General features: G+C 54.1%; 422 protein-coding genes, 14 tRNA genes, 3 rRNA genes, 2 other RNA genes, 8 pseudogenes and 7 riboswitches (2 of these 456 only partly in view). Of the genes and pseudogenes, 136 read left to right on the top strand and 313 right to left on the bottom strand.

Features of this window, described 5'->3' with window-relative positions:
- The 6 genes and pseudogenes from PSAB_RS02580 to PSAB_RS02555 form a co-directional block, all read right to left on the bottom strand.
- Positions 1 to 40, bottom strand: partial view of a response regulator gene (locus tag PSAB_RS02580; RefSeq protein WP_025333033.1) — the 5' portion only. It extends 1,217 nt beyond the left edge of the window; 40 of the gene's 1,257 nt are visible here — the first part of the coding sequence; the start codon lies at positions 38 to 40; its stop codon lies off the left edge, out of view.
- Positions 18 to 1,808 (bottom strand): cache domain-containing sensor histidine kinase, encoded by a 1,791-nt coding sequence (locus PSAB_RS02575; RefSeq protein WP_025333032.1) that lies wholly within the window; start codon positions 1,806 to 1,808, stop codon positions 18 to 20. The genes PSAB_RS02580 and PSAB_RS02575 overlap by 23 nt, the downstream gene beginning before the upstream one ends.
- Positions 1,809 to 1,963: 155 nt before the next feature.
- Positions 1,964 to 2,252, bottom strand: a pseudogene (locus PSAB_RS25330) (glycosyltransferase); the annotation flags it as partial.
- 151 nt (positions 2,253 to 2,403) lie between these two features.
- The gene (locus PSAB_RS02565) at positions 2,404 to 3,291 is read right to left on the bottom strand and encodes an alpha/beta fold hydrolase (protein ID WP_025333030.1); all 888 of its coding nucleotides are present in this window, start codon (positions 3,289 to 3,291) and stop codon (positions 2,404 to 2,406) included.
- Positions 3,292 to 3,480: 189 nt separating this feature from the next.
- Complete coding sequence (locus PSAB_RS02560) at positions 3,481 to 4,827, bottom strand: RNA-guided endonuclease TnpB family protein (protein WP_025333029.1); 1,347 nt, start codon at positions 4,825 to 4,827, stop codon at positions 3,481 to 3,483.
- A gap of 295 nt (positions 4,828 to 5,122) precedes the next feature.
- Positions 5,123 to 6,139 (bottom strand): hypothetical protein, encoded by a 1,017-nt coding sequence (locus PSAB_RS02555; protein WP_025333028.1) that lies wholly within the window; start codon positions 6,137 to 6,139, stop codon positions 5,123 to 5,125.
- Positions 6,140 to 6,771: 632 nt separating this feature from the next.
- On the opposite strand from PSAB_RS02555, the gene PSAB_RS26035 reads away from it, so the two are divergent.
- Complete coding sequence (locus tag PSAB_RS26035; RefSeq protein ID WP_025333027.1) at positions 6,772 to 7,125, top strand: hypothetical protein; 354 nt, start codon at positions 6,772 to 6,774, stop codon at positions 7,123 to 7,125.
- A gap of 96 nt (positions 7,126 to 7,221) precedes the next feature.
- On the opposite strand, the pseudogene PSAB_RS26500 reads toward PSAB_RS26035, so the two are convergent.
- The 3 genes and pseudogenes from PSAB_RS26500 to PSAB_RS02535 all read right to left on the bottom strand — a co-directional run.
- Positions 7,222 to 7,476 (bottom strand): annotated as a pseudogene (locus PSAB_RS26500) (inositol monophosphatase family protein); the annotation flags it as partial.
- Between the two features lie 73 nt (positions 7,477 to 7,549).
- Complete coding sequence (locus PSAB_RS25320) at positions 7,550 to 7,933, bottom strand: hypothetical protein (protein WP_144240459.1); 384 nt, start codon at positions 7,931 to 7,933, stop codon at positions 7,550 to 7,552.
- A gap of 466 nt (positions 7,934 to 8,399) precedes the next feature.
- Positions 8,400 to 9,080, bottom strand: a complete 681-nt coding sequence (locus tag PSAB_RS02535; RefSeq protein ID WP_025333024.1) for a TetR/AcrR family transcriptional regulator — start codon at positions 9,078 to 9,080, stop codon at positions 8,400 to 8,402.
- A 132-nt stretch (positions 9,081 to 9,212) separates the two neighbouring features.
- Between PSAB_RS02535 and PSAB_RS02530 the strand changes: the two genes are divergently transcribed.
- A complete protein-coding gene (locus PSAB_RS02530; protein WP_025333023.1) occupies positions 9,213 to 10,565 on the top strand; it encodes an MATE family efflux transporter in 1,353 nt (450 codons plus the stop codon).
- An 84-nt stretch (positions 10,566 to 10,649) separates the two neighbouring features.
- On the opposite strand, the gene PSAB_RS02525 is transcribed toward PSAB_RS02530, so the two are convergent.
- From PSAB_RS02525 to PSAB_RS02515, 3 genes are all read right to left on the bottom strand, one after another.
- Positions 10,650 to 11,030 (bottom strand): hypothetical protein, encoded by a 381-nt coding sequence (locus tag PSAB_RS02525; protein WP_144240458.1) that lies wholly within the window; start codon positions 11,028 to 11,030, stop codon positions 10,650 to 10,652.
- 462 nt (positions 11,031 to 11,492) lie between these two features.
- Complete coding sequence (locus PSAB_RS02520; protein WP_025333021.1) at positions 11,493 to 12,479, bottom strand: glycosyltransferase family 2 protein; 987 nt, start codon at positions 12,477 to 12,479, stop codon at positions 11,493 to 11,495.
- Positions 12,480 to 12,569: 90 nt separating this feature from the next.
- On the bottom strand, positions 12,570 to 14,909 hold the full coding sequence (locus PSAB_RS02515; RefSeq protein ID WP_051529701.1) for a glycosyltransferase family 39 protein: 2,340 nt from the start codon (positions 14,907 to 14,909) through the stop codon (positions 12,570 to 12,572).
- Between the two features lie 531 nt (positions 14,910 to 15,440).
- Here PSAB_RS02515 and PSAB_RS25665 point away from each other — a divergent pair.
- Complete coding sequence (locus PSAB_RS25665) at positions 15,441 to 15,650, top strand: hypothetical protein (RefSeq protein ID WP_025333018.1); 210 nt, start codon at positions 15,441 to 15,443, stop codon at positions 15,648 to 15,650.
- Positions 15,651 to 15,994: 344 nt separating this feature from the next.
- Here the strand turns inward: PSAB_RS25665 and PSAB_RS02505 are convergent, their stop codons facing one another.
- Genes PSAB_RS02505 through PSAB_RS02495 form a run of 3 tightly spaced genes read right to left on the bottom strand, consistent with a single transcriptional unit; the run spans position 15,995 to position 17,534 of the window.
- Positions 15,995 to 16,540 carry a DUF1697 domain-containing protein gene (locus PSAB_RS02505; RefSeq protein ID WP_025333017.1) on the bottom strand — a complete coding sequence of 182 codons (546 nt, stop codon included), beginning with the start codon at positions 16,538 to 16,540 and terminating at the stop codon, positions 15,995 to 15,997.
- 24 nt (positions 16,541 to 16,564) lie between these two features.
- The gene (locus PSAB_RS02500; protein ID WP_025333016.1) at positions 16,565 to 16,861 is read right to left on the bottom strand and encodes an antibiotic biosynthesis monooxygenase family protein; all 297 of its coding nucleotides are present in this window, start codon (positions 16,859 to 16,861) and stop codon (positions 16,565 to 16,567) included.
- Positions 16,862 to 16,898: 37 nt separating this feature from the next.
- Positions 16,899 to 17,534 (bottom strand): alpha/beta hydrolase, encoded by a 636-nt coding sequence (locus tag PSAB_RS02495; protein ID WP_025333015.1) that lies wholly within the window; start codon positions 17,532 to 17,534, stop codon positions 16,899 to 16,901.
- A gap of 213 nt (positions 17,535 to 17,747) precedes the next feature.
- Here PSAB_RS02495 and PSAB_RS02490 point away from each other — a divergent pair, with 213 nt between their 5' ends.
- Positions 17,748 to 18,065 (top strand): MGMT family protein, encoded by a 318-nt coding sequence (locus PSAB_RS02490; RefSeq protein ID WP_025333014.1) that lies wholly within the window; start codon positions 17,748 to 17,750, stop codon positions 18,063 to 18,065.
- Here PSAB_RS02490 and PSAB_RS02485 read toward each other — a convergent pair.
- From PSAB_RS02485 to PSAB_RS02470, 4 genes are all read right to left on the bottom strand, one after another.
- The gene (locus PSAB_RS02485) at positions 18,062 to 18,751 is read right to left on the bottom strand and encodes a DUF1361 domain-containing protein (protein ID WP_025333013.1); all 690 of its coding nucleotides are present in this window, start codon (positions 18,749 to 18,751) and stop codon (positions 18,062 to 18,064) included. The two genes, PSAB_RS02490 and PSAB_RS02485, sit on opposite strands and share 4 nt — an antisense overlap.
- Positions 18,752 to 18,893: 142 nt before the next feature.
- Positions 18,894 to 20,654 carry a SulP family inorganic anion transporter gene (locus PSAB_RS02480; protein WP_025333012.1) on the bottom strand — a complete coding sequence of 587 codons (1,761 nt, stop codon included), beginning with the start codon at positions 20,652 to 20,654 and terminating at the stop codon, positions 18,894 to 18,896.
- Between the two features lie 152 nt (positions 20,655 to 20,806).
- Positions 20,807 to 21,133: an ArsR/SmtB family transcription factor gene (locus PSAB_RS02475; RefSeq protein ID WP_025333011.1), complete on the bottom strand. Its 327-nt coding sequence runs from the start codon at positions 21,131 to 21,133 to the stop codon at positions 20,807 to 20,809.
- A 146-nt stretch (positions 21,134 to 21,279) separates the two neighbouring features.
- Entirely contained in the window at positions 21,280 to 21,660 is a 381-nt protein-coding gene (locus PSAB_RS02470) for a hypothetical protein (protein ID WP_025333010.1), read from the bottom strand.
- Between the two features lie 163 nt (positions 21,661 to 21,823).
- Here PSAB_RS02470 and PSAB_RS02465 point away from each other — a divergent pair, with 163 nt between their 5' ends.
- Positions 21,824 to 22,603: a carbon-nitrogen family hydrolase gene (locus tag PSAB_RS02465; protein ID WP_025333009.1), complete on the top strand. Its 780-nt coding sequence runs from the start codon at positions 21,824 to 21,826 to the stop codon at positions 22,601 to 22,603.
- 190 nt (positions 22,604 to 22,793) lie between these two features.
- On the opposite strand, the gene PSAB_RS02460 is transcribed toward PSAB_RS02465, so the two are convergent.
- Together PSAB_RS02460 and PSAB_RS02455 are read right to left on the bottom strand one after the other, a co-directional pair.
- The gene (locus PSAB_RS02460) at positions 22,794 to 23,090 is read right to left on the bottom strand and encodes a putative quinol monooxygenase (protein ID WP_025333008.1); all 297 of its coding nucleotides are present in this window, start codon (positions 23,088 to 23,090) and stop codon (positions 22,794 to 22,796) included.
- 54 nt (positions 23,091 to 23,144) lie between these two features.
- On the bottom strand, positions 23,145 to 23,780 hold the full coding sequence (locus tag PSAB_RS02455; protein WP_025333007.1) for a nitroreductase family protein: 636 nt from the start codon (positions 23,778 to 23,780) through the stop codon (positions 23,145 to 23,147).
- 208 nt (positions 23,781 to 23,988) lie between these two features.
- On the opposite strand from PSAB_RS02455, the gene PSAB_RS02450 reads away from it, so the two are divergent.
- The gene (locus PSAB_RS02450; protein ID WP_025333006.1) at positions 23,989 to 24,537 is read left to right on the top strand and encodes a sigma-70 family RNA polymerase sigma factor; all 549 of its coding nucleotides are present in this window, start codon (positions 23,989 to 23,991) and stop codon (positions 24,535 to 24,537) included.
- Positions 24,512 to 25,495 (top strand): DUF4179 domain-containing protein, encoded by a 984-nt coding sequence (locus PSAB_RS02445; RefSeq protein ID WP_025333005.1) that lies wholly within the window; start codon positions 24,512 to 24,514, stop codon positions 25,493 to 25,495. Before PSAB_RS02450 ends, PSAB_RS02445 begins: the two co-directional genes overlap by 26 nt.
- A gap of 584 nt (positions 25,496 to 26,079) precedes the next feature.
- Here the strand turns inward: PSAB_RS02445 and PSAB_RS02435 are convergent.
- On the bottom strand, positions 26,080 to 26,988 hold the full coding sequence (locus PSAB_RS02435) for a lipoate--protein ligase family protein (RefSeq protein ID WP_038596408.1): 909 nt from the start codon (positions 26,986 to 26,988) through the stop codon (positions 26,080 to 26,082).
- Positions 26,985 to 27,953 (bottom strand): copper amine oxidase N-terminal domain-containing protein, encoded by a 969-nt coding sequence (locus PSAB_RS02430; protein WP_025333002.1) that lies wholly within the window; start codon positions 27,951 to 27,953, stop codon positions 26,985 to 26,987. Before PSAB_RS02430 ends, PSAB_RS02435 begins: the two co-directional genes overlap by 4 nt.
- A 166-nt stretch (positions 27,954 to 28,119) precedes the next feature.
- Here PSAB_RS02430 and PSAB_RS02425 point away from each other — a divergent pair, with 166 nt between their 5' ends.
- On the top strand, positions 28,120 to 29,025 hold the full coding sequence (locus PSAB_RS02425; RefSeq protein ID WP_025333001.1) for a CHAD domain-containing protein: 906 nt from the start codon (positions 28,120 to 28,122) through the stop codon (positions 29,023 to 29,025).
- Positions 29,026 to 29,568: 543 nt separating this feature from the next.
- Here the strand turns inward: PSAB_RS02425 and PSAB_RS02420 are convergent.
- Together PSAB_RS02420 and PSAB_RS02415 are read right to left on the bottom strand one after the other, a co-directional pair.
- A complete protein-coding gene (locus PSAB_RS02420) occupies positions 29,569 to 29,892 on the bottom strand; it encodes a thioredoxin family protein (protein WP_025333000.1) in 324 nt (107 codons plus the stop codon).
- Positions 29,893 to 29,914: 22 nt separating this feature from the next.
- Positions 29,915 to 30,292 carry a MerR family transcriptional regulator gene (locus PSAB_RS02415; protein WP_025332999.1) on the bottom strand — a complete coding sequence of 126 codons (378 nt, stop codon included), beginning with the start codon at positions 30,290 to 30,292 and terminating at the stop codon, positions 29,915 to 29,917.
- A 207-nt stretch (positions 30,293 to 30,499) separates the two neighbouring features.
- On the opposite strand from PSAB_RS02415, the gene PSAB_RS02410 reads away from it, so the two are divergent.
- Positions 30,500 to 31,735, top strand: a complete 1,236-nt coding sequence (locus PSAB_RS02410; RefSeq protein WP_025332998.1) for an MFS transporter — start codon at positions 30,500 to 30,502, stop codon at positions 31,733 to 31,735.
- Between the two features lie 506 nt (positions 31,736 to 32,241).
- On the opposite strand, the gene PSAB_RS02400 is transcribed toward PSAB_RS02410, so the two are convergent.
- The 4 genes from PSAB_RS02400 to PSAB_RS02385 form a co-directional block, all read right to left on the bottom strand.
- Positions 32,242 to 32,424, bottom strand: coding sequence for a hypothetical protein (locus tag PSAB_RS02400; protein ID WP_025332996.1), 183 nt, complete (start codon positions 32,422 to 32,424; stop codon positions 32,242 to 32,244).
- A 66-nt stretch (positions 32,425 to 32,490) separates the two neighbouring features.
- A complete protein-coding gene (locus PSAB_RS02395) occupies positions 32,491 to 32,859 on the bottom strand; it encodes a YidH family protein (protein WP_025332995.1) in 369 nt (122 codons plus the stop codon).
- 137 nt (positions 32,860 to 32,996) lie between these two features.
- Positions 32,997 to 33,443: a MarR family winged helix-turn-helix transcriptional regulator gene (locus tag PSAB_RS02390; protein WP_025332994.1), complete on the bottom strand. Its 447-nt coding sequence runs from the start codon at positions 33,441 to 33,443 to the stop codon at positions 32,997 to 32,999.
- Positions 33,444 to 33,525: 82 nt separating this feature from the next.
- Positions 33,526 to 34,869 (bottom strand): voltage-gated chloride channel family protein, encoded by a 1,344-nt coding sequence (locus PSAB_RS02385; protein ID WP_025332993.1) that lies wholly within the window; start codon positions 34,867 to 34,869, stop codon positions 33,526 to 33,528.
- 63 nt (positions 34,870 to 34,932) lie between these two features.
- Positions 34,933 to 34,993, bottom strand: a riboswitch (Fluoride riboswitch).
- A 142-nt stretch (positions 34,994 to 35,135) separates the two neighbouring features.
- Between PSAB_RS02385 and PSAB_RS24895 the strand changes: the two genes are divergently transcribed.
- The gene (locus PSAB_RS24895) at positions 35,136 to 36,461 is read left to right on the top strand and encodes a stalk domain-containing protein (protein ID WP_025332992.1); all 1,326 of its coding nucleotides are present in this window, start codon (positions 35,136 to 35,138) and stop codon (positions 36,459 to 36,461) included.
- Positions 36,462 to 36,479: 18 nt separating this feature from the next.
- Here PSAB_RS24895 and PSAB_RS02375 read toward each other — a convergent pair whose 3' ends face one another.
- Both PSAB_RS02375 and PSAB_RS02370 read right to left on the bottom strand, forming a co-directional pair.
- The gene (locus PSAB_RS02375; protein ID WP_025332991.1) at positions 36,480 to 37,337 is read right to left on the bottom strand and encodes a hypothetical protein; all 858 of its coding nucleotides are present in this window, start codon (positions 37,335 to 37,337) and stop codon (positions 36,480 to 36,482) included.
- 124 nt (positions 37,338 to 37,461) lie between these two features.
- Positions 37,462 to 39,540, bottom strand: a complete 2,079-nt coding sequence (locus PSAB_RS02370; RefSeq protein WP_025332990.1) for a copper amine oxidase — start codon at positions 39,538 to 39,540, stop codon at positions 37,462 to 37,464.
- Between the two features lie 270 nt (positions 39,541 to 39,810).
- On the opposite strand from PSAB_RS02370, the gene PSAB_RS02365 reads away from it, so the two are divergent.
- The 4 genes from PSAB_RS02365 (at position 39,811) to PSAB_RS02350 (ending at position 44,528) form a co-directional block, all read left to right on the top strand.
- Positions 39,811 to 40,527 (top strand): response regulator transcription factor, encoded by a 717-nt coding sequence (locus PSAB_RS02365; protein WP_025332989.1) that lies wholly within the window; start codon positions 39,811 to 39,813, stop codon positions 40,525 to 40,527.
- Positions 40,511 to 42,691 (top strand): HAMP domain-containing sensor histidine kinase, encoded by a 2,181-nt coding sequence (locus PSAB_RS02360; protein WP_025332988.1) that lies wholly within the window; start codon positions 40,511 to 40,513, stop codon positions 42,689 to 42,691. Before PSAB_RS02365 ends, PSAB_RS02360 begins: the two co-directional genes overlap by 17 nt.
- 160 nt (positions 42,692 to 42,851) lie before the next feature.
- Complete coding sequence (locus PSAB_RS02355; RefSeq protein WP_226991753.1) at positions 42,852 to 43,241, top strand: helix-turn-helix domain-containing protein; 390 nt, start codon at positions 42,852 to 42,854, stop codon at positions 43,239 to 43,241.
- A gap of 81 nt (positions 43,242 to 43,322) precedes the next feature.
- Positions 43,323 to 44,528: an MFS transporter gene (locus tag PSAB_RS02350; RefSeq protein WP_025332986.1), complete on the top strand. Its 1,206-nt coding sequence runs from the start codon at positions 43,323 to 43,325 to the stop codon at positions 44,526 to 44,528.
- 109 nt (positions 44,529 to 44,637) lie between these two features.
- Here PSAB_RS02350 and PSAB_RS02345 read toward each other — a convergent pair whose 3' ends face one another.
- The 7 genes from PSAB_RS02345 to PSAB_RS02315 form a co-directional block, all read right to left on the bottom strand.
- Positions 44,638 to 46,221: a response regulator transcription factor gene (locus PSAB_RS02345; RefSeq protein ID WP_025332985.1), complete on the bottom strand. Its 1,584-nt coding sequence runs from the start codon at positions 46,219 to 46,221 to the stop codon at positions 44,638 to 44,640.
- A 30-nt stretch (positions 46,222 to 46,251) separates the two neighbouring features.
- Positions 46,252 to 47,997 (bottom strand): sensor histidine kinase, encoded by a 1,746-nt coding sequence (locus tag PSAB_RS02340; RefSeq protein WP_025332984.1) that lies wholly within the window; start codon positions 47,995 to 47,997, stop codon positions 46,252 to 46,254.
- Positions 47,998 to 48,073: 76 nt separating this feature from the next.
- Positions 48,074 to 48,907 (bottom strand): carbohydrate ABC transporter permease, encoded by an 834-nt coding sequence (locus PSAB_RS02335; protein ID WP_025332983.1) that lies wholly within the window; start codon positions 48,905 to 48,907, stop codon positions 48,074 to 48,076.
- 2 nt (positions 48,908 to 48,909) lie between these two features.
- Positions 48,910 to 49,791 carry a carbohydrate ABC transporter permease gene (locus tag PSAB_RS02330; RefSeq protein WP_216700464.1) on the bottom strand — a complete coding sequence of 294 codons (882 nt, stop codon included), beginning with the start codon at positions 49,789 to 49,791 and terminating at the stop codon, positions 48,910 to 48,912.
- An 83-nt stretch (positions 49,792 to 49,874) separates the two neighbouring features.
- Positions 49,875 to 51,236, bottom strand: coding sequence for an ABC transporter substrate-binding protein (locus PSAB_RS02325; RefSeq protein ID WP_025332981.1), 1,362 nt, complete (start codon positions 51,234 to 51,236; stop codon positions 49,875 to 49,877).
- Entirely contained in the window at positions 51,237 to 52,712 is a 1,476-nt protein-coding gene (locus PSAB_RS02320) for a family 43 glycosylhydrolase (protein WP_025332980.1), read from the bottom strand.
- Positions 52,713 to 52,904: 192 nt separating this feature from the next.
- Positions 52,905 to 53,888, bottom strand: coding sequence for an aldo/keto reductase (locus PSAB_RS02315; protein ID WP_025332979.1), 984 nt, complete (start codon positions 53,886 to 53,888; stop codon positions 52,905 to 52,907).
- Positions 53,889 to 54,081: 193 nt separating this feature from the next.
- Here PSAB_RS02315 and PSAB_RS02310 point away from each other — a divergent pair, with 193 nt between their 5' ends.
- Positions 54,082 to 54,999 carry an AraC family transcriptional regulator gene (locus PSAB_RS02310; protein ID WP_025332978.1) on the top strand — a complete coding sequence of 306 codons (918 nt, stop codon included), beginning with the start codon at positions 54,082 to 54,084 and terminating at the stop codon, positions 54,997 to 54,999.
- A gap of 70 nt (positions 55,000 to 55,069) precedes the next feature.
- On the opposite strand, the gene PSAB_RS02305 is transcribed toward PSAB_RS02310, so the two are convergent.
- From PSAB_RS02305 to PSAB_RS02295, 3 genes are read right to left on the bottom strand one after another with little or no spacing between them, the layout of a single operon-like run.
- A complete protein-coding gene (locus tag PSAB_RS02305; protein WP_025332977.1) occupies positions 55,070 to 56,242 on the bottom strand; it encodes an MFS transporter in 1,173 nt (390 codons plus the stop codon).
- Positions 56,243 to 56,265: 23 nt separating this feature from the next.
- Positions 56,266 to 57,249, bottom strand: coding sequence for an aldo/keto reductase (locus tag PSAB_RS02300; protein WP_025332976.1), 984 nt, complete (start codon positions 57,247 to 57,249; stop codon positions 56,266 to 56,268).
- Positions 57,250 to 57,261: 12 nt separating this feature from the next.
- The gene (locus PSAB_RS02295; RefSeq protein ID WP_025332975.1) at positions 57,262 to 57,591 is read right to left on the bottom strand and encodes a carboxymuconolactone decarboxylase family protein; all 330 of its coding nucleotides are present in this window, start codon (positions 57,589 to 57,591) and stop codon (positions 57,262 to 57,264) included.
- 183 nt (positions 57,592 to 57,774) lie between these two features.
- On the opposite strand from PSAB_RS02295, the gene PSAB_RS02290 reads away from it, so the two are divergent.
- The 3 genes from PSAB_RS02290 (at position 57,775) to PSAB_RS02280 (ending at position 61,921) form a co-directional block, all read left to right on the top strand.
- Positions 57,775 to 58,308: a TetR/AcrR family transcriptional regulator gene (locus PSAB_RS02290; RefSeq protein WP_025332974.1), complete on the top strand. Its 534-nt coding sequence runs from the start codon at positions 57,775 to 57,777 to the stop codon at positions 58,306 to 58,308.
- Between the two features lie 132 nt (positions 58,309 to 58,440).
- Complete coding sequence (locus PSAB_RS02285) at positions 58,441 to 59,481, top strand: NAD(P)-dependent alcohol dehydrogenase (RefSeq protein ID WP_025332973.1); 1,041 nt, start codon at positions 58,441 to 58,443, stop codon at positions 59,479 to 59,481.
- Positions 59,482 to 60,490: 1,009 nt separating this feature from the next.
- Positions 60,491 to 61,921 (top strand): radical SAM/SPASM domain-containing protein, encoded by a 1,431-nt coding sequence (locus PSAB_RS02280; protein WP_025332972.1) that lies wholly within the window; start codon positions 60,491 to 60,493, stop codon positions 61,919 to 61,921.
- 79 nt (positions 61,922 to 62,000) lie between these two features.
- Here the strand turns inward: PSAB_RS02280 and PSAB_RS02275 are convergent, their stop codons facing one another.
- From PSAB_RS02275 to PSAB_RS02250, 6 genes are all read right to left on the bottom strand, one after another.
- Positions 62,001 to 62,756: a MurR/RpiR family transcriptional regulator gene (locus PSAB_RS02275; protein ID WP_025332971.1), complete on the bottom strand. Its 756-nt coding sequence runs from the start codon at positions 62,754 to 62,756 to the stop codon at positions 62,001 to 62,003.
- A gap of 116 nt (positions 62,757 to 62,872) precedes the next feature.
- Positions 62,873 to 64,558: an alpha-glucosidase gene (locus PSAB_RS02270; RefSeq protein ID WP_038595491.1), complete on the bottom strand. Its 1,686-nt coding sequence runs from the start codon at positions 64,556 to 64,558 to the stop codon at positions 62,873 to 62,875.
- A 1-nt stretch (position 64,559) separates the two neighbouring features.
- Positions 64,560 to 64,982 carry a PTS sugar transporter subunit IIA gene (locus tag PSAB_RS02265; protein WP_025332969.1) on the bottom strand — a complete coding sequence of 141 codons (423 nt, stop codon included), beginning with the start codon at positions 64,980 to 64,982 and terminating at the stop codon, positions 64,560 to 64,562.
- Positions 64,983 to 65,013: 31 nt separating this feature from the next.
- Positions 65,014 to 65,832 carry a PTS system mannose/fructose/sorbose family transporter subunit IID gene (locus PSAB_RS02260; RefSeq protein WP_025332968.1) on the bottom strand — a complete coding sequence of 273 codons (819 nt, stop codon included), beginning with the start codon at positions 65,830 to 65,832 and terminating at the stop codon, positions 65,014 to 65,016.
- Positions 65,825 to 66,628: a PTS mannose/fructose/sorbose/N-acetylgalactosamine transporter subunit IIC gene (locus tag PSAB_RS02255; RefSeq protein WP_025332967.1), complete on the bottom strand. Its 804-nt coding sequence runs from the start codon at positions 66,626 to 66,628 to the stop codon at positions 65,825 to 65,827. The genes PSAB_RS02260 and PSAB_RS02255 overlap by 8 nt, the downstream gene beginning before the upstream one ends.
- Positions 66,629 to 66,650: 22 nt before the next feature.
- Complete coding sequence (locus tag PSAB_RS02250; protein ID WP_025332966.1) at positions 66,651 to 67,127, bottom strand: PTS sugar transporter subunit IIB; 477 nt, start codon at positions 67,125 to 67,127, stop codon at positions 66,651 to 66,653.
- Between the two features lie 389 nt (positions 67,128 to 67,516).
- On the opposite strand from PSAB_RS02250, the gene PSAB_RS02245 reads away from it, so the two are divergent.
- Both PSAB_RS02245 and PSAB_RS24890 read left to right on the top strand, forming a co-directional pair.
- On the top strand, positions 67,517 to 67,978 hold the full coding sequence (locus tag PSAB_RS02245) for an SRPBCC family protein (RefSeq protein ID WP_025332965.1): 462 nt from the start codon (positions 67,517 to 67,519) through the stop codon (positions 67,976 to 67,978).
- On the top strand, positions 67,975 to 68,445 hold the full coding sequence (locus tag PSAB_RS24890; protein WP_084266407.1) for a VOC family protein: 471 nt from the start codon (positions 67,975 to 67,977) through the stop codon (positions 68,443 to 68,445). The genes PSAB_RS02245 and PSAB_RS24890 overlap by 4 nt, the downstream gene beginning before the upstream one ends.
- Positions 68,446 to 68,464: 19 nt before the next feature.
- Here the strand turns inward: PSAB_RS24890 and PSAB_RS02240 are convergent, their stop codons facing one another.
- Positions 68,465 to 69,358: a TetR/AcrR family transcriptional regulator gene (locus tag PSAB_RS02240; protein ID WP_025332964.1), complete on the bottom strand. Its 894-nt coding sequence runs from the start codon at positions 69,356 to 69,358 to the stop codon at positions 68,465 to 68,467.
- Between the two features lie 138 nt (positions 69,359 to 69,496).
- On the opposite strand from PSAB_RS02240, the gene PSAB_RS02235 reads away from it, so the two are divergent.
- Positions 69,497 to 70,087, top strand: a complete 591-nt coding sequence (locus PSAB_RS02235; RefSeq protein WP_025332963.1) for an isochorismatase family protein — start codon at positions 69,497 to 69,499, stop codon at positions 70,085 to 70,087.
- 142 nt (positions 70,088 to 70,229) lie between these two features.
- On the opposite strand, the gene PSAB_RS02230 is transcribed toward PSAB_RS02235, so the two are convergent.
- Positions 70,230 to 70,775, bottom strand: a complete 546-nt coding sequence (locus PSAB_RS02230) for a TetR/AcrR family transcriptional regulator C-terminal domain-containing protein (protein ID WP_025332962.1) — start codon at positions 70,773 to 70,775, stop codon at positions 70,230 to 70,232.
- Positions 70,776 to 70,960: 185 nt separating this feature from the next.
- On the opposite strand from PSAB_RS02230, the gene PSAB_RS02225 reads away from it, so the two are divergent.
- Both PSAB_RS02225 and PSAB_RS02220 read left to right on the top strand, forming a co-directional pair.
- The gene (locus PSAB_RS02225) at positions 70,961 to 71,905 is read left to right on the top strand and encodes an alpha/beta hydrolase (RefSeq protein WP_025332961.1); all 945 of its coding nucleotides are present in this window, start codon (positions 70,961 to 70,963) and stop codon (positions 71,903 to 71,905) included.
- Positions 71,906 to 71,958: 53 nt separating this feature from the next.
- Complete coding sequence (locus tag PSAB_RS02220; protein WP_025332960.1) at positions 71,959 to 73,131, top strand: MFS transporter; 1,173 nt, start codon at positions 71,959 to 71,961, stop codon at positions 73,129 to 73,131.
- A 129-nt stretch (positions 73,132 to 73,260) separates the two neighbouring features.
- Here PSAB_RS02220 and PSAB_RS02215 read toward each other — a convergent pair whose 3' ends face one another.
- From PSAB_RS02215 to PSAB_RS02195, 5 genes are read right to left on the bottom strand one after another with little or no spacing between them, the layout of a single operon-like run.
- Positions 73,261 to 74,538, bottom strand: coding sequence for an ABC transporter permease (locus tag PSAB_RS02215; protein ID WP_025332959.1), 1,278 nt, complete (start codon positions 74,536 to 74,538; stop codon positions 73,261 to 73,263).
- Positions 74,531 to 75,433 carry an ABC transporter ATP-binding protein gene (locus tag PSAB_RS02210; RefSeq protein ID WP_025332958.1) on the bottom strand — a complete coding sequence of 301 codons (903 nt, stop codon included), beginning with the start codon at positions 75,431 to 75,433 and terminating at the stop codon, positions 74,531 to 74,533. Before PSAB_RS02210 ends, PSAB_RS02215 begins: the two co-directional genes overlap by 8 nt.
- A gap of 3 nt (positions 75,434 to 75,436) precedes the next feature.
- Entirely contained in the window at positions 75,437 to 76,357 is a 921-nt protein-coding gene (locus PSAB_RS02205; protein WP_038596394.1) for an ATP-binding cassette domain-containing protein, read from the bottom strand.
- 13 nt (positions 76,358 to 76,370) lie between these two features.
- On the bottom strand, positions 76,371 to 76,778 hold the full coding sequence (locus PSAB_RS02200) for a GntR family transcriptional regulator (RefSeq protein WP_025332956.1): 408 nt from the start codon (positions 76,776 to 76,778) through the stop codon (positions 76,371 to 76,373).
- Between the two features lie 35 nt (positions 76,779 to 76,813).
- The gene (locus PSAB_RS02195; RefSeq protein WP_025332955.1) at positions 76,814 to 77,545 is read right to left on the bottom strand and encodes a hypothetical protein; all 732 of its coding nucleotides are present in this window, start codon (positions 77,543 to 77,545) and stop codon (positions 76,814 to 76,816) included.
- Between the two features lie 173 nt (positions 77,546 to 77,718).
- Between PSAB_RS02195 and PSAB_RS02190 the strand changes: the two genes are divergently transcribed.
- Together PSAB_RS02190 and PSAB_RS02185 are read left to right on the top strand one after the other, a co-directional pair.
- Positions 77,719 to 78,021, top strand: a complete 303-nt coding sequence (locus PSAB_RS02190) for an ArsR/SmtB family transcription factor (RefSeq protein ID WP_025332954.1) — start codon at positions 77,719 to 77,721, stop codon at positions 78,019 to 78,021.
- A gap of 150 nt (positions 78,022 to 78,171) precedes the next feature.
- Positions 78,172 to 78,747 carry an NAD(P)H-dependent oxidoreductase gene (locus PSAB_RS02185; protein WP_025332953.1) on the top strand — a complete coding sequence of 192 codons (576 nt, stop codon included), beginning with the start codon at positions 78,172 to 78,174 and terminating at the stop codon, positions 78,745 to 78,747.
- A 278-nt stretch (positions 78,748 to 79,025) separates the two neighbouring features.
- On the opposite strand, the gene PSAB_RS02180 is transcribed toward PSAB_RS02185, so the two are convergent.
- Together PSAB_RS02180 and ctaG are read right to left on the bottom strand one after the other, a co-directional pair.
- On the bottom strand, positions 79,026 to 79,490 hold the full coding sequence (locus tag PSAB_RS02180; RefSeq protein ID WP_025332952.1) for a DUF420 domain-containing protein: 465 nt from the start codon (positions 79,488 to 79,490) through the stop codon (positions 79,026 to 79,028).
- A 36-nt stretch (positions 79,491 to 79,526) separates the two neighbouring features.
- Entirely contained in the window at positions 79,527 to 80,432 is a 906-nt protein-coding gene (gene ctaG / locus PSAB_RS02175) for a cytochrome c oxidase assembly factor CtaG (RefSeq protein ID WP_025332951.1), read from the bottom strand.
- A gap of 602 nt (positions 80,433 to 81,034) precedes the next feature.
- Here ctaG and PSAB_RS26025 point away from each other — a divergent pair.
- Both PSAB_RS26025 and PSAB_RS02165 read left to right on the top strand, forming a co-directional pair.
- A complete protein-coding gene (locus PSAB_RS26025) occupies positions 81,035 to 81,352 on the top strand; it encodes a transposase (RefSeq protein WP_025332950.1) in 318 nt (105 codons plus the stop codon).
- An 11-nt stretch (positions 81,353 to 81,363) separates the two neighbouring features.
- On the top strand, positions 81,364 to 82,224 hold the full coding sequence (locus tag PSAB_RS02165; protein WP_264370880.1) for an IS3 family transposase: 861 nt from the start codon (positions 81,364 to 81,366) through the stop codon (positions 82,222 to 82,224).
- Between the two features lie 370 nt (positions 82,225 to 82,594).
- Here the strand turns inward: PSAB_RS02165 and PSAB_RS02160 are convergent, their stop codons facing one another.
- From PSAB_RS02160 to PSAB_RS02140, 5 genes are all read right to left on the bottom strand, one after another.
- On the bottom strand, positions 82,595 to 82,918 hold the full coding sequence (locus PSAB_RS02160) for a cytochrome C oxidase subunit IV family protein (RefSeq protein ID WP_025332948.1): 324 nt from the start codon (positions 82,916 to 82,918) through the stop codon (positions 82,595 to 82,597).
- 3 nt (positions 82,919 to 82,921) lie between these two features.
- Complete coding sequence (locus PSAB_RS02155) at positions 82,922 to 83,548, bottom strand: cytochrome (ubi)quinol oxidase subunit III (protein WP_025332947.1); 627 nt, start codon at positions 83,546 to 83,548, stop codon at positions 82,922 to 82,924.
- Between the two features lie 7 nt (positions 83,549 to 83,555).
- A complete protein-coding gene (gene ctaD, locus PSAB_RS02150) occupies positions 83,556 to 85,394 on the bottom strand; it encodes a cytochrome c oxidase subunit I (RefSeq protein ID WP_051529827.1) in 1,839 nt (612 codons plus the stop codon).
- A gap of 120 nt (positions 85,395 to 85,514) precedes the next feature.
- The gene (gene coxB, locus PSAB_RS02145) at positions 85,515 to 86,561 is read right to left on the bottom strand and encodes a cytochrome c oxidase subunit II (protein WP_025332945.1); all 1,047 of its coding nucleotides are present in this window, start codon (positions 86,559 to 86,561) and stop codon (positions 85,515 to 85,517) included.
- A 305-nt stretch (positions 86,562 to 86,866) separates the two neighbouring features.
- Positions 86,867 to 87,055 (bottom strand): hypothetical protein, encoded by a 189-nt coding sequence (locus PSAB_RS02140; RefSeq protein ID WP_019913840.1) that lies wholly within the window; start codon positions 87,053 to 87,055, stop codon positions 86,867 to 86,869.
- Between the two features lie 547 nt (positions 87,056 to 87,602).
- On the opposite strand from PSAB_RS02140, the gene PSAB_RS02135 reads away from it, so the two are divergent.
- The 3 genes from PSAB_RS02135 (at position 87,603) to PSAB_RS02125 (ending at position 90,604) form a co-directional block, all read left to right on the top strand.
- Positions 87,603 to 88,625 carry a serine hydrolase domain-containing protein gene (locus PSAB_RS02135; RefSeq protein WP_025332944.1) on the top strand — a complete coding sequence of 341 codons (1,023 nt, stop codon included), beginning with the start codon at positions 87,603 to 87,605 and terminating at the stop codon, positions 88,623 to 88,625.
- A gap of 570 nt (positions 88,626 to 89,195) precedes the next feature.
- Entirely contained in the window at positions 89,196 to 89,534 is a 339-nt protein-coding gene (locus PSAB_RS02130) for a DUF4870 domain-containing protein (protein WP_025332943.1), read from the top strand.
- Between the two features lie 110 nt (positions 89,535 to 89,644).
- Entirely contained in the window at positions 89,645 to 90,604 is a 960-nt protein-coding gene (locus PSAB_RS02125) for a diacylglycerol/lipid kinase family protein (RefSeq protein WP_025332942.1), read from the top strand.
- Positions 90,605 to 91,529: 925 nt separating this feature from the next.
- On the opposite strand, the gene PSAB_RS02120 is transcribed toward PSAB_RS02125, so the two are convergent.
- The 4 genes from PSAB_RS02120 to PSAB_RS02105 form a co-directional block, all read right to left on the bottom strand.
- The gene (locus PSAB_RS02120) at positions 91,530 to 92,108 is read right to left on the bottom strand and encodes a xanthine phosphoribosyltransferase (RefSeq protein ID WP_025332941.1); all 579 of its coding nucleotides are present in this window, start codon (positions 92,106 to 92,108) and stop codon (positions 91,530 to 91,532) included.
- A gap of 97 nt (positions 92,109 to 92,205) precedes the next feature.
- Positions 92,206 to 92,511 (bottom strand): hypothetical protein, encoded by a 306-nt coding sequence (locus tag PSAB_RS02115; protein WP_025332940.1) that lies wholly within the window; start codon positions 92,509 to 92,511, stop codon positions 92,206 to 92,208.
- A gap of 46 nt (positions 92,512 to 92,557) precedes the next feature.
- Complete coding sequence (locus PSAB_RS02110) at positions 92,558 to 93,397, bottom strand: TrmB family transcriptional regulator (protein ID WP_025332939.1); 840 nt, start codon at positions 93,395 to 93,397, stop codon at positions 92,558 to 92,560.
- Between the two features lie 36 nt (positions 93,398 to 93,433).
- Positions 93,434 to 94,189, bottom strand: a complete 756-nt coding sequence (locus tag PSAB_RS02105) for a zinc ribbon domain-containing protein (protein WP_025332938.1) — start codon at positions 94,187 to 94,189, stop codon at positions 93,434 to 93,436.
- 239 nt (positions 94,190 to 94,428) lie between these two features.
- Here PSAB_RS02105 and PSAB_RS25310 point away from each other — a divergent pair, with 239 nt between their 5' ends.
- Together PSAB_RS25310 and PSAB_RS02100 are read left to right on the top strand one after the other, a co-directional pair.
- On the top strand, positions 94,429 to 94,584 hold the full coding sequence (locus PSAB_RS25310) for a hypothetical protein (RefSeq protein WP_158442548.1): 156 nt from the start codon (positions 94,429 to 94,431) through the stop codon (positions 94,582 to 94,584).
- Between the two features lie 388 nt (positions 94,585 to 94,972).
- Positions 94,973 to 95,554: a GTP pyrophosphokinase gene (locus PSAB_RS02100; RefSeq protein WP_038596386.1), complete on the top strand. Its 582-nt coding sequence runs from the start codon at positions 94,973 to 94,975 to the stop codon at positions 95,552 to 95,554.
- A gap of 166 nt (positions 95,555 to 95,720) precedes the next feature.
- Here PSAB_RS02100 and PSAB_RS24395 read toward each other — a convergent pair whose 3' ends face one another.
- The 9 genes from PSAB_RS24395 to PSAB_RS02050 all read right to left on the bottom strand — a co-directional run bounded on the left by PSAB_RS24395 (position 95,721) and on the right by PSAB_RS02050 (position 106,085).
- Positions 95,721 to 96,473 carry a hypothetical protein gene (locus PSAB_RS24395; protein WP_025332937.1) on the bottom strand — a complete coding sequence of 251 codons (753 nt, stop codon included), beginning with the start codon at positions 96,471 to 96,473 and terminating at the stop codon, positions 95,721 to 95,723.
- 47 nt (positions 96,474 to 96,520) lie between these two features.
- Entirely contained in the window at positions 96,521 to 99,697 is a 3,177-nt protein-coding gene (locus PSAB_RS02090; RefSeq protein WP_025332936.1) for a DEAD/DEAH box helicase, read from the bottom strand.
- A gap of 368 nt (positions 99,698 to 100,065) precedes the next feature.
- Entirely contained in the window at positions 100,066 to 100,875 is an 810-nt protein-coding gene (locus PSAB_RS02080; protein WP_025332934.1) for an alpha/beta hydrolase, read from the bottom strand.
- An 87-nt stretch (positions 100,876 to 100,962) separates the two neighbouring features.
- Positions 100,963 to 101,553: a TetR/AcrR family transcriptional regulator gene (locus PSAB_RS02075; protein WP_025332933.1), complete on the bottom strand. Its 591-nt coding sequence runs from the start codon at positions 101,551 to 101,553 to the stop codon at positions 100,963 to 100,965.
- Positions 101,554 to 101,742: 189 nt separating this feature from the next.
- A complete protein-coding gene (locus PSAB_RS02070) occupies positions 101,743 to 102,123 on the bottom strand; it encodes a RidA family protein (protein WP_025332932.1) in 381 nt (126 codons plus the stop codon).
- A 57-nt stretch (positions 102,124 to 102,180) separates the two neighbouring features.
- A complete protein-coding gene (locus tag PSAB_RS02065) occupies positions 102,181 to 102,891 on the bottom strand; it encodes an oxidoreductase (protein ID WP_025332931.1) in 711 nt (236 codons plus the stop codon).
- A gap of 14 nt (positions 102,892 to 102,905) precedes the next feature.
- Positions 102,906 to 104,099 (bottom strand): MFS transporter, encoded by a 1,194-nt coding sequence (locus PSAB_RS02060; protein WP_226991752.1) that lies wholly within the window; start codon positions 104,097 to 104,099, stop codon positions 102,906 to 102,908.
- A gap of 166 nt (positions 104,100 to 104,265) precedes the next feature.
- Complete coding sequence (locus PSAB_RS02055) at positions 104,266 to 105,696, bottom strand: sensor histidine kinase (RefSeq protein ID WP_025332929.1); 1,431 nt, start codon at positions 105,694 to 105,696, stop codon at positions 104,266 to 104,268.
- A gap of 113 nt (positions 105,697 to 105,809) precedes the next feature.
- Positions 105,810 to 106,085, bottom strand: coding sequence for a hypothetical protein (locus tag PSAB_RS02050; RefSeq protein ID WP_025332928.1), 276 nt, complete (start codon positions 106,083 to 106,085; stop codon positions 105,810 to 105,812).
- Between the two features lie 489 nt (positions 106,086 to 106,574).
- Here PSAB_RS02050 and PSAB_RS25660 point away from each other — a divergent pair, with 489 nt between their 5' ends.
- The 4 genes from PSAB_RS25660 to PSAB_RS02030 all read left to right on the top strand — a co-directional run bounded on the left by PSAB_RS25660 (position 106,575) and on the right by PSAB_RS02030 (position 110,709).
- Positions 106,575 to 107,114 (top strand): hypothetical protein, encoded by a 540-nt coding sequence (locus tag PSAB_RS25660; protein ID WP_025332927.1) that lies wholly within the window; start codon positions 106,575 to 106,577, stop codon positions 107,112 to 107,114.
- A 48-nt stretch (positions 107,115 to 107,162) separates the two neighbouring features.
- The gene (locus PSAB_RS02040) at positions 107,163 to 109,046 is read left to right on the top strand and encodes an FAD-dependent oxidoreductase (protein ID WP_025332926.1); all 1,884 of its coding nucleotides are present in this window, start codon (positions 107,163 to 107,165) and stop codon (positions 109,044 to 109,046) included.
- 213 nt (positions 109,047 to 109,259) lie between these two features.
- Positions 109,260 to 109,721: a hypothetical protein gene (locus tag PSAB_RS02035; RefSeq protein WP_025332925.1), complete on the top strand. Its 462-nt coding sequence runs from the start codon at positions 109,260 to 109,262 to the stop codon at positions 109,719 to 109,721.
- Between the two features lie 7 nt (positions 109,722 to 109,728).
- Positions 109,729 to 110,709 (top strand): polyprenyl synthetase family protein, encoded by a 981-nt coding sequence (locus PSAB_RS02030; RefSeq protein WP_025332924.1) that lies wholly within the window; start codon positions 109,729 to 109,731, stop codon positions 110,707 to 110,709.
- Between the two features lie 108 nt (positions 110,710 to 110,817).
- On the opposite strand, the gene PSAB_RS02025 is transcribed toward PSAB_RS02030, so the two are convergent.
- From PSAB_RS02025 to PSAB_RS01965, 13 genes are all read right to left on the bottom strand, one after another.
- The gene (locus PSAB_RS02025) at positions 110,818 to 111,702 is read right to left on the bottom strand and encodes a UbiA-like polyprenyltransferase (RefSeq protein WP_038595482.1); all 885 of its coding nucleotides are present in this window, start codon (positions 111,700 to 111,702) and stop codon (positions 110,818 to 110,820) included.
- 52 nt (positions 111,703 to 111,754) lie between these two features.
- Positions 111,755 to 113,065 (bottom strand): aspartate aminotransferase family protein, encoded by a 1,311-nt coding sequence (locus PSAB_RS02020; protein ID WP_025332922.1) that lies wholly within the window; start codon positions 113,063 to 113,065, stop codon positions 111,755 to 111,757.
- 283 nt (positions 113,066 to 113,348) lie between these two features.
- Positions 113,349 to 115,286: a peptidase U32 family protein gene (locus PSAB_RS02015; protein ID WP_025332921.1), complete on the bottom strand. Its 1,938-nt coding sequence runs from the start codon at positions 115,284 to 115,286 to the stop codon at positions 113,349 to 113,351.
- 40 nt (positions 115,287 to 115,326) lie between these two features.
- The gene (locus tag PSAB_RS02010) at positions 115,327 to 116,118 is read right to left on the bottom strand and encodes an energy-coupling factor transporter transmembrane component T family protein (protein ID WP_025332920.1); all 792 of its coding nucleotides are present in this window, start codon (positions 116,116 to 116,118) and stop codon (positions 115,327 to 115,329) included.
- Positions 116,111 to 117,007, bottom strand: a complete 897-nt coding sequence (locus tag PSAB_RS02005) for an ATP-binding cassette domain-containing protein (protein WP_025332919.1) — start codon at positions 117,005 to 117,007, stop codon at positions 116,111 to 116,113. The genes PSAB_RS02010 and PSAB_RS02005 overlap by 8 nt, the downstream gene beginning before the upstream one ends.
- Positions 116,983 to 117,849 (bottom strand): ATP-binding cassette domain-containing protein, encoded by an 867-nt coding sequence (locus tag PSAB_RS02000; protein WP_025332918.1) that lies wholly within the window; start codon positions 117,847 to 117,849, stop codon positions 116,983 to 116,985. Before PSAB_RS02000 ends, PSAB_RS02005 begins: the two co-directional genes overlap by 25 nt.
- 32 nt (positions 117,850 to 117,881) lie before the next feature.
- The gene (locus PSAB_RS01995) at positions 117,882 to 118,433 is read right to left on the bottom strand and encodes a Gx transporter family protein (protein ID WP_025332917.1); all 552 of its coding nucleotides are present in this window, start codon (positions 118,431 to 118,433) and stop codon (positions 117,882 to 117,884) included.
- Complete coding sequence (locus tag PSAB_RS01990; RefSeq protein WP_025332916.1) at positions 118,417 to 118,794, bottom strand: NusG domain II-containing protein; 378 nt, start codon at positions 118,792 to 118,794, stop codon at positions 118,417 to 118,419. The genes PSAB_RS01995 and PSAB_RS01990 overlap by 17 nt, the downstream gene beginning before the upstream one ends.
- Positions 118,795 to 118,942: 148 nt before the next feature.
- Complete coding sequence (locus PSAB_RS01985; RefSeq protein ID WP_338045063.1) at positions 118,943 to 120,376, bottom strand: HD-GYP domain-containing protein; 1,434 nt, start codon at positions 120,374 to 120,376, stop codon at positions 118,943 to 118,945.
- A gap of 564 nt (positions 120,377 to 120,940) precedes the next feature.
- Positions 120,941 to 121,894 (bottom strand): alpha/beta hydrolase, encoded by a 954-nt coding sequence (locus PSAB_RS01980; RefSeq protein WP_038595480.1) that lies wholly within the window; start codon positions 121,892 to 121,894, stop codon positions 120,941 to 120,943.
- Positions 121,895 to 122,576: 682 nt separating this feature from the next.
- Positions 122,577 to 123,080 carry a PTS sugar transporter subunit IIA gene (locus PSAB_RS01975; protein WP_025332913.1) on the bottom strand — a complete coding sequence of 168 codons (504 nt, stop codon included), beginning with the start codon at positions 123,078 to 123,080 and terminating at the stop codon, positions 122,577 to 122,579.
- A gap of 121 nt (positions 123,081 to 123,201) precedes the next feature.
- Positions 123,202 to 124,194: a carbohydrate kinase family protein gene (locus tag PSAB_RS01970; RefSeq protein ID WP_025332912.1), complete on the bottom strand. Its 993-nt coding sequence runs from the start codon at positions 124,192 to 124,194 to the stop codon at positions 123,202 to 123,204.
- A gap of 22 nt (positions 124,195 to 124,216) precedes the next feature.
- A complete protein-coding gene (locus tag PSAB_RS01965; protein WP_025332911.1) occupies positions 124,217 to 125,263 on the bottom strand; it encodes a LacI family DNA-binding transcriptional regulator in 1,047 nt (348 codons plus the stop codon).
- Between the two features lie 222 nt (positions 125,264 to 125,485).
- Here PSAB_RS01965 and PSAB_RS01960 point away from each other — a divergent pair, with 222 nt between their 5' ends.
- Positions 125,486 to 126,934 (top strand): glycoside hydrolase family 32 protein, encoded by a 1,449-nt coding sequence (locus tag PSAB_RS01960; RefSeq protein WP_025332910.1) that lies wholly within the window; start codon positions 125,486 to 125,488, stop codon positions 126,932 to 126,934.
- Positions 126,935 to 127,396: 462 nt separating this feature from the next.
- Here the strand turns inward: PSAB_RS01960 and PSAB_RS01955 are convergent, their stop codons facing one another.
- The gene (locus tag PSAB_RS01955) at positions 127,397 to 127,762 is read right to left on the bottom strand and encodes a YmaF family protein (RefSeq protein ID WP_193373912.1); all 366 of its coding nucleotides are present in this window, start codon (positions 127,760 to 127,762) and stop codon (positions 127,397 to 127,399) included.
- 76 nt (positions 127,763 to 127,838) lie between these two features.
- Complete coding sequence (locus tag PSAB_RS01950) at positions 127,839 to 129,254, bottom strand: glycosyl hydrolase (RefSeq protein ID WP_025332908.1); 1,416 nt, start codon at positions 129,252 to 129,254, stop codon at positions 127,839 to 127,841.
- A gap of 247 nt (positions 129,255 to 129,501) precedes the next feature.
- On the opposite strand from PSAB_RS01950, the gene PSAB_RS01945 reads away from it, so the two are divergent.
- Positions 129,502 to 130,383 (top strand): glycosyltransferase family 2 protein, encoded by an 882-nt coding sequence (locus PSAB_RS01945; protein ID WP_025332907.1) that lies wholly within the window; start codon positions 129,502 to 129,504, stop codon positions 130,381 to 130,383.
- Positions 130,384 to 130,518: 135 nt separating this feature from the next.
- On the opposite strand, the gene PSAB_RS01940 is transcribed toward PSAB_RS01945, so the two are convergent.
- Together PSAB_RS01940 and PSAB_RS01935 are read right to left on the bottom strand one after the other, a co-directional pair.
- Positions 130,519 to 130,590, bottom strand: a tRNA-Thr gene (locus PSAB_RS01940).
- A 257-nt stretch (positions 130,591 to 130,847) separates the two neighbouring features.
- Entirely contained in the window at positions 130,848 to 131,156 is a 309-nt protein-coding gene (locus tag PSAB_RS01935; protein ID WP_025332906.1) for an MTH1187 family thiamine-binding protein, read from the bottom strand.
- 326 nt (positions 131,157 to 131,482) lie between these two features.
- Positions 131,483 to 131,714: riboswitch (cobalamin riboswitch) on the top strand.
- A gap of 205 nt (positions 131,715 to 131,919) precedes the next feature.
- Between PSAB_RS01935 and PSAB_RS01930 the strand changes: the two genes are divergently transcribed.
- The 5 genes from PSAB_RS01930 (at position 131,920) to PSAB_RS01915 (ending at position 138,731) form a co-directional block, all read left to right on the top strand.
- Positions 131,920 to 133,905: an anaerobic ribonucleoside triphosphate reductase gene (locus PSAB_RS01930; RefSeq protein ID WP_025332905.1), complete on the top strand. Its 1,986-nt coding sequence runs from the start codon at positions 131,920 to 131,922 to the stop codon at positions 133,903 to 133,905.
- On the top strand, positions 133,902 to 134,420 hold the full coding sequence (nrdG, locus tag PSAB_RS01925; RefSeq protein ID WP_025332904.1) for an anaerobic ribonucleoside-triphosphate reductase activating protein: 519 nt from the start codon (positions 133,902 to 133,904) through the stop codon (positions 134,418 to 134,420). Before PSAB_RS01930 ends, nrdG begins: the two co-directional genes overlap by 4 nt.
- 93 nt (positions 134,421 to 134,513) lie before the next feature.
- Positions 134,514 to 134,675 (top strand): hypothetical protein, encoded by a 162-nt coding sequence (locus PSAB_RS25655; protein ID WP_158442547.1) that lies wholly within the window; start codon positions 134,514 to 134,516, stop codon positions 134,673 to 134,675.
- 449 nt (positions 134,676 to 135,124) lie between these two features.
- Positions 135,125 to 137,458: a ribonucleoside-diphosphate reductase subunit alpha gene (locus PSAB_RS01920; protein WP_025332903.1), complete on the top strand. Its 2,334-nt coding sequence runs from the start codon at positions 135,125 to 135,127 to the stop codon at positions 137,456 to 137,458.
- A gap of 241 nt (positions 137,459 to 137,699) precedes the next feature.
- On the top strand, positions 137,700 to 138,731 hold the full coding sequence (locus PSAB_RS01915) for a ribonucleotide-diphosphate reductase subunit beta (protein ID WP_025332902.1): 1,032 nt from the start codon (positions 137,700 to 137,702) through the stop codon (positions 138,729 to 138,731).
- A gap of 87 nt (positions 138,732 to 138,818) precedes the next feature.
- Here the strand turns inward: PSAB_RS01915 and PSAB_RS01910 are convergent, their stop codons facing one another.
- Genes PSAB_RS01910 through PSAB_RS01900 form a run of 3 tightly spaced genes read right to left on the bottom strand, consistent with a single transcriptional unit; the run spans position 138,819 to position 142,820 of the window.
- Positions 138,819 to 140,141, bottom strand: a complete 1,323-nt coding sequence (locus tag PSAB_RS01910; protein ID WP_025332901.1) for a sensor histidine kinase — start codon at positions 140,139 to 140,141, stop codon at positions 138,819 to 138,821.
- The gene (locus tag PSAB_RS01905) at positions 140,134 to 140,811 is read right to left on the bottom strand and encodes a response regulator transcription factor (RefSeq protein WP_025332900.1); all 678 of its coding nucleotides are present in this window, start codon (positions 140,809 to 140,811) and stop codon (positions 140,134 to 140,136) included. Before PSAB_RS01905 ends, PSAB_RS01910 begins: the two co-directional genes overlap by 8 nt.
- 44 nt (positions 140,812 to 140,855) lie before the next feature.
- Positions 140,856 to 142,820, bottom strand: coding sequence for an ABC transporter ATP-binding protein/permease (locus PSAB_RS01900; RefSeq protein WP_025332899.1), 1,965 nt, complete (start codon positions 142,818 to 142,820; stop codon positions 140,856 to 140,858).
- 349 nt (positions 142,821 to 143,169) lie between these two features.
- Here PSAB_RS01900 and PSAB_RS01895 point away from each other — a divergent pair, with 349 nt between their 5' ends.
- Positions 143,170 to 144,291 (top strand): Gfo/Idh/MocA family protein, encoded by a 1,122-nt coding sequence (locus PSAB_RS01895; protein WP_025332898.1) that lies wholly within the window; start codon positions 143,170 to 143,172, stop codon positions 144,289 to 144,291.
- Between the two features lie 132 nt (positions 144,292 to 144,423).
- Here PSAB_RS01895 and PSAB_RS24390 read toward each other — a convergent pair whose 3' ends face one another.
- Together PSAB_RS24390 and ssuE are read right to left on the bottom strand one after the other, a co-directional pair.
- On the bottom strand, positions 144,424 to 146,568 hold the full coding sequence (locus tag PSAB_RS24390) for a methyl-accepting chemotaxis protein (protein ID WP_025332897.1): 2,145 nt from the start codon (positions 146,566 to 146,568) through the stop codon (positions 144,424 to 144,426).
- 189 nt (positions 146,569 to 146,757) lie between these two features.
- On the bottom strand, positions 146,758 to 147,312 hold the full coding sequence (gene ssuE / locus PSAB_RS01885; RefSeq protein ID WP_025332896.1) for an NADPH-dependent FMN reductase: 555 nt from the start codon (positions 147,310 to 147,312) through the stop codon (positions 146,758 to 146,760).
- A 936-nt stretch (positions 147,313 to 148,248) separates the two neighbouring features.
- Between ssuE and serS (PSAB_RS01880) the strand changes: the two genes are divergently transcribed.
- Positions 148,249 to 149,541: a serine--tRNA ligase gene (gene serS / locus PSAB_RS01880; RefSeq protein ID WP_025332895.1), complete on the top strand. Its 1,293-nt coding sequence runs from the start codon at positions 148,249 to 148,251 to the stop codon at positions 149,539 to 149,541.
- A gap of 180 nt (positions 149,542 to 149,721) precedes the next feature.
- Here serS (PSAB_RS01880) and PSAB_RS01875 read toward each other — a convergent pair whose 3' ends face one another.
- Together PSAB_RS01875 and PSAB_RS01870 are read right to left on the bottom strand one after the other, a co-directional pair.
- Positions 149,722 to 150,522 (bottom strand): AAC(3) family N-acetyltransferase, encoded by an 801-nt coding sequence (locus tag PSAB_RS01875; protein WP_025332894.1) that lies wholly within the window; start codon positions 150,520 to 150,522, stop codon positions 149,722 to 149,724.
- Positions 150,523 to 150,575: 53 nt separating this feature from the next.
- Positions 150,576 to 151,148 (bottom strand): hypothetical protein, encoded by a 573-nt coding sequence (locus PSAB_RS01870; protein ID WP_226991751.1) that lies wholly within the window; start codon positions 151,146 to 151,148, stop codon positions 150,576 to 150,578.
- Between the two features lie 269 nt (positions 151,149 to 151,417).
- Here PSAB_RS01870 and PSAB_RS26020 point away from each other — a divergent pair, with 269 nt between their 5' ends.
- Positions 151,418 to 152,434 carry an HNH endonuclease gene (locus PSAB_RS26020; RefSeq protein ID WP_226991750.1) on the top strand — a complete coding sequence of 339 codons (1,017 nt, stop codon included), beginning with the start codon at positions 151,418 to 151,420 and terminating at the stop codon, positions 152,432 to 152,434.
- 106 nt (positions 152,435 to 152,540) lie between these two features.
- On the opposite strand, the gene PSAB_RS01860 is transcribed toward PSAB_RS26020, so the two are convergent.
- Positions 152,541 to 152,738: a YwbE family protein gene (locus tag PSAB_RS01860; RefSeq protein ID WP_025332892.1), complete on the bottom strand. Its 198-nt coding sequence runs from the start codon at positions 152,736 to 152,738 to the stop codon at positions 152,541 to 152,543.
- A gap of 108 nt (positions 152,739 to 152,846) precedes the next feature.
- On the opposite strand from PSAB_RS01860, the gene PSAB_RS01855 reads away from it, so the two are divergent.
- Positions 152,847 to 153,149: a hypothetical protein gene (locus tag PSAB_RS01855; RefSeq protein ID WP_025332891.1), complete on the top strand. Its 303-nt coding sequence runs from the start codon at positions 152,847 to 152,849 to the stop codon at positions 153,147 to 153,149.
- A 3-nt stretch (positions 153,150 to 153,152) separates the two neighbouring features.
- Here PSAB_RS01855 and sdaAA read toward each other — a convergent pair whose 3' ends face one another.
- The 3 genes from sdaAA to PSAB_RS01840 all read right to left on the bottom strand — a co-directional run bounded on the left by sdaAA (position 153,153) and on the right by PSAB_RS01840 (position 155,390).
- Positions 153,153 to 154,037, bottom strand: a complete 885-nt coding sequence (sdaAA, locus tag PSAB_RS01850; RefSeq protein ID WP_025332890.1) for an L-serine ammonia-lyase, iron-sulfur-dependent, subunit alpha — start codon at positions 154,035 to 154,037, stop codon at positions 153,153 to 153,155.
- Positions 154,034 to 154,738, bottom strand: coding sequence for an L-serine ammonia-lyase, iron-sulfur-dependent subunit beta (gene sdaAB, locus PSAB_RS01845; RefSeq protein ID WP_025332889.1), 705 nt, complete (start codon positions 154,736 to 154,738; stop codon positions 154,034 to 154,036). The genes sdaAA and sdaAB overlap by 4 nt, the downstream gene beginning before the upstream one ends.
- 235 nt (positions 154,739 to 154,973) lie before the next feature.
- Positions 154,974 to 155,390 carry a GNAT family N-acetyltransferase gene (locus tag PSAB_RS01840; RefSeq protein WP_025332888.1) on the bottom strand — a complete coding sequence of 139 codons (417 nt, stop codon included), beginning with the start codon at positions 155,388 to 155,390 and terminating at the stop codon, positions 154,974 to 154,976.
- 217 nt (positions 155,391 to 155,607) lie between these two features.
- Here PSAB_RS01840 and PSAB_RS01835 point away from each other — a divergent pair, with 217 nt between their 5' ends.
- The 3 genes from PSAB_RS01835 to PSAB_RS24385 all read left to right on the top strand — a co-directional run bounded on the left by PSAB_RS01835 (position 155,608) and on the right by PSAB_RS24385 (position 159,460).
- The gene (locus tag PSAB_RS01835; RefSeq protein ID WP_051529700.1) at positions 155,608 to 156,834 is read left to right on the top strand and encodes a phosphorylase family protein; all 1,227 of its coding nucleotides are present in this window, start codon (positions 155,608 to 155,610) and stop codon (positions 156,832 to 156,834) included.
- Positions 156,835 to 158,072: 1,238 nt separating this feature from the next.
- Complete coding sequence (locus PSAB_RS01830; RefSeq protein ID WP_025332886.1) at positions 158,073 to 158,972, top strand: SDR family oxidoreductase; 900 nt, start codon at positions 158,073 to 158,075, stop codon at positions 158,970 to 158,972.
- 44 nt (positions 158,973 to 159,016) lie between these two features.
- Positions 159,017 to 159,460, top strand: coding sequence for a hypothetical protein (locus PSAB_RS24385; protein WP_025332885.1), 444 nt, complete (start codon positions 159,017 to 159,019; stop codon positions 159,458 to 159,460).
- Positions 159,461 to 159,505: 45 nt separating this feature from the next.
- On the opposite strand, the gene PSAB_RS01820 is transcribed toward PSAB_RS24385, so the two are convergent.
- Both PSAB_RS01820 and PSAB_RS01815 read right to left on the bottom strand, forming a co-directional pair.
- The gene (locus tag PSAB_RS01820; protein WP_025332884.1) at positions 159,506 to 161,278 is read right to left on the bottom strand and encodes a bifunctional ADP-dependent NAD(P)H-hydrate dehydratase/NAD(P)H-hydrate epimerase; all 1,773 of its coding nucleotides are present in this window, start codon (positions 161,276 to 161,278) and stop codon (positions 159,506 to 159,508) included.
- A 214-nt stretch (positions 161,279 to 161,492) separates the two neighbouring features.
- Positions 161,493 to 162,122, bottom strand: a complete 630-nt coding sequence (locus PSAB_RS01815; RefSeq protein ID WP_158442546.1) for a hypothetical protein — start codon at positions 162,120 to 162,122, stop codon at positions 161,493 to 161,495.
- A 118-nt stretch (positions 162,123 to 162,240) separates the two neighbouring features.
- Here PSAB_RS01815 and PSAB_RS25285 point away from each other — a divergent pair.
- Positions 162,241 to 162,360 (top strand): annotated as a pseudogene (locus tag PSAB_RS25285) (SDR family oxidoreductase); the annotation flags it as partial.
- Positions 162,361 to 162,366: 6 nt separating this feature from the next.
- Here the strand turns inward: PSAB_RS25285 and PSAB_RS01805 are convergent.
- From PSAB_RS01805 to PSAB_RS01795, 3 genes are all read right to left on the bottom strand, one after another.
- Positions 162,367 to 162,999: an NAD(P)-dependent oxidoreductase gene (locus PSAB_RS01805; RefSeq protein ID WP_025332881.1), complete on the bottom strand. Its 633-nt coding sequence runs from the start codon at positions 162,997 to 162,999 to the stop codon at positions 162,367 to 162,369.
- Positions 163,000 to 163,464: 465 nt separating this feature from the next.
- Positions 163,465 to 163,878 carry a GNAT family N-acetyltransferase gene (locus PSAB_RS01800; RefSeq protein WP_025332880.1) on the bottom strand — a complete coding sequence of 138 codons (414 nt, stop codon included), beginning with the start codon at positions 163,876 to 163,878 and terminating at the stop codon, positions 163,465 to 163,467.
- Between the two features lie 50 nt (positions 163,879 to 163,928).
- Entirely contained in the window at positions 163,929 to 164,603 is a 675-nt protein-coding gene (locus PSAB_RS01795) for a DUF421 domain-containing protein (RefSeq protein WP_025332879.1), read from the bottom strand.
- 156 nt (positions 164,604 to 164,759) lie between these two features.
- Between PSAB_RS01795 and PSAB_RS01790 the strand changes: the two genes are divergently transcribed.
- Complete coding sequence (locus PSAB_RS01790; protein WP_025332878.1) at positions 164,760 to 165,068, top strand: hypothetical protein; 309 nt, start codon at positions 164,760 to 164,762, stop codon at positions 165,066 to 165,068.
- Positions 165,069 to 165,188: 120 nt separating this feature from the next.
- Here PSAB_RS01790 and PSAB_RS01785 read toward each other — a convergent pair whose 3' ends face one another.
- The 4 genes from PSAB_RS01785 to PSAB_RS01770 all read right to left on the bottom strand — a co-directional run bounded on the left by PSAB_RS01785 (position 165,189) and on the right by PSAB_RS01770 (position 168,442).
- Positions 165,189 to 165,407: a YezD family protein gene (locus tag PSAB_RS01785; RefSeq protein WP_025332877.1), complete on the bottom strand. Its 219-nt coding sequence runs from the start codon at positions 165,405 to 165,407 to the stop codon at positions 165,189 to 165,191.
- 108 nt (positions 165,408 to 165,515) lie between these two features.
- The gene (cysW, locus tag PSAB_RS01780; RefSeq protein ID WP_025332876.1) at positions 165,516 to 166,379 is read right to left on the bottom strand and encodes a sulfate ABC transporter permease subunit CysW; all 864 of its coding nucleotides are present in this window, start codon (positions 166,377 to 166,379) and stop codon (positions 165,516 to 165,518) included.
- 35 nt (positions 166,380 to 166,414) lie between these two features.
- Positions 166,415 to 167,251, bottom strand: a complete 837-nt coding sequence (gene cysT / locus PSAB_RS01775; protein WP_025332875.1) for a sulfate ABC transporter permease subunit CysT — start codon at positions 167,249 to 167,251, stop codon at positions 166,415 to 166,417.
- A gap of 78 nt (positions 167,252 to 167,329) precedes the next feature.
- Positions 167,330 to 168,442, bottom strand: coding sequence for a sulfate ABC transporter substrate-binding protein (locus PSAB_RS01770; protein ID WP_025332874.1), 1,113 nt, complete (start codon positions 168,440 to 168,442; stop codon positions 167,330 to 167,332).
- Between the two features lie 311 nt (positions 168,443 to 168,753).
- Here PSAB_RS01770 and PSAB_RS01765 point away from each other — a divergent pair, with 311 nt between their 5' ends.
- Positions 168,754 to 171,078 (top strand): alpha/beta hydrolase, encoded by a 2,325-nt coding sequence (locus PSAB_RS01765; RefSeq protein WP_025332873.1) that lies wholly within the window; start codon positions 168,754 to 168,756, stop codon positions 171,076 to 171,078.
- 23 nt (positions 171,079 to 171,101) lie between these two features.
- Here PSAB_RS01765 and comX read toward each other — a convergent pair whose 3' ends face one another.
- The 3 genes from comX to PSAB_RS01750 form a co-directional block, all read right to left on the bottom strand.
- A complete protein-coding gene (gene comX / locus PSAB_RS01760; protein WP_025332872.1) occupies positions 171,102 to 171,299 on the bottom strand; it encodes a competence pheromone ComX in 198 nt (65 codons plus the stop codon).
- Positions 171,300 to 171,333: 34 nt separating this feature from the next.
- The gene (locus PSAB_RS01755) at positions 171,334 to 172,248 is read right to left on the bottom strand and encodes a polyprenyl synthetase family protein (RefSeq protein WP_025332871.1); all 915 of its coding nucleotides are present in this window, start codon (positions 172,246 to 172,248) and stop codon (positions 171,334 to 171,336) included.
- Between the two features lie 141 nt (positions 172,249 to 172,389).
- Positions 172,390 to 173,442 (bottom strand): lactonase family protein, encoded by a 1,053-nt coding sequence (locus tag PSAB_RS01750; protein ID WP_025332870.1) that lies wholly within the window; start codon positions 173,440 to 173,442, stop codon positions 172,390 to 172,392.
- A gap of 253 nt (positions 173,443 to 173,695) precedes the next feature.
- Here PSAB_RS01750 and PSAB_RS01745 point away from each other — a divergent pair, with 253 nt between their 5' ends.
- From PSAB_RS01745 to PSAB_RS01735, 3 genes are all read left to right on the top strand, one after another.
- Positions 173,696 to 173,953: a GlsB/YeaQ/YmgE family stress response membrane protein gene (locus PSAB_RS01745; protein ID WP_025332869.1), complete on the top strand. Its 258-nt coding sequence runs from the start codon at positions 173,696 to 173,698 to the stop codon at positions 173,951 to 173,953.
- A 219-nt stretch (positions 173,954 to 174,172) separates the two neighbouring features.
- Positions 174,173 to 174,652: a CcdC family protein gene (locus PSAB_RS01740; RefSeq protein ID WP_025332868.1), complete on the top strand. Its 480-nt coding sequence runs from the start codon at positions 174,173 to 174,175 to the stop codon at positions 174,650 to 174,652.
- Positions 174,653 to 174,967: 315 nt separating this feature from the next.
- Positions 174,968 to 175,921, top strand: a complete 954-nt coding sequence (locus tag PSAB_RS01735) for an L-lactate dehydrogenase (protein ID WP_025332867.1) — start codon at positions 174,968 to 174,970, stop codon at positions 175,919 to 175,921.
- Between the two features lie 207 nt (positions 175,922 to 176,128).
- Here PSAB_RS01735 and PSAB_RS01730 read toward each other — a convergent pair whose 3' ends face one another.
- Positions 176,129 to 178,387 (bottom strand): heavy metal translocating P-type ATPase, encoded by a 2,259-nt coding sequence (locus PSAB_RS01730; RefSeq protein WP_038595472.1) that lies wholly within the window; start codon positions 178,385 to 178,387, stop codon positions 176,129 to 176,131.
- Positions 178,388 to 178,580: 193 nt separating this feature from the next.
- Here PSAB_RS01730 and PSAB_RS01725 point away from each other — a divergent pair, with 193 nt between their 5' ends.
- Entirely contained in the window at positions 178,581 to 179,123 is a 543-nt protein-coding gene (locus PSAB_RS01725) for a helix-turn-helix transcriptional regulator (protein WP_025332865.1), read from the top strand.
- A complete protein-coding gene (locus PSAB_RS01720) occupies positions 179,104 to 179,868 on the top strand; it encodes a CPBP family intramembrane glutamic endopeptidase (protein ID WP_025332864.1) in 765 nt (254 codons plus the stop codon). The genes PSAB_RS01725 and PSAB_RS01720 overlap by 20 nt, the downstream gene beginning before the upstream one ends.
- 69 nt (positions 179,869 to 179,937) lie before the next feature.
- Here PSAB_RS01720 and PSAB_RS01715 read toward each other — a convergent pair whose 3' ends face one another.
- The 9 genes from PSAB_RS01715 to PSAB_RS01675 form a co-directional block, all read right to left on the bottom strand.
- Complete coding sequence (locus PSAB_RS01715) at positions 179,938 to 180,303, bottom strand: ArsR/SmtB family transcription factor (RefSeq protein WP_025332863.1); 366 nt, start codon at positions 180,301 to 180,303, stop codon at positions 179,938 to 179,940.
- Between the two features lie 221 nt (positions 180,304 to 180,524).
- A complete protein-coding gene (locus PSAB_RS01710; protein WP_025332862.1) occupies positions 180,525 to 181,262 on the bottom strand; it encodes an ABC transporter permease in 738 nt (245 codons plus the stop codon).
- 4 nt (positions 181,263 to 181,266) lie between these two features.
- On the bottom strand, positions 181,267 to 181,980 hold the full coding sequence (locus tag PSAB_RS01705) for an ABC transporter permease (RefSeq protein ID WP_025332861.1): 714 nt from the start codon (positions 181,978 to 181,980) through the stop codon (positions 181,267 to 181,269).
- Positions 181,980 to 182,888 (bottom strand): ABC transporter ATP-binding protein, encoded by a 909-nt coding sequence (locus PSAB_RS01700; RefSeq protein ID WP_025332860.1) that lies wholly within the window; start codon positions 182,886 to 182,888, stop codon positions 181,980 to 181,982. Before PSAB_RS01700 ends, PSAB_RS01705 begins: the two co-directional genes overlap by 1 nt.
- Positions 182,889 to 182,951: 63 nt before the next feature.
- Positions 182,952 to 184,442: a sensor histidine kinase gene (locus PSAB_RS01695; RefSeq protein ID WP_226991749.1), complete on the bottom strand. Its 1,491-nt coding sequence runs from the start codon at positions 184,440 to 184,442 to the stop codon at positions 182,952 to 182,954.
- On the bottom strand, positions 184,439 to 185,113 hold the full coding sequence (locus PSAB_RS01690; protein ID WP_025332858.1) for a response regulator transcription factor: 675 nt from the start codon (positions 185,111 to 185,113) through the stop codon (positions 184,439 to 184,441). The genes PSAB_RS01695 and PSAB_RS01690 overlap by 4 nt, the downstream gene beginning before the upstream one ends.
- Positions 185,114 to 185,258: 145 nt before the next feature.
- Complete coding sequence (locus PSAB_RS01685) at positions 185,259 to 186,290, bottom strand: EAL domain-containing protein (RefSeq protein ID WP_025332857.1); 1,032 nt, start codon at positions 186,288 to 186,290, stop codon at positions 185,259 to 185,261.
- Between the two features lie 163 nt (positions 186,291 to 186,453).
- Positions 186,454 to 186,894 carry a pyridoxamine 5'-phosphate oxidase family protein gene (locus PSAB_RS01680; protein WP_025332856.1) on the bottom strand — a complete coding sequence of 147 codons (441 nt, stop codon included), beginning with the start codon at positions 186,892 to 186,894 and terminating at the stop codon, positions 186,454 to 186,456.
- A 171-nt stretch (positions 186,895 to 187,065) separates the two neighbouring features.
- Positions 187,066 to 187,926: a hypothetical protein gene (locus PSAB_RS01675; protein WP_025332855.1), complete on the bottom strand. Its 861-nt coding sequence runs from the start codon at positions 187,924 to 187,926 to the stop codon at positions 187,066 to 187,068.
- 606 nt (positions 187,927 to 188,532) lie between these two features.
- On the opposite strand from PSAB_RS01675, the gene PSAB_RS01665 reads away from it, so the two are divergent.
- The 6 genes from PSAB_RS01665 (at position 188,533) to PSAB_RS01640 (ending at position 193,764) form a co-directional block, all read left to right on the top strand.
- Positions 188,533 to 189,966 (top strand): hypothetical protein, encoded by a 1,434-nt coding sequence (locus PSAB_RS01665; RefSeq protein WP_025332853.1) that lies wholly within the window; start codon positions 188,533 to 188,535, stop codon positions 189,964 to 189,966.
- Between the two features lie 73 nt (positions 189,967 to 190,039).
- A riboswitch (TPP riboswitch) is annotated at positions 190,040 to 190,152 on the top strand.
- A 59-nt stretch (positions 190,153 to 190,211) separates the two neighbouring features.
- A complete protein-coding gene (locus PSAB_RS25650) occupies positions 190,212 to 190,364 on the top strand; it encodes a hypothetical protein (RefSeq protein WP_158442545.1) in 153 nt (50 codons plus the stop codon).
- Positions 190,364 to 191,431, top strand: coding sequence for an ABC transporter substrate-binding protein (locus tag PSAB_RS01655; RefSeq protein ID WP_025332851.1), 1,068 nt, complete (start codon positions 190,364 to 190,366; stop codon positions 191,429 to 191,431). Before PSAB_RS25650 ends, PSAB_RS01655 begins: the two co-directional genes overlap by 1 nt.
- A 323-nt stretch (positions 191,432 to 191,754) precedes the next feature.
- The gene (locus PSAB_RS01650) at positions 191,755 to 192,048 is read left to right on the top strand and encodes a thiamine-binding protein (protein ID WP_025332850.1); all 294 of its coding nucleotides are present in this window, start codon (positions 191,755 to 191,757) and stop codon (positions 192,046 to 192,048) included.
- Entirely contained in the window at positions 192,045 to 192,806 is a 762-nt protein-coding gene (locus PSAB_RS01645) for an ABC transporter permease (RefSeq protein ID WP_025332849.1), read from the top strand. The genes PSAB_RS01650 and PSAB_RS01645 overlap by 4 nt, the downstream gene beginning before the upstream one ends.
- A 34-nt stretch (positions 192,807 to 192,840) precedes the next feature.
- On the top strand, positions 192,841 to 193,764 hold the full coding sequence (locus PSAB_RS01640; protein ID WP_084266403.1) for an ABC transporter ATP-binding protein: 924 nt from the start codon (positions 192,841 to 192,843) through the stop codon (positions 193,762 to 193,764).
- 271 nt (positions 193,765 to 194,035) lie between these two features.
- On the opposite strand, the gene nfsA is transcribed toward PSAB_RS01640, so the two are convergent.
- The 4 genes from nfsA to PSAB_RS01620 all read right to left on the bottom strand — a co-directional run bounded on the left by nfsA (position 194,036) and on the right by PSAB_RS01620 (position 198,006).
- Entirely contained in the window at positions 194,036 to 194,818 is a 783-nt protein-coding gene (gene nfsA, locus PSAB_RS01635) for an oxygen-insensitive NADPH nitroreductase (protein WP_025332847.1), read from the bottom strand.
- 37 nt (positions 194,819 to 194,855) lie between these two features.
- The gene (locus tag PSAB_RS01630) at positions 194,856 to 197,312 is read right to left on the bottom strand and encodes a heavy metal translocating P-type ATPase (RefSeq protein ID WP_025332846.1); all 2,457 of its coding nucleotides are present in this window, start codon (positions 197,310 to 197,312) and stop codon (positions 194,856 to 194,858) included.
- A 125-nt stretch (positions 197,313 to 197,437) separates the two neighbouring features.
- Positions 197,438 to 197,641 carry a copper ion binding protein gene (locus tag PSAB_RS01625; RefSeq protein ID WP_025332845.1) on the bottom strand — a complete coding sequence of 68 codons (204 nt, stop codon included), beginning with the start codon at positions 197,639 to 197,641 and terminating at the stop codon, positions 197,438 to 197,440.
- A gap of 14 nt (positions 197,642 to 197,655) precedes the next feature.
- Positions 197,656 to 198,006, bottom strand: coding sequence for a metal-sensitive transcriptional regulator (locus PSAB_RS01620; RefSeq protein WP_025332844.1), 351 nt, complete (start codon positions 198,004 to 198,006; stop codon positions 197,656 to 197,658).
- A gap of 204 nt (positions 198,007 to 198,210) precedes the next feature.
- Here PSAB_RS01620 and PSAB_RS01615 point away from each other — a divergent pair, with 204 nt between their 5' ends.
- The 6 genes from PSAB_RS01615 (at position 198,211) to PSAB_RS01590 (ending at position 204,887) form a co-directional block, all read left to right on the top strand.
- Positions 198,211 to 198,801 carry a DUF5317 domain-containing protein gene (locus tag PSAB_RS01615; RefSeq protein ID WP_025332843.1) on the top strand — a complete coding sequence of 197 codons (591 nt, stop codon included), beginning with the start codon at positions 198,211 to 198,213 and terminating at the stop codon, positions 198,799 to 198,801.
- Positions 198,802 to 199,173: 372 nt separating this feature from the next.
- A complete protein-coding gene (locus tag PSAB_RS01610) occupies positions 199,174 to 201,012 on the top strand; it encodes a bifunctional diguanylate cyclase/phosphohydrolase (RefSeq protein WP_025332842.1) in 1,839 nt (612 codons plus the stop codon).
- Between the two features lie 198 nt (positions 201,013 to 201,210).
- Positions 201,211 to 202,731 carry an MDR family MFS transporter gene (locus PSAB_RS01605; protein ID WP_025332841.1) on the top strand — a complete coding sequence of 507 codons (1,521 nt, stop codon included), beginning with the start codon at positions 201,211 to 201,213 and terminating at the stop codon, positions 202,729 to 202,731.
- Between the two features lie 5 nt (positions 202,732 to 202,736).
- Entirely contained in the window at positions 202,737 to 203,306 is a 570-nt protein-coding gene (locus PSAB_RS01600) for a PadR family transcriptional regulator (RefSeq protein ID WP_025332840.1), read from the top strand.
- A gap of 91 nt (positions 203,307 to 203,397) precedes the next feature.
- Complete coding sequence (locus PSAB_RS01595) at positions 203,398 to 204,375, top strand: aldo/keto reductase (protein ID WP_025332839.1); 978 nt, start codon at positions 203,398 to 203,400, stop codon at positions 204,373 to 204,375.
- A gap of 167 nt (positions 204,376 to 204,542) precedes the next feature.
- Positions 204,543 to 204,887, top strand: coding sequence for a helix-turn-helix domain-containing protein (locus PSAB_RS01590; protein ID WP_025332838.1), 345 nt, complete (start codon positions 204,543 to 204,545; stop codon positions 204,885 to 204,887).
- 137 nt (positions 204,888 to 205,024) lie between these two features.
- Here PSAB_RS01590 and PSAB_RS24880 read toward each other — a convergent pair whose 3' ends face one another.
- Entirely contained in the window at positions 205,025 to 205,177 is a 153-nt protein-coding gene (locus PSAB_RS24880; protein WP_084266401.1) for an anti-repressor SinI family protein, read from the bottom strand.
- Between the two features lie 26 nt (positions 205,178 to 205,203).
- Positions 205,204 to 205,293, bottom strand: a riboswitch (cyclic di-GMP riboswitch).
- Positions 205,294 to 205,850: 557 nt separating this feature from the next.
- Here PSAB_RS24880 and PSAB_RS01585 point away from each other — a divergent pair.
- Positions 205,851 to 208,736 (top strand): 2-oxoglutarate dehydrogenase E1 component, encoded by a 2,886-nt coding sequence (locus PSAB_RS01585; RefSeq protein WP_025332837.1) that lies wholly within the window; start codon positions 205,851 to 205,853, stop codon positions 208,734 to 208,736.
- A gap of 32 nt (positions 208,737 to 208,768) precedes the next feature.
- Positions 208,769 to 210,086: pseudogene (gene odhB, locus PSAB_RS01580) on the top strand (2-oxoglutarate dehydrogenase complex dihydrolipoyllysine-residue succinyltransferase).
- A gap of 676 nt (positions 210,087 to 210,762) precedes the next feature.
- On the opposite strand, the gene PSAB_RS01575 reads toward odhB, so the two are convergent.
- The 6 genes from PSAB_RS01575 to PSAB_RS01550 form a co-directional block, all read right to left on the bottom strand.
- On the bottom strand, positions 210,763 to 211,584 hold the full coding sequence (locus PSAB_RS01575; protein WP_025332836.1) for an alpha/beta fold hydrolase: 822 nt from the start codon (positions 211,582 to 211,584) through the stop codon (positions 210,763 to 210,765).
- A 361-nt stretch (positions 211,585 to 211,945) separates the two neighbouring features.
- Entirely contained in the window at positions 211,946 to 213,244 is a 1,299-nt protein-coding gene (locus PSAB_RS01570; protein WP_025332835.1) for an L-lactate MFS transporter, read from the bottom strand.
- Positions 213,245 to 213,333: 89 nt separating this feature from the next.
- Positions 213,334 to 214,059: a LytR/AlgR family response regulator transcription factor gene (locus PSAB_RS01565; RefSeq protein WP_025332834.1), complete on the bottom strand. Its 726-nt coding sequence runs from the start codon at positions 214,057 to 214,059 to the stop codon at positions 213,334 to 213,336.
- Positions 214,056 to 215,720, bottom strand: coding sequence for a sensor histidine kinase (locus PSAB_RS01560; protein WP_025332833.1), 1,665 nt, complete (start codon positions 215,718 to 215,720; stop codon positions 214,056 to 214,058). The genes PSAB_RS01565 and PSAB_RS01560 overlap by 4 nt, the downstream gene beginning before the upstream one ends.
- A gap of 174 nt (positions 215,721 to 215,894) precedes the next feature.
- Positions 215,895 to 217,412: a methyl-accepting chemotaxis protein gene (locus tag PSAB_RS01555; protein WP_025332832.1), complete on the bottom strand. Its 1,518-nt coding sequence runs from the start codon at positions 217,410 to 217,412 to the stop codon at positions 215,895 to 215,897.
- 223 nt (positions 217,413 to 217,635) lie between these two features.
- Positions 217,636 to 219,066, bottom strand: a complete 1,431-nt coding sequence (locus tag PSAB_RS01550) for an NAD(P)/FAD-dependent oxidoreductase (protein ID WP_025332831.1) — start codon at positions 219,064 to 219,066, stop codon at positions 217,636 to 217,638.
- A 73-nt stretch (positions 219,067 to 219,139) separates the two neighbouring features.
- Positions 219,140 to 219,239, bottom strand: a riboswitch (purine riboswitch).
- A gap of 251 nt (positions 219,240 to 219,490) precedes the next feature.
- Here PSAB_RS01550 and PSAB_RS01545 point away from each other — a divergent pair.
- Complete coding sequence (locus PSAB_RS01545; RefSeq protein WP_025332830.1) at positions 219,491 to 220,531, top strand: GGDEF domain-containing protein; 1,041 nt, start codon at positions 219,491 to 219,493, stop codon at positions 220,529 to 220,531.
- 126 nt (positions 220,532 to 220,657) lie between these two features.
- Here the strand turns inward: PSAB_RS01545 and PSAB_RS24380 are convergent, their stop codons facing one another.
- Positions 220,658 to 223,780 carry an EAL domain-containing protein gene (locus PSAB_RS24380; protein ID WP_025332829.1) on the bottom strand — a complete coding sequence of 1,041 codons (3,123 nt, stop codon included), beginning with the start codon at positions 223,778 to 223,780 and terminating at the stop codon, positions 220,658 to 220,660.
- Positions 223,781 to 224,111: 331 nt separating this feature from the next.
- Between PSAB_RS24380 and PSAB_RS25880 the strand changes: the two genes are divergently transcribed.
- The gene (locus tag PSAB_RS25880; protein WP_168128931.1) at positions 224,112 to 224,261 is read left to right on the top strand and encodes a hypothetical protein; all 150 of its coding nucleotides are present in this window, start codon (positions 224,112 to 224,114) and stop codon (positions 224,259 to 224,261) included.
- A 109-nt stretch (positions 224,262 to 224,370) separates the two neighbouring features.
- Here PSAB_RS25880 and PSAB_RS01535 read toward each other — a convergent pair whose 3' ends face one another.
- On the bottom strand, positions 224,371 to 225,282 hold the full coding sequence (locus tag PSAB_RS01535; protein WP_025332828.1) for a LysR family transcriptional regulator: 912 nt from the start codon (positions 225,280 to 225,282) through the stop codon (positions 224,371 to 224,373).
- A gap of 132 nt (positions 225,283 to 225,414) precedes the next feature.
- Between PSAB_RS01535 and PSAB_RS01530 the strand changes: the two genes are divergently transcribed.
- Positions 225,415 to 225,873, top strand: a complete 459-nt coding sequence (locus PSAB_RS01530) for a rhodanese-like domain-containing protein (protein WP_025332827.1) — start codon at positions 225,415 to 225,417, stop codon at positions 225,871 to 225,873.
- Between the two features lie 116 nt (positions 225,874 to 225,989).
- Here PSAB_RS01530 and PSAB_RS01525 read toward each other — a convergent pair whose 3' ends face one another.
- The 15 genes from PSAB_RS01525 to PSAB_RS01455 form a co-directional block, all read right to left on the bottom strand.
- Complete coding sequence (locus tag PSAB_RS01525) at positions 225,990 to 226,778, bottom strand: formate/nitrite transporter family protein (RefSeq protein ID WP_025332826.1); 789 nt, start codon at positions 226,776 to 226,778, stop codon at positions 225,990 to 225,992.
- 334 nt (positions 226,779 to 227,112) lie between these two features.
- Entirely contained in the window at positions 227,113 to 227,859 is a 747-nt protein-coding gene (locus PSAB_RS01520; RefSeq protein ID WP_038595466.1) for a TerC family protein, read from the bottom strand.
- Positions 227,860 to 227,931: 72 nt separating this feature from the next.
- Positions 227,932 to 228,525 (bottom strand): TerD family protein, encoded by a 594-nt coding sequence (locus PSAB_RS01515; protein ID WP_025332824.1) that lies wholly within the window; start codon positions 228,523 to 228,525, stop codon positions 227,932 to 227,934.
- 151 nt (positions 228,526 to 228,676) lie between these two features.
- The gene (locus tag PSAB_RS01510) at positions 228,677 to 229,399 is read right to left on the bottom strand and encodes an amino acid ABC transporter ATP-binding protein (RefSeq protein WP_025332823.1); all 723 of its coding nucleotides are present in this window, start codon (positions 229,397 to 229,399) and stop codon (positions 228,677 to 228,679) included.
- A gap of 13 nt (positions 229,400 to 229,412) precedes the next feature.
- Positions 229,413 to 230,060, bottom strand: coding sequence for an amino acid ABC transporter permease (locus PSAB_RS01505; RefSeq protein WP_025332822.1), 648 nt, complete (start codon positions 230,058 to 230,060; stop codon positions 229,413 to 229,415).
- A 127-nt stretch (positions 230,061 to 230,187) separates the two neighbouring features.
- A complete protein-coding gene (locus tag PSAB_RS01500; protein WP_025332821.1) occupies positions 230,188 to 231,006 on the bottom strand; it encodes a basic amino acid ABC transporter substrate-binding protein in 819 nt (272 codons plus the stop codon).
- A gap of 266 nt (positions 231,007 to 231,272) precedes the next feature.
- The gene (gene aguB / locus PSAB_RS01495) at positions 231,273 to 232,148 is read right to left on the bottom strand and encodes an N-carbamoylputrescine amidase (RefSeq protein WP_025332820.1); all 876 of its coding nucleotides are present in this window, start codon (positions 232,146 to 232,148) and stop codon (positions 231,273 to 231,275) included.
- A 21-nt stretch (positions 232,149 to 232,169) separates the two neighbouring features.
- Positions 232,170 to 233,198: an agmatine deiminase family protein gene (locus PSAB_RS01490; protein ID WP_025332819.1), complete on the bottom strand. Its 1,029-nt coding sequence runs from the start codon at positions 233,196 to 233,198 to the stop codon at positions 232,170 to 232,172.
- Positions 233,199 to 233,409: 211 nt separating this feature from the next.
- Positions 233,410 to 233,955, bottom strand: coding sequence for a phosphodiesterase (gene yfcE, locus PSAB_RS01485; RefSeq protein ID WP_025332818.1), 546 nt, complete (start codon positions 233,953 to 233,955; stop codon positions 233,410 to 233,412).
- Between the two features lie 140 nt (positions 233,956 to 234,095).
- Positions 234,096 to 235,580: a glutamate synthase subunit beta gene (locus PSAB_RS01480; RefSeq protein ID WP_025332817.1), complete on the bottom strand. Its 1,485-nt coding sequence runs from the start codon at positions 235,578 to 235,580 to the stop codon at positions 234,096 to 234,098.
- 489 nt (positions 235,581 to 236,069) lie between these two features.
- Complete coding sequence (gene pulA, locus PSAB_RS01475; protein WP_025332816.1) at positions 236,070 to 238,025, bottom strand: type I pullulanase; 1,956 nt, start codon at positions 238,023 to 238,025, stop codon at positions 236,070 to 236,072.
- Positions 238,026 to 238,197: 172 nt separating this feature from the next.
- Positions 238,198 to 238,803, bottom strand: a complete 606-nt coding sequence (locus PSAB_RS01470; RefSeq protein ID WP_025332815.1) for a C39 family peptidase — start codon at positions 238,801 to 238,803, stop codon at positions 238,198 to 238,200.
- A complete protein-coding gene (locus PSAB_RS01465; protein ID WP_144240448.1) occupies positions 238,800 to 239,036 on the bottom strand; it encodes a response regulator in 237 nt (78 codons plus the stop codon). Before PSAB_RS01465 ends, PSAB_RS01470 begins: the two co-directional genes overlap by 4 nt.
- Before the next feature lie 129 nt (positions 239,037 to 239,165).
- The gene (locus tag PSAB_RS01460) at positions 239,166 to 240,104 is read right to left on the bottom strand and encodes a glycosyltransferase family A protein (RefSeq protein ID WP_025332813.1); all 939 of its coding nucleotides are present in this window, start codon (positions 240,102 to 240,104) and stop codon (positions 239,166 to 239,168) included.
- Between the two features lie 184 nt (positions 240,105 to 240,288).
- Positions 240,289 to 241,056 (bottom strand): YheC/YheD family protein, encoded by a 768-nt coding sequence (locus PSAB_RS01455; RefSeq protein WP_025332812.1) that lies wholly within the window; start codon positions 241,054 to 241,056, stop codon positions 240,289 to 240,291.
- A gap of 206 nt (positions 241,057 to 241,262) precedes the next feature.
- On the opposite strand from PSAB_RS01455, the gene PSAB_RS01450 reads away from it, so the two are divergent.
- Both PSAB_RS01450 and PSAB_RS01445 read left to right on the top strand, forming a co-directional pair.
- On the top strand, positions 241,263 to 242,378 hold the full coding sequence (locus PSAB_RS01450) for a glycosyltransferase family 4 protein (protein WP_025332811.1): 1,116 nt from the start codon (positions 241,263 to 241,265) through the stop codon (positions 242,376 to 242,378).
- A gap of 146 nt (positions 242,379 to 242,524) precedes the next feature.
- Positions 242,525 to 242,851, top strand: a complete 327-nt coding sequence (locus PSAB_RS01445; RefSeq protein WP_025332810.1) for a P-II family nitrogen regulator — start codon at positions 242,525 to 242,527, stop codon at positions 242,849 to 242,851.
- Positions 242,852 to 242,988: 137 nt separating this feature from the next.
- Here PSAB_RS01445 and PSAB_RS01440 read toward each other — a convergent pair whose 3' ends face one another.
- From PSAB_RS01440 to PSAB_RS25870, 6 genes are all read right to left on the bottom strand, one after another.
- Positions 242,989 to 244,239: a DUF445 domain-containing protein gene (locus tag PSAB_RS01440; RefSeq protein WP_025332809.1), complete on the bottom strand. Its 1,251-nt coding sequence runs from the start codon at positions 244,237 to 244,239 to the stop codon at positions 242,989 to 242,991.
- A 385-nt stretch (positions 244,240 to 244,624) separates the two neighbouring features.
- Positions 244,625 to 245,173, bottom strand: coding sequence for a 6-phospho-3-hexuloisomerase (gene hxlB, locus PSAB_RS01435; RefSeq protein WP_025332808.1), 549 nt, complete (start codon positions 245,171 to 245,173; stop codon positions 244,625 to 244,627).
- A 294-nt stretch (positions 245,174 to 245,467) separates the two neighbouring features.
- On the bottom strand, positions 245,468 to 246,208 hold the full coding sequence (locus PSAB_RS01430; protein ID WP_025332807.1) for an orotidine 5'-phosphate decarboxylase / HUMPS family protein: 741 nt from the start codon (positions 246,206 to 246,208) through the stop codon (positions 245,468 to 245,470).
- Positions 246,205 to 247,506: an MFS transporter gene (locus PSAB_RS01425; protein WP_025332806.1), complete on the bottom strand. Its 1,302-nt coding sequence runs from the start codon at positions 247,504 to 247,506 to the stop codon at positions 246,205 to 246,207. The genes PSAB_RS01430 and PSAB_RS01425 overlap by 4 nt, the downstream gene beginning before the upstream one ends.
- Before the next feature lie 2 nt (positions 247,507 to 247,508).
- A complete protein-coding gene (locus PSAB_RS25875) occupies positions 247,509 to 248,468 on the bottom strand; it encodes a sugar kinase (RefSeq protein ID WP_025332805.1) in 960 nt (319 codons plus the stop codon).
- Positions 248,468 to 249,298, bottom strand: coding sequence for a sugar phosphate isomerase/epimerase family protein (locus PSAB_RS25870; RefSeq protein WP_025332804.1), 831 nt, complete (start codon positions 249,296 to 249,298; stop codon positions 248,468 to 248,470). Before PSAB_RS25870 ends, PSAB_RS25875 begins: the two co-directional genes overlap by 1 nt.
- A gap of 333 nt (positions 249,299 to 249,631) precedes the next feature.
- Between PSAB_RS25870 and PSAB_RS01410 the strand changes: the two genes are divergently transcribed.
- Together PSAB_RS01410 and PSAB_RS01405 are read left to right on the top strand one after the other, a co-directional pair.
- Positions 249,632 to 249,829, top strand: a complete 198-nt coding sequence (locus tag PSAB_RS01410) for a helix-turn-helix transcriptional regulator (RefSeq protein WP_025332803.1) — start codon at positions 249,632 to 249,634, stop codon at positions 249,827 to 249,829.
- Between the two features lie 3 nt (positions 249,830 to 249,832).
- On the top strand, positions 249,833 to 250,252 hold the full coding sequence (locus PSAB_RS01405) for a hypothetical protein (RefSeq protein WP_025332802.1): 420 nt from the start codon (positions 249,833 to 249,835) through the stop codon (positions 250,250 to 250,252).
- Positions 250,253 to 250,343: 91 nt separating this feature from the next.
- Here PSAB_RS01405 and PSAB_RS01400 read toward each other — a convergent pair whose 3' ends face one another.
- The 7 genes from PSAB_RS01400 to PSAB_RS01370 form a co-directional block, all read right to left on the bottom strand.
- Entirely contained in the window at positions 250,344 to 251,168 is an 825-nt protein-coding gene (locus PSAB_RS01400; RefSeq protein WP_025332801.1) for a D-Ala-D-Ala carboxypeptidase VanY, read from the bottom strand.
- Between the two features lie 106 nt (positions 251,169 to 251,274).
- Positions 251,275 to 252,363 (bottom strand): HAMP domain-containing sensor histidine kinase, encoded by a 1,089-nt coding sequence (locus tag PSAB_RS01395; RefSeq protein ID WP_038595461.1) that lies wholly within the window; start codon positions 252,361 to 252,363, stop codon positions 251,275 to 251,277.
- On the bottom strand, positions 252,356 to 253,045 hold the full coding sequence (locus PSAB_RS01390) for a response regulator transcription factor (RefSeq protein ID WP_025332800.1): 690 nt from the start codon (positions 253,043 to 253,045) through the stop codon (positions 252,356 to 252,358). Before PSAB_RS01390 ends, PSAB_RS01395 begins: the two co-directional genes overlap by 8 nt.
- 109 nt (positions 253,046 to 253,154) lie before the next feature.
- The gene (locus PSAB_RS01385; protein ID WP_025332799.1) at positions 253,155 to 254,174 is read right to left on the bottom strand and encodes a LacI family DNA-binding transcriptional regulator; all 1,020 of its coding nucleotides are present in this window, start codon (positions 254,172 to 254,174) and stop codon (positions 253,155 to 253,157) included.
- A gap of 126 nt (positions 254,175 to 254,300) precedes the next feature.
- Positions 254,301 to 255,101, bottom strand: coding sequence for a DUF6492 family protein (locus tag PSAB_RS01380; RefSeq protein WP_025332798.1), 801 nt, complete (start codon positions 255,099 to 255,101; stop codon positions 254,301 to 254,303).
- A 94-nt stretch (positions 255,102 to 255,195) separates the two neighbouring features.
- Positions 255,196 to 255,915, bottom strand: a complete 720-nt coding sequence (locus tag PSAB_RS01375; protein ID WP_025332797.1) for a YhfC family intramembrane metalloprotease — start codon at positions 255,913 to 255,915, stop codon at positions 255,196 to 255,198.
- Positions 255,884 to 256,489 (bottom strand): helix-turn-helix domain-containing protein, encoded by a 606-nt coding sequence (locus PSAB_RS01370; protein ID WP_025332796.1) that lies wholly within the window; start codon positions 256,487 to 256,489, stop codon positions 255,884 to 255,886. The genes PSAB_RS01375 and PSAB_RS01370 overlap by 32 nt, the downstream gene beginning before the upstream one ends.
- Before the next feature lie 154 nt (positions 256,490 to 256,643).
- Between PSAB_RS01370 and PSAB_RS01365 the strand changes: the two genes are divergently transcribed.
- On the top strand, positions 256,644 to 257,453 hold the full coding sequence (locus tag PSAB_RS01365; protein WP_025332795.1) for an alpha/beta fold hydrolase: 810 nt from the start codon (positions 256,644 to 256,646) through the stop codon (positions 257,451 to 257,453).
- A gap of 312 nt (positions 257,454 to 257,765) precedes the next feature.
- Positions 257,766 to 260,324, top strand: a complete 2,559-nt coding sequence (locus PSAB_RS01360) for a UvrD-helicase domain-containing protein (RefSeq protein WP_025332794.1) — start codon at positions 257,766 to 257,768, stop codon at positions 260,322 to 260,324.
- A gap of 388 nt (positions 260,325 to 260,712) precedes the next feature.
- Here the strand turns inward: PSAB_RS01360 and PSAB_RS01355 are convergent, their stop codons facing one another.
- The 4 genes from PSAB_RS01355 to PSAB_RS01340 all read right to left on the bottom strand — a co-directional run bounded on the left by PSAB_RS01355 (position 260,713) and on the right by PSAB_RS01340 (position 263,668).
- A complete protein-coding gene (locus PSAB_RS01355) occupies positions 260,713 to 260,949 on the bottom strand; it encodes a DUF6953 family protein (protein ID WP_025332793.1) in 237 nt (78 codons plus the stop codon).
- Between the two features lie 286 nt (positions 260,950 to 261,235).
- Positions 261,236 to 261,451 (bottom strand): hypothetical protein, encoded by a 216-nt coding sequence (locus PSAB_RS01350; RefSeq protein WP_144240447.1) that lies wholly within the window; start codon positions 261,449 to 261,451, stop codon positions 261,236 to 261,238.
- Between the two features lie 188 nt (positions 261,452 to 261,639).
- On the bottom strand, positions 261,640 to 263,088 hold the full coding sequence (locus tag PSAB_RS01345; protein ID WP_025332791.1) for an aryl-sulfate sulfotransferase: 1,449 nt from the start codon (positions 263,086 to 263,088) through the stop codon (positions 261,640 to 261,642).
- Between the two features lie 34 nt (positions 263,089 to 263,122).
- Positions 263,123 to 263,668, bottom strand: a complete 546-nt coding sequence (locus tag PSAB_RS01340; RefSeq protein WP_025332790.1) for a MarR family winged helix-turn-helix transcriptional regulator — start codon at positions 263,666 to 263,668, stop codon at positions 263,123 to 263,125.
- A 287-nt stretch (positions 263,669 to 263,955) separates the two neighbouring features.
- On the opposite strand from PSAB_RS01340, the gene PSAB_RS01335 reads away from it, so the two are divergent.
- Positions 263,956 to 264,354 carry a hypothetical protein gene (locus PSAB_RS01335; RefSeq protein WP_025332789.1) on the top strand — a complete coding sequence of 133 codons (399 nt, stop codon included), beginning with the start codon at positions 263,956 to 263,958 and terminating at the stop codon, positions 264,352 to 264,354.
- Between the two features lie 212 nt (positions 264,355 to 264,566).
- Here PSAB_RS01335 and PSAB_RS01330 read toward each other — a convergent pair whose 3' ends face one another.
- The gene (locus tag PSAB_RS01330; RefSeq protein ID WP_025332788.1) at positions 264,567 to 265,610 is read right to left on the bottom strand and encodes an AI-2E family transporter; all 1,044 of its coding nucleotides are present in this window, start codon (positions 265,608 to 265,610) and stop codon (positions 264,567 to 264,569) included.
- Between the two features lie 265 nt (positions 265,611 to 265,875).
- Here PSAB_RS01330 and PSAB_RS01325 point away from each other — a divergent pair, with 265 nt between their 5' ends.
- Complete coding sequence (locus PSAB_RS01325; RefSeq protein ID WP_025332787.1) at positions 265,876 to 267,150, top strand: MFS transporter; 1,275 nt, start codon at positions 265,876 to 265,878, stop codon at positions 267,148 to 267,150.
- 29 nt (positions 267,151 to 267,179) lie between these two features.
- Entirely contained in the window at positions 267,180 to 267,671 is a 492-nt protein-coding gene (locus tag PSAB_RS01320) for a hypothetical protein (RefSeq protein ID WP_025332786.1), read from the top strand.
- Between the two features lie 30 nt (positions 267,672 to 267,701).
- Here the strand turns inward: PSAB_RS01320 and PSAB_RS01315 are convergent, their stop codons facing one another.
- Positions 267,702 to 268,943, bottom strand: a complete 1,242-nt coding sequence (locus PSAB_RS01315; RefSeq protein ID WP_025332785.1) for a stalk domain-containing protein — start codon at positions 268,941 to 268,943, stop codon at positions 267,702 to 267,704.
- Between the two features lie 260 nt (positions 268,944 to 269,203).
- Here PSAB_RS01315 and PSAB_RS01310 point away from each other — a divergent pair, with 260 nt between their 5' ends.
- Positions 269,204 to 269,599: a GNAT family N-acetyltransferase gene (locus tag PSAB_RS01310; RefSeq protein WP_025332784.1), complete on the top strand. Its 396-nt coding sequence runs from the start codon at positions 269,204 to 269,206 to the stop codon at positions 269,597 to 269,599.
- Positions 269,600 to 269,796: 197 nt separating this feature from the next.
- Here the strand turns inward: PSAB_RS01310 and tnpB are convergent.
- From tnpB to PSAB_RS01285, 5 genes and pseudogenes are all read right to left on the bottom strand, one after another.
- Positions 269,797 to 270,885: pseudogene (tnpB, locus tag PSAB_RS01305) on the bottom strand (IS200/IS605 family element RNA-guided endonuclease TnpB).
- 283 nt (positions 270,886 to 271,168) lie between these two features.
- Positions 271,169 to 273,805: an ATP-dependent chaperone ClpB gene (clpB, locus tag PSAB_RS01300; RefSeq protein WP_025332783.1), complete on the bottom strand. Its 2,637-nt coding sequence runs from the start codon at positions 273,803 to 273,805 to the stop codon at positions 271,169 to 271,171.
- Between the two features lie 100 nt (positions 273,806 to 273,905).
- Entirely contained in the window at positions 273,906 to 274,880 is a 975-nt protein-coding gene (locus PSAB_RS01295; protein ID WP_025332782.1) for a DnaJ domain-containing protein, read from the bottom strand.
- A 186-nt stretch (positions 274,881 to 275,066) separates the two neighbouring features.
- Positions 275,067 to 275,516, bottom strand: a complete 450-nt coding sequence (locus tag PSAB_RS01290) for an Hsp20/alpha crystallin family protein (protein WP_025332781.1) — start codon at positions 275,514 to 275,516, stop codon at positions 275,067 to 275,069.
- Between the two features lie 174 nt (positions 275,517 to 275,690).
- Positions 275,691 to 276,254 (bottom strand): GNAT family N-acetyltransferase, encoded by a 564-nt coding sequence (locus PSAB_RS01285; RefSeq protein ID WP_025332780.1) that lies wholly within the window; start codon positions 276,252 to 276,254, stop codon positions 275,691 to 275,693.
- A 97-nt stretch (positions 276,255 to 276,351) separates the two neighbouring features.
- Between PSAB_RS01285 and PSAB_RS26440 the strand changes: the two genes are divergently transcribed.
- From PSAB_RS26440 to PSAB_RS24875, 4 genes are all read left to right on the top strand, one after another.
- Positions 276,352 to 276,597 carry a GntR family transcriptional regulator gene (locus PSAB_RS26440; RefSeq protein WP_338045061.1) on the top strand — a complete coding sequence of 82 codons (246 nt, stop codon included), beginning with the start codon at positions 276,352 to 276,354 and terminating at the stop codon, positions 276,595 to 276,597.
- A 77-nt stretch (positions 276,598 to 276,674) separates the two neighbouring features.
- The gene (gene pdxR, locus PSAB_RS01280) at positions 276,675 to 277,757 is read left to right on the top strand and encodes a MocR-like pyridoxine biosynthesis transcription factor PdxR (RefSeq protein WP_338045060.1); all 1,083 of its coding nucleotides are present in this window, start codon (positions 276,675 to 276,677) and stop codon (positions 277,755 to 277,757) included.
- Between the two features lie 237 nt (positions 277,758 to 277,994).
- On the top strand, positions 277,995 to 278,195 hold the full coding sequence (locus PSAB_RS01275; RefSeq protein WP_025332779.1) for a cold-shock protein: 201 nt from the start codon (positions 277,995 to 277,997) through the stop codon (positions 278,193 to 278,195).
- 84 nt (positions 278,196 to 278,279) lie between these two features.
- Positions 278,280 to 278,492, top strand: coding sequence for a cold-shock protein (locus PSAB_RS24875; protein ID WP_084266398.1), 213 nt, complete (start codon positions 278,280 to 278,282; stop codon positions 278,490 to 278,492).
- A 209-nt stretch (positions 278,493 to 278,701) separates the two neighbouring features.
- Here the strand turns inward: PSAB_RS24875 and PSAB_RS01270 are convergent, their stop codons facing one another.
- From PSAB_RS01270 to PSAB_RS01260, 3 genes are read right to left on the bottom strand one after another with little or no spacing between them, the layout of a single operon-like run.
- Positions 278,702 to 279,601, bottom strand: a complete 900-nt coding sequence (locus tag PSAB_RS01270) for a DNA-3-methyladenine glycosylase family protein (RefSeq protein WP_038595458.1) — start codon at positions 279,599 to 279,601, stop codon at positions 278,702 to 278,704.
- Complete coding sequence (locus PSAB_RS01265) at positions 279,582 to 280,136, bottom strand: methylated-DNA--[protein]-cysteine S-methyltransferase (protein ID WP_025337169.1); 555 nt, start codon at positions 280,134 to 280,136, stop codon at positions 279,582 to 279,584. The genes PSAB_RS01270 and PSAB_RS01265 overlap by 20 nt, the downstream gene beginning before the upstream one ends.
- Positions 280,102 to 280,704 (bottom strand): bifunctional transcriptional activator/DNA repair enzyme AdaA, encoded by a 603-nt coding sequence (locus tag PSAB_RS01260; RefSeq protein ID WP_025332777.1) that lies wholly within the window; start codon positions 280,702 to 280,704, stop codon positions 280,102 to 280,104. The genes PSAB_RS01265 and PSAB_RS01260 overlap by 35 nt, the downstream gene beginning before the upstream one ends.
- A gap of 352 nt (positions 280,705 to 281,056) precedes the next feature.
- On the opposite strand from PSAB_RS01260, the gene PSAB_RS01255 reads away from it, so the two are divergent.
- The 5 genes from PSAB_RS01255 to PSAB_RS01240 all read left to right on the top strand — a co-directional run bounded on the left by PSAB_RS01255 (position 281,057) and on the right by PSAB_RS01240 (position 290,156).
- Positions 281,057 to 282,601, top strand: a complete 1,545-nt coding sequence (locus tag PSAB_RS01255; protein ID WP_025332776.1) for an MDR family MFS transporter — start codon at positions 281,057 to 281,059, stop codon at positions 282,599 to 282,601.
- A 198-nt stretch (positions 282,602 to 282,799) separates the two neighbouring features.
- On the top strand, positions 282,800 to 282,955 hold the full coding sequence (locus PSAB_RS25645) for a hypothetical protein (RefSeq protein WP_158442544.1): 156 nt from the start codon (positions 282,800 to 282,802) through the stop codon (positions 282,953 to 282,955).
- 12 nt (positions 282,956 to 282,967) lie between these two features.
- Positions 282,968 to 285,238, top strand: a complete 2,271-nt coding sequence (locus tag PSAB_RS01250) for a sensor domain-containing diguanylate cyclase (RefSeq protein ID WP_025332775.1) — start codon at positions 282,968 to 282,970, stop codon at positions 285,236 to 285,238.
- 56 nt (positions 285,239 to 285,294) lie between these two features.
- Entirely contained in the window at positions 285,295 to 287,025 is a 1,731-nt protein-coding gene (locus PSAB_RS01245) for an SWIM zinc finger family protein (RefSeq protein WP_025332774.1), read from the top strand.
- Positions 287,022 to 290,156, top strand: a complete 3,135-nt coding sequence (locus PSAB_RS01240) for a DEAD/DEAH box helicase (protein ID WP_025332773.1) — start codon at positions 287,022 to 287,024, stop codon at positions 290,154 to 290,156. Before PSAB_RS01245 ends, PSAB_RS01240 begins: the two co-directional genes overlap by 4 nt.
- Before the next feature lie 152 nt (positions 290,157 to 290,308).
- Here PSAB_RS01240 and PSAB_RS01235 read toward each other — a convergent pair whose 3' ends face one another.
- Positions 290,309 to 290,608, bottom strand: a complete 300-nt coding sequence (locus tag PSAB_RS01235; protein ID WP_051529698.1) for a GNAT family N-acetyltransferase — start codon at positions 290,606 to 290,608, stop codon at positions 290,309 to 290,311.
- A gap of 492 nt (positions 290,609 to 291,100) precedes the next feature.
- On the opposite strand from PSAB_RS01235, the gene PSAB_RS01230 reads away from it, so the two are divergent.
- Positions 291,101 to 295,210, top strand: a complete 4,110-nt coding sequence (locus PSAB_RS01230) for a S8 family serine peptidase (protein ID WP_025332771.1) — start codon at positions 291,101 to 291,103, stop codon at positions 295,208 to 295,210.
- A 126-nt stretch (positions 295,211 to 295,336) separates the two neighbouring features.
- Here PSAB_RS01230 and PSAB_RS01225 read toward each other — a convergent pair whose 3' ends face one another.
- The 6 genes from PSAB_RS01225 to PSAB_RS01200 all read right to left on the bottom strand — a co-directional run bounded on the left by PSAB_RS01225 (position 295,337) and on the right by PSAB_RS01200 (position 301,622).
- Positions 295,337 to 295,804, bottom strand: a complete 468-nt coding sequence (locus PSAB_RS01225) for a nucleoside deaminase (protein ID WP_025332770.1) — start codon at positions 295,802 to 295,804, stop codon at positions 295,337 to 295,339.
- Between the two features lie 139 nt (positions 295,805 to 295,943).
- Entirely contained in the window at positions 295,944 to 297,179 is a 1,236-nt protein-coding gene (locus tag PSAB_RS01220) for a Zn-dependent hydrolase (protein ID WP_025332769.1), read from the bottom strand.
- Positions 297,180 to 297,350: 171 nt separating this feature from the next.
- Positions 297,351 to 298,604, bottom strand: a complete 1,254-nt coding sequence (locus PSAB_RS01215) for a PucR family transcriptional regulator (protein ID WP_025332768.1) — start codon at positions 298,602 to 298,604, stop codon at positions 297,351 to 297,353.
- A 316-nt stretch (positions 298,605 to 298,920) separates the two neighbouring features.
- Positions 298,921 to 300,054, bottom strand: a complete 1,134-nt coding sequence (gene ald / locus PSAB_RS01210; RefSeq protein WP_025332767.1) for an alanine dehydrogenase — start codon at positions 300,052 to 300,054, stop codon at positions 298,921 to 298,923.
- A gap of 111 nt (positions 300,055 to 300,165) precedes the next feature.
- Positions 300,166 to 301,254: a threonine aldolase family protein gene (locus tag PSAB_RS01205; protein ID WP_038595452.1), complete on the bottom strand. Its 1,089-nt coding sequence runs from the start codon at positions 301,252 to 301,254 to the stop codon at positions 300,166 to 300,168.
- A gap of 29 nt (positions 301,255 to 301,283) precedes the next feature.
- Positions 301,284 to 301,622: a DsrE family protein gene (locus tag PSAB_RS01200; protein ID WP_025332765.1), complete on the bottom strand. Its 339-nt coding sequence runs from the start codon at positions 301,620 to 301,622 to the stop codon at positions 301,284 to 301,286.
- 168 nt (positions 301,623 to 301,790) lie between these two features.
- Here PSAB_RS01200 and udk point away from each other — a divergent pair, with 168 nt between their 5' ends.
- Positions 301,791 to 302,423, top strand: a complete 633-nt coding sequence (udk, locus tag PSAB_RS01195; RefSeq protein WP_038595450.1) for a uridine kinase — start codon at positions 301,791 to 301,793, stop codon at positions 302,421 to 302,423.
- A gap of 435 nt (positions 302,424 to 302,858) precedes the next feature.
- Here the strand turns inward: udk and PSAB_RS01190 are convergent, their stop codons facing one another.
- The 9 genes from PSAB_RS01190 to modD all read right to left on the bottom strand — a co-directional run bounded on the left by PSAB_RS01190 (position 302,859) and on the right by modD (position 310,502).
- Positions 302,859 to 303,578, bottom strand: coding sequence for a YebC/PmpR family DNA-binding transcriptional regulator (locus PSAB_RS01190; RefSeq protein ID WP_025332764.1), 720 nt, complete (start codon positions 303,576 to 303,578; stop codon positions 302,859 to 302,861).
- A gap of 157 nt (positions 303,579 to 303,735) precedes the next feature.
- Positions 303,736 to 304,521 (bottom strand): PaaX family transcriptional regulator C-terminal domain-containing protein, encoded by a 786-nt coding sequence (locus PSAB_RS01185; protein ID WP_025332763.1) that lies wholly within the window; start codon positions 304,519 to 304,521, stop codon positions 303,736 to 303,738.
- Positions 304,522 to 304,783: 262 nt separating this feature from the next.
- Positions 304,784 to 305,515, bottom strand: a complete 732-nt coding sequence (locus PSAB_RS01180; protein ID WP_025332762.1) for a metal-dependent hydrolase — start codon at positions 305,513 to 305,515, stop codon at positions 304,784 to 304,786.
- Positions 305,516 to 305,534: 19 nt separating this feature from the next.
- Positions 305,535 to 306,740 carry an MFS transporter gene (locus tag PSAB_RS01175; protein WP_025332761.1) on the bottom strand — a complete coding sequence of 402 codons (1,206 nt, stop codon included), beginning with the start codon at positions 306,738 to 306,740 and terminating at the stop codon, positions 305,535 to 305,537.
- The gene (locus tag PSAB_RS01170) at positions 306,733 to 307,467 is read right to left on the bottom strand and encodes an L-threonylcarbamoyladenylate synthase (RefSeq protein ID WP_025332760.1); all 735 of its coding nucleotides are present in this window, start codon (positions 307,465 to 307,467) and stop codon (positions 306,733 to 306,735) included. Before PSAB_RS01170 ends, PSAB_RS01175 begins: the two co-directional genes overlap by 8 nt.
- Before the next feature lie 258 nt (positions 307,468 to 307,725).
- Positions 307,726 to 308,073, bottom strand: coding sequence for a nucleotidyl transferase AbiEii/AbiGii toxin family protein (locus tag PSAB_RS26325; RefSeq protein WP_264370889.1), 348 nt, complete (start codon positions 308,071 to 308,073; stop codon positions 307,726 to 307,728).
- Positions 308,070 to 308,660, bottom strand: a complete 591-nt coding sequence (locus PSAB_RS26320) for a nucleotidyl transferase AbiEii/AbiGii toxin family protein (protein ID WP_264370888.1) — start codon at positions 308,658 to 308,660, stop codon at positions 308,070 to 308,072. Before PSAB_RS26320 ends, PSAB_RS26325 begins: the two co-directional genes overlap by 4 nt.
- The gene (locus PSAB_RS01160) at positions 308,661 to 309,425 is read right to left on the bottom strand and encodes a type IV toxin-antitoxin system AbiEi family antitoxin domain-containing protein (protein ID WP_025332759.1); all 765 of its coding nucleotides are present in this window, start codon (positions 309,423 to 309,425) and stop codon (positions 308,661 to 308,663) included.
- Between the two features lie 225 nt (positions 309,426 to 309,650).
- On the bottom strand, positions 309,651 to 310,502 hold the full coding sequence (modD, locus tag PSAB_RS01155) for a ModD protein (RefSeq protein ID WP_025332758.1): 852 nt from the start codon (positions 310,500 to 310,502) through the stop codon (positions 309,651 to 309,653).
- A 494-nt stretch (positions 310,503 to 310,996) separates the two neighbouring features.
- Here modD and PSAB_RS01150 point away from each other — a divergent pair, with 494 nt between their 5' ends.
- The 3 genes from PSAB_RS01150 to PSAB_RS01140 all read left to right on the top strand — a co-directional run bounded on the left by PSAB_RS01150 (position 310,997) and on the right by PSAB_RS01140 (position 315,933).
- On the top strand, positions 310,997 to 312,898 hold the full coding sequence (locus PSAB_RS01150; RefSeq protein ID WP_025332757.1) for a PrkA family serine protein kinase: 1,902 nt from the start codon (positions 310,997 to 310,999) through the stop codon (positions 312,896 to 312,898).
- A gap of 295 nt (positions 312,899 to 313,193) precedes the next feature.
- Positions 313,194 to 314,549 (top strand): YeaH/YhbH family protein, encoded by a 1,356-nt coding sequence (locus PSAB_RS24870; protein ID WP_025332756.1) that lies wholly within the window; start codon positions 313,194 to 313,196, stop codon positions 314,547 to 314,549.
- 139 nt (positions 314,550 to 314,688) lie between these two features.
- Complete coding sequence (locus PSAB_RS01140; RefSeq protein ID WP_025332755.1) at positions 314,689 to 315,933, top strand: SpoVR family protein; 1,245 nt, start codon at positions 314,689 to 314,691, stop codon at positions 315,931 to 315,933.
- A gap of 136 nt (positions 315,934 to 316,069) precedes the next feature.
- Here PSAB_RS01140 and PSAB_RS01135 read toward each other — a convergent pair whose 3' ends face one another.
- The 4 genes from PSAB_RS01135 to PSAB_RS01120 are packed head-to-tail and all read right to left on the bottom strand — an operon-like array spanning position 316,070 to position 319,977.
- On the bottom strand, positions 316,070 to 317,269 hold the full coding sequence (locus tag PSAB_RS01135; RefSeq protein ID WP_025332754.1) for a radical SAM protein: 1,200 nt from the start codon (positions 317,267 to 317,269) through the stop codon (positions 316,070 to 316,072).
- Between the two features lie 36 nt (positions 317,270 to 317,305).
- The gene (locus PSAB_RS01130; RefSeq protein WP_025332753.1) at positions 317,306 to 318,331 is read right to left on the bottom strand and encodes an ABC transporter substrate-binding protein; all 1,026 of its coding nucleotides are present in this window, start codon (positions 318,329 to 318,331) and stop codon (positions 317,306 to 317,308) included.
- Between the two features lie 33 nt (positions 318,332 to 318,364).
- Positions 318,365 to 319,141: an ABC transporter permease gene (locus tag PSAB_RS01125; protein ID WP_025332752.1), complete on the bottom strand. Its 777-nt coding sequence runs from the start codon at positions 319,139 to 319,141 to the stop codon at positions 318,365 to 318,367.
- Positions 319,142 to 319,161: 20 nt separating this feature from the next.
- On the bottom strand, positions 319,162 to 319,977 hold the full coding sequence (locus PSAB_RS01120) for an ABC transporter ATP-binding protein (protein ID WP_025332751.1): 816 nt from the start codon (positions 319,975 to 319,977) through the stop codon (positions 319,162 to 319,164).
- 514 nt (positions 319,978 to 320,491) lie between these two features.
- Between PSAB_RS01120 and PSAB_RS01115 the strand changes: the two genes are divergently transcribed.
- Positions 320,492 to 321,298, top strand: a complete 807-nt coding sequence (locus PSAB_RS01115) for a glycosyltransferase family 2 protein (RefSeq protein ID WP_025332750.1) — start codon at positions 320,492 to 320,494, stop codon at positions 321,296 to 321,298.
- 13 nt (positions 321,299 to 321,311) lie between these two features.
- A complete protein-coding gene (locus tag PSAB_RS01110; RefSeq protein WP_025332749.1) occupies positions 321,312 to 322,406 on the top strand; it encodes a glycosyltransferase family 4 protein in 1,095 nt (364 codons plus the stop codon).
- A gap of 111 nt (positions 322,407 to 322,517) precedes the next feature.
- Here PSAB_RS01110 and PSAB_RS01105 read toward each other — a convergent pair whose 3' ends face one another.
- From PSAB_RS01105 to PSAB_RS01060, 10 genes are all read right to left on the bottom strand, one after another.
- Positions 322,518 to 322,844 (bottom strand): NifB/NifX family molybdenum-iron cluster-binding protein, encoded by a 327-nt coding sequence (locus PSAB_RS01105; protein ID WP_025332748.1) that lies wholly within the window; start codon positions 322,842 to 322,844, stop codon positions 322,518 to 322,520.
- Between the two features lie 285 nt (positions 322,845 to 323,129).
- Positions 323,130 to 323,552 (bottom strand): ArsC/Spx/MgsR family protein, encoded by a 423-nt coding sequence (locus tag PSAB_RS01100; RefSeq protein WP_025332747.1) that lies wholly within the window; start codon positions 323,550 to 323,552, stop codon positions 323,130 to 323,132.
- 103 nt (positions 323,553 to 323,655) lie between these two features.
- Positions 323,656 to 325,041 (bottom strand): MATE family efflux transporter, encoded by a 1,386-nt coding sequence (locus tag PSAB_RS01095; protein WP_025332746.1) that lies wholly within the window; start codon positions 325,039 to 325,041, stop codon positions 323,656 to 323,658.
- 105 nt (positions 325,042 to 325,146) lie between these two features.
- A tRNA-Leu gene (locus PSAB_RS01090) sits at positions 325,147 to 325,231 on the bottom strand.
- A 206-nt stretch (positions 325,232 to 325,437) separates the two neighbouring features.
- On the bottom strand, positions 325,438 to 326,271 hold the full coding sequence (locus PSAB_RS01085) for an ABC transporter ATP-binding protein (protein ID WP_025332745.1): 834 nt from the start codon (positions 326,269 to 326,271) through the stop codon (positions 325,438 to 325,440).
- Between the two features lie 20 nt (positions 326,272 to 326,291).
- On the bottom strand, positions 326,292 to 327,329 hold the full coding sequence (locus PSAB_RS01080) for a FecCD family ABC transporter permease (protein ID WP_025332744.1): 1,038 nt from the start codon (positions 327,327 to 327,329) through the stop codon (positions 326,292 to 326,294).
- Complete coding sequence (locus PSAB_RS01075) at positions 327,329 to 328,339, bottom strand: FecCD family ABC transporter permease (protein WP_025332743.1); 1,011 nt, start codon at positions 328,337 to 328,339, stop codon at positions 327,329 to 327,331. The genes PSAB_RS01080 and PSAB_RS01075 overlap by 1 nt, the downstream gene beginning before the upstream one ends.
- A 71-nt stretch (positions 328,340 to 328,410) precedes the next feature.
- Positions 328,411 to 329,397, bottom strand: coding sequence for an ABC transporter substrate-binding protein (locus tag PSAB_RS01070; protein WP_025332742.1), 987 nt, complete (start codon positions 329,395 to 329,397; stop codon positions 328,411 to 328,413).
- A gap of 331 nt (positions 329,398 to 329,728) precedes the next feature.
- Complete coding sequence (locus PSAB_RS01065; RefSeq protein WP_025332741.1) at positions 329,729 to 330,532, bottom strand: endonuclease I family protein; 804 nt, start codon at positions 330,530 to 330,532, stop codon at positions 329,729 to 329,731.
- Entirely contained in the window at positions 330,529 to 331,494 is a 966-nt protein-coding gene (locus PSAB_RS01060) for a S8 family peptidase (RefSeq protein ID WP_025332740.1), read from the bottom strand. Before PSAB_RS01060 ends, PSAB_RS01065 begins: the two co-directional genes overlap by 4 nt.
- Positions 331,495 to 331,789: 295 nt before the next feature.
- On the opposite strand from PSAB_RS01060, the gene PSAB_RS01055 reads away from it, so the two are divergent.
- Positions 331,790 to 332,647 (top strand): HDOD domain-containing protein, encoded by an 858-nt coding sequence (locus tag PSAB_RS01055; RefSeq protein ID WP_025332739.1) that lies wholly within the window; start codon positions 331,790 to 331,792, stop codon positions 332,645 to 332,647.
- Between the two features lie 81 nt (positions 332,648 to 332,728).
- Here the strand turns inward: PSAB_RS01055 and PSAB_RS01050 are convergent.
- Positions 332,729 to 333,162 (bottom strand): annotated as a pseudogene (locus tag PSAB_RS01050) (aldo/keto reductase); the annotation flags it as partial.
- An 8-nt stretch (positions 333,163 to 333,170) separates the two neighbouring features.
- On the opposite strand from PSAB_RS01050, the gene PSAB_RS01045 reads away from it, so the two are divergent.
- Entirely contained in the window at positions 333,171 to 333,668 is a 498-nt protein-coding gene (locus tag PSAB_RS01045) for a TetR/AcrR family transcriptional regulator (protein WP_051529695.1), read from the top strand.
- A gap of 120 nt (positions 333,669 to 333,788) precedes the next feature.
- Here the strand turns inward: PSAB_RS01045 and PSAB_RS01040 are convergent, their stop codons facing one another.
- A complete protein-coding gene (locus PSAB_RS01040) occupies positions 333,789 to 334,241 on the bottom strand; it encodes a hypothetical protein (protein ID WP_025332737.1) in 453 nt (150 codons plus the stop codon).
- Positions 334,242 to 334,485: 244 nt separating this feature from the next.
- On the opposite strand from PSAB_RS01040, the gene PSAB_RS24375 reads away from it, so the two are divergent.
- Positions 334,486 to 336,273 (top strand): helix-turn-helix domain-containing protein, encoded by a 1,788-nt coding sequence (locus tag PSAB_RS24375; RefSeq protein ID WP_051529694.1) that lies wholly within the window; start codon positions 334,486 to 334,488, stop codon positions 336,271 to 336,273.
- Here the strand turns inward: PSAB_RS24375 and PSAB_RS26435 are convergent.
- The 8 genes from PSAB_RS26435 to PSAB_RS01005 form a co-directional block, all read right to left on the bottom strand.
- The gene (locus tag PSAB_RS26435) at positions 336,193 to 336,489 is read right to left on the bottom strand and encodes a hypothetical protein (protein ID WP_338045059.1); all 297 of its coding nucleotides are present in this window, start codon (positions 336,487 to 336,489) and stop codon (positions 336,193 to 336,195) included. The genes PSAB_RS24375 and PSAB_RS26435 overlap by 81 nt on opposite strands.
- Positions 336,410 to 336,619, bottom strand: a complete 210-nt coding sequence (locus PSAB_RS25640) for a hypothetical protein (RefSeq protein ID WP_158442543.1) — start codon at positions 336,617 to 336,619, stop codon at positions 336,410 to 336,412. Before PSAB_RS25640 ends, PSAB_RS26435 begins: the two co-directional genes overlap by 80 nt.
- 398 nt (positions 336,620 to 337,017) lie before the next feature.
- Positions 337,018 to 337,899, bottom strand: a complete 882-nt coding sequence (locus PSAB_RS01030) for a carbohydrate ABC transporter permease (RefSeq protein WP_025332735.1) — start codon at positions 337,897 to 337,899, stop codon at positions 337,018 to 337,020.
- Positions 337,896 to 338,774: a carbohydrate ABC transporter permease gene (locus tag PSAB_RS01025; protein ID WP_025332734.1), complete on the bottom strand. Its 879-nt coding sequence runs from the start codon at positions 338,772 to 338,774 to the stop codon at positions 337,896 to 337,898. Before PSAB_RS01025 ends, PSAB_RS01030 begins: the two co-directional genes overlap by 4 nt.
- 125 nt (positions 338,775 to 338,899) lie before the next feature.
- Positions 338,900 to 340,234, bottom strand: coding sequence for an extracellular solute-binding protein (locus PSAB_RS01020; RefSeq protein ID WP_025332733.1), 1,335 nt, complete (start codon positions 340,232 to 340,234; stop codon positions 338,900 to 338,902).
- A 182-nt stretch (positions 340,235 to 340,416) separates the two neighbouring features.
- On the bottom strand, positions 340,417 to 341,982 hold the full coding sequence (locus tag PSAB_RS01015) for a response regulator (protein WP_025332732.1): 1,566 nt from the start codon (positions 341,980 to 341,982) through the stop codon (positions 340,417 to 340,419).
- Between the two features lie 2 nt (positions 341,983 to 341,984).
- Positions 341,985 to 343,748 carry a cache domain-containing sensor histidine kinase gene (locus tag PSAB_RS01010; protein ID WP_025332731.1) on the bottom strand — a complete coding sequence of 588 codons (1,764 nt, stop codon included), beginning with the start codon at positions 343,746 to 343,748 and terminating at the stop codon, positions 341,985 to 341,987.
- Positions 343,749 to 343,935: 187 nt separating this feature from the next.
- Positions 343,936 to 345,846, bottom strand: coding sequence for a beta-N-acetylhexosaminidase (locus tag PSAB_RS01005; RefSeq protein WP_025332730.1), 1,911 nt, complete (start codon positions 345,844 to 345,846; stop codon positions 343,936 to 343,938).
- A 256-nt stretch (positions 345,847 to 346,102) separates the two neighbouring features.
- Between PSAB_RS01005 and PSAB_RS01000 the strand changes: the two genes are divergently transcribed.
- From PSAB_RS01000 to PSAB_RS00980, 5 genes are read left to right on the top strand one after another with little or no spacing between them, the layout of a single operon-like run.
- Positions 346,103 to 347,215, top strand: coding sequence for an amidohydrolase/deacetylase family metallohydrolase (locus PSAB_RS01000; RefSeq protein ID WP_025332729.1), 1,113 nt, complete (start codon positions 346,103 to 346,105; stop codon positions 347,213 to 347,215).
- Positions 347,181 to 348,287 carry a DgaE family pyridoxal phosphate-dependent ammonia lyase gene (locus PSAB_RS00995; protein ID WP_025332728.1) on the top strand — a complete coding sequence of 369 codons (1,107 nt, stop codon included), beginning with the start codon at positions 347,181 to 347,183 and terminating at the stop codon, positions 348,285 to 348,287. Before PSAB_RS01000 ends, PSAB_RS00995 begins: the two co-directional genes overlap by 35 nt.
- On the top strand, positions 348,287 to 349,051 hold the full coding sequence (dagF, locus tag PSAB_RS00990) for a 2-dehydro-3-deoxy-phosphogluconate aldolase (RefSeq protein WP_025332727.1): 765 nt from the start codon (positions 348,287 to 348,289) through the stop codon (positions 349,049 to 349,051). Before PSAB_RS00995 ends, dagF begins: the two co-directional genes overlap by 1 nt.
- Positions 349,044 to 350,060 (top strand): sugar kinase, encoded by a 1,017-nt coding sequence (locus PSAB_RS00985; RefSeq protein ID WP_025332726.1) that lies wholly within the window; start codon positions 349,044 to 349,046, stop codon positions 350,058 to 350,060. The genes dagF and PSAB_RS00985 overlap by 8 nt, the downstream gene beginning before the upstream one ends.
- 9 nt (positions 350,061 to 350,069) lie before the next feature.
- Positions 350,070 to 350,783: a GntR family transcriptional regulator gene (locus PSAB_RS00980; protein WP_025332725.1), complete on the top strand. Its 714-nt coding sequence runs from the start codon at positions 350,070 to 350,072 to the stop codon at positions 350,781 to 350,783.
- A 256-nt stretch (positions 350,784 to 351,039) separates the two neighbouring features.
- On the opposite strand, the gene PSAB_RS00975 is transcribed toward PSAB_RS00980, so the two are convergent.
- A complete protein-coding gene (locus PSAB_RS00975) occupies positions 351,040 to 351,420 on the bottom strand; it encodes a retropepsin-like aspartic protease (RefSeq protein ID WP_025332724.1) in 381 nt (126 codons plus the stop codon).
- Entirely contained in the window at positions 351,417 to 351,674 is a 258-nt protein-coding gene (locus tag PSAB_RS00970) for a hypothetical protein (protein ID WP_025332723.1), read from the bottom strand. Before PSAB_RS00970 ends, PSAB_RS00975 begins: the two co-directional genes overlap by 4 nt.
- A 150-nt stretch (positions 351,675 to 351,824) precedes the next feature.
- On the opposite strand from PSAB_RS00970, the gene PSAB_RS00965 reads away from it, so the two are divergent.
- Genes PSAB_RS00965 through PSAB_RS00955 form a run of 3 tightly spaced genes read left to right on the top strand, consistent with a single transcriptional unit; the run spans position 351,825 to position 353,308 of the window.
- Positions 351,825 to 352,298, top strand: a complete 474-nt coding sequence (locus PSAB_RS00965; protein WP_025332722.1) for a DUF2975 domain-containing protein — start codon at positions 351,825 to 351,827, stop codon at positions 352,296 to 352,298.
- Between the two features lie 10 nt (positions 352,299 to 352,308).
- On the top strand, positions 352,309 to 352,527 hold the full coding sequence (locus PSAB_RS00960) for a helix-turn-helix domain-containing protein (protein ID WP_025332721.1): 219 nt from the start codon (positions 352,309 to 352,311) through the stop codon (positions 352,525 to 352,527).
- A 16-nt stretch (positions 352,528 to 352,543) separates the two neighbouring features.
- Complete coding sequence (locus tag PSAB_RS00955) at positions 352,544 to 353,308, top strand: DUF817 domain-containing protein (RefSeq protein ID WP_025332720.1); 765 nt, start codon at positions 352,544 to 352,546, stop codon at positions 353,306 to 353,308.
- 209 nt (positions 353,309 to 353,517) lie between these two features.
- On the opposite strand, the gene PSAB_RS00950 is transcribed toward PSAB_RS00955, so the two are convergent.
- Positions 353,518 to 354,081: an RBBP9/YdeN family alpha/beta hydrolase gene (locus tag PSAB_RS00950; protein WP_025332719.1), complete on the bottom strand. Its 564-nt coding sequence runs from the start codon at positions 354,079 to 354,081 to the stop codon at positions 353,518 to 353,520.
- Between the two features lie 227 nt (positions 354,082 to 354,308).
- Here PSAB_RS00950 and PSAB_RS00945 point away from each other — a divergent pair, with 227 nt between their 5' ends.
- From PSAB_RS00945 to PSAB_RS00935, 3 genes are all read left to right on the top strand, one after another.
- Complete coding sequence (locus tag PSAB_RS00945) at positions 354,309 to 354,704, top strand: VOC family protein (RefSeq protein ID WP_025332718.1); 396 nt, start codon at positions 354,309 to 354,311, stop codon at positions 354,702 to 354,704.
- A gap of 324 nt (positions 354,705 to 355,028) precedes the next feature.
- Entirely contained in the window at positions 355,029 to 355,292 is a 264-nt protein-coding gene (locus tag PSAB_RS00940) for an AbrB/MazE/SpoVT family DNA-binding domain-containing protein (protein ID WP_025332717.1), read from the top strand.
- On the top strand, positions 355,289 to 355,687 hold the full coding sequence (locus PSAB_RS00935) for a type II toxin-antitoxin system death-on-curing family toxin (protein ID WP_025332716.1): 399 nt from the start codon (positions 355,289 to 355,291) through the stop codon (positions 355,685 to 355,687). Before PSAB_RS00940 ends, PSAB_RS00935 begins: the two co-directional genes overlap by 4 nt.
- 230 nt (positions 355,688 to 355,917) lie before the next feature.
- Here PSAB_RS00935 and PSAB_RS00930 read toward each other — a convergent pair whose 3' ends face one another.
- The 13 genes and pseudogenes from PSAB_RS00930 to PSAB_RS00875 all read right to left on the bottom strand — a co-directional run bounded on the left by PSAB_RS00930 (position 355,918) and on the right by PSAB_RS00875 (position 370,191).
- Entirely contained in the window at positions 355,918 to 356,835 is a 918-nt protein-coding gene (locus tag PSAB_RS00930; RefSeq protein WP_025332715.1) for a VOC family protein, read from the bottom strand.
- 75 nt (positions 356,836 to 356,910) lie between these two features.
- Positions 356,911 to 357,349: pseudogene (locus tag PSAB_RS00925) on the bottom strand (VOC family protein).
- A 554-nt stretch (positions 357,350 to 357,903) separates the two neighbouring features.
- Positions 357,904 to 358,267: a transfer-messenger RNA gene (ssrA, locus tag PSAB_RS24865) on the bottom strand.
- A 230-nt stretch (positions 358,268 to 358,497) separates the two neighbouring features.
- Entirely contained in the window at positions 358,498 to 358,977 is a 480-nt protein-coding gene (gene smpB / locus PSAB_RS00920; protein ID WP_025332714.1) for an SsrA-binding protein SmpB, read from the bottom strand.
- 53 nt (positions 358,978 to 359,030) lie between these two features.
- Positions 359,031 to 359,276, bottom strand: coding sequence for an RNA polymerase sigma factor (locus PSAB_RS26495; RefSeq protein WP_025332713.1), 246 nt, complete (start codon positions 359,274 to 359,276; stop codon positions 359,031 to 359,033).
- Positions 359,277 to 359,551: 275 nt separating this feature from the next.
- Positions 359,552 to 362,299, bottom strand: a complete 2,748-nt coding sequence (gene rnr, locus PSAB_RS00910) for a ribonuclease R (RefSeq protein ID WP_025332712.1) — start codon at positions 362,297 to 362,299, stop codon at positions 359,552 to 359,554.
- A 167-nt stretch (positions 362,300 to 362,466) separates the two neighbouring features.
- Positions 362,467 to 362,700: a preprotein translocase subunit SecG gene (gene secG, locus PSAB_RS00905; RefSeq protein WP_025332711.1), complete on the bottom strand. Its 234-nt coding sequence runs from the start codon at positions 362,698 to 362,700 to the stop codon at positions 362,467 to 362,469.
- Between the two features lie 205 nt (positions 362,701 to 362,905).
- Complete coding sequence (eno, locus tag PSAB_RS00900; RefSeq protein WP_025332710.1) at positions 362,906 to 364,192, bottom strand: phosphopyruvate hydratase; 1,287 nt, start codon at positions 364,190 to 364,192, stop codon at positions 362,906 to 362,908.
- A gap of 74 nt (positions 364,193 to 364,266) precedes the next feature.
- Positions 364,267 to 365,811, bottom strand: coding sequence for a 2,3-bisphosphoglycerate-independent phosphoglycerate mutase (gpmI, locus tag PSAB_RS00895; protein ID WP_025332709.1), 1,545 nt, complete (start codon positions 365,809 to 365,811; stop codon positions 364,267 to 364,269).
- Positions 365,811 to 366,566, bottom strand: coding sequence for a triose-phosphate isomerase (tpiA, locus tag PSAB_RS00890; protein ID WP_025332708.1), 756 nt, complete (start codon positions 366,564 to 366,566; stop codon positions 365,811 to 365,813). Before tpiA ends, gpmI begins: the two co-directional genes overlap by 1 nt.
- A gap of 27 nt (positions 366,567 to 366,593) precedes the next feature.
- Entirely contained in the window at positions 366,594 to 367,775 is a 1,182-nt protein-coding gene (locus PSAB_RS00885) for a phosphoglycerate kinase (RefSeq protein ID WP_025332707.1), read from the bottom strand.
- Between the two features lie 238 nt (positions 367,776 to 368,013).
- Positions 368,014 to 369,024 (bottom strand): type I glyceraldehyde-3-phosphate dehydrogenase, encoded by a 1,011-nt coding sequence (gene gap / locus PSAB_RS00880; RefSeq protein WP_025332706.1) that lies wholly within the window; start codon positions 369,022 to 369,024, stop codon positions 368,014 to 368,016.
- Positions 369,025 to 369,126: 102 nt separating this feature from the next.
- The gene (locus PSAB_RS00875; protein WP_025332705.1) at positions 369,127 to 370,191 is read right to left on the bottom strand and encodes a sugar-binding transcriptional regulator; all 1,065 of its coding nucleotides are present in this window, start codon (positions 370,189 to 370,191) and stop codon (positions 369,127 to 369,129) included.
- Positions 370,192 to 370,463: 272 nt separating this feature from the next.
- On the opposite strand from PSAB_RS00875, the gene PSAB_RS00870 reads away from it, so the two are divergent.
- A tRNA-Arg gene (locus tag PSAB_RS00870) sits at positions 370,464 to 370,538 on the top strand.
- A gap of 293 nt (positions 370,539 to 370,831) precedes the next feature.
- Positions 370,832 to 371,428 (top strand): ATP-dependent Clp endopeptidase proteolytic subunit ClpP, encoded by a 597-nt coding sequence (gene clpP / locus PSAB_RS00865; protein WP_025332704.1) that lies wholly within the window; start codon positions 370,832 to 370,834, stop codon positions 371,426 to 371,428.
- 61 nt (positions 371,429 to 371,489) lie between these two features.
- Here clpP and PSAB_RS00860 read toward each other — a convergent pair whose 3' ends face one another.
- The 9 genes from PSAB_RS00860 to PSAB_RS25635 form a co-directional block, all read right to left on the bottom strand.
- Positions 371,490 to 372,131, bottom strand: a complete 642-nt coding sequence (locus PSAB_RS00860) for a GDSL-type esterase/lipase family protein (RefSeq protein WP_025332703.1) — start codon at positions 372,129 to 372,131, stop codon at positions 371,490 to 371,492.
- Positions 372,132 to 372,224: 93 nt separating this feature from the next.
- Positions 372,225 to 373,322, bottom strand: coding sequence for a DUF3298 and DUF4163 domain-containing protein (locus tag PSAB_RS00855; protein ID WP_025332702.1), 1,098 nt, complete (start codon positions 373,320 to 373,322; stop codon positions 372,225 to 372,227).
- A gap of 89 nt (positions 373,323 to 373,411) precedes the next feature.
- A complete protein-coding gene (locus tag PSAB_RS00850) occupies positions 373,412 to 374,164 on the bottom strand; it encodes an SIMPL domain-containing protein (protein ID WP_025332701.1) in 753 nt (250 codons plus the stop codon).
- A gap of 151 nt (positions 374,165 to 374,315) precedes the next feature.
- Positions 374,316 to 374,585: an HPr family phosphocarrier protein gene (locus PSAB_RS00845; protein WP_025332700.1), complete on the bottom strand. Its 270-nt coding sequence runs from the start codon at positions 374,583 to 374,585 to the stop codon at positions 374,316 to 374,318.
- Positions 374,586 to 374,683: 98 nt separating this feature from the next.
- Positions 374,684 to 375,613 carry a DNA-binding protein WhiA gene (whiA, locus tag PSAB_RS00840; RefSeq protein ID WP_025332699.1) on the bottom strand — a complete coding sequence of 310 codons (930 nt, stop codon included), beginning with the start codon at positions 375,611 to 375,613 and terminating at the stop codon, positions 374,684 to 374,686.
- Between the two features lie 5 nt (positions 375,614 to 375,618).
- The gene (locus tag PSAB_RS00835) at positions 375,619 to 376,560 is read right to left on the bottom strand and encodes a gluconeogenesis factor YvcK family protein (protein ID WP_226991798.1); all 942 of its coding nucleotides are present in this window, start codon (positions 376,558 to 376,560) and stop codon (positions 375,619 to 375,621) included.
- Between the two features lie 58 nt (positions 376,561 to 376,618).
- Positions 376,619 to 377,518: an RNase adapter RapZ gene (gene rapZ / locus PSAB_RS00830; RefSeq protein WP_025332697.1), complete on the bottom strand. Its 900-nt coding sequence runs from the start codon at positions 377,516 to 377,518 to the stop codon at positions 376,619 to 376,621.
- Between the two features lie 44 nt (positions 377,519 to 377,562).
- Positions 377,563 to 378,513 (bottom strand): ROK family glucokinase, encoded by a 951-nt coding sequence (locus tag PSAB_RS00825; protein WP_025332696.1) that lies wholly within the window; start codon positions 378,511 to 378,513, stop codon positions 377,563 to 377,565.
- Positions 378,514 to 378,759: 246 nt separating this feature from the next.
- On the bottom strand, positions 378,760 to 378,936 hold the full coding sequence (locus tag PSAB_RS25635) for a hypothetical protein (protein WP_158442542.1): 177 nt from the start codon (positions 378,934 to 378,936) through the stop codon (positions 378,760 to 378,762).
- Between the two features lie 134 nt (positions 378,937 to 379,070).
- Between PSAB_RS25635 and PSAB_RS00820 the strand changes: the two genes are divergently transcribed.
- Positions 379,071 to 380,927 (top strand): ABC transporter substrate-binding protein, encoded by a 1,857-nt coding sequence (locus tag PSAB_RS00820; RefSeq protein WP_025332695.1) that lies wholly within the window; start codon positions 379,071 to 379,073, stop codon positions 380,925 to 380,927.
- 91 nt (positions 380,928 to 381,018) lie between these two features.
- On the opposite strand, the gene trxB is transcribed toward PSAB_RS00820, so the two are convergent.
- The 12 genes from trxB to PSAB_RS00760 form a co-directional block, all read right to left on the bottom strand.
- The gene (gene trxB, locus PSAB_RS00815) at positions 381,019 to 381,972 is read right to left on the bottom strand and encodes a thioredoxin-disulfide reductase (protein WP_025332694.1); all 954 of its coding nucleotides are present in this window, start codon (positions 381,970 to 381,972) and stop codon (positions 381,019 to 381,021) included.
- Positions 381,973 to 382,067: 95 nt separating this feature from the next.
- Positions 382,068 to 383,444 carry a tetratricopeptide repeat protein gene (locus PSAB_RS00810; protein ID WP_025332693.1) on the bottom strand — a complete coding sequence of 459 codons (1,377 nt, stop codon included), beginning with the start codon at positions 383,442 to 383,444 and terminating at the stop codon, positions 382,068 to 382,070.
- A gap of 263 nt (positions 383,445 to 383,707) precedes the next feature.
- Positions 383,708 to 384,661 carry a ribose-phosphate diphosphokinase gene (locus PSAB_RS00805; RefSeq protein WP_025332692.1) on the bottom strand — a complete coding sequence of 318 codons (954 nt, stop codon included), beginning with the start codon at positions 384,659 to 384,661 and terminating at the stop codon, positions 383,708 to 383,710.
- Positions 384,662 to 384,684: 23 nt separating this feature from the next.
- On the bottom strand, positions 384,685 to 385,512 hold the full coding sequence (gene hisJ / locus PSAB_RS00800) for a histidinol-phosphatase HisJ (protein WP_025332691.1): 828 nt from the start codon (positions 385,510 to 385,512) through the stop codon (positions 384,685 to 384,687).
- A gap of 24 nt (positions 385,513 to 385,536) precedes the next feature.
- On the bottom strand, positions 385,537 to 386,256 hold the full coding sequence (gene hisIE / locus PSAB_RS00795; protein ID WP_025332690.1) for a bifunctional phosphoribosyl-AMP cyclohydrolase/phosphoribosyl-ATP diphosphatase HisIE: 720 nt from the start codon (positions 386,254 to 386,256) through the stop codon (positions 385,537 to 385,539).
- Positions 386,253 to 387,011, bottom strand: coding sequence for an imidazole glycerol phosphate synthase subunit HisF (gene hisF / locus PSAB_RS00790; RefSeq protein ID WP_025332689.1), 759 nt, complete (start codon positions 387,009 to 387,011; stop codon positions 386,253 to 386,255). The genes hisIE and hisF overlap by 4 nt, the downstream gene beginning before the upstream one ends.
- A gap of 167 nt (positions 387,012 to 387,178) precedes the next feature.
- Positions 387,179 to 387,910: a 1-(5-phosphoribosyl)-5-[(5-phosphoribosylamino)methylideneamino]imidazole-4-carboxamide isomerase gene (hisA, locus tag PSAB_RS00785; RefSeq protein WP_025332688.1), complete on the bottom strand. Its 732-nt coding sequence runs from the start codon at positions 387,908 to 387,910 to the stop codon at positions 387,179 to 387,181.
- Between the two features lie 133 nt (positions 387,911 to 388,043).
- The gene (gene hisH, locus PSAB_RS00780) at positions 388,044 to 388,661 is read right to left on the bottom strand and encodes an imidazole glycerol phosphate synthase subunit HisH (protein WP_025332687.1); all 618 of its coding nucleotides are present in this window, start codon (positions 388,659 to 388,661) and stop codon (positions 388,044 to 388,046) included.
- 3 nt (positions 388,662 to 388,664) lie between these two features.
- A complete protein-coding gene (hisB, locus tag PSAB_RS00775; RefSeq protein ID WP_025332686.1) occupies positions 388,665 to 389,270 on the bottom strand; it encodes an imidazoleglycerol-phosphate dehydratase HisB in 606 nt (201 codons plus the stop codon).
- Positions 389,260 to 390,567 carry a histidinol dehydrogenase gene (gene hisD / locus PSAB_RS00770; protein WP_025332685.1) on the bottom strand — a complete coding sequence of 436 codons (1,308 nt, stop codon included), beginning with the start codon at positions 390,565 to 390,567 and terminating at the stop codon, positions 389,260 to 389,262. The genes hisB and hisD overlap by 11 nt, the downstream gene beginning before the upstream one ends.
- 193 nt (positions 390,568 to 390,760) lie before the next feature.
- Positions 390,761 to 391,396: an ATP phosphoribosyltransferase gene (hisG, locus tag PSAB_RS00765; RefSeq protein WP_025332684.1), complete on the bottom strand. Its 636-nt coding sequence runs from the start codon at positions 391,394 to 391,396 to the stop codon at positions 390,761 to 390,763.
- A 74-nt stretch (positions 391,397 to 391,470) separates the two neighbouring features.
- Positions 391,471 to 392,676: an ATP phosphoribosyltransferase regulatory subunit gene (locus PSAB_RS00760; protein ID WP_025332683.1), complete on the bottom strand. Its 1,206-nt coding sequence runs from the start codon at positions 392,674 to 392,676 to the stop codon at positions 391,471 to 391,473.
- A 387-nt stretch (positions 392,677 to 393,063) separates the two neighbouring features.
- Between PSAB_RS00760 and gnd the strand changes: the two genes are divergently transcribed.
- The 4 genes from gnd (at position 393,064) to gntK (ending at position 397,909) form a co-directional block, all read left to right on the top strand.
- Positions 393,064 to 393,963 (top strand): phosphogluconate dehydrogenase (NAD(+)-dependent, decarboxylating), encoded by a 900-nt coding sequence (gnd, locus tag PSAB_RS00755; RefSeq protein ID WP_025332682.1) that lies wholly within the window; start codon positions 393,064 to 393,066, stop codon positions 393,961 to 393,963.
- 124 nt (positions 393,964 to 394,087) lie between these two features.
- Positions 394,088 to 394,759: a GntR family transcriptional regulator gene (locus tag PSAB_RS00750; protein ID WP_025332681.1), complete on the top strand. Its 672-nt coding sequence runs from the start codon at positions 394,088 to 394,090 to the stop codon at positions 394,757 to 394,759.
- A gap of 159 nt (positions 394,760 to 394,918) precedes the next feature.
- The gene (locus tag PSAB_RS00745; protein WP_025332680.1) at positions 394,919 to 396,280 is read left to right on the top strand and encodes a GntT/GntP/DsdX family permease; all 1,362 of its coding nucleotides are present in this window, start codon (positions 394,919 to 394,921) and stop codon (positions 396,278 to 396,280) included.
- Positions 396,281 to 396,364: 84 nt separating this feature from the next.
- Complete coding sequence (gene gntK / locus PSAB_RS00740) at positions 396,365 to 397,909, top strand: gluconokinase (protein ID WP_025332679.1); 1,545 nt, start codon at positions 396,365 to 396,367, stop codon at positions 397,907 to 397,909.
- A gap of 134 nt (positions 397,910 to 398,043) precedes the next feature.
- Here the strand turns inward: gntK and PSAB_RS00735 are convergent, their stop codons facing one another.
- The 40 genes and pseudogenes from PSAB_RS00735 to rpoE all read right to left on the bottom strand — a co-directional run bounded on the left by PSAB_RS00735 (position 398,044) and on the right by rpoE (position 431,251).
- Positions 398,044 to 399,753: an ABC transporter permease gene (locus PSAB_RS00735; RefSeq protein ID WP_025332678.1), complete on the bottom strand. Its 1,710-nt coding sequence runs from the start codon at positions 399,751 to 399,753 to the stop codon at positions 398,044 to 398,046.
- A 17-nt stretch (positions 399,754 to 399,770) separates the two neighbouring features.
- Positions 399,771 to 400,778, bottom strand: a complete 1,008-nt coding sequence (locus tag PSAB_RS00730; RefSeq protein WP_025332677.1) for an ABC transporter ATP-binding protein — start codon at positions 400,776 to 400,778, stop codon at positions 399,771 to 399,773.
- A 2-nt stretch (positions 400,779 to 400,780) separates the two neighbouring features.
- Positions 400,781 to 401,905, bottom strand: a complete 1,125-nt coding sequence (locus PSAB_RS00725; protein WP_025332676.1) for an extracellular solute-binding protein — start codon at positions 401,903 to 401,905, stop codon at positions 400,781 to 400,783.
- 29 nt (positions 401,906 to 401,934) lie between these two features.
- On the bottom strand, positions 401,935 to 402,753 hold the full coding sequence (locus PSAB_RS00720) for an MBL fold metallo-hydrolase (RefSeq protein ID WP_025332675.1): 819 nt from the start codon (positions 402,751 to 402,753) through the stop codon (positions 401,935 to 401,937).
- Positions 402,750 to 403,913, bottom strand: a complete 1,164-nt coding sequence (locus PSAB_RS00715; protein WP_420835621.1) for a GntR family transcriptional regulator — start codon at positions 403,911 to 403,913, stop codon at positions 402,750 to 402,752. Before PSAB_RS00715 ends, PSAB_RS00720 begins: the two co-directional genes overlap by 4 nt.
- A 393-nt stretch (positions 403,914 to 404,306) precedes the next feature.
- A complete protein-coding gene (locus PSAB_RS26315) occupies positions 404,307 to 404,435 on the bottom strand; it encodes a hypothetical protein (protein ID WP_264370887.1) in 129 nt (42 codons plus the stop codon).
- Between the two features lie 70 nt (positions 404,436 to 404,505).
- On the bottom strand, positions 404,506 to 405,681 hold the full coding sequence (locus PSAB_RS00710; RefSeq protein ID WP_025332673.1) for an acyltransferase: 1,176 nt from the start codon (positions 405,679 to 405,681) through the stop codon (positions 404,506 to 404,508).
- Between the two features lie 111 nt (positions 405,682 to 405,792).
- On the bottom strand, positions 405,793 to 406,281 hold the full coding sequence (locus tag PSAB_RS00705; RefSeq protein WP_025332672.1) for an acyltransferase: 489 nt from the start codon (positions 406,279 to 406,281) through the stop codon (positions 405,793 to 405,795).
- Positions 406,278 to 406,931 (bottom strand): pyrophosphatase PpaX, encoded by a 654-nt coding sequence (gene ppaX / locus PSAB_RS00700; protein WP_025332671.1) that lies wholly within the window; start codon positions 406,929 to 406,931, stop codon positions 406,278 to 406,280. The genes PSAB_RS00705 and ppaX overlap by 4 nt, the downstream gene beginning before the upstream one ends.
- Before the next feature lie 3 nt (positions 406,932 to 406,934).
- Positions 406,935 to 407,972, bottom strand: a complete 1,038-nt coding sequence (gene lgt / locus PSAB_RS00695) for a prolipoprotein diacylglyceryl transferase (protein WP_025332670.1) — start codon at positions 407,970 to 407,972, stop codon at positions 406,935 to 406,937.
- A 12-nt stretch (positions 407,973 to 407,984) separates the two neighbouring features.
- Complete coding sequence (hprK, locus tag PSAB_RS00690; RefSeq protein ID WP_025332669.1) at positions 407,985 to 408,923, bottom strand: HPr(Ser) kinase/phosphatase; 939 nt, start codon at positions 408,921 to 408,923, stop codon at positions 407,985 to 407,987.
- 243 nt (positions 408,924 to 409,166) lie between these two features.
- Entirely contained in the window at positions 409,167 to 410,288 is a 1,122-nt protein-coding gene (locus PSAB_RS00685; protein ID WP_025332668.1) for an ABC transporter ATP-binding protein, read from the bottom strand.
- A gap of 102 nt (positions 410,289 to 410,390) precedes the next feature.
- Positions 410,391 to 411,488 (bottom strand): PucR family transcriptional regulator, encoded by a 1,098-nt coding sequence (locus PSAB_RS00680; RefSeq protein ID WP_025332667.1) that lies wholly within the window; start codon positions 411,486 to 411,488, stop codon positions 410,391 to 410,393.
- Between the two features lie 170 nt (positions 411,489 to 411,658).
- Positions 411,659 to 411,731, bottom strand: a tRNA-Lys gene (locus PSAB_RS00675).
- A gap of 6 nt (positions 411,732 to 411,737) precedes the next feature.
- Positions 411,738 to 411,823 (bottom strand) — tRNA-Tyr (locus PSAB_RS00670).
- A 7-nt stretch (positions 411,824 to 411,830) separates the two neighbouring features.
- Positions 411,831 to 411,903: transfer RNA gene (locus PSAB_RS00665), tRNA-Phe, on the bottom strand.
- A 17-nt stretch (positions 411,904 to 411,920) separates the two neighbouring features.
- Positions 411,921 to 411,997: transfer RNA gene (locus PSAB_RS00660), tRNA-Asp, on the bottom strand.
- A gap of 13 nt (positions 411,998 to 412,010) precedes the next feature.
- Positions 412,011 to 412,086, bottom strand: a tRNA-Thr gene (locus tag PSAB_RS00655).
- A gap of 32 nt (positions 412,087 to 412,118) precedes the next feature.
- Positions 412,119 to 412,194, bottom strand: a tRNA-Val gene (locus PSAB_RS00650).
- 7 nt (positions 412,195 to 412,201) lie between these two features.
- A tRNA-Met gene (locus PSAB_RS00645) sits at positions 412,202 to 412,278 on the bottom strand.
- Positions 412,279 to 412,300: 22 nt separating this feature from the next.
- A tRNA-Ser gene (locus PSAB_RS00640) sits at positions 412,301 to 412,392 on the bottom strand.
- Positions 412,393 to 412,500: 108 nt separating this feature from the next.
- Positions 412,501 to 415,430, bottom strand: a 23S ribosomal RNA gene (locus PSAB_RS00635).
- Between the two features lie 110 nt (positions 415,431 to 415,540).
- Positions 415,541 to 415,616 (bottom strand) — tRNA-Ala (locus tag PSAB_RS00630).
- 91 nt (positions 415,617 to 415,707) lie between these two features.
- Positions 415,708 to 415,784 (bottom strand) — tRNA-Ile (locus tag PSAB_RS00625).
- Positions 415,785 to 415,824: 40 nt separating this feature from the next.
- Positions 415,825 to 415,941: ribosomal RNA gene (gene rrf / locus PSAB_RS00620) — 5S ribosomal RNA — on the bottom strand.
- 109 nt (positions 415,942 to 416,050) lie between these two features.
- Positions 416,051 to 417,605 (bottom strand): 16S ribosomal RNA (locus PSAB_RS00615).
- The 16S, 23S and 5S rRNA genes sit together here with 10 tRNA genes alongside, the layout of an rRNA operon.
- Positions 417,606 to 417,871: 266 nt before the next feature.
- Positions 417,872 to 418,138 carry a pro-sigmaK processing inhibitor BofA family protein gene (locus PSAB_RS00610; protein ID WP_025332666.1) on the bottom strand — a complete coding sequence of 89 codons (267 nt, stop codon included), beginning with the start codon at positions 418,136 to 418,138 and terminating at the stop codon, positions 417,872 to 417,874.
- Between the two features lie 29 nt (positions 418,139 to 418,167).
- On the bottom strand, positions 418,168 to 418,419 hold the full coding sequence (locus PSAB_RS00605; protein ID WP_025332665.1) for a hypothetical protein: 252 nt from the start codon (positions 418,417 to 418,419) through the stop codon (positions 418,168 to 418,170).
- Between the two features lie 207 nt (positions 418,420 to 418,626).
- Positions 418,627 to 419,226 carry a recombination mediator RecR gene (recR, locus tag PSAB_RS00600; RefSeq protein ID WP_025332664.1) on the bottom strand — a complete coding sequence of 200 codons (600 nt, stop codon included), beginning with the start codon at positions 419,224 to 419,226 and terminating at the stop codon, positions 418,627 to 418,629.
- Positions 419,227 to 419,266: 40 nt separating this feature from the next.
- Positions 419,267 to 419,578: a YbaB/EbfC family nucleoid-associated protein gene (locus tag PSAB_RS00595; RefSeq protein ID WP_025332663.1), complete on the bottom strand. Its 312-nt coding sequence runs from the start codon at positions 419,576 to 419,578 to the stop codon at positions 419,267 to 419,269.
- A gap of 54 nt (positions 419,579 to 419,632) precedes the next feature.
- Complete coding sequence (dnaX, locus tag PSAB_RS00590) at positions 419,633 to 421,384, bottom strand: DNA polymerase III subunit gamma/tau (protein ID WP_025332662.1); 1,752 nt, start codon at positions 421,382 to 421,384, stop codon at positions 419,633 to 419,635.
- A gap of 139 nt (positions 421,385 to 421,523) precedes the next feature.
- An RNA gene (ffs, locus tag PSAB_RS24860) (signal recognition particle sRNA large type) lies at positions 421,524 to 421,791 on the bottom strand.
- A 187-nt stretch (positions 421,792 to 421,978) separates the two neighbouring features.
- On the bottom strand, positions 421,979 to 422,176 hold the full coding sequence (gene rpmE, locus PSAB_RS00585) for a 50S ribosomal protein L31 (protein WP_025332661.1): 198 nt from the start codon (positions 422,174 to 422,176) through the stop codon (positions 421,979 to 421,981).
- Between the two features lie 132 nt (positions 422,177 to 422,308).
- Positions 422,309 to 423,586 (bottom strand): radical SAM family protein, encoded by a 1,278-nt coding sequence (locus tag PSAB_RS00580; RefSeq protein WP_025332660.1) that lies wholly within the window; start codon positions 423,584 to 423,586, stop codon positions 422,309 to 422,311.
- Between the two features lie 21 nt (positions 423,587 to 423,607).
- On the bottom strand, positions 423,608 to 424,963 hold the full coding sequence (rho, locus tag PSAB_RS00575; RefSeq protein ID WP_025332659.1) for a transcription termination factor Rho: 1,356 nt from the start codon (positions 424,961 to 424,963) through the stop codon (positions 423,608 to 423,610).
- A gap of 459 nt (positions 424,964 to 425,422) precedes the next feature.
- Positions 425,423 to 426,676, bottom strand: a complete 1,254-nt coding sequence (locus PSAB_RS00570; RefSeq protein ID WP_025332658.1) for a UDP-N-acetylglucosamine 1-carboxyvinyltransferase — start codon at positions 426,674 to 426,676, stop codon at positions 425,423 to 425,425.
- Between the two features lie 235 nt (positions 426,677 to 426,911).
- Positions 426,912 to 427,766: a class II fructose-1,6-bisphosphate aldolase gene (fba, locus tag PSAB_RS00565; protein WP_025332657.1), complete on the bottom strand. Its 855-nt coding sequence runs from the start codon at positions 427,764 to 427,766 to the stop codon at positions 426,912 to 426,914.
- Between the two features lie 289 nt (positions 427,767 to 428,055).
- Positions 428,056 to 428,448, bottom strand: a pseudogene (locus PSAB_RS00560) (response regulator).
- Positions 428,449 to 428,760: 312 nt separating this feature from the next.
- Complete coding sequence (locus PSAB_RS00555; protein WP_025332656.1) at positions 428,761 to 430,368, bottom strand: CTP synthase; 1,608 nt, start codon at positions 430,366 to 430,368, stop codon at positions 428,761 to 428,763.
- 319 nt (positions 430,369 to 430,687) lie between these two features.
- On the bottom strand, positions 430,688 to 431,251 hold the full coding sequence (gene rpoE, locus PSAB_RS00550) for a DNA-directed RNA polymerase subunit delta (protein ID WP_025332655.1): 564 nt from the start codon (positions 431,249 to 431,251) through the stop codon (positions 430,688 to 430,690).
- A gap of 529 nt (positions 431,252 to 431,780) precedes the next feature.
- Here rpoE and PSAB_RS00545 point away from each other — a divergent pair.
- Positions 431,781 to 432,971: a S8 family peptidase gene (locus PSAB_RS00545; RefSeq protein ID WP_025332654.1), complete on the top strand. Its 1,191-nt coding sequence runs from the start codon at positions 431,781 to 431,783 to the stop codon at positions 432,969 to 432,971.
- Between the two features lie 122 nt (positions 432,972 to 433,093).
- Here the strand turns inward: PSAB_RS00545 and argS are convergent, their stop codons facing one another.
- The 3 genes from argS to PSAB_RS00530 form a co-directional block, all read right to left on the bottom strand.
- Complete coding sequence (gene argS / locus PSAB_RS00540; protein ID WP_025332653.1) at positions 433,094 to 434,779, bottom strand: arginine--tRNA ligase; 1,686 nt, start codon at positions 434,777 to 434,779, stop codon at positions 433,094 to 433,096.
- Between the two features lie 2 nt (positions 434,780 to 434,781).
- Positions 434,782 to 435,219: a YwiB family protein gene (locus PSAB_RS00535; protein ID WP_025332652.1), complete on the bottom strand. Its 438-nt coding sequence runs from the start codon at positions 435,217 to 435,219 to the stop codon at positions 434,782 to 434,784.
- Between the two features lie 313 nt (positions 435,220 to 435,532).
- Positions 435,533 to 436,699 (bottom strand): WD40/YVTN/BNR-like repeat-containing protein, encoded by a 1,167-nt coding sequence (locus PSAB_RS00530; RefSeq protein WP_025332651.1) that lies wholly within the window; start codon positions 436,697 to 436,699, stop codon positions 435,533 to 435,535.
- 137 nt (positions 436,700 to 436,836) lie between these two features.
- Here PSAB_RS00530 and PSAB_RS00525 point away from each other — a divergent pair, with 137 nt between their 5' ends.
- From PSAB_RS00525 to PSAB_RS00515, 3 genes are all read left to right on the top strand, one after another.
- The gene (locus PSAB_RS00525; protein ID WP_025332650.1) at positions 436,837 to 438,903 is read left to right on the top strand and encodes a transglycosylase domain-containing protein; all 2,067 of its coding nucleotides are present in this window, start codon (positions 436,837 to 436,839) and stop codon (positions 438,901 to 438,903) included.
- Between the two features lie 115 nt (positions 438,904 to 439,018).
- Entirely contained in the window at positions 439,019 to 439,696 is a 678-nt protein-coding gene (locus PSAB_RS00520; RefSeq protein WP_025332649.1) for a DNA-3-methyladenine glycosylase, read from the top strand.
- A gap of 208 nt (positions 439,697 to 439,904) precedes the next feature.
- Entirely contained in the window at positions 439,905 to 440,372 is a 468-nt protein-coding gene (locus PSAB_RS00515; RefSeq protein ID WP_025332648.1) for an AbrB/MazE/SpoVT family DNA-binding domain-containing protein, read from the top strand.
- A 129-nt stretch (positions 440,373 to 440,501) separates the two neighbouring features.
- Here PSAB_RS00515 and PSAB_RS00510 read toward each other — a convergent pair whose 3' ends face one another.
- Positions 440,502 to 441,008, bottom strand: a complete 507-nt coding sequence (locus tag PSAB_RS00510; RefSeq protein WP_025332647.1) for a YwhD family protein — start codon at positions 441,006 to 441,008, stop codon at positions 440,502 to 440,504.
- Between the two features lie 113 nt (positions 441,009 to 441,121).
- Here PSAB_RS00510 and PSAB_RS00505 point away from each other — a divergent pair, with 113 nt between their 5' ends.
- The 6 genes from PSAB_RS00505 to PSAB_RS00480 all read left to right on the top strand — a co-directional run bounded on the left by PSAB_RS00505 (position 441,122) and on the right by PSAB_RS00480 (position 447,014).
- On the top strand, positions 441,122 to 443,116 hold the full coding sequence (locus PSAB_RS00505; RefSeq protein WP_025332646.1) for a M1 family metallopeptidase: 1,995 nt from the start codon (positions 441,122 to 441,124) through the stop codon (positions 443,114 to 443,116).
- An 11-nt stretch (positions 443,117 to 443,127) separates the two neighbouring features.
- Positions 443,128 to 443,958: a hypothetical protein gene (locus PSAB_RS00500; protein WP_025332645.1), complete on the top strand. Its 831-nt coding sequence runs from the start codon at positions 443,128 to 443,130 to the stop codon at positions 443,956 to 443,958.
- Between the two features lie 221 nt (positions 443,959 to 444,179).
- Positions 444,180 to 444,321, top strand: a riboswitch (cyclic di-AMP (ydaO/yuaA leader).
- Between the two features lie 20 nt (positions 444,322 to 444,341).
- Positions 444,342 to 444,809 (top strand): C40 family peptidase, encoded by a 468-nt coding sequence (locus PSAB_RS00495; protein WP_025332644.1) that lies wholly within the window; start codon positions 444,342 to 444,344, stop codon positions 444,807 to 444,809.
- A gap of 341 nt (positions 444,810 to 445,150) precedes the next feature.
- Positions 445,151 to 445,293: riboswitch (cyclic di-AMP (ydaO/yuaA leader) on the top strand.
- A 5-nt stretch (positions 445,294 to 445,298) separates the two neighbouring features.
- The gene (locus PSAB_RS00490) at positions 445,299 to 445,790 is read left to right on the top strand and encodes a C40 family peptidase (protein ID WP_025332643.1); all 492 of its coding nucleotides are present in this window, start codon (positions 445,299 to 445,301) and stop codon (positions 445,788 to 445,790) included.
- 263 nt (positions 445,791 to 446,053) lie between these two features.
- Positions 446,054 to 446,554 carry a GNAT family N-acetyltransferase gene (locus PSAB_RS00485; protein WP_025332642.1) on the top strand — a complete coding sequence of 167 codons (501 nt, stop codon included), beginning with the start codon at positions 446,054 to 446,056 and terminating at the stop codon, positions 446,552 to 446,554.
- A gap of 103 nt (positions 446,555 to 446,657) precedes the next feature.
- Positions 446,658 to 447,014 (top strand): c-type cytochrome, encoded by a 357-nt coding sequence (locus tag PSAB_RS00480; RefSeq protein ID WP_025332641.1) that lies wholly within the window; start codon positions 446,658 to 446,660, stop codon positions 447,012 to 447,014.
- Between the two features lie 92 nt (positions 447,015 to 447,106).
- Here the strand turns inward: PSAB_RS00480 and PSAB_RS00475 are convergent, their stop codons facing one another.
- Positions 447,107 to 447,394, bottom strand: a complete 288-nt coding sequence (locus tag PSAB_RS00475; RefSeq protein ID WP_025332640.1) for a 4a-hydroxytetrahydrobiopterin dehydratase — start codon at positions 447,392 to 447,394, stop codon at positions 447,107 to 447,109.
- Between the two features lie 220 nt (positions 447,395 to 447,614).
- A complete protein-coding gene (locus tag PSAB_RS00470; RefSeq protein ID WP_025332639.1) occupies positions 447,615 to 447,908 on the bottom strand; it encodes a hypothetical protein in 294 nt (97 codons plus the stop codon).
- Between the two features lie 196 nt (positions 447,909 to 448,104).
- On the opposite strand from PSAB_RS00470, the gene motA reads away from it, so the two are divergent.
- Positions 448,105 to 448,908, top strand: a complete 804-nt coding sequence (motA, locus tag PSAB_RS00465; protein WP_025332638.1) for a flagellar motor stator protein MotA — start codon at positions 448,105 to 448,107, stop codon at positions 448,906 to 448,908.
- Positions 448,892 to 449,695: a flagellar motor protein MotB gene (gene motB, locus PSAB_RS00460; protein WP_025332637.1), complete on the top strand. Its 804-nt coding sequence runs from the start codon at positions 448,892 to 448,894 to the stop codon at positions 449,693 to 449,695. Before motA ends, motB begins: the two co-directional genes overlap by 17 nt.
- Positions 449,696 to 449,803: 108 nt before the next feature.
- Here the strand turns inward: motB and rluF are convergent, their stop codons facing one another.
- Positions 449,804 to 450,505, bottom strand: coding sequence for a 23S rRNA pseudouridine(2604) synthase RluF (gene rluF / locus PSAB_RS00455; protein ID WP_025332636.1), 702 nt, complete (start codon positions 450,503 to 450,505; stop codon positions 449,804 to 449,806).
- A gap of 10 nt (positions 450,506 to 450,515) precedes the next feature.
- Entirely contained in the window at positions 450,516 to 452,837 is a 2,322-nt protein-coding gene (locus PSAB_RS00450; RefSeq protein ID WP_025332635.1) for an ATP-binding protein, read from the bottom strand.
- A 320-nt stretch (positions 452,838 to 453,157) separates the two neighbouring features.
- On the opposite strand from PSAB_RS00450, the gene tadA reads away from it, so the two are divergent.
- Both tadA and PSAB_RS00440 read left to right on the top strand, forming a co-directional pair.
- The gene (tadA, locus tag PSAB_RS00445; RefSeq protein WP_025332634.1) at positions 453,158 to 453,676 is read left to right on the top strand and encodes a tRNA adenosine(34) deaminase TadA; all 519 of its coding nucleotides are present in this window, start codon (positions 453,158 to 453,160) and stop codon (positions 453,674 to 453,676) included.
- A 6-nt stretch (positions 453,677 to 453,682) separates the two neighbouring features.
- Positions 453,683 to 454,261 carry a GNAT family N-acetyltransferase gene (locus tag PSAB_RS00440; protein ID WP_025332633.1) on the top strand — a complete coding sequence of 193 codons (579 nt, stop codon included), beginning with the start codon at positions 453,683 to 453,685 and terminating at the stop codon, positions 454,259 to 454,261.
- A 125-nt stretch (positions 454,262 to 454,386) separates the two neighbouring features.
- Here PSAB_RS00440 and PSAB_RS00435 read toward each other — a convergent pair whose 3' ends face one another.
- From PSAB_RS00435 to guaB, 9 genes are all read right to left on the bottom strand, one after another.
- Positions 454,387 to 455,475: a hypothetical protein gene (locus tag PSAB_RS00435; RefSeq protein WP_025332632.1), complete on the bottom strand. Its 1,089-nt coding sequence runs from the start codon at positions 455,473 to 455,475 to the stop codon at positions 454,387 to 454,389.
- A 91-nt stretch (positions 455,476 to 455,566) separates the two neighbouring features.
- Positions 455,567 to 455,719 (bottom strand): small acid-soluble spore protein P, encoded by a 153-nt coding sequence (locus tag PSAB_RS00430; RefSeq protein WP_025332631.1) that lies wholly within the window; start codon positions 455,717 to 455,719, stop codon positions 455,567 to 455,569.
- A 20-nt stretch (positions 455,720 to 455,739) separates the two neighbouring features.
- Entirely contained in the window at positions 455,740 to 456,081 is a 342-nt protein-coding gene (locus PSAB_RS00425) for a hypothetical protein (RefSeq protein WP_025332630.1), read from the bottom strand.
- Between the two features lie 167 nt (positions 456,082 to 456,248).
- Positions 456,249 to 456,337: transfer RNA gene (locus tag PSAB_RS00420), tRNA-Ser, on the bottom strand.
- Between the two features lie 65 nt (positions 456,338 to 456,402).
- Complete coding sequence (serS, locus tag PSAB_RS00415) at positions 456,403 to 457,692, bottom strand: serine--tRNA ligase (RefSeq protein WP_025332629.1); 1,290 nt, start codon at positions 457,690 to 457,692, stop codon at positions 456,403 to 456,405.
- An 82-nt stretch (positions 457,693 to 457,774) separates the two neighbouring features.
- Positions 457,775 to 458,359 (bottom strand): pyridoxal 5'-phosphate synthase glutaminase subunit PdxT, encoded by a 585-nt coding sequence (gene pdxT, locus PSAB_RS00410; protein ID WP_025332628.1) that lies wholly within the window; start codon positions 458,357 to 458,359, stop codon positions 457,775 to 457,777.
- Positions 458,360 to 458,378: 19 nt separating this feature from the next.
- Positions 458,379 to 459,260, bottom strand: a complete 882-nt coding sequence (gene pdxS, locus PSAB_RS00405; RefSeq protein ID WP_025332627.1) for a pyridoxal 5'-phosphate synthase lyase subunit PdxS — start codon at positions 459,258 to 459,260, stop codon at positions 458,379 to 458,381.
- Between the two features lie 106 nt (positions 459,261 to 459,366).
- Positions 459,367 to 460,782: a D-alanyl-D-alanine carboxypeptidase family protein gene (locus tag PSAB_RS00400; protein ID WP_051529692.1), complete on the bottom strand. Its 1,416-nt coding sequence runs from the start codon at positions 460,780 to 460,782 to the stop codon at positions 459,367 to 459,369.
- Between the two features lie 101 nt (positions 460,783 to 460,883).
- On the bottom strand, positions 460,884 to 461,373 hold the 3' end of the coding sequence (gene guaB, locus PSAB_RS00395; RefSeq protein ID WP_025332625.1) for an IMP dehydrogenase. 968 nt of this gene lie beyond the right edge of the window; only the last 490 of its 1,458 coding nucleotides appear in the window; its start codon lies off the right edge, out of view; its stop codon occupies positions 460,884 to 460,886.

Below are 461,373 nucleotides of genomic sequence, written 5' to 3'. Positions count from 1 at the left end.
CACGCACATTGAATTCATCATCCACAATAAGAGCTTTCATGATTATCGTCCTCCTTGGATTGGGTTGGAATCGTAATAAGGACGGTAAATCCTCCGCCGGGATTTGAATCCACCTCCAGGCCTCCGCGGGAACCGTAGTTCAAGATTAACCGATCATGTATATTCTTCAGACCAATCCGGTTATTAGGCGATGCTGCGTCATGGCCGACTGAGTGTAATATCCTTCTCAGTTCATTCAACTCTTCGAGGGACAAGCCGGGTCCATCATTCGCCACAACCAGTTTCACATCCCCGTCATCAAGCCATCCCCGAATGCTGAGATGCGAACCGTAATGCCCTTCCTCAAAGCAATGCTTGAAGAAGTTCTCAACGAGCGGCTGTAAGATCATGACCGGGACCGACATATCCATTATGGAATCTTCTATAGAGATGGAGTGGCGCAATTCCACCCGAAAACGTTCTTTTTGCAGGTCCAAGTATGCTTTCACGTAATCCACTTCACTGCGTATCGAAGCCCAATTATCCATTCGGATCGTATACCGCATCATTTTCGACAAGGAAGTCACTAATTGATATATTTGCGGAGTTTGGGAACGAAGGGCAACCGCACCGATGGATTGTAACGCATTATGCAGAAAATGCGGGTTGATTTGGGATTGAATTGCACGGTATTGGTTCGTTTTGTTCTCGAGTTCGAGCCGATATTCCCTATCAATGTACAGGTTGATTCGTTCCATCATTTCCTTAATATGCCTCTCCAAATGACCGATTTCATCACGGCCGGTATCATTAAACCATATATTCGTATGCCCCCCTTCAATCTTTCGGACTTTCTTACTTAATAATTGAATAGGTCGAGTGATCTTATTTGAAATAAAATGGACCATAATAAGTCCCAAAATAACAACAGCCACACCAAAAAAGGCGCTGATATACGCCGTTTGCCTCACATCGCGGTATAAGTTATCGCTCGAAGTCACCTTGATCAAGTGCCAATCCCCAAACTCACCCGGAAGCGGCTTGGACATCGTAATATCGCCCGATCTTCCACTCGTGAGAGACAATCCGGAACCAGGCCTCCACTTTGTACCTATCAGCGTTTGCTCGGTTGAATAGACGACAGCTCCACTCCCATCCGTAAGGATAACCAATTCACCTTCCTTCAGAAAACGGCTACAAATGGTGGAAAGGCGGCTTAAGTCGATATCCATGGTGACAACACCTAAAAATTCGTTGGAGAGTATATTTTTGATTTTATGATGAATCGTCAGCACTAACGTCCGATCCGACATTGGCATCACGGCAGCTCCATTATAATTCCGGATCAAATGCGGCGGTTCAATCAAAAAATTGGAGCCGGATTTAATCAGCTGCCGAATGGGAGGACTTTCTGATAGATCAGGCTGCTTCTTACGGGCACTCACCTTAGCATCGTAAACGGTAAAAGAATCCCCGTCTTTTACGATAAAAAACCGAACTTGATGAATTTCTCTGCGCATCAGATAAAAGGCTTGAAACCATTTATCAACTTCAAGCTGGTTGGAGTAAATTTCTTTGTCAAAGCCTCTTTCGAATATCCGGAATAAACCTGGATTAAGGTATAAAATATACGGTAAATTCACCATATCCTGAAAATATTGTCCGAGCTCTTCACTGCCCTTTTGAAGCTGAACCTCGCTGATCCGATATTCGTGCTGCTCTACCTTTTCTTTGGTATGAAAATAGATAGCCAGTACCGAAATGAAATAGGGCACAATAATACATACGAGAAGCATGACCAATAAGCGGTTACGGATGCTGCTTTTCATGACATGGATGTTCCTTTCCGTGGTTTCCATCTCGGTCTATTATAAAACAAGAAATACATTGTAATGGATAGATATAATTGGAAAACAAAAAAACCGCTCCCCCTAAGGAACGGTTCAAACCATATAAGCAGTATCCTTCCGAACTGGCCAAAACGTTACTTCGACTCATACTGAGCTGTTTTTAGACCGACCGGCTGCGGCTTCTTTTTCCCCTGATATACCTCCTGCACAATGTACAGCGGACGCCCCTTGGACTCATCGTAGATGCGGCCGACGTATTCGCCCAGAATGCCGAGCATCAGAAGTATGCAGCCGTTGAAGGTCAGGGTAATTCCGATGACCGAAGCCCAGCCCAGAGTCGGTAAAAATAGCCAGATAGAGCACGTACAGCAGATACAGAAAGCCCGACGCCGACAGCAGAGCGCCAAGGAATCCGGCCAGCCTACTCAATTTAGCATCGCCGCCTCCAGTTTCAATTCAATTCTCCGCTTTACCACTATTTGTGATACGGTTCACCGCGCTGTCTGTAACGGCAAGTTTTGAGGCAATCCCGTACGGGATTGCCTCTTTTCGGTCAATTTATGAATTCAACTGATCAATCCCGTCCCGCCTCGTACAACTTCTTCGCCACCATGTCCGGCCTTGTGCGTGTATCCGTGAAGTGGTCTCCGTCGCCGACAATCAAGCGAAATTGGCCGAGTCGTGTGGACATATGCGGATTCCAGCCGAAGCCCTCTCCTTGTGGCAATACATTGTCTTGGTAGAAATAGACATAGCTTTTGGGCGTAGGCAGCATATAGAACGCTTTAAGATCCAGCTTCTCGAAAAGTGGTTTCGCCGGTTCCGGACTGACACTCGTATAAAACCGTTTGGCTTCCTCCAAGGTTGCCGTATTGACGAATAAATCCCGAAACAGCGGAAACGGAAGCATGATTGTATCGTCCTTCGATCCAGCTCTAAGCTGCTCGAAGCCTTGCCTCGTTGGAGGCGGTAACTCATCCGCAACGGACTCGCTGTCTTTCAGTACGAACGCGTCCCAGAAAACGAGGCGCTTGATGCGGTCTGGTACTTGTTCGGCAACCTTCTGGATGACTGATCCACCGAAGCTGTGCCCAACGAGAACGATTTCTCGCAGGTTCAGCTTAATTATAAAGTCGACGACGGACTTCGTGATCATCGCATGCGTGACATTTTTGTTCGGATCTGTGCCGTGACCTGCGTATTCCGGCGTATAGACGGCATGCCCTTGACTGCGCAGCACCACCGCTATGCCGTCCCAGAAGTGAGCGTCGGCCCAAGAGCCATGCACAAGCACGAATGTAAGCCGCTGCTGCTCAGGCAGCCGGCGGCTTTCGTCCGATTCGAGTGCGCCATGCCACCAGCCCCATCCTCCTTCGCTATAAGGGGGATAATAATAACCGTGAGGCACACGCTGGTAATTAAAATATGGAAATGGATAACCTTGCGGGTGATAAGGAAACATACACAATCCTCCTCTCAAATCGACATATATCAGCGTATGCCTAATGTTTTGAGAGGTTCCTCTACTCCACCAATCGGTAATACAAAAGAGCTCGTGCACGAAGTGAACTCTCCCCCACTTAGCTTACGCTTGAAGTGGGGGCTTCTGTTGGCATCGATACAGGGTTGCACACGCTGCGAGCTTCATGATCTAAAGACTCAGTGCCTGTTGCACCCTAATGAGGGAAGCCAACGTCCAATACGATCGTTTTGCCAATGAAGGGTCTTTGGCCTCCAAGGACAACCACGTCTTTTCAGATGTGGATTTTTGTATACTGCGTAGCACGTATCGTGCGCCGATGTTATACGAGGCATTGAGGTCCGCGTGATACGTTTTGCCTGTTGCGAATACAGCAACATCACGCTTTGTGTTGCGTTGTACAAATCCACTTCCGTCAAAAGCAAACGCACTTGTATTTGCAGGATTGACCATGGAAACCCGCATCCCCAAGAAATGCGCCATTTCGGTCACTTTCGCTTGGATGCGCCGTTTGGCCCAAAACTGGAGTTTGGCACGAAGTCGCTTGGCTCCCCACGTTCCTTTAGGCAGACGCATCTTCCCTAAATACTCCATGACAATGACATCTGCGCGGTGCTTTTGGGCAAACGCGAGGATTCGATGTGCGGTATCGTGGACGATATGCGTCTGTAAGCCATTTATCCGCCGCCAGAAATTCGGTTTTGCACCTATACCGGATTTTCGCTGGGCTTGCTTCAGTTTGCCTGTGATTTGGCGCATCCGGTCTTTCTCTTTGGCTTGGTTGATAAATGTCCTCGCCAAGACAGTGCCGCTTGCGTCCATCACGGAACAGACTGCGGAATTCGTTAACCCCAAATCTACGGCACACACCCGCTGCTTGGAATGTTCCGTCTGAGTCAACTTCACATCCCCCTTATAGGCGATATGAAGGGCATAGCGTTTTCCTTTCCGAACCAATGTGGGGCTGCATTCTTTCATGCTCCACACGTTACGTTTAAATAGGTCTTGCCCCTTAAAGGTAATGGGGAGCCAGACCCAGTCACCTTGATGAAACACCTTGATGTTGGCTGTCGTATCAGAGGTTCGAATGAACATATTTCCTTTGTACAAGCAAGGGAACGCTTGATGCTGGGCTTGGAGTATCGGAGGTTTCTTCGAAAAGCATTTCCCTTCTTGCTGGGCGTGTTGCCGCTCGGCTTGCCAAAGCTGAAAACGGGAATGATGGCTTTTCACAATGCCAAACGCTTCGGCAATAGCACTTCTGCGGAAGTACGAAGGAAACTTATAAAAGCGTTGATCAAACTCGGCGTAGAGCGGATTCGGATTGAGCTCGGTACGGTGAGTCAGCCGTTCTACCGCCGTCACAACCGCTTGAGTGGATAACGATTCCAAGGCTTTAAACTGCTCTTGAATGACCGTAATCAAGAAGGACAGCGCCTCCTGATACACATGGAGAGTCGCATCTAGCATGCGGTGATGAGACGTAATCGAATGTTTGAGTGTTTTGACCACCTTCATGAGATACGCCTCCATCGAAAGGTTTATGAGTCTAGCATAACACGAGAACGTATGTTTGGTAAAGCGGACGTGTCTAATCCCCACCTTCGCTGTTGGCTTAGAGGCGGGGGACTGCGACACTAAATCTGTTCAATGCTGCACATGCAATCCATACCGATCACCGCCATTAAACTTGCCGTTCCTTATGGTAGGGTTCAGCGTAACACTCAAATGGCGAATTTTAAAGCAGGGCAACACGAGTGATTATCACTATATGTTGCTCCTCCCCTATACACGGCATTAAGTTAAAAGGAACCTACTCCTGCATATCTGCCAACACTTGCTCCAATACGCTGTAATGCCAATCGTATACTTCCTCCGGTCGGATCGATAAAGCTTTATTCCAGTCCACCAGGATTTGTCCATCCTCAATTGTGACAAAGTTACAAAACGGCTGGGTCGAGAGCAGCGACAGGCCGGCTTTTTGCTCCCATTCCTCCAGACAAAGCTTCTCTTCCCGAAGCAAGCACGCAATCATTTCGTAGAAGTACTTTTGCATCAGCTTCACCTTCAAATCCGGGCACTCCTTATGGACAATGTAACGATCGACTTCCTCCCATAATTTCTCGATTGCGCTTTGCCTTGTTACGAGGCTTTCCAGTGAAAAATCCCCGGTGCTCATGGCTTCAAAAAGCCTAGTTTCCCATTGTTCAGGGGTCCAGGACAACGTTCTGCTAAAATGAACGATCCATTTTTCATGCGGGATATATTCGCCATTTGCGACAAATAGAGTTTCTAATAATTTGGTTACGGCAATATTCAGCAGATAATGCCCTTGGGCGACATCTCCCCTGTGAATCCAAATGTCGCCTGCCAGCCGGAAGTACCACCAGCAGCTAAAAAGAGAGCCTTCTGCTCCCAAAGGTGACGGTTTTTCTTCCAGCTTATCCTTAATCAGAGCATGCACCTCTCCATAAGGGTCATACAGAATGCGGGCGTAGGATAAGTCCCATAAAGCGACAGGCTCCCACTTTTTCCGTTTTTCAACGTCCATGTTCACCAGCTTGATGTCATAGAGATAACCCTCGATCTTTGCAATGCCGACTGGTATAGGACATTGACCTGCATTCCATCGATCGAAATTTTTGCTGTCCAAATAAATAACGAGGTCGATTTCCGACAGTTCGTCTCCATATCCCCGTGACAATCCTCCATTGAGCGTAATTCCAATCACGCCCTCCAGGGACTCAAGTCTTCTGGAAAAACTCTCAAACACATTCATATACTCCTTGATTTTATTTTCACTGCTGACATTGACATATGGCCTTGTCATAAGCTCAGCTCCTGTTCTTGTAGATGGAAAGACAATTAATCCAAATGCAACAGTATGGATGGCAAAAATAAAGAGCCGCAGATTTACTCTACGGCTCCGCTCTTAACGACGGTTCCCTTGCTCCGAGAGTAAAATAAAATCATATCGCCATAAAATGGATCAGCAAATAAACATCTCTGCAGAATTTTTCCATTTTAAGGTTGCTCATGATTTTATCCTACTTCTCCGTATCGAATTATGCTGTTTGAATGACGCAGCACTAATTCAATCGAATGGGCATTCCGCCTTTCTGCCATCTACTGTTGCATAAGGTTACTATAACACCAGGTCTGCCACTTGTGAATAACGAATGCTATAGTTGATGATCGCGACATTTCGCCCTACTTGTGATACGGTTCGCCGCGCTGTCTGAAACGGCAAGTTTTTAAGGCCATCCTGAAAAGGAGGGCCTTTTCATTGAAGAACATGCCTTACTAAGCTAACGTTTCCGCATGTGCAACAATGTTGAAATAAGACTGGACCTTTTATTCTGATTCCATCCGCAATAATGTCAAGAGATCATCGAAGATTCCAGGTGTTGTGAATACGACCTCTTCACCATAGAGTTCATTAGGGATGCCATCGGGCACCACTTGTACATTGCAACTCAATGCTCCCGCCGCTTCGGCATTCAGGCCCGCGGCGGCTGTTCCTGTGCCGGCCCTTACGGCCATTACCTGCTCTCGATCGACAAGGAAGCCTCCATCCAGATGGGCAAGGCGATCCGTGCCGGCGATCAATCGCTGCGGCCGGGCTGGGTGCGCCTGTCGCTGCATCCCGTTATGACCTCGGGCGACGTCGCCTTCATCCTCCTGGCCCTGAAGGCGATTGTCAGCCAGCGGGAGGTCTGGCAGGCCGACTACCGCTACAGCCCCGCGACCAACTGCTGGCGCCACCGCTCGGAGAGCGAGGAGGAGCCGGATATGGAGCGGCTGTTTGCTCTGTAGGTGGCCGGGGGGCGGGGAGCGGCAAGGCTTGGCGGCCGGCGGGAAAGCGACGGCCGACGCGGGGCCGGCCGCAAGGGCGGAGCACCAGCAGGGCGCTGGCGCTGCAAACTTGAAATTATCCCAGTTGTGTACCCCACTTTCCTCCGAAAGAATTCGATGACCTTGAAATTTACCCATTATGGCTTCTTGAATGATTCTTTCCGATAACAAATCAGCGGATGTCACAAGTTCACCCGAATCCTTATAATTCACTTCAATTTTTTCCCGACTGCGTAATTCGGAAATTCTGTCACCCGCTTTTGTTACAGCCTGTTCTGCAAACAACGCTAATTTTCGAAGGTCGAACTTCATTTCGTTCCCATTCCTCCTTACAATGCGTAATCTTATTGAGCATTTCTGCCCGTCAACCGCTTCAAGCAAACTTTCAGACATATATCATATTCATGACCCAGTACCACGATCCCTTTTTCAAGGGGGCATTTTCATTTTCAGGGGGGACATAAGAATGAGGATCATCAAGACACAGCAAGACTTTGGCGTCCTGCGCCGGGACGGAACCACACCCGCAACGCTTGTCGACCACATTGACGGGTACTTTCACCAACTTGAGGGCGAGTTGAGAGACAAAACAGAGGACGTGTTCTGCCTCGACCAGCACGGGCCGATCGTCTATCTGGAAGCGGGCGACGACCTGCGCATCCTCAACTTTGCCGGACTGAGTTGCAACGGCGACGAACTTCTCTGCCGCGCAGTCGAGTTCGTCGAAAAGTTCGACCTTGGCGAGGTAGGGGACTTTTGCTTTCCGCAAGCAAAAGTCCCCCTCCAGATACCGCATCGTTCTGTGGTCCCCCAAAAGCTCACAGAAGCGCGTTTGCGGAGGCATCTCCGCCCCTAGTGGCCCATCCCAGACCCATGGGTGGCAAAGCATCTTTCCAAGCCCGCTGCGGGATTTTCCGAAAAAACTTGCCGTTACTTATGATACAGTTCGCCGCGCTGGCTGAAGCGGCAAGTTTTTGAGAGACCACCTTTTCAAAATGAGCAACAAGCTGGGCATTACCATTGGCCCTGTTTCTCCTATATATTCTTTGAGAATCCGAAAGCCACTCTGCGTATTAAAGGCCATAATTTATTTAACTAATTCTGCGTCTGGATATCCTTTTCAATATAGGTGACTTGGAAATAAAAGTATAGGCTGTTGGGCTTGAACCCCTCATATCATATATATTCCTCATTGAAAACGCCTATCCGATAACCGAATGAGCGTTTTTTACATACTACTTCTCCTGCTCCTTGATCACTTGCTCAATCCCGAGCAGAATCAGCTTCAAGCCGAACTCAAATGCCCCGTCGGTCCCCATCAGCTCGAACAGCCCGTTCGTGAACATCCTCCGAAACAGTCCCGCATCCGTCTCGCTCATGGAGTCCAGAAGGCGAATCATCTCCTCACCCGGAGGCGCTCCCTGGTCCTTAAGGATCGCGGAGACATTGCGCTCATGCTGATAATCGTCCAGAACGAAGTAGAAAACATAGTTCACAAGCGTAGTCACCACTTGCATTTTCTGCGCTTGCTCAAGCGGAGTCGATTCCACGCAGAGCAGCATACGGTTGGTGAACCGGATGATGTCCGGTTCGTGGGGCAGCGTCATCATCATGAGCTGAGTGGAGCAGGGATATCGGCTGAGCACGCTCCGTACTGTTACGGCAAGCCCTGTCAGTTGCTCCTTCCAATCCCCCTCGGAGTGGAACTCCTCCAGGATCACCTTCGATACCTGATTGGCCAGGCGCTGGTAAAGATTTTGTTTACTCTTGAAGTACCAGTACAGGGAGGGAGCCTGAATCCCCAGCCTGTCGGCCAATCGTCTCATGCTGAATTTCTCAATGTCCTCCTCTCCGAGAAGCTCCCATGAGGCTTCCAGAATCCTGTCCTCCGAAATTTGAGGCTGTTGCTTTTTCATCATTATCCGCCCTTTTATCTAACAGTGTAAGTTTATGCTTTACAGGTTTATAGGTTCATGATATCATCTAACACTGTAAGGTTCAATCTAACACTGTTAGACTAGAAAAAACAAAGAAAGTAGTGATCCAACATGGATGCAGAAAACCTCTATTACTTTGAAAAAGCACCGGTCGCAAAGGCCGTAGCTCATTTCGCTGTACCGATGATGCTAGGCACATCAATGAATGTCATATACTCCATCTTGAATGCCTATTTCCTTGGTACACTCCATAATACTGCTATGTTAACCGCACTCGCACTAACCTTGCCGCTATTCGCAATCATTATGGCGCTGGGCAACTTGATTGGCATGGGCAGCGGCACATTCATCTCCCGTTTGCTGGGAGAGAAGAGATATGATGATGTAAAGCATGTATCTTCATTCGCTTTTTACAGCAGTTTAGTTCTCGGACTTATCCTGATGGCCGTGGGTCTCCCGTTGATCGAACTAATCGTACACGGCCTGGGGGCAACGCCTGACTCCTTCGAATTCACGAAGGACTATGTCACGGTTATGCTTATCGGTTCACCATTCGTCGTATTATTCTTCACGCTGGAGAATATCGTGCGCTCAGAGGGTGCAGCCATCACGTCTATGATCGGTATGATTCTCAGTGTTGTTGTAAATATCATTCTCGATGCGCTCGTCATCTTCGTGTTCCAATGGGACGTGATCGGCGTTGCGTCGGCTACGGTCATTTCTAACTTGGTTGCGAGTGTATACTACGCCTTCCATATGGGGTATAAGAGCCAATTCTTAACGGTCTCCGTAAAATGGTTCAAGGCTACCAAGGACATTCTGGGCAATGTATTCAAAATCGGGGTTCCCGTCTTTATTATGAGCATCTTTTTGGGCGCAATGTCGCTCATCTTTAACCATTTCCTTGTCGAATATGGGGATTCGGCCGTAGCGGCTTACGGAATTTCATCACGTTTATTGCAGTTTCCTGAGTTTATTCTGATGGGTTTATGCGAGGGAGTTGTGCCGCTTATTGCCTTCTCTTTTACAGCGGATAAATTGCGCATGAAGCATACCATTGGATTTACGAGTAAAGCAATCGTGGTGTTAGCAGCCGTATTCGGCATTGTCGTCTATTTGATTTCCGACCATTTAATTGGTCTTTTTACAAATGACCCGCAATTAATTGAAATGGGCAGCTACATTCTGCATGTAACGTTCTTATCCTTGTTCATTACAGGGATGACCACATTGTTTACGGGGATCTTCCAAGCCACAGCGCAAGGAACGGCCGCGTTTATCATGTCAATTATTCAAGGAATTACGCTGATTCCTGTGCTTTATATCGCCAATCACATGAACGGCTTCCACGGGGTGGTCTGGTCGCTTGTCATTGCGGATGCCGTCGCCTTCCTTGTCTGTGCCGTCATGCTGTATGTTCTGCGGAACAAATTGAAGCCGGAATTGGATAGTTTAGTACAGTAGAATCGATACACTGCCGCCTCTTAAAGCAAAAAGGTACGGAAAAGCCGGTTCATTACCGGGTTTCCTGTACCTTCGCTTTCTGGTCTAAATCAACGCGTCGAAATGGCCCTCCGAGTTCACCGTCGCCGTCCGGGGATCGGTTAGACCGATGACTTTAAGGCCTACCTTTCCTTCAGTCCGCCAGAGCGGTAGATGGTCTTGAAGCGGAGAAGCCGGTACAAAATGGACCGGGGTGCTGCTCCCGCTTTTCTGCACCAGTTGGGCCTCCAGCAGCCGGATTTGCCGCTGCAGCTGCTCCCGGCGATAAGGAGTCTGCATCTCGCTACCCTGCGCCGCATTCGCCTTGTCCAGCTCCATCATCAGCCGGTTTCGCTGTTTCTCCAGGGAACTGACATCGCTCTCTGTGCCTCCGTAAGCTGCAATGGCTTGTACTGGGCTGATGCCTGATACTGTCTGTGCCTCCATGATTTGTCCCTCCGTTTCCTTGGCTTCACTCCAGCCAAATTCGAAAGTTCTAATCATCTCTATTACCCGGCCATCCCCGCCATGACAACATTCCAGGCCGCATATCCGCAATAATCATCGTATAGTCTCAGCCAGAAGCTTTTTCGACCATACCAAAAGACCCACCGAAGACCGGCAAAAGTCCCTTCAAGGAAATCATCATTCTGTAGCATAAACAATCTCTCAGGAAAAATATCTACGTTTTACTCCAACCGGAGTGCGGCCTGCCCTGCTCCTACGGCCGGTATGCTGTGAATATAGGCTTCTGCGAGCTTTACTCCAAAAAAACTTGCCGCTACTTGTGATACGGTTCGCCGCGCTGAATCTTAAACGCCGGTACGTACGGAGACAGCCGTTTCAGATACTTCTGAATGCTGCATCTAATCTTACAGTTCAGCCCTTTCACCCGAGCTGGCCAAAACGTTACTTCGACTCATACTGTGCCGTTTTTAAACCAACCGGCTGCGGCTTCTTTTTCCCCGGGTATACCTCCTGCACAATGTACAGCGGGCGTCCTTTGGACTCATCGTAGATGCGGCCGACGTATTCGCCCAGAATGCCGAGCATCAGAAGGATGAAGCCGTTGAAGGTCAGGGTAATTCCGATGACCGAAGCCCAGCCCTTGACGGCGGAATCGGTAAAAATGGCCAGATAGAGCACGTACAGCAGATACAGAAACCCCGACGCCGACAGCAGAGCGCCAAGGAATCCGGCCAGCTTCAGCGGCTTGTATGAAAAAGAAGTGATTCCGTCCAGCGACAGCTTGATCATCCGCTTCAGCGGATATTTCGTCTCTCCGGCCAGCCGCTCGTCGCGTTCATATTCAATCGCCTTCTGGCGGAAGCCCACCCAGCTGACCAGCCCCCGCACGAACCGGTTTTTTTCCGGCAGGCGCTTCAGCTCATCGCATACCTTGCGGTCGATCAGACGAAAATCCCCCGTATCCACCGGAATGTTGATGTCGGTCGAATAGGCGAGCACCCGGTAGAACAGACTTGCTGTCCATTTTTTGAAAAATGTCTCGCCGTTTCGCTTCACCCGTTTGGCGTACACCACCTCATAGCCGTTCTTCCATTCCCCGATCATCTGCAAAATCAATTCAGGCGGGTCCTGCAAATCCGCGTCGATAATGATAACCGCATCCCCGAGGGCGTAGTCCATCCCTGCGGTAATGGCGATCTGGTGGCCGAAGTTGCGGGAGAGGTCGATCAGCTTCACGCTCTCGTCCCAGCAGCTGTACTCCTCGATCATCTGCGCGCAGTTGTCGGCGCTGCCGTCATTGACAAAGATCAGCTCATACGGCTCATTCGTGGTGTCCATCACTTTTTTGATCCGCCGGTAGGTCTCCTGAATCACTGCTTCCTCGTTGTACATCGGAATAATTACGGAATAGCGCACGTTGGTATTCATGAGCAGCTCCCCCTTTGTTAAAAATAGATGGGCAAACGCCCCGAAGTCAGGTCTTCGGCGCGCCCGCCCGTAATACATGCTGTTTGGCGGTCAGTTCAGGGTAACCTCGTAGAGCGTGCCGCTTGCTGTGCCGCCTGTACCCTGCCACTCCGAGGCCGGAATTTCCGTGCAGTTCTCGGTGATCCATGTCGTAAGGCTCGAGTTCCCCTCGCGTCCGCCGCCCATGCCGCCGCCGGAGACATAGAAGTATTTGACCTGGCCGCTCTTCACCAGCGCCGCAAGGCTGTCCGTCGTGTAGACCACATCTGAGCCGGAGAAGCCGTTGAGAATGACAACCTTGTTGCCTTCGATGATGTACGGGCCGCCCGTGCTGTAATTCATCGTGGCGAACAGATATTGCTCACCGGTGTTATGCTCTTTCAGATAGGCCACCAGCGATTCATCGACGCTCTCGCCGCCGTTCCGGTCGAACCCGAACTGGCCGCCGGCACTGCGGCTGTCCCCGGTGCCGTCACCGCTTGGGGTACCCGTTCCGTCCTGGGCATTAGCGCCGTCCGGGGTACCCGCTCCATCCGGGGCCGTTCCGCCGGGTGCGCCCTGGGCCTGGGCGACTGCGTTCATGCCCATGCCGTCTCTCATTCCGCCGCCCATGCCTTCGCGGCTGTCCGGCCCCGCTGCCGGGGTCATGCTGTTCAGGCCGTAGGCGATCGGCGTAAGCGACCAGTACAGCGGGCCGATCAGAAGCACGAGCAGTCCTGCGGCCGCCACGAACCGGGCGATCGGCTTTCCGCCGATCTTAGGGATCGCCAGGGCCGCCGCAAGAACAATGCCCGCGGCCAGCACGCCGATGGACCAGCCGGCCCCGATGGTCGCGTTATACGGATGCAGAATGTACCATTGGAATACTGCCGTTGCCAGCACCGCCGCCGGAAGCAGCCAGGAGAGCCAACCCGAATGGCCGCGGTACAGATCCCGCATTTTGACGTAGCCCACCCCGGCCAGCGCCGCGATCGGAGGACCCATCATAATGAGATAGTATTGGTGAAAGAAGCCCGCGATGCTGAAAAATCCCGCAACCGGCAGCAGCCACGCCAGCCAAAAAATAGCTTCTTTATGCTGCTGAGTGAAATGTCTTCTGCGAAGATTAGCGAAGATGGCGATGCAGCCAAAGAGGATGAAAGGAATCAGCCAACTGGCCTGTCCCGACAGCTCCAACTGGAACAGACGCAGCGGCCCCGCCGTGCCGGTATTGAACATCCCGCCGCCCATACCTCCGCGGCCATCCCCCATCTGACCGAACGCCCGCCGGCCGCCGTCATCCGTCCCATTCCCCGGGAATTGCCCGGCCATTCCTCTACCTTGACGGCCATCGTCCGCCGAGGTTCCGTCCTGCACGCCGGATGCGGGGCCTGCCCCTTGAGCGCCCGCGCCGTTCCCGTTCGGGTTCACCGAGGCGCCCGAGGTGCCGTCCTGCATACCGGACGCGGGGCCTGCCCCTTGAGCGCCCGTGCCGTTCCCGTTCGGGTTCACCGAGGCCCCTGAGGTTCCGTCCGTGCCGCCGTTCATTCCCGGCATGGCGCCGTTCCATGCAGGCATCTCGCCATTCATGCCGCGCGGGAAGCTTCCGCCGCCATTGTTGCGGTCGCCGGTCAGACGCGACACGCCGTTATAACCGAAGGCCAGCTTCATGACCGAGTTGGTCGTGCTGCTGCCGATAAAAGGGCGCTCACTCGCAGGAATCGAATCAACGATTACCGCCCAGGACACGGAGATGACCAGCATAACGGCGGTGCATGCCGCCAGGATGCCTGTTTTTTTCTTCCAATTAATCTTATAGGCCAGCCAATAAAAAAGATAGAAAGCCGGAACCACCATATATGCCTGCAGCATCTTCTCGTTGAACGCCACGCCGATTAAAGCGAACGCGGCGATCAGACTGCCAAAGTTGCCGCTTCTCGTGCCCCTGAACAAAAACCACGCCGCCAGCAGCAATGTGAACACCAGCATGGCATCAATATTATTCGTTCTGCTGACGGCCGCCGCCACCGGCGTGAGCGCCATCGCCAGAGCGCCGAACCGGGCCGCCGTTTTGCCAAAGGTGGGCTTTACAAGCAGGTAGATCAACAGGACCGAGCCCACTCCGGCCAGCGCCTGGGGAAGGATCACGCTCCAACCCTTAAGTCCGAGCACCCACGCGAACAGCGTCTGTATCCAGAACACAACCGGAGGCTTATCCACCGTCACCGATCCTGCCGAGTCCAGCGAGGCATAAAAGAAGTTATGCCAGCTCTGCAGCATACTCCCTACCGCGCTTGTATAGTACAAATTCACGTACTTGTCGTTCCAGATCCCGTAGCCGTACAAAAATGCCGCCAGCAGCAATATGGCCAAAAGAACGGGATCAGACCCCATTTTCCTGATAAATTTCATCTTTACCACTCTCCGTCCGCTCTTGTTTCTTCCGGCCCGCCGCAGGGCTTGCCGCTTCCTCTTCCGTAATGTATTATGGCACCCCTACCTTAACTCATAATGAATCCGGGCTGAATGTTTGCTGAAGGAACAGGTCGGCAGCCGGCAAGTCATACCACCTATCTTCGTGCAGAAAAAGGGTTGAGGGAACAGCTCATTAGTTCGTTTTGTCCGGTCGGCTTCTATCTGTGTGGTCTGCTTCGGTCTGTTCGGACCCCTGTGCGGTCTGTTCCGGGATAGGTAGATTAGGTAGATTAGATAGATTAGGCAGAGCAGGTAGATCAAGCAGATCAGGTAGAGCAGGTAGAGCAGACAGCTCAGGCAGAGGTAGATCAGGTAGAGCAGGTGGATCAGGCAGATCAGGTAGAGCAGGTAGAGCAGGTAGAGCAGGTAGAGCAGGTAGAGCAGGTAGAGCAGGTAGAGCAGGTAGAGCAGGCAGCAATTCCTGCAAATCTGCATGTTTCGCGATGAGTTTCGCCCAAGGAGAAAGAAATGGATGCCATTGTGCAGGTATTTTTGCTTGAACAGCCGCTATGGGGAGATTGGATGCCAAGTACCTGCGCATTTGCAGGAATTGAATCAGGGGGAGGGATTTACGAGAAAAAAAGATGCATAAACGACGGAATTCTTCGCAAACTCGCGCCGCTGCAGGCCGCTTTGGTATCGCCGCCTGTAGACTGGCTCTCCGAGGGCCTCCTTTGAAACTCTCACGGTAGACTGGCTCGCCGAAGGCCTCATTTGAAACACTGACGGTAGACTGCCTCACCGAAGGCTCCTCCGAAACGCCCTCGGTATACTGCCTCTCCGATGGCCTCCTTCGAAACGCTCATGGTAGACCGGTTCGCCGGAGGCTTTTCGGGTAGAAACGGCTGTCCCGCTTACCGCCGCTTCAAGGCATACGACTCATAATCAGCCTCGTAATCTCGTTGTATATCAAAGCAAATAAGCTGCCACCGGCAGCGTGCCGGAAGCAGCTTATTTCCCAATCCATACCCGGAGATCCGGGAAGTATTTAAGCAAAATCCCCCCGCTATTTTTTCTTCAAATCAACCTTCCGCTGCCATCACCGCAAGCTTGCTTACCGTGTTCCAGTTGCGGGACGTTGCGGACACGCCCATGATTTTTTCCAGAGGGACCTTGAACAGCGGGGAGTCGCTCACCTTGGTGCTGTAGAGAATGTACATCTCCTTGCCGATGACGCGCAGCTTGTCCTCTCCGTCCTCATAAGGCCCAAGCCGCGCCAGCGCTTCTTCCGTCAGCTCTCCGGCCAGAAATAAAACGTACAACCGCTTGAACTCCTCCGGTTCGGTCAGCTCGAACGGATTGTTCGCGATCACCGACTTCACCTCTTCCTCGGTGCGGATGATCACGGAGGCGTCGAAACCGAAGGTATCGCTGATGCCTTTTTCAATAGAACCCCTTATGGCCTCGGCATCCGCATCTCCGCCGTCCAGCACGATGTTGCCGCTCTGAATATACGTCTTTACGTTTTGAAAACCGAGCGACTGAAGCATTGTCTTCAAATCCTGCATTTTGACGATTTTATTCCCTCCGACGTTGATGCCGCGAATCAGGGCAATATATTTTCCCATAGGGCCGCCTCCTACTTCCTTCACTTATTCCAGACTGATGCGGGCAAAATGCTCCACTGCCGGAAACGGGCTGTAATAGTGATGCAGCAGCGCCTTCCACTCCGCATACTGCGGGGATTCCCTGAATCCGACCGTGTGATCTTCAAGATTCCGCCAGCGGACGAGCAGCAGGTATTTGTGATCGTCTTCCAGACATTGCTGCAACTCGTGGCCCAAATAGCCGTCTATGGAGGAAATGAGGGGCGAAGCCTTCCTGAAGCTGTCTTCGAACGCCTTCGTCATTCCCTGCTTGATGTGAAGCATAGCCGCTTCGAGTATCATGGTCATCCGCCTCTCTCTGCGTTTTTGTAACTTCTCCTCACGAGCCCAGCGCTCCGCGAAAAAATTCATGCACTAAATTATTAACGACAATAAGAACAGCCAAGGACTCGTTGACGCTGCCGACCTCCAGCGAATGATTCGCCTCGTCGATTCTATACAGAGACACATCCGTAAGCCCACGGATCCCAGCCGTGTCCTCTTCGCTGAACAGCGGATCGCCACCGCCGTAAATCACGGTCCCGCCCGTCCGCTTGATATACGGAATCGTCTCCGGCAGCGGCGTCAGATACAGGCAATCCAGCTGCACGGACGGATCGTAATCGGTAGCCAGTCTGCCCGCGATGACCGAGCCGATGCTTTTGCCGATGAACAGCAGCCGTTTGTACCCGGGGACCGCCGACAGCGCCTGCCCACACTCTTCCTCGATAATCCCCATTTCCTCACGCTTCAGATCGACCCGCGCGCTCTGGTAGCCATATTCCAGCAGCAGCAGATCGCAGCCGTACTCCAGCGCAGACTTGCCGGCATAATGCAGCAGCGGGAGTTCCGCCGGGTAGTTTCTCCCCGGAAACACGACAACCAGCGTGTCCGATTCCTGCGAGTAGTATTTATGTCTGACTTCCCTGCCCCAATGCGAAGGCAAAGTTATGTACTTCATGACCTTATCCGCCATTTTCCCGGCCGCCTCCTAAGAACGATTGATCGCGTAAAACCGGGCCTATCGCCCTGATGCTTCCTATTATACCTGTATTGAACAGGCGGTGGAAATCCGCAGGGCCTGCACGCCAAAAAATCGGCTCCCCTCACGGGCAGCCGATCATCCAGCAATTTATTCTTTTTTTGCTATAATTGAGGGACATCACCATGGCAGGAAGGAAGTACAAAAGTGAAGCCGTTTACCGAAAAAGCCATACGCATCATGCAGTCCATCCCCGAAGGAAGGGTCATGACATACGGAGGGGTCGCCGCCGCAGCGGGGAGCCCGCGGGGAGCGAGGCAGGTCGTGCGGATTCTGCATTCCATGAGCCGCAGCCACCAGCTTCCCTGGCACCGGATTATCAATGCCAAGGGAAGGATCTCTTTGGAGGACGGAGAAGCGGGCGAGCTTCAGCGGCTCTACCTTCTCGGCGAGGGCGTCGAGTTCGACGACCTCGGAACGATAGACCTGAAGCGGTTCGGCCACGACCCGGACCCGCTGGATTAGTTCCGCCACCGGAGGGTGTCCCTGCTTCCGCGCGCATTCAGCAGACTGTACAGCGTCGTGTAGATGACCAGCAGCACAAGGGCGATGAACAGGCTGAAAAAGACGGACTGCCGGTTCACACTGTCCAGCATCAACTGATACAACCGGTGCCTGTCGGTCAGCACATCCCAGCTGTTCAGGCGGTATACCCGACCCAGCAGCACCCCGTACCCTCCCAGCGCGCAGGCAACCAGCACGAACAGCCAGGACACCAGAAGGCCGCTTCTGCGCCAAATCACCGTCTGAAATTGATACAGCGAGAAAAATCCGGTCAGCCAAGCGGTCCAGGTGAACAACAGCAGCATGGCCAGATCATACCAGAACCGGCTCTGGACGACGCCGTCAACAATATAAATCCCGCTGCGAATCGTCAGATGAAGCAGATCAGTCATAATATATGGGGCATTTGGAAAAAAGACAAGCCAGGCCGCCCCAAGCGGAAACTGCAGCAGACTGCGTGAATTCCGCTTATATAAGGCATGCGCCGCCAGCGAGAACAGAAACGGCAGCCAGGCCAAGAACAGATTCCAGATCAGAAACTTGTAGAAGTCATCGGTCCGCAGCGAAACGATGCCATACACGGCAAGCGTTGCCAGAGTCAGACCGGCAAGCATCAGAAAGACCTTCGGATAATTCAGCTCCTTCATCGGTTTGCATTCTCCTTATCAGCGATAATGTATATTCCCCCATTGTATAAAAGAAGAAAGGCCCGCGTCCACCCAAAAAGGCCCAGGCGCTGTTCGCCCGGACCTTTTGTTGATGTATCTTCACATTGCCGCCGCCAATTAATCAGCGTACGGCTTCCGCCTTGGAGCGTGCCTTGAACCCAAGCCGGTTCTGCGCTTCCTCATAGCCGGACAAGGCGGCGCATTCGCGGAAGGCGGCATGACGGCAGCCGATGCACTGCTCCCTGGAGACGGTCCGGAGCGCTTCATTGATGGCCTCTCCCGTATGTTCGTAGAACCGGGAAGCGCCGATCCGCTCGTAGAGTCCGGTCTTGCGCAGCAGCTCAAGCGGCTGGGGCTGGATGCAGGAGATGAGCAGCTTGCCGCCCGAACTCTCCAAATGCCTAACAAGCCCCGCCAGATTGCTCTCGCCGGTCGTATCCATCAGCGGCACCTTGCTCATCCGCAGGAGAACTACTCTCGGCTGATCCGGCCCGGCGCCGGGCATCGTGTTCTCAAAACGGTACGCCGCCCCGAAGAACAGCGGGCCTTCCACGTTGTATATGCCGATCTGCGGGCAGTCATGCTCCTCGGAAACCATGTGCGGCCCCACTTTGACCGACTCCGGATCGGGCAGCACCTTGGAGACCAGATGCACCTCGCCCATCCGTTTCACGAACAGGATAACGGCGAGCACCAGCCCCACTTCCACGGCGGCCGTCAGATCGGCGAAGACCGTGAGCAGAAAGGTGATCAGCAGCACCAGCGAATCTCCCGTCTTCGTCTTGAGCAATCGAAGAAAAGCTTTCCGTTCGCTCATGTTCCAGGCGACCACCATCAGAATCGGTGACATTGCCGCCAGCGGAATGCTTGAAGCATATGGAGCGAACAGCAGCAGAATCAGGAATACGACGGCGCCGTGAATCACGCCGGACACCGGGGAAGCGGCCCCGCTCTTGATATTGGTCGCCGTCCGGGCAATCGCGCCGGTCGCCGGAATTCCGCCGAACAGCGGCACCGCGATGTTGGCGATGCCCTGGCCGATCAGCTCCCGGTTGCTGTCATGCCGGGTGCCGCTCATCCCGTCGGCCACGACGGCCGACAGCAGAGACTCAATTGCGCCCAGCATCGCGATCAGGAACGCGGGCCGCAGCAGTGACCCGATCCGCTCCCAGGTAATCTCAGGGAAGCGGAAGCTCGGCAGCGTGTTCGGGATGTCTCCGTAAGCCGAGCCGATTGTCGCGACCTTGCCGCTGAACAGCAGTGCCGCCACCACGCTGGCAGCGATCAGGCCGATCAGCGAGCCTGGAACCCGGGGCGCGAACCGGGCCGTCAGCAGGATAACCGCCAGGCAGATTGCGGCGGTCAGTAGGCTGTACGGATTCATCGTCCAGAGATGAAGGCCGATTTCGTGCATGTTGTCCACAAATCTCTCATGCCGCTCAATCCCCTTCAGACCGAGGAAGCTCGCGATTTGTCCAGTAAAAATGATGACGGCGATCCCAGCGGTAAATCCGATCGTCACGGGCTTCGGAATGAATTTGATGAGGACGCCGAGCCGGAGCGCGCCCATCAGGACAAGAATGATGCCGGCCATCATGCCCGCTATAAGCAGATTCTCGTAGCCGTACTTCGCCCCGATGGCGAACAGAATCGGGATAAAAGCGCCTGTCGGGCCTCCGATCTGAAATCTTGATCCGCCGAGCAGCGAAATGAGAATGCCTGCAACAATCGTCGTGTAAATGCCGTATTCCGGCTTGACGCCCGATGCAATAGCAAAAGCCATTCCAAGAGGAATGGCAATAACACCGACAATCATGCCGGAAACAAGGTCTTTTCGCAGAGAACTCAAGCTGTAGTCCTGAAATCGGCTCCATCCGATCATGTCATAACCTTCTTTTCTTTGAATATCTGATTATTTGAATATATAGGACACATTACTCCTGTATTTTTTTGTTGTCAATGCTAAAAATAAGCGCCCGGCAGCAATACCGCCTGAAGACGCTATCCCGTTCACCTTGCCGGAAACCGCAGCATTTATTCGCTGCGGATCTCCTCAAGCAGGGAAATGGCGTTGACCAGATGATTATCGAAAATCTGCTTGGCCACGGCCAGCAAGTCCTTGATCAGCGGATCACGGAGCGAATAGATGACCGAGGTGCCATCCTTCACGCTGTTCACCACATTCTTCGCCCGCAGAACAGCGAGCTGCTGCGATACGGCGGAGCCCTCCGAACCGAGAATCGCCTGCATCTCGTTGACGTTCTTCTCCCCTTCGCTCAGCAGCTCCAGTATGCGGATGCGCATCGGATGAGCCAGCGCCTTGAAAAACTCGCTTTTAAATTGTTGAATATCACTGTTCATATTGCTTACGCTCCTCACAGCTTCTTTCAATCTTCGCTTCAAGCATAACGTCCGTTATATAAGCATACCCATGGAAGCCACCCCGCACAACCCCGCCGCCTGCGGACGCCGCATCGCCGGACTTCGAAATGGCTTCCCCTTCTGCGCTAGTAAACGGCTGGATAAATGCGCAAGATCCCGGCCGTAAGCTCCACCGTGCCGCCAATCGCCATAGGCTCGCCGAGGCATTCGAACATAATGAGCGACTCTCCGAGCCGCATATAGGCCGTTCCGTCCTCCTCGATATCCTCCAGCGTTCCGGTCAGAACGTTCTTGTCCCCTTGAGTCGAGATCGCGGGCGGCTGCCCGGGCGCCGGGACGAGGTCGACCCATTTGATAAAGAGCTCGGGAAGCTCAAGCTCGGCCTCGTATTCCGCTCCGCCAACAAAGGGAGAAGCGCCGAGCCATTGCCCCTTGCCCTCGCCATAGGCCGTGGAGAAATAGATTTCACCATAGCGCTCTGCGGCGCGGATTATCGTTATTTTCATGTCGGCCCCCTCTTTCCTTCTGTTATCTCCTCTTTTTTTACCTTCCGTCAGCCGGTTTTGTCAATATCGCGCGACTTTAGTGAAAAGACTTCCAAGGGACAGCGGTATTGCCTTGGCCCCCGAGGGAACGTATAGTGCTATACATAAGGAGGTGCACCGCCCAATGAAAGTTTCCCTGCTTCAGCTCGACATCGCTTTCGGCCAGCCGGAGGCCAACTACGCCACGGCGGAGCGCGTTATCCGCCTTGCAGCGGCCGGTAAGCCGGACTGTCTGCTGCTGCCCGAGCTGTGGACGACCGGCTACGATTTGACGCGGCTCGGCGAAATGGCCGATCCCGAAGGAAAAGAGGCACTCACGTTTATCGGCGGCCTGGCCAAAGAATACGGCATCAACATTGTCGCCGGCTCCACCGCCTGGCAGCGCGCGGACGGGACAACGAACACCATGTTTGCCGTAAACCGCGAAGGCCAGCCTGTCCTCGAATACAGCAAGCTGCATCTGTTCCGTCTGATGGATGAGCATCTGTATCTCCAGCCCGGCGCATCCAAAGGGCTGTTCGATCTTGACGGGATTTCCTCCGCCGGTGTCATCTGCTACGATATCCGGTTCCCGGAGTGGATTCGCGCCCATATGACTGCCGGGGCCGAGGTGCTGTTCGCCGCCGCCGAATGGCCGCTGCCGCGCCTTGCCCACTGGCGCGCGCTGCTCGTCAGCCGGGCGATCGAGAACCAATGCTATGTGGTTGCCTGCAACCGGGCGGGCTCCGATCCCGCCAATGTTTTTGCCGGACATTCGATGATTATCGATCCGTGGGGAGAAATCCTCTGCGAAGCGGGCGAAGGAGAAGAAATTATAACCGGCGAGCTGGATCTTTCCAAAGTGCGGGAAGCCAGGCGTCAAATCCCGGTATTCGCCGACCGGAGACCCGAGCTGTACACCTGATGGAGCGGCCCTTCTTCTCCAGCCCATAACAAAGAAACGACATCCCGCCTACAAAGGCAATGCCGTTTCCGCTATACATTCTTCCATGAAAAAACGGCTGCAAAAAACGGCTGCCCCGCCCTTAAGGTACGGTGCAGCCGTTTCTTTTTGGATAAGCCGAACGCTTCGTAAAGCCCTTCGCGGCCGCTTGTTACACGTTTGTTTCTTCGGCGTTATATAACTTCACTTCCAGCGGCGCCGACAGGAATTCTCCCGCTTTGCCTGCAAAGGACGTGAAATGGCTGGTTGCGTTATGGAACTTTACAGCCTCGGAATCACGCCAGGCTTCAACCATAATGAACACATTCTTTTGCTCCGATTGCTCGTACAGGTCGTAGTAGATGTTGCCCTCTTCAGCTTGGCTTTCCGCGATCAGCGGCTTAACCTCGGCTAAGAAGCCTTCTCTTTTTTCCGGATTGACGTAGAACTTAGCATGAATAATGATCATAATTTCGATTTCCCTCCTTGTCGTGTTCCTCTATATTTTACTCTCCGAATCTAGTTATTTCCATTCTGCGATTCTTTCGACCGGCAGCCGGACCGAAGTGTAGCCCTCCTCCGCAGCTTTCCCGATCGAGAGCAGCATAACGGGCGCATAGCGTTCCTTATCCATGCCGAAGACTTCGGAGACCTTGTCCTTTTCATAGCCGCCGATTGCATTCGTATCATAGCCGTGAGCGCGGGCGACCAGCATCAGCTGCATTGTGACCAGACCGGCGTCAATCAGCACATTTTCTTTGTTGACCTGCGGCGGCAGGGTAGCGAAATACTTGGTCAGCCCGGCGATCTGTCTTTCCTTCACATCGGCCGGCATCCAGCCGCGCTCTACGGCGGTGCCGTAAATCTCTTCGGCATAGTCGAAGCTGTTCAGGTCCGCGAAAATGGCGATCACCGCCGCGGAAGTCTCCACCTGCACCTTGTTGAACATGGCGAGCGGGGCCAAGGTCGCTTTTCCCTCCGGACTTTCGATCACGAGAAAACGCCAGGGCTGCATGTTGACCGAAGAAGGCGCAAGCGTCGCTTCCTCCAGAATTTGCGTCATTTCCTCTTTGCTGATTTTTACGGCAGGGTCATATTTGCGAATGGAGCGCCGCCCGGCAACAATCTCGGTAAAATCTTTGTTAAGCGTTTTGTTCATCAGTAGTTCTCTCCTTTTTATAAAAAAATCCAAATTCTCTGCGTTCAATCTCGGAAGCTCTTCTCCTATATAAATTGCAATAGAATCATTTTTATATGATTTATATTACAAGCCGTTCCTTCACCTGCGGGCGATGATGTAAAAAGAAAGAAGCTGAAACGTTTTTTGGGCCCGAAATCTCTAATTAAGGAGAAAAGGAGGCGGGGTAATGAGTACAACGGCAGATTTGGTCCCTCGCGCCATGCGCGGCGATCCGGATGCGTTTCAGGCGCTCATTCATGCAGAAAAAGAAAAGCTCTACAGAATGGCCTATGTGTACATGAGAAACGAGACGGATGCGCTGGAGGTTTTTCAGGAGACCGTGTATAAGGCGTTCAAGTCGATATCCTCGCTGCAGGACAGCCGTTATTTTTCCACCTGGCTCACGCGGATTCTGATTAATACAGCTATTTCTTCCTTGAAAAAAAACCGCAAGATTACCGCCATGAGTCCGGAAGCGCTTGAACATATCGGGGATTCGTATCAGCTTCAGCTGGAGGATCAGCTTGATCTTCTTGAGGCCATGGAGACGCTTGAGGAGAAATACAAGACGGTGCTGCTGCTTCGCTACTACAAGGATTACTCGGTCAAACAGATTTCCGAAATGCTGGACTGCCCGGAAGGAACGGTCAAGACGAATATTCACCGGGGCCTATCGATTTTGCGAAAAAAGCTGAAAGGAGCCGCTGGCGATGATCCAAGAAATTCATTCCTTTAAACAAGAAATCGACACGATTCCGGTACCCCACGACAAGCTGGACGCCATCATTACGAAGACGGTTCAGGAAGCCGGTGCAGGCAAGAGAACGAAGATACTTAGAAAAATAGGGTATACAGCGGGGGCGGCGGCGGTTGCTTGCGGTCTTCTGCTCGGTTCGGCGGCCTTGTCTCCCGCAATGGCAAGCATTGTGTCCCAAATTCCGGTCATTGGCTCGGTGTTCAGCCAGATCGGGGACAGCGGCTTGAAGAACGTCAGCGAGTACGGATTAACTTCAGCGGTTGGCATAACCAAGGTATCCGGCGGCGACTCGATTACGATCAATGAGGTGTTCTACGACGGGACGCGTTTAAGTATCGGATACTCGCTGGAGACGGAGAAGCCGATGGGAGAGGAATATATCATTATGAGAAACGAGTTTACCGTCAACGGAACGCCAGCGAATTTCTCGACGGGGGGAAATCTAACCGAAATTACCCCGACCTATCATACGGGGATTTTGGAAGTCGACTCACCGGCGGATTTGCCGGACCGGTTCAAGCTTGGACTGACTCTCAGCACGGAGGACAGACAGAAAAAGTGGAACTTCGCCATACCTGTGGCCAAGCAGCCCGGCACCAAGCTCATCGCGATCGGCCATAAGCAGAAATCCGGCGGCGTTGAACTGACGGTATCCGATCTGGTGATTGGACCAGCGGGTATGCGGCTTACCTATAGCGCGGTGTCCGAGGACCAAGATTCGGTCGACTATATAACCGTCGGTGCGACGGATGAATCAGGGCATAGGCTTGGTTCCCACTTCGGCGGAACCAGCAGTCAATTCCGGGATGGCAAATATTATTCCACCGGCACCGAGCTGTTCGATCCGCTTCCACCCGGAACAAAAACCTTAACTTTCACTCCTCATCATGCGTCGGGAAAAATCAAATTTGACAGCTTCACAGTCACCCTGCCTTAGGCTTCGTATGAAGGGAGTCCGGAGCCTGCTGATTTACACGGTAATCCTCCGTATTCAAGGGTATGCCCAACAAGATATGGAGTGTGCACCAAGCCAAATGGAATTCGGGCCATACAATTACCTGAATGATATCGGACCATTGCAAAAACCTGAAATTGTGCATCTTTGGGCCGCCTGAGAACAGCCAGTGTATGACAAGCCTGCGATCATGCAGGAATTTCTTCGCACAGCCTCAAATTCAGTCGGCACAGCCTGAAATTCCTGTACGATGGCAGGATTTGCTTATGGATCATACACTTTGGGTGAAAAAACCTGCACTCAGGCCGGTTTGGGAGGGCGCCAAAACGAAAACCGCAATGAGCCTGACCTTGTCCGCTGCGGTCGGTGCGATTGCCGGGTTCCTACCCGGGGTCCGGCTCGGGAATTGCCGGATAGAGCAATCAGCGAGGCTGTCCCAAAAGTCATCGCAGATGACTTAGGGATCGCCTCAACGGCTGCAGCCCCAAAACAGAAGCGAGCAGGTCCCCAGTAACCCGGAGACCTGCTCGCTTCTTAGCATTTTAGCCGCATACCTATACCGCGGCTCACTGGGCGTACCGCTCGCGCAGCATTTTGGCCGCTTCCAGCACCCTTGGATCGCCGTACCCGAGACGGTAGCCAGTCTCCTCCGCCTGATCGGCAGCCTTCACCAGCTCCGTCCCCCGGGCGGTTACCGCTCTTCGAATGCCGTCCGCGAACACGGCCGCCGAATCCGGGCCGCCCAGCTCGCCCAGTGCGCCGATTATCTCCGGCTGCACCTTCGGATAATCCAGGCCCTCGGCGCCTTGGGCCGCTTCCTCATAGAAGCGGCGCACCAGCTCGCCGCGTTCCTGCCCGGAGCCGCCCACCACGACGAAGGCGTGCACAAAGTACGCATGGCTCTGCCGCCGCTGGGCGATGCCGCAAAATTTCCGGCCCCCGATGGACAGGTCGTAATCGCCGGGGCAGTAAGAGCCTTTGACTTCTCCCGCCAAGATTTGCGCGGCGGCGGAAGGATGGGAGAAGCCCGCTGCCTCCGCGATCAGGGAAGCCAAGAGGCGAAAGTCGCGGTGAAAGTCGAGCGTTCCCCGGCTCTTGGGCAGGATCAGGGAGACGTTAACGACTCCCTGATCAAGGGGAACCGCCGCGCCGCCGGAATGTCTGACCGCCGCGCGGATGCCGCGCGCTTCCAGGCTCTGCATCGCCTGCCCGGCGAAGGGCAAGCGGCTGTCCCGCAGGCCGAGTGCAACCCCGCCGGGGTGGCTCCACAGGTGCACCGAAGGCGGCGCAAGCCCTGCGCCGACATCCCGGCACAGCGTCTCCTCAAAGGCGAAGGGGATCAGCATATCGCCGCCCCCTTCTCTTTCCGCCGCGCTGCCGGACAGGTGCTCGAAGAGCGCCATACGCCCGGGAAGCGCTGCTGACGGATCGGAATGAAGCCCGTCCGATCCGTTTGGTTGACTGATTTTACTCATATCGTCCATTGATCATGTATGATGCCTGCAAGCATCCACTGCCCGCCTTCCTTGACGAATGCAAGCCGCAGACTCTGCCAGTCCATCCCGGCATACTGCGGATCGAATCCGTCGAAATGGTATTCGACCAAGATGGCATCCGGGTATACATTCCGCGCATTATTCAGCGAATTGCCGAAGCCGATGGTCTGATTGTAGCCCATTTCCGGGGCATCCGCAAAGTCGGCGCTGTATATAAATTTATTATAGTACTGGGCAAAGGTCAGCTTGATGGGATCGCCTGTCCCGTCATATTCGCCCCAGGTTCGGACGGTCTGATCCGTGCCGGCCGCGGCGATTTCGCTCCAGCTCAGGACAATGTCCTTCGCGGTGTCGACATGGCCGTAGGGTGAGAAGCGGACGCCTCTCGAATGGATCATGGAAGAAAGAGTTGTCCAGTCTTTCTTCTTCAGCGCCAGCACCGCTTCTTTGGCGCGGTCAGCAATGACCGCCTTCGCGCTTGCCGGGTCAAGCGGCAGCACAATATCGGCCGTGCCTGTCCGCACGTTCCAGGTCACCGTCCCGCCCATGCTCTCCGCCGAGAAGCGCAGCGGAATATACACCCGGCCGGCGCGAATTTCGGCCGGGGCATCCAGCAGGACGGTTCCGCCGTCCTTCACTGCCCGGCTGCTTCCGGCCGTAATTTTGACCAGATGCGGAGCTCTCCGGAGCGTCGCTGTGCGGGCGGTCGCATTCCAGGACAGCTGCGCACCCATCCCCGCCGCCATTTCGCGAAGGGGGACCATCACTCTTCCTTTCGTGACATAAGCCTGAGACTGAAGCTTCAGGGTTACCCCATTGATCGTCACGGCCACCATTCCGGCAGGGACGGCCGCCTGCGCAGAAGGCGTTCCGCCTGGCCCCCCTCCGGTTATCGAAACGGTCAGCCCGAGGCCGATGCAGAGTGCCGCTATTTTTTTCAACATCTGTCTCACCCTTTCTCCCGCATGAATTGTAATGTGACTATAATCACGGTATTCTAAAATTAAGACGCTCTGAATACACAAAAGGTTACACACCATTTATTACCGCTATGCTCAATCCTCTGAAGCACGGTCCAGCAGGTGACAATAAAATCGGGAGTGATACCTAATGACAACAGGCACAGAAGTCCAAGGCGCCGAGGCAAGCCGGGCGCAGCAATGGGAGCAGGCCATGTCGGAGCTATATGCAAGCTATCTGGATTTTGGAAAAAAGGCGCTGAAGGATTTCGACGACGAAGCTGTTCACCAGGCGCGGGTGAGCAGCCGCAAGCTGATCACACTGCTGTCCATTCTCGATCCTGAGGATGCATCAGGCCTCCGCGCGTATTTCAAGCGTTCCCAGAAGCGCCTGGGCCAAGTCAGGGATGCCGACGTGCTCATCCAATCCTTCAAAGAACGGCGGAAGGAAGCGAAGCTCGAAGGCGACAAGAAGACCGCCAAGCTGTTGAAAGCGGTTATTCTGCATCAAAAAGAGAAGCGCACAAGGCAGCGCGGGAAATTGGCTGATGAGCTGCCCGGGATGCTAAATGGTGAGAAGGACGGCAAATGGAATGATTTTATCAAGGAACGTCTGCCCGCCCTCGTTGCCGAACAGGATGTCAATGTCGCGATGCGCGAGCTTGAGGTCGCTTTTGAGCAGCAGAAGAAACGGTGCAAGGAGCTGCTTGGGCAGGAAGACCCGGCATCCAGCGAGGCGCTGGATGAACTGCACAAGCTAAGGCTGCTCGCCAAGCGTATCCGTTACACCGCAAACGCGGCGTCCTTCGCACTGGATCAGAAATTTCACGCGAATGAAGCGATATATAAAGACATCCAGTCAGAGCTCGGTGAAATCACCGACAAACGCATGTGGCTGGATAGGCTGGAGAAGATCGGCCGCAAGGAGCTGGGCGCCAGCCGCGATACGTGGAATGCCTTCGTCGGTAAGCTTCAAGCCGAGCTGACGGAGGCGCTTCGCCGGAACACCGTCGTCGACGTGCCGGAAGCTCTCACTTACAGCGCCGCACTGGAATGAGCGCCGGTACTGGCCGTGAACCATTCATATATCCTAAGCGAAAAAAACTCCGGCCCTACCGGGCTACAGCCGGATGGACGAAGCGGAATTGTTCCCTTTTATTTTTTTATAAGGAGGCCTGGAATAAGCATAGGGTGGAAAAACTCCCGTTTAATTCAGCCAATCAGCCGGGAATGCTGAAAAACCCGCCAATAAGCCGGAGGTTTTCCTGCTTATTGGCCGAAACGGCCGTTTTCGGGCAAATGTAAGGGAGGTTTTCCCGTTCGCTTCAAGTTCCGGCCTTGAGCAAGCATAATCGTTCGTTCAAGCTCTCACAGGGTCCAGGTACCGTAAAGGCCACTCTTGGTCAATGACAGTATAAAAAGGTTAGGCCGGCGCTTCAAACCCGAGGTGAGGCGTAACCCTCACCCTCTCATGCCAATTCAGGTCATGCCAAAGCGGCCTTACACCGTCGAATACCGGTGTAAGGCCGCTTGTTGGCATTGATGCTTTTTCACGGGATGACTCCGCGCTGCTCCATCTATTATTATCGACGGATAGGGTTTACGCGAGATGCCGGCTCAGCACGCCCGTGTAGACCGATTTCGGGCTTAGGCCGACCAGCTTATCCACCGGCTGCCCGCCCTTATAGATAATTACAGTCGGCATACTCATGACGCCCGCTTCCGCGGCCAGCTCGGGCTGCTCGTCGCAGTCTATCTTAACAACGGTTACCGTGTCTCCGTAATCCCGGGCCAGTTCATCCAGGATCGGCAGCAGATTTCTGCAGGGCGGGCACCAGGCCGCGCCGTAATCGGCAAGCACTACGCCGCCGCCAGCCACCGCTTCCCGTAAAACCTCGGGTGTTTCCGCATGTTTAATCGCCATTTTAAGTTCTCCTTTTCTCTTTTCAGCTTGGATTTTCCGCGCCGGACCCTTCCCGCTCCCGGCGGATGGAAGCCATTCGTTCCTCCAGATTAAGCTTGATCTGCGTCAGCTGGTGCAGCTGCCGGTCAATTTCCTTAAGTTTGGATTCATACAGCGGCATCACCTCCGCGCAGAACGCTTCCTTGTTCTTCAGCACGCAGTTTAAAAAGCCCGCGATTTGCTCTGTAGTAAGTCCCAAATTCAAATACAGCTGGATCGTTTCCACCGTCTCCGCGGCAAGCGGAGAGTATTCGCGGTAGCCGTTGGCCAGACGGACCGGCGAAATCAAACCTTGCGACTCGTAGTATCGAAGTGACCGGACGCTTACGCCGGTCAGTTTGGCAAGCTCGCCTATTTTCATTGCATCTCACTTCCGGATGATGAGAATGTTTGCGTTCATTATAAACCCTGACACTAGTGTTAGGGTCAACTCCTTTTTTTCCAAAAGAAAATCACCGGCCGCTGCCTGTACGAATTCCCGGCAAACTATGGATATTGTCAGATTGACAAGATTACTGCCTCTCCATATATTTGTTATAACAACTATTAGGGAAGGAAGAGATTGGATTTGGAAAAGGACCGTCTGTGGAACCGTCATTTTTTGACTATATGCCTTAGCAGTTTTTTTATTTTTATGACCTTTTATATTTTGACGGTGACGCTGCCCGCGTTCGTGCTGGAAAATTTGCAGGGAAAAAGGCAAAACATCGGGCTGGTGACCACCGTGTTCGTCATCGCTTCCGTAATATTCCGGCCGCTGGCGGGCAGATGGCTGGACGAGTTCAACCGCAAGGCGCTTGTGGTCGGCTCGCTCCTGCTGTTTACCGGCTGCTCCGTGCTGTACCTGTTCATTCACAGCTACACTGCCCTGCTGCTGCTGCGTTTTATCCATGGCATTTCCTTCGGGATCGGGGCGACCGCCACCTCGGCCATCGTGCTTGATGTCATTCCGGAACGCCGCAAGGGCGAGGGCATCGGCTATTTCAGCCTGTTCATGAGCCTCGCGATGGTTATGGGCCCGTTCATCGGCCTCACGATCACCGCTCACGCCGGCTTCGGCCTGCTGTTCGTGACGATCAGCGCTTTTTCGCTGCTTGCCTGTGTCTGTGGCATTCTGACGCCCGTTCCTCCCCATACGCCGCGGCCGAATACACTTGGCAACTGGAGCATCAAGCGGTATATCGAGCCAAAATCCGTGCCAGTGTCCCTGTCCGGATTTGTTCTGGCTTTTTCGTATGCATCGCTATCGACGTTCATCTCCGTCTATGCCAAGTCGATCGGAATGGGCGCGGTGGCCAGCTACTTTTTCATCGTATTCGCGGCTTTGGTGCTTATTTCCCGGCCTTTTACCGGCCGTTTGTTCGACCGCAGAGGCCCCCACGTGCTCGTCTATCCGGGCATCCTCCTGTTCACCGCGGGCATGATCTGGCTCAGCCGGATCTCTTCCGCTCCCGAATTTCTGGCCACGGCGGGGCTGATCGGACTGGGCTATGGCGCCATTCTTCCCAGCTTTCAGACGCTGGCCATCCAGGCGGCTCCCGTTCACCGGCGCGCGCTTGCTACCGGGACCTATTTTGTGCTGTTCGATCTCGGCTTTGGCCTCGGCTCTTATATTTTGGGCATCATCGCGGCCCATACGGATTACCGGACGATGTATCTCTCTGCCGGAACGATTTCCGTTTTGGCGCTGATTCTTTATTTCCTCCTTCACCTTTGGTCCCGGAAAACAGGGCGGGAAACGGTACAACCGGACGAACCGGAGCCAGGCCTCCGGACTGTATACGGAGCCGACCAACAGGTGTAACCGATCTGGCGGCAGGGGTTCGGAACCTGAAGCGTTGGACAAATCGGAAGCGTTGGACAAACCTTAGGCGCAGGACAAACCTAAAAGCCGCTGGACTTACCGAAGAAGCCGCTCCATTTGAGGAAGCGGCCAGCCGTAATCCGGGAACGGACGAAGTGGAATTTCTCCTGTTTATTTACATGAAAACAACCCTTCGGCAGCACTAAACGGGAATTTCTCCCGTTTAATCTGCCGGTTTTGCCTGAAACGAAGCTGATTTGTCCAATAAGCAGGAGCTTTTCCCTTTCGTGGGCAAGAAATCGATTTTTGAGAGGAATAAACGGGAGGATTTCCCGTTCATCCAAATCTAGTAAGTACAAAACCTTCCCGGAGGGAAGGTTTATAGAAGGTTTTATAAGTCCCAAGAGCGTTCCAGCCCATTTGGGCTGACTGCGCGGCGATGCTTACGCTTCCTACGATGCTTACAATGATTACAAAGCTTTCGATGCTAACTTTTTATCCGCCGATCATTTCCTGGTCCTGCTGCCCTTCATCCATTTCCACATGGCGAGCAGGCAGCCAACCAGGCCGAGCCCGAGAAGGAGCTGCTGCAGCGCGCCCAGCATTCGGGATTCGGCGGCGTTCAATTGGCTGCTAACGATAATCAGGATAATCGAGACGGCCACCATCAGGCCGGTTCTGTTCTTCAAGGTGTTCCTCCTTCACTGGACCTCTGGCGCAAACCGCCATCATCCTGTATTTCTGCCTCAGCCCTTCTAAGAGGACAACAGCATCAGCACAACTAGCACGATCAGCAGCACTTCGATAATGGTGAGCGAGACGAACACCAGCCGAATGAGCGAAGAAGACGAACGGAACTGCTCGTTGTTGATGCCTTCTCTTTTTCGCATATAATCGCCGGTAGCCGCCGCAACCACACCGCCGCCGAGCAGCACCGCCGCAATGCCTGCGGCCGCCGCGACGATGTGACCGACTCCGCTGTAACGGGAATCCCGGAACACGATGCCGGCCGCCAGAAAGCCGAGACCTGCCAGCGCGACCGCCGTACGAATCCAGGCCAAGTACGTCCGTTCGTTCGCCAGATGCTGCTGCGTATATTTCGATTCACTTTGCGCCTCTTTCATAACTCCCTCCCAAAGGATCGCTTCAGAGGATCATGTGTTTCATGATCTGAATTATTAAAACCCTTAATCCATCAGGAGATTGATGAATCAAGGGCTGATCTTTACCTTGGCGGCTGTCCGCCACGCGCCGGTATTCTTCATGCATCCGCCGAATGGCCCTTCGCTTCAAGAAGCTGCTGCAATAGACCGGCAAGCTCGCGCGCCGGTAGGGCGTCCAGAAGGACGGACTGAAAGGTGGCGTACGCTTCATCCACTTTTTTCTGCCCGATTGGAGTCAAGGAGGTATAGACGCTTCTGCGGTCTTCCTCACAAATATGCCGTTTCATCGCTCCGCAGCCCTTGGCCTCGAACCGGCTGACCAGCCGCGACATCGCGCTCTGACTCAGGCCCACCATGGATTCGAGCTGCTGCAGACGCAGCTTTTTGCCGGGGGCTTCGGACAGGAACAGCAGCATATAGAATTCCTTTAGGGATATCCGGTGCCTTTCTTGCAGCGCCTGTTCGAGCTTGACCGCCGTATTGCTCTGAATATGGGTCAGCGCCAGCCAACCGGCCACAAGTCCGTTACGTTCCGCAATTTCCATATCGTAGATTCCCTTTCCTCTAAGGCTTCCCTTTATTATATCATCCGCAGCCTTGTTTTCGATACGGCCGATATGAACGCCTTCATCGCTTCTCCGCCCCCGGAGCGGCCCCGTCCTGCTTCTTCATCAAGCTTTTGACCGCCGACAAGGTCGTGCCCTCGGGAATCGGCAGATGCTCGCTTTTGGATATCCCGATTTGCTGGGAAGTGTAAATGCCCGTATGCCCCGAGAACAGGTAGCTGACCAGACAAGCCATGAACATGTACACGGCAGCGTCCGATCCGAATAATTCAACCCCCATCAGGAAGCACGCAATCGGTGTGTTCGTCGCGCCGCAAAAGACGGCGATAAACCCGAGCCCCGCCAAAAAAGGAGCATACAGATGCAAAGCACCGGCCAGCGCATTCCCCAGAGTGGCCCCGATCGCGAACAGCGGAGTCACCTCGCCTCCCTGAAATCCGGCGCCCAGGGTAAGGGAAGTAAACACCAGCTTGCCCAAAAAAGCAAACGGAGACACATCCTCCGTAAAAGAGTCCTGAATCAGCGGTATGCCCAGTCCCAAATAATCGCGGGTTCCGAGGAGGTAGACGAGACCGATAATAACGGCGCCCCCCACGGCGCTCTTGAGCACAGGGTTTTTGAAGAGCTTGGTGTACCCTTTTTTCAGAGCATGGGTCAATTCACTGAACAAGATGCTCGTCAGCCCGAACAGGACCGAAGCGAATACGACCTTGAGAACGACGATCCACGTTAACGCAGGCACCGCGCCGATATGATAGTGGATATGGGAAACGCCCCAGAACGAGGAGGTGACGAGATTGCCTGTAAAAGCGGCCACAAAAGCCGGGATCAGCGCTTCATGTCGGATCAGACCGATCGCCAGAACCTCCAGGCCGAATACCGTGCCGGCCAAAGGTGTGCCGAAGATCGATCCGAACCCGCCGCTAATGCCGCAGATCAGTAGGATTTTGCGGTCGATGGGCCCGACGCGGAGGATTTTCCCGAACCATTCGGCCAAGCTTCCGCCCATTTGAACCGCTGTCCCTTCCCGGCCCGCCGATCCGCCGAACAAATGCGTAACAAGCGTTCCGAACAAGACGAGCGGCGCCATTCGAAGCGGAATCGTCTCGCCTCCGTTGCTGATCTGCTCCAGAATCAAATTGTTGCCCTTCCCGCTGTTCTTGCCGATCTTCATATACAGGAAGCTGACCAGCGCCCCCCCGAGCGGCAGCAGAAACAGCAGCCACGGATTGGCTATTCTTACGTCGGTTACATAGTCCAGGCTCTTCAGGAAAAAAGCCGAGGCCGTGCCGGACAGGATGCCGACGCCGCTCCCGAGCACCACCCATTTCAGCAGCGTGCCAACCAGCGCGGCAAACACGCGTTGTTCGGCCCACCGGGTCCACTTCTGTCTAACTGAGTTCATCTTTTTTTCTTCCCCCTTCGTTGATAACTAAAAAAAACAGACTCCTACCAGGGAGATCAAGATCCTCTGGTAGGAGTCATCAGCCTTGCGGCGGTTAAAGGCGAACTCCATCGCCCTGTATGAATACGTCGATTCTAGTTGATTTCAGGGAAATCGTCAATGAAAGAAGTCCGCACTTTAAGCAAAACCATTTCGCATTTTGTCAGTCTAACTATACAAGAAGAGTTACGGTAACCGTATCAATCCAACGACAAGGTGATGAACTCATGACGATTCGAAAGCACGCGATCCTATCTGCATTGACTATGTCCCTGTTATTCTCGGCTTCCGCTCAGGCGGAGGAAGCCGCCAAGCCGGGCACTAAGCCGGCTGAAGCGGCTTCGCCGATGGCCGGAACCGGACAAGCCACCGGGACCGTTCAGTCCGCTGGACCCGTTCAGACGGCTACGGACGCCCCCACCGCTCAGGATGACACAGCCGCTCCGCCGGCCCTGACCGTTCCCGCACCGGTATCCATCTATCTGGACGGCTCGCTGCTTCAAACCGAGGCGGAGCCGGTGAATGTGAACGGCACACTGCTCGTTCCCATGCGCCGTCTGTTTGAAGGGCAGGGGGCCAAGCTGTCCTGGAACAATACGGACAAGATGGTTACGGCCACGAAAGACGGGATCACGCTGACCTACCGCATCGGGGAGCTTTCCGCCACGGTGAACGACCGGACGGTGCCGCTTAATGCCCCCGGGCAAATATCCGGCGGATATACGCTGGTTCCGCTGCGCTTCGTCAGCGAAGCCCTTGGCAGCACCGTGACCTGGGACCAGGCCGTCCGCACCGTCCACGTCTCGACGATAACCTTCGAGACGTCCATCCGGTGGGGCGTCAATCTGCGCAGCTCGCCGGATTCAGGCAGTGGGCCGGCGGATAAGGCAACGCCTTCGCTCACGCTGGTTAGCCGTTCAGCGAATACGGGCAGGCGTTCACCAGCTTCAGCTACCAGTGTGCCGAACTCGGGCGGCGGTTCATCAGCTTCATCCGCTAATTCGCCGGATACGGATAGCGGCTCGAACATTCTGGAGCTGCTGCCTACGGGATCGAAAGTCCACGTCGTACGCGAAGTGGACGCCTTCTGGCTTGAGGTCCGGACCCCGGATAACCGGACGGGATACATATCAGCGAAGCCAAAGTACACCGACTATGCCAGCCCGTCCCTGACCGATAAGCAGGCGGACGAGCTGATCGCCTACGGCGAGACCTTTCTCGGCACGCCATATGTGTTCGGAGCATCGCCGGATCAGACAGCCAGCTTCGACTGCTCTTCCTTCGTGAAGCGCGTCTTTCAGGATACGCTCGCGGTTGACCTTCCGCGAGTATCCTCCGACCAGGCCAAGGCAGGCACGGAGATCGGGCTGGACGAGCTGCGCAAGGGCGACCTATTGTTCTTCGGCGCCCGCGATTTGAACATCGGGCATGTCGCCATCTACGCGGGGGATAACAAGCTGCTGCATACCTACTCGGAGAAATACGGCGTCCGCACCGAAGCCTTCAGCGACTATTGGAAGAAACGGCTCGTGACGGCGCGGCGGGTGTTTTAGGACAAGCTTGCGGACGCTTTAAGGAACTTCAATCGTGAAAGGTACGGTGACAATCCGGCCATTCCGTTTGAACTGCCCCCACATTTTGTAGATACCGCTCTCCGGAAATGTAACGGAAAAGGCGGCCTGCGGGCCGGAGGAGCCCCAATTCAACGGATGGATATGGAGAAACGTCCTCGCTGTACTGTCGACGATCATCACATGGCCGACTGCGCCCAGGTATAACTCCAAATCGCGAATGGGCTTGCCCGTCCTTGAATCTTTGAAGGTGAAGGTCATCATGGTGTTCATCTTAGCCATCAGATGGTCGTAATGAAGGGAAACCTCCATGCCTTCAAACACGCCGCTCAGTTGTGTGTCAGGCTTGAGCAGCTGCAGCGCAGGCTTCTCGCCGGAAACTTCCACGATTGTGCTGCGAGTCAGTGTATGGTACCCGCTTGGCGTAAAATCAGCGAATAGCGTGTACGAACCGCCGCTTGGAAAAATAATGTCAATTTCAAAGCTCCCGTCACCGAGATAATCGGGGTGAATATGCTGGAAATGCCGCAGGTCACCGCTTACGGCGACGAGATGCAGCCTTTTTTCATGGACAATGTCCAGCTTGGTCAGCGGCTTCCTGGCTCCGTCCGCAAGCTGCAGCTTTAGCTTGGCCGGTCTGCCCGCTTCCGGCTTGCCTTCCGGCCATGACCAAACCGCCTTGATGCCTTTCTCGGCAGACGTTTCGGCAGCGGAGCCACCATGGACATGCCCCATCGACAAAGACATCGGGTCCAAATACGGGTCCTGCAGCTCCTCTTGAGAGGCAGCCCCGCATCCGGAAAGCATGATCGTAATGACAAGGATGAATACGGACAAGCGGTTAACCTTCAGCTTCATTTCCATTCCTCCACTGCGTAAACATTCGGGCAAGGAGGCAGCTTCTGTCGCAGACAGACAGAGACTGCCTCCTTGTAGGCATTCGTATACAGCTCATAAGAATACGTATCCGAATAGGCTAACCCTATTTTTTCTTCGTGTCGCTTTCCGCCGGTGCCGGCAGATCGAGAGTCGGCGTCCGGTCAATAAAATTGAACGGCTTCAGCATCGCTGATGCCCATTCGGTTGACATCATCGGCCACTCCTCTGAACGCGGAATGTGCGTTGTTCCCGTCGTAATCCACACCACGTCATCTTTTTCATAGATATCCCGGTCCTGTGATGCCCATGCCGCCAGTCCTGTATCGTTCGGGTTCTGGTTGATGTACTTGCCCTCGGGATAGACTTCGTCCGGCGAATACGGAGTTACCCAGATATGCTTCTTCAAGTAACCTGCACGTTTGATCAGATAGTCGTCATCCCCAAACAGCGGATCTTCCGCGAAAGGATGAGTGCCGCCCGCGTTCGCAATAATTTGGTAGCCGGTCAGATAACCCAATTTGTTCTTTTTCTCCGGATTGGTAACAAGCACAACTTTGTCCGGATCGAATTTCTGCGCGGCTTCGAGCTCCGTATGATAGGTCTTTTGCTCAAGCACCATCTCCGTCTTCTTGCTCGGATTGCCCGTAATCGGCGCCGCTTTTGGATCAAGCTCCAGAACGGTGTTCTTCTCGCCATCCACATCCATATCGAGGCGGAAATTATAAATATGCTGGTGATACACGGCCACCGTATGCTTATCAACAAGTGTGCCATTGCGGATTTCCGCATTGTTCGGATCGATATAGTGCTCGTCCGTGCTCTTTACGCTCGTTGCCGCCGCGCCTTTCACCGCCTCTATACCGGATGCGCCGACGTTGATCTTGATATTCGCGTTCTGCTGGAACACATAGTCAAACGTATAGTCATAGTTGCCGACCGTGGAGATGAACCGGACGACAAGCTCGAGACGGGCCCGGCTATCGGTCACTCCGGCCTCGCTATGCGTCCAGTCGGAATCGGCGTAGCGCTCGAAAATTCCGATAACCTTCGGAGACGTGTAAGGATTGCCGTTATCGTCGTTAAGCGTGGCGTCAATGAAGGTGGTATTGTTCGGCACGTCCGCGCCTAGCACCATCGGACGCCCAAGCTTCCCAACGCCGTATTCGCCGGAATCCATGTACGTCTTCCAATACCAGTTCAAGCCAGGATCGCCATACGGAACGGTCATCCCTCCAAGTCCGCCGCTGTACATAACTTTGCGTACCTTGCCATGATCGTTGTAAGTCGCTGCCGAAATGACAGGACCGCGGCGCGCGTCCAGCATAACGTGGAATTTCCAGCCCTGCCAGCTGATCTCCTGCCCTTTGATCGTATAATTGACGCCTTTGGGCTGCGTGATGACGATCGGTTTAGCCGGCTCACGTGTGCTGTCTTTGTCGCCTTTCCGGTATCCATGGTCGTTCATCGGCACCGGGATCACGCCTTCATCCTCGACTTTAAGCACTTTTTTCTCATCAATATCAACGGTTACAACCAGATTCTCGATCGGATGGGTAAAAAAGTTCCCGTCCCCCGTGTCCAGATAAGCTGTGTATTTGTAGAGTCGGCGGTTGGGATCGGCGTTGTCCGGTCCGTAGTAGCCTACGGTAAGACCGACAAGCTTCACCTTGTTAACCTTGCCCGCCAGCCCGCGCTTTTTCAGCGCCGCCAGGAACTCGGGATTTTTGTACACCACTTCGGACGGATCTTCGGCAAAGCTCACCATCGCATACCCGCCGGCTGTATTCTCCTTCCACTCCACAATTCGTTTCGAATCGAGGTCGACAACCCCTTCGTACACTTTACGCTGCTCAGAGATAACGAATGCCGCCTGACGCGGAAGCTTGTTAGCCTTCATTTTTTTGGCCGCATCATTTAGCAGCACCCAGTTCCATACTTTCTTTTTGTCCGGCTCCTTCAGCGTAATCTCGGTAAAGCGCATATCCTTCTTGTACTTTGAGCTATGCTTGATAATATAAGACACCGACCTGATCTCCTGCTCCGTCAGCGGATTGAGCGGATCATAGGCCACTTTCGGAGCAACAATCGCCGCCGCCTCGGATTTCCACGGTGATCCCGGAATTACGCTTGTCAAAAACAGCGCGGCCGCCGCAGTTCCGGCCAGGATTATTTTCTTGTTCATCAAACACCCTCCCCATTCTGAAAGATCAGTCCGTTAAACCAGCCCGGTTAATGTAATGTATGTTAACGCATCGGGCTTGGCTGTTCGTCCTGCTATTCGTATGGTACTCATCCAAAGTAAAGATTCTAAGGTGTTCCAGGTAAAAATGATTCAAATTTTTAATAAATTCAGGTAAAGTGGAACTAGACTCGGTACTTCATATCGTTAATTGTTAACTAACTTGACATTATTTCAATCACGTTTGACTATCTTCTTGGGAGGGGTTACACAATGCCGGGAGAGATGATCATGCTCGTCGATGACGAAGCGGATATTGGAGAAATTATTGAAATGTACGCGGTATCGGACGGTTTTCAATTCCAGCAGGCGATGAACGGGGCCGAGGCGCTTCGGATGGTGGATGCGTATTCGCCGGAAATCATCATTCTTGACGTGTTTCTGCCAGACATTGAAGGCTACGAGCTCTGCCGGCAGCTTCGCACGGTCACTGATGCCCCTATCGTATTTCTTACCTGCAAATATACGGAAATGGATAAAATCATCGGACTCAGCGTCGGCGGGGACGATTATATGAGCAAACCGTTCAGCCCGCTCGAGCTGATTGCCCGGATCAAAGCCCATTTGAGACGCACCCGGATGGCTATGCGGCGGATGGAGGAGCCGAGAAAGGCTAGCATGCTTGCCTCGGAATCCTTGAAGGTGAACCTCTCCGCGCATGAAGCTTATTTGCACAGCCAGCGTCTGGAGTTATCCGTAAAAGAGTACCAGCTGCTTACCTATTTCATGAATCATTCCGGACAGGTGCTGACGGCGGAGCTGCTGCTGGACAAGCTGTGGGGATACGGCAAGGGCCTTGGCAGCAAGACGCTTCAGGTGCATATCGGCAACCTGCGGCGCAAAATCGAGGACGATCCGGCCAGACCAGAACGAATTGTAACGATTCGCGGCGTCGGCTATAAGTTTTGCGAGCATGCGGCGATTATTTGACTTCTGCCGGCATCTTCAGGACCGGTTCGCGCCAAAATCGCTGGCGGCCCAACTGCTGTGCGTAATGCTGCTTAGCGCCGTCGTGCCGCTTCTGCTGATTGGCTGGTTAACTAACGAGTCGACGCGAAATCATTTTGATACCTATACCAAGATGCAGACGGGTCTTGTTGAACGGGATTATGTAACCATCTACCAGTCGTACTTGCAGGAGCAGATTTATGCCATCGACGCTGAAATGCGCAAGGTTGAGCATGCCGTAATAACCGCCAGAAGCCAGGCCAAAGCCATACTTGACGACGGCGCACTATATCCTGGCCGGCCTCTCACTCTTACCTCTCTCGGAAACGGAGCCTATGTCGAGGACCACGGCAGATGGGCCATCAAGCTGACCAAGGAGCCTTCAAGCGCTTTCCCGAGGTCCATGCTGCGGGATTTGGCGCTCAGCACCTATCTGAACCCTTTTTTCGCGGGAGAACTGGACCGAAATCCGAATATGATTGCCATGTACTATATGCATCCGCTGGGCGGTACGCTGTATTACGGCTCTCAATCGGGATATGGCCGTCTTTTTAACGGGGAGGGTCCGATTACCGGCTATGCCTTTTACCGGGATGCGCTGCAAATTTCGAGCTCCGAGGATAGGGTAGCCTGGACGAAGCCGTATTGGGACATCACTCCGAACGGACGCGTCTTCACGGCGACGGCGCCGATCTATGACAGCAGCGGTACGCTTCGCGGTGTCGTCGCCGCCGATGTTACGGTTGATGATTTTGTGGCTCATGTCCTGGGCGCCCATTTTAAGAGCAGCGATGCTTTCGCCTTCCTGCTTGGCGCGGATCATCAGATGATGGCTGTACAACGTCAGGGCGCCGCAGTGATCGGTCAGCTTGACCCCGAGGAATTCATAGCGCTTGCGGAGGGCAATGGGTACGGACAAGCGGTGCTGGACGGCCAGACCAAAATGCTGTTTGCCAAAAAAGTGCCCGCCACGGGCTGGTATTTGGGCTACGTGCTGCCAAAAGAACGGCTGCTCGCCGGTGTGACCCGCTCCTCCTCGGAGCTCGCGGCCATCACAAGCAAGCATCTGTTCCATCAATTGACGCTCATCTCCATCATTTCCTTCCTCCTTTGCACCGCGCTTGCTGTTCTGCTGTGGCTGAGAATTTCCCGACCGCTTAAGCGGCTGGACGGCGCCTTTCACGATATGGGAAACGGACAGTTCCGATTTATGCTTAAGGATACGCGCATCCGGGAAGTGCATCGGCTGCTGCATTCGTTTAACCTGATGTCCGCCCGAATCGGAGAGCTGATGGAGCAGCAGACGAAGCTTCAAGAGGAGCTTGAGCACAAAGTCGAGGAACGGACACTTGCGCTAAAGCAGGCGAATGATGAGCTGCGGCAGCGAATCGACGAACTGACACGGCTGGGGAACTGGCGGAAGAAATGGTTCTCCCATATCTCGCATGACTTGAAGACTCCCGCAACGATTGCCGGAGGATTCATTGATGCGATCATCGACGGCAAAGTTCAGCCGGCGCATATCCCGCGCTATCTGGACAAAATTTCGGACCGCCTTTGGACCATCAATCAGCTGGTGCAGAATTTGTATGATCTAAGCTTGCTTGAGACCAGACAGACCCGGCTGAAACCGGAGACGATGCCGGTATATGCCCTGCTGGAACGATTGCTTGCTAAATGGAACGACCCTCTCGTACTTAAGGGGCGCACATTAAACTACGAGCTGCCGATGATCATGGACACGCCAGTCACCGCCGATGTCCACTATTTAGGCAGAGCAGTCGACAATGTACTGGATAATGCAGTGAAATACTCCCATCCGGGCTCTGCCATTACTATTCAAGCCCGGATGGCGCCCCGCTCCCTGCTGCTGCATGTGAGCGATTGCGGAATCGGCATACCTTCGGAATCGCTGAAGCATGTATTCGACTCCTTCTACCGGGTCGATCCTGCGCGCAACAGCGGCGTCCCTGGGAGCGGACTGGGACTGGCGATCGCCCGCGAGGTCCTTCATATGCACGGCGGCGAAATCCACGCCTCCCTGAACGAGAATCCCGGATGTACTTTTACGATCGAAATCCCGCTGGAGGAAGTTGAGCCGGACGTTAGTCAGATAAGCAAAGCCCCCGTTAGGCGTAATGCCTGACGGGGAATTTTCGGTAAAAGACCAATGGGCCGAGCCGCAAGCTGCCCGCTTCTAACATCGGGATGATCCCGATTCAGAAGTCACAGCAAACAACGTTTGACATCAGCCTCCCTGATCATTATACTAACTGTGACGTTAACGTAATGGTTGGAGGATGCAAATGATGGAATCCAAAATACTGATCGGAGAACTGGCTCGCAGAGCCGGGGTGACGCCCCGGACCATTCGCCACTATCAGGAGCTCGGATTGCTGGGGAATGTCGAGCAGGAAAACAACGGATATCACTATTACTCGGATGAATCGCTCAAGCGGCTGAACAAAATCGACGTTTTGAAAAATCTCGGTCTCAGCCTGGAGGAAATTCAATCCGTCATCGATCTGTACTTCGAAGAGCCGTCCATGATTAAAGGCAAGCAGAAGGTTCTTGAAATCTTATCGAAGCATCTGGAGGAAACCGACAAAAAGATGGAGGCTCTGGATCAGTTCAGGCAAGAGATCCTAAGCAACATGGCCCGGATTCAGCTTATGGTTGACGAGTTGTCAAACTAAGCGGCGTCCGATCCGTGTTTGCACCCCCAAACCATTACGTTGACGTAACTGTTATTGTTGGAAAAGGAGGTTCAATGTCTAATGATTGAAATGAGTACATCTCGTCTCGTTTATACGGCGGCGCTGTTAACGGTGTCGGGGATTGCTGTCGTTTCGCTGCTTTACGTCATGATTCCGTTAACTCCTTACGTTATTTCGGAATTTTCCGCTACCCCGACTCAGGCCGTCTGGGCGAGCAGCATCTTCAGCATGGCTTTTGCCTTGGGGAATTTGTTCTTCGGCACCTTGTCCGACAGAGTGCCGAAGAAGCGGTTGATTCTCGCGGGACTCATTCTGCTTGTCATATGCACCTTATCCGTGGAACTGGTCTCAACCTTTACCCCATTCCTCTTGCTGCGTGCTGCTCAAGGCTTTCTTGCCGCTTCATTTCCTCCGGTCGCTCTTGCTTATGTCAGCGATGTTATCCCCCCGGCGCAGCGTCCCAGTGTGATTGCTTACCTGAGCTGCGGATTTTTGCTTGCCGGAGTGGTCGGACAAATCTTCTCCGCCGAGGTGGCGGCAAGCTGGGGATTGAAAGCGGTGTTCGCCGGTTTAAGCCTCATCTACGTTATTTTGATCGTCATTTCCTTGCAGCTGCCGAAAGACCGTCCGAATGTCGAACGCCCCGCAGCCGGCTCCGGCGTGTTCGAAGTCTTCCGCGCTTTGGTCCGGATTCCGGCGCTGCTCGTCGCTTACGGGGCGGCCATAACGATTTTAATGAGCTTTGTCGCCATGTTCTTCGGATTGAACGAATTCGCGGTGCAGCAGCTGCACCTGTCTCCCGAGCGCATTCTTTGGCTCAGACTGATCAGTATGACAGGAGTGGTGTGCGCATTGTTTTGCGGTTCCTGGATCCGCCGCTTCGGGCCTGTTCGCGTCCTCGTGGCGGGCTTTCTCACCGCCGCGGCCGGATTGGCCGGGGAAGCGGCGCTGTCTGGCGTCAATATGGCGCTGTTCATCGCCGCGACGGTTGTCTTTGTCACCGGAATCGCCGCGGCCGTTCCGTCAATCATTTCCCGGATTGGCCTGCTCGGCTCGGCCGGACGCGGCATGGCTCTGGCGCTCTATGGATTTTTCGTATTCGTCGGCGCAAGTCTGGGTCCTATCCTAGCCGCTGCGTTGATGCCCTTCGGATTCGCCGCTTTATGCGGGACTTTGTCCGTCATTATGCTCGCAGCGGCGGCCGTTTCGGCCTGGAGCGCCAAACCTTCTGCGGATAAAGAACGTCTGAATGCAGTTAATTCTTAAAGAGAAGATGAATCTGAACAAGCCTGCAGACCGCGTCCGCTTGATTAGCGAACGAAGGCCGCAGGCCTTTTTTCCACTCTGAAAGTCTTCCCTGGGGCTTGAAATAAAGTCACGACGAACAGCTTTCTTCGACTCTGATCATATGGTCCTCTCTGTACTGGCCGGGACTTACGCCCACATGCTTCTTGAATACCTGGCAGAAATACCGCTGGTTATCGTATCCGACGTTCTGCGAGATTTTGGAGATTTTGAAGCTGCTCTCCCTCAGCATCCGTTTCGCCTGTTGAATACGCAGCAGCGTAACATATTCAAGAATCGTCCGCCCGGTCGATTTGGAATACAAGTGGCTGACATAGGAAGCGTTAAGGTCGAACCGCTCCGCCAATTGGTCGAGCTGGATATTTTCATGATAGTGCGATTCCAGATAAGCCTTGATTTCTTGAACCACTTTTTCTTTTAAGGAAGTCTTCGTCACGTTCAAAAAAAACTGCACACCCTGCGCGCAATCGTGGCACTGCTTCTGCAACGACGCCCAATCCGGCGCTTCCAGCAGCCCTTCGATCAGCAGCGAACGGTCTCCGATCACGCTACCGATCTTGATTCCATAGTCCCGCTCAATCAAATCGAGCAGCCGGTTCGCCCATTGGGCGGCGGCCTTCTTCAGGGAAACAGGAGCGATCCATCGCTCCCTCCCCCACTCCGTCCAGCATTCGAGCAGCTCTTCAAACGGTTTCTGTTCGTAACGGGTAAAAGATTCGATCTGCTCAGACCAATCGGAGAGCCATCTTTCAGAAGCGCGGGCAATCTCCGGCCAAGCGTTGCCATCAGTTACCGGAACGCCGAAGAACAGCCCCATCTGACAAGCCTGATCCGCCGCCAGAAAAGAAAGATGCGCATCCATGATTCCGCTTACAACCGGGCCGATTCCAAACGACAGGGCCAGATTGTCCGCGGCCGGGGAGCCGTCATCCGAAAACGCCGCGGCCGCAGCCATCAGAATTTCCGGTAATGACCCCGATTCCTCCAGAGCCGCCATGCATAACAAGATGACTTTCTGCTGCTCATAGAGCAGCTCCACTTCGATTCCTTCATTCGCCAAAAAGCCAAGAAGCGCATCCGTAACGCCGCTGCTCTTCATCCGTTCGAGCCAGAGCGCCGCCGGGCTTCCGATCACGATGGCCGCAAACTGGCCGTACCGTTCGTACGGCACCCTATCGAACGACGGACGCTTGGCATGGACGATAAGATCGGTAAACACCGCCCGGTCCAGCGCTTTGGCAATCCGCAGCTCCGGGCGGTTTCCCGCCGGGTCCCTTTTACGCTCCAGACGCTCAATCGCCCTTAAGACGGTCCGGGACACTTCCTCAAGCTCGGCCGGCTTGATCAAATAATCCACCGCCTCCAGCTCAATCGCTTCTTTGGCGTATTCAAACTCGGAATATCCGCTCACGATGATACACTCCGCTTTGCAGCCCCTTTCCTTCAGGGAGCGAATCAGCTCCAGCCCGCTCATGCCCGGCATGCGGATATCCGTCAGGACAACGTCCGGATCGGACTGCAGAATCCGTTCCAGCGCCTGCTTGCCGTTGTTGGCTGTCCCCGCGATTTGCACCCCGGATGCGTTCCAGTCAATCATAGATGATAGCGTTTCCACCACAAGCTGTTCATCATCCGCTATAAACAGTTTATACATGATGTGTCCCCCCACCTTCATAGCCAGACGTTAATCGATGATGCCGATCTCAAGGGTAACTTTGGTTCCGGCGCCCGGAACGCTGTCTATGCGAATCCCGCGGTCTTGGCCGTAATGCAGCTGGATTCTCTCCTGGATGTTCCTTAAAGCATATCCCCTTGGCCGCGAACCCGCACCTGCGGCATCAAACCCGACTCCGTCATCCTCGACCTCGAATATCAGCGTCTCTCCTTCCCTTCGGCCCCGAATGGCGATGTTGCCTTTGTCCTCTTTTAGCTCGATTCCATGAAAGATTGCATTCTCCACCAGCGGCTGGATCAGAAGCTTCAGCATGCGGATCCGCTCGATTCCCGGCTCGAGGTCGATAGCCACCTCAAATTTTCCGTTGTAGCGGATATTTTGAATCTCCAGATAATTTTTCACCTGGTCGATTTCGTTGCCGACAGTCGTAATATAATCCCCGTTGTTCAAGCTTAATTTAAAAAAGTGGGAGAGGGACATGACCATTTTGGAAATATTCTTGGCGCTAATTCGCTCCGCCATCAGATAGATGGAATTCAGTGTATTGTACAGAAAATGCGGGTTGATCTGACTTTGCAGCGCATGCAGCTCGGCCTCCTTCTCCTTCAGCTTGGCTTCGATCAGTTTGTCGGACAATTCGCTGTTGGTGCGGAAGGTTCGCAGGAATTGATTGCCGATCTTCCCGATTTCGTCCTTTTCTTCAAAGAGGATACCTTCGATTTCCTCCCGTTTGGCTGCCTTTCGGGCGACGTTAGAGAGCAGGGTCAACTGCTTGGTAATCCGTTTGGAGATCAGATACGAACCATAGGCCGCCAGCAGGAAAGCCACCAGCGTCAAGGTAAGCGTAACATTGCGAATCAGGACTACTTCCGAATTGATGTTGGAATAGGGGATCATGCTGACCACCTTCCACCGGGTCCCCGGATTCGTATCGAAGGTGACGACATACCGTTCTCCATTGATCGTATCAATGCGGGTGCCCCGTTCAGGCAGATCATAGAGCAGGTTCAGTTCCTTTTGCGGGATCTGCTGCAAATCGGCGGTCCGGGAATTGTAAAAGATCACTTGATTCTGATCCAGAATCATTAGATGCCCGTTCTCCGCATTCGTGATGTCTTTGAACATTTCGTCGAATACCCGCCTGTCGATGGAGATAATCAGCATGCCGATCGGTTCGAGCGTATCCAGGTTGTTTAACTGTTTGCCGTACAGCAGCAAATCCGGACTATTTTTGACGAGACGGACCTCATCGCTGTTCAGCCACAATCCCCGGCCTCCCATGTCGCTCACCTGCCGATACCATTTCGACCGGGAGACCGCCTGGTAAATATGATCGTAAGTGAACCGGTCCCACTGGTTCGTTATGATCAGCTCCCTTTGCTCACTGCCGACGTACACATAACGAATATACGATTTGTTGTTGGAAATATTGACGATCAGGTTCCGGGTGTCATTCTGGAGGTCATAGATTTTTTTGAATTCGTGCTTGTCATAAGAAAGGAAATTCTGAACGTCGCGGGAAGACAGCATCAGCTTCGAAATCGTCTCGACGTCATTCACGAAGGTCTGGATATTCCAGTTGATGGAGCCGAGCAAATTGGAGGTGGTGTCGGACACCTTGTTCTCAGCCACTTTGCTCAAATAGACAAAGGTTAAAGAGGCAATCAGGACAAGCGGCAGCAGGGAACAGCCGATGGACAAAATGATGATTTTGCTCCGAATGCTGATCGACAGGAACGGCCGGGTTATTTTCATGAAAAAGTCCCTCTGTCCGAAGAAAAGTATAATACCTGTACTTTCAGTATACCTTTGCCCGGGGGCAGATGGTAGATCAACCTTTGGTCGCTCCTGCGGTCATGCCGGAGATCACGCTTTTGTTAAAAATGAAGTAGACCAGCATGGTTGGAATTGTTGTGATGCTGATAGCAGCATAGGTCGCTCCCCAATCCGTCAGGCCGTATTGGCCGATGTAATCCATCAGACCAACCGGGATCGTCCGCGAGCTCAGGTCGTGAATGAACGTATTGGCGAAGATAAACTCATTCCAGATGAAAATCAGATTCATGACGACAACCGTGACGATCGTATTGCGCGACAGCGGGAAAATCATCCGCCAGAACACCTGATAAATCCCGCATCCGTCCATGACGGCGGCCTCCATAATCTCGTTCGAGATATATTTGTAAAAGCTGACGAACAGATAGATCGAGATCGGCAGCGCAAATCCCACCTGGGGCAAAATGAGAGAAGTGAGCGTGTTGATAATCCCCGTTTTGTTATACAGAATGAACAGCGGGATAAGCACGACCTGGATCGGGATCATGATACCGCACAAGAACAGGAACAGCACGCTTTGGGCCCATTTAAAACGCATCTTCTCGATCACGAACGCGGCCATGGCGCTGAACAGAATCACCAGAACGATGGTCGTCACGGCGACGATGAGGCTATTGGAAAAATAAGTGCCCAAATTCCCTTTCCGCCACACGCTGAGATAATTTTCGAAGGTGAACTTGCTGGGCAGGCTGAGCGGATTACTGCTTGAAAAATCGGTTGGCGCTTTGAAACTGGAGATGAACACCCATACGAGCGGGTACACTTGAATAATAAGCAAAGCGAAAGAAATGACCGCCAGAATCGCCTTGGAATAGCGGGAATAGTTCATTGTCAGGTCTCCTTACTCTCCATCATCCGTCTGATAAAGGCGACGGCAATGAGGCTTTCTATGACGATAAATACGGCCATTGCGCTGCCATAACCGAAGTCCAGACTGGAAAATGCGGTTTTGTACATATAAGTCGGCAGCAGCTCCGTCACCCGCCCCGGCCCCCCATTCGTCATGAGATACGGGATATCGAACCCTTTTAGAGCACCGGTAGTGGCCATAATGATCGAAACCGTCAGCACCGGCTTAATCAGCGGCATTTTTATCGACCAGAACAGGTCCCAGGAAGAAGCCCCGTCAATTCTCGCCGCCTCCTCGATATCGGAAGGAATGGACAGGAGCGCGGTATACAGGATGATCATATATAGGCCGATATAACGCCAGCCTTCGGGCACCGATACAGCGCCAAGCGCCCACTTCAGGTCGGACAGCCATGGCTTGCTCCACGCTCCCAAACCGAGCTGCTGCAGAATAAAGTTCAACATGCCGACCGGCTCGAACGAGTATACGCTTGTGAACAGCTGCGCTATGGCTACCGAGGTGATAATCGCGGGGGCGAAGTACAGCGTTTTAAACAATTCCCTGCCTTTGGTGATGCTGGTCAGCAGAATGGCAACCAACAAACCGAGAAACACCTGCATGGCCACAATGATGAAAACATAGATCAGGTTATTGCTGAACGCCTTCCAGAACGTCTTGTCGCCGCCAAACATTTTGGTGTAATTATCGAGCCCGATATAGACCATGTCGGAAACCCCATCCCAGGAGAAGAAGCTGAAATACATCGACCAAAGGATGGGAGCCAGAACGGTGAACACATACACCAGCAATGCCGGCAGCAGGAAGACGAGAACGGCTTTGCGATTGCGGAGGATTTTATCCATACCTTGCTCATTCCCCACTCTATTATTTTTGCGCTGCATTCCCGGCCAACCGATGGTGCGGCTGGCCGGCTGCTTTAGCGCGGTTATTTGAAGTATTTCGGTGCGTTCTCTTTAATCGCCTGATCCATCAGGTCGGCAAAATCATCCGGTGTATGCGCACCGAGCGCCAAGGCATTCAGCTCGTTGCCGAGCAGCTCATTGGTGGCTGGGTCGAGGCGCGTATCCCACGGGACGGCGAAGACGCTTCCGGATTTCGCGATTTCGTCCTGGATTTTATAGAACACCTCCGGCATCCCTTGCGCCTGATCCAGCGAATAATTGAAAGGCGAGAACTGGCCTTTTTTCGTATAGGCTTCCGGGTATTTCTCCAAGAGGAACTTGACAAATTCCTTCATCGTATCGTCGAAGGTCTCCTTGTTGAACGCAACACCGATCCCTGAGTTGATGAAATAATCATTCTCCGCCGTCTTGGCGCCTTCCATCATGGGCAGTCGGAAAAATCCGATATTGTCCTTCATGTCCGCGCTTAATTTATCGTTGGCGAAATTCATCGTTTCCCACGAGCCCATATAATAGATGCCGGTCTTTCCTGCCAAGAACAAATCGCGAGCTGCCGTATAATCCGTTGAAGAAAATCCTTGCTGGAAGTACCCTTTGGTGCCGAGTTCGTGAACGAGGTTAATACCTGCCATGCCCGCCGGGTCCTTGAAGGAGGCCTTTCCCTGCTTGACGTTCTCAATGAAATCATTGCCGGTCATGCGGAAAGGCTCGAACGCCAGGTACCGGAGAACCGGCCATTTGTCCTTGCCATCGACGGCAATCGGGGTAATCCCGTTCTGCTTGAGCGTCTCGGCAACCTTAAGGAACTCGTCAAACGTCTTCGGCGGCTGCAGGCCGAGATCTTTGAACATCTTGATGTTGTACCAGAATACCTCGATCCCGTATTCGATCGGGAGCGTGTACATGCTACCGTCCGCGAACTGCTGATATTGTAGGGCAACCGGACGGAACGCGTCGTATTTGCCAAGGTCCTGCAGCAGTTTTTTCATATCCACGAGCTTGCCCTTCTCCACCAGCTTGGAAGCATAGGCGTCGGGATCGGTGTCGAACATGGCGGGCATCTCGTTGCTCGCGATCAATGTCCGCAGCTTCTGCAAATAGGATGGGCGGTCGCCCGTACCTTCCAGAACCAGCTCGAATTCCGGATGCGTCTTGGAGAATTCATCAGCGATTTCCTTAACGGTAACGGCCGGAGGACTGTCTACGCCGCGGGCCACGAACCATTTGTAGGTTTTCTTGTCCGCTTTCTTCCCCTCGTTCGCAGGAGCTCCCGAACCATTTTCCGCAGCGCTGCCTGTATTGCTGCCGCCTCCGCAAGCGCTTACTATTGCCGTCAGCACTACAAGCGATAACGCGAGAACCAGCCATTTACCGTAACGTTTCATCTATTTGACCTCCTGTTCGCTTGGAACCAATAGAGATGCCTGCTCGAATTGCGCCCGGCCTTCCTGGACAAAGCAGCCCCAGCTCCCTGTCTTCAAATTATAAAGGCGTGTCGTCATCGCGACCCGGTCTGCCAAGTACACGACGCATACGGAATTCTCCACCACGATCCGGATATCATATACCGTATCCGCTTGCAATTCAATCGGCACTTCAAGCTCAACCGCATGAGGGCGGTCGCCATTGATATGCCACTGCGCCTCGCCCTTCACCCGCCGGGGCCACATGTCGAAGACGAGCCGGTTATGAATCGGTTCAAGGCGAACATAATAGGCTTCATCCAGATCCCCGCTGGCCCGGAGCATGAAGCCGCAGCTTCTCGTCCCTTCGGAGAAGGACAGCCGGGCCGAAATCATGCACGTTTCGGGCATGGAGCCGGCCGCAATGCAAGAGAACGTTTCGCCCGCCTCCGCAGAGATGCGTTCCCCGGACACCTTCCACTCCCCGAGCCGTGAGCCCCACTCCGCAGCCTGCTTACTTGCAAAATGCCGGGACACGGTCTCCGGTATGCGCACCGTCAACGTTCCGTCCGGTTCTTGAACGACCTCGTGCACGACCAGATTTCCGGCCCACTGCCAGTCCCCGTAATCGTCCTCGTTCTCCCTGCTGGGGTCCCAACCGAACGCGTACCGCCGATTTCCGTCGCTCCATGTCTTCGCCGCATAGAACGCTCTGGCGTCAAACGCGTCGTTCCTCGGCGCCGTCCAAGGCCCGCTTAACGATTTGCTCATCCGGTAATGGGTGACGAACCGGTCCGAGAACGTAGAGTATACCAGATACCACCATTCCCCGATCCGGAACAAGTCCGGGCATTCATGGGTAATGTACATTTTCGGGTCCCAGAAAGGCTTGCGGATTTCCCATTTCCTCAGATCCTTGGAAGCGCACAATGCGATGCAGCCCCGGCGCCGGGACGGGCCTTCCTTGTTCCTTGCGGCGAGCAGCATCCAGTATTCTTCCGCCTCTTCGTTCCAGAACACGAAAGGATCGCGCCAGTCATGCCTTTCATACTGAATCCCGTCCGAATAGAAAGTGTCCTCGGGAATTTTCCGCCACGACTCCATATCCTTGCTCACGGCGTGCATGACGCATTGGAGCGGCTCGCCATCCTCAGTGAAGTTCGGGTACGGATTCAGGCCCGTATAGAACAGATGAAATTCGCCTTCGACTTCAATGATGGAGCCGGTATAACAATTCAAGTCTTGCTCACTCACGCTCCCATGCTTCAGCATTTCGCCTTTTTCCTCGTAGTGTACAAAATCGCTTGTGCGGAGCTCGAACCAGGAGGTTCCTTCTCCGTGAATGCTCTTATTCTCCCTCCAATCATGGAGATAGAACAACCGGAATGTACCGTTTTTGTAAAAGGGAATGAGATCTCCCACCCAAGCCCCCTCCGGCTTGTAAAACAGGTTCGACATGGTATGCGGCCCCTTTCTTGTGTCCTGACTTGATTATAAGGGGATGTGAAAGCGCTTTAAATTCTAAGTTCTTTGTCAGATGTTCAATATTTTTGGGTTCCACGAAAAAAATGCCCCAAGATCAATAATGACCTTGGGGCGCTAAGTCTCTCTGAACCGAACTTAACTAAATAATGTGAATAATGGCCCGCCCTAGCTAAGATTACCCAGAACCGGATGAGGCACATAAGGCTCTTCCAGGCTCGCCATTTCATCAGCATCCAGCTTCACTGACAGCGCGGCAGCGGCATCCTCCAGGTGATGGGGCTTTGTTGCGCCGATGATCGGGGCGGTTACCGGCTCCTTTTGCAGTACCCACGCAAGCGCAACCTGCGCGCGCGGAATGCCCCGTTTGGCGGCAATCTCGGCTACTCTCTCCACAACCTTGCGGTCGGCATCGGCCATTTTTGAATAAAATGCTTGTCCGGCTGCGTCCTTCTCCGAACGGGCGGTCTGTTCCTCCCAATCCCGGGTTAGCTTGCCTCTGGCAAGCGGACTCCACGGAATGACGCCGACTCCCTCTTCAAGGCAAAGCGGGAGCATCTCCCTCTCTTCTTCCCGGTACAATAAATTGTAGAAATTCTGCATGGAGACAAATTTGGTCCAGCCGTTGCGCTCAGCAGTATGCTGGGCTTTCAGGAACTGCCAGGCGTACATGGAAGACGCTCCGATATATCTGGCCTTGCCTGCCTTTACGACGTCATGAAGCGCCTCCATCGTCTCTTCAATCGGTGTCGTGTTATCCCAGCGGTGGATCTGGTACAAGTCAATGTAATCCGTACCCAGCCGTTTCAGACTGTTATCAACTTCGCTCAGGATTGCCTTGCGGGAAAGTCCAGCACCATTTGGGCCCGGACTCATACGGAAAAATACCTTCGTTGCGATGACCACCTCATCCCGGCGGGTATATTCCTTCAGGGCGCGTCCGACAATTTCTTCGCTTGTTCCGTCGGAGTATACATTCGCCGTATCGAAAAAGTTAATCCCGAGCTCCAGCGCTCTTTTAATAAAGGGTCTGCTATCCTCTTCATTCAGCGACCAGGGAGCCATTCCGCGTTCGGGCACCCCATAACTCATACAGCCAAGACATAATCGGGAGACTTCCAGACCGGTACGGCCAAGTTTGACATAATCCATAAATGGGACAACTCCTTTGTATGGTATAGGCTTCATTCCGCCCCGAATCGGGCACACCCTTATTATCCGGTAAAATGAAAAAAGACCGTTATCCCAATCGTCTTAAATGCTTGCCTAATCCTCTCACTCCCATTAACTCTACCTGCGCAGATGCATTATAATTGAGCAAGAGAACGCCAACAAGGAGGAGCTTATGTCTGAGGAAATGCGAGACCAAAGGGATGAACTCGTCAAACGAATCGAGCGTCATACCGGCCGGGACGGAGTTCACAAGACCGCGATTCCCTCTTTATATTTTTTCCGCAACTCTAATTTGACCCGGCCGGCCCACAGAGTGTACAACCCTTCCCTATGCTTCATCGCTCAAGGTTTAAAAGAGGTGCTGCTGGCACAGGAGCGGTTCGAATACGGTCCGACAAACTACCTGATTTCATCCATGAATCTGCCGGTGATCAGCCAGGTCATCAAAGCTTCTCCCCATATTCCGTATTTGAGCTTCAGGCTTGAATTTTCACAGAGTCAAATTTTGGAGGTTATCAATGACTCCGCCGTTCAAATCGCTTCGAAAGAAAATGCCAAGCGGGCATTGTTTGTCGGCAAGATAGAGAGTTCTATACTGGATGCGATACTCCGTTTAACCCGGTTACTGGACAATCCGAAAGACATCCCGTTCCTTGCTCCTATCTACACCAAAGAAATTCTATACAGGCTTCTGCAAGGGCAGTATGGCCCGGCGCTCGCCCAAATCGCCATGGAAGGAAGCAGCACGTCCCGGATCCGGGACGCTATCGAGCAAATTATTAATAACTGTAACACGCTTTTACGCATTGAAGAGCTTGCCGAAACAGCCAATATGAGTATTTCTACGTTTCACCGGCACTTCAAAGAGGTCACTGCGATGAGCCCGATTCAGTTTCAGAAACAGCTGCGCTTGCAGAAAGCCCGGCGTCTTCTCCTATCCGAGTCGGCGGACGCCGCCGAGGTCGCCTTCCGGGTAGGCTACGAGAGCGCATCCCAATTCAGCCGGGAATATGCCCGTATGTTCGGCGCTCCTCCCAGAGCAGACATCAAGCGTCTGAAGGAAAAGTATGACCACGTGCTGGACGCATGAAAAAAACTGCCCCAAATGAATTAAGATCATTTGGGGCAGTAGCCTGTAACAGCACGGGAGAACCCCCCTGTCACTTCATCGCTATACTATTGTGGGACGAACGGGCAAAGCTAAACGAGACGGCCGCAATACATAGAGCAACCGCAACGGATGCAGCCCCGGTCCAGCTGACCGCCGGCATCGATGCGCTTCTCACGGCAATCCCCCCAATTCCGGCGGCCGCGGCTATGCTGAGCTGTAAGATGGAACCATACAGGCTGAGCATGATTCCCGATGCCTCCGGAGCGAGCAAGACCAGGTTATACTGCATACCTGGGCCCGATGACCAGGCTGAGAAAGCCCAGAGCATCAAGAGCGGAATGGCGGCGAAGGCTGATCCGGCGATCGTGGACAGCAGTACAAGAGCGATGACATGGACAACCATGCCGCCCACAAGCGTCCGGGGGATACCGATCCGGTCCGTCAGGAATCCGCCGAACTTGGAGCCTATCAACGTAGCGATGCCAAAGGCAAAGAGCGCAGCACTCACTTCCCGTTCGCTCATCCGTGGAACTGTTAACAGGAAGGGAGCGATATATGAAAAGAGTACCGCATATCCTAATTGCCAGAAAAATATTATCCCAAGGCCGATTACAATTTTCGGATTCTTCAATAGAGTGAGCTGCTTGCCGAGAGGAACGATTTCCTCGCCATTTGTGGCCGGAATCATTCGAGCCACAGTGAAGATGGCCAGCAGGCTGAGAATACCGATCCCCCAGAAGATAACCTTCCAATCGTATGCTGCGGCCACAACACGGCCAATGGGAACGCCGGCGATGAGGGCTGCACTGGCCCCCGTTATAACGGTGGCAATCGCCCCGGCCCGGCGTTCAGGCGGTGCAAGCTTTGACGCGAGCGTCTTGGCGATGGTGACAAAAACCCCGCTTCCTACAGCAAGCAGAACGCGAGAGAAGATGAGAAACCCGAAGCCGGGAAGGACGACTGTCAAAACGCTGCCGAGCGCAATGACGCCCAGAGAAAGCATTAATAGCTTGCGCCGATCCATTCCAGCCATCGCCATCATTACAACAGGCGTTCCGATTGCATTGGTAATCGCGAATACCGTGATTAGCTGTCCTGCCGACGATACCGAAATATGGGCGGAGGCCGCTACTTTGTCCAGAATGCCTGCAATGATGAACTCCGATGTAGCGGTCATGAAGGTAATGAAGGCCAGCAGGTAAATTTTCCAGGTGTTGTTCATATTGTGTTCGCCTACTGTTGGAGTTATGTCCATATCGGCAGCAGCGTTTCACCGCGGTCCGTCGCGGGTGCAGGAGTAACCGAAAGCGAAGAGATTTCATCGCGCCATTCCGGAGTCATGTCCACATCGGCCGCGGCGAGCGAATCCTCAAGCTGCTTCAGGTTTCTTGCCCCGATAATCGGCGCCGTTATCTCAGGATGCGACATCGTCCAGGCGACGGCTAGCGTCGAGGGCTTCACGCCACGCTCCGCAGCATAGGCATTAAACCGGTCAGCTACGGCAAAATTCATTTCATCCGCATAGCGGTCCGTATATCTCTTCTCTTCAACCAGCCGCCCCTGCTCCGGCCGTTTGTTCACTCCATATTTGCCCGTAAGAAGCCCGGCTCCGAGCGGGCTGTAGGAAATGACTCCAATTTGTTCCGAAGCGGCGAGCGGCAAAATTTCAACCTCGGCCTGACGTTTAACCAGGTTATACATCGGCTGGATCAATTCAAAACGGGCAAGCTGCTCTTTTGCGGAAATCCCCAGTGCCTTGGCAATCTGCCAAGCGGCCCAGTTGCTTACTGCCAGATAGAGAATTTTGCCTTGAGCCTGAAGGTCGTTAAACGCACGGAGCGTTTCTTCCATCGGGGTCTTCTCATCGAACATATGCACAAAGTAAAAATCGATGCGGTCCGTCTTCAAGCGCCGCAGACTATTTTCAACTTCGAGCAGGATATGACGGCGGGAGAGCCCCCCGGCATTGATATCTTTTCCCATGGGATAGAACACTTTGGTGCTCAGTACAATCTCATCCCGGCAATCCGCAATACACTCACCCAAGATTTCTTCAGAACGACCCCCGCTATAAACATTTGCTGTATCAAAAAAGTTAATCCCGGCTTCACGGCAGCGCTTGAACATGGCTTTGGACGTTTCTTCATCCGCGTTGCCGCCAAAAGACATCGTACCGAAGCATAAATTCGAGACTTGAATCCCTGTTTTTCCCACTGTGCGGTATTTCATGATTGAACCTCCCTACTTCCCTTTTGAGAACACTTCTTTGGCTACCATAATGGCAGACATCGCTTTTGGCCATCCCGCGTAAAAAGCAAGATGGATAATGACTTCTTTAAGCTCTTCTTCCGACAGCCCGTTCTCTTTCGCTTTGTTCAAATGAAATCCCAGTTGTTCCGTGTTCCCGCCGGCAATCAGGCTGGCTACGGTAATCAAGCTGCGGTCGCGCGGAGCCAGCTCCTTGCGCTCCCATACATCGCCAAACAGAATATCGTCGGTAAGCTCCACGAGTTTCGGGGCGAAATCTCCAATCGCTTTTTGTGCGCCTGTAAGCTCTTTTTCATTGGACATGTAAGATTCCCTCTTTCATTCGTTGTCAGGAAATATTGATTATTGATACATTAATATACATCCGTCTATAATTATAAGAGGATATAGAACAACTTCAATTGTTAATTGAGCGCAATTTGTTCATTACTGAACAGATGCTCTATAGCTGTAAATTATTTTTTAAGAAAGCATGGTGACCCTCCAATGTCCAAAGTGGATCGAAGAATACTCAAAACGCAAGAAGCGTTAAAAAAAGCTGTAATTGAATTGATGTCCGAAAAGAATTTTGATGACATTACGATACAGGATCTATCCGACAGAGCAAATGTTAGCCGCGGAACCATCTATCTTCATTACATGGATAAATTTGATCTGCTGGATAAGCTCATTGAAGAACATATTGACGAGCGCGAATCGGCATGCCAATTGGATTTTATCGAGGCGACGCTGATCTTCTGCGAATACTTCGAAAGTCATTATTCCTTCTTTTCGCTGATGCTGGCGAGTAAGGGAGCTCCTTATTTCCGCAATCGGTTTCTAAACTTTCTAATTGAAGAATTCCGGAAAGAAGTGGACGTGACCGGAGGAAAAAATCACGGATTAAATGAAGAGCTTATCGTCAGGTTCGTTGCGTCGGCTTACGTAGGGGTGGTTGAATGGTGGTTCATGAATGAAAAACCGTTCCCGCAGGATGTTTTGGCCAGACAACTGGGGGCTTTATTAGAAAGAAATGTATGATCTGTTCATTAATAAACAAATACAGCGGATTTAACAATTGCGTCTCGTATGAATACGTTTATAATACTAGACAGATGTGCATTAAAGCATCAATGTTTTATATCTTCAAGCGAAAAGGAGTAGAGAACAAACATGTGCCAAACTCGAGTATTAAGTGTCTCCAGCGCCAAAGCGCCATTCGAAAAAACCACGATTGAGCGGAGAGCCTTACGCCCGCATGACATCCTGATCGATATTCAGTTTAGCGGGATTTGCCACTCCGACATCCACAGCGCCTTCGACGAATGGGGCGGCGGAATTTTCCCCATGGTTCCCGGTCACGAAATCGCCGGTGTTGTGTCGGCCGTAGGAACAGAAGTTATCAAATTTGCGGTTGGCGATCGCGTGGGTGTTGGCTGCTTTGTTGACTCCTGCGGAGAATGCGAATACTGCCTTAAGGGCGAGGAGCAATATTGTACGAAAGGCTTTGTCGCCACCTATAACTCCCTCGACTATGACGGCAATCCGACATACGGCGGATACAGCCAACAAATAGTGGTCACGGAACGATTCGTTGTCCGTATTCCGGACAGTCTGGAGCTGAATGTGGCAAGCCCGCTGCTGTGTGCAGGCATCACGACATACTCTCCTTTGAAGCACTGGAACGCCGGTCCGGGCAAGAAGGTTGCTATTGTGGGTATGGGGGGTCTTGGCCACCTCGCCATTCAATATGCACATGCGATGGGTGCTGAAGTCACCGTCCTGAGCCGTTCTATCGGTAAAAAAGAGGAAGCCCTGAGCTTTGGCGCCGATCATTATTTTGCAACCAGCGATCCCGCTACATTCAAAACATTGGCCAATCAATTCGACCTCATCTTAAATACGGTATCTGCAAATCTTGACGTTGATGCGTATTTATCGCTGCTTCGCATCGATGGAACGCTTGTCAATGTCGGTGCTCCGGCCGAACCGGATAAGTACCAGGTATTTTCCCTGATCATGGGCCGCCGCAGCATCGCCGGTTCACTCGTTGGCGGAATCCAGGAAACGCAAGAGATGCTCGATTTCTCTGCGGAGCACGGCATTGCCCCTAAAATTGAGGTAATCCACGCGGACCAGGTAGACGAAGCGTATCAGCGTGTCCTCCGCAGCGATGTGCGTTACCGGTTCGTTATTGATGTATCTACTTTGTAATTTTGCTCTGATGAAAGATGGGTTAGCCCGCTTAGGTGGGTTGACCCATCTTTTTTTCTGGAATCCAATGAACGATTTGTTCAGCAGAGAAAAATATGCGCATTTGCCAAGGGCTATTTAGAGGCCGGAGGAAGTCAAAAAACTTATGAAACCGAAGATCAGAAAACTTATGAAACCGGAGATCAGAAAACCTGAGATTCTGCATCTTTTGATCGCCTGAGATTAGCTATGTATAACATGCCTACGGAAATACAGGTTTTTCTCCGCTCCGCCTCAAATTCAATCAGCACAGCCTCAAATTCCTGTATAATTGTAGGTTTTCTTTGAGAAAAAACGTTTTTGATCGAAAAAAGCTGCACTTTCGGCTGTTTTGCAATGATGCTGAACTAAAATCATAACCAAACCTGACCTGTCCCTTGATGTTAGAGCGATTGCCCTAATTCCTAACTTGGTTTGATGGAAGAATGCCAAATGCTTTTTCAGAGGGAAGCGGAACACCCGAGTTTTCTTTTTCCAGAAAAAGGGTATGAAAAATCAGCTTATGTGAAAAAATGTACAATATAGCTAAAGACGAGGTGATAGTGATGAGTGAATTACAGGAAATCAAGGCTCTTCTGTGCGAATGCGGTCTCTCAAAACATCAGCTTCTAAAAGAGTTGATTGATGCTGTCACGGATAATAGGGCACTGTGCAGCCAGTGTGAAGCCGGGTGTGTCAATTGTCAAATCAGCTGCAATACTGGGCCTTCGGCAAAGTGATGCGCTGGTTTAAGGACTTCAAATCATAGAGGATGAGGTGACATTAATGAGTGGGTTAAAGGAAATCAGGGCTCTTCTTTCCGGAACAGGTCTCTCGAAGCGTGAGCTTTTAAGAGAACTTATCCTTGAGGCTGTAACGGAGGAGGATGAGGACGTATTAAGATGCACAGTAGGATGTTCCATGCGCTGCACATCATGTTCTCCAGGATGCTCCAACGGAGGAGTAGCTAAATAATAGGGAGGTTATAGTTATGGGACTTCTTCTAAGCCCAGAGGTGAAGCTGCGGCCTGACGGGGGAAGATCAATCCTGTTTACCGCCAATCCGGGGGATAGCCGGCAGGATGTGTTTAAATTTCTATTCCCGCAGCAGGCTGTAATCCTCTCCTTGTTTGACGGGAAACGGGACCTGACTGACGTTTGTGAAGCCGTGGCCTATATCTTCGATCTGGATAGGGAAGCAGCGTCTCGGCAAGTGGATGCCCTACTGGCTGTGCGGGTAAATGAGGAACAGACCATGGAATCCTTGATCATCGAAGCTTCCGGTATCAACCCGGATCAGGCACGGATATACGATCCCAAGACTTTCATTGTTCCAGAAGAGATGATTGACATGGATGATACCCGGTGCAAGATGCCCTATACCCTGCTGGTACTCCCGACGATGCGTTGTGTGACCAATTGCAGGTATTGCTATGCGGATCGTGAGGGTTTTAGAGGAAAACAGGAATTGGATTTAAATCTGTACCGCCGCCTGTTGAAAGAGGCCCGTGCGTGCGGTATAGAAACCGTCGAGTTCTCGGGGGGCGATTTTTTTTGCCGGGAGGATGCCTTTGATTTCATTGAGAGCACTCTGTCTGCTGGTCTGTATCTCAATATCCCCACGAAGTATCCTTTATCCAGAAGTATGGCCCAGCGGCTCGCGGCAACCGGACTGTCCACCATCCAGGTTAGTATCGACGCGCTTAACCCGGAAATCATTGACCGTCTCATGGGTCTTACCGGCTATGGGGAGAAAATACTGCAAACCCTCGATTACTTGGGTGAGGCGGGGATCAAGGTCCGCACCAACACAGTGCTAACCCCGGTTAACATCAAGGATGCCGTGTCCCTGGCGCGGTATTTGATGGATAAGCCTTATGTGCTGAGGAGCAACTTTACTTGCTACGGACGTTCCTTATATCGCCATGACGACAGCCTGTTCTGTTCGCCGGAGGATATCAAGATTTTCGAGGAAGAATTCAGCAAGATAAAAGAGGAATTTCCGGACAAAGTAAATTTCAGCGGCGCCAATGATAATCCCTATGCCGGAGAGGAACCGATAAGGAAGAAAAATTTTTGGGAAAGAGCGTATTGTACGGCTAACCGGCGCGGGGTTGTTGTGCTGCCTGACGGTAAGGTAACTATCTGCGAAGAGCTGTATAATCATGAACATTTTATTATCGGCGATTTAACGAAACAGACTTTGCTTGAAGTGTGGAATTCACCAAAAGCCCTGGAACTTGCTTACCCGGATCAGGCTGCCGTTTCCAACGGGCCTTGCCAGGATTGCTCTGATTTCCAGCAGTGTCATGAAGGTCTCGGAAGATGTGTCAGGGAAGCCCTTAAAGCTTATGGATTGGATCAGCACTATGCTCCAGATCCCCGTTGTCCCCGGGCGCCTGTGGGCAGCCGTTTGGCATAAAATCTAAAAACCCTTGATTCGTCACTCATTCCGGTGAATCAAGGGTCTTCTTCTGTCCTAAATATGTTCTGCAAGATGATTACTCATCAAAGAGAATAAACTCACGATATTTTCGTGCAATGACATCCAGTATCACTTCTAACCCAATCAACGAATAAACGACTTGCCTTTGATAACTTGGCAATGGGGTTGCTTCAAAAAAGAATGCATAGTCGGCATGCTCGGTCAAAAAATTACTTCCGAATTTCGTAATGGCTGCGATTGTTACGTTTTTTATTTTTAACTCCCGGACAACATCTTTTATCATTTCTGTTTCGCCGCTAAACGAAGTAAATATAACCAAATCATCTTCCGTTATAATAGAGCTGTTAATCGCCAAGTTAGTCTCGCCTGAAATCAATATATTTTGTCGATTCGCAATCATTAAATCCTTGGAAAATTCTTTAGTGAAATTATTCTGTGAAAAACCGGTGGCGTATAAAAAGACCATGCGTGCATTTTTCAACTTCACCAGGAAAGGCTGGAAATTTGTTTGCTCCACATATCGAAAAATCCGGTCTAAATCCTGTTTTAATAGTTGAGTCAGATCACTTGGCTCTAGTGAGGATAGGGTCATGTCCGACCTGAGAGCATACTTCAATTCTGAAAATCCATGATATCCCAGCTTTTTGGCCAAGCGAAGCACCGAACTTTTCGAACTAAGCAATGCCTCGCCCAATTCGACGATATTCATGCTTATGACATCTTGGGGCCGATTGGTTATGAATCTTACCATTTCTTTTTCAGAATCGGTCAAATCGTCATAATTTATCTTTACACGCAAGTCAAAATCCATATAGCTGCTCCTCGTTATGTAGTATTACTAAGTATCATCAGTTTTAAAAATAGTATACTGCAAAAAAAGACTAGTGAGAGGAGATGCTCCACTAGTCTAATCCTTTTGTCAGTTCTTCATTCTTCAATATAATAAATTACCGCTTCATACGGGCGAAGCTCCAGATTGCCCAGCTCTTTCCGGGTATCCGGATAATTGGATAATAACAGTCTGCCGGATGAGTGCTTCAGCTCCTCAGGCAATTTATAATTGACTTTGCTCTCGGAGAAGGAGCAGATGACGACTAGTTTCTGCTGATCCAGAGTACGCGTATACCCGTAGACAGCGGAATCCGTCGGATTAATCAGCTCATAGATTCCGTCAACCACGACCGGCAGCTCTTTCCGTAGACGGATCAGTTCCTTGTAATGGTAATACACCGAGTTTGGATCGGCCATGCAATCCTCCACGTTGATCCAGTCGTTATCCGGGCTGAAATCAATCCACGGTGTTCCGCTTGTAAATCCATAATTATCCGATCCATTCCATGGCATCGGTGTGCGCGCATTATCACGTGACTTCAAGAAGATGGACTCTTTGATGTACGCTTCCGGAAGTCCTTTTTCCTCAAATTCTTCCTTCATACAATAGGTTTCAATATCCTTATACTGATCAAAAGAAGCAAAGCGGACATTGCGCATTCCCAGCTCTTCTCCCTGATAAATATAAGGCGTGCCTTTCATCATATGAAGGAGTGTTCCCAGCATTTTTGCAGATTCTACCCGATAGGTTGTGTCGTTCCCAAAGCGGGTAACCGCACGCGGCTGATCATGATTGCTCCAATAAAGGGAGTTCCACCCCCTGCCTTCCAATTTGTCCTGCCACTCCGTCATAACGTCCCGTAAATCACTCAGCTTGAAACGAATGTCCGAGAACTTTCCGTAGGGTCCGTAGTCCAGGTGCATGTGATCGAAATGGAAGACCATATTTAATTCTTTGCGATCCGGGTCTGTGTATAAAACCGCTTGGTCACTATTGGTATTGGCTGTCTCGCCCACGGTCATAATATTATATTTACTCAATACCTCTTGATTCATTTCATGGAGAAATTCGTGAACGCGCGGCCCGTTGGAGGCGCCGATATAATAAGACTTGGTATAGATCGCGTCATCCGGCGCATCCGGCCAATCCTGACGTTTACTGATTAAACTGATGACATCCATCCGGAAACCGTCAATTCCCGTCTCAAACCAGAACTTCATCATATCATAAATCGTTTCACGAACCTTGGGATTCTCCCAGTTCAAATCCGGCTGTTCTTTAGCAAACAGATGCAGATAATATTGTCCGCGGCTTTCGACATACTCCCAGGCCGGACCGCCAAAAGTCGAGCCCCAATTCGTCGGCGCGCTTCCATCCTCTTTCGGATCTTTCCAAATGTAAAAATCTGAAAATTCATTGTCGCGGGATTCACAAGACTTCTTGAACCATTCATGCTGATCGCTTGTATGATTAACCACCAGGTCCATAATAATCTTGATATCCAAGCGATGCGCTTGATCCAACAGCCGTTTAAAATCATCCATTGTCCCATATTCGGGATTAATCTTGTAGTAATCTGCAATGTCATACCCGTTATCCACCAGCGGCGATTGATAAATCGGATTCAGCCAGATCACGCTGATGCCCAAATCCGCCAAATACGGGAGCTTTTCAATGATTCCGTTTAAATCGCCTATGCCGCTCCCGGTCGTATCTTTAAAGCTTTGCGGATAAACCTGATAAACGACACTTTTCTTCCACCAATCTTTTTCGTTCGCCATATTATTCATCATCTTCATCATCTTTTGGCATATTGGCGACAAAATCATTCACATATACTAACTGCTGTCTGGCTTCATTCACGGCAAACAGAATTTGATCCGCCGTTAAATATTCATCCTCCGGCTGCACCAGTACCGCAATGATAACCGGCAGATTGATTCCCGCGATAATATGAAAATGCGGACGGCTTAAATACGCTGCAAATGCCTGGTTCACCGATCCCCCGAGCAGGTCCGTGAATACCACTACTTCATCATCTTCCCCTACATCCTCCAGTAATCCCTTGACTTCTTCCTTAACCGGTGTGTTGGTCAGGTATGCTGAGAGGGCATGAACATTACCGATACCTTTAGTGATATAATTCAAAGTGTCTTTTACGCCTTCTGCCATTCGATCGTGGCTGGCTATGATTATTTTTCGCATAGACTTCGATTCCTTCCTCTTTCTTTATCAATTAAACGCCCAGAATTCCAAGGTAAGAGCAGACTAATGCTAAACCAATAATCAAAAATATGATGCTTGTAAGGCCGATCTTCTTCGATCCGATCAACTTATAGACGATAATGGTTAATACCGCAGGCAGCAGCGCCGGCATAATCTTGTCCAGAATTTCGGTTTGAATGGGTAGCGTGACTTCTCCCGTTTGATATTTAAGCTGAACATTCATTTTGACAACGGCTGGAATTAATGCGCCAACTACCGTTAACCCCATGATGGAGGCGGCTTCAGTAAAAACATTTAATCTGTCGCCCAGGGCAGTGATTAATTTCAAGCCGGAGGTGTGGCCCACGTCGAACAATTTAATACGGAAAAAGAAAAAGACGATGTTGAGCAGCAACCAAATAATCGCACCTGTCGGATTTCCCTGTAACCCCATATATCCGGCAATTGACCCCATGATGGTCGGGTACAGTACCCAAATAAGCGTGTCTCCAACACCGGCAAGCGGTCCCATCATCCCTGTTTTAAAAGCTTGAACCGCTTCCTTCGATTGGATGCCATCCTTCTGCTCCATCGCCACCGAGGCTCCCAGGAGGAGATTGGCCATCCAGGTCGTGGTATTGAAGTAGTTGAAATGATTATTTAAAGATGCTTTATAATCCTCATCTTTTTTATAGATTTTGCGTAAAACCTTGTTCAGTCCAAACACTACCGCCGGAGCCTGCTGGTTCTCGTAATTAAAGGTGTTACAAGCCATGAACATATACCGGATGGCTGCTGACCGAATGTCTCTTTTCGTTACCTGATTTGTTGCCGGTTCTGTGTTACTCATCGAATTCGTCTCCTTCAACTGAGGTATTGCCGTTCCCCGCCGCCGCCGCCGCAGGTGTACTATTTATTTTTTGGGTGAAGAAATAATAGGCAAAGGCGAAGCCTAAAATGGCAATTCCCAGAATCGGCAAGCCCAGATACGCGGAAATCACAAAGCCAATCAAGAGCATCGTCAGGTACTTCTTCACTGGCATAAACTGAAGCAACAAGGCAATCCCGACTACCGGCAGCATGGACCCGGCTATGGATAATCCGTCTGTAAACCATTTCGGAACAACATCCAGCAGCACCTTCACGATCTTATCTCCGAAGATTACACAAAGTAAGGTGGGAATCGCTGTGGTTAAACCAAAAATAAGGGGCCCAATCCAGAAAATACGGTTCATTTTGGCGAATTTTCCTTCGTTCAGCGCTTTTTGAGCCGCATGAGACACATAGGAATTGAGGATCTTGCCCAGAACATCCAATTGAATACCAAGCATTCCGACAGGCACCCCGACCGCCAAGGCAATGGCTTTCGCATTTTCAATATCACCGGTTGTGCGGAGGGCTACATAAATCCCGACAAGTGTCGCAAGACCGTAATTGGGTACCGAGGACCCGCCTATATTGGCTACCCCCAGGGCCATTAATTGGAAAGTCCCGGCTATGACCATGGCCGTAGGGACATCGCCCATAATAACTCCGGCAATCATTCCGATAATGGATGGGAACCAGGTAGTGATAACAAAACCCTGCTGGTCCAGAACCATCCAGAAAGCTAATGCAACAATGAGTATCGCTTGTATAATCTCCATGTTTTATCCTCTTCCTGCTTGGTTATTTGATATAGGTTTCCAGTGGTTCTTCTGCATCTCCCGGCACAAAGTGAAAGGTGACCGGAATTCCTTTTTCTTTTAATGCTTTGAGATCGGCTACTTCTTTTTCATTGACAGAAACCATCTTCTTAACCGTTGTTTTGCCTTCGCCGTCAAAGATGATCCCGACATTAACTTTCGGAATTTGAACGCCGCCCGCAGCAAGCTTCAACAGCGTTTCAGGCTCCCGGACAACCAGCAAAACATTATGATCGTCATATTTTCCGGCATTGAAGTTGGTAATGGCCGTATCCGTATCAATGATCGACATCCCGGTTCCGGCAGGCTTGCTCATGCGCATCGCCGTTTTTTGGACTTCATCCTGACTTACAACATCATCCACGACCATCAGCCGTTTGGCTCTTGTATGTCCTGCCCACTGCGTTACCACAATTCCATGAATCAAGCGTTGATCGATTCGCGCCAGTACGATACCCATATCTCTAATCTCCTTTTGTAAGTGTTTTCTTTATGGCCATGAACAGAGGATATCACCTTGAGAAAACGCTAACAATACGTTTGGAGGAAGTTAGGAAAGCGCTTATTAAACCGGGAAAAGTATCAGATGTACGGGAAAATTCCCAGGGTGCTTCAAGCGGGCGGCGCAAATAGAAAACCCCTGATCCATCAGTATTTCTGACGAATCAGGGGTAAACGAAACGACCGCTCCCCGGTAGAATACCCGGAAGCGGCCGCAGTCAGATTGCCGATTTGTTCTTGACAATAGATGATATATCATCTATTCTATACACATAAATGATGTGTCATCTAATTCTATTTACATATTTTCAGAGGAAGAGCTTGGCACGAGCAAAGGAGGAGTTAACAATGGAACTTTCATTTAGCAATGAGGTAATCATTGACTGCACTGTGGCACGGGTTTATGAATTTTTAAGAAATGTGGAGAACTTTTCATCTTGGAATTATGCTGTCATGACCGTAGAGCCGACGGGAGACCGTAAAGATACCTACAGATTGACAAGAGATTTAGTCCACTCGCAAGAAATAGAAACCATTACGGTCATTGAGGCTCGGACAGACCAATTCCTCCACTTGCAAGCAGCCGGCGGCAGATTTGATTACGAATCTAAATATGAGCTCACAACATTTGAAAATAAAACCATACTTGCCAATCATGTCATCATGAAGCCTTCCGGTGCCAGCGGTATTCTGCTTAAGATGCTAAAGGGGAATATACAACGTGAAGTAAACAATAACCTGCACGTATTAAAAACTCTGATGGAAGAGAACGGAAGCACTAATATTAATGCAAAGGTGTGTTTGAAATGATAAAAGGATTATATGAGGCACATTTACCAGTAAAAAATTTGGATTTTTCGATAGAATTTTATAAAAAATTAGGGTTGAGTTTAGCCTGGCGTGATGATGACACTGCTTTCTTTTGGATAGAAGAGGGAAAAAGTTGGTTAGGTTTATGGCAAGGAGATGAATATCAAACTCCGTACCATCCTTCATTACGACATATTGCTTTTGAAGTATCGTATGAAGATTTGAAACAATCTTTAAGATGGTTAGGATCAATTCAAGTTGAAGCTGTTCCGTTCGGCAGAAGAACATCTATTGAACCTTTTATTCGTCCGAATCAAGGTAACGCTTCAGTTTATTTTAATGACCCAGATGGTAACAGTTTAGAATTAATATGTTATGTTCCAATTCCAGATGAATTAAAACGAATCACTGATAAGTTGTCTTTTGAGGAATGGGAGAAACTTATAGATAATCATAATAATCATTAGGCTGTATGGGAATGAGCGATCAATCCCGTTCAGATAGGACAATCTGCTTTAACTGGATGACCAGGCTCTTAAGCTCCTGCTCCTGTTCCAAAAAGGCGCACAGCGCCTGAATGAGCGGCCGCTTTAGCTGCGGCTGGGCAATCTCAGCGCCTAACAGATGAACAACCTCTTGTAGATCCTTCCGCCGAGCGCTCCCGTTAGGCCAGACCTCCAGTGCAGCCGTCACTCTGCCAAGCAGCTCCTCAGCAGCCTGCTCTCTTTCCCTTCGCCAGTCGTCCGAGCCCATGTGGATGAAAGCGTCGTAAGAACTTTGCCCGAGCAGTGCCTTCGAGCCTGTCCTTGTCATATGTGCGGCGAGCGCATCCAACTTATCGACGATAAACCAAGCCGTATCTTCAATCGACAGCGGCTTCACCTCATAAAGGATGCGCAGCAGATAATCCTTAAGAATAGCACGGTATATAAACAGCAAATCCCATAGAAACGGCTCAATTTGCGGACCATAAACTTCCAGCAGCCAAGCCTTGTGCCACTCCATCATGCGGGCGCGAACATGATTCCGAAGTGGACGGAAGGCAGCATCCTGCGTAATAGGGAGCTCCGTGAACTCAACCAAAATCCGATTGAATTCGATAAAATACTGATAGCGGAACACAATCTGCTTGACGAGCCCTTCCTTGGGAGTCCCCGTCTCTGTTTTCTTCAGATGCTCTGCCTGGTCAAAATACGCCGTCTGGCACTCATCGAATACTTGGCAGAACAGGTCCTCCTTCGAGGGAAAGTATTTGTACACCGAGCCCTTGGCAATGGAGCAGTCCTCGGCGATCTCTTGGATCGAAGTTGCAAGAAACCCTTTTTTCTTAAACAACTGGAAAGCTGAACGGATAATCTCCTGTTTCGTTACACTCATCATCACAAATCCTCTCTTGACACCCTTTGACCAAAGGTACAAAATAATAAACATAGAGTCAAGTGACCAATGGTTCATAATTTTATACAATGGGTCATAGCGAGGGTCAAACTCGATTTTGTTCACGGAGTGTGATGATTCATGGAAGAATTATTATTTCATTTTCCTCAGACAGCCTTAATCGTAATTGATTTGCAGAAGTGGCTTGGAAACCGCTATGCCCCCCATTCAGCTGAGCAAGTCGTCAGCTGTGCCGCCTCCATGGTAAAGGCGTTCCGAGATGCAGGTACATTCGTGGGGCTCGTGCGCGTATCCAGCAAGGACTTCAAGGATATGCCGCGTCCTTTGCTGGACCAGGCTCCTCCTGCAATGAACCTGCCACCCGGCTGGGATGAAATTGTGCCAGAGATCGGTGTCACGGACACCGACCACGTGATTACAAAGCGCCAATGGGGTGCCTTCCATGCGACGGACCTGGATCAGCAGTTGCGCCGGCGCGGCATTACAACGATCGTCCTTTGCGGCATTGCTTCAGGTATTGGTGTGGATACTACAGCGAGAGAAGCCTTCGCCCACGGGTATCAGGTGATTTTTGCGATAGACGCCATGACCGGCCTCAGTGAGGCGGAGCATGAGCATGTGCGTTCCGTGATCTTCCCGCGGATTGGCAGAATTCGCACGACGGCGGACATTCTGGCCTGTGCCGCCCTTCAGTCTTCGGCTCCTGAATAACGAAGCTATCGGAATCAGAGCCAGGCATCCTTAGGGAAAAATAATCGAAAGCTGCCCATGCCTCTCGGGTACAGGGGTAAAGCTTCTTGCCCGAGGGGCGCAAATAGAAATCCCCTGATCCATCAGTTTTTATATGATAGATCTATATAATCCTCTCTAATAGATCCCCCACTTTTTCTGCCATTTCCTTCGCTGGATAAGGCATGCCATTTTTTAGCCACCACTCCACTACACCTACGTAAGCATTTGCAACAAATTCGACAACTACATCTTCGCTTTGACCTAAATTTTTGCCCTTTGTTATATCCACGTCTTTTTTGAACTCTTCGATATTATGCTGAACAAACCGGCTGCGAAAATACGGAGCTCCTCCACTCGCCAACATCGTCGAAAAAAACAAATAATTACTTTCAAGATATTCCATGCAGTGTACGGTCGATTCAATCCAATCCATTTCTGCTTCTAACTCACAAAGATTACTCATGTTATTGATATGTTCTTCCATGATCTTGTCCAACAGATCGAATTTATCCAAGTAATGAAGATAAACCGTTGCACGGTTAATATTTGCCCGATCAGAAATATCCTGAATGGTAATGCTATCGAAATTTTTTTCTGACATCAATTCAAGAAATGCTTTTTTAATGGCCTCTTGAGTTCTGACAATTCTTCTATCCACTTTCGCCATGTTATTAACATCAACCCTTTCTCGATATAATCGACAATTTTTATTGATTTGTTGTTTAAACAATAAAACTGATAAAATCAACGATTTATACGCCTTGTTTTGTTTATTTGTATATTATAAATTATAGGCAAATGTCGAGAAAACATCAATCGTAGTTTTATTTTACATGAAAGGATGTTACTTAAATGCCAAATTATATTTTTGAGTTAAGCGATAAGGTAACAAGAAGATCAGTTTCTTATAACAACCGGTTTGGAATTAAAATTGCAGCAGATCTCTACTTGCCAAAAGACTTTGATGAGTCCAAGAAACACGCAGCCGTTATTATGGGTGCCCCCTATGGTGGTGTTAAAGAGCAGGGTTCGGGTATTTATGCTCAAAATATGGCAGAGCGTGGTTTTGTGGCTCTTGCATTTGACCCATCGTACAACGGATACAGCGGAGGAGAGCCACGGCACCTTTCTTCGCCTGATCTATTCGTAGAAGACTTCAGCGCAGCCGTTGATTATGCAGGTACGCGTCCATTTGTAGATCGAAATCAAATTGGTGTAATCGGTATGTGCGGGAGCGGTGGTTTTGCGATCAGTGCAGCACAGGTAGACAGACGCATCAAGGCTGTCGCCACGATCAGCATGTATGATATCTCCCGTGCGCAAGCGAGCGGCTTTAAGGACTCGTTCACCGAAGAAGATCGCAACAGAATACTCGATGCAATTGCTGAGCAGCGCTACGCAGACTTTGAGGGCAACCCGCCAGCGCTGACCGATCGAGGAGCGCCTATTGGATTCGACGAAAATACAAACCCTATTGGTCGCGAGTTTGGCGAGTTCTATTCTACGCCTCGCGGGTATCACCCAAACTCAATTACTCAATTTACCGTGACAAGCAGCATGTCATTTATGAATTTCCCTCTGCTTACGTACATTAAATCGATTTCGCCGAGACCCATTTTGTTCATCATTGGCGAGCACGCTCACTCACGGTACTTTAGTGAAGATGCTTACGAATTGGCGGCAGAACCCAAAGAGCTGTACATCGTTCCAAATGCAGGACACGTTGATTTGTACGACAGAACGGAGTTTATTCCATTCGAGAAATTGGAAGCATTCTTTACCGAGAATTTAAAGTAGTTCAGGTATTGGGAGGTATTTGGAGGGTTTCATTGAAGATAGGAGTTGTTGTTTTGGCTAAACAAAATAATTTACTGATTTTCATATTGACCATAGGAGTGTTCGGTATTCTAAATACCGAAATGGGCGTTATTGGGATATTACCTTCCATTGCCGACCACTATAATGTCAGCGTAACTCAAGCTGGGTTGCTGGTGAGCCTTTTTGCGCTTGGCATTGCCATATCTGGTCCAATCCTGCCGTTATTATTTTCAGGAATAAACCGCAAAAAGGTCATGTTACTTGTATTAGGAGTTTTCGTTTTGGGAAACATTGTATCCTTATTTACATCTAACTTTACCATTCTATTAATTGCTCGTATCATTCCAGCCTTTTTTCATCCCATTTATTGTTCTATGGCATTTACAGTAGCTGCTTCCTCAGTAAGTATAGAACAAGCCCCGAAGGCTGTATCTAAAGTATTTATAGGAGTATCTGCGGGTATGGTAGCCGGCGTACCGATCGCAAGCTTTATTGATAGTTCCGTTTCGTATGAAATGGCGATGGCATTCTTTGCTATTGTAAATGCTCTTGTATTCATTGCTACTTTACTATTTGTACCCTCTATGCCTGTTGAAGAAAGACTTTCTTATAGTACTCAATTTTCCGTTTTAAAAGAACCCATTCTATGGCTTTCCATTGTGACTGTCATTTTATTAAACTCAGCGGTATTTGGGATTTATAGTTATATTAGCGAATATCTAAAAACCGTAACGAATATGTCTCCGAATACCATAAGTTTAACGTTATTCATCTTCGGTGGAGCCAATATCGTTGGAAACATTGTCGCAGGAAAGTTACTTACTCATAGTGCCACCAAATCTGTAATATCTTTTCCTTTGTTATTGGTTGCTGTTTACATCATTTTATTCTTCACAGGCCAGTTTACCGTACCTATGGCAATTATAACTTTAATTTGGGGAGTCTTGGCTGGAGGAATAATGGCAAATATCAATCAATATTTGATTGCGACTTCTGCTCCAGAAGCCCCTGATTTTGCCAATGGATTATTTATATCATCCTGTAACGTAGGAACGACATTGGGTGCAGCTGTAGGCGGTTTATTTATATCAGAAATGGGTGTGCCCTATGTCGTATTGGTGGGAATCCTATCATTGATACTGAGTTTGGTAACCATTTTACTAAGAAACTATATGTATAGTCCTGCAAAACAACTTTCTGTATAAGTAATAGATGTACTATAGAAAAATATATGAAACCCTTGATACATCAGTGTTGTGACGTATCAAGGGTAATTAATTGTCTCAAGCATATGTTGAAAAAAATCTCAATTATGAAGTAAATCAGTCATCCGCTTAAATCTTATAAGCCTTCATTGCCTTGCGAAGCTCCTTGATGCTCGGGCGCTTGCCGTACATCAGCACGCCGGTGCGGTAAATCTTCGCGGCCAGCCAGCCCAGGACGAAGATGGTAACGAGCAGAAGCAGCAGCGACAGGATAATTTCCCATGCGGCCACATCGCCGACGCCGATCCGAAGCAGCATGCTGAGGGGCGACGTGAACGGGATAAAGCTGGTGACTTTGACCAGCAGGGTGTTCGGGGTCGAGATGCTGAACAGGGGAACGTAGAAGTTCACAAAGCCGATCATCATGACCGGCATCGCAGCCTGCCCGAGGTCCTCGGTGCGGCTGACGATGGAGCCGACAGCGGCGTACATCAGGGCGAACATGAAATAGCCGAGAATATAGAGAACGATACCGTACACCAGCAGGCTGACGCTGAGCTGTCCAAGGTCGAGATTGAAATCCTGCAGAACGCCCGAATTATGCGGCAGCATCAGGTTGGCGGCGATGGCGGCGGCGATAATAGCGATTTGCAGCAGACCGACCAGGAATATGCCGATGACCTTACCGAACATTTGCGCGAGCGGCGCGGCGCTGGTAATCAGAATCTCCATGATGCGCGAGCTTTTCTCCGAGGTGACCTCCGCTGCGATCATATTGCCGGTCATCATAATCGACATAAAGAACAGAATCAGCAGGACGTAAACAATGACATAGTTGATCAACGGATGCGATTTATCCTGAGCCGCTTCCCCGTCCGCGCTGATCTTCTCGGTGCCGAGCGGCACCGGCGCGTTCATGGCTGCGATCTGCTGCGGCGTCAGCCGGTCGCCCGCGATCAGCTGCGCGTTAACCTGCTGAAGCGCAGACTGCAGGAAGCTCTTGACCTTGGCACTGTCGTCGACTGCATGGAAGACGACCGAACCCAGCCCCGCTCCGCTCTGCTCCGTGTAGGTGAGATATCCGTCCACTTTGTCGTCTGATAGCGCCTGCTTCAAGCCGGCGTCATCGGCGGCGGGATACGGGGTGACCGTAGCATCCACGCCCGGCTGCTTGGCGTAAGCCTGAAGCAGCTGCGAGGCGGCGCTGCCGTTCTCCGCAATGACTGCAATGTGGACGCCCGAGCTTTGAGCGCCGTTTCCATCCTCGCCTTTGAACACTTTGATCAAATAAGGGATATTCATTCCGATGCTCAGCAGGATTACCATAATCAGCGTGGTAATCAGAAAGGACTTGTTTCTCACTTTGTTCTTGAACGTGAATCCGATAATCGTGCCCATTTTATTCATGAGACTCACCCACCGCTCTGATAAAGATTTGGTTTAACGTCGGTTCCTTAATTTCAAAATGCTCCACTTCGCCTTGCTCCAGCGCCGCTTTCAGAATACGCTGGGCGGCGCCGATTTCGGTGATGCGGACGATATAACCCCGCTCCTCGCGCTCTACGGCGGTCACGCCCGGTATGGCGTCAAGGCCTGTCACCTCGCCCGGCGTCCGGAGCAGCACCTCTTCGCGCGGATAGCCCTGCTTAATCTCGCGAAGGTCGCCCTGCACGACCGTATTGGAGCGGTCCAGAATCGTGATATGGCGGCACAGCTCCTCGACATGCTCCATCCGGTGCGTGGAGAACAAGATGCTTGTTCCCTGGTCGCGGAGCTCTCTGACCGTATCTTTGAGCAGTTCGACGTTGACCGGATCGAGGCCGCTGAAGGCCTCGTCCAGAATAAGGATCTGCGGCTTATGTACAACGGCGGCGATGAAGCCCATCTTTTGCTGATTGCCTTTGGACAGCTCCTCGATTTTCTTGTTGTAGTAGTCCGGCACGTCAAAGCGGTCCAGCCAGTACCGCAGGCTCTTGTCGGCTTCACTTGCGGACATGCCGCGAAGACGCGCCAGGTAGTTAATCTGCTCGCTGACCTTCACCTTCGGATACAGCCCCCGCTCTTCGGGCAGATAGCCCATGATGGCCTGAAGTTCGCTGTTGAACGGCTTGCCGTTATACCGGATGCTCCCTTCGTCGGGGTAAATCAGGCCAAGAACCATACGCATCGTCGTCGTCTTGCCCGCGCCGTTGGCCCCGAGCAGACCGTAAATCTCTCCCCGCTCTACCCCAAGGCTGATTCCGTTCACCGCCGTTTTGTCGCCATACTGCTTGACTACCTTTTCCAGCTTCAATGCTTCCATTCGTCAATCCCCTCTCTTTGAATCGGCAAGCTCGGGACGGTGTCCCATGGTCCACAAACTCAAAATCTCTTCCAAATCCAGGATGCGGTTCTTGATCATCTTTACGCCCAAATCCGATAAGCGTTTCTCCAAATCCTGCATCCGCGAGGTAATCACCGTTGCCATGCCCGGGGTCTGCATCTTCAGCTCCAGCGCCTCTGGAAGCTCGGCCGCAAGCTCAGCGAGTTCCGCTTCATCCGCCGCGCTGACCCAAACTTCGCTCCATGCGCCGAGCAGCGCGTCTTTTTCGGCCATGCCAAGCAGCTCCCCCTTATGCAGCAGGACGATGTAGTCGGCCAGCCGGCGCACCTCCTCTACGATATGCGTGGAAATGATAATCGTGGCCTGCCGCTCATCCATATAGCGCTGGAACGTCTCGATCATGATCCGCCAGGCAAAAGGGTCCAGCCCCGATGAAGGCTCATCGAGCAGGAGCAGCTTCGGACCGGCGGCAAGCACGGCGGCGATTTCGAATTTACGGCGCTCGCCTTTGGACATTTTGCCGAGACGTATTCCCCGCGGCACATCGAATTGATCCAGCAGCGCCTGGAAATACGCCTCATCCCAGTCCGGGTACCAATAGCTGCGGAACGAGGCGGCCTCGTCCGGAGTCCAGTGGTCCTCGTCGCGAGCCGGAACTTCAGCCACATAGGCGATTGTCCGGCGGACTTCCAGCGGCAGGCCTCCCTCGAAGCTTCCGCCGAACCAGTGAATCGTCCCTTCGTCCGGATGCGCAAGCTTCATCAGCATGTGCAGCAGCGTGCTTTTGCCGGAGCCGTTCTGCCCCACCAGCGCGATTATATGCCCCTCCGGCAGCGCCAGATCGAGCGGACCTATCGTCTTGGTCTTTCGTTTTTTGCTGACATTTCGCAGTTCAATCGCCATTAGCGCCACAGGCTTACTCCCCCTTTACGTCCTCTTCCCCGTATTTAAGCTTCACAATTTCACGAAAAAGCGCACTCAGTTCCGCCGCCCCGAACTGCACCGCGCGCCCGGCATCCACCGCCGCCTCCAGCGCCTTTCGGACCGTCTCCCGCCTGTACTCCTCCCTAGCTCCATCTCCGACATGGGACACAAAGGTCCCCGTCCCTTGCTTCGTCCGCAGCAGCCCTTCGCCTTCCAGATCCTGATACACCCGGCGAACCGTAATCACGCTGCATTTCAAATCGCCGGCGAATTCCCGGATGGAAGGAAGCAGCGTACCTTCCGCAATATTCCCGCTAATAATCAGCGACCGGAGCTGCGTCTCGATCTGGTGGTACAGCGGCTCCGCGCTTTTTTCATCAATTTGTATAGGAATCCACACCGCTTACACCGCCTTCCGCCTGCAAACCGCCCGTATCATGCGAGATCGCGGCTCTTCAATCTGTGAATCGTCCATTTGGAGAACAGCTGCACGGACACCGTGCCTGCAAGCAGCGTGCCCCACATCAGGGGTGACAGCAGCCCCCATTCCTTCGAGCAGGAAATGCTGTAGAGCAGCAGGTTGCCGCCGGAAAACTTCACCAGCATGGCTGCCCCGAACGCGAGCAGCAGCATCAGCATAATAAACCAGAAATACGTTCTACCGCTGCATGAGAATTCGATAAAAATGTACAGCCCGGTCAGCAAAAGCCCGAAACCGGTCCAGGTTAATGCAAAAACGAGGTAACCGAGCAGCGAAAGATCATCCCTGAGATGATTGCAAATCGCGTACACGAGTCCGAAAAACAATACTCCGTTAAGGCCGAATGAGGCAAGGGACTGCAGCTTTCTTTTGCACAAGATGACGTTCGGGGGAATCGGCAGACTTGAGAGGTAAGCCAGCATTTTCGTGTATGTATCTCCGCTCCAGTATTTCGCCGCATGCTGCCGGCAGTACGTGAATCCGAGCATGGGAGGCAGCGCAAGCAGCAGATAATCGGCGATCGCCATTCTTTCATGATTGCCGATGGAGTCATTTATGACCATGCCCGTCAGCCCGCCAAGATAACCCATAAAGACGATGGAGAACAGCAGTTTAAGCAGAATCCCCATCTTGTCCCCGCGGTAATCTCCCCGGATCATAAACCAGGAATCTTTCAATGTTTGCATGAAGGTTAACCTCGCTTTAATCAAGTGATTATGTGTGATTACTGTATATATCTATATACACAGTATATGCCCTTATTTTTCCATTGTCAATAAGTGGATTGAAAGTTCTTCCTGGAGCAGCTACAGCCGTTGACATATCGCAAAACGTCGATATAATGGTTTACATGAAGCCAATTAACCCCATTGAAGTATTCAAGGCACTGTCTAATGAAGCGCGTCTTCAAATCTTGGATTGGTTGAAAGATCCCAAAGCTCATTTTGGACCCCAGGGAGGCGTAGATCTTATCGAGGTTGGGGTATGCGTCAGCCAGATTACATCGAAACTGAATATGACCCAATCGACAACATCTCAATATTTATCCGTTCTGCAGCGGGCGGGACTCGTACATGCGACTCGGCGGGGCAAATGGACATATTATAGAAGAGATGAAGAGGCAATCCAAGAAATTGCTTTCTACATTCAGCACGACCTTTAAATCATAAGGACTGGATTCAACCCGTTGAATTCAGTTTTTATATACAAAATAGATCGATAATTCGAGATTTGTAACTGAATCTTTTTATTTTTATCCAAGCCATCGACATTTCCCGAATTATCAACACCCAAAAAAAAGGAGCTGTTCCCTATGTCCAACCCTTCCACCCCGTCCGGCAGCGTCGCAACGCTCGTGATCGTTGCGCATCCGGATTTGGAGTCATCCCGGATTAACAAAAGGCTCGCGGCCGAACTTGAACGAAGAGGCAACGTTACCATTCACAGGCTGTACGAGACTTATCCGGATGAAAAGATCGACGTCGCCCGCGAGCAGGCTCTGCTCACGTCTCATGACCGTATCGTGTTTCAATTCCCGTTGTTCTGGTACAGCTCGCCTTCCTTGCTGAAGAAATGGATGGATGATGTATTGGAGCTCGGCTTCGCGCACGGCAGAGGCGGCGATAAGCTGAATGGCAAGGAACTCCTCATTGCCACCTCTTCGGGCGGCGCGGAGAATATGTACCAAGCCGGAGGCTTTCATAATTATTCTTACAGCGAGCTGCTGCGGCCGTTCCAGCAGACCGCCAATCTGGCCGGAATGATCTACCTTTCGCCCTTTGTTGTGGGCGGAATTCGCGAAGTGACCGACGAACAGCTCGAGAAGTATGCGGCGGATTACGCCGACTATGTGGAGGGACAGCCAGCCCTCTCCCGCACGCGGGGTTAACCGAAAGCTGCATATCCCGGAGATAACGCGCCGGCCTCATTTTGTCGGCAGTAGACAGGAGGAGCCGGAAAGGGCCGGGAGGGCGTTCACGGCCCTGTAGGATAGGCGCCGCGATAGCTGTACGAGTACCTATCCGCGATAGCGACATGGGCGGCTGATCTTTATTTCCGCCCGGCTTCCGATATTATATCGGCTGCGGGATGCTCAAAAAAATCGCCGCTTTATCCCTTCTAGAGGATAGAGCGGCGATTTTTTGTTAACTATTCATTGACGGACGCTTACGCGCCCATAATCACTTGCCACACCGGCTTCGTATGCCCGCCCGGATACATCAAGTACAGAAGCACATACACAGCCACGCCCGTTATGGCCGTGATGAACCAGATCACCGAGGTGATTCTGCCCCATCTGCGGTGCTTGGCGTACTTTTCTTTAAAGCCGAGCGTCAGCGTGGTGATGCCGAATACGGCGGCTACGGTTGCGAGCACAATGTGAAAAATGAGAAACACATGGTACAGCCCCGACAGGCTCTCCGGTCCGCCCCATGACGTGTTGCCCACAAATACCGTTCTCGACGCATACACCAGAAAGAACAGCACCGCAAACACCGCAGCGGCAATCATCGTCTTCTTGTGCGCCTCGCGCTTGCCTTTAATGATGAGCCCCCAGCCGATAGCCACAAGCACCGCGCTGATGACAATGAAAGATGTGCTGATCGTTGGAAACACTGTGAATATATCCATGTCCGTCCTCCTAGACCTCACCGGCAGATGCACAGGTCAGTTCGCGGCTTTCACCCCGGAAGAGTCCGGAAGCTCGTCGTCGTCCTGCCTGTTCTCTTTTTTATACCAGTGATAGAACACAGAAGCAAGCATGGAGGCAAAAATAACTTCCTGAATAAACTTCATCCCGATGCCGCCAACCTGCTGGTCCACTCTCGGGGACAACACTTCAAAGAACGCCGGTCCGCCAAAAGACCGCAGCAGCGCCGCGCCGCCGCCCGAAACGCAGTAGCCCATCGCTCTGGCCCAGGCATCCGGGTCGCTGTACGTCGCATAAAGCGGCTTGTCGGCAAAAATAATCAGCCCGCACGCGGGCGTCAGCAGCACCATATTAAGGAAGATGAATCCCGTCTTGGCCAGCCCGTTCCAGCGGTCCCCTTCCGGCAGCGGACGGATCAGCGTCCACCACATCAGCGCCGAAGCGACAAACAAAGCGGCGTAATACAGCCGGTGAACGGCAAAATGCAGCATGACATAGTCATGGACCGCGGGGATATGATACAGGGAGAACAGGCCGTTGAACAGCAGCGCCGCCGTGACCGGATGGGCCAGAAAGGCCAGCCGCCCGAAGGGATTGACTTTAAGAGCGGCCCGCCACAGCTCCGCCGGAATGCCAAGCATGATGAGCGGGACAGCGACATAATAGGACAGCGCCATGCTGAGCATGTGAAAAGAGAACATGAGATGGCCCAGCAGACTGACCGGCCCGCCCTGGGCTAAATAGAGCGCCACCATCCCGGTGACGAAGAAGATCCGCTGCCTTGGAGCCGCCGGAGCCGCCATCCCGAACCGTGAGGACATAGGGCCGATCAGCACAAAATAACCGGAGACCGCCACAAGCATCCCCGCCAGAAACAGCGGACTCCATACATCGACCCAGGTGAATGCATTCAGTCCGAGCATCGTTCAAGCCTCCCCGCGTTTGGAAGTACGTCCATGAATCGCCAGTCCCGGCGCTGGCAGATCCCGAAGACATTGCATGGCTTAGCGGGCGCTCGACGTATGCGGAGCAGGCCGCTACTTCTGCCGCCGCGTTCCGAATCCGTAGCACACTCGCTCCATCCGGTAACTGCAAACCCGCTAACTCTGCCGGTCTCTCCCGTATACACAGCATACCAACCTACCTGACCGCCGCTCGCCGTATGCACAGCATACCAGCTCCATCCATAACTGCAAACCAGCTAACTCTGCCACGACTCTCCCGTATACACAGCATACCAACCTACCTGACCGCCGCTCGCCGTATGCACAGCATACCAGCCCACCTCTGCCGCGGCTGCGGACCTCATTACTGAAGCTGCTTTCGAATATCAGGGAAAACCTCCTGCTTATTTCGCCTTTTCGAACGATTTCCGCTATTAAACTGGAATTCCTCCCTCTCATTCAAGCGAAAACGGCCAAAACTTCGGTTTTCGGTGAATTATACCGGAGGTTTAGAGCTAGTATAAAAAGTGGACACCTCGTTAAGAGAAAAAGATAATAGAGTTATCTAAGGAGGTGTTCACATGAGTGAACCACGGAAACAGTATAACGAAGAGTTCAAGAAACAAACGGTAAAGTACCTGCAGGAGCAAACGAAGTCGGTAGAGGACATCGCTCTGGAGCTGAATATTCCTGTGAAGACCCTGTATGCCTGGAAGGCGAAATACCGCGAGTTTAAGAACGAGCCTATCGCCAGCCTGGATCGAGTCCGCGAACTGGAGCAGCTGCTGAAAGAAAAAGAACGTGAACTTCACGAAAGCCAGCAACGTGCTGCCGATGCGGAGGAGGAACTGGCCATCGTAAAAAAAGCAGTGCACATCTTCAGCAAACCAAAGAACTGAGATTTCAGTTTGTGGAAGATCATCGCTCCGAGTTCCCTTTGGAGAAGATGTGCAAAGCACTAGGTGTCTCCCGGAGCGGCTACTACACCTGGCGCAGCCGAAAACCCAGCGAGCGAGTGCGGCGCAAGGTGCGGCTGTTAAAGCGGATCACGTATCATTTCAACGATTCACAGCAGCGTTATGGTGCGCCCAAGATTGCACATCTTTTGCGCCAGGAAGGCGAAACCGTCACCGAACGTACCGTCGGCCTATACATGCAAGAACTCGGATTCCGTGCCTGTGTCAGCCGTACCTTCAAGGTTCAAACCACCGACTCCAATCATGATTTGCCGATCGCTCCAAACCTCCTGAACCAGCAGTTTCACGTGGAGAAACCCAATAAAGTATGGGTAGCCGACATTACGTATATTCCATGCCGGGAAGGCCGCCTGTATCTAGCCAGTGTGCTGGACTTATGCACCCGTGAGATCGTAGGCTGGCGTCTGAGCGACCGGATGAACACCGATCTCGTCCTGGGCGCCCTAAAGGATGCCCACCTTGCCAAGAGACCTAAAAAAGGACTGATCCACCATTCGGATCGAGGAAGCCAGTACGCGTCCGAAGATTACCGAAAACAGCTCAAGACTTACCGTATGATCACCAGCATGAGCCGCAAAGGAAACTGCTACGATAATGCTTGCATGGAATCTTTCCATAGCATCCTGAAAAAGGAGCTCATTTACTGCAAGCGATTTAGAACGAAACAGCAGGCCTACGATGAGATCTACCGATACATTGAGTTTTTTTATAACCGCAAACGAATCCATGGTGCACTAGGGTACCTGTCACCGATTCGCTTTGCTGCTCGGTTCAATAAGAGAAAAGCAAGCTAAAGGGTGTCCACTTTCTTGACAGAGGTCCAGTTTTCCGCCATAATCCACCATTCCGGCCCATTCCCCTCAATTAAGACGGAGAATTTCCCGTTCAGCCGAACCGGAAGACCGTTATCGTGTTATCACGTCATCGCATCATCCGTCATCGCACAGGCTTTTGAGAACTATGGTCCCTACCGGCTCCTGCAGATTCAGCAAAGTCCCTTAGCTCTGGTTACGAAATGGATTTCCCCATTGAACGCGCTTCAAGAAAGACATCCCCGAGCAGAGGCTCCCAGCCTTCGCAAGCTTGTTCATCCCCTTTAACGTTAGAACCCGGACAGAGCTCCATTCCGACAAAAGGCAGGCCCGCGGCCCGCCCCTTTTCCCGCTAATCCCACCAGACCCAGTACAAGGCCATAATAATGCACGTTCCGGCAATCAGGAAACCGCCCAGCATGAAAATAATCGGCATCATATGCCCCTTATCCTTCAAATGCATCCAGAAACCCATCTGCACAAAGACCTGTATCAACGCCATTACGAGCAGCAGAATGACTGCAAAGACCGGGTTGACGTCTCCAGCCGCCACCGCCGCAAAGGCGATCAGCGTCAGCACAGCCGAAAGAACGAAGATCATAACATGCTTCTGCGGACCTTCCTGACGGTGACGGCGCTTCACGCCGTTATCCCGCGTATGCTGTTCAGCAGCCATAGCCTAGCCCACCTTTCCAAGCAGATAGACGACCGTAAAGATGAAGACCCACACCACGTCGATAAAATGCCAGTACATGGCGGACACGTAGATTTTGGGGGCGGTCACTACAGTCAAGCCCTTGTAGCCCAACTGGCCGATCAGCAGCGAAATCCACAAAATGCCGAAAGCGACGTGCGCGCCGTGGAACCCGACCAGCGTATAGAACGCCGAGCTGAACGCGCTTGTGGTCATGCCGAATTGTTCATGCCTTACGTACTGGGTGAATTCGTAAATTTCCAGTCCCAGAAAGCAAAGGCCGAGCACTACGGTGACAAGCAGCCAATTCCGGAGCATCGCCGGATGGTTCCGGTGCATCGCCTGGATGGCGAAGACGCTGGTTAGACTGCTGACGAGCAGGAAAAAGGTCGCCGCCGCAACGAGCGGGAGATGGAACAGCTCATTGGCCGTAGGGCCTTCGTTGGTCTGACCCCGCAGCGCCAGAAAGGTGGCGAACAAGGTGCCGAAGAGCACGGCCTCGCCGCCGAGAAACAGCCAGAAGGCAAGGACTTTGTTGCGGCCTTCGGCGGTCGCTTTTTCCGGTTCATGCGGCAGGCCGCCGTGAACAGGTTCTGCATGAGAAGTTGTCATACCCGGTTCACCTTCCTTCCAGCTCTTCCGGCTCGATATGCCAGCCGTGATCGTCAACCAGCGAGCGCAGCAGCATCGATCCAAACGTAATCAGCAGACCCAGACCGGTCACAATATAATTATTGAACAAAAAGCTCACGAATCCGCCTCCGAAATCGTCGCGGCTAAACATGAAACCGAACCCGGCGATAAAAATGCCCACCGACATGATGAACGGCAGCGGGGTCGCCGAAGGCATATGGATCGAACCGACAGGCTCGGCCGGCGTCATCCCCTTGTTCCCCGCCATCTTCTCCTTCCAAAGAGCGTCAAGTCCACGCACAAGCGGCGTTTGCTTGAAATTGTATTCCGGCGGAGGCGACGGGATGCTCCATTCCAGCGTGCGTCCGTCCTCCCAGGGATCGTCTGCCGCATCCGGCGGCTTTCTTGAGGTGACTATGATATTGGTTAGAAAAATCAGCGTGCCAACCCCCATCAGCCCGGCCCCGATCGTGCTGACCAGGTTCAGCGTGTCGAAATGCTGATTCGGCAGGTAGGTGAACACCCGGCGCTGCATGCCCATAAGGCCGAGAAAATGCTGGACGAAAAAGGTCAGATGAAAGCCGATGATGAATGTCCAGAAGGTCCATTTTCCCAACGTCTCATTCAGCATGCGCCCGAACATCTTCGGCCACCAGTAATGCAGCCCCGCGAACAGTCCCATCACCAGGCCGCCGACGATCACGTAGTGAAAATGCGCCACGACGAAATACGTATCATGGAACTGGAAATCCGCAGGCGCGGACGCCAGCATAACGCCGGTCACGCCGCCCATAGTGAATGTCGGAATGAAGCCGGAGGCGAACAGATTGGGTGTGGTAAAACGCACCGAACCACCCCACAGTGTAAACAGCCAGTTGAAAATTTTGATCCCGGTCGGGACGGCGATCAGCATCGTCGATACGGCAAAGAGCGCGTTCGCCACCGGGCCAAGACCCGTCGTGAACATATGATGCGCCCACACCATGAAGCCCAGGAAGGCGATCAGGATTGTCGCGAACACCATGGAGCTGTAGCCAAACAGCCGCTTGCGTGCAAAGGTCGGAATGACCTCGGAGATGATGCCAAAGGCCGGAAGAATGAGAATGTAGACTTCGGGATGGCCGAAGATCCAGAAAATATGCTGCCAGAGTACGGGGCTTCCGCCTGCTCCGGGCTCGAAGAAATTCGCGCCGAGAATCCGGTCGAAGGTCAGCAGTACAAGGCCGACAGTAATGGCGGGAAAAGCGAACAGAATAATGGCGGACGTTATAAACGTCGTCCAGGCAAACATCGGCATCCGCATGTATGACATACCCGGCGCGCGCATCGTAATGACGGTCGCCAGGAAGTTAATGCCGCCAATGAGAGTGCCCAGGCCGGCAATTTGCAGGCCGATCGTGTAAAAATCGACGCCGTGCGTCCCGCTGTAAGCCGAAGTAGATAGCGGCGTGTAGGACGTCCAGCCCGCATCGGGCGCTCCGCCCATAACCCAGCTGAGGTTCAGCAGCAGGCCACCGAACAGGAACGTCCAGAAGCCCAGCGCGTTCAGAAAAGGAAAAGCAACGTCGCGCGCGCCGATCTGCAGCGGAATGACCGCGTTCATCAGCGCGAAGATAATCGGCATGACCCCGAGGAAAATCATTGTCGTGCCGTGCATCGTAATCAGCTCGTTGAAGGTCTGGGCGTCGACAAAGTCATTCATGGGCTTAATGAGCTGCCACCGGATCAGGAGCGCTTCAATTCCGCCGATGCCGAAAAATAATCCGCCGGCCCAAAGATACAGAATGGCGATTTTTTTGTGGTCGACGGTCGTAATCCAGTCCATCAGCCCGGTATACCGCTTGACGCCATGCCCCAAAGGCTTCGGTTGATCCAAGGTATGCGCTGCTTGAGCCAAGGTTCGTACCCCCTTTTCAAATGTATCGCTTGGTAAGGGCTTACGTAACTAGTTCAGTTTATAGCTGGCCAGATACTCGGCAATCCGGTCAATTTCATCGTCTGTCAGGCCCATATCCTTGCTGGGGTCGGGCATTCGGTTGCCCGGTTTTACGCCTTGCGTGTCATGCAGCCACGTCTTGAGATTCTCCTCCACGGGCGCGCCGTCCTGACGGGTATCGTCATTGAGCAGAATGCCGGCCACTGATTCGCGGGAACCAATGCCGGTCAGATTTGGCCCTACCGCCAGCCCCTGATCGCCGACCGCGTGGCATTTCAGGCACTGATCCTTAAAGGTCTGGGCGAGCGCCGGATCTTCGGGAAGCACCGCGGGTGCTTTTTGCGCTTCGATCCACTGCTTAAATTCATCATTGCTAACCGCTTTCACTTTGAATTCCATGAATCCGTGGGAAGGTCCGCACAGCTCGGCGCATTTGCCGCGGTATACGCCTTCCTTTGGCGCGCTGAAGCTGAACCGGTTGGTTGCTCCGGTCGGATTGGTGTCGATTTTGCCGGATAGAGAGGGGACCCAGAAGGAATGGAGCACATCGTTTGTCGTCAGTTCAAAGGCAATGTTCCTGCCTGCGGGAATAACGAGATCCTGCGCCGTCTTGATGCCGAAATCGGGGTATTCAAATTCCCACCAATACTGGTGGCCTGTCACTTTGACTTTAATCGCGTTCTTGTCGCCTGAATGATTTTCCCCCAGGGCGAACACCGTCCTCACCGTCGGAACCGCCAGCACAATAACGAGAATGAGCGGAATGACCGTCCAGAGCACTTCCAGCTTGAAGCTGCCCTCGATCTGCTCCGGAATTTCATCCTGCCCAGGCTTGCGGCGGAAACGGATCAAGACATAAGCCGCGATGGAAAAAACGATCAGCAGCACGACAATCATGATGGAAATCGCAAGCTTCATGAGTCCCAGCGAGCTTTCGGCGGGCGGACCTTGAGGCCTTAGAACCGAGAGGTCTTCCCGGCCGCAGCCGGCGAGAACCGTTCCGAACACCGCGATCAGGGGAAGAAGCCGCCTTGCAGAGAGCCATGTTCTCATCATAGATCAACCCCGCTTTTTCCGATTTCAATTAAGTTACTTATCCTGCGCTGTCAATTATAACAATCACTATTAATATAATTTTCAGGGTCTGTTTTGTCAATCGTTCACATCTATTTCAAAATAAGAAAAAAGCTTGTCAAATCAACATTTGCAATCGGTTTCTGTAAGCGTTATTATTAGTGATAAGGTTTGTTTTGATCGGGTTTTGAATCCAGGAACTTTGTGTGACGACACAAAAAAACCGTTCTTTGCGGCATTCGCAAATCACGGTTTATAAAATCCTTTCGGAATGATAAGTTGAACGGTTAAGAGACTGACGAATTCATCCTGACGAGCTCATGCTCCACAACCATGGTGAGTTCTTCCTCATAGCCTCCCGTTATCCGGTATTTACGGACATACTCTTTGACGAATTTCTTCGGATCCTTGGGCCGGAAAATACGTGTCATTTCCCGCAGACTTTCCTTGACTTCGTTGTGACCTTTACTTGCCATGATCAGTTCCCTCCCAAAACATTGAAAATGAATGCTCCGTTGTAGAGAATGCATGATGAAAAGTCCGCCATAACTTCGAAATGCAAGGGCGCTCGCAAATGCCATTAGACCGAATGCCGCTTGCATTTATCGATTCTCCGCGATAAGCCGGCAGAAGCCTGGCCTACGAATCGGGAATCTGTGAAGCAGGTTCGTCGCGATTTGGGCTGAAAGTTCAGGTGCTAAAGAACACCTTGACACTGTGATTACCCGAAAAGCCAAGTCTGTGAATCACTCCTTTCGGGCTTTATCGTTTTATTGTATCATATTCTCGCCCAACTTCCACCTTTCCCGTGTAAAGCCTACATAGTAAATTTTTTTTACAAATCGTTTGGAACATACGTTCCACTTCAGCATAAATTCCCCGCACCGGATTAGTCAAGTGTGAGAAATTCCGAAAACAATTGGTTAACCTAATAGTGAACAGTAACCTTAGGGCTTGGAAGGGGAACGCCATGCATGAGCAACCACCGTCTTTATTTATAAAATCTGGCATAGGGAGCGCGCCATGAAGCCGGCGGTTACCCTGCTTCGCTCGCCCCACGCCTCCGTTCCCTATATTCCGATGGCGAAGCCCGAAGATACGGGAACCTGCGCGGAAAAGCTGGAGCAGGCCCACCAGGCCGTGCTGCGGGAATATCCGAAAATGCACAGCATGCTGATCGCGCGCCGCGGCCGGTTAATTTGGGAGCGGTATTACGGAGAAGGACACGCCGCCCGGTTGAACGACCTCCGCTCCGCCACGAAAAGCGTGACCTCCCTGCTGGCCGGAATAGCCACCGGGAGAGGCGAAATGCCGGAACCCGACGTCCCCGTAATCGAGGTGCTGGGAAAGCATGTCCCGCATCTGCATTCGGAGCAGCTGCCGGAGATTACGCTCCGCCATCTGCTGACAATGACCTCGGGCTTCGTCTGGAAGACCGGGAAAAGGCTCGGCGAGCCGCTGATCCACAAGTTTCACCGCAGCCGCCGCTGGGCCTCCTTCGCCCTCGGCCTGCCGATTGTGCCGGAGAACATCGGCACCTTTCAGTACCGCAGCCCCGATTCGCATCTAATCTCGATGATGCTGACGGAGTCGACGAGGCGGGACGCCTTCGCCTATGCGATGGAGCATTTGTTTACCCCGCTCGGCATCCAGCACGCCGCCTGGCTGCCAAGTCCCGAAGGCCACAGCATGGGCCATATCGGCCTGCATTTGACCTCGCGGGATATGGCCAAGATCGGCCTGTGCCTGCTGGACGGCGGCAGGTATGCGGGGCGGCAGGTCATCCCGGCTGGTTGGCTCGATCAGGCGCTGGCTGCCCAGACCGCCGGCTACCCGGCATACGGCGATTACGGCTTTCAGTTCTGGACGGGCACCATGTCCAGGCAGCCGTTCTCGGTGGCCCACGGGCACGGCGGGCAGCAGATTCTGCTGCTGCCGAAGCTCTCGGCCGCCATCGTCTTTACAGCGAAGAGCAGAACCAGCCACTGGAAGCATCCCCGAAAACTGGTCGAGCAATACATTATTCCGGCAATGGCAGACGGCTGAATGAGAGCAACGGACTTAAATTAGCGAGATGATGAACTGGGATGAATGGGATAAGCGGATCAGAAGAATCAGTCGGTTGGATGGATATGGCGGATCTGAAGGATTGGTGCAGGATAAGGCGGATCAGAAGGACCGGTCGGCTGGATGGATAAGCGGATCAGAAGGGCCGGTCGGCTGCAGGATAAGGCGGGGTGGCAGAATAGATCGGCTGGATGGATGAGGCGGAATGGCAAAATAGATCGGCAGCTTAGACTTGGCGGGTTGGCAGAATAGATCGGCTGGATGGGTAAGGCGGATCAGAAGGGCCGGTCGGCTGGATGGATAAGCGGATCAGAAGGGCCGGTCGGCTGCAGGATAAGGCGGGGTGGCAGAATAGATCGGCAGCTTAAACTTGGCGGGTTGGCAGAATAGATCGGCAGCTTAGGCTTGGCGGATTGGCAGAAAGCCGCTTGCAGCCTAAACGCTGCTCATACTTTGTCCGGCCCACTCATAAGCTTGTGTAGAGGAAGCGCCCGTGCAAGGCCTGTGCCCGCGGGCGCTTTCTGTCCATATGACAGGAGAGTGAAGCCCTTGTCCCCGTTTCGTTCATCCGTCGGCTTGCCGGATTATATCGCGGCTGCGCTATGCTATCTGTTCCCTTTTGCCGGGGGCATCGTCTTTCTTGCCCTGGAGAAACGCAGCCGGTTCGTGCTGTTCCACTCCCTCCAATCGTTATTGGCCTACGGCGCGCTCATGATCGGCCATGTCCTCGCCGGTCTGCTGCCTTTTATAGGCGCGCTGCTTGCGGCGCTCATCTTCCTGTGCAGCTTCGGCATCTGGCTGCTGATGACCTATCACGCCCTCCGGGGTAACTGGTATAAGCTGCCCTGGGCCGGCAATATTGCGGAGCGGCAGCTGCGGCGTCTGTAAGCTCTTTTGGCCTCTAACTTTCGGCCTATGAAAAAGCATTCCCATTTGCCATCTCCCTTCAGTACAATGAAAGAGGACAACAGCATGAATCTGGGCCTGGGGGAAAAGGAATGTACTTGTTTGTAATCAATCCGTGTTCCGGCGGAGGAGCCGGGCGAAAAGTCTGGCAGCGGATCGAGAGGATGCTAAAGGAGCGAGGGGCGGAGTATGAAGCGCTGCTCACAGAGAGCGCTTCAAGCGCAGGCCGCGATGTCATGCAGGCGCTATCCCGCCGGGAGCGGTGGAGCGCCTGCGTCGTAGTCGGCGGCGACGGAACGATCCACAGCGTACTGGAAGCGCTTAGAACACGCGGCGTTCCGCTCGGCATCGTGCCGGCGGGTTCCGGGAACGACACCGCGCGCGCCTTCGGCATTCCGCTGGAGCCGGAGGCTGCACTGGATGCCGCGCTGACCGGTATCCGCGTTCCGGCCGACCTGCTGGCCGCAAACGGCGGCTATACATTAACCGCCGTCGCCAGCGGATTCGACGCCCAGGTCGCCGAGAACGTCAACGCCAGCCGGTACAAGCGGCTGTGCAACACCCTTCACGCAGGGCAGCTGGCCTATCTGATCGGCATTTTGCATACACTGATCACCTTTAAGCCTTGCGGGGCCAGCGTCCTCTGCGACGGGCAGGAGCATCGCTTCGAGGGCGTCTGGCTCGCATCGGTCTGCAACCTGCCGAGCTACGGCGGCGGGCTGCTCATCGCGCCGCAGGCGAGACCGGACGACGGCCGGCTCGACGTCTGCGTCGTCCACGGGTGCAGCCGCATGCAGCTGCTGCGGCTGTTCCCGACGGTGCTGAAGGGCAGCCATGTCTCGCTGCCCTTCGTGACGATGCTGCGCGGGACAAGCGCAGCGGTGCACTTCGATCGCGAGCAGCCCGCGATCGGCGACGGCGAGAGCATCGGCCGCGGCGCGCTGGCCGTGCGCTGCGAGCCAGGGGCGCTGGCCGTGCTCGCGCCCCCGGCTCGGGGCCCGGCGGACCCGGCGCCCCAGGAAGGCACCGGGAGCCGCGCGGGCGGCGCCTGACGCCCGCGGCGAGAGGCGGGCGCCCGCGCGGCGGCGCAGCCAGGTGCGCCAGGTGCCGCTGGCGCCCCCCCGGGGCGCTTCCCGCCTTCCTCGAGTGCAACGCCCCCTCTCCGGAAGCGATAACAAAACAGCAGCCGTTATAGCGGGCCATTTCACCCGGTTATAACGGCTGCTTATTTTTCCGGAGTCCGGCGGCCCAATCCCCCATTGGGAGGAGGACCTCCTGTTCACCCGATTCATTCATTGCATATATGCCCTCTACTCAACGGATGAAAACCACCAGCCCTTTCCGGGCTCAAAAAGAAGCTGGCTTGAAAATAAGAGGGAAAAACTCCCTTTTAATTTTGCATTTATTCCTTTTTTATTATTTAAGCTGGAATTTCTCCCTCTAAATTCGAACAAACGGCTCGAAAAGAGGACTTAATCTAAAATAAAGCGGAGAAATTCCCTTTTATTCTCCAATAAGGGCGGTTTACTCTGAAATAAACGGTACTTTTTCCCTTTAATCGACTGAAACCACGCATGGGAGGGACTTTCGCCCGTTGTCCAAATGAACGACCAACGCCCAGTTCGCAGACCGCCGGATCAAAGGGCTCGGAGCGTATCGCTCGGCCAGCCTAACATGCCGGGGCGCTTCTTTCCCGGCCTCTTACCCGCGGCGCGCCTTCCACGCTGCGACCTCCGCATCCATCGCCTCTCAACGACGCGTCTTCCCTCACATCACCCTCCGCATCGCCTCACTAGGCGCACCTTCCCCGCATCGGCCTCCGCATCACTTCACCAGGCGCGCCTTCCCGCGCATCAGCCTCCGTATGGCCTCACCCGACGCACCTCCAGCACATCGCCAGCCGCCTATCGGCCCGGGGCACGTCATTCCCCAGCTTCGTTCATCCCGCACCTTACCGGGGCACGGCCCCCAAGGGCCCTACTCTTCCCCGACAAAAGCCATCTTCTCGTCCTCGAGCGACGCGATACGCACCAGAGACTCCACCCGGTAGCCCGCTTTCAGCAACAGCTCGCGGCCCGGCTGGAACGACTTCTCAATCACGATGCCGATCCCGGCAACCGTCGCGCCGGCCTGCTCCACAATCCGCGCCAAGCCGAAGGCGGCCTCGCCGTTGGCCAGGAAATCGTCGACGATTAGCACCCGTTCGCCGGGTTCGATGAACTTTTTGGAGACGGTAATTTCATTGGTCTCTCTTTTGGTGAAAGAGTAGACCTTCTCCACGTAGATATCCTCCGTCAAGGTCAGCGACTTCTGCTTGCGGGCGAATATAAGCGGTACCTCAAGCTCCAGCGCCGTCATGATTCCCGGAGCAATGCCGGAGGATTCGATCGTCAGCACCTTCGTAATCTTGTCACCCGCGAACAACGACTTGAACTCGCGTCCGATTTCGCGCATCAGGAACGGGTCCATCTGGTGATTCAGGAAAGAATCCACCTTCAAAACCCCTTTGGCGAGCACAATGCCTTCGTTCTTCACCTTTTGCTTCAAGAGCTCCATATGTACTCCTCCTTCTGTATCCTGATTCATGCGGCTGCAGGAAAGGCCCACTCATCCTCAGGTCCGGCGAGGAGAAAATGGGCCTTTCACGACCGGTTCAAAGACCTGACGGCTTCGGCGGCAGCAGATTGCTGACGATCGATTTCAAATCATGATCTTCCCCGGATTTTTTGTCACCCGCGTCATAGCCGGTGATCCGGATCTCGGAATAGTCGGCCCCCGCGTCTACAGGCTTGAATATCAGTTTCTCCCGGTCATCGAGCCTTACATTGAACTTCATGTCCTTAAACATGTCAATCAGCTGGCTCTCGGTCGGAGCCGCTCCCTCGTCAAGAAACAGCAGCCCCCGCAGCGCTTTGGGCCCTTTCGAATGCAGCACTTCAAAATGAACGATACACTCCATTCTTCTTCACCTCCCTGGCATGGTTTGGCCTATTTGCGGTTGAAGGCTAGTCACCATCCCGAGTGTTCCCCGGAGCCCCTGCCTCCATCCGTTCCGCTTCGTCTTCGCTTCCGATATATTTACCGTAAATGCTCCGGTAGCGATGGCCGTATCGCCGTTCCAGTTCGGGTCCCATATCCTGCTCCAGCTCGAACAACACCATTTCCTGCATGAAATGGCCCAGCAGCAGGTCCACCAATACCCGGTGCTCGGTCACGACTGCCTGGGCCGTTCCATCCCCGCCGCCGCGCATGCCGAGCATGCACCACCGCCGGTCGACCACGAATGAGAACTTGCGGCCTTCGGCTTCCTCCATCCCGGCAAGAGGCGGCCACGGCAGGTACGGGCTTGCGGCATTGCCGCCGTCAAAAGCCCAGAGGAGCCTCACTCCGCGCCGCTCGGCCTGCTCCAGCTCGCTGCGCAGCAGCGAGGCTTCCTCCCGCCATACGTCGACGACAATCTCATGCTCCGCCGCGTTAAGCTGGCGGATCAGCGCATCCATGACATTGCGCTCGCCTTCCACATTATAAAAGGTGCTGCTGACCGAGCCGCCGCGCGGCATTTCGCTTTGAACGAAGGCGAGAGACGCCTGAACCCGCCCGGAGATCATCTTCGAGAGCTCTTCCGGGGCCAGGACGCTGTACCGGGCCGGCTCTCCGTCGCCGCAGCGCACATACCCCTGCTGGGTCAGGCGCTGAAGCGCGGCATACACATTGGACCTGGAGACACCGAGGCGTTTTGCCACCTCATATCCGGAGGATTGACCGATCGCCGCCAGCTCCACCATAATTTTGGACTCCATTTCCGTAAAGCCCAGACTGCGCAGATGCAGCAGCAATTGTTCCATTTCTGTCATCCCTCCCAAGGCCGGCTGAGTGTAAGACTAAATCTGTTCCGATCCGCAGCGCGGACACCACATGGAGCCTTTGGGCAGGTCCGCCCGGCAAATCTGGCATTTCACCGTCTCGCGCGGGCCGGTGTCTTCTTCCGTCTCCTCGTGACCCTTACCCTGCCAATCCCGGATACGCCGGTCGAGCTCAAGCTGCCTTTCCCGCTCCCGTTCCAGCTCATCGGCCAGGCGGCGTTCACGCTCCGTATCCTGCACGTTCCCGGCATACTCGGCTACCGGAGCCGGGAGCGGAAGCTCTTCTTCCTCGCTGTCGTCATGGCTGTAGTCATAAAGCTCCGGTTCCTCCTGCGGCCCCGCCGAAGCCCCCCGTCTGTCCTGTTCATCCGTTTGCCGATCCGGTGCCGGAGCGTAAATGACCGGAGCGGGAGCGCTTGCGGCCTGCTCCATTTTGCGTCCGCAGTGCGGGCAGAAATTTGCGTCCAGCGGGGCAATAAATCCGCATTTGCAGAGTCGTTCATTTTTGAGTTCGGCGATGCGCGAGCGCAGAGCGTCGATTTTATCCTGAAGTCTGAGGCAGGAGCGGGACATTTCTGTCATTTGACCTTCAGCCAGAGATAAATCCCTGGAGCGGTATCCCTCATAAAAGATCTTGCCCATCTTCAGAAATTCCATTTCCATTTCGTGCTCAATATCGGAAATTTGGCTGTTCAGCTTGCCGATCTCCACGGAGTTTTGCGCTTTTTCGCTAACCCGGGTGGCTCCGTCTTTAATGCGCTGCAACAGATTCATAGATAGTCCCCCTTCTCACAATGAGCCAAACATAGCACCGGCGAAAATGAAACGGCGTCCGCCTTACAGGAGGGTATCCGTTTCCACTTGATTTCTGGGCCAAACAAGCAACCGCACGAGGCCGCCGGAAACTATGTCTCTATCATACCAAATGTGACGGCCAGATTCATTATTTGTCGTCTCGTGTATATTACTTAAAAATGATGCTGACAAATCTCACCGAAGCTGGAGGGATTATCGTGACGGACAATGAAAGCTACTATGTATCCCTTAAACACAGGCTGGTTCAGGATATGCGGGGCGAAGCGGGAGAGTTCGAGGTCAAGCTGGAGGATACGGTCTACCGCGACAAGGGATACGGCGAGGACGGCTCGCCCATAAATGCCCATAAATAAGTAAGCGTTTCCTCTTCCCAGAATGCCTTTTTCTTTTCGGCAGAGAGCTTCCATATGCGCCCGTTTGGCATTAGTCTGATCATCGGGAAGCTTTTTGCTAAGAAGAGCGGGGCTTTTTATGATGAACCCACGGCCGTTGTTCCTGATATAAGCGCGAAGCGCCTTCAAAGGGGCGGATAATAAACTGGATACAGGTGGAAAATTTTGCATCCGGCGGTTCACATCGGTTAAAATGAAGGGGCGAATAAATACTAAATTCGGGAGAGTATCCGTGAAAGAACAAGATCGCAGAATGCTAACACTGGATCAACTGCAGGTTCACGTTCAGGATTTGGGCCGTTTGGAATTAAACGAGGAGCTGTCCAGGCAGCTTGACGAATTCAAGAAAATGCCTGCTCTTTACCACCTGGCCCTTAAAGAGCTTGAGAACAAAGTCGAGACGCTGAAGACCGAATGGAAGATGCGGGACGGGTACAGTCCGATTGAACATATCAAGAGCCGGGTTAAGGAGCCGAAGAGCATCCTGCAAAAACTGGAACGCAAAGGGTACGCCCTCAGCTTCGAGAATATCGAAACGCATATTCACGATATCGCCGGCATGCGGATTGTCTGCGCTTTTGTCAAAGATATTTACCGGTTGGCCGATCATTTTAGCGCCAGGGAAGATATCCGCGTGCTGGAAATCAAGGACTACATCGCCCAGCCGAAGCCGAACGGGTATCAAAGCCTGCATGTGATCGTCGCCGTGCCGCTCATTCTTCTGGACGGAACGAAATGGGTAAAGGCCGAAATCCAGCTTCGGACGCTGGCCATGGATTTCTGGGCGAGCATGGAGCACATTCTCTATTACAAATACGACAAGCAGTTGCCGGCCCATGTTGCGGATGAGCTGAAGAGCGCCGCACGAGCCGCCGACGAGCTGGACAAGAAAATGCTTCGCCTGCGCCGGGAGATTCTGGAGCTGTCTTGAGGCGGACAAGCTTATGACCGGAAGGTCTGAGGCTTGCCGGAAGCCGGGAAAGCTGGCTGAATTTCATCGGACAAAAAAGAGCCCCGCGGCTTGTTTCCACAGCCGCGGGGCTTTCCTGTTCCAGCATACGCTTGTGTCTCGGACACGCCGCAGGCTGTAGAGCAGGCTACTTCTCCAGCTTCGCCGCCCTCCGGGCAGCAGCCTCGGCGGCCCGCCGCATAATCAGCTCCAGCCCCTCCTGCGCGCGGGGCACATTCGGCAGCAGCGCCTTCCAGTCCTCCATCGAAGGAGCGATGGAGGGAGAGTCCGGAACAGACCGGTCCCGAACCTCAAGGAACGCGGGGCCCGGCTGGTGAAGCGAACCCTCGGCCGAGGCCTCCGCCAGCCATTCTCCGGCGGACACCGCCGGCCCCTTCTTCTCCAGTCTGCCCAGCTCGGCAGACAGCCCCGTCCCGGCTTCTCCGCCTGTGCCCCGTGCCCAGAGCGCGAAGATCTCGTCCGTCAGCTCGCCTTTTGGCAGGCCGCGAAGCGCGAGCGCGGTCAGCGGCTCCTTCGCCAGCCGTTCCCTCACCTTCGCTATTGCCTCTTTATTCGCGGCTTCGTCATTCGTATCCGGGACCGCAAGCTCAGACTCGTCCGGCCACAGCCCGAATTCGGCCAGCCATGCCGGGAGACGCCCTTTGAGCAGGCCGTACAATTCCCCCGGACTCCCGGCAAGTCGCTTGATCGCCTCCTGGCGCCGGGACAGCGGCCATACCTCCATCTTCAGGACCTGCCGGAATTCCGGGGATGCCTGCGGCGAGCCCGCTGTCCCCGCACCGCCGGCATCGTCAACGGCAGCCTGGCCGGATGCGGGCGTCCATACGGCCGTCAGTACTCCCGGCGCGGCTTTCAGCACCATGTTCATCGTCTCCGTCATATCATCCCTCCGCGGCTTGCTTCACCTTGTTTTATTGGAGATCCGGGCTACATCCAGTCCTGATTCTGCAGCTCGATCAATTCCTTCAGCTCGCGATCCGACATCTCGGTCAGCCAGTTCTCGCCGGAGCCGACCACCTGCTCGGAGAGATTCTTTTTCCGCTCGATCAATTCGTCGATTCTCTCCTCCAGCGTTCCCTGGCAGATCAGCTTATGAACCTGCACGTTCTTCAGCTGCCCGATCCGGAAGGCCCGGTCCGTCGCCTGATTCTCCACTGCAGGATTCCACCAGCGGTCGTAATGCAAGACGTGATTGGCACGGGTCAGATTCAGCCCTACTCCGCCCGCCTTAAGCGACAGAACGAAGAATGCCGTTCCCTCCCCTTCCTGGAAAGAACGCACCATTTCGTCGCGGTCCCGCTTCGACACCCCTCCGTGCAGGAACAGCGGCGTCTTGCCGTAGCGCTTGGCCAATCTGTTCACCAGCAGCTCGCCCATCGCCACGTACTGGGTAAAAATAAGCGCCGACTCCCCAAGCTCTGAAATGCTGTCCAGCACCTCGAACATGGCCTCCATTTTGCCGGACTGATCGTTTCGGCTGGCCCGGCCTTCTTCCTTGAGAAAAAGCTGGGGATGGTCGCAGATTTGCTTCAGCTTGGTCAAGGAAGACAGCACCAGTCCCCGCCGGGCCATCCCCGTGCTCTCCCCGATCGTATCCAGCATTTCGTTGACGACGCCCTGGTACAATAGCGCCTGGTGCTCCGTCAGCGCGCAGTACGATTTCAGCTCCAGCTTCTCCGGCAGATCCTTGGATATGTCGGGGTCGCTCTTGAGTCTGCGCAGCAAAAAAGGCGACACAAGCCGGTGCAGCTCCCGCAGCCGTTCCATCCCTTCACCAGTCCCGTAACGCTCGCGGAAGGAATGAAAAGTGCCGAGATATCCCGGGTTCAGAAAATGAAAAATCGACCACAGCTCGCCCAGCCTGTTCTCCACCGGCGTTCCGGTCATGGCGATCCGGTGGGGGGCGGCGAGCCGCATGACGCTTTGCGCCTGCTTGGTCCGGTAATTCTTGATGTACTGGGCTTCGTCCAGCACCACGGTCGACCAGGACACCGAGGCAAGGTCCTCGCTGTCCCTGCCGGCCAAATGGTACGTGGTCAGCACGATATCATGGCTGACCGCCTGCTCCCGGAAGGCCGCGCCGCGTACCCGGCGACTTCCGTGATGGATGTAGACGCCAAGCGTTGGCGAGAACCGCCGCAGCTCCCGCTGCCAGTTGCCGAGCAGCGAGGTCGGACACAGGATTAGCACCGGATCGCTGTCTGCGGCCGTCCATTGGCGCAGGCCGTGGCCCGCCCGGCCGCCGCTCGCCTTCGGCCCGACGCCTTGTCCCGCGGCGGTTATCGCCTTGACCACTCCGGGCTTTGCCCCCGAGTGCCTGCGTCTGAGCAGACTCGCGATGACCTGGATCGTCTTGCCAAGGCCCATATCGTCGGCGAGGCAGACGCCGAAGCCGAGCTCGCTCATAACGCTCAGCCATTGGTAGCCCCGTTCCTGGTAAGGACGCAGCGTTCCCTTCAGTTCCCCGGGAACCGGCAGCTCAGGCGGACTCTGCGCGGCATCCCCGCGCAGCAGAGAGGCCAGCAGGCCGGTCGTTTCCATGCCGGTTACAGGCATTCCCTTCCACAGCCGTTCCTCTCCCGCCTCGGCTTCAAGGCGCATCCAGTCCGAAGTGGACATTTCGCCGCTCTGATGGCGTTTCATATACCGGAGGACCTGGCGGATTTCCTTAGGGTCTACCTCGATCCATTCTCCCCGGAACTTTACAAAAGGAACCCCGGCGGCCAGCAGCGCCCCCAGCTCCTCCGCGCTGACGGAACTGTCGCCGAGGGAAGCTTCGATCTTGAAGGACACCAGCGCTTCCATGCCGAGTGCAAGCGCCTGCGGTCCGGCCGGAAGTTCCGGCAGCTGCATTTTCAGCCTCATGCCGATCCGGCGGCGTCCCTCCTTGCTCCAGCGCGAAGGCAGCTGGACAGTGATTCCCCGGGCGGTCAGCTTCTGCACCGTCTCCTTAAGGAATACATACAGCTGCTCCGGCTCAAGGCTCACGCCGGTCGGGGCAGGAGACGCAAGCGCCTGCGAGATGTCCGGCGACCATTCGGCCGCCCGGCCCAGCGCCGCAAGGAGCTGCTCCTGAATCCCCCTGTAGCGTTTGCCCCAGAGCGTAAACTCCCGGTCTCTGCTGCTCCAGATCATCTCCGCCGGCAGCCAGAATCCGCTCTCTTCCCGCCCCTCGGCCCAGAAAGACAGCCGCCATATCTCTTCATCCTCTTTCGGCGGCTCGAGCCTTAGTCCGAGGCCGAACTGGCCGCTCTGCTCCTCCGTCGCTCCGAAGCTGGGAATATTGCCGGCTGCCGGGGCGTTAACCGCCTCGAGCAGCTCCGTGACCTCGGCGGGCGTGCCCTGAACCGGAATGTCGCGGCTGCCCGTAAGCAGGCTGTTCCACCACAGCTCCGTCAATGGCGACCGGCCCCGCCGGTAGTTGGCCTTGTATGGGGCAAGCTCCTGCTCCATTCCGGCCACGACCCCTTTGACTTCCGCGTTGATTACCGCTTGAAGGAAGGAGTACAGCACCGCCGCCCCCGCTTCTTCCCGTGAGGCCGGTTCGCTCCCCTGCGGGGTTGACGAGCTGAGCGCCAGCGCCGGCATGGAGGCGGAGAACTGCAAAAAGGCTTCCCGCTGACCCGGCTCTCTGAAGACGGGAATCCAGCACGTTTCCGCCGCCTGTTCCCCACCGCGCCGCCGCGAGCCCGCCGGCCGGGGAAGCACAGCTCCCGGAGCGATGCCGCCTGTAGCCAGCAGCTCCAGCGCAAAGCGCGCCGCCGCCGCCCAGTAGCCCATCTCCCCTCCGGGAGCGATGCCCTGCCGCTCGCATAGCGTCTCGTCCCAGGCGAGCAGCAGCTCGAACGCGTCTTTCGGCGACAGAGCAAGCCCTTCGAGCATTCGTCCGGCCATCGGCCGGCGGGACGCTCTGCCTTCGGCTCTGGCCGCAGGGTACCTTACTTCAGCCAAGCGAAGCGCGGCTCCCGCGAACGGCCGCTGCCCCCCGCCCAGCTCCAGCCGCTTGACCACACGAGTCCAGGCATCTACTTTGGGTTCCGAAGTCTCACCGGAGAAGCAAAATAAAACATCCCCCAGCCACATTGCATACAGATGCTTTGTCATCGTGATCTCCTGTCTTTTTGAACAGGCCAAAACGGACATCCCGCTTCGATGCCCCGAGGCGGCAGCCGTTTCGCCGGAAAAGTTCTCATTCTATATCTATTTCTGCAGATGCAGAGCTCCGAATTTCAAAAAAAGGTTTTATCTCCATCTTATACGAAAAAGCCCGGATTTAAAAACATTTCTGCATATTTCGCGGTCCGCAAATCTGGCCACCGGCGAATTTACGGCAAATTAAGCGATTTTCAGCTAAACAAATTCGTGATGCCAGGGAGAGCCTAGAACAGCAAAAAGCCGTCCAGGAATGCCTGGCCGGCCGAATTGCCGCTGATTTTCTTGTGCCGTTCTGTCTTCGCCTATGATGTCAAAACTTACCCTTCATAGGCCGGCAGCTGTTTCTTCAACCAAAGGTCGATGAAATCCGCCACCTCTTCCCAGCCCGGCTGCGCGATAATCCAGTGGCTGCGTCCTTGAAATTCCTTGTAATCCGTCACGGCTCCGGACCGCTGATTGTATAAGCTGTAATTCTTGCGCACCAGGCTGGCGGGCACAATCCGGTCGACCTCCCCGGCAATCATCAGCAGCGGCCCGCGGCGGCCGTTGTTAAAGTCCACTTTGAACGGGCTGTTCGAAGCAAATGGGGCGACGGCTCCCTGGAAGAAGATGCGGGTCGTCTCCGGGACGACATGCTCCCGGTAAGCCCGCTCCTGTTCAGCTTTGCCCAGCGTGTTGACAAAGGCGTACTTAAACTCCTTGAGCGACATCATAAAGGTTTTGCGCCAAGGCTTCGACAAAATACCGAAGATGGAACGCGCCGTAGTCGGATAGGCAGCCGACACCACGCCTTTGGCGCCCCCGGAATTAATAGCGATTCCCGCCAAACCCAGCCCGCGGTCCATCATCAGCTGCGTCAGCAGTCCGCCGAAGGAATGGCCGATGATGATCGGTTTTTCCGGCAGCGCCTTGATAAAATTGGCATAGTATTCCGTCAGGTCCTCAAGTCCAAGCTTGCCAAGGCCGGCTTCGGAACGTTCCCGCAGCTTGGCAACGGGCTGATCGTGGAAAGGCCAGGCCGGCGCCAAAACTTCAAACCCTCTGTCCTTGAAATACCCCATCAGCGGCTCGAAGCTCGCCCGTGTAACAAAAGCTCCGTGAATAAATACAATCGTCGGTTTTTTCATTGTAATCTTCTCCTTTGGTTCTTTTTACCTACTAGTAGGTAGGTTTAACTTAAAAAAATTTGTCTCTTTTCCTTTGCTAAAAAAGCATTACACTGTGACGGCCTTCTCCGTAATCAATCCCAGCAGACGATTCTTCACCTTGCCGAACTGCCCGGCATCGTTAAATGTCCTGGAAGCGAGCATCCCGCCGTGCACACAGGCCAGAATGGCATGGGCCGTTTCCTCGATGGCGGCGGCTTCGCTTTCCCCCGCGAACCGGTCCTCTTCAGCCGCATCCTTCATCAGCCGGGCCAGCCAGTCCGTTAAATCGCGGAAATGCCCGCGAATCTCGCCGATGACTTCTTCAGGCAGAATCGGAATCTCGGAGGCAAGCAGCGCGCACAGGCACATGTCGATCGCCTTGCTCTGCAGGCATGACTCCCAGTACGACAAATACTGCTCAAGCTTCACCCGGGGATCGCCCGTCATGGAGTCCAGCTTGGCCAGATTCCCCCGCACTTCCTGCCGGTACCTGCTCACCACATTTTGCACCAGGTTGGCTTTGGACGGAAAGTGGTAGTGAATGCTTGCCTTCTGGATACCGATTTCGGCAGCGACATCCGCATAGCTGAAAGCACTATACCCTTTCTCCAGAATCAGACGATTAGCAACGTTCATAATATGATCGGATCGGTTCATATCTTCACCTCTTGACTTGAGTATACCTACTAGTAGGTAGAATGTCAACAGCCGAAAACCCATTTTATAAAAAAACCTTTCCCGCCAGTCTTCCGGGTTACCGGAGGACTGTACTCGGGAAAGGCTTATTCGAATCCGGCCCTTAACGGCAGCGGGGAACGGATTTCCATACGTGAACAGAGCGCCGCGTTATTTTCTGCGAGCTACAACTTCAATCTCCACGAGTCCGTCTTTGGGCAGACGGGCAACCTCAACTGCGCTGCGCGCCGGATAAGGCTCGCTGAAGAAGCTGCTGTACACCTCGTTCACGGCCGTGAAATCGTTCATGTCCTTAAGGAACACCGTCGTCTTCACTACATGGTCCAGCGAGGTTCCGGCCTCTTCCAGAATGGCCTGTACGTTCGCCAGCGACTGGCGCGCCTGGGCTTGTACATCTCCCGCCAGCTCGCCCGTTTCCGGATTCAGCCCCAGTTGGCCCGAGGTGTATACCCAATTTCCGGCGATAATCGCCTGGCTGTACGGACCGATGGCCCCCGGTGCTTTTGACGTGGCTACCTGCTTTTTGCTCATCTCTCAATTTCCTCCCATTCATCTATTCATGTCATCATTTTAAATCGTAATCTCTCTTTATTGCAAACCTTTCTCATCCTCCCAAGCCGGAGGGGCCTCGGCAGCAAAGTCTTTTCCAAGCACCTGAATAACGTCGTTCGGGTATATATGCAGCCCTTTCGGATCAGCCGCCGCGATATGGACCATGGCCCGGGCAACAGTCTCCCCTTTGATGGCACGGTATTTGGCCGCCCTGCCGACCATAAGACCATCCAGCCGGGTCATAAGCCAGGCGGCGGAGCGCTCCAACAATCTGAACTCCTCCCTCTCCCCCAGCAGCAGGGACGGGCGGAACAGATGCAGCCCCGGAAAGCCTAAGCCGCTTAGAGCCTCCTCCATCCGGCCTTTGGTCCGGCTGTAAAATTGGCGCGAATGCGGATTCGCCCCCATGGACGATACCGCTAGAAATTGTCTCACACCGGCTTTCCTTGCAAGCTTGGCCGCCGTTAGCGGGTATTCCAGATCGACTCGCTCGAAATTTTGCTGCGATCCGGCTTTCCTGATCGTCGTCCCGAGACAGCAGAATACGGCGTCCGCTCCTTCGAACAGATCGCCGTAACGCTCCAGCCGCTCCCAGTCGGCTACCGTCTGCTTGAGCCTGTCGTGCCGGAGTGCAAGCGGTCTGCGGACGAGCACCCGCACTTCCTTCCAGTTTTCACGCAAGAGCTCCTCCACGACCGCCTTCCCAACGAGTCCGGTGGCTCCAAGCACCATTGCCGTTTTGTTCATGAATATTCTCCTTTTCAAACATCCTTCAGGATACGGCGCCCGAGCAGCGCGATCAGCGCGATCATCAGCCCTCCTACGATAAGCTGCATTCCGTACACCTGGAACCCGTGCGGCCAGCCGTCAATCCATTCGTACACCTTGCCGCCAATCACCGGTCCAATGAATGAGGCCAGCCCGGTTAGTGCCGCGTACATGGCCATGTACATCGGACGCTCTTTTTTTGGCGTATCTCCGATAATGAAGTTGAAGGCCAGCTGGTTAAAACCGCCGACTCCCACTCCGAACACGATATGCGCGGCGAACAGCACCGGAAACAAGGGAAGCACGGACAGCAGCCCCCACAGCAGCGAGGAAACTGCGATGATCGGAAGCGTCCAGAAGAGCAGCCGTTTGTTGCTGTACCGCGCGTTCAGATTCCCCCAGAAATAGAAGCTCGCCATCATGAACACGGTCTGGGCCACGTTGAGAAGCGAAAGCGTCTGATAGTTGATGTGCAGCAGTTGCAGCATGACATAGGAATACAGCGGCACGGTCACATTTTGCAGCAGCAGCCACAGCGAGAGAAACAGCGTCGATTTCATAAACAGTCCATCGTGAAGCGGTTTCTTAAACATCGGCACAAACTTTCTTTCCTCCGATTTCTCAAAGGGCACGTCCGGATAGAAGAAGAATACTATAATATTCGCCGTGGAAAATATCCACACTACGATATACAGAATCAGAAATCCCTGCGCTCCCGGGTAGCGGTCCAGGACGACGCCGCCCCCATAGACGACAAGGCTTCCCAAGGCGTTCAGCAGGGTATTGCGGATTCCGAAGTAGCGTCCCCGTACGCGCGGCGGGACCAAATCCCCGATAACCGAGCTCCACAGTACGGCGCCGGCGGTATTTGCTATAAATGCAAGGGCATACAAAATAATGAAAGCGCTGACCCAAAAGGGACGGGGAAAAAGGAACGGAACGAGCCCGGTAGCGGCCCACAGCACCCGGTGAATGGAAACAAAGGTGACGAGCGCCCACTTGCGGCTGGGCAGCCTCTGGATCAGAAAGGCGACGCCGATCTGTGCGACATTCACAAGTGTCGTAAGCGCAATCACAAAACCGATTTGTCCGGAAGTAGCGCCCAAATACAGCAGGAAACCGGTCAGAAACTGCCCCTGAAGCAGCACCTGGAAGATAGTCGAGGGGACGCCTTCCCATGTGGCCATATGCAGGTTTCTCCGGTATGTCGAAAACTTGCGGCCTCTTCTTCGGGGAGGAGAGGCTTCGGGGCGGTTTCTCATGATGTTGATCGTAACGGCAACACTCCTTTGACGCGGCTCTTGCTCCATTCTACTCCGCTTCGCCCTAGCGTCAATAAGTCAGAATTACAAATTAAATTGGAGTTTTTATGCCTTGTTCTTGAGCCGTTAACGGCAAGTACAGGGAGAAGGCGCTGCCCTCGCCTTCCTGGCTCTGCAGCGTAATAAAACCGCCGATCAGCCGGGCAAGATCCCGGCTGATGGACAAGCCCAATCCAGTGCCCCCATACTGCCGGCTGATTGTCCCGTCCGCCTGCTGAAATGCCTCGAAGATGCTCAGATGCTTGTCTTTCGGTATGCCGATGCCGGTGTCTTTTACCTCCCACACGATCCAGGACGCTTCTCGCCCCCCCTGCCGCCGCTGTTCCCGCCGAATGGTCAGCGAAACACCGCCCCGATGGGTGAACTTGAACGCGTTCGAGAGCAGATTGCGCAGAATTTGCTGTACCCGCTGCGGATCGGAGACCAGCGTCTCCGGCAGATCCTCCTCCAGCTGGATAGTAAAATCAAGCCCTCTCTGCTTAGCGATCACATCAAACTGCTGGAAGAGCAGCGCGGGAACCTCGCTGACATTGACCTCCTCGCTGACGATTTCAAGCTTGCCCGCCTCCACTTTGGACAGATCCAGAATATCGTTGATCAGCAGCAGCAGCTCCTCGCCGGAATGGTGTATGAGGCTTCCGTAAGCCTGGAGCTCCTCTCTCGTGACCGAATCGTCATGCTCCGCGATCAGCTCCGACAGATTGATAATCCCGTTCAAGGGAGTTCGCAGCTCATGCGACATATTCGCCAGAAATTCCGACTTATATTGAGAGGCCAGCATAAGCTGCTTCGCCCGTTCTTCCAGAACGATCTTGTTCTTCTGAAGCTCCGTCGCCTGCTCGGAGAGCAGCGCATTGACCTGCTCAATCTGCTGCATCCGTTTGTGCTCCAGATGAAAGTCGCGGGCAATCAGTGCAAACAAAATGCTGAGTAGCATCCCGGACGGGAACGTGATCGGCATGATCTCCGATATGTATTCATAGAAGGGAATGACTCCGAATATGCTGATGTTGACTGCATTAAAGAAGTTGACTGCCAGAATGACAACCAGGCCCTTGGCAATCATGGATAATGGGGAACGGCGTATCCAAAGAGACAGCGCCGCGCAAATAAGGCCCAGAATGGACAGATTGATCATTCCGGCTGCCGCGGCCGCATTGATGCCGAACGCAAAGCGCATCAGGCCGGTGCCTACTCCAATCAGAATCAGAAGCAGAGGCTGCGGGTAAGCGATGGTGGAGATAATCAGCGGAACGAAGCGCAAATCAAATATCACGTTGTCATCCAGCCGGTACCCGAAAAACGTACTGAGCCCGCCCGCCAATATCGCCATTACGACCCAGGCGGCCTGCTTGGTCCGTTCGGAGGAACGGGAAATGGTGTGCTTGAACAGCAGATTCGCCAGATAGGCCAATGTGATGAGCATCGCCGTGTTAATAAAAAATATCTTTATGTATTCCATGAACTCACTCCCGCAAAACACCAGATGATATACCCGTTTAAATACTACCATAATTAACCACGCGCCTTAATTATGGCGGTGCTCCGTCAGAAACTTTAGAAGAAGAGCGCAAATCAGATTCGATTTGCGCTCTTCTTCATATGGAAAAACCGGGGTCTGGCCATGCTCAAGTATTTGACGATCCCCATGAAGCGATGATGTTCTTTAACCGGCTCCCCCGGCGTTTCGGGGAGGTCCTGCGGGCTGATCTGCTCTTCTGTCCATGCCTCTTCATCCGGCAGCAAGTAATATCGGGAATGGTAGCTGCAAATGATGTCACCCTGCTGGGTAAGCACATGGTCATCACGGATTTCGAGGATTCTCCCGGCAATTACATGGGATTTATACATAGACATCGCCTTCCTTACCCTAGAAATATGGATGGTTACCATTTCAAGGAATGCCCTGATTTCCTTACAGTAAAATTACCCCTTCATTTTTCGGCTGAATCGGCTTGATGAATCAATTTCCATTTTTAACAAATAAAGAATCAAGTCGGTTTTTGTCACATAAACCTTTCTTAAATCATAAAATTAATCTATCAATTTATTTAAAACTTCGATATAATGGAGCAGGAAATGAAGCGTTATCCTTATAAGTGAACTTTTTCACATTTAAAAAGGTAGGAATATGCTACTATTCCGTCGACACAATTCAGAAACATTATAAATTTTCGCTATTAATTTCTGAAGGTTCTGTTCCGATAACAATAAGTGGACAAAAGGCCCAAAGCCAAGTGACATTCATCATTTACAAGGTGATTTTTATCACTTCAAACGATATTTAAATGTTTTACATTTTAATATATATATTTTAAACTATTTTGGAGGTCATTCCCTATGAAAAAAACAACTGCAGTAGTATCCAGCGCCCTGCTTCTCGGCTTGCTTGCCGCAGGCTGTGGCAACAGCAACGAAGGCGCCCCTGCCGCCAGCACCGCACCAGCCGCCAGCACGGCTCCTGCCGCATCCGTAGCACCGGCTGCAAGCACAGCTCCTGACGCATCCGCAGCACAATACAAGGACGGCGTTTATAAGGCCGAAGGCGAAATGGACGCCAAGAGCGGCTGGAAGCCCACTGTTGAAGTTACCGTGTCGAACGGTGCCGTATCCGCGGTTAAATTCACCGGCGTCGACAAAGACGGCAATGACAAGCAGCAGTTCTCCAAAGACGGCAAGTATGGCATGAAAGAAAAAAATCCGTCCGCCCTGGCCGAATGGCATGAGGAAGTCGCCAAAGCCGAGCAGTACTACATCGACAACAAAGGCGCAGCTCCTGCGTTTAACGCCGAAGGAAAAACCGATGCCATCTCCGGCGTATCCATCAGCGTAGGCGAATACTGGACTCTGGCAGAAAAAGCGCTGGAACAAGCGAAGTAATTCACGATCCTTCCTGCAGCTAATTCAGACAAATGAGGTGAGTTCCTTTTGAAGAGAATCGTCATTCTTGGCGGCGGGTACGGCGGTGTACTTACAGCCAAAAAGCTGGCCAAGAAATTGAAAAACAACAAAGACATTGAAATCAAACTGATCGACCGGAATCCTTATCATACGCTCTTGACGGAGCTTCATGAGGTCTCCGCAAACCGCGCGCCCGAGGATTCGATCAAGATTGACCTGAAGAAGATTTTTGCCGGCCTCAAAGTGGACGTTGTCCTTGACGAGATTAGCAATGTCGACTTCCAGGGCAAGAAGCTGACGTCCGAGAAGGCCGTCTACGAATACGACTATCTCGTTATCGGCACGGGCAGCAAGCCGACCTTCTTCGGAATTCCCGGCGCTGAAGAGAACACCTTCTCTTTCTGGTCCTATGATGACGCCGTTGCGCTGAAACGCCAAATCCGCGACATGTTCACGCAGGCGGCCAAAGAGAAGAAGCCTGAAGTTCGCCGTTCCATGCTGACCTTTGTTATCGTCGGCGCAGGCTTTACCGGCGTTGAGCTGGTGGGCGAAATGGCGGAATACCGCGAAGAGCTGTGCAAAGAGTTCTTCATCGATCCGAAGGAAGTGCGGCTGATCGTTGCTGATATGGCGCCGAAAATTCTGCCAATCCTGCCGGAGAAGCTGATCCGTAAAGCCGAAGCGCACCTGCGGAAGCTGAACGTGGAAATCGTCACCGGCGCCAAGATCACCGAAGTCGGCAAAGGAAGCGTGGCTCTCGGCGAGAATAATGTCGTAGCAGCCAACACCATCGTCTGGACGGCGGGCGTCGAAGGCTCCGAGCTGGTGGGTAAGCTTGATGTCCAGCAGCAAGGCCGCAAGCGTATCGTCACCAACGAGCATCTGGAAAGCGTCGACCACAAGAACGTATATGTTGTCGGCGACAACATCTTCTACATTGTCGAAGGCGAACAGCGTCCCGTTCCGCAAATGGTCGAGAACGCCGAGCTTGCCGCGCCGCTGATTGCCGGCAACATCGTCGCCGACATTAACGGAACCGCGAAAAAGGCTTATAAACCGGCCTTCCACGGCACAATGGTATCGATCGGAAGCCGCTACGGCGTTGCGAATGTCGGTCTTCCGAACAAAATGTTCATGCTCACCGGATTCATGGCGATGTTCGCCAAGCATATGATCAACATTTACTATCTGTCCGGTGTAGCCGGCTTTAATAAAGTCTGGACTTACATGATGCATGAGTTCTTCCATGTGGAGAACCGCAGAAGCTTCGTCGGCGGATATTTCTCCAAGCGCTCGCCGAACTTCTGGATCGTTCCGCTTCGCATGCTGCTCGGCGGCATGTGGCTGTATGAAGGCATTGACAAGCTGCGGAAGATTATCGACCAAGGCTGGAGCAAGATCTTCCTGATCCCGGCGGCCCCTTATCTTAAGGATGCAACATCGGCGGCCAGCGAAGCGGTAAGCAACGTCAAGGAAACGGTTGACGCCCAATCGGCGGCATCGGCGGTCGATACGGCCAAAGAAGCGGTTTCCGCGCTTCCGGTTCCGAAGTTCATCTACAACATTTCGAACTGGTTCATGGATCTCTTGTTCTATAAACCGGACGGCAACTACACGTTTCTTGCCAAGTGGTTCCAGCTCGGCATGGTATGCGCCGAAATCATCTTTGGTATCCTGCTGATTGTCGGACTGTTCACCGCCCTTTCCTCCATTGCGACGATAGGCATGGCGGTCATGATCTGGACGACCAAAATGGCAGCTACGGAAATGCTGTGGTATGTGGCGGCGGCAATCGCCTGCATCGGCGGTTCCGGCAGCGTCTTCGGTCTCGACTACTACGTTCTGCCTTGGCTCAAGAAGCAGTGGAAGAAAATTCCGCTTGTAAGGCGATGGTATCTGTACACCGACTGAAGCAGCGGATTGTCTGAATGATTACCGTACTTTCAATTGCTATTATATAAGTCATCTATGTGTTTTCTATGTTGATTTATACAAGATTAATATCAACTTTAATGGAGTAATGTGTCTTTCAGGCACATTACTCTCCTTATTTAAGAGAGGTTTTGTAAGGATGATCCAGGCTTTTGACTGCTTCCGCAAAACCGACAAGAAGGAGAGAATCTTGTGAACAGACAACTCTTTGGAGATACTCTTCGGCTGCTTCAGGCTGAATTGTCGCCCATCGCCGGAATTCAGCTTCCTTTCTCTCCGGCGGAAGGCGATGGTCTGCTCTCGGTAATGGACAGCTATAACCTGGAATACAGCCGCAAAATGCACTTCATGGGCATGTACATCATTCTTGAGCTGGCTGCCCGCCGGCATATGGAATGCACTGAGGATCATCCCGATTTGATCCGTAATGTGCTTGATGGAGATTATTTATACAGCTTTTACCTTCAGTTCGCCATAAAGCACCGCGAGCTGGATTTCGTCGTCTTCCTGGCTCCTTATATTAAACAGCAGCAAGTCAGAAGAGCTAATGGAGACTACAGCGAGCTGGACCTCACAGCTCTAATCGGACAATTCCTGAATGCCGAGTTTAAAAAAAAGCGTCGTTCGGAAAAAGCGATAGAACAGGTGGGATAGCGCCAACATGAAGCTGCATGAAGCCTTGAATATCGACATTGCGGAAGTTAACCTTGAAATCGAACGGCTGGTCACGCGCGACAAGGATGTGCCCGGAGGCTCGGCGCTGGCCAAAGGCGTTCTGGAGCTTGTCAGTTCCGGAGGCAAACGGCTTCGCCCGCTTATGGTCATTGTCGGAAGCCGTTTTGGCCGGAAGGGACAGAGACGCCGCACGCTCCAACTGGCCGCGGCTGCCGAGTTCATCCATGCCGCCTCGCTTGTTCATGACGATATTATCGATGATGCCAAGCTGCGGCGCGGACGTCCCGCCCTGCATACGCAGACGGGGGTACTCTCAGCCGTCCATATCGGCAATTATATGTCTGCGAGGGTTATCGAACTGTTAAGCAAGCATGCCGGGGATAAGACCCATTATGTACATGATCTGTCGGCCATAGCCACCGCCCAATTGTGCATTGGGGAATACCAGCAGATGGAGCATGCCTACGACTATGATCTTACGCTTGAGCAGTACCTGGATAAATCGCTCAACAAAACGGCTCTTCTGATGGCGACCTGCCTTCGTGTGGGAGCTCTGTCAGCCGAGAGCACGGAAGAGACGGCCGAGGCGCTGTACGCGTTCGGCGAGGCGCTCGGCATCGCCTTTCAGATCCAGGACGATCTGCTGGATTTCACCCAATCGTCCGAGACGCTCGGCAAGCCTGCTGGCAGCGATCTACGCCACGGACAGGTCACCCTGCCCGTAATCTACGCGCTGCAGGACCCGGCGCTTGCAGCGCGCATCCGCCGCATCGGCCCCGGCTCTTCAGATGCCGACGTCCGGGACGCTCTCGCGGCCATCTCCGGCAGCGGCGCGCTCGCCCGCACGGAAGAAATGAGCCGCCGTTATCTGGAACAGGCGGCGGTCATCGCGAAGCAACTGTCCTCCTATCCGGCGCACGCCGATCTGGAGACGCTGATTGCGTTCTTTGCGGGCAGAGACCGCTGACTCTTTTTTAATTCTTTACCATGAAAAAGGCGGATACCCCATCACGGGAGTATCCGCCTTTTTCGTATTCTTTTTCCTGCATTGGAGTGCCGGAACGTATAGATAAGCTCAGCTTACATAAAAGAAATCAACCAGCGAACAAGCCAAAATGACCATGCTGATCACCTGATTCAAATTGTAAGAGGCGACCTTCATCAGCTGCCGGTTCGACGGCTTGATGATGTTGTGCTCCGTCATCAGAAGCAGGGTCGCGGCGCCGATGCCGACGAGATATATCCAGCCCAGTCCGCGCCACACATACAGGAAGAGCAGCAGCATAATCATGATAAAATGCAGCGCCTTCGCAATGCGGAGCGCATTCTTTAGTCCGAAGTAGCTGGGAATGGACCACAGTCCGGCCCGGCGGTCGAAATCGATGTCCTGGGTGCCGTAGATAATATCGAAGCCGGCGATCCACAGCATGACGACCGTGCCGATGACAAAAGGCGTAAAGGCGATTTGCCCGGTTACCGCAAACCACGCCCCGATCGGAGCGGAAGCGATCACAAAGCCCAGATACAGATGGCTGAGGTAGGTGAAACGCTTCGTATAAGAGTAAGTTGAAATCAAAACGATCGCCACGGGCGACAGGATCAGGCACAGCAGATTCAGCATTCCCGAAGCGAATATAAAAATCGCGTAGTTGACGGCAACGAAGACGGCCACTTCCTTCTCCGCCAGCAGGCGCTGGGGAAGATGCCGGTGCGCCGTCCGGGGATTCTGGCTGTCAAAGGTGCGGTCGACGAGACGGTTGAACGCGTTGGCGCCGTTGCGGGCGCCGATCAGAGCGATCAGCCCCCACAGCATGATTCGGCCCGAAGGCCAGCCTCCAGCCGCCCACACCATGGAGATGATGGCAAAAGGCAGCGAGAACAGCGTATGCGAGAACATGACCAGCTCGCCGAATAATTTGAGTTTATGCGCCGCTTGTTTGCAGGCGTTAATGATGACCATAGCGTTTCTTCCCCATTCTCTTCTCTCTTGTAGCTTCCAAAGGCCGGCCTGCCTACACGTCCGCCGAAGGCGCCGCTTCGGCCAGAATGCGGGCCAGTGTCCCGTCCAGCGCCTGAAGCAGCCCGCCGATATCTTCTTCGGTGATAACGAGCGGCGGCTGGAAGGCCAGGACATTTCGGCCCACTCCGTTCTTGCCGATCAAATATCCCCGGTCTTTCATTTCTTCGAGCACTTCATCCGTCAAGGCCGCGTTTTCCGCCGCTCCGCCGGCGCGCAGCTCGGCGCCCAGCATAAGGCCCGCTCCCCGCACATCGGCGATTGTGCCCGGATAACTGCGCTGAAGGTCCAGAAGCCCTTCCCTCAGCTTCGCGCCCAGCCGCTCCGCCCGCTCGGGGAGCCGCTCCGCCTCGATGTAGTCGAGCACGGCCAGCGCCGTGGCCGCCGATACCGGATTTCCGCCGAAGGTGGAGGCGGACGGCGTGTTCAGGGAACGGGCGATGTCGTCATTGGTCGCAAAGGCCGCTACCGGCACGCCGTTGCCGAGCGCCTTCGCCATCGTGATGATGTCCGGCACTACGCCGAAATGCTCCATGGCGAACATGGTGCCCGTGCGCCCGAAGCCGGTCTGAATCTCGTCGGCAATCAGCAGGACGCCGTACTGATCAAGCAGCGTCTTGACCGAGCGGAAGTACGATAGCTCCGGCAGGATCATCCCGCCGTTGCCCTGAATCGGCTCGGCGATCATGGCGGCAATCGTATCTCCCTTCTCTTCAAGCACTTTTTTCAAATCCTCAAGAGACCGCTCCGCCGCCTGCGCTGGCGTCAGCTCCGGGTCATAGGGACGCCGGATAAAGGTGACATCCTCGTCCAGATATTTATCGGTCCGCCACATGGACAGCCCTGTTACGCTCATTGTCAGATTGGTCCGGCCGTGCAGCCCGCTCTCCAGCGCAATAAATCCTTTACGGCCGGTATGAAGCCGTGCCAGCAGCATCGCTCCCTCGTTGGCCTCGGAGCCGCTGTTCACGAAGAACGTGCGTCTAAGCTCGCCGGGAAGAACCTTCTCCAGCCGCTCCGCCAGATCGACGTTCGGCTGGGTCAGATAGATGGTCGTCGTATGCTGCAGCTGCTGCAGCTGGTGAATGGTCCGCTCCGTAATCGCCGGATTGCAGTGGCCGCAGGCGACCACCGACACCCCGGCGAAGAAATCGGTGTATTTTTTCCCGTTCTCGTCATATACATGCTGCATTGATCCGCGCACAAGCTGCGGCGAATTCCGGTAAAAGTGCTGTGTACAAGGATAAAAATATTGCTTACGCTTGGCCGCGACGGCCTCTCTCCCGATGATTTCCTTCTCGTTCATGCCTTCTAGTCCCCCTTTTCTGAGAGTTTCGTCCGCCCGTCTTTCTTCTACGATACTATATACGATGAACTTTAAAAAATGACATCAGGGTAAGGAGTAACGAAGGGGAAGTTTGGAACTGTAGGAGCGATAGCGATCGCCTTTGTCTTCGGATTTCATCCGCGAAGAGCGGGTTAAATCGAGAAATCTGAAGACAACAGCGGCCGGAAGTCCAAACGTTCCTCGTAGTTACGACTGATATCTGATGAGAAAATCTTAAGTTCAGCTTATATATATTTAAAATTTAATTGAATTGCAGCGATCCGAGCGTATAGCCCGCATAGACAGGCTCCAGGCTCTCTGCCGCTTCTTCTCCGGTACCGGAAATGCCGCTTATGGCGTTCCGATAGGCATTCAGGATTGCGCTCAGCTGCTCCGGCGTATAGGTCGCGCCCTCGATGCGGAAGCAGGAGATGCCTGCCGCATTCAGCTCACTGAGCACCGGCAAATAGCACAGCTCTTTGGAGAACAGCAGATGGCAGCGTCCATGCTGGTCGCGGTACACCGGATTTTCCCCTTTATCGGTCATCAAGACAAGCACATCATTGCTTACATAACGGTTGTCTTCCTCGCCGATCGGCTCCATCACTTCGGTATTTTCGTATAAATCATGCTCCATATACATCAGCGCCGGCGAACCGTGCACCACCATTTCCAGCGGCAGGTCGCAGCGGGAGGCAAAGGACGCAAAATGCTCCAGCGTCATCTCGGGCGATACACTGATCCGCTTAAGTCCCAGCCCTGCGTACAGCCCGGCGGAGAGCGTGTTGTAAATGTTGAGGCTGGCGTCTCCGATCAGCGGATAACCGGTTCCGTTATAGCGGCGGATGGCGCCAAGATTCGTAACGAGCAGACCGTCGATCGGGAGACGTTCCCCATGAATGAGCAGCTGGTCGTATTGGTCAAAATGCAGCTCCGTCATCATTCGAGGCAGTCCCAGAATCAGCTTCGTCTTCCCTTTGATCGAGCCCAGCTCCATTACGTCACGCTTGGTGAACGGACGGTCGGGCTCGTAGACATCGCCGGACAGATACAGATGCTCCACCCCTGCTTCCAGGGCGGCCTTGGCCTGCGCCATGTTGTTGACGCGTACCGCCAGCTCGGGGTTCGTCCGCGCGCGGTCTTGGTTCCCCTCCGCCGCCAGCCGTTCCCGGAGCTGCTCCACGCGCTCTTCGGACAGTTCGCGCTCCGCAGTCGGCGTGCTGAACACCTTGCCTGTGCTGTAGAACTTGCCGGTCCCTTCAAACCGCCGGTTAATGTTCCGGAGTCCCGGCTTGCCGAAGGCGTAAGCGGTGGAGAAATCACGCTTGCGGTTATTGTACAGCAGCTTCGAATCCACCGTGCGGTCAAACCCGACAGGATCGTCGATATACCGGTCGATCGCCTCGCCGTAGCTGTTGACGAGCATCACCATGAAATCCTTGTCGCGCATGCGGCCTTCGATTTTGAACGAGGTGATTCCCGATTCGATCAGCTCCGGCAGATTCTCATACATGAACATATCCTTAACCGCGAGCGGGTATTCCGCCGGGAAGATGTAGCCGTCTTTTTTAATCCGGTAATCCCAGCGGCACGGCTTCATGCATTTGCCCCGGTTACTGCTCATCCCGAACACATGGGAGCTGTAATAGCAGTTCGCACCGTGGACGGAGCACATATCGCCGTGGACGAAATACTCCAGCTCCATTCCGCTTGCTGATCCCAGCAGCTTCGCCGTCTGCAGATCCATCTCCCGCGAGGTGACGACGCGGCTTACGCCAAGCTCGCGCAGCGCGTGGATCATCTCCAGATTATGTACATTCATCATAACTGAAGCATGGATGGGCAGCGTAAGTCCCATTTCCCGGATCAGCCCCAGAACCGCCATATCCTGTACGATCAGCGCGTCCGGCTGGATACTCTCCAGATAAGTGAGATATTCACGGGCTTCCCGGGTCTCCTCTTCGCTGAACAGGTTGTTGACGGTAATGTACACCTTTTTGCCAAGGCCGTGGGCGATGTCGAGCGCCTGTGCAATCTCCTCCAGAGATAGATTGTAGCCCTTTCGCATCATTCTCATATTCAGCACGGGGCCGCCAAGATAGACCGCATCGCAGCGGGACTTCACAACCTCTTTAAAAATGTCAAAGGTGCCGGCCGGAGCCAGCAGTTCAATTTCTCTCCCATTAAAATAACGCGTCATTCGTGTTCCTCCTTATGTGACTCCCCCGGTGATTTTCCAGTTACAGGATAGCGGCGGCAAGGCCTGCCAGAATAAATATAGCGATAAAAAAAGAATCCGCCCGGCCCCATTTCAGGCGGTGATACCGCGAACGGGGGGCATCCATCCGGAATCCCCGGGCTTCCATGGAATAGACCAGATCCTGAGCCCGCCGGAACGCTCCGGCAATGACCGGAACGAGCAGCGTCACCAGCATCCGCCCTTTCTCCTTAAGCGGCAGCTCGCTTAAATCGGCTCCGCGCGAAGCCTGCGCCTTCAGCACAATTTCCGACTCGTCCAGAATCGTCGGAATGAACCGCAGGGCGAGACTGATCATCAGCGTAAAGCGGGCCGGTGAAAGCCCGATAAAGCGGAGCGGCGACAAGATCCCTTCAAGGCCCTGGTTCAACCGGGCCGGCGTGGTCGTAAAGGTCAGCAGTGCGGTAAAGGCGACCAGCAGAAACGTGCGGATCGCCGCGAACGCGCCAAGCCTCAGGCCATCCTCGTAAAGGGAGAAGGAGCCGACGGTCACCAGGACCGCTCCTTCCTTGACCGTCAGCAGCTGGACGATAAGAATAAACAGCATTAAATATCGAAGCGGCTTGGCCGCCATTACATAATATTTGAGCGGAATCCGGGTGGACGCCGCCACCGCCACCGAGATCGCTGCGATCAGCGCCATGGCCGGCCAGGACCGGGACAGCAAAATGGCGGCGGAGTACAGCAGCATGCCGGCGAGTTTCGACCGGGGGTCCAGCTTATGGACCCAAGAGCCGGTCTCAATGCTTCTGCCGAGCAGCAAACGCTCATTCATAGCCGGCCCCCTGTTCGCCAGCCCGGCCGGAATTGCCGCTTCGACGCGACGCAATTAGCTCGGCCAAGCCTTCCGGCGTCAACCGCGGCTCTTCGCCCTCAAGGCCCAGCCGGTCGGCAACAGCCCGCCAGTAGCGCAGCGAGTCTGGCACCGCCAGCCCGCAGCGCGTCAGCAAAGACGGGTCCGCCGCCAGCTCCCGGATGCCGCCCTGAAAGGCGGTCCGGCCCTGGTCCAGCATGATCCAGCGGTCGGCATGGGGCAGCAGCTCATCCATCCGGTGCGTGACGATAATCACCGTCCGCCCGCGCTCCCGGCAGAGGCGCGTGAGCAGCCCGATCAGCTCTCTGCGGCTGACCGGGTCCAGCGAGGCTGTCGGCTCGTCCAGCACAATAATCTCGGGATCGGCCGCCAGCACCGAGGCGATAGCCGCCTTGCGCATTTGCCCGCCGCTCAGGCGGAACGGATTCCGTTCCAGCAGCGCAAGGTCCAGCCCCATATCGAGCATTGCCTGACGCGCGCGCTCCCGCGCCTCATCCGGGCTCATGCCGAAGTTGAGCGGACCGAAGCACAGATCCTTCTCCACCGTCTCGGCGAACATCTGCTGCTCCGGGAATTGGAAGACCAGCCCGACGCGCCGCCTGAGCGGCAGCAGCTTGGGCGGCTTCTCTCCGGCCCGGAGCGTAATATCGAGAACCGACACCGTTCCCTCTGTCGGCTTTAGAATCCCGTTGAACAGCTGAAGCAGCGTTGATTTGCCGGACCCGGTGGCTCCGGCAATGCCGACCATCGTCCCTTGGGGAAGCTCAAAATCGATTCCATGCAGCGCCGCCTGCCGCCACAGACTCTGCTGCGAATACGTATAGCTTACTTGCTGGAGTTGAATGGCCATAGTGTTTCGATAAGCTCCTTTTCACTGGCGGGTACGCCGATCGTAATTCCCCGGGCCTCAAGCTCGCGGCTGAGCTCCCAGGCGTACGGCGCATGCAGGCGGCACGCTTCCAGCAGCCCCGGGCTGCTGAACAGCTCGGCCGGCGTCATATCCCCCGCCAGCCCGCCCCCGCACAGCGCGAGCACACGCTCCGAGGCCATGATTTCATCGGCGTCATGCGTAATCATCAGAATGGTGTAGTCTTCGGCATGCATGTCCCGCAATATGTCCAGCAGCCCGTTCCGGCTCTCTTCGTCCAACATGGAAGAGGCCTCGTCAAAGATGACGACGCCCGGCTCCATCGCCAGAATGGAGACAATCGCTACCCGCTGCTTCTGTCCTCCGGACAGCTCCCCGGGGTGCTTGGCCAGCAGCCCGGTAATCCCGAGCTTGCCGGCATAGAGCCGCAGGCGGCGGTCCATCTCCTCCCTGGACAAACAAAGGCCTTCCAGACCGAACAGAATATCCTCCTCGACCGTTTCCCCGACGAACTGGTTATCCGGGTTCTGGAAGACCATGCCGATTTTCCGGCGGATATTTAAGATGGTGTCTTCGCTCAGCCTCTCGCCGCACACGGTAATTTCCCCGGCGCTTTTGGGAAGCAGCGCATTCAGCAGCTTCGCCAGCGTCGACTTCCCCGAGCCGCTCTCTCCCACCAGGCTGACCCATTGCCCCTGTGGGATGCTCAGCGAGATCCCGTGCAGAATCGGCTGCGCCGGATCATAGCCGAACGACACGTCCTCCAGCACGATGGCGTCAGGGGCTTGCCCTGCGGAATGGCATTTTCCGTCCAATTCCTTCATGTTGTTCACCCTCCCTGCGGCTGCGACGGCGCTTAGCGCAAAAATTCCTCGAACAGCGATATTTTGGACAATGAGGACACCAGATAGCGGACCGCATAGCCGACCGCGATACCGGTGACAATTCCGGTTACGAGCAGGATTGGTAAGTAATACAGAATACTGGAGGTGCCCATGACGATCGACGCCGCCGCCAGCTGTCCGATATTATGGGCGATGCTGCCCGCAATGCTGACCCCGATCAGACTCAGCCGATTGCGCCCTCCCTTCATTAGAAGGAACATGACCGCAAAGCTGAGGAGCGAGCCGAACAAGCTGAACAGCAGGCTGGAGAACGTACCGAGAATAAAAGCAGTGAGAAGCGTTTTCAGGATAACAAGCATAAAGGCGTCCCGTCCGCGCAAAAAATAAATGCAGGTCAAAATCATAATGTTGGCAAAGCCCAGCTTCGCCCCCGGCATCAGCCCCATCGCCGATAAAGGAATTTGGGCCTCCACGATGCCCAGCACGACGGCCACCGCAGAAAAAATCGCGATAATGACCGTCTTCTTCAGCGCCTGGGTCGATTCGCTACCTGACAATCCCATCTATTTCGTCCTCCCCTGTCTGATTAGCGATTTCCACCAGAACCCTGTGCGGCAGACAGACAATCGTCTGTTTGGGCCGGGAAATAAATCCAAACCCCAGACATACCTTGTCAGGGCAATCCGCATCATACATCTCTATGCCGTAATCATGGACTTTAAGGATGTTATAGCCGCGTTCCGTCCGGATATCAATGGTCTGTTCTTCTTTGGTCAGCTTTACGGTACGGTAATGCTTGCCGTCCACCGTAATATTGGCTACCAACTCGTTCTCCTTGGCATCGTTACCGAAATAACGGGGGACAAGAAAAGCGAGCGCAGCGATCAATACGACGGCGACGAGCAGCACATCTGCGCGTTTCATAAAATTCTCCCTTATTTTTTAATTAAATAATAACCAGACTTATTAATTATAACGGTCTGTTCTAAATCCTTCAATGAAAGCGAAAGTTTGGTTGCCCGATTTCGGGCGGACTTCACAAAATATATATTTATCGTCCAAGAAAAGAGGGTTATCCGGTTTTTTCTGGATAACCCGCGCCTATTGAGCCGCAAATTTTACCGAAATAGGACAGAAATAACGCTGCAAGCTCCGGGTCCCACTGGGTCCCTCTTCCCTTCTCCAATATGCCCAGCGCCTGCTCATGGGCCATGCCTTGGCGGTAAGGACGGTCCGAGGTCATCGCATCATACGCGTCGGCAACCGCGATAATCCGGCCAAACAGCGGGATACCTTCACCGCTCAAACCGTCAGGGTACCCTTTTCCGTCATAGCGTTCATGATGCGAGCGCACACCGCCGAGGTAGGGCGCCATTTTCTCCTGCGGCTCTATCTGGCCCAGAATATTCACGCCCAGTACGGGATGGCTCTTAATCTGGTCAAACTCCTCGTCCGTAAGCTTCCCTTCCTTGAACAGCACGCTGTCCTGCACGCCAATTTTTCCGATGTCATGCAGCAGAGCGCTTTTGTGGAGGTTGTCCAGCTCCTGTCCCCGCATCCCTGCGAGCCTCCCGATAATGACGGAATATTCCGCCACGCGAACCGAATGACCGGCTGTGTACGAGTCTCTGGCGTCCAGCGCCACCGCGAGCGTTGTGAACAGGCTGTCCAGCATCTGCCGGTTCTGGCGCTCCCGGACCTCAAGGCCCTTGGTCATCATGTTGAATCCCGCCACCAGCCGGGAGAACTCATCCGAATAATGGTTCTGCATCTGCAGCAGGCTGCCGTCCTTGACTTCATTCATCGCCGCGTACAACTGCTGGATAGGCCGCTGAACGCTCCGCGTAAGGAGAAGAGCCGCGATCATGGAAAAAAGTATGCCGAGCAGAACGACCAGGCCCGCCCACGCCCAATAGGTGCGCATCGACGTTCCGCTGAGACTGCCCAGCCGCACCTGAGTCATCACGCTGAATAAAAAAAGCGGAAAGGTTCCAATCAGCGTACAGCTGATCAGAAATTTGGGGCCGATAGATACATGGCTGTGCTCTTCCAACGAGAAATCGGCCTCATGCTTTGCCAGCGCCTCCTCCCGAAAGTGCCGCAGCAGAACGGGAATGGACGCTTCGGTCAGAAAAAATTCGATCAGCGCGTGCATGCTCGTAATTAATACCGCTCCGATTATGCCAAAGACAATATAGGAATAAGGGAGATGGAGCAGTCCCGAATGAATCATCCAGGCTGCAGCAAGGCTCGACGGAACCGACAGACCAAGCATGTGAGGACCGAAAATACGCTTGACCGCCAGCATCGGCAGCCGGTGCGTCCGCAAATAGGCGCTCCTCAGCGTATCAAGCGAAGGTTCCTTTTCGGCAAAAGCGTGGCGGATGGGCTCGATATGTTTGTTGAACTGCCTCAGTTCGGCCAATACCATAATGACAAACGAAAAGCATAGATTAAGGATCAGCCGGCCGTACTCGTCCCAGCCGATTTCAAGCGTGGAGCCCATTAGCAGGCCGCCTCCCGCTATGACGGCTACCCCGGAACCCAATAAATAATGGAGGATCTGCTTATTTAAGAAAGATTTATATATATTCATTTCTCCTCCATTTTCCTTTTTTTCTCACTATGCCGCTTGCATTTCGGTTTACAATGCATTAAACTATAGTAATATTTGATTTTCCCCATATGAAAAATTCGTTAAAAAAGGATCGCACAGGAGCAACTTACTGTGTTTATCGGTTTCTTTTATTGAAAATTTTACATTTTCTTATGCGACTCTTCCTTATTTATGAGACGATATTCAAGCTGTTATTTTCCGACTCACACTGGCGCGGTCATTGGAGCCGCAAGGGCAAAAGAGAGGTAGGGCTTTTGTCGTTTTGGATGCAGAATCTATTATCGCCATACGGCTGCTGGAAATAGACGAGGAGTAAGAAGCCCGTTGCTCACGAACGGCGGGAGGATTAAATATAATGCACGGAAGCGCCGCTGCCCCTTACGGACATCGCCGTTTCCGTCAACATACAAGCGCCCGGTAACCGCTGTTTGCGGATACCGGGCGCGTCCATTTTTAGGGCAAAGCCTTAGTATATAGGCCGATAAAGCCGGCGATCCGGCGGATATACTCCGCCTTATCCCTGTCGTAGGACGTTCCGTGACCGGCGCCTTCCATCGCCAGCCGTTCCTTGCGACTGCCGCAGGCCTCATACAGCTCGTCCAACATGTAAAAAGGAACGAAGGTGTCGGCGTCCCCGTGGATAAATAAAATCGGCACCTTCGCGCTTCGCACCTGCCGCAGCGCGGAGGCTTCGCGGAAGGAATAGCCGGCCTTGATGCGCGACACCAGGCTAGCGCTCTGCAGAAAGGGAAAGCTTGGCAGCCGGTACATCCTCCGCAGCTGGTAAGACAGCTCGGCGGCGACCGAGGTGTAGGCGCAGTCGGCGACGATTGCCTTGACCTGCGGCGGCAGCTCCTCCCCCGAGGTCATCAGCACCGTCGCTCCGCCCATCGATACGCCGTGCAGCACGATCTGCGCCTCCGGCCCCGTCTCCTCGATGACGCGCTGAATCCAGCGCACATAATCGCGCCGATCATGCCAGCCAAAGCCGATATAACCGCCTTCGCTTTCCCCATGCCCTCTGGCGTCGGGAATGAGAACATTGAAGCCGAGCACGTCGTGATATATTTTGGCGTATGCCCCCATGTCCTTTCCCTTGCCCGAATAGCCGTGGGCCACAATCGCGGTCCGCCCTTCCGCGCGGTCCGAAGCAATCCAGTATCCCCGCAGCTTCAAGCCGTCGTCCGATACCAGCTCTATATTCCGGATGGTCTGGCCGGCTATCCACTGCTGCCCTTCTCCCCAGGAGGCCCCCGCCACGGGCGGATCGCTCCTCAGATCAGGATTATTGCTCATGAATACTTTCGGGGCGCGCATAACGCCCACCTTGTAAAAATAAAGCCCGGCATAGGCTACGCCGGCGGCGCAAACGAGAATTACAGCAATCGCAATCAGCAGCCACAGCATAAAAGTTCACCCGGCCTTCCCCAAAGATTCTTCGTAAACGCCATTTTCAGGCGCGGCTCCAAATTTTTCCGTTTTTCTAAAGCTACGTGAGCAGTATAGCATGATCCCGGGCCTTGCATCTAATTTGGCGAAAAGGCAGCCTTTAGCGAGGGGTATCGCCGCTCTTAAAGACCGGAGTTTTTTCCCACGCAAAAAAAGCCGCCGTCATCCCCCGGGCAGCCCTTCGCAATTGGCCTCTATTTTCAATTTTCGCCCATTACCGAAAACGGTCAGTTACAGTACATGCAGCCAGCCAATCAGGGACATCCACAAAGGAACACTGAACATAACGCCATACACCAATCCGCGACGGAAGTTTCCTTCTGCTCTCATCTTTCATTCCTCATTCCCAAATCAATATTTTAAATTTTTAATTCATGAATTTAATATAGATCAACTCAAGACATAACGTTGTGAATTTTATCACAATTGGCCTTTTTATTTAAAATTTTTATTGTTTTTTTCGAAAAAAATCCGGCTTTTAAAAAAAACCGGCCCTGCCGTGGGAGTCGGTAGGGCCGTAAAGAATATATTCACAAAACACTGGGGGGTGTTTGGTAAATTCAATATACACCCCGAACCTGAAAATAACCTGACCAAAAGCTGAAAAATACCTTAAATTTCCCTTTGAAGCTGAATTTTTTTACCCGTTCTTCAGCAAAACCCGGATAAAAGGCTCCTTCTTTCGAAAGGCCGAATCCCCGTTGAATTCTACGCTTTCGACCCGATCCTGACCGCCAGGTATAATAATCGGGGTAACCGGCGACAGCCCCGCCCTTACAATCGTCTCCAGATCGAACTCAAGCAGCGGCTGCCCGGTCTTCACTTTATCGCCGGCGGCCACGCGGGGAAAGAAGCCTTCACCCTTTAACGATACGGTTTCGATGCCGACGTGAATCAATATCTGAAATCCCGCTTCATGCTCAAGCAGCAGGGCGTGCTTGCTCTTCTCCATAACATGGGCCACCGTCCCCGGACATGGCGCCGTTACCAATCCTTCCGAGGGCAGGATAGCTCCTCCGCCCCCCATCGAGCCGTCTGAAAATGCAAGGTCCGGCACGTCCTTCAGCGGCAGCAGCTTTCCCTTTACCGGGGCCATTAGTCCGATGAGCGAGGCGTCTTTCTTTTTTCTTGTGAATCCAAACATGTCACAGCCTCCCGAGTTCTGTCCTAAGAAGAGTTTACCCGGAAAATAGGTTCGGTTCATAGTTCATTTGGTAAAAAAACGCGGCCCCCCAACCACTGGAGAACCGCGTTATTATCAAAGCTTAAACTTCAATGGTCGAGTCGGCTTGCGAAGCAAAGCGCTCAACCTCTTCCAGCGTAGGCAGTGCAGCGATTGCGCCCACTTTGGTGCAGACGATCGCTCCGACGCGGTTGGCAAGCGTCACAAATTTCTGAAGCTGCTCAAAGTCTTGAGCGAATTCCTTCGGCTGCTCAAGTCCGCTGATCTGGAACAGAACCGCTCCGATAAAAGCGTCTCCCGCCCCGGTGGAATCGATGGATTTTACCTTGATGCTGTCGATCAGAGTTCTGGTGGCGCCGGTCGAAATCAGTGTTCCCTCTTTTCCAAGGGTAACGGCTACCGTCTTGGCTCCCCAGCCATGCAAAATGTCCAGCGCAGACTCACGGTCAGACTCCCCGCTTACGATTTTCAATTCATCCTCGCTCAGTTTAACGAAATCGGCTTTCTGGATGCCTTGCTTGGAAAGGCTGATAAACTCCTCTTCGCTGCCCTTCCACAGGTCGCCCCGGTAGTTCGGGTCAAAGGAGATAAATTGCCCGTTCTCCTTCGCTTCATCCATCAAATCCAGATAAGTCTGTTTGAAAGGATCATTCAATAATGCCGTTGCGGAGCCAAAATGAACGATGGATGCCTGTTTGATCTGCTCTTTGTCCAGATCTTCCGGAGTCACCAGTCTGTCTGCGCCGCGGTTGAACACAAAGTCGCGCTCCCCGTTGCCTTGCAGTGAAACAAAGGCCAGCGTTGTCGGCGTTCCCTGTTCGAACAACAACATGGAAGTGTCGACACGTTCCTGATCCAGCGTCTGCTTTAGGAACTTGCCGAAAGGATCGTCCCCGACCTTGCCCAGGAAGGATGCATTCCCTCCAAGCTTGGCGATCGCCGCGCTGACATTGGCCGGAGCCCCGCCTGCCTGCTTCGAGAAATGCTGTCCGTCAACAAGATTGACATCCACATCCGTGCAGAAAAAATCGATTAACAACTCACCAACGCAAAGTACCGTTCCATAATTCTTCATTTGATCACCTCATATGTAGGATTTAATTTAGTGCGGGCGTGGAGCCTCTGAATACCAGATCCGTGCCCACATGAGTGACTTGGAAGGGCCTTGATGGATCTTTCATTCTTGATAATAACATCTCGGCCGAAATAATGCCCATATGGTTGCTGTAAATATGCACCGTCGTAAGGGGAGGCTCGACCACACGTGACTCCGAAGAATCGTCAAAGCCGCATACCGCAACCTCTTCCGGCACCTTGATCCCCTTGTGTTTCAGGGACTTCATGACGCTTATCGCAATGAAATCATTGGCGCAAATAAAGACAGAGGGCCATTCCTTCATCGCATCCAGCTTCCGCTTCATCCAGTCGCCTTCCAAAAAGAAGTTCCGGTCCGGTTCCACGATGCAGTAAGAAGGGTCCGGCTCGATTCCGGATTCGTTCAACGCTTTGTTAAATCCGGCCCATCGCTCGTTAAAGCTTTTGCAATGATTGTAATCGCCTACAAATCCGAAGCTCCGGTAGCCCTGTGCAATTAATTTCCGGGTAAGAGAGTACGTGCTGTGCTGATTTTCCATCAGTACCAGATCCGCCTTCAGTTCCGGGTGGAAAATATCGGCTGCGCAGTCCACAAAGATGGCCGGAATGCCAAGGCTAGTGACCAGCCCGCTGTATTCCTTGTTGAACATCTCGATACAGATGATGCCGTCCACATTGGAAGCTTCAAAGTTGCCGGGGAGAGCCAAACCGCCCATTTCGTTCTCACGGATAAAATAAATCGACAAGGTGTAGCCCTCGGCGCTGATCCTTTTCTCCAGTCCGCTGATCAGCTGTGATCCAAAATGCGAGCTGTTGGGAAGATTGGAGGTCAGAAGAGCGATATTGCCCTGACTTTCGGGGACCTGGCCCGCCGTGTCTATATCCATATAGGCGAATTGCTTATACTTGAGCTCGGCCGCCTTCCTGAGCACCTTGTTCCTTGTTTCTGCCGGTATGCTTTCAACACCGTTGAGCGCCTTGGATGCCGTGTTTCTGGATATTCCCAAAGAATCGGCGATGTGTTGAATGGTAACTTTCGGTTTCCTCATGAATGTTGTTCCACCTTTGTTTATAGCACCCTTCTTAATTATTTAATATAAAGCATTCCGGCGCTATTCTCAATGCATAATTTACAAATGAACAATTCTATCTTTACATTTTCATTGACATTTTCCAAGTATATTTGTTAAATTGTAAATTAATCATATTGTCAAATGTAAAATTCCGAACCTGTTCAACTTGCAAATCCCAACCGGAAGGCGGTAGATCGCATGGGCATTTTAAAAACAGCCAATCAAAGGCCCGTACTGCATTTTTCTCCCAAGCAAAACTGGATCAATGATCCGAACGGACTCGTTTTTTTGGATGGAGAGTATCACCTGTTCTATCAGTACCATCCCTATTCTTCGGTTTGGGGACCGATGCACTGGGGGCATGCCGTCAGCAAGGATCTGACAACGTGGGAAGAGCTCGATATCGCCCTGTACCCGGATGATAACGGAACGATCTTTTCCGGCAGCGCCGTTGTCGATTGGAACAACACCACCGGATTTTTCCCGGACGAGCCGGGAATCGTGGCTATTTTCACCAGCCATTTGGGCGGCAGCGAAACGTCTCCCACCGTACAAAGCCAGAGCCTGGCATACAGCCATGACAACGGAAGAACCTGGATCAAATACGAAGGAAATCCTGTTCTGACGCATTCGAGCAACCCGGATTTCCGCGACCCGAAGGTCTTCTGGTCCGAATCGCATTCAAAATGGATTATGGCTCTGGCTACGGGCCAGACCATCTCCCTGTATTCTTCTCCCAACCTGATTGATTGGACGTTCGAGAGCGAGTTTGGCGACGGAGCGGGTTCCCATGAAGCCGTGTGGGAATGCCCGGATTTGTTCGAGCTTGCCGTCCAGGGGACGGATGAACGCAAATGGGTGCTGCTCGTCAGCGTCGGCGACAACGCGGAGCTGGAGCACGGCTCCCGCACGCAGTATTTTGTCGGCACCTTTGACGGAAGTGTCTTTACGCCGGAGCACAGCGACATCCGGTGGCTCGACTACGGCAAAGACAACTATGCGGGCGTCAGCTTCTCGGATATTCCGGAGGAAGACGGAAGAAGAATCTATGTCGCCTGGATGAACAACTGGCGGTACGCGAACCAGATTCCGAGCTCGGGATGGCGCGGCTCCATGACCATTCCTCGCACCTTGTCGCTCCGGACGTCCGAGGGCCGGACACTGCTGCACCAGCACCCGGTTAAAGAGCTGGACCATCAGTTTACAGAATCGGTTGCTCTGCCCGACCTTCTCCTGTCCGCGGGGAAAGAGTTCGAGTTCAAAGCCGAGGCGGACTGCGCCGATTTAAATCTTCATCTGGAGCGGTTTGAAGCCGCGGAATTCGGCATCATTATTCATCATACCGGCACCGACCGGACCGTTCTCTCTTACTCGGCCGCCGATCGGACCCTCTCTCTGCGGAGAGAGCAATCCGGGGACACCGGATTCTCGGCCATGTTCCCGCTGCCGCAGACGACAGAGGAACTCGGCCAGCTCAAGGATATCCGCGTGCTCATCGACGCTTCCTCGGTCGAGGTTTTTGCCAATGACGGCCTGTCCTCCATCACCAGCCTGATCTTTCCGGAGAAACCTCTCGAACGCCTGTCGTTCTATACGGTCGGCGGCCAAGTTCAGCTGCGAGGCGGCTCAGTCAAGCTGATTCGATAGCCTTATCTCTTTACGTCATCGCCCTAAACAAGCCCGGTCTTCCGCTAAAGCGGAGAGCCGGGCTGTTTGTCTAACTTGCCCGGACGGAAAAATGGAAAAGGAAAACCACGGGTTAGGCGATAACACTAACACGAATCAAAACGATGCATACACTAGTCTAAGAAAACCAAAGGAGGTAAAAGTAATGAGCGAAGGCTATGGAAAAATGTTCACTTCTACAACTGTAATCTTGGTGCTTTATATCCTCTTGGTCATTGTCCTCAAAACTTTCTAGTCAATTCGCCCAAAATAAGAGTCTACTTCAAAAGTAGGCTCTTATTTTGCCAAGTTCGCTAAAGTTAACAAGAAGCTTTGTAATGGACAAGCGTTTAAGTATGCGTGCAAGGGGGATGGAAAAAGCGGCGGCGAGGTCATTTTACTTCATCTCGCCGCCGTGCTTTTTCTTTTACATGGATAGGTTCATTAAGTTAGCGGCGATTCAATCAGGGTCGCGAAACGGAACTGGTGGGTATGACCGTCGTTCAACGTCGTCCGGCCGGTTACAAAGTGTACATGCTTGCCGTTTCCGACCGGAATGGCCGGTCCTGTTCTGATCTTTTTCAGATTGTGAAAATGGTCCAGAAAATCCGTATTTTCCAGATTAATTTCATGGACATGACTGTTTCCCGACCGAATCGCTTGCCCTGTAACGCCGGCAAACCGGTGATTGTGCCGGTCTGCGCCTTCTTCCGCCAGTCTGGTGCTGCCTTGAAATTCATGAACATGTCTTTGTCTGGAAGATCCGGTTCTCTTCTTTCCCGCAAGCCGTTTCTTTTGCAATCTCAGCATCCTCCTTAAATCTGTATGGAACATCACACCATTGTATTAAGGCAGCTTAAGATAAGTACTGGGCGGCTATCCGGAGTTACCCAGAATACAATTGCGACTGCGGGATCACTTCCTTCGGCTGGCTGGGGCTGGACCACGAGAGGCTTACGGCAGCCTCGGGATCGCCTCCGTTGAAATAATGCAGCTCGATAAAATAATATTTTCCGGCCTCCAGACGAAGGGTCACGGAATGCTCCTGCGTGCTGTGTACCGTCCAGTCATCCAGAAGAAGGTTGTTGTCCAGATACAGCCTTACGCCGTCTGAGGCCTTCGTGTACAGCGTATAATCTTCGGAATATCTGGGGCGAAGGTATCCTGCCCACTTGATGGACATGCTGTAATTGCCCACCGGCGTTCCCTTCATCCAGTTATAATCGATTTTGGGCACCGTTTTGCCCAGATAGTACTTTTCAAAGTTAGTCCCGACGTAATAATCTCCCCATAAACCGTTTCCGATGGATGTATCGGGCGGGTACACGGCATTTTCCGGCGGGTATTGTTCATCCAGGGTCAGCACGAAAGGATCGTTATACAGCGCTTGCAGCTTATCCGCCGGGTTACGACTTCCATCTTTTACATAGCTGCCCCAGGTCATGAACCACGAATACATATATTGCTTCTGCCGAAGTGTGGTCGGATCCGGATTCTGACCGTTCTCGGTAATCGCGATGATCCTGCCTTCACCGATCCGCAGCAGCTCCTGATGATGCCAAGCCTTGAAGTCGTTGTTATAGATATCCATGCCCAGCGCATCCGCGCGGTTGTGGCCCACGTAAAAATCGGCGGCGTTCTGACACCACTGGTTGTTTGCGTTCGGACTCCAGACCCACAGCAAGTTATTAAGGCCATGAACATTCACGTACCGGTTGTACATGATCTCCCACAGATTATTAAACTTCGGCTGGCCGCCCCACCAAAACCACGTTCCGTTCATTTCATGATAAGGACGCCAGAGAACCGGGACATCCGCGTCGCGAAGCGCCTTCAAATGCTCTGCGACTTGATCGATATCCTCAATCAGCGCGTTGTACAGATCCGTACCCGGTGTGATGATGGGCTCAAACTGTTCAGGCGTACAGTCGGCTTGTACATTGGCCCAAGTGTTGGCGGTTCCGGGGAATGTCGCATGGTAGGTAGCCGTGATGATGCCGCCTTTATTCAGCACCCAGTCTTTGCAGGCATTGACCACATTGGCCCGCTGATTATAGACGGTCTGGTCGCTCTGGCCGTTGATTGCACCGAATTCCACGCCTTTGAGCTTCGGGTATTTGCCTGTCTTGCTGAAAATGTACGGACTGAACTGGTTCGGAGACTCCAGATATTCATGCTGCCCGGAGATAATCGCCTTGCCCTGCAATTGGTACAAATACGACAATAATGCTCTGGCTGACGAGGATATATTCGGATTTACCGGTTCTTTCGACAAAAGACTTCGAATCTTTCTGTCATCCATCGCTTGTCACCTCCTTTTTAATAGAGTATGAATGCCGGATGAAAGTTGGAACGGCAGGACCTCCCGGAAAATGCGCTGCTCGAAAAAGGCAGAATAATGGCTTCTCTTGTTGGTATTGTCGAAGCAGTCCTGGCTGCCGACAACAAATACACTCCGACCATATGCCTTTTTTCTGTTCTTCTATCGCGCATTAGTGTGTCTCATCATAACCTGTTAATGAGAGACAAGGACTTAGGAGGAATGCCGGGTGCCAAAAATATCTGTAATTATGCCGGTCTATAATAACGCACTGTATTTACAGGAAGCAGTTAACTCAATTTTATTGCAAACGTTGACCGACCTGGAATTGATCATCATCGATGACGGATCAACTGACGGATCAGCAGGAATCATACATGAAATAGGAGACACAAGGGTAAGGAAAATATTCCATTCCGAGAATATGGGTATTGTAACTTCTCTGAATCAAGGACTTGATCTGGCTCGGGGTCAGTACATCGCGCGTATGGACAGCGATGATATAGCCGCACTAAACCGCTTGGAAGTGCAGGCTTATTTTATGGATCAGAATCGCAGCATAGATGTTTGTGGAACAGGATACACAACTAACTATCTTGGACCCGTCAAGTTAAATCCTATGAATCACGAAGAAATAAAGGTCTGGCTATTATTTTATTGCTGCATATTACACCCTTCCGTGATGATGCGCCGAAGTTCAGTAAATCGTCTTCATATTCGTTATGATCATAACTATCCCCACGCCGAAGATTACGAACTGTGGAATCGGCTTTCCACATGCGCGCAATTAGCAAATATCCCTCATAATTTAATGTATTATCGACTTCATGGGGGACAAGTGTCCAATACGCACCGAGCCATACAAGATGATTCGGCACGGAGAATCCGTCAGAGACAACTTTCTGGGCTGGGCATCCAATTATCGGATGAGGAATACGCACAATTGGTTAAATTGGCTGAGTTCCGGGTGAATGCTGAAAATTATGAGGAGTATCAAGCAGCAGTAGGTTTTGCTAATTGGCTAATTGAGCGAAATAGACAATCCCGTGTGTTCAACGAAGAACTTTTAACAATGGCTCTATCCAGATGTATATCGAGAGTTCCATACTAAAAAAACCGCTAGGCGAATGGTGTACCCCAAATCAATTGGAGTTTTGACCATACAGTGGAAGAGCTTCTCTCCAATAGCTAAAAAAAGGCGCAGTCCCGAAATCCCGGAACCTGCGCCATTCTTGTCTTTATAGGATGCTGGTGAAGGGAATTGAACCCCCGGCCTACGCATTACGAGTGCGTTGCTCTACCCCTGAGCTACACCAGCATGTTGTAAATTTTCCGTCACAACAGAAACTATTATACCTTGTTTGGCGAAAAAATCAACTCTTTTTCCGCCCCGGATTGGTAAGGATTCAGCTCCCTGCGAAAGAGAATGCCCTGACCCAACCTGTGGGGAGCGCAGGTCGGCGCTGCATACGTTCGATTGGAGCCAACCGGCGGGCGCCAGCCATTGGCCGCCTCCCTGCGGCACGGTGGGCCGCAGGGCCGCAATCATGCCGGGCCCTGGCGCCCCGCCCGCTCTTATTCTCCGTGCAGCTTCCGCTCTACCGACTCCAGCTTCTGCTTGCTGCTGGCCGCTTTGTCACGGCGGTCGTCGATTTTGAGCGCAGTGGACACGCGCTGGGCACCGGCCGCGAACGGCGTCTCGTGCAGAACCTCGACGGCCGCCAGAATGCGCGGCAGCGGGCCTTCAATAATGGTTCCCATAGATGTAAGCTCAAAGGTAATGCCCTCAACGCTCTCCAGTGCGCGCTGCATCCCGGCGACGTAGCTGCTGAGACTGGTGCTGCCGGTCCCGATCGGAATTACGGTAATTTCGGCGATAGCCATTTGAATAGCCTCCCTCTCCATACTGAACTTTTGGAAACATCCCTGCCATCTTTCCTATATTGTAGCAACTGGGGAGCCGGGCTACAAATCATTCTCTCTCATTCATCAGTGGCCGGAGAGCATGCGAGATTGGTTGAGGCAAAATCGAAGGCAAATCCGGACACTAACGAGCCCGGTATGCCCACCTTTTCCACCCCCTAAGCGGCAGGTTTGTGGATGAATTTGTGGATTACCTGTGGACCGTTTGTGGATGTTCTGTGGATATCAAAAAATCAAAAAATATGTTTACAGATACAATATATTGGGTTATCTTAAATAAATCACAACAAAATATAGTAGAATCAGGTGCTTGACTCTCTGACGGAGAGTTCGAGCTTAATAGGGAAGCGCGGTGCGAATCCGCTGCGGTCCCGCCACTGTAACCGGATGCCCCTCCTCAGGCGAGGACGAGGGCGGCATCTTCCGGCATAGGGCCACTGAGAGCGCAAGGCAGCTCTTCGGGAAGGCGCCGGAAGAACAGACGGAAGCCAGGAGACCTGCCTGTTTCTTAGAGACACCATTCATACCAGCGCCTGCGAGGAACAGGAGAGGTGTCCGCTATGTATTTTTAGATGACCGGGCTTTGTTCAATCGGGCCGGGCTTGCATAGTGGCATTTTCTGCGTTCTTTGGCGGGAAATGCCTTTTTGGAATGCAGGAAAGGTACCCGAAGGCAAGACAACCAAAGTTTAAGACAGGGACGTTACGGAGAGGAGAACTGCACAATGACGCTGCTGGAGAAACGGCAAACAAGCGGGCAAAGCGCAAACGAAGTTCTGTTGGAGGAAGTTATCGGTCTGGGGCGCGATATTATCGACAGCCGGGACATGGATCTGCTGAGGGAGAATGCCAATCTTAACGGGGAAAGCTTCTCCGGCAAGATGAGCAAATTCGGCAGCGAGTATTCCAAGTGGTATGCCCGCAGCTTTACGATGCCGCCACAGCTTGTGCAGGCGATCAAGGAAAACGTCGTCTACGTGCACGATCTGGACCAATACGCCATCGGAACGACGAACTGCATTTTCATCCCGTTTGACAAGCTGCTCCGGCAGGGCTTCAACACCGGCAACGGCAGCGTGCGGCCTCCGAACTCCATTATGACGGCTATGGCGCTTACGGCGATTATTTTTCAATCCCAGCAAAACGCTCAATACGGCGGCGTATCCGGAAGCAAGCTCGACCACGATCTCGCCCCTTATGTGGCCAAATCCTTCGCCAAGCAGTTCCGCAAGGGCCTGGATTATTTTGAAGAAGGACAAGCAAGCGAGGATCTCGGGGAAATCACCATGAGCCGGACCGATCTGAAGGAACGGTACCCGAAGGCCTTCCGCTACGCGCTGAAGGAGACCGAGAGCGAAACGCTCCAAGCCTCCGAGAGTCTTATACATAACCTGAACACGATGTCTTCCAGAGCGGGCGGACAAATTCCGTTTACCAGCATCAATTACGGCACCTGCACCTCGCCCGAGGGACAGCTTGTTATCGATTCCCTGCTGACGGCGACGATGAATGGACTGGGCAGCGGAGAAACGCCGGTGTTCCCGATTCAGATCTTCAAATGTAAAAAAGGCGTGAACCAGCAGCCGGGCGATCCTAACTACGAGCTGTTCCTGAAGGCTGCGGAATGCTCGGCGCGGCGGCTGTACCCGAATTTCGCGAATCTGGACGCCCCGCTGAATCTGGCGTACTACGACCCGGCGAACCCGGATACCGAATTCGCAACCATGGGCTGCCGCACCCGGGTGCTCGGCGACCGCTTCGGACGCAATTACTGCTCCGGCAAAGGCAATCTGTCATTCAATACGCTCAACCTTGTCCGGCTTGGCGTCCAGCACGGGATCGTTACGGGTCTGCGGCAAGCGGCGGATGAGGGAGGCTTCTATCATGATCTCGATCATTATATGGAAATTGCCCTGGAGGGTCTTCTTCACCGCTTCCGCATCCAGGCGGCGCAAAAGGCCAAAGCGTCCGACTTCATGATGCGCGAGGGCGTATGGGAAGGCGGGGAACTGCTGGAACCCGAGGAGCAAGTGAGTGAGCTGCTGAAGCACGGCAGCCTGTCCATCGGCTTCATCGGGATAGCCGAATGCATGAAGGCGATGTACGGCAAGCATCACGCCGAGGATGCCGAGGTGTACGACAAGGCGCTGGCCATCGTCCGGCATATGCGCGAGTTCTGCGACCGCAAAAGCGAAGAGCTCGACCTGAACATCACCCTGTTCGCCACTCCAGCGGAAGGGCTGTCCGGCAAATTCACCAAGATCGACCGCAAGGAGCTTGGCGAAATCGAAGGCGTTACCGACCGCGAGTATTATACGAACTCGTTCCACGTTCCGGTCTACTACCCGACGGGCGCGGCGAACAAGATCAAGCTCGAAGCCGCGTTCCACGAATACTGCAACGCCGGTGCGATCTCCTACGTCGAGCTGGATGGCAATGCGCGCAGCAATACGACGGCTTTTGTCCAAATCATCCGTTACGCCCTGGAGCAAAATATCAGCTATTTCAGCATCAACCATCCCGTGGACCGCTGCTCCGGCTGCGGCTATGAGGGCGTCATCGGCTCGAACTGCCCTTCCTGCGGCGCACATGAAGAGAAAGTGCATATCCGCCGCCTGCGCCGGGTCACAGGCTACCTGACCGGAGACTACCAGACCCGCTTCAACGCGGCCAAGCAGGCCGAGGTTAGGGACCGGGTCAAGCATCTATGAATATATGCGGCTACTACCCGGAATCCATTAACGAAGGCGAAGGGCTGCGGGCCGCCGTCTTCATCAGCGGCTGCCGCCACCGCTGCCCGGGCTGCTTCAATCCCGAAACCTGGAATTTCGGGTATGGCGAGCCCTTCACCCCTTCGCGGCGGCGGCAGATCATCGGCGACATGGCGGCCAATCCGCTGCTGAGCGGTCTGACGCTGGCGGGGGGCGATCCTTTTTTCTCCGCGGAGGAAGCTGCGGAGTTCATTGGCGAGGTGCGCGGAACACTGCCGGATTTCCCGGTGTGGATCTATACCGGCTACACTTTCGAAGAGCTGGCGGCGATGCCGGGATCGCCCGAATGGAAGCTGCTGTCTCTGTGCCAGGTGCTGATTGACGGGCGCTTCGAGGAAGCCCTGAAGGACACGACCCTTCGCTTCCGCGGCAGCTCCAACCAGCGGATTATCGATATTCAGGCCAGCCTTGCAGGCGGCGCGGAGCCCGTGCTGTGGCAGCCGGTTCTGCTGTAGCCTGGGCGGGGAGCGGCGTGGCGAGCCGAAAACTCCCGGCGGGTTGGTGTTAGCCCGCAAGGCTGTAAGCCGGCCCTCGGGAGCGGCCATGCGATGCGAGAACTCGCGGCGGGTTGGCAGCGGAAGTTGAACCGGGACAGGCAAATGGGCCAAGGGGCTAAACGGGCCGGAGCCCTGTATAGACCGGAAGCTCTTGATGGCAAGGGCCTGCGTTGGGGCCAGTTTGCGAATGAGGCGACCTACCAATCTTCTTAGCTGAACTGATAGTGCCGTCAATTAAACCCGAGAATGCTGCTTGGACCCTACTTCTTGCTTCGACCCTTCTATAGCGGATATGCGGGAATTTCTCCCGTTTATTTTTATCATATAAGTATCTTTGAGTTATTAAGACGGAAATTCTCCAGCTTATTTGTCCGTTTTCTCCCCATTTGGGCTCAAACGGCAAATTATGAGGGAGGATTTCCCGTTAAACTTAGTGCAATGCTCGTTCAAGGGCTTATAAACGGGAGAAATTCCGGTTTATAGGTCCGGACCGGGCCTAACTATGCGCTTAAATATATCAATTTTTGATATTGAAAATTATATATACACACTGCGGTTATCCATAGTAAGGCCGCATTCATACTTACTTATGTCCCTTATTTATTCATGCCCTTTAATCTTCATCCCATAAAAATTTTATGCAGTGAAAGGAAGCGATCCGAATGCCCCAACTCGTAGTGAAACCCGACAACCGTCAGCTTGCCTTTGATGAAATGCGTCTTTCCGTTTATGCCGACCGTATTCTTAGTGGACTGGACAATCTGAATAAAGAAACGCTGCTGCGCGGCGTGAATGCCAAGCTGCGGCGCGATGAGGTTAGCGGCGAGGAGATCAGCAGTGCTTTTACAATGAGCGCCCTGGAGCTGGTGACCAAGGAAGAACCGGACTGGAAATTCGCCGCCGCCCGCTCCCTACTGACCTCCCTCTATAAAAAAGCGGCGGTCAACCGCCGCTACAAAGCGTACCCGGACGAGCCGTACGGCGCGCTGTATCCGCTGATTGAAGGCCTCGTCAAAAAAGGTGTGTACCGCGAGGAACTGCTGACCGCCTACACGAAAGAGCAGATTGAAGAGCTGGGAGCCTGCATCGACGCGTCACGCGACCTGCTGTTCGACTACATCGGGCTGCTCACGCTGTCCGACCGCTATCTGGCCCGCGATTTCGACGGGCGCGTCATGGAGCTGCCACAGGAGCGCTACATGATCATCGCCATGTACCTGATGCATCAGGAGCCTGCGGAGAAGCGTCTGGAGCTGGCGAAGGAAGCCTACTGGGCGATGAGCAACATCTATATGACCGCCGCCACCCCAACGATGTCCAACGCGGGCAAAAAAGTCGCGGGCCAGCTGTCCAGCTGCTTCATCGACACCGTCGACGACTCGCTGGAGGGCATCTTCGACTCCAATACGGACGTGGCCCGTCTCAGCAAAATGGGCGGCGGTATCGGCGTCTACCTTGGCAAAGTGCGCGCCCGCGGCTCCGACATCCGCGGCCACAAGAATACAAGCTCCGGCGTCATCCCCTGGATTCGCCAGCTGAACAACACCGCTGTCAGCGTCGACCAGCTCGGCACCCGCAAGGGCGCGATCGCTGTCTATCTCGACGTGTTCCACAAGGATATCCTCGCGTTCCTGGATCTCAAGCTGAACAACGGCGACGAGCGCATGCGCGCCCATGACGTCTTCCACGGCGTCTGCCTGCCCGACCTGTTCATGGAAGCCGTGGAAGCGCGGGGACAGTGGAATCTGTTCTGCCCGCATGAGGTGAAGAAGGTGATGGGATGGAAGGATGCGAACGGCCGCGCCCTTGGCCTTGAAGACTTCTATGACGAAGAATTCGGGCAAGGCTCCTTCCGCGAGAAATACGCCGAAGCGTCCGCCCACCCGGAGCTGACCCGCATCACCGTTCCGGCTATCGACATTATGAAGCGGATCATGAAATCGCAGCTTGAGACCGGGACGCCGTACATGTTCTACCGCGATACGGTCAACCGGGCCAATCCGAACCGTCACAAGGGCATGGTGTTCTCCTCCAACCTCTGCACGGAAATTATGCAGAATCAATCTCCGACTGTGGTTGAGCACGAGGAACTGGTGACGAAGGACGGCCAGACGCGGATCGTCATCTCCAAAATCCCCGGCGACTTTGTCGTCTGCAATCTGAACTCGATCCATCTTGCCCGCGCGGTTCCGGCCGGGGTACTGGAACGCCTTATTCCGATTCAGGTTCGCATGCTGGACAACGTCATCGACATTAACAATATCGAAGTGCTCCAGGCGCAGTATACGAACAGCCAGTATCGCGCCGTTGGCCTCGGTACCTTCGGCCTGCATCACTTGCTCGCGCTGGAAGGCATCCGCTGGGAATCCGAAGAAGCCGTAGAATATAACGATCATCTGTACGAGCATATTAACTACCTGCTCGTCCGCTCCAGCATGGAGCTGGCCCGCGAGAAGGGCCGCTATCCGAAGTTCGCCGGCTCCGACTGGGAGACGGGCGCTTACTTTGAACTGCGCGGCTACACCAGCGGCGAACGCGAAGGCAAATTCGTCACGGCCGAGCAGTGGCGCGCTCTGAAGGAAGAGGTCGCGCGGGACGGCGTCCGCAACGCCTGGATGTTCGCGATCGCGCCGAACGGCTCGACGTCGATCATCGCCGGCTCGACGGCCAGCATCGACCCGCTGTACGATCTGCTCTCCTACGAGGAGAAGACGACCTACAAAATCGCCAACCCGGCCCCGGATCTGTCCGAGAAGACGATCTGGTACTACAAGACGGCGTTCCTGATCGACCAGAACTGGTCGATCCGCATGGCTTCGGCCCGCCAGCGCCATGTGGACCAGGGCCAAAGCTTCAACCTGTACGTTCGCCCGGACATCAAGGCGACCGAGTTCCTGGACCTGCACCTGAACGCCTGGAAGGGCGGTCTCAAATCGACCTATTACGTGCGCAGCCGTGCGCTGACGATCGAGGAGTGCGAGTCCTGCGCAAGCTAATTCGCTGCTTCGTTTGTCATTGATTTGCTTGCCAAAGATACGGGTGTGAAGCAACGAAGGGGAAGTTTGGAGCTGGAGAAGCGTTAGCGTTCGCCTTTGTCTCCGGATTTTATCCGCATAGAGCGGAATAATCGAAAAATCTGGAGACAACAGCGATCGGAAGCTCAAACATTCACCGGAAGTTGCGGCCATCACCTGATATCCGATCATTTTGCTCAAGATAACAGAGGAGTGACCAGCCATGCAGCTGCAAAAAATATTCAACACCGAAGCCCCAAACCAATCCACCCGCATTATCGAAGGCGAATGCTCCGGCATTCTGAACTGGAACGACATCCGCATGCCGCACATGTACAAGCTGTACAAGGTGCTGCTGCTGAACCACTGGATCGCCGACGAAATTCCGATGTCCAAGGACGCCCAGCAGTTCCCGCTGCTGGACGCCGAAGAGCAGCGCGTGTTCAAAATCAACATCTCCCTGCTCGCTGTGCTCGATTCGATGCAGACGATGTTCGTCGGCGACGTGAAGCGTTATTTTACCGACTCTTCCTTAGAGGCCATTTCGGCGATTATCGGGCAGCAGGAGGTCGTGCATAACCAGTCCTATTCCTACGTCCTCTCCTCGATCGTTTCCGAGCGGGAGCAGAAGGAGATCTTCGAATACTGGAAGCATGATCCCGTTCTGCTGGAACGCAATCAGTTCATTTCGGAGATTTACCAGGAGTTCCGCGATAACCCGTCGCGGCAGAGCTTTTTCCAGGCGCTGGTGGCGGACCTGATTCTGGAGGGGATTTTCTTCTACAGCACATTCGCCTTCTTCTACAACCTGGCCCGAGACCAGAAAATGATGGCGACCAGCCAGATGATCTCCTACATCCAGCGGGACGAGAACCAGCACTGCTACTTCTTCGCCGAAGTGTTCAAGCAACTGCTTGAGGACTTCCCGGAGCTGAACACCAAGGAAAATATGGACTATGTGTACCGGACCATCGACCGGGCCGTTGAGCTTGAGACGAACTGGGCGCATTATACGCTGCAAGAGGTACGCGGCATCGACCTTCGCGAACTGAGCGACTACATTAAATATATCGCCAACAAACGCCTCACCCTGATGGGACTGGACAAAGCGTACGAGGACGTGGATGTGAACTGCATGCCGTGGATCAAGCCTTTCTCCGACGAAGCGCTGAACGCGACGAAGACCGACTTCTTCGAAGCCAAATCCCGCAACTACGGCAAGGTGGGCGACGACAACGGATTTGACGATCTGTAACCTGTTAGAAAACAAAAGCTGCCAATACCCTGTAAATGGAGGGGTTGGCAGCTTTTTGACCGTTGTATCGGAAATCCGAACGAAGCTCTATAAAGGGATCGAAACCGTAAAACAGGTTTCCTTCCCTTCTTCACTTTTGACCGCTATTTTATAATGATGAAGCTCGATAATTTTCTTCACAATGGACAATCCCAATCCATTTCCGCCCGTTGAACGCGTTCTCGCTTTATCCACTCTATAAAATCTTTCAAATATAGACGAAAGGTCCCGTTCCGGAATTCCTTTGCCTGTATTTTTAATATGAATGTCGACGGCCTGATCCGATTTATCCATCGACACTTCAATCAGGCTGTTCGTATCGGAGTATCGTATTGCATTCGCAATCAGATTTTGCCACACCTGTTCAAGTAAATCCCGGTCCGCTGTGACGCTGCAAATATGCAGATTCAGCTCCACGTCCAGGTTCTTCTCTGTCCATAACGGTTCGGATACCAGAATCACTCTGCGGAGCTGCTCGTCCAACCGGTAGGTTACAGGATGAAAGGGATGATGCTCCGAATCCAGTGAAGCCAGCCGGAGCAGATTCTCGCTTAATCTGGAAAGACGGAGCGTCTCCTCATAAATAATATCAAGATGCTCTTTTTGCTGTTCCGCCGGAATGACTCCGTCTCTCATCGCCCGGGTAAACCCCCGGATCGAGGTCAGGGGACTTTGGATTTCATGGGATACGTTCATGACGAAATCTTCCCGTATTTTATCGATATTCTGAAGCTCGCTCGCCATATCATTAAAGCTGTCCATCAACGTTCCGATCTCGTCCTTCCTTCGGTGTGCAAGACGATAGGATAAATTTCCTTTGGCCATCTCCCGCGCCGCGCCCGTCAACCGGCTTACCGGTTCAACCAAGTAACGCGAGGTCAGCAAAATGAGCAAAATTCCGACAAGCAGCACACTAATAAGACCAATGAGCACTATTTTAAGAATACTCTCCAAAAAGCGGCTGAAGTCCACCTTAAGAATCATGGAATGTCCGGCCCCATCAATATCCGGCACACCGATAAAACGGATCGGCCCATCCTTCGTGTTCAAAAATACAGGCTTCTTCAATCCCTTATCAAACAGCGGGGATGCCTCCTCGGCGCTCAACGAAAAGGGAAGCTTGCCGCGTTCCTCCACGACCCCAGCCTGCACATGATAATGGGATAAAATTTCCGGCAGCCGGTCGCGGTACTCCGGCGCGGTTATCCTCCAGAGCGAAGCAGCATCCTCCGCTATCTTCAGGAAAGGCTGATCAACAGCCACTTCTCTCATTGAAAATAACCGGCTGATCGTGAACGCTATAAACAGGCTGATAAACACGATGGCAACAAAAATGGCAATAATTTGGACCCGAAGGCTTTTTCTAAACATGCTCCATAGGCTCCATTCGATATCCGAGTCCTCTAACCGTTGTTATGAGCACGGAAGGGAATGGCTCCATTTGCTGGCGTAAACGTTTGATATGGACATCAACCGTCCGCTCATCTCCTTCGTAATCCATCCCCCACAAACTTTCGATTAGCTGTGTCCGGGTAAAAATACGGCCGGGTGAACCGGCCAGCATAAATAACAGCTCGCATTCTTTCTTTTTCAGGTGTACGGTCATCTCCTGCGAAGTCACCGTTAACGATTCAAGGTCCACCGTGATTCCATCCAGTTGAATGGTCTTGGTAGCGGTCATGTTGTACCGTTTGAGAAGAGATTTCACCCGCAGAACCAGCTCAACCGGATCAAACGGCTTGACCAAATAATCGTCCGTCCCCGCTGTGAACCCTCTGACTTTATCCATGGATTCGCCTTTCGCCGAAATGATCAATATCGGGATATCCAAGTATCCGCGTATCGCTTCGGTTAACTCTATCCCGTCAATGCGGGGCATCATGACATCCACAACCATTAAATCGACTTTGGTATGCGCCACGTAATCCAGCGCTTCCTGTCCGTCCTCCGCCTCAATGACATCGAAAGAGCTATTTTCCAGATAAAGCTTGATTAATTTACGGATATGGGGCTCATCGTCCACAACCAATATCTTGTTCATTCCCGGGTCCTCCAGTCCTGCGGTTTCCATCCGACTCCAAAATGCTATTCGTACCGAAGTGATTCCATAGGGTCCAACTTGGCAGCTTTGGATGAAGGGAGCAATCCGGCCATAACGCTGATCAAAGTGCTGATACCTAATCCAAAGAGCATATACGAAGGCGTTAATTGAATCAGCTCCACACCAAATGCACGGTCAAGAATCATATTAAGCACAAAGCTGACCAGCAAGGCGCCCGCAATGGCAATTCCACCGCTCAGCAGGCCAATCAGGGCCGATTCAGAAAAGAAAATGCGCTGAATATCTTTCTTCCTTGCGCCGATTGCACGTAAAATACCAATCTCTCGGGTACGCTCCACTACGCTTACATACAGAACGATCAGAATCATTATACCGGAAACCAGCAGGGAAATACCTGCAATGGCGGCGAGCACCCAGGAGGCCAGATTGATATAGGTTGTCAGCTGCTTCATAAGCTTGGTGGTGGGAGATGTCACAAATCCGGCGTTCTCGATATCCGTTTTGATATGTTCCACATCATTCACATTTGCGGCATAAGCATTAAGCTGCAGCGGACTTAAACTGATCTTGTGCTGCTTATAGGCTTCTTCAAGCGTGCTGTAAGCCACATAAGCATCCGCTCCCCCAACCGGCCCCCTGTCCGCCTGCTTATAGATTCCCGAGACAGTAAGCTCTTGTTCCACGATAACGGGTTGATTGCTTGAGTTCATTTCGTTCACAAATAATTTGACGGATTTCCCTACGAGGGTGCCGTATGATTGTTCATTGGTTAAGCGCTGCGCAAAACCGGTCGATAACAGCACCTCATTCCCGGACGGAAGGGTTCCCGCTTCGATATTGCTCTCTGTAACCGAATCCGTAACGGTCTGCAAGGCCGGAAGCGCATAATTTTTACTACCGTATACGATGTTGGATTTCTCTCTGATAGTCGTTGCTTTCTCTACGCTCTTCACATCTTTAATACCGCTTATCTTCGCCACATCTTCTTCGGTAAACGGATCTCCTACCAACCTCTCAGCGGGCGGGCCACCCTGCGCCTTAACGTTCCCGCCTGCCGACTTCACTACGTCAATAAGAAGCGGATTCGTGCTGGAATTAATTTGGTCGTTGATATAGCCGGTTACGCCATTCCCTAGCGACAGCATCAACAGGACGCTGGATATACCGATTGAAGCTCCCAAAGCGACAAGCATATTTCTTTTGGCCTTTAATTGCATGTTTCGGATCGCCAGTTTAAAAGAAGCCAGAAAGCTTAAGCTCTTCCCTTTTTTATCTACCGATTTCTTCTCCGAATGATAACGCTCTTTTAAAGCCTGGTCTTCCCTTATGCTCCCATCCTCTACCCTTACAATCCGGCTGCCGAAATCGGCCACTCTTTGTGAATGCGTTACTGTAATGATGAGAACGCCTTTTTGCGCGATAGAGTCAAGAAGCTCCAGAATTTGTTCACTGGTTTCTTGATCAAGCGCGCCTGTCGGTTCATCCGCCAAAATAATATCCGGATCGTTCGCCAATGCCCGCGCAATGGCAACACGCTGCTTCTGCCCCCCCGACAGCTGATTCGGCCGCTTCTTCACATGCCCCTTCAAGCCCACTTCCTCCAAAATTTCCAGCGCGCGCCGGTTTCTTTCCTTCTCGCTTTTATCCATCATCTGCATCGCAATGGTTACATTTTCAAGCACGGTCAGATGGGGAATCAGGTTGAAGCTCTGAAAAATAAACCCGATTTTATTTTTCCGGTACGCATCGATTTCCTTCTCTTTCATGGATCTCAGCGATTTCCCCTGTACGATCACTTCACCTTCGTAATCCGAATCCATGCCGCCGATAATATTCATGAGCGTTGACTTTCCCGAGCCCGACTCTCCCAGAATGGAAACAAACTCGCCGCTGTCAAAGCTTAGATTTACGCCGCGGAGTACCGCTATTTTTTCCTTTCCGGCCAGCTTGTACGATTTGTTTACATCTTTGATCTCTAATAATTTCATGCTTCATCCTCCACTTATCCGTTTCTCTTCCTGCCTACATCCTACCCGTTCAATGTGAACTGAAAATGAACTGGAAGCAGTGGCGTAAGAATCGAAATCCGCCGATATTCCCTCAAAAAAACTGCAGCTTACAAAAAATAGCAGCAAGTCCCCGGTTATTGGATACTTGCTGCTATTCCGGTATCCGGGATGCAGGCCTCTTTCGAGCCTATCCCCAGTTATGTTTCCCGTCATACTCCCGCCTGGGAACAAAAAAGTGCCCACTTACATTAACTCAGTACTTGTACTATCGTAACGTTATAGCCGCATTTTAACCTAACAAACATTCCATTCACAAGGAGTTGGGGTTATGAAAATAAACAAACGGGGAGTCGGTGTCATTGGTGCGAATATGAACGGGTCCTGGGGAGCACTTGCCCACCTTCCGGCATTGCTCGCGCTTCCTGAATTTCAGGCGGCCGCCGTTTGCACCACCCGTCAAGACAGCGCTGATGAAACGGCGAAGCATTTTGGCATCCCCCATGCTTTTACCGATCCGTATGAGCTGGCCATCCATCCGGATGTCGATCTGGTAACGATCGCGGTTAAAGTACCCGAGCATAAGAAGCTGGTACAAACCGCGCTGCAGGTCGGAAAATCCGTCCTTTGCGAGTTTCCGCTCGGACGATCGTCCGCTGAGGCGGCTGATTTGCTCCATGCATCAGAAGAAAAGGGGGTCCGTCATTTTGCCGGACTTCAGTCCCGGGCCAACCCGGCTGTCCGCTACCTGAAAGACTTGATTGCCGAAGGATACATCGGGGAAATCCGGGCCGTACACTGCAGCTACGCGCTGCCTCTCTTCCCTTCACGGTCAAAGCAGATCCCTCAATCCCGAGTCTATTTGCTGGACAAGACAAACGGAGCGAACCATCTAACAATAGCCGCTGGGCACTTGCTGGATGGGCTGACGTATCTGCTTGGCCCCTTCTCAGAAGTGTCGGCGGTTCTGGAGACACAGGCTGAGCGGATACCCACGATTGAAACAGGAGAGGTCGTTCAAGCCACCTCGCCCGATCATGTGGTCATCATCGGCAAACTGGCGGGCGGAGCGATTATGAATACCCATATCCGCAACACCCACATCGGACATTTCTCGATTGAAATAAACGGGACGGAAGGCGACTTGATCCTGCAATCGAACGAGAACTTCATGTTTCAGATCGACTCTTTCACGCTGAAGGGAGCGCAGCCGGGCAACAAAGCCTTCGGCGATCTGCCCATTCCTCCACAGTATATTTTGCAGCCTTCGGGTCTGCCAGCGGGTCCCGCATTTAATCTGGCCGGGCTGTACAGGGAAATTTACAGCGATCTGGAGAACAACTCCCGCCTGGCTCCCGATTTCCATACGGCACTGGCCGCCCATACATTGATCGACGCGGTACAAAGAGCCGCCGATACCGGGACGAGACAATCAACGGAGCCTATGAACTAAAATACAGCCGCCAAACGTCTAAAGCCCAAAAACGAACCCATTCCCGCAGAAAGCGAAAGAATGGGTTCGTTTGCCGGCGCTGCAAGGTTTATTTCACAGGGCGGTGGGGACAGGTCGGCGGGAAACGGGCTTCTATACCCGGAAGCGGTTTACCAGCACCTGCATCCCTTCTGCCATATCGGTTACAGCATGGAAGGACGAGGACATCTCTTCCATCGATGCGAGCTGCTGCTCGGCCGCGGCGGAGACGTCCTGGGTTCCGGATGCGGTGGTATTCGCTACGTCGGAGATGCCTTGAATCGACTGCACGACATACCCTGTACCGGCTGAGATTTGCTGGGTGGCCGCCGATACTTCCTGAACCTGATTCTTCACCTCGTCGACATAATGTTCGATCTCGGTGAACAAGCTGCCCGCCGTATGGACAAGCTCCATGCCCAGATCCACCTCCTTCGTTGCCTCCTGCATGGAATTTGCCGCATGGCCGATGTCGGATCGAATGGTCTGAATGAGACCGGCGATCTGTTCGGCGGAACGGGAAGATTGCTCGGCCAGATTCTTGACCTCCTCGGCGACTACCGAGAAGCCGCGTCCGTGCTCTCCCGCCCTGGCCGCTTCAATGGCGGCGTTCAGCGACAATAAATGAGTCTGCTGCGACAATTGCGTAATGTCCTCATTCATTTGCCCGACTTGCTGGGATATGGATGACAGCCGGGCAATGACCTTCCCGACCCTGTCGACGGAGCCGGTGATGGACTTCATCTGTTCAGTGACGGTCCGAACGGCTTCCCCGCCTTTGGACGATTTGAGGGAGGCGGTGGACGTTGTTTCGGCAACCGAAATGGCGCGCTCGGAGATTTCCTGAATTTGCGCTGCCACCTCATGAATGGTATGTACGCTTTCTTCCACCTTCAGCACCTGAAGACCGGCGCCGTCGGCGATTTTTTCAGTAATTCCCGCGATATGCCCGGACGCTTTGGAGGTTTGCTTGGCGCTTTGGGACAACTGCTCGGCAGAGGCCGCCAATTGGCTGGAAGACTGGCCGATTTCGGTCAGAACGGACTTGAACGACTCGGCTATATGATTAAAGCTGTTGGCAATCACCTTTAGCTCATCCTTGGTATCGACATGAAACCGGACGGATAGATCCCCGTCGGCCATCCGGGAGGCCGTCTGCTTGATCTCGGTCACTACCCGGGTAATCGACCGGTAAAGCGCCGTGAACAAATACAGCGAGAACAGAATGGCCGCTCCGCCGATCAGTTGGGTCCAGAAGACCTGCCGGTTGCGATCCTGAACCTGCTGCTCCAATCGGTCATTGACCCAGCCGATTCGTGCATTCCACTGCGCAAACGAACGGTTCAGCGCATTCTCCGACAGCTCCAGCCATTCACCCTGATTCAGTGAGACCTTAAGCGGCAGCAGCACTCCGGATTCCACCTTGTCCAGCGCAAGCGCAACACTCTCCTGTGTCCCCGCATCCCCGGCTCTCACCGCTCCCAGCGACTCATCCTGGCCTGCGGCGCCGCCAGTCGGCGAATAAATACGGTTCCAGCCGCTCTGCACGGAATCCCAGTCGGCGGCTATCGTGTTCTTGACCACATCATCAATGGTGGTCTGCGCTGCCGCGGTCAGCGTATCCACCTGAAACAATCCGAGCTGATGCAGGAACGAAGGGAATTTGCGGAGAGTCTCTTCTTTGATCAGGAACAATTCGGGATCACTCTCCAGCAAGAGCTCCGACTTCACCCCCAGAAGGTCGATCAGCTCCACCGTCTGGTTCAACAGCTGCATATGTACGTCGAGACTTTCCAGGCGTCTCAAATTGGGGCCTTCTTTTTTAACTGCGTTCCATTGGTCCTGGTAAGCCTTCCATTTCTCCTGAAGGGAAGCGTCGCTTGGAAAGGCGACCAGTTGGGTCTTAAGAGACTCCAGCGACCGGTCGATCTCGGCTTCGGAGTTCTTTAGCTCTCCGTTATCCGGCACCCCCGCATAAGTACCTGCCTGTACGATCGAATGCCGCTCCATCAGCCTCAAAAGTCCTCCCGTTATTTCCACTGCCTTCAGTCCCTCGATCTGAACCTTCGTAACCGCAACCGAGCTTCGGGATTCGACCGCGGATTGCCCAGCCAATACAAACACCGGCACAAGTACGGCTATTCCGATCAGAGTGAACTTACCCAGAAAAGACAATCTGTTGAGTAAAGCGATTCCCGGCTGGAGTCCAAAAAACCTCCATATATTCTTCGTTTTACGTGAACCAACCCATGAGCTCATGACCTTTCCCCCTACATCCATCTTTAATCTAGACTATTCCTAGTTAATTACTATGAAATCTAACATGATTATTTTTTGGAGTCAATGAATTAAGTAGTATATAAAAAAATAAAGACACCCCTTTCGGGATGTCTCTACCTGTTAGAAATGGAGCGGTCGCTTCCGGCACGGGCCCCTCGTTCAAGCCGGTTAGCCCTGCGCCTTGCGCGCCGCTTTCAGCTCCGTCTCTTCTGCAAATTCCTCCAGCGCATTGTTCAGCCGCAGCTGCAGCTCTTCCGCGATCTCCACCACGCCCTGATCGTTCCGCACGACCTGGGAATCGACGGCGTATACGCCGCCCAGAATGTGGCGCGCGCCGAGCACGGACAGCACCGGCTTCAGCGCATAGTCGATCGTCAGCAGATGCGCCAGACTGCCGCCCATGAAGAGCGGGAGCACGATTTTGCCGGCAAGGCCTTTCTGGGGAATGAGATCGAGGAACGTCTTGAGCACACCGGTATAGGATGCCTTATACACCGGACTGACAATGACGAGCGCATCCGCTTCGGCTACAAGCCCGTTCGCCTTGACGATCGCTTCGCTCTCAAACTTCGTATGAATCAGATCCTCCGGCGGCAGTTCCGCCACATTGATCCGGCTGGCTTCAAATCCTTTGCCCAGAAGCGCATGCTCGGCGTGCTCAATCACCGCATTGATGCGCGATACAAGGGACGGCGTCCCGTTGATTATCACAATCTTGGCCACTTTTCCACCTCTTCTGTCTGCTCGGGCTTTAGCCGGCCCGTACTTCCGACAATAATACTTAAATTTTAATTATCGTAACAAAGGGGACCTGCCCATGTCAACGCGGACGGGCTCTCAAGCTTGAAAAGCGTCGGCAAATAACGAGACCTTGACGAGAGGCTCCTTTAAGCATCAATTACTGCACGGCTGTTCGAATTCGACAAACCTCTTCTGGAATAGCACCCCGCAAGAAAGAAGGGTTGATGGCTTCAGCCGGAGCGGCGGGCAAACTAAACATGCGATACGAACTTCAATGAGACGCGGGTGAGCAGGGTAGGGCAGAAAACCTGAAATAGTGCATCTTTTTTTCCATTTGAAGCAGCCACGGGTAAAGCGCCTGTAAATGTGCAGTTTTGGGGCTTGTTCAACCTCAAATTCATTCCACACAGTTGAAATTCCTGCATAATCTCAGGAACTTCATGATAACCGACGCTTTTGATGGAAAAAAACTGCACTTGAGCCGTTTTGCCAGCCAGACGGGCAGTTCCAAGCAAACATGCCCTAACGCATCAGATCGAACATAACGCATCAGATTGAACATAGGAATCTGTATTGGTCATCCGCTCATTTTACCAAGCCTTCTGTACGGACGAGCCAATACTTCCGCTCCTCCCTTCTTGCCATCGGCTTCTCCCTGCGCTATACTAAACGGCAACATCACATCCCGATCAGGCTAATGACCGGCATCCAACCGCGAGGCGTTTGCGACCGGGGCGGCATCATGACCGCTCTCTAAGTTTACCGGGTTTCGCCCGTTACCGCGAAGACCAAAGAGGATCGAATACATGCCGATTTAGGCTAGGATTCGGTCAACCTGGGTGGCACCGCGAGCTGACGCTCCTCGTCCCATGGATGAGGGCGTTTTTTGTATTTTTTTACAAAAAGGAGCGAACGGTTATGCTGGACATGGGTTGGATCAGGGAAAATGCGGAGCTTGTCAGACAGACGGCCAAGTGGAAAAAGGTTGATTTTCCGCTAGGTGAGCTGCTGGAATGGGATGACCGCCGGCGCGAGCGGCGCCGGGAGACGGAAGATCTCCGGACGCGGCGCAATGCGCTGACCAAGGAAGTGGAGTCGCTGCTGCGGCAGGGGAAGCTTGCGGAGGGTGAAGCGGCCAAGGAACAGGTAAGGGAGATCGGCGGAAGGTTGGCTGATCTGGAACCGCGGCTGGCTGAAGCGGAGACCAAATGCCGGGAGCTAATGCTCCTGGCTCCAAATCCCGTGTCGAAAGATACGCCGATCGGCGAGAGCGACAAGGACAATGTGGAGGTCCGGCGCTTCGGGGAGCTTCCGGCCTTCGGCTTTGAGCCCCGGGATCATGTGGAGCTTGGCGAGCTGCATGACATTATTGACATTCCGCGCGGCGTCAAGGCGGGCGGGCCCCGCAGCTATACGCTCAAGGGAACCGGGGTATATCTGCATCTCGCCGTGCAGCGGCTCGCGCTTGATGTACTGACCGCCAGAGGGTTCACGGTTATGGACGTACCGGCAATCGTCCGCCCGGAGACGCTTGAACGCACGGGCTTCTTCCCCAGCGGGATGGACCAGACCTATGAGCTGAGCGGCGAGAACCGCTGGCTTGCGGGCACCTCGGAGGTACCGCTTGTCTCGCTGTACAGCGACGAAATCGTTGACTTGACGGAGCCGATGAGACTGGCCGGGATATCGCCCTGCTTCCGGCGCGAGGTCGGCTCGGCGGGACGTGACGTGCGCGGGCTGTACCGCGTGCACCAGTTCTCGAAGATCGAGCAGGTTGTCCTGTGCGAGAACGACCCGGAGGTTTCGGAGCGCATGCTGCAGGAGATTTTGGCGAACGCCGAGCATATTTTGCAGCTGCTGGAGCTGCCCTACCGCGTCGTGGCCGTCTGCACCGGCGACATGTCGCTGAAGACGCACAAGCAGTACGACATCGAGACGTGGATGCCGGGGCGCAGCGCCTACGGAGAGACGCACTCGGCGTCGAATCTACTGGATTTCCAGGCCCGCCGCTCGAATATCCGCTACCGGGACGCGGGCGGCAGGGCGCGATACTGCCACACGCTGAACAATACGGCGGCGGCCACGCCGCGCATCCTTATCCCGCTGCTGGAGAACCACCAGCGGGAGGACGGCTCGATTTATATTCCGCAGGCTTTGCGGAAGTATATGGACGGGCGGGAGGTTATTCCCGCGCCGCAGACGGCGCTGTAAGACGGCGCGCGAGGTTAGGCGGCCCATGGCGGTTACCGCCCCATTCCAGGGATCCGTTCGGGATGATCGGGGCCGGGACGGGCGCCGCCGGCTTGCCTAACACTGAAAAAAAGGTCCAACCGGGAATAGCCGGTTGGACCTTTTGCCATGCGGATTGTCGGCCTCAGCAGCCGAAAACGCCTAACGCCGCTGTTCAAGCCACCGTACGGCATAATCCACAACGGCCCGCTGGGACATCAGCTTGGCAGGCGCTGCCGCGACCAGGCCCTGACGGACCAGCCCGGTTTCCCGTTCAAAGTCCTCGCCGATGCGGCCGAAATCATCCGAGTTCCATTCCAGATCGGGAAACCGCGCCCATCTTCTCGTCCCGTTCTCGGTGATCGGGGCGCCGGCTTCAACTTCTTTTTTTCCACGGTAAGCGGCACGGTACTCTGCAAGATGCATGGAGGTGTTGTTTAAATGCCCTACACCGAGCAGCAGCACCATCCCATCCAGATCGTATAGACGCCCAAGCGGCGATCCGTCTCCCAGACCGTAGGGCAGTTCATGTCCGGCGGTAACCGTATCGGCATGCTTGCCCCAGCCGGCGAAGGAATAGAGCGGATGCCCGCTGCGCCGCACCCTCGTCTGCTTGCGAAACGTTTCCGGTATAACGCCCATCCCGCGCGGAAGCGTCAACCCGGGATCGTAGGGCGGCATCTCCTCCCGGATCGAATCCCACCACTCCTTCGGAACCGGGGGATTGATCCAGCCCGAAGGATCGGTGAGATCGGTCGAATGTGTCGGCATGATGAGCGTTCCGTCTTCGCCCAGCGCTTCCTCCAGCGCCAGAATCACGGCGACGGGCCCGCCCGCCACCCATTTACCCAGCGATTTGAACGAAGAATGCAGCAGCACCGTCATCCCTTCGCGCAGGCCAAGACGCCGGAAATCCTCCGCCAGGGTCCGTACGGTGATTAAATTCCCTTTGATTTCTTCCATAAAACAATCTCCAATCGTATCTATAGCTGTGCGTTATACGTTAGACCCGTCTATCACAGGTTTACCTTGTAGCTGCCTGCCTCCCGATCCGGCAAATGGCTTCCCCGCCCGGGAGGCAGCAGAAAAAACCGCTGCACGGAAGGAAGAAGCGTCACAATCTGAATGAGCAGCCCAAGGCTCATATAAAATACATGCACGAGGCTGACCGAGTTCATAATGTACGTCTCCACCATGATCCAGATTATCTGGCCAAATCCCACATATAAGGATAGCGCCCAGGAGGAATGCAGCTCTTTAAAGGGAGTAAGGGTGTCGGCCCATGCCCAGCGCGGTTTTTTGACCATACCATACAGCACAAGAAACGGAAATAATCCGAACACCGCCAGCAGGATAATACCCGGAAATAAATAATCGGAAAAAGGCGACCGCTTCAGCACGATATCCGCCGGCATCCCCATCATGCTCCCGCTTGGATCGATGATGAGCATCACCCCTCCGGCGATGGCTCCCAGGCCCAAAAAGGCCTGCAAAACATAAAGAAACAGCACAGAGGGCGGCCGTCTTTCCGCTTCCTTCTCTTCCGATCCCACGCCCGGCTTCACCGTCCGGTTTACCCGTTGACTCATTCCTTTTTCCCCGCTTCCATACTTGAATTGGGCGGCCCGCAAGACGGGCGGTCATCCTTTGCTCTCATTATAACGAAACCTTCCGGTTTGCGATGAGACACCGATTACACCCGGTCAATATCAGGGGAGCGTATGAAAAGTGTGATTATCCGTACTTTGCGTTATACTTGTATCATTGAGCCCAATTCAGGAATTTTATAGTCCAAGAAGACAAATAGATAAGCGCCCTTCTTAACAATTCTTTCTTATATTTTAAAAAAGAGGTGACAGTGGGCGGCGGCTCCGGCCGGCCGCTTTCGAGCATGCCTATTCCTTCCGTTGATCAGCATTCAACCAAACAGTGCGCTTACTGCCTTGAGTATAAACCGCTCTCGGAATTCCGGAGGCGGACTGGCAAACGCTCCAAGGCGGATTCCCGCCGCGGCGCCTGCCGGGAGTGCCGGAAACTCCGCGAAGCCGAAGCGGCCCGGGCCTCCGCCCCGCAGGAGACGGCGCTCGCCAAGGCGCCGGTAACCGTCCGGGCCATAGCACCGCCAATGGCCCGGCCTCCGCGGCCCGCCCGCGCCGCCGCTGAAGCGGCTCCCGGCGGCCAGGCCCCGCGCGGGGCTGCGGACGGCGCCGTCACGGCCGCAGCTGCCCGGCCGGCCCCGCGTCCGGCGCGGCCTGCCGCGAAGGAGCGGCCCGAGCCGGACGCAGCGGCTGCGGCACAGCCGGCTCCGGCGGCGGGCGCTTCCGCGCCTGGCCCCGCCGGGGAGTCGCGGCCGCCGGGGCCCCGGAAGCGCAAGCGGTCCCGGGGCACGGCAGCCGCCGAGCGGAAGCCGCATGCTTCCGCGACGGAGAGCGCGGCCAAGCCCCGCCCGCGTGCGGCGGAGCAGGCGGCGACCCATCCGCACCGGCGCTGGCCCAAGCCCGAGCCGGAGGACGTCTCGGCGCTCATTCCCTCGAAGCAGGGAATGATTCTAATGCGGGGCTACAGCGACAAGGGACGGCGCTGGCATCAGGAGATCGACCTCGATCTCGCGGTGACGCTCGTGCGGGAGAAGGCCGCCGTCGTGGTCAACCGCCGGACGATTCGCCGGTTGTTCAGCAACAAGGACTTCCGCCGGTATATTTTGACCCGGGACCGATATACGTGTCATTTCTGTGGTTTATACGGCGATACGATCGACCATCTGCTGCCCCGCGCCAAGGGAGGGCATACGACGCCCGTGAACTGCGTCTGCGCCTGCAATCTGTGCAACCAGGCCAAAGCAGACCAGTACGTCGACGAATTTATGGGTAATTAACGTTAACACCAAACGAAAACGCCCCATTTCGGCAGGCCGCCAAATCAACAAGCTTGGCGCTGCGCGGAATGGGGCGTTCACGATTTAGTGGGAATCAGCCGCCGGATTACGGACCCAGTATATGCTTGACCCTTCCGACCTGACCGCTCGTCAACCTCACCTTGATGCCGTGGGGATGGCGGGGCGAATTTGTCAAAATGTCCTTGACCGTGCCCCGGGTCAGCTTGCCCGTGGGCTGATCCTGCTTCAGCACGATATCCACTTCAAGCCCCGGCCGAATATCCGCCCTGCTCTGTCCGTTCATGCCGCTTGTCCTCCTTTCGCATCGACGTTTGCCCTCCGGCCTGCAGGTGCAAAACCGGCGGAAATGATTATAATTAAGCTACCTACTAAAGATAAGGATGAGACTGCTATGGCTTTTGGCGTAAAAAAAGAAGAACTGAACCGCTGGAAACAGGCGGTCCTGGACGGGGAGATCGCTTTTCTGACCCATTACTGGCTTGATCCCCGTTTCCCCGGCGTAACAACCGTAACCAAGGTGGGCTGCAGCGATCTGGACCGTCTCGAAGGCTGGTGCAGGGACAACGATCTGCCTCCGCAATATATCCATAACCGGCGTCCGTTCCCCCACTTTGACCTCATCGGAGCCAGGCAGCCGGAAATTCTAAAGCGGGAGGGGCAGTGGGATCAGCTTCGCCGCTTCAAGCTGCTCTAGCCTTTATTGCCTGCGCTGCTGACGCAGATCCTCCATGATTTTGCGGCCGGTCGGCGTCTGGGCAAGCCCTCCTCCGGCCGTCTCGCGGTGCTTCTCGGGCATGGCCGCTCCAACCTCCAGCATGACCTTGATCACCTCGTCGGACGGAATGACGCTTCGCACGCCGGCCAGCGCCATATCCGCCGCTGCCAGCGCCGTAACGGCGCCGAAGCCGTTGCGGACGATGCAGGGAATCTCGACGAGCCCGCCCACCGGATCGCAGATGAGGCCCAGAGAATTTTTGAGTGCCAGACCCACGGCATGCACCGCCTGGGCCGGTGTGCCGCCGCGCAGCTCCGTCAGCGCTCCCGCCGCCATGCCGATGGCCGAACCGACCTCAGCCTGGCAGCCTCCCTCCGCTCCCGAAACAAAAGAATTATTGGCGATGACATAGCCGATCGCGCCGGCGGCGAACAGTCCGTAAGTCATTACGTCGTCGTCCCAGCCGAAGCGTTCCTGGCAGCTTAAGAATACGCCGGGAATAATACCGCAGGAGCCCGCTGTCGGCGTGGCGATGATCCGTCCCATCGAGGCGTTCACCTCCGAGACGGCCAGGGCATAGGCCAGCGCCTGCCCCGCCGGTCCGCCCAGACAGGATTCGTTCCCTGCGTTATAGGCGCCTACGCGCTGGGCATCCAGCCCGGTAAGTCCGCTGCGCGAAGTCGTGTCCGTCTCCATCCCGCGCCGCACGGCCTCCTTCATTACCCCGTAATATTCCTTCATTTTGGCAAATTCACGCTCGCTGGGACGGCCGGATTCGGCGCTCTGCTCTTCCAGCATCAAGGCGCCGATGCTCACTGCCCGCTCCTGTGCCAAATCGGCGAGCTGGTTCAACGTTTGAAAATTCATGAGGTCTTTCCCTTCCCTTTCTCTTCCTTTGGACTCTCGTCCAGGTGGATCAGCTTCACCGATTGTACCGCGGGCAGGGCTTCCAGCTCCCTCAGCAGCTCCGGAGCCAGCATCTCATCCAGCTCCAATACGGTCAGAGCGGCTCCGCTGCGGTGTTTGCGGTCCAGAGACATATGCCCGATGTTGACCCGGCCTCTGCGCATCGTATCCGTCACGCTGGCCAGCACGCCGAGATAGTCCCTATGATGAATCAGGACCGTAGGATACATCCCGGACAGCTTGACGCTGAACTCGTCGATTTCGATAATTTCGATGTTGCCGCCCCCGATCGAAATCCCCGTAAGCGTCAGACCTTGGCCGCTGCCGGACAGACACAGCCGTACCGTGTTGGGATGCGGGAACAATCCGGCACCCTGCCGAAACGAAATGTCCATACCCTCCCGTTCGGCGATTTCAATGGAATCCGGAAGCCGCAAATCGTCAGTCGGGAAATCCAGCAGTCCCCCGGCAATCGCCCGGTCCGTGCCGTGCCCCTGATAGGTTGCCGCAAACGATCCGTAAAAAATAACCTCCGCCTTCAGCGGCATTTCGCCCAGCAGCTGCCTGGCCGCCCGGCCGATGCGGGCCGCGCCCGCCGTGTGGGAGCTCGAAGGCCCGACCATCGCCGGTCCGATTATGGAGAACACATCTTTAAACCGCATGGCTTAAGCCTCCGCTTTCTATTCAAGCTTGGAAAGCCGCTTCTACGCTTCCAGACAAGTCGGCATTTAAATACGAAATTGAATCTATGCCTGCTTAAATTATACTGCAATGGCGGAGAAACTGTGAAATTTGTCGAACCCTCCGCCCGGCTTGTCCCGTACTGCAACCTTCCGCGTTTACCCCGGGCGGCGTTCCTGCGGTCAGGGATGAAAATGAGCAGCTTATCGCTTTTTGTCAGGTAACTTGCGAGTACAGCAGAATGCCGTCCCTGAGCTCCCAGCCGATTCCGCTCCAGAACCGCTGGCCGTCCATATTGCTCCCGATTACCATCAGATGGCACTTGGCGATTCCCTCAGCGCGCAAAGCTTCCAGGCAGTTCGACACCAGTCTCCGCCCGATGCCCTTCCCCCGGTGCTCCCCGCTGACCGCGACATGATACAAAAACCCCCGCCGCCCGTCATGGCCGCACAGCGCAGTCCCGGCAAGTTCGCCCTCCAGAGATTCACACACCTGACTTAGACCCCGGTTGCGTTCCAGAAAGAGGGAGATCTCTTCCCGCGAATCCGCTGCGCTAAGCCCCATGCCCTTCGTATTCTTCCACAGCGAATAGGCCGCTTCGTAATCTTCCTTCGTCATCTCTCTGTAAATCATTATTCTCCCCCCTAATCATATCTCTCCACTTTTAACATAATCTGCTATTCAGTTCAATGAAAATTCGGTATCGGCAGAGTGTCTCAGGGCCCCTCAAGGCTTCTTATAACGGTTTGTTTTCACCTGGACCAAAATTTCTTCTTTACACCCTTCGTTTTTTTTCATTATATTAATATTTAATATATTAATAATGAAATGACACTGGAGGAATGCAAAAGTGAAAAAAGCCACGGCAATGTTAATCGTATTTTGTATGGTGGTCATCAGCGGCTTCGCCTATTATCCGTCAGCGGCCAGCGCCAAGACTGCGGAAAAAGCCCCTATCGCGGTACAGGGCGCGCTTGATGTCGAAATTGAATCGCTGCTCAAAGCAATGGGCGAGTACAAAACCCAAAAAGTGGGCATGTACAGCTACTACATAGGCAAAATCGACGGAATCCCGGTGATTGTCAGCCGGACGGAGATGGGAATGGTGAACGCGGCCACAGCAACAACGCTGCTCATTAAAACCTTCCATCCGCGGGCCATCATTAATCAGGGAACAGCCGGAGGCCATGATGAAAAGACGCATCTGTATGATATTGTCGTCGGCAAAGAGCTGATCAACTATATCAACACGATCTCCCCGACCCGAAAAGCGGGTGAAGGCAGCAAGCCGGAGACGTGGAACATGATGACGACCGATGTGCGTGATGACGAAGACAACCTGATGAAATACAAAACGTTCAAAAGCACGCCGGAACTGGTTCAAGCCGCAATGTCGGTAAAAAACAAGTACATGCACGGGAACGTCTATGCCGGAACGATCGGCAGCGCCGACCAATTCAACAATGAGGTTGACCGGATTTTGTGGACCAATGAGGTGCTTGGCATGATGGCCGAGGATATGGAGACGGCTTCCGTGGCTCAAGTGGCGAACGGCTTCCACGTTCCTTTCGTGGGCATCCGGGGGATGTCCGACGCAGGCAGACATGATGAACACTGGAATCCGACAAGCGGAAGAAACGCCGGCGTCTGGACAGGCGAGTTTGTGGTTGAGGTTATCAAAGCGATCGACAAGCAGGTCAATTTCGCCACGATTACCGAAGTCAACGGCTTCAATCTGTATGTGAACGATGTAAAACAAGATATTTACATGCTGGATTACAAAGGCAAGGCGCTGATTCCGATCCGCAATCTGGCGGGCGTGCTCTCCGGAACCAAGGCGTCCGGCGTAAGCTTCAACGCGACGACCAAATCCATTACCTTCAAATATGATGCCAAGTCAGCGACATTTAAAGCGGGCAACAGCTTCTTCTTCGATGCGCAGGGCGCAAAGCAGCTGGTCGAGTCCCCAACGGTTGTGGTTAACGGCAAAACCTATGTGAGCCTTGACCTCGTCTCGAAAGCGTTTGGACTGCAGACGAAAGCCGACGGCGTGGATTTGTACATCACCGCGCAATAATAAATGGAGCGGACCGCTCCTTCTATGTAAAAAAGGCCGGGCAGGGAATTGCATTCCCTTGCCCGGCTTTTTGCGCCTGCGCGGCCGGGAGCCTCCGTTCCGCGTCAGGTCTTCATGCTGCTGGCGAGTGACTCCATTTTGCGTCAGGTCTTCGTGCTGCTGCCGGGAGTCTCTATTCCCTGCCAGGTCTTCATGCTGCTGACGAGAGCCTCCGTTCCGCACCAGGTCTTCGTGCTGCCGACAGTCTCCATTTCCGCGCCAGGTCTTCGTGCCGCCGAGAGCCTCCCTCCATTTCGCGTCAGGTCTTCAAGCTGCCGACAGTCTCCGTTCCACGCCAGATCTTCATGCTACCGAGAGTCTCCGTTCCGCGCCAGGTCTTCATGCAAGTTGGCGGGCCGGTTTGCGGACATTCCTGCGTGTGTACATCTTTTTCCGTAGAGTTCCTCCTGCCCTGACCCAATTCCTACAAAAGTGCAGGCATTTCTCCTCCGACCTCCCGCTTGGCACCCCGCAAGCTCTAAAAACTGCACAAATGTAGCCTTTCCTTCTTCCAAGCGCGCATTTAACCTGATAAACCTGCAGATTTGCAGGTAAATGCCCTGCCACCAGATTCGTGTTGCCGCCAGAGAAGGAGGCTATAATGAAATTCATGCTGGCGAGTGACTCCATTTTGCGTCAGGTCTTCATATGAGTTAGCGGGCCGGTTTGCGGACATTCCTGCGTCTATACATCTTTTTCCGTGGAGTTCCTCCTGCCTAGACCCAATTCCTACAAAAGTGCAGGCATTTCTCCTCAGACCTCCCGCTTGGCACCCCGCACGCTCTAAAAACTGCACAAACGTAGCCTTTCCTTCTTCCAAGCGCGCATTTAACCTGATAAACCTGCAGATTTGCAGGTAATGCCCTGCCACCAGATTCGTGTTGCCGCTAGAGGAGGGGGCCGTAATGAAATTCAGTTTGTTACCCTACACCGTGTATACAGAATGAACAGAATTAGGGAGTGGGGCGGGTTGCGAACATTCCTAACGCCTGCTGCCGTCGCACTCTCCCACCATAATCGAATGCCGCACGGAGCTCTCCGAGACGGTCCCCCTGCATGGGCGGCCGTAAAATAAGACGCGTTCAAGAAGGTGCCGGTTCAGCCAATCGCTCCCCGGACGGGCACCCCTCTCTGGGCGGCTGCATAGACATATACCATCACAGGAAGTACATGCGAACGTCAAGGAGGATAACCCGCCAGTGAACCCCATTTATCCCTATTACGGATACAAAACGGTCTGTGAAGTGCAGCCGCTTACCTTCCCCCCGCAGCACCAGAACCGCCAGCCCGGGCTCGAAAGCCTGATGCAGCCCCGGCCGATCAGCGAAGACCCCGAGTCCCGCGGAAGCGGGAAGCTGCAGGGAAAGGTTGCGCTCATTACCGGCGGAGACAGCGGAATCGGAAAGGCGGCCGCGATCGCTTTTGCCAAGGAGGGTGCGGATGTCGCTATTGCTTATCTTTGGGAAAGACCGGATGCCGAGGAGACGCGGCAGCGCATCGAGCAGTTGGGAAGACGTTGTCTGCTGATCGAATGCGATCTTCGGCCTAAAAGGAACTGCTTCGCCGCGGTGGAGCGCACAGTCCGAACATTCGGCAAGCTGGATATTCTGGTGAACAATCATGCCGTTCAATATCCGCAGAAGAGCATTTTGGATATTTCAGAGGAGCAGCTGCATCAGACGTTTTGCACGAATATTTTTCCGTTCTTCTACCTTTCCCAGGCCGCCATTCCGCATATGAAAAAAGGGTCCGCCATCATCAACACAGCTTCGATCACCGCCTACCAGGGGCATAAAGAGCTGATCGACTACTCATCGACCAAAGGAGCCATCGTCTCCTTCACCCGCTCTCTCGCTCTTTCGCTGGTGGACCAAGGCATCCGAGTGAACAGCGTTGCGCCGGGTCCGGTATGGACACCGCTTATCCCCTCCAGCTTCTCCGCTGAAGAAGTCAGTGTCTTCGGGCTGGAGTCGCCGATGAAGCGGGCCGCCCAGCCTTACGAGCTTGCCGGGGCTTACGTGTATCTGGCCTGCTCCGATTCGAGCTATGTAACGGGAGCGTGCATCCATGTCAATGGAGGGGAAATGGTTACAAGCTGACGCCCTCTCTCAATCACGAACAATTCTCCAAAGGAGACAACGTTATGAAACCTGTCCCGAAAAACGTCCCGTCGGTCCGCCTGACCGCCGGCATGTACGCCTTGAGCAAGCTCTCCGCCGCCGGCCTGACCTTCACGCTGCTGGGACTGCTGTCCTTTATGTTTCCCCATACCGGCACAGGCTGGCTGTCCGCTCCGGCCTACAATGTATACGCCTACGCCCTTACCGCCTCTCTACCGGCTGACGGCCTGCTGAAGCTGGCGGGAACCCGGTCAAAGGTTGCCGCCCTAATTATTTATGCGCTTGCCGGATTCGGCGCGGGGCTGTGGCTGGCCCATGACCAGGGAAGTGCCTGGGTGTGGAGCGCGTTTCCCGGAATAGCGGCACTGCTCTTATTCCGCTTGAGCGAGCTTGCCGGAGAACGCATACCGGCGCTGCTTCCCGTGTTCGCCCTGTTCGTTCCACTGCTCTGCCTCCAGCTGCTCTAAAGTGCGCCGCACCGGGAAGAACCGTAAGCGGCGGAGTGGCTGGATTCAGAGCGCCTCGATAATATCCGAGGCGATAACCGACGCCGGATCGTCCCGGAGAAGCGCTGCCTTTTCACCCGCCAGACCGTGCAGATAGACCCCGAAAGCTGCGGCCTGGGCGCCGTCCAGCCCTTGGGCCAGCAGTCCGGCGATAATCCCTGTCAGGCAATCGCCGGCGCCGCCGGTGGCCATGCCCGGATGGCCGGTCGTATTGACGAAGACCCTGCCGTCCGGCGAGGCAATCACCGTATGCGCCCCCTTGAGCACAAGCGTTACGCCCCGCTCCCGGGCGAAGGACAGCGCCAGACCGATCCGGTCCCGCTGAACCTCCTTCGTCTGCACACCGGCCAGTCTGGCCATTTCACCGGGATGCGGCGTCAGGATGACGGGCGCCCGCCGCTGCCGCCAAGACCCGTAATCGCTCTCGGCCAGAATGTTCAGCGCATCGGCGTCCACTACCAGCGGACAGTCCGAGCCCTCCCAGATGGCCTTCAGCCAAGCTTTGTCATCATCGAAACGCCCGATCCCCGGACCGATCGCCAGCACATCCCGCTGCTTGGCCAGCTTCAGCACCTCTTCCGCGGCCGCGGCATTCCATGTACCGTCCGCTTCTCCGCCGGCATCGGCCAGCATCAGCTCGGGAGCCGCGCCGACCAGAAGGGGCAGCAGCTTGCCCGGCACCGCCCAGGTCGCAAGCCCGCAGCCCGCCCGCAGCGAGGCGCGGGCTGCGAGCAGACCGGCGCCGCTCATGCGGAGACTGCCCGCGGCCACGAGCACATGGCCGTAAGTGCCCTTATGCCCGTCGGGCGCGCGGCGGCGCCGGACATCGACGCCCAGCACACCTTCCAGCACGGCGGGCGTCAGCCAGTAGGCGGACAAGCCCTCTTCCCGGGCGAGTCCGGCCGGTATGCCGATGGAGCGGACGACGACGCTGCCGGCGGCTCCCGCTCCGGGGTATTGAAGGAGGCCTCGCTTGAGGAAAGCGAGGCAGACCGTAAGCGACGCCTGAATACACGGCTCATGCGTCTCTCCCGTGTCCGCGTTCAGCCCGCTCGGGATATCCGCGGACACGATGGGCTTGCCGCTTGCGTTCGCCGCGGCAATCAGCTCCGCGTAGGCGCCGCGCGGCGCGCCCGCGGCGCCCGTGCCCAGCAGCGCATCCAGGATGCCGCTGTACCCGGCGAAGTCTGGGCAGCCCCCGCCATGCACGGCGGCTGGCAGTCCCATCGCCGCAGCGGCACCCTGCTGCAGGGCGGCCTCGCCGGTCAGCGACTCCGGCGGGACCGCGTACAGGAGCGAGACGGCGATGCCCGCCTCGCGAAGGTGCCGGGCGGCGACCAGGCCGTCGCCGCCGTTGTTGCCCTTGCCGACGAGCACGAGCCAATGCTCGCTCTCGGCATGGTCCGCCATCAGCGCGGCATCGCCGCTGATGGCCAGCTTCGGCGGCGATGCCGGGCCGCCGCCGGGGCCGCCGCTGCGGGGCGTCGCGCCCGCTGCGAAGGCAACGCCGCGCGCGCCGCTTCGCGCGGCGGGTTCTCCGTGGGCGCTGCCGGCCGCCCACGCCCCGGCATCAAGCGGCGCGCTGCTGCCCTGCGCCGCGCCGCCTCCCTGCCGCGGGGCGCCGGCCGACCCGGCCTTGCCCCGCCGGTTGCAGAAGGCGATAATCTCCTCCGCTATCGCGCGCCCGGCATTTTCCATCAGCGCCACTGCCGGAATACCTATCCGGTCAATCGTGATGCGATCGACCCGCCGCATTTCTTCCGCCGTCACCAAATGCATTCCCCGTTCTCCCCTTCCCTTGTCCTCTGAAACTCTCAATTTTTTACCGTAATCGGCTGAGCCCCGTCAATACCCCACCGTGAACCGCGTCAGCGGCGTAATCCTTCACTCATATCTCGCTTCTTCCGTTCCGGACAGCTCCTCTTTGCTCTACCATCTGACCATGACAATTGTACTTCACCCTCTTTTCGATTACTTCTGTAATCCCACTAGGCTATTGATGTATAGTGATCCGGTAGACGTCATAAGCTGACCGTGTTTGTACAGTTACGTAAATCCATTGGCCGGACACGGCATCGCTGATTTTCAAATGCGACGGGACGATCCCGTTTCGCCAGATCATCTTTTTCTTACGGGAATCGTAAACAGATATCTCTCTGACTTGGTCGTCCCATCCGACAGGAGTTAACTGGATCGTCAATTCTCCATCCCGCTGCGGCAAGTATGTATACTTCGTTTCTCTCGTTTGGCTTTGGCTATGGTCCAGTTCCATGTGCTCGATGCCGGGTTGAAGAACGATAGCGGAAGAAAAATCGAGATTCTTGTTTTGCGTCACCATCGATTTCATGATACCCAAAGTCGCGCCAATTAACAGGATTCCAGCCAGCACGGAAAGTGTAACAAGGAATGTTCTCCACCCTCTACTGTAGGTGTAAACGAGCAGCAAGTAGAGCGCAAAAAGCAACGTCCCCACTATGGCAATTCCGATGCCGAAGGCGGTGGCCAGCCCACTGAAATCGAAAAAACCACCGCCGCTCTTCTCCCCGCCTACCATAAGAGATAGTATCGACAAAACCAATACTAGAATGTAAAGCAACATAGCTAAGGAATATCTCTTTTTCATGCGCTTCCCGCTTTCTAAAATGTAGAACGTACAGAGGGACTTGTCTGATTAGTTTAATAACAGTCCATTCAGCAACTTGGCCGCTTCAGCCCGCGTCAGCGAAGCTTGGGGGTCAAGATCAACCAAAGGAGCCATCGTCTCGTTCACCCGCTCCCTCACTCTTTCGCTTGTGGACCAAGGCATACGTGTGAACAGCTTCGCGCCGAGTCCGGTATGGACGCCGCTCATCCCCTCCACCTGCGTATCAATACCCCACCGTAAACCGCGTCCCGATGAAATTCCCTTCCTCCAATTCATCGATAACCGCGGCGGCGTAATCCTGAATGCTGATCTCGCTTTTGCCGTTCTCGTCCACCACAAGGCGGTCCAGCCCGACACGGAACTGCCCCGTTCGCCGTCCCGGGGAAATCATCGCCGCTGGGCTGGCATAGGTGTACTCCAGGCCGGACTGCGCATAGATTTCATACGCATCGGCGTGAGCCGCCGCCAGCGGCCTGATTTCCTCCGGAAACTCCGGCGTATCCATCAGCCGCTCGCCCGAGTCCGTCTTCAGGCTCCCCGCGCCTCCAACCACAATTAGCCGGTTCACGCCGGCCGTCTTCAGGCCTTCAACCAGCGAGCGGGCGACTTCAAGAAGCTCGCCCTCCGCCCCGAATTCAGGGTCATAGGCGCTGATCGCTGCCTCGTGGCCCCCAGCTGCCCGCGCCACCTCTTCCGGTCGCAGCAGATCAGCGGGCAGCGTTAGCAGCCCGTTGTGCTGAATCTCCAGCGCCTCCGGCCGCCGGACCGCCGCCGTCACCTCATGCTTCCGCTTCAGTGCTTCTTCCAGAATGGCGCGGCCAATCGTTCCCGATGCGCCGAACAATACGATTTTCATATCCCTTTTCCCTCTTTCGGTTTTGTAAATTTTTCATACCCAGTCTTTCCTTCCTCGTTCATCCACTATTCGATGCGGGGCAACGCAAGAGTCATCCTCCGTGGATCAAGCGGCATATCGGGCATCCAACTATAACAACGGGAAAATGTCCCTCTATTTTTCTGAACTGGGACCTTTTTAAGACATTAGACGGAAAAACTCATTCTAATTTCTGCCATGAGGGTGAATTCCATAGCACCTGCCAGATTTAGATGGAGCTTTTCCCTTTTATCCGCATAGAACCTCGGCTTTGGGGCCAATTAGCTCCGCTTTTTCCGTCTATCTACAATGAACTTGAGATACGATTCCAAGTCCATCTTATATAATCCCCGCTTTTCTTCGCCTCTTCTAAACATTATCGCTTCCCCACATCAACCTACTCGGCTACTCCAAACATCAGCCCCGGTTTGTTCACAAGAAAAAGCTTCAGCGGCGCAAAAACATCCCCTGCGACCCCGGATGTACGGACACAAACCCGAACTTGGCGTACAGCTTCGCCGCTTCCCCGTCTGCGATGAGACTGACATAGGAAGGGACGGGCACCGTATCCAGAAAATCGCGGATTTCTTTCATGATCGCTTTTCCAAGCCCCTGTCCCTGCCGGGAAGGCTTGACGGCAATATCCGTGACTTGAAAGAAGCATCCCCCGTCTCCAATCACCCGTCCCATGCCGATAGTTTCACCGTTTTCTACCAGAGTTACCGCAAACAACGAGCGCGGTAAGCCAATCTCCGCCCCCTCCCGGCTCATCGGACTTAAACCCGCTTCCACCCTTAAGCTTAAATAGTCCTCAAGCGGCGGTGTCCCGCGGCGAATCTCGATCTTGCCTACCTTGTTCATTGTCTCCCCCGTTCCTTTCCCCAAATCGCAATTTATCTAAAGCCCATCTCTCAGGGCTCCATGACAAAAAAGCCTTTGTCTTTGCTCCATTCCACAAAAGCCAAAGCTTCTACGTTCCCGTATCCCTCGTCCCGCAGCCCTTTTTCCAGCCAGGCCCGATCCTTTCCGATTTTCCTCAGGTTGTCCTCCAGAATATCTCCGGCCTCTACGAGCGAATAGACAAAAGACGCCTCCACATGCGGCATCCCCAGGTCTTTCCTTCCCGGCATTTCGTAATCCGGCTTCTTGATCACGCTGAGCGAGCCGTTGTTCTCAAATATAGCATACGCTACTTCCTCCAGCGCAAAAATGTCCTTCTGCCGCAGCATCATCCGCAGCTGTCCGAAATCGAGCCGGTTCCGCTTCATTTCGTTCATGTCGATTTTGCCGTTGCAGATCAGGACGGAGGTTGACCCTTCCAGCGGGGCGCGCATCCGTTTGGCGTGCTGCGTCACTTTTTCGAAAAAATAGGACAATCCCCCCCACAGCACCAGCCCATAGACCAGTTGAAAATAACGCGCATCCTCCTGGTAAATGGTATTGCCAACAATTTCGCTAAGCATTAACGAGGAGACAAAATCGAAGGGGGTCAGCTGAGAAATCTCCTTCTTCCCGAGCAGCCGCGTCATTATCCATAAGCCGATGAAACCGGTAACCAGCTTGATCGTAATTAATTCATAATCCATATGGCGTTCCTCCTGCATGTTAATGACTCTCAACGAGTATTACCCAATTCGCCAAGCGGTTAAAATAACTCCACTCAGGAGGACGGCAACGGACGTAACCTTGTATCACTGCACGTTCTATGGAATAGTAATAATAAGGAAAGGTTGGTGAAGGAGATGTCTCCTTGGGGAAAACTGTTTAAATGGGGCACATTCGCTTACGAGGCTTTTCTGGCGCTTCCGATCATCGGCGGCGCATTCGTACTCGCCCATGCCTGGATGCCGCTTGGAATCGCATTTCTGCTGCATGCCGTTGCCATCGTCGTTCTGTACAATGAGCGGGGGCCCGTCGTCGGCAACGTCATCGGCGTCGTCACGTCCATTGTCGCCTTTATTCCGATCGTCGGTTGGATCATGCACGCCGTAACCGCCCTGGTTCTGCTGTTCGAAGGCATTTCAGCGTCGCGGCGCACACCCCGTTATTAACAAGGCCATATAATCGCAGATAGCGGCCCGCTCCCCTATCCCGGGAGGGGGCCGCTATCTGTCGGTTCCGAAACATTCAATTCAGGTTGCCCGCCCTATGCTTTGCGGGGACTTGCTGAGCTACCCTCGTCCCCCCGCGGCGCGGGCGTCGGAACGCCGGTTTCCGGCTTCCCCGCTGTGCCGTGCCGAAGCGTTCTCGAACCGTTTGCGCTCCGTCCGCTCCATCTGCACGATCTGCCCCTCATGAACCACGATATGCAGGGAGCCGAATTCCATATTGTCCAGAAGTCCCGCAATTCTCTCCAGCCAAATTTCATCCACCTTCAGCGGTTTAGCCATTCACCGTGCCCCCTCTTCATTCGGCAGCGGATTTACCGCTCCATTCATAATTCCTTGCTTTCCAACCACTATACTAAGATTTAAGGTAGCATGCCGTCCTATTATTTGTCAATGACTGGATTTGCGTTCCAGCCAACTTTTAAAGATCATTGTGACCAGCGCCAGCAGCAGAAGCAGCGAGGCCACCGCAAAGGACGCCGAGAACTGGTATTCGTTGTAGAGAATCTCCACATGCAACGGAAGGGTATTGGTCTCCCCCCGGATATGGCCCGACACGACCGATACCGCGCCGAACTCGCCCATCGCCCGCGCATTACACAGAATAATGCCGTACAGCAGGCCCCATTTAATATTGGGAAGCGTCACGCGAAGGAAGATCTGCCATCCCCGGGCGCCCAGTGTAAGGGCCGCTTCCTCCTCTTGAGTGCCCTGGTCCTCCATTAGCGGGATCAATTCGCGGGCCACAAACGGAAACGTGACGAACAGCGTGGCCAGCACGATTCCCGGAACGGCGAAGACGATTTTGATATCATGCGCGTCAAGCCATGGTCCGAACCAGCCGCGCGCACCGAAGACGAGAATAAACACGAGACCGCCGATAACCGGCGAGACGGCAAAGGGAAGATCGATAAGTGTAATAAGTACTCCCTTGCCGCGAAATTTGAACTTTGCTACCGCCCATGCGGCCGCGATGCCGAACACCGTATTCAGCGGCACGGTAATGGCCGCTACCAGAAGAGTCATCCGCAGCGCGGAAGCCGCGTCGGGATCTCTCAGCGCTTCCCAATATACGTTCCAGCCCTGCTTAAGGGCTTCAGTCAGCACAATGACCAGCGGAAGCACGATCAGCCAGAGCAGCACCAGCCCGGCGGCGCCAATCAGAAGCCATTTGATCGCGGGCGATTCGTTCACAGCGGCCGAAGGTGCCGCTGCCTGCCGCCGTCCGGCGCGAAGCGGAACTGTTCCTGCCATCCTTATTCCTCCCTTACATTTTCAGTGTATTAGCTTTAACGCGACGACCTCCGGGTCCAGCGCTGGAGCATATTGATTACAAGAAGCATCAGGAAGGAAATCAGCAAAAGCAGCAGCGCCACGGCTGTCGCTCCGGCATAATCATACTGTTCCAGCTTCGACATGATCAGCAGCGGGGCGATCTCCGTCCGCATCGGCATGTTACCCGAGATGAATACAACCGAACCGTACTCGCCGATCCCCCGGGCAAAGGCCAGAGCAAAACCGGTGAGCAGAGGTGGAACGAGATCCGGCAGAAGCACCTTGCGGAAGATCCGCCAGCGTCCGGCCCCCAGAGTCGCCGCAGCCTCCTCCGTGTCCTTCTCCATATCCTCCAGAACGGGCTGAACGGTGCGTACGACGAAGGGAATCCCGATGAACATCAGCGCCAAAGTAATTCCCAGCGGCGTAAACGCCACTTTGAGGCCGAGGGGCTCAAGCAGTGAGCCGATCCAGCCGTTAGTGGAGTACAGCGCGGTGAGCGATACGCCCGCTACCGCCGTCGGCAGCGCGAACGGCAGATCGATCAGGGCATCGAATATTCTTTTGCCCGGAAACCGGTAGCGCACCAGCACCCATGCCATCAGCAGACCGAACAGAGTGTCCGCAAATGCGGCCGCCGCCGCCGTGGTCAGACTGACCCGGTAGGAAGCGAGGACCCGGGGGTCGCTCGCTACCGACCAAAACTTCGCAAAGTTCAGTCCGGTGGAATTGAACAGCAGCGCCGATAGAGGGATGAGCACTACAAGACTCAAGTATAAAATGCTGTATCCCATCGTCAGGCCAAATCCTGGCAGCACGCCACGCTGTGTTCCTTTAGCAGTGACATTCATCGATTGTTCATCCTTTCTTCGCCTTCGGCTCCGTTTGGCCGATCAGCACCGCACAGCTATTTTGCTTCAATTGATCCCTTATTTGCCCGGTACGTAGATCTTGTCGAAGACGCCGCCGTCGTTAAAGTGCTTCTCCTGAGTCTCTTTCCACGTGCCGAATTTGTCGGCCAGCGTGAAGAGCTTGATGTCCGGGAACTTGTCTTTGAATTGCTCCTTGACGCTGTCAAGCGTCGGACGGTAGTAGTTCTCTGCGGCGATTTTTTGTCCTTCTTCAGTGTACAGATATTTCAGATAGGCATCGGCTACCTCGCGGGTGCCCTTCTTGTCAACCACTTTGTCAACCACGGCTACCGGAGGCTCGGCCAAAATACTCTCAGAAGGATAGACAATATCGAATTTATCCTTGCCCAGCTCGTTCACGGACAGGTAAGCTTCGTTCTCCCAAGCGAGCAGCACATCGCCGATTCCGCGCTCTACGAAGGTTGTTGTCGAACCGCGTGCTCCGGTATCCAGTACGGGCACATGCGTATACAGGTTCTTGACGAACTCTTGAGCCTTGGCTTCGTCATTATTGTTATGATCCAGCGCATAGCCCCAAGCGGCCAGGTAATTCCAGCGTGCTCCGCCCGAGGTCTTCGGATTCGGAGTGATAACCTCTACGCCGTCCTTCAGCAGATCCGGCCAGTCCTTGATGCCTTTCGGATTTCCTTTGCGAACGAGGAATACGATGGTCGAGGTGTAAGGAGAGCTGTTATGCTCATATTTGCTCTGCCAGCCTTCATTGATCAGACCCGCCTTTTGCAGCGCATCGATATCGTATCCGAGGGCCAGCGTTACGACGTCGGCTTCCAGACCGTCCTGTACGGCGCGGCTTTGCTTGCCGGAACCGCCATGCGACTGCTTGATCGTTACCTTCTGTCCGTTCTCTTTTTCCCAATATGCGGCAAAAGCTTTGTTATAGTTCTCGTACAATTCACGCGTAGGATCGTAGGAGACGTTCAGCAGCTCCACCGGCTCCTTCGATTGGGTTGGGGCAGCCGAAGCCGCAGGCGCTGTGCTGGCCGACGCCGCAGGCGCGGCAGAAGATGCCGCTCCGTTCTCTGCACTGTTATTGCTTCCGCAAGCGGTCAGACCCGCCGTCAGCAGCAGTGTAAATCCTGTTAACAATCCCTTTTTCAAGCCTTTTCTCATTTCAATTCACTCCCCCGTTTTGAATAGACCCGTTAATAAAGACAGAGGAAACCCGTTTGCCCGCAAACCGCTAACAGCAGCTGCGTTCCTTGCCGCGGATTCCTCTGTATGTACGGCAAGTATAAATTTTTATTATTCCTACCTAAATAGTAGGTTATGAACATATAATAATGACCTCCCGTCTACTTGTCAACCATTTATTTCGCATGCCAAATCCTGCAAGTCCCCTTGTCAGACTTAAGGCAAACAGACTATGATGGCTACATCTTATTGGAGTAACCGCAGGCTGGGAGTGCCGGGGGGAGATGAGAATGGAATTACAATTGGGACGCCCGCCCGTGCCGGAAAGACCCGGGGGGCTCAGAACCGTTATTCATACACTGGGGCGCAGAATAAACGAAACTTACCGTTTCGACACGTTAATATGGCGTACAGGCATTGCCGGGCCATGGATGGCAAGCTTCGCAGCGGTTGCGGCCGCGATGCTTGGAAGTCCGACCGGGCTTGGCAAGCCGGCGGATCTGCTGCTGGCCGCGGGAATCGCCACAGCTCTGCTGGCTGCCGCCGGCCATCTCGCCGCTGCGCTGTTTGCGCTTGCGGGTCTGCGGCTTCCGCGCCTGTTCACAGGCTGTCTGCTCGGCAGCGCGGGAATCGTCATGGTCATTCTCTGCAATGCCCATGTCGCTCCCGCCGCCTCTGCCGTCATCGCGGGAGCCGCCGCGGCACTCGGCGCGCTGGCCGGCGCCGCCGCCGGTCTTGTGCGGACGGGGAGAATCGTGCCGGGACTGCTGCTCCTGGCGGCATTGTCCTCCCTTCCGTTCATTCCGGCCGGCGGATTTCCGCTTCCGGACGCAGCCGACCGGGACAGTACGGAAGCAGGCGTCCTTGCTGCAGACACCGGCGCTTCCGCAGCAGTTGTTAAGCTTGCAGCAGCCAATCCGGGAGCACCGGGCGCGTATGCCTACCGGAGCTTCACTTATGCCGGCGGAAGCGACCGGCACCGCGCCGAATACGGGAAAGCGGCGGCGGTCCTTTCTTCTTCGGTGAACGCTTCTTCCTATATAAAGAAGTGGCCCCCGCTGCGCAAGCTGTTCTGGGGCTTCGGTCCGGAATCGCTGCCGCTCAACGGGCGGGTATGGATGCCCGAGGGAAACGGCCCTTTTCCGCTTGTGCTGATTGTGCACGGCAATCATATGATGGAGGACTTCTCCGACGGAGGCTATGCCTACCTCGGAGAACTGCTGGCCAGCCGGGGCTTTATTGCCATTTCGCTGGACGAGAACTTTCTGAATTATTCCGTCTGGTCCGGCATACCGGAGGAGGACTACAAGCTGCGCGCCTGGATGATTCTGAAGCATCTGGAGCAGCTTGCCGGTTTCTCGGATAAGCCGGGCAACCCGTTTTATAACAAAATCGACTTTGCCGAAACGGCGCTGATCGGGCACAGCCGCGGCGGTCAGGCTGTCGCCATGGCGGCGGATGCCCAGCGCTGGTTCAAAGGCGATCCCGTATTGGAAACGGTCAGCCGGTTCCATATTTCGGCGGTGGCCGCGCTGGCTCCTACCGACCAGACGGTCGGCGGCGGGCAGGCCCGTCTTCGGGACATCAGCTATATGACCCTTCAGGGAGCGCGGGACGGGGATGTGCATGATTTCTACGGAGACCGGCAGTATAACCGTTCGGTGTATTCCGGCCATACGGATGCGTTCAAGACTTCGCTGTATATCGGGGATGCGAATCACAGCCAGTTCAACAGCGACTGGGGCATGTACGATCTGGCGTTTCCGACCGGATTGTTCCTGAGCCGAAGCCGCATCATGGATGGAGAAGAGCAGCGGCAGATCGCCAAGGTGTATATCTCCGCTTTTCTGGAGGCGGCGCTGCACGGAAGGAAGGAGTATGCCGGACTGTTCCGGGATTATCGCCGCGGACTGGAGTGGCTTCCCAAGGAGACTTCCTACTTCAACCGCTATCAGGATGGCGGATTCAGAGGCATCGCGGACTTCGAAGAGGACCGGGACAAGACGACGGCGGGCCAAATCGGCACCATATCGGCGGCCGGACTGCACTTCACCGAGGAGACGGCCAAAGACCGCGAGGGAGAAGGCAAAGGGACGTTCGGGGCATTTCTGGAACGCGGGGCGGATGACACCGGAGAAGCCTTCTACCGAATTTCGTTGAAGGCTGGACCGGCCGCGGACGCCGCGCTCTACGGAGCGGATGGCCTTTCCTTCTCCATGGCCAATCGCAACGCGGGTTCAGGCTCCGGCTTGGCGCCGCAGGTGGAGGTCGAACTTGCCGACCGATCGGGCAATAAGGCGCGGCTGCCGCTGACAGCGGTAATGCCGCCCCTGCCGCTGCCCAAGACGCAGTTCGCCCGGACAGCCTGGCTGGAGAAGCGGATCAGCGACGGCAAATACGGCAAGCCCTCGGAAGCGGTCTTTCAGACGTATGAGCTGTCGTTCAGCCTGTTCCGGGAGAAGAATCCTTCCTTCAATCCGGCGCAGCTCGCGCAGATCGCTTTCTATCTGCTCGGCGGCACAGACGCCGTTATGCTTGACGATATCGGTCTTTATTCGAGCGGAACTCATCCTTCCCTCATACAAACAGCCTTAATCCGAAATGAACCGGATTAAGGCTGTTTGCTAAATCCTGCGGATTAGAACGCCGCTTGCGCTTTGACGGTATCCCAGGCTCCGAGCTGCGGTTCCTTGCCAAATCCATTTCTGTCCCCCAATGCAGCAAGCAATGCTCTATGCTCCACTTCGCTGACTCCAGCGAGTTCAAACTGGCCGTTCTGCAAACGATGGGCTGCTGCGGGATCTTTCATCAATACTTGAATGATTTCCTTTAACATGGACAATTCCCCCAATCGATGATTTCGCTCCGGTCTATTCGGACAGGGCGATGATACGGTTCTTCCAGTGAGCGTCAATCTCCAGCTTGTCTACCAACTGCAAATAATTGTAGCCATGCGTTCTCATCCGAACAGAAGTATAGAGAAAAGTGCCCGTCCGCTCTATAGCTCTTTCGAATTCCTCCCGGCGGTGACTGATCTCCTCCGCCTTGAGGCGTCCCTCAAAGTAGTCCGCTATCCATTGATCCTCTTCCGCGATAAACTGAAGCAGATACAGGGTGGACAGCGTCTTCTTGCGGTTCTTAAAATCGCTTCTTTCCCAGTCCAGGAGATCACGGATATCATTCTTGATCTGATCGGCGATGCCAAGCTCTTCGGCATAATCCCTGACCCGCTCGTTCCACTCGCCGGTGGCCAGCAGCGTGCCGATCATACAGGCGGCCACCACAAATCCGGCCGACTTTTGCTTAACCATGCGGAGATAGTCCTCTTCGCTCCCGATATCGTTGAGCAGATCCGTCGTTTGTCCATTAATCGCCGCAAGGGTCTGGGTGTTCAGAAATTGCACAGCCTTGTGAACCACTTCCATAGGGAAATCGCCGGTAAGCATCATCTGCTGGGAAACGAGCGTCAGCCCAAAGGCAATGTTGAGCACCATTTCCGGACTCATCCGGCTCCATGCCGTCAAGCTGTTGTCCTTGTCCTGAAGATCGTCGATGATATCCGCGCTGAGGATCATCAGTTCAACTGCTGCGGCCGCCCGATAAATGGCATGCCCCGTACCGCCGAATGCATGGAAGTGAAGCACGGTCAGCTTGCTGAACGGCAGCTTCCCCCTCAGCTTCTCTTCGACACAGGCCATGGCCTGCTCGTACAAATGCGGTTCGACAAAATAGGCGCGCAGGCCTTCCCCGATTTCCTTACCCACCGATTCCGCAAAATCGTCCATCCTATCCCCCTTATTATCAGATATGGAAAGCGACAAGGATCTTGTCAGGAATACATATTCGCCCTTTCTTTTCCATATCCTTCAATATTTTTGCAGCCTGATAAAAAAATTTTTCGACATGCCGCAGCAGCCGGCAGACGGTTATTTCAGCGGCGCAATGCATACCGGCGAAGGCACTTCCAGCTCATAGCCCGTCGGAATCAGCCTGCCGTTCTCACCGTCGATTGTAAACGACGTAATGTTGCCGCTATTCTGATTGGCCGCCAGCAGTAGGTCTCCGGCAATGGCGAAATTGCGCGGCACCCGCCCGCCGGTGCTCTGCCAATCCATCGCCTTCGGCAACCCGGAGCTTTCATCGATATGGAACAGCACGATGCTGTCATGCCCGCGGTTGGATACGTACAGAAATCTGCCGCATGCCGAGATATGGATATCGGCCGCGGTATCGCCGCTTCCCGCGGCGTACTGCTCCGGCAGGGTGGACAGATGCCCGAGCACTTCAAGTTCCCCGGATTGCCCGCCTACGGCAAATACCGTTACGGTACAATTCAGCTCATTCGCGCAGTACAGCCACTTGCCGCTCGGATGGAATACCAGATGCCGGGGGCCGGCACCTTTCGGAAGCACCGCTTCATGGTGCCTTGCCAGTTCTCCATTCTCATAAAAGTAGCTCACGATCCGGTCGATACCGAGATCGCAGACCAGCACCCGCCTTCCGCTGCTCGCCGGGGTTACGGAATGAGGATGCGGCGCTTCCTGCCGGTCTTGACGGAAGCCCTTGCCGGCATGCCTCACCTGAGAGGACATTTCCCCGAGCGAACCGTCTTCCTTCACGGGGAAGGCATTGACGTTGCCTCCGGAATAGTTGGAGACAAACACATAATCCCCTTCCGGACTGACGGAGACGTAGCAGGGTGCTCCGCCCTCTGTCCGCCGGCTGCCGAGCAGGGACAGCTCCTTCGTTTCGGGATCGACGGTGAAGGCGCTGACCTCTCCGTCCTCTTTTTCGCTGGCGGCATACAGCACATTCTCTGCGCGGTTCAACGTTATGTATGACGGATTCTCGATTCCCGCAGTCCCCCGGATAATCCTCATTTCTCCGCTGCCGGGATTCAGCCCGCATAAGTAAATGGACGGATGCTCTGCAGAGCTGTAAGTTCCGACATAAAACAACATTTCATCTGGACGTTTCACGGCAGCATCTCCTTTTGTAGCAAGTGTGGGATTCAGCATGATCCGAAAGCTCTAAGGGAGCGGATCTCCACCCTTTATTACCCTTTCCCAAGGGAAAATTACCCGGTTTTCCGGACATTTTTTTCCGCTTCAACTATTGGCTATGACGGCCTTCCTTCCTGCATTTCGTCAAAATTTGACACCTGATTTAAACCTTCCGCACAAGGTTAATAGTTAGCATCCAAGACAATAAACTTAAAGGAGCTGAAGCAAAATGAGTTTCATTTGGATGCTTATTGTCGGCGGTATCATCGGTTGGCTGGCAGGTCTGATTATGGGCAGAGATATTCCGGGAGGCATTATCGGCAACATTATTGCGGGTATCCTCGGTTCTTGGCTGGGCGGTTTCCTTGGCGATTGGGGCCCTAAAGTCAGCGACTTCTACGTTCTGCCGTCCCTGATCGGAGCCATCGTTCTGATTGCGATTGTCAGTCTGGTCATGCGTTCCATGGGCGGACGAACCCGTTCCTGATCCTTTACCTTTTGAAGCCGCGCGTTTGACGCGAAGCTTATAACGACTTATATTTCAATCAGCCGCTCGGTTTGCCGCCGGGCGGTTTTTTGCCATACATACTCCTGCTTCGGCGCTCTCTCGCCTAAGGGCGGGCGTTTAGGCGACCCGGAGCATTTCTGTTATAATATGTGCATAACGCGCGCAATCTACTATTTTTTTCAGAGAGGAACGTGAATCATGGGCAGCATCAATCCGTCGTTTCTGCATATCGGCTCCACCGTGGGCGCGCTGCTTATGGCGCTAATGGTTATTTTTATCCGATTAAAGGCGAGCGACCGCCCCGTTACCATCCGCAAAATCCTCATTCCGCCGCTGGGCATGTCAACCGGCTTCTTCATGTTCGTCGTTCCCGAGGTCAGAGTTTCCCTGTGGTGGGCGCTTGCCGCTTTTCTTGCGGGATGGTTCATATTCGCTTATCCGCTTATAAAGACAACCACCTTTCATGAAAAAGAAGGGCTTATTTACGCCCAACGCTCCAAAAGCTTCATCCTTGTTCTGCTCGGACTGCTTCTGGTGCGCACGCTGCTGCATGAATTCATCGACCGCTACATCTCGATTCCGCAGTCGGGCGGGCTGTTCTTCATTCTGGCGTTCGGCATGATCGTGCATTGGAGAGTGTTCATGCTCAGGAGGTACAGTTCGCTCGTTCCGCAGTAAGCACGGGTTTCGCAGAAACCTCTCCCGCTCTGCCGTGGGATTTCAGCTCCGCCTTTGACCCAAGGCCGCGTCCCTCCGAGGAGAGGCGCTGCTGCCCTATATGCAATCATCGTCCGCATGCTGGCCATGCGGTTTTTTTGCATCTTTTTTCTTAGGGAAGGTTCCTGCAAAAAAGCAAACGGCGAAAGGAACGCATGTACCTTTTTTCACCCATGTCAGGTAACTTACCCACGAATGAGGTAAAATAAAAATACGGACCGAGTCTTTTGACATTGAAGACTTTGCGCACTTTAAGGAGAGAGCGAGGATGGGCTAATGAAAAGCAAATCAAGAAAAGTGGCGATCGTCGGTTCCGGGAATGTCGGCTCCAGCTGCGCCTATTCCATGGTCAATCAGGCGATTTGCGATGAAATCATGATGGTGGACCGCACCTACGACCGCGCGATGGCTCAGGCGCTGGATCTTTCGCATTGTGTGGATTTTATGGGTACCAGGACCAAAGTATACGCCGGGACGGCAAGCGACTGCGCCGGCATGGATATCGTAATCTTGACGGCGGGAGCCAATCCGAAGCCTGGACAGACGCGGCTGGACGTGCTCGACGACGCAGCGACCATCACCCGAAGCATTGTAACTCCGATCGTGGAGAGCGGGTTCGACGGCATTTTTGTCATCGCGGCCAACCCCGTTGATATCGTGACTTATCTCGTCTGGCAAATATCCGGATTTCCGCGCCACCGGGTCATCGGGACGGGAACGTCCATCGATTCGGCACGGCTGAAGACGCTGTTGTCCGAGGTGTTCTCCATCGATCCCCGCAGCGTGAATGGCTACGCACTTGGCGAGCACGGCGAATCGCAGTTTGTGGCCTGGTCGCATGTGACGATTGGCGGCAAGCCGATTCTGCACATTCTGGAGCAGCACCGCGAGCGGTTCAAGCATCTGGACCTCAGCGATATCGCCCGCAAGACAAAGGATGCCGGATGGGAGATCTTTACCCGCAAGGGCTCGACCCATTTCGGGATCGGCAGCGCGCTGGCGTATATCGCCCGGTCGATTCTGAACGACGAGCATAAAATCATTGCCGTTTCTGCCATTCTGGACGGAGAGTACGGGCAGAATGGCACCTGTACGGGCGTGCCCGCCATCATTGCCGGCGACGGCATTCAGGAGCTGCTGGAGCTGAACCTGAATGAGGAGGAGTCCGCCAAATTCACCAATTCCTGCGACATTATCCGCCGCGGCATCGAGAGTGTGAGCCTGAACTAAAAAGCTTCCGCGCTCGACTGGGCCGAGCCGGGGAAAGCCCCGCAAACATGCCGAAGTGTCCCAAAGTCCAGAAGGGGGGCTTCGTACACCAAGGCTGGCTGGAGCGGAATGAACCAAACAGTATGCGCCAAACAGTATGCGCCAAATAAGAAACCGCCTGATATGGATTGAGATATCCGTATCAGGCGGTTTGTTCTTTCGCGGCTCTTATCCCCGCGCTCCATCTGCGGAAGCCGGCGCGCGAAGGGCCCGCATGCTGTTAAGCACCGCAAGCACCGTCACGCCGACATCGGAGAAGACCGCTTCCCACATCGTCGCAATGCCGAACGCTCCAAGCAGCAGAAAGACCGCCTTGATTCCGAGCGCGAACCAAATATTCTGCCAGACAATCGTCCGGGTCTGGCGGGCGATGCCGATGGCCGCTGCAATCTTGGACGGCTCGTCGGTCATAATGACGATGTCCGCCGCCTCGATGGCGGCATCCGATCCCAGCCCGCCCATGGCAATCCCGACATCCGCCCTGGCCAGCACGGGCGTATCGTTGATGCCGTCGCCGACAAAGGCGATTTTCTCCCGGCCCGTCTTCTCCGACTCCAGCCGCTCGATTCTTTCCACCTTGTCCTGGGGAAGCAGCTCGGCGTGGATTTCGCCGACGCCCAGCCGCTTGCCCACATCCTCGGCCACTGCCAAAGCGTCGCCGGTGAGCATCACCGTCTTCCGGACGCCGATTTGGCGAAGAGCGGTCAGCGCCCGGACGGCATCCTCCTTGATTTCATCGGCGATGACAAGGCTTCCGGCATATTGGCCGTCCACGGCCAGATGCACGATGGTGCCCGCCCCGCCCGGCTGCCGGAAGGCGATGCCTTCCCGCTCCATCAGCCGAGCGTTCCCGGCGAGCACGGTCCGGCCTTCGACGGCCGCCCGAATGCCGTGGCCGGAAATTTCACGGTAGTCAGAGACGGAATTCCCGGCAATGCTTCCGCCGTAGGCCGCAACGATCGATTCGGCGATCGGGTGGCCGGAATGGCTCTCCGCATAGGCGGCCAGCCGCAGCAGTTCGTCCTCCGTCATCCCCTCCGCCGGATAGATACCCGTGACCTTGAACTGGCCTTTGGTCAGCGTGCCCGTTTTGTCGAACACGACGGTCTTGACGTCGTTCAGTGCCTCCAGGTAGTTGCTTCCTTTGACCAGGATGCCGCTTCGCGAAGCTGCTCCGATGCCGCCGAAGAAGCCGAGCGGAATCGACACAACGAGCGCGCAAGGACAAGAGATGACGAGGAAGACCAGCGCCCGGTAAATCCAGTCGGAGAAGGTCGCTCCAGGGATCAGCAGGGGAGGAACCACGGCCAGCAGCGCGGCCGTAATGACGACAACGGGTGTATACCCGCGGGCAAAACGGGTAATGAAGTTCTCGGTCTTGGCCTTGTTGTTCGACGCATTCTGCACCAGCTCCAGAATTTTGGAGACCGCGGATTCCGCAAACGTCTGGGTGACTCTTACGGCGACGACGCCGTTTTTGTTAATAAACCCGCTCAGCACCGTGCTTCCCGGCTCGGCTGAACGCGGCACCGATTCGCCCGTCAGCGCCGAGGTGTCCATCATCGCGCTCCCCTCAATCACCGTGCCGTCGAGCGGAACCTTCTCGCCCGGCTGGACGACGATAATCTCCCCGATCTTTACCTGCCCGGGAGGAACGATCTCCGTCTCATCCCCGATCCGCAGGCGCGCCGTTTCCGGCCGGATGTCCATCAGCGCCGTGATGGAACGCCGGGAACGGTTCACCGCCAGCCCCTGGAACAGCTCGCCGACCTGGTAGAACAGCATAACGGCAACGCCTTCCGGGTACTGGCCGATCGCGAACGCCCCAATGGTCGCCAGCGCCATCAGGAAGTTCTCGTCGAAGACCTGCCCCCGTACGATATTTCTCGCGGCCTGCCAGACTACATTTCCGCCCGCCGCCAGGTAAGCAAGCAGGAAGAGGCCAAACTCCAGGTAACCGCCGGCAGGAATCAGATATGCGGCAGCGGCCAGCGCCGCGCCGATCCCGAGGCGCAGCAGCGTTCGCAGCGTCTCTCCCTCGCCATGGCTGTGCGAGTGCCCGTGCGCGTGGCTGTCCGCGAGAGCATGCCCGTGTTCATGCGGAGCGGCATGGTCATGATTATGGTCGTGCCCGGATTCACGGGCCTCTGCGTCATGCGTATGGGGGCGGGAAAGCGCCGCTGCGCCGCCGGCGTTTTTTTCCAGCAGCCGCACATGAGGTTCCATTGAAGTCACGGTCCGCTCGACCTGCGCGATGCCGGTATCCGGAAAGCTTTCGTCCGTTTCCATCGTCAGCGTCTTCGTCGCAAAATTGACCGAACAGGAAGCGACTCCTTCCAACTTGCTCACCTTATTCTCAATTTTCATCGCACAGTTCGCGCAGTCCAGACCTTCCAATATCCATTGGCGTTTGACCGTCGGCTCCATCGTACTCAAACTCTCCAGCCCCTTCCGTAACGCTTACGATTAATATATGAGCAACTGTTCATATGTTCTTATCGCCATTATATTCCTCATCTTCACTGGATGTCAATCGGTAATGGACACTTGACGGCGATGAAATTTCGGGTAGAATAAATATATCAACTAGATATATCTAAACGATATAAAGAGGTGCGATATGCTCGAATATGTTCTCTTGGGAATGCTGATGGAAGGCCAAATGAGCGGCTATGATTTGAAGAAGACGATCGACAGCACAGTCGGGCATTTCTATGCGGCAAGCTTCGGGAGCCTTTATCCCGCTTTGAAGCGGCTGGCGGACAAGGGGTATGTATCCGTGTTTGAAACCGCGGACAGCAAGAACAAGAAGCTGTACTCCCTGCTGCCCGAAGGGAAAGAAGTGTTTCTCAAATGGCTGGAGGAGCCGCAGACGGCAAGCCGCGAGCAGCTTATCCGGATTTTCTTTTTCGATTATTTGGATAAGGATGTCCGGTTGCGGCGTCTGCAGGAGTACCTGTATACCGCCGAGCATGAGCTTCACGCGCTGGAAGCCGTGCAGTCCATAGTGGCCAAGGAACTGGCCGGGATAGAGCACCCGGAAGACTATTATTACCGTGTGTCGGTGCTCGGATATGGCCTTAGCCATATACGGATGCAGAAGCAGTGGATCAAGGATATTATGGAGAGGAAGGATTTAGGACATGTCAAATCAGGAAGTTAAACGGACCTTTTCACAGAAACACCCCGTGCTCGCCGTCGTGATTATTGAAGCGCTGCTGTTCCTTGCCGTATTTGCGGCCGGAGCTTACGCAACGATCAGGCAGCTCAGCGTAAACGCGCCGGTGCTGATCTCCTTCATTCCGATTGCGGTGGTACTTGCCATTTATTTTTCCGTAAAAAAGAAATGGGGGTTCTACGGGTTTCGCAGTCTGCGCAGCATTCCCAAACCGGATCTGGTATATTATGCGCCGCTGCTGGCTGTGCTCGCCATAAACGCCCTGAAGGGCTTCCGGCCGATTTCCGTCTCCGAGGTACTGTTCTATCTCCTGTTCACCCTGCTAGTGGGGTTCGTCGAGGAGAGCATTTACCGCGGCTTGATTCTGAACATTCTGCTGCCCAAGGGAGTCAAAACGGCCGTTCTCACTTCATCCATCCTGTTCGCCGTCACCCATATTCTGCGGGTTCTTTCCGGGCAGAGCGCATTTCAGACTGTCCTCCAAATCGTCTATGCCCTGCTGATCGGCGGCGCTCTGGCCCTTCTGATGGTTCGGGGCCGCAATATTTGGCCGCTCATCCTGTTTCACTTTCTACATAACTTCATCCAGTTTGTCGGCAACGACAACAGCGACGCCTACCTCGGCTACGACCTGGCGATTCTGGCATTTCTTGCGTTGTACTGCATATGGCTGGCTCTGAGCTTGAAAAAAACGCCCGTTCCCACAACGACGGAACAAAGCTTCAACTAAATAGGCAGTTAGGCGAAAAAACGGCAGGAGACGAAAAGTCTCCTGCCGTTTGGCTTAGGGGTGTGCCATCTATTCATGTCGGATATGCTCGTGCGTCTGCAGGAAAATCTGCTCGACATGCGCGTCATTCAGTGAATAATATACGGTCTTGCCTTCCTTCCGCCGCTTCACGATCCGCAAATTCCGCAAATAGCGAAGCTGGTGGGACACCGCCGACTGGCCCATGTCCAAAATAGTCGACAAGTCATGCACGCACAGCTCCTGACGGGACAATGCGTAAATCAGCCTGACCCTTGTCGGATCGCCGAGCGCCTTGAACAGCTCCGCCATCTTGTCGGTCGTCGTCCTTTCCGGCAGGGTCAACCGGATATGCTCGAGCGAAGTCTCCGAGCCGTTACAGGTATTGTCGCATTCTTCGATAGCCGCCGGTTTCATCTGCTTCGCCTCCTTGCGGCAAGGTCCTTGTCGTGTCGCTTCCGGCTGCCGCATTCTTAGACCATTATAAGAAAAAAAGAGGGCAAATGTCCATCGGCCGGACCTGACGGGCTGTGGCCGAAGGCCTGTTCTGCTGCCGGGCGAAACGGCGGAGACGGCAAAAGGACAGGCTCAAGGCCGCCATCCAAGCGGGTTGTGCTTTACCGGCCTGATCCTGCGGGTCACACCGCTTTGCGCCGGAAAGACAGCAGGCCCGCTGCAAGAAACAGGGCGAAGCTGCCCAGCACGACGATCAACAGGCTCTTAAGCGGCAGATTGAACGCTCCGTACCCCGCCTGCCCATGCGGAATCATGGCCAACATCGGCTGTACCCACGGGTAATACGGGCCATAGGTCGCTGAGTTCGCAATCAAAATATTGGGCACCGTGAAGCTGACGTTCAGCGCGAGCGGCGCGGCGAAGCTGCTCCACGCCTGGGAAACGGCCAGCTGGAGCGCGGCCAGCGGCAGACAGGCCGTCCAGCTTGCCGCGCAGGCTCCCAGGATCATCTCCCATGGAACGGGAGTCCCGATTCCCCGGAACACCCCTGTTCCAATCACCGCAGCTGCGAAGATGACCTGGGTAGCCGCCAGTAGAACAGCCGCCATTGCGAACTTGGCGAGGTATACAGCGGTCCGTGAAACCGGCAGCGCCAGCAGCGCCTTCCAGCCGCCGTCCAGATGCTCGTGGCGGCACAGCATAGCGGTGTACAGGCCGGACAGGATCGGCAGAAATAAGGCGGCGTGAAGCATCGACATGACGGCGAGCAGAACGGTCCAGTCCGGCTTTCCTCCGGCCGGGGAGGAGGCGAACATCCCGATCAGCACCGCCGCAGCGGGGCTCGCCGGGACAAGCAGCCAAATATAAGAACCGGACAGCTTCAGCCTTTCGGCCGACCATATTCTCAGGAACATCTTCATGCCGTCAGTTCACATCCTTCCTGGCGAAATGCGCAGCTCCCGGCAGCAGCACCAGCAGGCCCAGCGCAAGTCCCGCAGCCGCAAAATAAAGGCGATGCGGACCGGTCCACGCCATGTACGGCCAGTTGATCGGCAGCCACTCTGAAAGGGTCGTCGTAAAAGGCGACACAATGGCGCAGATGACGCCGATCGAAACCGGCAGCGCCTGATTCCGGAAGGCCAGCGACAGCCAGAGCTGAAGGGCGGTAAAAGGCATCACGGCGGCAAAGGACAGAAAGCCGATGCGCAGAATGCCATAGACCGGTATCGCGGAAGCTCCGAACCCGAAGCTCAGCCCAAGCGCCGTCACGAATCCGGAGAGCAGCAGGCAGGATACGGCCAGCAGCAGCAGGCACAGCAGCAGCTTGGAGGCAAATACCGTTATGCGGGAAACCGGCAGCGCCAGAAGCTGCTTCCACGCGCTCGTCTGATGCTCGATATTGGCCATCAGGGAACAGACCAGTGTTCCTCCGAGAAAAAGTGCCATCGGGACGAACAGCGCGGTATTGTCCAACAGGCCGCCCCATAAATCTTCGGCGTATCTCTTCTTCATATAGTCGAAACGGAGTCCGTAATTGAGCGCCTGCATGGCCGCAAGACCGAGCGGGCCTGCAAGGATTAGAAGCCAGAGACCCTTGCCCCGAATTTTCAGCCAATCGGCCGCAATTACCTTACCCATTACTGTCCCTCCCCTTCGACAACCTGCAGGAAGAGCTCCTCAAGAGACTGCCGCCGCTCCTCTACCCGGTAGATGGCGTGCCCCCGCTCTACCAACGCCTTGACCAGCAGCGCTACTCGTGCGTCGTCCATCCCCGAGAAGCGAAGCTCGCCTGTGCGCAGCATCCCGTCGCAGCCTCTTCGGGAGGCTTCCTCCAGGGCAGCCTCGGGCTCCGACACGACGAGCCGCATCTCTCCCGCCGAGCGCTGCCGGAGCTGGGCGATGGTGTCCTGGTAGACCATCCGGCCCTGCCGAATGATGCCGACCGTCCCCGCCATCTGCTCGATCTCGCTCAGCAGGTGGCTGGACACGAGCACGGTAATGCCGTGCTCCTTCGGCAGCGACATGATCAGGCTGCGCATCTCCTGAATGCCGGCCGGGTCCAGCCCATTCGTCGGCTCATCCAGAATGAGCAGCTCGGGGCTGCCGAGCAGCGCGGCGGCGATGCCGAGCCGCTGCTTCATGCCAAGAGAGAAGCCCTTGACCGGACGCTTCTCCTCCCCGGTCAGCGAGACGATATCCAGCACCTCGGCGATCCGCCGCTTCGGCGCGCCGAGGATGCGGCGGATCGCCTCCAGATTGTCCACGGCTGACAGATGGCCGTAGTAGGACGGCGATTCGACCAGCGAGCCGACTCGCCGCAGGATATCCAGCCTATCCTTCCGGAGATCCTTGCCGAAGACCCGAACCTGCCCCTCCGACGGGGCAATCAGGCCGAGCAGCATGCGGATGGTCGTCGTCTTGCCCGCGCCGTTGGGACCGAGAAATCCGTAAATATCCCCTTGATTAATGCTCAAATTCAGATGGTCGACCGCGTTCCGGCCGCGGTACCTCTTCACCAAATCGGTTGTTTGTATAATGGTTTCCATTTCTTCTCTTCACCTCGGTTACCAGCTTAACGCTCCAAGGTTAAAGAAGACGGCCCGTGAAGTTTAAGTTTTGTTTAAAATCAGGCGGCGGTCGTCGTTCTCCATCGGATAGATAAAGACCGAAGTACCCTCCGGGGTACTGTCGGCCATCCAGGCAAGCCCCATGCGGGAGAGCAGCATATCGACGATGGCCAGCCCGATCCCCGCCCCTTTGGCCGGAGAAGCATCGCCAATGCCTGTTCCCCGGTCGCGGATGACGACGCTGCGGACGCCGCCGCGCTCTTCGGCGAAAATCCCCACATAACCGCCGCTCTTGGCATGGCGCACGACATTCTGGTACAGATTGTCCAGCACACGCCGGAACCAGATTTCATCGACCTCCCAGACGAGCGGCTCGCCCTCAAGCCCGATGTCCACCTCCATGCCCTCCCTGGTCCATACCGGGTACCAGGCGGCGGCGCTTTCCCGCAACAGCCGCAGCACATCCCTGCTCTCCGGCGACAGCTTCACTCTGCCGCTGGCCAGCAGGTTATAATTCAGCAGGTTATCGATCAGCACGCCGAGGTCGGCAATGCGCTCGTCCATCAGGTTGAGCGATTCCTTGCCCTGCGGGGACAGCGGTTCCTTGCCGACCTCAAACAAATGGCTTCGCACAACTGTAAGCGGCGTCCGCAGGTCGTGGGACAAATCGGCGATCAGCCGCTTGCGCAGTTCTTCCTCCTCCCGTTCCCGCCGCCTGCTGTCCTTAAGTTCCTCAACCATCGTGTTGAACGCCTCTTCCAGCATGCCGATCTCATCGGGGCTGCCCTTCGGAATCGTTGCCGGAAGGCCGTCCCGCCCGTCCAGCGTCATGGCCGTCTGAAGCCGGAGCAGCCGTCCGCGTATTCGGGCGAAGAACAGCCAGGATACCGCCGCGAACGCGAGCAGAACGAGCAGCATCACGCCGTACATTCCAAGCGGGACGCTGCCTGTGTTCGACGGCAGAACGGACTTCGGAACGCGTATCGCCATGAACCCTTCGCCCGCATCCGCCCGGTCGCCAATAAAGGCGACAATGGTCAGCGGATCTCTACCCACGCTCTCCTTCATGAAGGCGATTGCCTGAGGCGCCGTCCACCGCTCCGGCACAGCCGTCCGGGCATCCGCCGCTCCCTTATCTGCGCCGTCTTTGGAATCGGCCCTCTTCTGCGGAGGAAGCTCAAGCCGGGTCACTCCTTCCCCGTCTGCCCAGAACAGAGAAGCATACTGGTAGCGTTCTCCCAGCTCCTTGAGGCGAGCCCCGATTTCCCCGCTGGACTTGCCGGCCAGCAGACGCGCTTCATTGTGCCACATTCGTTCCATTTCGGTCACACTGGCATACGGTCTTGAAGACTCCTTCATCTCTCCCGCCTTATTTCTTGTCGCCCAATGGTCCGATAACGTATAGATGATCAGACTGAGCGGAAAGAGCACGGGCAAGAACAGCACGGCAATAACGATAATCAGCAAATACCGTGAGAGCAGCGACCGCCGGAACCCCGGAATCCGCCCCCGTATCCTGTGGTTCCTTATCATGCCTTGATCCTGTAACCGATGCCCCGGACGGTCTCGATAATTTCCGGCGCGGCGGGGTCCTTCTCCAGCTTTTCGCGCAAATAACGGATATGCACCATCAGCGTCTTGTCCCCTTCCATATAAGGCTCGCCCCAGACCGCTTCATAAATCTGCTCCTTGGTCATGATCTGGCCGAGGTGACGCAGCAGGTAAAAGAAAATCTGAAACTGCTTGCCGGTAAGCAGTATCTCTTCTCCGCTCTCCGGCTCTACAATCCGGTTCTCCTCCTCAAAGACGGTCAGATGCTTCAGTGCGAGCGGCGCTCCGGAAACACTGCCCGACCGGCGCAGCAGAACCCCGATCCGGGCGGCGAGCTCGTCGGGATGAAACGGCTTGGTCAAATAGTCGTCGGCGAACTCCAGGCCCTGAAGCTTGTCGTCGATCGACGTTCTCGCCGAGAGCATCAGAATGGGAACGCCCGGATAACACTTCTTCAGTCGCTGTCCGACGGTAAATCCGTCAAGCCCGGGCAGCATGACATCCAGAATAGCCAGCTGGCAGCCTTCCGCTTCTTCCACAGCCCGCTCACCGCTCTGGAGCCAGCGGACCGCATAACCGCGGTCCCGCAGGTCCCTGGCGACAGGGCCGGCGATTTGGGGATCATCTTCGATATACAGTAAAGTGCCGCTCATAACGACAGTTCCTCCTTCATTTCACGTTTGTGGCACCTAAGACAAGAAGAAACGGCTGCGCCCTCCGATCCAGAAATGGCAACCGTTTCTTTTAAACGTACCCTATGTACATGTATGACGCCGAAAAAGCTGGATTCCAAAAAGCTTAACTCTCGAAAAACCTCGCCGGAGGCTCAAGCTCAGGCCGGCCAAATAGGTATCCTTGAGCCAGTTCGATCCCGTTATCCAGGCAAAATTCGAACTCCTCGCGCCGCTCAATGCCCTCGGCCAGGACTTTGCCTCCGAAACGGCCGGCCTTTTCCACAACTTCCCTGATGAGGGCTTGTTTATGGGGGGCCTGATCGCACATGCTGATCATCCCGCGGTCAATTTTCACATAATCCGGCTGAAGGCGCGACATGACCTCCAGTGTAGCATAGCCCGAGCCGACATCATCCATCGCAACATGCACGCCGTGCTCGCGGTATTCTGAAAAAATCCTGGCGAGATGATCGATATCACGGATTTTTTCCGTCTCCACGACCTCAAACACAAAGTCCTCCGGGCGAAGGCCCTGCTCCTCAATCGTCTGAAACGTATGCGTAAGACAATATTTGGGATTATATATGGAGGAGGGGAGAAAGTTGACAAACCGTTTGATTCCGTCTGGCAAATGCCGGGCGCTGGACTCGATGGCGGACCTCCGGGCAGCCCGGTCCAGATGGGTGTGGAACCCGCTGCGCCTCGCCACTTCAAACAGGGTATGAGGCTGAAATTCGGGTCCGTGCGGAAGCGGGCGCAGCAGAAATTCAAATCCGATAATCTGTTCGGCGGAGTCGACGATCGGCTGCATGTAGCTGCAAAACTCTTGATTGGAAATGATATCGACCATCGTTTGATTGAAGACGCGGGCTTTTAGCTGTTCGAGGGATACCCAACGCTCAAAAAAACCCGAAACCCCCGTCCCGGTTACGCACACGTCGGTCCGCTCCGTTACGGGTGACTCTTCCAGCAGCTTCATGACGGCCATGAACTGCTCGCGGGAAGCATACGGTATTTCATAGCCTGTATTATTCAGATCATTAAGTGTATATCCGGCCGCTTGAATGACGGAGGCAAGCACTGGCGGTGCGCGCCGGATTTTCACGGTTCCTATATCTTCAATGGGAGTAATAGGGAAGCAATCGCTGCACTGCATGGACATCCTCCTTATGACCTGCAATCATACCAATACTTGTGGTTATTATAGCATTTTTTCCTCCGAAAAAGGCAGCCTATGGAAAAAAGCGCCCCCTTCTGGGGACGCTTACTCCATCCATATTTGGCACCACATGACTTCGGGTTTGATAATCAGGGCAAGCTTACTTGCCCGCGGACGCCGTCTGTTTTTCCCAAACCTCGTAATTTCCGTCTGTTCCTGTATATTCGATGCGTGTCGACGAAAGCTCCAGAATGATGTAATCCGGATCCTCCGGTCCCTTGAACCAGCGCTCCAAATCTTTGTTCCATATTTTCTGGCGCAGACTGCCGTCTTTGGTGACAGACGCCCTTGCTTCGATCCCAAGAATATCCTTGCTGCCTCCCGCTTCATAGCCCAGCAACAGAAACACGTTCGGGTTGGTCTGCAATTCTTCTACTTTATGCGTTTTGCGGTCAGTGGCCAAATAGAGGTTCAGCCCTTCATGAAAGACGGCCATATAACGGACCTTCGGCTTGGCGCCCGCTTCGATGGTACCGAAAGAACCGAATGTATTGTCGTCCAGCGCCTTGATTATACGTTGTTCCAATTCGTTGTTGTCCATGAATATCCGAAGTCTCCTTTCTGTTCAGCCAAGAGATGCGTAAGCTTAAGCGGGTCGATACAATATAATGTGCCCTGACGGGCAGAATGAATCCTGAATGGAAAGATTTACTCGGGGGCCTAGCCCCATGCCCATCAAGCTAAGAATTCCAGATCGATTTCTTTGTACCCCTTAAAGCGTTAATCTGTCCGTTAATCGTTTCGCTTCAAGCGGCCTTTCTTCGACGATGCCGGCAACTCTGAAATATATTTTATAGGAGCCTCCTCCTCCACTGAATAAGAATTCATCTTCAGGCCTTTGAGGAACATTAAACCGGATCAGATCCGGACTTGTGCGAAGTGATGAGTTATATTTTTCCGGATTCGACCATTCTACGATATCTGCTGCGGGAATATAAAATTCATGCTCACCGATCAAGTCGTCCGCCAAGAGTTCGGTTAAAAGGCCGGCAACTCCGTAAGTAAGGATGTTAAACGGTTTTACCCCACCAACCTCAAAATTGGTAATATCTCCAACGGTTCCCGCCAGTTTGGGATCGTTTGCCGCTGCAGCAGCGGCCAAGGCACCAGATCCTTTTCGCGCGGCATCCTCCAATACGTTATTGATCTTATTACGAAGGGCATTAGCGTCCCCATGCTCATGATCGAAAATCGCGACGTGAATTTTGATTCCGCTTCCCGGGAATGCAGAAATATCGCCTATCGTACGATTCTCGAAGATGACAGCGCCGGCCTTCACATGTTCAAGAATCTCCGTTCGTGTTGTTTGGACAAGTGTATCAGTCCCTCCGAAGTTTGGATTTACGCTAATGATCGAGATGATCACGTAGGGCTCATCTTCAGCGCTAGTAAAGAGCCCGCCGGGATCTTCGGTACCGAAGCATTTTACAGCTGCTAATGTCACTGACGCCTTGTATTTGGTAAAGGATTGTGGAAGTGCGTTGGGATTATCGAGTATTACGACGCCAAGCTGGAAATTTTGTTCATACTTACCGTCCGCACGCCTGCTTACATTGCCGATGGGATAACCCAATGGACCGAAATTGCTGCCGGTTCGGCGATGAAAATTGCGAATGGTTGTACTACTGGCTATTAAAGATTCATCAAGAAGAGGGTGCGGATGATACGGATGAATAGGCGGAAGAGGGTGTGGATGATACGGATGAACAGGCGGAAGAAGGTGTGGTGGATGAGACGGTATTAGTGGCTGCGATGGGTCCACGGGTCTAGTGAGACCGGAGGGTGAAGATGCAGGATAGAATCGTACATATTCATAAGGCGATAAAGCATAGGGAGCCCGTATGGGAGATACCGCTGGGTATCCCGCATGATATACATAGGGAGAGTAATAACCGATATATGGGAAATCATTCGAAGGATAGCCCAATCGACCATAATAATATGAAGTATAATAAGGATATACCGAATAATACGGGGCATACGTATAACTGCGCAAAACAACAACACATCCTTTTCATATCAATTATTTCAATTCCCATTTTATGTTATTTATGACTTGTTCTATGTCAAACCAATTATTTGTTTAGAAATAGGGGTGGCCTAGCCCCCTTTTTCAACGGTATGCGTACGGTGTAAATACTATTGACGACTACCCGCGAACTCAGGAGGACTGCCACCCATGAATCAAATCTTGGACGATCCCATTCTGCATACCGCCCTTCTGCAGTTTATTTTCCCCTTCTCGATTAAGCAGACCCAGGGACAGGAGCTGGAGGCGCGGCTGAAGCGGGACGGGTTCACCCCGTTTTTTCTGAATAATAAAGAACTGCAGGACGATTATTACGGAGAAGGCTATTGTGTCTCGCACGAGAGCATGGAGCGTTCCTATATGCCGTTCGCTGCGCATGTGCTGTTTCCGTACCGGGAGGACAAAGATTCATTCCGCCGCTTTTCCCGGGTGAACAGCCTGAGTTGCCGGATGGAAATGCCGCAGGGCTCGGTACCCTTTCGGGTGCTCTCGACGGATGTGTTCATTTGTCCGTTCCAGCTCGGCTTTCTGACCATACGGACGGAAATCGATGAAAAGCGGCTTCCGCTTAGCTTCGCCCTGGAATTTGCCGACCGGTTCCGCTCGCTGGAAAATGTAAAGGAAGCGGACGAGGCGTCGCGCATTTATTGCGGAGAACGGATTTTTAACCAGATGGAGGATTTCATCTTCAAAAATCTGGTGAACGGTCTGGAGGAGTTCCTCGACCAGTCGGAGCTGGACGGGGCTTACTTCGAGACGCTGCCTTTTTTCGTAGATGAGCGGATGATGGTTCAGGCCTTTTACGGAATTCAGGAGGGGGAGAACATCAGCCGCGAAACATGCTACCGGGCTTCCCAGCTCGACGGGATGAAAGCGGACGGACGGTCCTATACGAGCGCGAGCAGCGAAGAATATATCGGGGAATACTGCCGGAAGCACCGGTACGGACGCTGGGGTCCGGATACCTACTACATGACGAACGAACAGACCTTCTGCTGCCTGAGCCGCAGTGATTCCGAAACCGCAGTGAAGCTGGCCAATCAAATGTATGGCGAATATTATTACGGCCTGCTGCTCAGCCTTTTTCACAAGATCGTGCTGCTGAAGCTGTCCAATGTGCACTCGCGGCTGCGGATCGAGCATGATTATGAGGAAATTGAGGATTTAATCTACTATATTAACAAGTTCTCCGCCAAATTCTATTTCCTTGAGCTGATCTCGCAGACGCAGGGCCGTGAAATCTTCTTTCAGCTGCGCAAAGTGTACGGCAATGACGCACTGTTCGAGGAAGTGAAGCAGACGCTGGCCGATCTGTTCCAGTATCAGGAGACTTTCCAGGCCAAGCGCCGCGACAACCTGCTGATGATTCTGACGGTATTCACGGTCGTTAGCGGCATTTACGGGATGAATCAGGTCATCGAGGACTTAAAGGGAAACATCGACTGGGGAAAAATGCTTCAGTATTCCGTATTCGAATACATCGCACTGCTCTTGACCTTCTGCGGCATTATCGTCAGCGCCGTTCTGACGCTGCGCGAGCTGCGGAGCGGGATCAAAAGCCGCCGCCGGAAGAAGCTAGAATAGCCGTCAGGCTGGACAATCCCGGAACCTTGCGTCTATAATTACACCGTAAGCAGCAAGAACTACCCGCAAACTTCATACCGCCTTGGGGTGCTGGAATTACGGCCGGCTGAGAGTGTATCCCGCAAGATACTGACCCTTATACCTGATCTGGATAATGCCAGCGTAGGAAAGTCCAAAAGCGTGTGGTCCCGATAGACCGCCGCCGTTATGCACTCCGCAGCGTCCCGAATATTCAGGGGCGCTTTTTGGTTTGGTTTTGGCACCAAGGAGAGAACGCAGATTTCCGGGTCCGCGTGGTCGGTCCCGTCAATTTGCGGATCAGTTATCATGAAGACGGGAATACCCGCCGCTTCGGGCTTCGCCGCCCGGGACGGCAATACAAAGGAGAGACGATATAATGGGAGTCAAAAAATGGTTAACACTGTCCCTGGCCAGCTTGTTCATCCTCACGGCAGCAGGCTGCGGCGGCAATAATTCGGGAGGAAACGCCGGCGGCGCTCAGGGAACCCCTGCTTCTGCATCGCCGGAGGCATCGGCTTCCGCCGAAAGTTCGCCCAAAGCGGCGACGCCGGTAAAGGTCGCGCTCGACTGGACGCCGAACACGAACCACACTGGGCTGTATGTTGCCAAAGAGCTCGGCTACTACGCGGAAGAAGGCCTTGACGTTGAGATTGTGCAGCCGGGAGCGGCGGGCGCGGATACGATGGTCACCTCGGGAGAAGCCGCCTTTGGCGTCGGCGCGCAGGACAGTCTGACGCTGGCCCGCATTCAGGGCGTTCCGCTCGTATCGATCGCGGCGATTATCCAGCACAACACTTCGGGCTTCGCGGCGCCGGTTGACCGGGGCATTAAGTCGCCGAAGAATTTTGAAGGCAAAACCTACGGCGGCTGGGGGTCGCCGGTCGAAGAAGCTTCCATGAAGGCGATTATGGACCCGGTTGGCGGCGATGTGAAGAAGGTCAAGCAGGTCACGATCGGCGAGGCCGATTATTTTACGGCCGTTAAACGCGACATTGACTTTGCCTGGATCTTCTACGCCTGGACCGGCATTGAAGCGAAGCTGCGCGGCGAGCCGCTCGATATGCTCTATTTGAAGGATTACGCGCCGCAGCTCGATTACTACACGCCGGTGCTGACGACGAGCGAGAAGGAAATCGCCGAGAATCCCGAGGTGGTTAAAGCCTTTTTGAAGGCGACATCCAAGGGGTACCAATACGCAATCGACCATCCGAAAGAGGCTGCCGACATTCTGATCAAGGCGGTTCCCGATCTGGACCCTAAGCTTGTTCAGGCCAGCCAGGAATGGCTCAGCCCGAAATACAAGGACGACGCTGCCCGGTGGGGCGAGCAGAAAGCCTCCGTATGGAAAGATTACGCCGACTGGATGTACGGGCTGAAGCTGCTGGACAAGCCGCTTGAGGCCGACAAGGCGTTCACGAACAATTTTTTGCCGGACGGGCAGTAAGTTTAATATATAAAATGAATTAAAAAAATGTTTGGAACTGTAGGAGCGATAGCGATCGCCCGAAAGCTTTCCGGAGGAAAGCTCGCTTCGAAAGCATAGGCTGTCTCCGGATTTCATCCGTGAAGAACGGTATAATCAAGAAATCTGGAGATGGGCAGCGGCCGGAAGTCCAAACATTTCTCGTAGTTATAGACGATACCCAAATGGGAAAATCTCAAGTTCATTTTATATAGAGTTAAAATCTTAATTCACAGGGTTTACCATTAATGGTATGAAAGTATTAAGGTCATGAAAATATCAACGTCATGAAAGGATGATAGGCAATGGCAAGCACGCTGCTGAGCATTCAGGTAATTCCGAAGACACCGGGAGGCGAGGATGTAATTCCTTATGTGGACAAGGCGATTGAAGTCATTCAGCGCTCCGGTGTGAAGCATCAGGTAAACGCGCTGGAGACGACTATGGAAGGCGAGCTCGCCGACCTGCTCGAAATTGTCCGGGAGATGCAGGAGGCGCTGATCGAAGCGGGCTGCCCCAGCGTAATCTCGCAAGTGAAGATCGCCCATAACCCGGGCGGAATCAGCATGGACAAGCTGACGGAGAAATACCGCCCGTGAGCTCCCGTTGGAGACAAATCTGGCCGCCCTTTGTGGCGGTCGTCTTGTTTTTGGCGGTCTGGCAGGTGTCGGTCTCCTGGTTCCATGTGGAAAAATGGATGCTGCCCGCTCCCTCCGACATTTGGCGGGAAGGCATGGCCAGCGCCTCTTCCCTAAAAGGGCATACGCTGGCAACCCTGTGGCTGACGCTGATCGGCTTTCCGCTTGGGGTAGCGGCGGGGCTGATCTGTGCCGTGCTGCTGCATATTGTGCCCTGGACGGCCCGCGCGCTGTACCCGCTGCTGATCCTGAGCCAGAACGTGCCGGTGATCGCGCTGGGTCCGCTGCTGGTCATCTGGTTCGGCTTCGGGCAGCTTCCCAAGATCATTCTCATTGTCCTGGTGTGTTTCTTCCCCGTGGCGGTCGCGGGTCTAGGTGGGCTAGCGCAGACCGATCGCATGATGCTTCAATTCATGAAGATGGCGGGCGCCACGAGGCGGCAAATCTTCACCAAGCTGGAGCTGCCCCATGCGCTGCCCTCGTTGTTCTCCGGCATCAAAATATCGGCCGCCTACGCCGTAACGGGTGCTGTGGTGGCGGAGCTGATCGGCGGGAACCAAGGGCTCGGCTACTATATGCAGATCCAGAAATCGGCCTACCGTACGGACCGGATGTTCGTTGCCATTATTCTAAGCGTGCTGCTAAGTCTGCTACTGTTCGCTGTCGTTGTCCTGCTGGAGAAATGGCTTGTCCGCTGGAAGCCGCGGCGGGATTCCTAGACAGGGTCGCACAGAGCGTGTATAGAAAAATTGCATGGAAAAGAGTTATAAAAGGAGGCTGCTGAAGTTGACGCGTAAGATCATTTCGTCTTCAGAGGGAGGCTTGGAGGAAGGGCCGTCCACTGGAGACGGACATTCCCCTGTTTCCGGCGCGCCATCCCCGGGCCCGGGTACCGAACCTCCTGCGCTGGAGGTCTCCGGCATCTCCAAATCATTCTCCCGGCGCGGGGAAAGCATCAAGGTGCTGGAGGAGGTGTCGCTGACGGTGAAGCGGCAGGAGTTCGTGTCCATCGTCGGCCCGTCGGGCTGCGGCAAGAGCACGCTCTTCCACATCATCGGCGGGCTGCTCAAGCCGGATGCGGGCGCCGTGCGCTTAAGCGGCGCGCCGGTCACCGGGCAGCGCGGCAGCATAAGCTACATGCCGCAGCAGCCGGCGCTGTTTCCTTGGCGCAGCATCGAGGACAACGTGATTCTTGCCCGCGAGCTGAAGGGCGCGGCGCGGGGCGAAGCCCGCGAGGAGGCCCGGCGCTGGCTCGCGAAGGTTGGCCTTGGCGGATTCGAGAAGGCGTATCCGCACATGCTCTCCGGCGGCATGCAGCAGCGCGCCGCCTTCCTGCGCGCGCTGCTGGCGCCCCAGGAGCTAATGCTCCTGGACGAGCCGTTCAGTGCGCTGGACGCCCTCACCCGCAGCGAGATGCAGCGATGGCTGCTGGAGCTGTGGGAGGAGAACCGCCGCTCCGTGCTGTTCATCACGCACAGCATTGAGGAGGCGCTGCTGCTCTCCAGCCGCATCTATGTGTTCTCGGGGCGACCGGGCACGCTGCTGCACACCGTCGAAGTCCCTTTCCCCCGGCCGCGCCGGGAGGAAATGACGGAGCATCCCGAGTTTCTGCGGCTGAAACGGCAGCTGTCGGGATGGATGCGGGAGGAACAGGCCAAGGGCGGAGCGCTTCGCTGACAGTGCTGGCTGATCCTCCCCCCTTAGGCCCCGCAAAGTAACCGAGTCAGCCACGAGCCGATTCCTTTCTTTACGGGGCTGTTTTATATCCGTCCTTTATCCTCGGCCAGCCGCACCGCTTCGATCCGGCTCTTACCTCAATGATCTTAGGGTGACAACTGTCACCTCATAACAGCAAAAAAGGTACGAACCCCGGCAGTCCCCTGCCGAAGCCCGTACCCTTTTAATTGAAATCCCACACGCCTCCTGCGGATTTACACCCTATTCCACCCTATCTTCGCAAAAAGCCTTTGCCCTGAAGAAAATCCTTCATATGCAGCCGGATCGGCTCCGCCAGACGATCGGCCATGATCGCCGACCAAGGCGTATCCTTCGCCCCTCCGGTCCGCTTGCGCAAATACTCGGACATTGTAGCGTCGTAGGCCTTGACCTGACGCACCGTCTCTTCGGCATCGTAGCGGTCACGATGCAGCACCGCCGGCAGCGGCAGCCGCGGACGCAGCGCCGGGGCCTGGTCGGGATAGCCGAGGCACATGCCGAACAGCGGATAGACCAGCTCGGGCAGTCCGAGCCGCGCCGCTACCTCGGCGATCTTGTTTCGCAAGCCGCCGATGTAGACGATGCCCAGCCCCAGCGACTCCGCTGCCACGGCGGCGTTCTGCGCGGCCAGCGCGGTGTCGACGGTGGCGATGATGAAATTCTCCGCCGAATCCTCGTAGGTCGCCGCGCCGCCCAGATGCGGCTTGGCCGTCTCCCGCAGCCGATAAAGATCGGCGCACCAGACCAGAAAGACCGGGCACTCCGCCACATAAGCCTGGTTCCCGGCAAGCGACGCAAGCTCCGATTTCAGCGCCGGATCGGTCACCGCGATTACGCTGTACGCCTGCACATTGCTGGAGGTGGAGGCCATTTGCGCCGCCTGGATAATGGCCGCAAGCTGCTCTTCGCTCACCGGGTCCGGGCGGAACTTGCGGACGGAGACATGTCTACCCAGCAGGGACAGCACTTCGTTATCAAGGGATGCCGCCTCGGACTCCCGGAGATCCTTGCTCATTGCTACCCACTTCCTTTCAAGCTATTTCACGTATGCGTTATAACTTTACCCGCTGCAGCCGCAGCGCATTCAGCACGACCGAAACCGAGCTGAACGCCATCGCCGCGCCGGCCAGCCACGGCGCGAGGAATCCCAGCGCGGCCACCGGAATCCCGACCGTATTGTAGCCGAGCGCCCAGAACAGATTCTGCTTGATGTTGCCCATCGTCTTACGGCTCATCTTGATCGCGTCCGCGATGGCCTTCAGATCGCCGCGCATCAGCGTAATATCCGCCGCTTCCATCGCCACGTCGGTCCCGGTGCCGACCGCCATGCCGATATCGGCGGTCGCCAGCGCTGGCGCGTCATTGATGCCGTCGCCGACCATTGCCACCTTCACGCCGCCTGCCTGAAGCTTCCGCACCGCCTCGGCCTTGCCTTCGGGGAGCACTTCGGCCATCACCCGGTCAATGCCGGCTTCGGCCGCAATCGCCCGGGCCGTCCGCTCGTTATCGCCGGTGATCATCACAACGTCGATCCCCATGCCCCGCAGAGCCGCCACGGCTTCGCGCGAGGTCGGCTTGATCGTATCCGCGACGGCCACAATGCCTTCGCAGATTCCGTCCACCGCGACCAGCATCGCCGTCTTGCCCTGCTGCTCCAGATCGTTCATGGCGTCAAGCCAGCGCTGCGCATTGACGCCGCTCTCCTCCATCATCCGGCGGGTGCCGACGATGATCTCCCTGCCCTGGACGGCGGCCTTGATACCCCGCCCGGGTACATTGACGAAGCTTCCGGCTTCGGCCAGCGCAAGCCCCTTCTCCGCCGCGCCTGCAGCCACCGCCTCGGCAAGCGGATGCTCCGACAGCTTCTCGGCCGCTGCCGCAAGCGCCAGAAAGCCATCTTCCGGGGCCAGCTCCGGCGCGCCTTTGAAGCCGGGCGATACCAGCACGTCCGTGAGCACCGGCTTGCCGGCCGTCACGGTGCCCGTCTTGTCGAGCACGACGAGCTGAATGCCCTGCGCGGCTTCCAGATGCTCGCCGCCCTTGAACAGAATGCCCAGCTCCGCGGCCCTGCCGGAACCGGCCATAATCGAGGTCGGCGTAGCTAAGCCCAGCGCGCAGGGGCAGGCGATAACGAGCACGGCGATCCCTTTCTCCAAGGCTTCGGCGAACTGTCCCGGCGCCGCCCACAGGTACCAGATGAAGAAGGTCAGCGCCGCGATAGCCACAACAATCGGCACGAAGATGCCGGAGATGACATCGGCCACCCGCTGGATCGGCGCCTTGGAGCCCTGGGCTTCCTCGACCACGCGGATAATCTGCGCAAGCGCCGTATCGCGGCCCACCTTGCGGGCTTTGATCTTCAGCACGCCGTTCTTGTTCACCGTCGCTCCGATTACAGGGTCGCCCAGCTTCTTCTCCACCGGAATACTCTCACCCGTCAGCATCGATTCATCGACGGAGGACAGGCCTTCGGTCACTTCGCCGTCGACGGGAATCTTCGTGCCCGGCTTCACGAGTACGATATCCCCGATGACGACTTCCTCTACAGGGACGCTTATCTCCGTTCCTTCCCGGATGACAAGCGCCGTCTTGGCTTGTAGGCCCATCAGGCTGCGAATGGCGTCGGAGGAGCGGCCCTTGGCCAGCGCCTCGAACCATTTGCCGACCAGAATGAGCGTGATCAGCACAGCTCCGGTCTCATAGTACATTTCGACCGTATGATTCATGCCGTTCATACGCAGAGAATCAAGCGTAAGATACAGGCTGTAGAAATAAGCGGCCGACGTGCCCAGCGCCACCAGCACATCCATATTGGCGCTGCCGTTGCGGAGCGCCTTGTAGGCGCCGACATAGAACTGCCAGCCGATAATGAACTGCACCGGGGTAGCCAGAACAAGCTGGAACCACGGATTCATGAACAGCTCCGGTACAGGAATCCAGGAAGTGAATGAGAAATGCCCGACCATCGCCCAAAGAAGCGGCAAAGACAATAGCGCCGAAATCATCCATTTGATCCGCTTGCGGCTGATTTCAAGCTCACGCCGGTCAGCGGTCTCCTTCCGGTCTTCCTTGAGCGAGGCTTTATAGCCGATCGAGTCGACCTTGGCGATGATGTCCTGGGGAGTAATCATCCCCGGGGTATATTCCACATGCGCCGTTTCAAGCGCAAGGTTAACATTGACTTCGGCAATGCCCGGCATCTTTCCGAGCACCTTCTCGATCCGGGCCGAGCAGGCGGCGCAGGTCATGCCCGAAATATCGAAGGCCGCCGTTTCCTTCACCGTGTCATAGCCGAGCGAGCGGATCTTCTCCTCGATTTTCGGCACGCTGACAACCTTGGGATCGAAGCCCACAGACGCCTGCTCGAGCGCAAGATTGACATTCGCCCGGGAAACGCCCTCCATGCGGGAAATCCCTTTCTCAATCCGCGCCGCGCAGGCGGAGCAGGTCATGCCCGTAATCTGCAAGGTCGCCTGTTCCTCCGCCGGCGCAGCTGCTGCGTTATCCATACGATCACTCTCTTTCCAGTACCCATAGGGGGTATACAAACATTAAAAAAAGAGAAGGCCCGGAATGGCTCGGGGAACTTTCTTCCTCTGCCGTTCCACGCCTTTCCTTTCGGCTGTCTTGCCTGTTATTGAACCACGTCGTAGCCTTGGTCCTCAATCGCTTCCTTGATGGCGTCCACACTAAGCTTGCTGTCGTCATAATCAACCGCAACGGTCTTGGATGCCAAATCCGCTTTGGCCGACGCTCCCAAATTGCCCACTGCCTTCTCTACCGAGCTGACGCAATGCCCGCAGGACATTCCCTCTACATTCAATACAACGTTTGCCATGATTAATCCTCTCCTTATTTCATTAATCTGCCGACCGTAATCAGCAGTTCGTCAATAACCTCGTGTTCGCCGGCTTCGATTCGCTCGACAATACAGCTTTTCATATGACCCTCAAGGAGCAGCTTCCCGACACTGCCTAGCGCCGACTGGACCGCCGCAAGCTGGGTCAGAACATCGTCGCAGTAGGTGTCACGGTCGATCATGCCTTTGATGCCCCGAATTTGCCCTTCTATGCGGTTAAGCCGGGCCGTGAGCCCGTTCTTGAATTCCTGAGTATGATGACTTTTACGTACTTCGGAAGAATGGCAGTCGCCGTCGCAGGACCCTTGGTCAAGCGTCTCCTCTCGTTTTTCATGTGCCGTCATGCATCAACCTCCTCACCCATACTTTAATATACCCCCATAGGGTATGTCAAGCGAAATCGGCGCATTCCTCTGCTTCGCTATTTTTTGTCACATTTCTTCGGATAATTTTGTTATACGCAGGAGGATTTCCATAATTAGGGGCGAATATTCCCTTTTATCAAGGCTTTCCATAGTTCTAAATACATAGATTTAGGAGCTAACAACATGGTCTACGATGGCATTGTGCTCGGTCTGGTGGTGGGTCTGCTTCGCGGCGGCTTCCGTTATGGTCTGACGCAATTCGGCAACCTTCGCATCAGGGGCGGACTCTGGTTCCCTCTCCTGCTGCTGCTGCAGTTTGCCGTGTTTGAACTGAATGATCGGTCGTCTGCCTTTGCTTCGATCAGCGGAATTTTTTTTATCGCTGTATACGCAGCCGGGCTTTATCTCCTATGGTTGAACCGGAGCACTCCGGGCTTCCTGTTTATTTTCGCCGGCGTCTTTCTGAACTTTCTCGTCATGGCCGTCAACGGCGGCAAGATGCCTGTTTCGCTGGATGCGGCCAAGGTTCTGGACCCCTATTACGTGCATTTGCTGGAGTCGGGAACCGTCGCCACGAAGCATTATCTGATGGATTCGGCGACACGGCTGTCGTTTCTGGGGGACATTATTCCGCTGTCCAAGCCTTATCCGCGCACCCAGGTGATCAGCATCGGCGATATTGTGATGAACGCGGGGATTTTCCTCTACCTTCAGTACATTCTGGTTCCGGACAAACGGCGGATAAAGCAGGAGATGGAAGCCAAGCAGTCTTGACGATCCATTACCGAAAGGGGTGAGCAATTGTGAAAAAGAAACTGGACGGCGTGTTCTATTCGCGCATCATTATCAATACGGTTATCGTTGCTTCCGTGGTTATGGCTTTGACTTCCGGCTTCAGACTCATCGGCGGCGGCCGTTAATCCAAAGCAAGCAGAGGGGCAGGCTGATGTTCAGCCTGCTTTTTTAACATATTTATTAAAAGTTGAGCTATTTCAGGCGATATACATATGCAGGGAACAAATGCCGTTTGCGGGAAAGAAGCCTGTTTCTGATGCGCTGAATTAACCTGCCGGAAATCTATGAAATTTGTATGTAATCCTTTAAAATAAGTGGAGCAACACGACATTTGCGAGAGGAGGATCACCATTGTCAAAGCAGAACACAGCCACGCCCAAGCTGAACCTGAATCATCTATATGCAGCTGCCATTTGTCTTACGGGAATTGGCCTGTTCGCTTTATTTAATCGGGCCGTTTTCATCCATTACACTACTTCAACCTGGGTATGGGTATATGCGCTGGCGGGAGCGGCTGTGGTGCTGACGATCTTTACTTTCCAGCTTCCTCCTCAGGGCAACGGATTATCTCTGGACTCCTCCGTTTATCTGGCCTGTATTTTCGTCTTCGGACCCTCGTTCAGTCTAACCGTCCTTTTGGTTGCGTCCGCGGTGATTTTCCTGATAGAACGAAAGACCGTCTGGTGGAAGCATCTGATCAACTTTGCCGTCTATTCGATCATAAATGCCTCGGCGTCCTATACCTTTGCGGCGCTGGGCGGCGTACGGGGACCTCTTATGGACAACCATCTGGCGGCTTATGCCGGCGGCATGGCGATCTATTTTATTATGAACACGCTGCTGATCGTCCTGTACTATTATGTCCTCCATAATGAAAATCTGTACGAGACGTTAAAGGGAATGCTCAAGGATACGATCATCGCCTACCTTAGCACGCTCGTGCTATCGCTTGTGCTGACCATTCTTTTGTACCATAATCATATTTTCGGGCTGGCGCTGTTTCTCTGCCTCAGCATTTTGCTGTCCTATTCCTTCAAGCAAATGTTTACGATGTACCGCGACATCGAAGAACGGGCGAACCGCGATCCGCGTACGGGTCTGTTCAACCACAGCTACTTCGAGGTGGTGCTGGAGGAGGAAATGCGCAAATCCCGGAGCACCGGCTCCTCTCTGTCGCTGGCCATGATCGATATCGACGATTTCAAGAAATACAACGACCACTTCGGCCATCTCAAGGGCGACGGCTTGATTGTTTTCCTGGCGGAATTGCTGAAAAAAGAATGCGGTGGCGCCGAAATGGTCGTCTCCCGCTACGGCGGAGAAGAATTCACGCTTCTCATGCCCTCTTACGATACCGACCAGGCTAAAGATTTTCTCGATCGCCTGCGCAAAACGCTAAACAACTCTCCCTTCGACGGCACGGAGATCTTTCCGCAGGGCTGTCTGTCCTTCTCGGCGGGCATCGCGGGCTACCGATCGGACATTCATGACAAATCGGAGCTCGTCGAACATGCCGACCAGGCGCTGTACTATGCCAAGAAGCAGGGCAAGAACATGGTGCATATTTACGGCCACCAATCGCTGCTTGAGCAGGATATCGATTTCAGCCAGGACGTGCGGGATATCGAGCAGCAGCTCAACCTGTTCATGTACAAGGACATGGAGACCTTCAAGCATTCCAAGCGGGTATTCCGCTATGCCATGGACATCAGCGAGCTGCTGAAGCTCGACAGCCTGACGAAACGCCAGTTCACGCTGGGCGCGCTGATTCACGACATCGGCAAGCTGGAAATTCCCTGGGGCATCCTGAACAAGAAGGAGAAGCTCACGCCCGAAGAATGGGAAATGGTAAAATGGCATGTAACTTGGGGCAAGCAGATGGCGATGACCAATGACAAGTTCAAAGACCTCGCCGCCTACATCGAGCTGCACCATGAAAGGTATGACGGCAGAGGCTACCCCCACGGCTTCAAGGGGGAGGAAATCCCGAAGCTGTGCCGGATGCTGACCATTATCGATTCGTTTGACGCCATGACGACGGAGCGGCCCTACCAGCCGACCAAATCCGTGGAGGAGGCGATTGTCGAGCTGAGAGCCTGCGCGGGCAGCCAGTTCGATCCGGGGCTTACGGAGTTTTTCATCAGTTATATTGAGTCCAGGCATCTTCGTACCAAGGAGGCTGCGGTATAGCGCGCGGGATGCGCGCATTACCGCAGCCTTCCGGCCTGCCCAAGTCAATCGATAGGTCAACCCCTGCGGTCCAGCGGGGGTTTTTTGCTGCCTATACTTGAAGGAATCGACCTTGAATCGTCGAAAATAAGCATTGCCCCCCTATTCAAACTTGAATATAATTAATTTCATCAACTTACAAAAAAGGAGTTTATACCCATGCATTCGAAAGATAGCAATCTGAAGCTGGTCGTTGTCGGCCTGCTGCTCGGCATTTTGATGACCGCTATGGACAACACGATCGTCGCCGCGGCCATGGGCACCATTGTCGCTGAACTCGGCGGCCTGGACAAAATCGTCTGGGTGACCTCCGCCTATATGGTCATGGTTATGGCGGGCACCCCCATATTCGGCAAGCTGTCCGATATGTACGGCCGCAAACGCTTTTTCATGCTCGGCCTGCTGCTGTTCCTGATCGGCTCGGCCCTGTGCGGAACGTCAACCAGCATTACTCAGCTTAGCATTTACCGCGCCATTCAAGGTGTGGGCGGGGGCGCTGTAATGCCGATCGCTTTCACCATCGTCTTTGATATCTTCCCGCCGGAGAAGCGCGGCCGGATGACCGGACTGTTCGGCGCCGTATTCGGCATCTCCAGCGTGCTCGGCCCGCTTCTCGGAGCCTACATTACCGACTACGTCGGCTGGCAGTGGGTCTTCTATATCAATCTTCCCCTTGGCGTAATTGCCTTTGTTATGATCGCCATGTTCTACAAGGAGTCGGTCACCCACTCCAGACAGCGGATCGACTGGGGCGGCGCCCTTACGCTGGTCGGATCGGTGATTTGTCTCATGTTCGCCCTGGAGTTGGGCGGCCAGGAATATGCCTGGAGCTCCGTCAATATCATCGGCCTGTTCGCCGGATTTGCGGTTCTGCTGATCGCCTTCCTGCTGATTGAGCGCCGCGCAGCCGAACCCGTCATCACCTTCAGCATGTTTCAAAAAAAGCTGTTCGCGACAAGCGCGCTGGCCGGGTTCTTTTACGGTTCGGCCTTCATCGTGGCGACCGTCTACATCCCGATCTTCGTGCAGGGCGTATTCGGCGGGTCCGCGACCAATTCCGGCCTCATCCTGATGCCGATGATGGTCGGTTCGGTTGCCGGCGCCCAGCTTGGCGGACAGCTCACGGCCCGGACGAGCTTCCGCAATATTATGCTGCTGTCCGCCGTCTGCTTCGTCGCCGGCGTCGCCCTGCTCGGCACCCTGTCGCCGGACATTTCCCGCCTTCTGGTCAATATCTATATGGCCCTGACCGGTTTCGGCGTCGGATTCTCCTTCTCGGTGCTCAATATGTCCTCGGTCCATCATTTCGATGTCCGTCAGCGCGGCTCGGCCACGTCGGCCATTACCTTCATGCGCTCGCTCGGCATGACGCTCGGTATTACGATCTTCGGTATCATCCAGCGCAATATGTTTACGGACAAGCTGAGCAGCGCGTTCGGGGGAGCTGCCCAATCCTCGGCCTTCGGCGATCCGAGGTCCGCGCTGACGCCCGAAGCCAGAGCGAAAATCCCAGCGCCGGTGCTGGAGAAAATTTCGGCTGCGCTGTCCTCCTCCATCGCGCATACGTTCCTGTGGGCGCTTATTCCGGCGGCACTTGGACTCGGGGCCGTGCTGCTGATGCCGCATGACCGCCTGTTCAACCGCCAGAAAGCCCCGCAGCCGGCGCTCGACAAGGAGTAATCCCCATGTCGATGAAGCTGGCCATTCTCGGACTGCTGCTGGAGCGGGACATGCATCCCTATGAAATGATGCTGGTGATGAGAGACCGCGCCATGGACCGGATTACGAAGCTGCAGATGGGCTCCCTGTATTACGCCGTCGATCAATTGGCCAAGAGCGGACAAATCGAGCAGGTTGAAATTATCCGCAGCATCGACCGGCCGGACAAAACGATATACAGAATCACGGATTCGGGCAAATCGCTGTTCGAGCAGCTGCTGCTGCAGCAGTTCCGCAAGAACGATGCGATATTTCACCCGATGTATATCGCCCTGGCCTTCTCCCGGCATGTCGATCCGGACAAAATTGCGAAGCTGCTGGAGGAACGCATCCGGGAGGCCGAGCACCAGGTCAATCTTGCCTATCAGGTCTACGAGGAGCATATTCCTTCCGTCTCCCGGGCGGCGCTGCATCTGATGTACGGCAAGTACGAGCACAGCATGACCGAACTGAAATGGTTGAAGCGCCTGTACAGTGATGTACGGGCGCAGAGGCTCGGTGATGTCGGGGAACCGCTCGATCTGAATGTACAATAGCTTGCCGGGTACCCGCCCAGGATTAGAAATTGGGCAATTAAAGTTGTACAATAGCCATGTTGTCATCAATCACATTGTCGGAGGGATCGAATTGAAAACGTTACCGCTGAACAAACGCGGAATCCCCGCAAGCCGGCTGGTCCTGGGCTGCATGGGCCTTGGCGGGGGCTGGAACCGCGAGCCGGTTACCGAAGAGCACATCAAGGAAGGACATGAAGCTGTCGAAGCTGCGCTCCAGATCGGCATCAATATGTTCGACCATGCCGATATCTATACTCGCGGCAAAGCGGAGAAGGTATTCGGCGCCGTTCTTAAAGAACGCCCGGAGCTGCGCGAAAGCATCATTCTTCAGTCGAAGTGCGGCATCAAGCTGGCGGAGCCGGGCGAAAGCTCCAATGTGTTCGATTTCTCCAAGAGCCATATCCTGAGCAGCGTAGACGGCATTCTGTCGCGCCTCGGCGCCGAATACCTCGATATATTGCTGCTGCACCGGCCTGATCCTCTGATGGACCCGGAAGAGGTGGGCGAAGCGCTCCGCCTGCTGAAGGAGTCCGGCAAAGTCCGGCATTTCGGCGTTTCCAACATGAGTGCGGGACAGATCAAGCTGCTTCAGGCTTACAGTGATGAGCCGATTATCGTCAATCAGCTGGAAATGAGCCTGGAGAAAATCTTCTGGCTCGATTCAGTCGTGAGCGTGAACCAGGAAGCCTGGAAGGATCAATGCCTGCCCGAAGGGACGATCGAGCATTGCAGGCTGGAGAATATCCAGCTTCAGGCCTGGGGACCGCTTGCCCAAGGCAAATACAGCGGACGGCCGCTGGGAGACGAGGAACCGGAAGCGGTCCGCAGCACCGCTCGCCTGGTTCAAAAGCTGGCGGAAGAAAAAGGGACAACGCCGGAGGCTGTCGTTCTCTCCTGGCTGATGACGCATCCCGCCGCGATTCAGCCTGTCATCGGAACGGTAAACCCAAAGCGCATCGCGGCTTGCAAAGACGCAGACAAGCTGGAGCTTACCCGCAAGGAATGGTATGACCTGTATGTCAGTTCTCGGGGCGTACGCTTGCCCTGACCCTTCATTCGGCGCAGCGCCGCCGGGAAGGCCATATGTCCGCTCATAAGCTGCATTGCCGGCACCTTCCGGATTTCTCGGGCAAATCTGGAAAATGCCGGTTTTGCCATGTCTGCGGACGTTTGCTATACTAGTACAAAAAAGCAAGGAGGGGGGCGTAACTAGTCGTGCCAGATAACATAGGGCAGCACATTCAGCAGCTCCGCCTGGAGAAGGGATTATCCTTATCCGAGCTGGCGGGCAAGGCCGATGTGGCCAAATCCTACTTAAGCAATGTTGAACGCAACATCCAATCCAACCCCTCTATCCAATTCATCGAGAAAATTGCCGAAGCTCTGGACGTACCCGTTCACGTTCTTCTCTACGGAGAACTTTCCGATTCGCAGGAGGAACCGCTCGATTCCGAATGGTTCAAGCTGGTTCAGGAGGCCATGGCCTCAGGTGTAAGCAAACGCGAGTTCAAGGAGTTTCTGGATTACCAGAAATGGCGGCTTGAACAAAAGGATCAATAATGCGTTGTCCGCGGGCAATCTAAGAAGGTGCGGACATGCAGCTTGCAGATTCTTATACCGACATAAAGAGGCCATGGCGCCGCGCCGCCATGGCCTCTGTCATTATGAATTTGATTATCTTGTCAGACCCCTCTCCACTACATAGCCTTCAGCGTCCTGTCATTGAAGAACCGACGAATTTCATCCGCATGAATCCCTTGCTTCTTCGCCTTCAGAAGCAAATATACCCATTCCATATCAAGCTCTACCGTCTGCAGTTCTTCGATTTTCCCCTGGTTGGACTTATCCAAAAAATCTCCTCCTAAGATTTTTGTCCCCAGGCAGTCCGGCCGTCGTAGCTTCTAAAGATCACCTTAGACCCGAGACTTTGTGCCCCAGCTTTTCAGCAGGTTTACCTTTTACTGGACCCTTGTTTAAGGATCTGGTTACGATCATCATTGTTGACTAGGTTGCAAAGGTTATTATACAAAAGACTTGGCCGAAAGTGTGTCGAATGGTGGAAACCATATAATTTGCGCGGAAGGGAAGATCAAATCAGGCTGAAATGATAATCCCTATATAGCAATCGCTTTCAATTATGTATCTTCTTAGTAGTCTGTAGTATATAAGGACTATAAATTACAAGTACCCCTTTTTCAAGTCCCCTAATCATATTTTTTAACGTAAAAAATTATTTATCTAGTCATATAGGCCCGATAATTAGCGTTTATCACCTCTCCCGATGCGGTCTATAAGGTGCTGGTCGGCCAAGGGAAGACCGCCGTGATTACTCATGCCTTTTTTCGAACGGATTGGACGAAAGGTTGAATTGATTACCTATATTGAAAGTAGCACAATAGGATGGAAGCCATACCTTTATAATCGGTTATTTTTATAATAGAATGTAAACGTAATCATTGCAGCTCCTGTACAGACCGCCCTTCGGCGCCCGTCTGGAGTGTATCCGTTAGGAGGATGTTTGTTATGTCAGCCAATGAGTCCTATAGCGAATCCGTTTGGAGCAAGTATTATGGTCCCAATCTGGGCTACATCCAGGAAAAATACGAGCAGTTCACTGAAGATCCGTCTTCCGTCGAAGCCCGCTACCGCGAACTTTTCACTATCTACGGCCCTCCTCCGCTGACATCCGAGGCCGCCAAAGCTCCCGGACCTTCGCTGTCCGGCGACACTGACTGGCTCCGGAAAGCGGTGAGAGCATCCAAGCTGATCGCGAACATTCGCATCTTTGGCCATCTGGCGGCCGATATCGACCCGCTGGAACACGTTCAGGATTCCATGGCCAAATGGCTGAACCCCGAGACTTACGAACTTACGCGCGAGGATTTGCTCGCCCTGCCGGCCTCGCTCATCTGGGAGAACGCTCCGCCGGATGTGCAGACAGGCTGGGATGCTTATCACCGGATGCGCCAAACCTATACAAAGACGATCGCCTATGAATTCGGCCATGTCCACGACGAAGCCGAGCTCCGCTGGCTGAACAACCAGGCCGAATCGGCCACCTCTCCCGCCCCGCTGACGCCGTCCGAGCGCAAAGCTCTGCTGAACCGGCTGATCGAGGTTGAGCATTTCGAAACCTTCCTGCACAAGACGTTCGTCGGCCAGAAGCGTTTCAGCCTGGAAGGCACCGACGTGCTGGTTCCAATGCTGGACGAGATCGTCCGGGCCGCCGCGCATGACGGTGCGGAGCATATTCTGATGGGCATGGCCCACCGGGGGCGTTTGAATGTGCTTGCCCATATTTTGGGCAAACCTTACGAAATCATTTTCTCTGAGTTCCACCACTCTCCGAACAAGGAGCTGTTCCCGTCCGAAGGCTCCATGGGCATCAACTACGGCTGGACCGGCGATGTCAAATACCATCTGGGCGCCGACCGCGCGGTGCACGAAGGCGAGACCGTGCGCGCCCGCCTGACGCTCGCCAACAATCCGAGCCATCTTGAGTTCGTTAACCCGGTGGTGGAAGGCTTTACCCGCGCTGCCCAGGAAGACCGGAGCACACCGGGGCTGCCTGTGCTGGACACGAACAAGGCCATGGCCGTCCTGATGCACGGAGACGCCGCCTTCCCTGGCGAAGGCATTGTGGCGGAGACGCTGAATATCGGCAGGCTTAAGGGGTACCAGAATGGCGGAACGATTCATGTCATCGTCAACAACCGCATCGGTTTTACAACGGAGAGCGAAGATTCCCGCTCCACGCACTACGCGAGCGATCTCGCCAAAGGTTATGAAATTCCGATCGTTCACGTCAACGCCGACGACCCGGAAGCCTGCATCGCCGCCGTCCGTCTGGCCAGCGCTTACCGCAGTCTGTTCAAAAAAGATTTTCTCATCGATCTTGTCGGCTACCGCAGACACGGCCATAATGAAATGGATGACCCGGAAATGACCCAGCCGATCGTATACGGCAAGGTGAAGAACCACCCTACCGTTTACCGGATTTATGCGCAGCGGCTGGAACGCGAGAAGCTCGTAACTTCTGAAGATGTGGCGGCGATGAGCCGCGGTACCGAGCATGTGCTCCAGCAGGCCTACGAGCGGATAAAGGAAGGCAAGCAGAAGAACGGTGAAGTCAAGACGTCGGTCCCCGTTCAGACCGCGGAAAGCCGGACTGCCTCAACCGCTGTGCCGCTGACCCGGCTGCAGAGCATTAACCGCCAGCTTCTGTCCGTTCCGGACCAGTTCAAGGTGTACCCGAAGCTGCAGCGCATCCTGCAGCGGCGCAAGGACCTGCTAAACGATGGGGAGAAGGTGGACTGGGCGCTGGCCGAAACGCTTGCTTTTGCCACGATTCTGCAGGACGGGACGCCGATCCGGCTGAGCGGCCAGGATGCGCAGCGCGGCACCTTCTCCCAGCGGCATCTTGTGCTTCACGACAGCGACAGCGGAGCGCTCTTCGCCCCGCTTCACCAGCTTGAGGACGCCCGCGCTTCCTTCGGGGTCTATAACAGCCCGCTGTCGGAGGCTTCGGTGCTTGGCTACGAGTACGGCTACAATGTGTTCGCGCCGGAAACCTTCGTGCTGTGGGAAGCGCAGTACGGCGACTTCGCCAATGCCGCGCAGGTCATTATCGACCAGTTCATCTCCGCCGGACGGGCCAAATGGACGCAGCGCAGCAATTTGACCATTCTGCTGCCCCACGGCTATGAGGGCCAGGGGCCGGAGCATTCCAGCGGCAGAATCGAGCGCTATTTGCAGCTGTCGGCCGAGGAGAACTGGACGGTTGCCAACCTGACCACTGCGGCGCAATACTTCCACTTGCTCCGCCGTCAGGCTTCGATGTGCGGCAAGGCGGACGCCAGACCGCTCGTCATTATGACGCCGAAGAGCCTGATCCGCAATCCGCGCAGCGCTTCCTCCGGCATGGAGCTGGCGTCCGGGCGGTTCGAAGCCGTGTTCCCCGAACCGCTGCTTGGACAAAAGCCGGGCGAAGTCAAACGGCTCGTGGTCTGCAGCGGCAAAATCGCCATCGATCTGGAGGCCGAGCTGGAAGCGGCCCAGGGCAGAGACTGGTCCTGGCTGCATGTCCTGCGTCTGGAACAGCTGTATCCGTTCCCCGAGCGCGAGCTTGCCGCCCATCTGGCCTCCTTCGGCTCCCTTCAGGAAATCGTCTGGGTGCAGGAAGAGCCGAAGAATATGGGCGCCTGGAGCTACGCGGAGCCCCGGCTGCGCGCCATTGCGCCGGCCCAGGCCGGCATCCGGTATATCGGCCGTCCGGAACGCTCCAGTCCGGCGAGCGGATACGCGGATGTCCACAGCTTCGAGCAGCGCAGAATCGTCACGGAGGCCCTGAATTTGAACTCGCAAGCAAAAGCGGCTGTGCCGTCTCCTTCGGGGACGGTGTCACGATAGCAGAAATCCACACTTTGGGGAGGTAGCGGCCTGTGTCCGAAATTAAAGTGCCCGATTTGGGCGAATCCATTACCGAAGGCACGATTTTTAAGTGGCATGTAAAAGAAGGAGATTCCGTTGGCCAGGGAGACGTACTGGCCGAGCTGGAAACGGATAAAGTCAATTTGGAAATCAGCGCCGAGGAGAGCGGCGTCATTTCCGCGATTCTGCGGGGAGCCGGAGAGAACGTCGCCGTCGGCGAAGTGATCGGCCGGATCGGCGGCGGGGGCGGCAAGGCTTCGGCAGCGGACAAGGGCAAGCCTGCCTCACCGGAGGCGCCGGTCGTGCCTGCCGCGCCGGAAGCGCCTGCGGCGCAGCAGCCGGCGGCGCCATCCGCCAGTGCAGGGACCCTGGCGGCCGCCCCGGAGGGACCGGCCGCCGACAGCGGCGCGTACCTGGCTTCGCCGGGTGCGCGCAAGCTCGCGCGCGAGCGCGGCATCGACCTCGGCGAGGTCGGCGCGCGCGATCCCATCGGCCGGATTGGCCAGGCCGATGTGGAGACCTTCGGCGCAGCAGCGGCGCCCGCTGCGCCGAAGCCGGCCCCGGCCGCGCCCGCCCAGGGCGCGCCGGCCGGCAGCACGCCGCCTGGGACCAAGGCGGCGGACGGTCAAAGAGACGGAGCGCAAGCGCATGTCGCGCAGACGGCTGACGATTGCCAGCCGCCTGGTGGAGGCGCAGCGCACGGCGGCCATGCTGACCACCTTCAACGAGGTGGACATGACCGCGATCCTCGATATCCGCAAGCGGCGCAAGGATAACTTCAAGGAGAAGCATGACATCGGCCTCGGCTTCATGTCCTTCTTCACCAAAGCGGTGGTCGGCGCGCTCAAGGCGTACCCGCTGCTCAATGCCGAGATTGACGGCGAGGACCTTGTCATCAAGAAATTTTATGATATCGGCATCGCCGTGTCCGCCAAGGAAGGATTGGTCGTGCCGGTGGTCCGGGAAGCCGATCGGCTTAGCTTCCCGCAGATCGAGCGGCAGATCGCTGAGCTTGCCGCCAAAGCCCGGGCCAACACGCTCGCCCTCTCCGATCTTCAGGGCGGCACCTTCACGATTACCAACGGCGGCGTCTTCGGTTCCCTGCTGTCGACGCCGATCCTGAACGCGCCGCAGGTCGGCATTCTGGGCATGCACAAGATCCAGCTCCGCCCGATCGCCATCGACGAAGAAACGACGGTCAACCGGCCGATGATGTACATCGCCCTGTCCTACGACCACCGGATCGTCGACGGCGCCGAGGCGGTTAGCTTCCTCGTCAAGGTCAAGGAGCTGCTGGAAGACCCGGAAGCGCTGCTGCTGGAGGGCTGAAGAAGGCCAACAGGAAGCCTTAACCCTCCTTTAAAGCTATCCCAAAAGTTATTTCGGGATGCTGGGTCTCCACTTTAAATGAAATGTTATAACCCTAAATGACCTCATCTTCCACATGCCTGTGGAGTTTGAGGTCATTTTTGAGTCGTCCCCGTCTAATTCGAACCCTATTGGCACAGTCCCGCTCGCTCCCCGCTCCTCAAAACGCAACGCAGTGGTCCAGGATTCACCCACCGCCGGACGAATGGGTGAAAGTCCGCATAGCGCGAAGCTCCTGGCGCGCGGTGTTTGGCGTAGCATAACAGTGGCCAACCACTCGAACACGCTAATCGTGAGCTGGAACGGAATTCCTCCCTCTTATTTTCCAACTGGAGGGCTTCTACCTATCCTGAAAGGGAATACCTCCCTCTTAATCAGGCATTTTTGCAGAAATATAAGAAATCCCGGCCAATAAGCCGGAGCTTTTCCCGTTTATGTCCGTATAACGTCCCTTTTACCCTAAATAAAGGGATTATTTTCCAGTTCATACATGCGTCGGGATCGTTGTCTGTCAATTAGCCCTCCATAGCGCGCCATTCTTCCATATCCACTTGTTCGATCATTACCGCTGTAAGAAAGGTCCAGGTAAGGCGCCAGCGCCTGCATGCCCTGCATTCCCTCAATGCTCTTTGCCGGTTTACTTATTCCCGTCCTCTTCCACCCTGTTCAGCCACTCCTGAACTAAGGCGTTGAACAGCTCCGGCTGCTCGATTTGCAGGTTATGACCCGCCCGGTCCAGCACCGCAAACGAAGTCCGGGTATATTTATTCAAGATGGAAAAAGCATCGATGTAGCCCGTCACGGCATCCTGCCTTCCCGTAACCAAGAGTCCAGGTTTATGAAATTCCTCCTGATCTACCGGGAAGGAGAAGCCGTACCGGGCTTTGATGGCAGCCAGAAAATCTTCGTCGGCCAACCGGATGCCGGATAATATCTCTTCGTTGTAGCGATTCCATGTATATTCGTCAAGGACGACTCCGATTGAACTGAAATCGTCTCGCTGTTCCTTTGTAAGCTTCTCCACAAAATTGACGTCCGTATAAACAGCGGAATGTGCGGGAAGCTTCCTGTCCTCTTTTTCCGGTATAATCATCGGGCAAATCAAAGCTGCGCCATCCACTTGCTCCGGACGCTCTGCAATGATTCCCCTGACGATATAACCGCCATAAGATCCCCCCGCGAGACAATAGGTCTCACCCGGAAGCATGATATCCAGAAAAGACAGCACCGCTTCCAGCATCTCGTCCGAACTTCGGATATCCTGATAATGGCGTGACTTCCCCATTCCCGGCAGATCGATGTACAGCCGTCTCCAGCCTTTTCTCTCCCTGAATACAGGTTCCATACAGCCGCTCATCAGCCGATGGTCGGGACTGAACCCATGGATCATCACTATAGGTCTGCCTTCGCCCCAATCTTCATAATATAACTCCGCTTTCCCGGTTTGACAGTATGGCATATATTGTTCCCTCTCCTTTCCTGACCCTACTATCTTACCACTATATCCCTTATATCGAAAGTATGTTCGTATAAAAAGAAACGGCTGCTCCGTCCTCGCGGTGGAGGGCAACCGTTTCTAGCGAAGAACTTTTATTTTCTCCTATTGTTAAAAGACGGCTCCCATCAGGCCTATGCTGACCCGGGGAACCGTCTTTTACGTTTTGCCGCCCTTTTTTATAATTTATTTAGGAGGAATAAACCATTTGCGGTTGGGCGGTCTTGCAGTTTCCGACATCACTCGAAACTCTTGCTTAAATCCTTGCTTGAAGCTATATGAAGTCACGCCTTGCAGGCCGAAGCCTGAGGTGGCGGCTGCTTCCTTAAGAAATCTGTTCGTATGCGGTGCGGCCGGGCATTTCCGGATTCCGTTTCCGTTCCTTGCGGACCTGAACCGGCGGTTTCAGCATCACGGCGATCAGGCAGGAAATCAGGCACAGCGCCCCGATCGTGATAAAGGTCGGTTTGAATCCGCCCAGGAAGGCGGCGATGATCGAACCGGACAATGCGCCGATGCCAAACCCTTGGTAGACAATGCCGTAGTTCTTGTTATGATTCTTCAACCCGAAGAAGTCACTGACGATGGCCGGGAAGACGGTGATGTTGCCGCCGAAGCAGAAGGCGATCGCCGCTACAGAAGCGAAGAACAGTCCGAAGTTCAGCTGCGCGAAGCTGAGCGTCAGCGCGGCTACGGCCGTGATGGCCATCGTGAAGCCGATCAGCTTCAAACGGCTCATTTTGTCGGACAGCGCGCCGAGAATCAGACGTCCGGCCGTATTGAAGATGGCGATCATCGCCACCGCATTGGCCGCGGTCTGCACGTCAAGTCCAGCCAGCTTCACGCCGATGTCTTTTACAATGCCGATCAGATAGAGGCCGCTCATGCAGGCGGTGAAGAAGATGGTGAACAGCAGGTAGGCTTGCTTCGTGCGCAGCATTTCGCCCACGGTGTAATCCTTTTTCTCCAGCGGGGCGAGCGGCGATGATGCTTTATCCGTTCCGGCCGGCGCCACGGAGGCCTCTCTGACAAGCAGCGAACCGATGATGACCATAGCCATGACGATCATGCCCCAATACAGGAACGTGCGGGAGACTCCAACCGACCCGATCAGATGGGCGTTCACATACTTAAAGATCAAGCTGCCTGTTCCGTACGCTCCAACCGATACTCCCGAGATCAGCCCTTTGCGGTTCGGGAACCATTTGATCAGATTCGACAGCGAGGTAATATAAGCCGTTCCGTCGGCGTATCCGGCAACGACCCCTGCCAGCAGATACAGCATCGGCAGCGTGGTTGCATGCGAGCTATACATCAGCCCGAGGCCCAGCATAACACCCGCCACGGCGGTCAGGCGGCGAAGCCCGATTTTATCCTGAAGCTTACCCGCAAAAAGTGTCGCGAATGCCAGCGCAAAGCTTGTGATCGAAAAGGTTGTAGATACGGAGCCGAGCTCCCAGCCATATTTTGTTACGAGCGGCTGGTTGAACAAGCTCCAGGTATAAATGGTTCCAAGGCCCATCTGCATAATAATGGTTCCCAGTACGATTAGAAAACGGTTGTTTGCTTTAGTCCCTACCGACATGGTTCTTTCCTTCTTTCCTTCGGTTATGGCCGCCTTCATGAGCGCCTCTTGCATCTTTATTGTAGCTTGATTGCAAAAATGCGGATGAAATACGGAACGAAATGACGGAAAGAAGGAATGAACGGCCACTACAGGCGCATAATCTGCCTGAATTCTTTGACCTTGCTGCGGCTGACCGGCACTTCAAAGTCCAGATCACGCAGCCGAAGCAGGTAGGTATTGTTAAACCATGGGATGATTTCTTTGATTTTGGACAGGTTGACGATGAAAGAACGGTGGCAGCGGAAAAAGCGGTCCTGCGGCAAACGTCCGTGAAACTCGGTGATGCTGACCCCCATGGAGTACTCTTCGTTTCGCGTAAAGACGCTCGTCGTCTTCTCCTGGGCCGAGGCGTAGTAAATGTCGTCGGCGTCGACGACGATGATTTTTTCATTTTTCCACAGATTGATCTTGTTGCTGACCGGATTGCGCTCCTCTTCCCCGCTGGGCCGGTGCGCTAAAGTAGCCTCGAGCTTGCCCAGCATCCCCTTGATCCGCGTCTCGTTATACGGCTTCAGAATGTAATCGAAGGCCTCAATCTCGAACGCTTCGGCGGCATGCTCCTTATACGCGGTGATGAACACAATATGGGGCTTCACGGAAAATTTGCTGATATTCTGGGCCAGAAACACACCGTCTACGGAAGGGATATTGATGTCGAGAAACAGCACATCCACCTGGTTGGCCTGCAAATATTTTAGCGCGTCCAGCCCGTCGTCGAACTCGGCCGCAATCTCTATGCCGCTGTTCGCCCGAATCAGGTAGGCCAGCTCCTGCCTGGCCAGCTCTTCATCCTCTACGATTATCGCTCTCATCGGTTCTCCTTTTTCACATCGAAAGTTATATCCGTCCCTTTATCCAGCCTGGTAATCGTCAGTCCCTCGCCGTAAATCAACTTCACCCGCTGATGCACGTTAAATAGCCCGATCTTGTTCTCCGGCATGCTGCCTTCGTACACCTTACGGATCGTTTCCTCGCTGATGCCAACCCCGGTGTCGCGGATGCCGATCCGCACGCTGTCTCCCCGGTCCTTGACTGAAATCGTCACCGTTCCTACGCCACGCCCTTTCAGTATACCGTGCACAATCGCATTTTCCACCAAGGGCTGGATGATGAGGCTCGGGATGCGGACTTCCGTCTCGTCATCGATATCGTAGAGAACCGTAAGGCGTCTTCCAAAGCGCGCTTTCTCGATTTCGACGTAATGCCGGACCTGCTGAAGTTCTTTGCGGATATCGATAAAATCGTCGGTGAGCTCCAGATTGTACCGCATATAGCCGGACAGATTGATGATCAGCTCCCTGGCCTTGTCGGGGTCGATCCGGATGGAGGAGACGATGGCGTTCAGCGCATTGAACAGAAAATGGGGATTGATCCGGGTCTGCAGCGCCTTTAGCTCCGCCTTGTTCGCCATCTGCTTGATGTCTTCCACCCGGGAGACCTCCATCAGTGTGGAAATAATCTGGGACAGGCCAACAGCCATCGCCTGGAGGGAATAGGTGATTTTGTGGGCTTTGGTGTAATAAATTTTGAGCGCGCCGGTGACTTCGCCCTTTTCCTTCAGCGGAATGATGATCAGCGACTTGATATGATGATGGTTGAATTCGGTATCGTTGTTGCGGATCGTGATTTCCCCGCTGGACAGCGTGATTTTCGTTGCGTCGCTGATAATCTCGTTCTTCTCCTCGTAATACTCTTCTCCGATGCCGACATAAGCGCGAATACACCGGGTATCGGTAATTGCGACCGCGTCAGCGCCGATATCCTCTTTGATGATCGTACAAATTTTACGCAGAGACTGCGGATTGATGGTACGAAAATAGGGAAGTGTCTTGTTGGCGATATCAAGGGCCAGCTTGGACTGCCTTGCCGCGATCCGCTCCTTCTCTCCTTCCACGCTCTGGACGAGCATGACGATGAGTCCAACACTGACCTGGCTCATAATCATCGGAAAGGCAATCTTCGATACGATTTCGACGCCGAGCGACGACGGATGGGCCATGACGAGAATCAGCAGCATCGTCAGCGCTTCGCAGCCCATTCCCGCCAAAATCCCGGCCTTCCAGCGGCGCTCTGCTGACGTGTGACGGTAGATGATCCCCGAGACAACGCCTGTCGTGATGCTAGTAATCAAACAGGGCACCGACGTGACGCCCCCAATATCGATCAGAAACCGGTGAATGCCGGAGATCAAGCCGGTTATGAGTCCTACCCAAGGGCCGAACAGAATGCCGCCCGCCATGATCGCCACGATCCGCACATTAACGAGCGAGCCTTCCACCTTGATTCCGCTGTATGTGCTGAATATGGCGAACAGGCTGAAAATGACGGTGGCGATGAACAGCTCCTGCGGCGCATAAGCCCCTTTTTGAAAAATCTCCTTGAACCGCGGCACCCGTGTTAATACAAACAGTGTCATAAGCAGCAGTGCCGCACGCTCCAGCAGCTGCAGCAGAATGACGAACGTATACTGCATCTTGTTCTTGCCCCCATAGTAAAATATATCGGTCATTATAGGCTGATGTCCCGTGATTTGTCCAACCCAAATCTATTCTCGGATTTGAAAAAAAGGCGCCCGCAAATTAGTCCGCAAGCGCCCGCCGTATTCCTCATGATTCAACTTCTTCGGGCTTTAGGCCCTTTCTGCTTCCTATACCGCCAAATCGATGCCGATCACGCCAACTGTCTCTCCCCGGTCATTCGTTACGGCCCTCGACAGCGTCACGCAGGAACGCTTCGTTATGGCCGACACATAGGGCTTCGAGACAAAAGCACCGTCGCTCATCGCTCCGCTCCACCAATCGCGCCGCTTCGCATTAAGCAGGCCCGCCGCCGGTTCGGAGAAAATAAAGGTGCCGTCCGTCCGGTTCGACCAGATGGCCTGCAAATCCGGCGTCTCCGCAAGACAGGAAGCCAATACCTGTCTGTGAGCATCCGGATCGGGCTTGTACAATTCCTCCTTGGCTGCAATGTGCGTTAGCAGTGATTGCATAACCTCCAGCTTCTCGGCGTAACGGCTTTCCTCAATCTCCTCCATGCCGGCGATCTGGCTTACGGACTGCCGCAGCGCCTGAGACTCCGCCAGCAGGCTGGCGCTGACCTCGTTCAGCTCCCCGATCTGCGTCCGCTGCCGGTTCACCTGCTCCAGCATCAGATCGACGCTCGCGATCGTCTCGTTCAGCAAGGCTACCGCGCTGCGCAGCTCTGGCAAAGCGCCGCCGATCAGCTCGTCCTGACGGCTGGCCGCCTTCACCGTGTCGGATACCGCCGTATCCACCGTCTTGACTGTGGCCGCAATTTCAGCGAGACGCGCCTTCACGGCTCCTACCTCGCCTACGCCGCGCTCCACGGAAGCCCGCTCTTTATCCACGGAGTCAAGCACCTGCTCCACTCCTTTGTTAAGATCCAGCAGCAGCGCGGAGGAGCGGTCCACCGAGGTGCGGCTCTGCTCCGCCAGCTTGCGGATGCGGTCAGCCACCACGGCAAAGCCCCTGCCCTGCTCTCCGGCCCTTGCCGCTTCGATGGAAGCGTTAAGCGCCAGCAGCGAGGTCTCCTCCACTACACCCACAATCACTTCGTTGATGCCTTCCACCATCGTGATAAGCTTGCTCAAGGAGGCGAACTCTTCGTACATCTTGCTGCTCTGCCCCTTAAGCTCTTCCATCACGGCGTCGGTGCTTTTGAGAGAATCGAGCATTTCCGCCACTTCCTGGTTGGCTTCCTGCATGCTTATCCCCAGCTTGTCCGTCAGTCCCTGAATACGTTCCGCCGCCTCGGCTACCCCGTCCATTGTCGCCGAGGCCGACTCCATATTCGCTCTCGCTTCATAGCTCCGGCCCTTCAGCGCCAGCTCGGATTGATGGGAGTAATCGGCCGTCTGCTGCAGGTCCCCCGTATGCCGGCTGATTTCCGCGAGCGCTCCATGCATCCGGTCCGAGGTCACCACCATTTCATTGCCGAGCCTGTGAACCTGTTCGTTTGCTTGCCTCAGCAGCTCCTGCTCCCGAATACGTGAACGGTAGACGGTAATCGAAAGCGGTACGAACAAGAGAACAACGAGCGCCAGCACAAGCTTATGAACCCAGAACATTTGAACCCACAGCACATACAGTAAGGCCAGCAGCGAAAGAGCGACATGAAAAGCCAAGACTTGACGGTTGTGTTGCACAGCATTCCACTCCACTTCATCATGTTATGTATGTTGACATTATAACAGGTAAAATTCTCCAATGATATGCATTTTTTATGAATAATCTGCTTGTTTCGACAGGATTCATGGGGAAAGCCGCGAGGTTTATAAATCATTTTCTATCAAAAAAGGAAAGCCCCACCTCCCCAAAAGGTAAACGGTTGGCTTTCCTTCAAGCTTGCAGCTGCGCTTATGGTCCGGTTTAGGCCCGGTCCAGCATGCCCCGGGCGATCCAGACGCCCGCCGCGCCCGCCTGGGCCAGTCCGCGCGTGATGCCCGCGCCGTCCCCGCCGCAGTAGAGGCCAGAAATCTCCGTCTCGAACGTTTCCGTCAGCTTCGGACGGGCCGAATAGAACTTGGCCTCCACGCCGTAAAAGAGCGTATGCTCGGAGGCAATGCCCGGCGTCACCTTCTCCAATGCTTCCACCATTTCGATGAGACTCTTCATCGTATTGTAGGGGAGCACCAGTCCGAGGTCGCCCGGGACCGCTTCTTTGAGCGTCGGCTCAACGAAGCCTTCGGCGATTCTTGTCGTGGTCGAGCGGCGCCCCCGCAAAATATCGCCGTATTTCTGCACGATCACTCCTCCGCTCGACAGATCGTTCGCCCGCTTGCAAATTTCCCGCGCATATTCATTGGGCTTGTCGAACGGCTCGGTGAATTTATGGGAGACAAGCAGCGCAAAGTTCGTGTTGGGGGAACCAAGCGCCGGATCTTTGTACGAGTGCCCGTTCGCCGCCATGACTCCGCTGTGGTTCTCCACGACGACATGTCCGGAAGGATTGCTGCAGAACGTGCGAACCCGGGTACCGACTGAAGTGTTAAAAATAAACTTGCCTTCATAAAGATGCTCGTTGATTTCCTGCATAACGACATCCGAGGTTTCGACCCGGACGCCGACGTCCACCTGATTGTTGTACATTTTGAGCCGGTGTCTTTTCAGCACATCCGTGAGCCAGGCGGAGCCGTCACGTCCCGGAGCGACCATGGCCAGCTTCGTCTCGTAAGTCTCCCCGTTCTTCAGCGTAACGCCCGTTACCCGGTGAGTGCCGTTCTCGCTGACCGTCTCGATGTCCTGCACCTCCGTCTTGAACATCATGTCAATGCGGGTGCTCAAATATTCGTAAATCGACTTCAGGATTTCCAGATTCTGCTCGGTCCCCAGATGGCGAACCTGCGCCCGCAGCAGCTTGAGCCCGGCCGCATAGCCGCGCTGCTCGATGCGCCGGATCGGATCGGTCGTCGGATCGGTAATCATCTCCGTCGCTCCATGCTCAAGGTTGATGGAATCGACGTAGCGGATCAGCTCCAGCACCTTCGAGGGCGCCAAATAATCCGTCATCCATCCCCCGAATTCAGTTGTAATATTGAATTTCCCGTCGCTGTATGCTCCGGCGCCTCCAAAGCCCGCGGTAATCGAGCAGGCCGGCAGACATCCGGCGAACTCCTTGCGTCCCGCAGCCGGCGGACAGAACTGAATCTTTTCCTCCAGAATCGGGCATCGCCGCTTATAAATATCATGTCCTTTGTCGATCAGCAGCACTTTCCAGTGCGGGGCCTTCCGGGTCAGCTCATAACAGGCAAAAATACCCGCAGGTCCGGCACCAACGACGATTACATCATATTTGCTCATCTGTTCCTCCAGAAAACGAATTTATAATGCCAAGCAAGTGCGGCACGGCAAAAATCCCGGCCAGTTTCAGGGTAAGCCAAAGGCACCCATCCGTAGCCAGGAATTTACGGTTCCCTGTAGAGACCCCCAAACCTTATCTTTAGGGATATACGAACAGCAAGTACGCGTTCACGCGTGCTGTATGATTTTACGTCAGCTGTAAGAAATATTTTTAAACCATAAGAATCTTAACGAAAATAGACGAATATGTCAATGAAGATATACTATATTATACGTGTTTTTTGAGCAGAAACGAATATTTTTTAGTGAAAGTTCGTTAATTTTGTACAAAATCCGAACATTATAACCCTGCCATCAAGAGGGAGGAAAAAAGGGGATTCTTGTCGAATACATACACATCGCTACTGGAAATGAGGAACACCTTATGCTTGATCCATCGCATACTCCTCGCCAATTGAATTGGAACCGTGTGCTGCTGAATGCCTTCTGGATTACGCTGCTGGTCCATGCCTCAAGCCGGATGCTTCATTCCCACGTCCTTTTTCCCGATGTGATCATTTTGGGAATTGTTATCCTTCTGGAATGCATTCACAAATGGAGGCCGAAGCTGGGCGAAGTCTCTATTATGGCAGGGAGCTATGTCATCTCCTTATTTGTCACCGTCCTTACCGCTTCGGATATTCTGGTATCGCCGCTTATTATGCTGCTCCCGCTGCTCATTTCCATGATCTATCTGAAAAAATCCTATCTGATCGCCTCGACGGGCTTCGGATTATTGTATATGATCACGCAGCTTGGACTGTCATCGGTTCATCGCTCTGTCCAGCGGTCCGAGATTATTCTAGTCTCCATCGTTTTCGCGGCAACTGCGCTGACGGGCTTTGCAGTTATCCGCCGGGGTCAGGATTTGATCCGCTCGCTGGCCAACTCGGAGAAATCGGAGCAGGATTTGCGCATCCAGAATATCATCATGGACCGCCTGTCCAAAATCGACGCGCTGACCGATCTGTACAACCATAAGACCTTTCACGAATATTTCGGCTGGCTGATCGATCATCAACAGAGTAATCCGTTCCCGATGCAGCTGGCCATCCTCGACATCGACAATTTCAAGAAGGTAAACGATACCTACGGGCATGGGGTCGGGGATATTGCACTGAGACAGGTGGCGGCGACAATGCTGAAGCATATCGGCGCGGACGATTTTGCCGCGCGCTATGGCGGCGAGGAGTTTGTTATTATTCTTACCTCCAAACCGCTGGAGGCTTCCTATGAAATAATAGAGCGGATAAGAGAGGGCATCGCCAATCTGCCCATCCCTGAAATGGAAGGGAAATCGGTCACCGTGAGCATCGGCATGCATGATCTTCAGGACGCCGATTCCAAAAACCATGTATTCCAGAAAGCTGACGACGCGCTCTACGAAGCCAAGAAGACGGGCAAGAATAAAATTGTTGTTTTATAGATACGGGATGGAAGACCGAAAAGGGATGCCCTTCAGCTGGAAGCTGTGGGGCATCCCTTTTCAATGTAAGGCATCGGTTGACAGCTTGAGGAGCCTGCTGGCTGCACCCGATGAATGGCCTTGTGCTTAAACCTTGCGGGACCATTTCTCAAGAAGCTCCCGCGTATTCCTCTCCGGCAGCGGCTTGCTGATCAAATAACCCTGAACCTTGTCGCATCCCGTCATCTTGAGAAACGCCAGCTGGCTGCGGTCCTCCACGCCTTCCGCCACGACTTCCAGCCCCATCTCATGGCCGAGCGATACCATCGTCTTGATAAACGACTGGCTGTATGAATTGTCCGACAGCGGATCGATAAAGGCCTTGTCGATCTTCAGGGTAGAGATCGGCAGCTGCTGGAGATAGCTCAGCGAGGAATAGCCTGTTCCGAAATCGTCCAGCGCGATTCGAATTCCTTGCGATTGCAAATACTCCAGCTTGTCGACAATTCGTTCGAACGATTCCATGAAGACCGACTCCGTAATCTCTAGCTCCAGACATTTCGGCGCGATTCCGCTTTCGGACAGGATACCCAGCACGGTAGGAATGAAATTGTCCTGCAGCAGCTGTATGACGGAAATATTAACCGCAATTCTGAAATGGTTATACTGCTTTCGGGACATTTCCGCCATAAAATGACAGGCCTTTCGAAGGACCCATTCGCCCAGGGGAATAATCAGCCGGGAGTCCTCGGCGATCCTGATGAACGACAGCGGCGAGACAAACCCGAGATCCGGGCTGTTCCAGCGAATCAGCGCCTCGAAGCCGGAGATATCACCGGTCAGAAGGTCAACCTGCGGCTGGAAGAACAGCTCGAACTCCTCATTATCCAGCGCGCTGCGCAAATGCTTCTCGATCGTCATGCGTTCTTTGAACTCTGTATGCAGCGATTTGTCATATAGGGCATACACGCCTTTTCCCGCTTCCTTGGCGCGGTACATGGCCACGTCTGCACTCTTGAGAATCTCCTCTGTCGTGTTACCGTCTGCCGGATAGAAGGAAATCCCAATGCTGACTGAAATGTAGACGCTGCTCTCGCCGATCTGGAACGGGTTCTCAAACTCCTTGAGGAGCCTCTCTGCCAGCTCGATGACTTCCTTGCGTTCTTCCACATCTTTGATAAAGACGACAAATTCGTCTCCGCCAAGTCTGGCGAGCATACTGCCTTCACGGACAACGGATGACTGCAGTTTTTCGCTAACCTGCCGGATCAGTATATCGCCAAACTTATGGCCCATCGTGTCATTAATGTATTTAAAATTGTCCGTATCGACGAACAACAGCGCGGCGCTCCCGCCGGGAATCTGGAAGTATTCTTCCATCGTCTCCAGCAGACACAGACGGTTGGGCAAATGGCTCAAGGAATCATAATAGGCAAGATGGTGCATTTTTTTCTGATTCTCCAGCAGAGTGGCGTACTGCTCCACAAGCTCCTGCTGCGTTGCTGTAAGCTGCTCATAGGTCGCTTCAAGCTCCTGGTAGCTGCTGCTGAGCTTAAGCTCCATTTGCTTCCGGTTGGAGATGTCGATCAGGGAGCCGAGAAACATCGGCACTTCCCGCCGCTGGTCGATAGAGGCCTTGCCTCTGACCTCGAACCAGTAATAACGCCCGTCCTTCGTTCGCATCCGGTATTCACTTTCATACACCGGCGCCAGACCGGCCAAATGCTCCTCGCGCGCCTTTCTTGAGCGCTCCCGGTCATCGGGATGGATCAGATCTATTACCGTATCAACGGACAAATCCAGTTCCCCCGGTTGATAGCCCATGACTTCATACCACCGATCCGACACCCAGTGGCACTCTTTCTCGTAGTTGTATTCCCACAGTAAAGCGCCGGAGGCTTCCACCGCCAGGCGGAACCGCTTCTCGCTGAAGCTCAGCTTCTCGTTCTGATCCTGCAATTCCTCTTTGGCCGCCGCCAGTTCCAGATGGGTCGCCTCCAGCTTCCAAAAGCTCGATTCAAGCTTCCGCTCGTTCCGTTTCAGCTCGTCGATATCAATGCCGATCAATACAAAAGCGTCGGAGGCCCCTCTGCCGAGGCCCTTGATCAGCATCGTCCGGAATGTGAAGTACCGCCCCTCGGCGGCTCCGCTCGGAATCTGAAACTCCTCATGTCCGGCAAAATCGTAGCCAATCGCCCGGTAGAGCAGCTCCTTCAGCCTGGTTCCCCCCGCTACTTTGAGCTCCACATCATCCAGACTCTGGCCGACAATCTCCTGTTCTCTCAGGCCCGTGACCCGCTCACCGTACTTGTTCAGGCGCAGCACCGTTTTGTCCTTCTGCACCGCCCAGACCAGAATGCCCGTATGCTCGATCACATCCTCGAAAAACTGCTGTTCGGCGCGAATAATCCGGCGCAAATGGATAATATACATTCTAAGAAAAAAGGCGGCTGCGGCCAGCAGGGCGAGGCCGATGACCAGGCCGGCAATCGTCCTAAGGCGCATCCTTTTTCCATAATCCTCCGAATGATTGAAAAAATACTGACGATACAGCTCCTCAAACGCCCCGCTCTGCTTCAGCCGCTTCAGACGTTCATTGATATAGGGCACAAGCTCCGGTGAAGATTTGCTGATTCCGTAGGCGAAAACCACCGGATAAAGATTGTTCAGTTTATGTATAATCCGGCCCGTCAACCCTTCTTCGACGATCAGGTAATCGACAACCTCCTGATTCTCGAACAAGAGATCGATATCGCCCCTGCTCAGGGCGGTCAAAGCCTCCGCAACCGTCGGATAAGCCCTGTAGCCGGACACCCCCAGTTCATTCAATAGGACGCTCTCGGTATACTGTCCCTGCCCGACGCCGATCTTGTAACCGTTCAGATTGTCCAGGGTTACTCTGGATTTGAAATTCTCCCTTGCGTATATGGAGGTGCGAATCTTCATGACAGGGTTGGAAAAAAGAATTTCGCGCTTCCGCTCTTCGGTTACAGCCATCAGCCCAGCCGTATCGATATCGCCGCCGATCAGCTGCCGGTACACCCTGTTCCAAATGTCGCTGCCGTATTGAACCAGGTAGTCCTGCCTCTCAAAAATCATATTGGTCAGATCAATATCAAATCCGGTCAAATATCCGTTATGTATGTATTTATAGGGGGGATAATCCAGTTCCGCTTTATAGGCGACTTCTTTTCTTGCGGCGTGAGCGGCATCCGGCGCAAGCAGGAGCAGAACAGATAATAACAGGACGATGACTTTGCACCGCTTCATCGCTAATTTCTCCTTTGATTTAATTTCCAAAAAATAACACTATGCTAGGTATACACTAGCTTGGTTCGACAATTATTGGGATAATTCCTGCTCAGCCGGGTAAAAAAGGCAATTTTCATGTGTAATTATGTCTTTCAGTCCCTTTCTTTCATTGCAAAACATCTCTTCCTTTGTCAGATTGCTTAAAATTGTAACATTTAAAAGTGAGATAATTCACTTTTCATATTGATTTTTAGACGTAGAATATGGATAATAACAATATCGGTTTTGGTGATAATGATTATCATTATTAAAACAGATGAAAAATGGATTTAAAGGAGACTGAACGCTTATGAACGCAGCCACTACCCGGACGTCGCTGATGGTTGATGATTACCTGGATCTGCTTAGTCTTGCCGTCAAGATTGGAGATTTGAAATGGCAAAAAGAAATTAAAGGCCGCCTGCAGTTCATAGCCAACAGAAATTACAAGAGCTGCTGACTTTCACATACGGCACTAAGAGTAGCCGCCTTCCGGTTTGCCGGAATGGCGGCTTTTTGACTTTAGCAGGAGCGCTTCCACGGCTCGCCTCCCCAGCCTCTGAACCCGCCTATTCCTGCCGCGCAGAGCCTTCTATTTTCACGTCATCCGCCCCGCGCATCATTTCGATAAACCGCTTGAATGAGGCGGACAGCCAGCGGTCTTTGCGGTAGATCAGCTGAATTTGGAAGCCCTGGCCGCCGCCCGCCGCCACCGGAATCGCCTTCAGCTCTTCCCGCTCCAATTCTTCCAGGACCGTATAGCCGGGCAGAAACGCGATCCCCCACTCATGCTTAACGGCCTGCTTGATCCCCTCCAGATTGCCGAATTCCAGCTCCACTCTTGGCGCAATCCCGAGGCCTCTCATTTCCTGCAGCAGATGATTCCGGTAGGTGCACGTATCCTCTGTCAGAACGAGCGGCTCCGCGGCAAGCATGGATATCTGTACCGATTTGAAGTCAGCCAGCGGGTGTCCCGGGTGCACGATGATAAACAGCTCTTCCTGCCTTAGCGGCAGGACCTGCAGATCCTCAGAGACGTAGGGCTTATCAAAAATAAGTCCGAAATCGGATGATTTGTTCCGTACACCGGCGATAATGTCACTCTCGGAGCCGGGCAGCACCCGCAGCCGGATGTCCGGGTACTGCTTGCGGAAACGGTGCAGCCGGTCCGGCAGAAAATAGGCGGCAAGCGTCTCGATAGAGCCGACCGTCAGCTCCCCTGCCTGTCCTTCAGAGATAATCGCCTTCGCCTCCTCGCTCAGCGCCAGCATTTGGCGGGCGTACCCGAGCAGCGTTTTGCCGGCAAATGTCGGCGCCATTCCGTGCCCTGAACGTTCCAGCAGCTTCGCCCCGTACATCTCCTCCAGCTTCGCGATCTGGGTCGTCACACTGGATTGCGCATACCCCAGCTGTTCCGCCGCCCGGGTATAGCTGCCGCTCTTGATAACCTCGCAAAATGTACGCAGATAGGTAAGTTCCATCCCGCTCTCCTCCGGATATTATTATCATTTATTTCGATAATTGTTATCTAATACTATAGATATCACTAATGATCCGTTCAAGATAAAATGTAGGAAGAAGTCATAATTAGCCTGAAAGGAAGGATGTATGTCATGAAAATCCAGCCAAAATCGCAGGTGCTGTCCGTGCAGCCCGCTTCTCCGGCTGAGGCCGCTGCTTATTTCAACACAAGAGGAACATTCGAGACCGATGTAGCCGACGTCGCCCACGATCTGCGTGAAAGATTGCTGGGCTTTACTCTGGTCGATGTCCGGGATGCCCGTTCCTATGAGGAGGCGCATCTGCCCGGCGCCGTCTCTCTGCCCTCGGGCTATACTGGCCGCAGCGGCGCTCCGGCGCTGCCGCAGGACCGCCCGCTCGTTGTGTACTGCTGGGGACCCGCCTGCAACGGAGCGACCAAAGCCGCCGCCCGGCTGGCCGCCCAGGGCTACCAGGTCAAAGAAATGCTCGGCGGCATCGAATACTGGCGGCGGGAAGGCGGTCCGCTGGAAGGAACGCTTCGGGAGGAAGCGCCGCTCTTCTGGCAAATGCCGCCGATATCAAACATATAATTTCTTATTTGGAAAAAAGACCTCCGGTTCTGCCCTTGGGGACTCCCCCCTAAGCAGAATGGAGGTCTTCCATTTCGCTGCAAATGATATGGGGCGTTAAGCCGCCCCACTGCCAGTCAATGGTCTTCCTGGTCCAGAAAAGGCTTGTTCACATAATAGTACATGACGCCCATCAAGACTCCGCCGCCGATCAAATTACCGAGGGTGACCGGAATGAGGTTATGGACAACGCCGGCCCATGAGATCGTTCCGGGGTGGTTCAGCACAAGCGCGATGGCGAAGGTGCACATATTGGCAATACTGTGCTCGTAGCCCGAAATGAAGAAGCAGAATACGAACAGCACCATGCAGAAGAGCTTCGCGCCGTCGGCCTTCATCGACATCGGCACGAAAAAAGCCAGACATACGAGCCAGTTACAAAGAATCGCCCGCCAGAACAGCTGCACGGCCGGGGCGCTCATTTTATGCTCAACGACACTCAGCAAAAAGCCGTTCACATTCGCATCATAGAATAATCCGGTCAAATAAATGAGCAGGGCGAACGCCGTTGCTCCCAAAATATTGCCGATATAGCTCCATACCCACATTCGCGCGACATCCGTCCACTGCATTTTTTTGCGCAAGGCCGTATAGGTGTAATAGAATGTGTCCCCGGTGAACAGGTCGCCGCCGCCGTAGGAAATGAGGATGATGGCAGCTCCGAAAGTAATGGCGGCCATCGGATAAGTAAGCGGAGAATGCTCCATGTAAAAAAAGTTGCCGGTCTTGAAGGCCACAATGACGCCGAAGCCGATAAACATACTGGCCAGCATGGCGCGGGCAATGTAGCGGAAAATACTGTTGCGGTACACCTTCTGCTTCTTCAGCGCCAATTGCTCGACTTTCAACAGTGCTTCGTTTTCCATAGATCCTCCGTGGGTTGTTGTATTTTCAGCAGCCTCGGATACGAGTTGTGGCTTATTATACCCAATAAACCGCAACAAAACGCTTGAAACAACAACCCTCGTCAGATGGCCGGAATTATTCCTTGGATGAGGGATCATCGTCTATCAGTTCGGCGATCTCCTCCGCCTTCTTGCTGCTGGCCGCCACAAGAAGCACGAGAATAAGGCAGCCAAGAATCACGTCATCCCCTCCCCCCGCATTGCCGCGCCTTGACGCAATCTATGTGCCGGAGGGAAGGATTATGCCTTGCAGCCAAGCCAGGTCATTCCATTAATATTCTCTTATTTCGTGCGCTTAATGATGAACTTCGTTCTTCGCTTCCCTTCTTCTGCGGCCGGTACTATACAGAATCGTGCCGACAAAGACGGAGATAATAACGACAAAGAAGATAACATGGGACATTTCGAATCCGAAAGCGCCCGCCATCATTTTACCGGCAATAACGGCAATCAGCAGGAAAGCCGCCTGCTCCAGCTCGGGGAACTTCTCGATCAGCTTCAGGAAAATTTGCGCCACCCCGCGCATCATCAGCACGCCGAGAATACCGCCCATGAACAGTACCCATACTTCGCTGCTAACCCCGAAGGCGGCGATTATGCTGTCGATACTGAAAGCAATATCCATCAGTTCGACCAGCAGCACCGTTTTCCAGAAGGAAGCCCCCTTATTCTCGACGGCATCGCCACCTTCGCCCTTGAAGATGCCTTTATAGGCAATGTAGAAGAGATACAGGGCGCCGAGCACCTTGACCAGTGTGAATCCGATCAGAAACGATCCGAGCCCAATCGCTGCAAAACGGAACAGGTACGCACCCAGAATTCCGTAAAAGAGCGCCTTTCGCTGCTGTTCCTTCGGTAAATGCTTGACCATAACCGCAAGCACAAGCGCGTTGTCCGCCGAGAGCAGGCCTTCAAGAAGGACCAGACTTGCGATTATGCCCCAGCTCACAGGGTCCGATAACGTCGCCGCCACGTCATGCCACGAGAAAAAATGTCCATAATTGCTGCTTATGCTCCCAAAAAAATCTGACAACCAATTCATTGTCACTTGCCTCCGGTATATTTATTATGATCTGCCGGCGATCGAACGTTAATCCCGGCAGCTGCCGTTAATTTATATAAACCGCTCTGCCAGCTGATGAATATGCGCTGCATGGCTTCCTCCGCCGATCGCCGCGAATTTCCATTCCGGTCCGTGGCGGTATAACTCCCCGCAGATCAGGGCAGTGAAGCCGGAGTAGTTGTCCGACAGGTTATACCTGACCAGCTCGGCGCCCCCCGAGGCATTCATGACCCGGATATAGGCAGACTTGATCATGCCAAAATCCTGATTGCGGTTCTCGGCGTCATAAATATTGACAACGAACAGTACCCGGTCCACATCGGCAGGAACTGCGCTTAGGTTGACTCTAATCTGCTCGTCATCCCCGTCTCCTTCGCCAGTCAGATTATCGCCGGTATGAACGACCGAATGGCAGGCGCTATGCTTGTTGTGGAAGCAGACCAGGTTGCTCTTCTTCATGAGCTTTCCCTCCGCGTTCAGCAGCAGGGCTGAGGCGTCGCAGTCGACATTGCCCTCCTTCCTCAAAGCAAGCGGCTCCCGGGATTCGGCAGGGTCCCAGCCGAGGCCGACAATCACATTCGACAGGCCGGCATTGCCTTTGGTCAAATCTATGTTTTGGCCTTTTACGAGATTAATTCCAGCCAAGCGTTAACCCTCCATTTCGAACAAGCGCTAGGTTCTCGCCGGGACAATCCCGGCAAATAGAACATACAAGGTGATACGCGGAGGAAACGAATTTGTTTCAGTGAATGACCGCTCTTATGTTCCAAAAAAAGAGGCGGGGAATCCCCGCCGCTTACAGCACCTTCGATAAAAATTCCCGGGTCCGCATGTGCTGCGGATCTCCAAACAGCTTCTCCGGCGGCCCCTCTTCCACAATGGCCCCCTGTTCCATGAACAGCACCCGGTCGCCCACCTCGCGCGCGAAGCCCATTTCATGCGTGACGACAACCATCGTCATCCCTTCACGGGCCAGATCCTTCATAACGGCCAGTACCTCGCCGACCATCTCCGGATCAAGCGCCGATGTAGGCTCGTCGAACAGCATAATCTTCGGCTCCATGGCGAGCGCCCGGGCGATCGCCACCCGCTGGGCTTGTCCGCCTGACAGGGAGGCGGGGTATGCCTCGGCCTTGTCGGCAAGCCCGACCTTGTGAAGAAGCTCCAGCCCCTTTTGGCGGGCCCGTTCCTCCGGCCATTTGCGCACCTGAACCGGCGCGAGCATAATGTTCTCGATAACTTTCTTGTGCGGGAACAGGTTGAACTGCTGGAACACCATGCCAACCTCGGTTCGCACCTCGTTAATCCGCGTTTTTTTGTCCATCAGATTGACGCCTTCGATGATGATATCGCCCCCCTGCGGCTGCTCCAGCAGGTTCAGGCAGCGCAGAAAGGTCGATTTGCCGGAGCCTGAAGGCCCGATCACGACGACAACCTCCCGGCTATTGATGTCAACGCTGATATCGTTCAGCACGGTATTGCTTCCAAAGGCTTTGATCAGATGTCTGACGGAAATGATCGGTTCCATGGGGTTACATCCTCCGTTCGATATAGGACAGCAGCTTGCTGAGTGAATAGGTAAGCACAAAATAAATGACTGCCGCCGTCAAATAAGGCTCCCAGATCCGCATGTACTGGCCTTTCATCGTATTGCCCCAGTACATGATCTCGGGGGCGGCGACAAGCGCGAGCAGCGACGAATCCTTCACGAGCACGATGAACTCGTTGCCAAATGCCGGAACCATCCGCTTGATAGCCTGCGGCAGCACCACAAACCGCATTGACTGCCTTCCCGTCATCCCAAGCGACAGCGCCGCCTCCCGCTGGCCGGGATCGACCGACTGGATGCCTGCCCGGAAAATCTCCGCTGTGTAGGCCGCCGAGTTGAGCGACAGCGCAACGACACCGGAAATCAGCGCATTGGTGCTACCATAAAAGGCCGGAACCAACCCGAAATGGACAATCAGGATCTGGACATACAGCGGTGTGCCCCGGAAGAAATTGATGTAGGCCAGGAAGGGCCAGCGCCAGAGCGGACTTTTGACCATTCTGCCAAAGCCGATGCCCAGCCCGAATACGGAACCAAGGATGATTGAAGCGATCGAAAAGCCGATCGTATACAAGGTTCCCCGCAAGAATAAAGGCAAATATCCTCCAATGATGTCGAAATTGAAATCCATCTTTCTCTTCCCTTCTCTTCACAATAGGCCGGATGCAAGCCGTCCCCGTAAATCTTTCTCTCTCTCCTGAAAAAAACAAAGCACGCGCAATAGTATTCATTACGCATGCTTGCTTTGCTTACCTTGCTTACTGTGCGTTCTTCAAGTTCGTCAGGTCCGGAGCTTCGCCGAACCATTTCTTGTAGATTTCCTCGTACTTGCCGTTTTCAATGACCTTTTGGATCGCTGGGTCCAGCTTCGCCTTAAGTTCACTGCCCTTCGGGTACAGAATGCCGTAATACTCGGAACCGAAATTCGGCGTATCCGTGATTCCGACCAGCTTCATGTTCGGGTTGTTCTTGATGTATTCTCGTACGATCGCGATATCGGCCACCACCGCGTCCGCCCCGCCATTGTCGAGCTCCATCATCGCAACCGCATTGCTGTCGAAGCGTTTCAGCTTCGTGTTGCCCACGCCCATGATCTTGCTCATCAGCTCATCGGCGGTAGTAGCCGTCTGCACAGCCACGGTCTTGTCCTTCAGATCCAGCGCGCTCTTGATGTCGCTGCCTTCCTTGACCATAATCATGTTCGTCGATTCAAAGTAAGGAACGGAGAAATCATACGTCTGCTTGCGGTCGTCGGTAATGGATACCGCGGACAAGCCGGCCTGGTATTCCGTACCCTGCTTGACGCTCTCAAGCATCGTGTCCCAGCCGGTATTGACCACTTCGTATTTCATTCCCGCTTCTTTCATGACTGCATCGATAAAATCAATGTCGAAGCCCTTAATCGTATCCTTATCCATATATTCCATAGGTGCGTAGGTAGCGTCGCTCGCGAACTTCACCACGGTTTCTTCGCCGCCGCTGCCGGAACTTGCATTGTTATCCGATCCGCATCCGGCGATGACCACGACCAGCATCGCGATCAAAGCTGACATGACCCATTTATTTCTGCTTTTCATCTCTCAATCCCCCTGCGAAAATTGTCAATAGCATAAAGAGATTTTAACAGATTAAAGTGTAGATGACAATTATCTTTTCTTCCATATGTTATGTTATATCACATAATTATCGGAAGTTTGTAACAACTTTAATTCTAGCACTTGCCGCCTTACCGAAGCGTTTTTTCGAAGATCCAACTGCCGAATCCGGCCTCTTGTAAAAAAGAGCACTGCCAGGATTTCACCCCTTGGGTCAGTGCTCATGCTTTGCAATATCTCAGCTCTCGTTAAAAGGTTAGCTCCCCGTCGTAGGAAGCAATCAGACGATACAGCTCCGGACGGCGGTCGCGGAAAATGCCCCACTCGATCCGCCCCGTCTCCAGCTCGTCCAGATCGAACTCGCCGACCAGCACCGCCTCTTCGCCCCGTCCGGCCTCGGCAACCTTGTTGCCTTGGGGACCGGCGATAAACGAAGAGCCGTAAAAGTTGATGCTTGAATCCTCATCCTCTTCACGCCCGATCCGGTTGGACGCCACCACAGGAATCAGGTTGGCCGCGGCGTGGCCAAGCATGCACATCTGCCAGTGATCCTTCGAATCGATAGCGCTGTCCTGCGGCTCCGAGCCGATGGCCGTCGGATAGAACAGAATCTCCGCTCCCATCAGCGTCATGACGCGCGCCGCCTCCGGGTACCACTGATCCCAGCATACGCCCACCCCGATTTTGGCGTAGCGGGTGTTCCACACCTTGAATCCGGTGTCTCCGGGATTGAAGTAGAACTTCTCCTCGTAGCCGGGGCCGTCCGGTATATGGCTCTTGCGGTATTTTCCCAGGATGGTTCCGTCGGCGTCGATCACGGCCAGGGTGTTGTAGCGCGCATAGTTCTTCTTCTCATAGAAGCTGATCGGAAGCACAACCTTAAGCTCTTTGGCCACCTCTTTGAAATGGTTGACGGCTTTGTTCTGCTCAAGTTCGGTCGCATATTCATAGTAATCCGATTTTTCCTTCTGGCAGAAATACGGCGTCTCGAACAGCTCCTGCAGCAAAATAATCTGCGCTCCCTGAGCGGCCGCCTCCCGAACCAGCTTATCGGCTTTGGCGATATTCTCTTCAATGTTGCCGGAGCAGCTCATCTGCGTCGCGGCTACTTTTACTTTTCTCAAGCCTATGTCCTCCTTGTTGCCTTATTGAAATGCTCTAGCCGGCATTTGCTGCGTGGTGCAGTGCACGTTACCGCCCTCGCGGATGACCGCCATCCCGTTCACAGTGCGGATTCTCCGGTCCGGAAAAAGACGCGACAGGGCCTGCTCCGCAAGCGCATCCGTCTCGGGTGCGCCGAATACAGGCAGGATTATACCGCCGTTCACAAAATAGAAATTCAGGTAGCTAAGCGTCAGCCGGCTGCCTTCATGATCGGCGCGCGGCGGCTGCTGGATTTTGACGATTTCAAGCTTTCTGCCCTTGGCGTCCGTAGCGCTCTCCAGAATACGCAAATTCTCTTCTGTAATCGCATAATTCTCGTCCTGCGGGTCCTCGCACACCTGAATGATGACCTTGCCCGGTGACGCGAAGCAGGCGATATTGTCGACATGCCCGTCGGTCTCGTCGCCACTGAGCCCGCGCTTCAGCCAGATGATCTTCTCCGCGCCGGTATATTGGCGAAGATACTCTTCAATATCTCCCCGTCCGAGGCCCGGATTGCGGTTCGGGTTAAGCAGACATTCCTCGGTTGTAATCAGCGTGCCCTCTCCGTCGGTATGCAAGGAGCCGCCTTCCATCACGATCGGCGCATCGAACCGTGTAACCTTCAGCTGCTCCAGGATTTGCGGTGCAACCTTGTCGTCGAGATCCCAGGGAGAATATTTGCCGCCCCAGGCGTTAAACTTCCAGTTCACTCCGGCAAGCTTACCGCTGCCGTCCACCACGAAGGTTGGCCCGTTATCCCGCAGCCAAGCGTCACTGTGCTCGATCGGAAGAAACGTGATGCCGGGACCGGATACGAGGCGCATGACGGCCTCCTGCTCGTCCGGATTGACAACGACCGTTACCGGCTCGAACTCGGCAATCGCCTGGATAATATCCGCATATCCTTGGCACACGGATTCATGATCGTCCGGAAAGCACATGGACGCCTGCACCGGCCAGGAAATAAACGTGCGCTCATGCTTCGCCCATTCGGGCGGCATGCTATAGTTGAAATCTTTAGGATTCATCATCTTAGCCCGCTTTACAATAGTTTAAGGAACACATCTCTTCTGCATTCCTTACCCATAATACAATAATATCAATCCCGGCTCAATTCCTTCGGGAAGACGGTATTCCGGCATTTTAAGGCAGCAGATCATCCGCTTGAAGCGCGAAAAAGCCGGACGCAAGCGCCCGGCTTTCAAGAAGCCCGCTGCAGCGGGCTTTTTTGGGGGAGAATCAGGAAATCTGGATCGACTTCACGATCTCTCCCGCAAAGCTTTTGACGGTAAACGCCCCGCCTTCCAGCACGGCATAGGAATTGGGGTTGTTCTCTTTCGGGAGCGAGATGGAGCCCGGATTCAGCACATAAACGCCTTCTTTGATGTCAGCCACGGGAACGTGGGTATGCCCTTGAATAAAAAGATCGCCCTCACTCAGCTCGGGCAGGTTCTCGATACTGAAGCCGTGTCCGTGCGTGACATAAATGCGTCTGCCCTCATACCAAATTTGCGTATAGTCGCCCATCATCGGAAAATCGAGCAGCATCTGGTCCACCTCGCTGTCGCAGTTGCCCCGGACGGCAGTGATATGCCGCTTGTACGCATTGAGCTCTTTCGCCACTCCCTGAGGATCGTAGCCCTCCGGCAGCGGATTCCGCGGACCGTGATACATAAAGTCTCCGAGAATAACAAGGCCATCCGGCTTCTCCTCGGCGTATTTCTCCAGCGCTCTCTTTAACCAGTGCAGCGAGCCGTGAATATCGGAAATAAACATCAGCTTCATATCTTTCCATCCTTTCCCATGTTGGTTATATAGAATTGCCACCTATATCGCAGTGAAAAAAGCCCCACAAAGTGAGGCTTTCCTTCAAAGCTGGGCGCCGGGTACTTTGCGAGACCCCGGCTTAACTGATTTCCTTAATCTTAAGGCAAATTCGAGGAGCCCATCAGATACCGGTCTACTTCCCGGGCAGCCTGACGGCCTTCACTGATCGCCCACACGACAAGGCTCTGTCCGCGGCGCATGTCGCCTGCCGCAAAGACGCCTTCCACATTCGTCGTATGCACGCCGTACTCAGCCTTGATGTTGGAGCGTTCGTCGAGCTCCAGACCGAGCTGGCTTGCAACCGTCTCTTCCGGTCCGGTGAAACCGAGCGCGAGCAATACGAGCTGCGCAGGGATAACTTCCTCGCTGCCCGGCACTTCTCTAGGCACCATGCGTCCTTCTTCATTCCGTACCCATTCAAGCCGCACCGTATGCAGCTCCTTTACCTGTCCGTTCTCATCCCCGGCAAAACGCTTGGTCGATACGAGATAGCGGCGCGGATCTTCCTTATATACCGCCTTGGCTTCGACCTGACCGTAATCCACTTTAAGCACCTTCGGGAATTCCGGCCACGGGTTGTTCGGCTGGCGGGTAAGCGGCGCTTGCGGCATGATTTCCAATTGTACCACGCTTTTGCAGCCATGGCGAAGGGAGGTTGCGACGCAGTCGGTACCCGTATCGCCGCCGCCGATAACAACGACGTCCTTGCCGGCGGCAGACAGGTATTCGCCGTCCGCATGCTCCGAGTCCAGCAGACTCTTCGTATTCAGCGTCAGGAACTCCATCGCCTGATAAATGCCGGACAGCTCCCGTCCCTCGGCCTGAAGATCACGGGCTTTGGTCGAGCCGGCGCACAGCACAACCGCGTCGTGCTTGGCTTTCAGCTCCTCGGCCGAAATATCCTTGCCGATCTCTGTGCCGGTCACGAAGGTGATTCCTTCGGCCTCAAGCAGGTCTACCCGGCGCTGCACTTTCTTCTTGTCGAGCTTCATATTCGGGATGCCGTAGGTCAGCAGGCCGCCGAGCCGGTCAGCGCGTTCATATACGGTAACTGTGTGGCCTGCTTTGTTAAGCTGCGCCGCGCACGCGAGTCCCGAAGGTCCGGAGCCGACGACGGCCACGCTCTTGCCGGTGCGCGTAAGCGGAGGCTCCGGCTTGATCCAGCCTTCCTCGAAGCCTCTGTCCACAATCGCTTTCTCGATGGTGCGGATCGTTACGGGCTGGCCGTTCATACCGACCGTACAAGCGCCTTCACAAGGGGAAGGACATACCCGGCTTGTAAATTCCGGGAAGTTATTACTCTTATGCAGCCGTTTCAGCGCGACTTCCCAGTTCCCTTTATATACCATATCGTTCCATTCCGGAATCAGATTATGCAGCGGACAGCCGGAGGCCATCCCCGACAGCAGCCGGCCCACATGGCAGAACGGCGTTCCGCAATCCATGCAGCGCGCAGCCTGCTCGCGCAGCTTCTCTTCTTCCATCGGAACCGAAAATTCGTTCCAGTTCTTGATCCGCTCAAGCGCTTCGCATTCCGATGGCGTTACGCGCGCGTATTCCAAAAATCCCGTAGATTTGCCCATACCTGTCATCCTCCGTGTCTTCTTTGATTTAACGCCGGACCGGCAGGCCGGCGATTCTAGGGTGCCGCTTACACCAAGGACTTCAGTCCCTCCGGGCGCCATTCATATGACGCTGTAAAGCAGCGAAGCAGCAGACCGCACCAAGACGATTGCCCCGGCTGCATGGTTGTCCGCCACATTTAAAATTAAAAGTAATAAGTGACTACATAGTACCATTCGCTTTCCGTATCCGAACGTGAGCAATGTCACCTTTTTGGCAAATCGAGAAGATCATTTTGCCATTATCACAGAAATTTCAAATTTAAATCATTTAGACCCTGTACCATTGTGCCGAATCCGGCCGGGGAGACAAGCAACCGGTTGCAAACCCGGTCCCAACACGAAAAAGCGTACAACCGGCTCTTCCACCGGTTGTACGCCAAATGTTCGTTTCATATAAGATACAAGCTCTTTCAAGTCCGCTTACATCGGCGTGCGCCTGATAACACCTTATTTCACCGCCAGCACTGTCATTCCGATACCCCGGGCAATAAGCTGCTCTTTGTCCAGAAGGACGATTCCTTCCCCGCCAAACAGCGGCTCCCAATCCCCCAGCTTCGGAAGCGTGAGCGGAGTCTCTTCTTTGCTTGCTTTATATACAACGTAGATGTGGCTTGCCGAATCGCCTCCGGCGTGATTCCGCAGCGTAAAAGCCACCGTGCCGCCCGGAGACTGCTCAAAGACGAGGCCAGCCCGGATCTCCTTCGCGCTCCGCAGCCGAAACGCCGGATGCTGCCTCCGCAGGGCGATCAATCTTTGGATATAAGCAACATCATCCTGGCGCTCGGCGCACCGTTCCCAATCAAGCCAGTTGATCTCCACCGGGCTGTTATAACTGTTCTCCACACCTTGCTTTGTCCGCATAAACTCCTGGCCGGCATGCAGCAGCGGAATCCCCTGACTCGTCAGCACCATGGCCGAGGCGAGCCGGTGCATGCTGCGGCGCTCCCTGTCACCCGTCCCTTCCGTGGACAGCAGCAATTTGTCCCACAGCGTATGATTATCGTGACATTCCACATAATTGACGCACTGCTGCGGCTCCTGGGCGAACTGTCCGATGCCCGGCCCGTAGGCGATGCCGCCGGCGACACCCGCCCTGACTCCGCTCTCGCTGCCGCTCCCGCCGTTGATAAAGCCTTTGCGGTCATGCAGGAAGATGCTGCCCTTGACGGCATCGCGGAAGCCGTCGTTAAATTGTCCGATTCTCGGCATATGGGAGCTGTTATGCTGGTTCGCCCGGCGCTCCGGGGCAAGCTCCGTGTCCATAATCCAGCCTTCACCAATCGTCAGGATCGAGGGATCAAGCTCATCAAGCCGCTGACGGATCTCCGTCATGGTGCCGATGTCGATCAGCCCCATCAAATCGAAGCGGAAGCCGTCGATGTGATACTCCCGCGCCCAGTACAAGACGGAATCTGCAATAAAACGGGACATCATTTTGCGCTCGGTGGCGCAGTCATTGCCGCAGCCCGATCCGTTCGACAGCGTTCCGTCCGCCTTATGGCGCAGATAGTAGCCCGGAACAAGCTTGGTGAAGTTCGCCCGGTATCCGTCGTAGACATGGTTGTAGACCACGTCCATAACGACCCGCAGGCCCCGGTCATGCAGCGTCTGAATCAGGCGCTTGAGCTCCGTGATCCGGACTCCGGGAACGAAAGGATCGGTCGCGTAGGAGCCCTCGGGAACATTATAGTTCTTCGGGTCGTAGCCCCAGTTGTAATGCGGCTCGCCAAGCTTCGTCTCATCTACGCTTTCGGTAGCGTAATCGCTGAGCGGCAGCAGCTGCACATGCGTGACGCCAAGGCCGGCGATATGGTCCAGCCCGGTAGGAATCCCGCCCGGTCCCCGCGTACCGCTCTCGGCAAGGCCGGCAAATCCGCCTTTCTGCCGGATGCCGCTAGCCGGATGAATCGATGCATCCCGCAGATGCAGCTCATAGATAACGGCATCCACAGGATCGTGAAGCGGCGGTTTGTCCTCCGTCCAGCGCGTCGGGTCCGTCTTCCGGAGGTCGAGGATGGCGCCCCGGTCGCCGTTTACGCCAACGGCCCTCGCGTAAGGATCGATGGCTTCGTTCCACTTGTCTTCTATCCATACGCGGTAGGTGTAGAACTTGCCGTCCAGATCGCCTTTCAGCGTCAGTATCCAGGTCCCCCCGATATCGCGGGTCATCGGCATGACGGCAGAAGCTTCCCCCTGCCAGGAATCGTACAGCACCAGCTGCGCCTCCTGGGAGGTGGGGGCCCACAGCCGGAAGACGGAGCGCTCCGGCGTATAGTTCAGCCCCAAATCGTCTCCCTCGTAACTGAATAAATCGTCAAAGCCGTCGACAAAGACGGAGACACCGCCGGTGACCGCGGGATCGCCGTAATAAATCGGCTCATCCCTTTCCCTTTGTACCGACAAATCGATCAGGACTCCTTTATTCATTCTCGCCGCCTGGAAAGCTGCCTGGCTCCATGCGGCGCAAACGTTTGTTTTTTGAAATATTTTCTAGGATTCTCCGGGATTATACAACGCGTCCGGTCTGCTGTCAAACCGGTTTTCGCCCTATATTCTGAAAGTTCCGGAACTTGATTCAGGTCTCCTTCCGAACCGGCTTCACAGACACCATAGTAATCACCGCCCGGTTCTCCGTATAATCGATCAGCCGCTCTCGGCTTGCGGTATATCCTCCGTCCGCGCGCCTTGCGCCGTTATCCTGCACGATCAGCCGGGGGCCGACCTCCGTCAGCTCATAGCCGATCCCCACCGTCCAGTGATAATCGAAGGCATAGTTCCCCGTCCAGCGCAGGGACAACCATTTGTCGAACTTCACCGCCACCGGCCGGTCCGCGTCGATTTCCGCCTTGTATAAGGCGAAATCATTGAAGCTTCTCAGCTGGATTGTTGAGGTGTCCCCGAGCGCCGACCGGAAATACGCACCGATACCCTTCACAAGCCCCCGGGCGCTCATCCCCCAGAGCTTTCCGCCGTAACGATCATATACATGGTTGATCTGCTCCGCTTTCGAGCGGAAGCGTTCCAGGCCTATCAAGGCAGACAGCCCCAAACGGCGCCCCCAGTATTCGGCGATCGCCGCCATCGTTGCCGGCCCGCAAGCGGATGCCGAAGACCGGACGCCCGGCGCCCATTGGGTGTACGGCTCCAGATCCAGCTTTTTTCCGGTTCTGCCAATAGTCATTGCGAAGCCTCACCCCGGCGCGTGAGCTGAATCCGATCGAATTCCGGAGAAAAAAACCGGGTGCTGACGAAATCCCTGATTCCGAGGGGAAAGCACCGCTCGCGGTCTTCTCTCCTAGCGTATGCGGCCGCTGTCACAATATACGACGACTGTTCCCCGGGAAGCCGGTCCTTCATCCGGGCGGCCGCCATCAGGCCGCTTGCCAGCGGCATCCGAATGCCCCTATGTACCACATCGAACCGCTCCTTTCTCTTAGGAGAATAAACGAAACACCCGTAAATCCAGGCTTCTGCCCAAGATTTCGGGTGTTTCGGTAAACAGCGGATAGGGGGCCCCTGCCTGTTCCAGCGAACAGACCGGGGTCAGACGCCCGTCGATCCGCTCCGGGCCAGCACGCTTCTCAGCTCCCGTATGCCTCTGAGATAGCCGGTGCTCGCTTCCTTCCGCCGCTTAAAGGCGGTCTCGGCATATAAGAAAAGGGTCGTCCACAGCAGCATGGCATAGCGGAAAGGCGTTAATCTGCCGGTTCTGAGCTTCAGCAGCTCGTAGTGGTTAATCACCTTGGTATAGGCAACCAGCTCTTCCTTGTCTCTGGAAGCCGGAGAACCGTGGTGAATCAGCTTGAGTCCAGGATTGATCACCATAGGCCCGTAAAGGCTGGCCAGATAGGACAGATACAGGTCTTCGCCAAGGCTGTAGCCGTTCAGCCACTCGACCGGCTCCACATCCCGCAGCGCGGACTTGCGGAAGCACATATTGCAACCGTGAAGGAATTCGGTCCGGAAGATCTTCTTCTGCCGGTTCCACAAGTTCATGGACGAGGCAAATCCGCTATAGGACAGCTTGCCGGGAGCGAAACGGCTTCGGCCGCTGATCAGCATGAGCAGCCGCCCTTTCAGGGAACAAGAGAAACTCTGGTCCACACCGCCGACGCCGACAGCATCGGGATAGCGTTTAAACGTCTCCAGAAGGACAGCCAGATAGTCCAGCTCCAGCTCCACATCGTCATCCAGAAAGAGAAGGGTCTCCGATCTGGAAGCATGTGTCGCATATATCCGCGATCTCAAGAGACCGGCTTCCTCCCGTTTTTTCTTGTGGTAGCTCAGTTCCATGTTTGAAGGCATTTCCTTCCTGACCTCTTCCAGCCAAGCTTCTTCCGTATCGCCGTCGTCAATAATCAGAATTTCGATCGCCGAACCAGCGATGCCCTGCTGCCCGAAGATCGATATCAGGCATTTTCGCATATCCTCATGTCTGTTCCGGGTGCAAATGGCTACCGACAATGTCAGAGAGTCGCTCAAACTCCCACCCCTTTCGAAAAAATGACTGCCTGAAGGCTGTTCTCGAAACTAGCATTTATGCTGTGACGGAATATTTCATAACTGCGCAATTTTTTTGTATTTACCCTTTATTGTGCAGGTCTAAACGCAAAATGCAACATTTTCTTAAACTTTTTTCATTTTTTCAGAAAGCGGGCGGAAGAAGTCAGCGTTTGGAGGGGGATTGCTGCGCCCGGCGGAAGGCCATAACTTTACGGTACATTGATTTGTCCTTAAGCTGATTGAAAATGAACGGATCGGGACTGGTATTGACTTCAATGATCCAGGGCGTCAGGGAACGGTCAAGGCCGATATCGACGCCAAGCTGCTTGAACCCGGGGTAATTTTTCTTGTAGAACTGCCCGATATCTTTACCGAGCTTCTTCAGACGTTTTATTGTAGCAGCCAACTGCGCAGCGTCCGTATGGGGCGCGAGCAGCTTCTCCACAGCCGTCGGCTTTCCGCCAGCGTGGTAGTTGGTGACAATCTTCCCCTTCCCGGCCACTCTGCCGATCAGCCCCGTCGTCTCCCAGATGCCGCGCGGACCGCGCTGGACCATGACCCGGATGTCAAAACGTCGCCCTCCCGCTTTCAGCAGGTCGATTCCTTTTTGAATCAGGTAGCTTCGGCCTTTGGTGATCGGCTTCAGCGAGGCATAAAACGCCTCAAAGGTGCTGAACGTTCTTTGCTTCGTTCCGCTCTGGAACCAGTACACGGCTCCCCGTTCCCCGGCCCTGCGCTCCGCCCGGATGACACCGTTTCCGAACGTGCCGACCTCCGGCTTGATATACACCATCCCGTATTTGTCCAGCATCCGCTTGGCGTTCTCCCGGGTCAGCCTTGCCGTCTCCGGAATCAGTGCCGAAATCTCCGGACTGCGCAGCAGCACCTTCGTTTTAATCCATTTGCTGGTCAACGTGGATTTTGCCTTCATCCTTGCTTCCACTCCCGTTCGCTAATCTTCTGTCGTTACAAGGTAAGCTATGCTTGGGTGAAAGCTTTGGCATTGGATAGACGCCGCTTTCCGGCAAAGAAAGTGTCTCCCGGCAAGGCATGAGCATATAGTGCAAGGAAGAAGAACTATGCCTGACGGGGCTTTTTTGGGAGTTACGCCGCCGGGACGGGGAAAGGAGCCTAACGATGAACATCTGCATGATCGCGCCGGGACGGTTCCCGCTTCCGGGCAGCGGCTCCGTCGAAATCTGCATCTGGGCGGTAGCAAGGCAGCTTGCCCGCCGGCATAACGTCACCGTCATCTGCCGGGAAACTCCCGGGCAGCCAGACCGGGAGATGCTCGAAGGCGTCCGGCTGATCCGTCTGCCAGCGGATACTCCCCGCCTGTACTTTGCCTGGGCGGTGAAGACCGCCTCGGAGGAACCGTACGAGCTGATTCAGGTCGATAACCGCCCGCATCTGATGGCCGCCGTAAAGAGGGCGGTCCCCGGAACTCCCGTTGTACTGTTCCTGCACTCCCTGACCTTTGTGCCCGCCACACTGAAGGTCGCCAAAAGCCTCCGTGAGGCCGATCTGATCGCCGTCAACAGCCTGTCCCTGGGCAGCAGACTGTCGGGACGCTTCCCCTCCGGCCGCCTGCCGCTTGCGGTTGTGCCGCTGGGCGCCGATTTGTCCCGCTTCGCGCCGCTTCCAGAGGAGGAGCGGCGGCAGCTCCGCCGGGAATTCGGGCTGCCCGAGCGCTTTACGGTTCTGTTCGTCGGGCGGATCATCCCGCGCAAAGGCTTGCCCGTCCTGATGCGGGCGGCAGCTGTCCTCGGAAGACGGCTGCCGGTCCATCTCGTCATCGCCGGAACGGGAAAGCCCGTCTATATGCGCAGCCTCAAGAAGCTCGCGCAGCGCTTGCGCCTGTCCGTTTCTTTTGCCGGCGGCATTCCTCATGCGGACATCCACCGGATCTACCAAATCGCCGACTGCCTGGTCTGCCCGTCGCAGCAGCATGAATCATTCGGGCTGGTCAACGTGGAAGCGATGGCCTCCGGTCTGCCGGTAATCGCCTCGAATAACGGCGGCATCCGCGAAATTATCGTATCTGGCCGCAACGGCTTCCTGGTGGACCGGTACCGGGAGAGCTCCTCGTTCGCGCGGACGATGCTGGCGCTGGCCCGGGACCCGGAGCGGGCACTCTCCATCGGCATGAAGGGGCGGCGGGACGCCACCGAAGCGTTTGACTGGGCGCGGACGGCCGGCCGGCTCGAATCCCTATACGCTTGGCTCTGTAAACTTCAAGAAAAAAATAAATGACATGCAATGACATTATTCACTTTGGCAGTTCTTTATCCGTTGTATAATGTGTTTGTAAGCGTTGCCATCCCGAAATAATCATTACAGCGCCTCAGTCGGCAACACCCTGCATATTCTTTTCAATGATATAGAGAGGGTGGATTATAATGTTGATGCTCAAAATTATCGTAAGACCGCAAAAAGTAGATGAAGTGATGGCGGAACTGCTGAATGCGGGCTTCCCGTCCATCAGTAAAATGGATATATTGGGACGCGGCAAGCAAAAAGGGATTCAAGTGGGCGATATTCACTACGACCAGATTTCGAAAAAAATGCTGATGATGGTCATTCCTGAAGACGACAAGGAAGAGGTCATCGACATTGTGAAGCGGACGGCGAGAACCGGGGAAAAAGGCTCTTTCGGTGACGGCAAAATCTTCGTTCTCCCCGTATTGGAAGCGTATACAATCAGTAGCGGCAAAAAAGAACTGTAATTTATCCAAGAGTGAACGGCGTCGGCTTCGTATATTTAATTCTATAGAGAGACAGGCTCAAAAAAAGAAAGGGCGAAGCCCCGGATGCTTGCTGCAAGCTCCGGCCTTCGCCCTTTGCGCGCTTCGCGCTTCCATTATTATCCCAAGGAGATCCATTGGATCGCGGAAAGCACCAGACCGACGGCAAAGCCGCACACCGCACCGTTGACGCGAATCCACTGCAGGTCCTTCCCGACTTTCTCCTCCAGCATGGCGACCAGGGTGGCATCGTCCATTTTGTCGAGATTCTCCTTCACCAGCACACCGATCCGGTAATGGTTGGCCTCCGCGAACGCGAGCAGCGAGAGGCGGATTCGATCCTCCAACTCCAAGACCCATTCCTTCTCCCCGGCGATGCGGCGGGCGAGCAGCGCATAAGCGGCGAACAGGCCCCGCCCGCCGCGGGCGCGGTCTTGCTCCAGCAGCGCAAGCGCCCTTCCGCGCATGTCCTCCAGTCGGGCCAGCAGGAAGACTCCCGCCACTTCCCCTTCCAGTTCGGCCGCAGCCCAGTCCCTCAGCGAATTCATCCGCTCCTCGTCATTTACGAGCTGGAACAGGGCAACCCGAATCTCCCGGATGATGGTCTCGCGGTAGACGCTATCCTCATCCCGGATATCGTGCAGGGCCGACAGCAGCATATTCTGCAGCAGATCGCCAAGCATCTCCTCATCGACAAACCCGGCAAATGCCTGAAAAGCCATTCCCTTGAAGCCGCCCAGCTTAACCTCGGCAAGCTTGGAGGAAGCGAGCTGTCCGAGCATGGTCTTCGTCTCCGCCCGGCCGAGCCAGGCGGCCGCTTGTCCGAGCCCGTAATCGAGGGCGTCCTTATCCTTTCCGTCATGCACGAGTCTCGTGACGACCGTATCGGCGGCCTCTTTCAAATCCGCGCTGCGGACATAACCCGCGAGCGCCGATTGTAGATGCGGCAGCACCTTCTCCGCCGGAATCCGGCTCACCAGAACAGCCAGGCGCTCCAGCATCTCCGTCCGGTTCTTCTTGCGGCTAAAGAAGCGCGTGAGCATCGAGGAGCCGATCTGGATGAAGCGGATTCCGCGCAGCTTGTTCTCGATGCTCTGCTTGTTCAGCAGCTCGTTCTCCATCGCCGAAATCAGGGACCCTGCAATCTTGTCGCGGTTCTTCAGCAGCAGAGACGTATGCGGGATACGAAGTCCCAGCGGATAACGAAACAGCGCCGTAACCGCGAACCAGTCCGCAATCCCGCCGACCAGCCCCGCCTCGAAGCCTCCCCTGAGCAGCTCCACTGCCAGATTGCTCGGCAAAAACAGCGTCAGCAGGAACCCGCACGCCATGACCACAAGTGAGATTGTCGCTAAATATCTGGATTTCATCCTATGCCCCCCACATTCTCTCGAAAAGCCTGCACATCAAGAAGAAACAGCTGTGCCGTCCTTTTAGGGACGGAACCGTTTCTCGTAGAAATATAAGTCAAAATGATAAGCACTCAGCTTATAAATCTTATATTTCAAGAAGAAACGGCTGCGCCGTCCTCTCCCAAGGAGAGCATCCGTTTCACATCAATAGATAAAGGCCTTGAATAAGCGCACGGCTTATGCTTTCTAATATGTTTAAAAAATATTGTACCACGAATAATCCCCGTTTCGGAAATGAACAGAAATGGAGCTTAAAGTAGTCCGGCCGGAATCAAAAAAAGCAGTCCCCCGGCTATCCTGACACCGGGGGACTGCTTCAAATTCTGCGGAACTGTGACTCCCGCTATTCTACATTGCTATGCTGCTTGTATGCGGCAGCATGATCGACGCCCCGCAGCTCCGCGTAGCTCAGGCAGACGCTGTCCAGTACGAGATGGACGCACTGGTCGAACAGGGAGCCGAGCGGCTGGACGCTTCTGCGTTCACCCTCGCGGCGGTGCTTGGTCGCCGCCGGAATGGTCAGCAGCCGCGAGGCGGACCGGCCCAGCGGCGAGCCGTCATCTGTCGTCAGGGCGATCACGAACGCGCCCAGCTCCCGGGCCTTCTGCGCCGTCCAGACGACGCCGTGAGTCGTTCCCGACCCGGATACGGCGACCAGAATGTCGCCTGGGGAGATGGACGGAGTAATCGTCTCGCCGATCACGTAGACGGTCGCGCCCAAATGCATCATCCGCATGGCGAATGATTTCGCCATAAGACCCGACCGGCCCTCGCCCACAACGAAGATCCGCTTTCCTCCGGCCAGCAGCACGGCCGTTTCCGTTACAACCGTCTCATCCACACGCTCCAGCACTTCCTTCGCTTCCAAAAGGATTTCCTTCAGCTTGCTCATCTTGGCGTCACTCCTTATCTGCTTATGAATCGCTGAATCACCATCTTGTCCCGTGGGGATGCTCCCTGTATTTGTTTCACAATGAACGTTGTCAGCTATATAAGCTGAACTTAAGATTTTCTCATCAGATATCAGTCGTAACTACGAGGAACGTTTGGACTTCCGGCCGCTGCCCATCTTCAGATTTCTCGATTTAACCCACTCTTCGTGGATGAAATCCGAAGACAAAGGCGATCGCTATCGCTCCTCCAGTTCCAAACTTTCCCTTCGTTACTCCTTACCCTGATGTCATTTTTAAAGTTCATCGTATATAGAACGGCCCCTTAATCCGCCCTCTCCGGCATACTCCCGGATAAGCTCTTGAAATCGGCGGGCTGCCTGCGCCGGATCAGGCGCCTTCGTAATCGCCGAGCCGACGATGATGACCTCGGGCTTCAGCGCCAGCAGGCCCGGCAGCGACTCCAGCGTAATGCCTCCGGCGGCGGCAATCCTAAGGCATGCCGCACCTTCGGCGCCTGGGCCGCCGTCTGCTCCGTCGCCACTGCCCTCCCGTTCTCCGGCAGCGTCATGCGCCGCTGCCCGGCTGCCGCCTGCGCCTTGCAGCCGGAGCCCGCCGCCTTCCTGCTGGTCCTTGCTGACATGCAGGCAGTGGATCGCTCCGGGATGCCCTGCCAGCTCCCGCTGCTGCTCCGGCGAGGTATGAAGCAGGTCGATCATGACCTGCTTCTCCAACCGCCGCGCCGTCTCCACGCACAGCGCCACGGTAACCGGCGGTGCCGCGCCCATAACGGTCGCTACATCCGCCCCGGCACCAAAGCACAATTCAAATTCGTACTTCGCGTTATCGAACGTCTTCATGTCCGCAACGATGGTTTTATGCGGAAATTCACGCTTAAGCGCTTCCACGGACGCCATGCCGAATTCCTTGATCAGCGAGGTGCCCACCTCGATCCAGTCGATATAGGGCTCCGTTCGCCGGACCATAGCTGCTGCTTCCTCTATGCTCATCCGGTCTAGCGCCAGCTGGATTTTCACCGCGCGGACACCTCCAGCTTCGGCTCAGGCTGCTGCCCGGACACCTTACGGGCTTTGCCGACCGTCATGGTCAGAATCGCCGACAGGAGCAGCGAGCCCGCCATGAAGATATAGGATGCGCCGAAGCCGCCGGTGGAGCCGTTCAGGTAACCGACGATATATGAGCCGGCAAAAGATCCAAGCGCGCCCATACTGTTGACCAGCGCGATCGCGCCGCCCGCCACGTTGCGGGGCAGAATTTCCGGCATGATGGCAAAGAACGGTCCGTACGGAGTGTACATGGCGCCGCCTGCGATCACGAGCAGGATAAAGGAAATCCAGAAGTGATCCGCGCCCAGCAGGTACGAAGCGTAGAAAGCGACGGCGCCGATCATCAGGAACGGCCAGACGAATATTTTCCGGTTGAGCGTCTTATCGGAGAAATAGGAAGCGGTCAGCATGCCGACAACCGCCAGTACATAAGGAACGGACGACAGCCAGCCGGTCGTTACCATGTTCATATCGGGAGCCGACTTGATAATTGAAGGTAGCCACATCACGAAGCCGTACACGCCGATGCTCCAGAAGAAATACTGCAGGCAGAGCTTGATGACAAGCGGGGACTTGAACGCTTCGCCGTAGTTTTTTACAGGCTTGAGCCCTTTTTGTTCTTCCTGAAGAGCGCCATCAAGCGCCTTCTTGTCTTCATCGGTCAGCCATTTCGCTTCGGAAGGCTTGTCGTTTACGAGCTTCCACCAGAAGAAAGCCCAGATTACCGGCGGCAGCCCTTCGATAATGAACATCCATCTCCAGCCGACGGAGGATACAAGATAGCCGGATACAATCGACATCCACAGCACGGTTACGGGATTGCCGAGGATCAGGAACGTGTTGGCGCGGGAGCGCTCTTTTTTCGTAAACCAGTGGCTTAAGAACACCAGCATCGCCGGCATAACCGCACTCTCGACCACGCCGAGACAGAACCGGATGACAATCAGAAAATGAACGTTATGGACAATACCGGTAGCCGCAGCCAGCAAGCCCCATAGAATGAGAGACCAGAAGACGAGCTTCTTGGCGCTCTTGTTCTCGGCGTAATGCGCGCCAGGCACCTGAAAGAAGAAGTATCCGAGGAAAAAGAGCGCGCCCAGCAGCGAGGACATCGAGGCCGTAATCTGCAGATCCTTGGCCATGCCGGCTGCTGCGCCGAAGCTGTAGTTCGCCCGGTCGAGGTAAGCCAGACTGTACGTAATGAATACGATGGGCATGAGCCGTAGCCAGCGCGCAGCAACGAAACCGCCGCTTTTGTTATTATTCATGATTATTTCACTCCCGTAAGTTGATATTGGAGATAAGTTTCAAGTTCCGATTTGGTCGGATAGCCGTCATGGTCGCCTTCAGACTGCACAGCCAGCGCGCCGATCGCGTTCCCCCGCTGTACCGCCTGTGAAACCGTAAGCCCTTCCAGCATACCGCTGACGAGTCCGACGGCAAAGCCGTCTCCGGCTCCCACCGTGTCCACAACCTCTTCCACCTTGAAGCCCTGTACGGTGCCTTCGTCCGTCTGCGTGCGGAAGTATGCGCCCTCCGGCCCCAGCTTGACGACAACGAGCGAGACGCCCTTGTTCAGATAAAATTCGGCGATTGCGCGCGGGTCCCTGGAACCGGTCAAAATCTCGCCTTCTTCTACTCCCGGCAGCACCCAGTCGGCGCGGCAGGCCAGGTCGTTGATGACCGATACCATCTCTTCACGGGAGGACCAGAGCGAAGGCCGCAGATTCGGATCGAAAGAAACGCTGCGTCCCTCCGCCTTCATTGCACCCAAAGCCGCATATGCGAATTCGCGCGTCTCTTTCGTCAGCGCCGGAGGGATGCCGGTCATGTGCAGATGGCGGAAGCCGGTCAAGTAGTCCGGTTCCACGTCTGCACCCGAGAGTGTGCTTGCCGCCGAGTTTTTGCGGAAATACTGCACCTGCGGATCGCCTTCCAGCACCTTCGATTTCAGCTGAAAGCCGGTCGGATGCGTGGAATCGCGTGTGACGCCGGAGATGTCGATGTTCTCCCTTTCCAGGTACTCGCGGATATATTCCCCAAAAACGTCGTCGCCCAATCGGCTGACCCATCCCGCTGAAAGCCCCAGCCGGGCAAAGCCGACCGCCGTATTCACCTCCGCTCCTGCCAGACGGCGGCTGAACTTGTCGATGTCCTTCAGAGCCCCGGGCTTATCGGCGACGAACATAACCATGGCTTCTCCGAAAGTGACCACATCCTTCAGGCTCATTATGCTATCCCCTTTCCTGCTGCTAATTTGTTCCCGGAACCGCCGCTCCGCAGCATTCCGATATATCGTTCAAGGCATTCCGCCCCGGGAAGCGCGAACTCGATCGCCCGCGGCACATTCCCCGGCAGCCGCCCCAGCAGCTTCCGCCATAGAGCATCCTCTTCTTCCGGAAGAGGCAGAGTGACCCACATGCCGCCCGAACGGACGACATGCTTGAAGTGAATATAGGCGACGTAAGGAGCAAAAATCGCCGCGGCCGCCAAGGGGTCCTCCTCGCAGTAGATCCAGTTACCCGTATCGAACGTCATCTTCACACCGTCCAGCCCGCACCGCTTCACCGCCTGAAAAAACGCTTTCAAATTATCCGCTTTGCCTCCGTAAAACGTTTGGTCGTTCTCGATCAGCAGCGTCAGCGGCCCCGATTTCTCCCGGTATTTCCGAAGGAGCCGGTCAAGCTGGATGAGCCGGCCCTGTTCGGCAAGGATCAGCTCTTCCTCCGAGGCCAACCCCGGAATGCCCGCATAGCAGCCCAGCGACACTTTCAGCATTTCGGGCTTCAGCACCGCCGCTTCCCCAAGAATGTGCAGGAGCAGCTCCTCGTTCAGCCTTCCCTCCTGATTCCACAGCTCCATCGGAACGGAGTATACGCAGCGCAGGCCGCTGCGCAGGTTCGCCTCGCGGCACTCGGCAAGCGGAAGGGCTCCCGGCGGGAACAGCTCGCGTCTGATTTCGATGCCGTCCGCACCTCCGGCGCGAATCGGCTCCACCAAGTGCTGCTGCGCCACGCAAGCGTTTCCAAAAACAGAAGTTGGAACAAAAACCGCATTCATCCTATCGTCCTCCTTCTTGTAATTTGCAAATCATGTGAGTCGGATTGTGCCGGATACAGTCGCCTTATCAGGGTACGTGGAATCGATGTAGTGAATCGGTTTAGTAAATCGGTTTACTACTGCTTATGACCAAATTATAATCCAGCCTCCTCTCCTTTGCAAGCCCTTTCTTTAAAGCGCTGTCATTTTTTTATTTATATGTTCGAGTACTAGCGCAGAAGCGGAAATCCGGATATGAACAAGCCCATAAATGGAAAGTTGGCTTTACATCTCGCGAGCCGGATGCTATATTGTAAATGTAAAGCTTACTTTCCATTGAAACGAGGTGCAAAGTTGAAGAACCGTCTGGAGGAGATCCGCAAACAGCATGGAATCAAGCAGGAGGAATTGGCCGAGGCTTTGGCGGTTTCCAGACAGACGATCGGCTCGCTGGAGAATGGCCGCTATAATCCATCTATTATTTTGGCGTTCAAGATCGCTCGCTATTTCAAGCTGTCAATTGAAGAGATTTTTATTTATGAGGAGGAATAAGTTGTGAAAAATGGCTCTGCTGTGCGAAATGCCGGGGCGCTTGCATTGGGAATTCTGCTGTTGGCTGCCGGTCTACTGGAAGTAGGAGACATGGCCAGGAACATATCCGGTGTGTGCGCAGGCTTAGGCGCCGGCCTGATCGGTATGAGCATTTCCAACCTTTTCATCATCCGCTATTATGCCAAGCACCCTGCGCTCAAGAAACAGCACGAGATTGAAGCCGGGGATGAACGAAGCGTCTCGATCAATAACTTGTCGAAGGCCAAGGCCTTTGATATTACCATAAGAGCAATGATGCTGATTCCCTTTGTGCTGATCCTTGCGGATTCACCCCTCTGGCTCACGCTTGCCGTTGTAGCGTTCTATGTATTCTCTTACAGCATCCGCTACTATTACATCGTCAAATACAGCAAGGTCATGTGAAGCGCATGAACAAGGCTGCCCCTGAGCACCTGCGGCTTAGGGACAGCCTTACCAAGCGGATATCTAGCTCTCAGAGTTTGGTATGCACCCTTTAGCGGGATGTGGTCACAATGACCCCGCCTATATTATCGCCTGACAGCGAATAGCGACGTCCTTCCAAGATATAGATCACCGTATCTTTGGCTATGGGAACATAAGAAATCTCATAGGATTTTCCGCCCGTTTCAATTGAAATTGTCCGCTTTGTTTTCAGATAATCCAGATACTCCTCCAAAGTGAAATTTTTGTCTTTCATAATCAAGCTGTGAGGCAGGCCCACATAACGAAAATGCCAGGGTTCATACTGAATGCCTGTGATATCCGTCTTATCCTTGGGGTATCTCAATATGAATCCGTATTTCCAGGCGTTTTTCTCCAGCCATTTGCCTTCGGCTGCCCGGTTCATCTCCATTTCCGTAGAACCGATATCAAGGGACAAGCCCAGATTATGCTCACTGTGCCCGGAAGGCAGCGCGTAATCGGCTCCTTTTTCCTGGTAGAGCCGGTCCTGCTCATCCAAGCTCCGATAACCGCTGCTGATCATAAAATGCCGGACCCCGTCCCCTTCTGCAGCCCCGATCATGACGGAAAATTCCCGTGCCACTCTTTGCGATAAACGGATAGTGTGGTCCAGAAGCGCATAGCCCTGGGTCAATTCCTTATAGCCGTAAAGATTCACGATATCGGGTTGTATTCCCACCTTATGTAATGAATACTCTTTATTAACCAAGAGCAGATCTCCCTGGTATACCTGCTCTTCCGTAACCTTGACCGGAATGTTGCCGGCATGATCGTTCGTTTCGCGGATTACGATTTCACGGCCCTGCTCACAGCTTGTTAGCAGCAGCAAGGCAAGCGCCAAAAACCACTTCTTCATTCTCAGCTCCTCCTTTTCCTTATATCTCCTTACACCCATTAAGGATAGAGAAAGTTGTTTAATAAAGAAGTGGTGTATTTCTTAAATATTTTTAAAGTGTCCGGACTCATTTCGGCAAACGCACTTCAAAAAGTGTCCGGATTATATCGCTCTGAACGGAAATAGTTCCTTTATGCTGTTCTACGATATTTTTTGCTATGAATAAACCGAGACCCGTGCTTCCGCCCTGATGGGTTCGCGACCGGTCGCCGCTGTACAGCGCATCAAAGATATAAGGCCGTTCTTCCTCCGGAATTGGGTCTCCGTAGTTGACGATCTGGACGATTGCGGCCTCTTCATCATGAGTACAGCTAATGTCTATGAACTGACCGTCCCTTCCGTAACGAGCGGCGTTAGTCAGAATATTCTCAAATACGCGGGCTAACAGTTCCCCATCCCCCAATATATTCACCTTCGGAGGAACACTCAATCTGGCGGTCAGATGATGGTTCTCAAAGATAGGATACAATTCCTCATTTAATTGACGGAGCAGTTCACTAAGCTCAAGCGGTTTCTTCTGGATGGCAAGCTTACCATGGTTCATACCGGCAATCTCGAACAGTTCGTTAATCAGTTTCTCCAGACGCCGGGATTTGGTAAAGGCAATGGATGCAAAATGCTGCACTTGATCCGCAGTCAGCTGCCTGTCACGGAGAATGAAATCCAGATAACCCAATACAGAAGTGAGCGGCGTCCGTAAATCATGTGCCAAATTGAGGATCAATTGATCCTTGCTGCTCTCTGCAAAATCTCCCCTTTCCACGGCTTGCTGCAGCTTCTCCCCCGCCAAATTGATATCCTGCGCAATCTTCTCAAACTCGTCATTTGAAGAGATCTGAACCCGATCCTTGAAGTCCCCACTCGCCAGACGGTGAATTCCCGCAGATATCTCATTGAAATAAACAGCATAAGGCTTGGTCAGGAAGAAGAATACTAGAATCGCCAGCGGCACAAAGAAAATCAAAAAGAAATTCAGATCGCCAACATTTCGGATCATGAGACGAAACCGGCTCAAAGAATCGCCCGCACGCGCGTTTTCGTAGTAATAATACTGAAGCACTTTATATAGCAGGAAGGTGACAACCCCGGACAAGAGCATGCTGAAGCCCAACAGCAGAATCATTTTTGATCGGAAACTCAGGAACCTTCTAGCCATTGAAAATATACCCCACGCCCCAAATGGTTTTGATCCATCGGTTAGGTTCTTCGCCAAGTTTTTTTCTTAACGTACGGACATGTACCATAACCGTATTTCCCCCTTCATAATAGCCGTCTCCCCAAACCTGCCGGAAGATATGATCCGCACTGAATACTTGTCTGGGGTGAGCGGCCAGCAGATACAGGATATCAAATTCTTTGGGCGTCAGCTTTACCGGATTGCCGTACAGAGTCACTGAATGCTTGTCCGGATCGATGATCAATCCGCCCGCCTCCACCTGCCGATTATTCGCTGCAGCCGATGGACTCAGCAGTCTGGATCGCCTGAGCTGCGTATTTACCCTGGCCATCAGCTCCATGGGATTAAACGGCTTGGTCATATAATCATCCGCCCCCATGACCAGTCCCGTTATTTTGTCCAGATCAGAGGTCTTGGCGCTCAAAAAAATAATCGGAAAGAGATACCGCTCACGGATTTGACGGGTCACCTCATAGCCGTCCAGCCCGGGCATCATGATGTCCAGGATCGCCAGGTCAATACGCCGGGACTTCACGGCATTAACAGCCTCTTCGCCGTCCGCCGCTTTAATCGGGCGGTAGCCTTCCTTCTTCAAATGCAGCGCAATCAGCTCTGCAATTTCAGGATCATCGTCCGCAATTAATATAGTAATCCGATCCATCCGTATTCCACTCCTGTACATTGAACGCTTGTATTATTTTACAATTATTTTACAACAAAAACCGCCCCTTCCGCTGCGAGAAGTGACGGTTCTTTAATCAGGGATAACTTTAGGAGGTAGATTTGCTCCGCTTCATCTCCGACGACTGCCGCACTGCCAGCTCGCACTTGAAGACGTACTCTTCCGGCGTCAGGTCTTCTTCCGAACGGATGCGGCTGATGATCCGCTCGGCGGCCCTTCTTCCCATCTCGATCGAAGGCTGGCTGATGGTCGTAAGCGTCGGCGTAAGCAGGTGGGCAAACTCGATATTGTCGAAGGCGACCAGCGCCAGATCCTCCGGCACCCGGAGCTGCCGCTCCTTCACAAAGGCCAGCGCCTCCAACAGCACGAGGTCGTTGCCCGCGATCAGCGCCGTCGGCGGCTCCGGGCCGTCAAACAGCTCGCGGAACCTCCTCCTTAGGCTGGAGATTTCCGCATTGATGATATACCGGCCGTATTCCAGCCCGTGGTCGCTCATCGCCTGCCGGAAGCCTTCCGTCCGCTCCGTCCGGGTGCTGATTGTCAGCGGCGCCGTGGCGAGCGCGATTCTCCGGTGTCCCCGTTCCTTCAGATGAGACACTGCCTCATACACCGACTCCCGGTTGTTGACGACGATGGTGTCGGCCTTGACGCTGTCCACCTTCCGGTCCATGAACAGGATAGGGTACCTGTGCCTGGCAAGCTTTTTATAGAGAGAGCCGTTCTTCCCCGTAGGAAGCAAAATCATGCCGTCCACCTGCTTCGCCTGAAGCATTTCGGCGTACTTCTTCTCCTTCTCCCCGTCTTCGTCGCTGTTGCACAGAATCACGTTGATATCCTGCTCCTGGCAGTAATCCTCGATGCCCCGGCATATTTCGGTGGAGAGCCTGTGCATGATATTCGCCACAATGACGCCCAGCGTTGACGTCCGCTTCTGCTTCAGTCCCCTTGCGAGTACATTTGGCTGGTAATCCAGCGCCTTAATGGCCTCTTCGATCTTGGCTCGGGTTTCGGCGCCCATATGCTGATAGCGTTTATTCAAATATTGGGATACGGTGCTTTTGGACACGCCGGCTCTTGCGGCCACGTCTCCGATTGTCGCTCTGACCAATGTTCTCTACTCCCATCGTTACAGCTATATCCATCTACTATAAAGCGCCTCGCGGCGCTTGTCTAATGGCGGAGGGAGGCGGGAGGCGGCGCACTTGACGGACAAGTTTTTAAAAAGGCTCTGCTGTCATGGCTTCGATGTCCGGCTATACCCTTTCCGTTTGTGGAAAGAGAGCGACCGGTAGATCCGGGCATACTTGGCGGCTGCGGCTGTGGAGAGGTTCGACCCGCTCATGCTCAGGCTTTTGTTGCGCGCCTTCTTCAGCACCATCCCTCCGGGGTTCTTGGCATATAGGTAGTTGCCGTAGGTTTCAAATTCGGAAAAAGCAAACTGCCGGGTGCGATTCATGCTGCGCATAATGGCTGTATACCACGGAACGCCGTGTTTGGCCTCAATTTCCCGCTTCATGCGGGAGAGACGGCTGCGCTCAAACAGCATATAATGCGTCACGAACGAGGAAGGGCGGACCGCCTTGCGCCCCATCAGCTTCCGGTAGGTTGTGAAATACTCCGGCTGGCTCCAGTTCCGGCAGTAAAAGATCGTCTTGCCGCCGGTGCGGAACCGGTGCGGCGCAATCAGGACGGTATCGGCGTCGATGACCAAAAAATAATCCGCCGTGCACAGCTTGTCGCCGCCCAGCTTCAGCAGCTGCTGAAACAGCCAGCCCGAGCGCTCCCAGGTGCGTGACCGGTAGTTGATATCCTTTTTTGTGATGGGAAGCACCGTGTTTTCATCAACGAAGGTACAAGCCTTCCTGCGGCAAAAATCGAGAATCCGCTCCTTGCGGGGGGCGACGATCATCACGCTGCGGATCGGGTGCCTAACCTGCTTCCTGACAGCGTCAACCACATGCGGCAAAGTGGCCAAATCCTTCTCGATAGCCGGAATCAGCACATCGATGGCGGGTCCTTCTAATGTACGGGACATTATCGTTCATCTCCACTTAGTCAATTTGCTGTTAGAGTATGAACGTCCGCCCCAAAGGGAATGGGCCCTTTAAGATCGCCCGAAGCTTGGGCGCTTACCAGAGCAGCAGCCCCGCCGCAAGCGTCAGCAGGCCGAATGCCGCGGCATACAGGCTCACTACCGGCAGCGGAGCCGCTTTAGCCAGGCGAACCGCGCCCAGGTTGAAGCCGCTGTGCAGCGGAATCATCAGCGCCGCCGTCCAGGGGGTATGGGCGATAATCAGCGCGGCGCCGATATGAAAGGCCGAAGCCCAGATCCGCTCCAGAATGCCCCACAGGGGACTTGCCTGCAGATTGCCCTGCGCCTGCAATATCTCTTTGGCCTGCATCGCCTTCTCGTCGGTCCGCTTGACCAGGGACAGGATCACGAGCGTGTTGACGATGACAAACAATACTTCGATAGCCGCCCAGCCCTGACCGAGCGACAGCGCCTGCGGGAACGAGGCGGCGAGAAGGGAGAGCAGCGCGAGCCGCACGCCTTCCTCCAGCACGCCGGAGCTGCCGCCTACGATCAGCTTGGCCCGCTCCTGCGGCAGACCCCGGACAAGCGCCGCCAGCGGCCCGCGCAGGAACAGCGCCGCCAGCCAGCCAAGCGCCCCCAGTCCGAAAACCTTCCACTGCAAGGGAATTCCCGCCGCTCTGAACAGGACTCCGTACAGCACCGGCACGAGAAGATAAAGCGGCACAAACTTCAGCGTTCTTCCCGTCAATCCGGCAAATGGGTCATTAGCCGGATTCTCCACACTAGTTTCCTTCTTCATTTGCTCTGCCAACATCGTTCTGCTCCTCCCCTTCGTCTGCGCCACCGGTCAAGCCGGAGAGCGCTCCCGGAATAACGATCGTAGAGATCATCCGCCGGCGGCGGCCCTCGCCCGATTCGTTCCCGGCGTACTTTTGCATAGGCCGCCTCATGTCCTCCAGCAGCTGCGCATACTCCTCATCGGTCAAGTACAGCTGCACCTGGCGTATGGATACGCCATCCTGTCTCATATCGTATTTCTCCTGCTGCACATAAGCGCTGAAATCGCCGATAAGCGACGAGGCGAATTTCAGAAAAAAAGCCATATGCTCGCCGGCCGCCCGCTCCGTCGTATCCGCTGGCGTGGCGTCTTCGCCTCCTTGCGACAGGTAGTATACTTTTTCCACCGCACCGCGCACCTTGTTCTCTTCGGCTACCTCAAGCACGCCCGCCTTCAGCAGCTTGTTCAGATGCCGGTACATGGTCGCCTGCGGAATATCCTCCAGCTCCTTGACCAGCTGCTGCGTCGTCCGCCGTCTGCCGTTTACCAGCGCCTGAATGATGCGCATCCGAATCGGATGCAGAATCAAATCGGCCTTGGACTGGGCCATATGCTCACCTCTTTATCGTTATCATTATCGATAATGATAATATTTTTTCTTGTGGAAATCAACCCTTTTTAAGCCTATTTCTTTTTCATCATAGCGCCCGGAAGCCGCGCGTATACATCGAATAGTCAACGATACCGAAAGGCGGGATGACTCTGTGCAGTACTATATTGAAACCGAGCCGGGCGTCAAGCTGTTCGTGGAGGATATCGGCAGCGGCATACCGGTTGTGCTGTTGCATGGCTGGCCGCTCGATCACCGGATGTTTGAATACCAGGTGACTCATCTTCCGAAATACGGCTACCGCTGTATTTCGATCGATTTTCGCGGCTACGGCCAATCCGATAACCCCTGGGAGGGTTACACGTACGACCGGATGGCCGACGATGTCCGGGCGGTGCTGGATACCCTCCGGCTGTCGGACGTGCGGCTGGCCGGCTTCTCCATGGGCGGCGCCGTCGCCCTGCACTATGCGGCCCGGCACCGGGGCTGCCGGCTGTCGCAGCTGCTGCTTCTGGCAGCGGCCGCTCCGAAGTTCGCCCGGGGAGCGGATTACCCGTACGGAATGCCCGTAACGGCCATCAATCAGCTGCTCGCGGGCGTGTATACCGACCGGCCGCAGGCGGTCGCGTCCTTTGGGGAGAATTTTTTTGCAAAGCCGGTTTCCCCCGCCTTTCGCGAGTGGTTCCAGTCGCTCTGTGTAACTCCATCCAACCACGGAACCGCCGGGGGCGTAATGATGCTGCGGGACGAGGATCTGCGCCCCGACCTTCCGCTGATTCAGGTGCCCACCGTGATTTTTCACGGGGTTCTCGATCAGATATGCCCGTTCGAATTCGCCCGGCTGATGCACCAGGGCATCCGGGGCTCGCAGCTCCTGGCCTTTGAACATAGCGGGCACGCTGTTTTCTACGATGAACTGGAGCTGTTCAATCAGCGTCTGATTCAGGTGCTTGGCGGGAGATAGGCCTGGACGCGGTTCATCAATTGTCTTCCTGCCCTAAGGTTCCTCTCTCGCGTGGCGCCGGTTAATAGATTTCCATTCGCGTCCCGGTTTCCTCTCCCTCCCCGGCGCCGGTTCGTTAAATTCCCGCCCGCGCCCCTCGGGTGCCTCCATCTTGATGATGCCTTCCAACCCAGCGGGTACCTCCATCTTGATGGTGCTTTCCAAGCCCGGCGGGTACCTCCCTCCGGATGCAGACTCCCTTCAGAGATGGTATAGTGTAGGTTGGCAAAAATGCCATTCGAACACAGGGTATAGGTAAAGGTGAAGGTTATTATGAACAAGCTGCTGTTTCATCCGGTTCCGCCGGGAGCCTCCGGAACCCGCGTCCCGCGGGCGGCGGCCGCTTCGGCGAAGACGAGCCGGGAGCTGGTTCGCGGAGAGGAGCCGGACGCCGGCTATTTCCGGACGCTGGAGCAAGGCGGCATCCTGCTGAACGCCTCACAGATCGCGGCGGTACGGCATGGTGACGGACCGCTGCTGACGCTGGCGGGCGCCGGCTCCGGCAAGACGAGCGTACTGGTCTGCCGGACAGGCTATTTATTGTCCGTGCGCCGCGTTTCGCCCGGACGCCTGCTGCTGCTGACGTTCTCCAGCAGGGCGGCTGCGGAAATGCGGGAGCGGATCGGCAGGCTGCCTGGTATAAGCGGAATGGGGCTTTCGGGGCTTCAGGCCCGCACGTTCCATTCTTTTTTCCTGTATGTTCTGCGGAGGCAGGGGGTCATGCAGGAGATTTTCCACGACACGCGCCGCCAGCATATTCTGCTTAAATCGATCATGCGCGAGCTCGGCCTGCCCAAGGACGCCTACCCGCCGGAAAGCCTGCTTTCCCTTCTGTCCGCCTGCAAAATGAACATGGGCGACGCGGATACTCTCCCCGATCTTACGAATGCGGACAAGGAAATCAAGGAGATTCTAAAGCGCTACGAGCAGTGGAAGCGGGACAACGGCAAAATCGATTTCGACGACGTGCTGCTGCACGCCTACCAGATGCTGCTCGAACGGCCGGAGCTGCTTGCGGAGCTGCAAAGAACTTATCAATATATTATGGTTGATGAATTTCAGGATACGAACTTGCTGCAGTACGAGCTGATCCGCATGATCGCGCGGCCGCACGGTAATCTGATGGTGGTCGGAGACGACGACCAGACGATCTATTCGTTCAACGGGGCGCGGAGCGATTTTATTCTCGAATTCGAGCAGGTATACCCGGAAGCCAAGGTCATCACGCTCGACATCAACTACCGCTCCGGCCCCGCCATCATAGGCCTCGGCAACGGAATTATCCGGGGCAACACGCGGCGGAGGGCCAAGACGCTGCGCTCGGCGGCGCCGGAAGGCGTTCCGCCCCGGTACCTCCGCCCCTATACGGCGGATGAGGAAGCGGAAGCCGTCGTGGAGTACATCGCTTCCGCCGTGGAGCAGGGAGCGCGGAGCTACGGCGATTTTGCCGTACTGTACCGGGCATCGAGCAGCAGCCGTGCCGTGCTGGAGCGCCTGCTGATCCAAGGCATCCCATACATTGACTATGGCGAAGGCCGGCTACTGTATGAGCACTGGCTCATTTCGCCGGTCGTCAGCTATTTGCGGCTGACGGTGAACCGGCGGGATTTCGCCGCCATCGAGAATATGCTGCCTACGCTCTACGTCGGCAGAGAGCAGGGAATGGCCCATATCCACCGGATGGAGGCGGCGCAGCCGAAGCAGGGGCCGCTGATCCACCTGCTGAGCCTGCCCGGTCTGGCCGATTTCCGCCAGACCGCCATCAGGGAGCGGCTGGACATGCTCCGGCATCTGCGGGAGCTGACACCGCTCCAGGCCATCCGGCAGATCCGCAGCCGGTTCTATGATTCCTTCGTGCTGGCGGACGAGCGCCATCAGGCGACGCTGCACCGGGAGACGCTGAAGGAAATGCTGGACGAGCTGGAGCTGTCGGCGGGGCGATTCGGGAGCATTCCCCTTTTTCTTGATTTCATCGACGATGTGATGTCCAGGAACGAGCATCACCGGCAGCCCAGCGGAACCGGGCAGGGCGACCGCGTTGCGCTGATGACGATCCACAAGTCCAAAGGGCTGGAGTTCCCCGTTGTCCTGCTGCTCGGCGCGTCCGAGGGCATCCTGCCGCACAGCTCGGCGCTGGAGGCGGGCCGCCTGAAGGACCGCCAGACCGCGGAGGGCGGCGGAGAAGCGCTGGCGCTGCTGGAGGAGGAACGCCGCCTGGCGTATGTGGCGGTCACCCGCGCCAAGGAAGAGCTGCTGGTCAGCTCGCCTGCGCTGCACCGGGGCCGGAAGGCCCCGGTGTCCCGCTTCATGCTGGCGGCGTTCGGCGCCGCCGAGGCTGCGGGAGCGGCGGCAGCCTCGGCGCCTGGCGGCCGGTCAGGCGGCGGCGTAGCCCGCCATGGGCGCACCAGCGGCACGGCGGGCGGGGCCGGGGAACCGGCCGGCCGCAGCGGTTACGGCGGCAGCGCAGACCGCCATGGGCGCACCGGCGGCACGGCGGGCGGGGCCGGGGAACCGGCCAGCCGCGGCAGTTATGGCGGCGGCGCAGACCGCCATGGGCGCACCGGCGACGCGGCGGGCGGGGCCGGCGAATCGGCCGGCCGCAGCGGGCATGGCGGCGGCGTAGACCGCCATGGGCGCGTCAGCGGCGCGGCGGGCGGGGCCGGGGAACCGGCCGGCCGCACGCGCACGGTCGCGGTCTGGAGCTGCCCTTCCGCCGCCTGCCCGGGCTGGATGCGCGTCAAGACTGGCGGCGCCGAGGACCATCTGGCGCACAAGCCCTGCCCGCTGTGCGGCACGCCGATGGAGAGGGGCACCCGGGACGTTCCGGTGTAGAAACGCCGCTAGACCGGAATTCCTCCCTTTTATTTCTAGCCAAATGAAGCTTTACCGGTTACGAAAGGGATTTTCTCCACTTTATTAGCGCGTTTCCCTCTGTTTTCCGCAAAATCACAAGATTAAGAGGGAGAAATTCCAGCTTAATTAAAAAAACAAGCCTCTGTCCGATGAATAACCGGGAGAAATTCCGGCTTATCCATCAGATGATATCGCAAGCAGCGCCACAGGACGCAAAAATCTCCAGCCCCCCCTTAAAGAGGGTACAGCTGGAGATTTTCATTTTACCCGCGGCCCTTGCTTGCCGGGTTCTCTTGACCGGGCTTATGTATGGCGGGCCCCTTCTTCCGCTATGTGCCGTCCGGCTTTCAATCCGCCGGATTCCTTATTAGGTCCAGGCCCACAAAAAACCGTCCCGGTCCCAGGCAATCCGTCCTCTGTGCAGCTTGCGGAACGCCTTTTTGACTTCCTTCGACAGCGAAGCGTTGCCGTTCTCGTTCACAAAGACGAACTGCTCTCCGAAATTTCTTTTTACATAATCAATAGCATCGGCCTGGTACAAGGTTCCCGTAAAACGGATTTCCTTCACCATCCACTCCGCCACATCCTGTGCTGTCGGTTCCACTGCGGTCCTCTTTTCTTTTGGCTTATATAACATGAACTTGAGATTTTCCCATTTGGGTATCGCTCGCAACTGCAAGGAATGTTTGGACTTCCGGCTGCTGCCCATCTCCAGATTTCTTATTTACACCGCTTTTCGCGGATGAAATCCGGAGACAGCTTATGCTTTCGAAGCGAGCTTTCCTTCGGAAAGCTTTCGGGCGGTCGCTATCGCTCCTACAGTTCCAAAATTCCCCTTCGTTACTTCTAACCCTGATGTAATTTTTCAAGTTCATCTTATATAGTTATGTCTATCTTATCAGATTCATCAGCCAAACAAACAGCATAATAACGGAGACGGTCGTGCCAAGCGCGACAAAAGCGTTAAAAAAATTGAGTGACGAGCCCTGACGGGACTCCTCGGCGATCCTTTCGCTTCTTCCTCGTTGCTCCTGCGGAGCATCTTCACTGCGGGGAGCTTCTACCCATTCGGAATCATCTTTGGCATTCAGGTTATCGGGGAACACAAGCATACCTTCCCTTCGTTTCCTTTTTCCAAAGAATTATACCAGATTTTTACTTAATTTGTAATGCGTACTTGTCCCTAATTCTCGCTGCCGGTCTTATCGCTCCGGACTATGCATTTGCCCGGCTTCCCCTAAGCCTCCGGCCTTACCCCGCCTGAAGCAGTTGTCTATTCCCGTCGAACCATCGGTCAGGCTCTCCGCCGGGCTTCATCCGAAGTGGCCACGCAGGCCGCTCCCTCCACGAATGGCAGCGCTGCGGCAACATTGACCACGGAATCGCTGCCCTTCGGCGCGGCTCCCGGCACTCTGAACTGAGCGGCATCGATAGGCTCGATGGCAATCTCCTCCGGCTTTGCAAGCTGCGGCACCCATTCATAAGGCAGCCTGTAGGAGCGGTAGACCATATTCGTGTTTCTCCGGTCGGTATAGGGAGACACATACTCCCAGACGATTTCATGGTCCTTCGTCACCTCGAACAGCCGGCCGTTGGAGCCTTCCGTAATCAAGGTGTTGCCGTTCGGGAGCCGCTGCGCCGAGCTGATATACGGACTGTAAAATTTATAGGAGTCCGTCGGGACCGAGAAGCCCGCTTCCGCCCCGGTATACTGCCACTCGATCTCCAGCGTCACGGGATTAATCTCCAGAACCCGCGAATGGTCGCGGATCGCATTCTTCTGCCCGAACGGGGATGCAGGATTCGGCAGTCCGTAGCCGCCCCAGCCGCCGTTGTCGAATACAAGCAGATTACCCTCGCCCGGCAGACCCTTCGGTATAATGTGGGCGTGATGCTGGCCAATGATCCAGCCGATATGCTTCACTTCCGGCAGGGAATAATCCGGGCCGAGACGCCAGACGATGCTGCCGGTTCTGCGGTCCGTGATCGCGATGATGTTCGCTTCCCGGGCGTCCCATATCACATTGTCCGGGTGAAAACGCTCGTCGCCCTCGTCATAGAACCGATTCGGCCCGACATACGACGCCGAATTGACATGCAGCCAATCGCCCACGCCGCCGCCAAGATGGCCGAAAGACCGGGTATTGGGGTCTCGGAACAGCACGTTGCGGGCCGATTCGTCAAAGCCCAGCTCATCGAAATGGTCGCTCGCTTTCCATTCCCACGTCACATTGCCCTCCCAGTCCACCTCAATGATGACATCGTCCAGAAGCTGCTTGTCGGAAATGGCCGGATTATTCACATTTTTATGGGCGAGGATCAGCGTTGTGCCTCTGGAAACCTCGGGTTCCAGCCCCGGAGCGTAATAGCCGACCGGATTACCCTCGCGCTGGTAATCATGATGCTGCCGCGCATACCATGTCGGCTCGTAGCCCGGATCTTCGATATGCTCGTAGCCGTTGTATCTCCAGACGATATTGCCGTCCCAATCGACCTGCACCAGATCGACATTGTCCTGAATGCCGAATTTCGGATCTCTGCGGCCCGTGCTGCCCAGCACATAGCCGCCCGGAAGCGCCTTGGCCGGAAAGCCGATCAGCCCTCTCCACAAATGAACCTCTCTTCCGTTCATATCGATCAGAACGACGCCCTCGTCCCCGGCTTGGTACACGGTATAGCCGCTCCATGCCTTGCTTGGGTTATAGACAGTGGCGCCGGTCGGATACACGGTTGGAAATCCCATTGTTCATCTCTCCCTTGGTATGATGGAATGAAGTTTAATAGGTCAAATAACGGGTTTGCGTCGTTACTCTGGCCGGCTTCCGTTCCGGGCTGCCCTGCGCGGGAGTCCCGGCATTCTGCTTGGCAAGATCCAGAATGGCTTCCGAGAACCCCTCAAGATTGCCGATGACTTTCTTGAACGCCTGATTCTGAGCGGCCAGCTCTTCCCGTTCGAATCCTTCGAACAGAAGCGAGATACACCTTGTTCCGACGCTGCGGTTGCGCTCGAACATCTCCCGCCCCTTATCCGTGATGCCAAGAAGCACCGTCCGGCGGTCGCCGCTCTTGCGCCGCCGGATGGTATAGCCTGCCGTGTCCAGCTTGTCGCACAGCGCGGTGATCGCGCCCGAAGTAAGATCCAGCTGCTCCGCCAAATCGCTGAGCCGCTGGTCGCCCTCGCGGATGATTTTATGCAGAATCATCATTCCCGGCAGCGCGATGCCCTCCACATTGATGCGGTCTCGCTCCTTCACAAACCGTCTGACCATCTTGCGGAACAGCCAGTCGGCCTCCTCCAGCACATCCCAATCCCTGTTCTCCATCGGTTCATGCTCCTCGATTCGCCGTATTGTACCAGAAAAGGCTCCCGGAGCACTCAATACAGAGGCGTACCCGGGAGCCTTTGACGGTCCAATCAGCTCGAAATGATATTTCATCGGTCAAATATTCATTGGTGAAAAGTTATGAAGAAATCATAAGCCTATTAATCTTACCTGTCAAGTATGAATTATATATATCTTAAGGTTATTTTAAAGCGTGCTTAAGGTGCCGGTCAGTTTCGAAGGTTACAATACATACAGCTAAAGAAACATGAAATGAGGGACTACATATGAATATCACGCGCAATATCAAACGGGTAGTGATTGTAGGCACGATGATCGTAGCCATCTCCTTCGGAGGAAATGCCTGGGCGTCCAAAAGCGTCAGCTCAAGTCCGGTGGCCAAGCTGTCGTTATCCGCCGCCGCTGCGGGGCGCGACGATTTGCTCGAAACGCTGAACCGGCCTTCCGGGGAAGAGCTCTATTACGCCCTCTTTGAAGGCAAATCGCTTGCCGATATCGCCGAAGCGAATGGCGCCGACGTACAGCAGGTCATCGACCTGCAGACCGAGCAGCTGACGAAGCAGCTGGACGAACGTCTGGCATCCGGAAGCATTACGAAGGAACAATATGAGGCTTACAGTGAGGAAGTGCAGGAGATTATCAGCAGGAGCGTTGACCCGGATTAATCTGGCGGCCCGCTTCGGACAGCGGCCAAGCGGACAATTTAGACGATGAACGTTCCCGGAGAGCACTATGAGCTTTCGTAGAGCCGGGAGCCAAGGGAATCCGGTTTGTTTTTATTGTACAAGCATAAGAAAGCCCCTTTAAGAACCGTCCTCCCGCGATGCCTTAAAGCTCTTGGGGAACTGTCGTCTTAAAGGGGCCTTGGCTGAATGGATTACCGTTTCTTCAGGGGATCTGCCGGAAGCTCCGCTTCGGCGTTTGCGCGTTTGATCTCCAGAATATCCAGCACGAATACAAAGATCGGGATACCCAGGATGAGTCCCCATACGCCGAGATAATGCTCGGAGAACAGCAGCACAATGAAGGTGTAGAACATCGGCAAGTTCATTTTTGAGGACATCAGCTTCGGATTCAGGAAATAGCCCTCAATGAAGTGCAGCACGGCGATCATCGCCAGCACGTAAATGACCATCACCAGCCCGCCGATATTGTACCCGATGATGCAGAGCGGAATAAGCGAAATGAGGAAGCCCGCCACCGGAATCAGACTCAGCAGGAAAATCATCACTCCGAGCGCGAACAGATACGGAAATCCGAGAATGATCAGCCCGATGACCGTAAAAATCGTGTTGAACATTGCGATCAGAATCTGCGCTTCGATCACTTTACCGAAGGATAACGCAAATTTGTTGCCGAAATACTCCAGCTCATTATAGAACCAGGCCACCTTGCTCTGCTTCATCCGCGAAGTGAACGCCACGATCCGGTTCTTCTCCAGAATAAAGACGAAACTCAGAATAATCGACAGAACGAACGTGGTGCCCCAGTTGCCGATCGTCGTGATGTAATCGAGACCGTTCGTCATATACTTCTCATAGTTCAAACCTTTGACGGTCTTGAATAAATATTGGACAATCTCATTCTGCGGAATATTCTCCGGAGTTAGCGCGATGAGGAAATTGGTGAGCTGCCGGACTTGAACGAATATTTTGGGCAGATAGTGCACCAGCGCTGTTACCAAAGTGGAAATCATAACTACATAGAGGATGATGATAATAACCTTGCTGTTCACCCTTACGTATCTGCCGATCCGCCTCGACAGCAGCACCTGAAAGCTGTTCATAATGTAAGCAATCAAAAAGGTCAGCAGCACCAGATTGAGCATATCCCTGATACCGTACAGCAGCAAGCATACCAGCAGCAAAATTCCAAACCGGCGGACCGTCAAATCCGCAAAAAAATGCTTAAACCATTCCATTGTCATTCTCCATTCGCCCTCATTTGACACTGATTATAGTCTACGTAACAAGGGCGCCGAAAGCAACCGGCGAATCGTGATCTAAAGCCGGCATAGCTCTTGTTGAATACCTTATACGGTTCTGCAGGCTGCATGTTTCAAAAATTGTCGAATACTGCGGTTACGGGACTGCTCTTCCCCCGGACAGTAAGGGCCGTGTATAATACAATACATTGGCTGCCCCGCCCTTGCGGACGGCCGGATTACTCGTCTACGGAGGATTGAATTGGATACTCTGCCAAAAGAAACTGCCCAAACGAAAACGTTTCCGGCGTCGCCGAAGCGTATTTATATTTTACAGCTGCTTACGGTCTTTATCGGATTTCTGATCTTCGGCTTCTCCGAGAATATTAAAGGCCCCGCCATTCCCCGTATCCAGCTGGAGATGGGACTCGATGAAATGCGCATCGGCTTGCTGCTGTCGCTAAACTCGCTCGGCTATTTGCTGGCTTGCTCCTTCACTGCCTACCTGATCCGCAGAATCGGCATCAAGGCGGTCTGCCTGCTGTCATTTGGCTCCATGGTGCTGTCCGGCGTACTGATCTTCCTGTCCCGCAGCTATCCGGCGCTCTCCAGCTCCTTCTTCCTTATGTACATCGGCAACGGAATGCTGGAGATCGGGCTCGCCGTGCTCGCGGCGCGAATCTTTATCCGCAACACCGGGACGATGATGAACCTCGCCCACTTCTTCTACGGACTCAGCTCGACCGTGGCGCCGATGATCGCCTCCGGGCTGATGACGCTGTCGATCGGCGGCCGGGCTATCGATTGGCGGGACGTCTATCTGCTGATCCTGCTGCTTGCTATCCTGCCGATGATTCCTGCTGTTGCCGGCAAGTTCCCAAGCAGCGGCATATCCGGGGATGAACGGCTTCCGTTAAAAGTCCTCGCCGCCGATCCGGTCATCTGGATGCTGGTCGCCACCCTGTCCTTTGGCGTCATTTCCGAAATGGCCGTGGGCGGCTGGCTGGTCAATTTTCTGGAAAAAGCCTACGGCTGGGACGGTACCGCAGCAGCGGGCATGCTCTCCGTATTCTTTCTCTGCTTCACCTTCGCCCGGCTGTTCCTCGGTCCGATCACCGATAAAATCGGCTTCACACTGTCGCTCATCATTTTCTCCGCCCTGTCCGGCCTGCTGACCTTCGCCGCCATCGCGGCGGGCGAGCCGGGAGCATTTCTGTTCGCCGCGGCGGGCATCGGCATCGCGCCGATCTACCCTACCGTTATGGCGCTGATCGCCAAGCGCTACGGCGAAGGCAGCGACACCGCCATCACTTTCATCGTCACCCTGATGGGCGTGTCCAGCGTCATCGGCAATTACCTGATCGGCGCCATCATCACAGGCATCAAGGACATGGTGACGGCAAGCCGCGGCGCCGGGGAGGGCCTGCTGGCCGGGCTTCAGGCGGGCTATGCCTTCATCGGCCTGTGCGCCCTGCTCTGCGCCTTGTTCGCCGTGCCGCTGTACGTGTATTTGAAGAGGCGGGGGGAGCTGTTGTAGGGGCTTGAATCGACGAGGGAGTGTAGACAATGAGAAAATGGTTCTTATCCGGCTTCGCCGGATTGCTGGCTGCTGTTATACTAACCTCCTGTGCAAAGAACGATGTTACCGGCATACAAGAGAGCAGCGGCCCCAGCCCAAGTTCCACCCCTGTCCAAAAAGAATCGTCCGAGTTTTTTAAAGCTGGAGTTTTTGTCAATGTGGGGGACAGCAGCGAACCGTTATTGAACCAGGAGATTAAAAGCCGACTGAAAACCGTGTTAACCTCCATGGCCAATAAGGATGCCGAAGCGTTCCGCAGCGTGTTTACCGATGACCGATCGGGCAGCGCCCAGCTTTACTTGTTAAACCGTGACTATGCTTTCAATCAGCTTGGTACTGTTAGACAGGATTACGCGAACCGTATAGAGGTTCAAGTTATTGGCAAGGTCATGCAGGATGCCGTGATAACCGACCAATATCTATATTTTTATTTTGTCAAGAACGCTAAAGGGCATTGGTATCTTGGAGCTATTGATTAGCAGACCCGGCCTTTGAACCATGTACTGCCCTTATTCCGCCACTTCCGCTGACAGGTTCGCCCAGGTAACGGAAGCTGGGCCATGTCCTGGAAAGGTCGTATAGGTCAAGCCGTTCACACAAATCCGGTATGAACCGGACCGAGGTAAGGTTACGCTGCCGCTGAACGTCCCGTTTTTTACCGGAATCTCCTTTGTGGAAACTGTTGTAAAATCCTTTCTGACATCCTCCGCATCCGGTACATAGCGCTGAATCGTAACCGTCAATTTACCGATGGCCAGATTAGGCGGATTGATCACTTTGCCCGAAATGGTGAAAGAGTCTCCGGATTTGAGTTTCAAGTAGCCGCTTGCTGGAGACTCTAGAGTCAAAAATTCTTTCCCATCCTCTGTAATATTCACCGGAATCACGGACGGGTCGCTTACATTGCGTCTGATCCGAATTCCTGCGGCAGCCATCCCTATGGAACTAATTGCAACCGGGTTGATGCCCGGCTCCAGCGGCACGGACAACTGGATACGGTTATAGAGCGAGCCGTCCAGATAGATGTCCTTCCCCACAATATTCCTCGAGCTGTTCCAGGCCCCCGAACCGATTGAAGACCCGGCTCCCGGCGCATACAGCTCTTTGGCGTAGAGTACGGTGAATACGGCTTCATCTTCTCCAGTTTCCCAGTATGGCTGCAGCACCTGCGCCTTCTTCTCGCTCCATCTCCAGAAGAGCTGGCCGTTCTCCGCACCCGCCGTCAGACCGAATAAGGTCAGCGAGCACACCGGAACATAGGCCGTGCCGCCTATTAACAGCGGCGCCGGAATCGTAAAGTTCTCCGCTGGCAGAGCCTTGCCCTGCCCGTCGTATACCCGGGTCGATCCGATGCGGAAATTCAGCTCTTCCCGCCGCGAAACGACCCGAACCTGCCGTTTCGCGGAATTCCAGGCAACGGAGGATACCGCTCCCGATTCGCCCAGCGCGCGAAGCGGCACATACAATCGGTCGTTTCGCTTTATGGGCGTCGCCGCCTTGACAGCCTTTCCATCCAGCGACGCTTCGCCGCCGGACAGATTAATTCTCATCTCATGCTTGATCAAGTCGAACCGGACCGCGTCCGTGGAACTCACGGCGCCGAAAGCCGTTAGTGCCGAAGCGGCTGGCACTATGGGTTCCGCACCAGCGGCAGAGACTTTGACATCCCGGACCGGAATGACAACCGCTTCCGCCAAGAACGCGAATAATACCAGCCACACTGCCGGTTTCGGCACTTTTTTAACTGTCATATTCTTGCCTCCCTATATATTTTCAAAAATATCCCATCTGATTAGACGATGAACGGCGTTAAAGGTTTCTTACCCGCAACAAAACAGGGACCTCCCACTGCCTTACCGGCCTAGGAAAACCCTGTATTTCTGTACGAATGGCAGCGCCGAACTCCAATTCAAGGGGATGATCGCCGAACATCTTTTTCTTCCTGCTGAGACTGTCCAACTGTTCCCCGTAATATGGTAATATGTTTCGGAAACTCATCGGAGATGCTATTTTGAATCCTATTACAATCAGAAAAGCTGAATCAGACGATGTCGCAGGGCTATCCGAGTTATTCGTTGACTTTAACGGCAAAGAGTCTAATCTAACCGCAATGAAAAAACAGCTCGAAGTCATATCCGCTAACCCCGATTATTATGTTGCCGTCGCCTATGACGGGGACAGAGTGATCGGTACTGCGATGGGAATCGCTTGTTACGACCTTGTTGGCGATTGTAATTCTTTTCTGCTGATCGAAAACGTAGTCGTACTGCCTAAGTATCAGGGTCAGGGTGTAGGAAAGCTGCTCATGCAAGCACTTGAGGATTTTGGAGAAATCAATCACTGCAAATATGTCATCCTGGTATCCGAAAGCAAACGCGAATCGTCGCTTGAACACTCCCCCACTTAGCTAACACTTGAAGTGGGAGATTCTTGGGTAATCCCTTCTACTGAGGGGAATTCATATCGATATTTTCTCTCGAAAAATCGTATACCAAGCGATCCCTGCGGTTCCCGCAGTTTTCCAAAGGAAAATCTGTACTGATCTTCCCAGAGTTCTAAGATTTTTGCCTTAGCAACATATCCAAAGGAAAGGTGGATTGACGTTTAAACAGCAAGGCTTTTGATGTTATGTGCGGCATTTTCATCTCGATCATGAAGGGTATAGCACGATGGACATTCCCATTGCCGTACAGACAATTTCTTTACTTCGGGATGGATATAGCCGCATACATGACACCTTTGGCTCGTTGGGGCGAACGTATCGGCAATCTTCACCGTACGTCCATACCATTCCGCTTTATACGAAAGCTGACGTGCAAATTCACTCTAGGACGCATCGGCGATGGATTTGGCCAGCCGGTGATTTTTGAGCATGTTCGCCACTCTCAGATTTTCGATGCTGATCGTTTGATTTTCACGAATCAGCTTCGTGGTGAGTTGATGCAAAAAATCATGGCGGCCATTGACGATCTTTTCATGGATTTGGGCAACCTTCTGTTTGGCTTTCTGCCAATTGGAGCCCCCTTTGTTACGACGAGCCATGCGGCGTTGCCAAAATGCAAGTTTTTGTTCATATTTGCGAAATACTTTGGGATTGGCAACCCGAAACCCATCAGAGCAGACCGCAAATTCCTTGAGTCCAAGGTCAATGCCAATCTCCTTATCGGTCTGCGGCAGAGGTTTCATTTCCACTTCGCAGAGAATGGATACAAAATACTTGCCTGCCGCATTGCGCCGCAGGGTAGCCGAAAGAATGCGACCTTCACACGCTCTGGAGTTGGCAAAGCGAAGCCATCCAAGCTTCGGAACCTTAATCCGGTTTCCATCGATAGCAATGTTGTCATTGGTGTATTTGGTGGTGTAGCTTTGCACAGGATGCTTTCGGCTTTTGAAACGCGGAGCCTGATTTTGTTTCTTGAAGAAACGTTCAAAGCTGTCTGCCACGTTCCGCACCGCCGATTGCAAAGCAATGCTATCTACCGATTTCAACCATTCAAATTGCTGTTTGAGTGCAGGGAGCTGTGTGGCACAGGTGTTATAAGACAACCCTTTGCCTGTTGCCGTATAGGTTTCGTTCCATTTGACTAAGAAATGATTGAAGACAAAACGGCAACAGCCAAACATTTGATGGATGAGTTGCTGTTGCTTTGGATTGGGATAGATGCGATATTTGTAAGCTTTATGTGCTAACATGCCACACAACCCCCTTTCATGTAGGATATTTCCATTATAGCACATATGTTCCCTTTGGGGCGAAAAAACCGCCGATTCATCTCCTCCCTATAGAGGAAGGAGTCTTCTCGGTTTTTAAGATAAATTTTACGAATCCATTGGTTATTCCGCCGACCAGAGAGGATTTAAAAAGCAATTGATGAACAAGTAACTGCTGGCAATCCGCCCGCAAAAAAAACAGGGACTTCCTTTGACCTTCAAGGTCAGGAGAGTCCCTGTTCGTCTAATCATGTCCGAGCCGGTATTACGCTTTGCCAAGCGGCGCGGCTTCCGGCTTTTGGATGGTGACTGTCAGCTCGCCGTCCGCCGCGCCGACCTTCAGCACGGAGCCTTCGCCGGCCTCGCCGGAGATCAGCGCACGGGCGACCCGGGTCTCCAGGCTGCGCTGGATGAACCGCTTCAGCGGCCGGGCGCCGTACACGGGATCGAAGCCCTCTTTTGCGATAAAGCGGATCGCTTCGTCCGTGAGGACCAGGCCGACCTGACGCTCGGCCAGACGGCCCCGGAGGCCGTCCACCAGCTTGCCGACGATCTGCCGGATTTCGTCAAGCGACAGCGGCTTGAACATCACAATATCGTCCACCCGGTTCAGGAACTCGGGGCGGAAATGGCCGCGCAGCTCACTCATGACGCGTTCCTTGACCGCTGGCGTCAGGTAGCCGTTGTCGTCGGTGCCCTGAATCAGATGAGGCGAGCCAATGTTGGACGTCATGATGATAATCGTATTCTTGAAATCGACGATCCGCCCTTGCGAATCGGTCAGGCGGCCGTCATCCAGCAGCTGCAGCAGGATGTTGAACACGTCCGGGTGGGCCTTCTCTACTTCATCCAGCAGGACGACCGTGTACGGCTGGCGCCGCACCGCTTCCGTAAGCTGGCCGCCCTCCTCGTAGCCGACATATCCCGGAGGCGCGCCGACGAGCCGGGAGACGCTGTGCTTCTCCATGTACTCCGACATGTCGATACGGATCATGCCGTCCTCGCGGTCGAACAGCGCGGCCGCCAGCGCCTTCGCCAGCTCGGTCTTGCCGACGCCGGTCGGGCCGAGGAACAGGAACGAACCGATCGGCCGGTTCGGGTCCTTGATGCCCGCTCTCGCCCGCAGCACGGCGTCCGAGACGAGCGACACCGCTTCGTCCTGGCCGACGACGCGCTCATGCAGCGTCTCTTCCAGCCTCAGCAGCTTGTCGCGTTCGCCCTCTACGAGCCGGCTGACCGGAACGCCGGTCCAGCGGGAGACGATGTCGGCGATCTCGTCCTCGGTCACCGCCTCGCGCAGCAGCCGGGAATCGCCATCCTGCTGCGCCGCTTCCTCCGCCGCCCTCACCTGCCGCTCAAGGTCCGGGATAATTCCGTAGCTCAGCTCGGCCGATTTGTTCAGGTCGTACTCTTCCTGGGCGCGCTCCAGGTCCAGGCGCGCCTGCTCCAGTTTCTTCTTCAGCTCGCGAACGCCGGAAATGGCCGACTTTTCTTTCTCCCAGCGGGCCGTCATTTCAAGGTGCTTCTCCTTGAGATCGGCCAGCTCGCGCTGGAGCGATTCCAGGCGGCGTTTGCTGGCTTCGTCGGTTTCTTTTTTAAGCGCCGCTTCTTCAATCTCCATCTGCATCAGCCGCCGCGTCACTTCATCCATTTCGCCCGGCATGGAATCAATCTCCGTACGGATCATTGCGCAGGCCTCATCAACGAGGTCAATCGCCTTGTCGGGCAGGAAGCGGTCGGTAATGTAGCGATTGGACAATACGCCCGCAGCGACCAGCGCGCTGTCGTGGATTTTGACGCCGTGATGCACCTCGAACCGCTCCTTCAGGCCGCGCAGAATTGAGATCGTGTCCTCGACGTCCGGCTCGCTGACCATTACCTGCTGGAAGCGGCGCTCCAGCGCTGGGTCCTTCTCGATGTACTTGCGGTACTCGTCGAGCGTCGTCGCGCCGATACAGTGCAGCTCGCCTCTGGCCAGCATCGGCTTCAGCATGTTGCCCGCATCCATCGCGCCTTCGGTCTTGCCCGCGCCGACAATCGTGTGCAGCTCGTCGATGAACAGGATGATCCGGCCGTCGCTTTCCTTGATTTCCTTCAGGACGGCCTGAAGCCGCTCCTCGAACTCGCCGCGGTACTTCGCTCCAGCGACAAGCGCGCTCATATCGAGGGAGAAGATCGTCTTGTCCTTCAGGCCCTCCGGTACGTCGCGCCGGACAATCCGGTGCGCCAGACCTTCCACGATCGCCGTCTTGCCGACGCCCGGCTCGCCGATCAGCACCGGATTATTCTTCGTCTTCCGGGAAAGAATCCGAATCACCCGGCGGATCTCGCCGTCGCGGCCGATAACGGGATCAACCTTGCCCGCGCGCACCTCGGCCACGAGGTCGCGGCCGTATTTCTCCAGCACCTCGTAGGTCGCTTCCGGCTCCCGGCTCGTCACCCGCTGGTGACCGCGAATTTCCGCCAGAACCTTCAGGAGCTTTTCGCGCGTCACGCCCTGGGCTTCGAAAATTCGGCGGATGTCCGGGCTTCCGCTGCTGCCGGATACCATCGCCAGCACGGCATGCTCCACCGCCACGAACTCATCCTGCATGGCCGCTGCTTCCTTCTCGGCCTGCTCCAGTGTGGCGATCAGCGCCTGCGAAGCGTACCGCCGCACCGTTCCGGCCCCTGAGCCGCCGACGGAAGCCTTCCGCCGCAGCAGCTCATCGGTGCGGCTCAGCAGCTCGTTTACCGGCACGTTCATTTTTTGCAGCAGCCGGGGAAGAAGCCCCTCATGCTGTTCAAGCAGCGCTTTGAGCAGATGAGGATTATCGATCTCCTGATGCCCTGCGCCCGAGGCCAATGACTGCGCGGAAGCGACAGCTTCCTGCAGCTTTTGCGTTAATTTATTGAAGTCCATTCTGACTCATTCCCTTCCACATTAGTCTCTTTTCACACTCATTCGTTCCCGTTCTAGTCCTCGCTTATGGCCTTAGCCAGCGATTCTGCCCCACGCCCGCTTACCCAGCCGCAGCGCCGCGGCGCTTGCCTTCGGGGGGCCGCTTTTTGGCGCCTGCCTGAAAACCCGAGGACTGCTCCAGCTGGCGGTACAGCTGCTTCTCCGTCTCGCTTACCTGCTCCGGCACAACCAGCTCGATGTCGAACAGCACATCTCCGTATGAGCCGTTCTCCCGCTTAAGCCCCTTGCCGGGTATCCGCAGCGTTCGGCCGCTCCGGATGCCTGCCGGAATCTTCAGCTTGACCGCGCTTCCGTCCGGCAGGGAGACTTTGGCTCCGCCGCCGAGTACGGCCTGCCAGGGGGCGATTTGCAGGGTGCCGCGAAGATCCCCGCCGCTCACTTCGTAGGTCTCGTGTGAGCGGATGTTCAGGACAATCAGCATCTCGCCACTTTCTGGCACGGAGATTGCCGTTCCGTCACCGGACCTTGGCGGGATATTGACGGTCACCGTCCGCCCTCCGGCCTGGACGGTGACGGCGCCGCCTTTATACGCCTGCTCCAGTGAAATGTCGAGCCGGGCTTCCATCATGCCGCCCATATTGCCCATGCCGCCCATGCTTCCGGCAAAACCGCTGGTTCCCGGCCGCCGGCCGCCCGAGAAAAAATCAAAGCCCGCCCGGTTAGCCGCTCCCCCGCCGCCGAAGAACATATCGAACAGGTCACCGTCCGGAATGTCCGCTCCATTGAAGGAAAAGCCTCCGCTCCATCCTCCGCCTGGCGCTTCCCAGGAGGTCTCGCCGCCCGACGGTCCGCGCCCGAATCCGTACTTCAGAGCTTCGTCGTAGGCTTTGCGCTTCTCCTCGTTCCCGAGCGTTTCATACGCCTCGGCTATTTTTTTGAACCGTTCCTCCGCTCCGGGCGACTTGTTCACATCGGGATGCCACTGCTTGGCGAGCTTTTGGTACGCTTTTTTAATATCCTGTCTGGATGCGTCCTTGTTGACGCCGAGCACTTCATAATATCCGGGTTCCGCCATCCTCGCGCCCCCCCTTTCTTTCCTATATTATTTATTTCCCCGTAATGCCGGCGCTGTAATCGTATTGGTATCCCAAGTCCATATATCTTCGAAAAAAAAGCGCATTATAGCCGGAAAATCATCTACAATGCGCTTCTCATATCTATATTAATGGCCAATTTCCTCTTTTCATTTAAGAAATTCGCCTTATTGTTCGTCATCCCGGATTTCAATCCGCGTGCCCTCCGGTTTTTGCCGTTTCGGTACCTCAAGCGACAATACGCCGTTCTTCAGGGAAGCCCGAATGCCCTCTTCCTTGATGTCCTGAACGTAAAATCTGCGGACGTATTCTCCGTATCGACGCTCTTTGCGGACAATCTGGCGGTCGCTGTTCTCCTCGGTGTTCTCTTCTTTGCGCACCGCCTTGATCGTCAGGTACGGCGCCGCGTAATCAATCACAATCTCATCTTTGGTGAATCCCGGAAGCTCGGCCTCAATCAAATAGTGGTCCCCGGCTTCGCGGATATCGGTGCGGATCGACAGGGTAGAGCTCTTGAGCGGAGCGAAGAAGTCGTCCCCAAACAAATCACCGAAAGATTTGGCCAATTGGCCAAAGGCCTCTTCACGCCGTTTTCCAAAAGGAACCAGATCAAACATCTTGCATTCTCCTCTCATTTGACTTTGACTTTATTTGACCTTACATGTTTATTATAGCCCTCCTCCGAGTAAGTCTCAAAGCCGATTACAGACGAAAAAACGCCGAATTTCGGCGTCCTGGGGCGTTTACTAAGATTTATTTTGCTGTTTTGATTAATTTGACCTTTTTTGACCTTAGCTGCAGAACTTCTTCCTGTATTCCTCTTCCAGCAGGCTCATCGTAATGATGTCATGGTATTCATGATCATAGTACAGCGCTTCCCGACGTACGCCCTCTTTCGTAAATCCGAGTCCCTCGTACACATGGAGCGCGCGTTTGTTGTACGAATATACTTCAAGCTCAAGCCGGTGCAGATTCAAAATGCCAAAGCCGTATTCCAGCATAAGTAGCAGCGCTTCCCGCCCATAGCCTTTGCCCTGCTGATTCTCTTCGCTTACGGCAATGCGGATATTTGCGTTCCGGTTCATCCGGTCGATGTCCTGAATCGCGATATCGCCGATTCTTTCGTCATTTTCGTTCAGAGCGATCAGCAGCAGCACGGCGGAGGCGTCGTCCGCTTTTTCAAGAACATAGCGTTCAATTTGCTCCTTGGTGTACATCTTCTGCGTCCCCGTCAGTCTTCTCGTCTCGGTGCCGTATAGCTGGTGATAGTACCACTCTGCGTCTTCCGTGTTAATCGGGCGCAAATAAACCCGCTCTCCCGTCAAAAATCTGGCTCCCGTGCGCATTATGTTCATCTCCTGTTTCCTTGATAATGCTATGGTATTTCATAACTGCATCCTTTAAAATGTACAAATTGGATAAATTTAAAAGGACAGATGAAGGAGAACAGATATGCTGATCTTCCCCAGCCTGAATGAATCCGGAAGGAACCCCCTCTATATTCAGCTCTACGAATTCCTCAAGCGGGAAATTATGAACGGCAGGCTTCCCTACGGCGTGCGGCTCCCCTCGATCCGGTCGGCGGCTTCGCAGCTTCATATCAGCGCCACTCCGGTCGAAACGGCCTACCAACAGCTTCTCGCCGAAGGCTTTAACCAGCAGGCCGAAGAGCGGCTATTATTTGCAAGCTATACATAGCTATGATTCAGCGGAACTGCGGAGGGCAGCTCCGCCATCCTATCGGGTTACAGCCCGGGATGAACGGGAGTATGCCTATGATTTTCACCAATCCAAAAATGACTTTTACCCTATTCCCGCATAAAATCTGGAGAAATCCGCTACAAGAGCAGGTAGGACGGGGAGATATTCTGCATTACGGCGATCCGCAGGGCGAACCCGCCCTCCGGGACAGCATCTCCTCTTATCTGCGCCAATTCCGGGGGCTTCGCTGCACTCCGGAACAAATTGTGATCGGCGGCGACCAGTATACGCTGTCCTCCCTGCTCGCCTTGATGCTTCGCGAGTATTCAGACAGTCTGGGGTTTGAGGACCCCGGATATCACCTGCTGCCTTCTATATTTCAAAGACACGGATTTCGCACCGTGCCGCTGCCGCTGGACAAGGACGGCTTGAATGTGGAGCGCCTGATCGGGAGCGGAGCGCAAGTCCTATATGTCTCGCCCTCTCATCAATTCCCCTGTGGGATGACGATGCCGATTGCGCGCCGGATGCGGCTGCTGGAGTGGGCGCTGAACAACGGCGGCCTCTTGATCGAGGACGACTACGATGGAGAATTCCGCTATCACGGAAGGCCGATTCCTTCCATGCAGGGTCTGGCGGATCATAGTCCCGTCGTTTATATGGGCAGCTTCGCGCAATCTGTGTCACCCGCGCTCTGCCTGCATTATATGGTTCTGCCCGAAGCTCTCCTTCCGGCCTATTACCGCCTGAAGAACGAACTGTATCTGGAGCACTCGGCCTCCAGGCTGAATCAAATGGCGCTGCATGATTTTATGGAGCGGGGACATTTCGGCAGGCATCTGCGCCGGATGCGCCAGCTCTACGAGCGCAAGCACGACGCCGTCATTCGGTCAATAAATCGCCATTTCGGAGATGCGGCGGCACTGTCTGGCAGGAACGCCGGTTTTCATCTGCTGCTTACCGTTAAGAGCGGCGGCACGGAGGAGGAGCTTGCAGCGGCGGCGAGGAAGGCCGACGCACGGATCGCGCCGATGGGCTACACCTGGTGGAACCGGCCGTCCTGGACGGAGCCATCGTTTATCCTTGGCTTTGGAGGAATACCGGAGGAGCGCATTGACGACGGCATCAGGGCGCTGAAAGAAGCGTGGCTGGATTAAATAAATCCGGCCACCCATGCAGTTTGTTATGGAAGCATTTAAATTAAGTTTAAATATGGGTTGTATCCGCCTCCGGAATCTGCTAAGATTACTGTATTGGAATTTTGACCTGAACTCACATATTGCAGAGGGTTATGATTTTGAGTGCATAACTTTGTGCAATATGTGATTTTTTATTTTTATACGAAAGTTAGAAATTTAAAGGTCATGTTCAACAAAACAAGGAGGTTTTCTACAATGGAAACAGGAACAGTTAAATGGTTTAACGCAGACAAAGGATTTGGCTTTATCGAGGTTGAAGGCGGCAGCGACGTATTCGTGCATTTCAGCGCAATCGTCAGCGAAGGCTTCAAGACTCTTGATGAAGGCCAACGCGTTGAGTTCAACATCGTTCAAGGCAACCGCGGTCCGCAAGCCGAGAACGTCGTTAAACTGTAAATCCGGAAAACACGCCCCGAACCTAGCGTTTGGGGCGTTTGTTTTTTTACGACAATAACTCCGTGAGAGAAAGAAGGATGCTTCTTGTACTATTCACGAAAAAGACCTCTGGACAATATTCCGGAGGAACTCACGGCCATATGGTCCTGTACCAATGAAAGCTGCAACGGTTGGATGAGAGACAATTTTGTTTTCTTGGTCCAGCCCACCTGTTCCATATGCCAGTCTCCGATGGAAAAAGGCGAGAAAATGCTCCCTGCGGTAGTTAATACAAGTCCCACTCAATCTAAACATTAAATTAAGCACCACACAGGTTAACCTCAAGCTTCGGCCTTGGCCGAAGTTTATTTTTGTTTCTCCTTCGAATCCCGGATTCGTCCCAAAGTCGCCATTAACCCCGCCCCGCATGAGCTGCAGCAGCTCGCGAAGTTTACTCTTCGCTTCCTAGGGAGCGGAGTCGATCAGGCAGTAGACCGCGTCCATCCCCATGATCGACGCGGTGAACGTCAATACAGCACCCGCCACAAATAAAAGGTCGCGTAAGCCTCCCAGCCCCGCCAGCCCGCGAACAGCTCCCTAAGCTCAGGAAGCGACGGCTTCCGGTCCAGCCCAAGCACGGCCTTGACCGCGTTGTGCAGGCCGACGTCCCCGATGGGAAAAGACGAGGCATCGCGGAGGCAGCGCATCCTTACATACTGGGCGGTCCAGGGACCGATTCCCTTCACCGCGGTAAGCCTCGTCTCAGCTTCCTCCGGCGAGCCGAGGGCCAGCAGCTCTTCCCGGCTTAGCGCGCCATCGGCGATGAGATCGGCGACGGCAATAATCGTCCGCGCCTTGCTCCGGCTCAGCTGGAGGGCGCACAGCTCCTCCTCCGGCGCGCCGAGCAGCCGCTCCGGGGCCGGGAACAGATGGTAACGGCCACCCGACCACAGGACGGACTCGCCGTAGCTTTCGGCAAGCCTCGCCTTCAGCTTGTACGCGAAGGCGAGGTTGACCTGCTGCCCGAGGATCGCCCAGCACAGGGCCTCGAACAAATCGGGGATGCCGACAATGCGCAGGCCGCGAAACCGTTCCGCCAGCGGGCCGAGCAGGGGATCGCCCTCAGCCAGCCTATAGAACGGCCGCAAGTCGCGGTCCAGATCGAACCAGTCGCGGATATACCGCGCCAGTTCTTCCAGCCCGGCATCCCCCGGCCGCTTCCCTTCCAGCAGCTCCACCCGCAGCCGCCCCTGCTCCGGCGCGGTCAGCCGGACCAGCAGCGACTCGCCGTCCGCCCGAAGCAGGCGAGTCACCCCTTCGCCGTCCGTCCTGTACAGACATTCCAGCGGCGAGCGCGCCATATAATCGAGGCAGGCCTTCCAATCGAACAGCTCCGGCAGCGGCAGCTCAAAAAGCAAATCGTTCATGTCCGGCCGCCGCCACATGGGCGATTCCCTCCAGTTCCAGCAGCTCCTGCTTGAGCCGGAGCCCTCCGGCATAGCCGGTCAGGGTGCCATTCGCCCCGATGACCCGGTGGCAGGGAAGAAACACCGGCAGCGGGTTTCGGCCGTTCGCCGCGCCCACGGCACGCATCGCCCCCGGCCGGCCGATTCGCCCCGCCAGCTCCCCGTACGTGATGACCTCGCCATACGGAATATCGCCGAGCGCCGTCCATACCTCCCGCTGAAACGCCGTTCCCCTAAGATCGAGCGGCAGCTCCCGGAAGTCCGGCCGCCGACCGGCAAAGTAGTCCTCCAGCAGGCGAATCGCTCCCCATTCTTCAAAGGGCCGCTTATCGTCAGTTACGCCGCTGCCCGGAGCGTAGCGGTCCAGCCAGACTTTGGCCGTCTGCTCCGTATCATGCTGAAAGGACAGGCGGCACAGCCCATCCGCGCCACCCCAAAGCGTCCATGTCCGGCCCCCGAAGCTAAGGGCGTGCCGGTATATTGTCTTCTGGCTCATTGGCCGTTCCTCCTTGAATCCGTTCTCTGTATTCCGTGGGCGACGCTCCCGTATGCCGGTGAAACCATGCGGCAAAATGGGAGGCGCCGCGAAAGCCGACCGCTCTGCCGATTTCGGACACGGGCATCCGGCCAAACCGCAGAAGCCCGCGGGCTTTGTCCAGCCGTACCTGATCCAGCTTGGCGGCCGGAGTAAGGCCGGTCACCTCCTTATAGGTACGGTGAAGATGGGCAGCGCTGACCTTCAGCCGCCCGGCCAGGCCGCTCAGCGTCAGCCGCTCTCCGTACCCGGCGCTGATCACGGCATCGGCCTGAGCCGCCAGAACGGCGTCCGGGCGCAGCGGCCCGCCCTCGTCGGGACGGCATCTTTTGCAGGGCCTGAATCCCGCCTCAAGCGCCTTCTCCAGTGACGGATAGAACGCCACATTGTCCGGCTTGGGCGTTCTGGCCCGGCAGGATGGCCGGCATACGATGCCGGTGGTCTTGACCCCGGTATAATAAACCCCGTCATACCGGGTGTCGCGCCGGGCGACGGCCTGATAGACAAGATCGAATAATGCCTGATCCATGAAGCATCCCTCCACACCGCCATTATACCCGATTGCCCTTCCGCGGGGCAGGCTTGACGGATAAGAGAGCAAGAATACGACAGTGTCTTTTTCATGAAGAGACGGCTGCGCCGTTCTCACAGGAGCAGGCGCTCTCTTCCCATATACATCCCTGGACCGAGTGCAGAATCGCCCTGCGGACGGTTTGGGACGTGAGCGCCCCGGCTTATAATAAAGTCGAACTTTCGGGGATATGGACTGCGGAATGCTCCGCGCAAAACAAGGAAATGGAAAGCCGTTTAAATTCCGTTTACAGTCCTGCTGTAATTTGGTAAAGGATTCTTTACACGCAAGACCATTCTTTTTATTCGAGGTGAGTCCCATTCAAACCAACGCTCTTGGCAACAACAACAAATATCTGGTGCTGGCCGCGCTGATGATCGGCCTGATCTTTACAGAGCTGGACGAGACAATTGTGGCGACGGCGATGCCCACAATTATCCGCGAGCTGCACGGTCTCGCCCTCTACGGCTGGGTGGCGGGCATTTATATGCTGGCCGTTACGATGTTCATGCCCATTCTCGGCAAGCTGGCTGATCTGTACGGACGCAAGCGGGTGTATTTAAGCTGCATGGCGCTGTTCATCGGCGGGTCCATCGTCAGCGGGTTCGCGCAGTCCATGACGATGCTGCTTGTCGGCCGTGGCATCCAGGGCGTCGGCGCGGGCGGTCTGATGCCGCTTGCGCTCGTCATTATCGGCGAGATCTTTCCGCTGGAGCAGCGCGCCAAAATCCAGAGCCTGGCCGGCCCGATGATGATTATTCCGCAGCTGCTCGGCCCGACGCTGGGCGGCTACATCGTCGGACAGTTCAGCTGGCACTGGGTGTTCCTGATCAATCTCCCGGTTGGCGTTCTCTCCGCGCTACTGCTCGCCAAGGGACTTAACGAATCCCGGAGCGAGGAGAAGCGGGCCATCGACTGGGCCGGGGCCGGCACGCTGATGCTGGCGCTCTTGTCCCTGCTGCTTGCACCCGTGCTGATTGACAATCAGGGCTACGGCTGGTTCTCTCCCGTTATTATGGGGCTGCTTGCGGTCTCCGCCCTTCTGATCGCCCTGTTCATCAACATCGAGCGCCGGGCGGAAGAACCCGTCATCCCCATGCATTTATTCAAGAACCGGAACGTTGTCGTTCTCTCCATTCTGGTGTTCATCCTGATGCTGGGCATTATGGGCGGGATCGCCCTCTTCCCGTTCTTCTCGCAAAATGTCATGGGCCTGACGCCGACCGCTTCCGGCTATCTGTCGCTGGCGTTCATGGCGGGTGTGATCCCGGCCAGCATTGTGTTCGGTTCACTGATCACGCGCGTCGCTTACCGGAACCTGTTTATCCTGTTCTTCACCCTGCCTATTGCCGGCTTTTTCCTGCTGTCGCGAATCGGCATCCACACGGGCGTTCTTTACATCATCGTCTGCTTTGTGATCCTGGGCGTCGGCATGGGGGCAATGTTCGGCGGAAATACGCTGATTGTTCAGGAATCGGTAGATAAAAAACACAGCGGCATCGCCTTATCCACGGTCCAGCTGTTCCAATCGCTCGGGGCGACCATCGGGCTCAGCGTGTTCGGCAGCCTGCTCTCCGGCCATATCAGCAGAGGCGTCGCACCGCTCAGCAGTCAGTTGCCTCCCGGCACGTCGGAGAATCTGGCGGCGGGCGGAATCCCGGCCGGTATCTCGCCGCAGCTGCTGACCGAGGTGAAAACGGTGTTCGCGCAAGCCTTTCAGAATGTGTTCTCGATTTCGCTCATTTTTGTTATTCTGACGTTCTTCATCTGCTGGTTTCTTAAAAAAGAAGTGCTCTCTCCCAAGAAAGAGGACACCGCCGAAACTATCGCCGGCACGATCCCCGAGACCCTGTAAACTTCCCATAGCACTGCGTAATAAGACGGCTGCTCCGCCCAATACCGGGGGTGCAGCCGTTTCGCGTCGCCTAAGCATATGTTCGCCAACTATGAAAAAACTCGTTTTTTTCTTAAAATTAAACAGGATTATTATTCCAACCGTCGAACTCGTATATAGATAAATCGGAGTCAGACATACTTTAGGGGGCTGTTTGAGATGAACAAAATAATCAATTTTAAAATACAATCACACTCACACTTGGGGCTTCAGCAGAGCGGTTCAACCCGGTTTGTCCGGAATCTGCCGCTGCCTGAAGACCGATTCAGGGAAGAAGCCAAAACGGACCGCACCGCCATCCGGTTGGCTGCCTGACCGGCAGGCATAATGAATCAGATCATAAAGACGTTATCTGATGCTGCAACAATCCGCATTCGCCGGGCCGGACGGCCAGCGCTCGGACTGATCCTCCTTCTCCTGCTATTGCTTCCGCTGAGCCCCACGGTGAACTCGGCGCGTCTGGAAGAGGCACCGGATACGGTCAGCCTCCGTACGAATACGGATCTTCAGGACGATCTGAAAATCTATGAGGACAAAGGCGGACTGCTAACGATAGAGGATATGGTTAATCCCAATATGGATGTATTGTTTGTGCCGTACCCGGCCAGCGGACTCGGCGGCTCGATCAGAAGCTCCACGTATTGGGTCAAACTGAATTTGTACAACACCTCTTCGAAAGCGAGGGATCTGCTGCTTGAACTTGGCAAACCGCAGCTCAGCCGGGTGAATCTATACCAGTTGGATGATGAGCGCCATTTTTTGCGGCTTACCCGCGCCGGAAGCAGCCTGCCTTTCAACGAACGGGCTATCGACCACCGGAATTTCATCTTTAACCTTTCGTTTCCCGCCGGGTCCGGACAGCGCCTGTATTTTCAAATTCAGACAGGCACCGATCTCCAGCTTCCGATGAAGCTGTGGGAGACGCGGAGCTTTCTTGAACGGGAGCTTCGTGAAAATCTTATGTTCGGCATATACTACGGGATTATGCTCGTGATGGCGGTATACAACAGCTTTCTTTATATAACGAACAGGGACCGGACTTATCTGTACTATGTGCTCTTTCTCGTTTCTTTTGCCGTCATGCAGGCCGCCTGGGACGGTTATGCCTACCAATTCTTATGGCCGGGGCATTCCATATGGGAGCAGAAATCCGTTCCCGTCTCCATGGTGCTGGCCTGCCTGTTCGGCTGCTTGTTCTCGCACAGCTTTCTGCCGGTTTCCAGGCTTTGGCCGAGAATGGGCAGGATTGTGCCGGTCTTTACCGCCGGACTGATCGTGACGCTGCCGCTGATGGCCTTCATGGCGCCGGGCGCATGCATTAAACTGGCTGCCTGCCTCGCATCCGCCAGCATGCTGCTGTGCGCGATCAGGACGGCGGCCGCGGGGCTGCCGGTCCGGTCAGTCTGGTTCTACACGCTAGCATGGATCGTGCTGTCGGGCAGCTCTCTACTGATCTTGCTGGCCGCTTACCAGCTGATTCCCTTGAACGTTCTGTCGCTGAATTCGATGCGGTTCGGCTTGGGAGCCGGGACCCTGCTGCTGTCGCTGGCGCTGGCGGAGAGGTTCAACCGCATCAGGCAGAAGAAGCGGCTCGAGGAGAAGCAGGGCGCCCTGCTGAAAAATCTGCATGATACAACAAAAAAGCTGACCTCGACCTACGATGTCGATAAGCTCCTTCAATACACCCTGTCCAGCTTGTCCGAGATCACGGGCTGCGAGAACGGCTTTATTCTGTTAAGAACCGATGAAAGCTACAGCCTGAAAGCCGAGATTGGCAGCGGACCGGGGGATGCGATGGTCATTATGGAGCTTGAGGATGATTCCTTCTTCCGCAGTTTGCTCCGGGAAAAAAGGGTTGCTGTACGCGAAGGCGGCGCCGGCTTCCCCGGCAAGCTGGGCCAAGGCGCGGAGACCTGTATGGGAATTCCGATTCTCTTCCAAGACCGCGTGCACGCCCTGGTTGTACTGTACAGCCGGTTCACCCGAACCTTTATCGACAGCGAACGGGAAATCCTCGGCGATTTTGCCGGTCAGGTGGGGATCTCTATCGAAAATGCCCGGCTGTTCTCGGAAATCAACCGGATGGCGACAACCGACGGGCTGACCGGGGTGTATAACCGGACCTATTTTCTCAAACTGGCCAAAAGGCATTTGTCCCAGTCCTGGAGCCTGGATAAGCCCCTGTCGCTCATCATGGTCGATATCGACTATTTCAAGAGCATCAATGACCGGTGCGGGCATCTTGCCGGGGACAAGGTCATTCAGGAAACGGCGAGAAGGCTTACCGAATTGTCGCAGCCCCGCGGGATTATCGGCCGGTTCGGCGGGGAAGAATTCATGATCCTTCTTCCCGGAATCGCAGCCGACCGGGCTTCCGGCCTGGCGGAAATCATGCGGAAGAGCATCTCTTCCTCCCCTGTCCCTCTTGAGGATTCAGGCAGCATAAGGTACACGATCAGCTTGGGCGTAGCTGAGGCCTCGCCGGACACAAACGGCATTACAATGCTTATCGATCAGGCGGACCAAGCGCTGTACCGAGCGAAAAAAGAAGGAAGAAACTGCGTAAAAGAATATGATACAATGGGACACTTCGCCTAGTCCGCTCCGCAGAAGTGGTATAATGAAACAACCTTAAGCTACAGGAGACTGACCTCATGGAATCGAGACACATCCTTGATGACGCCGGCTGGGACCGACTCATCCAAGATGCGGCGTATTATTTTGACGACCTGGCCCTTAAACGGGGCTTTCAATATTATAAGCAGAAGCGCGTTATCGGCTTAAAGGCTGTTCCGCCCGGACTGGTCACGGCCTTCGTTGACGGTACAGAGCGGTACAGCGTCGAGATCGTCCTAGGGGCCATCTCGATCAGCAGCTGCAGCTGCCCTGTCCCGGGTCCGTGCAAGCATATGGCGGCCGTCCTGATGAACTATGCCGAAACGGAGAGACGGCCGGTGCCGCTGCTGGCCAATGCCAAGTCGTCCGCCCAGGCACGGGCTGCTATAAGTTCTGCTCGCGCCGAACAGGCGGGCGGAAGTGCCGATGGCGGAGCGGGAAGCTCACCCGGATTCAGCACCAATGTCCATGGAACGGACCATGCTGCCAGAGCAGGCCGCCACGGCGAAACAAATGACGGGTTTCGGTCTGGAAGCCGGGAATCCCTGAATGAGCGCGGACGGCTCATCCCGGTCATGAACGTCGCCGAGTGGCATGAATGGTTCGCCCAATGTATACCCGGTCAGGCCAAAGACACCCGGAATCCCCGTTATGCCCAGGAAGCGCTTGCTTCGATCCTCCGGATCAAGCCGCCGCTTCCCCCCGGTCTGGAGAAGCTGTTCGTTCTGCACGCCCGCCTCTTTGTTCTGAAGCAAGTAACCCATCCTTCGGCCGGGCGCTCCGGCGCCTCTGCGCCTTCTCTCGGCTATTATACTCATATCGCCGTAACCGAACTCCAGGATGAGATCGAGCGCGCTCTTCAAACGCCGCTGCCCCTCGTCTCCGAGCCGGAGCAGCGGAACCGGATCATGGACACGCTTGGGTATCTGCGGCAGGAGCTGCTCGCAGAGCCAAGGGAACAAGGCTTTTATTCGGGTCTTTATTATTTGCTGTGGAGACAGTGGATCATTCCCGAAATGCCGGACTCTTCGCTTCTAAAGGAAGAACTGCGGCGGCTGGAGCAGGAGGAAGCGAATCGGACGGATGCTTCGCCCCGTCCGGCCTCGCTGACCGCGCTCGCCTGGATGCATTTCCTCCAGTCGGAAGACGACCAGGCTTTAAGCCTGCTTCGGGAGGCGGCGGAGGGGCCGGGCTTCCGCCCGGAACGGCTGGACATGTTCTGGGATTACCTGTCGGAAGCCGGGGAGTCGCAGCGGCTGGTGAACTGGCTGACCGGGACCGGCGAACTGCTCGCCGGGCAGCGCCGGAACGGGCTTGAGAGCTATGCCCGCTTCTGGGAGGAAGCGGTAAGGCTTCTGCCCGAAAGCGAGCCACTAATGTGGCGGGAACTGGCCGCCATGCTTCCGCTGAGCGGAGGCATTTACGAGGAGAAGCTGCTTGAGCGCGGCCGCTGGCGGGAATGGATGGATTACCAGCTCAGCTCGGGCAAAGACCCGGCGAATTTCAGGGTGCGGGATCTGCAGCCGCTGGAAAAGAACGCGCCCGAGCTGCTGCTGCCGTTCTATCATCAGGCGGTGGAGCGGTACGTTTTGGAGAAGAACAGAAGCAGCTATAAAGCGGCGGTGAAGCTGCTTAAGCGTTTGAATAAGCTGTATAAGAAAATAAAAGCGGATGATCGCTTTGAGCGTTTTCTCGAATCGTTTACTGCCCGCCACAGCAGGCTAAGAGCGCTCCAGGAAGAGCTGCGGAAAGGAAAATGGACACCATGAACGGACGATTGCGGAATATTGCGGTTCGGATCAGCCTGAGCGAATACGGAGACGCGCTGCTGTATGGCCAGACGGATCACGGGGATGCCCTTCCCGGCCTGACCCTGAAGCAGCTGCTCTTTGCCTGGCACGAGGAATCATGCTACGGCACCGAGCTTGTCATTCATAAAGCGGGAGAGATCGAACTTGTCGTCCTGCCCGCCGAGCAGGTACTGCCCTTCTTCGCCGCCGGGCGGCGGCTGACGCATATCGGCTGGTCATGGGAAGGCGAAGCGGCGCCGCTTACGGAGCTGGCTCCCTGCCTGACCTTCTGCCTGGAGAACAAACGGTACGAGCCAAGCCTGGCCGCATACCGGGAAGGGCGGCTGGAATGGACCTGGGAGGAGAGAGCTCTCCGGAAGGCGGCTGACGCCGCGGACCGGGAGACGGCTTCGCAGCGGGAACCGGAACGGGCCGCCGCTTATGGCGCTGCGGACCGGACAGGGGTCGCCCTTTCGGAGGGGGACAGCCGGCCCGACGACAAAATGGACGCGCGGGGCGCGCGGGCCCGGCTGAAGGAAGACGACGGTCTGATGAGAGGCGTCAGAGCGGCCTTTTCCGCTGCCGTGTTCGACCGTCACTACGGCACGGAAGAACAGGCGGCCGACCTGCGGCGGGAATACCCGATGCTGTTCGAGCGTAAGCCTCTGGCTGCAGCCGGGATGGACGCGGAGGCCTGGCTCGTCTCTATCGGCTGGAAGGCCGATGTGTCGCCGTTTCGGCCCGCGCTCCAGCTGCTGGAGCCGTTTAAAGCCGAAGCGGCCTGGTGGCTTCGGCTCGTGCTGCAGGACAAGACCGACCCGTCGTCGCTTGTCCCGGTGAAGCTTGGCGCGGACGGCGCCGCCCATGGCGCCTGGCCCGCCTCGTGGTCGCCGCATGTGCAGGGGCGCTCGGCAGGCTGGCTGGAGCGCCTGCGCGCCTGCCTGCCCCCGGAGCGCTTCGGGGGCGGCGGCGACCTGCTGGGGCGGCCGCTTGATAGCGCGGCCGCATGGACTTTCCTGACGGCGGACAGTCGCCGTCTGCTGGATGCAGGCTGGCTCGTGCTGCTGCCGGCCTGGTGGGAGGCGGCGAGCCGCCGGAAGCCGCGCCTGCGGGCGAAGCTGCGCCCGGAGAGCGAGAACCGGAGCGGCCGCTCGCTGATGGGCCTGGACGCCATCATCGATTTTGATTGGCGCATCTCGATCGGAGACGCCGACCTCACAGAGGAGGAATTCGCGGCGCTGGTCGCGCGCGGCGAGCGCCTGGTTCGCTTCCAGGGCCGGTGGATTTCGCTTGATCCCGCGCTGCTGGCTCAAATCCGCAGAGCGATGGACGGCATGGACAAACGCCAGGGATTGTCCTTTCAGGATGTGCTTCAGCTGCATCTGCTGAATACGGCAGAGGGAGCCGGAGAAGAAGCCCCGAACCTTGATTCCGAAGAGGTAAGCCGCCTTCAGCTTGAAGTCGAACTGAACGAGCAGTTCGTTCAGCTTATGGGGCAGCTGGGCGGCAGCGAACTCGGGGCGCAGCCCGGTCCGCCCGCCGACCTGAACGCCGAGCTGCGCCCGTATCAGCTTGAAGGCTACTCCTGGCTGGTCTTCCTGCGCCGATTCGGGCTGGGCGCCTGTCTTGCCGACGATATGGGCCTTGGCAAGACCGTCCAGCTGATCTCTTATCTGCTCCGCGTTAAGGAGGAATTCATGGAGCGGCCGGAGGGACCAAGGCCGTCGCTTATCATCTGCCCGACCTCGGTGCTCGGCAACTGGCAGAAGGAGCTGAACCGGTTCGCCCCTTCGCTCTCGGTCATGCTCCATTACGGGAGCAGCAGACTTGGCGGAGAAAGCTTCCAGGACGCCGCAGCCGGGTCCGACGTTGTGCTCACATCCTATGCGACGGCGTCGCTGGATCAGGAGCTGCTGGCAAGCTTCACCTGGTCGGCGTTATGCCTGGATGAAGCTCAGAACATCAAGAATGCCCAGACCAAGCAGTCGCTGGCCGTCCGCAGCTTTCCGGCCCTACACCGGGTTGCGCTCACCGGCACGCCGATTGAGAACCGGCTGGCTGAGCTGTGGTCCATCTACGATTTTATTACGCCGGGCTTTCTCGGACCGCTGCGCGCTTTTCAGGATCGCTTCATCCAGCCGATCGAGAAGGAGGGCGACCCCAAACGGGCGGCCGATCTGCGAAGGCTGGTGAAGCCGTTCATGCTTCGCCGCAAAAAGAAAGACCCCGCCATCCAGCTCGACCTGCCCGACAAGAACGAGATGAAGAGCTACGTCCATCTGACTGCCGAGCAGGCCGCTCTCTATGACCAGACAGTAAACGAGCTGATGAGCAAAATGAACAAGCTGGAAGGTATTCAGCGCAAAGGCGCCATCCTCTCCGCGCTGACCCGCCTCAAGCAGCTGTGCGACCATCCGCTGCTCATTACGAAGGAAGGCGCACCCGGCGTTGACGCGCCAGGAGATGACGCACCGGACGCCGGTTCGATGGACACCGGTCCGCTGATCGAACGCTCCGCCAAGCTGGAGCGGCTGCTAGCCATGGTCAGGGAGCTGCGGGAGGAGGGAGAGCGCTGCCTGATTTTTACCCAATATATCGGGATGGGCCTCATGCTTCAGCGCGTTCTGCGGGAAGAGCTTCGGGAACCCGTGCTCTATCTGAACGGAAGCACCTCCAAATCGGCGCGTGACCGCATGATCGAAGACTTTCAGGCTGGACGTGAAGCGCCGGTCTTGCTGGGCGGCACATTGGAGGCTTCCTCCCCGGAGAGCAAGCAGCAGCCCTGCATTTTCATCCTGTCGCTCAAGGCCGGCGGCGTCGGCCTAAATCTGACCGCCGCCAATCACGTCTTTCATTTTGACCGCTGGTGGAACCCGGCCGTGGAGAACCAGGCTACGGACCGCGCCTACCGCATGGGCCAGACCCGGGATGTTCAGGTCCACAAGTTCATTTCCCTCGGCACGCTGGAGGAGCGGATCGACGAAATGCTGGAGAGCAAGCAGCAGCTCAGCGACAGCATTATTACCAGCTCGGAAGGCTGGATTACCGAGCTTTCCACCGAGGCTCTGAAGGATTTGTTCACCTTGCGGCGCGGGTTGTCGGGAGCTTAATTTTGTCAGACGCGTCAAACCGGCAACGTTCAAAAGCCATCCTCCGCACTTAAGAGCGGAAGATGGCTTTTTTATTACAAGTTTCATCGTTCAGGCGCATTGCTTAGGCATTATGGACAGTCGCAGTCTTTAAGCCCAAGCTTTCACCCGGCCTAATGTTTCCATACATCCTCATACTCTGGATTTCTCCTGAATTGGACGCCGACATACGAGCACTGGGGAATGATCTTGGCCCCTTCCGCCCTCGCCTCCTCCGCCAGCCGTTTGAGCAGCCGCTGGGCGATATTTCCGCCCCGGTAATGCGGCGATACATACGTATGATCCGCTATCCAGGTATGCTCATCTTTAGGCACATAGGTGATTTCTCCAACCGGCCCCTCGTCCGTTCGGATCACGAAAGCATTGCCCTCTTTATAAATTACGCCGATCTCATTGGATTCTTTGCTGTCCATAATCATTCCCTCCTTGTCTCTTTCCGCGGGCACTATAATTACTTTACCCAATCGGTTCCTTTTTCTTCAGCCCTTCTTCTTGGCCGCCCGTACGATGCGCCAATGATTCGAAATCCGCGCCAACAATTGGCCCTAAAGACCTATCAACCGACAGGATATGACACAATACATCACGGTTCTTTTTTAAACTACAACTTTGCCTTTGAGAAAAACGCAACTAAATGACAATTCATTCCACAAATCGATGGATTATACACGGAAATACGATTTAAAGATAACACACATCTTTCTTCAATATGTTAACTTTGACGAAAATAAAAGAATTTTATCTGGATTTTCCAATTTACCGGTGGTAGAATCTTCTTAATCTTTTTTCCTACTAATCTAGGTGGAAATAAAAAAGGAAGAATAGAAAAGGAGGATTCTACATAATCGATTCACCCGAACGGTAGGAGCAAGCCAAATTACACAAAATCTTTGGGAGGGATTTTTTTGGAGTGGGGTAAACTAACACGCAAGCTGTCCGTCGCGGCTCTGGGTTTGGCGCTTACAGCCGGAACGATTCCCGGCACGGTCTTTGCAGCCAGCAGCTTGCAAACGCAGTTATCATCGAAAATTTCTTTGACTCATACTACACCGGGAACGTACATCTCGCCTAAGATCAACATTAAATCGACTGCCGACGTCCGCGTTATCGTACAGCTTAGCGGCCAACCGGCGGCGGTAGGAAAATATGCTGCGAAGCAGGGCAATTCCGCTTTGGCCAAATCGGCGACCGAAGCCGCTGTAGACAGCCAGCAAGCCACTGTCCTTAAAAAAGCCGAGAACGCAGGCCTAGATCTGGAAGTCAATTACCAGTATAACACCGTGCTGAACGGCTTTGAGGTTACCATTCCCGCCAACGAAATTCCGAAACTGGCTAAAATCTCCGGTGTAACCTCGATTTACGAGAACAGCACCTGGCATACGGTTCCGGACGTAAAATTCGACGAAACCGCCGAGTTGCCCCAAAACGACAATGCACCACTGGATCAGATTGGCGCAACTTGGGCTGGGCTCAATAAATATACAGGCGCCGGACTTAAAGTAGGCGTCATTGATACGGGCGTCGACTACGAGCATCCGGATATCAAGCCTGTCTATAAGGGTGGCTGGGACTCTTTTTACAACGACGATGATCCTTATGAAGAAGCACCTGTCTCTGTTGAAAATGACGTGTACGGTACAGGCTACGAAGGCACTTACCATGGAACACACGTTGCCGGTACGATCGTTGGCCAGTTCGTCAATAGAACCGGCGATATCGCACAGCTCGGCGTTGCTCCCGGCGCGCAGCTGTATGCGTACAAGGTGCTTGGACGCAATCTGTATGACCCGAGCACTTCCTCCGGTTCATCCGCACAGGTCATTGACGGTATTGAACATGCCGTAAAAGACCGTATGGATGTCATCAACCTTTCGCTTGGTTCCGATGCCGAGAAGGACGTAAACTCTCCGGACTCGATCGCCATTAACAACGCGGTGCTTTCCGGCGTCGTAGCCGTGATCGCAAACGGCAACGCGGGGCCAGGTTATTTCACATTGGGGTCGCCCGCCGTTTCCCAATTGGCCATTTCCGTAGGTGCTGTAACCAGTCCTACCAAGTCCTTCAAAGTGAACTTAAAGAAAGAGATCGTCGGCGCTTCAGCAACCACGGTGACTTACTCAACGTACAGCGACGTTAATGCGATGGCATGGAGGATCGCCGACGAAGACTTCGAGAGTATTATCGGAACAGATCCCGTCCCGGTTGTATACGCGGACCTTGGCTCCGATGATGACTATTCGACCAAAGATGTGAATGGAGCGGTGGTGCTGCTGTCCCGCGGCGAGCTGGCCTTTGTCGATAAAATCGCCATTGCCAAAGAGCATAACGCAAGAGCCGTTGTTATCTTTAACGGCAATACAGACGGCAAAGGCAACGCGGACCTGAGCGAGAGCATCAAGAACCGCGACGGCTACATCAACTCCACCATTGGCGACGGCTTCGAGTATATTCCGACCTTTGATTTGGAAGGCAAGGAAGGACGGGCGCTGGCCAGAGCCATTAAGGCTAACGAAGGCAAACCGGTGAAGTTTACTTTTGACTCCGACTATCATCCGGGTCTTACCAAAGGTGACGAAATAGCCAGCTTCACCTCCTGGGGACCAAATGTTGACACCAACCTAAGTATCAAACCGGACATCGTGGCTCCGGGGGTAGGTATCCTGTCAACCTGGCCGGAATACGGCAAATATGATAAAGACGCATCTTATGCCGAGGCTTACAACCGCATCAGCGGCACAAGTATGGCAACGCCTCACGTCGCCGGTCTCGCGCTTCTGATCAAGCAGGCGCATCCAGACTGGAATCCGTTTGATATACGCGCCGCGCTCGCCAATACAGCGGACGTTATCGGAGGCGGTAAGTACGATGTGTACTTGCAAGGACCAGGCCGGGCTAATGTCGAAAATGCGATCAAGACTCAAGCCGTGCTTCAATCTCTGGAGCCGATCACGATTTTGGACAAAAATTTCAATCCTCAAAATATCATCAACTATAATGACTCTGCAAGCTTTGGAATTCTGGCTCCGGGTGCATCCGCAGTCAAGGATCTCCAGCTGAAAAATACGGGCAGCCAAAACCTTACGTATACAGCATCCGTTGATTGGTATGACGACGCCCCGTTGGACGTCACGGCCGAGCTTGACCAAACTACGGTAACGGCGTCCGCCTACAGCGCTTCGGCATTCAAATTAAATGTAAATGTTAAACCGGAGGCCGCTCTGGACTCCTTTTACCAAGGCCAAATCACTTTGAAAGCAGCAGGTCAGCCTGATCTTCATCTTCCTTTCGTTGTCAATGTAGGCAAGGAATATCCGGATACCGGAGCAGGCGTTCAAGAGCTTTCGCTGGGCCAAAAGGTAGTCTATCCGAACTTTGGACAAACGACGAACCTCACGTTCAAGCTGAAGGCGGAAGACGCCAACTATTACGAGGTTGACGTTGTAGGCCTTGATGACAAGACCCTTGGTTATTTCGACGCACAGACGACGGGAAGCTTGAAGAGCTATTTCAAACCGGGGACTTATTCGGCAACAATCGGCGGCGCTTATCATCCTTACGACAGCAATGGCGACCCTGTATTGGATTCGCAAGGTAAGCCTGCTGTAGCATACTTGAAGGATGGCATTTATAAAATCCAAGTTCTCGCCACAACAGAAAAAGATAACAGCAAGATTCCGGTGAAAATTAATCAATATGAAGATTTCTTCTATACCGGTTTTACTTCTTTCCGCATCGATAACACAGCTGGCGGTGGTGGCGGCGCACCTGCACCAACTACACCAACGACACCACCTGCGCCAACGGTTTCCGATACCGCTACAGCACTGGTCGACCAAGGCTCTAAGCAATTGAGCGTCGCTTCGACAACGACTGTACAGAACGGTGTAACAACCATCACCGTGTCGGATAGTGACCTGAAAGCGGCTTTGGCTAGTGCCACCGCATCCCAGAACGCTGTGATCATTTCGGCTCCTTCGGTCAGCGGCTCCGCTGCCAAAGTCAGCCTGACTGCGGATCAAGTGAAGCTGCTTGCGGGAATCTCTTCGTCCAGCAAAGTCATCGTCAGCACGAAGGATGCCGCGGTTTCTCTGCCGGTATCGCTGCTAAGCGGTTCTCCTTCCGGAGCGGCCTTCGAGCTGTCCATCAAGCCGGCTTCAGAGCAGGCAGGCAAATTTAGCGCAAGCGCAGCCGGGTCGTCCGTGATCGGGGCTCCGGTATCCTTTGAAGCAAGCTGGGCAACGGCAACCGGCAGCACGTATCTGACGGTGCCAAACAATACGTTCATCAAGAGATCCTTCACCGTTCCGGGAAGCATCACTCCGAATACGGCCGGCGTTCTGTTCGAAGAGAACGGCAAGATTACTCCGGTATCTTCCGTGTTCAAGACGCAAGCCGACGGAACGACGCTGGTTACCGTTAATCGTCCGGGCTTCTCGACCTATGCCGCTGTAAGCCGTCCGGTAACGTTCACCGATATCGCGACTTCGCCTGCGGCTTCGGACATCACGGCACTGGCTAACAAGCTGATCTTCAAAGGGACTTCGGCAACGACCTTCTCGCCGAAGAATAACCTGACCCGTGCCGAATTTACGGCCATCCTTGTACGCGCGCTCGGTCTACGCACTGATGCAGCGGCGACCTTTACCGACGTGAAGGCAACCGACTGGTATGCAGCCGATGTCGCAGCCGCAACGAAGGCCGGATTGATTCTGGGTGTTGGCGGCGGCAAGTTCGCGCCGAAAGCCAATGTCTCCCGTCAGGAAGTGGCCGTTATTCTGGATAGAGCCGTGAAGCTGGCCGGTATCGAGCTGACCCCAGCCAATCCGTCCTTCACGACCTATAGCGATAACGCCAAGATTGCAGGCTATGCGAAGAACAGCGTACAGTCCTTGTCCGCAGCAGGCATCCTCACCGGTACCTCCGGTTCGGTATTCAATCCTACCGCTCCGGCTACCCGCGAGACGATCGCCGCTACACTGCACCAGCTGCTGGTCAAAGCCGGACTGGCTGAATAAACACGTAAATAGCAACGGGCCGATCAAGGATGATTCCTTGACCGGCCCGTTTTTTTCACATAGCGGCACTGATCGAACTATCGTTCTCCGTCAGTTCAATTTAACCATGACCGACCAGTATGATTTTTAGCCTTTTGTGTTGTGGGAAAAATAGCTGGCCAATACACTCAAACTTTCCTCCCGTAATATGCCCGCTGTAATATCCGGTTTATGGGGAGAATTTTCAAATACAATTTGACTGCAATGACTTCCCTGTTCATCCAGTAGATTACACAGATCTATATCACTGGCACCATAAACCAATCGCCCAACCTTTGTCCAAACCATTGCGCCGCAACACATAAAACAAGGCTCGCAGCTCGAATATAAGGTGTACTCACGTAAATCGGTAATATGGGTTTCAGCACAAAATCTCCGTAGCAACCCTGCTTCTGCATGAAACGTTGGATCGGTTGCAGAATAAATCTGGTTTTCATTAGAATATACAATTTCTCCGCCTTTAACCAATATCGCTCCAAAAGGTTCGTTACCGTGCTCAACCGCAAGTTTAGATAGCCTGATTGCTTCTTTCATAAAAAACTCATCTTGATTCATACTTTTTCTCCTTTTATATAGATGCTAGACTAAGGACAGTAAACAAAAAGCTGTCCCGAGGGTCCCACAGACCCTTAACGGAACAGCCTTCTACTATATAATCTAACGCATATGCCGCGATTCCCTTCAAATCTAAACCTTACTCCCCGCTATCTCCGAGCAACGTCAGCACCGTCTCCAGCATCACATTGACGCCTTTTTCGCAATCCTCGTACGAGGTCAGCTCTTCTTCACAGTGGCTCTTGCCCTTCACACTCGGCACAAAAATCATCGCCGAAGGCAGGTAGCTTGCCACGAACTGGGCGTCGTGCCCGGCTCCGCTGGCCATTTTTTTGTGGGAATAACCGAGCGACTTCACCGAGCTTTCAATGGCCCCGCATACCTGCTCGTCGAACCAGACGGTATCGCGGCCCCACAGCTTCTTCTTCGACACGGAACAGCCGGACTGCGTCTCCGGCAGCGAATCAATGATCGACACCACTTCGGCGATGACCTCTTCATTCTTATGCCGGGCTTCGACGGTGAAGACGACTTTATTCGGGATGACCGTATGGATGTTGGGATACACATTCACCCGGCCCATTGTATAGACCAGCTCGGAGTCGAGCCCGCCCAGCTTGCTCCGCAGCTCCGCCACCAGATCGGTAGCGGCAAAAAACGCGTCGTTCCGCATCCCCATCGGCGTCGTTCCGGCATGATTGGATTCCCCGGTGACTTCAATTTCATAACAGACCATGCCGACTACGCAGTCGACGAGCCCGATCGTCAAGCCTTCTTTTTCCAGTACAGGACCTTGTTCGATATGCATTTCCAGATAAGCGGTCGCTTCCTTGATGCGGTTCTCGGCAGCCCCTTCGTATCCGCTGGCCTTCAGCGCCTCCCCGAAGGTAACCCCCTCCGGATCTTTGCTCTTCAGCATAACCTCTTTATCGAACTTACCCGACAGCACGCCGGACGCCATCATCGAAGGCTCGAACCGTGCCCCTTCCTCATTCGTGAAGTTCATGACTGTCACCGGAATGCGCGGCTTGATGCCATGATCGACAAGCGTCCGCACAACCTCAAGGCCCGTGATTACGCCGAAAACGCCATCGAAGCGCCCACCTTTTACAACGGTATCGAGGTGAGAACCCATGACGATCGGAGGCTTATCCTCGGTCCCTTCCAGCGTGGCGTACATACAGCCCATATCATCCACTGTGACTGTCATTCCCAGCTCTTCGCAGCAGGAACGGAAGTAATCCCGCACCTTGATGTCCTCTTCGCTTAAACTCAGCCGGGTGACACCGTTCGCAGGCGTACGTCCGAAATCGGCAAAAGCCTCGATCGTATCTTTAAGCCGGGCTCCGTTAACGAAAATATTTTGCGTCTGCATTCCTATCCCTCCGTCCGTGGTCTGGTCGTTCCTACAACACTATGTTACGACCCGTATCCTCTCTTTTCATTGTACAGAGTGTAATAAGATTGGCGCGGGAATACTCGGTTTATGTTACATCCATGTATATATTTTCTGCCATACACTTTTGCTTATCCGCCATATCTTCCATCAACCTTCCGCAAACCACTGATTCAACTGCCGGGTCTCTTCGGTCAGAATGTCCAGATAGATGGAGAAGCGGTAATGGGTATCCTTCAGATTTTTCCCCGTAATTTCGGCGATCCGGTTCAGTCTGTACATCAGGGTATTGGTATGGATATGCAAAAAAGATGCCGATTCTTTCAAATTTCCATTGAAGGTGAGATAGACGGCGACGGTTTTGACAAAATCGGTCTTGTGCACCCGGTCATGCTCCTTCAGCGGATAGAGTAAAGGGCTTCTGCGGTTGCGGCTGCGTTTCTGCTCGATAATCGCCGGTAGATGCGCCCAAAATCCCATATCCTCGTACAGCAGCAGCTCGCGGGCCTGAAAAGGCAGCAGCCGCTTGATCTCGGCAATCGACGCCGCTTCCATATAGGCGACAGCCGCAGAGAGATACTCGCTGTAATGGAGGCTGCAGCCCCCGGATATCCGGCAGTCCTCGTGCTTGTTCGTCTGGTCAACCAGCAGCCGCATATAGGAAGACAGGGCCTCTGTCCCTTCAATCGGATAATGGAAAGTGAACATGGTAATAATCCGGTTATGCTCCGTGGTCAGGAACACCAGCGAGACGCCGGAATAGCTCTCCGCGGTCTGCCGGAACTTCAGCAGGAAGTGATTGTCCACCGTCCGGTCGGGTTCGAATACGCCGATAAAATAACCCGAAGGCAGCTCAATCCCGTCCGCCCCCGCATCCCGCCGGATGTCCTGCTCCGTGCCGTAATGCGAGGTCAGCAGCTTCCAGAAAAAATCCTCCTGCACCTGGGTCTGCTTCGTCTTCCAGCCCCGTTGCTTCAGCAGGTACCGGGCGGCGATTTGCGCGGCCTTGCTCACGACGTTCTCCGCATAGCCTTCCTTCAGGTTGCCTGCATCGACAACCCAGATGTAGCCGAGAACCTCCTTCTGATGCTTGATGCACATCGCCAGGCGGGGGCCAAGCCCCACCTCCATCACCCCCGAAATCCGGATCGGATGAGGCGTATTTTCAAGCTGGCGCATGATCCCCTTTTTGCGCAGGCCGATAATGACAGAATCAGGCACCCGCTTGCCGATAATGGTCGAAATCCGCGCCGGATCGCTCTCGAATTGATGGGAGCTGTAGCCGATCACATGATGATTGTCGTCCTCAATGGTCACTTGGGATTGCAGCGATTCACTGATGGCATCCGCCAAGGACTCCATGCTGTCAAAAAAACGGTCAAAGGATAAGCTCGCTTCGGTCACTGTTCCCACTCCAACCTTCAAAATAGCCGCGTTTTGCACGTAACATCAGCCTTCGTACTACTAATCGGTTGTTTCATTATATTACGCTTCGTGTGCGCTGACTATAGGGCGCGGCAAAGTCGTGGAAGGAAACCTTCCATGTTACGCCAAAATCAGCAGCTCCGCTGAACAGAGCCTATATTGGTACGCCAAAAAAGAACAGGCCCGTATGAACGGGCTCTGTCCTTTAATTGGGGTTCCTCTTCTTCATTGGGAAACGTCTGTCTGTTTTTTTATCAGCCGACTTTTTGTTCTTCTTAATTCTATTTCTATAATCTTAGATCAGGGTAAACTCTTGGGACATGGCTTGGGCTACTGTGAAGTATTCTTCGCCAAGCGCGTCGGCAACGGCTTTGCAGGTGATTTTGCCGTTGGCGATATTGACGCCGTTCAGCAGGCCTTCATTCTCTTGCACGGCCTTCAGCGCACCTTTGCCTGCGATTTGCAGCGCGTAAGGAACAGTAACGTTCGTCAGAGCGATCGTCGATGTTTTGGCGACAGCGCCAGGCATATTGGCTACGGAGTAGTGCAGTACGCCGTGTTTCTCGAATACCGGATTGTCATGGGTCGTCACTTGGTCGATCGTCTCTACAATACCGCCTTGGTCAATGGCCACATCGACGATAACAGAGCCCGGTTTCATGGTCTTCACCATTTCTTCGGTTACCAGCTTCGGAGCTTTCGCGCCCGGAATGAGCACCGCGCCTACCAGCACGTCCGCTTCGGCAACCGCTTTGGCGATGTTATACGGGTTGGAGATCAGCGTATTGATTTGCGCACCGAAAATATCGTCCAGCTGGCGCAATCTGTCGGCGCTCAGGTCAACGATGGTAACGTCCGCTCCGAGTCCGATAGCCATCTTCGCCGCGTTTGTTCCGACAACGCCGCCGCCGATGATGCTGACCTTGCCTCTGCTTACTCCAGGAACGCCGGCAAGCAGAATGCCTTGGCCGCCGTGATTTTTTTGCAGGAATTGAGCGCCCAGCTGTACGGACATGCGGCCCGCCACTTCACTCATCGGCGTCAGCAGCGGCAGCGTGCGGCCTTCAGTCACCGTCTCGTAGCCGATCGCAAATACGCCTTTATCCTTCAGCGCCTTCGCCAGAGCAGGCTCGGGAGCCAGATGAAGGTAAGTGAACAGAACGAGACCGGCACGGAAATAGCCGTATTCGCTCTCCAGCGGTTCTTTAACCTTCATGACCATCTCGGCGCCGCTCCATACCTCCGCTGCGCTGTCGATCAATTCCGCTCCGGCTGCGGCATATTCCTCGTCCAGGAATCCGCTGCCCAGGCCCGCGCCCTTTTCTACCAGAACCTTGTGACCTTCTTTGACAAAGCTGACTACACCGCCTGGGGTAATGGCTACGCGATTCTCATTGTTTTTAATTTCCTTAGGTACTCCGATGATCATTCTTCACATCTCCTGTCTTGTTGACGTCTCTTATGTAAAGAATGATAACATACCCTGCGGCTTTTCCATTTGGTGAAAATTCAAAACTTTATCTGCCATGATTGTGTTTTATCACAATGAGAAGGTCAGTTTTTCATTCAGCAGGGCAAATGCCCGCTGCAGTTCTTCCCTGGGGATAAGGGCATACCGGTCACCGATGCTTACCTCAAAAAAGCAGGACGATTCGCCGTTTTCCCGCAAAACATGCGTTATTCCGACATTGGTTTCCTCATATATCTCCACCAGCAAAGGCTCCAGTCTTTCCTTGGGAAGACTTACATGAACATGGAACATATTCGAGACAGGCACCTCCGGAAGGGTAGTGATTTGGTGGCATTTATTAAAAAAACCGGCCAGCTCCCTTGCCCCATCATAGTACCGCTCCATGTTAGGAAACCTTTCTTCGAAATAAAAGTCGGCTGAAAGTATGTAAGGATACAGGCTGATCAGGTCACCGCCGTGACGTCTTTTCCACACTTTGGACTGTTCCGTGAATTCGGCATCGCCCGCGAGAATCGCTCCGGCAATCCCGCCAATGCCTTTATAAAAAGAGACATACACGCTGTCGAACAGCTCGCAGATTTCCGCCGCAGATTTCCGGTAGTAGGGCAGAACCTCGAACAGTCTCGCGCCGTCCAAATGCAGGGCGATCCCCCGCTCACGGCAGTACGCTGATATAGCTTCAAGCTCGCCGTAATCCGGCAGTTGCCCGCCGATTTCGCGCTGGGGTAGCTCGAGCAGCAGGCAGGATACGCTCTCGTCCAAGGACTGTACATCGGCGAGTCCGATCAGCCTGTTCTTGCCTCCCAACAGCACCGGCTCGATCCCGTGAAGCTCATGAAGCCCGCGCTGCTCATGAATCTCCAGATGGCACAGCGGGTGGTACGCGGCTTTCTTTTCTCCCTTGCAATCGCACCAGATTCGCAGCGCAATCTGCTGCGCCATCGTTCCGCTCGGGAAGAAGACGGCAGCTTCTTTGCCGAGAATCCCGGCCATTTTGCTCTGAAAATCTTCGATCAGCCTGCCCGCGCCGTACATGTCGCTGTCCAATTCGCCGTCATAGGCGTCCAGCGCGTCCTTCAGCACCCCAATATTCCGTTTGCCGTGGCCGATGACGGGGTAGGTTGCCCTGTTGAACGCTTCCTGAAGCGGGTTGCTCATGGTTATGCTTCTCCTTTTAAGTCTAGGACCTAGGATATCGTGATGACTTCATACTGCGCGGAAAGCTCGATGAAGTGCCCCATGCTGGAGACCTCTCCGGCATACAGCTGATCGCCCACACCATAGTAGTTCACACAGGTCGAGCAGGCGAGCACCGGTACTCCGCGGTCGGCCAGTTCTTTTAAATGAAGGGAAGCCATCGATTTCCCCGTCAGCGCAAGCACGCCCCGGTTCACGCAGAATATGGCGGCTGGCAATTGATCCTGCTGCTTGAGCAGTGTGAAATAGGTTTCCAGAAGCTGTTCTCCAAGCCGGCCGTCTCCGCTGCCCATACTATCCGTGGTTAGAAAAATAATTTTGCGATTCATCTTCTTCATCCTTTCTTAGTTAAAAAAAGTGTGTCTGCACTTATGTCGCTCATGCTGGTGTATATTAAGTATATATCAATAGGCATTGCGGGATGAAAAAAAAGGACCTCTGTGCTACAATACTGGAATTGGCAGAGGGAATATTGTAGGGAGGTTTATAATTACGCCATGCTTATTATAGGTATCGCCGGCGGGACAGGCTCCGGCAAAACAACGGTGGCCCGCTCCGTCATCGAACGGCTCGGTCCGGGGAAAGTCACTTTTATCTCACAGGATAATTACTATAAGGATCACTCGCATCTCAGTCTTGAGGACCGCAGCGGAATCAATTACGATCATCCGTTTGCCTTTGACAATGAGCTGCTCATCGAGCACATCAAGTCTTTGAAACAGGGAGAGAAGGCGCAGGCCCCGGTATATGACTTTACGGTTCATGCCCGGTCGACGAATGAGACGGTTGAGCTTCTGCCCAACCATATCGTCATCATCGAAGGGCTGCATGTACTGTCCGACGAGAGCCTGCGCCAGCTGCTCGATATCAAGGTGTTCGTCGACACTGACCCGGACGTCCGCATTCTCCGCCGGGTGCTACGGGATATCGAGGATCGCGGCCGCACCATCCAGTCGATCCACCAGCAGTATTTGACGACGGTCAAGCCGATGCACGAGGCGTTCATCGAGCCTTCCAAGAAATACGCCGACATCATTATTCCCGAAGGCGGACAGAACGAGGTCGGCATTCAGCTCCTGTCCATCCTGACCGAGAAATATTTGACGGGCGAGAAATGGCCCAGAACGTAAGAATCGTAAGGATCTCCGCTCCCTGGAAGGAACAAGCTGCGGTGGCCCGATCCATGTGGACGCTGCGGCAGGTCAAAAAGACGATAGAAACAAACGCCAAGCCCGATACCCCTTTATATGGGGGACCGGGCTTGGGTCGTCTCCGGTCTTCGTTTCTGGCTGACGTGTTCGCTTGGGCGGCTGCCGGCTTACCCTTTTTCGAATGGCTACATCAGCGGTGCCTCCACCATTGTCTTCTTCACAGACGGCAGCGGGAGGCACAGTCAAGAAGAAACGCCTGACGGCGTCTTTTTAAGACGCAGGTGCGTTTCTCGTAGAAATAGAAGTCAAAATGATAAGCGCTCAGCTTATACATTCTTATATTTGCAAAAAACCGCCCGGTTTCCCGGACGGCCTGCGTTACAGGACTCTTCGCATGAAAGCGAAGCGGCCTGACTATTCTTCGGAATCCACGTTGTGATAAACCTGCTGCACGTCCTCCAGATCCTCCAGAACGTCAATCAGCTTCTCGAACTGCGCCTGCGATTCTTCCGGAATCGTCACGTAGTTCTGAGGAAGCATTGTCAGCTCGGCAACGGTAAATTCGGTGACGCCCGCGTTCTTTAACGCTTCCTGCACGGAATGGAACTGATCCGGCTCGGCGTAAACAATGACGGCCTCGTCTTCTTCCAGAATATCGCGCGCATCCACGTCCGCTTCCATCAGAATTTCCAGCACTTCGTCCGCGCTCTTGCCGACAAGGCCAATGACCGCCGTCGAATCGAACATATAGCTGACCGATCCGCTGACGCCCAGGCTGCCGCCGTTCTTGCTGAATGCGGCGCGCACTTCGGAGGCGGTGCGGTTGACATTGTTGGTCAGCGCGTCGACGATAATCATCGATCCATTCGGCCCGAAGCCTTCATAGCGCAGCTCATCGTAAGTCTCGTCCGAATTGCCTTTCGCTTTCTCAAGCGCGCGGTCAATGATCGCTTTCGGCACATTGTATGTCTTGGCGCGCTCCAGCACGACCCTCAGCGCCCGGTTCGATTCCGGGTCCGGCTCGCCCTGCTTGGCCACTACATAGATTTCACGCCCGAATCTTGCATATATACGACTTGTGTTGGCGTCCTTGGACGCCTTCTTTTCCTTAATATTATTCCACTTACGGCCCATACGTTATCGCTCTCTTTCAACAGTAATTAGACGCAGTCCCTTATATTATACTCCTCTCATTATATCTCTTAAAGGGGGTGCGGGACAAATAAGCAGGCGGGGATGCGGTTAAATCGAAAATTCGGTGAAAATAGGAATCTCGCTAATAGCCGCACAATTACAGCCGTACATACTTTCGGTACACGGAATCGGAGGGCAAAGCGCTCCCAAGCCGGCGCATGCAGGCGAACATTTTTCCCAGAATCTCATTCCCTCTCCAATAGCCGGGCAGCAGACACGCAGGCAGAATGGGATCAATTAACCCCATTTCACTAATCACGTTGCCTATTTCTAGAAACAGCAGAAAGGTTTCCCGGTCATCCGCCTGGGGGCGTTCAGCTCTGGAGAGGAAATCGGCAAGGAACCCCTCTTCCTTCTCCATATACATTCGGTTGATCTCATCAAGCGGCCAAATTTCTCCCGCCTGCCTAGAGCTGATAATATCCGGGATTGCACATCCCGCAGCTATGGTCAAATAAGGCTCCAATTTATTCTCGGCCACATACTGCTTTAAGTTGTCCGATTGGTCCCAGGGCGAAATATAGACGCTGTCATACAGGCGGCCAAATCCCAGGATGCGAAGGTGTGAAACAAGCAGCTGGCGGTGCTTCCGCATGCCATCGGGAAATTCAAACATGACGAGCTGCCACTTCCGGTCCCATTCTTTGGCCGAAAGCTCCGGCTTCTGATTGAACGACCGGACAAACGAATCTCCAACCTCGGTGATCCGGTAACGGGACCGCTCGACCGATTCGATGTACCCCATTTTCTTCAATCTGGCCAGCACATTTCGGATATATTGCCCTGAACGGCCATCCGCTTCATATAATAGAACCAGTTCCTGAACCTCGATGACGGAAGCACAGGATATCAGATATACGATCTGCTTCTCGATGGAGAGCATGGCAAACCTCCGGTCCATACACATTTGCACTCAGTATACCGGATCGGGTAACAAATGGAAATCACCCGTAGGTCGGAAAGCGGCTTAAGAAAACAGGGTCTTGGTAAAGGGGCAGTCTGCCGTAAAACGAAAAAACGGACCGGTCATAAGGGGTGTCCCTTGGCCGATCCGCTTAGCAGTTATAGTCGTTTGAAGCTGCGTAAAAAACCTGCGCTGAGTGTCCTGCTTAATCATCCCGCAGCAATTCTCCAGGCAATGCCCGCTATTCTACGGAAGATCTCCCGCTTATTACGGCAGCATCCGTCCGCTTAATATCACAGGATTCACCCGGCTTCAGCACTGTACCGGACTGGCCTTGGCTTCTCAGCCGCTCCAGCCATGCGTCCGCATCCTGACGAATTGGTGGAAACGTGTTGTAGTGCATCGGGATGTACAGCCCCGCCTTTAACCAGGAGGCCGCAATCAGGGAATCGTCCGGACCCATGGTGAACACATCCCCGATCGGCAGCGCCGCTGCGTCGATCCGGTTCAATTCTCCAAGCATTTTCATATCACCGAACAAAGCGGTATCCCCCGCATGATAGAAGGTGTACGGACCCATTGTCAGCAGGATGCCCGCCGGCATTCCCCCTTCTTTGAAGCCGCCGCCCTCAAGCTCGATACCTGATCCGTGAAAAGCTTGCGTCAGCTTGACCGTTCCCCACGGAAAGGTCCGGGCGCCTCCAATATGCATAGGCTCAACCTGAGCCCCCTGCTGGGACAGATGCAGGGAGACCTCATAGTTTGCAATGACCGGACAGCCGCAGCGGGCAGCAATGGCTGCTGCGTCCCCGACATGATCCCCATGGCCGTGCGTGACCAGCACGGCGGAAGCCTGTATGTCTTCAGGCCGGGCCGCCGCCAGCGGATTACCTGTCAGAAAAGGATCAATAACAACGGTATGCTCTCCGTGGCGGACTAAAAAGCAGGAATGCCCCAAATAGCGAATATTCATTTAATCATCTCTCCTTAAATTATGATGGGAGCTGCCCGGTTACAGGCTGAGCCGATGTCTTGCCCCGGCGCAGGAGCAGCGAGACGGCAGAAGCCAGGAAGAAAGCGGCCGCCAAGCCGAACATCAATATACGCAGGCCGAACTCTTGCAGCACAAATCCTCCGGCAATGAGCAGCAGCGCGTTCCAGAAACCGTACATCCGCTCCATGGATGAGAGAACAGCAGTACGCTCGGCCGGTCTCATTCCCGATCCGTTCAACTGCCCCGCGGCCAGCGGTCTCGCTCCGCCGGAGGCCAGACCCATGAGGGCAATAGCCACAGCCGCGCTGCCGATATGCTGAGACAGCCCGACTACAATCATGGAAAGGACCGACAGGAGCGTAGTAGCGATGACCAGCCGGTTCTCCCCGATCTTCACGCCGACACGTACGGCATATCTCGCGGAGATGAAGCCGAGCAATGTGAATAGGCTGAGAACAAGGCCGAAGTAGAACAGGCCAATTTCCAGTCTGCGGTACAGCAGAAACGGAATGAACCCGACGAAAGGCGCCAGGGTGAAAGCCCGAATAAGCGCGTAGTACCTTTTCCAATACCGCTGCCCCGGGGTTAGCTCTAATGCGGCCGCTGGTTCTTTTTGCCCATCCCGGGACTTATCCGCCACGGAAAGCACGCCCTGCGCTGTATGACCGGGATTGCGGATGAGCAGGATAACCGCCAGCGACAGCACATTAGACGCTATCGACAGGTAGAACGGAAGCTTGATATTGGACCCAAAAAACATGCTGCCTGCTATTCCGGCAAGCAGAACGGACAAAAACATATAGCTGGCCGAAGAAGATTCCGTCTTCTGGTACCGCTTCTGATCCTGCTCACTAAAGAGCGAGCGCAGGAGACTGGAATCCGTGCCCGCCGCCAGGCTGTATCCCAGCCCGCATGCGATCTGCCCGAGCAGGAGCACACCCATATGTGTGTCCGAAACGAGCAGCAGCAGCCCGATTCCCTTTAGTCCCTCGCCGATGGCGATCACCTTCGTCTGCCTCATCAAGGCCATTAATTTAACATTCCATTTGGCGGTCAGCATAACGACCAGACCATAGACCGCAAGCAGCAGCTCGATTATTGGCAGCGAAAGGTGCTGAAGATAGAAATAAACGAACAGGATCGGCAGGTGAAAGTAAAGCCGCGAGACGATTCTGTAAATGTAAAAGCAGGCGACGTTATTCATGGGAAGCTTCCTTCTGGTATTCGGTCAATTCCCTCCGCTCTTGCAGCATTTGCGGGTAAACCGCCGGGTCCTCGATTAATCCGGGGAACCTGCTTCTGATCCGGTCAAGCGGAACAATCCCGAGTCTGACCAGCACAGGCGGGTTAAAGGATAAATCGACAATGGTGTTGCCCTCAATTTCCGTCCCCGCAGGTTTCGCCCCTTCTTCCGCCGGCTCCTGAAGGATCAAATCCACTTGATCCCCCAGATCGCTTAACGCTTTACCCAGGCTGACAAGACCTGAGCCGGAGCCCGACAGATTGGCGGAAGTAACGGCAAGCGGATGGCCATAGGCTTCCGTCAATCGCTGCATGGCCGATTCCCCCTGCCAGGTTAAGCCTACAGTGGGGGCTCCGCAGGTTAACCGTTCGGGGAACGGATATTTTTTGCGAAAGATTAGGGTAAGCTCGCTCGGCCATACTTGCGAAAGAACCTCTTTATCTAGGTTCTCAGGCATGTGAATGAATGTATCCAACCCGCTTAACGAGGAGATCGACAGCGTGAGGGGACCGAATTTTGTTCTTTTTTTCACTTGGAAGACCCGTTCAATGGACCGTTCATTTCTCGGGTCGCACATAATGTTATAGTTGGAGCGGGATGGTCCGATGACAAGTCCTCCTTCCCGCAGTACGGAGACGGCTTGTTCAATGGAACGGTCGCAGACAGGCATTAGCACATCATTTCTCATAATAACTTTTACCACTCCCAAATGACCAAATATAATTAATAATAAGTCTGCAGACTCATTTTTGATTATATTTACTGATCGTTTCTATGTCAATAATTTCCTTTCTGTATTTTCATTCCAACCTTTTATTCCCGTTCGCTCCGATACACTTATCCGGCCAGCAGCACAAAAAAGGCATTCCAAAGCCGAAGCTATGAAATACCTTCAGATAAATATTAACATTGCAAACCACGATGCAGGGATTAATAAAATGGCGGTTTAGAGGGCAGAGGTCTGTCTGCTTTTCCAATTCAATGATTGAAGATCCCAGTTACCAAAATACTCATTTTCATCGAGCACATGATCATAGATCGGTTTGAGGAAAGTATGAATGAGTTCCATAACCTCCTGGAATGTTGGCGAATAATCCAGATATAAATTTCTAATAAATGCATCCCACATAGCAACTCTACGTCTATCCGTATAGAATTCAGTTGTGAAAATGACATGCTCTCTTTCGGTACGGGTTGTCCTTCGCTTAAAAGTCTCAGATACAGCTTCGTACAAGCGAAGTCCTTCAAACGGGGTTGTACGGGCCAGCGTGTAAATATCAAAAAAATCCTTCATCCGACTGTTCGCCAGGGAAAGGATATCATGGCTTCAAATTTTTCTGAAATGACGGAATCATTCGTGTATACCAATATTTCTGGCCTCTCCATATTAGATAGGAGAACTGGGAAGTCTATCGTTTGCGGACTTGGTACTATCACATCTCCAAAACCAATATCAAGCTGCAACACTTCCCTCATTTGTCCAAGCGAGCAGGGTATCTTTATACGTACGCCTTCATATTCTGCATCTTCTTTAATGATTTCGGAAACGATTTGATCAGTATGAAAAACAATACCATCCTCAGCATCAACAGGAGGCAACTGACATATAGAGGTAACGATATTGACCAATACAGAGGCGTCATTGTTCAATCTACGGCCTGAGAAATCCATATCCCTCGTCGGCCTGGATTTGAACTGTGTTACGGAATATAAGTATAATCCGCCCTTAAGGATAAAATTATCCTTATAACTGGACATCGATAAACGTTTTAAGAAACGCTCCTGGTAATAAAGAATGGAGATGACATTGAACGCCTTTTTATTGGCTCTGGCAACGTTCTTTAGTTTATCAATTACTGAAGCAGCAACGTTTGTGACCATCTATAGCACCTCAAGGTAATTATTCAGGATGGACTTTACTCTCAATCTCTCCGCATATTTAAACAGTTGGATATAATTCCTTTTCCTGCTATTAGAGTAGTTATTCAGACTTTCCTTAACGACATTGGCATCAAGTTTATTCCTGTATTTCACAGTATCACAAATAGTTCGCTCCAGATCGTACACTTTAATACTATGACCATCCTTTTCTATCTTTTCAATCCCTATATCAAAGGTATCGTCATCATAAGTAAATATCCGAATCGGTGGATAGTCTGGGAGAGTAGGTTTTCTCTCTTTTCGGGATACTGCAAAATTGTATTCACTCGGAGTATAAGTGGTTAGTTCATGATGGGCAAGGGCAGAGTATAGACATAGGACACCCTTAGGTATAAGAAGAGCCGCTTCTACTATTTCGTCAACCATGTAATTGATATCTTTAAGAGCGTAGAGCCCACGTTTAAGCTTGATAATCTTACCCATCGACTCAAGCTTGTTAAGCTGATAGTAATTTATCTGATTTTCTTTAAGAATGTTCGCATTGACAATCCCATTATATTTCCTAAACAGCTCTATGATTTCCGGGTAGATTGCCGCCTCCTTTTTACTTTCGTCTTCAGTTTTAATAGCGGCTATAAGATCGTCTAGTTTATGGATATTAGGATAACGACGAACCAGATTGAAAAATTCTTCTTCGTGTACGCCCAGCTGTTTAAAAACATTCAAAAAACCCTTTTTTATATAATCAAAATCTAAATCCCCCATGTTGAGACACCCCCCGCCTATTTTAAAATATGTAATCACATACAGTTAAGTGTAGACGTTTATTTTTAAATTATACTTATATTTCTTGGTTTTTTTCAACAAAACATATACACTTACTGAAAAATGATTGCACTTTTTAAAGCATCTTTATTTCCTGGCTTCTTTCGGCGTGCACAACTTTCATTTTTTGAGTCCAAATCCGCCGCCCTTTCCCGGCGCTCCCGCTCACTCCCCGTCCGGCAGCAGCCGGACGCTCATATCGAGCGGCTTCGCGAAGAACAGGCCGGTCGTCACCAGCACGTCGACTCCGGAAGCCGCGTAAGCCGCAGCGTTGTGTTCGTCGATGCCTCCGGCCGCCAGCAGCACCACATTCGGATTCGCGGTCCGCAGCTCCGCGCTTCCCGCAAGCAATTCTTCAGGCGGCAGCTTGTCGAACTGCAGGCAATCCACTCCGGCGCGGCACAGACGAAGGGCATATTCCACCGAATCCGTCTCGACAACCAGCTTTTTCTCCGGGACTCTGGATTTCAGCTCACCGATCCGCTCCAGGAAGGCATCCGGCCCCCCGCAAAAGGCCGCATGCTCCTTGAAGACGAGCACCGTCTCGGACAGCCCCAGTCGATGGGGAGCGGCACCTCCGCACAGAATCGCCTTCACGCTCATCGCCTTGGTCCCCGGAAAGCTTTTTCTCGTACTCGCTATGGTAACTGAAGGATTGACGGACTTCACGATGTCTACCATCCGTCTTGTCTTGGTGGCGATGCCGGAGCAGCATTCCAGCAGATTTTGCGTCACTTTCCAGGCCATATGCAGCGACTGCGCCGTCCCCGTCCCTGACAGAAATACCTGCCCTGGTTCAACAACCGTACCCGACGGAAGACTGAACACGGGCGTAACCCCCAGCTTGACCAGCATTCGCATCGCCTCTTCCGTTCCGCACAGCACCGCCTTCTCTCTGGAGAAGTACTCTATTTCCCCCCGTTGCCCGCCGATATCAAGGGCCCATGTCGTCAGATCGAGATAAGGAATATCCTCTCCGATCATCCGGTCAATCGCCTCATCGGGAATGTAGATCATTCGCTTGCCCCCTTGGTCAGAAATAGCCCTTCACCCTTACCCCACCATGCTGCTGTTAAACGGTTCATCGGCCTATTCTTTCTTATTTGAAATATGGCGCTTATTGTATTCCTTATTCACGTTTCTACAAATGAAGAAATTCATAGAGCCGAAGGCCTCGCCTAAGAGTTTGTAAGCTTTCGTTACATAGTAGCGGCGGGGACAGCCTTACTTTTCCAGCTTTTTTGCCAGATTGTCAAATGATTTGCTATATTAATCTTAAAAATATTTAAAATTTTTGTGAACCCGACTGTTTACTATCGATTGCCACTTTCGTATGACGTTTTTGTTGTCGCTAGATGATAGAGTTTGTGCTACACTTTATAGACAACTAAATAGCAAGAACAATGTCTCTACTGCTCTGTCGGAATTGACGTGCCTGCTACATGCATGGCGCTGCATCTGTCACCTGAACCTTTCACGAATCACATTATTCAAAAAGGGAGGCGGTAAGCATGACGTTCTTGGAAAAATTGTTAACGTATCGGGACAAGGAGAACGATCTCTTCTGGGAAGGCTCCTTTCTCGATTACTTGCAGCTCGTTAAAGAAAATCCGCGAATCGCCGGGACAGCGCACGAATTGGTCTACCGGATGATCGAGACGGCAGGCATAACCGAGCTGGGGGACGGACGGCGGGAGTACGCTTTTTTCAGCGGCACGCTGTTCGGACTTGAGGACGCGATTCAGCTGCTCGTGGAAGAATACTTCCGGCCGTCGGCCCAGCGGCTTGATGTCCGCAAACGTCTTCTGCTGCTTATGGGTCCGGTCAGCGGCGGCAAATCGACGCTCGTTACCCTGCTGAAGAACGGGCTTGAATCTTTTACACGTACCCCGGAAGGCGCAGTCTATGCCATTAAAGGGTGCCCGATGCAAGAAGAGCCCCTCCATCTCATTCCCCGTGAACTGCGCGATGAATTCCGCAAAGAGTACGGGGTGCATATCGAAGGCGATCTCTGCCCGGTATGCCGGATGAGACTGGAGAGTGAACACGGAGGCCGAATCGAGGACATGCCCGTGGTCCGGGTACTGTTCTCTGAAAGCGACCGGACGGGAATCGGAACATTCGCGCCATCAGACCCCAAATCGCAGGATATTGCCGATCTGACCGGCAGTATTGATTTTTCCACCATTACCCGCTACGGTTCCGAATCCGACCCCAGAGCCTACCGTTTTGACGGCGAACTTAACAAGGCCAACCGCGGCCTGATGGAATTTCAAGAGATTCTGAAATGCGATGAGAAGTTTCTGTGGAATTTGCTCTCTCTGACTCAGGAAGGCAATTTTAAAGCGGGACGATTTGCGCTCATATCCGCCGACGAACTGATCATAGCTCATACGAACGAAACTGAATACCGCGCATTTATCTCCAATAAGAAGAATGAAGCCCTCCACTCCCGCATGATTGTCATGCGCATTCCCTATAATTTGAAAGCCAGCCAAGAAGAACGGATTTACCGCAAGCTCGTTGACGCGTCAGGCCTGAACAACCAGGTGCATCTTGCTCCGGGAGCGCTTTGGACAGCCTCCGTCTTTACGGTCATGTCCCGCTTGAAAGAACCGAGAAAACCAGGCATCGATCTGGTCAAAAAAATGTATCTCTACGACGGCGTCGAAGTTGACGGCGTGAAAAAAGCCGATGTGGACGAGCTGCAGCGTGAGCATCACGACGAGGGCATGTCCGGCGTCGACCCCCGGTATGTTATCAACCGGATTTCCAGCGCACTGATCAAAGGCAGCAAGTCCTGCATCAACGCACTGGATGTGCTCCGCTCCCTCAAAGAGGGGCTCGACCAGCATCCTTCGATCTCCAAAGAAGAACGCGAGCGCCTGATGAATCTGATTACGCAGGCCCGCAAGGAGTACGACCACAAGGCGAAGACCGAAGTGCAGCGCGCGTTCGTCTATTCCTTCGAGGAATCGGCGCACACGATGCTCAACAATTACCTGGATAACGTCGAAGCCTACTGCAGCGGCCACAAAATGAAAGACCCCATCACCTCCGAGGAGCATGATCCCGACGAGAAGCTGATGCGTTCCATCGAGGAGCAAATCGGCGTAACCGAGAATCAGAAACGGGCGTTCCGCGAGGAAATCCTGATCAAAATTTCGTCGTTCGCGCGCCGCGGCCGGCAGTTCGAATATACGTCGCATGAGCCGCTGAAGGACGCGATTGAGAAAAAGCTGTTCGCCGATCTGAAGGACGTCATCAAAATTACGACCTCGACGATCAATCCGGATGAGGGCCAGCTCAAGCGCATGAACGAGGTGTCCAAGCGCCTGATCGAACATCACGGCTACTGCGCCACCTGCGCGAACGAGCTGATGAAATACGTCGGCAGCTTGCTGAATCGGTGACGAGGTGGTTCGGTCTCGGAACCGTTTCAGCTTGCTGAATCGATAATCAGGGAAGAGTTGCCCGTTATCGCATTCAGCCTGCTGAATCGGTAATCAGGGAGGAATTGCCCGTCATCGCATACAGCTTGCTTAACCATTGATCTGCAAAGGCGGGGATCGGGAATCCCCGGTTACAGCCTGCGGGCGGCGGCCATCCCGGCCGTTCGCCCCTTTCCCTTTTTACTTTCGGACGGTCACGCGTTAATACTCCGCAATTCCAGGTTTAGAATCCAATCATTTCCGGGAGGTGGGCGTCATGGACAAAAGATTGTTCGTGATCGCGCGCGACGACTGGTCGCTGCACCGCAAAGGAGAAATCGACCAGGAGCGTCACAAGCGCAAAGTAAAAGAAGCGATACGCAAAAATCTCGCCGACCTTGTCAGCGAAGAGTCGATTATCATGCCCCAGGGCGATAAAGTGATCAAGGTTCCGATCCGCAGCCTGGATGAGCCGAAATTCCGCTACAACACCAAGGACAAGCCGCAGGTTGGACAGGGACAGGGCGGCACCCAGGTCGGCGATGTCATCGGCAAGGCGGGACAAGGCGATGCGAACGGCCCGGGCAAGGGACGCGAAGCGGGCGATCAGCCGGGAACCGACTATTACGAGGCGGAGCTGACGATTGATGAGCTGGCCGAGCTCGTATTCGAGGACTTGAAGCTGCCGAAGCTCAAGCCGAAGGCCGCGCCGGATATGACCGTAGAAGATGTCCGGTTCGAAGACGTCCGCAAGCAGGGCATGATCTCGAATGTCGATAAAAAGCGGACGATCTTCGAGGCGATCAAACGCCAGGCGCTGAGCAGCGGACTTCAGGGAACGCCCGGCGCGGCGGCCTGGTCGGAATCGTCTGCCGATTACGGCGGCTATGATACCGGCGGCGGGAATGCCGGAGCCGGTCCGGGTTCGGGGGCGAATCCTTTGGCCGAAACGGCGGCGCGGCTCGGACTGACGCTTGGGTACCAATCGATGGAAATCCCCGGCGCTTTGCCGGATTCCGGAGGGGCGCCGGTTCTTGGCCCGATTATCGGCGAGGATCTGCGGTTCAAGACTTGGGAGGATGTCCGGAAGCCCCAGTCCTCGGCCGTCGTGCTTGCCATGATGGATACGTCGGGCTCCATGGGCAGCTTCGAGAAATATGTGGCCCGCAGCTTCTTTTTCTGGATGGTCCGCTTCCTGCGGACCAAATACGAGAACGTGCAGATCCGGTTTCTATCGCACTGCACGGAGGCCAAAGAGGTGGACGAGGAATCCTTCTTCCGCAAAGGCGAAAGCGGCGGCACGAAATGCTCCTCGGTCTACGAACTGGCGCTGAACATTCTGGAGAAGGATTACCCTCCGGGCCAATACAACGCCTATGCCTTTCATTTCTCGGACGGCGACAACCTTGACAGCGACAACGGGACGACCGTAAAGCTTGTAGGCGACCTTCTGGACAAAGTCAATGTGCTCGGCTACGGCGAAATCCGGCAGCATATCTACGGAAGCAAACGTCTCTGGGACTCATTGTCCGGTCTGAACTCACCCGCCTTTATCCGGTCTATCCTGAAGGAGAAAGAGGATGTGTTCAAGACGCTGAAGGCTTTCTTCGGCGACGAGGTGGAGGCGAGCTGAAGCTGGCACGAAGCGGACCCGAGCTTTGAAGTCATGGCGGGGTGCCTGACTGGCCCCAGCCAAAAATCGGCGGCGGCCTTTGCGGCAGCGGAAGCTGCGAAACGCAAGGCCGCCGTATAAGACAGGAGGAGCAGCGCTTATGATTGATCACGATGCGGAGCAGTTGGAACAAGCAGCGGAGCGCTTGACGGAGCTGGCACTTGAGAACGGGCTCGATTTCTTTCCGATGCGCTACCAGGTCTGCCCGGCGGAAGTGCTGTATTCCATCGGAGCCTACGGGATGCCGACCCGGTTCGCGCACTGGAGCTTCGGCAAAGCCTATCAGCGCATGAAGACGGAATATGATCACGGGCTGAGCAAAATCTACGAGCTGGTCATCAATTCCGACCCCTGCTACGCGTTCCTGCTAGACAGCAACACCCTGCTTCAGAACAAGCTGATTGTGGCACATGTGCTGGGTCACAGCGATTTCTTCAAAAATAACGCCATGTTCGCCGGCACAGACCGGCAGATGGTGGACCGGATGGCTGTATTCGCCGACCGCATCGAGCATTTTAGCCACGAATACGGCGCGGACGAAGTCGAGACCTTTCTGGACGCGGGCATCGCCATTCAGGAGCATGTCGACCCGTTTGTCCGGTTCGGTCGAACGGAAGGCTTCCGCGAAACGGACGGAGGCGTGAAGGATGTCATCGGCTTTATCGCAGGGAACAGCCGGTATCTGGAGGAGTGGCAACGGGAAATTTTGTACATGCTCCGCGCCGAAATGTTGTATTTCTGGCCGCAGATGGAGACGAAGATTATGAATGAGGGCTGGGCCAGCTACTGGCATCTGAAGCTTGTCCGCGAGCTGGACCTCAGCGATTCGGAGATCGTCGAGTTTGCCAAAATGAATGCCGGCGTCATCCAGCCTTCCCCGGGCAGAATCAACCCCTACTATCTCGGTCTCATGATGCTCCGGCATATCGAGAAGAAGGAAGGCCCCCAGGCGCTGTTCGAGATCCGCGAGACGGAATCGGACGTATCGTTCATCCGCAACTATCTGACGCAGGAACTGGCGGAAAAGATGGATCTGTTCGTCTTCAAGCAGGAAGATCAGGTGTACAGAGTGACGGCGAAAGACGTAGAGGAAATTAAGGACAATCTGATTCGATCCCGGACCAACGGCGGTTTCCCTTACCTTACGGTCAAGGACGACGACCTGCATGGCCGGGGCGAGCTGCTGCTGGACAACCGCTTTGAGGGCCTCGAGCTCGACCGCAAATACGTCGAACGCACGCTTCCCCTCGTTCACCGGCTGTGGGGACGAAATGTGCATTTGAAGACCGTCGTCGACGGGCAGGAGAAAATATACATGTATAACGGCAAGGAGCTGGCGGGGTAAGGCGGGAACGGTCAGGAGAGAGAATCCCTCACCTGTAATCGCGATGCGCAGCCTAGTTCGTTATACAGCGGCTAAAACGGCCGGGAGGCGCTCAGACCTGTAACACGGCTGAGCGCCTCCCGGTTGTTGCTGTAAATTAGACCGCAGCCGTCTCGCTATGGAATACCGGCAGCTGCTCATCCTCAATCTTGTAAATATCGTTCCAAATCCCGTCAGCCGAAGCGCTGGAGTCGTACAGCTGTTCATAGGTGAACCCGGCGCCGCGGAAAATATCGACGGTCTTGTACGCGAGGTCCAAATGCCACTCCGGAAGCGGAGACCGGTGGCCCTCATACTCCGAACCGAGATTCGGAATCCAGGCCCCGGCATAGGCGATAACCCCCTGGGAGGCGAGATATTTAATGCCTTCCAGCGTCGATTTCTTCGTATCCATGCCGCCGACAAAGTTGGAGCGGACGCGGCCATGCCCGAAGACGACCGCGGCCCGTTCCAGCGCTTTAACCCAATGATCCCAGCCGCCGCAGTGAAGAACCTTTCCGGGGCAGACGGAATTGAAAATGTTTTTGTCCCATATTTCGAGGTTCATGGCAACCGTGCGGTAGCCGGCATCTTTGTAACGCTCCAGGATGCTGAGGTCCAGCGGCGCGCCGATTACGGCTGTGCCATTGAAGTCCTGAAGGCCGGTATGCTCCTGAATCGCCTCCGCCACGTCGAAGTAGTAATCAATCTCCCGCCGTTCAGGGATGAATCCTCCGCTGATGGTAATATGCTTGGCTCCCTCTTTGTAAGCAACCGCAGCCGTTTCGCCAATCTGGCGCGGATACTTCCAGCTTACGCCATGCTCTTCCCCATACGTATCATGCGTATAGTTGATGTTGCAATATTTGCAGTCATGGCCGGTTTCCTTCAGGAAGCACTCGTTGCTGTAGGAGACGAAGATAGCCCCTTCTCCGTTATGAGTCGCTACCTGATTCATGTTGGCGCCGTCGGAGGTTTTCAGACTGTAATATTTGGGGCGTTTCTTCAGTGTTACCTGAAACAGCTCCTTACGCTCATTATACAGGATGAACTGGTTGCCCTCTCTGCGCAGCTTGTACGGAGAGCGGTCGTTCCAGCGGTAGGCTACCCGCAGTCCACCCGGGGTATAGAAGCATACCGGGAGAACCACCCCTGTATGATTATGCAGATTGTAGTCGAACAACGTCTGGATTTGCTCCTGGTAGACGTCACCCAGCCCTACTCCTTCAAAAATGGCGGGGTCGGCGTTAATGCCTTCAACCTGACAGGCGTTCTTGACTGCAAGCTCCTCATGCAGCCGGTTTTTCAAATCACTCATTGGTATGCATCTCCTTTTTTTACTTAATATCGACTTTTACTTAATATCGACTTTGTCCGGGAAAGCTTCCTTCAGACCATCCAGAGCCAGCTTGTCGTCAAGATTGAAATCCTGCTCGATATAGCCGTTGGCAATGCTCCATTCCTTGATCTGTTTCAGCTGGTCATAGTCCTCCTGTTTGAAGCGGACATCAAAATCCCATTGATTCTTAATTTCATTCAGGGCGTTTTCCTTGGGAATCTTCAATTCTTTGAACGCCAGTTCGGCGGCCTCTTCCGGATGAGCGATAATATACTGGGAAGCCTCTGCCAGCGACTTGTTCAGTTCCGCCGAGATTTCGGGATGATCCTTGATCAGGGAACCCTTGGCGACCAAAAATCCCTTCGTGCGGACGTTAATGGCGGATTGGTCGTTAAGCGCTGCCGAGCCCTTTACCTTCTCGGCCTTGTCGAAGAACGCGGTGCCGAACCAGGCGGCCTGAATGTCTCCTCTGTCGTATGCCGCCAATATTTCAGCCGTCGATTGCAGCGGGACGAGAGTAACGGCCTTTGGGTCGATATGGAACGTTTCAAAATATTTGCCCCAAATGTACTCGTTCACAGTTCCTTTCTGTACGCCGAGCTTCTTGCCCACCAGATCCTCCGGCTTGCTGATTCCGTCTCTCGCAAAGAGCTTCGAACTGGTCGCTTTCGGCGAATTGAACAAGGACAATACCTTGAGATCTCCTTTGGAAATCGCGCTAAGCGCCGCATAGTCCATCGCCTCCCCGACGTCCACCCGGTCGGTCAGCACCGCATTCAGCGTGTCGATCCCAAAGGAGAAGGTCGATATTTCGGCGTCAATTCCGTTCTTTTCAAAGATCCCCTGCTCCTTGGCTACCCGAAATTGCAGCGAGAATATGGCGGAATCTCCCCCAACGCGTACCTTCTGCAGAGCCGGAGCGCCCGAAGCTTCTTTATTCTCCGCCTTGGCGTCTCCGCAGCCCGACAGCGATACCAGTATTCCCGTCAACAACATGGCTCCCGCCACTGCTTTCCAAATCCGGCTTTGCTTGTTTCTCACTTTTCTTGTCCCCCCATAGGTTACTTTCGAATTTTACCTTCCAAATCTTGTTTCTTTGGCAATACCATAGCGCTTGAGCGAGGTCTTTCCCAGCCAGCGCAGCAGCTGATCCCCGGTAAAGCCCATCAGTCCGAGCAGAAGCAGTCCGACGAAAATCCAGTCCGTCTTGGAGTACAGCCGCGAAGTCCAGATGAGATAGCCAACCCCTTCGTTGGCCGCAATCATCTCCGCGCCGACAATGGCCATGAATGAATTCCCCATCGCCAGCCGGACCCCGTTAAAGAAGGCGGGAACGACGGCGGGAATAATCACATGGATCAAAATCTGCCGCTCCGAGGCTCCCAGCGACCTTGCCGAGCGAATTTTGTCATCCTCGACATTCACTACGCCGGCCGCCGTGTTCAGAATGACGATGAACAGCGTCGCATACATAATGAGAATGACCTTCGACTGCTCGCCGATCCCAAACCACAGAATGAACAAAGTGATAAAGGCCAGGGCCGGAATGAACCGGAAGAAGTTCAGATAAGGCTCGACGAGCTGCCGGAGCCATTTGAACCTGCCGATCAAGAGGCCCGCCGGAATGCCCAGCAGACTGCCAAGCAGCCATCCGAGCAGCACCCGTTTAAAGCTGATAAAGACATAAGTGACCAGCGAATTGTCGGCAATCAGTTCAACCGCTCCGCGAAACGTCTGTACGGGAGTTGGAAAATAGTCCTGATTCGAGTTCATGGCGAAAATCTGCCACAGAATCAGGAACAGCAGCCAGGAGACAATTCCCATCTGCAGACCCTTCCGAACATAACGCATGCGTTTTCCTCCTTTCTTTTTTACAAATGAAAATATAGATCGTCTTGAAAAATACCCTGCAGCTTCTTCTGTATCAGATTAAATTCCCGCGAGGTCAAATCACGGGGATACTCCAGGCGATTGTCCATGATTTCGAATACCCGCGAGTCCGGCCCGATGGACATGATCCCGATCCGGCCGCCGAGCAGCACCGCTTCCTGAATGTCATGCGTGACGAAAATGATCGTCTTCTTCGTCTCCGACCAGATTCGCACCAGCTCCTCCTGCATGACTCTGCGGGTGAATGCGTCGAGCGCCCCCAGCGGTTCGTCCATCAGCAGAATGTCCGGCTCGTTGGCGAGCACTCTGGCGATCTGCACCCGCTGCTTCATGCCCCCCGACAGCTCTCGCGGAAATTTGCGCTCATGTCCCGTTAGTCCCGCCAGTTCGATGTACCGGTCGGATATCGCTTTGCGCTCCCCTTTCCTCATCCCCTGCATGCGCAGGCCGAACTCGATATTCTCTCTTACGTTCAGCCAGGGGAATAAAGAGGCATCCGGGTGCTGAAACACCATCGCGCGCTCTTTTCCGGGACGGTCGACCACCTCGCCACCTACAAGCAGCTCACCCTCGGTCTGCTTCTCAAATCCGGCAATCAGGTTAAGCAGTGTGGACTTGCCGCAGCCGCTCGGGCCCAAAAGGATAAAAAACTCCCCCTTGTTGATGCTCAGATCGACGTCTTTCAGCACCTGGTATCGAACGGCTTTCTTGCCGGCCCCGGACTGAAAAGATTTACCGAGCTGCCGTATGGATATAATAGGCGACTGGACACTCTCCTCAGGGGTACTTTCGATGATTGTGCCGGATGAGATCAAAGGATAACGGGACACCTGGGAATCACTCCTTTTTAATATGATATTTTCAATGCGAATACTAGGTTTTGAAGCTTCAAACGACTTGTACCTATCTCATATGACGCCAGCAACCTTCACAATTCTACAAAAAAAGCCCCACATTCCTCTTAAAGAGAAAGCAAGGCCTGCGGTGATCCGCTCGGGTTTAAAGATATGGATGGTGCATTCTTTCACAAGGCAAGATTGGTTAATTCCAACTTACTTGATAGGATTATATTGTTTTCACCCGTTCGGCGTCAATGACCTGAATGCCTGCTTTTCATGTTTTAATGAATTTGTAACAATTTCCCCTCACCCCATCGGATGAATATAAGGTGAACTATTGTAGTATATACACTTATTCCGGTTAAGGATTAAACTAAAGCTAAAACCATTTATTATGAAAAATATAAACATACAACACTTAAATTCCGTTACATTTTAGCTGGCGAATAACCCGAAAGAGGTGAACCAACCCTTGACTGACACCAAACGATTATCTGTTGTGATTATCACTCAGAACGAAGAGGAGAAAATCGAGCAAGCTATACTCTCCTGCCGCCCTTTTGCGGATGATATCGTCGTCGTCGACGGAGGCAGCACAGATGGAACGGTTCTGATCGCCGAGCGTCTGGGCTGCAGCGTCTACCATAATCCTTGGCCGGGGTACGCGAAGCAGCGTATATTCGGGGCCGACGTGGCTCCCAGCAAGTGGATCTTTTTTATTGATTCAGATGAAGAAGTCAGCGAGGAGCTGCAGCAATCGCTTTTGAACTGGAAGGCGCAGCCGGAAAATGAGATAAAGGCCTATACGGTCTACCGGATCGGCGATTTTCTCGGCAAGTGGATGCCAAGGGGCGAGCACCTCGTGAGGCTGTACAAGAAAGATGAAGTGCGGATGAAGGATGTCCTTGTTCACGAAGGCCCGGATGTCGACCCTTCCGCCGTGCCATGCCTTGCGGGTACGCTCTGGCATCACGGGTACCGCAGCATCCAGGACCATGTGCAGCGCTTCAATAAATACACCGATCTCGAGGCGAGAAAAGAATATGACAAGCAGCGGCCGTTCAGCCTGATGAGGCTTCTGTTCCGTCCGCCCGCCAAGTTCGTCTATACCCTGTTCGTCCGCAAGATGATTACGAAAGGTATTGCCGGGTTCAGCGTCGCTTTTTTCTGGATGTATTATGAGTTCCTCAAGGAAATCAAGCTGTATGAGCTGTACGGCCGGGAGAAAAAGCGCGAGAAGCCGGTCTATGTCATCGAAAGCGAGAAACGGCCTGTATAAGGAGGGGACCTTGGTGCGTATCCTTCATATTGCCAATCATGTCAAAGAGTCGGGCAACGGTATCGTCAACGTGATGATCGACCTGGCCTGCGAGCAGACTGCAAGAAATCATGAGGTAGGAATCATATCGGGAGGCGGCCAGTACGAAGAGCTTCTTGCCCGAAATCACATTCGTCACTACCGACTGGACCAGACGAGAAAGCCAGCCCAGCTCTTGCGGGCTGTTTTTAATTTCAGACGGATGGTTGCGGACTTCTCCCCTGATATCATTCATGCGCATATGATGACCGGCGCGCTCTTCGCCCGTTATCTGAGAGGCTTCCGCAAGTACAAGATCGTAACCCATGTGCATAACGAATTTCAAAAGAGTGCCGATTTCATGAGAGTCGGCGACCGGGTGATCGCCGTCAGCCAGGCGGTGTGCGATGCCATGGCGGGCCGCAGCGTCAAGCGGGACAAGCTGCGCGTCATTCTGAACGGCTCGATCGGAAGCCCGCGCCAAGCGGATTTCAGCCCCCAGCCTCTGGAAGGGCGTGCTATTGTTACGGTTGCCGGTATGTACGAGCGCAAAGGGATCTCCGACCTCATTGACGCATTCGATCTCCTTGCGGGCAGCCATCCGGACGCCAGGCTGTATATCGTAGGCGACGGACCGGACCGGGCAAAGTTCGAAGAGCGGGCCTCCGCTTCCCCGTTCTCCGGCCGCATCCGATTCGCCGGCTTTCAGGCTGAAAGCCGCCGGTGGATGAAAGCGGCCGATGTATTTGTCCTGGCCTCCCACAAGGAGCCGTTCGGGCTCGTCCTGATTGAAGCCAGGGAATCGGGCTGCGCGATCGTCGCGACAGAGGTGGACGGCATTCCCGAGGCGCTGGATCACGGAGAATCCGGCCTGTTGGTGCCGCCCAGAAACGCCAAAGCGCTCGCGGATGCGATCGACCGGCTCCTCTCCGACGACGTCATGCGGCGGCGCTACCGGGTCCGCTCCGGCATCGGACTTGACTTCTACCGTACCGGACGCATGGCGGAAGAGATGCTGGACGTTTATCGCGAACTACTGCCGAAAGTGTCCAAGGTGGCCGAAGTGTCCGGGACCAACCACAGAGTATGAACACGCAGGCTGAAAGCGCTATGATTGAATCGATTGTATCGTTTCAGCAAAAAACACAGAAGGCACAACCTCCGCTTCAGATAACATCACGAAACGGCGGAGGTCTTGAACTCAAACCGTAACCAGCTTCTCCTGGGCATGCTTTAATGAGATATAATCGGTGCTGAACGCAATCCCGCGCTCCTTAAGCTCCTCCGAGGCCCCCATGCCGAGCCGGCTGACAAGCACGGTGCTGCAATCGGATATAAGAGCTATAATTTGGTTCAACTGCTCCTGGCTGTGCCTGCCGGTGAAGCCTTCGCTTCCCGTTGTGCGTACTTCCACCAGCGTCCAATCACCCGCCGCGGATACATCATAAACCACAAACTGCTCACAGCTGCCAAAATGCTGGTCGATCCATTGCCCGTCGCTGCTGCCAATCGCAATCCTGTTCGGCATTCGCCTGCCTCCTCTTTATTTCGTACTATTTATACTTCAAATGCGCATCGCCGGGTGGTTCTTCTTGATCGCCAGAGTAATTAACAAACACTATACTGCCTGCACAATCAAATACCAAGGCTGTTCAACAAAGCTTCGGAAAACACGGGAGCTAAGTTAACATTAGGTGCTCCCGAACCTTCAGGCCGCCGTCCAGCGGCAACCTGCCAGCCAACCGAAAAAAAGAGCGCCTAAAAAGGCACTCTCTCATTCCCCACGCTTCGATTATTGGTTTCCCGGCGTCCTTCACGCCTCGGAAGACGAGCAGGCGCTTCCCTGGTCTTTCATCTGGCACCCTGTATTGTATCCCGAGGGAACTTCACAGAGACCGATCTCCTTCAGGTATTCCGAATCGAATCCCGCAAAAACCTGACTGCCGGTGTTGATCAGCGGGCGCTTGATCAGAATCGGGTCGCTGCATAACAGCTCCAGCGTCTCCTCCCGGGAAAGAGCTCCCGGGACGACCCGGCCCGCTTTGACCGAGGGGGCGTTCGGGTTGAACCAGTCTTTCAGCTCAAGGCCGGCCAGATACGGCTGCAGCGTTTCAGGTGTCCATTCCGTATCAAGCAGCGACCGCTCCTCCACCGTGTGACCATAACTCTCGAGCAGCGCCTTTTGGCGGGCGCCCCCCATACAGCCATTTTTCGTATAGAAAATAATTTGCGCCATTTAATGTACCCCCTTTAGACGGATTGATTACATCCATCATAAGGCAGTCCCTCTATCCCGAGCAATGATTCCGGGCCTCCACAGCGAGAGTTTAACACAATTGTTAAATAAGCCGGTGCTGATACCACTTTTTGCCGAGAAATCTCTTCAGGAAGATCGCGCCCCGTACGGCCCATTCGCAATCCATCGCGAGCCAGACGCCGAGAATGCCCAAATGCAGAACGATCCCCAAAATATAACCGAGCACGACGCGGAACAGCCACATGGACAGCATGGAAACGATGGACGTAAATTTCGAATCCCCCGCCGCTCTGAGCGCGGAAGGCATGATAAAGCTGAGCGACCACAGCGGGATTTGGGCAAGTGTATTGATCAGCACGATCCAGAAAATATCGTCCACAATTTCGGCCGGAGGATTAAACAGCGATACGAGCGGATTAAACAGCGGCAGGATCAATAGCCCCATGACTGCAAAGGAAAGCGAGGAGGCAACAATAAAGGATTTGGTGAATTTTCTCGCATCCCGGACATTTTCCCTACCTATGCACTGACCGACTACCGTAATAATCGTCAAAGCGAGCGCATTCGCGGGGATTTGCATCACTCCGGCCAGAGCGGAGCAAATCGCATTGGTGGCAATGGCATACGTTCCAAGACTGACGATGAAGATTTGGGTCAAAATTTTGCCCCCGTTAAAAAACATCTGCTCCGCTGCGAACGGCAAACCGATAAACATGATTTTTTTCAGCATGGATAAATTGAAAGTTAGAATATCGCGGATTTTGATGTGCAGGCTGCTGTCCATTCGGAACAAATAATACAGCGCGCAAGCGGCCCCCAAATACCGGGCAGCATTGATGGAGATTGTCATGCCGAGAACGCCCATCTGCAAAAGATTGATGAACACGAGATTGAGGAGTACATAAATCAGGTTCATGATCAGAGACAGCACCAGCGACGCCCGCGTTCTTCCGGTGCCCCTGAGGGCTCCGCATACTGCTTCCACGACGGCAATTCCCAGGTAGGATATACTGCTTCCGATCAAATATGTCCGGGCATTGGCCATAACATCCGGTTCAGCTGCGCCGAACAGCAGATGAAGCAACGGGCCATGAAACAGTATGCCGAACAGCCCGACAAACAGCGCGAGCAGAGACACTGAGGACACGGCTCCGGCGGTGGCCTTGGAGACCATCAGAAGGTTGCCGCTTCCTTTATACTGGGCCACAACAACCGTTCCACCAGTCGCTACCGCAATCAACACGCTGATGAGAAAAATATTGAGCGAGTCAATCATGTTGACCGCGCTGACCGCTGCTACCCCCGCCGAGCTGATCATGGCCGTGTTGATCAGATTAAGGCCGACCACGAACGCCTGATCAATCAGAATCGGGATGAACAGCGAGATAATCTGCCGGTAATCAATCGCCTCGCCGGAGAAATATTTATCGAGAAATCCCTGCTTCACCTTCACGTTCGGTTGAATCATAACTTCACTTCTTTTCCAATAAAATAGACCGCCGAAAAAAAGAAAAAGGCTCTTCATAATTGAAGAGCTGCTCAAGGATTGTACCTGCAGTTATCTATTTAGATATGCGGTCGAGAGGACTCGAACCTCCACGGGGGGTTAGCCCACACGGACCTGAACCGTGCGCGTCTGCCAATTCCGCCACGACCGCGTATGATGTAAAACATTGCGGGCACAAAAAGTAATATAGCATGAATTGAGCGAGAGGACAATACATATTTTTCAACAGAAATGAAATCGGCTTGAAATTATTAAGCATGAAGTCCGCCGGACAGGGCAGAGCCCGTCCGGTTCCCGTTCCCGGAAGGAAGGCTCAGACAAAGCGCCGTTGGTAATCCATTCTCTTCGCTTCCTTGATTAAATACTCTTCGGCGTCACAATCTCGTCGGCGCCCATTTGGATTTTTCTTCTGCCTTTACCATGAGGGATACACATAGGCGATCCATAAAGAGGGTCCTGCACGATTTCACAATTTAATTGAAACACATCTTTGACCAGCGCTTCTGTAATCACATGCTCCGGCTGACCTTGTGCATACACTTGCTGATCCTTAATAGCCACAATATGATGTGCATACCGGCAAGCCAGATTCAAGTCGTGTAGAACCATGATGATCGTCCGATTTTCTTCCTCATTCAGATCAAACAACAGGTCTAAGATTTCGATTTGATGAGTCATGTCCAAATAAGTTGTAGGCTCATCCAGCAAAATAATGTCGGTGTCCTGTGCAAGGGTCATCGCAATCCAGGCTCTCTGCCGCTGTCCTCCCGACAGCGAATCAACGGAACGATCGGCGAATGCTGTTAAATTGGTATCCTCCAATGCCTTCTGTACTTTCTTCTCATCCTCTTGAGACCACTGTTTCAGCCAATTTTGATGCGGATACCGCCCCTGCCTAACGAGTTGATGCACGGTTAATCCCTCTGGCGCAATAGGCCCTTGGGGGAGAATAGCCAATCGCTTGGCCACTTCTTTGGTTGGCATGGAGGAGATCTTCTGCCCATCCAACACGATCGCGCCTCTTAGCGGCTTCAATAAACGAGCCAAGGATCGGAGCAGCGTAGACTTGCCGCAACCGTTGCTCCCGACAAATACCGTGATTTCACCTTTGGGCAGTTTTAAATTCAAGCCATTTATAACAGGTTTTTCTCTATAGGCCAATGTTAAATCTTTCGTTTCCAAAGCAGTCATTTTCACCTTCACTCCTTCTTTTAAACATGGCGGTTTCGATACAGCAAATATATAAAAAACGGAGCTCCGATCCCCGACACAAAAACTCCGGCAGGCAGATCGAGCGGGAGAAAAGCTGTTCTGGCAACAATATCGGCCAAAACCACGATGAGTCCTCCGATTAGAGCCGACACAGGCACCAAACTGGCAAATGACCGGCCTACCAGTTTTCTTGCAATATGAGGCGCAATCAATCCCACGAAGCCTATTCCGCCTGCAAATGCAACTGCAGAACCAGCTAAAGCTACACTAACAAAGAGTAAGATAAAGCGATCCGTTTGCACCTTTGTCCCTAAACCAAGAGCCATATCGTCTCCCAGTTCCTGTACATTTACTTTTCGGGATAATACCAATGAAAGCGGAACAAATACCAATACCCAAGGGAGCATTGATTTAACATTGTTCCAATTCGCTCCATAAACACTCCCGGTCAACCAAATATACGCTTCACTCGTAGAGTATGTAGGGCTTAAAACGATCATCATCGTTACAATTCCACCCGTTGCCGCCTGAACTCCAATTCCAATCAGTACAAGCCGAATCGGGGTAACTCCCCCTTTCCAAGCCAAAACATAAATCAGGAGAGATATCAATCCTGCGCCTGTAATTGCTGCTACCGGTATCCAACGTATACTTAGCTCTGAAAAGAAGGTAATCACCAAAATGGCAGTTACTGCCGCTCCGCCGGTTATTCCGATAATATCAGGAGATGCCAGCGGATTTCGTACGATCCCTTGTAAAAGTAGTCCCGAAACACCCAGGGAAATTCCTACAAGAAATGAAAGAACGATTCTAGGGAGTCTAAGCGTCTCAATAACAAATGTATGCTCTTTATTGCCCATCCCCAGAAGATGTTGAATGACTTCCAAAGGATTGATCATGGTGCTTCCAACGGATAATCCTATAACAACTAATAACAGCGATAGACTAAACAATCCGATGATAACAAGAACTGATTTATGATCAATTAAAAAAGAAATGGTTCCTGAACGATTCCGTACAGTCGTATGTTTCCTCATTACTTATTGGTCCCCCTCCGTGCCATATAGATGAAAAATGGAGCTCCAAGCATAGCTGTCATCACACCAATCGGCATTTCCTCAGGCATTATGACAAATCTTGCTCCTACATCAGCTAATAATAATAAGCTGGCACCGTAAATTGCACAGTAAGGGATAATCCATCGATAATCAGTACCGACAAGGAAACGAACAATATGAGGAATAATCAAACCTATAAATCCGATGAAACCGCCCACTGCAACTGATCCTCCAGCCAGCATAACGATAGCAGTTCCCATTAAGAGTTTAACTAATATCACTTGCTGTCCCAATCCTTTAGCTATGTCTTCCCCTGAAGTTAAAATATTAATGGAATTCCCCAGAAACAGAGACAAAACACCGGCCCCTATCATAAACGGCAAAACCGGCTGAAGCATATCCAGGGATCTCCCTGAAACAGAACCCCCCAGCCAGAATAATATACCCTCTAAGCTCTGTTCATTAAGAACCAATAAACCTTGAGTGAATGAATTAAAGAGAGCAGTTAGTGCGGCTCCCGCTAATACAATCTTAATCGGTGATAAACCGTCTCTTCCAAGAGATCCAAGCAAAAAAACCAGGATTGACGCCAGGCCTGCTCCCAGAAATGCAAACCACATTAAATGATTAAGAGAACTAACTGAGAACGAAACTGTAGCAAACACAACAAAAAATAAAGCACCTGCATTGATTCCAAATATACTTGGAGAAGCCAGCGGGTTCCTTGTTAACGCCTGCAACAGCGCACCGGCAGTGGCAAGACTAGCTCCAATGACTACTGCAATGACTGCCCTTGAAAGGCGAGTAGTCGTAATGATGATATGTTCCGTTGATGTTTCATCAAATTGTATAAATGCCTCGATTACCTTTTTAATAGGTGTCGGCGTCTGACCAAATACCATACTGGACATAAAAGACAACATTAAGATACATAGTCCGATCCAAAGGCCAAGTATCTTAAGTGAAGTCCGGGGAAGTAACGGGTCCATAAAAGTCACTCTTTTCAAGATAAATTTAAATATGTAAAAATAGGGGGATCTCTCCCCCTAATCTTTGATGATTATTTTTCCAATTTGTAATAATCGTAAATTTGATCCAGCATAGTATTAGCAGCTATATAGCCGCCGCCCATATTCCACGGCACTTCGTCAACGATCGTTACCTGACCGTTTTTAACAGCATCGAGATTCTTCCATAAAGGATGATTTGTCCATTCGTCATAAGTTTTTTGTATCATAGCTGCATCAGGGCTGTGTCCATCGGCATTAAAAACAAAGAATACATCCGCATTCATTGATGGAATGCTTTCCTTGTCTGTTAACTTGAGCACCACGTTTCCTTCATCGGCTGCTTTTTGTTGAACTTCAGATCGTACAAAACCAAGTTCACTTAAAATATCGCCTGCGAAACCTGTAACATAGATTCTGGCATGATCGGATCTGAAGTTAAGCACAGAAGCTTCAACAGGCCATTCAGCGCCTAATTTTGCGGATATTTTAGTTTTAAAGTCGGCCGTTCTTTGATTCCATTGTTCAAGCAATTCATTAGCCTTCTCTTCCTTATTAGCCGCTTGCCCAATCAACTCAACGGTATCCTTGAATTTATAAACCGTTTCATGCGTTACTGTAGGAGCGATTTCGGAAAGCTGCTGGTACACTTTTTCGTTACGAAGCTTGGAAGCGATGATCAAATCAGGTTTCAGCTTGGCAATCTCCTCCAAGTTTGGCTGAGTCTCCAAACCAACAATAGCTGCATCCTTCAACTGATCTCTTAAGTATTCATACATAGGCTGCTGCGTCCAAGACTCTACTACACCAACCGGTATAATGCCTAAAGCTACTGCTGCATCTGTTGCGCCTTGGTATAAAGTTACGATTCGTTGAGGAGTGCCCTCAACCTTTGTTTCACCCATAGCATGTTTAATGATACGAACATCTGGCTTTGCAGCTTCCGGCTGTTTTCCGACATTCTCCGATTGTCCTCCGCAACCAGCGACAAGAACCATTAATAACAAGAAACAACTTAATACAATTAACGACCTCTTCATTTTTATCCAGTCTCCCCTATTCCGCTGTATTTCTGATATTATCTAACTGATAATCATTATCAATGTTGATGTAATGATAATCATTATCAATGAATGTGTCAATATGATTTTTCATACTCAATTCCATGCACATCGTTATACGAATAGTTCGTGAGATTTCTGCTTCCCCTAACACAGGCTAAGCTTTGTTGTAAGGGCAAAGACCAGAAATGCCGGATTATTTTGTGGACTATAGTTTTGACGTATAAAACGTCAAAAACCCGCTTCCAGAGCGGGTTTTAATATGGAGTTAGTCTCCCGTTAAGCGTTTTTGAGGTTGCTGACAGACACCCTAGTTACCGCCGATTCCCGCCCACCGCTCTCCTTCTTCCGGAAAATCGATAAACGGGTTGCGGTTGCCCTGCAGCTCGAATATCGCCAGATTCCGGTGGAGTTCATACCGCGTAACCGGAAAACTGCGGTGCCATTCTAGCAGCAGCGTTACATCAACTTGGCTGCGGTCAATCGCCCCCGGGTAGCGGAGCAGGAAATAAAGGGTTGCGCGGGCGACAATGCCTTTGCCGTATTCAGGCTCAAACCGGTCGTCCTCCTGTTTCCCGCAGCCCGCAATGACATCCTGCGCACTCGCTTCCGGCGTATAGTCCAAAAAATCATAATACGGATGATTTCCTCTTCTGCTGTTGCAGCCCGGCTCGCAGGCAAATAGATGATGCAGGTCGCCCCGCATCGGCTCCTGCTTCCCGAACCATGATTGCGGCACGACATGCTCGCAGTTCAGCATGATTTCACCCGCTAGGCTTACCGCATCCACTGCTTCAAGCAGCCGGATATCCGCTTCAATCGCTTCAAGCGGGGACATGCCGCGGCCGGAGTACAAGCTTTTGAGCTGTCCATTCTCCTGCAGGTCGACCCACGGATAGACATAACGGTAAGGCTTGTAAGGCAGCCGATGGTCGTGAGTCCGCTCCAGCAGCTGCTGAAGCTCATTTCGATTCATGACGCGGCCGCTGTAATAGCTATTTCTCAGCTCGTTATCCCGCGCTTCGTCATAGTAAGGACGTTCGCCGGTCATCGCAAGGTGTATGTTCTTGGCCTCTTCCAGCTCAAGCGCCAGCATCCGAATCCTGCGCGTCATAGGCTTAGTACCTTCGCGACGACAGCAGGGGTAAAGATTTTGGCCAGCTCCTCCTGAGCTGTCAGGTATAAGAGCCCGTTGCCCTCCAGCCGCGGCGAGTTGCCAAGCGGGATCGTTCGCTTGATGAGCTGCGCATACAGCTCGGTTTCCGTCAGGTCACGGCCGAAGCTTTCGCTTGCAATCCGCTTGATCAGCGCCATGGCACCCGATACGTGCGGCGTTGCCATGGAGGTGCCGCTTAGCGTCGCGTATCCTTTGTTCAGGTAGGTTGACAGAATTCCCGCTCCCGGGGCGACAAGATCCACTTCATTGTTCGAATTCGTGAAATTGGCCGAGTGCCGCTGCAAATCGACGGCGCCCACGCTGATGACTTCGTTGTAGGAGCCGGGATAGCCGAATTCGTCGGTAGCGTAATTGCCGTCGCCCTCGTTCCCTGCCGCGCAGATCACGAGAATATTCGCCTCCACCGCCCGCTTGATCGCTTCATGCATCTCCGGCACATCCTCCGGTCCGCCGAGCGACATGGAGATGATATCGGCCTTTTGCTCAACCGCGTAATTGATCCCGTTGATAATCCATTCATATTGGCCTGAGCCGTCCTTGTTCAGCACCTTCAGGATCAGCAGCTTCGCCTCCGGCGCCGCACCAACCACCCCGGTACCATTACTGATCGCCGCAATCGTTCCGGCTACATGTGTGCCATGCCCGTTATAATCCACGTATATGTCAGGGTTGCCGTTATCATCATCTGTAAAATTCCGCCCGCCGGCAATTCGCCCCTTCAAATCCGGATGCGAGACTTCGCACCCCGTATCCAGAATGGCTACCGTAATGCCTTCGCCCTTTGTCTGGCCCCACACCGCCGGTGCCTGAATCATCTCGATGCCTTTCGGAATTTCGTTCACCTGCTCAGCCTGAGCTTCTACTCGATAAGGAAACAGCTTGATTTCCCGTCGTTCCATTTCTTCTCTCCTCCTCCTAAGAGTAAAAATGAAAATCGCCAGCCACCTTCAAAAATATAGAACGTTTGTTCTTGTACTTTTCGTAGTTTAGCATATAATACCAAATAAAACAAGCCGATACATATCCGCTGCCCCCGTCAAAATTCATACATAACGAAGAAGACGCCCGATATTTGTAACATTTTATCGACGGACTGAACTTCCAGATATTATATAATGAAGCGATCTGGCTGAAATTTCACGTTCACAAAAAATGTCGATAAATATCGCCAAAGTATTGGAAGAGGTGAAAAGGATGAATCAAATAGACGTGTATCAAGCGCTGGAAACCTCACCCAAAATGCCCGTTATCCCCCCGGAAATCAGCGATATTTTTGAAATGATCAGACAACCGGATCTGCTGGACATCGATCTTCTTGCAGAAAAAGTAGCTTTATACGATGGATTGAACCAAGCCGTTCTCACCAATGTGAATTCCGGATACTATCAAATTTCCCGAACGATCGAGAATATTAATGAAGCCATTGTCTTCCTCGGCATGAAAACGATGCGGAATTTGTTGATTTATTTTATTACTGAACTGTTATTTCATGATGAATTAGGAAAACAATCCTCGCTTTTTTCAAGCCATCAATACTGGAAACATAATCTCGGAACCGCAGTTGCCTGCAACATACTCTCGTCCAAACTAAAGATCGGCGACAGATTTCAGCTCTTCTCCTATGGCCTTTGTCATGATATTGGTTTCGCCATTCTCAACGCGTGTCTTCCGGACCTGGTTGACCAGATATTTGAAACAATGAGTAGAGGCGTACACCATATTGTGGCGGAAAAAATCGCCCTGGGCGGAAAGACTCACGCCGATATCGGAGCCTGGATTTGCGAAAAATGGGGGCTTCCCGAAGATCTCGGGTTGGTCGTTAAATATCACCATTCGCCTTTGCTGTCCACAGACAATCTAAGCGAAATCGAACTTATTCACGTAGCCGACTGCATCAGCACGGAATACTATCAAAGGCTGATTGGACTGGATGTGCGCCATCCGATCAATGCCAGAGTCATGCAAAACCTGCGCATCACCAAGGATATGGTGGAGGAAATAGGAGCGTCTCTTCCGGACGAAGTCGAGCAAGTCAGCCGGATATTCGCCTAATTGCACAGAAAAGGAGCTCGCCAGCTTATGAAGCGGCAGGGCTCCTTTTCGTTTTTTTCAGAGCTCGTATTTGATGGCAGCTTAAAAGTTGAAATTATCAGGGTCCGGTCCCCAGCGGGCATTACGGTTCAGCGCATCGATGGCTCTCATATCTTCCTCGGCAAGTTCAAAATCAAAAATGTCAGCATTCTCCCGAATTGGCTGTCATGAACCGATTTCGGAATGGTGACGAAGCCGTGCTGCAAGTCCCAGCGGAGGATGATTTGCGCAGGCGTCTTGCCGTATTTTCTTCCCAGCTCCCACAGTAGAGGAATATTTAACTGCCCCCGGATCAGCGGGGCCCAGGCCTCGATTTGAATGCCGTTGTTCCGGCAAAAAGCGCGCAGCCGTTCCTGCGACAGCAGCGGATGCAGCTCCACCTGATTGACCATCGGCACGGTCTCATAATTTTGCATAATCGCGTTTAAATGCTGCTCGTGGCAGTTGCACACCCCAATGGCGCGCACATAGCCTTCCCAAAGGAATCCGCGCAACCGGTGTAGACCAAGTCGTCGCCGAGTCTCAGGTAGCCAAAATGACGCTGTACAACCATTTTCCATCCAAGGAAGAGCTGGTCTTGGCTTATTTGATGAGACAGGATGAGCAGTGGCGGGAATGGTTCGAGCGTAACGTGAACAAGCGGGGGTCAACTCCCATAGAAAAACTGCTTGCCGTATTCGACGTGCTGGGCGAATGGTTTGTGGAACCGAACTTCAACGGGTGCGCTTTTATCAAGACGGCCTCGGAGTATGCGGAACACTCTCACCCCTACTATGAGGCGGCTCAGCAGTATAAGACCTACATGCGCGATTTTCTCGGGACACTTGTAAAAGAGGCCGGAGCCGCAAAGCCCGACGCCTTAACCAACGGCCTGTATTTGCTCGTGGAAGGCGCCATCACGATTGCGATGCTGCAGACTGATCCTCATTCGGCACAGCATGCCCGCGAGACTGCCCAGTTGTTAATTGAGCAGCTGGCTTGACTAGAGTAGTAAAGGAAGAATGCTGTAACCCTATAGGCTGAACCTAAGTTGATGTTTGATGCTTGGGTTCGGCTTTTTATTTTGCCGGGGTGATCGCCCTTGTAAAGGGTAGCAATTAATCTAACTTTTATGTAACGATCGATAATCGATATAAGTAATGACGATATGCGTGACGCCAAAAATCGCGGTCGGCACAATGGCCGGCCCTTTATGAAGCCAAATTTCCGCCAAAATGAAATACGCCACAGGCGTGGCAGCCATTCCAAGCAGCACGGTCAAAATTTTGCAGCCTCTGAAATAGAGTATCCATAGCAAATAATATACAAACAGAAATACCGCCATACCTAAAGTATATGGACTTAGCATAGGAGAATCGTGATGGCTTCCCCAAAACACTAAAAGTAAGACGAAAACAGCCTGACTCGCATGCTCAATCACATCCAGTAACCAATGATGGCTTGCGGCTCTTCCCTCCACGTTCGACTTTGGAAGCCAAAAATAAAACAGATTCGGCACCATTACCAATACGAAAACGACAAGCCCTTCCCACGAAAATCCCCAAAAATCGTTCACTTTGTTAGAGCTCCTTTGTGAAAAATGGATAATTGTTATTGAGTGTATCGGTAAACCCAATGGCTTAGCTCTATCGTTGTTATTATATCATTTTGACGGCTAATGCTGCTCCCTTCCACATCTACACTCAACCCGCAGTTGCAGAATATCAGCTTTACTGATCCTCGGATAAATGGTACTCCCGATTTCGAGCTACTATAATAAGAGCAACGACGTCGCAATACAATCGTAGGAGATGTGATTAATGATAAGTGCTGCCGCAGTCGGAAAACGGATTTCTACACTTCGCAAAGAAAAACAATTGTCGCAGGAACAATTGGCTGAACAATTAAATGTTAGCGCCCAAGCCGTTTCAAAGTGGGAGACCGGTAAATCCTTGCCCGAAACCTCTACGCTTCCTTTACTATCACATATATTGGGTCAATCGATCGATCGTATTTTGATGCCGCAGCAATTGGTGGTTCTCCAAGCCATCTACACCGATGGTTGTGAAAGCCACGACGTCACTCATTTTGTAAACCAGTTCGTTATCGACAATCATTTGACATTTTTCCTGAATGATCATACCCTGCCCCATCGCATTCGAAGCAATCGAATAAAGCTGCTGCTTATCAAATACCAGATTCCTTCGGGCACCTATGCCGCTTATGTTTTGCAGGATAGCCTGTTAGCCATCAATCTCGATAGCGAGGGCTTTAATCTACCCTCTGGAGAACTGGAGTTTGTATTTGCTGCATATGGCAATGAGCAGAAGCATCAGAATATCATGAATAAAATGAAACATTATCAATATTTTAAGTGGGAGCATTTCACCGTAACTCATGAGCTGTTCCCAAGCCTGATCGACAATCACGGTGAAGATTATCTTTTGCTGGTTTATGTAAACGCCACCGGCATACACGCCATAAGCTGCTCGGAAGGCGATACGATCCATTACACCCCGGACCGTGCGCAACTTTTTAGAAGTGACTCCGTGAATGATTGCTATATTGTACAGGATGTCGGCCATCTGGGTTTTGGTCAAGAGATGGATTGTTCATGGGCAGGCGCTCTTTATCATTCACTAAAAACCATGGGACAGGAAACTACTTATGAAACCGTAATGGGCGTGTCCGGGGCGTGCTGGAGAGTCGCTTTCACCCCCGTTTGGGATTATAGCTCCGCGGATGCTCTGGTCGCTTACGACTATGCCGCTCCGGCATTTAAAGCCTATGGCCTTCAGGTCAGCTGGACTGACCGGATCACATCCAAAGAACGTGAGTTGGAAAAACAGCTCATCAAGGAAAGCATCAAAAAACACCACTTGCCGATTGCCATTAATCTGCGGGTTGCTCCCGAGTGGGGAATCATCACAGGCTATCTAAATGGTGGAGAAACCTTGCTGTGCCGCAGTTATTTTGACGATGAGACCTTTGAAGATCATAAAGATGACCCGGAATTTCAAGAGTACATGAAAATAAGCAAAGGATACCTGAATGTGGATCAATGGCCTTTCATCCTCATTCGTTTTAACGACGAAGTCGCCAAGCCATCCGCTCTGGACAATCTCTACGCTTCGCTTCAGGTCAAATTAGACTCCATGTACGCCCAGGAAAACAGAGGATATAAACTGGGTTATCAAGCCCTGCAAGCATGGCGGGAAGGTTTGCTGGATGAACAATGGTATCAAACGGCGAATTCACAGGATTTTGCTCGAAGACTCGGCGGCAACCACTTTTGCCTAATGGCTCTGACAGATGCCAGAAGAAGCGCGGCTATCTATTTAAAACATACACTTTCATTCCCGGCGTCCTCTCTAACCGGATACCTAAGCGAAATGGTCGATGTCTACGAGAAAATGCATGCCCAGCTTCGACCTTTCTACGCAAGTCTGACCGATGCGAAATCCTTGGACACCTACGATTCTCCGAAAAAAGCCTGGACGAAGGAGCAGCGGCAGCAGCAAGCGGATTTACTCCAATCCATCGGGATTCTGGAACAACGAGGGGATGAGTTGGCCAAGCGAATCTTGGCGGCTGCGGGAAAGATCTAAGACATTTTTGAAGTGCAGCCTTCCCCTGTACAGCCTTTTTTGGATAAAAGGCCAATAGGAAAGCGTACCGTTGTTGTTGTAAAACAGCAGCAGCCCGGACAGGAACACAAAAGTCGGCGTCCCGAAGCGCGTGAAATCAAACAGCATCACCAGCATGATGGCATCGGACTGCAAAATATCGCTCCGGTAAATATATTCCGCTATGCTGTGCTGCAAGGTAATGGCGAGAAACGCAAACGCCCTTAACAGGGTTATTTCTTCTCATCCGTTCTTTCTTTTTCGTCGGGAGCAAGCCGGCCTGCGGGGCAACCTGCAAATCTAACGGCGTCACAGTTCGTTGCGGCATTTGTTGTCCTCCCCCTCATTTCGGGTCTACGTAACATTTAACCGATTCTAACCTATCAATATTAGCAGAAGCTTGCAGCACCGAGATGTTGTGAACTTGTGACGTATATGTACGGTTCAGTTGAAATTCTGTCGATGATGGTCACTTCCTGCTTCAACATGCTCTGTTTATTGTTCATGGTGTTTATTACTTATTTCAAACCGTTTGGAAAAATAAAAAAAGAAAAACCGCCCGCTAAGCCGGCTCTTAACTACAGACCGCATCAGGTAAGCAGCCATCCCGGAGGATACTTTGAAATAGCTGTGAAGTTAATACTTGCTTATCATTTAAAAAAAGCAGGGCCCTCGATTTCCCGAGTACCTTGCTTTTCCCGTATTGCCGTACGGAAATGGGAGGGATCAGCCTTTCACTGCCCCCGCAACCATCCCCTTCATAATATAATTTTGGAATAGCAGATAAATGATGATGGTCGGAATGACGGCGATCGACATGGCGGCCATCGTCAGGCTGTAGTCCGTGCCGTATCCGTCCGAGAACAGCGACAGGCTGAGCGGCAGCGTCTTCAGCGCCTGATCGTTGATAAAGACGAGCGCGAACGCAAAATCATTCCAGAATCTGAGGAAGCCGAGAATGGACACCGTGGCCATGGCGGGAACCGCCAGCGGGACGATAATCCGAAAGAAAATTCCCCAGTATCCGGTGCCGTCGATCATGGCTGCTTCCTCCAGCTCTTTCGGCACGGAAGTCAGATAGGCGGCAACGACGAATACAGCGATCGGCAGCTCAAAGGCCGTATACGGCAAAATCAGTGATGCATACGTATCCAGGATGCCAAGGCTCTTCATCAGAATGAACAGCGGCACCAGCGTGCTGTGAATGGGAATCAGCATGCCAAGCACGAACAGCATCATGATCAGGCCTTTGAACCGGAACTCTAGGCGGGATACGATAAAAGCCGTCAGCGTTCCGAGAAACAGAGTCAACACCAGCGATAAGACCGAGACGACAACAGAATTCAAGAATGCGGAGCCAATGCCGCCGATCTCCCAAGCCCGGGTATAGTTCTCAAACTGCCAGACCGACGGAAGCGCGAACGGGCTGCCGAAGAAATCCTGATTCGATTTGAACGAGCTGATAAACAGCCACAGAAGCGGGTACAGGGTGACCAGCGAAAAAGCGAGAAGCACAAGATGAAGGAGCCATGACGCTCTGAACCTCAGGGCTCTGGACGTCCTGCCAGCCGTGCCTTCGGCCAGGCTGCCGGTAGCGATCGTTTTCATTCCATCCCTCTCTTTCGCATCAGCAGTTGGCTGCCGAGCACCAGAATCATGCTGATGATAATAATTAAGGTAGAAACCGCCGACCCGTAGCCGTAACGGAAAATTTCAAAGGTATTGTTGTACATGTACGTGGCGAGAAGCTCGGTAGACTGTGCAGGTCCCCCGCCCGTCATGACAAAAATCAGGTCAAACGCTTTAAGACTGCCTGAGATGCACAGCACGATGGCGACCTTGATCGTATCCCAGATCATCGGGATGACGATGAGATACAGCCATTTGGCCTTGATGGCCCCGTCGATTTTGGCCGCTTCCTCGACATCGGAGGAGATATTCTGGATCGCGGACAGAAAAATAATAAGGTAAGGTCCGATATTCGCCCAAATCACCGGGGCACTGACCGAATACATGTTGATGCCCGGGTCACCAAGCCAGTCGCGAATCCATGAGCCAAGTCCGAACTGCTCCAGCAGCACGTTCAATATCCCGATCTGCGGGTGATAGATGTAACCCCAGATCAGACCGATAACGACGGTCGAAACGACCATCGGCATAAAAACAGCCGAGCGGACAAACCGGTGAAACAGCGTGCTTTTTCTAAGAATAAGGGAAAGTATGAGAGCGATCGGCAGTTGCCCCAGAATCGAGGCAGCGACAACGATCAGGTTGTTCTTGAGCGCCTTCCAGAAAATGGGGTCCTTAAGCGCCTCGGCGTAGTTGCCCAGACCGATAAAGCGGGCGGTGCCAATGCCTTTCCAGTCGAAGAATCCGTAGTATGCGGACCAGAGAATAGGAACGATAACGAAGACCAAATAGATGATCAAGGCAGGCAGCAGCCCAATCACAATAAAGCCTCTGAGACGGTTCGTGAATGCCATAGCCGGCCTCCTTTGTATGCTAGCTTTTCAGGATGGAAGAAGTGAACGGCTGCCCGCCTCCCCCAGGGAAAGCGGACGCTGTTCCTGGGGGGAGCTTGGTGCAGCGGAACAGGGCTTAAGTGAGTTTACTTGCCGAGTTCGCGGGCCTGGGCATCTTGTATCTTCTTCGCGATGTCTTCCGGATTGCCGCCCATGGAGAGCTCCTGCAGTCCGTTGTTAACCGCTTCCGTAGCCGAGGAGGTCAGATAGGCGTCATAGACCGGCGTCAGCTTTACCGATTTATACAGGTTATACGCTTTGTAGAACAGCGGCATGACCTGGGATTGATCCAGTTCCACATTGTAAGTCACGATCGAGTTGCTGCCTGCGATCGCCTTCATGGCATCCGGCCCGCTGACGGTATAAATCAGCTCCAGCGCCGCCTTCAGCTGATCGCCTTCCACATGCTTGCTAAGTGCGAGACCGCCGCCCGAGCCGCCGGACATGGAATTCGGGTCGCCCTTGCCTCCGGGTACGGAAGGCAGGATCGTTACGTCCACCTGGTTCAGCTGTTCTTCCGTTCCGGATGCGGCCATATTCGTCAGCGCCCATGCGCCGTCGATCATCATGGCGGCCTTGCCTTCGATGAAGTACTGCTCCATCTGCGTGTTATCCAGGCTGTTGAAGCCGGTCTGGAACGCATTGGCGTCGGCCAGCTGTTTAAAATAAGTCAGCGCCTGCACGAATTCCGGATCGGTGAATTTGGCTCCGTCCTGATTGACCGCCTTCTTGAACCAGTCGGTTCCGGTGACGCGGTCCGCCAGCGAAGAGATGATACTGGATTGCGCCAGCCACGAAGCCTTGTTTCCAAGCGAAATCGGGGTGATTTTGTTGTCGTTGAACGTCTTGACCGCCGTCATCAGCTCATCCCATGTGGTCGGAACCTTAACGTTGTATTGTTCGAAAAGGGATTTGTTGTAGAACAGGAAGGAGGTTGCGGAACCGCTTAGCGGCGTCGCGTAAACTTCTCCGTCAAAGGACAGCGAATCCAGCGAACCCGGAATGAAATTGTCCTTCCACTCAGGGTGCTCATCAAGCAGGGACGTAATCGGTTGGATCAGCCCGCCGTCATAGAACTCTTTGATGGACGTACCCGACTGGGTGAAGAAGACGTCCGGCATCTCGTCGGCCGCAGCCACGGTCTTCAGCCGCTGGCGGTAACCGTCGGGAGGAATCGCCTGGGCGTCCAGCTCGACTTCGGGATGCTCGGCCTTAAACTTGTCGATCTGAGCGCGAACCGCTTTGGCTCTGAGATCATCGCCTGAGAAATTATGCCAGACGGACAGCTTGATCTTGGAGGTCGCGGCTCCGGCGGTATCGCCCCCCGCTGCGCCGGAGTTCCCCGTATTTCCTCCTTGTCCGCATGCTGCAATTAGCAGCGACATAGCCACTGTACAGGCCGTGATGGCCAGTGCTTTCATTTTCAATGCCAAGCCCTCCTTGAATTTCATTTTGTACATTCAGTATAGGTGAGCAAGGACGGGGCCAACAGGAGACATTCTACAGGTACTGGGTAGACAGAATTCAGGTTGTGGCATAAAAACGAACATAATGTTCGGATTTAAGCCTGAAAACCGCCCCATAATTACATAATCGCGTCATATTAATTAACATTCGCTTGACGGTATTCCGATGGCGTGCAGCCCATGATTTTTTTGAACTGCTGGCTGAAATATTTCATATCCTCATAACCGACCTCGCCCCCGATCTCGCCGATTTTCTTCTGTGTCGTAAGAAGCAGGCTGCCCGCCCGGAGCATCCGCTCCCGGGTCACGAATTCCATATAGCCCTGGCCGGTCTCCCGCTTGAAGACCTCGCTGAAGTGGTTGGGGTTCAGATGGACGAACCCGGCCACCTGCTGAAGACTTAGCTGCTGGTCGAGGTGATTACGTATATACGCGATAGCGCGCTGAATGTAAGAGTAGCGGCTGTCGCTCGCCCCCTGATGAAACTCGTTCATGACGGACAGCAGCAGACGGAAAAGTTCATCCTCCAGCCGCACGCCGGGCTCAAAGGCGAAGATCGGAACCGCCGCAGGCTCGCTTGTGCCGATCTCCCGGTTCCGGTCCAGCCAGCGGTGCGCGACGACAACGACCGACTGCAGATAGGCCTGCAGCGCCGCCGGAGTTGCGTCCGGGTCCTTAAGCTGCTCCTCTACGATCCGGTGGGTCCAGGCATGCAGCTGGGTCGCTTGGTTGTTGATCAGCAGCCCCAGAAGCTCCTGCTCCTCCTTCTCCGAGCAGACGGTCCGGCCGCCCCTGCGCTGCTTGATATCCTTCATCTCGTACAAGCCCCGGTCTCCGAACAGGACCCGGTAGGCATAAACCTTAGCCGCTTCCTCATAGGAGCGGGGCAGCTCGCCGAGCGAATGAACGATGTTTCCGGCCGCGGCAAAGAGATCGCATTTTAGCATTTCCCTTACCCGGTTCAGCGCCTTCTCCAGCGAACGCATGCCGGGCCAGTCCTCTTCAGTGCGAAGCGCCACAATGACTGTTTGGTTTCGGACGAGCGTGACGCACGGCAAAAGCTCCTGCATGCGGTTCTCCGCGCTTCCCAGGATCAGCTCGCTGAACCGGCCATCTCCCCAGCCGGAGGCTCCGACCAGTAGCACCCGCATCGGCTGAACGCCGCCGGCCTCCTCTGTGGAAAAGACCCCGTTCTGCCTTAGCCAGTCTCTTACCGGCTCAAAGGCTGCCGTTTCCGGTGACCGCCTGCCGCCTCCAATCAGCCACTCCTCAAGCAGCCGGCTCCGCAGCGCCGCAGCGGAAACCGCCCCCTGCTTCGCCGCTTCCCGCTTCGCGCTCAGGTTCCGCTGGGCTTTCATCACCGCCTTGATGACCTCCTCAGGGCCACTGGTCTTCAGCAGATAATCGGTCACCCCCTCCCGCAGCGCCTGCTGGGCGTAACCGAAATCATCGTAGCCGGTCAGGATAATGATCTCGGCGTCCGGCAGCCTCCGTTTGATCTCCTTGGCCAGCTCTATCCCGTCCATCCCCGACATGCGGATGTCGGTCAACACGATATCGGGGCGTTCGTCGGGAATGCGCTCCAATGCCTCCTCCGCCGATTCCGCCGGCGGAAGCAGCGTCATGCCGAGCTCCTCCCAGTCAATAACCGTGCACAGTCCCGTCCGGATGATGACCTCGTCGTCGACGATCAGTATATCCACAGCTATCCCTCCAGTACAGGTATGGTGAACGAAATTCGTGTGCCGCCTTCCGGCTCGCTCTCGATATGAAGACCCGCTCCGCTGCCGTAATGCAGCTTTAGACGGCGATGTACGCTGCTCAGGCCATAACCCGAGTCTGAAGAGCCGGACCGTTGCTGCTCACCTGCTTCTCCGGCGAGCAGCAGGCTGCGCAGATGCAGCAGCTTCTCCTCATCCATACCGACCCCGGTGTCCTCAACGACAAAGGACATGCCTTCTCCCCGCAGCTCCGCATGGACGAAGACGCTGCCCTTGCCCTGCTTTTTCTTCAGGCCGTGCATGATGCTGTTCTCGATCAGCGGCTGCAGCAGTAGCTTCAGCATCGTTCTCTCCTGAATTTTGGGATCGATCAGGAAGGTCGAGTCGAATTTGTCCTGGAACCGCTTCGACATGATGCGGACATAGTTCTGTGCATGCGCCACCTCCTGTTCTACGGAGCAGAATTCCTTGCCGTCGTTGAGGCTGAACCGCAGAAAATCACCGAGCGCCCCAACCATTTCCGCTACCTGACGGTCCTTGTTCATGAGCGCGATCCAGTGGATTGACGACAGAGTGTTATACAGAAAATGCGGATGAATCTGGGCCTGAAGGGCCTGAATATCAGCCTCCTTCTTTTTTGCCTCGTTCAGCTGCAGCTGGCTTTTTAGGCGCTCGATTCGCTCGCCAAGCTGATTGTAGCTATGCAGTACCATCCCGATTTCATCCGTGGACCTAACCTCGAATTGCTTGACGGGATCGCCGGGACTCACGTCCTTCAGCTTTCTGGCCAGCTTGGTCAGCGGGCGCGTAACCCATGCGGTGAAATACAGCACAAGCGCTCCCGCAAGCAGCGCTGCGACGCCGATGGCGACCGCCGTAAGCGTAAGCACGTATTCGTTCTGCGCGGTATAGATTCGGGTCGGAATGACGCCAACCAGCTTCCAGTTTAGGCTCGGCAGCGTGTAATAGAGCAGCGTGTTGCTCTCCTGACCCCGAGTAATGTTAAGAACGCCTTCGGTTCCTCTTAGCTCGCCCAGCCCCGGAAGCGACTGTCCAAGCGGCATATTAAGCCCTTCCCCGGTCTGGGAAGACATGATCCGGTTCTCCTGATTGACGAGCCAAAGCCGGCCGTTTGCGTTCCAGGCCGCGTCCTGCAGCATCTCCTGCACCTCGTCTACATCGACGCTGATCGCCAGCTCCCCCAGCGGCTGGAACTTATCGGTGCTGCGAATCGGACGGACCAGCGAGAATACGCGCTTGATGCCGTCGTCGGTCGTCTGGTTCTCATAGAGAGGCGTCCACCACTTCTGCGCGGGGTTATAATCGGCTGTCTTGGCCTCCAGCAGCCGGGGCAGTCCGGAGTACAGCACCGTCGTGTTGGACAGCGCCGGATACCCGCGGCCGGAGGCGATGGTGATATTGGAAATGTAGGGTTTGGAGGAAGCCAGGTTCAGCAGAAAGGCCACATTTTGCGAATACAGGGAAATGTCCGCCCTATCGCTGCCGAGGTAGGATTGAATGTTGCGCTGGCCGATGATGAACACCGACATGGTCTCGATATCGTTAATGATAAAGTCCAATTTATCCGAAAGCTGCCTGAGCGTATTCATGCCGGACTGCTTTTCAATTTTTTCCGTCAGATTGGAGGCGATCCGGTAGGAGACGACCCCGGCGCCGAGCAGAGGGAACACGATTGCGATGATGAGCAGCAGCGACAGCTTCCCCTTCAAAGAATGCTTGAACCACATCTCCTTCCTCTCCCCTTCCTTGTTTGGATTCCTCACATTTTACAACATAATTCGACATACGGTCTGCAGTTATTTAGCAAAAAACAAGGGTTCTCAGTATTTTCCAACTCTTTTTATGAAGTAAAGAAGCTGCTCCGGTTACCCGGTCCAGCCGGTCGGAACAGCTTGATATAAAAAGAATCAATGATTAAAAGGGATTTAATACATGAAAAAATACATTCGGCGACGCCATGCGGTAATAATAGCTGCACCATCCGGCGCCTCTATGGTTGAACCGGTTGGCCGAGCTGTACGGCAGACGTTCCTGCTCCAGCTCTTCGATTCTTGCAATTCGTCCCTCCGTGTAATCCAGAAGCCGCATGGCGGCGGAATCGAGCCGGTTCACAAGCCCCCCGTACCGGATGTCCAGCACCTCCCAGCCAAACGGCTTGAACATGCGGTACCAGGCGGTACGGTGCGCGGACCGAAGCTCCCTAACCGCCTGTGCGATCTCCGGCAGCTCCCGTACCGCCGCTTCGGCCAGTGCAGCCTTGTCGCCGGCATCATATGCCCGCTTCAGTTCGACACCTAGCAGGCTCTTGCGCTTCAGCACCGCGCACAGCTTCTCCGGAACCTCCAGCATCCCGGCTGCGGCCGGATCGGCGGCGCTTCTCTCGGACAGGCTCCGCTGCAGCGCTTCGTAATGGGCGGACAGCTCCAGGCCGTCGATCTGATAGTCGAACAGGCCAAGCAGCACATCCTGGTACAGCAGGAACTTCGAAGGATTACTCTGCACGCGGTTATCCGGCTCGGCCCCCGGCGTTTCGTCCAGGTCCTTCATCAGAAGGTAGCTGTCGGCCTCAATGCCAGTACAGAACTTCACACGCTCCGCGAGATGCTCCCACTCCGGGCGCTCCGGGGAATAAGCATGCTCCGCATACAGCTGCAGGCCGAGCAGTGCCGCGAACGGATTGCCCTCATTGCCGTCATCCCCCCACATCGTGGCATACACCTCGCCGATCCCCTCCTTCTTGCATACCTGGAGTGCCGTATCCGAAGCCTTGAGAGACAGGCCGTAATTGACCCCGAACGTATTAAAAATCCACACAGCTCCGGCAAAAGCCAGCTTCGAGCCAAGCGAGCGGTGCTTCTCGATCAGCCGCTCGTAGTCCTCCGTCTCCGTATGCACGTAGTCCCAGTACACCATATCTACGTCTTTCGGAATGCTGCACCGCATTTCTTCCGGTATCGATGTTTCCTCGTCATAGTACTCGCCGCCGCTTGCGGAAGCGAGCTTCAGGAACATATCGCTCCACATCATCGGCTCAAGCCCCCGCCCTCGCGCAATGTCCAGCACCTTCTCCAGATGCGAGATCATGATATCAAACCGGCTGCTGTAGCCGTTCCGGTCCAGGTACTTCCCCCGGCCCAGCTCTTCGGCCTCATCCATGCCGATATGGATTTTGCGGCTGCGGAACGGTGCGCTGGCCGACTCGACCATACGCTCGACCAGCTTTATCGTGCGCTCCTCGCTCACCAGCAGCGCGCCCTTCGTATCCCTGTAATGGGACACCGGCTCCCATTTCAGGAATTCCTCCAGATGGGCAAGCGTCTGAATGCTTGGAAACGCCTCAATGCCGAACTGAGCCGCATAATCGTCGATTTCGCGAAGTTCCTGCTGCGAATAACGGCCTCGCATATACCCGAAATAAGGTTCGCCCTCGATTTCATAGGTATCCTCCATATAGAGCATAACGGTATTCAGTCCCATCAGGGCCATCTTGTTCAGCATAGCCTTAAAGCTGTCCGTAGTGAGCACCGCGTTGCGGGATAGGTCGAACATCGGGCCGACGAGATCAAATTGCTGCCGTTCGCGGATATGAAACGCTGCGCCCTTGCGCACGTGCTGGACAAGCAGACCAAGCCCGCGGAAGAACTGATGGGTACGCCCATACCGTATATACGCCCGGCCATCCTCACAGCCGACCTCGATTCCTTCGCCGGAAATCCCCACCAGCACAGGGATTCCGTCCTCTTCGAGCTGAAACCCAAGCTCGCCGGCCAGAATCCCGATTCCGGGCAGCAGAGGCGATATGTCACCCTCAAACCAAAACTTCATCTTGTCATCCTCCTCGATCTTTATAGCCCTTTAATCATCCTCCGCTCTCTCCGCTATGCAGTTATCCGGGATCGCCAGGAGCATTTCGCTTGAAAAGTCGTGAAACATGAAAACGTGTGAAAAAGAATTTTAAATTAAACATTATAACGTTATATTGTTTTCTCTGATTTCTATGGTATCTTAAGTGTATGCCACCGCGCAATACATGAATTTGATTTTAAGGTCTTACATTCCTCAGCATTGGCAGGTGAACCTCATGCAAGAAAAGCTGGTGCTCAGCCATCTCCGGCTTGTGGGCGGGCAAATGACCGATATTGTAGTGGAAGACGGGCGCATCGCCGAGCTAACGCCGCCCGGACAGGGGCGGGGGGACCGGGTGATCGACGGGTCCGGCCTCTATGTTTCCAGCGGATGGATCGACATGCATGTGCATGCGTTCCCGGAATTCGACCCCTACGGGGATGAGATTGATGAGATCGGAATCAAGCAGGGCGTTACGACCATCGTGGACGCCGGCAGCTGCGGAGCCGACCGGATCGGCGAGCTGGCGGCAAGCCGCCTCGGCGCCCGCACCCGCCTTCTCGCCTTCCTTAATATTTCGCGCATCGGTCTGAAACGGATCGACGAGCTGTCCCGGCTCGAGTGGATCGATCTCCGGCAGGCTGCGGAATCCGCCCGTGAATACCGGGATATGATCGTGGGATTCAAAGCCCGAATCAGCAGCAGCGTCGTCGCCGGGAGCGGACTCAGCCCGCTCCGCATGGCCAGGCGCCTCTCTTCGGAAACGGATTTGCCGCTAATGGTCCACATCGGCTCGGGTCCTCCCGATATTACCGAAATTGTGCCATTGCTGGAGCAGGGTGATGTGCTGACCCATTATTTGAACGGGAAGGAGAACAACCTGTTCGACAGCGAGGGCCAACCGCTGCCGGTGCTGCTGGACGCCCGGGACCGGGGCGTTCATCTGGATGTCGGGCACGGCACGGCAAGCTTCTCGTTCCGGGTGGCCGAGGCCGCCAGGCGGCACGGCATTTCCCCGGACACGATCAGCAGCGACATTTACCGGGGAAACCGGCTGAACGGCCCGGTGTACAGCCTGGCAAATGTGATGAGCAAGTTCCTGTATCTTGGCTATCCCCTGAATGAAGTCATCGACGCCGTTACTGTACGCGCAGCCGCCTGGCTAAAGCGGCCCGAATTGGGCCGCATTCAGCCCGGAGACGCCGCGCGCCTGACTTTATTCTCAGTTGAAGAACGTCCAGTACGCCTCACCGATTCCGAAGGAGTAACGAAGGAAGCGGCCCGGTGCATCATACCTAAAGGAGTGGTTATCCATGGAGAATACGCTGCATGCGAAATACGGCCTTAAGCGCGTCATCAACGCCAGCGGCAGAATGAGCATCCTGGGTGTCTCCGCCCCATCGGATTCCGTAATGGAAGCGATGAAGGCGGGCGGCCAGGCTTACGTAGAAATCGCGGATCTCGTCGACAAGGCAGGCGATTACGCCGCCCGCATCATGGGTGCGGAAGCCGCCGTCGTCGTCAACTCCGCGTCCAGCGGCATTGCCCTGTCCGTTGCGGGAATCGTAACAAGAGGCGACCGGCGCAAATCGCTGCGCCTGCATCAGGATCCGATTACGAGGAACGAGATCATTATGCTGAAGGGGCATAACGTCCAGTACGGCGCTCCCGTGGAAACGATGGTCTATCTGGGAGGCGGCCGGATTGTGGAGGCGGGCTACGCCAATGAAGGCAAAGCCGCCGATATCGAGGAGGCGATTACCGACTCGACCGCCGCCATCCTGTACGTCAAATCCCATCATGCCGTCCAGAAGAACATGATTTCCGTGGAGGAAGTCTCGGACTTGGCCCGGCGCAGGGGAATTCCGCTGATCGTAGACGCCGCAGCCGAAGAGGATCTCCGGAAATACGTCGCGCTCGCCGACCTGGCGATCTACAGCGGCTCAAAGGCAATTGAAGGACCGACCTCCGGTCTTGTCGCGGGCAAGCGTTCCTGCGTGGAATGGGTCAAGTCCCAGCTTTACGGAATCGGCCGCAGCATGAAGATCGGCAAGGAAACGACGTTCGGGTTGCTTCAAGCGCTGGATGAGTATATCGTTAAGGAAGATACGAGCGAACGGGAAGTGGAATCGCTGCAATCCTTGATGGTCCTGAATGAGATCGCGGGTCTGCAGGTATCGATCGTGCAGGACGAAGCGGGGCGCGCCATTTTCCGCGCCCGGGTGCACATCGAGCCGGAGAAGGCGGGAACGGACGCGGCTTCTGTCGCCAAGGCGCTTCAGGGGGGCGAAATCGCAATTTATACGCGCGATTACGGCGTGAGACAGGGGTATTTCGATATCGATCCGCGCCCGCTTCAAGGCGATGACATCGCGGTCATCGCGGCCAGAATTCAAGAGCTTGCAGGAGGTAAAGCATAATGACGAATACAGGAGTGGGAATTGCCGGCCGTTTCTATAAAAACCGGGCGGCTCTAAACGTATTGGCGGGCAGTGTGCGCAACGCCAAAGAGGTGTATGAGGCTGCGGAAGGCTATGTGCTGGTCGGCGTTCTGTCCAAGAACTACCCGACAGCCGAAGCTGCGGCCGATGCGATGAAGGAATACGGCGCCGCCATCGAAGACGCCGTCTCGATCGGGCTGGGCGCCGGCGACAACCGGCAGGCGGCCGTGGTCGCCGAAATCGCCAAATCGTACGCGGGGAGCCATATCAATCAGGTTTTCCCTTCAGTGGGGGCTACCCGGGCCAATCTGGGAATCCGAGGCGGCTGGATCAACAGCCTCGTCTCGCCTTCGGGACAGCCGGGGTATGTCAATATTTCGACCGGCCCTGCAAGCTCTGCGGGCGAGCATGCGATCGTTCCCGTCAAGGCGGCGATCGGACTGCTGCGCGACATGGGCGGCAACGCGCTGAAATACTTCCCGATGAACGGCCTCAGCCTTGAAGCGGAGTACCGGGCCGTCGCCAAAGCCTGCGGAGAGGAAGGCTTCGCGCTGGAGCCGACCGGAGGGATCGACCTGGACAACTTCGAGGCTATCCTGCGGATCGCGCTTGAAGCCGGTGTGCCGCAGGTCATTCCCCATGTGTATTCTTCCATCATCGACAAGGCTACGGGAGACACCCGTGTAGATGATGTCCGCACGCTGCTGGCGATCATGAAGAAGCAGGTTGATCTCCATGGCTAGAACGATCGCCGCCTTCGGGGAAGTGATGATGCGGCTGCAGGTTCCCGGCTACGCCCTGCTGTCGCAGAGCGATACCCTTCAGGTCTCCTATTCCGGAACGGGGGTTAACGTCGTCTCGGCACTGGCACGGTTCGGGCATACCGGCTACCTCGTCACGACGCTGCCCGCCAATGCGATCGGCGACGCAGCGGTCGCCAATCTCAGCAAGCTGGGCATCCTGCCCGCCCAAATCCGGCGGGCGGGCGCGTATGTCGGCATGTATGTGCTGGAGAACGGCTTTGGACCCCGGGCGAGCCGCGTTACCTACACCAACCGGCAGGAGAGCAGCTTCAATACGGCCCCGGAAGGCGCCTATGATTTTACAGCCGTCGCCCGGGAATGCGATATCGTCCATTTCTGCGGCATTTCGCTCGCGATGAACGACACGGTCCGGCGGCATGTGTTGGCCTTCGCAAAGACCGTGAAAGCAGCCGGACGCCTCGTTGTCTTTGACTGCAACTACCGGCCCACCCTTTGGGGCGAAGGCGGGTATGCCAAAGCCAAGCCATGGTATACGGAAATGCTGGGCCTTGCCGATATCGTCCTTATGAACGAGAAGGACGCCCTGCACATTCTGGGAATGCAGAGCGAACGAGAAACCCGGCGGGAGCAGCTGGAAGAGCTGATCCCGCAGGTCGCCGCCGCTTACGGCATCTCCGTCATCGCGGGTACGCACCGCACGGTGAATCCGGACAACACGCATTCGCTGCAAGGGTTTTTATATAAAAATTCCGCCTTCGTCTATTCGGACAAGCTTACCTTCCCAGTCTATGACCGGATCGGAGCCGGAGACGCCTATACTAGCGGAATCATCCACGGAGAGCTGGAAGGCCATTCCCCCGAGACGACCGTCCGTTTCGCCGCAGCGGCTGCGATGCTGGCGCATACGATACAGGGCGATACCCCCCACTCTTCCGAAAGCGCCATTCTTCGGGCCATAGCCGAAGGGAACGGCGATGTAGAAAGGTAGGAACCCGCCATGAATCTATCCCGCAACAAGCGGCCCTTATACCAGCAGATCAAAAACATAATCAAAGACCGGATTCTCCACGGCTTGTACCCGCTGGAAACCAACATCCCGTCCGAGCCGCTCCTTGAGGAAGAATTCGGCGTCAGCAAGATCACCGTCCGTAACGCGATCAAGGAACTGGTCCAGGAAGGATATCTGGAGACAAGCAGCGGCAAGGGTACCAAAGTTATCCGCAACACCAGCACCTCGAAGCGCTCAACCTGGAAACGGTTTACAGAGGTGCTGGTGGAGGAAGGGCATGTCATTCATAAGGTGCTGCTTGGCGCGGAGAGCGTTACCCATGAGGAGGGCAGCAAGCCCCACAGCCTGTTCGGGACCTCCGGCCTGCGGATCGAGCGCCTCTATGTGCTGGACGATTCGCCCTACATCCATTACACCCACTACTTCCCAGCCTGGATTGGCGGGGTTGACCCGGCAGAGCTTGATGCGCAGTCCCTGTACGGCTGGATGGAGGAGCGCAAGGTCACAATCGCCAAATTCCGAGATGAATTCGGGGTGGCGCCTCCGCCGCCCGGCGTCGAGGCGCTGCTGAAATCCGGCAAGGGCATGCCGCTGCTCAAAAGATACCGTTACGCCTATGATGAATCCGGCAGCGTCGTTGAATACAGCGAGGGCTATTACCGCTCGGAGCTCCAACCCTATGTCGTCAATTACGATGTCTAAGGGCTAGAGGCGCTCCCGCAGCGGGCAGCGGGCAGCTGACTGAAGCATTCCCTGAGGACTACTTCGCTCAAAGCTACAACGGCTATAGATGGTGCTATCCAGAAAGAATACAGGCTAATCAATATCCCTTTAATAAAATGAACCCATGTTCTTAAAAACGAGACCGTTTTAAGAACATGGGTTCATTTATTAGCATACGCTCAGTCATGATTGATTTACACGCTTTATATGATTTTCGACTACATCGTAAGTAATCTCATTTTGTTGCCACTAGCAACTCTTTAGAATCTATCACTAACCCGGCAGATTGGATAAAGTCAAAGCCAAGAATGCCATCGATCTCCATGCCGTAGTCAATTTCCCCAATTTCAACTTCAAACCCTTCTAGAGAAGCCTCTCCCGTACTCACAAAATCAAACTGCTTGGAATAGACGACCTCTACTCCACCCACACCTCTGATCTTATTGAGAAAATAACCTGGTTCAATTTTCACACCAATGTCATCGACCACATCAGCGTTAAAAATTGTTCCTGCCAAACCTGTGTCCAGCAAAAAATTATTCAAATGAAGCTCTTCACCACGGTAACAAATAATCACTTCGGTAAAAGGCAGCCCGTACCTCACGTCAATCCTCATCTTGGCCCCCGTACCCCCGCCCATTTTTCCCGAAGCTTCAGTTCTTCGCGGGATGTATGAAAAAAGCCGTATTCGCGATATGGCTGTTCCCGATGCAATTCATAGTAGCGTTTCATGGCAACCGTTGAATCGTCGAATCGATCAATGAGTGCGACTTCATCAATGAGCCAGTATCCATTTTCCGAACGAGACTTTAACGCCTCACAGACCACCCACTCATCCGGGAACTGCTCACGAACCTCTTCCCACCGCATCTCGAAAGGGTCAGCCTAATTGACTCTTCCGCTATCCCATCCTCCATTTAAAAACAACAATAATGTAATCAAAATCAATAATTATTTATTGTAAATCGATAAATTATGTGTTAAAGTCCTATTTGACAATAAACAAGCGAGGTGCTTTTTATGAAACGGGAAACACTCTTTTTAAAGGCAGCTGTGTTTCTTATTGGATTGCCCATTCTTGCTTTGTGTATATTGGGGTTGCCTTCCATCGCTAATGAAGCAGTAGAACATTATCCAGCTTATTGGGTATATCCCCTTTTAAGCGTTATGTATGCATCGGCGATACCATTTTTTATTGCTTTGGCTCAGGCTTTAAGACTTTTAAGCTACATTGACAAGAACAAGGCTTTCTCGGAATTATCCGTAAAAGCTTTAAAGAATATCAAATACTGTGCAATCACAATCAGCATCCTGTATGCGGCAGGCCTGCCACTTGTATATCTCATAGCAGAGGAAGACGACGCCCCGGGTCTCATCGTACTCGGAATGGTCATTGTTTTTGCCTCCATTGTAGTTGCGGTCTTCGCTGCCGTTCTTCAAAAGCTATTAAAAAATGCCATCGATATAAAATCAGAAAATGATTTAACGGTCTGAGGTGAAAACAATGGCGATTATCATCAATATTGACGTGATGCTGGCTAAAAGGAAAATGAGCGTTACCGAACTTTCGGAGAGGGTTGGAATCACGATGGCTAATCTTTCGATTTTGAAAAATGGAAAAGCAAAAGCGATCCGATTATCCACTTTAGAGGCGATTTGCGAGGCTTTGGAGTGCCAACCTAGGGATCTTTTGGAATACCGAAGCGATGAAGACGCCCGGTAAGCCGAAGGCACCGATCATGAGAGCACTAATGCAGCTCGTTCGTTTTGGCTCAGAGCAGGCCCTGTCCTGTTTGTTTCCTGTCGTTATTTTTTCCTCTTTGGCTTTGACACAAAACCTGCCGCTCCCCTTCCTGCCTCGGTATGACTGGATGCTCATCATCTGCCTTCTGATGCAGTGGTGGATGGTGCGTTCCGGGCTTGAAACACGGGATGAACTAAAGGTGATCACCTTGTTTCACCTGATCGGGCTCGCTCTTGAACTTTTCAAGGTACATATGGGCTCCTGGTCTTATCCGGAGGAAGGCTATTTCAAAATCGGGGGAGTCCCTTTGTATAGCGGATTCATGTACGCAAGCGTAGCGAGTTATCTTTGCCAGGCGTGGAGGCGGTTTAAGGTTGAGCTGGTGAAGTGGCCGCCTTTTTTGGTAGTCGTACCTCTTGCTGCTGCGATTTATTTGAACTTTTTTACCCACCATTATTGGATTGACGCTCGTTGGTGGTTATCTGGACTTGTAGTGATCGTCTTTTGGAAGTCTTGGGTCACATATGAGGTTGGTGGAACCCGTTACCGTATGCCGCTCGCGCTTTCTTTTGTGCTTATCGGATTTTTTATATGGCTCGCTGAAAATATCGCAACGTTCTTTGGAGCTTGGCAATATCCAAACCAAACCGAGGCATGGAGTCTCGTTCATCTGGGAAAGGTGAGTTCATGGCTCTTATTAGTGATTGTTAGCTTTCTTATTGTAGCGGCGTTAAAGCAGGTTAAGGGGAGAAATTCATGATAGGTACGTTTGGACTTTGACAATCTGAGGGCGACAATGCGGTTATATTTTAAGTCCTTACATGTAAAAAGCCCGCTCCCGGAGCGGGTTTTTGTATGGGGCCGAATCGTGGTGTACCAAATCCACAATTCGCAGGGTCAAACCAAGGCTGTCCGGCTGTAACCTCTTGATCCTAATCACTGATCATTAAGCACCTTGTTCCCTGTCTTTCATAGTGTAACCTGCTGGTTCAAGCATACATCGAGAATCCACGGCCATGGACCGTAGCCCGCTTCAACGTTGATGTGTCCCATTTTAGGCAACATAACGCAAGGAATCCCTAAATCTAAATATTGAGAAGCATCTTCTACCGAACAATAAGGGTCCGTTGAGGATAAAACAAACAGCGTCTTTTCCGCAACTGTTGCAATATCAACCAAGTTTTCCGGCACAGGAAAAAACGTCATCACAGGCTCATATTCCAAAAATGGCGAAGGCGGCGCCACTAGAATGGCTCTCTGAATTTTTCGTTTCGGATGTGAAGCCGCATAGTGAAACCACATGATGCACGCTAAGCTGTGTGCCACAACGATTACTTCTTCATCTTGCGAAATTTCTTCAAAAACAGAAGATAAATAGTCGAGCCAAACATCCTTGTCTGGTTGATCTTTGTCTGGAAAGTCAGGAAAATAGACTTTTTCACCTTGCTTCACCAGCTCTTGCTGTAACCATCTTTGCCAATGATCGGGTCCACTGCCGCCGACTCCATACAAAACGAGAAAGCTTCTACTCATGATAACAACACCTCCACAATGGTCGTTTAAAATTATGACTGCATCAATCTCGATTCTGCTAATCTTTTTATTCTTCTTGTTAATTCATATTTTACATGAGGAGATGCTCATGACATATTACACAGTCTCGCACAGACCACGATAAATTTCGAATTAAATTTTATATATTTCACAAAAAAGGAAAGTATAATAGAGGAAGGCAGAAAGTCAAAATATAGGAGGAAATCATGGGCAGACTCATTCATTTCGAAATTCATGTAGATGACATGGAGCGTGCTAAGAAGTTTTATGGCGAGGTATTTGGATGGACCTTTGAGGACTGGAGTGACTATGCCGGAATGCCTTATTGGGGAGCTGTGACAGGCGATGCAAATGAACCCGGAATCAACGGGGCTTTGATGCAGCGTCAAGGTGCTTCCCCACAACCCGGTCAGGCTGTGAATGGATATGCATGTACCATGGGAGTAGGAGATTATAATGTGACTGAAGCCAAAATCCTCCAACTCGGAGGCCAGGTGGCAATGCCTAAATATGCTCTGCCCGGAATGGCATGGCAAGGATATTACATGGATACCGAAGGGAACCTTTTTGGTATTCATCAGCCAGATGAGCATGCAAAATAGCACTTTCCCTATGGCGCGGGATACCATCCCGAAACCCATATCTTTCACAGTCTGTGGAAATGGCGGATGAAGTCTTGGTTTCTTCATCTCTACGATTCAAACCCGTACCTATCAAAAAAGACACCCCTCAAGGTGTCTTTTCTTCTCCATATGGAGCCGAGGGGAGTCGAACCCCTGTCCGAAGATAACGCCACATAAGCTTCTACGAGTGCAGTGACAGATTTGATGTCACCCGAGTATCACCCTGTAATGCAGAATTGAACTTCGTCCGTTTGGGTGTATAATTGTTATAACAGTTGAATATGATGATAAGGAGCGCCTGAAATGAACAGGATGGTGGACATGGAGCGGAAAGTAACGAAGTTTGGCAACAGTTTAGGCATAACCATGACCGATGCGTTGAAGCAAGTAGGTTTAGGACAAGGAGATACCGTTCAGATTGATGTAAATCAAACAACGGGGGAAATTATTATCAGGAAATCGACAAAAGTATCCCTGCCTAATGGCATTAGCGATGATTTTATGGATACGCTCAGCAATGTTATTGAAGAATATGACCTTACCTTACGGGGTCTTAAAGATCGATGAGTAAAATACGATATTTATCTGCAGAAGAAGCTATAGCCATTAACATAGCCATGATTCAACGTTACAGTCCAGGTGAACAAACGGGCGTCAAGGAAACGGCTCTGCTGGAGTCCGCTATCCATCGCCCTAAATCTTCTGCTTTTGGCGAGGATGCTTACCCTACTATTTTCGAAAAATCAGCTGCCCTATTTGAGTCATTAGGACAAAATCATCCCTTCCACAATGCTAACAAACGTACAGCCTTCACCGCTTTAGTTATTTTTCTGCGTTACAACGGTTTGCAGTTTAAAATGAATACTAAGCAGGCCGAAGATTTCACGGTCGACATGGTCAACCACAAATACGCCTTTGATGAACTGGCCGAGATTATTAAGAAGTATTGCGTAGTTATTTAAATTACAAGGGAATGAAAAAGCGACCGGGTAAGGTCGCTTTTTCTGATACTGGCAATGGAGCCGAGGGGAGTCGAACCCCTGTCCGAAGATAACGCCACATAAGCTTCTACGAGTGTAGTGACAGATTTGATGCTGGAAAGCACACCAAAAAAGCGGCGAGGGTATTCTCTCATCGCTTTTTTGCATTACTATAACCATGCTTTCTCTGGCAGCAGGTAGGTGTTATACACTCACTCGCCCTTATAAGCCTTATGCAATGCTGCAAGGTCAAATTTCTTCATCTGCAGAAAGGCCTTCGTCACACGCGCAATTTGCTCCGGTGTTCCCTTCTCCAGCATCTCGTCCATCTCGGCCGGAACAATCTGCCACGACACACCAAACTTATCGGTCAACCAGCCGCATTGTTCAGCCTCGGGAACTGCAGAAAGCTTCTCCCAGTAGTGATCAATCTCCTCTTGCGAATCGCATTTCACCATAAAGGAGATGGCTTCGTTGAAATTGAATTTATGATCGTGCGCGCTGTCCATTACGGTAAACCACTGCTTCTCCAGCATGAAGTCAGAGAACATAATGGTTCCTTCCTGGTCAGGGTCCGAGCCCTTTGGATAGCGGGCAATCGTTCCTTGCCGCGAGTTTCCAAATATGGATAAATAGAGCGACATGGCCTCTTCAGCTTTACCACACTTTTCACCGACAAACAGTAACGACGGTACAATAGCCGGCCGCTCCTCACCTTCCGGATTCGTAAGGATCAGCTGCCAGGATACGCCATATTTATCCTGAATCCAGCCGTACCGCTCACTGAATGGATACTTATCAAGCGGCATCAAAGCTTGGCCACCCTCAGATAATTTGTTCCAGACCTCATCTATTTTCTGTGCTGCGTCCTTATCGCGTGACGGATCAAAATTAACGAAGAAAGACACGGACGGATTTAACTTAAAATACGGCCCTGCACTGATGGCCATAAACTTCTGCCCCCATATTTCAAAAGAGACTTGATCACAGTCGCCTGACGGTGTGTCATGAAGTGTCGTCACACTCGTAACCTTGGATTCGGGGAAAACAGAGGCGTAAAAATTAGCCGCTTCTACCGCTTCTTTGTCATACCATATATGCGGCACGATGGTCTGATTCGCGTTTGTCACAAGTCATTCCTCCTCAGCTGCCTGTCCATCCGGATAGTAGGCTGTATTGTGGGCGGAGTGAAAACTGCATAAATGTTATCCCTGCGGCTGCTCTCCTGGAACATTCACTTGAAAAGTAACGCCGAACTTGTCCTTAACAATCCCATACAAGGGACTCCAATCCGTCTTCTGCAGAGGCATGACCACTTGACCGCCGTCTTCCAGTGCAGCAAAAATCCCCCGCGCGTCTGCCTCTTCAGTAGGATGGATGGCAATCTGAACCGTATCCCCATCCGCCTGATGCGCCGTACCCGGAAAAGTATCGGAGAACATGAGATCTGTATCACCAACCTTCAAATGTGCATGCATCACAAGGGTTTTCATCTCATCGGTCAGCGGATGATCCGGATCTTCCGGTTAAATCTCCGAACGTCATGATCCCAACTATGCTCCCGCGCAGCGCTTTTTCATAAAAATAAAGGGCTTCTCTCGTGTTTCCATTAAAAACAAAATACGGGTTCAAACGGATTGACATCATTCTTCATCCCCTTTGGAACAAGTTAGTCAGTCAGCTTTATTATACACAAAAATTTAAGGAAACAAACGTTTTTTGCGAACATATGAACCCCTTTTTTTCTGTATGAGCAGCCTCAGATGCGGCCCATGAAAAAAGCACTCTCGCAGTTTAGCGTGAGCGCTTAGCGTTTCAGCATTACCCTGTCCAAAGGCAACGTCAAACTCATGATCAGGGTTCATGAATTATCGTTCTTCAGAGTGCTCTTTCAAAATGTGAGCCGTTATTTCTAGTGTATACAAACCTTTTGCAATATCTACTATAAGCTCCACCACAAGCTCCCGTTCCATTCTAAAATGGTATCCATTTAAGACCACCATGCTTGAAGATACTCGTCGCTTATCCATGTAATTATCTTCTCGATAAAGAGCTTGCCGAAAGTAACCAAATCTACATAATGAATCATCTTGCTATCCAGATTCAACAATCGGCATCTTAGACAAACCGCCATGTATGGTTCTAAACAAACGTTAATACGAAAAAGACACCCCTAAAGGTGTCTTTTGCTTTACTCCATATGGAGCCGAGGGGAGTCGAACCCCTGTCCGAAGATAACGCCACATAAGCTTCTACGAGTGTAGTGACAGATTTGATGTCACCCTAGAGACTCCCTGTCACCGGATTCCCTTCGGGTCAGCCTGATTATCTTCTTCCGTTGACCCCAGGCGGAGACCAAGCGGCGTATCCCACTAAAGTTGAGCCCCTAGCCCGCCACATGGGCGATGGAAGGTAGGAGCTAGCTCACAGGTTATTAAGCTGCGAAAGCTAAGTTGTTGTTTTGTTTGCCGTTTAATTGGCTTTAGCGTTGATGAAGCGGACGCGTCCCCACTACTCGCTACCCATGCTCGAACTACCCCCGTCGAATCCAAAAACGGCCCCTCATTAAAAGGGCTTCCTGGATCAAGGGAACCGCCGGCAAGAGCGATCCGTATCCATTATCCTTCGCGCCATAAAGCGAGAAGATAATCTGAAGCATTAAGTCTTACATAAAAGAGTATATCACATTTTGCAGCATATTCACATAGATCTTGCAGGAAACTTAGGTTGAGATTGCCACCGACGCTGCCCGAACAAAGAGAGCGCCCGAGGTTCCATCCCAGAATTGCCGTTTATCTCGCGACCTTCTGCTTCTCCCGCAGTGCCCGCTGGATATCGCGCTGTGCGTCACGTTTGGCGGCGGAGTCGCGTTTGTCGTACTGTTTCTTCCCTTTGCCGATGCCCAGCAGCAGCTTGGCGTAGCCGTTGCGCACGTAGACCTTGAGCGGCACAATCGTATACCCTTCCTGCTTGGAATGCCCGAGCAGCTTGCTGATCTGTTCTTTATGCAGCAGCAGCTTGCGCGTGCGCGTCGGGTCGTCCGGGTTGGAGCGGTTGCCCTGCTCGAATGGACTGATATGCATGTTATGCACAAAAATCTCACCACCGCGAATCGTGGCAAACGCATCCCCGATATTCGCACGGCCATTGCGCAGCGATTTGATCTCCGTTCCCGTCAGAACCATGCCCGCCTCGTAGGTGTCTTCGATAAAATAATCATGGGAAGCCTTTTTGTTCTGGGCGAGCACTTTCCCGTCTGCTTTTTTACCCATGACAATCACTCCTTGAACCGAATATTAAAACAAGCCGCCCCCGTATCCAGCCGCTACATGATGCGTTCAGGACCGTAGGCACTAGACTTATATTGTATCAAAAGCGTTCCCATAAACGCAAGGAAAGCCCTAGTCCGGCAGATTGCTTCCTGAACCGCCTCCAGCGCGTCGCTTCGGTTACGCAAGTAGCTGCAGGCAATACCATACAGCAGTTCCCGGTGCAGCCTGACCGCATCGCTAAACTGCGCCTCGGTCCCCACGCCGGCCAAAGTGACCTTTGTCATCTCCCCACTGAACATGGCCTCCCCTCTCTCTCCAGCCTTTCTACAGATAAGACGGAGCAACGCGATAAAACGTTGTACATACTCTAAAAAACATATGAAGACGGCTGTCCTCCCCCATCCTACATCGGATGACAGTACAACAAAAAGACCCCATTATCCATCTAGCGACAGTAATGGGGTCTTTCGCGAACAATGACCCGCCCGACTCCTCGGAGGCGGTCATTATCCAAGAGACGCGAATCGTTCCGGGATCTCATGCGGAGCTTGGCGCTTCCGCTTTTATGTTCGGGTTAGCTTTGCTTTTTCTTCTTCTTTTTCTTTCGCTTCTCGCCGAGCGGAGCCGATAGCTCCACGTTGCCCGGGGTTACGGTGTCGCCGATGAAGACGCCGTTTTGGGATTTTCTCTTGCGGCGGCTCTTGCCTCCGCCGCCGCCGAAACCGCCCCCGAGATCCTCGCGGGTGCGGATCTTTGTGTCACCGTCGACGCCGGTGTACACGTCGCCGCGGCTCCCGGGCGGCGCGCCGTAGCCGCCCTTGCCGGAGCCGAAGCTGAAGTTGATGCCGCGGGAACCGCCGGCATCCCCAGCTTCGGCCTTCCGGCCGCGAGCCCCGCTGCCCGGCTCGCCGCCGGTGGCGACGGCGCCATTGCCCCGGCCGCCACGCTCGGAGCCGCCGGGTGCCGCGCCGCTTCCGGCCTGGCCGCCGCCGTGCACGCGCCCACCGCGGCCACGCTTGCCGCGGCTGCCCGCTGCGGCGGCTCCGCCCTTACCGCCGCCGCGGCTCTTGCCGCCCCCAGCGCCTGCAGCGGCCGCGCCGTGGCCGCCTCTGCGGTCGCGGCCACCTTTGCCGTTCCGACCGCCGCCGCCAAAACCTCCGCTGCGACGCTCACCCGCCGCGCGCGGCTTCATGTCGACCAGCTCGAAGTCGATCGTGTGGTCGTCCATGTTCACCTTGGCAACGCGGATCTTCACCTCGTCGCCGATGCGGAACACCTTTGAGGTGCGCTCCCCGATGAGCGCCATATGACCCTCGTCGAAGTGGTAGTAATCATCCGTCAGATTGCTCAGACGGATCAGCCCTTCGACGGTATTTTCCAGCTCGACGAACATGCCGAAGCTGGTCACGCTGCTGACCATCGCCTCGAATTCCTCGCCGACCTTGTCCAGCATATACTCCGCCTTCTTGAGCTGCTCCGTATCCCGCTCCGCTTCCACCGCGACGCGCTCGCGCTCGGAGGACTGCTGGGCGATATCCGGCATCCGGCTCGCCAAATATTCATGGCGCTTCTCGCCGAGCGCTCCGCCGCTCTCCAGCACCTCGCGGATGACCCGGTGAATCACAAGGTCGGGATAACGCCGGATCGGTGAGGTGAAGTGCGAATAATATTCGGCAGCTAGCCCGAAATGCCCTGTGCTCTCCGCATCGTACTTCGCCTGCTTCATGGAGCGGAGCATCATCGTGCTGATGACCGTCTGCTCCTTCGTGCCATGAATATCCTCCAGCAGCTTTTGCAGCGCGCGGGGATGGACAGAATTACCCCGGCCCTTAACGTGATAACCGAAGTTGGCCGCAAAAGCCATAAAGTTCTGCAGCTTCTCAGGGTCCGGGTCCTCGTGAATCCGGTACAAGAACGGCACCTTCAGCCAGTGGAAATGCTCCGCCACCGTCTCGTTCGCCGCTAGCATGAATTCCTCAATGATCTGCTCGGCGATGGAACGCTCTCTTTTTACGATATCGACCGCTTTGCTGTTCTCGTCGACGATGATTTTGCTTTCCTGAAAGTCGAAGTCAACGGCTCCCCGTTTCATCCGCGCATCCCGCAGCTTCATCGCAATTTCCTGCATCAGCCGGAAGTCCTCAATCAGCGGGGTGTAGCGCTTCAGCAGCTCGGGATCTTCATCCAGCAGAATCTTGCGCACATTGGTGTAAGTCATGCGTTCCTTGGTGCGGATCACGCTGGTAAAAATATCATGCTTCACAACCTTCATATTCTCGTCAAATTCCATCTCGCACGACATGGTAAGCCTGTCCACTTGCGGATTCAAAGAACAGATGCCGTTCGACAGACGGTGCGGCAGCATCGGAATTACCCGGTCGACCAGATAGACGCTGCAGCCCCGGTCATATGCTTCCTTATCCAGTGCCGAGTTCTCGCGCACATAATAGCTGACGTCGGCAATATGCACGCCAAGCTTGTAATGGCCGTTCTCCAGACGGGCGACGTTGACCGCATCATCCAGGTCTTTGGCGTCTTCCCCGTCAATAGTGACGATATTCAGGCCCCGCAGGTCGCGGCGGTTCTGTCTTACAATTTCCTCTTCCGTAATGGAGTCGGGAGCGGTAAGCGCTTCGGCCATAACCTCTTCGGGAAAAGCTTCCGGCAGCTGATGCTTGCGGATAACCGATAAAATATCGACGCCGGGGTCGTCCTTATGACCCAGAATCTCGATAACTTCCCCTTCCGCCGCCGCACGGCCTTCCGGATAATTCACGATGCGGACCACGACTTTTTCACCGTCTACCGCACCGTTAAACGATTCCTTCGGGATAAAAATATCGCGGTTGATCCGCTTGTCATCCGGCAGCACAAAGCCGTAAGTCTCCAGATTTTGAAATACGCCGACCGTTTGCAGCACGCCCCGGCGTACAATGCGCACCACTTCGCCCTCCATCCGGCCGCCTGTATGGCTGCGCGATGTAATCCGGACAAGCACGATGTCGCCGTTCATGGCGCTTTTGATATCATTAGCATGAATATACACGTCGGGATGCTCCCGGTCGTCGGGAATAAGAAAAGCAAAGCCCTTCGCATGAGCCTGCAGACGGCCGCGAAGCAAGTCCATCCGCTCCGGCACGCCGTAGCGCCGGGTACGGGTCAGCACGATCCGTCCATCCTGCTCCAGGGTGCTCAGCAGCACGTTGAATTCCTTCAGCTCCGCTTCTTCCGCGAAATGAAAATGGTCGATCAATTCCTCATACGTCATTGGTTTATAAGCGGTTTCCCGCATGAAATTCAGCAGATTCTCTTGTGTTATCATCTTCGTCACCTCGGCCCGCCGCGGCTGAGGCCGCCGGCTGGTATGTACTTTATGTCTTATATACTTCATACCCTAGTATACACGAAATCAATCCCCGGCATCCCTTCCCGCCGATTACAAAAAAACCCCCGCTCCATCGTGAAGAGCGAAGGTTCCATTCGTCTATGTTATTTAACCACGACGGCAACAATAATGGACAGAATAAAGAATCCCGCCGCCAGTGCAACCGTTACACGCTGCAGTACGAGCTCCATGCCGCGCGCTTTCGTCTTGCCGAACAGATGCTCAGCACCGCCGGAGATGGCGCCTGCAAGGCCTGCGCTCTTGCCCTTTTGCAGCAGAACCACCGTAATCAGACCGATAGAAAAAATCAGAAGCAGCACTTTCAGAAAAATATCCATTCCTTCCACCCCCTACGCCTAAGCATCACTATCTATGGATATTCACTACTCACGTTTCATAAACAGCACTTTTATTGTACCATACAGCCCAAAGCAAGACAACTTGCAGACTATTTTTTATATAAAAAAGACTGCCCCCGATCATGAAATGACCGGGAAGCAGTCTCTTGGATTCTAAACCGAATCAAAGGTTCGGAGAACCTTATTATCTTTTCAGGTTGTAGAAGGATTTCAGGCCGTTGTATTGAGCCAGTTCGCCCAGTTCGTCTTCGATGCGAAGCAGTTGGTTGTACTTGGCGATACGGTCAGTACGGGAAGGTGCGCCCGTCTTGATTTGGCCAGCGTTGGTAGCTACGGCGATGTCGGCGATAGTGCTGTCTTCGGACTCACCGGAACGGTGGGATACAACAGCAGTGTAGCCTGCGCGTTTTGCCATTTCGATCGCGTCGAATGTTTCAGTCAGCGTACCGATTTGGTTAACTTTGATCAGGATGGAGTTGCCGATGCCTTCTTCGATACCTTTACCCAGACGCTCGGTGTTGGTTACGAACAGGTCGTCGCCAACCAGTTGGATTTTGTTGCCCAGTTTCTCGGTGAGCAGTTTCCAGCCTTCCCAGTCATCTTCGGAGCAGCCGTCTTCGATCGTGATGATCGGGTATTTGTCAACCCAGGAAGAGAGCAGGTCTACGAATTCCGCAGGAGTGAAGGATTTGCCTTCGCCTTCCAGGTGGTATTTTCCATCTTTGAAGAATTCGGTGGAAGCAACGTCCATGCCCAGGAATACGTCAACGCCCGGTTTGTAGCCGGCTTTTTCAATGGCTTCCATGATGGAGGACAGTGCGTCTTCGTTGGAAGTGAAGTTAGGAGCAAAGCCGCCTTCGTCGCCAACCGCAGTGTTGAGGCCTTTGCCTTTCAGTACGGATTTCAGGTTATGGAAAATTTCAGCGCCTGTACGCAGAGCTTCCTTGAAGGAAGGAGCGCCTACCGGCAGAACCATGAACTCTTGCACGTCAACGTTGTTGTCGGCATGAGCGCCGCCGTTCACGATGTTCATCATCGGAACCGGAAGCTGCTTAGCGTTGAATCCGCCAAGGTAAGTGTACAGAGGCACGTCCAGAGCTGCTGCTGCAGCGCGGGCTACGGCCATGGAAACAGCCAGGATAGCGTTGGCGCCCAGTTTGCCTTTGTTGTGCGTTCCGTCCAGAGCGATCATGGCTTTGTCGATGCCCAGTTGGTCCAGAGCGTCCATGCCGATCACTTCAGGAGCGATGATTTCATTAACGTTCTTCACTGCGTTCAGAACGCCTTTGCCCAGGTAACGGGATTTGTCGTCGTCGCGAAGCTCAACGGCTTCGTGAGCGCCTGTGGATGCGCCGGAAGGAACGATAGCGCGGCCTTTCGCGCCGGATTCCAGGTAAACGTCAACCTCTACAGTAGGATTACCGCGGGAGTCAAGTACCTCGCGTGCGTAAACGTCGGAAATAATAGTCATTTCAATTCAATCTCCTTTTTAACAAAGATTTAGTCTTAATAAGCCTTGCGGTACATCGTAAAACCTTGCCCGTATTACTTGCGGCTGGCAATCATGGATTGACCGGTCATTTCCGCAGGCTGCGGAAGGCCCATCAGATCCAGAATCGTCGGCGCCACATCCGCGAGAATGCCGTGTTCGCGAAGCACCACATTCTCGTCCGTTACGATAAACGGAACCGGGTTGGTCGTATGTGCTGTAAACGGACGGCCCTCTTCATCGAATACCATATCGGCGTTACCGTGGTCGGCAATAATGATTGTTACGCCGCCCTTGGCACGAACGGCTTCTACCACTTTGCCTACACATTCGTCCGTCACTTCGACCGCCTTGATCGTCGGTTCCAGCAAGCCGGAATGGCCGACCATGTCGGGATTCGCGAAGTTCAGAATGATGGCATCGAATTTGTCCGCTTCGATCTCAGCCACACAAGCCGCAGCCACTTCGTAAGCACTCATCTCCGGTTGCAGATCATAAGTCGCTACTTTCGGGGAGTTGATCAGAATACGAGTCTCACCCGGAAGCTCTACGTCACGTCCGCCGCTGAAGAAGAACGTTACGTGCGGATATTTCTCGGTCTCCGCAATACGCAGCTGCTTCTTGTTTTGCTGAACGAGCACTTCGCCCAGGGTGTTGTCCAGATTCTTCGGTTTGTAGGCAACATAGCCCTGAACCGTTTCGCTGAACGTGGTCAAGCAGACAAAATGAAGATTTTCCGGGAACAGCGGGCCGCGGTCAAAGCCGCGGAAATCAGCGTTCGTGAATACCTGGGACAACTGGATGGCACGGTCCGGGCGGAAGTTCAGGAACACAACGGAATCGCCGCTTTCAACAGTCGTTAACGGCTTGCCTTCGCTGTCCACGATCACGCAAGGCTCAACAAATTCATCATACACGGAATTCTGGTACGAGGCTGTGATCGCCTGCAATGCGTCCGAAAATTTCGGTCCTTCGCCATAAACCATGGCACGGTAGGTCTTCTCTACGCGGTCCCAGCGTTTGTCGCGGTCCATCGCGAAGTAACGTCCGGATACCGTGGCGATTTTGCCTACGCCAACCTCTTCGATTTTGGCAATAAGAGCTTCAATGAATTGCTGACCGCTGCTTGGAGGTACGTCGCGGCCGTCCATGAAGGCGTGAATGAATACATCGTTCAACTCTTCCTTTTTGGCCAGCTCCAGCATAGCGAACAGGTGATTGATATGGCTGTGTACCCCTCCGTCGGATACCAGCGCATACAGGTGAAGCTTCTTACCGGTCGATTTGGCGTGTCTTACCGCTTCAACCAGCGTTTCGTTCTCGAAAAACTCTCCTTCGCGGATGGACTTATCGATGCGGGTCAAATCCTGGTACACGATCCGGCCCGCGCCAATGTTAAGATGTCCTACCTCGGAGTTCCCCATTTGGCCTTCCGGAAGTCCTACGGCTTCGCCGGAGGCGGTAAGGGTCGTATTAGGATACTGCTTCAGGTAACGGTCGTAGTTAGGTTTGTTCGCCTGTGCAACGGCATTGCCTTCTACAGTATTACGCAGACCGAAACCGTCCATGATAATCAGCGCTACAGGTCTTGGAGCTGACATTACTTCGCCCCCTCAACCAATTGGATGAAGGAAGCTGGCTGCAGGCTTGCGCCGCCGACAAGAGCGCCGTCGATGTCGCTTTGGCCCATATATTCGGTAACGTTCTCAGGCTTCACGCTGCCGCCGTACTGGATGCGAATCACTTCAGCAGTCGCTTCATCATACAGATCCTTGATCAGGCTGCGGATGTAAGCAATAACCTCATTGGCATCCGCCGAAGTGGAGGATTTGCCGGTACCGATCGCCCAGATTGGCTCGTAAGCGATAACGGTTTGAGCTGCCTGTTCCGCGCTCAGACCTTGGAACGCGCCTTCAGTTTGCACTTTGCAAACTTCCTTCGTTTGGTCGGCTTCACGCTCTTCGAGCTTCTCGCCTACGCATACGATCGGAGTAATACCGTGGCGGAAAGCCGCATGCATCTTCTTGTTTACGATTTCATCGGTTTCACCGAAGTAAGCGCGGCGCTCAGAGTGGCCGAGAATAACATAATCCACGCCAAGATCCTTCAGCATAACGCCGCTGATTTCGCCTGTGTAAGCGCCGTTGTCCTCGAAATGCAGGTTCTGTGCGCCGATTTTGATGCTCGTACCTTGAGCCGCTTTCGTCAGAGCCGGCAGATTGGTGAATGGAGCGCAGATTACCGTCTCTACGCCTTCAACTTCTGCCGCGCCTTTAACCTCGGCGAAAAAGCTTTCAGCTTCCGGAACTGTCTTGAACATCTTCCAGTTGCCGGCAATGATTGGTGTTCTACTCATAGCAAAGCTTGCCTCCCTTTATAACTCTTACTTGTCGTTAAGTGCTACTACGCCAGGAAGAGCCTTGCCTTCCATAAATTCAAGCGATGCGCCGCCGCCGGTGGAGATGTGGTCCATTTGGTCAGCCAGCTTGAACTTCTCAGCCGCAGCAGCAGAGTCGCCGCCACCGATAACCGTGTAGCCTTCTGTTGTCGCACAGGCTTGAGCAACTGCTTTTGTGCCTTCTGCGAAAATATCGATTTCAAATACGCCCATCGGTCCGTTCCAAACGACCAGCTTGGAGTTCTTGATGACGTCCGCATACAGTGCGGCGGTCTTCGGACCAATATCCAGGCCCATCCAGTCAGCAGGGATTTCGTTAATGTCGACGGTCTTCGTGTTCGCATCGGCTCCGAATTTGTCGGCCACTACAACGTCAACCGGCAGCAGGAAGTTCTTGCCGAGCTTCTTAGCTTTTTCGATAAAGCCAAGAGCGGTGTCGATTTTTTCCTCGTCAAGCAGGGATTTTCCGACTTCATAGCCTTGAGCTTTGGAGAACGTATAAGACAGACCTCCACCGATCAGCACGTTGTCGGCCAGCGTCAGCAGGTTGTCAATAACGTCAATCTTGTCTTTAACTTTCGAACCGCCGATGATTGCGGTGAAAGGACGTTCCGGATTGGACAGGGCTTTGCCGAGTACGGACAATTCTTTCTCCATCAGAAGTCCGGACACAGCTGGCAGATAGTGGGCGATGCCTTCGGTCGAAGCATGCGCGCGGTGCGCTGCGCCGAATGCGTCGTTGACGAACAGATCGGCCAGTTCGGAGAACTGCTTGGCAAGCTCCGGATCGTTCTTCTCTTCACCCGGATAGAAACGGACATTTTCAAGCACCAGAACGTCGCCGTCTTTCAGTTCGGCAACTTTCGCTTTTACCGCATCGCCAACCGCTTCGTCAGCTTTGGCAACCGGTTTGCCCAGAAGCTCGGACAGACGCTCCGCAGCCGGAGTCAGACGCATGGAATCGACGAATTGGCCTTTAGGACGGCCCATATGGCTCGCCAGAATGATTTTGGCTCCGTTCTCGATCAAATACTTGATCGTCGGCAGCGTTTCGCGGATACGCGTGTCGTCGGTGATTTTGCCGTCTTCGAGAGGCACGTTGAAATCGACGCGCACAAATACGCGTTTACCTGTTACTTCTACATCACGGACACTTTTTTTGGTCATGACTTTTTAACCTCCACACCCGGAATTGTTCCACTCTGCAATACTGGGGTAACACACTTGAGCTTGCATCAAGAAGAAACGGCTGCGCCCTTCTATAAGGACGGCATCCGTTTTTCCCGAAAAGAACTATAACGTACGATTAGGCGAATTATGCTGCGATTCTCTTGTATTTCGGAAAAGAGCGGAAACAATGGACTGCTGTTTCCGCTCTATGGATGATGCTATATAAAATCTTTAATTATTTAGTCAGTTTTGCGAAGTGTTCCAGCGTACGAACGAGCTGGGCAGTGTAGGACATTTCGTTGTCGTACCAAGCAACAGTCTTAACGAGCTGTTTGTCGCCAACGGACAGAACTTTAGTTTGCGTAGCGTCGAACAGGGAACCGAAAGTCAGGCCCTTGATGTCGGAGGATACGATTTCGTCTTCCGTGTAGCCGTAAGTTTCTGGATCAGCAGCTTCTTTCATTGCCGCATTAATTTCGTCTACCGTTACGTTCTTTTCAAGAACAGTAACCAGCTCTGTCAGGGAACCTGTAGGTACCGGTACGCGTTGAGCGGCACCGTCGAGTTTGCCTTTCAGCTCAGGAATAACAAGGCCGATTGCTTTTGCAGCGCCAGTCGTGTTAGGGATAATGTTCTCAGCAGCAGCACGCGCACGTCTGAAGTCGCCTTTGGCATGCGGAGCGTCCAGCGTGTTTTGGTCGCCAGTGTAAGCGTGGATTGTAGTCATCAGGCCTTCAACCACACCGAACTTGTCGTTCAGAACTTTGGCCATAGGAGCCAGGCAGTTCGTTGTGCAGGATGCGCCGGAAATAACAGTTTCGGAACCGTCGAGAACGTCATGGTTAACGTTGTATACAACAGTTTTCATGTCGCCTGTAGCAGGTGCGGAGATAACAACTTTTTTCGCTCCGCCTTTCAGGTGAAGCTCAGCTTTTTCTTTGGAAGTGAAGAAGCCTGTGCACTCCAGAACGATATCTACGCCCAGGTCGCCCCAAGGCAGTTCTTCAGGGTTGCGGTTAGCCAGAACCTTAACATCTTGGCCATTCACTTTGAAGAATCCGTCATGAACTTCAACTTCGCCTTGGAATTTGCCTTGAGTTGTATCATATTTCAACAAGTGCGCCAGCATCTTGGCATCGGTCAGGTCATTGATCGCTACAACTTCGATTCCTTCCACGTCTTGAATACGGCGGAATGCGAGGCGGCCAATACGTCCAAATCCGTTAATACCTACTTTTACAGTCATTGAATAGTTCCTCCTAAAATTCGTTTTTATTTATTCAAGACAAGCCTAAGGCTTATCAAGACAACAAGTTAAGTATAAAGCATAAAAAATGCCAATGCTCGTCTAATGCCGAATCTGCTCGGAGGCAGCGCTATATTCGTCGATCTCCCTGACGATTTCAGCCGCTGCGGCTTCATCTATAACGAGTATGTCCTCTTGGCCGAACCTTAGCACGGCGTGGATGGCTTTAGCCTTGCGCTTTCCTCCGGCTATGCCGATAACGACTTCCGTCCGAAGAATGTCCTCAAGACGAAGTCCCATGGTCAGCATGGAATGAACGACCTTGCCCTGTTCGTTAAAGTAATGACCGAAGGATTCGGCAACGGCGCCTGCATCCTTGATCTTGCTGACGGTTTCCTCGTCCAGGTTTCTGCGGCGAGTCATTTCCACAGCATCTCCGATTCCATGCACGATAATTCTCGAACGGCGGATAATCTGTACAATTTCTGAAATATTCGGTTCATGCGCCAGCGATTGATAGGCATCCTCGCTTAGCAAGTCCGGCACATGCAGCAGCCGGTAATGCGCTCCGATCCGCTTGGCCATCGTTGAAGCGATGGTATTGGCCTGAAATTCCACACTCTCTCCAAGCCCGCCTCTTGCCGGTACAATCAAGACTTCTTTGTAAGACAAGGACATTGGAGAGGTCATCTGCTCCGCCAATTCGTACAATGTCGAACCGCCGGTAACGGCAACCGTATCGTCGGTACGCAGCACGCTCAGCAGCGCTCTGGCCCCGGCTCTTCCCAGCTCTCTCTTGGTAAAAGGTGAAGCCTCACAATCTCCCGGCACCACGATAACCTTCTTCAAACCGTAGCTTGAACGAATTTTCTCTTCCAGATCATCAAGGCCAAAGAGGCTTTTGGCCACAGGCTCGAGCAAATCAAGCAGTTTCCGTCCGGCATCGCTGATGCGCATGCCAACACTCTCGATCTCAATGAGCCCCTGCGACTTCAGAAGGTCCGTTTCCGCACGAAGCACCCGCTCGGTCATATCAAGCGAAGCGGCAAGCGTTCTGCGGCCGATAATATCCGACAACAGGATCTGATGAAGAATCGTATACCGTCTTTTGAGGGTTTCCATGAGATCAGGCAGAAGCTGCTTTTGGATTTCCAATAAATTACGCATGCTTTCACTCCTGCAACTTCGTCTTTCTCGTCTTCCCCTTCTCTATGGTCTTAAAACGTCCCGGGTTAACTTTTTAAGTCCCACCAATATTCTACCCAAATATTGCCCTGAACGCAAGGGCTCCGAAACTAGAATTCACAACCTCTTTTCTTCTTATGCATCGACACCTGCATCGACACCGGCATTGCGTTGACGAAAGATCGCTGCCAGAGATCTGTATCAATAATTGGGAGTTGCAATGCTTCGAATTTTATATTATAATAATTTCTGTTGCGCCCGTGGTCCAATGGATATGACGTAGGCCTCCGAAGCCTGAGATCCAAGTTCGATTCTTGGCGGGCGCGCCACATTATTTGATTAACCAAACCTTGTGTATTTAACCCAGCGCCATGAGATGGCGCTTTTTTTGTGAGGACAGTTTGACTTTCTTTGACTTTTTGTTTGAATTTGTTTATCATGTGGGTAATACGGTAAGAGTTAATGAAGAAACGGCTATGCCGGCTTGGTTAAGAGCGGCTTCTCGTTTCCCGTACAGGGGATAAAGATGAAGACATGCGCACAGCATATAAATCCTTGTCCTTCTAAAATGAAGCTGTACGAAATCCATTATTGAAGATCTAATTCTAAGGAGGTTTTCCACGTGAGTTACATTCCTATGGTCGTAGAACAAAGCAACCGCGGCGAGCGGGCGTATGACATCTATTCCCGTCTGCTGAAGGACCGCATCATTTTCCTTGGAACCGAGGTCAATGACGTGGTAGCCAATTCCATCATCGCACAAATGCTCTTCCTGGCCGCCGAGGACCCGGAGAAAGATATTTCCTTGTACATTAACAGTCCGGGCGGTTCCATCACCGCTGGCATGGCGATTTTCGATACGATGCAGTACATCAAGCCTGACGTCTCCACGATCTGCGTCGGTCTCGCCGCTTCCATGGGCGCCTTCCTGCTCAACGCCGGAGCCAAAGGCAAACGCTATGCGCTGCCGAACAGCGAAATTATGATTCACCAGCCGCTGGGCGGAGCCCAAGGACAAGCTACGGACATCGAGATCCGCGCCCGCCGCATCCTGAAAATGCGCGACAAGCTGAACAAGATTCTGGCTGAACGCACCGGCCAACCGCTGGAGCGCATCGAGAAGGACACGGACCGCGACTACTTCATGAGTGCAGCGGACGCAGCCGAATACGGCCTTGTCGACAAAGTCATCGAGAATACAACCTCCGTTGGCGCCTAATCTTCCATAAAAATGCAAACACCCTTTGTTCACAATTGTGGGCAAAGGGTGTTTTGTGTTGTTAATTGGAGTTCAGATTTCCATACCCCATCGAGTGCAGCCGCTCGGCAATCACGCGGTAGCCTTTTCCATTCGGGTGAAGATGGTCGATCGAGAGCAATTCCCGCTCGTGTCCGGCAAACGTTCCGTAAATATCGGCAAAGCCGCATTCCTTACTGCAATACTGCGCCAGTTGGCGGTTGAACTGCCGGACCCAGCCTGAAGCCTCTTCCAGCGTAGGATACGGATTATACAATCCGACAATTCGTATAATATAGGGCTTGCCGGCGCCTGCCTTCGCTTGGTGAATCTGTCCCATGATACCGGCAAAATTGCGCCCGGATTCTTTCAGGGCTTTTTGATAGACTGAAGACGGCAAGTGGGACTGCCCCCCCGCCTTCGCGACATGGATCAGGTCGTTGCCGCCGATCGAAATCGTAATAATATCCGCCTCGCGCAGTGATTGGCGAAACAGCGGGTTGTATTTTACTAGCTTCTTCAGCTCGGCTGTAGTCAAGCCGTTGATTCCCAGGTTCGTATAAGCGACAAAAGTACGGAGCGATATCTCCGACATCCGCCGGTAAACGGGAACAAAGCCATTTCCGGGCATTGCTCCAAAGCCGGTGGTCAGCGAATCGCCAATCGCCGTATAGTGGTAAACCATGACATTCTCCCCTCCCCGCTTATGGCTCGGTCACCATTCAGCATATGAACGGCAAGCCGTTCTCGCAACGGGGGAATATCCAGGTTCAGTCAACTATTTTAAACGGGCGAACGGATTGCTTCCGTCCGGCAGCAGCTCATTAAAGGTAAAGGTAAACTCCGGAAAGCCTGCGGCATACGGGGTATATTCATATAATTGAAAGAAGAGCACCACACGGCCGTCTTTAAGGTAAAAATATTTCTCCGTATTCAGGCCGGTGAAACCGCCAAAATAGCCTTCATCCGCCCTTAACAGCTTGCCGACCTTCTCGTTCAGCAGTTTTTTGTAATTCGGATTGGCTCCGAACAAGTCTTTGAGCAGCAGGCGCTTGCCATCCTTCAGCGAAAACGTAAAGGCCTGGCGCAGCGTCATGCCGTGGGCGCCTCCGGTGTAGGCGTACTGGTCCATGACCAGGCTCAGCACACCGTTCTGGTTATAGGTCACAACGTAATTCGAGTCGAATTCATACGGACGGTCCTGCTCGCTTTTCTCGGCAATCGCCCTGTCAGCATCTTCGGCAAAGCTCATTGCGGCTTGTCTTAGCGTATCGTTAATGCTCTTCTGCGCGGAGGCTTCCGCAAGGCCCGCAATCTGCGGATAATTCAGCCTAATGGCTGAGTCCCCAATCTCCTTGGCATACGTCTCCGTCGTTACCGTCACCTTGTTCAGCGGCCGGTTCATTATATTCAATCTGCCGGAAGAAGCGCTAAAGTCACCACGGTAGCCGAGATAATCACTGAGCAGGCCAAAAGGTACGTAAAGACGGTTATTGTAGCTGCGGCCCTCATACTCGTTGATAAAATACCCGTTAACCGCAATTGAGATTCCGTATACGGTAACCGTAAGCTTGGTCTGACGGATTCCCTGCCCGGCGGTATAGCTGTTCTCCGCCTTGTTATAGGTGATCGGCATGCCCAGAGTATTTTTCAAAAAAGTCACCGGAATCCATAGCTTTCCTTCTCGGAAAATGCCCTGCTGCATCGTAAGGGTTCCATTGTACTTCAAGGCAACCAGAGAATAACCGGCCTTAACCTTAGCCTTGACCGGCGCGGCTTCACCCGTTCCGGCAGAAACAACCGTCCCGCCCAGCAGCAGCGCTGCCGCCAACATTCCGGCTCCCCATGTGCGTGCAAGCTTGTTCGTCTTGTTCATGGTACCATTCTCCTTTTTACGCAAAGAGGCCTTTTCGCCTCCAAGCTTGCGATAAAAGCCTCTTATCATCTCGTTAGTTGTACGGCCTGCTAGTTCAGTTGATAGATCACGTTAAGCTGGGTCGTAATCTTCACTTCTCCCGGCTGAACCGCGGTGCTGCCTGCGCTGTCAGCGGCGGCGTACTTCGCTTGGTTCATTTCATAAAGAATCGGGCCCCCGCCGACGTCGTTCTGGCTGACGGTCAGCACCTGGCCGAGCGTTCTCTTCGCGGCTTTGGCAATGGCGCCCGCTTTCACATCGGCGTTGGCCATCGCCTTCTCAATGACCTGCGCCTCGAACGCCGAAGTGTCCTCTACCGCAAAACGGGCATTGCCGATATTGTTGGCGCCCGCCTCGGAAGCCGCATCAAGCAGCGAGCCCACCTTGTTCAGATCACGGTATGCGACCTGCAAAACATGATGCGCATTGTAGCCCTTCACCTGCTGGCCTTCCTTGTCGTTGTACGTATAGTTCGGCTGTACGAAGAACTCGCTTGTTTGGATATCCTTGTCGCTAATGCCCCACGTATTCTTGAGCAGCACCGTCAATTTTTGAATCTTCGCTCCATTGGTCTTCTGGGCCTCTTGGGCGGTTGACGCCGAAGTATCGACTCCGATCGACAGATAGACGATATCCGGCTTCATCGACAGTTCTCCCTTGCCAACGACACTGACGATATTTTTCTGCACCTCTTCGGCAAAAGCCTTCTCCGGCTTATCGAATACGCCGCTTAACGCCACGCCCCCCGCCATTAAGCTTCCTGCAACAAACACGGACAGGACCGACTTGATCCATTTCTTCATTTTTGCCATCCTCCTTCATATGAGTTACGTGATTGCAATCGTACCTACTAGACGAGAAGGCCTGGCAAATGTTGCATGGGGACAAAAATAAAAAAAGCCCTCAGGCGGGCTTTTTGGTCATACCATAAATAGGGCTGTGCTGCGAATACTGTTATTGATTCTCCAGCTCTTCCTTGCTGACAAGGCTCGTCAACGCGGTTACGGCCTGATCGGCATCCGCGCCTTCAGCGCTGATATAAATCTCCGTGCCGGAGCTGATCGCAAGGCTCATAATCCCCATAATGCTCTTGGCGTTAACTTTTTTATCGTCTTTTTCGACGAAAATCTCAGATGAGAACTTGTTGGCTTCCTGCACGAACAACGCTGCCGGCCGAGCATGGAGCCCCGTCTTCAACCGGACGACTACCGGGTGCTTTGTCATGAAACGCTTACCCCCTAATTAAGATGTGCCCAAAAATTTCACAGTAAATTTTATCATATTATATCATTATAACCTAAACGACACTAGAAGAAAAATAATCATTCGCTCCGAAGCTTCTCCGCCAGCTCGTCTATCTTCCGAAGCCGATGGTTGACGCCGGATTTGCTGACGTTGCCTTTCAACATCTCGCCGACTTCCTTCAGATTGATATCGGGATGGGACAGGCGGACCTCGGCCACTTCGCGAAGCTTGTCTGGCAAATTCTCAAGCCCAATTTCCTTCTCCAGAAACTTGATGTTCTCAATCTGGCGCACTGCCGCGCTGATCGTCTTGTTGAGATTCGCGGTCTCGCAGTTCACAATCCGGTTGACGGAGTTGCGCATGTCGCGCATAATACGCACATCCTCGAATTTGAACAACGCCTGGTGGGCGCCGATCAGGCTGAGGAACTCGATGATCTTCTCGCCCTCCTTGATGTAGAGGATGAATCCCTTCTTGCGCTCGATACAGCGGGCGTTGAGATGAAACTCGCCGGCCAGCTTCACCAGCGCCTTGCAGTGCTCCTCATACATGGAGGCGATCTCCAGATGGTAGGACGAACCTTCCGGGTTGTTCACCGATCCGCCCGCCATAAAGGCGCCGCGCAGATACGCGCGTTTGCAGCAGTTCTTGCGGACAATGCTTTCGTCGATGCCATCCGTAAACATGAAGCCCTCCGAGACGATTTTAAGGTCGTTCAGGATTTCCTGCACGCGGGCGGGGATACGGACGATATAGACGTTATTTTTCTTCAAACGCATTTTTTTACGCACGAGAAGCTCGGTATGAACCTGGTAATATTTCTTAAGCAAGGAATAAATCCGCCTTGCAATCGCGGCATTTTCTGTTGAGATGTCGAGGACGATCCTTTTGCTTGAAAGCTGCACCGATCCATTCATCCGGATCAGCGCCGACATTTCCGCTTTCTCGCAGCACGGGCCGCTCTCAACCATCGTCAGTTCTTTTTTGGTTAGCGCCGCAAAAGACAAGGTTCTCACCTCTTTCGTGTTATCCAATCCTGAATGAGCTTATAAATATGATGGCTCAATTTATCCGTATCATGCCTCAAATAGGTGCGGAACAAAACCAGCTTGTCGGCAATCAGCTCATATCGCGGATCATCAATCGCCTTCTGGTCCAGTTCTACGGGGCTCGCCCCTTTTTCGGCATATTTCCGCTGCACTTCGGGCGGGATTTCGCCGTTGTTCACGACGACATAATCGAACAGATGCATGCCGATATGATCGTACACGGCTTGTAAATGATCGCTCACGGTGTAGTTATCCGTTTCCCCCGGTTGGGTCATTACGTTGCAGATGAACATCTTCACCGCGCATGAGGCGACAACGGCCTCCGCCAGCTTCGGCACAAGCAGATTCGGCAAAATGCTGGTGTACAGGCTGCCGGGACCGAGCAGAATCGCATCGGCGGACCGGATCGCCTCCAGCGCCTCCGGCAGCGGTTCTACATCGGGCGGCTCCAGAAAGACCCGCTTGATCTTGTTCCCGGCTTCTGGAATCTTCGACTCTCCCTTAACGATGCTGCCGTCTACCATCTCCGCGCTCAGCACCACCGCTTCGCCGGCGGCCGGCAGCACCCTCCCCCTTACGGCGAAGACCCGGCTCAGCTCGCGGACGGCGGTGACGAAATCGCCGGATATATCGGTAAGCGCGGCCAAAATCAAATTGCCGAGACTGTGTCCGGCAAGACCTTCTCCGCTGCTGAAGCGATATTTCATAATGTCGGCCATCAGCGGCTCGACATCGGCCATCGCGGTTAATACGTTGCGGATATCGCCTGGGGGCGGCATTTGCAGCTCGCTCCGCAGAATGCCGGAGCTTCCTCCGTCATCGGCTACCGTTACGATAGCGGTAATATCCAGCGGCTTCTCTTTCAAGCCGCGAAGCATAACGGACAGGCCGGTGCCGCCGCCCATGACGACGACTCGCGGACGCTGTCCAGGTTGTTCAGCCACGATTAGATCCCTTCTCTCCTTAATGCCTGTCGCGTTCGGCATCCCGGTGGCTGACCGATATGATTTCCGTCTCGCTTACCCCTAGCATCTTGCCCAAATACTCAGAAATGGCCACAGAACGGTGCTTGCCGCCCGTGCAGCCGATGCCGATGATGATCTGGGATTTGCCTTCCTTGCGGTATTGGGGAATGAGAAAATGCAGCATATCGAGCAGCTTCGTCAGAAACGCCTGCGTCTCGGGCCACTTCATAACATATTCATATACATCGCTGTCTTGTCCCGTGTGTGGCCGAAGGTGGTCCACATAATGCGGATTAGGCAAAAAGCGAACGTCAAACACAAGATCCGCGTCGATTGGAATGCCGTATTTGAAGCCGAAAGAAGTGATATTTACGGAAAGCATGCTTTTCCCCAAATGGGAGTAGCGGGAGACGATCTTCTCCTTGAGCTGGGCAGGCTTCATATTGCTTGTATCAATAACCTGCGTAGCCGAATCCTTGAGCTCCTGCAGCATATTGCGCTCCAGCCGGATACCGTCGAGCGGCATGCCCTTCGGAGCAAGCGGATGGCGCCGACGGCTCTCCTTATAGCGCTGCACCAATACGGAATCGGTGGCGTCCAGAAACAGAATCTCGCAGCCGATCGTAAATTGTTCCTTGATTAAATGCAGAGATTCCGAGAGAGCGGTAAAAAACTCGCGGCCCCGCAAGTCAATCACGAGCGCCACTTTGGCGATCTTCCCCTTGGACTGCTCAATCAGCTCCGCAAATTTGGGAATCAGGACGGGCGGAAGATTATCGACGCAGAAAAATCCGAGATCTTCGAGGCTCTGTACGGCGATCGTCTTGCCCGCTCCCGACATTCCGGTAATGATGATCAGGGTGGCCGCAGTCGACGGAATCTTCTCCTCTTCGGTCATTAAGCTTCCCTCCCTAGAATTAGTGTATGAATAATTTCCGGGTTCTAAGAACGCAGCAGAAGGCCGGCGGCGCCGACGATGCCTGCATCGTTGCCGAGGAGGGCTGGGATAATTTTTACATCCTTTTGCAGCGGATCAGGGGCAAGCTGCGCGTACACGCGGCGGATTTCTTCAAACAGAATCTCTCCGGCCTTCGATACGCCGCCGCCGATGATGAATACCTCGGGATTCAGCACGGCCGCAACCGCCGCCATCGACTTGCCAAGATAGAAGGCCGCACGGTTGACGATGCGCAGTGCCACTTCGTCCCCGGCTTTGGCCGCATCAAACACTTCTTTGGCGGCGATTTTGTCTACCGATGCAAGCGTCGTGCGGTCGCCCCGCGCTACGGCGTCGTTCGCCATGCGAATGATGCCCGTTGCCGAGGAAACGGTTTCCAAACAACCCGTCTTCCCGCAGCCGCACTGAATCGCTTCCAGATCGGGAACGACGGAAATATGACCCAGCTCACCGGCAAGACCGGAGAAGCCCTGATAAATTTTGCCGTTTATAATAATGCCGCCGCCAACGCCGGTTCCGAGCGTATAGCATACGCAGTTCTCGATACCGCGCCCGGCCCCGCTCCAAGCTTCCCCAAGCGCCGCCACGTTGGCGTCATTGTCTATTTTGACGGGCTTGTTCAAGCGATCTTCCAAAATGGAACGAATCGGCACGTCTCTGAATCCTATGTTAGGCGCAAGAATGATAATGCCTTCACGAATGTTCGTGAAACCGGCTACTCCCGCTCCAACACCGACAAGCTGATCCCATTCATAAGGTGAGTCAGCGACAATTTGGCGCACATACTTTTCGATGTTGTCAATGACTGTATGGACACCGTCCTGGGTTCCAGTAGGCCCTTCATAGGTGTGCAGTAAATGTCCTTCGTCATTGCAGATGCCCACCTTAATTGCGGTTCCGCCCAAATCCACGCCTACGTAGATATTTTCCGACATGTAACAAGCCACCTTCTCTAAACTAAAATAGTAAATCCCACGATACCCACTATAATAGAAGCGTTCCCTGCGGTCAAGGAAAGGCGGCACACCCGGGTCTGATACAACTCTGAAAGGCCGAAAGTGGTATGATAAGGAAAAATGAGTGCAAAAAAAGCCACCCGCCTTGCGGCGAGATGGCCCAATAAGCCTCCGGTTCCGGAGACTAAAGTCAGGACTGCAGGATACTGGCCTATTTCGGCCGCACTACAGCAATCTCCTCGTTTTTTTCACAGCCAGGGACCACAGGGTCTCTTTTCCGTTCCGCACAGGCCTGCTCTTCCCGATCACGGGCTCCTGTCTTCTCCAATGTCCCTCCGCCAGAGATTCAAGCTTAAGCCGGTCCTTCTCCATCAGCATTTCCGCGATTACAGGATGAATCATAGGTGATCCCGCCCCTTTCTTGCCGGATGCTTACATCCGGATGTTACTTTTAGTATATCTTTTCCAAAAGGGGTAAAAAGGGTATAATCCAAATTAATCGCTTCACCTTTTCTATTGAACAGGAGGTTATGCCTTTGCTGGCCGCTCTGCAATTTTTTGAGCTGAGATCGTCCTACGTAGACCGGGAGCTGAATACTCCCTATCCAACCACGATTCAAGCGCTGGCCGACATATGGCACTGCACTCCGCGCAACGTGAAAATGGTTCTCCGCAAGCTGTCGGATCTCGGATGGATCAGCTGGCAGCCGGGGCTTGGCCGGGGGAATTCCTCCATGCTCGCTTTTCTGGCCGATGCGCAGGATATCCTGCTTGAAGAAGCGACAGCCCAAACGAAAAAAGGCGACGTCAAAGGAGCGCTTGAGCTGATCGACCGTTTTGGCGAGTCCGCGCAGGTCAAGGACCGGTTTCTGGAATGGCTCTCCGGCGGAATGGGCTTTACCCGGACCCTGGTTACCGACACGATGCTGGATACCCTCCGGTTCCCGGTGCAGCGCTTCATTGTGACGCTTGATCCCGCTTCGATCTATTTTGCCTTCGACTCGCATATTATCGGGCATATTTACGATACACTGATCGATTACGACCCGGTGACCGAAACCTTCCGGCCTTCCATCGCCCACTTCTGGGAAAGCTCGCCGGACTGCAGCGAATGGATCATCCATCTGAGAAAAGGCGTAAGCTTCCACCACGGTAGGGAGGTAACGGCGGAGGATGTCATTTACACCTTCAACCGGCTGCGGCTGAACCCGGATCTATACGAGCAGAGCTGGTTATTCGCGGGGATCGAGGATATCCGCATGCTGGACCGCAGGACGGTCCATATCCGGCTCAAAGAACCCAATTACCTTTTCCTGCACGTCCTTTCCCTCAAAGCGTCCTCCATTCTTCCGGCGGATCTGTGCGGGGCGGGTGAAGCAGCCTTCATGAAGCAGCCGGTGGGAACCGGATCGTTCAAGCTGGCGCGTTATGATGATAGCGTATGTATATTGGAAGCTTTCTCTTCCCATTTCCGGGGCCGTCCGCACATCGACCGGGTCGAGATCTTGTTCCTGTCCGAACAGGATTCGGGTCTGCTGAAGGAACCGGATTGGTCCAGCGTCTCCTGCACGGAGCAGAATGTGTACAACGGATATATGAGAAAAAGCGCCGGCCCGGACGCCGAATGGCGCGAGGTGGAGACGATTTCGCCGGGCTGCAGCATGCTGGTCTTTAACCGCCGCAAGGAAGGACCGCAGAACAGCCTGGCCTTCCGCCGGGCGTTGGATCTGATCATTGACCGCAGGCAGATGATTGCGGATCTCGGCGAGAACCGGATTTATCCGGCGCTTGGATTCCGCACTCAGCACGGCACAACCGCAGACCTGTATGAACAAATAGATCCGGCCACGGAGGAAGCGGATATTTACCGGCTTCTTGAGCAAAGCGGTTATCGGGGAGAAACGGTCCGGCTGACAACTCATACGCGCCATACGGCCGATGCCCAGTGGATTCAGCGGCGCTGCCGGGACTTCGGCATCCACATGGAGGTCCATGTGCGAACAGCGGAGGATTTCTGCGAGCCCGGCTTTTCGCCGGAGTACGATTGCCAGCTGTATGAGGTTGTTCTCGGCGACGACGAGCTTAATGATCTGGAATTATACCTGCAAAAAGGATTCTTCCCTTCCGCCTTGGAGGCCGGCATGCTGAAGACGGTAACTGCTTCCGCCCTGGCCGTCATGTCCGACCCTGACCGGAACAGCCGCTGGCGGAGGCTCCATGAATTGGAGAGCCTGCTGGGCCAGTCTTACAGCGTCTTGTTTCTGCTGCACAAGAAGAGCAACACAAGATTCCATTCCTCCATTCAGGGAATCAATCTGAATTCCTGCGGGTGGCTCGACTTCCGCACTGTCTGGTTCCAGCCGCATTTCATGGGTGAGAACGAGAATAAATAGGCTATGGGTACGATGAGTGTCCGGCAAAAAAACAGGCTTCCCGTTGGATAGGGAAGCCTGTTGTATGCCAGGATGAAAGCACCCTGGTCGCTTATTTGTCCAGTGTCTCGCTCCAGTCGTGCACCATCGCGCCTTCAAGGTATTTCTCGGCGTCCATCGCCGCCATACATCCCGAACCCGCTGCCGAGATGGCCTGACGGTACCGGGTATCCTGAACGTCGCCGCAGGCGAACACGCCGGGGATATTCGTCTCCGTCGTGCCCGGACGGACAACGATATAGCCGCTTGCGTCGGTCGTGATCTGTCCGCCAAGGAAAGCCGTGTTCGGCGTATGACCGATCGCCACGAAGACGCCGTCGGCTTCGACCAGCTCTTCCTCTCCGGTCTCATTGTTGCGAACAAGCAGCCCCTTCACTCCGGTATCGTCTATTGAGACCTCAAGCGGCGTGCGGTTCAGCGCCCACGAGACTTTGGCATTCTCCCGTGCGCGGTCCTGCATAATCTTGGACGCCCGCAGCTCGTCGCGGCGGTGAACCAGGGTAACATTGCTGGCGAACCGCGTCAGGAAGCTCGCTTCCTCCATTGCAGAGTCGCCGCCGCCGACAACAATGATCTTCTTGCCGCGGAAGAAAAAGCCGTCGCAGGTGGCGCAGGTGCTGACCCCGCGTCCTACATTCTCCTGCTCTCCCGGTATGCCAAGATACCTGGCCGAAGCGCCAGTCGAGATAATAACCGTCTCCGCTTCAAGCTGGCCAAGACCGTCAACGTTCACTTTGAAGGGACGCTGCGAGAAATCGACGGATTCCACCCAGCCGTTCTTGAACTCGGCTCCGAAGCGTTCCGCCTGCTTGCGCATATTGTCCATAAGATCGGGCCCCAGAATGCCTTCCGGAAATCCGGGGAAGTTCTCCACTTCCGTCGTCGTCGTCAACTGGCCGCCCGGCTGTAGGCCTTCAATGACCAGCGGGCTCAAATTCGCGCGCGCCAGATAAATGGCCGCTGTCAGACCGGCCGGGCCGGTTCCGATTACAATCGCTTTGTACATCTCAAGTGACCTCCTCGCAAAACGGATTAGTATAACTTTGGCTGGGATGCCAAGATCGTTATCTTTATTATGTTATGCTACGTTTCTTCATGACTTTAGCCGCGCGGAAGCCGCTCCTTGCTTTCCGGGCGCAGATCCTTCTCCGGCTCTCCGCCGATCAGCTTGTGCAGCCGGGGCAAGCCGGCTTCCTCCAGCCTGCCGCCCTGCGCTTGCTCGTTCAGCAGTTCCTTGAGCGCCTGAACCAGCTCCTCGTCGCCGAGCCAGCCGAGCGCCTCCGTCACCTGCTGCTTCAGGCTGTCGTCTCCGTAGCGAAGCGCCCAGAAGAAGGAAGACCGCAGTAGCGGATTCGCCCGCACCTGCTCGGCAAAGCTGCCTTTGTTGGCCTTCCACTGCTTGAGCTGCTCCTGAAAGGGAAGCTGGTAGTTATAGCTGACGGGCGGCATATCCAGCCCTTCCGCCGCGGATTGCTGCAGCAGGTTCAGGAAGAATCGGGGCACCACCGACGCCGGATCGAGCTTCGATGCCTGCAGCCAGCAGCGCTCGGCCTCCTTCCGCAGCCCGCTGTTGCAGGCCGCGGCTGCGCAGTAGTGGTAGAGGCCGGCGTCCCCGCCGATGTCTCCGCCTCTCAGCAGACGGCGGAAATGGCCGTATGCGATTCTGTGCCGGCCCAGAATCCCCATGGTGGTCGCAAGCTTGAACACATGCTCCCGGTGGAACGGGACGGTAACCTCAAGCCGGAGCAGCAGCCCCTCCAGCGTATTCCGGTCTCCTTCATACTGCAGAAAGATGGCCATATTGCAGAGCGCATGCAGGTTTCCCGGCTCCTGCTCCAGCACCTGCGCAATGCACTCTTTCGCCTTCCCGAACCGGCCCATATAAAAATAGGCCAGCGCCAAATTATTGCGAGCCGCCAAGAAATCGGGCGTCCCTTGGGTAATCTCCTCCAGCAGGCGCACCGCCTCGGGAAACTTCCCTTCTTCCAGCAGGCTGCGGGCCCGGTCGTGCTCGACCGCCCCTTCCCTGCTGCGGATCCGGTGGAGCGAAACGGGACGGTCCAGCTCGTAATGCAGCAGCTCCATCAGTTCTTCCGATTCGGCAAGAAACTCGCCGTTAACATCCTCTTCGAGATATGTAACCAGCGAGCGTTCGGCTTCTTCAAAGTTTTCCATATTGGCAAAGTTGTTAGCCATATAGAAATGGCACTCCGTCATCGACGGGTCCACTTTGTCCAGAACATGGGCCAGCACGGCATTGGACGCCTCGTAATTCCCCATCTCCGACAGTATACCCGCCATATTGCAATGATTAACCGGATTTTCCGGTTCATATTCAACCGCTTTGCGGAAATTTTTTAAAGCCTTCTCATATTGAAAGCGATCAAGCGAACGCACGGCTCTTTCAAAGAAAAAGTTGGCGTTCAGAGCGACGGAAATCACCTTCCGGCCGTCCGGCTCTGAAGTCTTTTCTATCATGGAAGCAAGGCACCTCCTTGTAAGCTCCCTAACCCTCTCCAAAAAACATTAAACCTTGGGACGCACCCTAAATCCGGGAAATTCTGCAAACTCACGTTTGCCGGGTTCCAAATTCCGTCCAGGCTGGTCTTCACACAGTATAACATAAAACAGAGGGGGGGGCTCAAGTTGAACGGGGGGCCTGAGCAGACAAAAAATGAGAGAAATACCGTACGCCACTATGCCGCGACTTTCACTTTAAAGACAAAAAAAGACGGGGGATATTAAATCCCCGCGTCCTCCATCAGCTTATCGATGGAACCGCCCTCGATAATAATGCTCGCGGCTCTCGCCAGCATCGGAGCGACCGACAGAACGGTGAACCGGCTCGGATAATCGGTGGGCAGTTCGATAGAATCGGTTACCACCACTTCATCAATCCCCGGATGCTCCAGCCGGACGATCGCCGGGCCCGAGAACAGCCCGTGCGTTGCGCAGACAATGCTGTTCTTCGCGCCTCTCTCCTTGAGTCCCTCCACAACGTTGACAATGGTTGTGCCCGTATCGATCAGATCCTCAATGATGACCGGCGTCCGTCCCTCTACATCGCCGATGACATGGGTAATGACCGATTCGTTATGGGCCGGGCGCTTCTTGATCATAATGGCAAATGGCGAATCGAGCCGGCTTGCCAGCTTCTCGGCCATGGATGCACGGCCGGCGTCTGGCGAGACAACCACGATATCGGACAAATTCTTGGTCTTCAAATATCCGCTGATCAGGTCAAGTGCGGTCAGATGGTCCACCGGAATGTTGAAGAAGCCCTGAATCGCCGCCGCATGCAGGTCGAGGGTCAGGACGCGCGTAGCGCCGGCCGTCGTCAGCACGTCGGCAACCATTTTGGCGGAAATCGGCTCTCTCGGCGCGGATTTGCGCTCCTGACGGGCATAGCCGTAGTACGGCACGATAATGTTGACCGTACGTGCCGATGCCCGCTTGGCGGCGTCAATCATCACCAGCAGCTCGACGAACAGCTCATTGATGGGATGGGAGAGGGATTGCACCAAAAAAACGTCGGAATTCCGGATGCTCTCTTCATAATGCACATAAATCTCGCCGCTCTTGAAGCGGGTCAGCTTGATCTTCCCCAGCTCCACACCAAGCCGCGCGGCAATATTAGCGGCCAGCTTCGGGTTGGACGAGCCGGAAAAAATACGCAATGAATGGTGCTGCTGCATAACGCCCCTCCTCGAATAGATGATTAGCCTTCAAAAGAAACGGTCTCGCGGCGGCGCCCTTTAAACCCGGCGAGCTCACGGAATCCCGTGTCCCAGAGCAGCTTGCGCGCATCCGCAAGCCCTTCGCCCAGCTTGGCCGGATCATGGGCGTCCGAGCCGAGCGTCAACGGGATGCCGAGTTCGAGCGCCTGGGCCAGCACATGCGGAGCCGGAAACATCTCCGCGCACGGCTTGAACAAGCCGGAGGCATTCAGTTCCATCGCAATTCCCGCGTCCGCTATCGCCTGTAATGCGCTTTTTTCCAAGACTCTCACTTCCGCCAGGCCTTCCGCTGTATCCGGGCCGTAGCCGAATCTTTTGATAACGTCCATATGTCCTATTATATCGTATATTCCCGAAGATGCCGCCTTGCTTATCGCTTGATAATAACGCCGGTACACCTCCAGGGGGTCTTGTCCTTCCCAGCCGTGAACCTGCCGGTAATCGGTAATATCCCACTCGCCGAGAAAATGAACCGAGCCGATCAGGTAATCCCACGGGTAGGGCGACAGCAGCTCGCGGATCTGCTCCTCATAGCCTTCGATATAATCGGCTTCAAGCCCGACTCGGATATCAATCGTCCCGCGGTAGCGCTCCTTCAGGTTCAGGCACTCCTCCACATAGCGTGGAAGCTCCTCTAGCGGCATTGCCATTTCGGGATAATACTGATCCGGATCGACATGAATCAGCGGCAGATGATCCGAAAGCCCAAGCTGGTCCAGACCCAACTTGATGCCCCGGCGAACATAGTCTTCGAGCTTGCCTACGGCATGACCGCAACGCTCGTGATGGGTGTGGTAATCGATCTGCATAGGAAGCTCCTCCTCTTGATGGTTCTAATCGCGGCGGGGCCGCTCGTGGCGCGCGCTAAGCTCGGCCATAATGTCGTCAAGCGGGAGCTTGCGCTCCTGCAGCAGGACGAGCAGGTGATAAATCAGATCGCTGACTTCAAGCCGAAGCTCGGCGTTGTCCTTGTTCTTGGCGGCGATGATCGTTTCGGCCGTTTCTTCGCCGACTTTTTTCAGAATCTTGTCCACGCCTTTGTCGAACAAATACGTGGTATAGGCCCCTTCCGGACGCTCCGCCTCTCTCTCGGCGATAATCCGCTCCAGCTCGGCCAGCACTTCAAAGCGCTCTCCGGCCGTTTTTTCAGCGCTATGTACCTCTTCCGCCGGTTTGTTGTCCACAGCTTTGCTGCCAAGCGGCAGCTCGCGGTAAAAGCACGAAACTTCGCCCGTATGGCAGGCCGGTCCCTCCGGTTTGACCTTCACGAGCAATGTATCGCTGTCGCAGTCGTAGTGAATCGAAGTAATCGCCTGCGTGTTGCCCGAAGTCCCGCCTTTATGCCACAGCTCTCCCCGTGAACGGCTCCAGAACCACGTCTGTCCGCTCTCCAGCGACAGCTTCAGCGATTCCGGGTTCATATAGGCGAACATGAGCACTTCCAATGTCTTGTCATCCTGCACGATGGCCGGCAGAAGACCGGCCTCGTTCCAGCGAATGCCGTCTAAAATTTCCTGTTGTTCAAGCGTCGTATTGTTTTGCTGTCCGCTCATCGGATTTCCACACCCTTTTGTTTTAAGTCGGCCTTCAAATCGCCGATCGCAATTTCTTTATAGTGAAAAATGGTCGCCGCAAGCCCGGCATCCGCCTTGCCAGCAGTGAACACATCGTGAAAATGCTCAATCTTTCCCGCTCCGCCTGACGCGATCACCGGGATATCCACCAGATCGCTTACAGCCGATGTGAGCTTGATATCAAAGCCGTCCTTGGTGCCGTCGGCATCCATGCTGGTAAGCAGAATCTCTCCGGCTCCCAGCTTCTCGGCCTGCTTCACCCATTCCAGCGCCTTGATGCCGGAAGGCTTGCGTCCGCCGTGGGTATACACTTCCCACTCGCCCCAGGATTCATTGTATTTGGCATCTACCGCCACTACAATGCACTGGGAACCGAACCGCCGCGCGCCTTCGAGAATGAGCTGCGGGTTGTTGACTGCCGCGGTGTTGATGCCGATTTTATCGGCTCCGGCCCGCAGAATCGTCTTCATATGCTCGGGAGCCGATATTCCCCCTCCCACGGTGAACGGGATGGAAATTTCGCCCGCCGTCCGGCGCACGACCTCAACCATCGTCGCTCGGCCTTCCACCGATGCGGAGATATCCAGGAACACCAGCTCATCCGCGCCTTCCCGGTCGTAAATCGCCGCCAGCTCCACCGGATCGCCGGCATCGCGCAGGTTTACGAAATTTACGCCTTTTACCACCCGCCCGTCCTTGACGTCCAGACAGGGTATGATGCGTTTGGCCAGCATGGGTTTATCCTCCTTGTAAGAGCGTTGTCGATCCCCCTTAGCCAAGCTTATACTTCCGAAGCCAGTTTCCCTTAGGGAAACTTTCAGAGACCTCGAGGGCGTTCGGAAGTTTGACGGAATCAGGGGCGAAAGCGCTCCTTCGTTCATTTTTGTGGTGCGGCCTTAGGCTACTTCAACGCCGCCAAAGCCTCGGCGAGCTTGATATTGCCTGTGTACAGCGCCTTCCCGACGATGGCGCCGCCGATACCGCTGTTCTTATGCGCGCTCAGGCGAAGCAGATCGTCCTGAACGGTAACTCCGCCGGAGGCGATGACCGTTTTGCCGCTGGCCTGCGCCATAGCGAGAATGCCCTCCACGTTCGGGCCCTGCATCATTCCGTCGCGGGAAATATCCGTGTAGATAAACGTTTCCGCGCCCTTGGACGCAAGCTCTTTCGCCAAATCGGTAGCCAGCACCTCGGACGTGTTGAGCCAGCCGTGCGTGGCGACATAGCCATTCCGCGCGTCGATGCCGATCGCGACTTTATCGCCGTATTTGGCCAATACGGTTTCGGTAAATTCCCGGTCATTGATGGCTGCGGTGCCGATGATGACCCGGCTGACGCCGAGCGACAACAGCTTCTCCACATCCTCCAGAGTGCGCAGCCCTCCGCCGACCTGAACCGGCACGTTCACGCCCGCGGCGATCGATCCGATAATGTCGACATTAACCGGATGCCCGGCCTTTGCGCCGTCGAGATCAACCAGATGGATGAACTCTCCGCCCTGCGCTTCCCATGATTTGGCCATATCCAGTGGGCTGTCGCCGTAAACCGTTTCCTGATTATAATCGCCCTGCAGCAGCCTGACGCATTTTCCGTTCCGGATATCAATCGCCGGATACACGATAAAAGAAGACATTTTGCCGTTCCCCGCTTTCTCCTTGCTAAAATCTTTACTTTAACCCGGCAACTCGGCGCTCGCCAAGGCTCTTTGACCCCTGCCCCGGATGCCTACGATGCTCAATTTAGTATACTTCATGAGCCAACGCTCATTAGATTTCCATTTTCAAAAACTGCTCAAGCAGCTTCCTTCCCAGCTCCCCGCTCTTCTCGGGGTGAAACTGCATGCCGAATACGCTGCCCCGCCCAACGATGGCTGTAACCGGGTGCCCGTAATCAGTCACGGCCAACAGATCGTTTTTCTGCTCCACGTGGGCATGGTAGGAGTGGACGAAATAGACATGGCCCTCTTCCAGCCCTTTAAGCAGCGGGTTCTCCGGCTGAAGGTACTGCAGCTTGTTCCAGCCCATATGCGGCACCTTGAAACCCTCTCTGGCCTCAAAGCGCACCACCGTTCCCGGCAAAAGATCAAGCCCTTTGTGGTTCCCGTACTCCTCGCTTTCGGTAAAAAGGAGCTGCATGCCCAGGCAGATGCCGAGCAGCGGCTGCCGCCCCTTCGCGGCAACCTCTTTGACAACCGCGTCCAGCCCGCTTTCCCGCAGATGATCCATCGCGTCGCCGAACGCACCGACACCGGGCAGAATGACCCGGTCCGCACCCAGAATTTCGCCCGGGTCGCCGGTGACAAGCGGTTCATACCCAAGGCGCTCAATCGCCTTGCTGACGCTGTGCAGGTTGCCGATCCCGTAATCGACGATAGCAACGGTCATGGGCTACAGCACCCCTTTCGTGGATGGAACGCCTTTCACCCGGGGATCGACCGTCGTCGCCTCGTCCAGCGCACGCCCGAGCGCCTTGAATACCGCTTCGATCATATGATGCGTATTGAAACCGTAATGCACGATGACATGCAGCGTCAACCGCGCTTCCAGCGCGAATTTCCACAAGAATTCATGAACCATCTCCGTGGAGAAGCTGCCTACCTGCTGCGAAGGATATTCGGCCCGGTATTCAAAATGCGGTCGGTTGCTGATGTCGATGATGACCTGCGCCAGCGCTTCGTCCATCGGTACAAAAACGCTCGCATAGCGCTTGATGCCCTTCTTGTCTCCCAGCGCTTCGCGCAGCGCCTGTCCAAGGCAGATGCCAATATCTTCCGTCGTATGATGATCGTCAATCTCGATATCGCCGCGCGCCTGAACGGATAAATCGAATTGGCCGTGCTTTGTGAACAAATCGAGCATATGGTTCAGAAAAGGCACATCGGTCTCAAGCTCCGCCTGACCGCTTCCGTCCACTGTCAGCGACAGCTTGATGTCCGTCTCGTTCGTTTTGCGGGAAAGGCCCGCCTGCCTGATTTGCTGCCCGTTATTCTCCACGCTCTACTCCACCCTTCGCTTCATTCTCCAGCCTGATTTCCACGGCTCTGGCGTGAGCCTCCAGCCCTTCGCGGCGCGCCAGCTCGATGATGGTGCTTCCGTCGCGCAGCAGCGCCTCCTTGCTGTAATAGATCAGACTCGATTTTTTGATAAAATCGTCCACGTCCACCGGCGACGAGAACCGCGCCGTTCCATTCGTCGGAATAATGTGATTCGGTCCGGCAAAATAATCGCCCACCGGCTCCGAGCTGTACGGCCCGAGGAAAATCGCTCCGGCGTTCTGGACCGCTCCGGTCAGCGCCATCGGGTCCTGTGCAACGATTTCCAGATGCTCCGGCGCCAGCCGGTTGACGACGGAAATCCCTTCTTCCAGGCTCTCCACTACGATAATGGCGCCGTAATTGTCGACGGAAGCCCGGGCGATGGCCTCGCGGGGAAGCTCCCGAAGCTGCCGCTCCACTTCGGCGGCGACCGCATCGGCCAGTCGCTGCGAAGGCGTCACAAGGATGGCCGATGCCATCTCGTCATGCTCGGCCTGCGACAAGAGGTCGGCGGCGACATAGGCAGGTTCGGCGGTGTCGTCCGCCAGCACGACGATCTCGCTCGGACCGGCGATGCTGTCGATATCGACGGCGCCGTACACCTCGCGCTTTGCCAGTGCGACGTAAATATTGCCCGGTCCGCAGATTTTATCGACCGGGGCGATCGATTCCGTGCCGAAGGCCAGCGCGGCTACCGCCTGAGCGCCGCCGACACGGTAAATTTCATTCACGCCCGCCTCCGCGGCGGCAACGAGAATGTACGGGTCGATCCCTTCCTTCCCGCCTGTCGCCGGCGGCGTCACCATTACGATCTCCGGTACGCCGGCGATCTGGGCGGGAATTACGTTCATCAGCACGGATGAAGGATAGGATGCCTTGCCCCCGGGAACGTATACGCCTACGCGCTGCAGCGGCCGGATGATCTGTCCGAGAATCGTGCCGTCGGGCTGCAGGTCCATCCAGGAGTTCCGCTTTTGTCTGGCATGAAATGCGCGAATATTGTCCGCTGCGGCCCGAATCGCCGCAACAAAGGAGTCTTCAACATGGTTGTAAGCGGCCTTAAGCTCTTCCTCGGTGACCCGGATATTGCTGCTGTCCACCTGAGCTCCGTCGAATTTTTCTGTATAGCGGAAAAGGGCGGCATCGCCCTCCTGTTTGATGTCGGCCACAATTTGCTTAACGGCCTTGTTCTGCTCAGGAGTTCCGTAATCGACTTCCCGCTGCAGCTTGAAATCTCTGCTGGATTGCACCTTCACTGCTCTTCCTCCTTATATATCAACGGATCGCCCTCCAAGGGACCACCCGCTATACGCCTCTCATCATCTCGGTTCTTCTGTTAGAACTTCCAGAGTCCGGCGCCTGACAGCGGCCGCTTAGCTGCCCATTCGGGCAAGACAGCGGCCGCCTGGCTAATCTTGTATCCCCGCGTATACCGGAACGCCAGCTTAGTCACTGGGCCGGCTGAGCGATAACGGCCTGCAGCCGGTCACACAGCTGCTGGATTTCCGCATTCTTCATCCGGTAGCTGACCCGATTGGCCACCAGTCGGCTCGTAATCCCGAAGATGCTCTCCATTTCAACGAGCCCGTTCTCGCGGAGCGTCTGCCCCGTCTCTACCATATCGACAATTCTTTCGGCAAGCCCGATCAGCGGAGCCAGCTCGATAGAGCCGTTCAGCTTGATCACTTCAACCTGCTGGCCCTGCTCCCGGAAATACTGGGATGCGACATTCGGGTATTTGGTCGCCACGCGCTGATGAATGCCCGGCTCCCAGTTCGGCAGGCCGATAATCGACATCCGGCAGCGGGCGATGCCGAGGTCCAGCAGCTCGTACACGTCCCGGTTCTCCTCCAGAAGTACGTCCTTGCCCACGATGCCGATATCCGCCGCACCGTACTCCACATAAGTAGGTACATCCACCGGTTTCGCCAAAATAAATTCCATTCCCGCTTCAGGAAGCGGAATGACCAGCTTGCGCGAGGCCTCGCCCTCTGGAGGGATCGGCAGTCCCGCTGAACGGAACAGCTCCGCCGCCTTGTTATAGATGCGGCCCTTCGGCATAGCCACCTTCAGTATCTGCGCCATTTGCTTATGTCCGCCTTTCTGTTCCTGTAATTAGTATTCTCTATCTATCCGCTGTGCCTTCAGACCGATGGTCCTTAGCTGCGCTCCTTAACAAAGGAAACGAATGTATAAATGTCCTTATAGCGCTTGCCGCCCGTCTCGGCACCGGAATTTGCCGCCGTCAGCTCAGCCGGATTTGACACCAGCTTCGTTATGACAACATGCCCTTCCGAGCGCAGCCGCGCCGACTCTTCCAGTCCTTCTCTGCGCCGCTGAGCGTCGTATTGGACGAGAACTGGCAGCTCCTGCTTATTCTCTACTCCTCGAACGCCGTCCAGAATACGGTTCGTCTTAAGCGAGAAGCCTGTCGACGGAACCGACCGCCCGAACTGCTGGAGCAGATTGTCGTAACGTCCGCCGCTGCAGACCGGGAACCCGAGATCTGCGGCATAGCCCTCGAAGGTCATGCCCGTATAATAGGTGAAATCTCCGACCATCGTCAGATCGATCAGGACATGCCGGGACACGCCGTACGCCTCCAACACCTCCCACACCTTGCACAGATGCTCAACCGAGGCTTGGGCGAGCGGATGCCGGCTGAGTCCCAGCGCCTGGCCGCAGATCTCCTTGCCGCCGCGGAGCCGCAGCAGCCCGTCCATCTCTTCCTTTTGCGATTCCGTCAAGTCCAGACGGCCGAGCGCGTCGCGAAAAGCTACGTAATCGCGGTCGAGCAGATGGCTCTTTAGATCCTCCTGCACCTCCTGCATTCCCGGAGCCACTTCCTCGAACAGACCGTTCAGGAAGCCGACATGGCCCATGGCGATCTTGAACGTCTGCACTCCGGCTGCCTGCAGTGATGCAATGGCCAGAGCGACAACCTCTGCGTCGGCTTCCGGAGAATCATCGCCCACCAGCTCGACGCCGGTCTGATAGAACTCGGCCTCGCGTCCGGCCTCTTCCTCAATCGCCCGGAATACATTGGCGTGGTAGGACAGACGCAGCGGCAGCGGCTCGGCCTTAAGCAACGAGGAGACCACCCGCGCCACCGGAGCCGTCATCTCCGAACGAAGCACGAGCGCTTGCCCGCGGTTGTTCAGCAGCTTATATAGTTTCTGGTCGGAGGTTGAACTGGCAACCCCGACCGTATCATAATATTCCAGCGTTGGCGTCATAATCTGACTGTAGCCCCACTGGTTCATGCAGCTCAGTACATCATTTTCGATCTTGCGCAGCTTACTCACGGCATTCGGGAGGTAATCCCGAAAGCCGATGGGCTTCTCGAAACCCTTCGGTTTGGACATATTGAAATTCACCTCATCGGTTAGTAGAAAGAATCAATCAGCGAAATCTGTTTTAAGAGCTCCCCGTTCTTTACTATGGTAAAGTGGTAGTAAAGTAAAGCGTCCTTGATATCGTACCATGACATGTTATTTTCCGTCAATTCAAGCCTGAAAATTCGCAGATCTGCCTTTCGCGGTTGCTTCTTTTTCAGTGCTTACATTATATCTCTTTTTCGACCCGCCTATCTATTTAAAAAGAGATTTCACACCGGAAGACCATTTTAAAGCGGTATCAGCAATCGCTTACAAATTTCTCTTTACAAACCTTTCTAAGCGTCGTATGATACAAATGTAAGTTGTATACAGGTATACATGTTCAAATGAAAACGGTTAAAGAGGTGATTATAAATGAAATTGGGCCTGATTGGTCTTGGCAAGATGGGCTATAACCTTACGCTGAATTTATTGAACCATGGGCATGAAGTTATCGTAAGCGATATCAATCCGGAACCCGGACGCGAACTCGAGAAGCTTGGAGCCGTAGCGGCCTCCGGCATAACGGAGCTAACGGCGCAGCTTGCCCGTCCAAGAATCGTTTGGGTCATGGTACCGGCCGGAGCACCGGTGGACAGTGTTGTGGATACGCTTTCCGGACTGCTGGATGAAGGGGACATTGTGATTGAAGGAGGCAACTCCCATTACAAGGATTCCATCGCCAGAGCGGAAAAGCTTAGCGCACGCGGCATTCATTTTTTTGACGCCGGCACTTCAGGCGGAACCGAAGGCGCGGCCCAGGGCGCCTGCTTTATGATTGGGGGCAACTCCGAGGTATTCGAAGCGATCGAGCCGCTCTTTCGCGATCTTGCCGTCGAGAAAGGGTACTTGTATGCGGGACCCAGCGGAAGCGGACATTTTTTGAAAATGATCCATAACGGTATTGAGTACGGAATGATGCAAGCGATTGCTGAAGGCTTTGAATTGCTGGAGAAGAGCCCATACAATTTCAACTATGAGGATGTGGCCCGCGTATGGTCGAACGGTTCGGTCATTCGGGGATGGTTGATGGAGCTTACCGAAAGCGCTTTTTCCAAAGACCCTAAGCTTTCCGGCATTCGCGGCGTGATGCAAAGCTCCGGAGAAGGCAAATGGACCGTACAGACAGCGCTCGATCTTGAAGCCAGTACGCCGGTCATCGCGCTCTCCCTGCTGATGCGCTACCGTTCGCTCGAAGAGAATACGTTCCACGGCAAGGTTGTCGCCGCGCTGCGCAATGAATTTGGCGGCCATGCCGTCGTCAAAGCGGAGTAACGGCTGAACCTGCCCTTTAAACTGCATTTCAAATCATAGAACCTCCATGCGGATGTATGCTAGAATCAAAAGCAAAGAAGGTTGGCATCTTAGCTAAATCGTCCGCAGAGGAGTCGTGTGAATCATGCAGTATCCAACCGCCTGGCTTCAAGGAGTCTCGCTTGGTGAGTCCATTGCCTGCAAACTCAGGCTGCAAATTATAAATGAAGACCTAAAATCCGGCGAGGTCCTCTCCGAGAACCGGATCGCCGAAGAGTTCGGAACGAGCCGGTCCCCGGTGCGGGAAGCCTTGAAGGAGTTGGCTGCGGAAGGCCTGATCCGCCTGGAACGGATGGGAGCCGTCATTGTCGGCCTGAACCTGGAGAACGTCAAGGAATTGTACGATGTCCGTTATCTGATCGAAAGCTTTGCCCAGCAGAGACTGGCGGGAACCCCGCAGGATACGCTGATTCTTCAGCTCGAGCAGACGATCGACCGCATGAAGCTGGCCGTCAAATATAACGATTATGTGGAATTCGCCTTTCAGGATTTTTCCTTTCACGAGGCGATTGTCGTCAAGGCCAACCACACCCGCATTCTGCACCTGTGGAACAGCATCCGCCAGATTGTCATGACCGTCATTTTGGTTACTACGGAGAAGAGCTTTGCCGAAGGCGAGCAGCGCATGAACTGGATTGCCGACAAGCACCGGAGCATTTTGGAAGGGCTGAGGTCGCATGATGCGGAGAATATCCGCAAGGTCGTGCAGGCGTATTTTGCCGATTCGATGCTGACGCTGGGGCATACGCTCCCATAAGTTCAAAAACCAACGTCATGGTATAAAAAATTTTTGCGCCTTTTCTTGTCGACAAGTATGCAGCAAGTGAAGGCAAAACATTTTGAAAACGCTACAAAAATAGTAAAGCCTTTTCATTGTTGGATGCTTCGAGATTTGCCCATTATAAGGAGGACTATCATGAACAGTTTGTTCGGTCTCAGCCACAATGCAACCCTGCTGGTATGCACCTTGGTGGTCATAGCGTTTCTGGTCACACTGATCGCCAAATATAAATGGAATCCGTTCGTCACCCTGCTTCTTTCCGCTCTGTCCCTCGGGCTGCTCGCCGGTATGAAATATCAGGATTTGATCAAGTCCATCACCGGCGGTCTCGGCGGAACGCTTGGTACAATCGCCATCGTCATCGGCCTTGGCACCATGCTCGGGAAAATGATGGCCGAATCCGGCGGCGCCGAGCGCATCGCCACTACACTTGTTGACCGGTTTGGGGAAAAACGCGTTCACTGGGCCATGATGCTCGTCGGCTTTGTCGTTGGGATTCCCGTCTTTTTTGAAGTTGGCTTAATCCTGCTGATCCCGGTCGTCTTCATGGTGGCCCGCAAAACGAAAATGTCGCTGCTGCAAATCGGCATCCCGGTATTGGCCGGTCTGTCCACTGTGCACGGACTTGTTCCGCCGCACCCGGCGCCCATGATTGCCATCGACGCTTACGGCGCGAATTTGGGTAAAACGATTTTGTACTCGATTATCGTCGGGCTGCCAACCGCCATTATCGCCGGACCGCTGTTCGGCAAATTTATCGGTAAGCGCATTCTTGTTCAGCCGCCGGAGAAGCTCGCCGAACAGTTCGCTTCCACTAACGTCAAAGAGTTGCCGGGCTTCGGCATTACGCTTCTGACCATCCTGATGCCCGTTATTCTGATGCTGATCGGCTCCATCGCCGATATTCTCGATCCGGAAGCGGTTCACGCTTTTACACCGTTCGCCAAGTTTATCGGCCATGAAGTCATCGCCCTGCTCATTTCGGCTGTATTCTCCTTCTTCTCGCTCGGCTTTGCCCGCGGCTTCAAGAAAGAGGACATCTCCCGCTTCACCAGTGAATGTCTTGCGCCAACCGCTTCGATTATTCTGATTATCGGCGGCGGCGGCGCGTTCAAGCAGGTGCTGATTGACAGCGGCGTCGGCGGAGCCATCGCTTCGCTCGCTACGCAGACCCATGTCAATCTGATCTTTTTCGGCTGGCTTGTCGCAGCGCTCATTCGCGTCGCTACCGGCTCTGCAACCGTTGCGATGACGACGGCAGCCGGTATCGTCGCTCCGGTTCTGGCCGTAAGCTCCGGGGCTCCCATCGAGCTGGTCGTTCTGGCAACCGGCGCGGGCTCGCTCATTCTCTCGCATGTCAATGACGCCGGCTTCTGGATGATCAAAGAATTCTTCGGCATGTCCGTTGTCCAGACCTTGAAGAGCTGGACGGTCATGGAAACACTCTTGTCCGTTATTGGCCTCATCTTCATCTTGATTTTGAGTGTCTTTGTATAATTCAATAGTAGATGATATGCTCCTGGGGCGGCTGAGACATCAGTCCGGCCCCTTCATAGCATTATCGGAAAGAAGGTTTGAGTGATGAATACCCAGTATATGATTGGCGTTGATATCGGAACTACGAGCACGAAGTCCGTGCTGTTTACGGAGAATGGAAGCATTGTAACCAAGGCGGATCAAGGCTATCCGCTTCTAACCCCCTCCCCGTCCATCGCCGAGCAGGACCCGGAGCAAATCTTCCGGGCCGTCGTCTATACGATTTCGGAGGTAATGGCCAAAAGCAAGATCGAAGCCAAGGATGTCCTGTTCGTCTCGTTCAGCTCCGCCATGCACAGCGTCATTGCCGTTGACAAGGACGGCAATCCTTTAACGAAGTGCATTACGTGGGCCGACAACCGCAGCGCCGGCCAGACGCACCGCCTGAAGCATGAGCTCGGCGGGCACGAGATCTACCTGCGCACCGGCACGCCGATTCACCCGATGTCGCCGATTACGAAGCTGATGTGGCTGCGCGAGGAAGAGCCTGCAATCTTCGAAGAAGCTTTCAAATTCATTTCCATCAAGGAATATGTCTTTGCGAAGCTGTTCGGGGATTACATTGCCGACCATTCCATCGCCTCCTCCACCGGCATGCTGAATCTGGAGCAGCTGGAATGGGATACGGAAGCGCTCCGTATCGCGGGCATTGATGAAAGCCGATTGTCCCGCCTTGTGCCGACAACCTACGCTGCACGCGGACTTCGGCCCGAGGCGGCCAAAGAGCTTGGGCTGCTGCCAGACACTCCCTTTATCGTCGGCGCAAGTGACGGCGTTCTCTCCAATCTCGGCGTAGGCGCTATCGAGCCGGGTGTCGTCGCCGCCACCATCGGCACGAGCGGAGCGATCCGCACCGTGGCCGACCGGCCGGTTGTCGATCCCAAGGGGCGGATCTTCTGCTACGCCCTGACCGAGAAGCACTGGGTCATCGGCGGCCCCGTCAATAACGGCGGAATGCTCTTCCGCTGGGTCAGGGACGAATTCGCCGCATCCGAGGTGGAGACGGCCAAGCGGCTGGGCATCGATCCTTATGACGTGCTGACCCGGATTGCCGAGCATGTGCCGGCGGGAAGCGAAGGCCTGCTGTTTCATCCTTATCTGACCGGTGAACGCGCTCCGCTGTGGAACTCCGACGCTAGAGGCTCTTTCTTCGGACTCACTATGAACCACCACAAGGAGCATATGATCCGCTCCGTGCTGGAAGGGGTCATCTTCAACCTGTACACCGTCATGCTGGCAGTGGAGGAGCAAATGGGACGCCCGCAGCGGATTATGGCAACCGGCGGCTTTGCCCGCTCTGCCCTGTGGCGGCAGATGATGGCCGACATTTTCGACCAGGAGGTCGTTGTGCCGGAGAGCTTCGAGAGCTCCTGCCTAGGGGCCGTCGTGCTCGGTCTCTACGCGACCGGGCGAATCGACTCCCTGAACGCCGTATTTGGCATGATCGGCACGACGCACCGCCATATGCCGGTGAAGGCCAACTCAACGATTTACAAGCAACTGCTGCCTATCTATATCTCGCTGTTCCGCAGCCTGGAAAGCCAATATGAAGCCATTGCCAAATTCCAGCGCGAACAGGCCGGAGAATAGTTCTTAGCTTTCATAATTCCTACTAAAACACCCTGCACTAAAGTGCAGGGATTTTTACAAGTGATACATGACAGCATTCGCCAAATTTGAGGACTGACCATCGCCGAACAAAGGTGGGGCTGCTGGCTTTCCCGTTACCCCCTTCTGCTTTTTCCGTACACGAAGTACAAGGTAATTGCGGACATCACCATCAGGATGACGGAATAGACGAGCGTCAGCGCCCGGGTATCGGCCAGCGCCTGCGCGTCCGTGCTGTTCTTGATGACAATCCCGAGTGGCTGGTAGAGCGGATGATAGAGAAACACGGTCAGATCGTAATCGGCCAGCGTATTGTTGAAGTTCAGCGCCAGCACAGCCATGGTGGACGGCAGGATGATCGGCAGCAGCACCTTCCGGAACGTATAGAATGCACGCGCGCCCAGGCTTCTCGCGGCATCCTCCAGATTGGGGTCCAGACTGAAAAAGGACGCTTTTACCATCCGCAGCGTGAACGGAATGTGGACGATGACGTAGCCGATGAGCAGCATCCAGACCGTTCCCGTCAGTACCAGATTGCCGAGGATCGCCCGCGGCTCGTTGAACGTGACAATCAGCCCGATGGCGATCAGCGTCGCCGGCAGCATCCACGGAATGAGCAGCGCGTACTCCAGTGCGGTCGCCCACTTGTTCTTGTACTTGTGCAAAATGCGCGAAGCGGCCAGCGCCAGCGCCACGACGGCAATCGATGCGGCTACGGCGTAGGCGATGCTCACCAGATAGGGCTTGAACGCCGCCATACTGGAGAACACCAGCGCGTAGTTGTCCAGGGTAAAGCTACCCGGGCGGAGCGTGGCGGTGGCGATGCTGTGTGCGTCGGTGAACGAGAATACGACGATCAGCGCGACCGGAATCATGTAGATCAGGAACAGACCGTACGCCAGCGTATGGGCCACAGCGTTGCCAAGTCGGCTTGCGATTCTCTGTTTGACCAGCTCCGACTTGACTTTGGAGACCGACATGAAGTTGCCCCCGCGTTCGAGCCGGATCATAACCGTGAGCAAAATCAGGGTCGCCAGGCCGAGGATAAGCGCCAGCAGCGCGGCCAGATCTCTCGAAGTCATGCTTTTGGAGAAGGTCAGGATCATCGGCGTAATTGTCTGGAATTCCACGCCGCCCAGAATGAGGGGAGCGGAAGTCGCGGCCAGGCCGGTGAGGAAGATCAGGATGGTCAACGCGAAGAGAGTCGGCTTCAATACCGGAAGAACGACCCGGCGAAAAATATAAAAGGTGGACGCCCCCATATTTCGAGCCGCTTCGATGGTCTGATAATCGATCTTCCGCATCGCGTTACCAAGAAATAGCACATGATTCGATGTGCAGGCGAAGGTCATGACGAAGAGCACCGCCCCGTAGCCGTGGAACCAGCTCGTGTCCATTTGCGGAAACCAGCCCGCCAGCAGCCTGGTGATGAAGCCGTTCTCCCCGTATACGAATTTGTAGCCCGACACAAGTACTACCCCGCTGTAGATCAGCGTCGTATAATAGCCGAGCCGCAGCAGCTTCGCCCCTTTAATGGCAAAATACTCGGTGAACAGCACCAGCGTGATGCCGACAGCGTTAACGGTAACCACCAACGATACCGCTAGCAGAAAGCTGTTGTACAAGCTCTTCATCGCCCGTCCGGACGACAGCAGCTTCTCAACCGCCTCCAGCGAAAAAACGCCGTCCTTAAAAAAGATCCGGTAATAAATATTCAGATTCGGATAAATCAGAAAGGCCACGATGAACCAAGCGATCAGACCGTACAGGACGAGCACGGCCGGGTGAACGGTCCTGAATCTGTCTTTCCATGTTTGCGCGTACAACCCACTGCCTCCGTTCTTTAAAACTGCATGATATCGCCTGTTCTCATGTACACCCAAGCCTCTTCACCGACCCGGCGCGGTGCTAGTCCGCTCTCCTGCTCAATCGTCTTCAGCAAGCCTCCCGCAGCCATCCGCAGGACATATTTGCTGTACAGCCCGTAGAACTCCCGCTCGATCACGGTCCCTCTCAGCTGTACGACATCCGTCCCTGGCAGAGGATGCATACTCACCTTCTCGTTACGGATATAGGCGACTCTGCCCGGATCTATCTTCTCCCGCAAGCGGCTGCTCGCGATCATCTCCGGTTCGATGCGGTTGATGTCACCGATGAAATTGCAGACGAACTCCGTCCGGGAATGATTGTATATCTCCTGCGGCGTGCCAACCTGCTCCAGATTACCGCCGTTAAACACGGCGATCCGGTTGGACAGCGTCAGCGCTTCCTCCTGATCATGTGTCACATAGATCGTCGTAATGCCGAACTGCTGCTGCAATTGCTTCAGTTCACGGCGCAATTGCACGCGCAGCTTGGCGTCCAGGTTCGACAGCGGTTCATCCAGCGCCAGAATGGACGGCTTGAGGACGAGCGCCCTGGCGATCGCGACCCGCTGCTGCTGACCACCGGACAGCTCGGACACTTTCTTGAACAACTGCGCCTCCCGTAAATCGACCTTGCGGACGATATCCCGCACCTCCCGGTCGATCTCGGCCTTCCCCGCCTTGTTGACGCGCATGCCGAAGGCGATGTTCTCGTACACGTTCATGGTCGGAAACAGCGCATAGCTCTGAAATACCATGCCGATCCCCCTCTGCTCAATCGGGACACGGGTAATGTCCCGGTCCTTGAGCAGAATGCTCCCGCCCGAAGGGGCGATGAAGCCGGCCAGGCTGCGGAGAATCGTCGTTTTGCCGCAGCCGGACGGGCCGAGAAAGGTGAAGAACTCGCCTTCTTCAATACGCAGATTCAAATCCTTGACAGCATGAAACGAATCGAAATGAATTTGAAGATCGCGAAAGGTAATCATCTCTATTTCATGATCTGCAATTCGATCTTCTCAACCCATTGGTCGATATGATCGGCCAGGAACGCCCAGTCAAGCGGCTGCGTCTTCAGCGTGGAATACAGCGCCTTGATGGCCGGATCGGCTTGCTCGGCGGCTTGCTTGTTCGCCGGCATCGCTTTGAACTGCGCGGCAAATGCGCCTTGCACCTCGGCGGAGCCGAGCCAATCCACGAACCGCTCGGCGGTCGCCTGCTTCTTCGTTCCGTTCACGATGGCCGCTTGCTCGACGATCACCGGCACGCCGATCTCCGGGCTGACGATGCCCGCTTTGACTTTATACTGATCTTCCTTCTTGGCGAGCGTACCGGAGACTACAGCACCCAGCGGCGTCTTCCCGCTCGCCAGATTGGCGTAGAAATCTTCCCCCTCGACCGCCGGCACGCCGTTGTCGTACAATTGCCGCACCGCATTCCAGCCTTCCTCGGAGATGCCGAGATCTCCGCTGGGGTCCGTATAGCGGGTCAGGATGCCCGCCACGACGAGCCGTGGTGTCATCTGTCCGAGCAAGGTCGGCGCTTCATACTTGCCCTTGTACGCGTCGTTCTGATACAGTTCCGTCCAATCCTTCGGCGCTGTCTCCGGCGTGAACGCCTCCGGGTTATAGCCGAGCAGAATTGCTTGCTTCACCAGAGCGTGATAGTAGCCTTCCGGATCGCTCAGCCCCTCCTCCACTTCACCCGCCCACTTCGGCACATAACGGGCCAGGATGTTCTCCTTCTTCAGATTCTCGTAGAGCATGTTGTTTAATCCGTACACGACGTCGGCCGTCGGGTTGTTCTTCTCCGCAATCAGCCGGTTCGTCAGGTCCGCGCCGCCCGCTCCGACCAGCTCGATGTCAAAGCCCGCTTTGCCTGCCTCTGCGATCAGCCACTCGCCCCGGCCGTCGGAATTGGCATTGGTGTATACGATCAGCTTGTCGTTGGCTGAAGCCGTGTTCTCCGGCGCGGCTGAAGCGGCGGCCGCATCGGACGGCCGCGTTGTGCCTCCCGCTGCTCCGTTGCCTCCGTTGCCCCCGTTGCTTCCATTGCCGCAAGCCGTTGCCGCCAGACAGAGGATGGCGATGCACGCCATCTTCAATACCTTTTTCATGTCATTTCCCACTCCTTGGTTTATCGAAATTAGAGGTTTATAATCAACCCGTCATAGGCGGTAATGATCCCGACGGGACGAAAGATGGCGTCGAAATCGTCGTACAGCAGCCTGGAATTATGACTGAAATGTGTGACGACGATCGTCCCTTCCGGCTTGATAATGCGGTGCAGGCGGAACTCGCGCTGCGTCTCCAGCACTGTCTCGACTCCCATATGATTGCAGTCGCGGGAGTTGCCGGTATAGCCGTGCGTGCAGTCGAGAATGGCGCCGTCCAGCTCCTGCTCCCGCAGCCACTCCCAGGTCGGCTCCGGATACCAGCCTGAATCATGGCCGTACAGCAGCTTCTTGCCGCCCTTCTCCACAACGTACAGCAGGCAGGTCTCCATGCGGTCGTGATCCGCGAGCAGCGGCGTTACGCGGGCTTCCCCCATCGTGAACGTCCGAAACGGATGCAGCCGGTGAAAGGCGAACCGCTCTCCCTCGAAGCGTCCGATGGCCGTGCGGACCTGGTGCATGACGCAGTCGTTCCCGTAAATGTGCAGCGGATGCTCCAGCCCGTGGGCGATTCCCGCTCTCCGGCATTCCAGATCGTATGCGTTTAAATGATCGGAATGCGTATGCGTGACGAGCAGATGCTCAATCGCGCCGAAGTCCAGCCCGTCCCGCAAGGCCTGCATGTAGGAATCGGGCGAGTAATCGAATTTGATCGTATCGTCGATGATGGCCGAAGAGCGTGTGCGGATATTTCTTCCGCCAAGCTCCCGCGCCTTAATGCAGAATTCGCAGCGGCAAAAGGCATTCGGGAACCCCTCGGCCGCCGCGGTTCCGAGAAAGTGAATTTTCATAAAAGAACTCCTCTGTCAAGCACGGACTTCCTCTCGGTAATGGCCGTCTGAATTTTGATGGTAAGCTGTTTCTCCTTGGAACGGTTGACGCGCTTCATCAGCAGGTCCACCGCCGAGCGGGCCAGCCGCTCCGTATCTTGGCGCACCGTCGTCAAAGGAACCGGCGTCAGGGCCGACAGCTGAATGTCGGAGAAGCCGACGATCGACAGCTTGTCCGGAACCGGAATGCCCATATGCAGCGCCGTGAACAAGGTGGTTGCCGCCACATGATCGTCCCCGCACATCACCGCGGTCATCTGCGGACTGCGGGCGATGAACTGTTCCTGCTCAGGATCACTCTCATTGATACGGCCAGGATCGCAAGGAACGCTGCGAAAATGGATATATTCGTTCCTGACCGGAATGCCGTGATCCAGCAGCGCCTGAATATACCCCTGATACCGTTCCTCCCGGCTGGTAATATTCTCGCTCATATTCGAGGTGTAGCCGATTTCCCGGTGTCCTTTTCCGATCAAATATTGCGCCATCTCATAAGAGCCCCGGTAGTGGTCGTGATACACGCAGTCGATCTGAACCTCGCGGAAAATGCGGTCGATAATCACCAGCGGCAGCTGTTCCAGCTTTAGCCGGAGCACCTGGTCGCTGCATGTCTTGCGCCCCTGGGGGAACAGAATGACGCCGCCCACGCCGCTGGCCGCGAGTTTCTGCAAGCCGCGATCCTCGTCGTCCTTGTCCTTGCTGATTTGCAGAATGAGGTCGAAGTCATGCTTGCGGACCTCGCTTTCCACAGCGGCGATAATCCTTGATGTGTACTCGGACAGGTGGGGCAGGATGAGCGCGATCTGCTTGCCCGCTGTCCGCGCGGCCGCAGCGACCGCCTGCTCCGCCGAGGCTGCGTCCGCATCGACCGTTTCCTCCCGCTTTCCGGCGAGAAATGACCCCCTTCTCGGCAGACGATAGATCAAGCCTTGCTCCGCCAGATGCTCCAGCGCCAGCTTGCCGGTCATCCGGCTCACGCCGTACAGCTTCGCAAGCTCCCCCTCCGAAGGAACGGGATCATGCGGCTGCAATTTGCGGCTGCAGATAATCTCCCACGCCTTGTCTGCCACTTGCAAATAAAGTTGCGTTCTTGCCCCTGCGGAGCGCATTTCAGAGTTCATGTCCGGACATTCCTTCTGTTGGTATCAGATCGGCCGACCCGTGTTTGCCGATTGGCCGAATCTATTTCGAACTTACTATATGTCACTGACATGTATGTTGCTTTTATGTAAATCATGCGTTAATTTTGTGTAAATGTGAAAAAAACTGCGGATTTTGTAGTGATTTCGCCACATCATAAATCTTGAAATCTTGGATGGCTATGCGTTTTCTATATCAGTGATATATGAATTGGGGATGAAAAACGTCGCTACATAAAATCAGCGCTTGACCGCAAGCATGACGCAGGCGAGAGCCGAAAAACCCCAAAGCAAAAAGTGCTGCCCGTTCATAGGGAGCACTTGGATCAAGCTGCGATGCGAAGCGCCCGGGCCGGGAGGAGCGGAATATCCAATTTATTCAAGTACCTGACTCATTTTCAATCCAAAAAAGCGGCTCCTCAAAAACAAACCTGCCGCCTGTTTTAAGCCACGCCCCATACCGAGTACGACTGTTCTAAAAAGGGGGTTCCCGTCATCAAACATGACCGGGAACCCCCTTTTAACTTGTTTATCCTTTTTTAATCCGCTCTCGCTCTGCTCCCGCTATGCTCGGCTATACTCCGTTATGCTCCTGCCGCACCTTCTGCATCTGTCTCGCCGGGCGCCCCGGGGCCGAGCCGAACAGAATCCACGCGGGCCGGATGAACCGGAAAGCAAGCGCCACAATGATCCAGGACAGAACCAGCGAGGCCAGCCAGCCGCCGGCAATAGCCAGTACATAGGCAAGGTACCCGCCGTGAAATTCAATCTTCCGGTAGAAAAAGAGCATGGCCGGATGAACCAGATAAATGCCGAACGAACACACTCCGGCTGAAATCAGCAGTCTGGACCCCAGCCGCCGGCCCGCACCGAACAACAGGAAGGAAAGCTGAAACAGCAGCAGACAGGACAGCAGCGCGTGCGCATTTGCAGCCCCTTCGAACCAAAAGCTGTTAATGACTGTTTTTTGCGTATAATTGCGGTTCCACAGCTCGACATGGGCAATTCCGGCAGCAAGCCAGGCCACCCACAGCACGGCCCACAGCAGCCAAGGCCCCCTCCGTTTCCTATCTTCCCAGGGGATCAGCCACGGCTTTAGAGAGGAATAGAACACCGCGATGGCCGCACCCAGCAAAAAATAAGAAAAGTACGTAATCGCGAGGCTTCCTTTTGACACATGCCAATAGCCGTGGTTAACCATATACTTGTTGAGGACCACGAACCCCCACTGCAGCGCAAGACCGATGAGCGGCGCCCAAGCGGCCAGACGGCGGCTTTTTTGCAATGCCCACAGCAGCAGCGGAAACAGCACATAGAACTGGATAATGATAATCACGTAATATAAGTGCGTATAAGCCGTTCCGGTCAGCGCGTATTTGGCTATCTTGGCTGCCATCTCCTGCGGGGGCAAGCTCCACTGGTTGCCGGCATAGAGCCTGAGCACAAAATAAAGCAATGTGAATATGGCATAAGGCACGAGAATATAAATCAGCCTTCGGCTGTAGAATTTGCCCAGCGTCCTGCCGGTCAGCGGCCTATCAATATAGTTGTAGAACAACACAAATCCGCTGAGAAACACAAAGGAAGGTACGGCAAACTGACTGAACTTATTGATGAATAAAAAAGGGTGAAACAGCGGCGTATTCAGCGTTTCCGCAAGCGTCCGCGAAGTCGCGTGAATCGCCACCACGGCAAAGATGGAGATCGCCCGAAAAATATCCAACTGCGGAATACGTTCTTTTTGTCCCATGTTCTCCTCCTGTAGTTCTTCCGCCTTTACCAGGCCGCCAGTCTTCCTCATCCCTGAAATGTCCTTATGTAATCAAAAGGGGCCGCTCCCGGCCCCCTGGAAACCGCCCATTTATTGGCTTTTCTTCAACTCGCGCAGCGGATTTCCGCCGACAAACGCTCCCGCCGGCACATCCTTGTGCACAACCGAGCCTGCGGCCACAATCGCTCCGTCCCCGATCGTTACACCGGGAAGAATCGTCGTGTTGGCGCCGATCATCACATTTTCGCCGATGACCACCTCGCCCAGACGATACTCCCAGATCAGATACTCATGCGCCAAAATGGTCGTATTGTATCCAATGATCGAATTATCTCCGACCGTGATCAGCTCCGGAAAGAACACATCCACCATCGCCATCAGCCCAAAAGCCGTATGCTTCCCCACCTTCATGCCGAGGACCCGGCGATAGATCCAGTTCTTGAGCGGAAGAATCGGGCAATAGCGCGCAATCTGGATAAAAATAAAGTTTTTTACGCCCTTTAACGGACTAACCGTCCGGTAGATATGCCAAAGCGAATTAGGTCCTTCGACCGGATAGCGGGTTATCTTTCTGCTCACCGTCCGGCCGTTCCCTCACCTACAATTTCGTACAGGTCGGCCATATCCTGAAGAATATAATCGGGTTCATATTTACGGAGCGTATCCTCGCCCTTCAGCGACCATGCCACTCCTGCAGCCCGTACGCCGGCAGCTTTAGCCGATTGGATATCGACAACGCTGTCGCCTACCATCAGTGTTTTCTCCGGACTTAGGCCCAGATTGTTAACCCCGGTCAGCACCGGCTCCGGATGAGGCTTCAGATTCGTCACATCGTTGAGGGTGACAATCGTATCCATGTACTGCAGCAAATCGAACATCTCCAGCGCCCGAATCGTTGTTGGACGGATTTTGGTCGTAACGACCCCAAGCTTGATGCCCCGGCTGCGCAATCCTTCCAGCGTTTCGTTCACATTTGGAAAAGACCGGATCAGCTCGTCGTGATGCTCGTTTTGAAAAAGGCGGTAGGAAGCCTCCAGAGCGGTGACATCCTGAAGACTGGTGAACGCTCTTAATTGATCCAGAAGGCTGGTTCCCATATGGGGAATCATCTGTTCCCGGGTAAGCGCAGGCTGCGAATGCTGCTCCAGTGCGTACATAAAAGAGCTGATAATCAGCTCATTCGTATTGACGATCGTTCCGTCCAAATCAAATAAAATACCTTCAATCATAGATTAATGCTCCTTTTTTTCCTCTTCCAAAGGCGGATGGTTATGGGCAGACGGAGGAGCGGGAGCGTTATGCTCCGGTTTCCCCTCCTGTTCCGTCAGTACCGGGTCGGCGGCTTGCTGTTTGGTGGACACAATCGGGTCCGAATAATGGGCCTTGGCCGCGCCTGTCATCCGGCGGATGATAATAAGCAGGATCGCCGCGATAACGATAAGCAGGGCCAGCAGCTGCGAAGTCCGGATATTTCCGTAGTTCGGATTAAGATATCCCGCTTCAAAGCCCAATCCCTTCATCGGGCTCCACAGGCCATTAATAAACGAGGCGAGAGCATCGCTGCCTTTAAAAGCGAGGCTGTCGGTCCGCAGCCCTTCAATAAAGAACCGTCCGATCGAATACCAGATGAAATACGACAGAAACAATTCTCCCGCGCGTATAACCCGCTGTCTGCGCAGCACCATGAGCAGGACAATGCCGACCAGGCTCCACAGCGATTCATACAAAAAGGTCGGATGATGGTACGCCAAATCCTTCTCTATGTACATTTGGTTCACAATAAAATCAGGCAAATGCAGACTGTTCCGCAAAAAAGTCTCATGAACCGGACCGCCATAGGCTTCCTGGTTCACAAAATTCCCCCATCGGCCAATCATTTGTCCAGCCAGCAGCCCGGGGGCGCAAATATCAGCGATCCGCCAAAAAGGATAACCTTTATAACGGAAGTAAATAATAGCGCAAATAATAGCACCGATGAGCGCCCCGTAGATGGCGATTCCACCGTTCCATATTTTAAATACATCCACAAAGTTGTTCTTATATTCATCCCAAGTGAAAGCTACATAATAAATACGCGCACCGATAATCGCCGAAGGGACGCCGAGAAGCAGCAAATCCATAAAAAATTCCTGCGGTATGCCGAATCTTCTTCCCTCCCGGATCACAAGGAACAGGCCCGTCAACGCGCCAAGTCCCAGAATCAGGCCATACCAATGCACCTTTAAAGCGCCGATTGAAAAAGCAATCGGATCAAGCGCCAGTGGAAACATTCCCTCGCCCTCCTAGTCCAGATCGTCCATATCTTCTGATATGGTTGCGGTAAGCTTGTGGGTGAATTGCAGCGCGGCATTGAAGCCCATCTGCTTCAGCCGGTAATTCATCGCCGCCACTTCGATAATAACGGCAAGGTTCCGTCCCGGACGCACCGGAATGGTCACCAGCGGCACATCGGTGTCGATGATGCGCGTCGTCTCCTCATCCAGTCCCAGACGATCATACTGCTTATCCTGCTGCCAGGCTTCCAGCTTGACGACAAGCGTAATCCGCTTGTGGTTGCGGATCGCTCCAGCGCCGAACAGCGTCATGACGTTGATAATGCCGACCCCGCGGATTTCGAGCAGATGCCGAATCAGCTCCGGCGCGGTCCCGTGCAGCTGGTTGTCCGATGTCTGCCGGATCTCAACGGCGTCGTCGGCAATCAGCCGATGTCCGCGCTTCACCAGCTCCAGCGCCGTCTCGCTCTTGCCGATGCCGCTGCTGCCAGTAATCAGCATACCGACGCCATATACGTCGCAGAGCACGCCGTGAATGGTCGCGGTCGGAGCCAGCCGGCCTTCCAGAAAGCTCGTCAAGCGGCTGGAAAAAATCGTTGTCGCCATCGAGCTGCGCAATACGGGCAGCCCTTTCTCATTGCTGACATCAATCAGCTCCTGCGGCACATCCAGCCCGCGTGTAATCACGATACACGGCGTCTCGTCGTGGCAAATGCCGCGAATCCGGCTGATCCGTTCCTCGGCAGGGAGCATGGAGAAGAAGGCAAGCTCCGTCTTGCCCATCAGTTGAACCCGGTCTTCAGGATAATATTCGAAATATCCGGCCATTTCGAGGCCGGGGCGGTTCAGGTCGTCGACCGTAATCAGCCTTTTCAGGCCTTCTTGTCCGGAAATGACTTCCAGTTGAAAATGCTGTACCAATTCCGATACTTTTACCTTCTTGGCCATATCTATTTCTTCCTTTCGTCGCCTGCGGTTTGATCCCGCTTGTCCTGCTTCCCTTGACCGGCAGCGGCTGTATAATCCTTCCTCCCGGCAGGTAATTCTCCTGCTATCTTAAAGGATAACGGGTGTGAATGCAATCATTATACCGGGCAGAAGGGGTGCGCGGACAGGGGCTGCCGAATCTCTTCATTAATATTAAAAAAGCCGCCCCGAAGGGCGGCTTCCAAAGAAATCTGAACCTGACGCTTATCCCAGCAAAATGTTCAGTTCCGATTGTTTATCAAACAAATGCACTTTGTTCATGTCGATTGCAAGCTTCGCCTTGCTGCCTTCGCGGGTGGTCGAACGTCCGTCCACGCGGGCGATAACGGAATCTTTGCCGATACCGCTCAGGTACAGCAGCATTTCATGACCCAGGTTCTCGGTTACGTCTACCAGTGCGGAGAAGATTGTATTTGGAGAAGCTTCAAGGAAGACCGGCTCTTCGTGGATGTCTTCCGGGCGTACGCCCATGACGACTTCCTTGCCGATATAACCTTTGCTGCGAAGCAGTTGAGCTTTGCCGCCCGGAACTTCAACGTCCAGGTTATCAGCGGTGAAACGCACCGCTCCGCTAACTTCGGACAAAGTGCCCGAAATAAAGTTCATTGTCGGAGAGCCGATAAATCCGGCTACGAACAGGTTCTTCGGATTATTGTACAACTCTTCCGGAGAAGCGGCTTGCTGGATGATGCCGTCCTGCATAACAACAATGCGGTCGCCCATCGTCATCGCTTCGGTTTGGTCATGTGTTACGTAAATGCAAGTGGTTTCAAGACGTTTAACCAGCTTCGTGATCTCGGCGCGCATTTGTCCGCGCAGCTTGGCATCGAGGTTGGAAAGCGGTTCGTCCATCAGGAACACTTGAGGATCGCGGACGATCGCACGGCCCAGAGCTACACGTTGACGCTGACCGCCGGAAAGCGCCTTCGGTTTACGTTCCAGCAGATGCTCGATATCAAGAATTTTGGCGGCTTCGCGCACTTTTCTGTCGATTTCGTCCTTCTTCACCTTCCGGAGCTTCAGACCAAACGCCATGTTTTGGTACACGCTCATATGAGGATACAAAGCGTAGGATTGGAACACCATCGCGATATCGCGGTCTTTAGGAGCTACGTCGTTGACAACGCGGTCGCCGATAAACAGCTTGCCTTCGGAGATTTCTTCCAGCCCTGCGATCATCCGCAAAGTCGTAGATTTACCGCAGCCGGAAGGGCCGACCAGTACGAGGAACTCCTTATCTTTAATATCAAGATTAACGTCAATTACGGTTGCTTTATCGGAACCCGGATATTTTTTGAATACATGCTCTAAACGAACGCCTGCCATTTGAATTTCCTCCTCGGATAAGGGTTAGAGTTCGGAAACATTTCCTGTACTTATCTTACCCCAGTCCACTAGGGCTGGCTATTTGTAACGTTCACAAAAATCCTATTTCCTTTTCGTTACTTTATACAATAGCATGGTAAGCTTCACAATGGCCGCGTCGCCAAAGCTCCGCACGTCCGCGCCTGTCTCCTGCTTGATCTTGTCCAGACGGTAGAGCAGGGTATTGCGGTGAATGTACAATTTCTTCGCCGTTTCGCTGACATTGCAATCCATTTGAAAAAAGGTTTCCAGTGTCACCAGCATCTCCTTATCAGACAGCACCGTCGTATAATCGCCAAACTGTGCAAGCAGCTGACGACGACGCCCGTCGGGTATGCTGTTGACCAGCCTTTCCAATTGGAGCGCCCACGGCAAGTGAATATATTCTCCCACTTCAAAGATACGTCCCAGACTGATCGTTTCCCTCAGCAGCGTAACTACCCCCGCCAGACCTTTGAGAGGAATAATTGAAGAGGAAACGCTCACATGAAACACACCGACCCACTCGGACGCGATCAGTTCATGAAGGCCCATGCAGGCCTGTGCCAGAAGCTCCTCATCGTCGCTCTCCTCCTGCTCGTCCTTCTCTTCCGTGCCTGTAAGCAGATCCTTGCGTGCCAGAATCAGCCACTCTTTTGTCTGCAAAGGGATGAGCAGCGTTGTATTGTCGAAATAACTCCGGATTAATTTTAAAAGAGAGCGGTAGGCGATATCGGAGCTGTGTGTATTTTCTCCAACAAGCAGAAAAGGAACCATATCGGTGAACAAGCGGCTCTTTAAAGCGATTTCGTCCGAAATTTCGCCATCGTCCAGATTTCGCTCAAGCTGCGTATTCAACCATGCGCCAAGCTGCCGCGCCTCCGCTTCCCCTTCTTCCTTAAAGCCCGAGGCTCTGAGCGCGGCAGCATAATTCTCGGCGGCAAACTGTGCGAGCTGCTGCTCCATCTCGGAAAGGCCCTCCGTCTCGATCGACAAAGCGGTAATCCGGCCTTCGCTCTCATAAAGGGGTATCCAAACGCTTCCTTCAAATAATACGGACTGCTGTACCGCCTTCGGTTCAACGCGAAAAAGGGAAGCCGATTGCTGTCTCCCGAATTGCTTGATTCCTGATTTTTTACCGGTGAGGTGCTCCATTTTTTGCCGCAACGTCTCAGTATCCATTGTCAACATACTCCACCACTTTTGCTCTTTTTGCCTATTTTATCACGCTTTTGTCTGTTCTTGTAGTCAGCTAAAATGCAGCGGATTTACCAAGGGTCTCATAGCTATCTAAAATAATGTAAAAAAACAAAAAAAGCCATCACCTAATGGTGATGACTTCTTGAACAGGATGAGCCATGAAGGACTCGAACCTTCGACACCCTGATTAAAAGTCAGGTGCTCTACCAACTGAGCTAATGGCTCAAATCATGGTGGAGGCTGATGGATTCGAACCACCGAACTCGTAAGAGAACAGATTTACAGTCTGCTGCGTTTGGCCACTTCGCTAAGCCTCCATGAAAGTGGCTCGGGACGGAATCGAACCGCCGACACGAGGATTTTCAGTCCTCTGCTCTACCGACTGAGCTACCGAGCCATAAATTTACATAAAAATGGCGGAACCGACGGGATTCGAACCCGCGATCTCCTGCGTGACAGGCAGGCATGTTAGGCCTCTACACCACGGTTCCGCGTTTGTGACAATGGTGCCGGCGAGAGGACTTGAACCCCCAACCTACTGATTACAAGTCAGTTGCTCTACCAATTGAGCTACACCGGCATGATGTCATATGTCATTATGAAATTATCAAATGGTGGAGGCTGAGGGGATCGAACCCCCGACCCTCTGCTTGTAAGGCAGATGCTCTCCCAGCTGAGCTAAGCCTCCGTATGTATGGTAGCGGCGGAGGGGATCGAACCCCCGACCTCACGGGTATGAACCGTACGCTCTAGCCAGCTGAGCTACGCCGCCATACTATAAGATGAATTTGAAGTGGCGGAGAGAGAGGGATTCGAACCCTCGCACCGCTTACGCAGTCTAACCCCTTAGCAGAGGGTCCCCTTATAGCCACTTGGGTATCTCTCCAAACAAATCTTCACGCTTCTTATTACCGAACCGTTAAAGATGGGTCTTCCAAATTCATTCAGGCCTTAATCACCTGAAAACTGGATCGAAACGAAATATTGCGTTAATTTGGATAAGCCCTCGACCGATTAGTATTGGTCAGCTCCATGCATTGCTGCACTTCCACCTCCAACCTATCTACCTCGTCGTCTTCAAGGGGTCTTACATATTGGGAAATCTCATCTTGAGGGGGGCTTCACGCTTAGATGCTTTCAGCGCTTATCCCGTCCGTACGTAGCTACCCAGCCATGCTCCTGGCGGAACAACTGGTGCACCAGCGGTACGTCCATCCCGGTCCTCTCGTACTAAGGACAGCTCCTCTCAAATTTCCTACGCCCACGACAGATAGGGACCGAACTGTCTCACGACGTTCTGAACCCAGCTCGCGTACCGCTTTAATGGGCGAACAGCCCAACCCTTGGGACCTACTTCAGCCCCAGGATGCGATGAGCCGACATCGAGGTGCCAAACCTCCCCGTCGATGTGGACTCTTGGGGGAGATAAGCCTGTTATCCCCAGGGTAGCTTTTATCCGTTGAGCGATGGCCCTTCCATGCGGTACCACCGGATCACTAAGCCCGACTTTCGTCCCTGCTCGACTTGTAGGTCTCGCAGTCAAGCTCCCTTCTGCCTTTGCACTCTTCGAATGATTTCCAACCATTCTGAGGGAACCTTGGGACGCCTCCGTTACTCTTTAGGAGGCGACCGCCCCAGTCAAACTGCCCGCCTGACACGGTCCCCGTACCCGTTTAGGGTACCAGGTTAGAACCTAGATACGATCAGGGTGGTATCCCAACGTCGCCTCCACCGAAGCTGGCGCTCCGGCTTCCAAGGCTCCCACCTATCCTGTACAGATCGTACCCAAGTTCAATATCAAGCTGCAGTAAAGCTCCATGGGGTCTTTCCGTCTTGTCGCGGGTAACCTGCATCTTCACAGGTATTAAAATTTCACCGGATCTCTCGTTGAGACAGCGCCCAAGTCGTTACGCCATTCGTGCGGGTCAGAATTTACCTGACAAGGAATTTCGCTACCTTAGGACCGTTATAGTTACGGCCGCCGTTTACTGGGGCTTCGGTTCACAGCTTCGGGTTTAACCCCTAACCGCTCCCCTTAACCTTCCAGCACCGGGCAGGCGTCAGCCCGTATACTTCGCCTTGCGGCTTCGCACAGACCTGTGTTTTTGCTAAACAGTCGCTTGGGCCTTTTCACTGCGGCCCCCTCGGGCTATTCACCCTACCGAGGCACCCCTTCTCCCGAAGTTACGGGGTCATTTTGCCGAGTTCCTTAACGAGAGTTCTTCCGCGCGCCTTAGAATTCTCTTCTCGCCTACCTGTGTCGGTTTGCGGTACGGGCACCTTCTCCTGGCTAGAGGCTTTTCTTGGCAGTGTGAGATCATGACCTTCGCTACTATAATTTTCGCTCCCCATCACAGCCTGGCCTTAAAAGTGTGCGGATTTACCTACACACCAGCCTCACTGCTTGGACGGACATCCATCAGTCCGCGTCACTACCCTCCTGCGTCCCCCCATCGCTCATAACGGATTACGGTGGTACAGGAATATCAACCTGTTGTCCTTCGACTACGCCTGTCGGCCTCGCCTTAGGTCCCGACTTACCCTGAGCGGACGAGCCTTCCTCAGGAAACCTTGGGCTTTCGGCGGATCAGATTCTCACTGATCTTTTCGTTACTCATACCGGCATTCTCACTTGTATGCAGTCCAGCTGTCCTCACGATCAACCTTCAACCCACATACAACGCTCCCCTACCCCTGATGCAAAGCATCAAGCCATAGCTTCGGTGGTGTGTTTAGCCCCGTTACATTTTCGGCGCAGAGTCACTCGACCAGTGAGCTATTACGCACTCTTTAAATGGTGGCTGCTTCTAAGCCAACATCCTGGTTGTCTGTGCAACTCCACATCCTTTCCCACTTAACACACACTTGGGGACCTTAGCTGATGGTCTGGGCTGTTTCCCTTTTGACAATGGATCTTAGCACTCACTGTCTGACTCCCGGACGATAAGTCGATGGCATTCGGAGTTTGACTGAGCTTGGTAACCCTTGCGGGCCCCGCACCCAATCAGTGCTCTACCTCCACGACTCCATATCCGAGGCTAGCCCTAAAGCTATTTCGGGGAGAACCAGCTATCTCCGAGTTCGATTGGAATTTCTCCGCTACCCCCACCTCATCCCCGAACTTTTCAACGTTCGTGGGTTCGGGCCTCCAGTGCGTGTTACCGCACCTTCACCCTGGACAGGGGTAGATCACACGGTTTCGGGTCTACGTCCACGTACTAAGTCGCCCTATTCAGACTCGCTTTCGCTGCGGCTCCGGCTCCTCGCCTTAACCTTGCACGTTAAACGTAACTCGCCGGTTCATTCTACAAAAGGCACGCCATCACCCCTAAAATGGGCTCTGACTTCTTGTAAGCACACGGTTTCAGGTACTGTTTCACTCCCCTTCCGGGGTGCTTTTCACCTTTCCCTCACGGTACTGTTTCACTATCGGTCGCCAGGGAGTATTTAGCCTTGGCAGATGGTCCTGCCGGATTCATACGGGGTTTCACGTGCCCCGCACTACTCGGGATCCGTCTCGGAGGGAACAGAATTTCAAGTACAGGGCTTTTACCTTCTGTGGCGGGCCTTTCCAGACCTCTTCGTTTACCCTATTCCTTTGTAACTCCATGTGAGACGTCCCACAACCCCAGGGAGCAAGCTCCCTGGTTTAGGCTGTTCCGCGTTCGCTCGCCGCTACTGACGGAATCACTCTTGTTTTCTCTTCCTCAGGGTACTTAGATGTTTCAGTTCCCCTGGTCTGCCTCTAACCATCCTATGAATTCAGATGGAAGTGACTGTGCATTACCACAGCCGGGTTTCCCCATTCGGACACCCCCGGATCAAAGCTTGCTTACAGCTCCCCGAGGCTTTTTCGTTGTTCGCCACGTCCTTCGTCGGCTCCTGGCGCCTAGGCATCCTCCGTGTGCTCTTAATAGCTTAACCAATTAAGCACTCTTACTTCACTTGTTGACACAAGCTCAGCTAAAAGATGTTCTAAAACGCAATTTTCGTTTCGGTATCCAGTTTTCAAGGATCAAGATTGTTGCTTGTTATGGTGGAGCCAAGGAGGATCGAACTCCTGACCTCCTGCTTGCAAGGCAGGCGCTCTCCCAGCTGAGCTATGGCCCCATAAATTCACCCCAAAAAGTGAAGTTATGGCTTCGAGGTTTATTCCGATTACTTTTCGGGGACCCCGGAGACTTACTTTATGAAGTTTAAGTGGTGGGCCTTAGTGGACTCGAACCACCGACCTCACCCTTATCAGGGGTGCGCTCTAACCAGCTGAGCTAAAGGCCCTTAATCTTGCATATACTCTTATGGAAAACCATAAGGCTGCGCTTGGCGGCGTCCTACTCTCCCAGGACCCTTCGGTCCAAGTACCATCGGCGCTGGAGGGCTTAACGGTCGTGTTCGGGATGGGTACGCGTGGAACCCCTCCGCCATCGCCACCAAACGCTTGAAAGAGGTTGACTCTCTCAAAACTGAGCAACGAGTGAGCAACTAGCCAGAATGGCTAGATTTAAGATTTGAATGTTTCCGCTGCGGGAAACGATTCTCCATAGAAAGGAGGTGATCCAGCCGCACCTTCCGATACGGCTACCTTGTTACGACTTCACCCCAATCATCTACCCCACCTTCGGCGGCTGGCTCCCTTGCGGGTTACCCCACCGACTTCGGGTGTTGTAAACTCTCGTGGTGTGACGGGCGGTGTGTACAAGACCCGGGAACGTATTCACCGCGGCATGCTGATCCGCGATTACTAGCAATTCCGACTTCATGCAGGCGAGTTGCAGCCTGCAATCCGAACTGAGACCGGCTTTATAAGATTGGCTCCACCTCGCGGTTTCGCTTCCCGTTGTACCGGCCATTGTAGTACGTGTGTAGCCCAGGTCATAAGGGGCATGATGATTTGACGTCATCCCCACCTTCCTCCGGTTTGTCACCGGCAGTCACTCTAGAGTGCCCAGCTTCACCTGCTGGCAACTAAAGTCAAGGGTTGCGCTCGTTGCGGGACTTAACCCAACATCTCACGACACGAGCTGACGACAACCATGCACCACCTGTCTCCTCTGTCCCGAAGGAAAGGACTATCTCTAGTCCGGTCAGAGGGATGTCAAGACCTGGTAAGGTTCTTCGCGTTGCTTCGAATTAAACCACATACTCCACTGCTTGTGCGGGTCCCCGTCAATTCCTTTGAGTTTCAGTCTTGCGACCGTACTCCCCAGGCGGAGTGCTTACTGTGTTAACTTCGGCACCAAGGGTATCGAAACCCCTAACACCTAGCACTCATCGTTTACGGCGTGGACTACCAGGGTATCTAATCCTGTTTGCTCCCCACGCTTTCGCGCCTCAGCGTCAGTTACAGCCCAGAAAGTCGCCTTCGCCACTGGTGTTCCTCCACATCTCTACGCATTTCACCGCTACACGTGGAATTCCACTTTCCTCTTCTGCACTCAAGCTGCCCAGTTTCCAGTGCGACCACAGGTTGAGCCCATGGTTTAAACACCAGACTTAAACAGCCGCCTGCGCGCGCTTTACGCCCAATAATTCCGGACAACGCTTGCCCCCTACGTATTACCGCGGCTGCTGGCACGTAGTTAGCCGGGGCTTTCTTCTCAGGTACCGTCACTTCTCTAGCAGTTACTCTAGAAAACGTTCTTCCCTGGCAACAGAGCTTTACGATCCGAAAACCTTCATCACTCACGCGGCGTTGCTCCGTCAGGCTTTCGCCCATTGCGGAAGATTCCCTACTGCTGCCTCCCGTAGGAGTCTGGGCCGTGTCTCAGTCCCAGTGTGGCCGTTCACCCTCTCAGGTCGGCTACGCATCGTCGCCTTGGTGAGCCGTTACCCCACCAACTAGCTAATGCGCCGCAGGCCCATCCCCTGGTGACAGATTGCTCCGCCTTTCCGCCTTCCGGTATGCACCAGAAGGTCTTATCCGGTATTAGCTACCGTTTCCGGTAGTTATCCCAGTCCAAGGGGCAGGTTGCCTACGTGTTACTCACCCGTCCGCCGCTAAGTTAATCAGGAGCAAGCTCCATCATAACTCCGCTCGACTTGCATGTATTAGGCACGCCGCCAGCGTTCGTCCTGAGCCAGGATCAAACTCTCCAAAAAGGTAGAGCCGATAGCTCAATCAAACAAACTGACGAGAATTTCTTCTCATTTAATACTCACTCGTTGTTCAGTTTTCAAAGATCAAAGTCTCTTTCAGTTCGTCGCCGTGTCTCTTGCAGCGACCTTTATAATATATCACAGTCTAGTTGTTATCGTCAAGCACTTTTTATTTTTTCTTTTTCAAAGCACTTTTCGATAACCTGCTGCTTTATATCTGGCCCGAAGAGCCGAGTATTAATGTATCACATAACGCAAATGCGCGTCAACTACCCAAATAAGGTAATTTTTAAACCTACGAGCATGGCCACTCCAGGCAGACCCAGAACGGACACCGTTCCTATCGTTGCCGGGTTCAACGGAATGTACACTCCTCCAGCCAAATGCGTGAAATCGACGATATAGAGTCCAATTGCCGCCAGGATCAGGTGGGAGCCGAAAAGGCCCAGCCACCCCCAGCCCAATCTTTTCTTAAATACAACAGCCACCAACAGTACGGCAGAGAGAATTAGTATGCCTGACGCTACAATTTTCATTCCTGCTCCCCCTTATCTTCAAAGCGGCATTACAGCCGATCGCGGTTTAACCCGATTCTTTTGGCATGCTTCAGGTGAATTTGGTACTTCCGTTCGGCCGCCTCCAAAATAAAAATGGCATAATCGATCTGGTCTTGGCCTACGGCTTCGTCAAACATCAGGTGAGCTCTTTCCCACTCCATATGAGCCTTCCTTACCTCGGTAAAAACATCCCAATGCTCCTCTTGAGCCTCTTCCTGCTCCTTGCCATTCTGCCTACGCAACCCGTTCAACCAACCCATCCCGATTCCTCCTTTATGATGAACTTTATGGGAAGACGCCCTTCATCTCCGCATATTCTCATTCATATCGGGACAAGGCCAAACTTAGAACTATGAAGTAGCTGCCAAGGGTATTGTTTTTGCGGGGAGGTCTCGGGATCGGGGAAGTCTCGGAAAACAAAAAAGAAGCCTTTAGGCAGGCTTCTTCCGTAATAGGACTCTATAGGATTAAAACAGCTCGCGCCGGCCTTCCAGCGCTTTGGACAAGGTCACCTCATCCGCGTATTCGAGATCGCCGCCAACCGGCAGACCGTGGGCAATCCTTGTTACTTTCACTTCAAAGGGACGGACGAGCCGGGAGATGTACATCGCTGTCGCCTCCCCCTCAATGTTGGGATTGGTCGCCAAAATAAGCTCCTGCACTCTCTCATCGCTGAGCCTTGTCAGCAGTTCCTTTAACCGGATGTCATCGGGTCCGACGCCCTCCATTGGCGAAATGGCGCCCTGAAGCACATGATAGAACCCATTAAATTCTTTGGTCCGCTCCATGGCGACAAGATCTTTGGAATCCTGCACCACGCAAATTACCGAAGCGTCGCGCGTCTTATCCTGACAGATCCGGCACGGGTCGGTATCGGTAATGTTGCAGCAGACCGAGCAATAGTGGAGATTGCGTTTCACGCTGACGAGCGCTTTGGCAAAATCAATCACCTCGTCTTCCTTCATGTTCAGCACATGAAAGGCAAGCCGGGCGGCCGTCTTGGGGCCGATTCCCGGCAAACGCGTAAAAGCATCGATCAGCTTGGCAAGCGGTTCGGGGTAATACAATAGGATATCTCCTTTATGATTAACTTAAGCCTTCACGTTGTTAGAACAGACCCGGGATCTTCATGCCACCGGTGAATTTGCCCATGTCCGAACTAGCCAGCTCTTCCGCCTTGGCCAGAGCGTCGTTTACGGCCGTAAGAACCAAGTCCTGCAGCATTTCCACATCTTCCGGATCTACCGCTTCCGGCTTGATCTCAATGGACAGCACCTTCTTGTGTCCGTTAACCTGTACGGTTACAACCCCGCCGCCGGAAGAACCTTCCACCGTCTTGCTGCCAAGCTCTTCCTGGGCTTTCAGCATCTGTTCCTGCATTTTTTTGACTTGCTTCATCATTTGATTCATATTGTTCATTCGTGATCGTCTCCTTAATAACTGCGCGAGAGGCGCATAGGGTATACTTGCGGATTAATCTTTTATGACAACGAGGTCCTCACCAAACAGCTGAATGGCCTCGTCAATCCAGGGTTCCTTGGGAGCCTCTCCGGCCTCGTGCTCATGCTCCAGACGCAGCTCCTCCTGATCCGGAGGCTTCGGCGAATTAACGGAGGCTTCGCTCCAATCGCGGAGCATGACCGTCACCAGCCGGTAGGGCTTGCCGAGCCGGGTCTCCAGAACGCGTTCGATAACCTGCTTATTGGCCGGCTTCTCGGTCGTTTCCCGGTGAATCGTATTCTTGAAGGCAACCAGCACCGCGTCATCGGTCACCGATACGGGTTCGCCGTCGACAAACCAGGCGTGGACCGTCACCTTCTCTTCCTTAACGGACTGAAGCACCTGACCCCACTGCTTATACACCGCCCCAAAATCCCCGCTGTCCTTACCCGCTATGAATTTATCCATTTGCGGCGGAAGCTTGGAGACGGAAGAAATGCGCGGGGCGGAAGAAGATCGCCCGGCTGCAGGCTTCGGCGCGCCGCTCTCCCGGCCATTGGCGGCAATCCCGCCGGACTGAAGCGCCTGTTCCAGCTTCTTCTCCAAGGCGGCAATCTGCCGTTTGAGCACATCCAGTTCCCCTTGATCGGCAGGTGATGCGCCGCTCAAGCGTGCCTGCGTCACGGGAGTATCATTGCTCTCCTTCGGACTGCACAGCTTCATCAGCGCCACCTCAAACAGCGTCTGGGGATGTGTAGCGTATTTCATCTCGCTCAAATAACGATTCAGCGTATCTACGATTTCGAACAGCCGATCACGCGAGAAAGCCTGTGCCATATCCTGAAATTCCGCCGGATTCAGCACTCTGTCTGTCAAGCTGGCAGAGCCCGGCACCATTTTGATCATAAGCAGATCGCGGAAGTAATAAAGCAGGTTCTCCAGGCATTTGTCGGCGCTCTTCCCCTCATGCATCAGCTGTTCGACCAACTCGAGCAGCCCACCCATATCGCTCTCCAAGATGGCTTTGGCCAGCCGGGCGAATTGCTCCGCCGGTATGCCGCCGGTCATGCCCAGCACCTGCTGATAGGTCACATGGCCATCAGTAAAAGAGGAGATCTGATCCAGCACGCTTAGCGCGTCGCGCATCCCCCCGTCGGACAAGCGGGCAATGTACTGCAGCGCGTCGTCCTCGGCGGAAATGCCCTCCTTCTCACAGATCACTCTCAGGCGGGCCGTCTGTTCCTCGAGCGAAACCCGGCGGAAATCAAAGCGCTGGCAGCGCGAAATAATCGTCGCCGGCAGCTTATGAGGCTCTGTTGTCGCCAAAATAAACATCACATGCGCGGGCGGCTCCTCAAGCGTCTTCAGAAGAGCGTTGAAGGCCTCCGTAGTCAGCATATGCACTTCGTCAATAATATACACTTTGCGCCGCACCTCGGTGGGTGCATACTTCACTTTATCCCGCAGGTCGCGGATTTCCTCCACGCCCCGATTGGACGCAGCGTCGATTTCCTGCACATCCATCACCGCGCCCGAAGCAATCCGCAAGCAGGACGGACATTCATTGCACGGCTCCGGGCCCGGACCCCGCTCGCAGTTGACCGCTTTGGCCAATACCTTGGCGGCGCTTGTCTTGCCGGTGCCCCGGGGGCCGCTGAACAGATAGGCATGGGAAACCCGCTGCTCGCGAATCGCGTTCTGAAGCGTCTGGATAATGTGCTGTTGTCCGACCATGTCCTGAAACGCTTGAGGCCGCCAGGCACGGTACAACGCGATGTGTTCCACTAGAGCATTACCCTCTTTCAACCGCCGCTTCCCGGGCGTTAATCGCTTCATTAATTATACTATATTCTCCGTCCCAAGACCAAAAACAAAAAGCATCTCCGCTTGTCGCAAAGATGCTTGATAGATTGCTAAGTATAAACCGCGCACCTGTTATTGATGACTGCGATCCGAGCGGCAACCCTACGCGGCTGCTCGGGCCAGGCTGCCCTCCGGCACAGGAGCAAACTTGCTTATGGCTGCTTCCTTCCGGACCTGACCAGGTTCACAAGCGCTCATTGCGGAGGACCCAACCGTCAACACAGCGCGTAGGGACCAAGCCTCACATCGACAGCACCTCTAACAGGAATTCAACCTCGCTATAGCGGATTGCGAGTTACAGGGCACCGCTACCTCCCCGTCTAGCACGGCGAAGATAAGTATAGCCTACGCCGGGGCAAAAATCAACTGGATAAGAAACCCGAAGCTGCCGCCTTTATTATGACAGTTATTCTTCCCGGGCAGCATATGAAATATATTGTGTAGTAAAAAAACGAAGCCCCCCGCCAAAAGGCGGAGGGCTTTCCACCGATTCTTGCCGACTTGCAGCAGACCGGATTAGATACCGTATTTCTTCTTGAATCTGTCGACGCGGCCGCCGGCATCCAGGAACTTCTGCTTGCCAGTGAAGAACGGATGGCATGCGGAGCAAATTTCGACGCGCAGCTCCTGTTTCACGGAACCAGCTTCGAATGTGTTGCCACAGGCGCAAGTTACGGTTACGAGATTATATTTCGGCTGAATTGCAGTTTGCATTTAAATTTCACCTCTTTTGCCCTGAGCCTCAGGCGGACCCAGAGTTGATATAAGACACATAGATGTAGTTTAGCACGAAATAAGCAGAGAGGCAATAGAGAACCACTCGCGAATTACGTCGTCTCTTTAAGGCTACAAGCGGGCAATCGCTCTTTTCGTCCGGGCTTCTCCTGTAGGAGGAACATGCGTGTACGAGCCGATAACTACTTCGGGCAATTCCTCACGGAAAATATCGAGCATCGTCTTCATACCCAGAACCTCACCCTGCGGCGGAGGAATCAGCTCAAGATAGCTCTCGGGGTCAATATTAAGATTGCGCATCTGGATCAGCTTGAGCCCGGTGCGTCTGACAAATTCGACCATGGCCTCAACCTCTTCTTCCCGGTCGGTGACTCCCGGAAATACAAGATAGTTGATCGAGGCGTACACGCCCTGGGAGGATGCATATTTCAGCGACTTCTCCACACTAGCCAGAGAATAGCCGCGCGGCTTGTAATAGGCGTTGTAGTGATCGTCCAGCGCGCTGATCGTGCTGACGCGCATCAAATCCAGTCCGGCGTCGACAATCCCGCGGATATGATCACTCAGGCCGGCGTTGGTATTGATGTTGATGTACCCCATATCTGTAATCGACCGGACTTCCCGGATCGCCTCTATAATCAGCTTCGCCTGCGTTGACGGCTCGCCTTCGCAGCCCTGGCCGAAGCTGATAATGGATTCCGGCGTCTTCAGATGCTCCAGCATCACCTGTACAATCTCGTCCACTCTCGGCCGGAAATTCATCCGCGTCTGCGGCGAGACAAAGCCGCTGTCATCCGGCTGCTCGGAAATGCAGCCGAAGCAGCCGGCGTTGCATGAATACGACACGGGCACGCCGCCTTCCCAGCGGCTCAGAAAGGTATTCGAGGACGTCAGGCACTCATAGCCGAGCGCACAGTTCGAAAGATGCCCGTACAGCCGGTTCTCCGGATATTTGGCGGTCAAGGCGGCCACCCCGCTGCGAACCGCAGCGCGGTCGCAGTTAAGCGGATTCCACTTGAAAGGGTCATCCGTCTTCTCTGCGGCCACATAGAAGCCCCCGTCTTTCCATACGACGGCCGTATAACCGAACAGCGGCAGCTTGTAGGACTTATCCGTCTTGACATATCCCGGCAGACAGAGGCGGGTATAGCCCTGCGGAAGCAGCGCTCCTACCGCCTGCGAGCCTTCCGGCAGCCGCAGCATCTCTCCGGTGGCCGGGTTCATTCCGACGGCTCTCGTATTCGGCAGAAGAGAAAGCGTCGCCCCTTCCGGCAGCGGAATCAGTTCTTCTTCCAACAGTTCGACAATCATATCCCCGCTGCGGGCGAGTCCATGCAGCTCGGGATGATCGTATACGTTTCCTTGCCCGTCGGCATATACCAAATGCATGTTATTCTCCTCTTGATTCTCTTAGGTTGTAGTTGTGACCGAAGCTGCCTTGGCGCGCATCGGGCGCCGCGCGGAGGCGCCGCTGTTCGACGTCCCGCCGCTGTTCGCGGTCCCGCTAGCCGATTCCTTGTTCTCGGATGTATCGAATGAAGCCAGGAACTCGGCGTTTGTCTTGGTGTTGCGAAGCTTCTTAATAAAGTTCTCCACAAAATCGTAGGAATCGTTCATGTTCTTGCGAATCGTCCAAATCGTATCCAGCTCTTCCTTGCTTAGCAGCACTTCTTCGCGGCGCGTGCCGGAGCGGCGAATATCGATAGCCGGAAAAATGCGGCGTTCCGCGAGCTTCCGGTCAAGATGCAGCTCCATATTGCCTGTGCCCTTGAACTCTTCATAAATAATATCGTCCATCCGCGAGCCGGTATCAATGAGCGCCGTCGCGAGAATCGTCAGACTGCCGCCTTCCTCGACATTGCGCGCCGAGCCGAAAAAGCGTTTCGGCCGGTGGAACGCCGCCGGGTCGATCCCGCCGCTAAGCGTACGGCCGGAAGGAGGGACAACGAGATTATAGGCGCGCGCAAGCCGGGTAATGCTGTCCAGCAGAATGACCACGTCTTTTTTATGCTCAACGAGACGAAGCGCCCGCTGAAGCACCAGCTCCGCCACCTTGATATGATTTTCGGGAAGCTCGTCGAATGTCGAGGCGATGACTTCGCCTTTGACGGAACGCTGCATATCGGTCACTTCCTCGGGGCGTTCGTCAATCAGCAGGACAAACAGTTCAATCTCAGGGTTGTTCGAGGAGATGCTGTTGGCAATTTCCTTGAGCAGGAGCGTCTTGCCGGCTTTGGGCGGAGCGACAATCAAACCGCGCTGTCCCAGGCCAACGGGCGCGAGCAGGTCCATAATGCGGGTGGACAAATGGGTAGGCGTTGCTTCAAGCGAAAGCTTATCTTGAGGATATAACGGCGTAAGGGCCGGGAAGTGAAGACGTTCGGCCGCAGTGGCCGGATTCTCACCATTGACGGCATTGACTTGCAGCAGTCCGAAATAACGCTCGTTCTCCTTGGGCGTTCGACACTTGCCGGATACCAAATCTCCGGTACGGAGATCAAATTTACGAATTTGCGAAGCCGAAATATAAATATCCTCCGCGCTCGGCAGGTAGTTGATCGGTCTGAGAAAACCGTAGCCCTCCGGCAAAATTTCGAGCACACCCTCCATAAACATCAGACCGCTCTGCTCTGCCTGGGCACGCAGAATGGCAAAAATCAATTCTCTCTTCTTCATCTGCCCATAATAAGGAATCTGGTATTTCTTGGCCAGCTTGTATAGCTCGGTCAGCTTCATTTCTTCCAAGTCGGAAATTTGAAGATCCATATAATAACCACCTATTCAATTTATATAAGTTCAAAATGCGTGAGGTTGCACATTAAAAAAGCCAACTGTGACACAAATTTGTCAGAAAGTTAGATGACATAATGCAGAGGGTGGGTGAGCGGCAACTGGACGGGCCGGGTGCCGGTGGATAACCGCAGGGCTCGACGCTTGCGGCATATTCCTGAATCGGAAGCGAGGAATCGGTTGAACAACAGCATATCGTTGCCGGTTGTAATGCAATACTTGATTTCACTTGGATTGTTTCGGTTGTACAGCAAAAATCCTCATTAGGATAGCATTACCCAAAATGGAGGAAGATATGCAGATTTTTGCAAATCTTTTTGAAAAATCGGGGAATAAATCCTTAACGAACCGCATGACAGCCCGCCGATAAGTCATGTATCTTCACTATCGGCGAACCTCCTTGCGTTCCGCTTCAGAAATTAAAGTGCTTGAGGACTACTCTTCCTCCCGCCAAACCTCGGCCCCCAGCTCACGGAGATTGGGTACGAGATTGTCGTAACCGCGGTCGATATACTCGACCCCCGTTACTTCCGTAATGCCGTCTTCAACGGTCAGTCCGGCAATGACAAGCGCGGCGCCGGCCCTAAGGTCGGCCGCTCTGACTTTGGCCGCATTGAGTTTGTTACCCTCAATAATGGCCGATCTTCCTTCAACGCGTATCTTCGCCCCCATGCGCAGCAGCTCCGGCACATGCTTGAAGCGGTTGCTGTAGACGAAGTCGCTAAGCACGCTTACGCCCTTCGCCTGAGTCAGCATCGTGGTCATCGGCGATTGCAGATCGGTAGCGAAGCCGGGATAGACGAGCGCCTTGACATCGGCCGGTTCGTAGACCGCCTTACCGATAACCCGGATACTCTCATCGAGTTCCTCGACTTCGACGCCCATTTCCAACAGCTTGGCCGTCAGCGCCTCCAGATGCTTGGGAATTACATTGTCAATAAGTACATTGCCGCGTGTAGCAGCCGCAGCGATCATGTAGGTACCCGCCTGAATCCGGTCGGGGATAATGGAGTGTCGGCATCCGTGCATTTCCGGCACGCCTTCAATTCGTATCGTTTCGGTTCCGGCACCTTTAATAATGGCGCCCATGGAATTAAGCAAAGTGGCTACATCTATAATCTCAGGCTCTTTGGCCGCGTTTTCGATAATGGTAGAGCCTTTGGCCCGGGAAGCCGCAAGCATAATGTTAATTGTCGCGCCGACGCTGGATACGTCAAGGTAAATCTTTGCTCCGCGCAGCTCTTTGGCATAGAGGTGAATGGCACCATGTTCGTTGGTGACGGTCGCCCCCAGCGCCTCAAATCCCTTGATATGCTGATCGATTGGTCTCGGTTCGAAATTGCAGCCTCCGGGAAGTCCGATGGTCGCTTCTTTGAAGCGTCCCAGAAGCGCTCCCATCATGTAATAAGAAGCCCGAAGCTTCTTGACAGGACCGTTGGGCATAGGAATGGATATAATTTGGGAAGGATCGATTCTCATCTGGCTGTCCGACCAGACTACTTTGGCGCCAAGCTCTTGCAGAATTTCAGAATAGACGGCCACATCGCTAAGGGAGGGCAAGTTATCCAGAACAACTTCCGATTCAGCCAAAATCGCCGCAGGTATGAGCGCAATCGCACTGTTCTTTGCACCGCTGATCGTCACCATGCCTTGCAGCGGACGCCCACCGCCAATCATTAATTTTTCCATTGATTATATGGTTCCCCCTAGATGTATTGCAGCTGCTTTCGATCATAATAGCTCGTAAGACGGCGGAAAGCACAGCAGGGCTGCTGAAACGCAGCCCCGCTGCCCGCATCGTATTCATCCGAAAGGAAAAATTTCCGTATTTAAATGGAAAGACACCGGCTAAGCGGTGTGCTCTCCAAATCATGCTATTCCATTCATTATAACCGATTAAAGCTGACTAGCCCATTATACACGATTAAGCTTTGTTGTTGGAACCGAATTCGCGGATTTTTCCGATAACGGTTTGTTTGATAGCTTCGCGGCCTGGTGCGATGAATGTACGAGGGTCATAAGCGTCCGGTTTAGCTGCCAGCACTTCGCGAACAACCTTGGCGAATGCGATTTGGTTCTCGGTGTTTACGTTGATTTTGGAAGTTCCGAGGGAGATCGCTTTGTCAATGTCATGCTTCGGAATACCGGTACCGCCATGAAGAACGAGCGGAATTTTAACGGCGTCACGGACTTCTTCCATTTCCTTGAATCCAAGGTTAGGCTCGCCGAGGTAAGGTCCATGTACGGAACCAAGCGCCGGAGCCAAGGCATCAACGCCAGTTTCTTTTACGATAGCTACGCACTCTTCCAGCTTGGCGTACATAATGCCGCCAATAACGTCGTCTTCCTGTCCGCCAACCGTACCTACTTCGGCTTCTACGGAAGCGCCTTTGGAATGCGCATAGTTAACGACTTGCTTGGTCATTTCGATATTTTCTTCAATCGGATGGTGGGATCCGTCGATCATAACGGAAGTAAATCCGGCGTCGATGGCTGCTTTACATTTCTCAAAGCTGGATCCATGGTCAAGGTGAATCGTTACAGGGACCGTAATGTTCATGTCCTGAATAAGACCTTCTACCATTTTAACGACGGTGTTGAAGCCGCCCATATGACGCGCTGCGCCTTCGGATACACCAAGAATAACTGGGGATTTCTCTTCTTCTGCTGCGCCCAAAATTGCTTGGGTCCATTCAAGATTGTTAATGTTGTATTGACCAACCGCGTATTTTCCTGCAAGAGCTTTGTTCAACATGTCTGTCATCGATACCAATGGCATAATTCATCCTCCTAAAAATGGTTTCTCGCTTTTTTTAAGCCGACATCACATACAGGCCTATTATAGCACAACCTGTCTCAAATACTAAAGAGTTTAGACAAAAAAATGTCCCGGCGGGACGGAATTCGCCCAACCACTTGATGTCAAGGTGGTGTCACCATCCGGTCTTCTTTTTATTACCCCAAATCTTCCTGTTGCATACATCCGGAAAATAGTCCTGCGACTATCGATCGAGGGCCGGTAGAATGACCTCAAAAAAGGGACTCTGCTTATCGCAGAATCCCCGGCTTTAACTGTAGCGGTCCACAGAGCCTGTCCGTAAATGCATGTTGACCGCAACGCGCATTTCATCGATATCGAACGGCTTGGTGAAATGCATAAGCGCCCCAAGCTTCGTCGCTTCCTTGATCATGTCCAGCTCGCCGTACGCCGTCATCATGATAACCTTGATCTCCGTGTTGATCTCTTTAATATGCTTTCAAATTTCCAGTCCGTCCATTCCCGGGATTTTCATGTCGAGGAGAACCAAATCGGGGCAGTCGCTGCGCACAATATCCAAAGCCGCTTTTCCGTTGGCTGCCTGGAAAGTTGTGTAGCCTTCGCTATTAAAAACCTCCATAAGCAGGATCCGAATCCCGTTTTGGTCATCGACGATTAACACTTTCTTTTTCTTTTTCTCCATTCGTAACCCTCCCTGATATGTGGCAGATCCACCTTACCTCGTCCGACGGTCTTCTCAAAAATCCATACGAAGAACTATAATTCGTGCTTGACCGGGAAACTCCTGCTAACTGGTAAAAAATGCGTAATTATACGTCATAAAACAGTACAAAGGCAGGTTGCCCGGCCCAAGTAAAATTCCAGCCGCAAAATTCGGCCTGGACATTAGGGCATATTCCGGGATGGCCGATCCCGCCGCACCATAAAAAAAAGAGCCTCCCGTCAGGGAAGCTCTTCATTTTTCGGAGAATCCGATATAAAATGCCAGCCGATCCTACAATTGCTCCGCGTGAGCAAGCGAGGCTTTGACAAATTCACGGAACAGCGGCTGCGGACGGTTTGGACGGGAAGTGAATTCCGGATGGAACTGAACCGCCAGGAACCACGGATGGCCCGGAAGCTCTACGATCTCAACCAAACGGCCGTCCGGGGAAGTGCCGGAAATCAGCAGGCCTGCTTTTTCAATTTGATCGCGGTAGGAGTTGTTGAACTCGTACCGGTGACGGTGGCGCTCATACACCAGTTCATCTCCATAGCAGGACATCGCCAGGGAATTCGGCTGAAGCTTGCAGGGATAAAGTCCCAGACGCATGGTGCCCCCAAGGTCCTCGATATCCTTCTGTTCGGGAAGCAGGTCGATGACCGGGTACGGCGTCGCCGGATCGATCTCCGAGCTGTTCGCTCCCGCGAGTCCCAGGATTGATCGGCCGTATTCAATAACGGATACCTGCATACCGAGGCAAATACCGAAGAAAGGCACACCTTTCTCACGGGCATAACGGATCGCGGTAATCTTGCCTTCGATGCCCCGATCGCCGAAGCCGCCGGGCACCAGAATTCCGCCGACGCCGCGAAGCACCTCGTCCACATTCTCGTTCGTGATCTCTTCAGCGTTCACCCAGCGGATGTTGACTTCGGAATTAGCGTCGAATCCTGCGTGGGAAAGAGACTCCACCACGCTGAGGTAAGCGTCGTGCAGCGCCACATATTTGCCGACAATCGCGATCTCGACGTTGCGCTCCAGCTTGTTGATGCGGGCAAGCATAGCTTCCCACTCGCTCATATCCGGCGCCGGCGTAGTCAGCTTCAGGTGGTTGACGACGATCTCGTCAAGACCTTCGTTGCGCAGATTAAGCGGAACCTCATAGAGCGTCGAGGCGTCACGGCATTCCACAACCGCATTCGCGTCGATGTCGCAGAACAGGGCAATCTTGGCCTTCATGTCCGCGGAAAGCTCATATTCCGTACGGCAGACAATGACATTCGGCTGAATCCCGATGCTGCGGAGCTCTTTTACGCTGTGCTGGGTCGGTTTCGTCTTCACTTCGCCCGCAGCCTTAATATAAGGAATGAGGGTTACGTGGATATACATTACATTTTCACGGCCGATATCGCTCTTGATTTGACGGATGGCTTCAAGGAAAGGCAAACTCTCGATGTCGCCGACGGTGCCGCCGATCTCGGTAATGACAACGTCCGAGCCGGTCTCGCGGCCCGCGCGGAATACCCGTTCTTTGATCTCGTTCGTAATATGGGGAATGACCTGCACCGTGCCCCCCAGGTACTCGCCGCGCCTTTCCTTGCTGATCACCGAAGAATACACTTTGCCTGTCGTGACGTTGCTGTTCTTGGACAGGTTGATGTCAATGAAACGCTCGTAGTGCCCGAGGTCAAGGTCGGTCTCCGCTCCGTCATCCGTAACAAATACCTCACCGTGCTGGTAGGGACTCATCGTTCCCGGGTCCACATTAATGTACGGATCGAATTTCTGAATCGTTACCTTAAGACCCCTGTTTTTAAGCAGCCTGCCGAGCGAAGCGGCCGTAATTCCCTTGCCCAGGGAGGACACTACGCCACCCGTTACAAAAATATACTTTGTCAATGCATAACCCTCCTAAATAATATCCGTAAAATCAGGCGATGTATGATGTTATCGTAACCCGTTTCCAGAGCGGCAAAACGGAGAAAATCAAAATCGCCCAAATGTCTCGGGGAAGCCTGTCCGCCACTTTCGACTGATCGTTATCACAGCGTATTCCGGCACCAACATATATCTAAAAAACAAAAAAGTGACACCCGCAGAACCGGGGGCACTTTTTATTTTTAAAAATATAGAATTTAATTTCATCAAAAGCCCATCAAATAGTTTACTCTCTAGGCTTTATTGATGTCAAGCAAGAAATATTGGACCAAAAAACGTCTTAATATTTGTCGTCTTCTTCCTCTTCCTGGTCGTCGTCTTCGCTCTCTTCCTCGGAGTCTTCTTCGTCCAGATCCTCATCATCGAGGTCTTCATCATCCATAACGACTTCTTCGTCGACTTCATCCTCGCTGTCATCATCGGAGTACAGATCGTCACGGTCTTCGTCGATCACGTCGAAGTCATCATCATCGCCGGAATAGGAATCCTCTTCCTCGGCGAAATCTTCATCGTCCAGATCGTCGTCTTCATCATTGATGATGCGCGGACGCTTGGAGTTGCCGATCGGATCGTCGGAGCGCTCCAGCGGATACCAGCGTTTCAGACCCCACAGGTTGGTTCCGACACAGGCAAAACGCCCGTCGATATTAATTTCGGTATATAACTGGGCAATCGTATCGTTAATCTCTTCTTCGGTCATTCCGCGCAGCTTGGCCACTTCGGCCATCAGATCACGGTAATAGAACGGCGTATTGGCCGCTTTCAGAATCAGAAACGCCAGGTCCACCATCGGCATTTCTTTGATTTTTTCAGGATCCAGCTTCAAATTAAGTGGCGTACTCACTTCGGGACACTTCCTCTCACGCATTGTTCACGCTATGGCTTGATTCGGCCGTTATTTCGTTAACATTCATTGACAAACCTAAGTAAAACCTATTTGAGAACAAAATGCAAGTCAAATCGGCGCATCCCCCGGCCCCTTGTTCCGAAAGGCCAAGATCAACCGTTTCAAGCAGTTTTCCCGAAAATCCGGACAGGCAAAAGTCTGGTCAAAAACGGAATGTGCAAAGCCTTGTCTGCCAGCGGCGAAAAAACAAGAACCCGGGAAGGAACCTGCTGCCGCTTAGCTGCCTGGCGCTATGTATGAAATAAAAAGGCGGAGGAAGTTCCTCCGCACCTGACTGTATCCACGCCAAGGGTCGGCTCGGCGTTTGTTTCAAAGAGGGCCTTCCCTCTTACACTATTTTATGTATCGGCCTCCTTTTTGACACGACAGACGGCCTATTTCTGGAAAAAAAGGCAGGCTCCCACGCGGGCTTCTCCCCCTCCTCATAAAATATGGAAGCACGGCAGCAGGAGGGGATAGCCAAACAATGGACCTTCACGAATTTTGGAAATTGGTGCTTGAAGAAGCGGCTGCCGCTCCCGGGAACGCAGAACGGAGAATCGTTACTTTTCACGATCCCCGTCAGTATGCCGGGGCGCTGTCGCAGTGGAAATCCCTGAAGTCCCGCCGGCCCGGACTGCGAAGGGTCAAAGCGTCTCCGCTGATCCGGGCTTTTTTTGTGCCGGCGGCCGGAGCCGTGAAGCTGATGCAAAGATATGGGGAAGCGATTGCCGTCGAAGAAGATTTGCGTATTCAAATCCATTCACAAGCCCCTCCCGTCTCAGCGTATAAGCCTCCGCGCTCTCTGCCCTGGGGCGTCCGTGCAATTCACGCTCCCCAGGCCTGGTCGAGATCGACCGGCGTTCATATTAAAATCGGCGTCATCGACACCGGAGCCGATTTCCTCCATCCCGATCTCAAATCTTCGCTCGCCACCGGAGTCAATCTGCTGCATCGCGGCATGCTGCCGATTGACGATAACGGACACGGCACGCATATCGCCGGTACACTCGCCGCCGCAGGCGGCACACGGGGCATGATGGGGGTGGCGCCGCGCGCCCTGATTTATCCGGTCAAAGCCTTTGACCATACCGGTTCGGCGTTCGTATCCGATATCGTGCTCGCCATCGATTGGTGCGTTCAGAACCGGATCGACCTCATTAATATGAGCTTCGGAATGAAGAGCCGAAGTATAGCGCTTCACGATGTTGTCATCAAAGCTTACCGTGCGGGCATTCCGATTATTGCCTCGTCGGGCAATGACGGCAAGCGGGGAGGAGACTATCCGGCCCGCTACAGCGAGACGATCGCCGTCGGCGCCATCGACCGCAAGCGCCGCGTCGCCTCCTTCAGCAACCACGGGGCTTATATCGATGTATACGGCCCGGGGGAGAACGTTCCTTCCTGCTGGCCGAAGGACAGCTACAAGGAAATGAGCGGCACCTCCATGGCAACCTCGCATGTGACGGGAGCCGCCGCCCTGCTGCTCGCCCTGCGCCCGGGCACGACGCCCCGGGAGCTGAAGCAGATGCTGCGCCGCTCCTCAGCGCCGCTGCTGCTGCGCAAGGGCCAGCGCCGGGCAACGCTGGGCGGCGGGGCGCTGGACGCGATGCGCCTGCTGCGGTCGCGGGGGAGACGTCAGAAATGCGCAAATTCGGTGCCGCGCGTGCCGGGATGAAGCGCAGGGGCAGCAAGCAGCTTCATTTGACGGGTACTAAAAAAGCCGCCCTTTTGAGCGGCTTTTCAAGCTTGTATGCGTTTCAAAGGCGGCAGGTTCCCGCCGCATTTGGTAAAAGGCGGCTACATCCGGTCCGGCGCCGTTACGCCGACAAGGCGCAGCACGTTCGCGATGGACTGGCGAACGGAGCCGAGCAGTGCGAGCCGCGCCAGCGTCTGGGCGGCATCTTCGGTGATGACGCGTTCCGCTTTGTAATAGCTGTGGAAGAGAGCCGCCAGCTCGTACACATAGCGGATCAGGCGGTGCGGCGCGTAGCCCTCGGCGGACAGAGCCACCTCGAACGGAAGCTCGCCGACTTTGCGAAGCAGGGCGTATTCATGCTCCGCCGTCAGCTTCGAGTAGTCGATGGCGGACAGTTCGGGCAGGATTATGCCCTGCTCCTCGGCTTGACGGAATACGCTGCAAATACGCGCGTGCGCGTATTGTACATAGAACACCGGATTTTCGTTCGAGGTCGATACGGCAAGATCCATGTCGAAGTCCAGATGGGAATCCATGCTGCGCATAGTGAAGAAATAGCGGATCGCGTCGACGCCGACTTCGTCCATCAAGTCTTCCATCGTGACGGCCTTGCCGGTCCGCTTGGACATTTTCACCTTCTCGCCGTCCTGGAACAGGCTGACCATTTGGGCGATCAGCACGACCAGCTTGCCCGGATCGTTGCCCAGCGAGGCCATCGCAGCTTTCATCCGCGGAATGTAGCCGTGATGGTCGGCGCCCCAGATATTGATCATTTTGTCGTATCCGCGCGCGTATTTGTCTCTGTGGTAGGCAATGTCCGGCGTAAGATACGTGTAGGTGCCGTCATTCTTGATCAGCACGCGGTCCTTGTCGTCGCCGTACTTGGTCGTGTGCAGCCAGGTGGCCCCTTCCTGCTCGTACACTTCGCCGCGGTCCCGCAGCTCGTCGAGCGCGCGCAGCACTTCCCCGGTCTCATACAGCGAGGTTTCGCTGAACCAGATGTCAAACGGCACGCGGAAGCGCCCCAGATCGCGTTTGATTTTGTCCAGCTCTTTCTCCAGCCCGTAAGTACGGAAAAAGGCCGCCCGGTCTCCGGGGGTCATCTCCAGCAGCGATTCGCCCTTTTCGGCCACAAGCTCTTTGGCAAAGCCTTTGATGTCTTCGCCGAAATAGCCGTCCTCCGGCATCTCCGCCGGCTGGCCCAGCTCCTGCAGATACCGGGCCTCGATCGACTTGCTCAGGTTGGCGACCTGGTTCCCTGCGTCGTTGATATAGTATTCGCGGGTAACGCTGTACCCGGCAAAATCGAGCACGTTGCAAAGCGCATCCCCTACGGCTGCGCCGCGGGCATGGCCAAGGTGCAGGCTGCCCGTCGGGTTGGCGCTGACGAATTCGACTTCCACCTTCTGCCCCTCACCGGCATCGGTACGGCCGTAATCGTCCCCCTGCTCCAGGGAAAGCGCGATGACCGGATACAGATACGACTTGGACAACGTAAAGTTGATAAATCCCGGTCCGGCGATTTCCGCTTTTTCAATCGAAGCCTTGCTAAGATCCAGATGCTCCACAATCGCCTCGGCGATCTGGCGCGGATTGCGCTTGGCGATCTTGGTCAGCTGCATGGCGGCGTTGGTTGCCAGATCGCCATGGGCTTTGTCCTTCGGCACTTCCAGCACAATGACCGGAAGCTCTTCCCGCTGAACCAGACCGGTCGCGATAATCGCGTCGGCGATGGCTTCTATCACCCTTTCATTAACCAGGGCAAGCGGATTTTGACTTTGTTTCATCTTTAAGGTTCCTCCTGTATATGCAAACTGATGGCAAACTGTCCCGACGGCTCGTCGTACACATATAACTCGTATTCCCATGCTGCCGTCAGAGAACGTCCCTGCCTTGAGATGCCGAGCGTGCTTGTCTCGGTAGAAAGATTGAATTGGGTATATGGAGAACGGTAAAATCCGGGCAGGCGCCGTCCGCTTTGAAAAGACTGCTCCGACTCGACTCCGCCATGGCGGATGATGCGCAGCTCGTCCTCCAGGATCTTGATCGTTGTCCGCACGGAGACTTCAGGGCCCTGCGGTCCCTGTCCGGGCTCCTCAAAACGGATGTATAGCTGCTTCCCCTTCTGCACAGCCTCTCCACCTACGCTGAGAACGCTTGTCTCCCCATCGTATCGGCTGGCGAGCGTAATGGAAACGCCATATTTATGCGGCTGGTTGTCTGGCACCCTTGCCCCTCCATTCTTCGCTGCTGATCTTTACGCGCGGGCCGTCTCTATCCCATTGTTCTACTATAATCAGTTCACCGGGCCAATTCAATCGCTATATTAATGAACATTTCAATATGTAGAATTTTAACATAACGCTCTTTAAAATCACACTCGTCCGGACCGGCAGCATTGATCTATAGGAGATAAAAAAGGGGCCCAGCAGCCATTACAGGCGCCTAAGCCCCCCATTCAAGAGGCACTCTATGTCCAGCATCCTTACGCTATCGCGATTATGCCGCCCGCTTCCAAACATGCTCCGTACGAATAATCCTTATTTCGCATGAAAAGAGAACTTCTGCTTCCATGTGACGCCGCCGTCCTGCGTCGCATACAGCGAAGACTGCTCCGGCCCTCTGACGGCAAGCCAGCCCTCCTTGGCTCCGGCAAAAGAAATCACCCCGTCAAATCCCGGAATGCCGGGCAGGTTGGTCCACTGTCTGCCGCCCGTGTAAGAGCGGCCTACGCCGACCTGTTCTCCAGCCGGTGAATAGCCGAGCAGGAAGGCGCCGCCGCCGGCCAGCTGCATATTGCCGGGCTTGCCGGAGACCGGACCCTTCGGCAGCGGATTTCCGCCGCTACCGGGCGCCGGTCCGCCGCCCGCCGTCGACTGGGCGATGACGCGACGCCAGCTCCCGCCGCCGTCCGGGCTGGCGTACAAGGAATAGGACGTCTGGGACATGCCGGTTCCCCCGTACAGCACCGCCCATACCTGGCTGCCCTTAGCGTAAATATCGCCGAATTCCGGATAGGAGAACGCTGATTTCAGCTGAAGCGACCAGCTCTTGCCTCCATCGGACGTCCTTCTGATCCGGTAGCCCTCGCCCGGAGCGACCGTTACCACCCAGCCGCTGCTGCGGCTAGTAAAGACAGCGCCGCGGGTATTGGCGGGCGTTGGAATTTTGCTCCAGCTCCCCCCGCCATCAGCGGTGTAATAGGCAAAGGCCCGGTCATAGGCAAATCCGTGCTGCCGATCTAAAAAATCGATTTTTGTAAACGTAACCGGACCATTTGACAGCCGCTTCCAGTGTGACCCTCCGTCCGTCGTCCGGATCAAATATCCGGATTGTCCATCCTGTACGGACGCCAGCGCCCAGCCGTAGACGTTGTCGGGAAAATCGATTTTCCGGAAAGACCACTGGCCTTCATAAATCGTCTGGAACGTGCAGCCGCCGTCCGACGTCCCGATCATGAAGCCGTTCCCGGCCCCGCGGCCGGTTTTTGCGCCCAAAAACTGAATATCGGAAAAGGCCAGCGGCGATTCATCCGCTTTTGCATGCTTTTGTTGAAGCTCCTGAAGCAGTCCGTGATCCCCGGTGCCGCAGACAGGCGCCTGCGCCGCCCCTGCCCGAGGTATATCCGCGCTCCAGCCGGTCAAGGCCAGCAGAACCGCTGAAAACAGCAACAGCGCGTTATTTCGTAATTTTTTTGTCCATATCATGTTAGCACCTCCCATTATCTATTACCCGGCTGTCACCAAGGCCATGCGCGGATTCCCCCTCCTTTAATGAATATCCAACCTATTCCTTCCCCATAATGAGTAGAAGAATCCATTTTTGTGCAAAGGAGTATGGTATCATGCCGTTTGAATCCCCGGATAAGCCTGTACGGAAAAAAAGCCGCTGGCGCATGGCCCTACGGCTGCTGGCCGGCACCGCGGTTCTGCTCTTTCTCACCGCCGGAGCGCTGCTCGGTTATATATACAAGAAGGATCTCCCGCCGATTCCGGACGATGCCCGCTCCAGGCTGCTGGACTCCCGGGGAAATGTCCTGGCCGTCTTCTCGCAAGATGGGCGCAGCCATGATCCGGTCGGGCTTAAAGAGATCTCCCCTTTTCTGATTCAGGCGACGCTGGCGGTCGAGGACCGCAAATTCTATGAGCATACCGGATTCAATTTCAAAAGCATGGGCCGGGCGGTACTCGTCAATCTGGAGAACAGAAGCCGCTCCCAGGGCGCCAGCACGCTGACGCAGCAGCTTGCCCGCAATCTGTATCTTTCTCATGAAAAGACGTGGACCCGCAAAGCGAAAGAAGCGTTCTATACGCTGCAGCTGGAGATGAAGTACAGCAAGGATGATATTCTGCGCATGTACCTTAACGAAATCTACTACGGCCACGGCGCTTACGGCGTAGAGGCGGCCTCCCGGATGTATTTCGGGAAGTCCGCCGCTTCGCTCGACCTTGCGGAAAGCGCGCTTCTGGCCGGCATTCCGAAGGGGCCAACGTACTATTCCCCGTACAATCACCCGGAGAACGCCAAGAAACGCCAGAAAATCATCCTGTCCTCCATGGTCCAGACGGGTGAAATTACGCAGGCGGAGGCCGAGCGGGCGACTGCGGAGACGCTGAATATCAAGCCGCGGGAACAGCAGACGGTTTCGCAGTCCGCTCCCTACTTCCGCGACTATGTCGGCGCTTCGGCCGCCAAGCTGCTCGGCATCAGCCCAAGCGAGCTGGAGTTGGAAGGGCTGAGCGTGTACACGACGCTTGATCCCGACATGCAGAGGGCGGCCGAAGAAGCGGTCGAGCAAGGGATGGCGGGAGCGGGGGATCTGGAGACGGCGCTTGTCTCCCTTGATCCCCGAACCGGATATATCAAGGCCATGGTCGGAGGCGTCAATTACCGGGCTAACCAGTTCAATCATACGCTCGCGAAGACCCGCCAGCCCGGCTCCTCCTTCAAGCCGATTATGTATTTAACCGCGCTGTCTGAGAAGAAAATGACGGGGCTTACCGTCTTCAACAGCCAGCCGACCCTGTTTCATTACGACAACAACCGCAAGACGTACCAGCCCCGGAATTTCGGCGATAAATACCTCGGCGAGATCAATATGCGGCAGGCGATCGCGGCCTCGGACAATATTTACGCCGTCAATACCATCATGAAGGTGGGGCCGGAGAAGGTCATCGAAATGGCCCGCAAGATGGGCATCGTCAGCCCGCTGTCAGACGTGCCCTCGCTTGCGCTTGGCGCTTCGCCGGTCAGCCCGCTGGAAATGGCCGGAGCTTTCTCGGTTATTGCAAGCGGGGGCGACAAGATGCCGGTGACGGCCATCCTGAAGATAACGGACGCCAAGGGGGACATCCTGTATGAAGCGCCCCGGGCGGAAGGAGAAAGCGTCGTCCCCCCGGCAGCCGCCTATGTGCTGACCCGGCTGATGGAAGGGGTGTTCGAGACGGGAGGAACAGGTAACCGAGTAGCTTCGCAGATCAAGCGGCCCGTCGCCGGCAAGACCGGAACAACGGATACCGATGCCTGGATGGTCGGCTTTACGCCGGAGCTGGCTACCGCCGTCTGGGTTGGCTATGACAAAGGACGCGATATTACGACCACCGAAGGGAGACGGGCGGCACCGATTTTTGCTCAGTACACCGAAAAGGCACTAGAGAATGTGCCGCCGAAGATTTTTCCGATCCCTGACGGCGTCGTCAGCGTCTACATCAACCCCGAATCCGGCAAGCTGGCCACCGCGGCCTGCCCCGACAAGGTACTGGAAACCTTTATCAGCGGTACCGAGCCGACCGCCTACTGCGATTTGCACGGAAGCGGCAAGCAGGGTCCGCCGGGAAATGACACCGGAAAAGGCGTGGCCGGAGAGGACGGCTCCTGGTGGAGCGATATCAAGCGCTGGTGGCTCAATTAGCTCCCGCGCCTTGCGCGGCAGGTGAAGGTCCGGTACGATAGGACCCATCAAGCCTAGCCGAAAGAACGGCTTCCACCTGTTTAGATAAGAGAGGTGACCTCTATACGTGGTACCTATGGACCCCTATGACTGCCGCAAGCCGGAAGGACGGTCCCTGTCCTCCCTCTTTGCCCTGCCCGCGCTTCATGCGGCGCCGCTGCTGCTCGGCCAGCATCTCGTCCGCCTCACGGAGGACGGGGAGATCCGCTGCCGGATTGTGGAGACCGAGAGTTACGGCGGAGCGGAAGACAAAGGCAGCCACGCCTATGGCGGAAGGCGGACGGACCGCACCGATGCCATGTTCCGTGCCGGAGGAACCGCTTATGTGTATCTGATCTACGGCATGCATCACTGCTTCAATATCGTGACAGCGGAGGAGAACAATCCCCACGCAGTGCTGGTTCGTGCGGTGGAGCCGCTGTCTCCCCGGGATGCGCGGCATATGGCCGCTAACCGGGGAACCGCCATCCGGAGGCCGTCCGACCTGTCCGGCGGACCCGGCAAACTCTGCAGGGCGCTGCGCATCGACCGAAGCCTGAACGGGCTTCGTCTCGATCAGCCCGGCGGCCCGCTCCGGCTGGAAAGCGGCGACGATCCGCGCCGTCTTCCGATTGTCCGGGCTCCGCGCATTAACATCGCCTACGCGGAGGAATATGCGGCTCTTCCCTGGCGCTTCTATATCCGGGATAACCCGTATGTCTCGGTGCATGACAGCAAGGCCGAGCCTTTCGTCTGGCCAATAGAGAGCAACTAAGACGTATCCCGATACCGAGATCGACTATTCCGGCGACCAGCTGGCATTACCTGACGCTCGGAGATGAGCTTTCCTTCGAAATGGACCTTCTGCCCCTTTGGTGCGGAAGGTCTATTTTACGTACATGCTTTCCCCTTATCTTAAAATACATTTACTGTTATAATAATTAAATACAACCAAATCTGAAGATATAAATGAGGGACATGGGATGAAGGATACCGGCATGATCCGAAGTTTAGACAATCTTGGACGCATTGTGGTTCCCGTAGAAATCCGTATGACGCGAAATATCGACATAGGGGATCCTATCGAGTTTTTCATTTTGGACGATCACATTATTGTATTGCGGAAATATACTTCGACGGAATGCACCTTCTGCAGGAGTCTGGACAATGTCACCTATTTCAAGGATCAATTCATTTGCAACCGGTGCCTTCAGGAGCTGGCGAACCCCGGCCTGGAGGATCGCGAACCTGAGCCGGAGAAGGAACAGCTTGAACCCACTTTCGAACGTATCGCAGGCAAAAAGAAGACGAAATCGGAAGAGCTCCGCGACCGCCTGGAGCAAACGATGCAGGAGCATCCGGCCGCCAATCAGAAGGAGCTTGCCCTGATGCTGGGCATCAGTCAGGCAAGAGTCAGTCAGCTTAAGCGAAAGTTCGGCAACGGCCGGTAGAAACGGCAGTCTCTCTGCCCTATATATAAAAGGCTTCGCCTCCTTATATTCTAAGGAAAGGCGAAGCCTTTTTTGAGTGTGGCATCGTTATTCTGTCCCGTCAAAGGTCCAGCTTGGCGCCAAGATACTTCAGCCTTCGAGAGCTTGCTTCAGTTCTTCGGGTGAAGCGTTCCACCAATCCTCGTTATGCGAGATGAGCAGCGATTTCAGCGCCGCTTTCTCCCGCGCGCCGAGCCCCTCGGTAATCACCCGCCGCTTAAGCGCATAATCCAGCTTGTTCACATGATCGGCAAGGATCTTCCAGCCGCGCTTCGCCTCGCTGTCGATCCACATCTCGCACGCGGTCAGCCCCGCGTAATGCCGGCCCTCCGGTGTGTGTTCAACGGCTACCCATACGACCCATACCTGTCTGCCATTCGGCACATCCTCGCGGTCCACGGAGAACTTGATCCCCTTCTCCACCTTGCTCTTGGCGTGCATGGCGCCAACGTCGATAACCGCTTCGTCACCATCGATGATTACGGGCGACACGTTGTTCAGATTGATCGAGCCCGCTCCGAATCCTTTATGCTTGCTTTTGGCGTTCACAATATTCAAAGCAATCTGCTTCTTGCCATCCGGCTGCTTGTTGTCCATGCCGCACTTCCTTCCCTGGTGTAATCATCTTGAATAATTTAATTTTAGCTAATAATACGGCGAATGCCAACATATACATCCCGTAGAAGCTTGTCAACGGGAGGAATTACAGTATGAAGCGACGATTCCGTACGACTTATCTCTTCGCCGCCCTGACCGCCCTCTGTCTGCTGGGCGGAGGAATATGGGCGCTATCCGGATCTTCCCCGGTCTCCCGCTATGCCGCCGCTCCGGAAACGGCCAAGTCCCCGGCCAGTCCCCGCCAGGAACAGGCAGGCAAACCCGCTATGCCCGTTCCTCCGGCCGCCAGCTCCGCCCCGGCTCTCAGCCGGAGAGTGGCAGAGTACCACATCAGCGTGCAGCTCGATCCGGGCACAAGCACCCTGACCGCCGCCGAGACGGTAACGTGGACCCATCCCGGCAAGAACCCGGTGAGCGATCTGTACTTCCACCTGTACCCGAATGCCTTTGCATCAGACAGCACCACCTTCATGAAAGAATCCGGCGGCAAGCTGCGCAGCGACAGCATGCCCCAGGACGGATTTGGATCGATAACGCTGACCGATGTGCGAACGACCGACGGCGTCTCCCTGATGCACCGGATGCAGTACGTCCAGCCTGACGACGGCAACCCGGATGACAAGACGCTGATCAAGATCCATCTGCCGCAGCCGGTGAACGGCGGAGAAAGCGTTACGGTCAAGCTGCGGTATGAAGTGCGTTTGCCGAAAATATTTGCCCGCATGGGGGAATCCGGAGATTTTATCATGGCAGGGCAGTGGTTTCCGAAGCTGAGTGTCTATGAGCCCGCAGAGGCGCGTGGCAGGGGGGAAGAAGGCTGGAATTTGCACCAGTACCACGGCACCTCCGAATTTTACAGCGATTTCGGGATATACAGCGTGGCCATTTCCGTTCCCGCGAATTATACCGTGGGAGCAACCGGATTTCCCGTTAAGAGCCCCAGAATAGCAGGGGGACGAAAAATATACCAATTTTACGCCGATGACGTTCATGATTTCGCCTGGGCCGCTTCTCCCGATTTTGTCTATGCGGAAAAAGCCTACTCCTCAGCGAATGTGCCCGGCGTGCGGATCAAGCTGTATTTGGACCCTCTGCATAAAAATCTGGCCGAGCGCTATTTCCAGGCCGCCGAGGCCGCGCTCAACGCTTTCAGCAAATGGTACGGCCCCTATCCGTACACCACGCTGTCCATCGTCGTTCCTCCCAAGGCGGGAAACGGAGCGGGAGGCATGGAGTACCCCACCTTGATCACCGCCTTCGGTGCGGAGAGCGGCTCTGCCGATACTTCGCTGGAACGGACGGTGATTCATGAAATCGGGCACCAGTTCTTCTATGGAATGGTGGCCAGCAACGAGTTCGAGGAAGCCTGGCTGGACGAGAGCTTCACCTCCTACGCCGAGGACAGACTGATGCAGAAGGAATACGGAATCGCTCCCAACCTTCCTCTCCAGGCCAACCTCGTCACGAAGCCGATGCCGCTAACTCTAGATACCTGGAAATACGGCAATGCGAACGTCTACACCCAGAACGTCTATATCCGGGGCAAGCTGGTGCTCAAAGATATCGAACAGCAGGTCGGCGCCAAGGCAATGGATACGATTATGTCCTCTTATGCCCGAAAATATCGTTTCCATCATCCAGGCACCGCCGATTTCCAAAAAATCGTGGAGAAGGTGACTAAAAAATCGTGGCAGGATTACTTCGACCGTTACGTATATGGCGGCGGCGCACCCGATTTCACCGTGGAAGACATCACCGTCAGCAAAAGCAAAAAAGGCGGCTACGAGTCGCTGACGACCGTCGCCAATAAAGGCAGCCTGTATACCGGCGTGAGCATAAAATTCACCTTTGCTAACGGCAGCACGCTGCACAAGATCTGGGACGGCGAGGGAGGAAAAGCCTCGTTCCGGCTCTCCTCCGCGGCTCCCCTCGTTTCGGCCGAGGTGGACCCGGGTCACGAAGTCCTGCTGGAGAACAAGCATATCAACAACTTCAGAAAAGCGGCTCTCCCCGCCGCCGCCGTATCCCGCTGGACGCTAAGCCTGACAAACGCAATCGAAACTGTGCTCGGAATTTTCGTCTGGTGAGGTGAAATGAAATGAGATCTTATATAACCCGCGGCTGGGGCAGCGTCAAGGAACAGCTGTATATTCTGATTCTGCTGTTTATCTACCGGCTGCTCTGGGGCTATTTTCTGTACCGCTTCGTAAGGTCCGCCGTCGTTCCCGCGCTTCTGCGGTATCCTTCCGAGAATGCCGGCGGCAGCGCGATAGGCAGGCTGCTGTATTATATCGACGCCCAATTCAGCCTGTCTTCCGAGCCCGACGTACGACGCTGGCTGTGGACGCTGCTTGTTCTGGCGGGCGTGCGCCTGCTGGCGACGCCGTTCATACGAGCCGGACTCCTGCATGAGCTGCATCAGGAGAGCAGGGGCGAGCGCGGGCTGTTCTTTTTTCCCGGTATGAAAAAATACGGGCTGCCCGTCCTGCTCTTCAGCGCCGCTGAATGGGCCTTGTCCCTGCTTCCCCTATACTGGCTTCTCCCCGAGGGGCGCAGACTCATCCTGTCCTCCTACTGGGAGCCGGGGCTGCTCCTGAAGCTGCTGCCGTTTATTCTCGGATGGCTGCTCTACGCGTTTATCATTCGCCAGATTCTGCTGTATATGCAGTTCGGTTATACCACTGGTGCCGGACTATTCGCTTCTCTGCTGACCGCCCTGCAATGCTTTCTTCCTGCCGCGGCACTGCGGATTCTGTTCGGACTTGCGGGACTGTCGATCTTCCTTATATGCGCGGTGACGGGGCTCCTGTGTCCCGGACTGCCCGCTTTCCTCATCAGGCAGCTTGCGCCTCTCCCTTCCACTTTATTCGATTTGTGGGGGCTTGCGGCGCAGTATCATCTATGGCGCGGCAGAACGAAGGCTTCCTAAACTTAATATACCGAAGCAAGCAAAAAGAGTTCAAATTCCGTGACAGGAATCTGAACTCTTTTTTATTTTGATATTTTCCAACATTTCGTCCTCTGAAATAAATTTGCCAAACCCTGAATCCTCTGCTACAATGAGCCATGTGCCAAGGTAACAAGTTTGTAATTATTTAAAACTATTTTGTTATTTTGTCGTATGATGATAAATCAAGTCGATTGTTCTGGTGCATAACTAGGCCAAATTCCCGGGCACCGGGGAGCGGGGGAACCATTTTTTTGGGTGAATTGATCTTGTAACTAGAGAGGTCATAGGGAACCTTCAAACCGAATCCTTAAGCTAACCACGCAGGCATTGGAAGGAGAACATAAGCTTTGAAAGGTCAACATATCAAGAAAAAACTCGCAGCCGCAGCGCTGGGCCTTGTGATGGCTTTCACTCTAGGGTCGGGAAGCGCTTTCGCAGATTCGAAAATGGACACAGTTATAGCAAAAACATTGGGAACCTCATATAAAACCGGTGGAATGAGCACAGCCGGTTTCGATTGCTCCGGATTTACCAAATACGTATTCACCAAATTAGGACTTAACCTTCCTCGTACATCCAAAGCGCAATTCAAAGTAGGAACCTCCGTATCGCGCAGCAAGCTACGCTCTGGAGATCTGGTATTCTTCAATACGGTCGGCAGCGGCGTTTCCCATGTCGGCATTTATGTCGGCAACGGCAAATTCGCGAACTCCTCTTCTTCGCGCGGCGTAACCATCAGCTCGCTCAGCCAATCCTACTGGGCCAACCGCTATGTCGGCGCCAAACGTGTCATGAACACCAAAGCCTACCAGGCGGTGGCTTACGATTGATTCATCCTGCCCGGAATATGATCCAGATCATCCGTTCCGGGTTTTTCCCTTTTTTCTGTATATAGTTAAGCTACACTTCATTCGGCGGCTTGAAACAGATTTTGCAAAAATCGGCGCTGAAAATTTTTTTTAGCATAAAAACGCGGTTTTTATCCGGGTTATTTAAGCGAATTCATAAATGTAAGCGCTACAAAATCGAATTTTGCTATGTTAAAAGTGATTGCCATCCAATAAAAGGTTTGTTACAATAAGCGCAATGAGTTTATAGTAACATTTTTGTAATGAATATTAACGTTTTGACGATAAATTTGTCATGATTTACAGGACATAATCCGAACACTATATCGTATGTGCCGAGTTCCCTAACCATTAGGGAAGCGGGGGAACCATCTTTGGGTGAATTGACCTCCTATTCATTGAGGGGTCATAGGGGACCTTCTACCGAATCCTTAAGCTAACCTCGCAGGCATTTGGAAGGAGTTTAATCTTTTGAAGAAGAAGTTGGCAGCAGCATTCATCAGCTTTTCCATCGTTCTCACACTCGGAGCAGGCAGCGCCTTTGCAGATTCCAAAATGGATAAAGTGATTGACGGCGCCATTGGAACCAAGTATGTATCCGGCGGCACGAGCACAAGCGGGTTCGATTGCTCCGGATTTACCATGTATGTATTCAATAAGATTGGCATTGATCTGCCGCACCAGTCGGGCTCCCAATTCAGAATGGGAGATGCGGTATCCCGCAGCGAACTGAGAGCAGGCGATCTTGTATTCTTTAACACCACCGGTAAAGGTGTCTCCCATGTCGGCATTTACGTCGGCTCCGGTAAATTCGCCCATGCTTCGTCTTCGAAGGGCGTTACCATTACCTCCCTGAACGACAGCTATTATGTCAATCGTTTTGTTGGCGCCAAACGGGTTATGGCCTCCAGTGCCTATCAAACCGCAGCCGTTGATTCCGTAGATAATGATGATGTACAGTAAGATTGACCGTAGAACCCCTTTCGGGCTTTAGCCCCGGGAAGGGGTTTTTGTTTTTTATAAGAACCATTAAAGCTGTTACTTGTATAATACCCCCTCCTGGATTCGTCAAACACACCATTTCCCCTCGGCCATAACTTCCTGAAATCACCTGCGCTCCCATGCTCTCTTTCCGGACTGCAAAGTTTTTGCGTCGAAATCGCCTTTTTTTGTATATAATTTAATATATAGGTTTCCCTTACCGGGGAGAGGAGGTCGCTGAATCAATGATTAGCTCCAACGTCATCTTCCATGTCGGGCCCATGACATCTGCGCATGCCAGAGACATCTGCGGTTGGCATTACAAGGCGCCCTACAATATTTACGGCTGGCTGTCCTGGGATCAAATGGAGGCGCTCGGCATTGAGTTCGGGGACCCGCGGATTCGGAGGGAGCAGTATGTCTCGGTCTTGAACGAAGAGAATGAACTCTGCGGCTTCGCCCAGCTCTTTCCGATGGAAGGCACGGTGCGTCTTGGCATCGGCATGCGTCCCGATTTGTGCGGGCAAGGGCTCGGGCATTTGTTTGTCGGAGCGATTGTAAAGGAGGCGCTGAAGCGCTATCCCAGCCGGGAAATCGATCTTGAAGTTCTGACCTGGAATCAAAGAGCCATCCGGGCCTACCGCAAAAGCGGCTTTACGATCACCGACACTTATGAACGCCGGACGCCAAGCGGTGAAAAACCTTTTTACTGTATGGTCTATGATAAGTCCTTCCTTGAAAGCTAAGCCCCGCCGCCCATCGTTCAATTTTTTGACACAAACCCTATGATAACGCTTTATCATCCGTTATAATTAGAGAAGCAGCTTACACAGGGGAGGACGATTGGGGATGCAAAAGTGGATCATGAGCGGATTATTTTTCGCTGCCTGCGCCTTTGCGGTTATCCTGATGTTCACACTGCCCGGAAAAGAGCAGGTCGCCGAGCAGAACAATGAGGCCATTCCAAGCGTTACAGCCGATCCCGCCAAAGCCGAAGCGACCGTAAAAGCGAACTGCATCACCTGCCACGGCGATCAGCTTCAGGGCGGAGTCGGACCGAATCTGCAAAAGGTAGGCGGCGAGAAAACGGCCGAGCAGATTTACAGCATCGTGACCAAAGGACGGGGACAAATGCCATCCTTCAAGGATAAGCTGGCCCCCGAGGAGATTGCCCACGTCGCCATGTGGCTGTCCGAAAAAAAATAAGCGCCGAAACAACAATACGCCGCTGCGCGGAAGGCTTCATGCTTCCCGGCACAGGGGCGTATTTTTCATAACATTCTTCTCTTGTCGTCTATTTAACGGGTCTTCTCAAACGCCTCATTAAACTCATGGGCTTCACGCACGTCAAGCGCGGTAATGCCGCCCTCCTCGTTTGTCGTAAGCCGCAGAATGACCGTTTTATAATCGATTGTGATATGCGGATGATGGTCGAACGCCTCCGAGATGGCAGCCACCTCGTCCACGAATGCAATGCCCTTCATAAAATCGTTGAACATGTATTTGCGTACGATGGCCCCGCTGTCCAGCTTCCAGCCTTCCAGCCTGCCCACTTGCTCATGCAGTTCTCCCTCAGTTAATAACACTTTATGTTTCCTCCTTAAAAAAGCAGCCGTTTAAGTTCCATTCGCCTTCCCGTTAAACAAAACATCCCTCAGTGTCTTACGTCCAAGGGATGCGCCAGGAAAAACGCTTATTTTCGGTTTAATGTATTCTTGAATCCCGGCAAATATACCTTAGACACTATCAATTTTAACATGGAGGGCAGAATGCGGCAAATCCGGCGTTGCTTTTGCTTCTTCCTGCCTAGATCAACGAAACCGATTCCAAATCCTCTTCACCGACCAAAATGTTGATGCGGTGCGTCTCCTTGTCGTGTATAACTACGCCGCTGCCAACCTGGATTACCGGCTCATTTCCGAGGGCAAAGAATAGATCCTCCGCCAGCGCTTCCCATACTTCGAGCTTGGACTCACGGGGTAGCTCCTGCCATTCGTCCGGTTCCATTTCGAAAAAAAGATAACTGTCCGGTATGAGCTCAACCGCTTTGGTCAGGTCTCGTAAAATATCTCCGTAATCTCTTCCATGCTTTACACCCACCGCTATCACTCCGCTTCATAAACAGATGAATACCCTTTCCTCATCCATTATAGCCTAAATGCCTTAACAAAAAAGGGCCGGCTGTCGATAAATAAGAATAGACATAGTTGTTCTCCGCTAATAAGCGCCGCCCATTCAAGGATGATAGACGCGGCATACGCGAGATCACTTTATTACTCATGGACGAGGTGTACAAATGCAGATTTCATCAATTATTGGCCTAGTGCTCGGTATAATTGCGGTGGTTTATGGCATGTATCTTAAGGGAGCGCCGCTCATCGCCCTCAAGAACCCCGCCGCCTTTACCATTATCATCGTAGGTACCGCAGCGTCGCTGTTCATGGCCTTCCCGATGTCGGAAATTAAAAATGTGCCGAAGTTGTTCAAAATTCTGTTTATCGGCGGGAAGAAGCTGATCGATAAAGGAGAGGTCATCACCATGTTCATGGAGTGGGCCTCCATTACCCGGCGCGAAGGCCTGCTCGCGCTTGAATCGAAGGTGGATGAGATTCAGGATGATTTCTTGCGAAGCGGCATGCGGATGATTATCGACGGCAACGACCAGGAGTTTGTCCGGGATGTGCTGCTTGAAGATATCCATGCAACCGAAGAGCGTCATAAATCCGGCGCGCTGATCTTCTCCCAGGCCGGTATGTACGCGCCGACACTGGGGGTGCTTGGGGCCGTTATCGGCCTGATCGCCGCCCTTGCGGACATGAGCGCGATGGAGAAGCTGGCACACGCTATCGGGGCGGCCTTTATCGCTACGCTGCTCGGTATTTTTACCGGTTATGTCCTTTGGCATCCAATGTCCAACAAGCTGAAGCGGCTGTCCAAGCAGGAAATCCAGATCCGGATGATGATGCTTGAGGGTCTCCTGTCCATCCAGTCCGGCGTATCCACCATTGCGATCAACCAGAAGCTCTCCGTGTTTCTGACTCCTGCGGAGCGCGCCAAGCTGAACCAGAAGGAAGGTGGCTCCGGTGAGCAAAAAGACTAGGCACGAAGACCATGAGGAGCACGCCGACGAATCCTGGCTCCTGCCCTATTCCGACCTGATGACGCTGCTCGTCGCCCTGTTCCTGGTACTGTACGCCATGAGCGCGACGGATGCGAAGAAATTCGAGGAGATGGCGCAGGCGTTCAGCTCTGCTCTCAATGGAGGTACGGGTGTGCTGGATAATACATCCATGGCGCCTACCAATAGCGATTTGGATTCAGGCAAATCCACTAAGTTGAACACCATCGCCGAAAAGAACACCACCGAGGCCGACCTCGCCAAGCTCCGTCAGAAGGAGCAGGAGGAGCTGGAGAAGCTGAAGAAGCAGTTTGACCAGTATATCAAAAACAACGGCCTGACCGACCTGCTCAGCACGAAGCTGAACCAGTCGCAGCTGTTGATTACGATCAGCGACAACGCGCTGTTCGCCTCCGGCCAAGCTGCCGTCAAGCCGGAATCCCGGCAGCTCGCTAGATCGATCTCGCAAATGCTGCAGCAGTTCCCCGATTACGAAGTGGTCGTGCAGGGATATACCGACAACATTCCGATTTCCAACAGCGAATACTCCTCCAACTGGGATCTTAGCGCCAACCGGGCGCTGCAGTTCATGAAAATTCTGCTCGTGAATCCTTATCTTAATCCGGAGAAGTTCAGCGTCATTGGCTACGGGGAATACCATCCGATTGCCGATAACTCAACCGCCGCCGGACGGGCGAAGAACCGCCGGGTCGAAGTGTCCATTCTCCGCAAATATCAGGATAATAAGACTACACTGCCTGCCAAATGACGGCAAGACCTTGTAAATCTGCTATTCAAAAAAAGAGCTGCTTTCGCTGCCCTCATCCGGGCCGAAAACAGCTCTTTATTCATGTTCCGCCTTATTCGCCGGAATCTTTTACTGAAGCTTGTACCTTAGCATTTCGCCCAGCTCCTTCTTCTCGGCCGGGGTAAGATCGCGCCACTTGCCTGCCGGAAGGTTTCCGAGGCGGATATTCATGATGCGGATGCGCTGCAGCCGCCGCACTTCATAGCCGAACGCGCTGCACATCCGGCGAATCTGCCGGTTCTTGCCTTCGGTCAGAATAATCCGAAAGACCCGCTCCGCCATCCGGGTAACCTGGCAGGGCAGTGTCTTCTCTCCAAGAATCTTCACCCCGCTGGACATTCCGGTGATAAAGGAAGGCGTAATCGGACGGTCCACGGTAACGATGTACTCCTTCTCATGCCGGCCTTCGGCGCGCAGGATTTTGTTGACGATGTCCCCATCATTGGTGAGCAGGATCAGCCCTTCCGAGTCCTTGTCCAGCCGTCCGATTGGAAAAATCCGCTCATGATGTCCGACAAAATCGACAATATTGCCTTTAATGTGGCCCTCTGTCGTTGACGTAATCCCTACCGGCTTGTTAAGTGCGATATAAACGGTTTGGGACTCGCTTTCCAGCCTTTTTCCGTCTATCCGTACCTCGTCTCCCGCTTCAGCCTGGCTGCCGAGCACGGCCCGTTCGCCGTTAATGGTCACCCGGCCGCTTTCCACCAGCTTATCCGCCTCTCGCCGCGAGCAGTAGCCGGTCTCGCTGATATACTTGTTAATTCTCATGCTGGTCTTGTCACTCCGTTTCTTTTCCCGCGCCAACTTCCGCGTTGGCAGTCTCCGCGCTCTCTTCGGCGGCCGGCAGCGCAATCGTTACCGAGGTCCCCCGGCCGACCTGACTTTCAATCTCCATTAATCCTTTGTGCGCTTGAATAATCCGCTGGCAGATCATCAGGCCAAGTCCCGTTCCCGTCTCCTTGTTCGTAAAGAACGGCTGTCCAAGCTTCGGCAGCATCTCCGCCGGGATCCCTTCACCTTCATCCGTAATAACAATAACGATGGAATCCTCAAGACGCTTCTGTTCCAGCGTTAACGTTCCGCCTGCGGACATGGATTCAATCCCGTTCTTGATAATATTGATGAATACTTGCTTCAATTGGTTCTCTTCACAGTGTACCATCGCCGGGGTCGTTTCAAACCGGTCCTTGACCTCGATATTGTGCAAATGGGCCTGGCTGTCCAGCAGGGAGATCACATCATGCAGAATGTGGCGGACATCCTTTTGCTGAAATCGTACGGCCTGAGGCTTGGCCAAGATCAAAAATTCGCTGACAATCAGGTTGATCCGCTCCAACTCGGAGAGCATCAAATCCACATGCAGGGGGACAACCGTCTGCTTTTCCTTTTGCAGCTGTAAAAAGCCCCGGAGCGTCGTAAGCGGATTCCGGATTTCATGCGCCACGCCCGCCGCGAGCTGGCCAACGGTAGTCAGCTTCTCGGATTGACGGAGCAGCTCCTCCATCCGGTTCCGCTCCGTCATATCGCGCGAGACATGCACGAAAGACAGCGGCTTGCCCTCTTCGTCCCGGATGACAGATGTGCTGATGCTAACCTCGACGACCGAACTGTCCCGTTTCAGACGCACCGTCTCCGTCGGAGGCAGATGCGCTCCCCGAATCAGCCATTGAAGCCGGGTCCCCTCTTCTTTGGCCGCGGAGTCCGGAACGAGATTTATAATCCTTCCAATAACCTCGCGTTCTTTCCAGCCGTACAGCTCTTCAAAAGCGCGGTTCACGCTGATGATTCTGCCGGTCATATCCGAAGTATGGATCGCATCGGAAGTACCGTTGATGACTGACTCCAGATGCTCTTTAACCTCTCGGTTCTCATCCAGTGTCTGCCTAAGACGGCTTGTGTGAAGGGCGAGATTCCGTGTCATGGCATTCACGCGCAGCGCCAGCTGCCCGAGCTCGTCCCGGCTTTTGACTTCAAGCGGCGGCTCGAACCTGCCCCGGGAAACATCCTGCACCTTGGTGAGGATCGCCTGAATAGGCCGGATAATAAAGCCAGCCACAATGTAGCTTCCTACGAGGAACACGGCAAGCAGCACTAGGGAAATCCGGATGTTGTTCCACAGTTGATCCCGGATAACCGACGTAATGACCGAGTAATCGATCACCACGCTGATCACATAGGCGCCCGAATCGGGCAGAGTCACGGGAATAAAACTCTTCAGTACCCTGACCCCGCGCGCCGTCGTGTCCAACATGACCGGCTCTTTTTTAACCAGTGCTTCTTTCACCGCCCATTTATCCCGCTCCAGGTCTCCGAACCGGTAGGTTCCGTACATAATCGGCCGGTTGCGCAGCTTGACATTCACACTGTCGGTTCCATCCGGAGCCATAGTGGATGAACCAAATGTGGAGGGATTGATGCCCGTGATCTCCAAAATATCAGGGTTGACCTCCATCGTCTGCTTCACAATCTCTTCCGGACTCATAATTCTTACATAATCGCTAATCGACGTGCTGCGGATATACGGATCAATAAGATAATTGCTTCGCCCGTCATAGTAATAGCCCCACTTCTCGATATACTCGGGATTGGAGGAGGAATACTCAAAGGGACCGGACCAAAAATGATCCATGCGCTGCCCTTTGGTTACCGATACATCCCGCCCTTCGAACAGATCGACAAAAGCCGTGTACCAGAATCCCCAGCCTTTGGTCGGCAAGCCCAGTTCTTTGGGATCGGAGGACTTCTTCACCACAATGTCGTCCTTGGTCCTAACCAGCAGCGATATGTTGGAGACTCCTACTTTTGCGGCTAGCGCCTTCAACTCAGCGTTGCTTACGTTCGCAATATCAGGGCTCAGCTCATTGGATATCAAAATAGCGGCCATCCGCAAATTTTGCGCGATCAGTTGTTCCGCATAATTGGAGCTGTAATTACTCTGTTCTACGGAAACGGCAATCTGACTAGCCGCCGTCTTCATGTTTCTCTCGGTCTCGTTCCACAGATTATTGCGGGTCGCATAGGTGTTAAGAGTTAAATTCAGTGCCAGAATAAGCAATACGGAGCCGAATATAATTGCAGAAAGCTTCGTTTTTATGGACAAGCTAATTTTTCACCTCTTGGACGGCTGGCCGTTCCTGTCGTTCTCAATAATAATCATACCGTTTGCCCTTCCATTTGAAAAGCGTTTAACCGCATTTATATGAAGCATTCCGGCGGCTTGTCATTGAAAATCAATGGGCACTTCTCTACAATAGGATAGAAAAGAGTCCACAGGTTATGCACATATAAACAAAATCAACACCCTGTATGTGTATAATATTGTGGATAACGACCGGGTTTTCCACAGAGTTATACACAACTTGTTAAGAACGAATACTCGTTCGCAGAACAATCCGACCCGGAGCGGAAAGGAAGAATCTTTTGGACAACTGGGATAATGAGATAAGCCCTGGGCGGCAGGAAGAACATGAGCGATGGATGGCCGAAGCCATCGCAGAAGCGCGAAAAGCGGAAGCGCTGGGCGAGGTTCCTATAGGTGCGGTTATCGTCAGGAACGGCGAGATTATCGGCAGAGGGTACAACTTGCGTGAAACGACGATGGATTCCACGGCCCATGCGGAAATGGTGGCCATTCGCGAAGCAAGCGCCGCGATGAACTCCTGGCGCCTGCTGGAATGCACGTTATATGTCACACTCGAGCCTTGTCCGATGTGCGCGGGAGCCATCGTGCAGTCCAGAGTTCCGCTTACGGTGTACGGCACGCCTGATCCGAAAGCGGGCTGCGCCGGGACACTGATGAATTTGCTGGAGGAGCCGCGGTTCAATCACCAGACCGAAGTCATATCCGGCATTATGCAGGCGGAATGCGCCGGACTCTTGACCTCTTTCTTCCGGCGGCTTCGGCAGGAGCGCCTGCAGAAAAAAGTCAGGGAGGAATAAACGGTAATGTCATTCATTCTAACGAATCAATCAGCCGGCATTTATCTGGCTCCCATCCGATCTCAGAATGCGGAAGCCCTGCTGGATTTGCGCCTGCGCAACCGCATTGTCCACAGCCGGTACGAGCCTAAGCGAGACGAAGAATTTTTTACTCTGAAAGGCCAGAAGCAGCTCATTCTTGAGCGAATGAAGGATGAGGAGCAGGACCGGGCGTACATGTTCGGAATTTTTTCCTCCGAAGAAGAATATTTGATCGGACAGATTACCATCAGCAATATTGTACGCGGGGTGGGACAGTTCGCCGATCTCGGCTATTTTATCGACCATGAGCATCAAGGGCGGGGCTATATGACGAGCGCTGTCGGCCTGGCCGCGGAATATGCCTTTCAGGCGCTGGGTCTGCACCGGCTGCAAGCCGCCATTCTCCTGCACAATGACGCTTCCAGAAGGGTCTTGGAGAAGAACGGGTTCCAGGCGGAAGGCATCGCACGCCGCTTTATTAAAATTGACGGACAATGGCAGGATCACCGGACTTATGCTCTTTTGGCCGACGAGGTTTCCTCTGAGGGAAATCCGCCCATGTAACCCTATCGCACCCAGCCGCTGCAAAATGATTAGTAAAAACCCCGCTATAAGCGTATGAGCGCTTAAGCGGGGTTTTTCACTGGGGCAGACTCTTTTGTTAAGAGCCTGTATTCGATTCTCCCTGGTTAATAGGAACCAAGCGAGCCAAACTGCTGCTGCAGCTCTTCCTCGGTAATGACGTCACTGCCTTGGGGGATACCGATTTTGAATGCCGGTTTTTCATTAATCTTGCTGTATTGATTGCTGCCGGTCAGCGACAATCCCACCTTGGTCCCGTCATCCGGATTGGTAACCTTGATATCGAGCGCCAAATCCTGATAGACTGGGAACTCGTCTTTGTTGATCGCTGTGTTGAAGCGGAACTGATTTACGGTCAGATACTGATCCAGCTTCGCCAGATTTTTGTCAAACTCCGCCTTCTTCTCGCTGTTCTGCAAATCCGCCTTCGCCTCGTCTAGCTGCTTCTGGTCGATCTGGAGCAAATTCTTGTACTCTTCCTTGGACAGAATATCCAAAATTTTCGGAAGCGCATTGTTGACAAAGATAGTAACGGCTTCCTTCACATTCTCATTGGCGATCTGGAATTGAACCACCTGCTTGGCATCTACGCCCTCCGGCAGATTCGCATCTTTGGGATCAATATTTTTAAAATACTTGCTCTCGTCATATTCGGCCAGCAGCGTACCCAGCACCTCATTGGACAGCTTCTGGGTCTTCTGCGTATCCAGCATGCCCGGATTAAACTCAGTGCCTTCCTGTTCCGCAAGCTTCTTCAGGTCAAGCATCACGAACTTGCCTACGACATTTTCCGGAATAGGGAGGAACGGAATGCTCGGAATCTTAACATACAGCTTCTCCGTCGTCATCACCATCGGAACGGAAAAGCTCATTGTCATATCGCCTTTCAAATTCAGCACCAGTGTCATTTCCGTCTGCATCGGATCGGCTTGATACACACCATCAATCGAAATGTCCGCGTTCTTGAGCATGCTCAGCACCTGTGTCGTCATCGCAGAGGATTGTTCGCTTGGCGCATCAATCGTCAGGTTGTTGATAACGAACTTGCTCTTCATTTCATAAGAAGTCATGGCAGCCGCTTTGCTTGCCGCACCCTGCAGCGCTTCCTTCGGAGCTTGCTTGGTTCCGCACCCTGGCAGGATTACGGCTGTCGCGAGCAGCAATGCTGCTGTGGAAATTCCCCACTTTTTAAACATTTTTTCTCTCCTCTCCCAATTAAAGAACTATCTTCCCCCCATCTTATGATAAACGATTTGCTTCCCCAGATAAACCATTTCCAGTAAAATGTTATCCTTGCGGGTTGTTATGGCTAACGTGATTCGCCTGCTTCACTTTCTTGGAGCCGGAAAGCGGCTCCGGACCGTCACTGTTATGACGCGTCTTCATTTCGTCTATCGCGGGCTGTGTTCCGGGAACCTGAATGGTCTTCGGTTTACTCATGTTCTCGTCCTCCTTTAAGATTAGGGATTCGTCAGACCCTTAAGGTCCTGAGCGCACTCGTGGATCTGCCGTGTATACCGCTGCGCCAGCTGCTGTACGGCGTCGGTTCGTTCATCGGTATGCAGTCCGGCCTTCTCGACGTCGAGAAGGTCTACCGCGACCTCTCGGCTGTCTACGTACGTGCAGCGAAAATCCAGTGAGTAGCTCTGGCGCCCCGCCGCGTTAAAATGAATAAGCAGGCTCTTCCGGTTGGCTTCGTCGGGCTGTACGGAATAGCTGTCTCCATCATCCATAAATGAGGGAAGACGCTCCTGCCAAGCGGATACGAGCTGCTGCTGGTCCACCTGTAATTGTTGATCCATAAATGTGATCAGCCTCCTTCTCTAATACATTGCGGAGAAAGCGGGGTTTTTATTCTCTGCTTCCTGTCCACTCGCATCCTTTGAAAAGGGGCCTTAAGCGAATGCAAAAAAGCCGTTCCCCGAGGGAAACGGCTTATGCTTTCAAAATATTCAATGTATAAAGGATATGGCGGAGAGGATGGGATTCGAACCCATGTGGGCTTGCACCCTAACGGTTTTCAAGACCGCCCCGTTATGACCGCTTCGGTACCTCTCCATATGCAGCAAATATCACATGCATTAGAGATTGTACCATATGAGACGGTGCGGAAGCAACTCCATTTACTGGTTCGTCTTTGGCCGTATCGCCTTCACGTTGCCCATATAAGGCTGAAGACGTTCCGGAATAAGCACGCTGCCGTCCTCCTGCTGATAATTCTCCAGAATGGCAGCGACTGTGCGTCCTACCGCCAAAGCCGAGCCATTGAGCGTATGCACGAATTCCGGTTTGGCTTTCGGTTCCTTGCGGAAACGGATGTTGGCCCGCCGCGCCTGGAAGTCCTCGGTATTCGAGCAGGACGAAATTTCGCGGTACATGCCGCTTTCCGGCAGCCACACTTCGAGATCATAGGTTTTGGCCGCGGTAAAGCCCATATCACCCGTACAGAGCGCCAGCACGCGGTAAGGGAGCTCAAGCAACTGCAGTACGCTTTCAGCGTCGGCCGTCATTTTCTCAAGCTCTTCATAAGAGGTCTCCGGCGATGTAAGCTTGACCAGCTCGACCTTGTTGAATTGATGCTGGCGGATCAACCCGCGGGTGTCCCGTCCGGCCGAACCAGCCTCCGAGCGGAAGCAGGAGCTGTAAGCGACAAAATATTTCGGCAAATCGGAAGCGTTCAAAATTTCTTCCCGGTAGTAGTTCGTTACCGGCACTTCGGCCGTTGGAATCAGATAATACTCCGTGTCGCGCAGCTTAAACAGGTCCTCTTCGAATTTAGGAAGCTGCCCTGTGCCGTACAGACTGTCCTTATTGACGATATACGGCGGCAGCATTTCTTCATATTGATGCTCCCCGCTGTGCAGGTCCATCATAAAGTTGATTACCGCGCGCTCCAGGCGGGCGCCAAGACCTTTATAAAAGACAAAACGCGAGCCCGTCACCTTGGCGGCGGCCTCAAAGTCGAGAATGTCCAGATTCTGTGCCAGCTCCCAATGGGATTTCGGGGTAAAGCTGAATTCACGCGGCTGAGACCAGCGGCGTACTTCCACATTCTCTTCCTCGGATTTGCCTACAGGCACCGACTCGTGGGGAATGTTCGGAATGCTCAGCATCAGCTCGGAAATTTGATTTTCCAGCTCCCGCACTTCATCGTCCAGCTCTTTGATCCGGTCCGATACGTTCCGCATTTCGGCAATCAGCTCGTCGGCCGACTCGCCGTTCTTCTTTTTCCTGGCGACTTCGCCCGAGACGGTGTTGCGGCGGTTCTTCAAGCTTTCCGTCTCCTGCAGCAGTTCACGGCGGCGAAGGTCCAGCGCCGGAAATCCGGAGATCAAATCCTGCGATTTGCCGCGTTTGTCGAGCGCCTCCTCTACCTTGGCATAATCGGTGCGCAATATTTTAACATCTAACACGACATTTCCCTCCTGAAACAGCCCTAACTCTTCCAAATAGCCGGTGAAGGCTTTGAAAGAGTCAGGATGTTTAAATATGCGGTTACTGTTCGGTTGACCCGGCAGCCTGCACCATATCCGCAAAGTACTGATGCAGCCGGTAATCATCCGTTAATTCCGGGTGAAAAGAAGACACAAGCAGGTTGCCTTCGCGCGCGGTTACGATCTCGTCGTTATAGACGGACAACACCTCGACGTTCGGACCGACTTTCTCAATGAGCGGAGCCCGGATAAATACGGCACGGACCGGTTCATCGATTCCTTTGACATCCAGATCGCATTCAAAGCTCTCCCGCTGTCTTCCAAAGGCATTCCGCTGAACGGTAATGTCCATCAGCTCCAGATGCGCCGATTCACCGCCCACAATTTCCTTCGCCAGCACAATAAGTCCGGCACATGTCCCGAAGACCGGCTTGCCTTGGCCCGCGAACTCGCGAATGGCATCGATGAAGCCGTACTTGCGCATCAGCTTGCCGATCGTCGTGCTCTCGCCTCCGGGAATGATCAGCCCGTCCACTTCATCCAGCTGCTCTACCCGCTTGATCGGCGTTCCCTCGGCACCCGTCTTGCCGATGCTGACAATATGTTCTGTTACGGCGCCCTGAAGCGCCAGTACACCAATCTTCATTTCAAAACCCTTCTCTCTATTACCAGCCGCGCTCGGACATCCGCTCGGCAGCGCTCAGAGTTGCAATATCAATGCCTTTCATCGCTGCGCCAAGGTTCTTGGATACTTCGGCGATCAGCTTGTAATCCGTGTAATGGGTCGTCGCCTCAACAATCGCACGGGCGAATTTCTCCGGGTTGTCCGATTTGAAAATACCGGAGCCTACGAATACGCCATCCGCTCCCAGGTGCATCATCAGCGCGGCATCAGCCGGTGTTGCTACGCCGCCTGCAGCGAAGTTAACGACAGGCAGCTTGCCGAGCTCATGAACTTCAAGCAGCAGGTCGTAAGATACGCCAAGATTTTTGGCTTCAGCATACAGCTCGTCCTTCGACAAATTTTGAACCTTGCGGATTTGGCTGTTGATATAGCGCATATGACGAACCGCTTCTACGATGTTGCCGGTTCCCGGCTCGCCTTTGGTGCGGATCATGGACGCGCCTTCGCTGATGCGGCGCAGGGCTTCACCCAGATCCTTTGCTCCGCACACGAAAGGCACGGTGAATTCACGTTTATCGATATGGAACACTTCATCCGCCGGCGTCAGCACTTCACTTTCGTCCAGGTAGTCAACACCCAGGGATTCCAGCACTTTCGCTTCTACATAATGGCCGATACGGGCTTTTGCCATAACGGGGATGCTTACGACCTTGATTACCTCTTCCACGATGGTAGGGTCGGCCATACGGGCCACGCCGCCTGCCGCACGAATGTCGGATGGCACACGCTCCAGAGCCATTACGGCTACAGCGCCTGCGGCTTCGGCAATTTTAGCCTGTTCCGCATTCATGACGTCCATGATGACGCCGCCTTTCTGCATTTCTGCCATACCCCTTTTAACTCGCGATGTTCCTGTTTCCATCTCTTCAAGCCTCCCGATAATCTATCTTAATCTAACTTTTTATTTTACCGCATGGCGGCTAAATATACAAGCCATTTACTCGGAATTAAGTCGTTATTCTTAAAATTTAGAATAAATTCTTGATTCCCGAAAAAATGTCACTAAAGAAACTACCGATCGCCCGGAAGAGAAGCTTGAACCAGCCGGCTTTTTCCGCGTTCTCGGATGTGATGAGATTGACTGTCTTCTGCTGTGTCCCTATTCCGTCCACTTTATACGTATAGGTGACCTTTCCGACTTTCGTTCCTTGCTTGATTGGCGCAACCAGCGTCGATGCATCGTTGATCTGTACGGTTGACGTGATTTGCGGAGAGGCTGTCCCCTTCGGAACGACAAAGGTCGCACCTGCGTCGGTTACCACCGGCACCGTGCTCTTCTTGCCTTTCTCAATTGGAACCGTCTCGTGGCCGGCAATCACAGCTTTGGCCGCAACGACCTGCTTGACTTCAAAATTGTTAAATCCAAAATCAAGCACCTTCTTCGTCTCCGTGAAGCGATGGGCTTCGGAGTTGGCTCCCATAACCACGCTAATCAGGCGCATGCCGTCGCGCACAGCCGTGCCCGTAAAGCAGTTGCCCGCGCTGGAGGTATGTCCCGTCTTCAGCCCGTCCAGGCCGGGATAGGCGTACGCTTTAAAGTTAGGGATATTTTTGTTCGCTTCCAGCATCCAGTTATAGTTTACCATAGGTGCCGAATCCCGTTCGCGGAATTTGTACGATTGAATGGTCGTATATTTCGAAAAATCAGGATGATCGGTAACAATATGCTGGGCAAGAATCGCCGCATCCATTGCCGACATTACCGTTTCCTTATCCGTATCCGGACGGAACTTGGCAGGCATATCATCACGGCTAAGCCCGGTAGAGTTGATAAAATACGCTGTCTTCATCCCCATCTTCTGGGCGGTCTCGTTCATCAGCTTGACGAATTCCTGTTCCGAACCGGAAAGCGTCTCGGCCAGCGCGACGGTAGCATCATTAGCTGAGCCAACCGCCATGGCTATGTACAGTTCTTCAATGGTATGTTGATCTCCCGCGGCCAAAAAAATACGCGAGCCAATCTGCTCGGCGGCATTTTCGGCAACGGTTACTTTCTGATCCCAGGACAGCTTGCCGTTCTTGACGGCATCAGCGATGAGATATTCCGTCATCATCTTCGTCATACTGGCCGGAGGAAGCGGCACATCCGCATTCAGCGACAGAAGGACTTGTCCGGTCGTCGGCTCAAGCAGCACGGCCGATTTCAGATTCAAACCAAGCGATTGAACCGAAGGAATGGTTACCGGGGTTCCAGCCGCAGCCGGTGTGGCGGTTGTATCAGCCGTTGCCGGAACCGGCGTCTGAACGCTTTCGGCCAACGCCGGAATAGGGGATAACACAAGCATATTTAAAAGCAGACCCGCTGTTGCTGTCTTCACTGCCATTTGCTTCACACTGGATTTACGCTTGAACTTCAATGGATTTAAACTCTCCCTTTTGAACATCATCTAGAATTGCTTGTTCTATTCTAACACAGGGGTACAATCAAAAAAAGACAGACAGGGCGAAATTCGTCCTATCTGTCCGTATTTTCAATAATGTTCTCTTATAGGGAATAGTTGGGCGCTTCCTTCGTAATTTGCACATCATGCGGATGGCTTTCGCGAAGCCCCGCTCCGGTAATCCGGATGAAGGAGGTTTCTTCGCGCAGTCCCTTCAACGTCCCCGTACCGCAGTATCCCATACCGGAGCGCAATCCGCCGATCAGCTGATGCACCGTATCGGACAGAGGGCCTTTAAAGGCGACACGGCCTTCAATACCTTCCGGAACAAGCTTCTTATCGTCGTCCTGGAAGTAGCGATCCTTACTGCCCTGCTTCATGGCGCTCATGCTGCCCATGCCGCGATATACCTTGAATTTGCGTCCTTGATAAATTTCGGATTCTCCCGGGCTCTCTTCCGTGCCTGCGAACAGGCTTCCCAGCATGACGGCATGCGCGCCGGCTGCCATCGCTTTGGTAATATCTCCGGAGTATTTAATGCCCCCGTCCGCGATAATCGGCACTCCATATTCACGCGCTACAGAGGCGCAATCG

This window comes from Paenibacillus sabinae T27 (assembly GCF_000612505.1).
Taxonomy (GTDB): Bacteria; Bacillota; Bacilli; order Paenibacillales; family Paenibacillaceae; genus Paenibacillus_AQ; species Paenibacillus_AQ sabinae.
Note: the sequence above shows the minus strand (reverse complement) of the source record. Positions and strands in the feature narration are given on the sequence as shown.

Bases quoted from the DNA above. Each gene is read 5' to 3' on its own strand.
- PSAB_RS02575 (WP_025333032.1), bottom strand. From the start codon at position 1,808: ATGAAAAGCAGCATCCGTAACCGCTTATTGGTCATGCTTCTCGTATGT.
- PSAB_RS02565 (WP_025333030.1), bottom strand. From the start codon at position 3,291: ATGTTTCCTTATCACCCGCAAGGTTATCCATTTCCATATTTTAATTAC.
- PSAB_RS02560 (WP_025333029.1), bottom strand. From the start codon at position 4,827: ATGAAGGTGGTCAAAACACTCAAACATTCGATTACGTCTCATCACCGC.
- PSAB_RS02555 (WP_025333028.1), bottom strand. From the start codon at position 6,139: ATGACAAGGCCATATGTCAATGTCAGCAGTGAAAATAAAATCAAGGAG.
- PSAB_RS02535 (WP_025333024.1), bottom strand. From the start codon at position 9,080: ATGAAAAAGCAACAGCCTCAAATTTCGGAGGACAGGATTCTGGAAGCC.
- PSAB_RS02530 (WP_025333023.1), top strand. From the start codon at position 9,213: ATGGATGCAGAAAACCTCTATTACTTTGAAAAAGCACCGGTCGCAAAG.
- PSAB_RS02525 (WP_144240458.1), bottom strand. From the start codon at position 11,030: ATGGAGGCACAGACAGTATCAGGCATCAGCCCAGTACAAGCCATTGCA.
- PSAB_RS02520 (WP_025333021.1), bottom strand. From the start codon at position 12,479: ATGAATACCAACGTGCGCTATTCCGTAATTATTCCGATGTACAACGAG.
- PSAB_RS02515 (WP_051529701.1), bottom strand. From the start codon at position 14,909: ATGAAATTTATCAGGAAAATGGGGTCTGATCCCGTTCTTTTGGCCATA.
- PSAB_RS25665 (WP_025333018.1), top strand. From the start codon at position 15,441: ATGGATGCCATTGTGCAGGTATTTTTGCTTGAACAGCCGCTATGGGGA.
- PSAB_RS02505 (WP_025333017.1), bottom strand. From the start codon at position 16,540: ATGGGAAAATATATTGCCCTGATTCGCGGCATCAACGTCGGAGGGAAT.
- PSAB_RS02500 (WP_025333016.1), bottom strand. From the start codon at position 16,861: ATGATACTCGAAGCGGCTATGCTTCACATCAAGCAGGGAATGACGAAG.
- PSAB_RS02495 (WP_025333015.1), bottom strand. From the start codon at position 17,534: ATGGCGGATAAGGTCATGAAGTACATAACTTTGCCTTCGCATTGGGGC.
- PSAB_RS02485 (WP_025333013.1), bottom strand. From the start codon at position 18,751: ATGAAGGAGCTGAATTATCCGAAGGTCTTTCTGATGCTTGCCGGTCTG.
- PSAB_RS02480 (WP_025333012.1), bottom strand. From the start codon at position 20,654: ATGATCGGATGGAGCCGATTTCAGGACTACAGCTTGAGTTCTCTGCGA.
- PSAB_RS02475 (WP_025333011.1), bottom strand. From the start codon at position 21,133: ATGAACAGTGATATTCAACAATTTAAAAGCGAGTTTTTCAAGGCGCTG.
- PSAB_RS02470 (WP_025333010.1), bottom strand. From the start codon at position 21,660: ATGAAAATAACGATAATCCGCGCCGCAGAGCGCTATGGTGAAATCTAT.
- PSAB_RS02465 (WP_025333009.1), top strand. From the start codon at position 21,824: ATGAAAGTTTCCCTGCTTCAGCTCGACATCGCTTTCGGCCAGCCGGAG.
- PSAB_RS02460 (WP_025333008.1), bottom strand. From the start codon at position 23,090: ATGATCATTATTCATGCTAAGTTCTACGTCAATCCGGAAAAAAGAGAA.
- PSAB_RS02455 (WP_025333007.1), bottom strand. From the start codon at position 23,780: ATGAACAAAACGCTTAACAAAGATTTTACCGAGATTGTTGCCGGGCGG.
- PSAB_RS02450 (WP_025333006.1), top strand. From the start codon at position 23,989: ATGAGTACAACGGCAGATTTGGTCCCTCGCGCCATGCGCGGCGATCCG.
- PSAB_RS02445 (WP_025333005.1), top strand. From the start codon at position 24,512: ATGATCCAAGAAATTCATTCCTTTAAACAAGAAATCGACACGATTCCG.
- PSAB_RS02435 (WP_038596408.1), bottom strand. From the start codon at position 26,988: ATGAGTAAAATCAGTCAACCAAACGGATCGGACGGGCTTCATTCCGAT.
- PSAB_RS02430 (WP_025333002.1), bottom strand. From the start codon at position 27,953: ATGTTGAAAAAAATAGCGGCACTCTGCATCGGCCTCGGGCTGACCGTT.
- PSAB_RS02425 (WP_025333001.1), top strand. From the start codon at position 28,120: ATGACAACAGGCACAGAAGTCCAAGGCGCCGAGGCAAGCCGGGCGCAG.
- PSAB_RS02420 (WP_025333000.1), bottom strand. From the start codon at position 29,892: ATGGCGATTAAACATGCGGAAACACCCGAGGTTTTACGGGAAGCGGTG.
- PSAB_RS02415 (WP_025332999.1), bottom strand. From the start codon at position 30,292: ATGAAAATAGGCGAGCTTGCCAAACTGACCGGCGTAAGCGTCCGGTCA.
- PSAB_RS02395 (WP_025332995.1), bottom strand. From the start codon at position 32,859: ATGAAAGAGGCGCAAAGTGAATCGAAATATACGCAGCAGCATCTGGCG.
- PSAB_RS02390 (WP_025332994.1), bottom strand. From the start codon at position 33,443: ATGGAAATTGCGGAACGTAACGGACTTGTGGCCGGTTGGCTGGCGCTG.
- PSAB_RS02385 (WP_025332993.1), bottom strand. From the start codon at position 34,869: ATGAACTCAGTTAGACAGAAGTGGACCCGGTGGGCCGAACAACGCGTG.
- PSAB_RS24895 (WP_025332992.1), top strand. From the start codon at position 35,136: ATGACGATTCGAAAGCACGCGATCCTATCTGCATTGACTATGTCCCTG.
- PSAB_RS02375 (WP_025332991.1), bottom strand. From the start codon at position 37,337: ATGAAGCTGAAGGTTAACCGCTTGTCCGTATTCATCCTTGTCATTACG.
- PSAB_RS02370 (WP_025332990.1), bottom strand. From the start codon at position 39,540: ATGAACAAGAAAATAATCCTGGCCGGAACTGCGGCGGCCGCGCTGTTT.
- PSAB_RS02365 (WP_025332989.1), top strand. From the start codon at position 39,811: ATGCCGGGAGAGATGATCATGCTCGTCGATGACGAAGCGGATATTGGA.
- PSAB_RS02360 (WP_025332988.1), top strand. From the start codon at position 40,511: ATGCGGCGATTATTTGACTTCTGCCGGCATCTTCAGGACCGGTTCGCG.
- PSAB_RS02355 (WP_226991753.1), top strand. From the start codon at position 42,852: ATGATGGAATCCAAAATACTGATCGGAGAACTGGCTCGCAGAGCCGGG.
- PSAB_RS02350 (WP_025332986.1), top strand. From the start codon at position 43,323: ATGATTGAAATGAGTACATCTCGTCTCGTTTATACGGCGGCGCTGTTA.
- PSAB_RS02345 (WP_025332985.1), bottom strand. From the start codon at position 46,221: ATGTATAAACTGTTTATAGCGGATGATGAACAGCTTGTGGTGGAAACG.
- PSAB_RS02340 (WP_025332984.1), bottom strand. From the start codon at position 47,997: ATGAAAATAACCCGGCCGTTCCTGTCGATCAGCATTCGGAGCAAAATC.
- PSAB_RS02335 (WP_025332983.1), bottom strand. From the start codon at position 48,907: ATGAACTATTCCCGCTATTCCAAGGCGATTCTGGCGGTCATTTCTTTC.
- PSAB_RS02330 (WP_216700464.1), bottom strand. From the start codon at position 49,791: ATGGATAAAATCCTCCGCAATCGCAAAGCCGTTCTCGTCTTCCTGCTG.
- PSAB_RS02325 (WP_025332981.1), bottom strand. From the start codon at position 51,236: ATGAAACGTTACGGTAAATGGCTGGTTCTCGCGTTATCGCTTGTAGTG.
- PSAB_RS02320 (WP_025332980.1), bottom strand. From the start codon at position 52,712: ATGTCGAACCTGTTTTACAAGCCGGAGGGGGCTTGGGTGGGAGATCTC.
- PSAB_RS02315 (WP_025332979.1), bottom strand. From the start codon at position 53,888: ATGGATTATGTCAAACTTGGCCGTACCGGTCTGGAAGTCTCCCGATTA.
- PSAB_RS02310 (WP_025332978.1), top strand. From the start codon at position 54,082: ATGTCTGAGGAAATGCGAGACCAAAGGGATGAACTCGTCAAACGAATC.
- PSAB_RS02305 (WP_025332977.1), bottom strand. From the start codon at position 56,242: ATGAACAACACCTGGAAAATTTACCTGCTGGCCTTCATTACCTTCATG.
- PSAB_RS02300 (WP_025332976.1), bottom strand. From the start codon at position 57,249: ATGAAATACCGCACAGTGGGAAAAACAGGGATTCAAGTCTCGAATTTA.
- PSAB_RS02295 (WP_025332975.1), bottom strand. From the start codon at position 57,591: ATGTCCAATGAAAAAGAGCTTACAGGCGCACAAAAAGCGATTGGAGAT.
- PSAB_RS02290 (WP_025332974.1), top strand. From the start codon at position 57,775: ATGTCCAAAGTGGATCGAAGAATACTCAAAACGCAAGAAGCGTTAAAA.
- PSAB_RS02285 (WP_025332973.1), top strand. From the start codon at position 58,441: ATGTGCCAAACTCGAGTATTAAGTGTCTCCAGCGCCAAAGCGCCATTC.
- PSAB_RS02280 (WP_025332972.1), top strand. From the start codon at position 60,491: ATGGGACTTCTTCTAAGCCCAGAGGTGAAGCTGCGGCCTGACGGGGGA.
- PSAB_RS02275 (WP_025332971.1), bottom strand. From the start codon at position 62,756: ATGGATTTTGACTTGCGTGTAAAGATAAATTATGACGATTTGACCGAT.
- PSAB_RS02270 (WP_038595491.1), bottom strand. From the start codon at position 64,558: ATGGCGAACGAAAAAGATTGGTGGAAGAAAAGTGTCGTTTATCAGGTT.
- PSAB_RS02265 (WP_025332969.1), bottom strand. From the start codon at position 64,982: ATGCGAAAAATAATCATAGCCAGCCACGATCGAATGGCAGAAGGCGTA.
- PSAB_RS02260 (WP_025332968.1), bottom strand. From the start codon at position 65,832: ATGAGTAACACAGAACCGGCAACAAATCAGGTAACGAAAAGAGACATT.
- PSAB_RS02255 (WP_025332967.1), bottom strand. From the start codon at position 66,628: ATGGAGATTATACAAGCGATACTCATTGTTGCATTAGCTTTCTGGATG.
- PSAB_RS02250 (WP_025332966.1), bottom strand. From the start codon at position 67,127: ATGGGTATCGTACTGGCGCGAATCGATCAACGCTTGATTCATGGAATT.
- PSAB_RS02245 (WP_025332965.1), top strand. From the start codon at position 67,517: ATGGAACTTTCATTTAGCAATGAGGTAATCATTGACTGCACTGTGGCA.
- PSAB_RS24890 (WP_084266407.1), top strand. From the start codon at position 67,975: ATGATAAAAGGATTATATGAGGCACATTTACCAGTAAAAAATTTGGAT.
- PSAB_RS02240 (WP_025332964.1), bottom strand. From the start codon at position 69,358: ATGATGAGTGTAACGAAACAGGAGATTATCCGTTCAGCTTTCCAGTTG.
- PSAB_RS02235 (WP_025332963.1), top strand. From the start codon at position 69,497: ATGGAAGAATTATTATTTCATTTTCCTCAGACAGCCTTAATCGTAATT.
- PSAB_RS02230 (WP_025332962.1), bottom strand. From the start codon at position 70,775: ATGGCGAAAGTGGATAGAAGAATTGTCAGAACTCAAGAGGCCATTAAA.
- PSAB_RS02225 (WP_025332961.1), top strand. From the start codon at position 70,961: ATGCCAAATTATATTTTTGAGTTAAGCGATAAGGTAACAAGAAGATCA.
- PSAB_RS02215 (WP_025332959.1), bottom strand. From the start codon at position 74,538: ATGAATAAAATGGGCACGATTATCGGATTCACGTTCAAGAACAAAGTG.
- PSAB_RS02210 (WP_025332958.1), bottom strand. From the start codon at position 75,433: ATGGAAGCATTGAAGCTGGAAAAGGTAGTCAAGCAGTATGGCGACAAA.
- PSAB_RS02205 (WP_038596394.1), bottom strand. From the start codon at position 76,357: ATGGCGATTGAACTGCGAAATGTCAGCAAAAAACGAAAGACCAAGACG.
- PSAB_RS02195 (WP_025332955.1), bottom strand. From the start codon at position 77,545: ATGCAAACATTGAAAGATTCCTGGTTTATGATCCGGGGAGATTACCGC.
- PSAB_RS02185 (WP_025332953.1), top strand. From the start codon at position 78,172: ATGTCCAACCCTTCCACCCCGTCCGGCAGCGTCGCAACGCTCGTGATC.
- PSAB_RS02180 (WP_025332952.1), bottom strand. From the start codon at position 79,490: ATGGATATATTCACAGTGTTTCCAACGATCAGCACATCTTTCATTGTC.
- ctaG (WP_025332951.1), bottom strand. From the start codon at position 80,432: ATGCTCGGACTGAATGCATTCACCTGGGTCGATGTATGGAGTCCGCTG.
- PSAB_RS26025 (WP_025332950.1), top strand. From the start codon at position 81,035: ATGAGTGAACCACGGAAACAGTATAACGAAGAGTTCAAGAAACAAACG.
- PSAB_RS02160 (WP_025332948.1), bottom strand. From the start codon at position 82,918: ATGGCTGCTGAACAGCATACGCGGGATAACGGCGTGAAGCGCCGTCAC.
- PSAB_RS02155 (WP_025332947.1), bottom strand. From the start codon at position 83,548: ATGACAACTTCTCATGCAGAACCTGTTCACGGCGGCCTGCCGCATGAA.
- ctaD (WP_051529827.1), bottom strand. From the start codon at position 85,394: ATGGACTGGATTACGACCGTCGACCACAAAAAAATCGCCATTCTGTAT.
- coxB (WP_025332945.1), bottom strand. From the start codon at position 86,561: ATGATGAGAACATGGCTCTCTGCAAGGCGGCTTCTTCCCCTGATCGCG.
- PSAB_RS02140 (WP_019913840.1), bottom strand. From the start codon at position 87,055: ATGGCAAGTAAAGGTCACAACGAAGTCAAGGAAAGTCTGCGGGAAATG.
- PSAB_RS02135 (WP_025332944.1), top strand. From the start codon at position 87,603: ATGAAGCCGGCGGTTACCCTGCTTCGCTCGCCCCACGCCTCCGTTCCC.
- PSAB_RS02125 (WP_025332942.1), top strand. From the start codon at position 89,645: ATGTACTTGTTTGTAATCAATCCGTGTTCCGGCGGAGGAGCCGGGCGA.
- PSAB_RS02120 (WP_025332941.1), bottom strand. From the start codon at position 92,108: ATGGAGCTCTTGAAGCAAAAGGTGAAGAACGAAGGCATTGTGCTCGCC.
- PSAB_RS02115 (WP_025332940.1), bottom strand. From the start codon at position 92,511: ATGGAGTGTATCGTTCATTTTGAAGTGCTGCATTCGAAAGGGCCCAAA.
- PSAB_RS02110 (WP_025332939.1), bottom strand. From the start codon at position 93,397: ATGGAACAATTGCTGCTGCATCTGCGCAGTCTGGGCTTTACGGAAATG.
- PSAB_RS02105 (WP_025332938.1), bottom strand. From the start codon at position 94,189: ATGAATCTGTTGCAGCGCATTAAAGACGGAGCCACCCGGGTTAGCGAA.
- PSAB_RS02100 (WP_038596386.1), top strand. From the start codon at position 94,973: ATGCCTGCTCTTTACCACCTGGCCCTTAAAGAGCTTGAGAACAAAGTC.
- PSAB_RS24395 (WP_025332937.1), bottom strand. From the start codon at position 96,473: ATGACGGAGACGATGAACATGGTGCTGAAAGCCGCGCCGGGAGTACTG.
- PSAB_RS02090 (WP_025332936.1), bottom strand. From the start codon at position 99,697: ATGACAAAGCATCTGTATGCAATGTGGCTGGGGGATGTTTTATTTTGC.
- PSAB_RS02080 (WP_025332934.1), bottom strand. From the start codon at position 100,875: ATGAAAAAACCGACGATTGTATTTATTCACGGAGCTTTTGTTACACGG.
- PSAB_RS02075 (WP_025332933.1), bottom strand. From the start codon at position 101,553: ATGAACCGATCCGATCATATTATGAACGTTGCTAATCGTCTGATTCTG.
- PSAB_RS02070 (WP_025332932.1), bottom strand. From the start codon at position 102,123: ATGAGCAAAAAGCAGGTAGCCACGTCAAAAGCACCGGGGGCCATCGGT.
- PSAB_RS02065 (WP_025332931.1), bottom strand. From the start codon at position 102,891: ATGAACAAAACGGCAATGGTGCTTGGAGCCACCGGACTCGTTGGGAAG.
- PSAB_RS02060 (WP_226991752.1), bottom strand. From the start codon at position 104,099: ATGGCCACATGGGAAGGCGTCCCCTCGACTATCTTCCAGGTGCTGCTT.
- PSAB_RS02055 (WP_025332929.1), bottom strand. From the start codon at position 105,696: ATGGAATACATAAAGATATTTTTTATTAACACGGCGATGCTCATCACA.
- PSAB_RS02050 (WP_025332928.1), bottom strand. From the start codon at position 106,085: ATGTATAAATCCCATGTAATTGCCGGGAGAATCCTCGAAATCCGTGAT.
- PSAB_RS25660 (WP_025332927.1), top strand. From the start codon at position 106,575: ATGAAAAAAACAACTGCAGTAGTATCCAGCGCCCTGCTTCTCGGCTTG.
- PSAB_RS02030 (WP_025332924.1), top strand. From the start codon at position 109,729: ATGAAGCTGCATGAAGCCTTGAATATCGACATTGCGGAAGTTAACCTT.
- PSAB_RS02025 (WP_038595482.1), bottom strand. From the start codon at position 111,702: ATGGTCATCATTAACGCCTGCAAACAAGCGGCGCATAAACTCAAATTA.
- PSAB_RS02020 (WP_025332922.1), bottom strand. From the start codon at position 113,065: ATGAACGAGAAGGAAATCATCGGGAGAGAGGCCGTCGCGGCCAAGCGT.
- PSAB_RS02015 (WP_025332921.1), bottom strand. From the start codon at position 115,286: ATGACGCGTTATTTTAATGGGAGAGAAATTGAACTGCTGGCTCCGGCC.
- PSAB_RS02010 (WP_025332920.1), bottom strand. From the start codon at position 116,118: ATGAATGAGCGTTTGCTGCTCGGCAGAAGCATTGAGACCGGCTCTTGG.
- PSAB_RS02005 (WP_025332919.1), bottom strand. From the start codon at position 117,007: ATGGCCATTCAACTCCAGCAAGTAAGCTATACGTATTCGCAGCAGAGT.
- PSAB_RS02000 (WP_025332918.1), bottom strand. From the start codon at position 117,849: ATGAAGGAATTGGACGGAAAATGCCATTCCGCAGGGCAAGCCCCTGAC.
- PSAB_RS01995 (WP_025332917.1), bottom strand. From the start codon at position 118,433: ATGGGATTGTCAGGTAGCGAATCGACCCAGGCGCTGAAGAAGACGGTC.
- PSAB_RS01990 (WP_025332916.1), bottom strand. From the start codon at position 118,794: ATGAAACGCGCAGATGTGCTGCTCGTCGCCGTCGTATTGATCGCTGCG.
- PSAB_RS01985 (WP_338045063.1), bottom strand. From the start codon at position 120,376: ATGGGCTCCACGCTTGAAATCGGCTGGGACGAGTACGGCCGGCTGATC.
- PSAB_RS01980 (WP_038595480.1), bottom strand. From the start codon at position 121,894: ATGCTGTGGCTGCTGATTGCGATTGCTGTAATTCTCGTTTGCGCCGCC.
- PSAB_RS01975 (WP_025332913.1), bottom strand. From the start codon at position 123,080: ATGTTTGGATTCACAAGAAAAAAGAAAGACGCCTCGCTCATCGGACTA.
- PSAB_RS01970 (WP_025332912.1), bottom strand. From the start codon at position 124,194: ATGAAGAATTATGGAACGGTACTTTGCGTTGGTGAGTTGTTAATCGAT.
- PSAB_RS01965 (WP_025332911.1), bottom strand. From the start codon at position 125,263: ATGAGGAAACCGAAAGTTACCATTCAACACATCGCCGATTCTTTGGGA.
- PSAB_RS01960 (WP_025332910.1), top strand. From the start codon at position 125,486: ATGGGCATTTTAAAAACAGCCAATCAAAGGCCCGTACTGCATTTTTCT.
- PSAB_RS01955 (WP_193373912.1), bottom strand. From the start codon at position 127,762: ATGCTGAGATTGCAAAAGAAACGGCTTGCGGGAAAGAAGAGAACCGGA.
- PSAB_RS01950 (WP_025332908.1), bottom strand. From the start codon at position 129,254: ATGGATGACAGAAAGATTCGAAGTCTTTTGTCGAAAGAACCGGTAAAT.
- PSAB_RS01935 (WP_025332906.1), bottom strand. From the start codon at position 131,156: ATGGCTATCGCCGAAATTACCGTAATTCCGATCGGGACCGGCAGCACC.
- PSAB_RS01930 (WP_025332905.1), top strand. From the start codon at position 131,920: ATGACGCTGCTGGAGAAACGGCAAACAAGCGGGCAAAGCGCAAACGAA.
- nrdG (WP_025332904.1), top strand. From the start codon at position 133,902: ATGAATATATGCGGCTACTACCCGGAATCCATTAACGAAGGCGAAGGG.
- PSAB_RS25655 (WP_158442547.1), top strand. From the start codon at position 134,514: ATGCGAGAACTCGCGGCGGGTTGGCAGCGGAAGTTGAACCGGGACAGG.
- PSAB_RS01920 (WP_025332903.1), top strand. From the start codon at position 135,125: ATGCCCCAACTCGTAGTGAAACCCGACAACCGTCAGCTTGCCTTTGAT.
- PSAB_RS01915 (WP_025332902.1), top strand. From the start codon at position 137,700: ATGCAGCTGCAAAAAATATTCAACACCGAAGCCCCAAACCAATCCACC.
- PSAB_RS01910 (WP_025332901.1), bottom strand. From the start codon at position 140,141: ATGTTTAGAAAAAGCCTTCGGGTCCAAATTATTGCCATTTTTGTTGCC.
- PSAB_RS01905 (WP_025332900.1), bottom strand. From the start codon at position 140,811: ATGAACAAGATATTGGTTGTGGACGATGAGCCCCATATCCGTAAATTA.
- PSAB_RS01900 (WP_025332899.1), bottom strand. From the start codon at position 142,820: ATGAAATTATTAGAGATCAAAGATGTAAACAAATCGTACAAGCTGGCC.
- PSAB_RS01895 (WP_025332898.1), top strand. From the start codon at position 143,170: ATGAAAATAAACAAACGGGGAGTCGGTGTCATTGGTGCGAATATGAAC.
- PSAB_RS24390 (WP_025332897.1), bottom strand. From the start codon at position 146,568: ATGAGCTCATGGGTTGGTTCACGTAAAACGAAGAATATATGGAGGTTT.
- serS (WP_025332895.1), top strand. From the start codon at position 148,249: ATGCTGGACATGGGTTGGATCAGGGAAAATGCGGAGCTTGTCAGACAG.
- PSAB_RS01875 (WP_025332894.1), bottom strand. From the start codon at position 150,522: ATGGAAGAAATCAAAGGGAATTTAATCACCGTACGGACCCTGGCGGAG.
- PSAB_RS01870 (WP_226991751.1), bottom strand. From the start codon at position 151,148: ATGAGTCAACGGGTAAACCGGACGGTGAAGCCGGGCGTGGGATCGGAA.
- PSAB_RS01860 (WP_025332892.1), bottom strand. From the start codon at position 152,738: ATGAACGGACAGAGCAGGGCGGATATTCGGCCGGGGCTTGAAGTGGAT.
- PSAB_RS01855 (WP_025332891.1), top strand. From the start codon at position 152,847: ATGGCTTTTGGCGTAAAAAAAGAAGAACTGAACCGCTGGAAACAGGCG.
- sdaAA (WP_025332890.1), bottom strand. From the start codon at position 154,037: ATGAATTTTCAAACGTTGAACCAGCTCGCCGATTTGGCACAGGAGCGG.
- sdaAB (WP_025332889.1), bottom strand. From the start codon at position 154,738: ATGCGGTTTAAAGATGTGTTCTCCATAATCGGACCGGCGATGGTCGGG.
- PSAB_RS01840 (WP_025332888.1), bottom strand. From the start codon at position 155,390: ATGATTTACAGAGAGATGACGAAGGAAGATTACGAAGCGGCCTATTCG.
- PSAB_RS24385 (WP_025332885.1), top strand. From the start codon at position 159,017: ATGAAACCTGTCCCGAAAAACGTCCCGTCGGTCCGCCTGACCGCCGGC.
- PSAB_RS01820 (WP_025332884.1), bottom strand. From the start codon at position 161,278: ATGCATTTGGTGACGGCGGAAGAAATGCGGCGGGTCGATCGCATCACG.
- PSAB_RS01815 (WP_158442546.1), bottom strand. From the start codon at position 162,122: ATGAAAAAGAGATATTCCTTAGCTATGTTGCTTTACATTCTAGTATTG.
- PSAB_RS01805 (WP_025332881.1), bottom strand. From the start codon at position 162,999: ATGAAAATCGTATTGTTCGGCGCATCGGGAACGATTGGCCGCGCCATT.
- PSAB_RS01800 (WP_025332880.1), bottom strand. From the start codon at position 163,878: ATGAACAAGGTAGGCAAGATCGAGATTCGCCGCGGGACACCGCCGCTT.
- PSAB_RS01795 (WP_025332879.1), bottom strand. From the start codon at position 164,603: ATGGATTATGAATTAATTACGATCAAGCTGGTTACCGGTTTCATCGGC.
- PSAB_RS01790 (WP_025332878.1), top strand. From the start codon at position 164,760: ATGTCTCCTTGGGGAAAACTGTTTAAATGGGGCACATTCGCTTACGAG.
- PSAB_RS01785 (WP_025332877.1), bottom strand. From the start codon at position 165,407: ATGGCTAAACCGCTGAAGGTGGATGAAATTTGGCTGGAGAGAATTGCG.
- cysW (WP_025332876.1), bottom strand. From the start codon at position 166,379: ATGGCAGGAACAGTTCCGCTTCGCGCCGGACGGCGGCAGGCAGCGGCA.
- cysT (WP_025332875.1), bottom strand. From the start codon at position 167,251: ATGAATGTCACTGCTAAAGGAACACAGCGTGGCGTGCTGCCAGGATTT.
- PSAB_RS01770 (WP_025332874.1), bottom strand. From the start codon at position 168,442: ATGAGAAAAGGCTTGAAAAAGGGATTGTTAACAGGATTTACACTGCTG.
- PSAB_RS01765 (WP_025332873.1), top strand. From the start codon at position 168,754: ATGGAATTACAATTGGGACGCCCGCCCGTGCCGGAAAGACCCGGGGGG.
- comX (WP_025332872.1), bottom strand. From the start codon at position 171,299: ATGTTAAAGGAAATCATTCAAGTATTGATGAAAGATCCCGCAGCAGCC.
- PSAB_RS01755 (WP_025332871.1), bottom strand. From the start codon at position 172,248: ATGGACGATTTTGCGGAATCGGTGGGTAAGGAAATCGGGGAAGGCCTG.
- PSAB_RS01745 (WP_025332869.1), top strand. From the start codon at position 173,696: ATGAGTTTCATTTGGATGCTTATTGTCGGCGGTATCATCGGTTGGCTG.
- PSAB_RS01740 (WP_025332868.1), top strand. From the start codon at position 174,173: ATGGGCAGCATCAATCCGTCGTTTCTGCATATCGGCTCCACCGTGGGC.
- PSAB_RS01735 (WP_025332867.1), top strand. From the start codon at position 174,968: ATGAAAAGCAAATCAAGAAAAGTGGCGATCGTCGGTTCCGGGAATGTC.
- PSAB_RS01730 (WP_038595472.1), bottom strand. From the start codon at position 178,387: ATGGAGCCGACGGTCAAACGCCAATGGATATTGGAAGGTCTGGACTGC.
- PSAB_RS01725 (WP_025332865.1), top strand. From the start codon at position 178,581: ATGCTCGAATATGTTCTCTTGGGAATGCTGATGGAAGGCCAAATGAGC.
- PSAB_RS01720 (WP_025332864.1), top strand. From the start codon at position 179,104: ATGTCAAATCAGGAAGTTAAACGGACCTTTTCACAGAAACACCCCGTG.
- PSAB_RS01715 (WP_025332863.1), bottom strand. From the start codon at position 180,303: ATGAAACCGGCGGCTATCGAAGAATGCGACAATACCTGTAACGGCTCG.
- PSAB_RS01710 (WP_025332862.1), bottom strand. From the start codon at position 181,262: ATGAAGATGTTCCTGAGAATATGGTCGGCCGAAAGGCTGAAGCTGTCC.
- PSAB_RS01705 (WP_025332861.1), bottom strand. From the start codon at position 181,980: ATGGGTAAGGTAATTGCGGCCGATTGGCTGAAAATTCGGGGCAAGGGT.
- PSAB_RS01700 (WP_025332860.1), bottom strand. From the start codon at position 182,888: ATGGAAACCATTATACAAACAACCGATTTGGTGAAGAGGTACCGCGGC.
- PSAB_RS01695 (WP_226991749.1), bottom strand. From the start codon at position 184,442: ATGATAAGGAACCACAGGATACGGGGGCGGATTCCGGGGTTCCGGCGG.
- PSAB_RS01690 (WP_025332858.1), bottom strand. From the start codon at position 185,113: ATGAGCGGCACTTTACTGTATATCGAAGATGATCCCCAAATCGCCGGC.
- PSAB_RS01685 (WP_025332857.1), bottom strand. From the start codon at position 186,290: ATGCAGTGCAGCGATTGCTTCCCTATTACTCCCATTGAAGATATAGGA.
- PSAB_RS01680 (WP_025332856.1), bottom strand. From the start codon at position 186,894: ATGGACAACAACGAATTGGAACAACGTATAATCAAGGCGCTGGACGAC.
- PSAB_RS01665 (WP_025332853.1), top strand. From the start codon at position 188,533: ATGAATCAAATCTTGGACGATCCCATTCTGCATACCGCCCTTCTGCAG.
- PSAB_RS01655 (WP_025332851.1), top strand. From the start codon at position 190,364: ATGGGAGTCAAAAAATGGTTAACACTGTCCCTGGCCAGCTTGTTCATC.
- PSAB_RS01650 (WP_025332850.1), top strand. From the start codon at position 191,755: ATGGCAAGCACGCTGCTGAGCATTCAGGTAATTCCGAAGACACCGGGA.
- PSAB_RS01640 (WP_084266403.1), top strand. From the start codon at position 192,841: ATGGAAAAGAGTTATAAAAGGAGGCTGCTGAAGTTGACGCGTAAGATC.
- nfsA (WP_025332847.1), bottom strand. From the start codon at position 194,818: ATGAGCAAGGATCTCCGGGAGTCCGAGGCGGCATCCCTTGATAACGAA.
- PSAB_RS01630 (WP_025332846.1), bottom strand. From the start codon at position 197,312: ATGGATAACGCAGCAGCTGCGCCGGCGGAGGAACAGGCGACCTTGCAG.
- PSAB_RS01625 (WP_025332845.1), bottom strand. From the start codon at position 197,641: ATGGCAAACGTTGTATTGAATGTAGAGGGAATGTCCTGCGGGCATTGC.
- PSAB_RS01620 (WP_025332844.1), bottom strand. From the start codon at position 198,006: ATGACGGCACATGAAAAACGAGAGGAGACGCTTGACCAAGGGTCCTGC.
- PSAB_RS01615 (WP_025332843.1), top strand. From the start codon at position 198,211: ATGGTCTACGATGGCATTGTGCTCGGTCTGGTGGTGGGTCTGCTTCGC.
- PSAB_RS01605 (WP_025332841.1), top strand. From the start codon at position 201,211: ATGCATTCGAAAGATAGCAATCTGAAGCTGGTCGTTGTCGGCCTGCTG.
- PSAB_RS01600 (WP_025332840.1), top strand. From the start codon at position 202,737: ATGTCGATGAAGCTGGCCATTCTCGGACTGCTGCTGGAGCGGGACATG.
- PSAB_RS01585 (WP_025332837.1), top strand. From the start codon at position 205,851: ATGTCAGCCAATGAGTCCTATAGCGAATCCGTTTGGAGCAAGTATTAT.
- PSAB_RS01575 (WP_025332836.1), bottom strand. From the start codon at position 211,584: ATGCCATACTGTCAAACCGGGAAAGCGGAGTTATATTATGAAGATTGG.
- PSAB_RS01570 (WP_025332835.1), bottom strand. From the start codon at position 213,244: ATGAAGGCGGCCATAACCGAAGGAAAGAAGGAAAGAACCATGTCGGTA.
- PSAB_RS01565 (WP_025332834.1), bottom strand. From the start codon at position 214,059: ATGAGAGCGATAATCGTAGAGGATGAAGAGCTGGCCAGGCAGGAGCTG.
- PSAB_RS01560 (WP_025332833.1), bottom strand. From the start codon at position 215,720: ATGCAGTATACGTTCGTCATTCTGCTGCAGCTGCTGGAGCGTGCGGCA.
- PSAB_RS01550 (WP_025332831.1), bottom strand. From the start codon at position 219,066: ATGAGCAAATATGATGTAATCGTCGTTGGTGCCGGACCTGCGGGTATT.
- PSAB_RS01545 (WP_025332830.1), top strand. From the start codon at position 219,491: ATGCTTGATCCATCGCATACTCCTCGCCAATTGAATTGGAACCGTGTG.
- PSAB_RS24380 (WP_025332829.1), bottom strand. From the start codon at position 223,780: ATGAAGCGGTGCAAAGTCATCGTCCTGTTATTATCTGTTCTGCTCCTG.
- PSAB_RS25880 (WP_168128931.1), top strand. From the start codon at position 224,112: ATGAACGCAGCCACTACCCGGACGTCGCTGATGGTTGATGATTACCTG.
- PSAB_RS01535 (WP_025332828.1), bottom strand. From the start codon at position 225,282: ATGGAACTTACCTATCTGCGTACATTTTGCGAGGTTATCAAGAGCGGC.
- PSAB_RS01530 (WP_025332827.1), top strand. From the start codon at position 225,415: ATGAAAATCCAGCCAAAATCGCAGGTGCTGTCCGTGCAGCCCGCTTCT.
- PSAB_RS01525 (WP_025332826.1), bottom strand. From the start codon at position 226,778: ATGGAAAACGAAGCACTGTTGAAAGTCGAGCAATTGGCGCTGAAGAAG.
- PSAB_RS01520 (WP_038595466.1), bottom strand. From the start codon at position 227,859: ATGAATTGGTTGTCAGATTTTTTTGGGAGCATAAGCAGCAATTATGGA.
- PSAB_RS01505 (WP_025332822.1), bottom strand. From the start codon at position 230,060: ATGGATTTCAATTTCGACATCATTGGAGGATATTTGCCTTTATTCTTG.
- PSAB_RS01500 (WP_025332821.1), bottom strand. From the start codon at position 231,006: ATGAAAAGCAGAAATAAATGGGTCATGTCAGCTTTGATCGCGATGCTG.
- PSAB_RS01490 (WP_025332819.1), bottom strand. From the start codon at position 233,198: ATGAATCCTAAAGATTTCAACTATAGCATGCCGCCCGAATGGGCGAAG.
- yfcE (WP_025332818.1), bottom strand. From the start codon at position 233,955: ATGAAGCTGATGTTTATTTCCGATATTCACGGCTCGCTGCACTGGTTA.
- PSAB_RS01480 (WP_025332817.1), bottom strand. From the start codon at position 235,580: ATGGGCAAATCTACGGGATTTTTGGAATACGCGCGCGTAACGCCATCG.
- PSAB_RS01470 (WP_025332815.1), bottom strand. From the start codon at position 238,803: ATGACTATTGGCAGAACCGGAAAAAAGCTGGATCTGGAGCCGTACACC.
- PSAB_RS01455 (WP_025332812.1), bottom strand. From the start codon at position 241,056: ATGAAGGCAAAATCCACGTTGACCAGCAAATGGATTAAAACGAAGGTG.
- PSAB_RS01450 (WP_025332811.1), top strand. From the start codon at position 241,263: ATGAACATCTGCATGATCGCGCCGGGACGGTTCCCGCTTCCGGGCAGC.
- PSAB_RS01445 (WP_025332810.1), top strand. From the start codon at position 242,525: ATGTTGATGCTCAAAATTATCGTAAGACCGCAAAAAGTAGATGAAGTG.
- PSAB_RS01440 (WP_025332809.1), bottom strand. From the start codon at position 244,239: ATGAAATCCAGATATTTAGCGACAATCTCACTTGTGGTCATGGCGTGC.
- hxlB (WP_025332808.1), bottom strand. From the start codon at position 245,173: ATGAGCAAGCTGAAGGAAATCCTTTTGGAAGCGAAGGAAGTGCTGGAG.
- PSAB_RS01425 (WP_025332806.1), bottom strand. From the start codon at position 247,506: ATGAATAATAACAAAAGCGGCGGTTTCGTTGCTGCGCGCTGGCTACGG.
- PSAB_RS25875 (WP_025332805.1), bottom strand. From the start codon at position 248,468: ATGAGCCTGAAGGATGTGGTCACTTTCGGAGAAGCCATGGTTATGTTC.
- PSAB_RS25870 (WP_025332804.1), bottom strand. From the start codon at position 249,298: ATGAATGCGGTTTTTGTTCCAACTTCTGTTTTTGGAAACGCTTGCGTG.
- PSAB_RS01400 (WP_025332801.1), bottom strand. From the start codon at position 251,168: ATGAAGAAGTGGTTTTTGGCGCTTGCCTTGCTGCTGCTAACAAGCTGT.
- PSAB_RS01395 (WP_038595461.1), bottom strand. From the start codon at position 252,363: ATGGCTAGAAGGTTCCTGAGTTTCCGATCAAAAATGATTCTGCTGTTG.
- PSAB_RS01390 (WP_025332800.1), bottom strand. From the start codon at position 253,045: ATGGATCGGATTACTATATTAATTGCGGACGATGATCCTGAAATTGCA.
- PSAB_RS01380 (WP_025332798.1), bottom strand. From the start codon at position 255,101: ATGTCCCGTACATTAGAAGGACCCGCCATCGATGTGCTGATTCCGGCT.
- PSAB_RS01375 (WP_025332797.1), bottom strand. From the start codon at position 255,915: ATGTTGGCAGAGCAAATGAAGAAGGAAACTAGTGTGGAGAATCCGGCT.
- PSAB_RS01370 (WP_025332796.1), bottom strand. From the start codon at position 256,489: ATGGCCCAGTCCAAGGCCGATTTGATTCTGCATCCGATTCGGATGCGC.
- PSAB_RS01360 (WP_025332794.1), top strand. From the start codon at position 257,766: ATGAACAAGCTGCTGTTTCATCCGGTTCCGCCGGGAGCCTCCGGAACC.
- PSAB_RS01345 (WP_025332791.1), bottom strand. From the start codon at position 263,088: ATGGGATTTCCAACCGTGTATCCGACCGGCGCCACTGTCTATAACCCA.
- PSAB_RS01340 (WP_025332790.1), bottom strand. From the start codon at position 263,668: ATGGAGAACAGGGATTGGGATGTGCTGGAGGAGGCCGACTGGCTGTTC.
- PSAB_RS01335 (WP_025332789.1), top strand. From the start codon at position 263,956: ATGAATATCACGCGCAATATCAAACGGGTAGTGATTGTAGGCACGATG.
- PSAB_RS01330 (WP_025332788.1), bottom strand. From the start codon at position 265,610: ATGGAATGGTTTAAGCATTTTTTTGCGGATTTGACGGTCCGCCGGTTT.
- PSAB_RS01320 (WP_025332786.1), top strand. From the start codon at position 267,180: ATGAGAAAATGGTTCTTATCCGGCTTCGCCGGATTGCTGGCTGCTGTT.
- PSAB_RS01315 (WP_025332785.1), bottom strand. From the start codon at position 268,943: ATGACAGTTAAAAAAGTGCCGAAACCGGCAGTGTGGCTGGTATTATTC.
- clpB (WP_025332783.1), bottom strand. From the start codon at position 273,805: ATGGACTTCAATAAATTAACGCAAAAGCTGCAGGAAGCTGTCGCTTCC.
- PSAB_RS01295 (WP_025332782.1), bottom strand. From the start codon at position 274,880: ATGGCGGAACCCGGATATTATGAAGTGCTCGGCGTCAACAAGGACGCA.
- PSAB_RS01290 (WP_025332781.1), bottom strand. From the start codon at position 275,516: ATGTTTGATCTGGTTCCTTTTGGAAAACGGCGTGAAGAGGCCTTTGGC.
- PSAB_RS01285 (WP_025332780.1), bottom strand. From the start codon at position 276,254: ATGAACATAATGCGCACGGGAGCCAGATTTTTGACGGGAGAGCGGGTT.
- PSAB_RS26440 (WP_338045061.1), top strand. From the start codon at position 276,352: ATGCTGATCTTCCCCAGCCTGAATGAATCCGGAAGGAACCCCCTCTAT.
- pdxR (WP_338045060.1), top strand. From the start codon at position 276,675: ATGATTTTCACCAATCCAAAAATGACTTTTACCCTATTCCCGCATAAA.
- PSAB_RS01275 (WP_025332779.1), top strand. From the start codon at position 277,995: ATGGAAACAGGAACAGTTAAATGGTTTAACGCAGACAAAGGATTTGGC.
- PSAB_RS01270 (WP_038595458.1), bottom strand. From the start codon at position 279,601: ATGAACGATTTGCTTTTTGAGCTGCCGCTGCCGGAGCTGTTCGATTGG.
- PSAB_RS01265 (WP_025337169.1), bottom strand. From the start codon at position 280,136: ATGAGCCAGAAGACAATATACCGGCACGCCCTTAGCTTCGGGGGCCGG.
- PSAB_RS01260 (WP_025332777.1), bottom strand. From the start codon at position 280,704: ATGGATCAGGCATTATTCGATCTTGTCTATCAGGCCGTCGCCCGGCGC.
- PSAB_RS25645 (WP_158442544.1), top strand. From the start codon at position 282,800: ATGAACAAAATAATCAATTTTAAAATACAATCACACTCACACTTGGGG.
- PSAB_RS01250 (WP_025332775.1), top strand. From the start codon at position 282,968: ATGAATCAGATCATAAAGACGTTATCTGATGCTGCAACAATCCGCATT.
- PSAB_RS01245 (WP_025332774.1), top strand. From the start codon at position 285,295: ATGGAATCGAGACACATCCTTGATGACGCCGGCTGGGACCGACTCATC.
- PSAB_RS01240 (WP_025332773.1), top strand. From the start codon at position 287,022: ATGAACGGACGATTGCGGAATATTGCGGTTCGGATCAGCCTGAGCGAA.
- PSAB_RS01235 (WP_051529698.1), bottom strand. From the start codon at position 290,608: ATGGACAGCAAAGAATCCAATGAGATCGGCGTAATTTATAAAGAGGGC.
- PSAB_RS01225 (WP_025332770.1), bottom strand. From the start codon at position 295,804: ATGAATCAAGATGAGTTTTTTATGAAAGAAGCAATCAGGCTATCTAAA.
- PSAB_RS01220 (WP_025332769.1), bottom strand. From the start codon at position 297,179: ATGCAGACGCAAAATATTTTCGTTAACGGAGCCCGGCTTAAAGATACG.
- ald (WP_025332767.1), bottom strand. From the start codon at position 300,054: ATGATCATCGGAGTACCTAAGGAAATTAAAAACAATGAGAATCGCGTA.
- PSAB_RS01205 (WP_038595452.1), bottom strand. From the start codon at position 301,254: ATGAGCAACCCGCTTCAGGAAGCGTTCAACAGGGCAACCTACCCCGTC.
- PSAB_RS01200 (WP_025332765.1), bottom strand. From the start codon at position 301,622: ATGAATCGCAAAATTATTTTTCTAACCACGGATAGTATGGGCAGCGGA.
- udk (WP_038595450.1), top strand. From the start codon at position 301,791: ATGCTTATTATAGGTATCGCCGGCGGGACAGGCTCCGGCAAAACAACG.
- PSAB_RS01190 (WP_025332764.1), bottom strand. From the start codon at position 303,578: ATGGGCCGTAAGTGGAATAATATTAAGGAAAAGAAGGCGTCCAAGGAC.
- PSAB_RS01185 (WP_025332763.1), bottom strand. From the start codon at position 304,521: ATGCTCTCCATCGAGAAGCAGATCGTATATCTGATATCCTGTGCTTCC.
- PSAB_RS01180 (WP_025332762.1), bottom strand. From the start codon at position 305,515: ATGAATATTCGCTATTTGGGGCATTCCTGCTTTTTAGTCCGCCACGGA.
- PSAB_RS01175 (WP_025332761.1), bottom strand. From the start codon at position 306,740: ATGAATAACGTCGCCTGCTTTTACATTTACAGAATCGTCTCGCGGCTT.
- PSAB_RS01170 (WP_025332760.1), bottom strand. From the start codon at position 307,467: ATGAGAAATGATGTGCTAATGCCTGTCTGCGACCGTTCCATTGAACAA.
- PSAB_RS26325 (WP_264370889.1), bottom strand. From the start codon at position 308,073: ATGAAGGATTTTTTTGATATTTACACGCTGGCCCGTACAACCCCGTTT.
- PSAB_RS26320 (WP_264370888.1), bottom strand. From the start codon at position 308,660: ATGGTCACAAACGTTGCTGCTTCAGTAATTGATAAACTAAAGAACGTT.
- PSAB_RS01160 (WP_025332759.1), bottom strand. From the start codon at position 309,425: ATGGGGGATTTAGATTTTGATTATATAAAAAAGGGTTTTTTGAATGTT.
- modD (WP_025332758.1), bottom strand. From the start codon at position 310,502: ATGATCTACATTCCCGATGAGGCGATTGACCGGATGATCGGAGAGGAT.
- PSAB_RS01150 (WP_025332757.1), top strand. From the start codon at position 310,997: ATGACGTTCTTGGAAAAATTGTTAACGTATCGGGACAAGGAGAACGAT.
- PSAB_RS24870 (WP_025332756.1), top strand. From the start codon at position 313,194: ATGGACAAAAGATTGTTCGTGATCGCGCGCGACGACTGGTCGCTGCAC.
- PSAB_RS01140 (WP_025332755.1), top strand. From the start codon at position 314,689: ATGATTGATCACGATGCGGAGCAGTTGGAACAAGCAGCGGAGCGCTTG.
- PSAB_RS01135 (WP_025332754.1), bottom strand. From the start codon at position 317,269: ATGAGTGATTTGAAAAACCGGCTGCATGAGGAGCTTGCAGTCAAGAAC.
- PSAB_RS01125 (WP_025332752.1), bottom strand. From the start codon at position 319,141: ATGCGTTATGTTCGGAAGGGTCTGCAGATGGGAATTGTCTCCTGGCTG.
- PSAB_RS01105 (WP_025332748.1), bottom strand. From the start codon at position 322,844: ATGCCGAACAGGATTGCGATTGGCAGCAGCGACGGGCAATGGATCGAC.
- PSAB_RS01100 (WP_025332747.1), bottom strand. From the start codon at position 323,552: ATGGCGCAAATTATTTTCTATACGAAAAATGGCTGTATGGGGGGCGCC.
- PSAB_RS01095 (WP_025332746.1), bottom strand. From the start codon at position 325,041: ATGATTCAACCGAACGTGAAGGTGAAGCAGGGATTTCTCGATAAATAT.
- PSAB_RS01085 (WP_025332745.1), bottom strand. From the start codon at position 326,271: ATGACTGCTTTGGAAACGAAAGATTTAACATTGGCCTATAGAGAAAAA.
- PSAB_RS01080 (WP_025332744.1), bottom strand. From the start codon at position 327,329: ATGAGGAAACATACGACTGTACGGAATCGTTCAGGAACCATTTCTTTT.
- PSAB_RS01075 (WP_025332743.1), bottom strand. From the start codon at position 328,339: ATGGACCCGTTACTTCCCCGGACTTCACTTAAGATACTTGGCCTTTGG.
- PSAB_RS01070 (WP_025332742.1), bottom strand. From the start codon at position 329,397: ATGAAGAGGTCGTTAATTGTATTAAGTTGTTTCTTGTTATTAATGGTT.
- PSAB_RS01065 (WP_025332741.1), bottom strand. From the start codon at position 330,532: ATGACGCGCAGGATTCGGATGCTGGCGCTTGAGCTGGAAGAGGCCAAG.
- PSAB_RS01060 (WP_025332740.1), bottom strand. From the start codon at position 331,494: ATGGAACGACGGGAAATCAAGCTGTTTCCTTATCGAGTAGAAGCTCAG.
- PSAB_RS01055 (WP_025332739.1), top strand. From the start codon at position 331,790: ATGAATCAAATAGACGTGTATCAAGCGCTGGAAACCTCACCCAAAATG.
- PSAB_RS24375 (WP_051529694.1), top strand. From the start codon at position 334,486: ATGATAAGTGCTGCCGCAGTCGGAAAACGGATTTCTACACTTCGCAAA.
- PSAB_RS25640 (WP_158442543.1), bottom strand. From the start codon at position 336,619: ATGCCGCAACGAACTGTGACGCCGTTAGATTTGCAGGTTGCCCCGCAG.
- PSAB_RS01030 (WP_025332735.1), bottom strand. From the start codon at position 337,899: ATGAAAACGATCGCTACCGGCAGCCTGGCCGAAGGCACGGCTGGCAGG.
- PSAB_RS01025 (WP_025332734.1), bottom strand. From the start codon at position 338,774: ATGGCATTCACGAACCGTCTCAGAGGCTTTATTGTGATTGGGCTGCTG.
- PSAB_RS01020 (WP_025332733.1), bottom strand. From the start codon at position 340,234: ATGAAAGCACTGGCCATCACGGCCTGTACAGTGGCTATGTCGCTGCTA.
- PSAB_RS01010 (WP_025332731.1), bottom strand. From the start codon at position 343,748: ATGTGGTTCAAGCATTCTTTGAAGGGGAAGCTGTCGCTGCTGCTCATC.
- PSAB_RS01005 (WP_025332730.1), bottom strand. From the start codon at position 345,846: ATGAAGTTTTGGTTTGAGGGTGACATATCGCCTCTGCTGCCCGGAATC.
- PSAB_RS01000 (WP_025332729.1), top strand. From the start codon at position 346,103: ATGCAAGAAAAGCTGGTGCTCAGCCATCTCCGGCTTGTGGGCGGGCAA.
- PSAB_RS00995 (WP_025332728.1), top strand. From the start codon at position 347,181: ATGGAGAATACGCTGCATGCGAAATACGGCCTTAAGCGCGTCATCAAC.
- dagF (WP_025332727.1), top strand. From the start codon at position 348,287: ATGACGAATACAGGAGTGGGAATTGCCGGCCGTTTCTATAAAAACCGG.
- PSAB_RS00985 (WP_025332726.1), top strand. From the start codon at position 349,044: ATGGCTAGAACGATCGCCGCCTTCGGGGAAGTGATGATGCGGCTGCAG.
- PSAB_RS00980 (WP_025332725.1), top strand. From the start codon at position 350,070: ATGAATCTATCCCGCAACAAGCGGCCCTTATACCAGCAGATCAAAAAC.
- PSAB_RS00975 (WP_025332724.1), bottom strand. From the start codon at position 351,420: ATGAGGATTGACGTGAGGTACGGGCTGCCTTTTACCGAAGTGATTATT.
- PSAB_RS00970 (WP_025332723.1), bottom strand. From the start codon at position 351,674: ATGCGGTGGGAAGAGGTTCGTGAGCAGTTCCCGGATGAGTGGGTGGTC.
- PSAB_RS00965 (WP_025332722.1), top strand. From the start codon at position 351,825: ATGAAACGGGAAACACTCTTTTTAAAGGCAGCTGTGTTTCTTATTGGA.
- PSAB_RS00960 (WP_025332721.1), top strand. From the start codon at position 352,309: ATGGCGATTATCATCAATATTGACGTGATGCTGGCTAAAAGGAAAATG.
- PSAB_RS00955 (WP_025332720.1), top strand. From the start codon at position 352,544: ATGAGAGCACTAATGCAGCTCGTTCGTTTTGGCTCAGAGCAGGCCCTG.
- PSAB_RS00950 (WP_025332719.1), bottom strand. From the start codon at position 354,081: ATGAGTAGAAGCTTTCTCGTTTTGTATGGAGTCGGCGGCAGTGGACCC.
- PSAB_RS00945 (WP_025332718.1), top strand. From the start codon at position 354,309: ATGGGCAGACTCATTCATTTCGAAATTCATGTAGATGACATGGAGCGT.
- PSAB_RS00940 (WP_025332717.1), top strand. From the start codon at position 355,029: ATGAACAGGATGGTGGACATGGAGCGGAAAGTAACGAAGTTTGGCAAC.
- PSAB_RS00935 (WP_025332716.1), top strand. From the start codon at position 355,289: ATGAGTAAAATACGATATTTATCTGCAGAAGAAGCTATAGCCATTAAC.
- smpB (WP_025332714.1), bottom strand. From the start codon at position 358,977: ATGGGTAAAAAAGCAGACGGGAAAGTGCTCGCCCAGAACAAAAAGGCT.
- PSAB_RS26495 (WP_025332713.1), bottom strand. From the start codon at position 359,276: ATGTTCAGTGGGGAGATGACAAAGGTCACTTTGGCCGGCGTGGGGACC.
- rnr (WP_025332712.1), bottom strand. From the start codon at position 362,299: ATGATAACACAAGAGAATCTGCTGAATTTCATGCGGGAAACCGCTTAT.
- secG (WP_025332711.1), bottom strand. From the start codon at position 362,700: ATGGATATTTTTCTGAAAGTGCTGCTTCTGATTTTTTCTATCGGTCTG.
- eno (WP_025332710.1), bottom strand. From the start codon at position 364,192: ATGACTATTATTTCCGACGTTTACGCACGCGAGGTACTTGACTCCCGC.
- gpmI (WP_025332709.1), bottom strand. From the start codon at position 365,811: ATGTCAGCTCCAAGACCTGTAGCGCTGATTATCATGGACGGTTTCGGT.
- tpiA (WP_025332708.1), bottom strand. From the start codon at position 366,566: ATGAGTAGAACACCAATCATTGCCGGCAACTGGAAGATGTTCAAGACA.
- PSAB_RS00885 (WP_025332707.1), bottom strand. From the start codon at position 367,775: ATGACCAAAAAAAGTGTCCGTGATGTAGAAGTAACAGGTAAACGCGTA.
- gap (WP_025332706.1), bottom strand. From the start codon at position 369,024: ATGACTGTAAAAGTAGGTATTAACGGATTTGGACGTATTGGCCGCCTC.
- PSAB_RS00875 (WP_025332705.1), bottom strand. From the start codon at position 370,191: ATGCGTAATTTATTGGAAATCCAAAAGCAGCTTCTGCCTGATCTCATG.
- PSAB_RS00860 (WP_025332703.1), bottom strand. From the start codon at position 372,131: ATGGTTTACCACTATACGGCGATTGGCGATTCGCTGACCACCGGCTTT.
- PSAB_RS00855 (WP_025332702.1), bottom strand. From the start codon at position 373,322: ATGAACAAGACGAACAAGCTTGCACGCACATGGGGAGCCGGAATGTTG.
- PSAB_RS00850 (WP_025332701.1), bottom strand. From the start codon at position 374,164: ATGAAGAAATGGATCAAGTCGGTCCTGTCCGTGTTTGTTGCAGGAAGC.
- PSAB_RS00845 (WP_025332700.1), bottom strand. From the start codon at position 374,585: ATGACAAAGCACCCGGTAGTCGTCCGGTTGAAGACGGGGCTCCATGCT.
- PSAB_RS00835 (WP_226991798.1), bottom strand. From the start codon at position 376,560: ATGGGCGGCGGCACCGGCCTGTCCGTTATGCTTCGCGGCTTGAAAGAG.
- rapZ (WP_025332697.1), bottom strand. From the start codon at position 377,518: ATGACCGAAGAGGAGAAGATTCCGTCGACTGCGGCCACCCTGATCATC.
- PSAB_RS00825 (WP_025332696.1), bottom strand. From the start codon at position 378,513: ATGTCGGAAAATATCTACGTAGGCGTGGATTTGGGCGGAACCGCAATT.
- PSAB_RS25635 (WP_158442542.1), bottom strand. From the start codon at position 378,936: ATGATTCATCCTGTAATCGCGGAAATGCTGATGGAGAAGGACCGGCTT.
- trxB (WP_025332694.1), bottom strand. From the start codon at position 381,972: ATGTACAAAGCGATTGTAATCGGAACCGGCCCGGCCGGTCTGACAGCG.
- PSAB_RS00810 (WP_025332693.1), bottom strand. From the start codon at position 383,444: ATGATAGAAAAGACTTCAGAGCCGGACGGCCGGAAGGTGATTTCCGTC.
- PSAB_RS00805 (WP_025332692.1), bottom strand. From the start codon at position 384,661: ATGCAGCAGCACCATTCATTGCGTATTTTTTCCGGCTCGTCCAACCCG.
- hisJ (WP_025332691.1), bottom strand. From the start codon at position 385,512: ATGCAGATCGATTACCACACCCATCACGAGCGTTGCGGTCATGCCGTA.
- hisIE (WP_025332690.1), bottom strand. From the start codon at position 386,256: ATGAGCGGACAGCAAAACAATACGACGCTTGAACAACAGGAAATTTTA.
- hisF (WP_025332689.1), bottom strand. From the start codon at position 387,011: ATGCTGGCCAAACGCATCATACCCTGTCTGGACGTCAAGGACGGGCGG.
- hisA (WP_025332688.1), bottom strand. From the start codon at position 387,910: ATGTCTTCTTTTATCGTGTATCCGGCGATTGATATCCGGAACGGAAAA.
- hisH (WP_025332687.1), bottom strand. From the start codon at position 388,661: ATGACCGTTGCTATCGTCGATTACGGGATCGGCAACCTGCACAGCGTC.
- hisG (WP_025332684.1), bottom strand. From the start codon at position 391,396: ATGGCGCAGATACTGAAGGTGGCTATGCCGAAGGGCCGCATCTATAAC.
- PSAB_RS00760 (WP_025332683.1), bottom strand. From the start codon at position 392,676: ATGTCCAAACCGAAGGGTTTCGAGAAGCCCATCGGCTTTCGGGATTAC.
- gnd (WP_025332682.1), top strand. From the start codon at position 393,064: ATGAAATTGGGCCTGATTGGTCTTGGCAAGATGGGCTATAACCTTACG.
- PSAB_RS00750 (WP_025332681.1), top strand. From the start codon at position 394,088: ATGCAGTATCCAACCGCCTGGCTTCAAGGAGTCTCGCTTGGTGAGTCC.
- PSAB_RS00745 (WP_025332680.1), top strand. From the start codon at position 394,919: ATGAACAGTTTGTTCGGTCTCAGCCACAATGCAACCCTGCTGGTATGC.
- gntK (WP_025332679.1), top strand. From the start codon at position 396,365: ATGAATACCCAGTATATGATTGGCGTTGATATCGGAACTACGAGCACG.
- PSAB_RS00730 (WP_025332677.1), bottom strand. From the start codon at position 400,778: ATGATTACCTTTCGCGATCTTCAAATTCATTTCGATTCGTTTCATGCT.
- PSAB_RS00725 (WP_025332676.1), bottom strand. From the start codon at position 401,905: ATGAAAAAGGTATTGAAGATGGCGTGCATCGCCATCCTCTGTCTGGCG.
- PSAB_RS00720 (WP_025332675.1), bottom strand. From the start codon at position 402,753: ATGAAAATTCACTTTCTCGGAACCGCGGCGGCCGAGGGGTTCCCGAAT.
- PSAB_RS00715 (WP_420835621.1), bottom strand. From the start codon at position 403,913: ATGAACTCTGAAATGCGCTCCGCAGGGGCAAGAACGCAACTTTATTTG.
- PSAB_RS26315 (WP_264370887.1), bottom strand. From the start codon at position 404,435: ATGTTTGATGACGGGAACCCCCTTTTTAGAACAGTCGTACTCGGTATG.
- PSAB_RS00710 (WP_025332673.1), bottom strand. From the start codon at position 405,681: ATGGGACAAAAAGAACGTATTCCGCAGTTGGATATTTTTCGGGCGATC.
- ppaX (WP_025332671.1), bottom strand. From the start codon at position 406,931: ATGATTGAAGGTATTTTATTTGATTTGGACGGAACGATCGTCAATACG.
- lgt (WP_025332670.1), bottom strand. From the start codon at position 407,972: ATGTTTCCACTGGCGCTTGATCCGATTGCTTTTTCAATCGGCGCTTTA.
- hprK (WP_025332669.1), bottom strand. From the start codon at position 408,923: ATGGCCAAGAAGGTAAAAGTATCGGAATTGGTACAGCATTTTCAACTG.
- PSAB_RS00685 (WP_025332668.1), bottom strand. From the start codon at position 410,288: ATGGCAGGCGTTCGTTTAGAGCATGTATTCAAAAAATATCCGGGTTCC.
- PSAB_RS00680 (WP_025332667.1), bottom strand. From the start codon at position 411,488: ATGGATACTGAGACGTTGCGGCAAAAAATGGAGCACCTCACCGGTAAA.
- PSAB_RS00610 (WP_025332666.1), bottom strand. From the start codon at position 418,138: ATGAAAATTGTAGCGTCAGGCATACTAATTCTCTCTGCCGTACTGTTG.
- PSAB_RS00605 (WP_025332665.1), bottom strand. From the start codon at position 418,419: ATGGGTTGGTTGAACGGGTTGCGTAGGCAGAATGGCAAGGAGCAGGAA.
- PSAB_RS00595 (WP_025332663.1), bottom strand. From the start codon at position 419,578: ATGAACAATATGAATCAAATGATGAAGCAAGTCAAAAAAATGCAGGAA.
- rpmE (WP_025332661.1), bottom strand. From the start codon at position 422,176: ATGCAAACTGCAATTCAGCCGAAATATAATCTCGTAACCGTAACTTGC.
- PSAB_RS00580 (WP_025332660.1), bottom strand. From the start codon at position 423,586: ATGCATTTGGTATATGCCGACGGGCAAGGAAACGTATACGATCATCCC.
- rho (WP_025332659.1), bottom strand. From the start codon at position 424,963: ATGGATCTTCAAATTTCCGACTTGGAAGAAATGAAGCTGACCGAGCTA.
- PSAB_RS00570 (WP_025332658.1), bottom strand. From the start codon at position 426,676: ATGGAAAAATTAATGATTGGCGGTGGGCGTCCGCTGCAAGGCATGGTG.
- fba (WP_025332657.1), bottom strand. From the start codon at position 427,766: ATGCCATTGGTATCGATGACAGACATGTTGAACAAAGCTCTTGCAGGA.
- PSAB_RS00545 (WP_025332654.1), top strand. From the start codon at position 431,781: ATGGACCTTCACGAATTTTGGAAATTGGTGCTTGAAGAAGCGGCTGCC.
- argS (WP_025332653.1), bottom strand. From the start codon at position 434,779: ATGAAACAAAGTCAAAATCCGCTTGCCCTGGTTAATGAAAGGGTGATA.
- PSAB_RS00530 (WP_025332651.1), bottom strand. From the start codon at position 436,699: ATGATATGGACAAAAAAATTACGAAATAACGCGCTGTTGCTGTTTTCA.
- PSAB_RS00525 (WP_025332650.1), top strand. From the start codon at position 436,837: ATGCCGTTTGAATCCCCGGATAAGCCTGTACGGAAAAAAAGCCGCTGG.
- PSAB_RS00520 (WP_025332649.1), top strand. From the start codon at position 439,019: ATGGACCCCTATGACTGCCGCAAGCCGGAAGGACGGTCCCTGTCCTCC.
- PSAB_RS00515 (WP_025332648.1), top strand. From the start codon at position 439,905: ATGAAGGATACCGGCATGATCCGAAGTTTAGACAATCTTGGACGCATT.
- PSAB_RS00510 (WP_025332647.1), bottom strand. From the start codon at position 441,008: ATGGACAACAAGCAGCCGGATGGCAAGAAGCAGATTGCTTTGAATATT.
- PSAB_RS00505 (WP_025332646.1), top strand. From the start codon at position 441,122: ATGAAGCGACGATTCCGTACGACTTATCTCTTCGCCGCCCTGACCGCC.
- PSAB_RS00500 (WP_025332645.1), top strand. From the start codon at position 443,128: ATGAGATCTTATATAACCCGCGGCTGGGGCAGCGTCAAGGAACAGCTG.
- PSAB_RS00485 (WP_025332642.1), top strand. From the start codon at position 446,054: ATGATTAGCTCCAACGTCATCTTCCATGTCGGGCCCATGACATCTGCG.
- PSAB_RS00480 (WP_025332641.1), top strand. From the start codon at position 446,658: ATGCAAAAGTGGATCATGAGCGGATTATTTTTCGCTGCCTGCGCCTTT.
- motA (WP_025332638.1), top strand. From the start codon at position 448,105: ATGCAGATTTCATCAATTATTGGCCTAGTGCTCGGTATAATTGCGGTG.
- rluF (WP_025332636.1), bottom strand. From the start codon at position 450,505: ATGAGAATTAACAAGTATATCAGCGAGACCGGCTACTGCTCGCGGCGA.
- PSAB_RS00440 (WP_025332633.1), top strand. From the start codon at position 453,683: ATGTCATTCATTCTAACGAATCAATCAGCCGGCATTTATCTGGCTCCC.
- PSAB_RS00435 (WP_025332632.1), bottom strand. From the start codon at position 455,475: ATGTTTAAAAAGTGGGGAATTTCCACAGCAGCATTGCTGCTCGCGACA.
- PSAB_RS00430 (WP_025332631.1), bottom strand. From the start codon at position 455,719: ATGAGTAAACCGAAGACCATTCAGGTTCCCGGAACACAGCCCGCGATA.
- PSAB_RS00425 (WP_025332630.1), bottom strand. From the start codon at position 456,081: ATGGATCAACAATTACAGGTGGACCAGCAGCAGCTCGTATCCGCTTGG.
- pdxT (WP_025332628.1), bottom strand. From the start codon at position 458,359: ATGAAGATTGGTGTACTGGCGCTTCAGGGCGCCGTAACAGAACATATT.
- pdxS (WP_025332627.1), bottom strand. From the start codon at position 459,260: ATGGAAACAGGAACATCGCGAGTTAAAAGGGGTATGGCAGAAATGCAG.
- PSAB_RS00400 (WP_051529692.1), bottom strand. From the start codon at position 460,782: ATGTTCAAAAGGGAGAGTTTAAATCCATTGAAGTTCAAGCGTAAATCC.